At 66.7% G+C, this 461373-nt stretch carries 400 protein-coding genes, 2 tRNA genes, 1 other RNA gene and 4 pseudogenes (1 of these 407 only partly in view); 225 read left to right on the top strand and 182 right to left on the bottom strand.

Features of this window, described 5'->3' with window-relative positions; genetic code table 11:
• Nucleotides 1-1177: the 3' portion of a uroporphyrinogen-III synthase gene (locus ACHQ4I_RS13300; RefSeq protein ID WP_420772018.1), read on the top strand. The gene continues 62 nt to the left of window position 1, outside the view; only the last 1177 of its 1239 coding nucleotides appear in the window; its start codon lies off the left edge, out of view; it ends in the stop codon at nucleotides 1175-1177.
• Nucleotides 1174-1968 carry a sirohydrochlorin chelatase gene (locus tag ACHQ4I_RS13295; RefSeq protein WP_420772017.1) on the top strand — a complete coding sequence of 265 codons (795 nt, stop codon included), beginning with the start codon at nucleotides 1174-1176 and terminating at the stop codon, nucleotides 1966-1968. The genes ACHQ4I_RS13300 and ACHQ4I_RS13295 overlap by 4 nt, the downstream gene beginning before the upstream one ends.
• Here the strand turns inward: ACHQ4I_RS13295 and ACHQ4I_RS13290 are convergent.
• The 3 genes from ACHQ4I_RS13290 to ACHQ4I_RS13280 are packed head-to-tail and all read right to left on the bottom strand — an operon-like array spanning nucleotide 1955 to nucleotide 2683.
• Nucleotides 1955-2170, bottom strand: coding sequence for a hypothetical protein (locus ACHQ4I_RS13290; protein ID WP_420772016.1), 216 nt, complete (start codon nucleotides 2168-2170; stop codon nucleotides 1955-1957). The two genes, ACHQ4I_RS13295 and ACHQ4I_RS13290, sit on opposite strands and share 14 nt — an antisense overlap.
• Nucleotides 2163-2486, bottom strand: coding sequence for a hypothetical protein (locus ACHQ4I_RS13285; RefSeq protein ID WP_420772015.1), 324 nt, complete (start codon nucleotides 2484-2486; stop codon nucleotides 2163-2165). Before ACHQ4I_RS13285 ends, ACHQ4I_RS13290 begins: the two co-directional genes overlap by 8 nt.
• On the bottom strand, nucleotides 2486-2683 hold the full coding sequence (locus tag ACHQ4I_RS13280) for a hypothetical protein (RefSeq protein ID WP_420772014.1): 198 nt from the start codon (nucleotides 2681-2683) through the stop codon (nucleotides 2486-2488). The genes ACHQ4I_RS13285 and ACHQ4I_RS13280 overlap by 1 nt, the downstream gene beginning before the upstream one ends.
• Before the next feature lie 254 nt (nucleotides 2684-2937).
• Here ACHQ4I_RS13280 and ACHQ4I_RS13275 point away from each other — a divergent pair, with 254 nt between their 5' ends.
• Nucleotides 2938-3807 carry a helix-turn-helix domain-containing protein gene (locus ACHQ4I_RS13275; protein ID WP_420772013.1) on the top strand — a complete coding sequence of 290 codons (870 nt, stop codon included), beginning with the start codon at nucleotides 2938-2940 and terminating at the stop codon, nucleotides 3805-3807.
• Entirely contained in the window at nucleotides 3804-4010 is a 207-nt protein-coding gene (locus tag ACHQ4I_RS13270; RefSeq protein ID WP_420772012.1) for a DUF397 domain-containing protein, read from the top strand. The genes ACHQ4I_RS13275 and ACHQ4I_RS13270 overlap by 4 nt, the downstream gene beginning before the upstream one ends.
• A 102-nt stretch (nucleotides 4011-4112) precedes the next feature.
• On the opposite strand, the gene ACHQ4I_RS13265 is transcribed toward ACHQ4I_RS13270, so the two are convergent.
• Entirely contained in the window at nucleotides 4113-4346 is a 234-nt protein-coding gene (locus tag ACHQ4I_RS13265) for a helix-turn-helix domain-containing protein (RefSeq protein ID WP_420772011.1), read from the bottom strand.
• A 263-nt stretch (nucleotides 4347-4609) separates the two neighbouring features.
• Nucleotides 4610-4951: pseudogene (locus ACHQ4I_RS13260) on the bottom strand (DJ-1/PfpI family protein); the annotation flags it as partial.
• A 237-nt stretch (nucleotides 4952-5188) separates the two neighbouring features.
• Here ACHQ4I_RS13260 and ACHQ4I_RS13255 point away from each other — a divergent pair.
• Nucleotides 5189-6100, top strand: a complete 912-nt coding sequence (locus ACHQ4I_RS13255; protein WP_420772010.1) for an NAD-dependent epimerase/dehydratase family protein — start codon at nucleotides 5189-5191, stop codon at nucleotides 6098-6100.
• Between the two features lie 198 nt (nucleotides 6101-6298).
• Nucleotides 6299-6919, top strand: coding sequence for an AMP-binding protein (locus tag ACHQ4I_RS13250; protein WP_420772009.1), 621 nt, complete (start codon nucleotides 6299-6301; stop codon nucleotides 6917-6919).
• A gap of 42 nt (nucleotides 6920-6961) precedes the next feature.
• Here the strand turns inward: ACHQ4I_RS13250 and ACHQ4I_RS13245 are convergent, their stop codons facing one another.
• From ACHQ4I_RS13245 to ACHQ4I_RS13235, 3 genes are all read right to left on the bottom strand, one after another.
• Complete coding sequence (locus tag ACHQ4I_RS13245) at nucleotides 6962-7414, bottom strand: VOC family protein (protein WP_420772008.1); 453 nt, start codon at nucleotides 7412-7414, stop codon at nucleotides 6962-6964.
• 109 nt (nucleotides 7415-7523) lie between these two features.
• Nucleotides 7524-7943: a pyridoxamine 5'-phosphate oxidase family protein gene (locus ACHQ4I_RS13240; protein WP_420772007.1), complete on the bottom strand. Its 420-nt coding sequence runs from the start codon at nucleotides 7941-7943 to the stop codon at nucleotides 7524-7526.
• 174 nt (nucleotides 7944-8117) lie between these two features.
• Nucleotides 8118-8450 (bottom strand): hypothetical protein, encoded by a 333-nt coding sequence (locus ACHQ4I_RS13235; RefSeq protein WP_420772006.1) that lies wholly within the window; start codon nucleotides 8448-8450, stop codon nucleotides 8118-8120.
• Nucleotides 8451-8639: 189 nt separating this feature from the next.
• On the opposite strand from ACHQ4I_RS13235, the gene ACHQ4I_RS13230 reads away from it, so the two are divergent.
• Nucleotides 8640-8864: a hypothetical protein gene (locus tag ACHQ4I_RS13230; protein WP_420772005.1), complete on the top strand. Its 225-nt coding sequence runs from the start codon at nucleotides 8640-8642 to the stop codon at nucleotides 8862-8864.
• Nucleotides 8865-9161: 297 nt separating this feature from the next.
• Here the strand turns inward: ACHQ4I_RS13230 and ACHQ4I_RS13225 are convergent, their stop codons facing one another.
• Complete coding sequence (locus ACHQ4I_RS13225; RefSeq protein ID WP_420772004.1) at nucleotides 9162-9608, bottom strand: cupin domain-containing protein; 447 nt, start codon at nucleotides 9606-9608, stop codon at nucleotides 9162-9164.
• A 214-nt stretch (nucleotides 9609-9822) separates the two neighbouring features.
• Between ACHQ4I_RS13225 and ACHQ4I_RS13220 the strand changes: the two genes are divergently transcribed.
• Nucleotides 9823-11523, top strand: a complete 1701-nt coding sequence (locus ACHQ4I_RS13220; RefSeq protein ID WP_420772003.1) for a metallophosphoesterase family protein — start codon at nucleotides 9823-9825, stop codon at nucleotides 11521-11523.
• A gap of 4 nt (nucleotides 11524-11527) precedes the next feature.
• On the opposite strand, the gene ACHQ4I_RS13215 is transcribed toward ACHQ4I_RS13220, so the two are convergent.
• The 6 genes from ACHQ4I_RS13215 to ACHQ4I_RS13190 form a co-directional block, all read right to left on the bottom strand.
• A complete protein-coding gene (locus tag ACHQ4I_RS13215; protein WP_420772002.1) occupies nucleotides 11528-11869 on the bottom strand; it encodes a TfoX/Sxy family protein in 342 nt (113 codons plus the stop codon).
• Between the two features lie 61 nt (nucleotides 11870-11930).
• Nucleotides 11931-12902, bottom strand: a complete 972-nt coding sequence (locus tag ACHQ4I_RS13210; protein ID WP_420772001.1) for an alpha/beta hydrolase — start codon at nucleotides 12900-12902, stop codon at nucleotides 11931-11933.
• 138 nt (nucleotides 12903-13040) lie between these two features.
• The gene (gene narI / locus ACHQ4I_RS13205; RefSeq protein ID WP_420772000.1) at nucleotides 13041-13781 is read right to left on the bottom strand and encodes a respiratory nitrate reductase subunit gamma; all 741 of its coding nucleotides are present in this window, start codon (nucleotides 13779-13781) and stop codon (nucleotides 13041-13043) included.
• Nucleotides 13778-14458: a nitrate reductase molybdenum cofactor assembly chaperone gene (gene narJ, locus ACHQ4I_RS13200; protein WP_420771999.1), complete on the bottom strand. Its 681-nt coding sequence runs from the start codon at nucleotides 14456-14458 to the stop codon at nucleotides 13778-13780. The genes narI and narJ overlap by 4 nt, the downstream gene beginning before the upstream one ends.
• A 34-nt stretch (nucleotides 14459-14492) precedes the next feature.
• Nucleotides 14493-16220, bottom strand: coding sequence for a nitrate reductase subunit beta (narH, locus tag ACHQ4I_RS13195; RefSeq protein ID WP_420772673.1), 1728 nt, complete (start codon nucleotides 16218-16220; stop codon nucleotides 14493-14495).
• A gap of 71 nt (nucleotides 16221-16291) precedes the next feature.
• Complete coding sequence (locus ACHQ4I_RS13190; RefSeq protein WP_420771998.1) at nucleotides 16292-20089, bottom strand: nitrate reductase subunit alpha; 3798 nt, start codon at nucleotides 20087-20089, stop codon at nucleotides 16292-16294.
• 406 nt (nucleotides 20090-20495) lie between these two features.
• On the opposite strand from ACHQ4I_RS13190, the gene ACHQ4I_RS13185 reads away from it, so the two are divergent.
• The gene (locus tag ACHQ4I_RS13185; protein ID WP_420771997.1) at nucleotides 20496-20621 is read left to right on the top strand and encodes a YdeI/OmpD-associated family protein; all 126 of its coding nucleotides are present in this window, start codon (nucleotides 20496-20498) and stop codon (nucleotides 20619-20621) included.
• A gap of 10 nt (nucleotides 20622-20631) precedes the next feature.
• Here the strand turns inward: ACHQ4I_RS13185 and mtnC are convergent, their stop codons facing one another.
• The 8 genes from mtnC to ACHQ4I_RS13145 all read right to left on the bottom strand — a co-directional run bounded on the left by mtnC (nucleotide 20632) and on the right by ACHQ4I_RS13145 (nucleotide 28075).
• Complete coding sequence (gene mtnC, locus ACHQ4I_RS13180) at nucleotides 20632-21315, bottom strand: acireductone synthase (RefSeq protein WP_420771996.1); 684 nt, start codon at nucleotides 21313-21315, stop codon at nucleotides 20632-20634.
• The gene (locus tag ACHQ4I_RS13175; RefSeq protein WP_420771995.1) at nucleotides 21312-21887 is read right to left on the bottom strand and encodes a 1,2-dihydroxy-3-keto-5-methylthiopentene dioxygenase; all 576 of its coding nucleotides are present in this window, start codon (nucleotides 21885-21887) and stop codon (nucleotides 21312-21314) included. Before ACHQ4I_RS13175 ends, mtnC begins: the two co-directional genes overlap by 4 nt.
• Complete coding sequence (gene mtnA / locus ACHQ4I_RS13170) at nucleotides 21884-23569, bottom strand: S-methyl-5-thioribose-1-phosphate isomerase (protein ID WP_420771994.1); 1686 nt, start codon at nucleotides 23567-23569, stop codon at nucleotides 21884-21886. Before mtnA ends, ACHQ4I_RS13175 begins: the two co-directional genes overlap by 4 nt.
• Before the next feature lie 413 nt (nucleotides 23570-23982).
• A complete protein-coding gene (locus ACHQ4I_RS13165; RefSeq protein ID WP_420771993.1) occupies nucleotides 23983-24159 on the bottom strand; it encodes a hypothetical protein in 177 nt (58 codons plus the stop codon).
• Between the two features lie 96 nt (nucleotides 24160-24255).
• Nucleotides 24256-26043 carry an NTP transferase domain-containing protein gene (locus tag ACHQ4I_RS13160; protein ID WP_420771992.1) on the bottom strand — a complete coding sequence of 596 codons (1788 nt, stop codon included), beginning with the start codon at nucleotides 26041-26043 and terminating at the stop codon, nucleotides 24256-24258.
• A 161-nt stretch (nucleotides 26044-26204) separates the two neighbouring features.
• Entirely contained in the window at nucleotides 26205-26948 is a 744-nt protein-coding gene (locus ACHQ4I_RS13155) for a VOC family protein (protein WP_420771991.1), read from the bottom strand.
• Nucleotides 26949-26987: 39 nt separating this feature from the next.
• A complete protein-coding gene (locus ACHQ4I_RS13150; protein WP_420771990.1) occupies nucleotides 26988-27284 on the bottom strand; it encodes an MGMT family protein in 297 nt (98 codons plus the stop codon).
• Between the two features lie 5 nt (nucleotides 27285-27289).
• Nucleotides 27290-28075, bottom strand: coding sequence for an alpha/beta fold hydrolase (locus ACHQ4I_RS13145; RefSeq protein WP_420771989.1), 786 nt, complete (start codon nucleotides 28073-28075; stop codon nucleotides 27290-27292).
• A 147-nt stretch (nucleotides 28076-28222) separates the two neighbouring features.
• Between ACHQ4I_RS13145 and ACHQ4I_RS13140 the strand changes: the two genes are divergently transcribed.
• From ACHQ4I_RS13140 to nudC, 4 genes are all read left to right on the top strand, one after another.
• Nucleotides 28223-32314: a PD-(D/E)XK nuclease family protein gene (locus tag ACHQ4I_RS13140; RefSeq protein WP_420771988.1), complete on the top strand. Its 4092-nt coding sequence runs from the start codon at nucleotides 28223-28225 to the stop codon at nucleotides 32312-32314.
• Nucleotides 32315-32381: 67 nt separating this feature from the next.
• On the top strand, nucleotides 32382-36461 hold the full coding sequence (locus tag ACHQ4I_RS13135) for a UvrD-helicase domain-containing protein (protein WP_420771987.1): 4080 nt from the start codon (nucleotides 32382-32384) through the stop codon (nucleotides 36459-36461).
• Nucleotides 36462-36581: 120 nt separating this feature from the next.
• Nucleotides 36582-37637, top strand: coding sequence for a potassium channel family protein (locus ACHQ4I_RS13130; RefSeq protein WP_420772672.1), 1056 nt, complete (start codon nucleotides 36582-36584; stop codon nucleotides 37635-37637).
• A gap of 47 nt (nucleotides 37638-37684) precedes the next feature.
• The gene (gene nudC / locus ACHQ4I_RS13125) at nucleotides 37685-38593 is read left to right on the top strand and encodes an NAD(+) diphosphatase (RefSeq protein WP_420771986.1); all 909 of its coding nucleotides are present in this window, start codon (nucleotides 37685-37687) and stop codon (nucleotides 38591-38593) included.
• A 61-nt stretch (nucleotides 38594-38654) separates the two neighbouring features.
• Here the strand turns inward: nudC and ACHQ4I_RS13120 are convergent, their stop codons facing one another.
• Nucleotides 38655-38885, bottom strand: coding sequence for a mycoredoxin (locus ACHQ4I_RS13120; protein ID WP_420772671.1), 231 nt, complete (start codon nucleotides 38883-38885; stop codon nucleotides 38655-38657).
• Between the two features lie 107 nt (nucleotides 38886-38992).
• Here ACHQ4I_RS13120 and ACHQ4I_RS13115 point away from each other — a divergent pair, with 107 nt between their 5' ends.
• The 6 genes from ACHQ4I_RS13115 (at nucleotide 38993) to ACHQ4I_RS13090 (ending at nucleotide 43545) form a co-directional block, all read left to right on the top strand.
• On the top strand, nucleotides 38993-39415 hold the full coding sequence (locus ACHQ4I_RS13115) for an SRPBCC family protein (RefSeq protein WP_420771985.1): 423 nt from the start codon (nucleotides 38993-38995) through the stop codon (nucleotides 39413-39415).
• Entirely contained in the window at nucleotides 39412-39858 is a 447-nt protein-coding gene (locus tag ACHQ4I_RS13110) for an EVE domain-containing protein (RefSeq protein WP_420771984.1), read from the top strand. Before ACHQ4I_RS13115 ends, ACHQ4I_RS13110 begins: the two co-directional genes overlap by 4 nt.
• Nucleotides 39851-40309 carry a MarR family winged helix-turn-helix transcriptional regulator gene (locus tag ACHQ4I_RS13105; RefSeq protein ID WP_420771983.1) on the top strand — a complete coding sequence of 153 codons (459 nt, stop codon included), beginning with the start codon at nucleotides 39851-39853 and terminating at the stop codon, nucleotides 40307-40309. Before ACHQ4I_RS13110 ends, ACHQ4I_RS13105 begins: the two co-directional genes overlap by 8 nt.
• A 141-nt stretch (nucleotides 40310-40450) precedes the next feature.
• Entirely contained in the window at nucleotides 40451-42628 is a 2178-nt protein-coding gene (locus ACHQ4I_RS13100) for an ATP-dependent DNA helicase UvrD2 (protein ID WP_420772670.1), read from the top strand.
• A gap of 108 nt (nucleotides 42629-42736) precedes the next feature.
• The gene (locus ACHQ4I_RS13095) at nucleotides 42737-43078 is read left to right on the top strand and encodes a hypothetical protein (protein ID WP_420771982.1); all 342 of its coding nucleotides are present in this window, start codon (nucleotides 42737-42739) and stop codon (nucleotides 43076-43078) included.
• A 182-nt stretch (nucleotides 43079-43260) separates the two neighbouring features.
• The gene (locus ACHQ4I_RS13090; protein WP_330257420.1) at nucleotides 43261-43545 is read left to right on the top strand and encodes a WhiB family transcriptional regulator; all 285 of its coding nucleotides are present in this window, start codon (nucleotides 43261-43263) and stop codon (nucleotides 43543-43545) included.
• 183 nt (nucleotides 43546-43728) lie between these two features.
• On the opposite strand, the gene ACHQ4I_RS13085 is transcribed toward ACHQ4I_RS13090, so the two are convergent.
• The 3 genes from ACHQ4I_RS13085 to ACHQ4I_RS13075 all read right to left on the bottom strand — a co-directional run bounded on the left by ACHQ4I_RS13085 (nucleotide 43729) and on the right by ACHQ4I_RS13075 (nucleotide 47516).
• Nucleotides 43729-45072, bottom strand: coding sequence for an ABC1 kinase family protein (locus ACHQ4I_RS13085; RefSeq protein WP_420771981.1), 1344 nt, complete (start codon nucleotides 45070-45072; stop codon nucleotides 43729-43731).
• An 83-nt stretch (nucleotides 45073-45155) separates the two neighbouring features.
• Nucleotides 45156-46019 carry a hypothetical protein gene (locus ACHQ4I_RS13080; RefSeq protein ID WP_420771980.1) on the bottom strand — a complete coding sequence of 288 codons (864 nt, stop codon included), beginning with the start codon at nucleotides 46017-46019 and terminating at the stop codon, nucleotides 45156-45158.
• A gap of 87 nt (nucleotides 46020-46106) precedes the next feature.
• Nucleotides 46107-47516 carry a zinc-dependent metalloprotease gene (locus ACHQ4I_RS13075; protein ID WP_420771979.1) on the bottom strand — a complete coding sequence of 470 codons (1410 nt, stop codon included), beginning with the start codon at nucleotides 47514-47516 and terminating at the stop codon, nucleotides 46107-46109.
• Nucleotides 47517-47641: 125 nt separating this feature from the next.
• Between ACHQ4I_RS13075 and ACHQ4I_RS13070 the strand changes: the two genes are divergently transcribed.
• Entirely contained in the window at nucleotides 47642-48667 is a 1026-nt protein-coding gene (locus tag ACHQ4I_RS13070; RefSeq protein WP_420771978.1) for a YlbL family protein, read from the top strand.
• Here the strand turns inward: ACHQ4I_RS13070 and ACHQ4I_RS13065 are convergent, their stop codons facing one another.
• The gene (locus ACHQ4I_RS13065) at nucleotides 48668-49249 is read right to left on the bottom strand and encodes a PPA1309 family protein (protein WP_420771977.1); all 582 of its coding nucleotides are present in this window, start codon (nucleotides 49247-49249) and stop codon (nucleotides 48668-48670) included.
• Nucleotides 49250-49465: 216 nt separating this feature from the next.
• Between ACHQ4I_RS13065 and ACHQ4I_RS13060 the strand changes: the two genes are divergently transcribed.
• Nucleotides 49466-52480 (top strand): UPF0182 family protein, encoded by a 3015-nt coding sequence (locus tag ACHQ4I_RS13060; protein ID WP_420771976.1) that lies wholly within the window; start codon nucleotides 49466-49468, stop codon nucleotides 52478-52480.
• A gap of 118 nt (nucleotides 52481-52598) precedes the next feature.
• Here the strand turns inward: ACHQ4I_RS13060 and ACHQ4I_RS13055 are convergent, their stop codons facing one another.
• Nucleotides 52599-53144 carry a transglycosylase family protein gene (locus ACHQ4I_RS13055; RefSeq protein WP_420771975.1) on the bottom strand — a complete coding sequence of 182 codons (546 nt, stop codon included), beginning with the start codon at nucleotides 53142-53144 and terminating at the stop codon, nucleotides 52599-52601.
• A 565-nt stretch (nucleotides 53145-53709) separates the two neighbouring features.
• Here ACHQ4I_RS13055 and ACHQ4I_RS13050 point away from each other — a divergent pair.
• A tRNA-Met gene (locus ACHQ4I_RS13050) sits at nucleotides 53710-53783 on the top strand.
• Nucleotides 53784-53854: 71 nt separating this feature from the next.
• On the opposite strand, the gene ACHQ4I_RS13045 is transcribed toward ACHQ4I_RS13050, so the two are convergent.
• Complete coding sequence (locus ACHQ4I_RS13045; RefSeq protein ID WP_420771974.1) at nucleotides 53855-54016, bottom strand: hypothetical protein; 162 nt, start codon at nucleotides 54014-54016, stop codon at nucleotides 53855-53857.
• 984 nt (nucleotides 54017-55000) lie between these two features.
• On the opposite strand from ACHQ4I_RS13045, the gene ACHQ4I_RS13040 reads away from it, so the two are divergent.
• The 4 genes from ACHQ4I_RS13040 (at nucleotide 55001) to ACHQ4I_RS13025 (ending at nucleotide 57196) form a co-directional block, all read left to right on the top strand.
• Nucleotides 55001-55444, top strand: a complete 444-nt coding sequence (locus ACHQ4I_RS13040) for a hypothetical protein (protein WP_420771973.1) — start codon at nucleotides 55001-55003, stop codon at nucleotides 55442-55444.
• Nucleotides 55444-55755 (top strand): type VII secretion target, encoded by a 312-nt coding sequence (locus tag ACHQ4I_RS13035; RefSeq protein WP_420771972.1) that lies wholly within the window; start codon nucleotides 55444-55446, stop codon nucleotides 55753-55755. The genes ACHQ4I_RS13040 and ACHQ4I_RS13035 overlap by 1 nt, the downstream gene beginning before the upstream one ends.
• Nucleotides 55752-56642: a hypothetical protein gene (locus ACHQ4I_RS13030; RefSeq protein WP_420771971.1), complete on the top strand. Its 891-nt coding sequence runs from the start codon at nucleotides 55752-55754 to the stop codon at nucleotides 56640-56642. Before ACHQ4I_RS13035 ends, ACHQ4I_RS13030 begins: the two co-directional genes overlap by 4 nt.
• A 107-nt stretch (nucleotides 56643-56749) precedes the next feature.
• Nucleotides 56750-57196, top strand: coding sequence for a hypothetical protein (locus tag ACHQ4I_RS13025; RefSeq protein ID WP_420771970.1), 447 nt, complete (start codon nucleotides 56750-56752; stop codon nucleotides 57194-57196).
• 451 nt (nucleotides 57197-57647) lie between these two features.
• On the opposite strand, the gene ACHQ4I_RS13020 is transcribed toward ACHQ4I_RS13025, so the two are convergent.
• On the bottom strand, nucleotides 57648-58217 hold the full coding sequence (locus ACHQ4I_RS13020) for a hypothetical protein (RefSeq protein ID WP_420771969.1): 570 nt from the start codon (nucleotides 58215-58217) through the stop codon (nucleotides 57648-57650).
• 237 nt (nucleotides 58218-58454) lie between these two features.
• Here ACHQ4I_RS13020 and ACHQ4I_RS13015 point away from each other — a divergent pair, with 237 nt between their 5' ends.
• The 8 genes from ACHQ4I_RS13015 to ACHQ4I_RS12980 all read left to right on the top strand — a co-directional run bounded on the left by ACHQ4I_RS13015 (nucleotide 58455) and on the right by ACHQ4I_RS12980 (nucleotide 71055).
• A complete protein-coding gene (locus ACHQ4I_RS13015) occupies nucleotides 58455-59159 on the top strand; it encodes a response regulator transcription factor (RefSeq protein ID WP_420772669.1) in 705 nt (234 codons plus the stop codon).
• A complete protein-coding gene (locus tag ACHQ4I_RS13010; RefSeq protein WP_420771968.1) occupies nucleotides 59137-60696 on the top strand; it encodes a sensor histidine kinase in 1560 nt (519 codons plus the stop codon). Before ACHQ4I_RS13015 ends, ACHQ4I_RS13010 begins: the two co-directional genes overlap by 23 nt.
• Nucleotides 60697-60951: 255 nt before the next feature.
• Entirely contained in the window at nucleotides 60952-62967 is a 2016-nt protein-coding gene (locus ACHQ4I_RS13005) for an ArnT family glycosyltransferase (RefSeq protein ID WP_420771967.1), read from the top strand.
• A gap of 145 nt (nucleotides 62968-63112) precedes the next feature.
• Entirely contained in the window at nucleotides 63113-65485 is a 2373-nt protein-coding gene (locus tag ACHQ4I_RS13000) for a hypothetical protein (RefSeq protein ID WP_420771966.1), read from the top strand.
• Between the two features lie 86 nt (nucleotides 65486-65571).
• The gene (locus tag ACHQ4I_RS12995; protein ID WP_420771965.1) at nucleotides 65572-66441 is read left to right on the top strand and encodes a MurR/RpiR family transcriptional regulator; all 870 of its coding nucleotides are present in this window, start codon (nucleotides 65572-65574) and stop codon (nucleotides 66439-66441) included.
• A gap of 60 nt (nucleotides 66442-66501) precedes the next feature.
• Nucleotides 66502-67266 carry an HAD family hydrolase gene (locus tag ACHQ4I_RS12990; protein WP_420771964.1) on the top strand — a complete coding sequence of 255 codons (765 nt, stop codon included), beginning with the start codon at nucleotides 66502-66504 and terminating at the stop codon, nucleotides 67264-67266.
• Nucleotides 67263-69608, top strand: coding sequence for a glycoside hydrolase family 65 protein (locus tag ACHQ4I_RS12985; RefSeq protein ID WP_420771963.1), 2346 nt, complete (start codon nucleotides 67263-67265; stop codon nucleotides 69606-69608). Before ACHQ4I_RS12990 ends, ACHQ4I_RS12985 begins: the two co-directional genes overlap by 4 nt.
• Before the next feature lie 19 nt (nucleotides 69609-69627).
• Entirely contained in the window at nucleotides 69628-71055 is a 1428-nt protein-coding gene (locus tag ACHQ4I_RS12980) for a lipase maturation factor family protein (RefSeq protein ID WP_420771962.1), read from the top strand.
• Here the strand turns inward: ACHQ4I_RS12980 and ACHQ4I_RS12975 are convergent.
• Entirely contained in the window at nucleotides 71049-71450 is a 402-nt protein-coding gene (locus ACHQ4I_RS12975; RefSeq protein WP_420771961.1) for a hypothetical protein, read from the bottom strand. The two genes, ACHQ4I_RS12980 and ACHQ4I_RS12975, sit on opposite strands and share 7 nt — an antisense overlap.
• A gap of 87 nt (nucleotides 71451-71537) precedes the next feature.
• On the opposite strand from ACHQ4I_RS12975, the gene ACHQ4I_RS12970 reads away from it, so the two are divergent.
• Nucleotides 71538-72089, top strand: a complete 552-nt coding sequence (locus ACHQ4I_RS12970; protein WP_420771960.1) for a PadR family transcriptional regulator — start codon at nucleotides 71538-71540, stop codon at nucleotides 72087-72089.
• 6 nt (nucleotides 72090-72095) lie between these two features.
• On the opposite strand, the gene ACHQ4I_RS12965 is transcribed toward ACHQ4I_RS12970, so the two are convergent.
• A complete protein-coding gene (locus tag ACHQ4I_RS12965) occupies nucleotides 72096-72770 on the bottom strand; it encodes a VC0807 family protein (protein ID WP_420771959.1) in 675 nt (224 codons plus the stop codon).
• 117 nt (nucleotides 72771-72887) lie between these two features.
• The gene (locus ACHQ4I_RS12960) at nucleotides 72888-74264 is read right to left on the bottom strand and encodes a lipase family protein (RefSeq protein ID WP_420771958.1); all 1377 of its coding nucleotides are present in this window, start codon (nucleotides 74262-74264) and stop codon (nucleotides 72888-72890) included.
• Nucleotides 74265-74586: 322 nt separating this feature from the next.
• Between ACHQ4I_RS12960 and ACHQ4I_RS12955 the strand changes: the two genes are divergently transcribed.
• From ACHQ4I_RS12955 to ACHQ4I_RS12920, 8 genes are all read left to right on the top strand, one after another.
• Nucleotides 74587-75828: a PucR family transcriptional regulator gene (locus ACHQ4I_RS12955; protein ID WP_420771957.1), complete on the top strand. Its 1242-nt coding sequence runs from the start codon at nucleotides 74587-74589 to the stop codon at nucleotides 75826-75828.
• A gap of 65 nt (nucleotides 75829-75893) precedes the next feature.
• Nucleotides 75894-77117, top strand: a complete 1224-nt coding sequence (locus tag ACHQ4I_RS12950) for a DUF1800 domain-containing protein (RefSeq protein ID WP_420771956.1) — start codon at nucleotides 75894-75896, stop codon at nucleotides 77115-77117.
• Nucleotides 77114-78373 carry a DUF1501 domain-containing protein gene (locus tag ACHQ4I_RS12945; RefSeq protein ID WP_420771955.1) on the top strand — a complete coding sequence of 420 codons (1260 nt, stop codon included), beginning with the start codon at nucleotides 77114-77116 and terminating at the stop codon, nucleotides 78371-78373. The genes ACHQ4I_RS12950 and ACHQ4I_RS12945 overlap by 4 nt, the downstream gene beginning before the upstream one ends.
• A gap of 17 nt (nucleotides 78374-78390) precedes the next feature.
• Nucleotides 78391-79062, top strand: coding sequence for a response regulator transcription factor (locus ACHQ4I_RS12940; RefSeq protein WP_420771954.1), 672 nt, complete (start codon nucleotides 78391-78393; stop codon nucleotides 79060-79062).
• A 2-nt stretch (nucleotides 79063-79064) separates the two neighbouring features.
• Complete coding sequence (locus ACHQ4I_RS12935; protein ID WP_420771953.1) at nucleotides 79065-80258, top strand: sensor histidine kinase; 1194 nt, start codon at nucleotides 79065-79067, stop codon at nucleotides 80256-80258.
• A 331-nt stretch (nucleotides 80259-80589) separates the two neighbouring features.
• Nucleotides 80590-82125 carry a mannitol dehydrogenase family protein gene (locus ACHQ4I_RS12930; protein WP_420771952.1) on the top strand — a complete coding sequence of 512 codons (1536 nt, stop codon included), beginning with the start codon at nucleotides 80590-80592 and terminating at the stop codon, nucleotides 82123-82125.
• The gene (locus ACHQ4I_RS12925; protein ID WP_420771951.1) at nucleotides 82122-82808 is read left to right on the top strand and encodes an HAD family hydrolase; all 687 of its coding nucleotides are present in this window, start codon (nucleotides 82122-82124) and stop codon (nucleotides 82806-82808) included. Before ACHQ4I_RS12930 ends, ACHQ4I_RS12925 begins: the two co-directional genes overlap by 4 nt.
• 85 nt (nucleotides 82809-82893) lie before the next feature.
• A complete protein-coding gene (locus ACHQ4I_RS12920) occupies nucleotides 82894-83355 on the top strand; it encodes a DUF2231 domain-containing protein (protein ID WP_420771950.1) in 462 nt (153 codons plus the stop codon).
• On the opposite strand, the gene ACHQ4I_RS12915 is transcribed toward ACHQ4I_RS12920, so the two are convergent.
• On the bottom strand, nucleotides 83352-84005 hold the full coding sequence (locus ACHQ4I_RS12915) for a response regulator (RefSeq protein WP_420771949.1): 654 nt from the start codon (nucleotides 84003-84005) through the stop codon (nucleotides 83352-83354). The two genes, ACHQ4I_RS12920 and ACHQ4I_RS12915, sit on opposite strands and share 4 nt — an antisense overlap.
• Complete coding sequence (locus ACHQ4I_RS12910; protein WP_420772668.1) at nucleotides 84002-85165, bottom strand: sensor histidine kinase; 1164 nt, start codon at nucleotides 85163-85165, stop codon at nucleotides 84002-84004. The genes ACHQ4I_RS12915 and ACHQ4I_RS12910 overlap by 4 nt, the downstream gene beginning before the upstream one ends.
• Before the next feature lie 222 nt (nucleotides 85166-85387).
• Here ACHQ4I_RS12910 and ACHQ4I_RS12905 point away from each other — a divergent pair, with 222 nt between their 5' ends.
• The gene (locus tag ACHQ4I_RS12905) at nucleotides 85388-86296 is read left to right on the top strand and encodes a sterol desaturase family protein (RefSeq protein ID WP_420771948.1); all 909 of its coding nucleotides are present in this window, start codon (nucleotides 85388-85390) and stop codon (nucleotides 86294-86296) included.
• Here ACHQ4I_RS12905 and ACHQ4I_RS12900 read toward each other — a convergent pair.
• Nucleotides 86267-86752: a PaaI family thioesterase gene (locus ACHQ4I_RS12900; protein ID WP_420771947.1), complete on the bottom strand. Its 486-nt coding sequence runs from the start codon at nucleotides 86750-86752 to the stop codon at nucleotides 86267-86269. The two genes, ACHQ4I_RS12905 and ACHQ4I_RS12900, sit on opposite strands and share 30 nt — an antisense overlap.
• 63 nt (nucleotides 86753-86815) lie before the next feature.
• On the opposite strand from ACHQ4I_RS12900, the gene ACHQ4I_RS12895 reads away from it, so the two are divergent.
• Nucleotides 86816-88147, top strand: a complete 1332-nt coding sequence (locus tag ACHQ4I_RS12895) for an aminotransferase-like domain-containing protein (protein ID WP_420771946.1) — start codon at nucleotides 86816-86818, stop codon at nucleotides 88145-88147.
• A 108-nt stretch (nucleotides 88148-88255) separates the two neighbouring features.
• Here ACHQ4I_RS12895 and ACHQ4I_RS12890 read toward each other — a convergent pair whose 3' ends face one another.
• Entirely contained in the window at nucleotides 88256-89062 is an 807-nt protein-coding gene (locus ACHQ4I_RS12890) for a nuclear transport factor 2 family protein (RefSeq protein WP_420771945.1), read from the bottom strand.
• A gap of 103 nt (nucleotides 89063-89165) precedes the next feature.
• On the opposite strand from ACHQ4I_RS12890, the gene ACHQ4I_RS12885 reads away from it, so the two are divergent.
• The 3 genes from ACHQ4I_RS12885 to ACHQ4I_RS12875 all read left to right on the top strand — a co-directional run bounded on the left by ACHQ4I_RS12885 (nucleotide 89166) and on the right by ACHQ4I_RS12875 (nucleotide 91896).
• Complete coding sequence (locus ACHQ4I_RS12885; RefSeq protein ID WP_420771944.1) at nucleotides 89166-89957, top strand: phosphatidylethanolamine N-methyltransferase family domain-containing protein; 792 nt, start codon at nucleotides 89166-89168, stop codon at nucleotides 89955-89957.
• 19 nt (nucleotides 89958-89976) lie between these two features.
• Nucleotides 89977-90801 (top strand): amidohydrolase family protein, encoded by an 825-nt coding sequence (locus ACHQ4I_RS12880; protein WP_420771943.1) that lies wholly within the window; start codon nucleotides 89977-89979, stop codon nucleotides 90799-90801.
• 390 nt (nucleotides 90802-91191) lie between these two features.
• On the top strand, nucleotides 91192-91896 hold the full coding sequence (locus ACHQ4I_RS12875) for a DUF5995 family protein (protein ID WP_420771942.1): 705 nt from the start codon (nucleotides 91192-91194) through the stop codon (nucleotides 91894-91896).
• 10 nt (nucleotides 91897-91906) lie between these two features.
• Here ACHQ4I_RS12875 and ACHQ4I_RS12870 read toward each other — a convergent pair whose 3' ends face one another.
• Nucleotides 91907-92782, bottom strand: a complete 876-nt coding sequence (locus ACHQ4I_RS12870) for an AMP-binding protein (protein WP_420771941.1) — start codon at nucleotides 92780-92782, stop codon at nucleotides 91907-91909.
• 94 nt (nucleotides 92783-92876) lie between these two features.
• A complete protein-coding gene (locus ACHQ4I_RS12865) occupies nucleotides 92877-93413 on the bottom strand; it encodes a chorismate--pyruvate lyase family protein (protein ID WP_420771940.1) in 537 nt (178 codons plus the stop codon).
• A 288-nt stretch (nucleotides 93414-93701) separates the two neighbouring features.
• Between ACHQ4I_RS12865 and ACHQ4I_RS12860 the strand changes: the two genes are divergently transcribed.
• Together ACHQ4I_RS12860 and ACHQ4I_RS12855 are read left to right on the top strand one after the other, a co-directional pair.
• Nucleotides 93702-95942 (top strand): helix-turn-helix transcriptional regulator, encoded by a 2241-nt coding sequence (locus ACHQ4I_RS12860; protein WP_420771939.1) that lies wholly within the window; start codon nucleotides 93702-93704, stop codon nucleotides 95940-95942.
• A 13-nt stretch (nucleotides 95943-95955) separates the two neighbouring features.
• Nucleotides 95956-96705 carry a thioesterase II family protein gene (locus ACHQ4I_RS12855; protein ID WP_420771938.1) on the top strand — a complete coding sequence of 250 codons (750 nt, stop codon included), beginning with the start codon at nucleotides 95956-95958 and terminating at the stop codon, nucleotides 96703-96705.
• Here the strand turns inward: ACHQ4I_RS12855 and ACHQ4I_RS12850 are convergent.
• The gene (locus ACHQ4I_RS12850) at nucleotides 96681-97949 is read right to left on the bottom strand and encodes a hypothetical protein (RefSeq protein ID WP_420771937.1); all 1269 of its coding nucleotides are present in this window, start codon (nucleotides 97947-97949) and stop codon (nucleotides 96681-96683) included. The two genes, ACHQ4I_RS12855 and ACHQ4I_RS12850, sit on opposite strands and share 25 nt — an antisense overlap.
• A gap of 304 nt (nucleotides 97950-98253) precedes the next feature.
• On the opposite strand from ACHQ4I_RS12850, the gene ACHQ4I_RS12845 reads away from it, so the two are divergent.
• The 5 genes and pseudogenes from ACHQ4I_RS12845 (at nucleotide 98254) to ACHQ4I_RS12825 (ending at nucleotide 104021) form a co-directional block, all read left to right on the top strand.
• Entirely contained in the window at nucleotides 98254-98541 is a 288-nt protein-coding gene (locus tag ACHQ4I_RS12845; RefSeq protein WP_420771936.1) for an acyl carrier protein, read from the top strand.
• Entirely contained in the window at nucleotides 98538-99674 is a 1137-nt protein-coding gene (locus ACHQ4I_RS12840; protein WP_420771935.1) for a 3-oxoacyl-[acyl-carrier-protein] synthase III C-terminal domain-containing protein, read from the top strand. Before ACHQ4I_RS12845 ends, ACHQ4I_RS12840 begins: the two co-directional genes overlap by 4 nt.
• A gap of 29 nt (nucleotides 99675-99703) precedes the next feature.
• Nucleotides 99704-102199: pseudogene (locus ACHQ4I_RS12835) on the top strand (type I polyketide synthase); the annotation flags it as partial.
• A gap of 3 nt (nucleotides 102200-102202) precedes the next feature.
• Entirely contained in the window at nucleotides 102203-103501 is a 1299-nt protein-coding gene (locus ACHQ4I_RS12830; protein ID WP_420771933.1) for a protoporphyrinogen/coproporphyrinogen oxidase, read from the top strand.
• 175 nt (nucleotides 103502-103676) lie between these two features.
• Nucleotides 103677-104021: a hypothetical protein gene (locus ACHQ4I_RS12825; protein WP_420771932.1), complete on the top strand. Its 345-nt coding sequence runs from the start codon at nucleotides 103677-103679 to the stop codon at nucleotides 104019-104021.
• On the opposite strand, the gene ACHQ4I_RS12820 is transcribed toward ACHQ4I_RS12825, so the two are convergent.
• Both ACHQ4I_RS12820 and ACHQ4I_RS12815 read right to left on the bottom strand, forming a co-directional pair.
• Nucleotides 104011-104718: an endonuclease/exonuclease/phosphatase family protein gene (locus ACHQ4I_RS12820; RefSeq protein ID WP_420771931.1), complete on the bottom strand. Its 708-nt coding sequence runs from the start codon at nucleotides 104716-104718 to the stop codon at nucleotides 104011-104013. The two genes, ACHQ4I_RS12825 and ACHQ4I_RS12820, sit on opposite strands and share 11 nt — an antisense overlap.
• 18 nt (nucleotides 104719-104736) lie before the next feature.
• Entirely contained in the window at nucleotides 104737-106290 is a 1554-nt protein-coding gene (locus ACHQ4I_RS12815; RefSeq protein ID WP_420771930.1) for a succinic semialdehyde dehydrogenase, read from the bottom strand.
• 188 nt (nucleotides 106291-106478) lie between these two features.
• Here ACHQ4I_RS12815 and ACHQ4I_RS12810 point away from each other — a divergent pair, with 188 nt between their 5' ends.
• Genes ACHQ4I_RS12810 through ACHQ4I_RS12795 form a run of 4 tightly spaced genes read left to right on the top strand, consistent with a single transcriptional unit; the run spans nucleotide 106479 to nucleotide 118662 of the window.
• Nucleotides 106479-113222, top strand: a complete 6744-nt coding sequence (locus tag ACHQ4I_RS12810; protein ID WP_420771929.1) for an SDR family NAD(P)-dependent oxidoreductase — start codon at nucleotides 106479-106481, stop codon at nucleotides 113220-113222.
• 27 nt (nucleotides 113223-113249) lie between these two features.
• Complete coding sequence (locus ACHQ4I_RS12805; protein WP_420771928.1) at nucleotides 113250-116360, top strand: type I polyketide synthase; 3111 nt, start codon at nucleotides 113250-113252, stop codon at nucleotides 116358-116360.
• Between the two features lie 9 nt (nucleotides 116361-116369).
• Nucleotides 116370-117320 (top strand): AfsA-related hotdog domain-containing protein, encoded by a 951-nt coding sequence (locus ACHQ4I_RS12800; RefSeq protein ID WP_420771927.1) that lies wholly within the window; start codon nucleotides 116370-116372, stop codon nucleotides 117318-117320.
• Nucleotides 117321-117330: 10 nt separating this feature from the next.
• Nucleotides 117331-118662 (top strand): protoporphyrinogen/coproporphyrinogen oxidase, encoded by a 1332-nt coding sequence (locus tag ACHQ4I_RS12795; protein ID WP_420771926.1) that lies wholly within the window; start codon nucleotides 117331-117333, stop codon nucleotides 118660-118662.
• Nucleotides 118663-118736: 74 nt separating this feature from the next.
• On the opposite strand, the gene ACHQ4I_RS12790 is transcribed toward ACHQ4I_RS12795, so the two are convergent.
• Both ACHQ4I_RS12790 and ACHQ4I_RS12785 read right to left on the bottom strand, forming a co-directional pair.
• Nucleotides 118737-119519: an AfsR/SARP family transcriptional regulator gene (locus tag ACHQ4I_RS12790; RefSeq protein WP_420771925.1), complete on the bottom strand. Its 783-nt coding sequence runs from the start codon at nucleotides 119517-119519 to the stop codon at nucleotides 118737-118739.
• Nucleotides 119520-119733: 214 nt separating this feature from the next.
• The gene (locus tag ACHQ4I_RS12785; RefSeq protein WP_420771924.1) at nucleotides 119734-121317 is read right to left on the bottom strand and encodes a long-chain-fatty-acid--CoA ligase; all 1584 of its coding nucleotides are present in this window, start codon (nucleotides 121315-121317) and stop codon (nucleotides 119734-119736) included.
• A gap of 232 nt (nucleotides 121318-121549) precedes the next feature.
• Between ACHQ4I_RS12785 and ACHQ4I_RS12780 the strand changes: the two genes are divergently transcribed.
• Nucleotides 121550-122653, top strand: coding sequence for a methyltransferase (locus tag ACHQ4I_RS12780; protein WP_420771923.1), 1104 nt, complete (start codon nucleotides 121550-121552; stop codon nucleotides 122651-122653).
• On the opposite strand, the gene ACHQ4I_RS12775 is transcribed toward ACHQ4I_RS12780, so the two are convergent.
• Nucleotides 122650-122874, bottom strand: a complete 225-nt coding sequence (locus tag ACHQ4I_RS12775) for a hypothetical protein (protein WP_420771922.1) — start codon at nucleotides 122872-122874, stop codon at nucleotides 122650-122652. The two genes, ACHQ4I_RS12780 and ACHQ4I_RS12775, sit on opposite strands and share 4 nt — an antisense overlap.
• Before the next feature lie 247 nt (nucleotides 122875-123121).
• Here ACHQ4I_RS12775 and ACHQ4I_RS12770 point away from each other — a divergent pair, with 247 nt between their 5' ends.
• The 3 genes from ACHQ4I_RS12770 to ctaD (ACHQ4I_RS12760) all read left to right on the top strand — a co-directional run bounded on the left by ACHQ4I_RS12770 (nucleotide 123122) and on the right by ctaD (ACHQ4I_RS12760) (nucleotide 127812).
• Complete coding sequence (locus tag ACHQ4I_RS12770; protein ID WP_420771921.1) at nucleotides 123122-124270, top strand: alpha-hydroxy-acid oxidizing protein; 1149 nt, start codon at nucleotides 123122-123124, stop codon at nucleotides 124268-124270.
• Nucleotides 124271-124438: 168 nt separating this feature from the next.
• Nucleotides 124439-125743, top strand: coding sequence for a glycosyltransferase 87 family protein (locus ACHQ4I_RS12765; protein WP_420771920.1), 1305 nt, complete (start codon nucleotides 124439-124441; stop codon nucleotides 125741-125743).
• Between the two features lie 362 nt (nucleotides 125744-126105).
• On the top strand, nucleotides 126106-127812 hold the full coding sequence (gene ctaD, locus ACHQ4I_RS12760; protein ID WP_420772667.1) for an aa3-type cytochrome oxidase subunit I: 1707 nt from the start codon (nucleotides 126106-126108) through the stop codon (nucleotides 127810-127812).
• Nucleotides 127813-127907: 95 nt separating this feature from the next.
• Here ctaD (ACHQ4I_RS12760) and ACHQ4I_RS12755 read toward each other — a convergent pair whose 3' ends face one another.
• Nucleotides 127908-128852 carry a hypothetical protein gene (locus ACHQ4I_RS12755; RefSeq protein ID WP_420771919.1) on the bottom strand — a complete coding sequence of 315 codons (945 nt, stop codon included), beginning with the start codon at nucleotides 128850-128852 and terminating at the stop codon, nucleotides 127908-127910.
• Between the two features lie 372 nt (nucleotides 128853-129224).
• Here ACHQ4I_RS12755 and ACHQ4I_RS12750 point away from each other — a divergent pair, with 372 nt between their 5' ends.
• Nucleotides 129225-131174 carry a bifunctional copper resistance protein CopD/cytochrome c oxidase assembly protein gene (locus ACHQ4I_RS12750; RefSeq protein ID WP_420771918.1) on the top strand — a complete coding sequence of 650 codons (1950 nt, stop codon included), beginning with the start codon at nucleotides 129225-129227 and terminating at the stop codon, nucleotides 131172-131174.
• A gap of 1 nt (nucleotide 131175) precedes the next feature.
• Here ACHQ4I_RS12750 and ACHQ4I_RS12745 read toward each other — a convergent pair whose 3' ends face one another.
• Nucleotides 131176-133443, bottom strand: a complete 2268-nt coding sequence (locus ACHQ4I_RS12745) for a heavy metal translocating P-type ATPase (RefSeq protein ID WP_420772666.1) — start codon at nucleotides 133441-133443, stop codon at nucleotides 131176-131178.
• A gap of 41 nt (nucleotides 133444-133484) precedes the next feature.
• Complete coding sequence (locus tag ACHQ4I_RS12740; RefSeq protein WP_420771917.1) at nucleotides 133485-134228, bottom strand: zf-HC2 domain-containing protein; 744 nt, start codon at nucleotides 134226-134228, stop codon at nucleotides 133485-133487.
• Between the two features lie 66 nt (nucleotides 134229-134294).
• On the opposite strand from ACHQ4I_RS12740, the gene sigC reads away from it, so the two are divergent.
• Nucleotides 134295-134861 (top strand): RNA polymerase sigma factor SigC, encoded by a 567-nt coding sequence (sigC, locus tag ACHQ4I_RS12735; protein WP_420771916.1) that lies wholly within the window; start codon nucleotides 134295-134297, stop codon nucleotides 134859-134861.
• 194 nt (nucleotides 134862-135055) lie between these two features.
• Here sigC and ACHQ4I_RS12730 read toward each other — a convergent pair whose 3' ends face one another.
• From ACHQ4I_RS12730 to ACHQ4I_RS12720, 3 genes are read right to left on the bottom strand one after another with little or no spacing between them, the layout of a single operon-like run.
• Nucleotides 135056-135883, bottom strand: a complete 828-nt coding sequence (locus ACHQ4I_RS12730; protein ID WP_420771915.1) for an ABC transporter ATP-binding protein — start codon at nucleotides 135881-135883, stop codon at nucleotides 135056-135058.
• A complete protein-coding gene (locus ACHQ4I_RS12725) occupies nucleotides 135880-136929 on the bottom strand; it encodes a FecCD family ABC transporter permease (protein WP_420771914.1) in 1050 nt (349 codons plus the stop codon). Before ACHQ4I_RS12725 ends, ACHQ4I_RS12730 begins: the two co-directional genes overlap by 4 nt.
• A gap of 3 nt (nucleotides 136930-136932) precedes the next feature.
• Complete coding sequence (locus ACHQ4I_RS12720) at nucleotides 136933-137973, bottom strand: ABC transporter substrate-binding protein (protein ID WP_420771913.1); 1041 nt, start codon at nucleotides 137971-137973, stop codon at nucleotides 136933-136935.
• A 262-nt stretch (nucleotides 137974-138235) separates the two neighbouring features.
• Between ACHQ4I_RS12720 and ACHQ4I_RS12715 the strand changes: the two genes are divergently transcribed.
• Nucleotides 138236-138697 carry an STAS domain-containing protein gene (locus tag ACHQ4I_RS12715; protein ID WP_420771912.1) on the top strand — a complete coding sequence of 154 codons (462 nt, stop codon included), beginning with the start codon at nucleotides 138236-138238 and terminating at the stop codon, nucleotides 138695-138697.
• Nucleotides 138698-138722: 25 nt separating this feature from the next.
• On the opposite strand, the gene ACHQ4I_RS12710 is transcribed toward ACHQ4I_RS12715, so the two are convergent.
• From ACHQ4I_RS12710 to ACHQ4I_RS12680, 7 genes are all read right to left on the bottom strand, one after another.
• A complete protein-coding gene (locus ACHQ4I_RS12710; protein WP_420771911.1) occupies nucleotides 138723-139835 on the bottom strand; it encodes a DoxX family protein in 1113 nt (370 codons plus the stop codon).
• Between the two features lie 76 nt (nucleotides 139836-139911).
• Complete coding sequence (locus ACHQ4I_RS12705; protein WP_420771910.1) at nucleotides 139912-140775, bottom strand: alpha/beta fold hydrolase; 864 nt, start codon at nucleotides 140773-140775, stop codon at nucleotides 139912-139914.
• A gap of 111 nt (nucleotides 140776-140886) precedes the next feature.
• Nucleotides 140887-142638 (bottom strand): N-acyl-D-amino-acid deacylase family protein, encoded by a 1752-nt coding sequence (locus ACHQ4I_RS12700; protein ID WP_420771909.1) that lies wholly within the window; start codon nucleotides 142636-142638, stop codon nucleotides 140887-140889.
• 13 nt (nucleotides 142639-142651) lie between these two features.
• Complete coding sequence (casG, locus tag ACHQ4I_RS12695) at nucleotides 142652-144328, bottom strand: steroid-24-oyl-CoA synthetase (RefSeq protein WP_420771908.1); 1677 nt, start codon at nucleotides 144326-144328, stop codon at nucleotides 142652-142654.
• A gap of 19 nt (nucleotides 144329-144347) precedes the next feature.
• Entirely contained in the window at nucleotides 144348-145388 is a 1041-nt protein-coding gene (locus tag ACHQ4I_RS12690; protein WP_420772665.1) for an NAD(P)-dependent alcohol dehydrogenase, read from the bottom strand.
• Nucleotides 145388-146527 carry a serine hydrolase domain-containing protein gene (locus ACHQ4I_RS12685; protein ID WP_420771907.1) on the bottom strand — a complete coding sequence of 380 codons (1140 nt, stop codon included), beginning with the start codon at nucleotides 146525-146527 and terminating at the stop codon, nucleotides 145388-145390. Before ACHQ4I_RS12685 ends, ACHQ4I_RS12690 begins: the two co-directional genes overlap by 1 nt.
• Nucleotides 146528-146540: 13 nt before the next feature.
• A complete protein-coding gene (locus ACHQ4I_RS12680) occupies nucleotides 146541-147908 on the bottom strand; it encodes a flavin-containing monooxygenase (RefSeq protein WP_420771906.1) in 1368 nt (455 codons plus the stop codon).
• Between the two features lie 155 nt (nucleotides 147909-148063).
• Between ACHQ4I_RS12680 and ACHQ4I_RS12675 the strand changes: the two genes are divergently transcribed.
• On the top strand, nucleotides 148064-148687 hold the full coding sequence (locus tag ACHQ4I_RS12675; RefSeq protein WP_420771905.1) for a TetR/AcrR family transcriptional regulator: 624 nt from the start codon (nucleotides 148064-148066) through the stop codon (nucleotides 148685-148687).
• A 191-nt stretch (nucleotides 148688-148878) separates the two neighbouring features.
• Nucleotides 148879-149772 (top strand): RNA polymerase sigma-70 factor, encoded by an 894-nt coding sequence (locus tag ACHQ4I_RS12670; RefSeq protein WP_420771904.1) that lies wholly within the window; start codon nucleotides 148879-148881, stop codon nucleotides 149770-149772.
• 206 nt (nucleotides 149773-149978) lie between these two features.
• Here the strand turns inward: ACHQ4I_RS12670 and ACHQ4I_RS12665 are convergent, their stop codons facing one another.
• From ACHQ4I_RS12665 to galK, 4 genes are all read right to left on the bottom strand, one after another.
• Nucleotides 149979-151217, bottom strand: coding sequence for an epoxide hydrolase family protein (locus ACHQ4I_RS12665; RefSeq protein ID WP_420771903.1), 1239 nt, complete (start codon nucleotides 151215-151217; stop codon nucleotides 149979-149981).
• Between the two features lie 70 nt (nucleotides 151218-151287).
• Nucleotides 151288-151542: a hypothetical protein gene (locus tag ACHQ4I_RS12660; RefSeq protein ID WP_420771902.1), complete on the bottom strand. Its 255-nt coding sequence runs from the start codon at nucleotides 151540-151542 to the stop codon at nucleotides 151288-151290.
• A 12-nt stretch (nucleotides 151543-151554) separates the two neighbouring features.
• Complete coding sequence (locus ACHQ4I_RS12655) at nucleotides 151555-153255, bottom strand: sodium:solute symporter family protein (RefSeq protein WP_420772664.1); 1701 nt, start codon at nucleotides 153253-153255, stop codon at nucleotides 151555-151557.
• Between the two features lie 166 nt (nucleotides 153256-153421).
• Nucleotides 153422-154570, bottom strand: coding sequence for a galactokinase (gene galK / locus ACHQ4I_RS12650; protein ID WP_420771901.1), 1149 nt, complete (start codon nucleotides 154568-154570; stop codon nucleotides 153422-153424).
• Between the two features lie 158 nt (nucleotides 154571-154728).
• Between galK and ACHQ4I_RS12645 the strand changes: the two genes are divergently transcribed.
• From ACHQ4I_RS12645 to ACHQ4I_RS12635, 3 genes are read left to right on the top strand one after another with little or no spacing between them, the layout of a single operon-like run.
• The gene (locus ACHQ4I_RS12645) at nucleotides 154729-155319 is read left to right on the top strand and encodes a pyruvoyl-dependent arginine decarboxylase (RefSeq protein WP_420771900.1); all 591 of its coding nucleotides are present in this window, start codon (nucleotides 154729-154731) and stop codon (nucleotides 155317-155319) included.
• Complete coding sequence (locus ACHQ4I_RS12640) at nucleotides 155316-155945, top strand: polysaccharide deacetylase family protein (RefSeq protein WP_420771899.1); 630 nt, start codon at nucleotides 155316-155318, stop codon at nucleotides 155943-155945. Before ACHQ4I_RS12645 ends, ACHQ4I_RS12640 begins: the two co-directional genes overlap by 4 nt.
• Nucleotides 155945-157534, top strand: coding sequence for a diguanylate cyclase domain-containing protein (locus tag ACHQ4I_RS12635; protein WP_420771898.1), 1590 nt, complete (start codon nucleotides 155945-155947; stop codon nucleotides 157532-157534). The genes ACHQ4I_RS12640 and ACHQ4I_RS12635 overlap by 1 nt, the downstream gene beginning before the upstream one ends.
• 207 nt (nucleotides 157535-157741) lie before the next feature.
• Here ACHQ4I_RS12635 and ACHQ4I_RS12630 read toward each other — a convergent pair whose 3' ends face one another.
• From ACHQ4I_RS12630 to ACHQ4I_RS12585, 10 genes are all read right to left on the bottom strand, one after another.
• On the bottom strand, nucleotides 157742-158413 hold the full coding sequence (locus ACHQ4I_RS12630; RefSeq protein WP_420772663.1) for a DUF6319 family protein: 672 nt from the start codon (nucleotides 158411-158413) through the stop codon (nucleotides 157742-157744).
• A 290-nt stretch (nucleotides 158414-158703) separates the two neighbouring features.
• Nucleotides 158704-159414: a DUF8020 domain-containing protein gene (locus ACHQ4I_RS12625; protein ID WP_420771897.1), complete on the bottom strand. Its 711-nt coding sequence runs from the start codon at nucleotides 159412-159414 to the stop codon at nucleotides 158704-158706.
• A 201-nt stretch (nucleotides 159415-159615) separates the two neighbouring features.
• Nucleotides 159616-161070, bottom strand: coding sequence for a PepSY-associated TM helix domain-containing protein (locus tag ACHQ4I_RS12620; protein ID WP_420771896.1), 1455 nt, complete (start codon nucleotides 161068-161070; stop codon nucleotides 159616-159618).
• A gap of 291 nt (nucleotides 161071-161361) precedes the next feature.
• Nucleotides 161362-161919: a hypothetical protein gene (locus ACHQ4I_RS12615; protein ID WP_420771895.1), complete on the bottom strand. Its 558-nt coding sequence runs from the start codon at nucleotides 161917-161919 to the stop codon at nucleotides 161362-161364.
• Between the two features lie 170 nt (nucleotides 161920-162089).
• Nucleotides 162090-163748 carry an acyl-CoA synthetase gene (locus ACHQ4I_RS12610; RefSeq protein WP_420771894.1) on the bottom strand — a complete coding sequence of 553 codons (1659 nt, stop codon included), beginning with the start codon at nucleotides 163746-163748 and terminating at the stop codon, nucleotides 162090-162092.
• A gap of 143 nt (nucleotides 163749-163891) precedes the next feature.
• Nucleotides 163892-165517, bottom strand: a complete 1626-nt coding sequence (locus tag ACHQ4I_RS12605) for an acyl-CoA synthetase (protein ID WP_420771893.1) — start codon at nucleotides 165515-165517, stop codon at nucleotides 163892-163894.
• Between the two features lie 122 nt (nucleotides 165518-165639).
• The gene (locus ACHQ4I_RS12600) at nucleotides 165640-166149 is read right to left on the bottom strand and encodes an ArsR/SmtB family transcription factor (RefSeq protein ID WP_420771892.1); all 510 of its coding nucleotides are present in this window, start codon (nucleotides 166147-166149) and stop codon (nucleotides 165640-165642) included.
• A 106-nt stretch (nucleotides 166150-166255) separates the two neighbouring features.
• A complete protein-coding gene (locus ACHQ4I_RS12595; RefSeq protein WP_420771891.1) occupies nucleotides 166256-166885 on the bottom strand; it encodes a hypothetical protein in 630 nt (209 codons plus the stop codon).
• A 307-nt stretch (nucleotides 166886-167192) separates the two neighbouring features.
• Nucleotides 167193-168410: an acyl-CoA dehydrogenase family protein gene (locus ACHQ4I_RS12590; protein WP_420771890.1), complete on the bottom strand. Its 1218-nt coding sequence runs from the start codon at nucleotides 168408-168410 to the stop codon at nucleotides 167193-167195.
• Between the two features lie 34 nt (nucleotides 168411-168444).
• Nucleotides 168445-169839 carry an acyl-CoA dehydrogenase family protein gene (locus ACHQ4I_RS12585; RefSeq protein ID WP_420771889.1) on the bottom strand — a complete coding sequence of 465 codons (1395 nt, stop codon included), beginning with the start codon at nucleotides 169837-169839 and terminating at the stop codon, nucleotides 168445-168447.
• 129 nt (nucleotides 169840-169968) lie between these two features.
• Between ACHQ4I_RS12585 and ACHQ4I_RS12580 the strand changes: the two genes are divergently transcribed.
• On the top strand, nucleotides 169969-171426 hold the full coding sequence (locus ACHQ4I_RS12580; RefSeq protein ID WP_420771888.1) for an ArnT family glycosyltransferase: 1458 nt from the start codon (nucleotides 169969-169971) through the stop codon (nucleotides 171424-171426).
• A 309-nt stretch (nucleotides 171427-171735) separates the two neighbouring features.
• The gene (locus tag ACHQ4I_RS12575; RefSeq protein ID WP_420771887.1) at nucleotides 171736-172701 is read left to right on the top strand and encodes an SMP-30/gluconolactonase/LRE family protein; all 966 of its coding nucleotides are present in this window, start codon (nucleotides 171736-171738) and stop codon (nucleotides 172699-172701) included.
• Between the two features lie 46 nt (nucleotides 172702-172747).
• On the opposite strand, the gene hisN is transcribed toward ACHQ4I_RS12575, so the two are convergent.
• Both hisN and ACHQ4I_RS12565 read right to left on the bottom strand, forming a co-directional pair.
• Nucleotides 172748-173533 (bottom strand): histidinol-phosphatase, encoded by a 786-nt coding sequence (gene hisN, locus ACHQ4I_RS12570; RefSeq protein ID WP_420771886.1) that lies wholly within the window; start codon nucleotides 173531-173533, stop codon nucleotides 172748-172750.
• A 62-nt stretch (nucleotides 173534-173595) separates the two neighbouring features.
• Nucleotides 173596-174183, bottom strand: a complete 588-nt coding sequence (locus ACHQ4I_RS12565) for an NADPH-dependent FMN reductase (RefSeq protein ID WP_420771885.1) — start codon at nucleotides 174181-174183, stop codon at nucleotides 173596-173598.
• A 142-nt stretch (nucleotides 174184-174325) separates the two neighbouring features.
• Here ACHQ4I_RS12565 and ACHQ4I_RS12560 point away from each other — a divergent pair, with 142 nt between their 5' ends.
• The 14 genes from ACHQ4I_RS12560 (at nucleotide 174326) to ACHQ4I_RS12495 (ending at nucleotide 187331) form a co-directional block, all read left to right on the top strand.
• Nucleotides 174326-175183: a helix-turn-helix transcriptional regulator gene (locus ACHQ4I_RS12560; RefSeq protein ID WP_420771884.1), complete on the top strand. Its 858-nt coding sequence runs from the start codon at nucleotides 174326-174328 to the stop codon at nucleotides 175181-175183.
• Between the two features lie 157 nt (nucleotides 175184-175340).
• Nucleotides 175341-176456 carry a peptide chain release factor 2 gene (gene prfB / locus ACHQ4I_RS12555; RefSeq protein ID WP_420771883.1) on the top strand — a complete coding sequence of 372 codons (1116 nt, stop codon included), beginning with the start codon at nucleotides 175341-175343 and terminating at the stop codon, nucleotides 176454-176456.
• 93 nt (nucleotides 176457-176549) lie between these two features.
• Nucleotides 176550-177314 (top strand): mechanosensitive ion channel family protein, encoded by a 765-nt coding sequence (locus tag ACHQ4I_RS12550; protein ID WP_420772662.1) that lies wholly within the window; start codon nucleotides 176550-176552, stop codon nucleotides 177312-177314.
• Nucleotides 177315-177330: 16 nt separating this feature from the next.
• Nucleotides 177331-177456 carry a hypothetical protein gene (locus tag ACHQ4I_RS12545; RefSeq protein WP_420771882.1) on the top strand — a complete coding sequence of 42 codons (126 nt, stop codon included), beginning with the start codon at nucleotides 177331-177333 and terminating at the stop codon, nucleotides 177454-177456.
• A gap of 60 nt (nucleotides 177457-177516) precedes the next feature.
• Nucleotides 177517-178197: a cell division ATP-binding protein FtsE gene (ftsE, locus tag ACHQ4I_RS12540; RefSeq protein WP_420772661.1), complete on the top strand. Its 681-nt coding sequence runs from the start codon at nucleotides 177517-177519 to the stop codon at nucleotides 178195-178197.
• Entirely contained in the window at nucleotides 178197-179102 is a 906-nt protein-coding gene (gene ftsX / locus ACHQ4I_RS12535) for a permease-like cell division protein FtsX (protein ID WP_420771881.1), read from the top strand. The genes ftsE and ftsX overlap by 1 nt, the downstream gene beginning before the upstream one ends.
• A gap of 183 nt (nucleotides 179103-179285) precedes the next feature.
• Complete coding sequence (gene recQ, locus ACHQ4I_RS12530; protein WP_420771880.1) at nucleotides 179286-181172, top strand: DNA helicase RecQ; 1887 nt, start codon at nucleotides 179286-179288, stop codon at nucleotides 181170-181172.
• Nucleotides 181169-182248, top strand: a complete 1080-nt coding sequence (locus tag ACHQ4I_RS12525) for a metallophosphoesterase (protein ID WP_420771879.1) — start codon at nucleotides 181169-181171, stop codon at nucleotides 182246-182248. The genes recQ and ACHQ4I_RS12525 overlap by 4 nt, the downstream gene beginning before the upstream one ends.
• Nucleotides 182249-182301: 53 nt before the next feature.
• Nucleotides 182302-182547 (top strand): WLR motif membrane protein, encoded by a 246-nt coding sequence (locus ACHQ4I_RS12520; protein WP_420771878.1) that lies wholly within the window; start codon nucleotides 182302-182304, stop codon nucleotides 182545-182547.
• An 80-nt stretch (nucleotides 182548-182627) separates the two neighbouring features.
• Nucleotides 182628-183794, top strand: coding sequence for an RNA-guided endonuclease InsQ/TnpB family protein (locus ACHQ4I_RS12515; protein WP_420771877.1), 1167 nt, complete (start codon nucleotides 182628-182630; stop codon nucleotides 183792-183794).
• Nucleotides 183795-183927: 133 nt separating this feature from the next.
• Complete coding sequence (smpB, locus tag ACHQ4I_RS12510; protein ID WP_420771876.1) at nucleotides 183928-184401, top strand: SsrA-binding protein SmpB; 474 nt, start codon at nucleotides 183928-183930, stop codon at nucleotides 184399-184401.
• On the top strand, nucleotides 184398-185261 hold the full coding sequence (locus tag ACHQ4I_RS12505; protein ID WP_420771875.1) for an EamA family transporter: 864 nt from the start codon (nucleotides 184398-184400) through the stop codon (nucleotides 185259-185261). Before smpB ends, ACHQ4I_RS12505 begins: the two co-directional genes overlap by 4 nt.
• Nucleotides 185262-185463: 202 nt before the next feature.
• Nucleotides 185464-185835: a transfer-messenger RNA gene (ssrA, locus tag ACHQ4I_RS12500) on the top strand.
• A gap of 398 nt (nucleotides 185836-186233) precedes the next feature.
• Nucleotides 186234-187331, top strand: a complete 1098-nt coding sequence (locus tag ACHQ4I_RS12495) for a hypothetical protein (protein ID WP_420771874.1) — start codon at nucleotides 186234-186236, stop codon at nucleotides 187329-187331.
• A gap of 154 nt (nucleotides 187332-187485) precedes the next feature.
• On the opposite strand, the gene ACHQ4I_RS12490 is transcribed toward ACHQ4I_RS12495, so the two are convergent.
• A complete protein-coding gene (locus ACHQ4I_RS12490; protein WP_420771873.1) occupies nucleotides 187486-188904 on the bottom strand; it encodes an alpha/beta hydrolase family protein in 1419 nt (472 codons plus the stop codon).
• 663 nt (nucleotides 188905-189567) lie between these two features.
• Between ACHQ4I_RS12490 and ACHQ4I_RS12485 the strand changes: the two genes are divergently transcribed.
• Entirely contained in the window at nucleotides 189568-191925 is a 2358-nt protein-coding gene (locus tag ACHQ4I_RS12485) for an MDR family MFS transporter (RefSeq protein WP_420771872.1), read from the top strand.
• Nucleotides 191926-191945: 20 nt separating this feature from the next.
• Here ACHQ4I_RS12485 and ACHQ4I_RS12480 read toward each other — a convergent pair whose 3' ends face one another.
• A complete protein-coding gene (locus tag ACHQ4I_RS12480) occupies nucleotides 191946-192383 on the bottom strand; it encodes a MarR family winged helix-turn-helix transcriptional regulator (protein WP_420771871.1) in 438 nt (145 codons plus the stop codon).
• A gap of 107 nt (nucleotides 192384-192490) precedes the next feature.
• On the opposite strand from ACHQ4I_RS12480, the gene ACHQ4I_RS12475 reads away from it, so the two are divergent.
• Nucleotides 192491-193948, top strand: a complete 1458-nt coding sequence (locus tag ACHQ4I_RS12475; protein WP_420771870.1) for an MFS transporter — start codon at nucleotides 192491-192493, stop codon at nucleotides 193946-193948.
• A gap of 83 nt (nucleotides 193949-194031) precedes the next feature.
• Here ACHQ4I_RS12475 and ACHQ4I_RS12470 read toward each other — a convergent pair whose 3' ends face one another.
• Nucleotides 194032-194466 (bottom strand): hypothetical protein, encoded by a 435-nt coding sequence (locus tag ACHQ4I_RS12470; RefSeq protein ID WP_420771869.1) that lies wholly within the window; start codon nucleotides 194464-194466, stop codon nucleotides 194032-194034.
• A 70-nt stretch (nucleotides 194467-194536) separates the two neighbouring features.
• Here ACHQ4I_RS12470 and ACHQ4I_RS12465 point away from each other — a divergent pair, with 70 nt between their 5' ends.
• The 4 genes from ACHQ4I_RS12465 to ACHQ4I_RS12450 are packed head-to-tail and all read left to right on the top strand — an operon-like array spanning nucleotide 194537 to nucleotide 198004.
• Nucleotides 194537-194704, top strand: coding sequence for a hypothetical protein (locus tag ACHQ4I_RS12465; protein WP_420771868.1), 168 nt, complete (start codon nucleotides 194537-194539; stop codon nucleotides 194702-194704).
• Between the two features lie 43 nt (nucleotides 194705-194747).
• The gene (locus tag ACHQ4I_RS12460) at nucleotides 194748-194960 is read left to right on the top strand and encodes a hypothetical protein (protein ID WP_420771867.1); all 213 of its coding nucleotides are present in this window, start codon (nucleotides 194748-194750) and stop codon (nucleotides 194958-194960) included.
• A gap of 26 nt (nucleotides 194961-194986) precedes the next feature.
• Nucleotides 194987-196381: a serine hydrolase domain-containing protein gene (locus ACHQ4I_RS12455; RefSeq protein ID WP_420771866.1), complete on the top strand. Its 1395-nt coding sequence runs from the start codon at nucleotides 194987-194989 to the stop codon at nucleotides 196379-196381.
• A gap of 9 nt (nucleotides 196382-196390) precedes the next feature.
• On the top strand, nucleotides 196391-198004 hold the full coding sequence (locus tag ACHQ4I_RS12450) for an FAD-dependent monooxygenase (RefSeq protein WP_420771865.1): 1614 nt from the start codon (nucleotides 196391-196393) through the stop codon (nucleotides 198002-198004).
• 10 nt (nucleotides 198005-198014) lie between these two features.
• Here the strand turns inward: ACHQ4I_RS12450 and ACHQ4I_RS12445 are convergent, their stop codons facing one another.
• On the bottom strand, nucleotides 198015-199190 hold the full coding sequence (locus ACHQ4I_RS12445; RefSeq protein ID WP_420771864.1) for a serine hydrolase domain-containing protein: 1176 nt from the start codon (nucleotides 199188-199190) through the stop codon (nucleotides 198015-198017).
• A gap of 319 nt (nucleotides 199191-199509) precedes the next feature.
• On the opposite strand from ACHQ4I_RS12445, the gene ACHQ4I_RS12440 reads away from it, so the two are divergent.
• Nucleotides 199510-200409: a phosphotransferase family protein gene (locus ACHQ4I_RS12440; RefSeq protein ID WP_420771863.1), complete on the top strand. Its 900-nt coding sequence runs from the start codon at nucleotides 199510-199512 to the stop codon at nucleotides 200407-200409.
• A gap of 55 nt (nucleotides 200410-200464) precedes the next feature.
• On the opposite strand, the gene ACHQ4I_RS12435 is transcribed toward ACHQ4I_RS12440, so the two are convergent.
• Entirely contained in the window at nucleotides 200465-201214 is a 750-nt protein-coding gene (locus tag ACHQ4I_RS12435; protein WP_420771862.1) for an SDR family oxidoreductase, read from the bottom strand.
• A 102-nt stretch (nucleotides 201215-201316) separates the two neighbouring features.
• Here ACHQ4I_RS12435 and ACHQ4I_RS12430 point away from each other — a divergent pair, with 102 nt between their 5' ends.
• Complete coding sequence (locus ACHQ4I_RS12430) at nucleotides 201317-202180, top strand: helix-turn-helix transcriptional regulator (protein ID WP_420771861.1); 864 nt, start codon at nucleotides 201317-201319, stop codon at nucleotides 202178-202180.
• Here ACHQ4I_RS12430 and ACHQ4I_RS12425 read toward each other — a convergent pair whose 3' ends face one another.
• Nucleotides 202181-202522 carry a cupin domain-containing protein gene (locus tag ACHQ4I_RS12425; protein ID WP_420771860.1) on the bottom strand — a complete coding sequence of 114 codons (342 nt, stop codon included), beginning with the start codon at nucleotides 202520-202522 and terminating at the stop codon, nucleotides 202181-202183.
• A gap of 79 nt (nucleotides 202523-202601) precedes the next feature.
• Here ACHQ4I_RS12425 and ACHQ4I_RS12420 point away from each other — a divergent pair, with 79 nt between their 5' ends.
• Nucleotides 202602-204011, top strand: a complete 1410-nt coding sequence (locus ACHQ4I_RS12420; protein ID WP_420771859.1) for an aminotransferase-like domain-containing protein — start codon at nucleotides 202602-202604, stop codon at nucleotides 204009-204011.
• A gap of 49 nt (nucleotides 204012-204060) precedes the next feature.
• On the opposite strand, the gene ACHQ4I_RS12415 is transcribed toward ACHQ4I_RS12420, so the two are convergent.
• Complete coding sequence (locus ACHQ4I_RS12415; protein WP_420771858.1) at nucleotides 204061-207087, bottom strand: AfsR/SARP family transcriptional regulator; 3027 nt, start codon at nucleotides 207085-207087, stop codon at nucleotides 204061-204063.
• A gap of 51 nt (nucleotides 207088-207138) precedes the next feature.
• Nucleotides 207139-207336 (bottom strand): hypothetical protein, encoded by a 198-nt coding sequence (locus ACHQ4I_RS12410; protein WP_420771857.1) that lies wholly within the window; start codon nucleotides 207334-207336, stop codon nucleotides 207139-207141.
• A 128-nt stretch (nucleotides 207337-207464) separates the two neighbouring features.
• Here ACHQ4I_RS12410 and ACHQ4I_RS12405 point away from each other — a divergent pair, with 128 nt between their 5' ends.
• From ACHQ4I_RS12405 to ACHQ4I_RS12395, 3 genes are all read left to right on the top strand, one after another.
• Entirely contained in the window at nucleotides 207465-207860 is a 396-nt protein-coding gene (locus ACHQ4I_RS12405) for an ankyrin repeat domain-containing protein (RefSeq protein WP_420771856.1), read from the top strand.
• Between the two features lie 106 nt (nucleotides 207861-207966).
• The gene (locus tag ACHQ4I_RS12400; RefSeq protein ID WP_420771855.1) at nucleotides 207967-209235 is read left to right on the top strand and encodes a glycosyltransferase 87 family protein; all 1269 of its coding nucleotides are present in this window, start codon (nucleotides 207967-207969) and stop codon (nucleotides 209233-209235) included.
• A gap of 67 nt (nucleotides 209236-209302) precedes the next feature.
• Complete coding sequence (locus ACHQ4I_RS12395; RefSeq protein WP_420771854.1) at nucleotides 209303-210211, top strand: EamA family transporter; 909 nt, start codon at nucleotides 209303-209305, stop codon at nucleotides 210209-210211.
• Nucleotides 210212-210215: 4 nt separating this feature from the next.
• Here the strand turns inward: ACHQ4I_RS12395 and ACHQ4I_RS12390 are convergent, their stop codons facing one another.
• Entirely contained in the window at nucleotides 210216-211139 is a 924-nt protein-coding gene (locus ACHQ4I_RS12390; protein WP_420771853.1) for a QcrA and Rieske domain-containing protein, read from the bottom strand.
• A 323-nt stretch (nucleotides 211140-211462) separates the two neighbouring features.
• On the opposite strand from ACHQ4I_RS12390, the gene ACHQ4I_RS12385 reads away from it, so the two are divergent.
• Nucleotides 211463-212176 (top strand): helix-turn-helix domain-containing protein, encoded by a 714-nt coding sequence (locus tag ACHQ4I_RS12385; protein ID WP_420771852.1) that lies wholly within the window; start codon nucleotides 211463-211465, stop codon nucleotides 212174-212176.
• A gap of 104 nt (nucleotides 212177-212280) precedes the next feature.
• A complete protein-coding gene (locus tag ACHQ4I_RS12380; protein ID WP_420771851.1) occupies nucleotides 212281-212688 on the top strand; it encodes an META domain-containing protein in 408 nt (135 codons plus the stop codon).
• A gap of 8 nt (nucleotides 212689-212696) precedes the next feature.
• On the opposite strand, the gene ACHQ4I_RS12375 is transcribed toward ACHQ4I_RS12380, so the two are convergent.
• From ACHQ4I_RS12375 to ACHQ4I_RS12365, 3 genes are read right to left on the bottom strand one after another with little or no spacing between them, the layout of a single operon-like run.
• Entirely contained in the window at nucleotides 212697-213350 is a 654-nt protein-coding gene (locus ACHQ4I_RS12375; RefSeq protein ID WP_420771850.1) for a TetR/AcrR family transcriptional regulator, read from the bottom strand.
• A complete protein-coding gene (locus ACHQ4I_RS12370) occupies nucleotides 213347-214030 on the bottom strand; it encodes an SGNH/GDSL hydrolase family protein (RefSeq protein WP_420771849.1) in 684 nt (227 codons plus the stop codon). Before ACHQ4I_RS12370 ends, ACHQ4I_RS12375 begins: the two co-directional genes overlap by 4 nt.
• A 27-nt stretch (nucleotides 214031-214057) precedes the next feature.
• Nucleotides 214058-214246, bottom strand: coding sequence for a hypothetical protein (locus tag ACHQ4I_RS12365; protein ID WP_420771848.1), 189 nt, complete (start codon nucleotides 214244-214246; stop codon nucleotides 214058-214060).
• A gap of 361 nt (nucleotides 214247-214607) precedes the next feature.
• On the opposite strand from ACHQ4I_RS12365, the gene ACHQ4I_RS12360 reads away from it, so the two are divergent.
• A complete protein-coding gene (locus tag ACHQ4I_RS12360) occupies nucleotides 214608-214898 on the top strand; it encodes a hypothetical protein (protein WP_420772660.1) in 291 nt (96 codons plus the stop codon).
• On the opposite strand, the gene ACHQ4I_RS12355 is transcribed toward ACHQ4I_RS12360, so the two are convergent.
• Genes ACHQ4I_RS12355 through ACHQ4I_RS12345 form a run of 3 tightly spaced genes read right to left on the bottom strand, consistent with a single transcriptional unit; the run spans nucleotide 214895 to nucleotide 216613 of the window.
• Complete coding sequence (locus ACHQ4I_RS12355; protein WP_420771847.1) at nucleotides 214895-215437, bottom strand: thioredoxin family protein; 543 nt, start codon at nucleotides 215435-215437, stop codon at nucleotides 214895-214897. The two genes, ACHQ4I_RS12360 and ACHQ4I_RS12355, sit on opposite strands and share 4 nt — an antisense overlap.
• A gap of 60 nt (nucleotides 215438-215497) precedes the next feature.
• Nucleotides 215498-216457, bottom strand: a complete 960-nt coding sequence (locus tag ACHQ4I_RS12350) for a threonine/serine dehydratase (RefSeq protein ID WP_420771846.1) — start codon at nucleotides 216455-216457, stop codon at nucleotides 215498-215500.
• A gap of 27 nt (nucleotides 216458-216484) precedes the next feature.
• Nucleotides 216485-216613, bottom strand: a complete 129-nt coding sequence (locus tag ACHQ4I_RS12345; RefSeq protein ID WP_420771845.1) for a hypothetical protein — start codon at nucleotides 216611-216613, stop codon at nucleotides 216485-216487.
• A 320-nt stretch (nucleotides 216614-216933) separates the two neighbouring features.
• Here ACHQ4I_RS12345 and ACHQ4I_RS12340 point away from each other — a divergent pair, with 320 nt between their 5' ends.
• Together ACHQ4I_RS12340 and ACHQ4I_RS12335 are read left to right on the top strand one after the other, a co-directional pair.
• The gene (locus ACHQ4I_RS12340) at nucleotides 216934-217410 is read left to right on the top strand and encodes a hypothetical protein (protein ID WP_420771844.1); all 477 of its coding nucleotides are present in this window, start codon (nucleotides 216934-216936) and stop codon (nucleotides 217408-217410) included.
• Nucleotides 217411-217461: 51 nt separating this feature from the next.
• Nucleotides 217462-218172 carry a helix-turn-helix domain-containing protein gene (locus ACHQ4I_RS12335; RefSeq protein WP_420771843.1) on the top strand — a complete coding sequence of 237 codons (711 nt, stop codon included), beginning with the start codon at nucleotides 217462-217464 and terminating at the stop codon, nucleotides 218170-218172.
• 4 nt (nucleotides 218173-218176) lie between these two features.
• Here ACHQ4I_RS12335 and ACHQ4I_RS12330 read toward each other — a convergent pair whose 3' ends face one another.
• From ACHQ4I_RS12330 to ACHQ4I_RS12320, 3 genes are all read right to left on the bottom strand, one after another.
• Nucleotides 218177-218572: a VOC family protein gene (locus tag ACHQ4I_RS12330; RefSeq protein WP_420771842.1), complete on the bottom strand. Its 396-nt coding sequence runs from the start codon at nucleotides 218570-218572 to the stop codon at nucleotides 218177-218179.
• A 48-nt stretch (nucleotides 218573-218620) separates the two neighbouring features.
• Entirely contained in the window at nucleotides 218621-219034 is a 414-nt protein-coding gene (locus ACHQ4I_RS12325; RefSeq protein WP_420771841.1) for an arsenate reductase ArsC, read from the bottom strand.
• 341 nt (nucleotides 219035-219375) lie between these two features.
• Entirely contained in the window at nucleotides 219376-220281 is a 906-nt protein-coding gene (locus ACHQ4I_RS12320) for an oxygenase MpaB family protein (RefSeq protein ID WP_420771840.1), read from the bottom strand.
• Nucleotides 220282-220390: 109 nt separating this feature from the next.
• On the opposite strand from ACHQ4I_RS12320, the gene ACHQ4I_RS12315 reads away from it, so the two are divergent.
• Nucleotides 220391-221137: an SIR2 family NAD-dependent protein deacylase gene (locus ACHQ4I_RS12315; RefSeq protein ID WP_420771839.1), complete on the top strand. Its 747-nt coding sequence runs from the start codon at nucleotides 220391-220393 to the stop codon at nucleotides 221135-221137.
• Between the two features lie 21 nt (nucleotides 221138-221158).
• Here the strand turns inward: ACHQ4I_RS12315 and ACHQ4I_RS12310 are convergent, their stop codons facing one another.
• A complete protein-coding gene (locus ACHQ4I_RS12310) occupies nucleotides 221159-222454 on the bottom strand; it encodes a D-arabinono-1,4-lactone oxidase (RefSeq protein ID WP_420771838.1) in 1296 nt (431 codons plus the stop codon).
• A gap of 55 nt (nucleotides 222455-222509) precedes the next feature.
• On the bottom strand, nucleotides 222510-223184 hold the full coding sequence (locus ACHQ4I_RS12305; RefSeq protein WP_420771837.1) for a TetR/AcrR family transcriptional regulator: 675 nt from the start codon (nucleotides 223182-223184) through the stop codon (nucleotides 222510-222512).
• Nucleotides 223185-223301: 117 nt separating this feature from the next.
• Here ACHQ4I_RS12305 and ACHQ4I_RS12300 point away from each other — a divergent pair, with 117 nt between their 5' ends.
• A complete protein-coding gene (locus ACHQ4I_RS12300; RefSeq protein ID WP_420771836.1) occupies nucleotides 223302-224801 on the top strand; it encodes an MFS transporter in 1500 nt (499 codons plus the stop codon).
• 72 nt (nucleotides 224802-224873) lie between these two features.
• On the opposite strand, the gene ACHQ4I_RS12295 is transcribed toward ACHQ4I_RS12300, so the two are convergent.
• Nucleotides 224874-226037 (bottom strand): lipase family protein, encoded by a 1164-nt coding sequence (locus tag ACHQ4I_RS12295; protein WP_420772659.1) that lies wholly within the window; start codon nucleotides 226035-226037, stop codon nucleotides 224874-224876.
• A 270-nt stretch (nucleotides 226038-226307) separates the two neighbouring features.
• On the opposite strand from ACHQ4I_RS12295, the gene crcB reads away from it, so the two are divergent.
• From crcB to ACHQ4I_RS12265, 6 genes are all read left to right on the top strand, one after another.
• Complete coding sequence (gene crcB, locus ACHQ4I_RS12290) at nucleotides 226308-226721, top strand: fluoride efflux transporter CrcB (protein WP_420771835.1); 414 nt, start codon at nucleotides 226308-226310, stop codon at nucleotides 226719-226721.
• A 33-nt stretch (nucleotides 226722-226754) separates the two neighbouring features.
• Nucleotides 226755-227129 carry a DUF190 domain-containing protein gene (locus tag ACHQ4I_RS12285; protein WP_420771834.1) on the top strand — a complete coding sequence of 125 codons (375 nt, stop codon included), beginning with the start codon at nucleotides 226755-226757 and terminating at the stop codon, nucleotides 227127-227129.
• Nucleotides 227126-227488: a fluoride efflux transporter FluC gene (locus ACHQ4I_RS12280; protein WP_420771833.1), complete on the top strand. Its 363-nt coding sequence runs from the start codon at nucleotides 227126-227128 to the stop codon at nucleotides 227486-227488. The genes ACHQ4I_RS12285 and ACHQ4I_RS12280 overlap by 4 nt, the downstream gene beginning before the upstream one ends.
• Before the next feature lie 47 nt (nucleotides 227489-227535).
• Nucleotides 227536-229176 (top strand): phosphoglucomutase (alpha-D-glucose-1,6-bisphosphate-dependent), encoded by a 1641-nt coding sequence (pgm, locus tag ACHQ4I_RS12275; RefSeq protein WP_420771832.1) that lies wholly within the window; start codon nucleotides 227536-227538, stop codon nucleotides 229174-229176.
• Nucleotides 229169-230527: an MFS transporter gene (locus ACHQ4I_RS12270; protein ID WP_420771831.1), complete on the top strand. Its 1359-nt coding sequence runs from the start codon at nucleotides 229169-229171 to the stop codon at nucleotides 230525-230527. Before pgm ends, ACHQ4I_RS12270 begins: the two co-directional genes overlap by 8 nt.
• An 85-nt stretch (nucleotides 230528-230612) precedes the next feature.
• The gene (locus ACHQ4I_RS12265) at nucleotides 230613-231314 is read left to right on the top strand and encodes a DsbA family protein (RefSeq protein WP_420771830.1); all 702 of its coding nucleotides are present in this window, start codon (nucleotides 230613-230615) and stop codon (nucleotides 231312-231314) included.
• Nucleotides 231315-231356: 42 nt separating this feature from the next.
• On the opposite strand, the gene ACHQ4I_RS12260 is transcribed toward ACHQ4I_RS12265, so the two are convergent.
• The 3 genes from ACHQ4I_RS12260 to ACHQ4I_RS12250 all read right to left on the bottom strand — a co-directional run bounded on the left by ACHQ4I_RS12260 (nucleotide 231357) and on the right by ACHQ4I_RS12250 (nucleotide 237442).
• On the bottom strand, nucleotides 231357-233315 hold the full coding sequence (locus ACHQ4I_RS12260; protein WP_420771829.1) for an MFS transporter: 1959 nt from the start codon (nucleotides 233313-233315) through the stop codon (nucleotides 231357-231359).
• Between the two features lie 424 nt (nucleotides 233316-233739).
• Nucleotides 233740-234072, bottom strand: coding sequence for a transglycosylase family protein (locus ACHQ4I_RS12255; RefSeq protein WP_420771828.1), 333 nt, complete (start codon nucleotides 234070-234072; stop codon nucleotides 233740-233742).
• 1855 nt (nucleotides 234073-235927) lie between these two features.
• Nucleotides 235928-237442: an HNH endonuclease signature motif containing protein gene (locus tag ACHQ4I_RS12250; RefSeq protein ID WP_420771827.1), complete on the bottom strand. Its 1515-nt coding sequence runs from the start codon at nucleotides 237440-237442 to the stop codon at nucleotides 235928-235930.
• A 122-nt stretch (nucleotides 237443-237564) separates the two neighbouring features.
• On the opposite strand from ACHQ4I_RS12250, the gene ACHQ4I_RS12245 reads away from it, so the two are divergent.
• A tRNA-Ala gene (locus ACHQ4I_RS12245) sits at nucleotides 237565-237637 on the top strand.
• Nucleotides 237638-237737: 100 nt separating this feature from the next.
• On the opposite strand, the pseudogene ACHQ4I_RS12240 reads toward ACHQ4I_RS12245, so the two are convergent.
• The 9 genes and pseudogenes from ACHQ4I_RS12240 to ACHQ4I_RS12200 all read right to left on the bottom strand — a co-directional run.
• Nucleotides 237738-237868: pseudogene (locus ACHQ4I_RS12240) on the bottom strand (hydroxylase); the annotation flags it as partial.
• A 288-nt stretch (nucleotides 237869-238156) separates the two neighbouring features.
• Nucleotides 238157-240946: a DUF5682 family protein gene (locus tag ACHQ4I_RS12235; RefSeq protein WP_420771826.1), complete on the bottom strand. Its 2790-nt coding sequence runs from the start codon at nucleotides 240944-240946 to the stop codon at nucleotides 238157-238159.
• Complete coding sequence (locus ACHQ4I_RS12230; protein ID WP_420771825.1) at nucleotides 240943-242061, bottom strand: ATP-binding protein; 1119 nt, start codon at nucleotides 242059-242061, stop codon at nucleotides 240943-240945. Before ACHQ4I_RS12230 ends, ACHQ4I_RS12235 begins: the two co-directional genes overlap by 4 nt.
• 13 nt (nucleotides 242062-242074) lie before the next feature.
• Nucleotides 242075-243421 (bottom strand): vWA domain-containing protein, encoded by a 1347-nt coding sequence (locus ACHQ4I_RS12225; RefSeq protein ID WP_420771824.1) that lies wholly within the window; start codon nucleotides 243419-243421, stop codon nucleotides 242075-242077.
• A gap of 41 nt (nucleotides 243422-243462) precedes the next feature.
• On the bottom strand, nucleotides 243463-244839 hold the full coding sequence (locus ACHQ4I_RS12220; RefSeq protein WP_420771823.1) for a hypothetical protein: 1377 nt from the start codon (nucleotides 244837-244839) through the stop codon (nucleotides 243463-243465).
• Complete coding sequence (locus tag ACHQ4I_RS12215; protein ID WP_420771822.1) at nucleotides 244839-245348, bottom strand: hypothetical protein; 510 nt, start codon at nucleotides 245346-245348, stop codon at nucleotides 244839-244841. Before ACHQ4I_RS12215 ends, ACHQ4I_RS12220 begins: the two co-directional genes overlap by 1 nt.
• Before the next feature lie 513 nt (nucleotides 245349-245861).
• The gene (locus ACHQ4I_RS12210) at nucleotides 245862-246566 is read right to left on the bottom strand and encodes a class I SAM-dependent methyltransferase (RefSeq protein ID WP_420771821.1); all 705 of its coding nucleotides are present in this window, start codon (nucleotides 246564-246566) and stop codon (nucleotides 245862-245864) included.
• Between the two features lie 82 nt (nucleotides 246567-246648).
• A complete protein-coding gene (locus tag ACHQ4I_RS12205; RefSeq protein WP_420771820.1) occupies nucleotides 246649-247044 on the bottom strand; it encodes a DUF1801 domain-containing protein in 396 nt (131 codons plus the stop codon).
• Nucleotides 247045-247185: 141 nt separating this feature from the next.
• The gene (locus ACHQ4I_RS12200) at nucleotides 247186-247581 is read right to left on the bottom strand and encodes a hypothetical protein (RefSeq protein ID WP_420771819.1); all 396 of its coding nucleotides are present in this window, start codon (nucleotides 247579-247581) and stop codon (nucleotides 247186-247188) included.
• Here ACHQ4I_RS12200 and ACHQ4I_RS12195 point away from each other — a divergent pair.
• On the top strand, nucleotides 247571-247885 hold the full coding sequence (locus ACHQ4I_RS12195) for a hypothetical protein (protein WP_420771818.1): 315 nt from the start codon (nucleotides 247571-247573) through the stop codon (nucleotides 247883-247885). The two genes, ACHQ4I_RS12200 and ACHQ4I_RS12195, sit on opposite strands and share 11 nt — an antisense overlap.
• Nucleotides 247886-247939: 54 nt before the next feature.
• Here the strand turns inward: ACHQ4I_RS12195 and bfr are convergent, their stop codons facing one another.
• Entirely contained in the window at nucleotides 247940-248422 is a 483-nt protein-coding gene (bfr, locus tag ACHQ4I_RS12190; protein ID WP_420771817.1) for a bacterioferritin, read from the bottom strand.
• 62 nt (nucleotides 248423-248484) lie between these two features.
• Nucleotides 248485-248682, bottom strand: a complete 198-nt coding sequence (locus ACHQ4I_RS12185; protein ID WP_420771816.1) for a (2Fe-2S)-binding protein — start codon at nucleotides 248680-248682, stop codon at nucleotides 248485-248487.
• 250 nt (nucleotides 248683-248932) lie between these two features.
• Between ACHQ4I_RS12185 and ACHQ4I_RS12180 the strand changes: the two genes are divergently transcribed.
• Nucleotides 248933-250411 carry a multicopper oxidase family protein gene (locus ACHQ4I_RS12180; protein WP_420772658.1) on the top strand — a complete coding sequence of 493 codons (1479 nt, stop codon included), beginning with the start codon at nucleotides 248933-248935 and terminating at the stop codon, nucleotides 250409-250411.
• Nucleotides 250412-250467: 56 nt separating this feature from the next.
• On the opposite strand, the gene ACHQ4I_RS12175 is transcribed toward ACHQ4I_RS12180, so the two are convergent.
• A complete protein-coding gene (locus ACHQ4I_RS12175) occupies nucleotides 250468-251358 on the bottom strand; it encodes a ubiquinone/menaquinone biosynthesis methyltransferase (RefSeq protein WP_420771815.1) in 891 nt (296 codons plus the stop codon).
• Between the two features lie 147 nt (nucleotides 251359-251505).
• On the opposite strand from ACHQ4I_RS12175, the gene ACHQ4I_RS12170 reads away from it, so the two are divergent.
• The 4 genes from ACHQ4I_RS12170 to ACHQ4I_RS12155 all read left to right on the top strand — a co-directional run bounded on the left by ACHQ4I_RS12170 (nucleotide 251506) and on the right by ACHQ4I_RS12155 (nucleotide 254545).
• Complete coding sequence (locus ACHQ4I_RS12170; protein ID WP_420771814.1) at nucleotides 251506-252408, top strand: alpha/beta fold hydrolase; 903 nt, start codon at nucleotides 251506-251508, stop codon at nucleotides 252406-252408.
• A gap of 86 nt (nucleotides 252409-252494) precedes the next feature.
• Complete coding sequence (locus ACHQ4I_RS12165; RefSeq protein ID WP_420771813.1) at nucleotides 252495-253232, top strand: MerR family transcriptional regulator; 738 nt, start codon at nucleotides 252495-252497, stop codon at nucleotides 253230-253232.
• 208 nt (nucleotides 253233-253440) lie between these two features.
• Nucleotides 253441-254091, top strand: a complete 651-nt coding sequence (locus ACHQ4I_RS12160) for a cutinase family protein (protein WP_420771812.1) — start codon at nucleotides 253441-253443, stop codon at nucleotides 254089-254091.
• A 103-nt stretch (nucleotides 254092-254194) separates the two neighbouring features.
• A complete protein-coding gene (locus tag ACHQ4I_RS12155) occupies nucleotides 254195-254545 on the top strand; it encodes a hypothetical protein (RefSeq protein WP_420771811.1) in 351 nt (116 codons plus the stop codon).
• A 97-nt stretch (nucleotides 254546-254642) separates the two neighbouring features.
• Here the strand turns inward: ACHQ4I_RS12155 and ACHQ4I_RS12150 are convergent, their stop codons facing one another.
• Nucleotides 254643-255209, bottom strand: coding sequence for a YbhB/YbcL family Raf kinase inhibitor-like protein (locus ACHQ4I_RS12150; RefSeq protein ID WP_420771810.1), 567 nt, complete (start codon nucleotides 255207-255209; stop codon nucleotides 254643-254645).
• Between the two features lie 148 nt (nucleotides 255210-255357).
• Between ACHQ4I_RS12150 and ACHQ4I_RS12145 the strand changes: the two genes are divergently transcribed.
• Together ACHQ4I_RS12145 and ACHQ4I_RS12140 are read left to right on the top strand one after the other, a co-directional pair.
• A complete protein-coding gene (locus tag ACHQ4I_RS12145) occupies nucleotides 255358-255792 on the top strand; it encodes a MarR family winged helix-turn-helix transcriptional regulator (RefSeq protein ID WP_420771809.1) in 435 nt (144 codons plus the stop codon).
• Nucleotides 255793-255957: 165 nt separating this feature from the next.
• The gene (locus ACHQ4I_RS12140; protein WP_420771808.1) at nucleotides 255958-256350 is read left to right on the top strand and encodes an NUDIX hydrolase; all 393 of its coding nucleotides are present in this window, start codon (nucleotides 255958-255960) and stop codon (nucleotides 256348-256350) included.
• A gap of 28 nt (nucleotides 256351-256378) precedes the next feature.
• Here the strand turns inward: ACHQ4I_RS12140 and ACHQ4I_RS12135 are convergent, their stop codons facing one another.
• Complete coding sequence (locus tag ACHQ4I_RS12135; protein WP_420771807.1) at nucleotides 256379-257920, bottom strand: MFS transporter; 1542 nt, start codon at nucleotides 257918-257920, stop codon at nucleotides 256379-256381.
• A 75-nt stretch (nucleotides 257921-257995) separates the two neighbouring features.
• On the opposite strand from ACHQ4I_RS12135, the gene ACHQ4I_RS12130 reads away from it, so the two are divergent.
• Entirely contained in the window at nucleotides 257996-258922 is a 927-nt protein-coding gene (locus ACHQ4I_RS12130) for a LysR family transcriptional regulator (protein ID WP_420771806.1), read from the top strand.
• Here the strand turns inward: ACHQ4I_RS12130 and ACHQ4I_RS12125 are convergent.
• Nucleotides 258900-260441, bottom strand: coding sequence for an FAD-dependent monooxygenase (locus tag ACHQ4I_RS12125; protein WP_420771805.1), 1542 nt, complete (start codon nucleotides 260439-260441; stop codon nucleotides 258900-258902). The two genes, ACHQ4I_RS12130 and ACHQ4I_RS12125, sit on opposite strands and share 23 nt — an antisense overlap.
• A gap of 275 nt (nucleotides 260442-260716) precedes the next feature.
• On the opposite strand from ACHQ4I_RS12125, the gene ACHQ4I_RS12120 reads away from it, so the two are divergent.
• Nucleotides 260717-260995, top strand: coding sequence for a hypothetical protein (locus tag ACHQ4I_RS12120; protein WP_420771804.1), 279 nt, complete (start codon nucleotides 260717-260719; stop codon nucleotides 260993-260995).
• Between the two features lie 48 nt (nucleotides 260996-261043).
• Here ACHQ4I_RS12120 and ACHQ4I_RS12115 read toward each other — a convergent pair whose 3' ends face one another.
• The 3 genes from ACHQ4I_RS12115 to ACHQ4I_RS12105 are packed head-to-tail and all read right to left on the bottom strand — an operon-like array spanning nucleotide 261044 to nucleotide 262427.
• On the bottom strand, nucleotides 261044-261883 hold the full coding sequence (locus tag ACHQ4I_RS12115; RefSeq protein WP_420772657.1) for a class I SAM-dependent methyltransferase: 840 nt from the start codon (nucleotides 261881-261883) through the stop codon (nucleotides 261044-261046).
• A 20-nt stretch (nucleotides 261884-261903) separates the two neighbouring features.
• Nucleotides 261904-262248, bottom strand: coding sequence for a VOC family protein (locus ACHQ4I_RS12110; protein WP_420771803.1), 345 nt, complete (start codon nucleotides 262246-262248; stop codon nucleotides 261904-261906).
• A 20-nt stretch (nucleotides 262249-262268) separates the two neighbouring features.
• The gene (locus tag ACHQ4I_RS12105; RefSeq protein WP_420771802.1) at nucleotides 262269-262427 is read right to left on the bottom strand and encodes a CopG family transcriptional regulator; all 159 of its coding nucleotides are present in this window, start codon (nucleotides 262425-262427) and stop codon (nucleotides 262269-262271) included.
• A gap of 144 nt (nucleotides 262428-262571) precedes the next feature.
• On the opposite strand from ACHQ4I_RS12105, the gene ACHQ4I_RS12100 reads away from it, so the two are divergent.
• Nucleotides 262572-263162: a hypothetical protein gene (locus ACHQ4I_RS12100; protein WP_420771801.1), complete on the top strand. Its 591-nt coding sequence runs from the start codon at nucleotides 262572-262574 to the stop codon at nucleotides 263160-263162.
• Nucleotides 263163-263201: 39 nt separating this feature from the next.
• Here ACHQ4I_RS12100 and ACHQ4I_RS12095 read toward each other — a convergent pair whose 3' ends face one another.
• Both ACHQ4I_RS12095 and ACHQ4I_RS12090 read right to left on the bottom strand, forming a co-directional pair.
• Entirely contained in the window at nucleotides 263202-263624 is a 423-nt protein-coding gene (locus tag ACHQ4I_RS12095; protein ID WP_420771800.1) for an aggregation-promoting factor C-terminal-like domain-containing protein, read from the bottom strand.
• Nucleotides 263625-263733: 109 nt separating this feature from the next.
• Nucleotides 263734-264129 (bottom strand): cupredoxin domain-containing protein, encoded by a 396-nt coding sequence (locus ACHQ4I_RS12090; protein WP_420771799.1) that lies wholly within the window; start codon nucleotides 264127-264129, stop codon nucleotides 263734-263736.
• Nucleotides 264130-264270: 141 nt separating this feature from the next.
• Between ACHQ4I_RS12090 and ACHQ4I_RS12085 the strand changes: the two genes are divergently transcribed.
• The 4 genes from ACHQ4I_RS12085 to ACHQ4I_RS12070 all read left to right on the top strand — a co-directional run bounded on the left by ACHQ4I_RS12085 (nucleotide 264271) and on the right by ACHQ4I_RS12070 (nucleotide 268458).
• Nucleotides 264271-264480 carry a hypothetical protein gene (locus ACHQ4I_RS12085; protein ID WP_420771798.1) on the top strand — a complete coding sequence of 70 codons (210 nt, stop codon included), beginning with the start codon at nucleotides 264271-264273 and terminating at the stop codon, nucleotides 264478-264480.
• A gap of 49 nt (nucleotides 264481-264529) precedes the next feature.
• Nucleotides 264530-265549 carry an ArsR/SmtB family transcription factor gene (locus ACHQ4I_RS12080; protein WP_420771797.1) on the top strand — a complete coding sequence of 340 codons (1020 nt, stop codon included), beginning with the start codon at nucleotides 264530-264532 and terminating at the stop codon, nucleotides 265547-265549.
• 89 nt (nucleotides 265550-265638) lie between these two features.
• The gene (locus tag ACHQ4I_RS12075; RefSeq protein WP_420771796.1) at nucleotides 265639-266229 is read left to right on the top strand and encodes a SanA/YdcF family protein; all 591 of its coding nucleotides are present in this window, start codon (nucleotides 265639-265641) and stop codon (nucleotides 266227-266229) included.
• A 978-nt stretch (nucleotides 266230-267207) separates the two neighbouring features.
• A complete protein-coding gene (locus tag ACHQ4I_RS12070) occupies nucleotides 267208-268458 on the top strand; it encodes a cytochrome P450 family protein (RefSeq protein ID WP_420771795.1) in 1251 nt (416 codons plus the stop codon).
• A gap of 12 nt (nucleotides 268459-268470) precedes the next feature.
• On the opposite strand, the gene ACHQ4I_RS12065 is transcribed toward ACHQ4I_RS12070, so the two are convergent.
• Nucleotides 268471-269001, bottom strand: coding sequence for a phenolic acid decarboxylase (locus ACHQ4I_RS12065; RefSeq protein WP_420771794.1), 531 nt, complete (start codon nucleotides 268999-269001; stop codon nucleotides 268471-268473).
• Nucleotides 269002-269104: 103 nt separating this feature from the next.
• On the bottom strand, nucleotides 269105-269986 hold the full coding sequence (locus ACHQ4I_RS12060) for a LysR family transcriptional regulator (RefSeq protein ID WP_420771793.1): 882 nt from the start codon (nucleotides 269984-269986) through the stop codon (nucleotides 269105-269107).
• 131 nt (nucleotides 269987-270117) lie between these two features.
• Between ACHQ4I_RS12060 and ACHQ4I_RS12055 the strand changes: the two genes are divergently transcribed.
• Nucleotides 270118-271476, top strand: coding sequence for an MFS transporter (locus ACHQ4I_RS12055; protein WP_420771792.1), 1359 nt, complete (start codon nucleotides 270118-270120; stop codon nucleotides 271474-271476).
• A gap of 84 nt (nucleotides 271477-271560) precedes the next feature.
• Nucleotides 271561-272769, top strand: coding sequence for an RNA-guided endonuclease InsQ/TnpB family protein (locus ACHQ4I_RS12050; RefSeq protein ID WP_420771791.1), 1209 nt, complete (start codon nucleotides 271561-271563; stop codon nucleotides 272767-272769).
• A 50-nt stretch (nucleotides 272770-272819) separates the two neighbouring features.
• Here ACHQ4I_RS12050 and ACHQ4I_RS12045 read toward each other — a convergent pair whose 3' ends face one another.
• The 5 genes from ACHQ4I_RS12045 to ACHQ4I_RS12025 all read right to left on the bottom strand — a co-directional run bounded on the left by ACHQ4I_RS12045 (nucleotide 272820) and on the right by ACHQ4I_RS12025 (nucleotide 279171).
• The gene (locus ACHQ4I_RS12045) at nucleotides 272820-273884 is read right to left on the bottom strand and encodes a DUF4389 domain-containing protein (RefSeq protein ID WP_420771790.1); all 1065 of its coding nucleotides are present in this window, start codon (nucleotides 273882-273884) and stop codon (nucleotides 272820-272822) included.
• Nucleotides 273885-274025: 141 nt separating this feature from the next.
• Nucleotides 274026-276071, bottom strand: a complete 2046-nt coding sequence (locus tag ACHQ4I_RS12040) for a LuxR C-terminal-related transcriptional regulator (protein ID WP_420771789.1) — start codon at nucleotides 276069-276071, stop codon at nucleotides 274026-274028.
• Nucleotides 276072-276294: 223 nt separating this feature from the next.
• Nucleotides 276295-277203, bottom strand: a complete 909-nt coding sequence (locus ACHQ4I_RS12035) for a hypothetical protein (RefSeq protein ID WP_420771788.1) — start codon at nucleotides 277201-277203, stop codon at nucleotides 276295-276297.
• Between the two features lie 3 nt (nucleotides 277204-277206).
• Complete coding sequence (locus tag ACHQ4I_RS12030; RefSeq protein WP_420771787.1) at nucleotides 277207-278256, bottom strand: 3-oxoacyl-ACP synthase III family protein; 1050 nt, start codon at nucleotides 278254-278256, stop codon at nucleotides 277207-277209.
• 78 nt (nucleotides 278257-278334) lie between these two features.
• On the bottom strand, nucleotides 278335-279171 hold the full coding sequence (locus ACHQ4I_RS12025) for an SDR family oxidoreductase (protein WP_420771786.1): 837 nt from the start codon (nucleotides 279169-279171) through the stop codon (nucleotides 278335-278337).
• A gap of 350 nt (nucleotides 279172-279521) precedes the next feature.
• On the opposite strand from ACHQ4I_RS12025, the gene ACHQ4I_RS12020 reads away from it, so the two are divergent.
• The 8 genes from ACHQ4I_RS12020 to ACHQ4I_RS11985 all read left to right on the top strand — a co-directional run bounded on the left by ACHQ4I_RS12020 (nucleotide 279522) and on the right by ACHQ4I_RS11985 (nucleotide 287308).
• A complete protein-coding gene (locus ACHQ4I_RS12020) occupies nucleotides 279522-280886 on the top strand; it encodes a glutamine synthetase family protein (RefSeq protein WP_420771785.1) in 1365 nt (454 codons plus the stop codon).
• A complete protein-coding gene (locus ACHQ4I_RS12015) occupies nucleotides 280867-281607 on the top strand; it encodes a gamma-glutamyl-gamma-aminobutyrate hydrolase family protein (RefSeq protein ID WP_420771784.1) in 741 nt (246 codons plus the stop codon). Before ACHQ4I_RS12020 ends, ACHQ4I_RS12015 begins: the two co-directional genes overlap by 20 nt.
• Nucleotides 281604-282962, top strand: a complete 1359-nt coding sequence (locus ACHQ4I_RS12010) for an aldehyde dehydrogenase family protein (RefSeq protein WP_420771783.1) — start codon at nucleotides 281604-281606, stop codon at nucleotides 282960-282962. The genes ACHQ4I_RS12015 and ACHQ4I_RS12010 overlap by 4 nt, the downstream gene beginning before the upstream one ends.
• A 10-nt stretch (nucleotides 282963-282972) precedes the next feature.
• Entirely contained in the window at nucleotides 282973-283740 is a 768-nt protein-coding gene (locus ACHQ4I_RS12005; protein ID WP_420771782.1) for a 3-oxoacyl-ACP reductase, read from the top strand.
• Nucleotides 283741-283816: 76 nt separating this feature from the next.
• Nucleotides 283817-283981 (top strand): hypothetical protein, encoded by a 165-nt coding sequence (locus ACHQ4I_RS12000; RefSeq protein WP_420771781.1) that lies wholly within the window; start codon nucleotides 283817-283819, stop codon nucleotides 283979-283981.
• An 85-nt stretch (nucleotides 283982-284066) separates the two neighbouring features.
• On the top strand, nucleotides 284067-284723 hold the full coding sequence (locus ACHQ4I_RS11995; protein WP_420771780.1) for a TMEM175 family protein: 657 nt from the start codon (nucleotides 284067-284069) through the stop codon (nucleotides 284721-284723).
• A gap of 228 nt (nucleotides 284724-284951) precedes the next feature.
• Nucleotides 284952-286961, top strand: a complete 2010-nt coding sequence (locus ACHQ4I_RS11990) for a TerD family protein (protein WP_420771779.1) — start codon at nucleotides 284952-284954, stop codon at nucleotides 286959-286961.
• Nucleotides 286962-287161: 200 nt separating this feature from the next.
• Nucleotides 287162-287308, top strand: a complete 147-nt coding sequence (locus tag ACHQ4I_RS11985; protein WP_420771778.1) for a DUF1059 domain-containing protein — start codon at nucleotides 287162-287164, stop codon at nucleotides 287306-287308.
• Nucleotides 287309-287371: 63 nt separating this feature from the next.
• Here the strand turns inward: ACHQ4I_RS11985 and ACHQ4I_RS11980 are convergent, their stop codons facing one another.
• Nucleotides 287372-288091 (bottom strand): SDR family oxidoreductase, encoded by a 720-nt coding sequence (locus tag ACHQ4I_RS11980; RefSeq protein ID WP_420771777.1) that lies wholly within the window; start codon nucleotides 288089-288091, stop codon nucleotides 287372-287374.
• Between the two features lie 91 nt (nucleotides 288092-288182).
• Here ACHQ4I_RS11980 and ACHQ4I_RS11975 point away from each other — a divergent pair, with 91 nt between their 5' ends.
• The 8 genes from ACHQ4I_RS11975 to ACHQ4I_RS11940 all read left to right on the top strand — a co-directional run bounded on the left by ACHQ4I_RS11975 (nucleotide 288183) and on the right by ACHQ4I_RS11940 (nucleotide 297218).
• On the top strand, nucleotides 288183-288800 hold the full coding sequence (locus tag ACHQ4I_RS11975; RefSeq protein ID WP_420771776.1) for a TetR/AcrR family transcriptional regulator: 618 nt from the start codon (nucleotides 288183-288185) through the stop codon (nucleotides 288798-288800).
• A 142-nt stretch (nucleotides 288801-288942) separates the two neighbouring features.
• Complete coding sequence (locus tag ACHQ4I_RS11970) at nucleotides 288943-290379, top strand: ammonium transporter (protein ID WP_420771775.1); 1437 nt, start codon at nucleotides 288943-288945, stop codon at nucleotides 290377-290379.
• Nucleotides 290376-290753 carry a hypothetical protein gene (locus ACHQ4I_RS11965; protein WP_420771774.1) on the top strand — a complete coding sequence of 126 codons (378 nt, stop codon included), beginning with the start codon at nucleotides 290376-290378 and terminating at the stop codon, nucleotides 290751-290753. Before ACHQ4I_RS11970 ends, ACHQ4I_RS11965 begins: the two co-directional genes overlap by 4 nt.
• 85 nt (nucleotides 290754-290838) lie before the next feature.
• Entirely contained in the window at nucleotides 290839-292215 is a 1377-nt protein-coding gene (locus ACHQ4I_RS11960; RefSeq protein ID WP_420771773.1) for a sensor histidine kinase, read from the top strand.
• Between the two features lie 2 nt (nucleotides 292216-292217).
• Nucleotides 292218-292871, top strand: coding sequence for a response regulator (locus ACHQ4I_RS11955; RefSeq protein WP_476445391.1), 654 nt, complete (start codon nucleotides 292218-292220; stop codon nucleotides 292869-292871).
• Nucleotides 292872-293180: 309 nt separating this feature from the next.
• Entirely contained in the window at nucleotides 293181-294638 is a 1458-nt protein-coding gene (locus ACHQ4I_RS11950; RefSeq protein WP_420771771.1) for an apolipoprotein N-acyltransferase, read from the top strand.
• Nucleotides 294639-294900: 262 nt separating this feature from the next.
• On the top strand, nucleotides 294901-296229 hold the full coding sequence (locus ACHQ4I_RS11945) for an MFS transporter (RefSeq protein WP_420771770.1): 1329 nt from the start codon (nucleotides 294901-294903) through the stop codon (nucleotides 296227-296229).
• A 92-nt stretch (nucleotides 296230-296321) separates the two neighbouring features.
• On the top strand, nucleotides 296322-297218 hold the full coding sequence (locus ACHQ4I_RS11940) for a TIGR03619 family F420-dependent LLM class oxidoreductase (RefSeq protein WP_420771769.1): 897 nt from the start codon (nucleotides 296322-296324) through the stop codon (nucleotides 297216-297218).
• 28 nt (nucleotides 297219-297246) lie between these two features.
• On the opposite strand, the gene ACHQ4I_RS11935 is transcribed toward ACHQ4I_RS11940, so the two are convergent.
• Nucleotides 297247-297624: a hypothetical protein gene (locus tag ACHQ4I_RS11935; protein WP_420771768.1), complete on the bottom strand. Its 378-nt coding sequence runs from the start codon at nucleotides 297622-297624 to the stop codon at nucleotides 297247-297249.
• A 37-nt stretch (nucleotides 297625-297661) separates the two neighbouring features.
• Nucleotides 297662-298231, bottom strand: coding sequence for a TetR/AcrR family transcriptional regulator (locus ACHQ4I_RS11930; protein ID WP_420771767.1), 570 nt, complete (start codon nucleotides 298229-298231; stop codon nucleotides 297662-297664).
• Between the two features lie 98 nt (nucleotides 298232-298329).
• Between ACHQ4I_RS11930 and ACHQ4I_RS11925 the strand changes: the two genes are divergently transcribed.
• Entirely contained in the window at nucleotides 298330-298767 is a 438-nt protein-coding gene (locus ACHQ4I_RS11925; RefSeq protein WP_420771766.1) for a DoxX family protein, read from the top strand.
• Between the two features lie 61 nt (nucleotides 298768-298828).
• Here ACHQ4I_RS11925 and ACHQ4I_RS11920 read toward each other — a convergent pair whose 3' ends face one another.
• The 6 genes from ACHQ4I_RS11920 to ACHQ4I_RS11895 are packed head-to-tail and all read right to left on the bottom strand — an operon-like array spanning nucleotide 298829 to nucleotide 311629.
• Complete coding sequence (locus tag ACHQ4I_RS11920; protein ID WP_420771765.1) at nucleotides 298829-299632, bottom strand: SDR family NAD(P)-dependent oxidoreductase; 804 nt, start codon at nucleotides 299630-299632, stop codon at nucleotides 298829-298831.
• Nucleotides 299629-300591 carry a DUF1702 family protein gene (locus ACHQ4I_RS11915; protein ID WP_420771764.1) on the bottom strand — a complete coding sequence of 321 codons (963 nt, stop codon included), beginning with the start codon at nucleotides 300589-300591 and terminating at the stop codon, nucleotides 299629-299631. The genes ACHQ4I_RS11920 and ACHQ4I_RS11915 overlap by 4 nt, the downstream gene beginning before the upstream one ends.
• 40 nt (nucleotides 300592-300631) lie before the next feature.
• On the bottom strand, nucleotides 300632-301885 hold the full coding sequence (locus tag ACHQ4I_RS11910) for an enediyne biosynthesis protein (RefSeq protein ID WP_420771763.1): 1254 nt from the start codon (nucleotides 301883-301885) through the stop codon (nucleotides 300632-300634).
• Nucleotides 301885-303891 carry a CRTAC1 family protein gene (locus ACHQ4I_RS11905; RefSeq protein WP_420771762.1) on the bottom strand — a complete coding sequence of 669 codons (2007 nt, stop codon included), beginning with the start codon at nucleotides 303889-303891 and terminating at the stop codon, nucleotides 301885-301887. Before ACHQ4I_RS11905 ends, ACHQ4I_RS11910 begins: the two co-directional genes overlap by 1 nt.
• Complete coding sequence (locus ACHQ4I_RS11900; RefSeq protein ID WP_420771761.1) at nucleotides 303888-305303, bottom strand: aminotransferase class I/II-fold pyridoxal phosphate-dependent enzyme; 1416 nt, start codon at nucleotides 305301-305303, stop codon at nucleotides 303888-303890. The genes ACHQ4I_RS11905 and ACHQ4I_RS11900 overlap by 4 nt, the downstream gene beginning before the upstream one ends.
• Nucleotides 305300-311629: a type I polyketide synthase gene (locus ACHQ4I_RS11895; RefSeq protein ID WP_420771760.1), complete on the bottom strand. Its 6330-nt coding sequence runs from the start codon at nucleotides 311627-311629 to the stop codon at nucleotides 305300-305302. The genes ACHQ4I_RS11900 and ACHQ4I_RS11895 overlap by 4 nt, the downstream gene beginning before the upstream one ends.
• Nucleotides 311630-312069: 440 nt before the next feature.
• Here ACHQ4I_RS11895 and ACHQ4I_RS11890 point away from each other — a divergent pair, with 440 nt between their 5' ends.
• Nucleotides 312070-312618: an ester cyclase gene (locus ACHQ4I_RS11890; protein ID WP_420771759.1), complete on the top strand. Its 549-nt coding sequence runs from the start codon at nucleotides 312070-312072 to the stop codon at nucleotides 312616-312618.
• Nucleotides 312619-312628: 10 nt separating this feature from the next.
• Here ACHQ4I_RS11890 and ACHQ4I_RS11885 read toward each other — a convergent pair whose 3' ends face one another.
• Entirely contained in the window at nucleotides 312629-313354 is a 726-nt protein-coding gene (locus ACHQ4I_RS11885; RefSeq protein ID WP_420771758.1) for a TetR/AcrR family transcriptional regulator, read from the bottom strand.
• Between the two features lie 26 nt (nucleotides 313355-313380).
• Nucleotides 313381-315033 (bottom strand): MFS transporter, encoded by a 1653-nt coding sequence (locus ACHQ4I_RS11880; RefSeq protein ID WP_420771757.1) that lies wholly within the window; start codon nucleotides 315031-315033, stop codon nucleotides 313381-313383.
• A 338-nt stretch (nucleotides 315034-315371) separates the two neighbouring features.
• Here ACHQ4I_RS11880 and ACHQ4I_RS11875 point away from each other — a divergent pair, with 338 nt between their 5' ends.
• Together ACHQ4I_RS11875 and ACHQ4I_RS11870 are read left to right on the top strand one after the other, a co-directional pair.
• Nucleotides 315372-316493: an MAB_1171c family putative transporter gene (locus tag ACHQ4I_RS11875; protein ID WP_420771756.1), complete on the top strand. Its 1122-nt coding sequence runs from the start codon at nucleotides 315372-315374 to the stop codon at nucleotides 316491-316493.
• 51 nt (nucleotides 316494-316544) lie between these two features.
• The gene (locus ACHQ4I_RS11870; protein ID WP_420771755.1) at nucleotides 316545-317303 is read left to right on the top strand and encodes a dienelactone hydrolase family protein; all 759 of its coding nucleotides are present in this window, start codon (nucleotides 316545-316547) and stop codon (nucleotides 317301-317303) included.
• 128 nt (nucleotides 317304-317431) lie between these two features.
• On the opposite strand, the pseudogene ACHQ4I_RS11865 reads toward ACHQ4I_RS11870, so the two are convergent.
• Nucleotides 317432-318616, bottom strand: a pseudogene (locus ACHQ4I_RS11865) (transcription termination factor Rho, short form); the annotation flags it as partial.
• Nucleotides 318617-318984: 368 nt separating this feature from the next.
• On the opposite strand from ACHQ4I_RS11865, the gene ACHQ4I_RS11860 reads away from it, so the two are divergent.
• A complete protein-coding gene (locus tag ACHQ4I_RS11860) occupies nucleotides 318985-319842 on the top strand; it encodes a cyclopropane mycolic acid synthase family methyltransferase (RefSeq protein ID WP_420771754.1) in 858 nt (285 codons plus the stop codon).
• 27 nt (nucleotides 319843-319869) lie between these two features.
• Here the strand turns inward: ACHQ4I_RS11860 and ACHQ4I_RS11855 are convergent, their stop codons facing one another.
• From ACHQ4I_RS11855 to ACHQ4I_RS11840, 4 genes are all read right to left on the bottom strand, one after another.
• Nucleotides 319870-320271, bottom strand: a complete 402-nt coding sequence (locus ACHQ4I_RS11855) for a PaaI family thioesterase (protein ID WP_420771753.1) — start codon at nucleotides 320269-320271, stop codon at nucleotides 319870-319872.
• A 4-nt stretch (nucleotides 320272-320275) separates the two neighbouring features.
• Complete coding sequence (locus tag ACHQ4I_RS11850; RefSeq protein WP_420771752.1) at nucleotides 320276-321478, bottom strand: MFS transporter; 1203 nt, start codon at nucleotides 321476-321478, stop codon at nucleotides 320276-320278.
• 65 nt (nucleotides 321479-321543) lie between these two features.
• Nucleotides 321544-322293 carry an SDR family oxidoreductase gene (locus tag ACHQ4I_RS11845; RefSeq protein WP_420771751.1) on the bottom strand — a complete coding sequence of 250 codons (750 nt, stop codon included), beginning with the start codon at nucleotides 322291-322293 and terminating at the stop codon, nucleotides 321544-321546.
• 22 nt (nucleotides 322294-322315) lie between these two features.
• A complete protein-coding gene (locus tag ACHQ4I_RS11840; RefSeq protein WP_420771750.1) occupies nucleotides 322316-322681 on the bottom strand; it encodes a hypothetical protein in 366 nt (121 codons plus the stop codon).
• A gap of 217 nt (nucleotides 322682-322898) precedes the next feature.
• On the opposite strand from ACHQ4I_RS11840, the gene ACHQ4I_RS11835 reads away from it, so the two are divergent.
• The 4 genes from ACHQ4I_RS11835 (at nucleotide 322899) to ACHQ4I_RS11820 (ending at nucleotide 326527) form a co-directional block, all read left to right on the top strand.
• Nucleotides 322899-323474, top strand: a complete 576-nt coding sequence (locus ACHQ4I_RS11835; protein WP_420771749.1) for a sigma-70 family RNA polymerase sigma factor — start codon at nucleotides 322899-322901, stop codon at nucleotides 323472-323474.
• A 207-nt stretch (nucleotides 323475-323681) separates the two neighbouring features.
• Nucleotides 323682-324995 (top strand): N-acetylmuramoyl-L-alanine amidase, encoded by a 1314-nt coding sequence (locus tag ACHQ4I_RS11830; RefSeq protein WP_420771748.1) that lies wholly within the window; start codon nucleotides 323682-323684, stop codon nucleotides 324993-324995.
• A gap of 97 nt (nucleotides 324996-325092) precedes the next feature.
• Nucleotides 325093-326136 carry a CobW family GTP-binding protein gene (locus ACHQ4I_RS11825; RefSeq protein ID WP_420771747.1) on the top strand — a complete coding sequence of 348 codons (1044 nt, stop codon included), beginning with the start codon at nucleotides 325093-325095 and terminating at the stop codon, nucleotides 326134-326136.
• A 199-nt stretch (nucleotides 326137-326335) separates the two neighbouring features.
• On the top strand, nucleotides 326336-326527 hold the full coding sequence (locus tag ACHQ4I_RS11820) for a hypothetical protein (protein ID WP_420771746.1): 192 nt from the start codon (nucleotides 326336-326338) through the stop codon (nucleotides 326525-326527).
• A 53-nt stretch (nucleotides 326528-326580) separates the two neighbouring features.
• On the opposite strand, the gene ACHQ4I_RS11815 is transcribed toward ACHQ4I_RS11820, so the two are convergent.
• From ACHQ4I_RS11815 to ACHQ4I_RS11800, 4 genes are all read right to left on the bottom strand, one after another.
• A complete protein-coding gene (locus ACHQ4I_RS11815) occupies nucleotides 326581-327588 on the bottom strand; it encodes an AraC family transcriptional regulator (protein ID WP_420771745.1) in 1008 nt (335 codons plus the stop codon).
• Between the two features lie 148 nt (nucleotides 327589-327736).
• The gene (locus tag ACHQ4I_RS11810) at nucleotides 327737-328174 is read right to left on the bottom strand and encodes a molybdenum cofactor biosynthesis protein MoaE (RefSeq protein WP_420771744.1); all 438 of its coding nucleotides are present in this window, start codon (nucleotides 328172-328174) and stop codon (nucleotides 327737-327739) included.
• Nucleotides 328161-329210: a bifunctional molybdenum cofactor biosynthesis protein MoaC/MoaB gene (moaCB, locus tag ACHQ4I_RS11805; RefSeq protein ID WP_420771743.1), complete on the bottom strand. Its 1050-nt coding sequence runs from the start codon at nucleotides 329208-329210 to the stop codon at nucleotides 328161-328163. Before moaCB ends, ACHQ4I_RS11810 begins: the two co-directional genes overlap by 14 nt.
• Nucleotides 329207-330472 (bottom strand): molybdopterin molybdotransferase MoeA, encoded by a 1266-nt coding sequence (locus tag ACHQ4I_RS11800; protein ID WP_420771742.1) that lies wholly within the window; start codon nucleotides 330470-330472, stop codon nucleotides 329207-329209. The genes moaCB and ACHQ4I_RS11800 overlap by 4 nt, the downstream gene beginning before the upstream one ends.
• Before the next feature lie 140 nt (nucleotides 330473-330612).
• On the opposite strand from ACHQ4I_RS11800, the gene moaA reads away from it, so the two are divergent.
• The 3 genes from moaA to ACHQ4I_RS11785 all read left to right on the top strand — a co-directional run bounded on the left by moaA (nucleotide 330613) and on the right by ACHQ4I_RS11785 (nucleotide 332476).
• Nucleotides 330613-331671: a GTP 3',8-cyclase MoaA gene (moaA, locus tag ACHQ4I_RS11795; protein WP_420771741.1), complete on the top strand. Its 1059-nt coding sequence runs from the start codon at nucleotides 330613-330615 to the stop codon at nucleotides 331669-331671.
• Complete coding sequence (locus ACHQ4I_RS11790) at nucleotides 331664-331906, top strand: MoaD/ThiS family protein (RefSeq protein WP_420771740.1); 243 nt, start codon at nucleotides 331664-331666, stop codon at nucleotides 331904-331906. Before moaA ends, ACHQ4I_RS11790 begins: the two co-directional genes overlap by 8 nt.
• Nucleotides 331907-332074: 168 nt before the next feature.
• A complete protein-coding gene (locus tag ACHQ4I_RS11785) occupies nucleotides 332075-332476 on the top strand; it encodes a DUF1003 domain-containing protein (RefSeq protein WP_420771739.1) in 402 nt (133 codons plus the stop codon).
• 7 nt (nucleotides 332477-332483) lie between these two features.
• Here ACHQ4I_RS11785 and nadE read toward each other — a convergent pair whose 3' ends face one another.
• A complete protein-coding gene (nadE, locus tag ACHQ4I_RS11780; RefSeq protein WP_420771738.1) occupies nucleotides 332484-333308 on the bottom strand; it encodes an ammonia-dependent NAD(+) synthetase in 825 nt (274 codons plus the stop codon).
• 6 nt (nucleotides 333309-333314) lie between these two features.
• Complete coding sequence (locus ACHQ4I_RS11775) at nucleotides 333315-333956, bottom strand: TetR/AcrR family transcriptional regulator (protein WP_420771737.1); 642 nt, start codon at nucleotides 333954-333956, stop codon at nucleotides 333315-333317.
• A 114-nt stretch (nucleotides 333957-334070) separates the two neighbouring features.
• Here ACHQ4I_RS11775 and ACHQ4I_RS11770 point away from each other — a divergent pair, with 114 nt between their 5' ends.
• From ACHQ4I_RS11770 to nrdE, 4 genes are all read left to right on the top strand, one after another.
• Nucleotides 334071-334637 (top strand): NAD(P)H-dependent oxidoreductase, encoded by a 567-nt coding sequence (locus ACHQ4I_RS11770; RefSeq protein ID WP_420771736.1) that lies wholly within the window; start codon nucleotides 334071-334073, stop codon nucleotides 334635-334637.
• Nucleotides 334638-335060: 423 nt separating this feature from the next.
• Nucleotides 335061-335294, top strand: coding sequence for a redoxin NrdH (locus ACHQ4I_RS11765; RefSeq protein ID WP_040693941.1), 234 nt, complete (start codon nucleotides 335061-335063; stop codon nucleotides 335292-335294).
• A 48-nt stretch (nucleotides 335295-335342) separates the two neighbouring features.
• Complete coding sequence (gene nrdI, locus ACHQ4I_RS11760; protein WP_420771735.1) at nucleotides 335343-335804, top strand: class Ib ribonucleoside-diphosphate reductase assembly flavoprotein NrdI; 462 nt, start codon at nucleotides 335343-335345, stop codon at nucleotides 335802-335804.
• Between the two features lie 38 nt (nucleotides 335805-335842).
• A complete protein-coding gene (nrdE, locus tag ACHQ4I_RS11755; protein WP_420771734.1) occupies nucleotides 335843-337948 on the top strand; it encodes a class 1b ribonucleoside-diphosphate reductase subunit alpha in 2106 nt (701 codons plus the stop codon).
• A 127-nt stretch (nucleotides 337949-338075) separates the two neighbouring features.
• Here the strand turns inward: nrdE and ACHQ4I_RS11750 are convergent, their stop codons facing one another.
• The 3 genes from ACHQ4I_RS11750 to ACHQ4I_RS11740 form a co-directional block, all read right to left on the bottom strand.
• Nucleotides 338076-339068, bottom strand: a complete 993-nt coding sequence (locus ACHQ4I_RS11750; protein WP_420771733.1) for an LLM class F420-dependent oxidoreductase — start codon at nucleotides 339066-339068, stop codon at nucleotides 338076-338078.
• 61 nt (nucleotides 339069-339129) lie between these two features.
• Nucleotides 339130-339474: a hypothetical protein gene (locus ACHQ4I_RS11745; RefSeq protein WP_420771732.1), complete on the bottom strand. Its 345-nt coding sequence runs from the start codon at nucleotides 339472-339474 to the stop codon at nucleotides 339130-339132.
• A 97-nt stretch (nucleotides 339475-339571) separates the two neighbouring features.
• Nucleotides 339572-340564: an LLM class F420-dependent oxidoreductase gene (locus tag ACHQ4I_RS11740; RefSeq protein ID WP_420772656.1), complete on the bottom strand. Its 993-nt coding sequence runs from the start codon at nucleotides 340562-340564 to the stop codon at nucleotides 339572-339574.
• A 160-nt stretch (nucleotides 340565-340724) separates the two neighbouring features.
• Between ACHQ4I_RS11740 and ACHQ4I_RS11735 the strand changes: the two genes are divergently transcribed.
• The 3 genes from ACHQ4I_RS11735 to ACHQ4I_RS11725 all read left to right on the top strand — a co-directional run bounded on the left by ACHQ4I_RS11735 (nucleotide 340725) and on the right by ACHQ4I_RS11725 (nucleotide 343461).
• Nucleotides 340725-341234: a hypothetical protein gene (locus ACHQ4I_RS11735; protein WP_420771731.1), complete on the top strand. Its 510-nt coding sequence runs from the start codon at nucleotides 340725-340727 to the stop codon at nucleotides 341232-341234.
• Nucleotides 341235-341592: 358 nt separating this feature from the next.
• Nucleotides 341593-342957, top strand: a complete 1365-nt coding sequence (gene mgtE / locus ACHQ4I_RS11730; protein ID WP_420771730.1) for a magnesium transporter — start codon at nucleotides 341593-341595, stop codon at nucleotides 342955-342957.
• 165 nt (nucleotides 342958-343122) lie between these two features.
• Nucleotides 343123-343461 carry a hypothetical protein gene (locus ACHQ4I_RS11725; protein WP_420771729.1) on the top strand — a complete coding sequence of 113 codons (339 nt, stop codon included), beginning with the start codon at nucleotides 343123-343125 and terminating at the stop codon, nucleotides 343459-343461.
• 63 nt (nucleotides 343462-343524) lie between these two features.
• Here ACHQ4I_RS11725 and nrdF read toward each other — a convergent pair whose 3' ends face one another.
• Nucleotides 343525-344487 carry a class 1b ribonucleoside-diphosphate reductase subunit beta gene (gene nrdF, locus ACHQ4I_RS11720; protein WP_364508639.1) on the bottom strand — a complete coding sequence of 321 codons (963 nt, stop codon included), beginning with the start codon at nucleotides 344485-344487 and terminating at the stop codon, nucleotides 343525-343527.
• Nucleotides 344488-344961: 474 nt separating this feature from the next.
• On the opposite strand from nrdF, the gene ACHQ4I_RS11715 reads away from it, so the two are divergent.
• The 3 genes from ACHQ4I_RS11715 to ACHQ4I_RS11705 all read left to right on the top strand — a co-directional run bounded on the left by ACHQ4I_RS11715 (nucleotide 344962) and on the right by ACHQ4I_RS11705 (nucleotide 348118).
• Entirely contained in the window at nucleotides 344962-347082 is a 2121-nt protein-coding gene (locus tag ACHQ4I_RS11715) for an MMPL family transporter (RefSeq protein ID WP_420771728.1), read from the top strand.
• An 86-nt stretch (nucleotides 347083-347168) separates the two neighbouring features.
• Entirely contained in the window at nucleotides 347169-347567 is a 399-nt protein-coding gene (locus tag ACHQ4I_RS11710; protein ID WP_420771727.1) for a DUF7144 family membrane protein, read from the top strand.
• Between the two features lie 263 nt (nucleotides 347568-347830).
• Nucleotides 347831-348118 carry a hypothetical protein gene (locus ACHQ4I_RS11705; RefSeq protein ID WP_420771726.1) on the top strand — a complete coding sequence of 96 codons (288 nt, stop codon included), beginning with the start codon at nucleotides 347831-347833 and terminating at the stop codon, nucleotides 348116-348118.
• Nucleotides 348119-348187: 69 nt separating this feature from the next.
• On the opposite strand, the gene ACHQ4I_RS11700 is transcribed toward ACHQ4I_RS11705, so the two are convergent.
• The 4 genes from ACHQ4I_RS11700 to ACHQ4I_RS11685 all read right to left on the bottom strand — a co-directional run bounded on the left by ACHQ4I_RS11700 (nucleotide 348188) and on the right by ACHQ4I_RS11685 (nucleotide 364450).
• Nucleotides 348188-361516 (bottom strand): amino acid adenylation domain-containing protein, encoded by a 13329-nt coding sequence (locus ACHQ4I_RS11700; protein ID WP_420771725.1) that lies wholly within the window; start codon nucleotides 361514-361516, stop codon nucleotides 348188-348190.
• A gap of 242 nt (nucleotides 361517-361758) precedes the next feature.
• A complete protein-coding gene (locus tag ACHQ4I_RS11695) occupies nucleotides 361759-362202 on the bottom strand; it encodes an AMP-binding protein (RefSeq protein WP_420771724.1) in 444 nt (147 codons plus the stop codon).
• 162 nt (nucleotides 362203-362364) lie between these two features.
• Entirely contained in the window at nucleotides 362365-363462 is a 1098-nt protein-coding gene (locus ACHQ4I_RS11690; protein ID WP_420771723.1) for an ABC transporter substrate-binding protein, read from the bottom strand.
• 136 nt (nucleotides 363463-363598) lie between these two features.
• Nucleotides 363599-364450: a VOC family protein gene (locus ACHQ4I_RS11685; RefSeq protein ID WP_420771722.1), complete on the bottom strand. Its 852-nt coding sequence runs from the start codon at nucleotides 364448-364450 to the stop codon at nucleotides 363599-363601.
• Between the two features lie 358 nt (nucleotides 364451-364808).
• On the opposite strand from ACHQ4I_RS11685, the gene ctaD (ACHQ4I_RS11680) reads away from it, so the two are divergent.
• The 8 genes from ctaD (ACHQ4I_RS11680) (at nucleotide 364809) to ACHQ4I_RS11645 (ending at nucleotide 374491) form a co-directional block, all read left to right on the top strand.
• Nucleotides 364809-366551, top strand: coding sequence for an aa3-type cytochrome oxidase subunit I (gene ctaD / locus ACHQ4I_RS11680; protein ID WP_420771721.1), 1743 nt, complete (start codon nucleotides 364809-364811; stop codon nucleotides 366549-366551).
• A gap of 105 nt (nucleotides 366552-366656) precedes the next feature.
• The gene (gene serB / locus ACHQ4I_RS11675) at nucleotides 366657-367880 is read left to right on the top strand and encodes a phosphoserine phosphatase SerB (protein ID WP_420771720.1); all 1224 of its coding nucleotides are present in this window, start codon (nucleotides 366657-366659) and stop codon (nucleotides 367878-367880) included.
• Nucleotides 367881-368026: 146 nt separating this feature from the next.
• Nucleotides 368027-368827: an aminoacyl-tRNA hydrolase gene (locus ACHQ4I_RS11670; protein ID WP_420771719.1), complete on the top strand. Its 801-nt coding sequence runs from the start codon at nucleotides 368027-368029 to the stop codon at nucleotides 368825-368827.
• 199 nt (nucleotides 368828-369026) lie between these two features.
• Nucleotides 369027-369860 (top strand): ABC transporter ATP-binding protein, encoded by an 834-nt coding sequence (locus ACHQ4I_RS11665; RefSeq protein ID WP_420771718.1) that lies wholly within the window; start codon nucleotides 369027-369029, stop codon nucleotides 369858-369860.
• Between the two features lie 231 nt (nucleotides 369861-370091).
• Entirely contained in the window at nucleotides 370092-370862 is a 771-nt protein-coding gene (locus ACHQ4I_RS11660; protein ID WP_420772655.1) for an NUDIX hydrolase, read from the top strand.
• Between the two features lie 18 nt (nucleotides 370863-370880).
• A complete protein-coding gene (locus ACHQ4I_RS11655) occupies nucleotides 370881-371657 on the top strand; it encodes an enoyl-CoA hydratase-related protein (protein ID WP_420771717.1) in 777 nt (258 codons plus the stop codon).
• Nucleotides 371658-372353: 696 nt separating this feature from the next.
• On the top strand, nucleotides 372354-373331 hold the full coding sequence (locus ACHQ4I_RS11650; protein WP_420771716.1) for a class I SAM-dependent methyltransferase: 978 nt from the start codon (nucleotides 372354-372356) through the stop codon (nucleotides 373329-373331).
• A complete protein-coding gene (locus tag ACHQ4I_RS11645; protein WP_420771715.1) occupies nucleotides 373331-374491 on the top strand; it encodes a class I SAM-dependent methyltransferase in 1161 nt (386 codons plus the stop codon). The genes ACHQ4I_RS11650 and ACHQ4I_RS11645 overlap by 1 nt, the downstream gene beginning before the upstream one ends.
• A 46-nt stretch (nucleotides 374492-374537) precedes the next feature.
• On the opposite strand, the gene ACHQ4I_RS11640 is transcribed toward ACHQ4I_RS11645, so the two are convergent.
• Nucleotides 374538-375878, bottom strand: coding sequence for an outer membrane protein assembly factor BamB family protein (locus ACHQ4I_RS11640; protein ID WP_420771714.1), 1341 nt, complete (start codon nucleotides 375876-375878; stop codon nucleotides 374538-374540).
• 248 nt (nucleotides 375879-376126) lie between these two features.
• On the opposite strand from ACHQ4I_RS11640, the gene ACHQ4I_RS11635 reads away from it, so the two are divergent.
• Nucleotides 376127-376876, top strand: a complete 750-nt coding sequence (locus tag ACHQ4I_RS11635) for an acyltransferase (protein WP_420771713.1) — start codon at nucleotides 376127-376129, stop codon at nucleotides 376874-376876.
• A gap of 112 nt (nucleotides 376877-376988) precedes the next feature.
• Nucleotides 376989-377534: a DUF1697 domain-containing protein gene (locus tag ACHQ4I_RS11630; RefSeq protein ID WP_420771712.1), complete on the top strand. Its 546-nt coding sequence runs from the start codon at nucleotides 376989-376991 to the stop codon at nucleotides 377532-377534.
• Between the two features lie 198 nt (nucleotides 377535-377732).
• On the opposite strand, the gene ACHQ4I_RS11625 is transcribed toward ACHQ4I_RS11630, so the two are convergent.
• From ACHQ4I_RS11625 to ACHQ4I_RS11615, 3 genes are read right to left on the bottom strand one after another with little or no spacing between them, the layout of a single operon-like run.
• Entirely contained in the window at nucleotides 377733-378986 is a 1254-nt protein-coding gene (locus ACHQ4I_RS11625; RefSeq protein ID WP_420771711.1) for a glycosyltransferase family 4 protein, read from the bottom strand.
• Nucleotides 378983-380524, bottom strand: coding sequence for a 1,4-alpha-glucan branching protein domain-containing protein (locus tag ACHQ4I_RS11620; protein ID WP_420771710.1), 1542 nt, complete (start codon nucleotides 380522-380524; stop codon nucleotides 378983-378985). Before ACHQ4I_RS11620 ends, ACHQ4I_RS11625 begins: the two co-directional genes overlap by 4 nt.
• Nucleotides 380521-381324: a class I SAM-dependent methyltransferase gene (locus ACHQ4I_RS11615; RefSeq protein ID WP_420771709.1), complete on the bottom strand. Its 804-nt coding sequence runs from the start codon at nucleotides 381322-381324 to the stop codon at nucleotides 380521-380523. Before ACHQ4I_RS11615 ends, ACHQ4I_RS11620 begins: the two co-directional genes overlap by 4 nt.
• Nucleotides 381325-381516: 192 nt before the next feature.
• Here ACHQ4I_RS11615 and ACHQ4I_RS11610 point away from each other — a divergent pair, with 192 nt between their 5' ends.
• The 5 genes from ACHQ4I_RS11610 (at nucleotide 381517) to ACHQ4I_RS11590 (ending at nucleotide 386254) form a co-directional block, all read left to right on the top strand.
• Nucleotides 381517-382302: an electron transfer flavoprotein subunit beta/FixA family protein gene (locus ACHQ4I_RS11610; RefSeq protein ID WP_357468209.1), complete on the top strand. Its 786-nt coding sequence runs from the start codon at nucleotides 381517-381519 to the stop codon at nucleotides 382300-382302.
• 32 nt (nucleotides 382303-382334) lie between these two features.
• Nucleotides 382335-383291, top strand: coding sequence for an electron transfer flavoprotein subunit alpha/FixB family protein (locus tag ACHQ4I_RS11605; protein WP_420771708.1), 957 nt, complete (start codon nucleotides 382335-382337; stop codon nucleotides 383289-383291).
• Nucleotides 383292-383783: 492 nt separating this feature from the next.
• Nucleotides 383784-384401, top strand: a complete 618-nt coding sequence (locus ACHQ4I_RS11600) for a PadR family transcriptional regulator (protein WP_420771707.1) — start codon at nucleotides 383784-383786, stop codon at nucleotides 384399-384401.
• A gap of 72 nt (nucleotides 384402-384473) precedes the next feature.
• Nucleotides 384474-385496: an ABC transporter ATP-binding protein gene (locus tag ACHQ4I_RS11595; protein ID WP_420771706.1), complete on the top strand. Its 1023-nt coding sequence runs from the start codon at nucleotides 384474-384476 to the stop codon at nucleotides 385494-385496.
• A complete protein-coding gene (locus ACHQ4I_RS11590; protein WP_420771705.1) occupies nucleotides 385493-386254 on the top strand; it encodes an ABC transporter permease in 762 nt (253 codons plus the stop codon). Before ACHQ4I_RS11595 ends, ACHQ4I_RS11590 begins: the two co-directional genes overlap by 4 nt.
• A gap of 62 nt (nucleotides 386255-386316) precedes the next feature.
• Here ACHQ4I_RS11590 and ACHQ4I_RS11585 read toward each other — a convergent pair whose 3' ends face one another.
• Complete coding sequence (locus tag ACHQ4I_RS11585; RefSeq protein ID WP_420771704.1) at nucleotides 386317-387174, bottom strand: LysR family transcriptional regulator; 858 nt, start codon at nucleotides 387172-387174, stop codon at nucleotides 386317-386319.
• A gap of 111 nt (nucleotides 387175-387285) precedes the next feature.
• Between ACHQ4I_RS11585 and ACHQ4I_RS11580 the strand changes: the two genes are divergently transcribed.
• From ACHQ4I_RS11580 to ACHQ4I_RS11555, 6 genes are all read left to right on the top strand, one after another.
• Nucleotides 387286-388557, top strand: a complete 1272-nt coding sequence (locus ACHQ4I_RS11580) for an NAD(P)/FAD-dependent oxidoreductase (protein ID WP_420771703.1) — start codon at nucleotides 387286-387288, stop codon at nucleotides 388555-388557.
• Between the two features lie 177 nt (nucleotides 388558-388734).
• Complete coding sequence (locus ACHQ4I_RS11575) at nucleotides 388735-389562, top strand: GNAT family N-acetyltransferase (RefSeq protein WP_420771702.1); 828 nt, start codon at nucleotides 388735-388737, stop codon at nucleotides 389560-389562.
• Nucleotides 389559-390572, top strand: coding sequence for a lysophospholipid acyltransferase family protein (locus ACHQ4I_RS11570; RefSeq protein ID WP_420771701.1), 1014 nt, complete (start codon nucleotides 389559-389561; stop codon nucleotides 390570-390572). Before ACHQ4I_RS11575 ends, ACHQ4I_RS11570 begins: the two co-directional genes overlap by 4 nt.
• A gap of 234 nt (nucleotides 390573-390806) precedes the next feature.
• Nucleotides 390807-391634 carry an FAD binding domain-containing protein gene (locus ACHQ4I_RS11565; RefSeq protein ID WP_420771700.1) on the top strand — a complete coding sequence of 276 codons (828 nt, stop codon included), beginning with the start codon at nucleotides 390807-390809 and terminating at the stop codon, nucleotides 391632-391634.
• On the top strand, nucleotides 391631-394354 hold the full coding sequence (locus ACHQ4I_RS11560; RefSeq protein WP_420771699.1) for a molybdopterin-dependent oxidoreductase: 2724 nt from the start codon (nucleotides 391631-391633) through the stop codon (nucleotides 394352-394354). The genes ACHQ4I_RS11565 and ACHQ4I_RS11560 overlap by 4 nt, the downstream gene beginning before the upstream one ends.
• Nucleotides 394355-394364: 10 nt before the next feature.
• Entirely contained in the window at nucleotides 394365-395336 is a 972-nt protein-coding gene (locus tag ACHQ4I_RS11555; protein ID WP_420771698.1) for an antibiotic biosynthesis monooxygenase, read from the top strand.
• Between the two features lie 4 nt (nucleotides 395337-395340).
• On the opposite strand, the gene ACHQ4I_RS11550 is transcribed toward ACHQ4I_RS11555, so the two are convergent.
• A complete protein-coding gene (locus tag ACHQ4I_RS11550; RefSeq protein ID WP_420771697.1) occupies nucleotides 395341-398508 on the bottom strand; it encodes a multicopper oxidase domain-containing protein in 3168 nt (1055 codons plus the stop codon).
• Nucleotides 398509-398693: 185 nt separating this feature from the next.
• Here ACHQ4I_RS11550 and ACHQ4I_RS11545 point away from each other — a divergent pair, with 185 nt between their 5' ends.
• The 7 genes from ACHQ4I_RS11545 to ACHQ4I_RS11515 all read left to right on the top strand — a co-directional run bounded on the left by ACHQ4I_RS11545 (nucleotide 398694) and on the right by ACHQ4I_RS11515 (nucleotide 406776).
• On the top strand, nucleotides 398694-399125 hold the full coding sequence (locus ACHQ4I_RS11545; RefSeq protein WP_420771696.1) for an SRPBCC family protein: 432 nt from the start codon (nucleotides 398694-398696) through the stop codon (nucleotides 399123-399125).
• A 150-nt stretch (nucleotides 399126-399275) separates the two neighbouring features.
• On the top strand, nucleotides 399276-400502 hold the full coding sequence (locus ACHQ4I_RS11540) for a cysteine desulfurase family protein (protein WP_420771695.1): 1227 nt from the start codon (nucleotides 399276-399278) through the stop codon (nucleotides 400500-400502).
• Nucleotides 400502-401617, top strand: coding sequence for a tRNA 2-thiouridine(34) synthase MnmA (gene mnmA, locus ACHQ4I_RS11535; protein ID WP_420771694.1), 1116 nt, complete (start codon nucleotides 400502-400504; stop codon nucleotides 401615-401617). The genes ACHQ4I_RS11540 and mnmA overlap by 1 nt, the downstream gene beginning before the upstream one ends.
• A gap of 26 nt (nucleotides 401618-401643) precedes the next feature.
• A complete protein-coding gene (locus ACHQ4I_RS11530) occupies nucleotides 401644-402666 on the top strand; it encodes a methionine synthase (RefSeq protein WP_420772654.1) in 1023 nt (340 codons plus the stop codon).
• 67 nt (nucleotides 402667-402733) lie between these two features.
• Nucleotides 402734-404848 carry an NAD-dependent DNA ligase LigA gene (gene ligA / locus ACHQ4I_RS11525; RefSeq protein WP_420771693.1) on the top strand — a complete coding sequence of 705 codons (2115 nt, stop codon included), beginning with the start codon at nucleotides 402734-402736 and terminating at the stop codon, nucleotides 404846-404848.
• An 84-nt stretch (nucleotides 404849-404932) separates the two neighbouring features.
• Nucleotides 404933-405631, top strand: coding sequence for an SDR family oxidoreductase (locus ACHQ4I_RS11520; protein WP_420771692.1), 699 nt, complete (start codon nucleotides 404933-404935; stop codon nucleotides 405629-405631).
• 41 nt (nucleotides 405632-405672) lie between these two features.
• The gene (locus ACHQ4I_RS11515) at nucleotides 405673-406776 is read left to right on the top strand and encodes an S-adenosylmethionine:tRNA ribosyltransferase-isomerase (RefSeq protein ID WP_420771691.1); all 1104 of its coding nucleotides are present in this window, start codon (nucleotides 405673-405675) and stop codon (nucleotides 406774-406776) included.
• On the opposite strand, the gene ACHQ4I_RS11510 is transcribed toward ACHQ4I_RS11515, so the two are convergent.
• A complete protein-coding gene (locus ACHQ4I_RS11510; protein ID WP_420771690.1) occupies nucleotides 406763-407128 on the bottom strand; it encodes a hypothetical protein in 366 nt (121 codons plus the stop codon). The genes ACHQ4I_RS11515 and ACHQ4I_RS11510 overlap by 14 nt on opposite strands.
• A gap of 169 nt (nucleotides 407129-407297) precedes the next feature.
• Here ACHQ4I_RS11510 and ACHQ4I_RS11505 point away from each other — a divergent pair, with 169 nt between their 5' ends.
• The 3 genes from ACHQ4I_RS11505 to ACHQ4I_RS11495 all read left to right on the top strand — a co-directional run bounded on the left by ACHQ4I_RS11505 (nucleotide 407298) and on the right by ACHQ4I_RS11495 (nucleotide 409657).
• Nucleotides 407298-408542 carry an AAA family ATPase gene (locus ACHQ4I_RS11505; protein WP_420771689.1) on the top strand — a complete coding sequence of 415 codons (1245 nt, stop codon included), beginning with the start codon at nucleotides 407298-407300 and terminating at the stop codon, nucleotides 408540-408542.
• Nucleotides 408543-408668: 126 nt separating this feature from the next.
• Nucleotides 408669-409010, top strand: coding sequence for a hypothetical protein (locus ACHQ4I_RS11500; protein WP_420771688.1), 342 nt, complete (start codon nucleotides 408669-408671; stop codon nucleotides 409008-409010).
• 137 nt (nucleotides 409011-409147) lie between these two features.
• Entirely contained in the window at nucleotides 409148-409657 is a 510-nt protein-coding gene (locus ACHQ4I_RS11495) for a GNAT family N-acetyltransferase (RefSeq protein WP_420771687.1), read from the top strand.
• 12 nt (nucleotides 409658-409669) lie between these two features.
• Here ACHQ4I_RS11495 and ACHQ4I_RS11490 read toward each other — a convergent pair whose 3' ends face one another.
• A complete protein-coding gene (locus ACHQ4I_RS11490) occupies nucleotides 409670-410320 on the bottom strand; it encodes an ACT domain-containing protein (protein WP_420771686.1) in 651 nt (216 codons plus the stop codon).
• A 261-nt stretch (nucleotides 410321-410581) separates the two neighbouring features.
• Here ACHQ4I_RS11490 and gatC point away from each other — a divergent pair, with 261 nt between their 5' ends.
• A complete protein-coding gene (gene gatC, locus ACHQ4I_RS11485; RefSeq protein ID WP_420771685.1) occupies nucleotides 410582-410881 on the top strand; it encodes an Asp-tRNA(Asn)/Glu-tRNA(Gln) amidotransferase subunit GatC in 300 nt (99 codons plus the stop codon).
• Nucleotides 410878-412350 (top strand): Asp-tRNA(Asn)/Glu-tRNA(Gln) amidotransferase subunit GatA, encoded by a 1473-nt coding sequence (gene gatA, locus ACHQ4I_RS11480; RefSeq protein ID WP_420771684.1) that lies wholly within the window; start codon nucleotides 410878-410880, stop codon nucleotides 412348-412350. The genes gatC and gatA overlap by 4 nt, the downstream gene beginning before the upstream one ends.
• Nucleotides 412351-412643: 293 nt before the next feature.
• On the opposite strand, the gene ACHQ4I_RS11475 is transcribed toward gatA, so the two are convergent.
• The 4 genes from ACHQ4I_RS11475 to ACHQ4I_RS11460 form a co-directional block, all read right to left on the bottom strand.
• Nucleotides 412644-413885: an SGNH/GDSL hydrolase family protein gene (locus tag ACHQ4I_RS11475; RefSeq protein ID WP_420771683.1), complete on the bottom strand. Its 1242-nt coding sequence runs from the start codon at nucleotides 413883-413885 to the stop codon at nucleotides 412644-412646.
• A 268-nt stretch (nucleotides 413886-414153) separates the two neighbouring features.
• Nucleotides 414154-414600: an SRPBCC family protein gene (locus ACHQ4I_RS11470; RefSeq protein ID WP_420771682.1), complete on the bottom strand. Its 447-nt coding sequence runs from the start codon at nucleotides 414598-414600 to the stop codon at nucleotides 414154-414156.
• A 61-nt stretch (nucleotides 414601-414661) separates the two neighbouring features.
• The gene (locus ACHQ4I_RS11465) at nucleotides 414662-416014 is read right to left on the bottom strand and encodes an alpha/beta-hydrolase family protein (RefSeq protein ID WP_420771681.1); all 1353 of its coding nucleotides are present in this window, start codon (nucleotides 416012-416014) and stop codon (nucleotides 414662-414664) included.
• Between the two features lie 119 nt (nucleotides 416015-416133).
• Nucleotides 416134-416889, bottom strand: a complete 756-nt coding sequence (locus tag ACHQ4I_RS11460) for a hypothetical protein (protein WP_420771680.1) — start codon at nucleotides 416887-416889, stop codon at nucleotides 416134-416136.
• Between the two features lie 168 nt (nucleotides 416890-417057).
• Here ACHQ4I_RS11460 and ACHQ4I_RS11455 point away from each other — a divergent pair, with 168 nt between their 5' ends.
• Both ACHQ4I_RS11455 and ACHQ4I_RS11450 read left to right on the top strand, forming a co-directional pair.
• A complete protein-coding gene (locus tag ACHQ4I_RS11455) occupies nucleotides 417058-418293 on the top strand; it encodes a sensor histidine kinase (RefSeq protein WP_420771679.1) in 1236 nt (411 codons plus the stop codon).
• A gap of 193 nt (nucleotides 418294-418486) precedes the next feature.
• Nucleotides 418487-419152 (top strand): response regulator, encoded by a 666-nt coding sequence (locus tag ACHQ4I_RS11450; protein ID WP_420771678.1) that lies wholly within the window; start codon nucleotides 418487-418489, stop codon nucleotides 419150-419152.
• Here the strand turns inward: ACHQ4I_RS11450 and ACHQ4I_RS11445 are convergent.
• Nucleotides 419149-420051, bottom strand: a complete 903-nt coding sequence (locus ACHQ4I_RS11445; protein ID WP_420771677.1) for a serine hydrolase — start codon at nucleotides 420049-420051, stop codon at nucleotides 419149-419151. The two genes, ACHQ4I_RS11450 and ACHQ4I_RS11445, sit on opposite strands and share 4 nt — an antisense overlap.
• A 286-nt stretch (nucleotides 420052-420337) precedes the next feature.
• On the opposite strand from ACHQ4I_RS11445, the gene ACHQ4I_RS11440 reads away from it, so the two are divergent.
• Nucleotides 420338-422653, top strand: a complete 2316-nt coding sequence (locus ACHQ4I_RS11440) for a serine/threonine-protein kinase (RefSeq protein ID WP_420771676.1) — start codon at nucleotides 420338-420340, stop codon at nucleotides 422651-422653.
• Between the two features lie 264 nt (nucleotides 422654-422917).
• Here ACHQ4I_RS11440 and ACHQ4I_RS11435 read toward each other — a convergent pair whose 3' ends face one another.
• From ACHQ4I_RS11435 to ACHQ4I_RS11425, 3 genes are all read right to left on the bottom strand, one after another.
• Nucleotides 422918-425410, bottom strand: a complete 2493-nt coding sequence (locus tag ACHQ4I_RS11435; RefSeq protein WP_420771675.1) for an ABC transporter permease — start codon at nucleotides 425408-425410, stop codon at nucleotides 422918-422920.
• The gene (locus tag ACHQ4I_RS11430; protein WP_420771674.1) at nucleotides 425407-426123 is read right to left on the bottom strand and encodes an ABC transporter ATP-binding protein; all 717 of its coding nucleotides are present in this window, start codon (nucleotides 426121-426123) and stop codon (nucleotides 425407-425409) included. Before ACHQ4I_RS11430 ends, ACHQ4I_RS11435 begins: the two co-directional genes overlap by 4 nt.
• A 75-nt stretch (nucleotides 426124-426198) precedes the next feature.
• Nucleotides 426199-426552 (bottom strand): hypothetical protein, encoded by a 354-nt coding sequence (locus ACHQ4I_RS11425; protein WP_420771673.1) that lies wholly within the window; start codon nucleotides 426550-426552, stop codon nucleotides 426199-426201.
• Between the two features lie 158 nt (nucleotides 426553-426710).
• Here ACHQ4I_RS11425 and ACHQ4I_RS11420 point away from each other — a divergent pair, with 158 nt between their 5' ends.
• From ACHQ4I_RS11420 to ACHQ4I_RS11410, 3 genes are read left to right on the top strand one after another with little or no spacing between them, the layout of a single operon-like run.
• The gene (locus ACHQ4I_RS11420; RefSeq protein ID WP_420771672.1) at nucleotides 426711-428096 is read left to right on the top strand and encodes a sensor histidine kinase; all 1386 of its coding nucleotides are present in this window, start codon (nucleotides 426711-426713) and stop codon (nucleotides 428094-428096) included.
• A 5-nt stretch (nucleotides 428097-428101) separates the two neighbouring features.
• Nucleotides 428102-428788: a response regulator gene (locus ACHQ4I_RS11415; RefSeq protein ID WP_420772653.1), complete on the top strand. Its 687-nt coding sequence runs from the start codon at nucleotides 428102-428104 to the stop codon at nucleotides 428786-428788.
• 53 nt (nucleotides 428789-428841) lie between these two features.
• On the top strand, nucleotides 428842-430971 hold the full coding sequence (locus ACHQ4I_RS11410; protein WP_420771671.1) for a serine/threonine-protein kinase: 2130 nt from the start codon (nucleotides 428842-428844) through the stop codon (nucleotides 430969-430971).
• Nucleotides 430972-430995: 24 nt separating this feature from the next.
• Here ACHQ4I_RS11410 and ACHQ4I_RS11405 read toward each other — a convergent pair whose 3' ends face one another.
• The gene (locus ACHQ4I_RS11405) at nucleotides 430996-431391 is read right to left on the bottom strand and encodes a DUF488 domain-containing protein (RefSeq protein WP_420771670.1); all 396 of its coding nucleotides are present in this window, start codon (nucleotides 431389-431391) and stop codon (nucleotides 430996-430998) included.
• Between the two features lie 152 nt (nucleotides 431392-431543).
• On the opposite strand from ACHQ4I_RS11405, the gene ACHQ4I_RS11400 reads away from it, so the two are divergent.
• Together ACHQ4I_RS11400 and ACHQ4I_RS11395 are read left to right on the top strand one after the other, a co-directional pair.
• Complete coding sequence (locus ACHQ4I_RS11400) at nucleotides 431544-432125, top strand: TetR family transcriptional regulator (protein WP_420771669.1); 582 nt, start codon at nucleotides 431544-431546, stop codon at nucleotides 432123-432125.
• Nucleotides 432125-433312: an NADH:flavin oxidoreductase gene (locus ACHQ4I_RS11395; RefSeq protein ID WP_420771668.1), complete on the top strand. Its 1188-nt coding sequence runs from the start codon at nucleotides 432125-432127 to the stop codon at nucleotides 433310-433312. The genes ACHQ4I_RS11400 and ACHQ4I_RS11395 overlap by 1 nt, the downstream gene beginning before the upstream one ends.
• A gap of 130 nt (nucleotides 433313-433442) precedes the next feature.
• On the opposite strand, the gene ACHQ4I_RS11390 is transcribed toward ACHQ4I_RS11395, so the two are convergent.
• On the bottom strand, nucleotides 433443-433925 hold the full coding sequence (locus tag ACHQ4I_RS11390; protein WP_420771667.1) for an adenosine-specific kinase: 483 nt from the start codon (nucleotides 433923-433925) through the stop codon (nucleotides 433443-433445).
• 820 nt (nucleotides 433926-434745) lie between these two features.
• On the opposite strand from ACHQ4I_RS11390, the gene ACHQ4I_RS11385 reads away from it, so the two are divergent.
• The 6 genes from ACHQ4I_RS11385 (at nucleotide 434746) to gatB (ending at nucleotide 442621) form a co-directional block, all read left to right on the top strand.
• The gene (locus tag ACHQ4I_RS11385; protein WP_420771666.1) at nucleotides 434746-435624 is read left to right on the top strand and encodes a serine hydrolase; all 879 of its coding nucleotides are present in this window, start codon (nucleotides 434746-434748) and stop codon (nucleotides 435622-435624) included.
• 197 nt (nucleotides 435625-435821) lie between these two features.
• Complete coding sequence (locus ACHQ4I_RS11380) at nucleotides 435822-437939, top strand: protein kinase domain-containing protein (protein WP_420771665.1); 2118 nt, start codon at nucleotides 435822-435824, stop codon at nucleotides 437937-437939.
• 71 nt (nucleotides 437940-438010) lie between these two features.
• A complete protein-coding gene (locus tag ACHQ4I_RS11375; protein ID WP_420771664.1) occupies nucleotides 438011-439045 on the top strand; it encodes an ATP-dependent 6-phosphofructokinase in 1035 nt (344 codons plus the stop codon).
• Nucleotides 439046-439100: 55 nt separating this feature from the next.
• The gene (locus tag ACHQ4I_RS11370) at nucleotides 439101-439544 is read left to right on the top strand and encodes a hypothetical protein (protein ID WP_420771663.1); all 444 of its coding nucleotides are present in this window, start codon (nucleotides 439101-439103) and stop codon (nucleotides 439542-439544) included.
• Between the two features lie 59 nt (nucleotides 439545-439603).
• On the top strand, nucleotides 439604-440986 hold the full coding sequence (locus tag ACHQ4I_RS11365) for an alpha/beta hydrolase family protein (RefSeq protein WP_420771662.1): 1383 nt from the start codon (nucleotides 439604-439606) through the stop codon (nucleotides 440984-440986).
• A gap of 129 nt (nucleotides 440987-441115) precedes the next feature.
• Nucleotides 441116-442621 (top strand): Asp-tRNA(Asn)/Glu-tRNA(Gln) amidotransferase subunit GatB, encoded by a 1506-nt coding sequence (gatB, locus tag ACHQ4I_RS11360; protein ID WP_420771661.1) that lies wholly within the window; start codon nucleotides 441116-441118, stop codon nucleotides 442619-442621.
• 73 nt (nucleotides 442622-442694) lie between these two features.
• On the opposite strand, the gene ACHQ4I_RS11355 is transcribed toward gatB, so the two are convergent.
• Complete coding sequence (locus tag ACHQ4I_RS11355; RefSeq protein ID WP_420771660.1) at nucleotides 442695-443801, bottom strand: PQQ-dependent sugar dehydrogenase; 1107 nt, start codon at nucleotides 443799-443801, stop codon at nucleotides 442695-442697.
• A 111-nt stretch (nucleotides 443802-443912) separates the two neighbouring features.
• Here ACHQ4I_RS11355 and ACHQ4I_RS11350 point away from each other — a divergent pair, with 111 nt between their 5' ends.
• The gene (locus ACHQ4I_RS11350) at nucleotides 443913-444806 is read left to right on the top strand and encodes a DoxX family protein (RefSeq protein ID WP_420771659.1); all 894 of its coding nucleotides are present in this window, start codon (nucleotides 443913-443915) and stop codon (nucleotides 444804-444806) included.
• A gap of 118 nt (nucleotides 444807-444924) precedes the next feature.
• Here the strand turns inward: ACHQ4I_RS11350 and ilvD are convergent, their stop codons facing one another.
• From ilvD to ACHQ4I_RS11335, 3 genes are all read right to left on the bottom strand, one after another.
• Complete coding sequence (gene ilvD / locus ACHQ4I_RS11345; protein ID WP_420771658.1) at nucleotides 444925-446766, bottom strand: dihydroxy-acid dehydratase; 1842 nt, start codon at nucleotides 446764-446766, stop codon at nucleotides 444925-444927.
• 80 nt (nucleotides 446767-446846) lie between these two features.
• Nucleotides 446847-447050 carry a hypothetical protein gene (locus ACHQ4I_RS11340; protein WP_420771657.1) on the bottom strand — a complete coding sequence of 68 codons (204 nt, stop codon included), beginning with the start codon at nucleotides 447048-447050 and terminating at the stop codon, nucleotides 446847-446849.
• A gap of 52 nt (nucleotides 447051-447102) precedes the next feature.
• Nucleotides 447103-447702 (bottom strand): PH domain-containing protein, encoded by a 600-nt coding sequence (locus tag ACHQ4I_RS11335; protein ID WP_420771656.1) that lies wholly within the window; start codon nucleotides 447700-447702, stop codon nucleotides 447103-447105.
• A gap of 332 nt (nucleotides 447703-448034) precedes the next feature.
• On the opposite strand from ACHQ4I_RS11335, the gene ACHQ4I_RS11330 reads away from it, so the two are divergent.
• From ACHQ4I_RS11330 to ACHQ4I_RS11315, 4 genes are all read left to right on the top strand, one after another.
• A complete protein-coding gene (locus ACHQ4I_RS11330) occupies nucleotides 448035-449963 on the top strand; it encodes an acetolactate synthase large subunit (RefSeq protein ID WP_420771655.1) in 1929 nt (642 codons plus the stop codon).
• Entirely contained in the window at nucleotides 449960-450463 is a 504-nt protein-coding gene (gene ilvN, locus ACHQ4I_RS11325; protein WP_420771654.1) for an acetolactate synthase small subunit, read from the top strand. Before ACHQ4I_RS11330 ends, ilvN begins: the two co-directional genes overlap by 4 nt.
• Before the next feature lie 116 nt (nucleotides 450464-450579).
• Nucleotides 450580-451581: a ketol-acid reductoisomerase gene (ilvC, locus tag ACHQ4I_RS11320; RefSeq protein WP_420772652.1), complete on the top strand. Its 1002-nt coding sequence runs from the start codon at nucleotides 450580-450582 to the stop codon at nucleotides 451579-451581.
• Nucleotides 451582-451734: 153 nt separating this feature from the next.
• Nucleotides 451735-452781: a hotdog domain-containing protein gene (locus ACHQ4I_RS11315; RefSeq protein WP_476445390.1), complete on the top strand. Its 1047-nt coding sequence runs from the start codon at nucleotides 451735-451737 to the stop codon at nucleotides 452779-452781.
• A 46-nt stretch (nucleotides 452782-452827) separates the two neighbouring features.
• On the opposite strand, the gene ACHQ4I_RS11310 is transcribed toward ACHQ4I_RS11315, so the two are convergent.
• A complete protein-coding gene (locus tag ACHQ4I_RS11310) occupies nucleotides 452828-453235 on the bottom strand; it encodes a hypothetical protein (protein ID WP_420771653.1) in 408 nt (135 codons plus the stop codon).
• A 193-nt stretch (nucleotides 453236-453428) separates the two neighbouring features.
• Nucleotides 453429-453737, bottom strand: a complete 309-nt coding sequence (locus ACHQ4I_RS11305) for an invasion associated locus B family protein (RefSeq protein ID WP_420771652.1) — start codon at nucleotides 453735-453737, stop codon at nucleotides 453429-453431.
• Nucleotides 453738-453993: 256 nt separating this feature from the next.
• Between ACHQ4I_RS11305 and ACHQ4I_RS11300 the strand changes: the two genes are divergently transcribed.
• Both ACHQ4I_RS11300 and ACHQ4I_RS11295 read left to right on the top strand, forming a co-directional pair.
• Nucleotides 453994-454884, top strand: a complete 891-nt coding sequence (locus ACHQ4I_RS11300; RefSeq protein ID WP_420771651.1) for an AAA family ATPase — start codon at nucleotides 453994-453996, stop codon at nucleotides 454882-454884.
• 107 nt (nucleotides 454885-454991) lie between these two features.
• A complete protein-coding gene (locus ACHQ4I_RS11295; RefSeq protein WP_420771650.1) occupies nucleotides 454992-456401 on the top strand; it encodes a vWA domain-containing protein in 1410 nt (469 codons plus the stop codon).
• 364 nt (nucleotides 456402-456765) lie between these two features.
• On the opposite strand, the gene ACHQ4I_RS11290 is transcribed toward ACHQ4I_RS11295, so the two are convergent.
• On the bottom strand, nucleotides 456766-457386 hold the full coding sequence (locus tag ACHQ4I_RS11290; protein WP_420771649.1) for a TetR/AcrR family transcriptional regulator: 621 nt from the start codon (nucleotides 457384-457386) through the stop codon (nucleotides 456766-456768).
• A 100-nt stretch (nucleotides 457387-457486) separates the two neighbouring features.
• On the opposite strand from ACHQ4I_RS11290, the gene ACHQ4I_RS11285 reads away from it, so the two are divergent.
• Nucleotides 457487-457951: a nitroreductase/quinone reductase family protein gene (locus ACHQ4I_RS11285; protein ID WP_420771648.1), complete on the top strand. Its 465-nt coding sequence runs from the start codon at nucleotides 457487-457489 to the stop codon at nucleotides 457949-457951.
• 68 nt (nucleotides 457952-458019) lie between these two features.
• Here ACHQ4I_RS11285 and ACHQ4I_RS11280 read toward each other — a convergent pair whose 3' ends face one another.
• Complete coding sequence (locus ACHQ4I_RS11280) at nucleotides 458020-458907, bottom strand: HNH endonuclease (RefSeq protein WP_420771647.1); 888 nt, start codon at nucleotides 458905-458907, stop codon at nucleotides 458020-458022.
• A gap of 363 nt (nucleotides 458908-459270) precedes the next feature.
• Between ACHQ4I_RS11280 and istA the strand changes: the two genes are divergently transcribed.
• Nucleotides 459271-460512, top strand: coding sequence for an IS21 family transposase (istA, locus tag ACHQ4I_RS11275; RefSeq protein ID WP_420771243.1), 1242 nt, complete (start codon nucleotides 459271-459273; stop codon nucleotides 460510-460512).
• The gene (istB, locus tag ACHQ4I_RS11270; protein ID WP_420771240.1) at nucleotides 460512-461306 is read left to right on the top strand and encodes an IS21-like element helper ATPase IstB; all 795 of its coding nucleotides are present in this window, start codon (nucleotides 460512-460514) and stop codon (nucleotides 461304-461306) included. Before istA ends, istB begins: the two co-directional genes overlap by 1 nt.
• Nucleotides 461307-461373: the final 67 nt, after the last annotated feature.

Raw genomic sequence — 461373 nt, 5'->3', positions numbered from 1 at the left:
GCGGGCCGATGAGTTCGCCACGCTGCTCACACGTCGGGGTGCCGGTATCGTCGCGGCCCCCGCCATCCGCATCATTCCGCTGTCCGATGACAACGAGCTGGAGCGGGTGACCCGCGAGATCGTCGCCGATCCGCCGCAGCTCGTGGTCGCCACCACCGGCATCGGCTTCCGCGGCTGGATGGAGGCGGCCGAGGGCTGGGGCATCGCCGAAGACCTGCGCGCGACCCTGGCCTCGACCAGGATGCTGGCGCGCGGGCCGAAGGCCAAGGGCGCCATCCGCGCCGCCGAACTGCGCGAGGAATGGTCCCCCGCGTCGGAATCCTCCGCCGAGGTGCTCGACCACCTGCTCGCCGAGGGCGTGGAGGGCGTGCGGATCGCGGTCCAATTGCACGGCGCCACAACGGAATGGGAGCCGGTTCCGGATTTCTGTGAGGTATTGCGCTGCGCCGGTGCGGATGTCGTTCCGGTGCCGGTGTACCGCTGGGTGCCGCCGGATGACCAGGGGCCGATGGATCAGCTCATCGAGGCCATCGTCACCTCCAGCCTGGACTGTGTGACCTTCACCAGTGCGCCCGCCGTGGCGTCATTGTTGATGCGCGCCAAGGAAACCGGGCTGCTCGAGGGTGTGCTGCACGCCCTGCGCGGCCGGGTGCTGCCCGCCTGCGTCGGACCGATCACCGCGGCTCCGCTGGAGGAACTCGGCGTGCCGACCTCGATGCCGGGACGCGCCCGACTCGGTGCGCTGGCCCGCCACGTCGCCGAGGAATTGCCGCGGCGCGCCAATCGCATTCAGGCCGCCGGGCACACGATCAGCGTGCGCGGGGCGTGCGTGGTGGTCGACGGTTCGGTGCGCCAGCTCGCGCCGGCGCCGATGGCCCTGATGCGGTCGCTGGCACGTCAGCCGGGCCGGGTCGTCTCCCGGGAGGATCTGCTCGCGGCGCTGCCCGGCGGCGGTGACGACACCCACGCCGTGGAAACCGCGATCGCGCGGCTGCGCGCCGGTCTCGGTACGCCGAAAGCCATTCAGACCGTGGTCAAGCGGGGCTACCGGCTAGCGCTGGACGCCGCGGACTGCGCCGACGATTATCCGCGCACCGTGACCAACGGACGCCCGGTGGCCGGTATCGCAACCCCGGCGCGTGCGCCGAGGTACGCCCAGACGGCGGGTAGCTGGTGACGGCTCCGGCCCTGGTCCTGGTAGCGCACGGCACCAGGAGCACCAGGGGTGTGCAGATGATCGCCGCGCTGGCCGAGGCGGTGACCCGGGAGCTCGGTGGGATGCCAGCCGGCGGGGTGGATGAGCACAGCGGGCCGGAGACATCCGAGAAGCCCTGGGTTCGTACCGCTTTCGTGGACGTGCTCGGTCCGTCCCCGTCCGAGGTCCTGCGCGATCTGACCGATGCCGTCGGGGAATCGGTTCCCGCCGTGGTGGTTCCGGCGTTCCTCGCATCCGGATATCACGTGTACCAGGATGTGCCGCGCGAGGTGGCCGAGAGCGGTCATCCCGAGGTAGCGGTAACACCCGCGATGGGACCGGACCCGGCATTGGCCCGCATCATGACCATGCGACTGCGTGCCGCGGGCTGGCGTCCCGGTGACGCGGTGGTGTTCGCGGCCGCTGGTTCCTCGGATGCCCGTGCGCGCCAAGATGTTCGGCGCGCGGCGGGCATGCTGGCCGAACATCTCGGTGTACCGGTCCGCATCGGCTATGTCGCCACCGGAGCCCCGCGCGTCCCGGAGGTCGTTGCCGAACTTCGTGAGTCGGGTGCGCAGCGCGTCTTCATCGCGTCGTATCTGCTGGCCCACGGCCTGTTCCAGCAGCGCCTGCACGAGGCCGGAGCCGATGGTGTTGCCGAGCCGATCGGTGTTCACCCCGCTGTCGTCCGGCTGATCGCCGACCGCTACCGCGCCGCCGCCCGAGAACTGGCGCGGGCCGACACATTCCCTGTGGAAGTCAGAGGCGCGTAGCGCCCCTTTCGTCCAGGTCGTCATACTCGATCGGCCAACCATCCGCGCCTACCGCACAGAGTGAACCGTCCGCGAGCTGGCACAGCGTGGCGCTATTGGCGGGAGCCAGTTCGAGCTTGCGTCGCGTGTCCTCGTGGAAGGCGGTCAGCAGTGCCCTTACGGCGGGGGCGATTCCGTCTCGGTGGCGCTGGATCTCATTCATATGTGTTGTGCCCCAACGCGTTAGGGATATCCGCCGCGCACAGCAGGGCCGCCCAGTAATCGTTGCGTACCACGTCCCAGAGGTCGTCGTGCGCGGGCAGCAACTCGCGCGCGTCGGCCAGATCCGGATTTACGTCGAACAGGATGGTTCCGGGCTGTACCTCCGGAAGCGGCATTCGCGACGGAAGCCGATGCGCGACGAACGACTCGCGCGGGAACTGCACCCGCAGCACGCGCGCCGAACTACTGACCAGCTGCCACACCGCAACCTTGCCACCGTCGCGAGTCCGACTGGTACGCAACATATCCCGCCGCATCACCGCACCTCGCCACTGGCACGCCCGATGCCGGGGGTATCGACACCCCGGCACCGGGACGACTCGGTGGGCGCGATCCGCGCTGCCCATTCTTGGACCGCGTGGGCGAACAACTCGACCACATCGGCCGACGCACCGACGTAGCTGTTGGGTGGACCGATGAACGGATCTCGTTGGGGAAGCTCATGGTTCGACATCTGCGGTCCTCCCGTACCTCGATGGCTATAGTTGTGTGCTCGGGCCTCGGCAATCCCGCGATGTCTTCGGGGTGGAAGCGGATTGCTCGAGGGGAGCTGGCGCCCTGCCCGGCGCATATGTAGAAGACCACCGAGTAGGCCGCTCGGAGCTGTCGATCTGAAATTTCGCGAGAAGTCCTGCAAATGGCCTGCACGGATTACAGATATTTCGCGACGCTGCTTCAAATTGAAACGTCACAGAAGGGGAGATGGGCATGGATGAAACGGACGAACCGCAGTCGTTGCCGAAGCGTCAACTCGGCCAGTACCTTCGAGAGGCCCGCGAGGAGCAGGGCATGAGCCTTGCCAAGGCAGCCGAGCACATCAACCGCTCGGCCCCGACTCTGCTGCGGATCGAGAAGGGCATGACGAAAAAGGTTCAGCCGCTGGAGATCGAGGCGCTCTGTCGACTGTACGGATTCGATCCGGTGAAGACGGAGGCAATGAAAGGGCTTGCTCAGCAGGCGAATACGAAGAACTGGTGGCGTGAGTTCGATGACTTGATCCCGGCAAACTTCGATATCTACGTTGGGCTGGAGACTGCGGCCCAGGAGATTGCCACATACCAGCCCGACCTGATCCCCGGCCTGTTGCAGACTCCCGACTATGCCCGCGCACTCATGCGCAGTGCGCTTCCGCTTGATGCGACGGAGGAAATCGAACGCCGCGTTCAGTTGAAGATGCGACGGCAGCTCCTCATCACACGTAAGGCCAACCCGGTCGCGTTCCAGGTTGTCATCCATGAGGGCGCGATTCGCCGCGTCGTTGGTGGTGCCAAGATGATGGCTGCGCAATTACGCCATCTCGCCGACATGAGCACCCGCCCCAACATCAGTGTCCAAGTGCTTCCCTTCACTGCGGGCATCCCGCTGGGCGATCCTGTCGGATCATTCGTCATCTTGCGGTTTGGCGCGGGCGTGCGCACCGTGGTGTATGCCGAGATCTTCACCGGCGACCTCTACCTGGAGAAATCCGCTAGCCTGCGCCGGTATGCTGGTGCGCACGAGGCCATTCAGAAAGCTGCGCTGGATGAGACCGGAAGCAGGAGCCTGCTCCGGCAGGTGGCGAAGGAGTATCGAGGGTGAACGCTGATCTATCCGGTGCCAAGTGGTTTAAGAGCAGCCGGAGCACGGCGTCCAAGGAATGTGTGGAGGTCGCTTTCCTCGATGACGGCATGATCGGCGTCCGTGACTCCAAGAACCCAACCGCCCCAGCGCTCGTATTCACTGCTGGCGAATGGTCGGCCTTCACCGCTGGCGTGAACAACGGCGAATTCGAACGCCCCTAACCCAATTCAACTCCCCGCGCCTTCGGCCCGTGATCAAGATCAGGTGGACATGGTGGCGGGGGGTTCACGGGCGATGCCGCCATAGTTTCCACCTGATCTTGATTATGGGGTGCGGGTGAAGGTGGCGCGGTAGGTGGTTGGGGGGAGGCCTACGTGGCGGAGCATGTGTTGGCGGAGGGATTCTGCGGAGCCGATGCCGCTGTGGCGGGCTACCTGGTCCATGGGGAGGGTGGTGGATTCCAGGAGTTCGCGGGCGCGTTGGATGCGTTGGTGGAGTAGCCATTTCTGGGGGCTGAGGCCGGTTTCGTCGTGGAAGCGGCGGGTGAGGGTGCGCACGCTGGTGCGGGCGTGGGTGGCCAGATCGTCCAGGGATAGGGGAGTGTCGAGGCTTCCAGGGCCCAGGTGCGGGTGGCCGAGAGCGACAGGCCGTTCTCGGGCGGCAGTGGTGAGTCGACGAATTGGGCTTGGCCGCCGGGGCGTACCGGTGTTACCACAGCGGCGCGGGCCGCGGCATTGGCGACCGTCGCACCGTAGTCGGTGCGAATCAGGTGCAGGCACAGGTCGATTCCGGCGGCGGCGCCCGCGGCGGTGGTCACCGGTCCGTCTTCGATGAACAGTGCGTCGGAACGCACGGTCACGTCCGGGTACATCGCGGCGAGTTCGTCGGCGAGTCCCCAATGCGTGGTGGCGGTGCGTCCGGACAACAGCCCGGCCTGGGCCAATACGAATGCGCCGCTGCAGATCGAGGTGACCCGCTTGCCCTGGTCAACGGCCCTGCGGAGGGCCGCGATCGTGGCCGCGTCGGCGGTGCCGCGACTGCCGGTGCTCGGCACGATGACCGTATCCGCCTCGTCGAGCGCGTCCAGTCCGCGCGGCACCACGACATCGAAGCCGCCCAGCGCGCCGGGCACCACGCCGGGTTCGGCGGTGCACACCACCATCCGATAACACGGCTCACCATTCACCGTCACCGTGCCGAGCATGGTTCCGGGCATGGCGAGTTCGAAGGGCTTCACCGGCGCGACGGCGACAACGGCCACGGTCTTCATGGCTGGATCCTTGGGATAGATGGCTAACCGGCCACTAGTCTAACGCTCCCATGCCGGGCAATGTTGACGGCACGCGATCGGCAACCGGCTCAGATCGCGTGAATCACCTTGTCTCAGAAGGGAAGTCGCATGCCTTCGCATGTCATCATCGGCCGCGGCGCCACCGCCTCGGCAACCGCCGTCAGGTTGGCCGAATCCGGCGACCAGGTACGGATGATCAGCCGCAGCGGGACCGGCCCCGAACATCCCGAAATCGAGCTGATCGCAACCGATGCCGTGGACACGACCGCGCTCGCCGACCTCGTCAAGGGCGCGGACACCCTATTCAATACCGCGATGCCCGCCTATCACACCTGGCCGGAGACGGTACCGCCGCTGTTCGGCGCGATACTGTCGGCCGCGGAGCAGGCCGGCGCGAATTACGTCATGCTCGGCAACCTTTACGGCTACGGCCCGGTGGACGGCGTGGTCACCGACGACACACCGTTGGCGGCCAAAGGCCCCAAGGGGCGGGTGCGCGCGCAGATGTGGCTCGATGCCAAGGCGGCGCACGATGCGGGGCGGGTGCGGGTCACCGAGGTCAGGGCGGGCCAATTCCTCGGCCCCGGTGCGGTATCGCTGTTCTCGCTGGTGGTGCAGCCGAAAGTGCTTGCGGGCCAACTCGCTCTGGTCCCGCAGGACCTGGACCTGCCGCATCCCTACACCGCGACCGGCGATGCCGCCGACGCTCTGGTCGCGGTCGCGCGCAGCGAAAACGCCTGGGGCCGTGCCTGGCTCGCCCCGACCATTACCAGCACCGTGCGCGCCGCCGCGGAGCGCTTCGCGGAAACGGCCGGTGCCCCGAACCCGCGTCTCGAGGTGATGACCGAGCGCGAACTGACCCTGCTCGGCCTCGCCGACCCGTTCTGGGTCGAGTTGTTCGAGACCTATCACATGTCGCACCGGAAGTTCACCGTTGACGATGCGGCGATTCGGGGTACGTTCGGGGTCACCGCCAGCGACCTCGACGCCGTCTTCGCGGAGGTGGTTTCGGCGTCCTGATCGGTACGGATCGTCGCGGTCCCGGGCCGCGGCGAGATCCGGACTCACCGCGACCGATCTCGCGGAGGTGTCCTGATCGCGTCTTACGACGGCGACATCCCGGCGGGCGTGGAATGCCGCGGTCTCGGATCGGTAGTGCCGTAGGTTGGCTCGTGGATGTTTCAGCGGCAGGCTTTCCGAAATACCCGGGGAGGCGTTGTGACGGGAGCCGACGACAACACCGCGGTAGCGGCCGATACCGGTCCGACGGTCTTATTGCCCGAACTCCTACGCGCGGGCACTGTTCCGGATGCGGTCGCCCTACGTGACGGTGCGCGCACGATGACCTATCAGGAGTTGGACGAGGAATCGTCCAGATGGGCGCGTGAGTTGATGGCCGGTGGTGCGGGACCGGGCGAGTTCGTGGTGGCAGCGCTGTCGCGGCCGGTCGAATCCGGGCTGGCGCTCTGGGCGGTCGCCAAGACCGGAGCGTGTTTCGTTCCGGTCGACCCGACCGAGCCGTCTTGCCGGATCGCGACGGTGATCGCGGATTCCGGTGCACGACAGGGGATTACGGTCGCATCCGTCAGACGGGATCTGCCCCGACACGGCATCGACTGGCTGATGTTCGATGATTCCGCCGCCGCCGGGCGAGCCGCGCGTCGTCCCGCCACTCCGATCGACGATATCGACCGGGCGCGGGCGCTACGGCCCGGCCATCCGGCGTATCTGATCTACCCGTCGGATACGACGAAGGGGGTGCTGCTCACGCATCGCGCGCTGAACCCCCGCACCACCCACCCGCCCTCCGCCGACGTAGCCGGGCATCCCTTTTCGTAGCCGATGTGTCGGGTGCCCGGCTATCAGACGAGGTGTCCGGTCTCAGGCGTTGTCGTACGCGTCCTGCAGAACCTTGATATCGAGCTTGGACATCGACCGCAGCGCTGTCGCGGCAGCTGCGGTCTTGATGGGGTTCGCGCCGTTCATCAGGGTGAGCAGCGTCGCTGGGACGACCTGCCAGGACAGGCCGTAGCGGTCGGTCAGCCAGCCGCACGGACCGGGTTCGCCGCCGTCGACCAGGGCGTCCCAGAGTCGGTCGACCTCCGTTTGGGTTTCGACCACGACCTGGATCGAGGCGGCATCGGTGAACGGGTGGCCGGGGCCGCCGTTCATCAGGGTGTAGGGGTGGCCGTCGAGTTCGATGGACACGATGAAGGCCGAACCGTCGGGGTGCCGGTTGACCTCGACAATGCGGGAGTTGGGGATCAGCGCGGTGTAGCGGGTGGCGGCTTCCTCGGCGTCGCTGGCGAACCAGAGGAATGTGTTGACCGACATGGTGGGCTCCTTGGGTTGTCGATGACCTGCTGTCATCCGTTGGTCGGAGCCGATCGGACACCTTCGACGTATCGCCACGGATTTTCTCGAGAATTTTTTCGCGGCGGACTCAGACGCTCGCGAGGGCGACGAACCGATCGGGAGTAATGGTGATCAGCACCCGCGCGCGATCCTGCTGCGCCAGCGCCGATTCGTTGCCGTACTTCTCCCAGATGCGCTGGGTCCAGACACCATTCGGGTCGACGGTCAACTCGGCATCGCCGATGATCCGGACCTGCCGGTTCGGCCGCTGACCATCCGCGCGCCGGCCGACCACCTCCCGGTCGATTACCAACCCGACCCGCGGATTCGCCCGGATCCGCCGCAAATGCGGACGCCCGGCCCAACTGGTGAGCCGGAAGGCATGCTGATCCCACAGGAACCAGATGGGCGTGACATGCGGATATCCGGCCGCGTCGATCGTGGCCAGGTGCGCGACGATATCGCTCGCCAGCAATCCGGCGATCTCGGCAGGACGCAGCGTCCGCATCTCCAACCCCTCGATTCGAACTTATGTTCGAGTCTACCTTGTGTGCGGCCGGAGGTCGGAGCGACCGGTGATTTTCGCGGTCCGTAACAACCGGGGATCATCCGACGACTAGCGAGGGGGTATCGGACGACCGTCCAAATTCACCAGACCCATTGCGCGTCTGTCCTTTTCGGGTCAGGCGGCAGGCGCAGGAGGAGAGACCGTGCGGATCATGCAGATATTGGGCAAGGGGCGCCGATGGCGCGTCGGCACCGGACTGGTGCTGGGCGTCGTGGCGCCGGTGCTGATCGTGACCGCGTGCACGGCCGACAAGCAGGATTCCGCCGCGCCGCACTCGGGCACGGCGACGGTCACCTCGATCAGCGCATCGAGGACGACGCCCCCGGCCACCACCACGGCACCGGGCAATCCCGGTGGGGGAAATCCGGGCAGTGGAGGCGGAGCGGGCACCGGACAGACAGCCGCGCAGCCGGTCACCCCGGGCGGCACCGACAACTGCGGAATCATTGTCTGCGGCGCACCTCCCGAAGCTCAGCCGGCACCAGGTGGCACGGACACCTGTGGCGTGACCTTCTGTGGCACAACGAGCAATCCCGCTCCGACGCCCGACTATGTCAAGTGCACCGACAAGATCAACTACGCGGGCGATCCACGGCCCAACGCCGAGATCAACAGCATCGGTGAACGAGACGGCAAGTGTCCCGAACCGATTCACCCCACGACAACCAGCAGTGCGGCACCCACGACCACGACCACGGTTGCGCCGACCACGGATGCGCCGACGACAACTTCGTCGCCGACTACGACCGTTACGACGTCAACGGCTACGCAGTAGGAGGGCGGGTCTGGAGCTCGGCGCCCAGGGCGCGGGCTCCGGACATCAGTCCGGTGTCGACTGACATCAACGGCGCGCATCGCTGATCGGTCGACGCCAAGCCATCATCGCCACCGGGAGATCCGCGTCCGCGATGGCGGCGAGATCCTCGGTCGGCCACGGCCGGACCCGTGCCGCGAGACGACTTCGCGGATCTGCCGGGTCGACGTCAGGTATTGCATCGCTGATCGGCAGACGCCAAGCGGTCATCGCCACCGGGAGATCCGCGTCCGCGATGGCGGCGAGATCCTCGGTCGGCCACGGCCGGACCCGCGCCGCGCAACGACTTCGCGGTCAGGTCTTGCGCCTGCGCGGCAAGCGGGTGCGTCGAATGCTGGGCCGGTCTAAGCGCAACCCGGGGCGTCGGCGTCCTGGAACAGCGGCATACCGGTGGGTGGGGCGTAGACGACGTCGAGGACGAGTGGGTCGGGGCCGAGGTTGCGGCCGATGTGCACGTTCCAGGCGCCCTCGGGTTCGTAGATGAAATCGCCGGTGCGCAGGACCGGGGCTACGCAGTCGGGGCCGGGGTGGGTCAGGGTGCCCGAGCGGACGAAGCCGAAGACTGGGCCGTCGTGGTAGTGCCAGCCGGTGGAACCGCCTGGGGCGATGGTGATTTCGCGGACGACGAGATCTCGCCCCGCGACGAAGGGGAGTAGTCCGGCGGGGATCTGGGCCTGGCCGAGGGTGACCGCGGTGATATCGGTGCCGGGTGTCGCATTGGCGGTCGTCGCGCCGACAATCGAACCGCCCAATACGAGCGCCGCGATGGCCCCGCGCGCAAATGGCGTCATTGCGGCAGCTTATCCACCGAGACGCCGTCGGAAAAGGGTGCTGCGCGGCGGCCGGTCCGAGATCGTGCCTGCCGCTGGGGTATTCGTTCGTTTTGTACGAATCGAGTCGGTCGGTATTCGCGAAGGCCGCTCGGCGCAGAGTTCATGAACTGTTCGTGCCTGGGAAGCGGTGCCGAGTTGCGTGATGCGCCGCGGCCGTAGAGCATCGGAAGCCGTGCCGTCGAATGCGCTGAACCCCGCTGGCGATCTCCCGGATACCGGAATTCCCGCGGCCTTGGCCGCTCGGATGACCATGGCCGAGCAGCACGAGTGGCACCGGAATTATCTACGCCGCCATGCCGTCTCGCGGCGCAATGTGCTGCGCGGTGCGGCGGCGGCAGCCGCGGTCGCGGCGGTCGGCGCCTCGCCGTTCGGCAGGCGCGCCTACGCCGAGGACGCGCAGCTCGCGGTCGGCGGTCGGCACGTCGGGTACGGCCCGGACGCGACAAGTCAGCTGCGATTCGCCGGTCAGCTCTCCCGGCCACCGGCCGGTACCAAGGTGTTTCTGGACCATGGCCCGACGCCCGCGCTGGGCGGCACCATCGAGGCCGAGGTGCGCAATCTGCTGACCCAGGTGCCCACCGCCGACAACGGAGTCCTCGCGGCCGAACAGTTCTACGTGCACGCCCCGGTCGACGGCCTGCCCGGTCGCCTGCCGCACTTCTACCGGTGGCGCACCTCCGACGGATTCACCGGCGATACCCGCACCGCCGCGCCCGCGATGCCGAGCGCGCGCAGTGCCATCCTGCCGTTCCGTTTCACCATGATGGGCGATCAGGGCACCGAGGACACCCCGGCGCTGCCGCCGGGCACCGTGCCCGGCGACTACGACGACAAGCACTACAAGTCCGATAACGATCCGACCGCACCGCACGCGAGCAATGTGCTGCGCCAAATCGCCGCCGCCAAACCGGATTTCCACATCCTCGCCGGCGATATCGCCTACGCCGACCCGTCCGGCCACGGCAACCCGAACGAATTCGTCGCCAACGGCGCGAAGCTCCGATCCGGTTTCGACAAGTACAACCCCTACGTTTGGGATGTCTACTTCGGCGCCATCGAGCGCAGTGCCGCCGAGACGCCGTGGATGTTCACCACCGGCAACCACGATATGGAAGCGACCTACGGACAGCACGGCTACGGCGGCCATCTGGCGCGGCTGGACTTTCCCGGCAACGGTCCCGCGGGCTGCCCGTCGGCGTATTCGTTCACCTACGGCAATGTCGCGGTGCTCTCGCTCGACGCCAATGACGTCACCTATGAGATCCGGGCCAATACCGGGTATTCCGGTGGGGCACAGACGAGTTGGGTGGAGCGCACCCTCGCCGCCTACCGCGCGGATCCGGAGATCGACTTCCTGGTGTGCTTCTTCCACCACTGCGCGTATTCGACCACCGAGGCGCACGCCAGCGACGGCGGCCTGCGCGATGCCTGGACGGGACTGTTCGACAGGTATCAGGTGGATCTGGTCCTCCAGGGGCACAATCACGTCTTCGAACGCACGGATCCGATCCGCGCCGGCGCCGCGACCAGGGTCGCCGGTGACAACTCGATCGTCTACCCGGAGACCGACGGCACCGTCTACTACACGGTCGGCGGCGGTGGCCGAGCGCGCTACGAATTCCAGCCCGGTTCGCAGGAATCCTTCCGCGGCCACGAATTACCGGACACCGCGGTCCCGAACAGCTATGTCTGGACGTCCTCCGGTGACAAGCAGGACGAGGCCGCTCCTTGGTCGCGGGTGCGGTTCCGCAACTACTCGTTCCTGCGCGTCGATGTCCGGCCGGGCATCTTCGCCAGCGAAATGGATGTGGTCGCGGTGGATGAATACGGCCGGCAATTCGACAAACTCACCTTCCGCCGCCTCGTCCGCTGAACCGCTACTTATCCTTTTTCGGCGGCAGTGAGCGCGCATAGGTGACGCCGCGATCGATCCATTCGCCGAGCGCGTCGTCGTCGGCGACCGCCTCGCCGTCGACGCGCAGCCAGTTGTTCATCTCCCGACCGCCCATCACCATCGCGCCGACATATTCGCGGGCGAGCAGCGTGGTGCTCTCCTGCGGGTCGACGCGGACGAGCAGACCGCCCTTACCGCTGGCGGCGACCGCCATATTGCCGCCGATCAGGAAGGCCAGACCACCGAACATCTTCTTCTCGGCCACGTCGGGCGCGGGCTCGATCAGCTCCCGGATCCGATCGGCGAGCTCCTTGTCATATGCCATACCGCATTGTCGACCAGGGCACCGACAAGTTCGCTGACGAATCGCCCGCGTGCCCGGTCGGCTATGCGCCGATCGCGGCGGCGAACATCGGCCAGGACTGGTGCAGGTCGTCCTGCCAGTAGGTCCAGGCGTGGGTGCCCGAGCGCAAGTTCACGACGGCGGGCACGCCAGCAGCGGCCAGCCGGTCCACGAATGGGCGGGTGCAGCTGTCGATGACGGTCTCCATCACGCCGCCGACCAGCATGCGGTCGGCCAGGCGGGCCGGGTTGCCGTCGATGCCGGCATCGTTGAGGTTTTCATGCGCGCCGGGAGCGCCATTGCCCGCCGAGATGTAGAGCGCCATACCGCGCAGCTGGTCCACGTGCAGCATCGGATCGTGCTCGGCCCAGGCCGGATTGCCGGGCGCGCCCCACATATTGGCCGCATTCGCGCCGAAGACCGCGAGCTCGGCGTACACCTTGGCGATGCCTACTGGGTCACTGGTGCGCGGGCAGCCGCTGTAGGAACCGACCGCCTGATACAGGCCGGGCGCGCCGATCGCCAGATTCAGCGCCGAGGTCGCCGACATCGACAGTCCCGCAACGGCATTGCGCCCGGTCATGCCGAAACGCGATTCCAGCAGCGGCGGCAGTTCCTGGGTCAGGAAGGTCGTCCACTTATTGCGGCCCAGGGCGGGATCGTCATTGAGCCAGTCGGTGTAGTAACTCGCGTGCCCACCGATCGGCACGATCACATTGACGTGCTTATCCGCGAAGAAGTCCGCGACATCGGTGCGGCGCATCCACGGCCCGCCCTCCTCGCCGCCGTCGACCGCATTGAGCAGATAGAGCGCGGGCGCACCGGAGCCGGGATGTGACATCCACAGCGTGATGGGCCGGTCCATCGCCGCCGAATAGACCACGACCTCGAACTGCCGCCCGCCCAATGGGCGAACGTCGAGGATCTGGGAGCCGGGATCGGCTCCGGCGGTGGTGGGGATGGTCGCGGAGCAGACCGCGAACAGGAAAACCAGGCATCGCACGAGCTGGTACATGGGTCGAATTCCTATCACGGCCGTCTACGTGTCCTCGGGATTCGACGGGCGTGTTTGCTAGGAAATCACCGGCCCCGCCCTCCCGATGCGGGAGGGCGGGGCCGTGGGGCATCGGGTGAGAGGACCCGAACTCGGGGGTCAGCGCCAGGTTTCGGGCGTGACGGGGGCGTCCCAGGCGCGGGCGTAGCGGCGCTTGTCCGGGGCGTTGGATTCCTTGGCGCGATAGACGATGTAGGGGCGGGTCAGGTAGCCGACGGGCGCGCTGAACATGTGGACCAGGCGGGTGTAGGGCCAGATCGCGATGAGGGTCAGCACGACGAGACCGTGGAGTTGGAAGGTCCACGGGGTGCCCACCATCAGCTCGGGCTGCGGGTGCACGGTGAACAGGCTGCGGAACCACGGGGATACGGTTTCGCGGTAGTTGTAGGTGCCCCACAGCAGGTTGCTGCCCCAGGTGTTGAGCAGGCCGGTGATCAGCGCGGCGGCCAGCAGGACGTACATGAGCTGGTCGTTGCGGGTGGTGGCCTTGCGCACGGCGGGGACGGTGACGCGGCGGTAGAGCAGGATGCCGACGCCGAGGATGACCGCGATTCCGGCGACCGAACCCGCCGCGACCGCGACCAGGTGATAGGTGTGTTCGGAGATGCCGACCGCGTCTGTCCAGGATTGCGGGATCAGCACGCCGAGGACATGGCCGCCGATCACCCCGAGCATGCCGAAGTGGAACAGCGGGCTGCCCAGGCGCAGCAGGCGGCTCTCGTAGATCTGGGATGAGCGCGTGGTCCAGCCGAATTGGTCGTTGCGGTAGCGCCACAGGTGGCCCAGCACGAACGAGGTGAAGGCCACGTAGGGCAGGGTCATCCAGAAGGTGGTGGTCATCGGCGGGCCTCCGATCCGTCGAAGAGGGAGGGGTCCATGGCGAAGGGGTCGAGGCCGACCTCTTCCTCGGGCGGTCCCTGGGCGGCGAGTTCGGCGATCCGGCGGCGGTCCGCGGTGGTCAGCGGCGGAAGTGTGGCGACCACCGCGGCAAGGACCCCGGCGTAGGGGGATCCGTTGTCCACCAACGACAGTCGCAACAGTTCGATCACCGGGACGTGCTCGCCGAGCAACCGTTCACCGCCGATCGGGTCGATGGTGGCGGCGAATTCCAGCAGCACCGGCAGGTGGTCGGGCAACTCCTCGTCACCGAGTTCGACTCCCGCATGACGGTAGGCGTGCTTGAACCGCAGCAGTGCCATGCCGCGTTTGCGGGTGTCGCCGTAGGCGTAGAACGTCAGGTGCATGCTGGAACGCCGTCGCATATCGAAGGTTTCGACATATTGCTGAGCCAGCGTGATCGGCGGGGTGGCACGCAGATGGTGGACGAATTCCAGCAGGTGCGCACCTACCTCGTCCGGCAATTGTGTTGCGGCATCATAGATCTGGTCGACGTTCGCCAGCATCTGCTCGCTCGGATAGTCGAGCAGCAGGGCGGCGATCCGCCACACCAGACGGCAGTCACGCTCGGACAGCGCAGCGACGGGCTCTGGCCTGCGGCGCACCTTCAGCAGGGCCATCACTGGCCTCCGAGGACTAGCGCGCGGGTCGTGTTCATTGGGTTGCTCCGGTCGGCGTCGTTGCGGCGGAACCGTTCGTCACCGGTGTCGCGCCGTTGGTCGAACCGTTCGTGGTCGCACCGTTTTTCGCCGAGCCATTGGTTCCGTTCACGCCGTGCCCGTTGCCATTGCCATTGCTCGCGGTAGGCAGCAAACCCTCGGTACTGCGCCCATCCCAGTTCAACAGGTTGATCCGGGTCGACTTCGCATCCGGCGCGGCATCATTGGCATCGGTGAGGTGGAACTTCTCCACCATCGTGTCGAACGCCGTCATGCCCGGCCCGCCATCGGTATCCAGGCTGCACCCGGTCGCCAGCGAATCCAGTTCGTGCGCCTGGGAAGTCGCGCCTTGCGGAATCACATACCGATGCTCGTATTTCGCGATGGCGAGCAGGCGATACATCGCCTCGATCTCCTCGGGCTCCAAACGCACCGAAGGCGCGATCGAAGGATCCGGTTCCATACCGAGATTCACCGACCGCATGAACGAACGCATGGCCGCGAGCCGCTGCAGCGACGCTCGCACCGGCCCGATCTCACCTGCGGTGAACAGCTCGGCCAGGTACTCGACCGGAATGCGCAGTGCGTCGATGGCGCCGAACAGGTTCGACGCATCCTCGGCATCATGCCCGGTCTCGGAGAGCACATCCACTACCGGCGACAGCGGCGGCACATACCAAACCATCGGCATGGTGCGGTATTCCGGATGCAGCGGCAGCGCGATCTGGTAGTCGACGATCAATTTGTAGACCGGCGAATCCTGCGCGGCCTCGATCCACTCCGGCGAGATCCCGGCCCGCTCCGCCTCCGCGATCACCCGTGGGTCATGCGGATTGAGGAACACCCCGAGTTGCGAGGGATACAGATCCTTGGTGTCGGTGACCGAGGCCGCCGCCTGCACGGCATCCGCGTCGTAGAGCATCACGCCGATGTAGCGCAGTCGCCCGACACAGGTCTCCGAGCAGACGGTCGGAATGCCGACTTCCACGCGCGGGTAGCAGAACGTGCACTTCTCCGCCTTACCCGTCTTGTGGTTGAAGTAGATCTTCTTGTACGGGCAGCCGCTGACACACTGCCGCCAGCCGCGGCACTTGTCCTGGTCGACGAGCACGATGCCGTCCTCGGACCGCTTGTAGATCGCACCCGACGGGCACGAGGCCACGCACGATGGATTGAGGCAGTGCTCGCAGATCCGCGGCAGGTAGAACATGAAGGTCTGCTCGAACTCCAGCTTCACCTGATCCGACAGCTTGGCCAGCAGCGGGTCCTTGCCGACCTGTTCCGGGCCGGAACCCAGGTCGTCGTCCCAGTTGGCGCCCCAGGTGATCTTCGTATCCTGGCCGGTGATCAGCGATTTCGGCCGCGCGACCGGGCTGGTGTCCATCGCGGGCGAGGACAGCAGGTTGTCGTAGTCGTAGCTCCACGGCTCGTAGTAATCGGAGACCGTCGGCAGATCCGGGTTGGCGAAGATATTGAGCAGCCGCTTCATTCGCGAGCCGGACTTGAGGGTCAGCTTGCCGCGCTTGTTGAGCGTCCAGCCGCCCTTCCACTTGTCCTGGTCCTGGTACTGCCGCGGATAACCCTGTCCCGGGCGGGTTTCCACGTTGTTGAACCACATGTACTCGGTGCCGCCGCGGTTGGTCCACGCCTGCTTACAGGTGACACTGCAGGTGTGGCAGCCGATGCACTTGTCCAGGTTCATCACCATGGCCATCTGTGCCATGACACGCATGTCAGTACTCCACTTCCTGCGAGCGACCATCGGACAGAGCGTGGTGACCTCGTCGGATCATGTCAGTACTTCACTTCCTGCGAGCGACGACGGATCGTCGTGACCTCGTCGCGCTGATTTCCGGTGGGGCCGTGGTAGTTCAGTGCGAAGGACTGCTGCGCATAGCCGCCGATGAGATGCGACGGCTTGATCATGATGCGGGTGAGCGCATTGTGGATGCCGCCGCGCTTACCCTTACCGGGCTGCTTATCCGGTGCGGCCCAATCGAATCCGTTGCCATTGCCGTTCGAATTCGGCAGCCCCTCGATGCGCGGCACGTCCACCGCGCGGTCCTGGGCGTGGTACATGAACACCGTGCCCTCGGGCATCCGGTGGCTGACGATGGCCCGCGCGACGACCACACCGTTGCGGTTGACAGCCTCGATCCAATCGTTGTCCGCCACACCGATTTTCGCCGCGTCCTTATCCGACATCCAGATCGTCTGCCCGCCGCGCGAGAGCGTCAGCATGTGCAGGTTGTCCTGGTATGCCGAGTGGATCGACCACTTCGAATGCGGTGTGAGGTACCGGACGGTGACGCCGTTGTCACCGACGGACCCCACCCCTGGCTCGCTGAACAGCGCGCTCATATCGAGCGGCGGCCGGAAGATCGGCAGCTGCTCACCGAGTTCGGCCATCCAGTCGTGGTCGAGGTAGAAGTGCTGGCGCCCGGTGAGGGTGTGCCAGGGCTTGAGGCGTTCGGTATTGATGGTGAACGGGGAGTAGCGCCGTCCGCCGGTCTCGCTGCCCGACCACTCCGGCGAGGTGATCACCGGAACCGGCCGCGACTGGGTGTCGGCGAAGGTGATTCGCTTGCCCTCGTGCTCGGCGGCCAAATCGGCCAGCTCGGTGCCCGTACGCCGTTCCAACGCGTGGAAACCCTCGACCGCGAGCCTGCCGTTGGTGGTGCCGGACAGGGCGAGAATCGCCTCGGCCGCGTGCGTGTCCTTGGCCAGCGACGGACGCCCCTGGGCCACACCGGAAACCACGGTGCCGTTCACACCGGCGAGGTAGGCCACCTCTTCGTCGGGATGGGTGGTGATGCCCTTGGTGGTGACGCCGAGCGTATCGATCAGCGGTCCGAGCGCGGCCATCTTCTCCGCGAGCTTGGGGTAGTCCCGTTCGACCACGACCAGCTTCGGCATGGTCTTGCCCGGAATCGGCTCGCACTCACCGGTTTTCCAGTCCAGTACGCGTCCACCGGCCTGCGCCAGCGCATCCGGCGAATCGTGCTGTAGCGGTACCGCGACGATGTCCTTGCGCTTGCCCAGATGCTTCTCCGCCATCCAGGAGAATCCGCGCGCGATCCGGTGGAACGCGTCGAAGTCCGTCTTGGCCTCCCACGGCGGGGAGATGGCGGGGGAGAAGGCGTGCACGAACGGGTGCATATCGGTGGAGGACAGATCGTGCTTCTCGTACCAGGTGGCCGCGGGCAGCACGATATCGGAGAACAGCGTGGTGCTGGTCATCCGGAAGTCCAGCGACAGCAGCAGATCCAGCTTTCCGGTCGGTGCGTCCTCGCGCCAGACCAGCTCCTGCGGCCGCACACCCGCGACATCGGTGGTCTGCAGATTGGAATCCGCGCCGAGCAGGTGCTTGTGGAAGTACTCGTTGCCCTTACCGGAGGATCCGAGCAGATTCGCCCGCCACACGGTCAGGCAGCGCGGAAAGTTCTCCGGCGCGTCGGGATCCTCGCAGGCGAAGCGCAGATCCCCGGACTTCAGCCCGTCCACCACATGGTCGGGCGCGGTCTTGCCCGCCGCTTCGGCCTCGTCCACCAGATCCAGCGGATTGCGGTCGAACGTCGGATAGCTCGGCATCCAGCCCAGGCGACTGGCCAGCGCGATATTGTCCGCAGCGGTGCGGCCCGCGAATTTCCCACTGCCCAACGGCGAGGCGAAGGACTGCGCGGTGAACGGGTCGTAGCGCCACTGGTCATTGCTGAGGTACCAGAACACGGTGCCCTGCATCTGACGCGGCGGCCGCTGCCAGTCCAGCCCGAAGGCCAGCGTGGACCAGCCGGTTACCGGCCGGCACTTCTCCTGGCCGACGTAATGCGCCCAGCCGCCGCCGTTCACGCCCTGGCAGCCGGTGAGCAGGGTCAGCGTGAAGAAGGAGCGGTAGATCTGATCGGAGTGGAACCAGTGATTGGTGCCCGCACCCATCAGGATCATCGAGCGCCCGCCGGATTTATCGGCGTTATCGGCGAATTCGCGGGCGATGCGCTGGGCCTGCGCGGCGGGCACGCCGGTAATGGCCTCCTGCCAGGCCGGGGTGTAGGGCTCGGACGCGTCGTCGTAGCCGGTCGGCCACGTCCCGGGCAGTCCGTCGCGCCCCACTCCGTACTGCGCGAGCAGCAGGTCGAAGACCGTGGTGACCCGCTTGCCCGCGACGGTGATCGTCGGTACGCCGCGCACGACCACGCCTGCGGTATCGGTATCGAAACGCGGCAGCTGCACCGCGATCGGGTGCTGGTCGGCCCGATCGTGCAGGGTCAGCAGCGGATCGACGCCTTCGAGATCCAGATTCCACTTGCCCGCGTCGCCCTCGGTGAAGCGGTGGCCGAGAGAACCGTTGGGCACCACCGGATTGCCGGCGGCGTCGAGCAGCACCATCTTGTGCTCGGCGGTCTCGTCGGTGTGGCCGAGGTCGGCGGCGGTGAGGAACTTCCCGGGCAGTGCGCCGTCGTGGTGGTAGTCACCATCGGCGTCCCAGCCCTCCGGATCGTCGAGACACACCAGGAAGGGCAGGTCGGTGTAGCGCTTGATGTAGTCGAGGAACCGGGGCGTGCTGCGGTCGACGAAGAATTCCTTCAGGATCACATGACCCATCGACATGGCAAGGGCCGCATCGGTTCCCGGTCGCGCGGGCACCCATTCGTCGGCGAATTTGGTGTTGTCCGCGTAGTCGGGCGAGACCACCACGACCTTCTGACCGCGGTAGCGGGCCTCGGTCATGTAGTGCGCGTCCGGGGTCCGGGTCACCGGGACATTCGATCCCCACATGATCAGGTAGCCCGCGTCGAACCAGTCGGCCGACTCCGGCACATCGGTCTGATCGCCGAAGACCTGCGGCGAGGCCACCGGCAGGTCGGCGTACCAGTCGTAGAACGACAGCATCGAGCCGCCGAGCATCGAAATGAACCGTGCGCCAACGGCATGGCTGACCATGGACATGGCCGGAATGGGGGAGAATCCGGCCACCCGGTCGGGTCCGTACTTCTTGATCGTGTGCACGTGTGCGGCGGCGGCGATCTCGGCGGCCTCCCACCACTCCGCGCGCACGAATCCGCCCTTGCCGCGAGAAGACTTGTAGCGCTTGGCCTTTTCTGGATCCTCGACAATCGATTCCCAGGCCAGCACCGGATCCTTGAGCCGCTCCTTGGCCTCCCGGTACAGCTCGAGCAGGACACCGCGCACATACGGATAGCGCACGCGCGCGGGCGAATAGGTGTACCAGGAGAACGATGCCCCACGCGGGCAGCCGCGCGGTTCGTATTCGGGCTTATCCGCGCCGACCGAGGGGTAGTCGGTCTGCTGCGACTCCCAGGTGATCACGCCGTCCTTGACGTAGATCTTCCAGGAGCACGATCCGGTGCAGTTGACTCCGTGCGTGGAGCGCACCACCTTGTCATGTGACCAGCGGTCCCGGTAGAACTCGTCGGCGGTGCGGCCGCCCACCTGATGCAGGCTGCGCTGGTCCGTCGAGACCTCGCCCCGGTGGAAATATTTGCCGAGACGCAGCAGTGCGTCACTCGCGTCCGTGGATTGCCGATCGGCCGAATCGGAGGACGCGGAAGCCTGAGTACGCGAATTAACCACGACGTCCCCTTCGAGCTGTTAAACCGGGCTGTTGCACCGACTGTAAGGAGGTCGCGGCGCACGTCCAAACAAATCTCTCACAGCGCGCGCTGGCCAATGGTGAGTTGTGAGGTCGGCGCAACGTGGTAGTCACCGCGGGATTGCCCCGAAACGTCGCAGACATCGATGTGACCTGGGCGGATCCGCCCTGACCGGCCGAAATGCGGCCTCCGGAGGGTGTTTCGGGGACTTGCCGGTGATGCTTTGGAAACCGCTGGTTCTCGGGTGGTTTACATTTGTTAACACACCTCGAGCGGTCCGCTGAGGCCCATTTCACACTCGATCCGGGCGGTCGAACGGCGACGCGCGCACCATTTTCGCGACCTGCTTCGCTATTCGCTCCAGATTTGCCGATAGTTTCCGCGGGGTGCGCGCGGCATTCGACGTACTGTCGTTTTCGACGCGCCGCGAACTTGTCAACGGCGTTGTCGAGGCGAAACGGCCGCAAACCCGGACCCGGCGGATCGAGAAGGCGGTGGCCGCCGCCAGCTGAGGCGAATGCCTCAGGCCAGGGTCAGTTCGGCGAAGGAGTCGATCCAAAGGTGTGGGGGCCGTGCGGGATTGGGCTCGCCGGGACGGTGGACGCCGGTCACCGACCAGCCCGCGGCGACCGCGGCGTCGAGTTCGTCCGGATGATCGGAGAGGAACAGGATGCGGTCGGCGGGGGTGCCGATGGCGCTCGCGATCTTCTCGTAGGAGGCGGATTCGCGCTTCGGGCCCGCGCTGGACAGGTCGAAGTAGCCGCTGATGAGTGATGCCAGTTCGCCGCCGCGGGCGAAGCCGAACCAATCCTGTTGGTTGCGTACCGATCCCGAGGAGTAGACGTAGAGCGCCAGGCCCGCGGCATGCCAGGCGGCGAGGGCGGGCGCGACATCCGGGAAGAATTCGCCGTGCAGCGCGCCATTGCGGAAGCCCTCGGCGCAGATGATGCCCTGTGCGGCCTTGAGCGGTTCGGCCTTCACATCCGAGCCGAGCCAGTCGCGCAGGATCGCGGCCACCTCGTCGGTGTCGGCGTCGGGGCGTCCGGCGAGTGCGCGGGTGTCCGCGATGACGGGGGCGGCCGCGCCCGTGCGGTTTTCGGCCAGCCACTCGGGCAGGCGCGCACGGGTGTAGCCGTACAGGTCCTCGCGCACCGAGCTGGTCGGGCTGGTGGTGCCCTCGATATCGACGACGACGGCGGCGATCACGGGGCGGTCAGCAGCTGGTCGAGGGTCGGGAAGCCCGCGCTGATGGGGTCACCGGTGAAATCGCCGACCCAGCCGTCCTCCTCCTCGAAGAAGCGGATGGCGATGAAGTCGGGGCGGGTGCCCATATCGAACCAGTGCAGCGTGCCGGCGGGCACCGAGAGCAGGTCGCCGCCTTCGCAGACCGCCGCCACGACCTCGTCACCGAGATGCAGGTAGAAGCAGCCGCGTCCGGCCGCGAAGAATCGCACCTCGTCCTCGGCGTGCCGATGCTCGCTGAGGAACTTCTCCCGCGCGCCCTTGGCGATCTGCGGCCATTCCGGATTCGCGTCGTCGGGGTGGATCCGAGCGATATCGATATGCTTGTAGCGGCCGGAGGCATTGAGCTCGGCCACCCGCTCGTCGTATTCGGCGAGCAGTTCGTCCGAGGACGCTCCGGTGGCGTTGTCCAGCACCGGCCAGCGGTCGAAAGTGATTCCGCGCGCGGCCAATTCGGCTGCGATCAGCGCGTCGTCGGTGGTGCGCAGCACTACCTTGTCGGCATCGTCGGCAGCCATAACCTGCAGCAGCGTCATGAGGTCAGTCCAATCTCGAGGATCTCGTTCGGGTTGCGCGCGGCAAAGGCCTGCCGACGACCGGTGCGGGCCACCAGCTCACACAGGGCCTCGAGGCATTCGGCACGGTCGCGTGCCTGGGCGAGGTTGTCGCCCCAGGTCGTGATCCCGTGCCCGGCGATGCCCAATACCGGTGCCGCGGTGGGGTGCTCGCTCAAGTATCGCTCGATATCCGCACCGATGCGTGCGACGTCGGGCCAGTTCGGGAAGACGGGCAGGTCCAGGGCGGTCGGGTAGGTGCCGTCCGGTCCCTTGGCCACCAAGCCCTTGATGAGTTCGTAGTCGGCGATGCGCAGGGTGGTCACCGCGGCGGGGGAGCCGGAGCGGGTCGCTGCGGTCGTCGCGTACGGCGGATGGATGTGCACGACGGCCGTGGCGTCGGTGGTTCGATACACCGCCGTGTGAATCGTGGTCTCCGCCGAGGGTTTGCGCTGCTGGTCCGGCACCGGCGTGGAGTCCGAGACGCGGACGGTCACCATGTCACGCGCGGTCAGTTCGCCCTTCGACAGCCCACTGCCGGTGATCACCGCGGTATCGCCGGTGCGCACCGAGATATTGCCCGCCGTGCCCGGCATCCAGCCGCGACCGTACAACTCGCGCGCGGTATCGGCGATGGCCGCACCCGGATCACCTTCGGCCCGTTCGGCATTCGCGCCGTGGACGACACCGAGTTCGGTGACGACCGCCGTCACCAATTCCGCGGGTGTCACATCGAAGGCCGGATTGAAGGCCTCGGTATCGGCGGGAGCCGTTGCGGCGCCGCCGAATCCGGTCACCTCGGCCGCGGCCCGCTGTTCCACGACGATATCGGCGCCGGTCGCCATCCTCGGATCACGCGTCGACTCCGGCGCCACCACGATGAACGGAATGCCGTGGTGGCGGGCCGCGATCGCGAGCCCATAGGTGCCGATCTTATTGGCGACATCGCCATTGGCGGTCACCCGGTCCGCGCCGACCAGCACACAGTCGACCTGACCGGTCGCCATCGCCCAGGCGGCGGCCGAATCGATGGTGAGCCGATGCGGGATGCCCGCCTCGGCCAGCTCCCAGGCGGTCAGCCGCGCGCCCTGCAGCAGCGGGCGGGTCTCGTCCACCAGGACGTTCTCGATCGCTCCGCGCTCGGACAGCACCCGCATCGCCCCGATCGCGGTGCCGAAGGCGCTGGTCGCCAGCCGCCCGGTATTGCAGTGCGTGAGCACCCGCAACGGCCGGTCCGGGCAGAGCCGCTGCACGAGATCGGCGGCGTGCGTCGCGGCGGCCCGGTTGACGCGGCCGTCCTCGGCCAGCATGGCCAGGGTCTCGGCGAGCACGGCATCCGTACCGAGCGGCACCTTGGTCAGCACCCGCCGCACCGCCCAGGCGAGATTGACCGCGGTGGGCCGGGCGTCCGCGATCCGTGCTGCGTCGGCCTGCACGCCTGCCACATCGACGACGCCGTCGGTCGTATGCGCGGCGGTTGCGATGACAACGCCGAACGCGCCCGCGATCCCGATCGCGGGCGCGCCGCGGATGGCCAGCGTCTTGATCGCATCGATGACCTGCTCGACCGTGGTCAGCCGCAGCTCGCGCACCTCGTGGGGCAGTTCGCGCTGGTCGATGGTGACCAGCGCACCGTCGTCCCAGATCAGGGAACTGTCGTCCATCAGGCGCATCCTTCGGTCGAGCGGAGTCGGGAGTTGTCCCTGGTCAACGGTATCGGACCGCCTCCTCGATCCCGTCCCAACCCCCGACCGCGCCTGCCGTACCCCCGATCCCCCCGACACACCGGCGCTATTACGCCTCGGCGCATAACTACCGCGCGTCCTCGCCTCGATGGCCGCCCGCAATGCATTTCGCATTTTCGGCGGCGAAAAGCGGCGCTGCGGCGGGCCGGACGTAATTAGAACGGCGCGCAGTGCATTTGCGATAACAAGTCGAGCGTTATGGGTTGATCAGCCGAAACACATTGCCGTAATTAGTAGCCCGAACCGACCCGAACCGGGGAAGTGCCGCAGCGGAGCCGGGGGCGCACGGCCGGGCCGCCGGTCCAATGAAGGAACCGGCGGCCCGTTTCAGATCAGTGCTGCCCTGGTCGGCGCTGCTGCTCCTCAGCACGTCGCCGGTCGGGCGTCTGGCCCTCGCGCTGCTCGCGCTCGCTGATGCCAGAACGGATGCCCTCTTGGCGCTGCTGTTGCTGCTGCCGCTCCATCTGCTTGGGCATTTTCTTAGGCGTTTTCTTCGACTTTTCAGCCATCTCCACTCGGTCCTTTCCGAAGTGAGTGATTTGTATTCGCCTAACGAACACACAATAGCGAGCGGACATCAGCAGTGGAAGAAAAGAGAAAATTCTTTACACCCGCAGTGGCAGGAATTCGACCAGATCGTCGTCTACGGCCTCGGCCGCGACGATGACCAGGCCGTCGCGGTCGACGAGGCCGCCCAGATGGGTGGTGCGGATCTGTGGATCGCCCAGCCAGCCGCCGTAAGGGGCGATCCGGGCCGGGACGATGCGGGTGACGGGGCCCGAGATCGCGCTCGCATTGTGCAGCGGTCCGATCAGCGGACGCAGCGGATGGCCGCCGGTCCGGCCTTCGACGAGGGCCGGCGACAGGGCCATCAGCGTCGCCAGGGCCGCGAAGGGGTTGCCGGGCAGGCCGAGAATGGTTGTGCCGGTGGTCAGCTCGGCGACGACGGTGGAGCCACCCGGACGTATGGCCAAGCGGTGCACCAGGATTCGGGCCCCGGCGCGCGCGATGGCGCCGCGCAGTTGGTCTGCCGCGCCCCCGCCGGTGGCGCCGACGATCACCAGCAGATCGCAATCGTCCGCCGCTGCGAGCACTTCGTCGAAACCGCGCGGGGTATCGCGCAGGTGGACTCGATCGATAGCGCGAATTCCATACCAGGACAGCACATCCGGCAGGATGGGGCCGATCGAGTCGCGGGTCTGGCCGGTCTGCAGCGGGCCGGTGCTGCGAATCTCGTCGCCGGTCATGACGATCCGGGCCCGGACCGGGCCGCGCACGAGGGCCTCGGTCACCTCCACGCTGGCCGCGGCGGAGATCAGGGCCTCGGTGACCGCGGTGCCCTCGGGGGCCACCAGATCGCCCGGATCGCGGTCCTCGCCACGGCGGCGGATATCCTCGCGCAGCGGGGAATCCTCCTGCCGGTACAGCATTTCGGCGTTATCGGTCCGCGCGAATTCGTCACGGAGCACACGTGTGGTGCCGTCGGGCACATGTGCGCCGGTGGCGATTCGCACCGCCTCGCCTGGCAGCAATCCGACCGGCCGCCGTCCGCCCGCGAAGCCGATATCGCGGCGCAGACGCCACGGACCGTCACCGGCGACGGCATATCCATCCATTGCCGAGACGTCGAAACGTGGCAGCGGCCCGACGGCGGTCAGCGGCCCGGCGAGAGTGGCGCCGCGCACGGAGCTCAGCTCGGCTCGGTACTCGGTGAGTCGAGACAGATTGGTGCGCAGGATATTCCGTGCTTCGTCGAGGGCCAGCGGCGCACCGGCGACGGTCGAGGACGGTGCGGGGCGCCGACTCGACGCGGCGGCCCCCGCATCCCAGGCCATCCGGGCCCGCCGCACCTGCTCCTCGGTATCGCAATCGGCGATACCCGCCATGGTGACGGTGACCGTATCGGCCGGAATCAGGGCCTTCATCGGCTGATTGATCAGTGAGTCCAGCCGCTCGAGCGCGGCCGCCAGCGCGGTGCGCCGCCACACGCCGATCAGATACTGCGGCCGCCCGGACTCGTCGGCCGCGAAGACCGCGTCCGCACCGGATTCGCTGCCGTGCCGAATCAGTTCCAGCACTGTCGATTCCGACAGGAAGGGCAGATCCGCCGCGAGCACCACCACCAGCGGGGCCGCGGTCGGTCCGAGCGCGCGCAGCCCGGCCCCCACCGCGGCGACCGGACCCGAGCCCGGCGGCACCTCGCGCACCTGCACGATTTTCGGGTCCAATTCCGGCCGGTGCGGTCCGACGACGACGGTTCGCCCACACGGCCGCACCGCCGCGAGGGCCGCATCGAGCATGGACCGGCCGCCGATGACGATGGCCGGCTTGTCGACGCCCCCCATGCGGCTGGCGCGCCCGCCCGCCAGCACGATCGCATCCGCGGCGGTCACCGGTCGGCGCCCGGCGCGATGGGCTGCGCGATCGCACAGCGATTCGATGCGGGGCGGCGGTCGGGCGATGGGTGGGCGAGCATGGCCGACATGCTAATTCGTCGGCAGCGCCGACCCGTTGAGGGCAGGTGCCTCCAGCGACCCGCGGGCGGTGGCAACGGCTAAACCGTCGAATAGTCCGGTCGGACCAGGCAGAACTCGTTGGTCTCCGGATCGGCGAGCATCAGTCCGGGCATACCGCCGACGGCATTCGGGGCGACCTGGGTGGCCCCCGCCGCGCGTAGCCGGGCCACCTCGGCGGCCGGATCGTCGGTTGGGAAGGAAGCCAGGTCCAGATGCAGTCGATTGCGGCCGCTCTTCACATCGGGAGTGCGGACGAACTCCAGCCAGCAGCCGAGTCCGGTCGCCGATCGCAGCCCCGCCACCTGCGCGCCGCCGTGGGCGACCGGCCAGCCGGTGGCGGTGGACCAGAACTCGGCCAGCCGCACCGGATCGTGCGTATCGACCACGATCGCGGCCACCGCGCCGGTGTCCACGTACTCCTCCCTCGGCTCGAGCACGCAGAATTCATTGCCCTCCGGATCGGCGAGCACCACCCACGGCACCGAGCCCTGGCCGATATCGACGTGGCGGGCTCCCAGCGCGAGCGCACGGTCGACCTGGACGCGCTGGTGGTCGAGTGAGCGAGTGGCCAGATCCAGATGGATGCGGTTCTTGCCGTCCTTGGCGCGCGCCGTGGGCAGGAAGGTCAGGGCCGGGTCGAGGCCGTCCGGATCGTGCGCCGCCACGTCGACCTCGTCGGGGCGGTCGATCGTCACCGCCCAGCCCAGCAACTCGGCCCAGAAATCCGCGACTAATCGAGGTCGGTCCGCATCGAAGACGACACACGCCAGGCGGGTGGACATGACTCAACGTTAACCGCCGATCGACGGCGGCGCGGCCGTTTACGGGAGCGGAAAACGCGCGGCGCGCAGGTCCACTCGGCCGTCGCGGATCGGCACGCCCTCGGCGGCCAGCAAGCGCAACTGACGGTCGGCGAGATGGGCGGCCGGGCGGCCGCCGGCCCCGATCACCCGATGCCAGGGCAGATCGGCGGAGTCGGTGCGCATGATCCAGCCGACCGTGCGCGGGGTGGACAGTCCGGCCGCCGCGGCGATATCGCCATAGGTGACCACCCGGCCGCGGGGAACCGTCGCGACCAGTTCGCGCACCCGCTCGACCTCGGCATCGGTGGTGGCCATCGAGTTCACAGCACCGATCGGATCAGCGCCGCGGTCTCGGCCGGACGGGCCTGGGCGACCATATGATCGCAGTCCCATTCGAGCATGGTCAGATTCTCGCCGAGGTGCTCGGTGAGGGCGGCCCGGAACTCGGGCGTCACGAAGGGCGGCACCACCTTCATGGCCTGCACCAGGACCGTCGGCAGATCGGTGGGCGGCAGCACATAGTGCCGGGCCAGCTGACCCCAGTAGGAGTTGATGGCGGGCAGGCTGATCCGCCAGCCGACCCGACCGTCGGCGGTGGGCATCAGATGTTCGGTGAGTTCGGCGTCGAGCAGGCGCGGTTCCACCTCGCCCCAGCCGGTCGAGATCTTGTCCTGACGCGCGTGCTCGACGGTGTCGTAGTCCGGTGAGGCCAGGCTGGACAGCGCGATATCCATCAACCGCTCCGGCTCCAGCGCGATGGCGGAATCGAGCAGGATCAGTTTGCGCACCAGGTGCGGATGCTGATGGACCAGGTGCAGCGCGCAGGCTCCGCCGAACGAATGCGCGACCACCACCACCGGTTCGTCGGTCTCCGCGGTGAGCAGTTCGACCAGATCCTCGACGATGGTCTCGAAGTTCCACGGCGGCAACGAGGTCGAGTGACCGTGTCCGCGCAGGTCGGGGGCGATGATCCGGACGTCGGGCAGATGTTGGGTGGCCAAGTCCTCCCAGCGTTTGCCATGACCGGTCACACCGTGCAGGGCCAGGACTTTCGGCCCGTCGGCAGGCCCGTACCGGTACACATGAAGAGGTGACACAAGAATCATATTGACGCATATCGAAATCCATCGCAGACCGAGGCGTGTGTTCGACCTCACCGATGCGGGAATCGCCCGCGTGGCGTGTCGGAGGTGTCTGTTGCAATAGCCCGCGTGGTGCGATCGGATAGCGCGGTGCGACTTGTTCGCCGGAACATGGCGGCACCCCCGGCTCTGGCCTGGGGTGCCGATGTCCGCGCGCTGTTCGACGCCGCCGCCACCGTCGGCCCGATTCGACCGGACTGGCGGCCGTGGCAGGTGCTCGGCGGACCCGGCACCGGCAAGACCGCGCTGCTGATCGATCTGGCCGCCGAGCGCATCGCCGCGGGCGCCGATCCGGAATCGGTGCTGGTGCTGACCCATTCCAAGCAGGCGGCGAGCACGGTGCGCGACGCCATCACCGCCCGGCTGAGCGGTCCCGACACCACCGAGGGCGGGGTACCCGGCGCCACCAGGGAGCCGCTGGTGCGCACGCTGCACTCCTACGCGTTCTCGGTACTGCGCAGACATGCCAGCGCGCACGGCAATCCGCCGCCGCGTTTGCTGACCGGTGCCGAGCAGGATGCCGTGCTGCGCGAAATGCTGCGCGGTGATCTGATCGATATCGCGGCCGGGGCCGGTGGCCTGTGGCCGGAGCGATTGCAGCCCGCGCTCGGCCTCGGCGGGTTCGCCGAACAGTTGCGCGATCTCATGCTGCGGGCCACCGAACGCGGGCTCGGACCCGAGGATCTGGTGCGGCTGGGCCGCGAGCACGGTCGGCCGGAGTGGGTGGCGGCGGGTAAATTCGCGGTCCGCTACGAACAGTCGATGCTATTGCGCTGGTCGGTCGGGGTGGAGGCGCCCGAGGCGACCGCGCCCGCATTGGATGCGGCCGAACTCGTCGGGGCGGCATTGGACGCGTTGGCCGGTGATGCGGATCTGCTCGCCGCCGAACGGAATCGGATCCGATACCTGCTGGTCGACGACGCCCAGCATTTGGATCCGCAGGCCGCACTGCTGGTCCAGGTGATGGGTACGGCCGCGCATACCGCGGTGGTGGCGGGCGATCCGGATCAGGGCGTCTTCGCCTTCCGCGGCGCGGACGCGCGCTTCGTCGCCGATCTGGCGGCACCGGACGGACAGCGAATCGTCCTGCGGGACAACCACCGATCGGGCGGTCAGGTACAACTGGCCCTCGCGCGGATCGCCGCCAAGTTGCCCGGCAGTGCGCCACAACGCTTTTCGGCCCCTGGGCACAGCGTGGAACCCAAGGACGACGGCACCGCGGTGCGGGTACGGGTACTGGCTACCCCGGCGAAGGAAGCCGCCCTGATCGCCGACCATTTGCGCCGCGCCCACCTCACCGACGGCGTGCCGTGGTCGCGAATGGCCGTGATCGTGCGCTCGGTGCCGTTGTCGCTGGCGCCGCTGCGCCGCGCCCTGCTCGCGGCCGGAGTGCCTGTGCAGCAGCCCGCGCTCGACGCACCGCTGGCGCGGCGGCGCGGTGCGGCCTGGATGCTGCTCGCGCTGCGGGCGGTGCTGGCGGAGGATGCCGAGCGCCGCGGTCGACGGCGCTCGGCTGAGTCGATGTTCTCCGCGGAGGACGCCCTGGACCTTTTGGCCGGACCGCTCGGCGGCGCCGATCAGATCACCCTGCGCCGATTGCGTCGCGGTATTCGCCGCAGCGTGCTGGAGTCCGCGCGCAGTGAAATCAAGGCCGCCCGGGCGCATGCGAATTCGGTACCAGGTGCTGAACCCGATTGGGCCGCAGAGGGTTTCCCTCCGGATGCGGAGATGGTTCCGCCGGACGATCTCGACCCCGGGGATCCTAGGACGGACACCTCCGAACGTAATGTCACGACTACCGAACGGAATATCAGCCAAGCCGAACGGATGGCAGACGACGCCGATTGGTACGGCATCGAACGGGAATGGACTCATCGCGACTCCGAATGGCACGGTGATCGTTCCGAATCGGAAGTCGATGACTCGGAGGGAACTGGCGAGTCGAGTAAACGAGGCGCTGCAGGCCCCGAAGAGGGCGCATCCGAGGCGGAGCGGGCCACCATCGGCGATGCATTTGGGGACACTCGCGACACCGAGCGGGGTCAGGGCAATACCGAGGGGGGCGCGCGCGATTCTGAATATGGCACGGACCAAGTGGAGTTGGGCCCACACGCCCCTGCGCCGGGCGCAGACGATGCTGGACGAAGCTCGCAGCGAACCGATCAGGGTGGCGTAGACGATGCCGAGCGGAGCGCGGACGACAGTGGTTCCGAATGGCGCGCCTACGTCGACAAATCCTCTGCGGAGGTGCTGCGGGATCTGCTGGTCGGGCGCGCGGATCGCCGAATCATGGAGCGGCTCACCGATGTCGAGGCCGCGCCGCTGAAGCGGGTGTTCGACGCGCTCGATCGGGCCATCAGGACTCGGCGGCGCGGGGCCGGGCTGGAGGATGTGCTCTGGGCGCTGTGGACCGGGTCGCGACTGGAGCGACGCTGGGTCGCGCAGTCCGAACGCGGTGGGGCAGCGGGCATGCAGGCCGATCGCGACCTCGACGCCGCCGTCGGACTGTTCGACGCCGCGGCCGCCTATGTGGACCGGTTGCCGCGCGCGAGCATCGAGGGCTTCGTCGAATACCTTGTGCAGCAGGAGATTCCGCACGACACGCGATCGCTGACCGCGCCGGGCGAGGCGGTCGCGCTGCTCAGTGCGCACGCGTCGGCGGGCCGGGAATGGGATGTGGTCGCGGTCGCCGCTGTGCAGGAGGGCATCTGGCCGAATCCGCGTCCCCGCGGCACCCTGCTGCAGACCGAGGATCTGGTCGATCTCACCGCGGGCATCGTCGACGCGGGTGACGTGGTGAGCCGTGCGGCCCCGATCATGGCCGAGGAGCGCAGGCTGCTGCTGGTCGCGTGCAGCAGGGCCCGGCGCTCGCTGCTGGTCACCGCCGTGGAATCGGTTTCGGGCGAACGCGATCTGGTCCCGTCCCGATTCCTCGCCGAACTCCTCGGCCACGACGACGAGAGCGAACCCGGCGCGCTACCGGTCGCCGACCCGGGCCGGGCACTCGTCATGCATGCGCTGGTGGCCGAATTGCGCGGTGTGGTCTGCGATTCCGAGGCCGAACCGGAGCGCAGGCGCCGCGCCGCACACCAACTGGCCCGGCTGGCACACGCGGGCGTGCCGGGTACGCATCCGGACCACTGGTACGGCACCGCCGATCTCAGCTCGTCGCGTTCGCTGTGGGACGAGGACGACGCCGCGGTCGCCTTGTCCCCGTCCACCGTCGAGCTGCTGCGCACCTGTCCGCTGCGCTGGGCGCTGGAACGCCACGGCGGCACCGACGGCGACAATCCGCACGCCGTCAAAGGCAATCTCGTGCACACCCTCGTGCAGGCGCTGGCGGGCAAGGTGCCCGAATCGCAGGTCCGCGCGGCATTGGACAAGGCATGGCAGGCCATCGATCCCGGCACCGGCTGGCATTCGCGTCAGGAGTTGCGCCGCACCGAGGCCATGTTGGAGACGTTCATGGCGTGGGTGCGCAATACCCGCGGCGAGCTGACCCAGGCCGGCGTCGAGGTTCCGGTCGATTGCGTGCTGCCCCCGCGCACGGAAGACGAACGTGCCGTGCGGATTCGGGGCCGGGTCGACCGGCTCGAGCGCGATGCCTTCGGCCGGTTCGTCATCGTCGATGTGAAGACCGGGAAGTCGCCGGTCACCAAGCAGGCCGCCGCCGACCACGCTCAACTCGCGACCTATCAGGTGGCGGCCGCCGCGGGCGCACTCGATATCACCGTCGGTGAATCCGCGGATTACGACAGCGCGCAGGACGAATCCGGCACTACTGCTAAAGGCGAATCCGGCGCTGCCAAAGGTGAATCCGGCTCTGCCACAGGTGAGTCTGGCGCTGTCGTAGGTGAGTCTGGCGCTGTCGTAGGTGAATCCGACACTGCTGCAGGTGAATCCGACTCTATTGCAGCTGGATCCCGCGCTGCCGCAGGTGAATCCCGCTGGGCTGCCGCCGAACCCGGTGGCGCTCGCCTTGTCTATGTCGCCAAACCGAGCAGCAAGGAGGGCGCCACCCAGCGCATGCAGCCCGCACTCGATGCCGAGGCACTCGAGAAATGGCGTGGCACAATTCACGATGCCGCGGCCGCGACGCAGGGCCCGAGCTATCTCGCCATGCGCAACGATGGCTGCAGGCATTGCTCGGTGGCGGGTAGCTGCCCCGTCCAGGACACCGGAAGGCAGGTGACCGACGAGTGAGCGAACGCAGAACCATGTGCCAGCGCGCGTCGCGCGTGCCGGAGCCCAGCGCCAGCGAGGCGCAGGCATGAGCGGCACTGTCTCGCCGAACCGGCTCGCGGAGGCGCTCGGCCTCCCGCCACCCACCGACGAGCAGGCCGCGGTGATCGCGGCCGCACCGGGTCCGACCCTGGTGGTGGCCGGAGCGGGCGCGGGCAAAACCGAGACCATGGCCGCACGCGTGGTGTGGATGGTCGCCAACCGGCTGGTGCTGCCCGACGAGGTGCTCGGCCTGACCTTCACCCGAAAAGCCGCCCAGCAGTTGACCTCCCGCATCCGCACCCGGCTGGCCCGGCTGGCCGGTTCGCCACTGCTGCGCGAACTCGACACCGGCGGTGAGCTGCGCACCCAACTCTCCGGCGCCGAACCCGAGATCAGCACCTACCACTCGTACGCGGGCCGCCTGCTCACCCAGCACGGCCTGCTGCTGCCCGTTGAACCCTCGGCGACACTGCTGACCGAAACCCAGCTGTGGCAGCTCGCCCACCAGGTGGTCCGCGACTGGGACGGCGACCTCGATACCGACCGCACCCCGGTCTCGGTCACCGAGGCGGTGCTGGCCCTGTCCGGCCAACTCGCCGAACACCTGGTGGAACCCGAACAACTCGCCGAGGCACACACCGAACTCGAAAAACTGGTCCACACCCTGCCCGCGGGCCCGCGCCAACGCGGCGGACCGAGCCAGGCCCTGCAGAACATCGTCCAGGTGCAGCGCGAGCGCGTCGCCCTGCTGCCCCTGGTCAAACAGCTGGCCGAGGCATTACGCCGCCGCGGCGCACTGGATTTCGGCGCCCAGATGTCCCTCGCCGCCCGCCTCGCCGCCGAACACCCCGAGGTCGCCGCGGCCGAACGCGCGCGCTTCCGCCTGGTGCTACTAGACGAATACCAGGACACCGGCCACGCCCAACGCATCCTGCTCGCATCACTGTTCGGCGGATCGTCCCCGCAACCGCAGGCCAAGCGATCACCAAAGGTCGCCGACCCGCCGAAGTCCACACCTGCCACCAGGGCCGAAGGGCCGGCGCCGGATCCGCGTGCGCCGATCGACCTCGACTCTCGCCGGAGCGAGCCCGACGCTCGCGAGAGCCACGGGCATACGACGCAGGGGCGTCATTCGGAGGGCGCGCACAGAGCAACCGGCCGTGGTGACCAACGTTTGGCGGTTACCGCGGTGGGCGATCCGATGCAGTCGATCTACGGCTGGCGCGGCGCGTCCGCCGCCAACCTGCCCAGATTCGCCACCGACTTCCCCAGCGCCCCAGGGATTCCCGCGCCGATTCTGCCGCTGCTGACCAGCTGGCGGAACCCGCCGGAAGCGCTCGCCCTGGCGAACCTGGTCGCCGAACCTTTGCGCCGCAATGCCATCGACAGTGGTGGCGTGACCGTCGACGCGCTGCGCGCGAAACCCGATGCCGAACCGGGTGTCGTCGCGCTGGCGCTGACCGAAACCGTTGCCGACGAACGAAACTGGTTGGCCGGTCGGATCGCCGCCGAATGGGCTACCAAGCGCGAAGCGGGGGAGCCGCCGCCGACCTCCGCCGTGCTGGTGCGCCGTAATGCCGATGCCGCCCCGCTCGCGGAAGCCCTGCGCGAACAAGGACTTCCGGTGGAGATCGTCGGTCTCGGCGGTCTGCTCGCCACCCCGGAGGTCGCCGATATCGTCGCAACCTTGCGGCTCATCGCCGAACCCGGCGCGGGCAGCGCCGCCATGCGCATACTCACCGGCGCCCGCTGGCGCATCGGCGTCGCCGATCTGGCCGCGCTCGCCCGCCGTGCCAGGGATCTGTCGATCAGCCGCCTGCACGGCAATGAGGTCGATGAGATCACCGACTCGGCCGCACTCGCCGAGGCCCTGCGTGAGGTGGCGCCTGAACCGGCAGAACAGGCCGGGCTCGCCGATGCGATCGCCGATCCCGGTCCGTCGGAACAATATTCGGAATCCGGCTGCCAACGCATTGTCGCACTCGGCCGCGAACTCGCCGCACTGCGGGAACGCAGCGGCCAGCCGCTCGCCGAACTCGTCGCGGATGTGGAACGCACCATCGGCGTCGGTGTGGAGACCCAGGCCCGCCGTGCGATGGTCGGCGCCGGTGCCGGGCGCGAACATCTGGACGCCTTCGCCGAGGTGGTCGCCGGATACGCCAGCGATTCCGGCGCGTCGCTCGGCGGCCTGCTCGCCTTCCTCGCCGCCGCGGAATCCGTCGAGAACGGTTTGGAGCCGGGCGAAGTCGAGGTGGCCAGGGACCGCGTCCAGGTGCTGACCGTGCACGCGGCCAAGGGACTGGAATGGGAGATCGTCGCGGTGCCGCATGTGACCCGCGGCGTCTTCCCCTCCGGCGCGGCCTCGGGCACCTGGCTCGGCGCACTCGCCGAACTCCCCACCACCCTGCGCGGTGACCGCCAACAGGACGATGCCGCCGAGGGCGTCCCGGTCCTCGACCTGTCGGACCTCTACGACCGCGCCGACCTGGAGCGAGCGATCAAGTCCCACAAGGAATCCCTGGACCGCCGCCGCATCGACGAAGACCGCCGCCTGTTCTACGTCGCCCTCACCAGAACCGAACGCGTCCTACTCGTCTCCGCCCACCACTGGGCCGAAACCGGTACCACCCCCAAGGGTCCCTCCGATTTCCTTTTGGAACTCAAACACGCCAGCGAGGCCCCCGACAGCCCGGCCAATGGCGCGGTCACCATCGACCGCTGGGACGAAGCCCCCGACGTCGACGCCGTCAACCCCTTCACCGACCACCCCGCGACCGCCGAATGGCCCCGCGACCCGCTCGGCAACCGCCGCGACCCCATCGAACAGGGCGCATCCCTCGTCCGGGCCGCCCTCGCCGAACTGGCGGCGCAATCCACCGCCGGTATCACCGCGACGCACCGCGCGGGCCAGAGCCGTGACAAAGCAGCCGCCCTCGCCGCCCTCGCGGCCCGATCCGGCGATGGTGTCACCGCAACGCTCGAGGACACTGACAAAGCAACTGCCACAGTCGATTTCGCGGACCGCGAACCCGGTGACATCGACATGACATCGACAGTAGCCCCACCCACCGACAACTTTGCCGACCCGAGAACAACGGCCGCTCACCCCGACGATCCAGCACTGTCGGTCGACCCGTATGCCGACGTTCCCCCGCCCGACTTTCCCGATGCGCCAGCACCGTTCGACGATCCGTACGAACCAACCAGCGTCGCCGGCGCATCAGATCCCCACGAACCGGATGAATTCCCACCACCCCCAGACGACTTCGAGTCGCACTCCGATGACTTCGTGCGGTACACCGACGCATTCGATCCGTACGAATTCGACCCGCCCCCAGACGACTTCGGCTCCGAATCCCCACTGTCACACGACGGCTCGGTCGATCATCCGTCCGATCCCGACGACCCGGACGGCTGGGCCGCCGACGTCGACGCCCTACTCGCCGAATACGAAGCCGACCAGGCCATCGCCCAGGAAGTAGAACTCCCCGGCCAAATCGCCGCCACCGCCCTGGTCGAAATGCGTGCCGACCCAGCAAAACTCGCCGCCCGCCTGCGCCGCCCCCTGCCGTTCCCGCCCAATCCGCTGGCCCGCCGCGGCACCGCCTTCCACGCCTGGGTGCAGCGCTGGTTCGCCGCCGACCGCCTGCTCGGCTTCGACGAACTGCCCGGCGCCGCCGACAGCAGCGCCGCCGACGCGGGCCTGGACACCGAACTGGTCACCATGCAGGAGTCGTTCCTCAATTCGCCGTGGGCCCATCGCAGCCCGCTCGAGGTGGAGATCCCCTTCGAGACCTCCATCGCGGGCACGGTGATCCGCGGCCGGATGGATGCGGTCTTCGCCGAACCCGGCGGCGGCTGGATCGTGGTCGACTGGAAGACCGGCGCCGAACCCGCAGCCGCCGACGAGCCGGCGGTCGCCATGCAGCTGGCCGTCTACCGACTGGCCTGGGCCAGGTTGATGGCCGCGCGCGATCACGGCACCGAGGCGCAGATGCTCGAACGCATCGCCGCCGCATTCCATTACGTGCGCACCGGGCGCACCATCGCCCCCGCCGCGCTGCCCGGTCCGGACGAACTGGCCGAGCTGATCAGGAATGCCGCGCCGACCGATCCGCGACCATAGGATTCACCAACTGTTCGCGTGGGTGCCGGGTGCGCCCGCGACGACCCGGTAGGCTCCCGTGCGTGCCGGAGGGACAAATAACGCCGGAGGTAAGCGACTCGGCCAGGATGGGTGAGTCCGGTGTTCGGTGATCGCGAACGCAGTGTCGGGTTGTCCACTCGCCCGGATTTCGCATTGGTCGGTGTGCTGCGCATCCCCGAAATCCAGTCCAGTCCATGGGCTTCGCTGGTGCGCCGGGTGCTCTTCGCGATCGGCTTGCTGTTCGCCGCGGCGCTGGTGGTGTACGTCGGACGCGATGGCTACCACGACAATTCGGGTAACGAGCTGTCGTTCCTCGACGCCTTCTACTATGCGACGGTTTCGCTGTCGACCACCGGCTACGGCGATATCGCGCCGGTGACCGCCACGGCCAGGCTCGTCAATATCGTCATCATCACCCCGCTGCGCATTCTCTTCCTCATCGTGCTCGTCGGAACCACCATCGGCGTGCTCACCGATCGTTCCCGGCAGGCATTCAAGATTCAGCGTTGGAGGCGCAGCGTGCGTAATCACACCGTCGTCGTCGGATACGGGACGAAGGGCCGCACCGCGGTCGACGCCATGCTCGGCGACGGCGTGCAGCCCGCCGATATCGTCATTGTCGATACCGATACCGTCGCACTGGAGGCGGCGGCGAATGCGGGCCTGGTGACGGTGCACGGTTCGGCCACCCAATCAGATGTGCTGCGACTGGCCGGTGTGCAGCGGGCGGCCTCGGTCATCGTCGCAACCAACCGGGACGACACCGCCGTGCTGGTCAGCCTGACGGCGCGCGAACTCAATAAGAGCGCCAAGATCGTGGTCGCCATCCGGGAGGCCGAGAACACCCATCTGCTGCGCCAGTCCGGCGCGGATTCGGTGGTGGTCTCCTCCGAGACCGCGGGCCGGTTGCTCGGCATCGCCACCACCACCCCGACCGTGGTCGAGATGATCGAGGATCTGCTGACCCCGGAGCAGGGCTTCGCGGTCGCCGAACGCGATGTGGAACCGTCCGAGGTCGGCGGCTCGCCGCGCCATCTCGGCGATATCGTGCTCGGCGTGGTGCGCGACGGCGTGCTGATCCGGGTGGGCGAGGCCGAGGTGGACGCGCTGGAGGCGACCGACAAGCTGCTCTACATCCGGCACGCGGGCAGGTAACACCGACGCGACGGCTGGCGTTCGCGGCGGCGCGATAGTCTCGAACCGTGGCCTCAGGATTTCAGCTCAATGGTGTTCCGCTGCTTTCGCGTTCAGTGCTCGACCGAGCCGAGGCGATCCGGGCCGACGAACAGGCGCTGAAGGAAGGCTGGGCCGACGCCGGACTGCTCCGGGTCAACAAGCGCGGGCAGTTCCGCTTCGAGGACGGTGCGCTGGTGCTGGAACCGGCGATCGAACTGTCCGCCGAGCCGAGTCCGGCCGCGGTATTCCTCGGCATCGAAGGCGGCAAACATGTGTGGGCGGTGCGCGATCCCGAACTGCGGGGCACACTGACCGATCTGCGCGCCATGGCGGGCGGCGTCGACGATCTCACCGCCGGTCTGCTCACGGCCGCCATGGCCCTGCTGAACTGGCATGACAAGGCCGGGTTCAATGCCGCGGACGGCGCCGCGACCGTGGCCACCAAGGGCGGTTGGTCGCGGCTCGCAGAGAACGGCCACGAGGAGTTCCCCCGGATCGATCCGGCCGTCATCTGCCTGATCCACGATGGCGGCGACCGGGTGCTGCTCGCCCGCCAGCACGCCTGGCCCGAGACGCTGTTCTCCCTGCTCGCCGGATTCGTCGAGGCGGGGGAGTCGCTGGAGCGGTGCGTCGAGCGCGAGATGCTCGAGGAAGTCGGGCTCCAGGTCCGCGACATCACGTACCTGGGCAGTCAGCCGTGGCCGTTCCCGCGCTCGCTGATGCTCGGTTTCGCCGCCGTCGCGGATCCCGATCAGCCGCTTACCTTCTCCGATGGCGAGATCGCCGAGGCGTACTGGTTCACCCGCGCCGAAGTGCGCGAGGCGCTGGCCGTTGGCGATTGGTCCGCGCAGAACCAGGGCGCGCGGCTACTGCTGCCGGGGTCGATCTCGATCGCGCGCACGATCGTGGAGTCCTGGGCCGCGCTCGAGAGCTGATCGCGGGCACAAAAAGCTCCGTGCGGACCGACTGGTCCGCACGGATTGATCAACAGGGTGATCAGGCCAGCGTGGCCAGCGTCTGCTTGACCGCGGCCAGCGACGGATTCGTCGCCGTGGAGCCGTCCGCGAACTGCACCGTCGGCACGACATGGTTGCCGCCGTTCACACTGCCGACGAACTCGGCCGATGCCGGATCCTGTTCGATATCGATCTCGACATAGCTGATGCCGGACTCGTCCAACTGCTTCTTGAGCCGGCGGCAGTAGCCGCACCAGGTGGTCGAGTACATCGTCAAGGCGGGGGTCACGTCAGTCACGGATCGTTCAACATTCTACGGACCGATCCTGTTCCGTCCTCGGACTTGCGCCATATTTAGTATGCGCGCATACTAAATCCATGACAACGATCGCCACCGCACAGGCCACCTCGTCCGCGGCGCCCGCCGCCTTCTTCGCCAAATGGGCCGATATGGCCACTTGGCCCGAGTGGAACAACGACACCGAATGGGTGCGTCTCGACGGGCCGTTCACCCAGGGGGCCACCGGCACGTTGAAGCCGAAGGGCGGCCCCAAGGTCCCGTTCCGTGTCGAGCGGCTCTCCGAGACCGAATTCGTGGACGTCTCCAAGCTCATCGGCGCCCGCCTGACCTTCGACCATCAGGTCACCACCGGCCCGGAGGGCACCACCGTCACGGTGACCGTCTCGATCGACGGGCCGCTGCGCTGGTTCTGGACCAAGGTGCTGGGCGGCGATATCGCCGAGTCCGTCGAGCCCGATCTCGACGCGCTGGTCGTGGCGGCCGAGGCGGTGCTGGTATGAGGTATTGGCTCGGAGTGGTCTCCAGGGAGCATGTGCTGCGCGGTGTCGAACTAGGCATCGCACAGGTCAACCACGGAAAGCGGACCCCGCTCGAACGCATGAGTCCCGGCGACGGCTTCCTCTACTATTCCCCGCGCGAGGGCATGCGGACCGGCGCGCCGATCCGTTCCTTCACCGCCATCGGCACCATCGACGACCGCCCGGTCTGGCAGGCGGACCCGCAGGACGGCGGGTGCTTCCAGCCGTGGCGGCGCGCGGTGCACTATCGCACCGACACGCGTGCGATCCCCATCGACGAACTGCGCGGTGAACTGGATCTCACCAGCACACCGAATTGGGGCATGGTGCTGCGCCGCGGACTTGTCGAACTGACCGCGCACGACTTCGCGGTGATCGCACAGGCGATGATCGACGAACCAGAGGTAAAGGAGGCATATGAGTGAGGACCGGGGTCTGCGCACCAGATTCGCCGAGCCCGACGAAAGTCCCGGGCTCTTGCTCTGGCAGGTGACCAACCGCTGGCAGGCCGCCCAGCGTGCGGCGCTGGCCCCCTTCGACCTCACCCATGTGCAGTTCGTCCTGCTGGCGTCGCTGACCTATCTGGCCGCCCGCCGCGACGAACCGGTGATGCAACGTGATCTGGCCGCGCACGCCGCCACCGATCCGATGATGACCTCCCAGGTGTTGCGCGCGCTCGAACAGAAGGGTCTGCTCGAGCGCCGCGACCACCCGCACGACCGCAGGGCCAAGGCCCTGGTCCCCACCGAAGACGGTGTGGCACTGGCGAATCGGGCGATGGTGGTGGTCGAGGACTGCGATCAGGAGTTCTTCGCTCCGCTCGGTGGCGAGGCGCCGGGGTTCGCGGGCGCGCTGCGGCAACTGCGCGATCGCTAGTGCTCGTCGCCTCGCCCGGCCGCGCGACCCGGCCAGCGAACCGGCGGAATCCGGTGCGGCCGATCCGGACCGGACCCTAACAGGCCCGACGCCGTGGGCCGGTTTCTATCCGGGCGGCATGACTTGTCGGCGGGCACTGCCATGATGTGTGTCGTGTCGGCAACCAGTACGAGCGAGCCCGTCCGCCGAGCGCTGGACTCGCTCGACCCCGAACAGGCCGCCGCCGTGCGTGCGCCGCGGGGTCCGGTGTGTGTGCTCGCGGGTGCGGGCACCGGCAAGACCAGGACCATCACCCATCGCATCGCACATCTGGTCTCCGCCGGACATGTGAAGGCCGACCAGGTGCTCGCGGTGACATTCACCGCGCGCGCGGCGGGGGAGATGCGCGCCCGCCTGCGCGCGCTCGGACTCGGCGGCGAGGCCAATCAGGTCCAGGCCCGCACCTTCCACGCGGCCGCGCTGCGGCAGCTGAAGTACTTCTGGCCGCAGATCGTCGGGGATGTGCCCTGGCAGTTGCTCGATCGCAAATTCCCGATCGTGGCGCAGGCCGCCCACCAGGCCGGACTGTCGTCGCACACCGACGCCGTCCGCGACCTGCTCACCGAAATCGAATGGGCCAAGGCCACTCTCATCGCACCGGAGGACTATCCGGCGGCCGTCGCCAAACATCGGCGCGAGGCACCGTACGACCCGATGCGGGTCGCGGCGGCATACAGCGGTTATGAGAAGTTGAAGGCGACGCCCGACGGTCTGCTGCTCGACTTCGACGATCTGCTGCTGCATACCGCCGCCGCACTGGAGGACTATCCGTCGGTCGCCGACGAATTCCGCGGGCGCTACCGCAGTTTCGTGGTCGACGAATACCAGGACGTCACGCCGTTGCAGCAGCGGGTGCTCGACGCCTGGCTCGGCGAGCGGGACGATCTGACCGTCGTCGGCGATGCGAACCAGACGATCTACTCCTTCACCGGCGCCACCCCCGGCTATCTGCTCGACTTCTCCCGGCGCTTCCCGGAGGCGACGGTGGTCCGGCTGGAACGCGACTACCGCTCGACCCCGCAGGTGGTCTCGCTGGCCAACCGGGTGATCGGCGCGGCGCGCGGGCGCATCGCGGGCACCCGGTTGCAACTGGTCGGCCAGCGTGACGACGGGCCCGAACCGGTCTTCGCCGAATTCGACGACGGTCCGGCCGAGGCCGCGGCGGTTGCCCGGTCCATCAAGAAGCTGATCGCCGGGGGCACACCGGCCGCCGAAGTCGCGGTGCTCTACCGGATCAACGCGCAATCGGAGGCCTATGAGCAGGCGATGACAGACCAAAACATTCCATACCAGGTCCGCGGCGGCGAGGGTTTCTTCGCGCGTGCCGAGGTAAGGCAAGCCGTATCCGTGCTGCGTCAGGTCGCCTCTCGCGACGATCTGCCCGGCCAGTCCCGCAGCGGCAAGGCCTTGGTCACCTTGGTGCGCGCCGCGCTCGCGCCGGTCGGCCTCACCGCCACCGAACCCGCGGGCGCCCAGGCGCGCGAGCGCTGGGAATCGCTGGTCGCGCTGGTGCGCCTGACCGAGGAGCTGGTCGACCACGACGCCGCGCTCGATCTGTTCGGGCTGCTGCGCGAGCTGGCCGCGCGCGCCGAGGCCAGGCATCCACCGACCGTGCAGGGCGTCACCCTCGCGTCGTTGCACGCGGCCAAGGGGCTGGAGTGGGATGCGGTATTCCTCGTCGGTGTCGCCGACGGCACCCTGCCGATCGCGCATGTGCTCGGCGATGACGGCTCGGTCGCCGATCAGGGCGCGCTCGAAGAGGAGCGGCGACTGCTCTACGTCGGCGTGACCAGGGCCCGCGAACATCTGCAACTGTCCTGGGCGCTGGCCCGCGGCGAGGGCGGCAGGCGCACCCGGCGGCGCTCCCGATTCCTCAACGGCCTGGTGCCCGACGACTCGCCCGCCTCGCGAATCGCCGCACCGGTCGCCGATACCGCCTCGAACGGCGTGCGCCCGACCTGTCGGGTCTGTGCCAAACCACTGATCGGCACCTACGCCACCATGCTCGGTCGCTGCCGCCGCTGCCCGGCGGAACTGGATACCGAGCTACTGGCCGCGCTGCAGACGTGGCGGGAGGAGAAAGCCCAGGATCTGCGGGTGCGCGAGTTCGTGATCTTCACCGACACCACGCTCACCGCGATCGCCGAGCAACTGCCCGCCGATGACAACGCACTGGCCGCGATCCCTGGAATCGGGGCGAAGAAGCTCGAGCAATACGGGGCCGAGGTATTGAAGATAGTGGCCTCGCGGCTGCGGTCAAGCCCACAAAACCGCAGGTAGAAAATAGGTTGTCGCGATGGGCGACAACACATATGGTGGGATTCACGCACCGGGAGGTCATCCCGGCGCGCACAGTTACCGACACGAGTACAGGAGGGAGGCAGAACGATGAATGGCAACACCAACTTCAGCGCGAAAGGAGCTGCAGTGAATGCTGCACCCGTCATGTCGGCCTCCCGGGGGATCCTCGATTTGCAGGGGATCGGTCTGTCCGGCGTCGACGTATTTGGGGTTCAGGCGCAATCCATGCCGATGCATTCCCCGATTCGCGTCCTCGAGCAGGACAAGCCCAGCGCGGGTTGGCACCCGGCCTTTGCCACCACGGCAGAAGTCGGCGCTTGCGCAGTTGAGGCCGGATATGCACCGGCAGAACTGCGGGCAGCACGCCTCCGCCGCACCGCACACCCAGCGACCGTGATCAGGATTCGACAGAGATGTCGAACTAGGTAGGGAACACCCCCCGACCTCCTGGCCACGGATCGCCCGAAGCGAAACCGTGGCCAGTATTTTTTACCGGCCCTTCAGCCAACACCGGCCTCGGTTTCGCGGAACGAACGAAACGTACCGCTGCAAACGAGCTGAAGGAGAACGACGTGTTCACCGCGGAAAGCTGGCCACAAGCCACTACTGACGTGACATGCCGAACCGTGGCACGGCCCACCCGTCCCCGGGAGGTCACAAAGGTCCTGCCTTGTCGAGCCGGAGACCCCGATCTCTGGTTCGCCGAGAGCCCGGTCCAGTTGGAGCAGGCCAAGGCGCTGTGCGCGTCTTGCCCCATCCGTAAGGGCTGCCTGACCGCGGCCATGGATCGGGGTGAGCCATGGGGTGTCTGGGGCGGTGAGATCTTCGACCAGGGTGTCGTGATCGCCCGCAAGCGCCCGCGCGGTCGCCCGCGCAAGGTCGCGATCTCGGCATGAGATCCCTGACCTCCCTCCCTCCGGTCGCTGAGGCCTATCCGGCCGTTTCGGATCCGGGCAGGGCCCAGGAACGAGAAAGCAAACAAGCCGCTCACCGTGAGATCCGGTGGGCGGCTCGTTTGCGTTCTGGGCCAACGGCGTTCGGTGCGCCCTGTGCGCGGGGATTCGTCAGCCGAGCCTGGTTCAGCTCGCGGAGCGCTCCTCACGGAAGCCGGGCATCCAGGTCCGGACCAGCTGCATGAACGGCAGTTCGGCGTCGAGCTGGGCCAGGATGCCGACCGAACCGCCGAGCACCCGGAAGATCATGACGAACTGAGCGGGCAGCTGCAGAGCGCGCGCGGTCTTCATATCCGGGCTGGTGAAATCGGAGGCCTTACCCGCGACCCGCTGCATCCACTTGCGGGTGAAGTGGAACGAATCGGTCTGGATCGGATCGGTGAACGGGCGCAGGTAGTCGGCGATCTCCTGATCGGTGACGGTCCGGCCCGGAATAACCCAGCCGTTGTCGTACATGAGCTCGATCAGTTCATCGAAGCGTTCGTCGATCTCGAGCGCCAGCATCCGCCCCAGGATCTCCGGGAAGCCACCCGGCATGGGCGCGCACGCGCCGAAGTCGATGACGGCCAGCTTGCCGTCGGGCAGCATCATGAAGTTGCCCGGATGCGGGTCGGCGTGCAGCAGGCCGACGGTCTCCGGTGAGGAGAAGTGGAATTTGCCCATCAATCCGGCGACGCGATTGCGCAGGACGCGGGTGCCCTCCGGATCCGCGGCGCCCTGTTTGATGATCGCCGAGACCGGGGTGCCGTCCAGCCATTCGGTCACGATCACCTTGGGCGCGCTGGCCACCACCTTCGGCACCACGATCTCCGGATGCCCGTCGAAGCCCTTCGCGAAGGCGCGCTGGTGGGCGGCCTCATTGCGGTAGTCGAGCTCTTCCTCGGTGCGTTCGGTGATCTCGGCCAGGATCGGCTTCACATCGGCGCCCGGAATCACCGAAGCGATCAGGCCGGTCATCCGCGACAGTGTCTTGAGGTCGGCGCGCAGCGCCTCGTCGGCGCCCGGATACTGCACCTTCACCGCGACGTTGCGGCCGTCGGACCAGACCGCCTTGTGCACCTGGCCGATGCTCGCCGATGCGGCGGGAGTGTCGTCGAAGGATTGAAAGCGCTGCCGCCATTGGGTGCCGAGCTGCTGGTCCAGGACCCGGTGCACGGTCTCGGCAGGCATCGGCGGCGCGGACGCCTGCAGTTTGGTGAGTGCGTCGCGATAGTGCTCGCCGAACTCCTCGGGAACCGCGGCCTCCATCACGCTCAGCGCCTGGCCGAACTTCATCGCGCCACCCTTGAGCTCACCCAATACGGTGAACAATTGCTCGGCGGCCTTCTGGTTCAACTGGGCGTTGATCTCCGACTTGTCGCCACCGGCCAGCTTCTTACCGAACCCGACGGCGGCCCGTCCGGCGATCCCGAGCGGAATCTTGGCTAACTTGGCATTGCGGGTTGAGCGACGACGCACAATCTCAGACACGTACCCATCATGGCGGACAGACCCGTGGCTGTGCCATGCCAATCTTGATGTCTTTCCTTGGCGGAGTGTAAGAATCGACACCCTCATCGGGTCGGACCAGCGAAAATTCCACGGCAGCCACACCCTTCGTGCTGCGGCCATTCGCGGCGCGAGATCCGGTGCGTATCCAGTTCGAGTTCGATCGTGGTGTTCATGGTGTCGAGCGGGCGCTCGGGGGAACAGCGCATGATCGCCTCGAGTTCGCCGAGCAGCAACGCCGCCGTGGCCAGGATTCCGGCCGGTGAGGCGTGTCCGACCCGGCCGAGCAATTGGCTCGCGAGCTGCGGCCATTCCGGATCGTATTCACACCGGGTGAGGTCGAGGCAGCGCAGACAACTCGTCAGGCCCGGAAATACCAGCGGCCCGACAATGCCCTTGTTGCCATCGCGAATCCGGACCTGCAGATGCGGAATCCCGTGCAGCACCAGCTCATTGGCCAACCGCGGGTCGATGACCAACGCATCGGCGAGCACCACGAGGTCACCGCGCCAGTCGGGCACCGAACCATCGGGACGGTATCCGCGCGATCGAATCGCCCGCAGCCCGAGTCGCCGCAGCCCGGTCGTGACCGCATCCGAGAGTGGCCCGAGCCCGTGCACCCGCACCGATCGCACCTGCCCGAGCCGCTCGTCGGGAGGCAGTAGCAGCCCCGCCTCATCGATTCGGTTCAACAACTCGGCCGCGTCCCCGGGGTCGATCCCGCACTCTCCGGCCCGCCAGATGACCTGCGGTCGACTCTGCATCCCGTCCAGCAGCCGCAGAAATGCGAGCACCGTCGCGGTATCCAAGGCGGTCCGATCCAGCAGCAACGCCCCCTCCGGATCCCACCCCAACTGCACGACCCCCGACGGCCGCACCAGAACCGTCACCCGCGGCGCCAGCATCGGCCCGCACATCCGCCTCGTCATGCCAGCAGTATGCGGACCGCCTGATCGGCGAATAGCCGCGAATTCCGTAGTAATCCACAGGGATTCGCGCCTATCAACAGGACATTACTAGGACGGGTCGGTGTCCTTGCCAAGGTTCGGGCCGGGCTCGCCGTCGTCCCCGGCGGCCTCGCGCTCGGCCTTCTCGCGGGCCTCGGTCTCGGCCAGTTGGGCCAGCGGATCGTCGAAAGCGTCCGTGCCGCCGCCGATTACGGAATCGATGAAGGCGGCGGGAGAGTCCAGATCATTGGAATCCGGTAGCAGGTCCGGATGCGACCAGACGGCGTCTCGCGCCTCGATGCCCGCATCGGTGGTGAGCCGCCGCCACAGTGCCGCCGCCTCGCGCAGCTTGCGCGGGCGCAGTTCCAGCCCGACCAGGGTCGCGAAGGTCTGCTCGGCCGGACCGCCGGTGGCGCGGCGGCGAATCAGGGTTTCGGCGAGCGCGCCCGCGCCGGGCAGGCGATCGCCGACCGCGTCGGTGACCACGACCTGCACCCAGCCCTCGATGAGCGCGAGCAGCGTCTCCAGTCGTTCCAGTGCCTGCTTCTGTTCCGGCGTGGTCTGCGGTTCGAAGGCGCCCTGGGACAGAATCTCCTCGAGTTTCGACGGATCGGTCAGCGACATCGGGTCGATGCCCTGGGCCGCCGACTCCAGTGCCGAGAAGTCCATCTTGATGCCGCGCGCATAGTCCTCGACCGCGCCGAGCACCTGCTGCCGCAGCCACGGCACATGTCCGAACAGCCGCTGATGCGCGGCCTCGCGCGCCGCCAGGAAGACCAGGATCTCACTCTCCGGCTGCTCCAGTCCGGCGCTGAACTCCGAGATGGCGGCGGGCAGCAGCGCCGCGGTGCCGGTCGGGCCGAGCGGCAGACCGATATCGGTGGAAGTCAGCACCTCCTTGGCGAGCTGGCCGAGTGCCTGGCCGAGCTGGGAGCCGAATGCCAACCCGCCCATCTGACCGAGCATGCCGACCATCGGACCGGCGAACTCGCGCGCCTCCTCCGGCAGCTGTGCGGTCCACATTCCGGAGATCTGTTCGGCCACCGGATCACACAGCCGCTTCCAGGTCGGCAGCGTCTGCTCGATCCAGTCGTTGGCGGTCCAGGCCGCGGTCTTGTTCGCGCCGGCGGGCAGCGTGGTCGCGCCATCGAGCCACAGGTCGGCCAGGCGTGCGGCATCGGCGACGGCGCTGACGGTGCCCGAGGTAACCGGCGTCACTGTCGAGCCGAGCTGCTGGCGGGCCAGTCGCTTGGCCACGTCGTAGTTGACCGGGCCGGACTGCGCCGAACCCGGCTGTCCCATGCCACTGAGCATCTGTCCGAGCGAGGTGAGCATCTGTCCGAGCTGTGCCGGATCGAAACCGCCCGCGCCTGCCCCGCCGATGCCGAACGGGTCGTTCGCCCCTGGACCACTCGGATCGTCGCCGCGTTTGCGGTCGTCGTCATCGCGGTTCGAGAATCCGAAGGGGAGGTCACTCATACCCTAAACATACGCGCGTGACATCGGGGCTCGATGTTCGCGCGGCGCGAAACAGGGACACGCGCGCGGGGGTAAATATGCGCCTCGCCCGCCCGGTTGTGGGGGCGATCATTACTGTGGTCCAGGTGAATCGTCGGATCCTGACCCTGGTGGCCGCCCTGATCCCGGTGTTCGTGCTCGGTGCGGTGGGCAGCGTGCTCACTGTGCCGTTCGTCGCACTCGGTCCGGGGCCTACCTTCAATACCCTCGGCGCGGTCGACGGCAAGCAGGTCGTCGACGTCCGCGGCGCCGAAGTGGACCCGGTGACCGGGCACCTGAATATGACCACGGTCTCGGTGCGCGACGGGCTGAACATCTTCGAGGCGTTCGGGTTCTGGGTCAGCGGTGAGCACGGGTTGGTCCCGCGCGCCGAGGTGTATCCGCCCGGTGTCCCGCGCGAGGAGATCGATAAGTCCAATCAGCAGGACTTCAAGGACTCCGAGGGCAATGCCGAGGTGGCCGCGCTGCACTTCCTGAACCTGCCGACGGTGGTGCTGGTGCGCAAGGTCTCCGACGACGGCCCGGCCAAGCAGACGCTGAAGGCGGGCGACGAACTGGTCAGCGTCAACGGCGCACCGATCGCCACGCCCAAGGATGTGGTCGCCGCGGTCTCCTCGCAGCCTCCGGGCAGCCAGATCACCGTGGTCTACCGTCGCGAGAACGCCGAACAGACCGCGACCATCACCCTGGCCGCCCGCCCGGATGACGCGAACAAGGGCTATCTCGGCCTGACCCCGACCGAGGGCGCGGTCCCGCCGATGCAGGTGTCGTTCAACCTCGCCGATATCGGCGGCCCATCGGCGGGCCTGATGTTCAGCCTCGCGCTCATCGATAAGCTCTCGCCCGGCGAACTCGACGGCGGCAAGTTCGTCGCGGGCACCGGAACCATCGACCAGGACGGCAAGGTCGGCCCGATCGGCGGCATCCAATACAAGATGATGGCCGCGCGCGATGCCGGCGCGGAGACCTTCCTGGTCCCGGCCGCCAACTGCAATGAGGCCAAGCAGCGCACGCCGGAAGGCCTGCGGCTGGTGAAGGTCGAAAGCCTCAGCGGCGCAGTGCAGTCGCTCAACGACATCAACGCGGGCCGGGAGACCGTCTCCTGCGGTTGATCACTCCATCGTGTGGTGCAGCGCCTCGATGAGGTTGGGCGCCAGGTTGGGGTAGGTGCGCAGGTCGAGATCGCCGAAGTCGTCGGCGTCGTCCTCGGGCTTGATCTGCAGCAGGCACAACTGCGCGCCCGAGCGCAGCACCGCGGCGAATAGTCGCGCGGTGCGCCGTTCCGGATGCGTCTCGGCCGCGGCCCGGGCCGCCGCGTCGGCCGCCTCGTGATCGGCGAGCAGCGGGGTGAGCGCGTCATCGAGGGTGCTCTCGGCATCCGGCGGGAGCACCACGATCTCCTGGACCAGCACGCAGCCGCTGACCGCATCGGGCCAGCTGGTGGTCGCCAGGAATTCGTCGAGCGCCATCGAACCGCCGGTGATGTCGTCCGGGAACGATTCCTGCGCAATGGGAGTCAGCTCGCTGCCCTCATCGAGCTGATCGAGCAACCCGGGCTCGGCCGCGACCAGATCGGCCGTCGGCACCAGCGCGAACATTTGCGGCGGTCTGCCCCATCCCTCGGCGTCGACGAAGTCCGCCACCTCGCGGACGGAACGGGCGAGGACGTGTTCGGCGTGCAGGTCTGCTGTCACACCGACATCCTTGCACCATCGCCTGAGCAATCAGGCCCAGGGGCGGCGGCATAATCGCAGCAGGGGGCTGCGAACACGCCGCGCCCGCGCGGCCGACAACACAGATTCCGTAGAGTGGGCGCGAGATGGTCTGTAACGGACTACCTGCAACATCGGACTGCGGTGCGACGGCCGAGATATCGGTGCGAGCGCCGCCGGACCTTGGAGAGTGGCATCGTGGGCATGCGGCCCCCCACCGGCTTACCTTCGTTGTCCCGACGCAGCCGAGTGCTGCTGGTGACGGCCATCATTGTGGCGGCACTGCTGCTGTTGGAACCGAAGCTGACCGACACATATACGAACTGGCTGTGGTTCGGCGAGGTCGGTTTCCGCAGTGTCTATCTCACCGTCTTACGAACGCGGATCCTGTTGTTCGTCGTCGTCGCGGTATTCGTCGGACTTGTCGTCTGGCTCGCGCTGCTGCTGGCCTACCGGACCAGGCCGGTATTCGTGCCGGTGGCGGGTCCGAACGATCCGATCGCGCGCTACCGCACCACCGTGATGAGTCATCTCAAGCTGTTCGGCATCGGCATTCCGCTGGTGCTCGGCGTGACGTCCGGCCTGGTGGCGCAGTCGAATTGGGTGACCGTGCAGCTGTTTCTCCACGGCGGTTCGTTCGGTCAGAAGGATCCGCAGTTCGGCCTGGACGTCGGGTTCTACGCCTTCGATCTGCCGTTCTACCGGATGGTGCTGGACTGGCTGTTCGTCGCGGTGGTCATCGCGTTCTTCGCCAGCCTGGTGACGCACTACGTCTTCGGCGGCCTGCGCCTGACCGGACGCGAGGGCACGCTGACCCGCCCCGCGCGCATCCAGCTGGCGGTGACCGCCGGAATCTTCGTGCTGCTCAAGGCCCTTGCGTACTGGTTCGACCGCTACGAGCTGCTCTCCAGCAGGCGCAAGGAGCAGACCTTCACCGGCGGTTCCTACACCGATATCAACGCCGTACTGCCGGCGAAGCTGATCCTGCTGTCCATCGCGGTGATCTGCGCGATCGCCTTCTTCGCCGGAATCGTGCTGCGCGATCTGCGGGTGCCCGCGATGGCCGCCGCCCTGCTGGTGCTGTCCTCGATCCTGGTCGGCACGGTGTGGCCGCTTGTGGTCGAGCAGTTCTCGGTGAGCCCGAATGCCGCCGACAAGGAAAGTGAATACATCCAACGCAATATCGCCGCGACCAGGCAGGCGTTCGGCATCACCTCGGACAGGATCGAGTACAAGGACTATAAGGGCGACAGTGCGAAGAGCCCGGTGGAAGTCCCCGTCGATGCGGCGACGATCGGCAATGCCCGCCTGCTCGACCCGAATATCTTGTCGCCCACCTTCACTCAGCTCAAGCAGCTGAAGAACTTCTACGGCTTCCCCGAGTCGCTGGACATCGACCGCTACAACCTCAGCGGCGATATCCAGGACTACATCGTGGCCGCCCGTGAACTGCACCCATCGGCGCTGAGCGGTAATCAGACCAACTGGATCAACAAGCACACCGTCTACACGCACGGCAACGGCTTCGTCGCGGCACCGGCCAACCGGGTCAACCGGCCGCAGTACGAGGACCCCAACACCGGCGGCAGCAGCGACAGCGGCTATCCCATCTTCCTGGTCAGCGATCTGTTCAATACGGGCGAACAGCAGCAGATCAAGGTCGACCAGCCGCGCATCTACTACGGCGAGCTGATCTCGCAGTCCAACCCGGACTACGCGATCGTCGGCGCCAGGAGCGGTCAGGAGCCGCGCGAATACGATTCCGACGCGGCGCACTTCACCTACGACGGCAAGGGTGGGGTCTCGATCGGGAACTGGTTCAACCGGTTGGCGTTCGCGGCCAAGTACACCGAGCGCAATCTCCTGTTCTCCTCGGCCATCGGCGACAACTCCAAGATCATCTTCAATCGCAGTCCGCGGGAGCGGGTGCAGAAGGTGGCGCCCTGGTTGACTACGGACGGCAACGCCTACCCGGCCGTCGTCAACGGCCGGATCCAGTGGATCGTCGACGCCTACACCACCCTGGACAAATATCCGTACGCGCAGAACACCTCGCTCGAGGGCGCGGTAGAGGACAGCATCGATAAGAAGACCGGAAGGCTGTTGCCGCGCAAGGAGGTCAGCTACATCCGCAACTCGGTGAAGGCCACCGTCGACGCCTACGACGGCACGGTGACCCTCTACGAGGTGGATCCCACCGACCCGGTGCTCAAGGCCTGGCGCGGCGTGTTCCCCGGCGCGGTCAAGCCGCAGAGCGAGATCTCACCGGAGCTGCGGGCGCACTTCCGCTATCCCGAGGATCTGTTCAAGGTGCAGCGCGAAATGCTGACCAAATACCACGTGGACAATCCGCGAGAGTTCTTCACCACCAACGCATTCTGGTCGGTGCCCAGCGATCCGACCACCGAGGGCGGCGGCACCTTCAAACAGCCGCCGTACTACGTGCTGCTCGGAGATCCGGTGACGAATAAGCCGGTGTTCAATCTGACCAGTGCCATGGTCGGCTACGGCAACCGTCAATTCCTGACCGCGTATATCTCGGTGCGGTCGGATCCGGACGGCTACGGCAAATTCACGATCTTGCAATTGCCGACCGATACGCAGACGCAGGGTCCGCAGCAAACGCAGAACAGCATGACGACCGCGCCCGAGGTCTCCAGTCAGAAAACATTGCTGTCGAACTCGAACAAGATCAGATATGGCAATCTGCTGACATTGCCGGTCGCCGACGGCGGAATCCTTTATGTGGAGCCGTTTTACAACGAGCGGAATACCGGGGCGGGCACCGCCACCTTCCCGCAGCTGTTGCGCGTGCTGGTGAGCTATCGCGATGTGGCGGGCAGTGTGAAGGTCGGCTTCGCCTCCACCCTGGCCGATGCGCTGAATCAGGTGCTACCGGGGGCGGGTTCGCTGGCCACGCCGTTCGGCGGTGATCCGAGTACCAGGCCGAAACCGGGCACCACTCCGCCGACGCAGGGCGCAACGCCGCCGACCCACGGCACCACGCCACCGCAGGGCGCCACCCCGCCGACGCAGGGCGCCACACCGCCGCCCGCGACCGGATCCGCCGCCAAGGACGCGGCGGCCGCGGAGCTGAACAAGAAGATCGAGAATATGCGAAATGCCATGAAGTCCGGCAATTTCCAGGACTTCGGCAAGGCGCTGGAGGAACTGGATGCCGCGGTGAAGGCATATCAGGACGCCGGTCGCTGATCGTCGAAAACGAGAACGGCCCCGTCACCCGAAACCGGGTGGCGGGGCCGTTCTAGTCGACGTCGGACGAGCCGACGTCACCTTCGGCGCCGTTGCCGAGTGACGTCGGATTCGTGCGTCAGCGACCGAAGGAGTCGATCAGCGCGCCGTTCTGGTCCAGGATCTGCTGGTACTGGCCCTCCAGGCCGTTCTGCTTGGCCAGCTCGTAGCCAGCGGACTTGGCCTGCTCGATGGCGGACTTGACGTTGGAGGGGGCGGGGGCGATCGCGGCGGGGGCGGCGGGCTCCGGCTCGGCGACGGCCGGGCTCGGCTCGGACTCACCGGCGCGCAGGTACTGGCCGCAGACCGGCCAGGCGCCCTGGCCCTGGGTGGCGAGCACGTTCTCGGCGACCCGGATCTGCTCTTCCTTGCTGGCGTTGTTGGCGGAGCCGTGGCCACCGTTGGCGGCCCAGGTGCTCTGCGAGAACTGCAGACCGCCGTAGTAGCCGTTTCCGGTATTGATACCCCAGTTGCCACCGCTCTCGCACTGCGCGACGCCATCCCAGTTGTGGCTGGGGGCGGCCGCGGCGGTACCGGTGGAAAGACCGAACGGGACGGCAACGATTGCGCCGGTGACGGCGGCATAGCCGAGGGCGCGGGTGCTGAGCTTTCGGTGCTTCGACATGATGATTTCCCTCCCTGCGCCCACCGCCCTCGGTAAACGAAAAGCCGAGTCCCTGCCCCCAGGTGTGTCGGGGATCCTCGAACCGCGGGACAGGGTCGCCGGTGTTCGGCGGTTCGAGTTCGAGCCCATCACGTTTGATCCGGGCCGCGGATCAAACGGTAACGAAGAAATCTCATCAGATCACATCTTGATAACTTCGCGATTGCATGATGCGAATAACGTGTATATCAGTGTTTGCCCAGGTCGCAAATGCCATAAGAATGGATTCTGGACAGTCTGTTATAGCACCGTTATGTGTTCGGGATCACTGTGAAATAGTGACCCGGGTCACGTTTGACGCCGTTGACCGACCGGTTCGATTGCGCTTCTTGTGTGCCTGTCGTCGTTAGGGCGATGCGCTCCGACGGGGCTTCTGCAGGCTGCCGCACGCACCTCCGGAGATCTGCGCGCCGCACGCCCCGCACCGGCCGCCACCGCTCATCCTGCCCGCTGACCAGCGAAAACGCCCTGCGAGGTAAGCGATTTGCCTTCCCCGCGTAGACGTGTGTAATGTTGTGTTTACCGACGCGGGGTGGAGCAGCTCGGTAGCTCGCTGGGCTCATAACCCAGAGGTCGCAGGTTCAAATCCTGTCCCCGCTACAAAGGGAAAACGGCCCGGAACGCATTGTTCCGGGCCGTTTTTCATTGGTGCTCGGGAACCTTAGCCAAGCTCAGGATTGTGGATCCTTGTCTCTCGGTGGGTTCGGGGCGGTGTCGCCCGGTAGGTAGTACGCGCCGCGGACGGCCGCGTCCCGGTCCATCCCCGGCAGCATGTGCGAGTAGGTCTCGAGCGTGAACGCCACATCGGCATGACCGACTCGATCGCTGACCACCTTGGGGCTGATCCCGGCGGCTCGGTCTGCATGTCGACGTGCTCCCCGCGCACGCGGGGATGATCCGTCGTTGACGCTCCATTCCGAGCCGATCGAGATGTTCTCCCCGCGTACGCCGGGATGATCCGTCGGTGAGGTCCAAACCTTCTCCGCCGCTGGACAGGTCTCGAAGCCATCGCCACAGCGCGAACTGGGAACGGATTTGGGAACGAAACGTATCGGAACGCATCGAGATAGGTGGTACCTCGTCGATGACAGGATCGCGGTCTGCCCCGCTGGTAGGTTGCGATAGTCGACGCCAACGATCCCGGACCATCCGCCAACGAGTTGGCCGACCAGTGGCAGCTCTTCGAACTCGGCATCCCAACCGCCTCCGCGTCGGCGCACAAACCGCGAGGTCAGCACTCTTGCAATCACTTTCGCGTTCGAGGCTGGTTGCGATCCCAGGTTGACAGATCCTTCCACCGCCACAAGAGTGTCTATGGCTGCGCCGTCAGGGGGGATGCAGGACGGAAGGCTCCCGTGACAGCCAGTCGTCGACACAGGGTGCGACCAGTTGCGCGAGAGGGGGTTCGATGTCGATTCCAACGACGAAAGAACCCTGTCCCGCGCAGTGGTGCGAGACAACGAGGTGGTGTGATGGCGGCGGGGGGATACTACAATCACTACGACGACCCCGATGAATACTGGGATGACGAGCCACTTGTGCCGCAGAGGCCCAACGCCGCTCGGCCTGTGTCGGCGTCACCAACCGTAGCGCCGAAACCAGCACCGGCCGTCACCAAGTCAACGCCGCCCCAGGTCGACGCCCCCCTTGCAGTGGCTGACCCATCTGCGACTCCAATTCGTATCGGATCATCTTTCGCCTCAATGGAACTCGACCGAGGGTGCCTTCCGATCCGAATTCAGATCGGTCCGCACTGGAGTCGTTACGTTGCTCCCGGTGAGGTAGGCGATGAACTCATGGCAGCCTACAGAGCCGCTATGGAGAAGCGTTTAGATCAGCTGTTCGCTTCGGGCCATCGGGCAACTCCGCAGGAAATTTCGGAGGCAGCGATCCCGGATCACCGGACAATTCTGATGATGTTACTCGAGACTCGCAGCTGGGAGGAATACTGCAGCGTGTCCAGCGGCATGATAAACAGTGGCCACTTCCAAGCATCGGGTCAAGTGATATTTCATGGACAGCATCCCGTCAGGCTGAGCGCTGACGTATCCCGAGTGCTGTCGATCGTAGTGCGGAGTGACTGGGCAGCGACCGCGCAGCCCGAACGGATCGTCGACGAGGTCCTGTGGTGCGCCGACCAGATCCGTTCCATGCGCCCAAAGCGCGTCGTACGGGGCGACTATTCACGCTACGCAGACGATGATCTGGAATATCAGTTGGACCGCCACCGGCTGCGGCTCCTAGAAGAACGGATGGGCTGATGGCAGATAAGCTGACACTTAACCTGCGAGCAATGAAATTGGCTGCCACTAGCTGGGGCGAGGCCGCCGATGACCTCAGGGCCGGGGTTGAGACGACGAAGAAGCTGGAAATTACCGCATCAGAGGCAGGCACGTTCGCGGAAGCCCTGTCCAAGTATCAGCCAGCCCCCGGCTACTTCCGAGACAGGTTGAATGAAGGTGTCATCGTTTTCGAGGATATCGGCAAAGTTCTTAAATCCGCGGCCGATACGTATGAAGCGGAAGACCTCGAGAATAAAGGAAAGCTGGCAAAGCTCGAGGGGGAGATATGACAGTCGCAGACGACAAGCGAAGCTTGCTCGAAAAGTCATCGTATCTTCGTGCGAAGGTAATTGAAGTGGGAGATCTGCCAGCAAAGGTGAGCGAATCCTGCGGGCACCTCGTCGCGCTTGTCCGCGCAAACGGATATGGCGGCGTCCTCACCGGCAACTTGGCGGGGGCATTGACGGTTGAAGATACCGTCGACTCGATCTGGGCAGAACGCGACAAGGCAAACGCGGCTATTAATGAGACTTGGGAAAAACTCAAGAAGCTCGAACCCGATCTAGACGTTCCAGTCAAGTTCATCGACGTCGCGAATGAATGGCGCAACCTCAGGAACAACCTGATAGCAGCAAGCGGCGATTTCATCGACACCAAGCTTTCTGAATGGTCGGGCGATGCTGCCACCAGGTACGAGGAAATGCGCACCACCAGGCAACAGCCCGCTTTGGACAATTTGCCGCCAGAATTTAATCAAATCGCAGTCAGCTTGGAAACTATCGCTGGGGCAGAGTTGACTCTCTACGGCGAGATTGCCACGAAAGTGCAAGAGTTGATCTCGAAGGTTGAGGACGGCTTTTTCAATGGTGTCAAGGCCCTGGTATCCATATCGTTCTCCGGCGCGCTCTCTATGGCGCAGGAGTTGGTAAAGGTGGTTGAGGCTGCAAGGACCTTCATTATCGGTATTGTGAAGACTATGGGGGATGCCGCCAAGACCAATATGATCGAAGGTAACAAGATATCGCAGATCGTGGGGATTCAAAAGGGCCTGCCGGACAATAAGTGGCCCAGTGGTGTCAAATCTTCCTACGGGACTGGAATCGAGGGGATCCGGGAAGCCATCGGCGACGCGTCGACGAAAGACGGGGACAAGTCGGATTGGACGGTGCCCCAGTGAGGATTGGCTTGCTAGCCGTGGTCGCCACCGCTGCGCTGGCCTCGGCCGCCGGATGCTCCTCGGCGCAGCCCGCTGCAACACCCGTATCGTCTCAGGCTCGACCGACGATGACGCAGGGAGAGCTGTGCGATGTTGTGAAGAACTTCTTTACAACCGAGTTGCACGCCGTCGAAGTGCGAACCACCGATTCAATCCTCTCGACAGGCACCGTCCTTGCTCACGGTGGAGTGTGCCAGCTCGCCCAGGGGCAGAACCCGATTGGGAACTACCAGGTGCAAAACGCACCTGACGATGCGGACCCAACAGAGGGGCTCCGTGGATACGTGAAGAAGCCAGAGCTGGGCGAGGAAGTATGGGTGTACGACCTGCGAACGGATAAGGGGAACCCCTCCAACACTGTTCGGTTCGCTACCCGCATAAATAAATGGAACGCAATTCTCGAGATCCGAGATTCCGAAACCCGAACAGCCACTGGGGAGCTTCATCTGAACGATGACGACAAACGTAAGTCCGTACAATTTCTTACTGAGCTGACCACGAAATTGGCAGTATAGCGCTCGCCATTCGCCGGGGGACGAGTGGCGGGAAGCGATCGCGGTCATCGACCAGCTGCTGCGGTACGCCCATGCGGAGTTCAGTGAGACCGCCGACGATGACGAACTCGCGACAGCGCTGAAGATGTTCGACGACCTGAGGGCGGAACCGCAGGACGAGATCGACACGCATCTGAGCCCGATTCTCAGCGGTGCCGTGCAGGAATGGCTTACCGGCAAGCGTAAGCACCAGGTGGCCGGCGAGCAACCCAGAGGTCGCAGGTTCAAATCCTGTCCCCGCTACAAAGGGAAAACGGCCCGGAACGCACAGTTCCGGGCCGTTTTCATTTTCTCGCGGGAGCGCATTCGCCGAACCTCGGCCGGGCTCAGGATTGTCATCCAGTCGTTGATCATCGATGCGATCAATAGCTGGCGGGCCGCACGGATCAGCATGCGCGTGCTTCCCCGGCGGTCAGTTGCCGGATCGGGGCGGGGGGCCGCCGATCGGCCTGCCCATGCCGGAACCGTTCAGGCCATTGGTGCTGCCGCCCGGGACGCCTGGGCCATCGTCCATGCCGTCCGGCGAGTCGGTGTTCGTGCCGACTGTGGTCGCGGTGCTGGTGCCGTCTGCCTGGGTGCCGCGAATGGTCACGGTGTCACCGACTTTCACGGCGGTGGCGCCGGTGGTGGTGGCGGTGATGGCGTAGGTCTGGGTGTAGTCGTCGACGCTCTTGGCGGTCAGGGAGTTGCTGGAAAGCGCTGTGATGGTGCCGGTTTGGGTCAGTTCGGTGCGGTAGCCGCCATTGCCGTCGCAGACGACGAATTGGCCGTGCAGTGGTAGGCCGGTCATGGCGCCGTGGTTGCCACCGGCGTCGCTCGAGGACGCCGCGTAGATGATGCCGCCGCCCGCCGCGGCGATCACACCGGCGATACCCACGGCTGCCAGGGTCTTCCGCGTCGACCAGCCGGTTTTCGCCGGGGGAGTGGGTGCGCCCCAGGTGGGGTCCTGGCCGGACGGGGGCTGGTGGGTGGGGGTGGTCATGGTGGGGTGCTCCTCTGCGATGACGGCCGGTGAGCGCGCCGGTCCGGGTGTCGTATTCGGGGTCAACCGTGGTCGACGAAGTTAGGTGCGAGCTGTGGGCGGCGTCTGGATCCACTATGTCCGATTCGGCGCACAGCAAGCTCACAGCGAGCGCATAGTCGCCGCCGAGCCGCCGCGCGCAGTATGAGGTCCATGTCCACGATGACCACTGGAAACAGCCCGGCCAACCGAGCTGCCATGCGGCGTGCCGACGGCAGTCCGATCAACGTGCTCGTCGTCGATGACGAACCGGTCCTGGCCGAGATGTTGTCGATGGCGCTACGGTACGAGGGCTGGGAGGTCGGCACGGCCGGTGATGGGCGCACGGCGGTGACCAGGGCGCGCGAGACCAGACCGGATGTGGCGGTGCTCGATGTGATGCTGCCCGATATGACCGGGCTCGAGGTGCTGGGCAAGCTGCGCGCGCAGGTTCCGCAGCTGCCGGTGCTATTGCTGACCGCCAAGGATTCGGTGGAGGACCGGATCGCGGGGCTCACCGCGGGCGGCGACGATTACGTCACCAAGCCGTTCAGCATCGAAGAGGTGGTGCTGCGGCTGCGCGCACTGCTGCGCCGCACCGGGGTCGCGAGCGAGGACGGCGGCGCGCAGATCGCGGTCGGTGATCTGGTGCTCGACGAGGACAGCTATGAGGTCAGCCGGGCGGGTGTGCCGATTGTGTTGACGGCCACCGAATTCGAACTGCTCCGGTTCTTCATGCGCAATCCGCGGCGGGTATTGAGCAAGGCGCAGATTCTGGATCGAGTCTGGAGCTACGACTTCGGCGGGCGGTCCAATATCGTCGAGCTGTACGTGTCGTATCTGCGCAAGAAGATCGATAGCGGCCGGGCGCCGATGATCCACACCCTGCGCGGAGCCGGATATGTCCTCAAGCCCGCGGGCTGAGGTGCGCCGCATGCGGTCGCCGCGTCGGTGGTCGTTGCGGGCCCGGCTGCTGGTCGGGCAGGCGCTACTGCTGGTGACTGTGGTCGTCGGGATCGGCGCCGCGACCGAGTTCGCGTTGCAACAGTTCCTGGTGCATCAACTCGATACCCAGCTGGTCGATGCGCAGAGGCGCTCACTCGGTGATTCCGGCGGCGGTCCCAGCCTCGGGCCGCCACCCGGCGAGTCTTCCGGCACCCAATCAGTCCCGCCGCCCCCGCCGCCGCATCCACAGAGCACGGGACCGGGGCCCCAATTCCTGGACCGGCGCGGCATCCAGCCCGATGCGGTCGGTGCCATCGTCGATAAGGGAATCGTCACCGCCGCGGGCCGGATCGGCAGCGATGGCATGCAGGCCGCGCTGTCGGACGCCGCCCGCCGACAGCTCGCCGCGGTGGCCGCCACCGGTAAGGCGACCACCGTGAATATCGACGGTGCGGGCCGCTATCGCGTGATCGCGGACCGGACCTGGCAGGGCACCACCGTGGTGACGGGTCTGCCGCTGGCGGCCGTCGACGAAACGTTGATGCGGGTGTTGTGGGTGCTGGTGATCGTGACCGTGATCGTGCTGTTGTTCGCGGTCACCGTGGGCATCTGGCTGATTCGGCGCGCGCTGGCACCGCTGGATCGGGTCGCGGCCACCGCCGCCCGGGTCGCCGATCTGCAGTTGGATCGCGGCGAGGTCACCCTGCCCGTGCGGGTTCCGCGCGATGACGCGGATCCGCATACCGAGGTCGGTCAACTCGGCTCGGCGGTCAACCGGATGCTGGACCACATCACCGGCGCACTCTCGGCACGGCATGCCAGCGAGACCAGAGTCCGGCAATTTCTCGCCGACGCCAGCCATGAACTGCGCACCCCGCTCGCCGCCATACGCGGCTATGCCGAACTGGCGCAACGCAAACGGGGCGAGGTGCCCGGTGAGGTGGCCAATGCGATGGGCCGGGTGGACTCCGAGGCTCGGCGGATGTCGGCCCTGGTCGAGGACATGCTGCTGCTCGCCCGGCTGGATTCCGGTCGACCACTGGAACACGAGGCGGTCGATCTGACCCAGCTCACCGTGGACGCGGTGAGCGACGCGCATATCGCCGGACCCGAGCAGCAGTGGGATCTGGACCTGCCCGACGAACCCGTCGTTATCGTCGGCGATGCCGCCCGATTACACCAGGTGCTGACCAACCTGCTGGCCAATGCCCGCGTCCACACCGGTCCCGGCACCACGGTCGTCACATCGCTGGCCTTCGATGGTGCCGGCGGTGCGGTGTGGCGCGTCACCGACAACGGACCCGGCATCCCGATCGCGTTGCAGCCGGAGGTTTTCCAGCGCTTCGCCCGCGGCGACTCCTCGCGCTCGCGGCGTGCGGGGAGCTCAGGTCTCGGACTGGCGATCGTCGCCGCGGTCGTGAAGGCACACGGCGGCGATATCACGGTGGACAGCAAGCCCGGCCGGACCGAGTTCACCGCGGGATTGCCCGGGGGCCGAGTCGCGACCGCCGCCTGACCGGTCCCAGCGGTGGGCTCACAGCGAACCCACAGCCGCGGCAGAGCCTGGAACCACATCGCGTCCTCAGCATCGAAGTCTGACTACGACTTCGCTGGAACCTCCCGCGCCGCGGGTGCCCGCGCCGATCGTCGTCGGGCCGCACCAGGCTGTGGCAGCTCTCGCACGGCAGCACCTCCTAGACCTGCTCGAGCGCACAGACAGCGCATAGCAATCGCAAATATCGGACCCACGTCCGCGGATCAGGATCGGAATATGACTACCGCTACCGAAGCGCCCGTATGGCGTGCCGAACGCGCCGAGCCGGATGGCTCGGTACGGCAGGAAACACGATGGACCCGGCTGCTGTTCGGCTCCCGCGACCAGCCCCGGTGGACCCGCCCCGGCCTGTGGACGCTACTGGCTGCGACCGCCGTCCTCTACCTGTGGGGCCTGAGCCGATCCGGCTGGGCCAACGACTTCTACGCGGCGGCCGTGCAGGCGGGCACGCAGAGCTGGAAGGCGCTGCTGTTCGGTTCGCTGGACGCCGGTAATGCCATCACCGTCGACAAACCGCCCGCCGCGCTGTGGGTCATGGGATTGTCGGGCCGGCTGCTCGGATTCAGCTCGTTCTCGATGCTGCTGCCGCAGGCGCTGATGGGTGTGGCCTCGGTCGGGTTGGTGTACGGCGCGGTTCGGCGCTGGAACGGTCCGGCGGCCGGGTTGCTGGCCGGAGCCGCCTTGGCGCTGACTCCCGTTGCGGCACTGATGTTCCGGTTCAACAACCCGGACGCATTGTTGGTACTGCTGCTGGTCGCGGCGGCCTATTGCGCCGTGCGCGCCACCGAGAACGGCAGCGGGCGGTGGCTGGTATTGGCGGGTGTCGCAGTGGGATTCGGCTTTCTCACCAAGATGATGCAGGCGTTCCTGGTGCTGCCCGCACTCGGTCTGGTGTTCCTGGTCGCCGCGCCGATCGGCTTCTGGCGCCGAATCGGCAAGCTGCTCGGCGCTTTCGCGGCCATGGTGGTCTCGGGTGGTTGGTTCGTCGTGCTGGTCAGCTTGTGGCCCAGTGCCTCTCGGCCCTATATCGGCGGATCGACCGACAACAGCCTGCTCGAGCTCGCGCTCGGCTACAACGGGCTCGGCCGCGTCCTCGGCGGATCCGGCCACGGTGGCGGCGGCGGTGGTGGCGGCAACGCCGGATTCGGTGGCAGCACCGGCATCACGCGGCTGTTCGGGGATTCGATGGGAACCGAGATCTCCTGGCTGCTGCCCGCCGCGCTGATCGGTCTGGTCGCGGGCCTGTGGTTCACCCGCCGCACGCCGCGCACCGGACGGACCCGCGCCGCGCTGCTGCTGTGGGGCGGCTGGCTGGTGGTGACCGGCATCGTATTCAGTTACATGCAGGGCACGATGCACCCCTATTACACCGTCGCCCTGGCACCGGCGATCGCCGCGCTGGTGGCGGTCTCGGCGACCGAACTGTGGCGCGGCAGGCACTTCCGGACGGCCCGAATCGCGCTCGGCGCCATACTCGCGACGACCGGTGTCTGGAACTTCATCCTGCTCGACCGAACCCCCGACTGGTATCCGGCATTGCGCTGGATCGTGCTGATCGGATCGATCCTGATCGCCGCGATCATCGTCGTCGGCGGCCACCAGATCGGCAGGTTGACCGCGGTGGTCGCCATCGCCGGTCTGCTGTTCGGTCTGGCGGGAACCACGGCCTACGCCATCGAGACGGCGGCGACACCGCACGGCGGTTCCATCCCGACCTCCGGTCCGAATACCGGTCGCGGGATGGGTGGACCCGGCGGCAATATGGGCGGTGGCCCGCGACCAGACGGCACCGAATCCGGCACGGCCGGAACAACTTCCGACGGTTCCGCACCCGAGCGCATGGATCCGGACGGGGCCGGAACCGGCGGCCGACCGGGCGGCTCGACCTCGAACAACACCGCGCTGCAACAGCTGCTGAAGACCACCGACAACCGTTGGGCCGCGGCAACAGTTGGCTCGCAATCGGCCGGTAGCCTCGAATTGTCCACCGGCACATCGGTCATGGCCATCGGCGGCTTCACCGGCGGCGACAACTCGCCCACCCTGGCCCAATTCCAGCAGTACGTCGCCAACGGCGAGGTCCACTATTTCATCGCGGGCGGCGGCAGGGGCGGTCCCGGCGGCGGCTCGGGCAGTGCCAGCGAAATCACCGCATGGGTCAAGGCGAATTTCACCGCGGTAACCGTCGCAACGACCACGGTGTACGACCTCGGCCAGCCCCATACCTCCTGATCATCGAGCGGGATTGTACTGCAGCACAACGAATTCCAGCGCCACCTCTTCCCGATGCTGAGAAATGGGAAGAGGTGGACGGAAGATGAACAATTGGTTTCCCAGAAGTGTTGCCGCGCAACAATAGTTGCGTCATGCTGAGGGCATGGCCAGACGGTCGAAGAGGCGGCCGGTCCGGCCGAGGTGGGGATCCGAGGATCCGAAGGGGTGCTGTCCGCGCCCCGTCGTGTTGTTGCGCTGGTTCGGTACGAGTCGTTGGCGGCGGCGCGCGGGATGGTTGCTGGTCGCCATCTTCGTGCTGTTCGTCTTTCCCGGATTCGTCGGCGCGGTGGCCAGTGCGCAGTACCAGGCCGCCGCCACCGGCAGCAGCGTCTCCGAAATCGACGGGCTCAGCTGGATGCAGATCCGGGACTCTTCCGGAGTTCCGTTGGCGAACTACTCCTTCGCGACCGACCACGGCGGTGTGCTCAACCCGGGCGCGACGATCCTCTGGGCGATCCTCGGCTTCGAATTCATCGGCTATATCGCCATCGTGACAACCGCGATCTGGTTGATCGGCAATGCCCTGAGCTTCCAGTGGCTCAACATGTTCGGCTCGGCGCTGACCGGGGTTGCGGACCGGCTGACCGGTCAGATCGCGACGCCGATGCTGCTGGTCACCGCGGCGACGATCGGCGCGTTCTGCGTCGCCTGGTTCTGGTTGCGCGGCTATCACGCCAAGGCGGTGCTGCAGATCGTGACGATGCTGGGTGTGGCGATGCTGGGACCGGTGTTCCTGGCCGAACCGCTCGGCGACGTGCTGTCCTCGGACGGATTGCTCGCCAAGGGAAGGGATTTGGGCATTTCGGTCGCGGCCGGACTGAACGGCAACAACAACCCGAATCCGAATCAACTGGTGACGACCATGCAGGGCGACCTGGCGGACAACTTCGCGCGCCGCCCGGTGCAGGTGTGGAATTTCGGGCATGTGATCGACGAGGAACCGGCGTGCCGTTCGGTCTGGTCCGCGGGGATGACCGCCGGTGACGACGATCGCGTCCGCAAGGGCATGCAGTCCTGCGGCGACTCCGCCGCCTACGCCAAGGCGCAGAATCCCAGCATGGGTCAGGTCGGCACCGGCCTGATGCTGTTGATCTGCGGTGGCATCCTGCTGGTCTTCGCGGTGGTGCTCGGGATCAGGGTCGTCAAGGCCGCACTGGACACCATCTATCACGGCTTCATGTCGATATTCGGTTTCGCCGCAGGCGGATTCGTATACGGGCCGTCGCAGACCTTTCTGGTCCGCAATCTCGTCGACAGTGTCGTCGCGGCCGCCCGGATGACGGCCTACACCATCTTCCTCGGCGTCTATGTGCTGTTCATGGGCAATCTGTTCGCACAGGCCAGGGGGCAGACCCTGGCGGTGATCGTGATCGCGGGCATCGTCGAGATCGTGGCCGTCTCCCAGCTGAAACGCCTGAGCCGCAGCCTGAGTCGGGGCAATGACTGGATCGCCAACCGGTTCGCGCTGGCTATCCAGGGTGCACGCTCGACCGCGGGTGGCAGCGGTGGCATGGCATTGGGCATGGGTACCATGCGCGCCGGAGGCAGTGGGTCGGGGTCCGGACTCATGACCGGCTTGGCCGCGATCAATACCGCCAACGCCAACCCGCTGGTGGCCTGGTTGGCGTTCAGAACACCCAGACCAATGGATCCCGATGCGCGACTGCGGAGGGCGGCCGAGAAGGTCAACATGCGCATCGCGGCATCGGGGATGACGCGGGACCAGCAGCAAGAACTGCGGGCCGCGCGAGAAGTCCTCGACACCAAGGCCAGGACGCGCGCGGCCGAGTTCGGCGGCATGGGCGACTTCGTGGGCAGGGCTCATGCGTGGGATGGTCTCGGCGATATGGATGCGAGTTACCAGGGCAAGATGGGCTCGCTGGCCCGGCAACATGTCGACCGAAGGACGATCGGCAATATCGCCTCTGTGCATGCCATTCAGAAGGCAAGCAAGACGCCGAACCCGTTCGAGTTCGCGCCGCGGGCGTCGGCGCATGCCGCCTTGCAGGCGGCGGTGAACCGTCGTACGGAGCCGGGGCAACCCCGCTCGGCCATCGCCAACGAATTGGCTGGCCAGGCGCATGTCGCGGCCTATAACTTCCGCAACAACGCCCCGCGGCCCGCGCCCAACGCCGCCATCGACGAGCGGCTGGTGACCGATGTCGAGACGGCCATCCTGAACAACCAGGCGCTCGATACGGCCATCCATCCGGATCGTTGGGCCAATGCGGACAGAGTGACGCTGCAACATATCGGAAGGAGTCTCGCGAGCGACTACTACGAATCCGTCAACACGTGGGCACGCGATCAGACGGATGCAAATCTCGCCGCAGCCGTGACCAGGCTCGAACATGCGAACACGTTCGATGGCCTCACCGACGGCCTGGTGAATGATCCGTGGTCGGGCCTGCGGATGCGGAACCTGAGCATCCAACCGGATGATCCATTCGCGCAGGCAGCCTGGCGAAGTCTGTAACCCTGAGGGTTGGCGGCGGTTACCGTGGGGCACTAAAACCTTACGGTCCGTCAGTTATTGTGTGGGCCTATCGTTCGAGTACCCGAATGATCGTGAGGCTCACTGTGCGGGACAGGGCACCAACCACCTTTCAGGAACTACGTGCCGTCCTGCAGCAGCGGTTACCCGAACTCGCCGACGGCCAACAGCGAATAGCCAGGCTGATATTGGACGATCCCGAAGGCACGGCCTTCCGGAGCATCGGCCGCAGCGCCGAACTGGCGGGCGTGCATCGTTCCTCGCTGGTGCGGTTCGCGACCATGCTCGGGCTGCCCGGGTATCCGGCCCTGGTCGAGCTATGCCGCAGGCAGCTGGCCGCCGAGGCGTATCTGGTGCGTAGACCTGTTGGCGCACCGCCGCCCTCCGCGCACGACGAATTCTTCGGTGCCATCACCGAATACGACACGAACAACCTGACCCGCACCTTCGCGCGGATCGATCGCGGCGACTGGGATCGGGCGGTCGAGACGCTGGCGACCGCGCCGGCCGTCCACGTCATAGGCTTCCGGCGCTGTCTGGCCGTCGCCTATATGGCCGACTATCTGCTGCGGATGATCCGACCACGGGTTCGGCAGTTGGGGGCCTCGGCCCGCCTGCTGACCGACGAGCTGCGCGATATCGAGCCCGGCGATGCGCTGGTAGCGGTGTCGATCCGCCGATACAGCAGCGACACCGTGCGCGCGGTCGAATCCGCCAAACGTCGCGGCGCCACCACCATCGCGCTCACCGACGATCCGTCCTCCCCGCTGGCCCGCATCGCCGATCTGACGTTCTACGTCGAAACCGGCTCCGTCACCGTGCTGCGCTCACTCACCGCATTCACCGGACTCGTGCACGCGCTGGTCACCGCGGTGGGATTGCGTCTGGAATCCGTCGGCGGCGATACCGACATCCTCGACGATCAACTATTCGAATAGCGAACATCGCCGCAGCTCTGCGCCGAGTTTGCCGGTTCGGCGCTCGGGTACCGCTGGGATATGACGCCCATCCATGATCACCGGGGGCTGGGTTTGCCCGAGTCGATCTCGGTGGCGCTGTTCGATCTCGACGGCGTTTTGACCGACACCGCTGCGGTGCACCGGCGGGCGTGGAAGGCGGTATTCGACGAATTCCTGGCCGGTCGCAGCCATGGCGCATTCCGGCCGTTCTCCGATTCGGACTATCTGGGGTATGTGGACGGCAGGTCGCGGGCGGACGGGATCCGGGAGTTCCTGAAGTCGCGGGGGATCACGCTGCCGGAGGGCGAAGCCGATGCCGAGGAGGGGGAGGCGAGTGTCGCCGGGCTCGGCAATCGAAAGAATCGACTGTTCCGGTCGATCCTCGAGCGCGACGGCGCACAGGTCTATCCGGGGTCGGCGAAGTATCTGTCGGCGGTGCGCGCGGCCGGGGTGAAGACGGGCGTGGTGACCGCATCGGCGAATGCCGCCGCGGTGCTGTCGGCCGCGGACCTGGGCCGGCTCGTCGATGTGCGTATCGATGGAGTCGAGATCGCCCGCCGCGGACTGCGCGGCAAACCCGCGCCGGACGCATTTCTCGCGGGCGCGGAGGCGCTGGAGGCGAAGCCGGGACAGGCCGCGGCCTTCGAGGACGCCATCGCCGGGGTGACGGCCGGTCATGCCGCTGGCTTCGGATTCGTGGTGGGTGTCGATCGGGTTCGGGATGGCACCCATGCCGAGGCATTGCGTCGGGCCGGGGCGGATGTGGTCGTCACCGATCTGTCCGAGCTCGGGGCGCGGCAATGACCGTCGAGTGTCGTGGCTTCGATGTCGATCCATGGCATTTGCGTTGGTGTGGAGTGGATCTCGACGCGCTGCACCGGACCGAATCGATTTTCGCGCTCGCCAACGGTCACCTCGGGCTGCGCGGCACGCTGGAGGAGGGGGAGCCGGTCGGCACACCGGGCACCTACCTCAACGGATTCTACGAGAAGCGGCAATTGCCCTATGCCGAAGCGGGTTACGGCTATCCGGAAGAGGGGCAGACGGTCGTCAATGTGACCGACGGGAAGATCATTCGGCTGCTCGTCGAGGACGAACCGATGGATCTGCGCTACGGCAAGGCCGTCGAACACGAGCGGGTGCTGGACTTCCGATCCGGTACCTTGCGGCGCCATACGGTCTGGAACTCGCCGACGGGTCGATGTGTGCGCATCCGCTCGGAGCGGCTGGTGTCGTTCACCGAACGTGCGCTGGCCGCGATCCGCTACGAGGTCGAACCGCTCGACGACGATCTCGAGTTGGTCGTCCAGTCGGATCTGCTCGCCAATGAACCGGTGCCGTCGCCACACGACGATCCCCGCCTCGCCGCGGCGCTGGACTGTCCGCTGGTGGCGGACTTCGCCGCGGCCCGCGATTTCGCTGCGGTGCTCGTCCATCACACCCGGCGATCCGGGCTGCGGATGGCCGCGGCCATGGACCACGAACTCGACGTCGAAGTGCGGCCCCGGTGCAGTGTGCTGGCCGAGGACGATATGGCGCGGCTGACGATCGCGGCCGATGTGGCGAAGGGGCAGTGTCTGCGATTGACGAAGTATCTCGGCTACGGATGGTCGAGTCGGCGCTCGATACCGGCGCTGCGGGCCCAGGTCGACGCGGCCTTGGCGGCGGGATTGGAGACCGGCTGGGAAACGCTGCTGGCCCGGCAACGCGCCTACCTGGACAACTTCTGGTCCACCGCTGATATCGAGATCGATGGCGATCCGGAGCTGCAGCAGGCCGTTCGATTCGCGCTGTTCCATGTGCTGCAGGCGGGCGCACGCGGCGAGACCCGCGCGATTGCCTCCAAGGGGCTGACCGGGCCCGGCTATGACGGCCATTCCTTCTGGGACACAGAGACTTTCGTACTTCCGGTGCTGACCTACACGGTACCGGTCGCGGCGGGTGACGCCCTGCGCTGGCGCCACGCCACGCTCGACCGGGCCCGCCAGCGCGCGGACCAGTTGGCGCACACCGGGGCAATGTTCCCGTGGCGCTCCATCAATGGCGACGAAGGCTCCGGCTACTGGCCGACCGGAACCGCGGCGGTGCACGTCAATGCCGATATCGCCGACGCGGTGGTCCGGTATCTGGGCGCGACCGGCGATGAGCAGTTCGAAAAAGACTGCGGTGTTGAACTTTTGGTCGAGACCGCGCGGTTGTGGGTGAGTCTCGGCCACTACGACACCGCGGGCGAGTTCCGGATCGACGGCGTGACCGGCCCCGACGAGTACTCAGCGCTCGCCGATAACAACATCTATACGAACCTGATGGCGCAGCGGAACCTCGCCGAGGCCGCCGAGGCCTGTGCGCGCAATGCGGATATCGCCCGACGCCTGGATGTCGATGCGGAGGAGATAAACGGCTGGCGCGACCGCGCCGAATCGACCTTCCTGCCCTATAACGCGGAACTGCGGGTGCACGAGCAGGCCGAGGGATTCACCACCTATGCCCGCTGGGACTTCGCCGCAACCCCGCCCGAGAAGTACCCACTGATGCTGCACTATCCGTACTTCGATCTGTACCGCAAACAGGTCGTCAAACAGGCCGACCTGACCATGGCGATGTACCTGTGCTCCGAGGCGTTCACCGCCGAGCAGAAGGCCCGCAACTTCGACTACTACGAGGCGTTGACCGTGCGCGACTCCTCGCTCTCGGCCGCTCCACAGGCGGTTCTGGCCGCCGAGGTCGGCCACCTCTCGCTGGCCTTCGACTATTTCGCCGAAGCAGCCCTGACCGATCTGCACGACCTGCACCACAATGTCGCCGCCGGACTGCATATCGCCTCGCTCGCCGGGGCCTGGCTGTGCTGCGTATTCGGGTTCGGCGGCATGCGCGACCACGGCGGCGAATTGAGCTTCGCGCCCAGACTTCCCGCCGCGATCGATCGCCTGGCATTCCGAATCATCTGGCGCGGCAACGGCATTGCCGTCGAGATCGGCCCCGACTCGGCGACCTACCGCCTGATGTCCGGAGATTCGGTCGTCCTGCGGCATCATGGCCGCTATCACACCGTCGGCAAGGTCGCGGTGACGCTGCCGATCCCACCGCCGACCGACCGATCCGAGCCGCGGCTACCAGACGGGCGGGCGCCATACCGTCGCAGGTAGCGCCGACAAAGGAGCGGGCATGGCATCGTTCACCGAATCCGAGTACTGGTTGGGCAGGCTGGTCTTTCAGCACGGCCTCGCGGTGATCTATCTGATCGCGTTCCTGTCGGCGGCGCGGCAATTTCGGGCGCTCATCGGTGCGCGGGGCATGTTGCCGGTGCCCCGGTTCGTGCGGCGGGTTTCGTTCCGCAGTGCGCCCAGCCTCTTTCAGTTGCATTACTCCGATCGGTACTTCGCGGCCGTCGCGTGGTCCGGCGCGGCGCTATCGGCCGCGGTGGCGGCCGGTGCGCTGAATCTGGTGCCGCTGTGGGCGTCGATGCTGATGTGGTTGGTGCTGTGGGTGCTATATCTGTCGATCGTCAATGTGGGGCAGACGTGGTACGCGTTCGGGTGGGAGTCGCTGCTGTTGGAGGCCGGATTCCTGGCGATCTTCCTCGGCAACGATCGGGTGGCGCCGCCGGTGTTGGTTCTGTGGCTGGCGCGTTGGCTGGTGTTCCGGGTGGAGTTCGGCGCGGGGTTGATCAAGATGCGCGGGGATTCCTGCTGGCGGGATCTGACCTGCCTGTATTACCACCACGAGACCCAGCCGATGCCCGGTCCGCTGAGCTGGTTCTTCCACCGCCTGCCCAGGCCGCTGCATCGAGTGGAGGTGGCGGCCAACCACTTCGCCCAACTCGTCGTGCCGTGGGGGCTCTTCGCGCCGCAGCCGGTGGCGAGCGTGGCCGCGGCGTGCATCATCGTCACCCAGCTCTGGCTGGTGCTCTCCGGGAACTTCGCCTGGTTGAACTGGGTGACGATTCTATTGGCCGCCACCGTGATCGACGGATCCTCGGCCGCCGCGGTATTGCCGGTGCCGAACCCGCCGGCGCTATCTCCCGCGCCGCCGTGGTTCGCGGGCCTGGTGATCGCGTGCACCGTCGGGGTGGTGATCCTGAGCTACTGGCCCGCCCGCAATCTGATATCCAAGCAGCAGCGAATGAACGCTTCCTTCAACCCGTTGCACCTCGTCAATACCTACGGCGCGTTCGGCAATATCGGCCGCACCCGCGAGGAGGTGGTATTCGAGGGTACCGACGAGGCGGAGATCACCGAGCAAACCCATTGGCAGGAGTACGAATTCAAAGGTAAGCCCGGTGATCCCCGTCGACTGCCGCGGCAATGGGCTCCTTACCATTTGCGGCTGGATTGGTTGATGTGGTTCGCCGCGATCTCCCCGGCCTACGCCCGCGGCTGGCTGCTCGCCTTCGTCGAGCGGCTGTTGCGCAATGATCCGGCGACGCTGCGGCTGCTGCGCCGGTGCCCCTTCCCCGACGCACCGCCGACATATGTGCGGGCGCGAATTTACCTGTACCGCTTCGCAACCCGCGCCGAGCTGCGGCACGAGCGAACATGGTGGCACCGCACGCTGGTCGGCGAGTACCTCCCCCCGATGACGCTGGCTCAGTAGAAGCTACGACCGGCGCGACCGCCGGAGACCGACCAGACCTCGGTGATGACCCCCGCGACGGTGCGCAGAATATCGGTGCCGCTGATGGCAATGGTCATACCATCGGGACCGGTCGACTCCGCGCCGTACGGCCGTGCCACGAATCCCGTTCGGGTGTCATCCATTTGGACGACCGGTTCACCCTGGGGTGCGAATCGGATCCCGGCGCGCTGCTCGCGAAATTCGCCGACCTTGGCGGCAAGGGCCTGCGGATCGTGAATATCGTCGTACTCGCTGCCGTTCGGCTGCGCGTAGCGGAGGGTGAATTCGGGGGCCATGATCTTCTCCGCGAGCGCCAGCTCGCCGTTCCACATCGCGGTCCACTCGTCGAACAGGGTGATGCCGAAGTCGCGCATCGTCACTCCTCAATAGTCTCATTGATACGGTCTCGATGGCACTAACATATAGTCTCAGTGAGACGGTGTCAATGGGATGGAGGAGCCATGCCGGATCTCGGGCCGCAGGACCACATCGTGCTGGGGTTGATCGCCAGGCACGGGCCGCTCACGCCGTATGAGTTGAAGGCCGCACTCGAAGAGAGCGTCGACTACTTCTGGCCGGTGCCGCATGCGCAGCTCTATCGGATTCCCGTGCGCTTGGCCGAGCGGGGTCTGCTCAACGAGGAGGCCGAGCAGGGTGGGCGGCGGCGCAGACTCTTCCATCTGACCGACAAGGGCCGGGCCGAACTGCGGCGCTGGCTCGCCGATCCGCACAATCCGCCGGCCGAAACCCGTGACCCCGCACAGCTCAAGCTCTTCTTCGCCGATCTGGGCGCACCGGGCGATGTGGTCGCCTTGGCGCATAGCCAAGCCGCGGAACATCGTCGGCTGCTCGAGTCGTATCGGTCACTGCACGCCGATATCGACCCGGCCGACAAGGTCCGCGCGGTTTCCCGCGCCCGCATTCTGCGGCTCGGCATCCTGCACGAGCAGGCCTACGTCGAATTCTGGGAAGACCTCGCCGCCGATCCCGAATATCGGGACCGGCGGGGGTAGGACGCCTCAGGCGCGGCGGGCGCGCTTGACGAAGCGGACGCTGAGGGCGATCAGCGGGGCGAAGAAGATGATCGACAGGACCGGGGACAGCCAGGCCATGGTGTGGACCGGGAGTTGGTAGGCGAGCAGGATCCGGACGATTGCCTCGGCGAGCAGGCCGATACCCCAGGCCGCGGCAAGGGTGGTGAAGCCGCGCCGCTTGGCCGGATTGTCGCGGTAGGACTGCTCGAATTCGGCGAGACCGGCCGGTCCGGCGGCCGCCAGCGCCTTGCGCGCGGACAGGTAGGTCAGCGGCTTGCCGACCACGGTGCTGATCAGGAAGGCGATGCCGACGAGCGCGGTGCCCGCGGAATCCTTGACGATCATCATGCGGGGATCGCCGCTGATCAGCGAGCCGACCAAGCCGAAGACGAATACGCCGAGGATGATCGCGGCGAAGGGTTCGAGGCGGCGCGACCGGATCGACTCGATGATCAGCACCGCACCCGAGAACAGCGATCCGGCGAGCAGTCCGGCGAAGTCGCTGTAGCCGAGACCGGTCAGCAGGAAGTAGGCGCCGATGGGCACCGCGATATCCCGCGCGATCGGGGCGAGCACGCGGATCGGGTTGAAGCGCGGCGGCGGGGTCTGCGCCGTTGCGGTCGGCTCGGCCACGGGCGTGGTGGCTGCGGTGGTCGTCATCTCGGGTGCTCCTGGCTGGTGCTTCGGCTGTGCACTACGAGAAATGACGCTACGGACCGCCGCCGGCCGACAGATCTGCCAAGCATCACGGGTCGGGCATGACAACTGTCATGCCCACTACTTCGACGAGGCTCCGAACAGTGCCGATGGCTGGATCCTCGGCGCGATGGCGGAGCGACGGAACTGCCGGATCGGTCTGCTGGTCAGCATGCGCGCGAACAATCCGGCAAAACGCAAGTGGCCCAGCGCCTCTCGCTTCGTGAACGCGACCGACCACACGGTTTCGGTGCCCGCCGGGGGCAGTGGGCGCTGGTCGAAGCGATCCGCCAGCCAGTTCATGGTGACGGGTGCGCCGATGAACAGCAGCGGCATATGCAAGCTCAGGCGGTCGCGCAGATAGCGCACGTGCGCACCGTGGATCGCGTACCGCGCGACATGCTGGTCGACATCCTTTACGGCGATGAGCTCGTCGTTGACGCCCTGGATGATCAGCATCGGCATGGCGGGCGCCTGCACGCCCGGCCGGATATCGGCCAGGATCTGTTGCAGGTCGGGTTCGGCGAGTAGCTCGGCGAAGGTGCGGTGGCTGTAGTTGTCGATGTTCTTGCCCATCAACCGGAACAGCAAATGCAGTGTGGTGCGCGATTCGGCATCGGCGAGTATGTCGAGGAATTCGGATTTGAGATGCGTGCGCAGGATGCGGTCCAGATCGGCGTAGGCCCGCCGCAGCCCGGCCACGGCCATCGTCGAGAAGGCCGCGAAGAAGGTGCCGTTCAATCGCGCGAAGGCCGAGCCGAGATCGCCGACCGGCGAACCGGCGACCGCGCCGACGATATCGAGCTCCGGCGCGTATTCGGCCGCCAACTCCGCGGTCCAAGCGGTGGCGAGTCCACCGCCCGAATAACCCCACAGCGCAATGGGAGTCGAGTCTGTCAGGCCGAGCGGTGCGAAACTCAGACTCGCCCGGATCGCGTCGAGGGACCGATAGCCGGGTTCGCGCGGCACTCCGAAGTGTCCGGCCAACCCGCCGTGGTCCGGAATCGATACCGCCCAGCCCTGAGCCAGGGTGTAGGCGATGACCGGCAGTTCGACCTGCGGAATCGAGCCGAGCGCCTGCGCGCCGCGACGCAGTGCGTAGGAGGGCAGACACCTCGAACTGACGCCGTCGATGGCGCACTGGAAGGAAACCAGCGGTCGTGGCTCCTGCGGATCGGCGCCCCACGGCAGCAGGACCGTGGTAACGGCCGCCTCGGCGCTGCCGTGCATATTGCTGGTGCGGTAGAGCAGCTGCCAGGCCGAAACCTTTTGCGGCACACGGCCGAACAGCGCCAGTTCGACCCTGCGGGTGCGCAGCACGGTGCCGGGGGCGAAGCGTGCGAAACCGGCGGGCGGACGATAGAACCGATCCAGCTCCGGGGGCAGCGGCCGGTCCGAGGCAAACATTTCGGCAATAGGACTCGCCGAGCCCATCCCGGTGTCGGCATGCACGGTCATTCCTCATCCTTTCGAAAGGCACACCGGCATGGTGTTTATTTGAAATGACGCCGGAATCCTGTACTCAAGGTAGCAACGGCGGCGGCGGAAAATAATTGTCCCGAAACACAATTGAGTCGGGTGTTTTTCTCCGATGGGAGGTGTTGACGGTGACCAGCGTCACCCGGTAGCGCGCGGAACGCGCTGGTGAGCAGGGTCATAGCGGGCGGCGTTGTCACTGCACGCGAGCGAGAATAATTCGCGGAAAACTTGTGTTCGGAGACAACCGACCGGGTGGTTACGAGATTTATTGGTAAATGGCATCGTTGGTAACGTGCAAGTCATGCCCGTTGTCCTGCCCCCGCTGTCCGGAGATGCCCCGATAATCGCCCGACTGGTCCGTCGGTTGCCCGAAGTCGCCGAACGCATGCTCGCGGCGGGCCTCGGATCGACGCCACCGGCCGCCGATCTGCCGGACGGGCACTTCACCGAGGAGGTGCTGCCCGCGATCGCCGGATGCGGCCGCGCCTTCCTGCGCGCGCTCCAGGAGCAGCGCACGTTCACCGGGGCCGAGGTGGTCGAGTTCGTCGGTCCGGTGGCCGAGCGGCATGCCGAGGACCGGATCCCGTTGGGGCTGTTGATGCATGCCGTGCACGGTTCGGGTCAGGCGATCCTGCAGGAGGCGGCGGCGGTGGCCGAGCCCGAGGATATGAACGATCTGATCGCCTTCGGCGGTCGGCTGCTCGACCTGCTGCGGGATATCAATGTCGCGGTGGTCGAGGCCTATACCGATGTCGAGCAGTCGATCTACCACGCCGAACGTGAGGCGCGCCGGGCTCTGTGCTCGGCACTACTGCGCGGCCAGCCCGCCGAGGAACTGGCCGCACGCGCGGATGTCGTGCTCGCGGAAAGCTATACGGTGCTCGCCATCCACATCTGCCCGGACGAGCACCCGCTCGTGGTCGCCGATCTGCTCACCCGCCGCCGCATCCGGGTGCTGCAGCGGGCATTGGACGGGATCGCCGGGACAAAGGCGCTGAGCACCTTCGACGGCACGACCGGAATCGCCCTGCTGCCGAGCGGAGCCGACTCCAAGGAGTACCAGCGGCTGGCCGCCGAACTCAGCGAACAGTTCGGCGTCGACGTCTTCCTCGCCGAACGCCGCGCCGTCGAACGGGAACTGCTGCCACACGCCGTTCAGGAGGCGACCGATCTGGCCGAGCTCGCCCGGCTGCTCAACCGGCCGAGCGGCCGGTACGACCTCGACGATCTGCTGCTCGAGTACCAACTCACCCGCCCGGGACCGGCCCGGGATCGCCTGGCCGACCGGATCGCGCCGCTGCTGCTGCGCCCGCACCTGTTCGAGGCGCTGGCGGCGCATCTGCGGCACGGCTCCGATCGCAAGGCGGCCGCCGCCGAGGTGCACGTGCACCCCAACACCTTCAGCTACCGGCTCAAGCGCATCGCCGAACTCACCGGCATCGATCCGAGCGAACCCAATGGCTCGCGGCTGCTGGCGGCGGCGCTCACGGTGCACCGCTTCTATCCGGTGGCCGAGGCGACGGAGGTCGTCGAAGGGGACTGATTTCACAATCCCTTAATGCACGCGGTGCGACCGTGTGGGCATGGCAGCAAGGGAACGGGTCCGTCGTGGGCGATGAGCGGGCGTTGATCGCGCATGTGCTGCGGCGGACCACCTTCGGGCCGTTTCCCGGGCAGACCGAGCGGTGGGTCGGCCGGGATATCGGCGCGGTCGTGGACGCGGTTCTCACGGCACGGCCGATGCAGCCGGGCACGCCGGAGTTGACCGATGACGATGCCGATGTGGATGGCGGCCCGGTCGAGCGCTGGTTGACGGTGCTGGCCGATCCGGCGGCGGGACTGCACGAGAAGCTGGTGTGGTTCTGGCACGGGCACCTGACCACGAGTTACGACAAGGTCGGCGAGTGGCGGTTGCTATGGCGACAGCATCTGCTGTTGCGCAGGCACGCCCTCGGCAACTTCCGGACGTTGCTGCACGAGATCACCGGGGATCCGGCGATGCTGGTCTATCTCGACGGCGCGGGCTCGCGCGCGGATGCCCCGAACGAGAATTTCGGCCGCGAGCTGCTGGAGTTGTTCGCACTCGGGCGCGGCAATTACACCCAGGGCGATGTGCGCTCGGCGGCGATCGCATTGGCGGGCATGGATCTCAACGAAGGCGGGAATACGGTCATCGATCCCGATTCAGCCAACCGCGTTCCACGAGAATTATTCGGCCGGAAGGTAATTGGCCCGCGCGATGTGATCGACGCGGTCTGCGATCACCGCGCCTGTGCGCCGTTTCTGGTGACCAAGCTGTTCCGGTTCTTCTGCGGCGCGGATCCGGAAGATGCGATGTTGAGCCATCTGACGGACGTTTTCGTCAAGAGCGGCTTGGAGATTCGCCCGCTTATGGCCGAAATCCTGTACAGCGCGGAATTTCTCGGCTCGCGCTCGACGCGACCACGCTATCCGGTCGAGTGGGTGACCGCGGCGAGCGCGGTCTTCGGACTCGATGACACGGCCGCACGCCGGGAGGCCGTCGAGCGACTCGGCCAAGTGCCGTTCGCGCCGCCCAATGTGGCCGGATGGCCGTCCGGTCCGCGCTGGCTCTCGCCCAGCCATGCCATGGCAAGGGCCGCGCTGGCCATCGAGGCGACGCCCTTGGCGCAGATAGCCGATGCCGCCGACCCGGTCACCGCGGCCTTCGAACGCGCGGCCGTCTACGACCCGACACCCACCACCCGCGATGCGGTGACGGCCCTGGCCGCCACACCCGGCCTGGACCCGCGCGATCGCGCGGTGGCAATCCTGGCCTGCGTCGTCTCGTCACCGGAGTTCACGCTGTCATGATCAGCCTCGACCGCCGCAGGTTCCTGGGTCTCACTGCCGCAGGCAGTTTCGCCGCCGTCGGCGGATACGCGGCGTGGCGGCTCGGCTCGGAATTCGCACCGCCTCCCGCGTCGATGCGTGCGCTGACGCCGCCGGTGGCCGCCCCACCCGACCAGCGCAAACTCGTCGTCATCGAAATGGCGGGCGGCAACGACGGTCTGTCGATGGCCGTCCCCTACGCCGACGACCGCTACTACGCGCTGCGCCGCAATACCGCCATCGAGGCGTCGCGTGTGCACCGGATAGACGACCGGATCGGCCTGCACCCCGAACTCGAGCAGGTGGCGCTCGGCGGCGCCGCGGTTCTCGCCGGTGTCGGCACCGCCGTACCCGACCTCTCGCACTTCGAGATGCTGCAGCGCTGGTGGACCGGGGATCCCGAAGGCAAGCTCCGGCCCACCACCGGGTTCCTCGGCCGGCTCTGCGATGTCATGGGCGATCCGGCCGCGCCCGCCGTCGGTGTCTCACTCGGCGGCGGACCTTCACCCGCCCTGGTCGCCGAACGGTGCACCACGCTGTCGATGGATCCCGACACCCGTGGCGCTTTCCCGGCACCCGACGATCCGGCCTTGGCGGCGGCCTGGCTCGCGGCCCAGCGCGCGATGAATCACCCGGACCGCGGCGACGCCGCATTGCTGTCGACCGCCCGCGACAGCGCGCGCACCGCACTGCGTTTCAGTGATGTCGCGGCCACCTTGCCCGCCGCGGCCGACGGCTACCCGGATACCGACCTGGGCTCCCAATTGTCGTTGGCCGCGAGAGTTCTCGCCGACGATCGGCACGGCATCCGAGTCGTGCACGTCCCGATGGCCGACGATTTCGACACCCACACCGACCACCTGACCAGATACGCGACCATCATGCGGCGATTCGACACCGCCATCGGCGCCTTCCGCGCCGACCTGGACCGTCGCGGTCTCACCTCCCGCGTACTCATCGCCACCCTGAGCGAATTCGGCCGCCGCGTCCCCGATAACGACTCCGGCGGACTCGACCACGGCGCGGCGTCGACCGCACTATTGTTCGGCCCGGTCCGCCCCGGCGGCCACGGCGAGCAGCCGTCACTGCGCGGTCTGGACCGCGAGGACAATCTGAAGGCCACCGTCGATATGACCGAGTTCTACGCGACCATCGCCGAGAGCTGGTTCACCGTCCCCGCCGAACTGGTCCTGCCGGGCCGTCCGAAACCCGTCCCCGGCATTGTCGTCGACCGATGATGTGATCGACTGTGCTGGTGCGGTTGCTGGTGGTCGAGGATGACGCGGGGCTGGCCAGGGTGCTGGTGCGCGGCCTGCGCGAGGAGGGGCATGCGGTCGACCACGCCCCGACCCTGGCCCAGGCCGACGACCTGTGCTCCTATAACGACTACGCGCTGGTCGTCCTGGATCTCGGCCTCCCCGACGGTGATGGACTGAGCCTGTGCCGCCAGCTCAAGGCCGACGGCCGCACCCGCGTACTCGTGCTGACCGCGCGGGGCAGCGCCACCGATCGGGTGACCGGTCTGGACACCGGCGCCGACGACTACGTCACCAAACCCTTCGACTTCGGCGAACTCGCCGCACGGGTGCGCGCGGTGCTGCGCAGGCCGGTGACACAGGGCGGTTCGGTGCTGCGGGTCGGCGATCTGAAATTGGATATGGCAACCCACCGAGTGTGGCGGGCGGAGGTGCTGATTCCGTTGACCGCCAAGGAATTCGCGGTAGTGCAGTACCTGATGCAGCAGTCGGGTAACGCGGTCAGCCGGACCGAATTGCTGGAACAGGTCTGGGATCTGCACTACGAGGGCACCTCGAATGTCGTCGACGTCTACGTCTCGACCCTGCGCCGCAAACTCGACCTGCCGACCGCGCGAACCCGCCTGGATACCGTGCGCGGTGTCGGGTTCCGCTTGTACGCCGAGGAATGACGATGTATCTCAGGCGATTTCGCATCCGTCTCACCCTGGCCACCGCGCTTGCCGCGCTGCTGCTGGTCGGCGCGGGTGCGGTCTATCTGGCATCGGTACTCGCCGACCGCAGTGAGGCGGAGGCGCGGGTGAGCGCCACCGAGCACGTCGCGGATGTCGCGGCCCAACCTGATCCGGCGCGGGCCCCGGACTGGTTGCGCGAGAACGCGTGGGTCGTCGACGCGGCGGGTGTGGCCACCCCGCTCGGTGAGGTCTATGTCGGTGCGCCGGTACAGGATCTGGCCGAGCAGGCACGCGATCCCGACTGGGGCGCCGGTTCGGCATTGCGTGAGGTGTGGACCGAGGACGAGCACTACTTCGGCGCGGCCCGACTGCGGCCCGACGGCCGGGTCGTGGTGACCGCGACGCCGCTGGACGATACCGACGCCGAAATCGTCCGGCAGCGTTGGTATGTCGCGCTGATCGCGGTCGGCGTCACCGCGTTGCTGACCGGGCTGACCTGGCTGCTCGCGGGCCGCATGCTGACACCGGCGGTGCGTGCCCAGCAGTTCCAGCGCGACTTCCTCGCCGATGCCGCCCACGAGCTGCGCACCCCGATCGCGGTCATCCGCGCGACGGCGAGTCAGGCCATGTCCCGGCCGCGCGAAGCCGAGGAGTACGTGCGCACACTGACCGAAATCCGCGCGGCCACCGAACGTGCGGGGGAAAGCGTCGTGCAGCTGCTCGACCTCGCCCGGCTCGACGCGGGCACGGTCGAACCGGTCCGGATGCCGCTGCGCGTGGACCTGCTCACCGAGGAGATCGTCGCGACGGCCGCGGCGGGCGGGGCCGCGGTCGAGCTGACCGATACGCGCCCGGCGGTCGTCGACGGTGACGACATCCTGCTGCGACAGGCCATCGACAATGTCGTGCGCAATGCCGTCGCCCGCGCCGCGCATGTGCGGGTCGGTGTCGCGACCTCCGGCAAGGAGGTGGTGGTGACGGTCACCGATGACGGGCCCGGATTCGATCCCGCCGTGCTGCCGCATGTGTTCCGGCGCTTCGCGCGAGGCCACGGACAGGGGCACGGCCTCGGGCTCGCGCTGGTTCGTTCGATCGTCGCACTGCACGACGGGCGGGCCGAGGCGGTCAACCGCCCGGAGGGCGGCGCGCAGGTGCGGTTGCATCTGCCGCTCAGCAATACGGGCACCACCTGACCTCGGATATTCGGCATTGTCCCGTTTCCCGGGGTGAATTCGGAATTCGGATATCGGACGCATCGACGCGGCCGTGCGTGAGTAACGTCACTGGTCGAATTCGTTCGACCATGATGCCGGATTTTTGCTGTGCAATTTCCGTGCCGTGAAGTGGCGTTTTACGAAATATTAGCGTCAGCGGCATCTACCTGCGGCGATGGTGGATTGGTGATCGATCTGTCAACTGTTCACCGCAATGTCACTTGCCTTCGTTTAGCGTGAAAGGCGTCCGATTCGGCGTGAATTATGCGCTGCCGATCGACCTTTTCCTATCGGACAGACGGAGGCATGCATGCGTGTGCTGATGAAAAACACGCCATCCAGACAAACCGAATTCGCTCCCCGACTTTCCGCGAATACGCTCGGGCGGCTGCCCGTCGGCGTGGCCCGCCCAGGGTTCGCGCCGCGCAGCCTCGCCACCGGGATCCTGCACCTGGGCTGCGGATCCTTCCACCGCGCACATCAGGCCCTGGCGACCCAGCACGCCATCGACGCCTGCTCGGACCCACGCTGGGGCATCGCCGCGGTGGCCATGAAGCGACCGACGGTCGTCGACGCGCTGCGTGCACAGGACAACCTCTACACCACCCTGCTGCACGATAACGGGCAGGCCAGCGTCGAGGTGGTCGGCGCTATCACCGAGGCGGTGCACGCGCCATCGGATCCGATCGGTATCCCGAAACGCATCGCGCACCCGGATATCAAGCTCGTCACGCTGACCGTCACCGCGGGCGGATACGGCGTCTCGCCGGTCACCGGACGACTCGACGCCGACTGCCGATCGGTCCACCACGACCTGCGGCATCCGCGTCGCCCGGAATCGCCGGTCGGCATGCTCGCGCACGGGCTGGCCGCCGTTCGCCGCCGCGGCGGTCCGCCGCCGGTGGTGCTGAGCTGCGACAATATGTGCGGCAACGGCAGTAAGTTGCGCGGGGCCGTCATCGATTTCGCGGCCCTGCACGACGATCACCTGGCCGACTGGATCGCGCGCAATGTCCAATTCCCCAACAGCGTCGTCGACCGCATCGTGCAACCGGCCACCCCCGCCGACCCGGCCGCGGCCCGAAACTGGTTGGGCGGCTTGGAGGATCGCACGCCGGTATCGGCCGAACCGTTCATGACCTGGACCATCGAGGATTTCGACGGCGAACGCCCGGACTGGGAGCTCGCGGGCGCGCGCTTCGTCTCCGATGTCACCGACCACGAGCTGGCCAAGCTGCGCCTGCTCAACGGCACCCATATGCTGTTGGCCTATCTGGGCGGTCTTGCCGGATATCGCACCATCGCCGAGGCCAGCGCCGATCCGGTGCTCGGCGCCCTGGCCAGGCAGTTCATGGTGTGCGAACAAGGACCGACACTGGCACTGCCGCCCGCCGAACTGGCGCGGACCGTGGACGAGCTGATGCGCCGGTTCCGCAATCCCGCCATCTGCCAGGACCTGACCAGGGTCGGGCGCAATGGTTCGGACAAGATGGTGGCCAGGGTCGTCGCCGCCCTGTGCGACAACATCGCGGCGGATCGGCCGACGCCGGGCGCGATCCTGCTGATCGCGGCGTGGATCCGGTGGTTCACCGCGAGCCGGGCCGCCGATGCCGTGATGGAATTGATCGACCCGCGCGAGAATTCACTGACCCCGCTGGTGGACGCCGCGGACCCGCACTGGTCCGCCCAGGCGTTCCTGCAGCGCACCGATGTCTTCGGGCCGCTGCCGGACCGGGAACGTCTACACCGGCAGGTCGGCGACGCGCTGGCCGAACTGGCGCGCGACGGAGTGCGGGCCACGGTGCGGCGCAGGCTGTCGCCGGAGTTCGAAGGGAGTGTCGAGTGACCGAATCAGCTGTGCGGGCTGTCGTTTTCGATATGGACGGACTGCTGATCGACTCGGAGCGGCTGGCGATGGAGTCGCTGGTCAGTGCGGGCGCCGAAATCGGATACCGGATGTCGCTCGAGTTCTGTCGCACCATGATCGGCGTGCCAGCCGACCGCTGTCGCGAACTCGCCTCGGCCGCATACGGTTCCGGCTTTCCGCTGGAGCGGTACTTCGAACTGCACGAGGTGCATCTGCGTCGGCTGGTCGACGCCGGGCAGCTGACGACCAAGCCGGGGGCCATCGCCTTGCTGGATGTCCTTGACCGGCAAGGCATTCCGAAGGCGATCGCGACCTCCTCGTCCCGGGACCGTGCCGACCACCATTTGCGGCTGGCCGGCATCGCCGATCGGTTCGACGCCGTGGTCACCCGCCAGGATGTGGTGCGCGGGAAACCGGATCCGGAGCCGTATCTGACGGCGGCCGCGGCGCTGGGCGCGGACCTGCCCGGCACCTTGGCGCTGGAGGATTCGACCAATGGTCTTCGTGCCGCACACGCCGCTGGACTGCGCTGCATCCTGGTGCCCGACCTGGTGCGGCCGACCGAGGAAACCCGGCGACTCGCACACCGGCTGTATCCGGATCTGCACCACGTCGTGGACTACATCGCGGCGGCCAATGGTCGCACGCACGTGCCCGGATGAACCCGTCGGCGCGGTGCACCGTGAGGTGAGGGAGATACTCGGGCCGGCACCGCCACGGCGGTCGATAACTCCAGGAGCGCGCCTCATGTCGACGATCAACGGTCTACCCGCCCATGTGCTGCTGGTACACGTCATTGTCGTATTCGTGCCGCTGACCGCGGGTCTGCTGATTTTGTCGGCACTGTGGCCCGCGGCGCGCCGTCGGTTGATCTGGCTGGTCACGGCGCTGGCCGCGATCACCGTCGCGCTGACGCCGGTGACAACGGAGGCGGGGGAATGGCTACAGCACAAGCTCGGCGGCTCACCCGCGATCGATGTGCACGCGGACCGGGGCAACATGATGATCTATTTCGTGGTGCCGCTACTGCTCGTCGCGGCCTTGCTCATTGTCGTGCACCTGCGAGCCGAGCGCGGGCGGCCGGTGGCCCGCGTCATTACCGTGCTGGTCGCGGTGCTGGCGATCGCCGCGGGCAGTGCGGCGATCGTGCAGGTCTACCGGGTCGGGGATTCCGGCGCGCATGCCGTCTGGGGAGCCCAGGCGTTCTAGGGTGAGACCAGACCGTGCTTGTGCGCGTACACCACCGCGTGAATGCGATCGCGCACACCGAGTTTCGCGAGCACCCGGGACACGTGCGTCTTGACCGTCTCTTCGCCGACCCCGAGGGCCGCGGCGATCTCGGCATTGCTGCGGGCATCGGCCAAGAGCAGCAACACTTCTCGCTCGCGTGCGGTGAGCTGATCCACCTCCGGCGGGGCTTTCGGCGGCGCGAGCGTGCCGGCGAAGCGTGCCATCAGGCGTCGCGTCATGGACGGATCGATCAGCGCGTCGCCGCGGGCCGCGATGCGGATGGCGGCCACCAACTCTTCCGGCGGCAGGCTCTTCAGCAGGAATCCGCTCGCTCCCGCCTGGAGCGCGCGGTAGAGGTTGGCTTCGCTGTCATAGGTGGTGAGCACCAGGACGCGGGTGCCGCCCGCCGCGACAATGGCCGAGGTGGCCGCGAGCCCGTCCAGCTTCGGCATCCGCACGTCCAGGATCGCGACATCCGGTCGCAGCCGGGCGGTTTCGGCGATCGCGTCGCGGCCGTCGCCGACCTCGGCGATGCATTCGAGATCGGGTTGACTGTCGACCACGGCGCGCAGTCCGGAGCGGAACATGCTGTGGTCGTCGGCGATCAGCACGCGGACCGGTGCGTTCACGATCCTCCGATCGGCAGGGAAACCGTTGTGTGCCAATGAGTTTGGGTGCTGTCGGGACCGAATCGCAGCTCGCCGCCGAATAATTCGGCGCGCTGGCGGATACCGCCGAGGCCGCGGTGCTCGGCCGCGTCGTCCACGTCGGTGGTGTCGGCGAGCGGGTTGACCGTCTCCAGTACCACGCGATTCGGCCGGTAGTCGACGAGCAGGTCCGCGTGTACGCCGTCACCGTGGCGCAGGGCGTTGGTCAGCATCTCCTGCACGATGCGATACAGCGTCAGGTTCAGCGAATCCGGCAGCTCGACCGCGGCACCGCGCACGGTGAATTCGACGGCCAGACCGGCCGCGCGCACGCGTTCCAGCAGGTCATCGATATCGGCGAGTCCGGGCTGTCGCTGACCGTCCTCCTCGCGCCCGTGCAACAGATCGAGTTGGCGCCGCAGGTCGACCATGGCCGCCCGGCTGCTCGATTCCACCGCGATCAGCGAGCGGGTGGCCGCGGCATTGCCGGTGTCGGCCATGGCCATTCGGGCCGCACCGGCATGGATGCCGATGGCACTGACGTGATGGGAGATCACATCGTGCAGATCTCGGGCAATGGCGGCACGTTCCTCGGCCACGGCGCGGGCCAGCGCGGTCCGCTGCTCCTGCTCGCGCAGTTTGGCCTGCTGCTCGAGATCGGCGATATAGGCGCCCCGGGCCGCCGTGTATCGGCCGACCAGCCACGGCACCACCCCGGCCGATACCGTCGAGGCCAGCAACAGCCGCCAATCGTGTGAGGTATTGCTGCCGACGAGCAGATGGGCGGCCGTGAAGCCCGTGCACAGAGTGATGACTGTCGCCACCGATTTCGGGCCGACCATCCAGGCTCCGGCCCGATATCCGGCCACCAGGAATCCGACATCGGCGAACCGGGCTGCGAATCCGTGCCGGTGCAGCATCACCGCCTCCACCAGCCGCAGCGCCACCTGGATCACGGCCACCGCACCCGCGGTGCGCGGCGGCGCGGCCAGCGCCAGATCGGCCGCGACGATCCCGATCAGCACCGCGGCGGCCTGCCACGGCGCCACCGAGAAGATCCCGTTCAGCGCCAGCATCGAGGCATCGACGGCCGCCGCCGCCACCGCGACCACCAGCGATTGGCGAGCCAGCGATCTGCTCACATCCAACAGTTCGCCACCACCTTCGCGCCGTCCGACAGTCCAGGTCGAGCCGTCCGCGGGCGATCCTACCCAGCATTGGTCTCTATGCCCTCGACCGCACTCTGCCCGGATACGCGGCGCGGTGCATCCCCCGCGCGAGGGACGGCCGATCCCTCGCCAGCGCGATGTTTGCCCAGGCCAGCGCCCGTAACGTGACGGTGTACGCAGAGCGGAGGAGACATTGTGAACGGTGCGCAGTTGTTCATATACGCCATACCGGCGTTTGCCGTACTCATGTTCGTGGAGTGGATCGACTACCGCCGCGATCCGGATCGCCCGGCCAACGGCCACTCCGGGCGGGACATGGCCTCCAATATCACCACCTACCTGCTCGGCCGATTCCTGAAGCCGGTGACGCAGTACCTGATTCCGTTCTCGGCGGTGGTGCTCGCCGCCGCCATCACGCCGCTGCACCTATCGCCGCGCACCTGGTGGGTGTGGGTTCTCGGGCTGGTCGTCACCGATTTCTGCTACTACTGGGCGCATCGCGCCGACCATCGGGTCCGGCTGCTGTGGACCGCGCACAGCGTGCACCACTCCAGTCAGTACTTCAATCTCTCCACCGCCATCCGCCTGCCGTGGGTGCATCCCGCGGCCAGCATCGTGCGCGGATTCGCCTGGGTGCCAGCGGCCTTGATCGGCCTGCCGCCGTGGATGATCTTCCTGCTGCAGACCATCGGGCTGCTCTACCAGTTCCCGATCCACACCCAGCGCATCGATACCCTGCCGCGCCCGATCGAATTCCTGTTCAATACCCCGGCCCACCACCGGATCCACCACGGCTCGAATCAGCCCTATATCGACAAGAACTACGGCGGCGTCTTCATCGTCTGGGACCGCATGTTCGGCAGTTTCGCCGCGCAGAGCGAACCCATTCGCTACGGCCTCACCAAGAACATCGGCACCGACAACCCGCTGAAGGTCAACTATCACGAACTCGGCGCACTGATCAGCGATGTGCGCCACGCGAATACGTGGAAGGGCCGTCTCGGCTACATCTTCGGTCCGCCCGGCTGGACCGAAGCGGCTCGGCCCGAAACGACCACGGCGCTGCCCATGGAGTCAGCGGCCGAGGGATCGGTTGCCGCGTAGCGTGGTGACAACGCTGGTGACTGTGGCGACCTGTTTGCCGTCGCCGCGGACCACCTCGCAGGTGTAGTGGGTGATGGTGCGTCCGCAGTGGCTCGGTCGTGCGGTGGCGCGCAGGGTATCCCGCCAGACCGGGCGCAGGAATACGGTGCGCAGGTCGATGCTGGTGAACGATTCGTCGGCCCCGACCACGGTGGAGTGCGCGGTCCCGATCGCGGCATCGGCCAGTTCGGTGATCAACCCGCCGTGCACGGTGCCCTGCTGGTTGCCGTGGATCTCGGCGTCCACGTCCAATTCGACAGTGGCGCAGCCGTGTTCGATATCGACCAGTCGGATGCCGAGGGTCCGGGAGATGGCGGTCGGATAGCGGAACCGGCAGTGCAGCCCGGCGGTGGGCAGCCCGGCGACCTGCCTGCGCAGGAATTCCAGCACGGACAGCTCCGGTGTCGTCGTCGTCATGGACGTGACCTTAGGAAGAGCGGTCCAGGACATTCAAGAAATTGTCCTAGGTACAGTCGGGTGATGTCGTCGTATCGGGAGGTCGCCGCCCAGATCGCGGCGCAGATTCGCGCCGGACGCTGGTCGCCGGGCGAACGCCTGCCCACCCACCGGGCACTGGCGGCCGAGTGCGGCATCGCGGTGGCCACGGCGACCCGGGTGTTCACCGAACTCCAGCGGCTCGGTTTGGCGGTCGGCGAGCCGGGCCGTGGCACCTTCGTCCGGGACCGCTCGATCCGGTTGGTGCCCGCCGAGTACGGGCCCGGACCCGATACGGTGTCGGCGGATCTGTCTGTCACCCAACCGATGTCGCCACGCCGGGCCGAGCTCTTGCGCGGTGCGCTGCGCGATCTCGCGGGTGCCGGCGACCTGGATGCCCTACTGCGGCAACAACCTCCCGGCGGGCGCCCACGGGATCGCGAAGTAGCGGCGGCGTTTCTGGCGCAGCGCGGCATAGACGCCGATCCCGATCGGATATTCCTCACCGGCGGCGTCCAGCACGGCCTGGATCTCATTGTGCGCTCGGTGCTTGCACCCGGTGACGTCGTCGCGGTCGACGCGCTCACCTATCCCGGCTTCAAGATGCTCGCGCAGGCGCACCGCGTCGAGCTGGCTCCGGTGCCGGTTTCGCCGACCGGACCCGATCTCGCCGCCCTCGCCGAGCTGTGCCGTCGACGCCGGGTCCGGGCCGTGTATTCGATGCCGACGCTGCACAATCCGCTGGGTTGGGTGCTCGACGACGCCGCCCGCGAACATCTGGTGGCCATCGCTCGCACGCACGATCTGCTGCTCATCGAGGACGCCTCCTACGCATTCCTCGCCGCACCCGCACCCGCGCCGCTGGTTTCCCGGGCGCCGGAGCGCACCTATTGGCTTTCCAGCCTGTCCAAGAGCGTGGCCGCGGGGCTGCGGTTCGGGATGCTGGTCGCGCCGCCGAGCGGGCGGAACGTGCTGAAATACGCAGTGCGCGTGGCGATGGCGAGTCCGCCCGGCCTCGTCGCGGCGGTGGCGACGCGATGGCTGGCCGACGGCACGGTGACCGCGCTGGAGGCGGCGAGCCGCCGGGCCGCCGAACAACAGCAGCGGGTGCTGCGCGGCGAGCTGGCCGGTCTGGATGTCATCGCCCATCCGCGATCGTATTTCGCGTGGCTGTCGGTGGATCCGCTACAGCGGATGGATCGGGTCGCGGCCGAGCTGTCGCGTCGCGGTGTGCGGGTATCGACGGCGGATATCTTCGCGACCACCGCCCACGTACCACATGGATTGCGGATCGCGGTGGGATCACCCGCACCGGCTGACCTTCCGGACGCGCTCGCCGCGGTCCGCAGTGCCATCGATGCCGTGCCGCTCGGCTAGTGCCGCGTCCCGCGCCTCGGGTCCGCGGAGTTCCGTCGACCGTAGTCGAATGGTGGTCGCACATGCTGGATTCAACCGCCATATCACTGCGCTCGGCGAGCTGCTGGGCTAGCTGGAGTGGATGAAGATGCGGATGGCGGTGATCTGGCGGGTGTCGGCGGCGAATTCGACGAAGGCGACGCCGTGGGCCGAATCGAGTCGGATGCTGGCGGTTACCGTGCGACCTGCGGCGATCAGTTTGTCCCAGTGCATATTTCGGGCGCGGTTGGTGAATTCCTCCAGCGAGACCCGGGTTCCGGCGGGCAGTTCGATGATCGTGCGATCGCTGAGCAGTCGCCGCACCCGCGCGATATCGGTGGCGGCCGCGGCCGCGAACACCTCGGCCGCAGTGCGTTTGCCCGCTCGCCCGATGCCGCGCAGCGCCTGCATCATGCCGAGCATGCCGCCCAAGCCCTGGTTGGCGATCAGCTGCGGACCCAGCTTCAGTGCCGCGCCCAGTCCGGGCACGCCGGTGCGCAGCAACCGCACGATCATCGCGGCCAATTCCCAATGCGCCCCCAGCCGGGTGATCTTCCAGACGCCGTCCTCCTCGACCAGGTCGTAGCGCAGGTGCATCGGTACGGTCACCGTGGCGCCGGTCGACATGGTGGTGCGGATCAGCAGGTCGCGTACCACCGTCGACCGCCCGACGAAGTCGTGATCGATCTGGAAGGCGATCGTGTTCGGGCCGATGAAGGTGTCATAGAACCGTTCGATCGCCGCGCGGCCGATATGCGGGCGCGAACCGACCGGATCGTTGACGGCGGCATCGGCGGCGAACAGGTCCACCCAGGCCGCCTTGTCGTGCGCCGCCACCGCGCGTGGTGACGCCTTTACGGCCGCGAGCAGGTCCTCGGCTGTGGAATCCAGCGGCATGACAGTTCCTCCTAGCTACTGCGTCACATGGTAGAACATGTTCTAATTTCGGTGTCGCGGGTTCGGTCGGAACCGCTCGGCGCCCGGCTCGACAAGGACTCTCATGGACTGGTACACCGGCAACACCGCCTACGACACCGTGCTGGCGATCGCCTTCGCCTTCGCGGCATTCGTGCTGATCGGCGGCCTTTTCGCGCAGAGTCCGTATGGCCGGTTCGGCACCACCGCGATCGGCTTCAACCTCAACCCGAAGCTCGGCTGGTGGTTGATGGAGATTCCGGCGACGGTGGTCTTCGTGGTGTTCTACCTGACCGGCCCGGACCGGTTCGAGCCGACCTCGCTGGTGCTGGCCGCCATCTGGGTGCTGCACTACGGCAACCGCGGCTGGTTCTTCCCGCTGTCCATCCGCCAGGTCCCCGGCAAGCGCAGCAGCTTCAATGTCTCGGTGATCGCCGCGGGCACGTTCGTCACCGCGCTGCACGGCTACCTCAACGGCGCGCTGTTCAGCCACGACTACCTGCACCAGTACGGCACCGACTGGCTGACCGATCCGCGTTTCCTGATCGGTCTGGTCATCTACCTCGGCGGCTTCGCGCTGCTGGTCCGCTCGGAGTCGATCGTGCGCAATCTGCGCGATAAGGACAATCCGGGCGCGACCGAGTACCGCATTCCGCACGGTGCCGGTTTCCGGTTCGTCACCAGTCCCGCCTATCTCGCCGAGCTGATCGCCTGGGCCGGATTCGCGTTGCTCACCTGGTCCTTGGCGGGTGTGGTCATCTTCTTGATCACCGCGGGCAATCTGGTGCCGCGAGCCTTCGCCACGCACAAGTGGTACCGGGAGAAGTTCGCCGACTATCCGGCCGATCGAAAGGCATTGATTCCCTTCGTCATCTGAGGCGTCATACAGTGGCGTAATGGCGATCATCGATGCTTGGGCCCAGCATCCGACGGTACGGCTACTGCGGCACGAAATGCTGGATTCGCTGCGTCGCTGGACCGGCGACACCATTCCGGACCAGCCGCCGCCGGTCTCGATGACGCTCGCGGCGATGGATGCGGGCGGCGTCGATACCGCATTGATCAGCGCCTGGTACGGGCCCGAAGGCGTGCTGATCTCCAATGACGAGGTCGCCGGATTCGTCGCCGAATCCGGGGGCAGGCTGGTCGGCGTCGCCTCGGTCGACCTGCGCAAGCCCATGGTCGCGGTGCGGGAACTGCGCCGCGCGGTCACCGAGCTGGGGATGAAGGCGCTGCGCATTGTGCCGTGGCTGTGGGGTCTGCCGCCGAACGACCGCCGCTACTACCCGCTCTACGCCGAATGCGTCGAACTGGGCATCCCGTTCTGCACGCAGGTCGGGCACACCGGCCCGCTGCGCACCTCCGAAACCGGCCGCCCGATACCGTATCTCGACGATGTCGCGCTGGATTTTCCGGAGCTGGTCATCGTCGGCGGGCATATCGGCTATCCGTGGACCACCGAGATGATCGCGGTGGCAACGAAATACCCGAATGTCTACATCGATACCTCGGCATACACGGTGCGCAGGTATCCGCCGGAGCTGGTGGCCTACTTGAAATCTCACGGCCGTGGCAAGGTGCTCTTCGGCACCAACTATCCGATGATTCCGCCGCAGCGCGCCCTGGCGGGACTCGACGATCTCGGCCTGGACGACGAATGTCGCGAACTGTTCCTGTCCGGCAACGCGAGTCGCATTTTCGGCCTGGGGAAGTCCGACTGAGAGAAATCGTCGTTGTCTGGTAAGTATGGTGACTTGCCAGTATATTTGGGCAGTACGTGAAGTCGGCCGTCGAATTGGGGCGTCGGTTTGATACAGGCACGTAGTAACCAACCGTCTCCGCCCGGTGCGAGCCGTAAGTCTCGCCGCTGCTTCGATATGGAACTTCTCGGTGGCGAAGAGATCGTCGCCACCAGGGCGGGCGGGTGGTGTTCGCGATGCAGGTCACGTCGATACACGCACGTCGCGAAGCTATAAGTCCACGGCCGCAACCCATCTGGATCGCGGAGCCGCGCCGCCTGTCGCCGCGCCCGCAGCATCGCCTCATGAACCGGCGTGTCGAATTTCGAACCGGTAGTGAAACGACGAACGATCCCCGCGGAGGAGGACATCATGAAGACTACCCAGATTCCCGGACCCGTCGAAGAGGTCATCCGGCGGATGCGCACCATCAAGGACGAACTCGATCCGCGAGACGGAGTCGCAAGCTTCAACAACATGTACCTGCGCGTCACCGAATTGGTGGGACAGCAGATTACGGAAGGATTCTTCGCGGACCCGGAATTCGTCGAACGCCTCGATGTGAACTTCGCGCAGCTGTATTTCGACGCGATCGACGCCGCCAAACGGGGCAAGCGGCCCAACCCGGTCTGGAAACCGGTCTTCGATTGCCGGTCCAACCGCATCGTGTGGCCATTGCAGTTCGCGCTCGCGGGCATGAATGCCCATATCAATCATGATTTGGCGGTCGCGGTGGTCGAGACCTGCAAGGAGCGGGCCACCACGCCCGACACCAAACCGGTACATGCCGACTATCTGAAGGTCAACAAACTGTTGGCCAGGATCGAGGCGGAGGTCCGGGCGGAATATGAGCCCGCGCTGCTGAAGTTGGCGACCAGGGATGCCGAAGCGCTCAAACACATCTTCAGCAGTTTCAGCATCAGCAGCGCCCGAGACAGCGCTTGGGCCACCACGCAGCTGCTCTGGATACAGCGCGACAACCGCCTGCTCTTCGGAATGACGCTGCGCACCCTCGAGGAAACCGTTGCCGCTGCCGGTCGAATGCTGCTCACACCGGTCGTTCCCCCGCCAGCATGACCGACGGCGCCTACGGAACAAGGAGATTGAGCAATGGCGCCTGGCGCAGTAGTTCGGCGGGGCCGCCGGCGAGACCCGCGGTGAGACACACCCGCGCGGGCGCGCCGATCCCGGCCAGCAGCGTGTAGTCGTGCCCGGCTTGGTCGAGCACTTCGTCGGGGGCGAATCCGGCCAGCCGGGCGCTACCGCCGAGCGCGATGACGCCGAGGACACACAGGATGTGGGCATAGCTGTAGGCCAGCGGCACCGGGAGCGGATGTAGTCCGCCCCCGGCGAACATGCGCTGGAAGCAGGACAGTACCGACCAGACCGAACTGCGCTGGGTCGCAAGCACTTGCGAGGGTCGGGCCAGGGTGCGTCGCGTGTAGAGAATCCAGGCCGGATCGTCGATACCATAATCGTCGCGGGGCAGCGCGGCGGGTTCGGTGCTCGCCAGATCTTCGAAGTGTGCGCACCACCCCGGAATTGAGGTCGTGCTGCCGTCCTCGGGGACGACTACCGTCAAAGGCGCTCGCGGCCGGTGTGATTGTAAGAGTCCCTCGGACAGGGAGGTGGCGAAGAGAGCGGCGGGCCGGTTCTGCTCGATGAGCCACCGTAATTCGTCGTCGCCGAGATTCGGGCTCACCGGGATACCGACGCCCCCCGCGCGGATTACCGCGATGGTGGTTTCCACCGACTCGACCCGATTTCCGAGACAGACCACAACACGATCGGCGGGGCGCAGGCCCGCCGCGACGAGATGACCCGCCATTCGTGCCGTGCGGGCCTCCAGTGTGCGATAGTCGACGGCCCGTAATCGGTCCTCGAATGCGATCGCGGCACCGGAATGCAGCGCGCGCTGGGTCAGCAACATCGGGACCGGGCGAAGTAGTTGAGTTCGAAACATTTTCACCTCGGTTGCCGTCGAAGATTAATCGCTCTATATCGCTTATCTTTTGGATACGACCGGGCGCGGGCCGGAATGGCAGGTTCCTGCTAGTTCAGCGCAGGAACCACTCGCGGATGACCAGCGCGGGTCTGCGGTTAATGTATATGCGATAACACCGGGCGCAGACGGCGTCGCTGGTGCGGCCGTAGAACAGCAGTTGCCGATACGACTCCGACGATGTGGTCTGCAGTGCGGCGCCGATCCCGGCCGATTCGGTCTCCAGTGCGGTCGAGAACGCCGCGGGCAGGCGTCCGAGTGCGATCAGGGATTCGGCTCTGGCATACCGGGTTCCGGTGCGGGCCCCGATCAGATCGACCTTGCGTACCAGCACTTTTTCCTCGGGTGGCACATCGAGCCAGCCGTCGCGATCGGCGAGCGCGGTCGTCTCTCGCTGGGCGGTACACCGCGCCTCGACCGGTTCGAGCACATGCGCCTCCAGGGTGCGGGTCACCGTGCCGTCGGTCAGCAGGACGCTGCGGTGATAGGAGCTCAGGGTCGCGGCGGAGACGTCGTGCCAGCCGGACGGGCGCGCGGCCGGTGCGTGGAAGTGCCGGCGCACCAGCACATCGGCCGCGAAATCGGTCAGCATTGTGGTGCCGCGCGGTCGGCCCGGCGCGGAACACCAGCCGGGGTGCGTTTGTGTCTCATGCTGAGAGTTTGGCGAAAGGCGTTGTGGCGCGGAAACCCCTAAAGCGTCCCCTATTACGAATCGTCTGCTGTTTCACTCTGCCTTGACAGCAATCTCGGGGTGAGGTTTCCTTGGGGTATCTGAATGATGCAGCGACAGTTGATGATCTGCTACTCACATGCGTGTTCAGTTGCGACAGAGCCGCCGTGACATTGCCATGCAATTCGCCTGCGACTCCGGGGACACAATATGGGAAAACTCGATCCGCCCGCGCGGGATAGCCCCTCGCCGCCCACCTGGAAGAATCCGAGTCCCGTTGTCGGCAAACCCGTTCCGGTTGTAAACAGGGCGACCGGTCTGTCTGCCGCCCTGGCCGACGATATATTCACCGTGGAATGCGAGGGTCCGATTCGGGTGGGCGCGCGGGGTGCGCTGCGCGAGGATGTCGGTCGGCAGGCGGTCAGCGATATCGGTGAGGCCGTCGTGCACCGGCTGCGCCGCGGCGGTGTTGAACATATGCGGGTCGGCGAGGCCATCGCGGTGCTCGGCGCGGCGAGTGCCATCGAGACCATAGCCACCGTGCTGCAACAAGATCCGGTGGCGGTGGACCGGGTCATCGCGCAACTGACCGCGAGCGGACTTGTCGAGGCGGGGCGGTTCCGGCATCGGGAGGTCGGCCGGTGCATACTGCGCGGGATGCGGGTCGATGCCCGCAGGCAGTTGCATCATCGCGCCGCGGCCGCCCTGTACGACCTGGCCGCGCCCGCGGCGACGGTCGCCGAACATCTGGTGCGGTCCGGGCAGACCCGCTATCCATGGGCGCCCGCGATCCTGCGCGTCGCCGCCGACGAAGCACTGGCATTGGACGAGATCGACCGCGCAGTGCACTGTTTGGAGCTGGCCTACCGCACCGCCGTGTACCCGGCCGACCGGGCCGAGATCGCGGCCGTGCTCGCCTCGATCGAATGGCGGGTCAATCCCTCGACGGCCACCAGGAATTTCGCCAGACTGCATGCCGCCGTGCGCGCGGGCACCCTGTCCGCGCCCGCGCTGCACGCCGCGGTGCGGTATCTGCTGTGGCACGGGCGGATGGACGATGCGCGCGCGGCATGGCTGCTGCTGGAACGGGATTCGCGACCCGAGCCCGCCGGTGCCCGAGCGCGGCACCGCGACGAACTCACCTTCCTGCGGTCCTGGATCGCCTATACCTATCCCGAACTGCCACTGCGCCAACCTATCCCGGACGCCCCCGCCCAGGCGGTGCCGCGTGCGCAGGACAGCATCGACGGGACGCCATCGCTGCACCTGGTTGCCGCGAACCTGCTGACCGCCATCGCCACGGACGCCGGTCGCGAGGCGACAGTTCCGGTGGCACATCAGATCCTGCACCGACATAGATTGGACTCCGCCACCGTCGAGGCCCTCACAACGGCGTTGGAGGGCCTTATCTACGCCGATAAGCTGGAAGTCGCGACCGCTTGGTGCGATGCCCTGCTCGCCGAATCGGTGGCCCGCACCTCGCCGACCTGGCAGGCGATCTTTGCCGGGCTGCGCGCGGAAATCGCGCTGCGCCAAGGCAGATTGGACGATGCCGCCGGATACGCGGTGCAGGCGCTGAACCAGGTGCCCGCGGGCAATCTCGGCACCGTTGTCGGCAGGCCGCTGTGGTGTTATGTCCGAGCGCTCACCGCGGCGGGCCGTTATACCGAGGCGCAGGCCCAGCTGGATCGCGAAGTTCCGTTGAGCCTGTTCGATTCCCGGCTCGCGCTGCCCTATCTGCATGCCCGCGGCCACCTCGCGCTGGCGACCGAACGCGTCGAGGACGCGCTGCTCGACTTCCAGCTCTGTGGTTCCCTGATGCGGCGCTGGAGTATGGATCTGCCCGCACTGGTGCCATGGCGCAACGATGTCGCGCTCGGCTATCTGGTGGCCGGTGACCGGCACCGGGCGCGCGGATTCGCCGAGCGGCACCTGATGCGCCTCGGCGACGCGCGCCGACACGGCACCGGTGCCGTATCGCTGCGGCTGATCGCCGCCACCGTCGACCCGTCGGAGGGGGTCGCGCTGCTGCGGCAGGCGGAGACGATCGCGCGGCGCAGTGACGATCGGCTCGAATTGGCCACGGTGCTCGCGGATCTCGGGCGTACCTATGAGTTGGTCGGCGAAGTGGACCGTTCCCGATCGCTGCGTCGTTCGGCGCTGCGCCTGGCCGTGCACTGCGGTGCGGAGCCGCTGGCGCGGCGACTCTCCGGTGACCAGTCGGATGCGGTAGAGCCGGTGCGCGCGGCCGAGGCACTGGACGTCGGATCATTGAGCGCGGCCGAACATCGAGTGGCCGAGATGGCGGCAAAAGGCTTGCGCAACAGGGAGATCGCCGAGGAACTGGAGATCACCACCAGCACCGTCGAACAGCATTTGACCCGGGTATACCGTAAGTTGAAGGTGCGTCGGCGCACCGAGTTGCGCTTCATGCTGAGCACCAAATGCTGAAGTGGACCGGCAGATGACCGAGCCGACCGTACACGAGCGCTGGCTGCAACGGTTGCGGCCGCACCCGCGCCCGCTGGCGCGCATGATCTGTTTCGCGCACGCCGGTGGTTCGGCGAGCTCGTTCGCGACGCTGGCACGGGCCATCGACGGGCCATTCGAGGTGCTGGCGGTGCAGAGTCCCGGTCGGCAGGACCGGCGCAGGGAGCCGTGCATGGAGACGGTGGCGGAGTTGGCGGCGGGCGTGCTGCCGGCCGTGCTCGAACGCACCGATCTGCCGATCGCGTTGTTCGGGCACAGTCTGGGAGCTGTGGTCGCCTTCGAGGTCGGTCGATTGCTGGAGGCCGAAGGTGTTGTGCCACAGCATATTTTCGCGTCGGCACGGCGGGCGCCGTCGACGGTGCGGGCCGAATCGGTGCATCTGCGTTCGGACGCCGGAATTCTGACCGAGCTGCGGTTGCTGGGCGGGCCCGGGATCGAACTGCTCGACGATCCCGAGATCGCCGCGGCCTTCCTGCCCGCGATCCGCAGCGACTACCGGGCCGTGGAGACCTATCGGTGCTCGCCCGGCGCTCAGGTGAGGTGTCCGGTGACGGCGCTGGTCGGCAACCGCGATCCGCGGGTGAGCCGGGCCGAGGCCGAGGCCTGGCAGTCGCACACCTCAGGGGCGTGCGAGCTGCGGGTTTTCCAAGGTGGCCATTTTTATCTCTGGGACCGGGTCGGGGAGGTCGCCGCCGTGATTCAGCGCGAGTTGGTCGAGGTCTGAGTGCTGTCGCGAGTGGCGTCCTTTACGGCGCGGATGAGTTCCTGATACGGGTCGGTGCCCGGCAGCGCGGCCGCCACGGACGCGTCGGGGCGCAGCAGTACCGCGGTGGTGCCGCCGAGCCCGTATGTCGCCGATACCTTGCCGGCGGGGTCGGTGAGCGCGCCGTCGGCATGCTCACCGTCGCGGGAGACCGCCACCGCCGAGAGCGGGGTGGTGTCCATCATGCGCACGTAGCCGAGGGCGTCGAGCCAGGTCGATTCGCTCTCGGCGTCGAACAGCAGCACGTACTCGTCCCGGCACAGCTCGAGTATTCGGGGGTCGTCGGTCTCCTGTTCGCCTGCCGTCGAGGGTGATTCGGCGGGGTGCCGTAGCTCGGTGATGTCCGCCAAGGTTTTGTCGATGGCCCGATCGATGCGTCGGTGCATCGGCAATGCGAGCAGGGCGCCGAGCGGCAGCAACGGCAGTGAGGTGCCGAGCCAGAGGGCGAACGCGGTCAACGTGGCGGCGCGCAATACCCGCCCCCGCCGGGCGGCCGCTCGGATCAGGCTGCCCCAACGCCGGAATACTCGACCGGCCAGCAGGTCCGCCCCCGCGATCGGATACACGACCTTCGTGCCGGAGATCTCGGGAGTTCCCGCGGCCCAGGCGATCCCGCAGTCACGGACCCGATCGAGTTCGCGCTTGTCGATACCGGCTCTGCCGAAAACCCCACGCGCCTCGCGCTTACCGCCCAGCAGCCAGCGCAATGTGGTGACCAGCGTGACGAATTGGGGCCGCGTGTCGGTCGCGACGACCGCGCCCAGGTGCCGGGCCCCGAGCGCGCGCAGGCGTCGATCGACCTCCACCGCGGCGGAATACCACATATTCCGACAGGCGATCACCGACACCACATCGCGATCGGCGAATACCTCGGGATGGGCGTTGAGCAGGGTGCGCATCGGCAGCGATGGCGCGAGGAACCACACCTGATAGGCCAGCACGACCAGCTCGTCCGGCGCCGAGTGCGGCTCCGAAACCGAGGTGTCGAGCGCGATTTCGGCCCGTTCGTCGACGCTGTCGGGAAAGACGCCGAAGAATTTTCCGATCGGCCAGGGGAACGGATACGGCCGAACCGGTGTCACCGGGACGTGGCGGATATGCCAGCCCGCCGCGACCAGCGGTTCGGTGAATGCCCTAACGGTATCGGTCAATTGGCCGGTCTGCGAGTACGAGAATATGACCGCGCGCTTGTCGTGCTGATCCATGACCATGGTGCTGCCCACTTTCGCCGGGCGGATTCGGAGAATTAGCGATGTCGAAAACTGTATCGGCGCGCGCATCGGCCGGTCAAGGCGCTAATTCTGCCGATAGGGGTTGCTGAATAGGGGTTGACGCAATCGAATTGTACTGTCGGACAACACATTTCGGATTGATCATCTTGACGGTCATAGGGGCCGATGCAAGACTTGGTGCAGGCCGTTCACCCGGCTCCCGGGCGGGGCCTATCTCAGCAGAATGGGGTAGCGCATGTCGATAGTAGACGAAATCCAAAAGGATATATTCGACTATTTGGATTCGCATTATGGTATCGAGCGGGACGAAATCAAGAGCCATTCGGCGTTGAACGAGCTCGGGATCGATTCGCTTGGCCTGCTCGCCATCGCCGATATTGTGCGGAAGAAGTACGGCATCGTCCTGGACGACGAGCGGATCGCCTCGGTGCGCACCTTCCAGGACTTCACCGACCTGCTCGAGCGGAAGCTGGCGGCGCGAGCGACGGGCCAGGCGGCGGTGGGCGACGGGCGGGCCCACGAAGGGACCCGGGAGCGCCGCGAATTGAACGGAGCGGACAAATGACCGCATACATCACCGCGACCGGCCGTTTCCTACCCGGCGACCCGGTGCCCAATGACGAAATCGAGGACTACATCGGCAAAGCCGGTCTCGCGTCCGCGGATCTGCGCGAGATGATCCTCGGCAATAGCGGTATCAAGACCCGCCACTACGCGATCGATAAAAGCCAGCGGACGGTGATGTCGAATGCGGCGATGGCCGCCGAGGCGGTGCGCGCGGCCGTCGCGCGTGCCGGTCTCGGCCCGGACGAAGTGGAAATGCTCGCCGCCGCGACCACCATGCCCGATCTGCTCGGTCCGGGCCACGCCAGCATGATCCACGGCGAACTCGGTTACGCGCCGATGGAAGTCATGACCGCACACGGGATCTGTAGCTCCGGGATGATGGCGTTGAAGGACGCCTATCTCCAGGTCGCGATCGGTGAGAAGAGCAATGCCGTTGCGGTGGCGAGTGAATTCGCCTCGCGCGGTTTCAAGAGTTCCCGGTACGCAGAGATGAAGTCGGTGATCGAAGAGGGCACGCTGCCGATGGAAACCGCATTTCTGCGGTACATGCTCTCCGACGGTGCGGGGGCGGCGGTGCTGCGGTCCGAACCGGAGCCGGGCAAGATCAGTCTGCGCATCGACTGGATTTCATTGACCTCCTACGCCAATACCGAACAGGCGTGCATGTTTCTCGGCAGCAATGACAATGCCTGCACCAAGACCTGGGGCGACTATCCGACCACCACGGCGGCCGCGCACGATGGCGCGCTCGCGATCCGGCAGAAGCTGTCGCTGCTCCCGCATCTGGTCGAGGTCGGCATACAGGAGTATCAAAGACTTGTTGCGGCAGGGAAATTCGATCCCGAGAAGGTCACCTGGTATCCGGTGCACTACTCGAGTGAGCGGATGAAGGAGCTGATGATCGGCGAGTTCAAGCGCCGTGACATCACTCGGGGTGAGATGGTGAACTGGTACAGCAACCTCACCAGAGTCGGCAATATCGGCAGCGCCAGCATCTACATCATTCTCGACGAAATGCTGTCCGAGGGGTTGATCAAGGAGGGCGACACGCTGGTGTGCATGGTGCCCGAATCCGGCCGCTTCATCATCTCGTTCATGCATCTCACGGCGGTGGCCGCGGACCGGGTCTGAGGTGTGCCGCCATGGCTGAGGAACAGCGGCTGCGCGAATACCTGCGGACCGCGGCCCGCGAATTGCAGCGGACCCGAGATCGGGTGCGGCAGTTGGAGGCTCGTACCTACGAGCCGGTGGCGATCGTATCGATGGGCTGCCGCTATCCCGGTGGCGTGCTCTCGCCGGAGGACCTCTGGGAGATGGTCGCCACGGGACGCGAGGTCATCTCCGGGTGGCCCGCCGATCGCGGCTGGGACTTCGACGGGGTCACCGATCCCGATCCGACCCGTTCCAAGATGGTGGAGCAGGGCGGATTCATCGAGGACGCGGGCGATTTCGATGCGCGCTTCTTCGGGATCAGTCCCCGTGAGGTATTGGCGATCGACCCGCAGCAGCGTCAACTGCTCGAGGTGGCGTGGGAGACCTTCGAGCGGGCGGGCATGGATCCAACCAGCCTGCGCGGCAGTCGAACCGGCGTATTCGTCGGTCTGATCGGGCAGTCGTACGGCACCGTCGACGGCGCGTATCGCGCGTTGACGACCGAGCAGATCTCCGGTCTGTCCGGGTTTTTGCTGACCGGCAAGGCAGCGGGTGCCGGCTCGGGGCGGATCTCGTATGTGTTCGGTCTGGAAGGTCCGGCCATGACGGTGGATACCGCGTGCTCCTCCTCGCTGGTGGCGCTGCATCAGGCCATGGCGTCGGTGCGGGCCGGGGAGTCGACGCTCGCGCTGGTCGGTGGCGTCACGGTGATGGCGACGCCCGATATGTTCGCCTCCTCGAGTGAGCGTGGCACCGCATCCGATGGGCACTGTCGCTCGTATGCGGCCGCCGCGGACGGGACCGTGTGGTCCGAGGGCGTGGGAATGCTACTGCTGGAACGGCTTTCGGATGCCGAGCGCAATGGCCATCCGATGCTCGCGGTGTTGCGCGGTTCGGCGGTGAATCAGGACGGCGCGTCCAATGGCTTCACCGCGCCGAACGGTTCGGCCCAGCGGCGGGTCATCCGAGCGGCGCTGGCCAACGCTCAGTTGTCCGCCGCGCAGGTGGATGTGATCGAGGGCCACGGCACCGCGACCGTACTCGGCGACCCCATCGAGGTGCAGGCGCTGTTGGCCACCTATGGGCAGGATCGGGACCGGCCCGCGCTGCTCGGGTCGATCAAATCGAATATGGGCCACTGCCTGGCCGCTGCCGGGGTGGCCGGGGTGATCAAGATGGTCATGGCGATGCGCCACGGCGTGGTCCCGCCGACGCTGCATGTGGACGAGCCGACGCCGCACGTCGATTGGGCGGCCGGGCAAGTGGAGCTGGTAACCGGAACTCGGCCGTGGCCGGATACCGGGCGGCCGCGACGGGCCTGCGTCTCGTCGTTCGGCATCACCGGCACCAATACCCATGTGGTGCTCGAGCAGGCCCCGGCGCAGCAGCTCGCGCCCGCGGCGGACGGTGCGCCGCCGGTGCTGGCCTGGGTGGTATCGGCGCGGTCGCCGCGGGCGCTGACCGGTCAGGCGGAACGGCTCGCGGCGCGATTGCGCGCGCATCCGGATATCGATCCGGTGGATGTCGGTCATTCACTGGCGGTTTCGCGTGCGCGGCTGCCGCATCGCGCGGTGCTGATCGGTCGCAAACATGATGATCTGCTGGCTGGTCTGGAATCGCTTGCGGCCGGACAGGATTCGCCGACAGTCGTGCGTGCGGTCGCATCGCCGGTGGCAAAGACGGTTGTGTTGTTTCCCGGTTCGGGGCTCGTCGGTGTCGGGCGCGGACTGTATGCCGACTTCCCGGTGTTCCGCTCGGCCTATGACGAAATAGATACGGCGTTTACCGATTTGGGGCGTCCGCTGCGCGATCTTGTGACGGGTGAGCCCGACTCGGTGACTCGGTTGTGGGATAGTCCAGAGTCCGCGCGGGCGGGGGTTTTTGCCGTCGCGGTCGGGTTGTATGAGTTGATGGCTTCGTTCGGGGTGCGGGCCGACTATCTGGTCGGGCAGGGGATCGGTGAGATCGCGGCCGGATATGTGGCGGGGGTGTGGTCGCTGGCCTCGGCGGTCGAATTCATCAGGGCGAGGGACGATCCGGCGGCAGTCGCGCGGGTGTGTGCGGGCGCGAGTTTCGGGGATCCGAGGGTCGCCATTGTGTCCAGTCGAACGGGGGAACAGGTCGGTCGGGACGAGCTGAGCGCGGCCGAGTACTGGACGGCGCAGGCTCGCACGGATGATCCGCCGTGGGAGGCGATTCGATGGGCGGCCGGGCATGCCGGATCGATCTTCGTCGAATTGGGTTGCGGCGCATGGGCGCAGCGGGTGCGTGAGATCGTCGTCGCCACCGTTGCCGCAGAGACAGATGTTGTAGTGACGTCGGTCTCGGGAACCGGGGGATACGGTCCCTCGGACGAGGCCATCTCGTTCGTGACCGCATTGGCCCGGGCGCATGCCGCCGGAACACCGATGGACTGGTCGGCGCTGTATGCGAGCACCGGTGCGCGGCGAATAGACCTGCCCACCTACGCTTTTCAGCATCGCACCTACTGGCTGGGCAGGTGAGGCGTGGGGGATGGCCAGCATATCGCGGTGGTCGGCGCGGGAATTTCGGGACTGGCGGCTGCCCATCGTCTCCAGCAGGCGGGCCACCGTGTCGAACTGATCGAACGCGAGCCGCAGCCGGGCGGGCGGTGCGGCGTATGCCTGCTCGGTGACCGGCCGATCATGGCGGGCGGGCGGCTCATCGGCCGCAAATACACCGCACTGCGTGAGTTTCTGACGGAACTGGGTCCCTTCGCCGTGGAGCCGTATCCGCTGCGGATGTCGCGGATCGTGGGCGGCGAGCTGTTCACCATCGACCATCGCGATCGCTCCGGCGGCCTGCGGCATCTGATCGAAGTGGGCACCCCCGCACCCGATGTCGCCAAGTTCTCCTACCTCGCCACGCGCGCGCTCACCGCCGACGGACTGCTCGAACCCGGCTATTTCACCAAACTCGCCGCACACAGCGACCATAAACCGCTCAGCGAACACTTCGGCCCCGCGCTCACCGCAATCCTGTTGCGCCCCATGACCGTATGGACCCACGGTGCCGAACCCGAGGAGGTCTACCTCGGCGCCTTCGGTGCGACGCTGGCGACGGTGCTCGACGACTTCGACCGTCTCACCGACGGTATCCAACCGGTCTTCGACGCGATGTCGCGACGGGTCGTCCTGCGCACCGGCGCCACCGCGAACCGCCTGCTGGTGCGCAACGGCCGGGTCCGCGGACTCGCCGTCGCCGAAAACGGTGCTGCGCCAATCGAACACCGCTACGACGCGGTCCTACTGGCAACTCCGGCGCCGGCCGCCGCCGAGCTGGTCATCGACGAATTCCCCGCCGTCGGCAAGCTGCTCGCGCAGATCAGGTACCTCCCCGCCGCGGTCGCGGTCGTCGAATACGACCGCGATATCTTCGCGCCCGACGTCTGGGGCATCACCTTCGACGACGGCCCCTGCCGCGCCGTCGGCCCGGAGAGCCCGACCCGCCGCGATACCGTCCGCTACATCTTCGCGGGACGCGACGCACGCCCCCTCCCAACCGCCAGATCCTTCGAAACCTGGCTCACCCGAGCCGAACGCGCCGTCACCGAGCACTGCGCCGCAACCGGCGCTACCCGCCGCCATCGCGTAACCCGCAGCTGGGAAACCGCCTACTGCGCCTACCTCCCCGACCACGGCGACTTCACCGCCAAACTCCGCCACGAAATCACCGCCTGTACCGGCCTGGCCGTAGCGGGCGACTACCTCCTCGGCACCTCACTGGAAGCCTGCTTCCGCTCCGGCACCACCGCCGCCGACGACCTGCTGGCTCAACTCGCGTGACGCCCATTGCACCCCGTTAACTCGGCGAAGGACCCGCGCGATACTCCACATGAAGCCCCGGACCATCCCCTTCGGTCCGGGGCTTCGCCATCGATGTGCGGCGGCGCGATTCGCATGGGACGCTGCACGCATGTTGGAATCGCCGAACCTTACGGGGCAGGGCAGGGTTGCGTCCGTGTTGCGGTTTACGGTCGAGCTCATTGCTTGGATCGCGACGCCGTGGGCGGTGGCCGCGCGTTTCGATTCGGTTTTCCTCGCGGTGTTGTCGGTGGTGGTGCTGATCGGCCTGCCTACGGTGTTCAGCACGCCCGGCGACAAGAAGCAGGTACTCCTCGCCGCGCCGGGGTGGGTCACGATCGCCCTTGTCGTCCTGCAACTGGTCGCGGCGGTGCTGAGCGCCTGGGTCATCTGGCCGAGCTGGATCGCCGTCGTCGTCCTGGTGTTGGCGGTGCTGACGGTGATCGCGGAGCTGCCGCGCTGGTGCTGGCTGTGGCGCGCTGGGGGTCGCCTCAAACAGTGATGGTGGCGCGGAGGTAGTTATGGTCCGAGAGACCGCCGACCGCCAGCACGGCCGCGTCCTGCACGGTGGCGCCGTGGACGACCACGTGGTCGATGAATTGTGACTTCGTGCCCGAGGTGCGCGGGAGTGTCGGCAGGGAATCGGCGGGAAGGTCGACGATGGCGAAGTCGGCGCCGAGTGCGGATGCGACGGTGTCGCGGTCGATATTGAAGTCGCCGAGCAGGACGCTCACTCGATCCGGTGGGGCGAGTTCGGCCAATCGAGCCAGCTGGCGGGTGCGCCGCGGGTCGCCGGTCACATGGGTGGCCACGAAGACCATTCCGGCCGTTTCGACGGCCAGTGCGCCCTTGCCCGGATCGTTGTCGAAGGATTCGGCCGCGACCTCGCGGCCCGATCCGGCGACCACGAGGACGAGATGTTCGGTGCGGTCCTGCAGCGGACTGGTGCCGCTGCGCGGATGCGGGACGCGTGGGTAGCGCAGTGCGTGAATATCCCTGTCGGGCAATGCCGATCGCAGGCTCGCGAGTTGGTCACCGCTGACCTCCTGCAGGGCGATGACCTGTTCGGGCCGTCCGGCTATCCAGTCGGTCACCGCCGCGATGCGCACCCCTTCATCGGGCCAGCGCGTCGCGATATCGGAGCCCCAGTTCTCCGCGTGCACGCGATGTAGGACGTTCCAGCTGGCCACTGTGATCACAGAGCACGATGCTAATGGTCATCGGCCGGGAAGTTTGCTCACGAATTCCGCCATCGGCACCTGCATCCGCTGCCACCGCTCGGCGGACATGCGCGGTGGCGCGTCGAGGCCGACGACCAACGCGGCGGCGACGGTCTGCGGCTCGGTGTATTTGAGTAGTCCCTCGGGACCGTGTCTGCGGCCGAGCCCGGAAATGCCCATACCGCCCATCGGCGCGGTCGGGCTGGCCGCGGCCACCGCATACCCTTCGTCGACATTCACCGCACCCGAGCGCAACCGGACCGCGATGGCCTCGCCCTGGGCCGGGGTCGCAGCCCACACGCTGGCGCTGAGGCCGTATGCGGTGTCGTTGGCGAGTCGGACGGCCTCATCGACGTCGGCGACCGGATAGATCCCGACGAGCGGTCCGAAGGTTTCCTCACGGGCGCAATCCATCTCGGCGGTCACACCGGTCAACACCGTGGGTTCGAAGAACAGCGGACCGAGGTCTGGTCGCGCCTTTCCGCCGGCAACTACAGTCGCACCTTTGGATTTCGCATCGGCGAGGTGTTTGGCGACGGTGGCGAGCTGTTCAGCAGAGCTGAGACTGCCCATCGCGGTCGAGAAGTCATAACCAGCGCCGAGCGGCATAGCTTCGATCGCGGCCACGAACTTCGCCATGAACTCTTCGGCGATCGCTTGCTCGACGTAGATGCGTTCAATGGACAGACACAGCTGGCCCGCATTCGAGAAGCACGCGCGCAGTGCGGCTTTCGCCACCTTGTCGAGATCCGCGCCCGCGGTGACGATCATCGGATTCTTGCCGCCCAATTCGGCGGAGAATCCGATCAACCGGTCGGCGCACTGCCGGGCGAGGACCCGCCCGGTGGCCGAGGAGCCGGTGAACATGAGGTAATCGCAGTCCTCGACGATGGCGCGCCCGACCGTCGAGCCCGAACCGGGGACGACGGCGAGCAGTTCACGGGGCAGCCCCGCCTCGTAGAGCAATTCGGCATTGGCCAAGGCGGCGAACGGAGTTCGGGACGCGGGTTTCAGCACCACCGCATTGCCCGCCAGCAGCGCGGGAATGGAATCGCCGATGGCCAGGAACATCGGATAATTCCAGGGTGCGATGACACCGACAACGCCCTTCGGTTGCGCGTGCACGCGCACCCTGGTCAGGCCGGGCAGCGGCCCGGGAACGCGCTTAGGTTTCAATAACTCCGGTGCCATCCGCGCGTAATACCGTGTTCCGGCGATGATTCCGAGTATTTCTTCCTGTGCGGTCCAGCGGGCCTTTCCGGTTTCGGCCTGGATGATATCGAGCAATAGGTCGCGGCGTTCGAGTACCAGCGCGCGATAGCGCTTGATGACGGCGGCTCGGTCGCGCACCGGTCGAGCGGACCAATCCCGCTGTGCCACGGAAGCTTTGGTGAATGCGGCGTGCACGTCATCGGCATCGGCCAGCGGAATCGGTCCGAGCGGCTTCCCGGTGAACACCTCATCGATCGTCGTGGCCGGGCAGCCGTCGGGGTCTATGACCGAGGCGAGTCGACCCAAACGTTGGAAAACAGTGGATTCCGGAACCGGCATTGTCGTACTCCCGCCTCGCATGGAACGTCGAATATGAAAGCTACCGCCGAAATCGACGAATCGGGGCCTGCGGTGGCCCACCGATTACCGCACGGTGGACGGGCGCAGACCGGTGCCTATTTACGCTCGAAATATCGGCGGAAGTCGAATGCTTTCCGGTGCAGCGCAACCACATTCGAGGAGTCCAGATGTCACAGTCGAATGGCGACCGCAGCGCGGTGCTCGAACGCGATGAGCTCGGCCGCCGCTCACCCGAGGAGCAGCGGCGGCTGCTGCGCGAGCTGGTGGTCCAGCAGGTGACCGATGTGCTCGGCGCGGTCGCGCCCGAGGTCATCGACGTGTCGGCCTCGTTCCGGGATCTGGGCTTCGACTCCCGATCCGCGGTCGAACTGCGTGACCGTTTGCGCCGCGCCAGCGGTGTGGAGCTCACGGCGGCGGTGGCCTTCGACTATCCGACCATCGACCGGCTCGCCGAACTGCTGCGCACCAGACTGATCGGGGCCGATGCGCCCGAGGGCAACGGATTCGCGACCCATGCGACCGACCCGGAGGAACCGATCGCCATCGTCGGCATGGCCTGCCGCTATCCGGGCGGCATCGCCGCACCGGAGGATATGTGGCGCATGCTCACTGACGGTCGCGAGGTGACCTCGGAATTCCCGCCGGAACGCGGCTGGGACGATTGCTACGATCCCGAACCGGGCGCCGAGGGCAAGACCTATGTCCGCTCCGGCGGATTCCTCGACGGCGCGGCGGCATTCGACGCGGGCTTCTTCGGTATCTCGCCACGCGAGGCGCTGGCCACCGATCCACAGCAGCGCCTACTGCTGGAGGTCTCGTGGGAGGCATTGGAGCACGCGCGCATCGACCCGAGTTCCATGCACGGCAGCCGCACCGGCGTCTACGCCGGAATGTTCTACAACGACTACGCCGATGACACCGCGCCCGCCGACCTGGCCGGATATCTGATGACCGGCATGACGGGAAGTGTTGCCTCCGGCCGCATTTCGTATGCGCTCGGCCTGGAGGGTCCGGCGCTCACCATCGATACGGCCTGCTCGTCGTCGCTGGTGACGGTGCACCTGGCCGCCCAGGCGCTGCGCCGGGGCGAGTGCGATACCGCCTTGGCCGGTGGGGTCACGGTCATGGCGAAGGCCGCGCCGTTCATATCGTTCAGCATGCAGCGCGGGCTGGCACCGGACGGACGGTGCAAGTCCTACGGCGAGGGCGCCGACGGCACCGTGTGGTCCGAGGGCATCGGTGTGCTGGTGCTGGAGCGACTGTCGCGGGCTCGCGCGCAGGGCCGCCGGATTCTGGCGCTGGTGCGCGGTTCGGCGGTGAATCAGGACGGTGCCTCGAATGGGCTGGCCGCGCCGAATGGTCCGGCGCAGCAGCGGGTCATCCGGGACGCGCTGGCCGATGCCAGGATCACCGCCGCCGACGTGGATATGGTCGAGGGGCACGGCACCGGAACGGTTCTTGGTGATCCCATCGAGGTGCAGGCGCTGCTGTCCACCTATGGCCGAACGCGGCCGAGTCCGGATAGCCCGCTGTGGCTCGGCTCGATCAAATCGAATATGGGACACACTCAGGCCGCCGCCGGTGTCGCCGGAATCGTCAAGACCGTGCTGTCCATGCGGCACGAAATGCTGCCGCGCACCCTGAATTCCGAGCAGCCGACCGAACATGTGGATTGGACCGAGGGCAATGTCCGACTGCTGGCCGAACCGCGGCCGTGGCCGCGCCGGTCGACGCCGCGACGCGCCGGGATCTCCTCGTTCGGCATCAGCGGCACCAACGCCCATCTGATCATCGAGGAACCGCCAGCCGACGAGTCGAACAGCACGGCCCCACAACGGAACACGCCACCCGTGACACCCTGGGTGGTGTCCGGGCGCACCGACTCGGCGGTACCTGCGATGGCGCAGCGACTATCCGAATTTCTCCAGAGAAACCCTGACACCGATCCGACCGATATCGGCTACTCGCTGACCGCGACCCGCTCGGAATTCGAACACCGCGCCGTCCTGCTCGGCTCCGATCGTGATGACCTGCTGACCGCGCTGGAAGCACTGATCGCACAACAGGATTCGTCGCAGGTCGTCCGCGGCGTCGCCGGACGCGATGTCCGGACCGCGGTGCTGTTCCCCGGCCAGGGCGCGCAGCGCGCGGGCATGGGCACCCGGCTCTACCGAGCCTATCCATTGTTCGCCGAGATCTTCGACGAGGTGTGCGCGCAGGTCGACGCCGCCAACCCGGACTGGACCGCCGGACTGCGCAGCGTGATCTTCGCCGAGCCGGGCACCCAGGAGGCGGCCCTGCTGGACCGGACCGAATACACCCAGCCCGCCCTGTTCGCGATCGAGGTCGCCCTGTTCCGGCTGCTGCAATCCTGGGGCGTTAGCCCCGACTACCTGGTCGGCCACTCCATCGGCGAGATCGCCGCGGCCTTCGTCGCCGGGGTGTGGTCGCTCTCGGATGCCTGCGCGCTCGTGGCGGCGCGGGGACGTCTGATGCAGGCTCTGCCCGAGGGCGGAACCATGGTCTCGGTCACCGCCGACGAGGACGAGGTCGCCGAGCTCATCGGCGATCGCGCGGACCGGGTGGGCATCGCGGCGGTGAATGGGCCGCGTTCGCTGGTGCTTTCTGGTGACGACGATGCGGTAGCCGAGGTCGTCGCGATCCTGGCCGAGCGTGGATGCAAGACCAAGCGCCTGGTGGTCAGCCACGCATTCCATTCGCCGCGGATGGAGCCGATGCTCGCCGACTTCGAAAGGGTCTGCGCCGGACTGACTTACCACAGGGCGACCATCCCGATCATCTCCACGGTGACCGGCGAACCGGCCACCGATGACGAATTGCGTTCCCCGGATTATTGGGTCGGCCAGGTTCGCCGACCGGTGCGGTTCATGGCGGCCGCCGAGCGGCTGATCGCGGAACGAGTCGGCGTCGCGTGGGAGGCCGGACCGGGTGCGGCGCTGACCACGTTGGTGGTGCAGACCGCCGCCGCGGCCGAAAAGCCGGTACCGACGACCAAGCCGGTGCTGCGCTCGCCCGGTGCGGACGGTGAGATATCCGGACTGATTGCCGCACTGGCCGCCGGATATTGCGCCGGCGCGCATGTGAATTGGACGGAGCTGTTCGCCGGAAGCGGTGCGACGGCGGTCGACCTGCCGACCTATCCGTTCCAGTGGCAGCAGTACTGGCTGCAATCCGCGGGCGTCGGCGATGTGCGGCAGTCGGGGCTGGAGGATGCCGCGCATCCGCTGCTGGGTGCGGTGGTGCGGCTGCCGGAATCCGATGAGATCGTCTGCGCCGGACGGCTTTCGCTGCGCAGCCATCCCTGGTTGGCCGACCACGAAATCGCCGGCATCATCCTGCTGCCCGGCACCGCATTCGTCGAAATGGCGCTGCACGTGGGCGCTTTGGTGGATTGCGCCCGGCTGGCCGAGCTGGTCTTGCAGGCGCCGCTGCCGCTGCCCGATACCGGTGCGATCGAATTGCGCGTCGTCGCGGGCGCACCACAGGACACCGGCAGCCGGGCACTCACCGTGTACTCGCGGCCACAGTCCGAATCCGAGACCGGCGAGCGGATCGAGTGGACTTGCCATGCCGTCGGTGTCGTCGAACCCGCTCCGCGGGACGAATCCGCGACGGCAAGTGCGGATTTCGCGGCATGGCCGCCGCCCGGTGCCGAACCCGTCGAACTCGACGGCGGCTACGACGACCTGGCCGAGGCCGGATATCGCTACGGCCCGCTGTTCCGTGGACTGACCGCACTCTGGCGACGCGGCGAGGACTTGTTCGGTGAGGTGGATCTACCGGAGCAGGCGCGGTCCTCGGCGGAGCGGTTCGGCGTGCACCCCGCGCTGTTGGATGCCGCGCTGCACGCCATCGCCCTCGGTGGGGCCGCGGCGGGCGACGATGGCGAGGTGTCGGTGCCGTTCTCATGGGAGGGCGTCTCGCTGCACGCGGTCGGTGCGTCGTCACTGCGGATACGGCTGTCTGCGCCGGCGCCGGACCGGATCTCACTCATCCTGGCCGACGCGGGCGGCGGTCCGGTCGCCGAGGTGGCGGCGCTGGCACTGCGTGCGCTGCCGCGCGAGGCGCTGATGGTGAAGTCGACCGCGAACGCGGATCTGCTCGGCACGATCTGGATTACCGTGCCGCAGCCGGAGAATGTGACCGTTGATCAGCCTTGGGCGCGTTCGGGTGCGGGCCAGGAGACGGTAACCGTGGCCGGGCAGCGTGCGGTGGTACTTTCCGCTCCCACGTCCGAATCGGTGGGCGGCACACCGGAATCGGTGCGCGAATGGGTGACCGACCTGATGACCACGGTGCAGCGGTTGGTGACCGACGAGGACGCCGCCGAACGGATCCTGGTGGTGGTCAGCCGCAACGCGGTCGCGGTACACGGCGCGGAGAATGCGGATCTGGCGGGCGCGGCGGCCTGGGGCCTGCTGCGCAGCGCGCAGAACGAGAACCCCGGCCGAATGCTGCTGGTCGATGTCGACGACTGGGCGCACTACCGCGAAGCCGTCGTACAGGCCATCACCGTGGCCGACGAACCACAACTGGCGCTGCGGCGCGGCGGACTGCACGCGATCCGACTGAGCCGATCCGGTGCCGACACGGTCGAAGCGAGTATGCCCTCGGACGACGGTGACTGGCGGCTGCTCCCACTCGGCAAGGGCACGCTGACCGGCGATAACCTCACGTTCACACCGGATCCCGATGCCACCGCCCCGCTGGCTCCCGGCCAGGTCCGCGTCGCGGTGCGGGCGGCGGGCGTCAACTTCCGTGATGTGCTGATCGTGCTCGGCATGTACCCGGATCCGGACGCGCCGATCGGCGGTGAGGGCGCGGGCGTCGTGCTCGAAGTCGCCTCGGACGTCACCGATTTCGCGCCGGGTGATCGGGTATTCGGCTTCCTCCCGGTGGTCGGGTCCACCGCCGTGGTCGATCGGCGGCTGGTGGTGCCGATGCCGCGCGGCTGGTCCTTCGCTCAGGCGGCCGCTGCGCCGGTGGTCTTCGCGACCGCGTACTTCGGCCTGGTCGATCTGGCCGGACTACAGCCGGGGGAGACGCTGCTGCTGCATGCCGCGACCGGTGGCGTCGGCATGGCCGCGGTGCAGCTGGCCCGGCATTTCGGCGCGGAACTCTATGTCACCGCGAGCAAGCCGAAGTGGGATGTGCTGCGCGGCATGGGATTCGACGAGACGCATATCGGCGACACCCGCACCCTCGACTTCGAACAGCGATTCCTCGACGCCACCGAGGGACGCGGCGTCGATATCGTCCTGGACTCACTGGCCAACGAATTCGTCGACGCCTCCCTGCGCTTGCTGCCGCGCGGTGGCCGGTTCATCGAAATGGGCATGACCGACCGGCGTGAGCCGGACAAGGTGGCCGCCGAACATCCCGGCGTCTACTACCGGGCCTTCCATCTGATGGAGGCCGGCCCCGACCGGCTCCGCGAGATCATGACCGAACTCGTCGGACTCTTCGATTCCGGTGTACTGCAACCAATTCAGGTCACCTCATGGGATGTCCGGGAGGCGCCGGAGGTATTCCGGTTCATGAGCCAGGCCCGGCATATCGGCAAGAATGTGCTGACTGTGCCGCCACGGTGGAACCCGGAGGGCACGGTCCTGGTGACCGGCGGCACCGGCGGACTCGGTGCGGTGCTCGCCCGGCATCTCGTCGGCGAGCGCGGCGTGCGCCGGCTGCTGCTGGCCAGTCGTCGGGGTCCGACCGCCGAGGGCGCGACCGAACTGGTGGCCGAATTGACCGCGCACGGTGCCGATGTCGATATCGTCGCCGCCGATGTGGCCGATCCGGCCGCGATATCGGCACTGCTGGACACGATCCCGGCGCAGCATCCGCTGACGGCGGTGGTGCACACCGCCGGTGTGATCGATGACGGCATGTTCGACTCCATGACCGCAGAGCAGGTGCGGACCGTCTTCGGCCCCAAAGTCGATGCCGCGCACCATCTGCACGAGGCCACCAAGGACCTCGACCTGGCGGCCTTCGTGCTGTACTCCTCCATCGCGGGCGTGCTCGGCGGACCGGGACAGGCCAATTACGCGGCGGCGAATGCCTATTTGGACGCACTGGCCCGCCGCCGCCATCTCGCCGGACTACCCGCTACCGCGCTGGCCTGGGGCGCTTGGCGCAGTGCCAGCGGCATGACGGCCCAACTGGGCGACCAGGATTGGGCGCGCATGCGCCGAGAGGGCATGCTGCCCATCGACGATGACCACGGCATGGCGCTCGTCGACGCCGCACTCGCGGGCGGGCGGGCCGCCACAGTCGCCGCGCGCTTGGACATGTCGGTGCTCTCGGCGATGGATCCGGCCGATATGCCCGCCATGCTGCGCGGTCTCGCCCGTTCCTCGCGGCGGACCGCCGCGGCCAGGTCGAGTGAATCGGCCAAATTCGCCGCCGGTCTGCTCGGACTCGACCCGGCCGAACAGGAGCGGGTGATCGTGGACGCGATTCGCGCGCAGGCGGCCGCCGTGCTCGGCCACCAGTCGCCGGATGCGATCGACGTCGAACGCCCATTCCAGGAACTGGGCTTCGATTCGCTGGGGGTGATGGAGTTCCGCAACCGGGTCAAATCCGCGGTCGGCATCAACCTGGGCACGACGGTGGTCTTCGACCATCCGACCCCTGCGGCACTGGCCGGATACATCCGGCAGGAGATCGCACCGGTCGACGACGCACCCGCCCGGATCAGGTCCGAGGTGGAGGCACTTGCGAACAGTTGCGCCGCGGCGTCGCTGGATCCCGACGATCGGCGCGATATCGCCACCCGGCTGCGCGCGGTGCTGCGCGAACTCGACGGCGGTCCGGAAAGCGCGAGCATCGGCGATCTCGCGGCGGCCGAGGACAGCGAATTGTTCGAATTCATCGACCAATTGGACTGATCGGACGCCGAAGGGAGGTGGCACACCATGGCCGATGACGAGCAGTTGCGCGAATATCTGCGGCGCGCCGTCCGTGAGCTGCACGAGACCAGGCAGCAGTTGCGCGAGGTGCGGGCCGAGCGAGCAGAGCCGATCGCGATCATCGGGATGGCCTGCCGGTTTCCGGGCCGCGTCCGTTCGCCGGAGGAGTTGTGGGACTTGGTCGCCGAGCAGCGATCAGTGGTATCGGAGTTCCCGGTCGATCGGGGCTGGCGACCGGCCGCGGCGCACGACGAAGCGGGCATGACCACCGTCGGCCTCGGCGGATTCCTCGATGACATAGCGGATTTCGATGCCGGATTCTTCGGGGTGTCCGAACGTGAGGCCGGGGCAATGGATCCGCAGCAGCGGTTGCTGTTAGAGGTGGCGTGGGAGGCGATCGAGCGGGCGCGCATCGACCCGACCACGCTGCGCGGCACCGATACCGGGGTGTTCGCCGCGGTCAGCGATCAGATCTACTCGGATTGGTCGCCGGACTGGGATGGGTTCGAGACGTACTACGTGCTCGGCACCCAGGCCAGCCTCGCCACCGGGCGGATCAACTATCTGCTCGGGCTGGAGGGGCCCGCCGTCACGGTCGACACGGCCTGCTCGGGTGCGCTGGTCGCGCTGCATCAGGCCGTCGAATCGCTGCGTGGCGGTGGGTGTTCGCTGGCGTTGACCGGCGGCATCACGGTGATGTCGATGCCGTCGCCGTTCATCGCGTTCTCGCGGCAGCGCGCGCTCGCCCCCGACGGCCGGTGCAAACCCTATGCGCAGGCCGCCGATGGCACCGCCTGGGCCGAGGGCGTCGGCATGTTCGTGGTGGAGCGGCTGTCCGACGCCCGGCGCAACGCACATCCGGTGCTCGCCGTGATCCGCGGCGGCGCGATCAATTCCGATGGCGCGTCCAATGGGCTGACCGCACCCAATGGCCAAGCGCAGCAACGTGTTATCCGGCAGGCGCTGGCGAATTCCGAGTTGTCCGCCGCCGAGGTGGATGTGGTCGAGGGCCATGGCACCGGGACGCCACTCGGCGACCCGATCGAAGCGCAGGCCTTGCTCGCCGCCTACGGTCGGCACCGAGATCCTGGGCATCCGGTGTGGCTGGGATCGATCAAATCCAATATCGGGCACACGCAATCCGCCGCGGGCACAGCGGCATTGATGAAGATGGTGCTGGCGATGCGCCACGGGGTGGTGCCCGCCACGCTGCATGTGGATCGACCGTCCGAGCACATCGACTGGTCGGTCGGCGGGGTTCGGCTGGCCAGCGAGGCGCGACCGTGGCCGGAGACCGGACGGCCACGGCGGGCGGGGGTGTCGGCATTCGGATTCAGCGGCACCAATGCGCACGTCATCGTCGAGTACGACCCGACCGAAACATATGCCGAGCCGGACATCGAGGACGAACCGCGGGCCCTGCAGCGGTATCCGGCGTACCCCTGCGTGCTCTCGGGCCGGACGGCACAAGCGTTGCGGGATCAGGCCGCGCGCCTGAGTTCCATCCCGCCGGCGGATATCGCGGATGTGGGTTTCTCACTGGCGACGACCCGGACGGTCTTCGATCACCGGGCCGTGCTGCTGGCCGGAGATCCGGACGAACTGCGGGAAGCGGCGGCCGCGGTGGCGCGTGGCGCGGTCGACCGAGCCGTGGTCACTGGTGCTGCCGCGTCCGGTCGGAAGCTGGGCCTGCTGCTACCGGGTCAGGGCAGCCAGCGCACGGGTATGGGGCAGCAACTGTACGAGGCGTTTCCGGCCTTTCGCGCGGCCTTCGAAGATCTGTGCACCGCCTTCGACACCCATCTCGATCGGCCATTGCGCACGGTGATGTTCGATCCGGATGCGGCGGATGCGCTGGACCGCACCGAGTTCACCCAGCCCGCACTGTTCACCGTCGAGGTCGCGACCTACCGATTGCTCGAATCCTGGGGACTGACAGCGGATTTCCTGCTCGGCCACTCGATCGGTGAACTCGCCGCGGCACATATCGGCGGCGTGTTCACCCTCGCCGACGCCGCGGCAGTGGTGTCGGCGAGGGGACGATTGATGCAGCGGCTCGGACCCGGTGCGATGCTCGCGGTGCGTGCAACGTTCGACGAGGTCGCGCAATCGCTTGCCGGATACGACGATCGGGTATCCATCGCTGCCAGCAATGGGCCCAACGCGACCGTTATCTCCGGTGACGAAGCCGTGATCGGCGTGTTGGCGAAGCAGTGGCGTGCCAGGGGTAGACGGATCCGGCGACTGCGGGTCGAACGTGCCTTCCACTCCCCACATCTGGACGGACTGCTCGACGAGTTCGCCGCGATCGTGGCCGCCGCCGAATTGAAGCCGTCCTCGATCACGTTGCTGTCCAACGTCACCGGCGTACCGGTCACCGCCGCGCAGGTGTGTACACCGGAATACTGGGTCCGCCAGGCCCGCGGCACCGTGCTGTTCCACGACTGCATGCGATATCTGCTCGATGCCGGAGTCGATACGTTCATCGAGATCGGGCCCGGTGACGTGCTGTCCGGCATGACCTACGAGTGTGCGGGCGATCGATCGTGCGTCTCATTGCCGACTCTGCGTGGGGAATCCGAGCAGCACGGCCTGATGCAAGCCGCGGCCGGAGCGTGGGTCCGCGGTGTCGGGGTGGACTGGGCGGCGGCTTTCGCCGACTCCGGTGCCCGCACCGTCGATCTGCCCACCTACGCGTTCCAGCACCGCCGGTATTGGCGAGCCACACAACACTATTGGTGCGACAGCAGCGAGCACATCGCGCCGCCGCACTACGACGAGCACGCACCAACGGCACAGTCGACGGAGGACCCGGACACCGAATTCCGTGCTCGCGTACGGGCGCTACCCGAGCCGGAGCGATCCGACTTCGTCCTCGCGACGGTATGCACCCAGATCGCCGCGATCCTGGTCGACCGCGACAACGGCGAGATCGACACGGACACCGGTGTTCTGGCGACCGGGCTGACCTCCCTGTCGGTACTCGAGCTGCGCAACCGCATGAATGCGCTTGCGGGCGCGAGCATTCCGGTCGAGGTCTTTCTGGACAACCCGACCCCACGGGCGCTCGCCGGACTGGTCCTGGCCGAACTCGACACGGCCCGCGTAGGGATCTGAGGAGATAGCATGCCGAATGAACTGCGCACCCCGCCGACCGCAGGGCTGAGTTTCGAGCAGACCGTGCCGTGCTCACTGGCCCACCGACGCTGTCTCGGCGAAGTTTTCGTCGCCGACACCGCGGCCGCGGGCCCGGGGGAGTACCTGGCCGCGATCCAGATACCACGCGCGCACTCGCTGTGGTCGGACCGTGTGAGCGACTTCCACGACCCGCTGGCGGCGGTGGAGGCGATCCGCCAGGCCATGACCGTGCTCGGACACCGCTACCTCGGGCTACCGCTCGGCACCGCACTCAGCCTGCAACGGATGACCGCCGAGATCGAGGATCACAGCGCGCTGGGCGATACCGGAACCGATCCGCTGGAGGGCATCGTGCGGATCCGTACCGACCTCGGATCCGGCACCAGCTATCTCGCCGAGCACTCCTTCGACGCCACGTTGACCATCGGCACCGCCGCGGCGCTGACGGTGCGTGGCGGCGGCATCGCATTCCCACCGGAGACCTACGCCGAATTCCGGACACACCAACGGCGTAATCGCCCCGAGGAAGGTGTGCATGCCGAATCACCTGACCCCGTGCCACCGAATCGGGTGGGTCGGCGCGATCCCCGCAATGTCGTTGTCGGCGGCGATCTCGAACTGCTCGTGGACCGAACACACCCGTCCTTCTTCGACCACCCCTACGACCACGTCCCTGGGCCGCTGATGTTGGAGGGCTTCCGGCAGGCCGCCCTGGTGGCCGCGGGCGAACCGTACGCACTCGGCGGGCTCGAGGCCACCTTCACCGGCTTCGCCGAGCTGGCAGGCCCGCTCACCTTCACCTACCGGGTCGACGCCGATCCCGACTTCGGTGCCGACGTCGACTTGGTGCTGTCCCAATTCGGCATTCCGATCGCCGAATGCCGAATCGAACTCATTCCCAACCCGTCCGAAGCGCACCTGTCCGACGCGCAGAACTGAGGAGACCGCGATGGAAAACCCGAGACGAGCCGACCGGCGGCTCGCAGTCGTCGGTGCCGGTATCGCAGGCATGACGGCCGCACTGCATCTGCACAAGGCCGGTTACGAGGTCGAACTGATCGAGCGGATGGATGTGCTCGGCGGGCGTTTCGGTGTCGATCAACTCGGCAACCGTCCGGTCATGACCGGCGGTAAGAACCTGGGCCGCAAGTACAGTGCGCTGCGGGAATTCCTTGCCGAATTCGGCGAACCCGAATACGAGGAGTTCGGCATCAACACCTCCCGTGTACTCGACGGCAAGATCCTCACCCTCGACAGCAAACAGAGCGCCTGGGACAAGATCAGCCGCCTGCGCCGCCTCGGCCCGCTGCGCGATCTGCTGAAGCTGGCGTATCTGGGCTTCCTGGTGCAGCGCAAGGAAGAGAACCGCTTCCTGGGCTCGTCGGCATTCACCAGGATCGCCGCCCGCAGCGACGACCGCCCGCTCAGCGCGCACTTCAGCCCACGCATCGTTCGAAATATGTTCCGTCCCATGAACGTCCGCATGAACGGCGCCGAACCCGACGAGGTCTACCTCGGCACCTTCGGCACCAACCTCAACATGATCATGGACACCTACGACCAACTGACCCACGGCATTTCGCCGATCATCCACCAGTTGTCGAAGCTGGTACAGGTGCGCACGAGCACCAAGGTCGAGCAGGTCCTCACCAGTAACGGCCGGGTGATCGGCCTCGGCATCTCCGAGCGCGGCGGCCCGGTCACCGACCACTTCTACGACGGAGTCGTCCTCGCCTCACCCGCATACGCCACCGCCGAGATCGTGAAATCCGAACTGCCCGCACTGAGCGATCTACTGCGCGAGGTCAAATACTTTCCGGCCGCGGTAGTGCTCGTGGAATATGACCGCCCGGTCTTCGGCTCCGACGTCCGCGCCATCGTCCTCGATGACGGACCGTGCAGCAATGCCGGTGTCTACGGCATCAACGACCTACACATCGTCCGCTACACCTTCAGCGGCCGCCACGCGCGCCCCACCCCCAGCGACGATGTGCTCGACAAGTGGATCGACGACGCCGAGCGCCAGCTCACCGGACTGCTCGGGGTGGACCATGTGAACCGCGTAAACATGGTCAAGCGGATCTGGGACGCGGCCTATTGCGCCTACCTCCCATTCCACGGAAAGTTCCTGTCCCAGGTTCACTCCGAGGTCGCCGCAACCCCCGGCCTCGAACTGGCGGGCGACTACCTTCGTGGCGCCCCACTCGAGGCATCCTGCCGCTCCGGCATCGAGGCCGCCGACAAGCTGCTGAAACAGCTGAAATCGGCCGTGCCGGTGTGAACTGGTTTCTTGCGGGGATAGGCCCCGAACCAGCTCAGCTGGAGGGGATTACGGGCCTATCCCAGAACCTGGATTCATGCCGGAGCGCGGTACACCCTGGGCTGCAGCGAGGAATCCTGGGTCAGGATCAGGTGGTGCAGTCGCTGCAGTTCGTGCCCCGGCTCGATACCCAACGTGTCGACAAGCGCGGTGCGCGAGCGGTGGTAGACGTTCAGTGCGTCGGCTTGGCGACCGCTGCGGTAGAGCGCGAGCATGTACTGCCGATGGAAGCTCTCGCGCAATGGCGCTGTGGTGGTGAGCAATTCGAGTTCCGGCGTGATCTCGCGGTGCCGCCCGCATGCCAGTTCGGCGTCGAAACAGTCCTCGTAGGCGTTGAGCCGTTCATCCTCGATGGCGGTCACTTCGCTCCAGAGGATGCCGTTTTCCACCAGATCGGCCAGTGCGTTGCCGGACCACATGCCGATCGCCTCGCGCAGGTGCAGGCGGCCGCGGGCGGGTGCGCCCGCATCGAGTTCGGCGCGGCCGAGCCGGGTCAGTTGGCGGAAGCGGTAGAGGTCGACCGCTTCCGGGTCGACGCGGAGCCGGTAGCCGGGGACCTGGGTGAGTAGCGTCGTGGCGGATTGGCCGTCCGCGTGCGCGAAGATCTTGCGGATCGCGGAGACCGCGTTCTGCACGATCTTGCGCGCCGTCGGCGGTGGATCCCCGTGCCACAGCGCATCTCGGATGCGGCTGGTCGGGACGACCTGATTATCGTGTAGGAGCAGGTATCCGAGCACCGCCCGGCGGGTCACCCCGCCGAGATCGATCTCGGCACCGTCGGCGCTGATATCCAGCGCACCGAGGACTCGGAATTGCATTGCGCCGCCTCCCGATCGAGCCACTGTAGCGGTATCAACCAGGTGTATCAGGCGCACCGATGGGCGAGGTACCCCTACCCGCGGCCCCCTTACCGCCCAGATAGCTTGCCGCCCCTACCCGCTCCGGCCGCTCGCCGAGCGTAGTCATATGGCGGTCGAATAGGGCGTGGGCAGCCACCTTTTGACTACGTTCTACCGAACCCAGGACGGGTTATTAGTTGACGGCGCGTTCGCGGCCCTGCCAGAACTGGTCGCGCAACTCGCGGCGCAGGATCTTGCCGCTGGCGTTGCGGGGCAGGAAGTCGATGAAGGCGAAGTGCTGTGGCCGTTTGAAGCTGGCCAGCTTGTCGCGCAGGAACAGCGTGAGCTCGTGCGGGGTCACGGTCTGCCCGGGAACGAGCGCGACGAACGCGTGCACCGTCTCACCCCACCGGTCGTCGGGGGCTCCTACGACCGCGGCCTCGCGCACCGCCGGATGCGAGACGATGACGTTCTCCACCTCGGCCGGATACACGTTCTCACCAGCGACGATGATCATATCCTTGATCCGGTCGCTGATATAGAGATAACCGTCCTCATCCAGATATCCGGCATCGCCGGTGTGGATCCATCCGTCGACCAGTGTGGCCGCGGTGGCTTCCAGTCGGTGCCAGTACTCCACCATCGGCGCGGGTCCGTGCACCACCACCTCGCCGACTTCGCCCGGCGGCAACCGATTTCCGTCCCGATCCAGCACCTCGATCCGCGCGCCCCGATATGGGAATCCCGCCGAGCGCAGTCGTGGATTGCCCACCCAGTGGTCCTCGGGCGGGAGAAACGTGATGGGCGTCGCGGTTTCGGTCATCCCGTAGAACTGCAGGAACTGGCAGCCGAATTGCGTCATGCACTGCGCGAGCATGTCCTCCGGTATCGGGGACCCGCCGTAGGCGACCAACCGCAGCTTGCCGAAATCGGACGCGCTCACCCCGGGCTCGACGAGGATGAGCGCCAACATGATCGGTACCGCGTAGACGGCGGTGACGCCGCACGTCCGGATCGCCTCCAGCGACAGTCCCGGCGTGTACTCGGGCAGGACCACCGTGACGATGCCGTCGATCAGCCCCTGCACCACCCACGCCAGACCCGCGATATGGAATCCGGGGATCACCACCAGCGCCACGTCGTCATCGGGCACCTCCAGCCATTCCAGCTCCGATTCGTGGCGCACATCGCGCACCGCGAAAAGGCTCTGCTGGGCGATGACCACACCCTTCGACTTGCCGGTCGTGCCGCTGGTGTACATCTGCAGCAGCGGGTCGAACCGCGAAACCTGGCTCACCGGAGGCGAATCCGGCTGGTCGGCGTGCCATTTGGCGAATTCGGCCCCGGCGACGCCGTCTCGATCTATCCGCCGCAGCGCGACCTCGGCGGACACCTCCGACAACGCGCTCTGCGCGGCGGCCTCACGGCCAGCGTCGACGAACAGCAGCTTGCAGCCGGAATCCGCGAGCACATGCGCGATTTCGGCGACGGTGAGCCGCCAATTGATGGGCACCAGCACGATTCCGGTATGCGCGGCAGCGATCACCAGCTCGTAGAACCGCTCGCTGTCATGTCCGAGATAGCCGATCCGATCGCCCGCGGCCAAGCCCTCGGCCAGTAGCGCATTGGCCACCTGGCAGGAATTCCGATGCAGGGCAGCGTAAGTCGTCTCCTGCTCGCCACAGATCAGTGCCACGGCATCCGGCCTGTGCAGCGCATGTTCGCCGATCACCGTCGGGAGTCCGATCGTGCTCGATTCCATAGTGGACTGCGACATCATGATGCTCCTGAATTCCGAGTACGGGCCAGTCGACGAACCCGCAATCACGTTATCCACCTGCGGTAATCGTGCAGTAACCGCGAAAAGCCTTCGTATGCCGCCGCACTTTCGGATCGAATAGGGGTAATCGATAGGGGTTGGCCCGCCGGGGTCGCTGGGGTGCAGTGGTCGCGGAACCGAACCGGGTGTTCGGGGGGAGGCGGGAACACGATGCTCGAGGAGACCAATGATGCACTCGCCCAATGCTCTTCCGCCGCCACGCATCGCGCACGCCGTCGAACGCCTGCGCGCGCGGCTGCGACGGCTGGCCCAACGCCTCGCGCCCGCACCGATCGGCGTGCTGGAACTGGCCGAGGGCTGGCTGATGACACAGGCCCTCTACACCGCCGCCGCGCTCGGCATCGCTGATGTCCTCGCCGACGGGCCGTGCTCGGCCGAGCGGATCGCGGCCGCGGTACACGCCGATCCGGACGCGACCTACCGATTGCTGCGGGCACTGGCCAGCCGGGGCGTCTTCGCCGAACTGCCCGAACGACGGTTCGCGCTCACTCCGATGGCCGATACCCTGCGCGCGAACTCGCCGAGGACCGTACGGCCGGTGCTGATGATGCTCGGCCACCCCGCGGTCTGGGTCGCGCGCGGCCAGCTGGTCCACACGGTCGAGACCGGCCGATCGGGTCATGAATTAGCGCACGGCACAACCGGATTCGACTATATGGCGGAGCATCCCGATTTCGCCATGGGCTTTCACGAGGCGATGAAGGTGACCACCCAGCTGTCGGTCGGGGCGATACTGGCCGCCTACGATTTCGCCCGATTCGACCGGATCGTCGACGTCGGCGGCGGCAGCGGATATCTGCTCGCCGCCATCCTGCGCGCCGCGCCGTGCGCCAACGGCGTCGTCTACGACCTGGATTCGGCCACCGCCACCACCGCGGAGATCTTCGACCGCGCCGGGGTGGCCGATCGCGGCGCGATCGAGAACGGCTCGTTCTTCGACTCCGCGCCGCCCGGCGCCGATGCCTACGTGCTCAAACACATCATTCACGACTGGCCCGACGAACCGGCCGGAAAGATCCTGCGCTCGGTGCGTGCCGCCATCGCACCGCACGGCAGACTGCTGCTGATCGAATGTGTCGTCCCGCCGCGCAACCGGGCACACTTCAGCCTCTGGCTCGACCTGGAGGTGCTGCTGTCCATCGGCGGCCGGGAACGCACCGCCGCCGAATACGCCGACCTGCTCGCACGCGGCGGCTTCCGGCTACGTCGCGTGGTGGCAACGGCCGGGCCGCATTCGATTATCGAGGCGGTGCCGGATGTGGGGGAGAGCTAGAACTCGCCGTAGGTCGCGGGGTCCGCCAGTGCGCCCTCGGCGGTCCGTAATCGGTCGGTGAGTGCCGTGAGTAGGTCCATGGACTCCGTGGACAGGCCGAGCGCCAGATGCACGAGGCGGCGTAGTGGGCCGCTCAGGATCTGACTCGCCACGAGGATGTCGTGGTCGTTGGGTCTTGGCAGGTAGTCGAGGTTCACGGCGCGGTTCTCACAATCTGTCATCTGTTCCCGGATTACCCGTCGCTACAGCGGTTGGTCGCGCTACAGCAGGTACGGCCATCGGACCTCGATGCGCAGGTCATCCGGTTCGAACCACTCCGGCACTGTGACGCACATCGCACAGAATCCTTCGCTGTGTCGTGGTCGAATGTTTCGCGGTTCGTCCGGCCTTTGATCGTGGACATTAGCGTCTAGTATCCGGGCAAGTGGAGGCCACCCCTCCGATCATCCCCTAACGAAGGGCAGAACAGTGGCGTTCGCCGACTATCAGAATGAGATCTACTTCGCCGCACTCGGCGGGCACGCACCGGATTTCCCGATGGATTACCTGACGCTGGAGGCCAAGGCCGCCGCCGCGATGCCCGCGTCGCTGCACTCCTACATCGCGGGCGGAGCCGGTGACGAGCTGACCCAGCGGCGCAATGTCGAGGCGTTCGCGGACTGGGGTGTGATACCTCGGATGCTCGTCGGCGCGAGCGAGCGCGACCTGGCGGTCAACGCATGGGGACTCACCTTCCCGAGCCCGATCTTCATGGCCCCGGTCGGTGTGATCGGGTTGGTCGGCGATAAGCACGGTGATATCGCGGTCGCCGAGGCCGCCGCGAAAACCGGTGTGCCCGGGGTCTTCTCGACGCTGATGGAGGATCCGCTGGAGGAGGTCATCGGCCACGCGGGTGCGACGCCGAGCTTCTTCCAGCTGTACACGCCGAAGAATCGCGACCTCGCCGCGAGCCTGGTGAGCCGGGCCGAGAAGGCCGGATATCGCGGCATCACGGTCACCTTGGATACCTGGGTGCCCGGCTGGCGTCCGCGCGATCTTTCGATCGGCAATTTCCCGCAGCTGCGCGGGCACGTTTTGAAGAACTACACCAGCGATCCGGTATTCCAGCAGATGGTCGGTTCCGACGACCCGCAGTCCATCGTGCTGCACTGGGTGCAGACCTTCGGAAACCCGCTCACCTGGGACGATCTGGCGTGGTTGCGGTCGCTGACCGACCTGCCCATCATCCTCAAGGGCATCTCCCATCCCGACGACGCGCGCCGCGCGATCGACGCGGGCGTCGACGGCATCTATTGCTCCAATCACGGTGGGCGCCAAGCCAATGGCGGCCTCAGTGCGCTGGAGACGCTGCCCGGGGTGGTCGAAGCATGTGCGGACCGGGTGCCCGTGCTCTTCGATTCCGGTGTGCGCTCGGGTACCGATGTGATCAAGGCGCTCGGATTGGGTGCGACGATGGTCGGCATCGGCCGCCCGTACGTGTACGGCCTTGCGCTGGGCGGGGTTTCGGGTCTGGTGCATGTGCTGCGGATGATCCTGGCGGAGGCGGATCTGCTGATGGCGGTCAACGGTTATCCGGATATCGCCGCGGTGCGCGAGAATATCCGGCCGCGTCGCTGAAGCGGGTGTCATCGGGCTGATCAGGAAGCGGGTCAGCGACGCTCGACCCGCTCGCTCACCCGAGGACGGTGCTACGCGGGCAGGGGCGCAACGGCCGCGGTGTGCGGCGCGCGGCGAGTGCCACTAGCGTGGGGCGGCGAATCAGCACCCGATCGCTGGGAGATGAGCGTGCCATTGTCGACGATCGAGAACACGCAGGCGCCGTCCGCGGCGCCGACCACGCCGGAGCGTCGCACGATCCCCAACGTCGCGTTCTGGGCGATCTCGGTCCTCGGCGCGGTCGCCGGTGTCTGCTACATCGTGCAGGTTCTCGCGACGCCGCAGGTGATGATGCATCTGATGGATCTCAGCGTCTACCAGATCGCCGGGCACCGGGTGGTCGACGGTGTTTCCGTCTATGACACCCCGCTGCTCGGCCACACTCGCGGTGTCTGGGAGTTCGTCTACACCCCGTTCGCCGCACCGCTGTTCGTGCCCCTGGTCGGCCTGCACGGTGACCTGTACACCTATGTCGGCGCATTGGGGAACTTCGCGATGCTGACCGCATCGGTCTGGGCGGCATTGTCGATGCTCGGTTATCGGCGGGACCGGCGGCTGGTGTTCTCGGCTCTGCCGATCGCCGGACTGCTGATGTGGTGCGAGCCGGTCCGCGAAACCATGGCCTTCGGCCAGATCAACATTCTCCTGCTACTGCTGGTGCTCGCGGATATGGCGCTACCCGACTCGTCGCGCTGGAAGGGGGTGCTGACCGGGATCGCGGCCGGAATCAAACTGACCCCTGCCTTTTTCGTGGTCTACCTGCTGGTCACCCGCAGGTACCGCGCCGCCGGCACGGCGATCGGCGCGTGTGCCGCGACCGCACTCGTCGGTCTGGCGGCCATGCCCAAGGATTCGCTGACGTTCTGGAGCGGTGCATTCATGGACCCCACGCGCGTCGGCGTTCCGGAGAACCCGCGCAACGAATCGCTGCGCGGCCTGCTCGCCCGGACCGTCGGTGTCGGCGGTGCGCACCAATTGCTCTGGCTGGCAGGCGCTCTCGCCATCGCCGCCATCTGCCTGATGCTGGCGCGGCGACTGTCGCTGGCCGGACACGAACTGCCCGCCGTCGTGCTGTGCGGACTCACCACCACGGCGGTGTCCCCGTACAGCTGGGTGCACCATTGGGTCTGGCTCGCGCCGCTGCTCGTGTACCTCGCCGACCTGGCATTGCGCCGCGGTGGTGTGCTCGCACCGCTCGGATTCCTGGTGGCGCTGGTGGCCGCGTCGGGTGGTTTGATCTCCCTCTTCGATCCCACGGTGGTCAGCATCCTCGACTATCCCCTGGGCAGCCACCTCACGACGGTCTTCCACAACGGGTACATCTGGCTGACGGTCGCCCTGTTCGGGGCTGCCGCAGTGCGGTTACCACGCTCGGTGGACGATCGTGACAGTTGGCTGGTGAGGATTCGGCCCGCGTTCGATCGCCGGAACTAGCGCCGCATCGCCACCGGATCCATCGCGGCGAAGGTCGTCGACCGTGCGCCGCACCCACCGCATTGGAACTGCACGCCTAGGTCGAAGAACCAGTTGATCCGCACGTAGCAGGGATCGCACATGAGGTCGGCGCCGCTGATCTGGCAGCACGGTTGCTTGCGGAGCGCGAGGCGGCCACACATCACACGGTCATCGCAGATATGGCTCATACTGCAGACCGGCGCACCGGCGTCAATGGGGTCAAAGCGGGCATGTCAGTGATCGAATAGGCGCATAATCCGGACAAGGCTGATCGGCGATCGGAAGGTGGCACGGTCGTGGCTGTGACTCAACTCGAAGCGGTCCGGCCCTATCCGCAGCGGATGGGACCGAAGGGCTCCTATGTCTGGAAGATGATCACGACCACTGATCCCAAGGTGCTCGGGGTCATGTACATCGTCACGTCGATGGCGTTTTTCTTCATCGGCGGCCTGCTGGCATTGCTGATGCGGGGCGAACTGGCACGGCCGGGCCTACAGTTCCTATCAACGGAACAGTTCAATCAGCTGTTCACCATGCACGGCACGATCATGCTGCTCTTCTATGCGACGCCGATCGTATTCGGCTTCGCCAATGCGGTATTACCGCTACAGATCGGGTCGCCGGATGTCGCGTTTCCCCGACTCAACGCATTGAGCTATTGGATGTATCTATTCGGCGCCTCGATCGCGACGGCCGGATTTGTCACTCCCGGCGGCGCGGCCGACTACGGTTGGACCGCGTACTCGCCGCTGACCAGTATCCAACACGCACCCAGCGCGGGTGCGGATCTGTGGATCATGGGGTTGGTGTTCGGCGGCGTCAGCACCATCCTCGGTGCCGTCAACATGTCCACGACGGTGGTTTGCCTGCGTGCCCCGGGAATGACCATGTTCCGTATGCCGATTTTCACCTGGAATATCTTCGTGACCAGTGTGCTTGTGCTGCTTGCCTTTCCGATTCTGGCGGCGGGGCTGATGGCGCTGGAGGTCGACCGGCACCTGGGCGGGCACATTTACGACCCCGGAACCGGTGGGACGCTGCTGTGGCAACACCTGTTCTGGTTCTTCGGGCATCCCGAGGTGTACATCGTCGCGCTGCCGTTCTTCGGCATCGTGTCCGAGATCTTCCCGGTGTTCAGTCGAAAGCCGATTTTCGGTTACACGACGCTCGTATACGCGACGCTGGGTATCGGCGCGCTATCAATGGCGGTGTGGGCGCATCACATGTACGCCACCGGCGCCGTGCTGCTGCCGTTCTTCTCGTTCATGACCTTCCTGATCGCGGTTCCGACCGGTGTGAAGTTCTTCAACTGGATCGGCACGATGTGGCGCGGTCAGCTGACCTTCGAGACGCCGATGCTGTTCGCGCTGGGCTTCCTGGTGACCTTCCTCTTCGGTGGTCTGTCCGGCGTCATCCTGGCCTCGCCGCCGCTGGACTTCCACGTCACTGACACCTATTTCGTGGTCGCGCACTTCCACTACGTGCTCTTCGGCACCATCGTGTTCGCGACGTTCGCGGGTATCTACTTCTGGTTCCCGAAGATGACCGGACGGATGCTCGACGAGCGCCTGGGCAAATGGCACTTCTGGACCACGCTCCTCGGTTTCCACACCACCTTCCTGGTGCAGCACTGGCTGGGTGCGGAGGGCATGCCGCGTCGTTACGCCGACTACCTGCCCAGCGACGGATTCACCACGCTGAACACCATTTCCACGATCGGGGCGTTCCTGCTGGGTGCGTCGATGCTGCCGTTTATTTGGAACGTCTTCAAGAGCTACCGTTACGGTGAGGTCGTCACCGTGGACGATCCGTGGGGTTACGGCAACTCGCTGGAGTGGGCCACCACCTGCCCGCCGCCGCGGCACAACTTCTACGAGCTGCCGCGGATCCGGTCCGAGCGTCCCGCCTTTGAGCTGCACTACCCGCACATGGTCGAGCGACTGCGCGGCGAATTGCACGTCGGCTGGGGTTCGGGTGCCAAGCATGCCGCAGCGGTCGCGGAACTGACGAAAGCCGAGACCGGCGCCGCCGAAGCGCCCCCGACGTAACCGTCCGGCCAGGGGCGCTCGAACTCGCCGTCGTGCATGCCAGCGGTGCACGCGTCCCATTCACCGGGGTAAAGATGAGGGGCGCGCTTGTCATCTCATACGTCGCTCCACAAATACGAATGGACGAATGCGAGTCCCATACTCATCCAGGAATCGATGTATGCCTGTCCGCACGTGCCGACGGAGCAGGAGGAATCGCAGTTCAGCCACGATCCGATCGATACCACGTAAGGATCGGAGTTCTGCATATCGACGGAGATCTTGAATGTCGTGGTGTCCATTCGGCCGGAGTCGTTCTTGTACCTATCCGGGCCGCCACTGATCGTGTCGCTGTCGATCATGACCGAGTTCGTTCCGCCGATCTGCTCGCCGTTCTGCCAGACCGCCAAGAAGAAACCGACCTTCCACCACGCTTCGCCGTCGCCCAGCCAACTGGTCGGACCGATCAAATGTGATTGGTATTCATAGTTCAACCAGGGCACTACCTCCGCGGTGACATAGCGTCCACCCCGCAGGACAATGTGGAATCCGAACTCGCCGTATGCGAGGTCGGGCTCACCGGCGACCGATTTGCACTGCAGCGCATATTGATCGGCGGGATCGGACGAGAACTCCGTCGAGTCCCACAGATCGCCCCAGTTCCAGTAGGAGTACGACTGCGGACTGACGATCGACGTCGCACCGGCCTGGCCGACGGTGACCGGTGACCACGTGCTGATATGTGCGGGGTTGTAATCGAATTCGGCCACTCGCCCCACTCGCCGTGCACTGTCGTGCGGCAAATACCTGTGCTCGCGCTGGCCGACCTTTCGTATGGTGCCGAGCGCATCGTCTACTTCGGCCGAGCGTGCCGGGCCACAGTGCTCGGCGATAATGCGCTCGGCCTCTTTGCGGGCCTTGGATCTCTCCCGATCGGCCCGCAGCCCGTCGAGCACCGCGGCGCGCCGCGCGGCCGTCACCTTCTCGACCTCCGCCGCCACCGTGGCTTGATCGGTCACGATCTCTACCGGCTGCGCTCGGCCCGCCTTTATCGTCCCCATGGCTCACCCCTCGATACGTTGATCGCCTACCTGAGTAAGGATCCCGCCGCGGGGGTGAGCGCATCGCGGAGTCCGCAAACATACCGACGGGATTTCTTCGGCCAGCTCTGCGGCGATATCGAGGACACCGCAAACGCCGCGTTGGCCACCAGAGTGCTTGTGCCGCTGTAGAACACCATCCCCGAATCATCGCGCTGTTCGCTGTTCCATCAGGGCAAGGGCAGATGCTCGACTTCGCCTGAACGATCTGCCTGTGACGTGCGTCGCACCGCGGCCCGGGAACCAGCATCGGGCCGCAGCCGACCTGTGTGCGAGGGCTGGTACGCCCGAATTCCTTGGCAGATCTTTCTTTTCGCGGATTGGTGGCAAAACGTGCAGGTCAAGCGCTCGCCCGACCACCTCATCTGGCTGATCGCGGCCGTCGCCTGTGGCGCGCTCGTTGTCATCTCCGTGACGGCAGCCGGTGATATGCCCTACCGCCGGGCAGGTCTCGCCTATCCCGGATTCATCGATGTCCTGACGTATGTCGCGCTGCGGGTGGTGTCCGCGCTCGCGGGCGCGGCCACTGTCGGCGCGCTGATCTACGCGCTGTGCTGCACCGTAGTCACCGCGCGCGGGCGCGTCGATGTGGACGGGTATGCCGGGGTCCGGGTGGCCGAGCGGGCGAGTCTGGTGTGGCTGGTTTCGGCGCTGATCCTGATTCCGGTGAGCGCGGCGAATGTGGGCGGGCTGTCGATGGGCGCCGCGCTGGAGCGCGGTGCGGTCGGCGCGCTGATCGATGCGAGTGAGAAGCCGAAGGCGTGGATCGTGGTCGCGGGGCTGGTCGGTGTCATCGCGCTCGTGACCCGGCTGACCTTGGCGTGGACCGGTCTGGTGGCGCCGACCGTGCTGGCGCTGCTCGCGGTCCTGCCGCCCGCGCTGGTCGGCAATGCGGGGGAGGGGCCGAATCACGACTTCGCGACCGGCGCGATGATCATCTTCCAACTGGCGGTTTCGGTGCTTCCCGGGTTGGCGTGGTGTGTCGCGGCACAGGTGGGCCGCAATGGTTCTCACGTATCGACCGCGGTTCGACGCTACGCACTAATCGGAATGTTGTGCCTTGCCGCGGCCACACTCAGCGGGCTGGTGCTCGGCGCGATCCTATTGCCGTGGTCGGCCTTGTTCAGCACCGGATACGGGCGGCTCGCACTGCTGGTGGTCGCGGCGGCAGTCGGCATCGCGCTGATGCTGAGGAAGACTGGAACCAACCATGATTCGGCTCCATGGCTGATCGCCGGCACCGGTGCGCTTTCCGCGGTGGCGATGGCCGCATTGGTGTCGATGGCCGTCCAACCCGCCCCGGCCTTCGCCGATCGATCGTTCACCGCAGAGGAGGTCTTCCTCGGTTTCAACCTGCCGGGTAAGGCCGACATCTGGCACCTGATCACCATGTGGCGCTTCGATATCGTGCTCGGCACCGCGGCGCTCTTCGGCATCGCGCTGTACGCGGCCGGGGTGCTGCGACTGCGGCGACGCGGCGACACCTGGTCGCCTCGGCGCACCCTATCGTGGACGAGTGGCTGTGCGGCCCTGCTGATTTCGACGTCATCGGGCATCGGTACCTATGGCTACGCCATGTTCAGCATGCACATGATCACGCATATGGCCCTGAATATGTTCGTACCGGTGCTATTGGTGCTCGGCGCTCCGGTCACCCTGCTGCTGCGCACCGTGCCCGCGGCGTCGAAGGACGCGGTTCCCGGTGTGCGCGAATGGGTTCTGTGGATTCTGCATTCGCGCCCGACCGCGGTTCTGGCCCATCCCGGCACCGCTATCACCGCCTTCGTGCTCTCGCTCTACGGCCTGTACTTCACGCCGCTATTCCAGAGCCTGATCCGCTATCACTGGGGGCACGTGCTGATGAACGTGCACTTTCTGATCATCGGCTATCTGTTCTACTGGGCGATCATCGGCATCGATCCGGGCCCGCGCCGGCTGCCGCACCTGGGTCGGCTGGGAATGTTGTTCGCCATCATGCCTTTCCACGCATTCTTCGGCGTCGCGGTGATGTCGATGAACACGATTATCGGCGAGCGGTTCTACCAGCAGCTCCAATTGCCCTGGCATATCGACCTGATGGCCGATCAACGGGTCGGCGGCGGAATCGCCTGGGTCTCCGGCGAAATCCCGATCCTGCTCGTGGTCGGCGCACTGCTGACCCAGTGGGTGGCCCAGGATCGCCGCACCGCGGTGCGCACCGACCGCAAGGACGACGAGTACGGGGATTCCGAACTCGCCGCCTACAACGCGATGCTGGAGAAGCTGGCGCAATCGCGCCGCTGACTCAGCGCGCGAGCCGAACTCGCCGCAGCCGCAGGCTGTTCGACACCACGAAGAACGACGAGAACGCCATGGCCGCGCCGGCGATCAGCGGATTCAGGAATCCGAGCACGGCCACCGGGATGGCGACCACGTTATAGCCGAAGGCCCACACCAGATTTCCCTTGATGGTGCGCAGGGTGGCATGCGCGAGTTCGATGGCATCGGCCACGGCGGCGAGATCGTCACGGACCAGGATGACATCGGCGGCCGCGATCGCGACATCGGTGCCCGCGCCGATCGCCATCCCGAGATCGGCGGTGGCCAGCGCCGCACCGTCGTTGATGCCGTCGCCGACCATCACGATGCGGCGACCCTGTTCCTGCATGCGGGCGATCAGTTCGACCTTGCCCTCCGGAAGCAGTTCGGCGACAACCTCATCGATGCCGATCTCGTCCGCTACCGACTGGGCGGCATAGGCATTGTCGCCGGTGAACATCATGACGCGCAGGCCGAGTGCGTGCAGCCGCGCGATGGCGTCGGCGGCGGTGGCCTTGACGGTATCGGCGACCGCGATCACCGCATGGGCCGCGCCGTCGACCACGACCAGCACCACGGTGCGACCCGCGCGTTCCTCTTGGCGCACCGCACGACTCAGCGTCTGCGGCACGACTATGCCGCGATCATGCAGCAGGCGCAGGCGTCCGACCATCACCTCTCGGCCCGCGACCGTGCCGCGCGCACCCAATCCCGGTAGTGCCGTGAAGGATTCGACTTCCGGCAGTCCGTCGAGCGTTGCCGCGGCGTGCCGGGTGATGGCCGCGGCGACGGCGTGTTCGGAGGCCGCCTCCACCGCACCGGCCAGACGCAGCGCCTCGGCCTCGGTCGAAGCATCGGTCAGGGTGACCGCGACGACGCTCATCGCGCCGTTGGTGACGGTCCCGGTCTTGTCCAGCACCACGGTATCCACGTCACGAGTGGCCTCGAGCGCCTGATGGCCCTTGATGAAAATGCCCAGCTGCGCACCGCGTCCGGAGGCCACCAGCAATGCCGTCGGAATCGCCAGCCCCAGCGCGCACGGGCACGCGATCACGAGGACCGCCAATGCCGCCGAGGCGGCCGGGTCGACGCCGGAACCGAGCAGCCACCAGGTGGCGAAAGTGCCAGCCGCCACGGCGAAGACGAACGGGACGAACACCGCCGAGACCCGGTCCGCGACCCGCTGCATGCGCGCCTTCCCGGTCTGCGCCTGCTCGACGAGCCGGATCATGCCGGACAGCTTCGTATCCGCGCCCACCGCGGCGGCCTCCACGATCAGGCGACCGGTGAGTGCGGTGGTGCCGCCGATCACCGCCATGCCCTCGGTCACATCGACCGGGATGGATTCGCCGGTCATGGCACTGGCGTCCACGCTCGACTCACCGGACACCACAAGGCCATCGGTCGCGATGGTCTCGCCGGGACGCACGACGAAGCGCTGTCCCTCGACGAGTTCGCCGATGGGAACCCGCATTTCGCGATTGTCGCGGGTCAGCACCGTGACCTCGCGTGCCCCGAGTGCGGCCAGTGCCCGCAATGCGCTGCCCGCCGACCGCTTGGCCTTCGCCTCGAAATACCGTCCGGCGAGCACAAATGTGGTGACACCAGCGGCCGCTTCGAGGTAGATCGAATCGCCGGACCAGAACGCGTCCCATACGCCATCGGGGGTTTCGGTCCGGTCCGCGTGCAGGAACATGGTGTCCAGTGACCACAGCGTCGCGGTCGTCACACCGACCGAAACCAGGGTGTCCATGCTCGCGGTGAAATTCTTCGCACCCGCCAACGCCTTTCGATGCAACGGCGCGGCCGCCCACACCACCACCGGCAGCGCGAGCACGGTCAGGATCGCCTGCCAGCCGGTGATCCTGGTCGCGGGCACCATCGCGAACATCACCGACAGATCAGCCAGCGGGAAGAACAGCAATAGCGCGACGACCAAGCGGCGGAACAGATCCCGGACCGCGGCCTCCTCGGGGGCCGAGGAGATCGGGCCGGTGCCCTCGACGATCGGCTCCGCGCCATATCCCGCCGCGACCACCTCGACGCAGAGCTGCTCGGCCGAAATATTCTCGGCCGCATCGACGGTGGCGACGCCGGTCGCGTAGTTCACCGATGCGAGCACGCCGTCGACCTTGTTGAGCTTGCGCTCCACTCGGTTCGCACAAGCGGCACAGGTCATTCCGGATACCGCGAGCGAGACGCGGGTGGTGGCACGCTCCGGCAACGTAGCGCGGTCGGTAGGCTCACCTAGCATCGAATTGCTGCGCAGTGCGGTGTTCATAAAGTTCCGTTCGATCAGGCGGCAGGATCTTGGGTCGAGCGCAGATGGCCGGTGCGGCGGCCGAATTGGGCGCCGGGCGGCAGGACGAGTTCGGTGGGCGCCGGATTGCTCGCGCGGGTCGGCGGTGAGGTTTCCGGCCGACGGGTGCGATGCACCACCACGACCAGCACCAGCGCGGCGACCAGGATGCCGTGTGAAAGCACCCGCGAGACCGGCACGACTCCGGAATACAGATCGCCGATGACGAATGCGCTGAGCGCCGCGACCAGCACGCCGAGCACGGGCAGCACGCCCGATGTCGCATACGGCCGCACCGCGCAATAGATGAACCCGATGCCGATCGCGAGACTCCACGCGGTGGACTCGTTCATCAGGTGCCGGGTCATCTCCGCACCGTGATGGTGGGTCATGCCGAAGTCGAATCCGGCGAACTGGCCGATCGCCAGTGCGCATTGCACGACGCCCAGCAGACCGAGTAGCAGCCGGGTCCACTCCGACCGGCCGACGCCGGAAAGCGCTGTGCGCCAACTCGATCCGCGCGGACGCTCCAGGTCGGCGGCGGCGAAGATCGCGTCGGTGAGGTCGGGCGTGTAGGCCGAACTGCCGCGCAGCAGGCGCGAGGTCTCCACGGCGGCGGCGTACCAGGAACAGCACTGCGCGCACTGTTCCAGGTGTTCGTCCACGCGCGCCGCGGGCACGGTTTCGCGTTCGCCATCGATCCGGGCCGACAGCGCGGTCCGGCATACCTTGCACTCCACGTCCAAATAGTCGGCCACCACGACCACAAAGTTCCCACGGGTCGTCCGCGGGTTATTGTCGACGTCATGCCGACGCCCGCCGAGGATGACGAGACGACGCAGCTGGCACTCGCGGCGGCGCGTGGGGATCGACGAGCTCTGGAAGCTTTCATCCGGGCCACCCAGAAGGATGTCTGGCGATTGATGGCCCATCTCACCGAGCTGTCGCGCGCCGATGACCTCACGCAGGAGACCTATCTGCGCGCGCTGGGCAGCATCAAGCGGTTCGAGGGCCGCTCCAGCGCCCGGACCTGGTTACTTTCCATCGCGCGCCGCGTCGTCGTCGACCAGGTGCGGATGGCCGTGGCCCGGCCGAGCGTCGCTCAGGGCGTCGACTGGGTGGCCGCGGCCGACCGGCAGGTGGGGCGGCGCGACGGGCTCGCCGACATCGTCGAACTGAATCTGTTGCTCGCGGATCTTTCCGATGCTCGGCGTGAGGCATTGGTGCTGACACAGGTGCTCGGGTTGTCGTATGCCGAGGCGGCCGCGGTCTGTGGATGTCCGGTCGGAACCGTGCGGTCCCGGGTGGCACGCGCGCGTGAAGACCTTATCGCCGCAACACGTTTCGGTGGTAAGCGCCGCGCCAACGGCTGATCCTTGGCACACCGGCTGACTCTCTGGTGCGGCGGCTGATCCTTGGCGCACCGGCTGATCCTCTGGTGCAACGACTGTCCCTCTGGCAGAACGACTGATCCTTTGGCGCATTCGCTCATTCTCGGGAGCCGCGCCATCGGCGGAGGCCAGACGCGGATCCCCGATAAAAAGTGCAGCTTTCGGGCCGGAGGGCCTCACAAGGAAGCCAAAGGCTGTGCGGCGTAATGCAATCGGACGATGCCGTCATCGTGCAGTTCGGCCTTTGCGACCACCCCGAATACCGTCCGCAGCAGTTCGGGTGTCATCACGTCCAGCACCGCACCCGCAGCGGCGACCTTGCCGTGATCGAGCACGACCAACTGGTCGCAGCAGCGAACGGCGAGGTCCAGTTCGTGCAGCACCGCGAGGGTGGTGATGCCGGTCGAGCGGACCAGGTCGAGTAGTTCGAAGCGGGCGCGGACGTCCAGGTGATTGGTCAGTTCGTCGAGCACGAGCAGGCGCGGGTGTTGGGCGAGCGCCCTGGCCAGCAGGACGCGTTGGCGTTCGCCGCCGGAGAGGGAGCCGATGGGGCGATGGGCGTAGGCGGTGACACCCGTTCGTGCCATGGCCTTTTCGACGGCCACGTGGTCCGCGGTGGTATCGCGGCTGAACAGCGCGTGGTGCGGATTACGGCCCAGGCCAACCATTTCCGCGACGGTGAGCTCCGGTGATCCGGCCCCGTTCTGCAGGACCGCGGCGGTGGTACGTGCCGCGCCGCGCACGGACATTCCGGTGATATCCGAGCCGTCGATCAGCACCACGCCCCGATCCGGCCGCAATGACCGGTAGATCGTCCGCAGCAGCGTCGTCTTACCGCTCCCATTCGGCCCGACCACCCCCACCACCGCCCCCGGCGGCGCCTGCAACGTCACCGCATCCAAGACCTGCACACCCCCGAGCCCCACACTCACCCCGACAACCGACAACTCGGAGGTCTGGGCCCCCGGTGGCTCGCCCGGTTCGGCAACGTCGGCGGCGGTCACGAGGGACCTCCGTCGCGACGCAGCAGCCAGAGGAAGAAGGGCGCGCCGAAGGCGGCGGTGAAGATACCGAGCGGGAGTTCGTCGGGGGCGTCGAGGGTGCGCGAAAGCAGGTCCACCGCAACGAGATACGCCGCGCCGAGGAGAGCGGCTAACGGCAATACCCGGCGGTGGTCCATGCCGAAGGCCAGGCGCACCAGATGCGGAATCATCAAGCCCACGAACCCGATTCCGCCCGCCACCGCGATCAGCACACCGGTCAGTAGGGAGGCGAGAACCAGCAGAATGATGCGTGTCGTGCGGACGTCGACGCCCAGGGCGGTGGCCTGTTCATCACCGGTGCCGAGCACATTGAGGCGTCGGCCGAAGGCAAGCACAACGGCGACGACCGCGAGAACCACCAACGTGACCGGACCGAGTCGCGACCAGCTCGCGCCGGAGACACTGCCCATGGTCCAGAACATCACCGCGCGTAGCTCATTCGGGGTAGCGCGCAATTGCAGGTAGTTGGTCGCCGCGAGCAGCAGATATCCGACGGCGACACCGGCCAGTACGAGCCGGGTCGGGGCCAGCGTGCCACGTCGCTGTCCGAGTGCGAAAACTACCGCGGCGGTGCCGATCGCGCCGATAAAAGCTGCCGTGGAAACACCGATTCCACCGAGTGCCGCACCCGCGGTGACGATTACCGTAACCGCACCCAGCGAGGCACCGGAGGACAGGCCGAGCACGTAGGGGTCGGCGAGCGGATTATTCACCAGCGCTTGCAGGATCACGCCCGAGACCGCCAGCCCGCAGCCGCACAGCGCGGCGAGGATGACCCGGGGCAGCCGGTAGTTCCAGACGATCTGATCGACGGTGAACCCGACCTCCGGCGTCTTACCGGACAAGTGGGCGAGGATGACCCGGCCGGTATCGGCGATCGAGACCGTGACCGATCCCGCGCCGATGGACACCAGCATCACCGCGAACAAGATTGCCAGCGAGCTGGCGACCGCGACGGGCAGGGGTGTGGCGGCCAACAGTCTCTGTTGTCGAAGCGAGCGCGTCATCGGTCAGAACTGTTCGGGGTGAACGAGTCTGGCGATCTTGTCCACCGCGAGGTCATTGCTCGGGCCCAGGTAAATCGAATCCGAGAGCACGGTGTAGTTGGTGTTCTTGCTCGCGTTCCACTGTGGGAACTGCGCGAGGATCCCCTTGGCCGCCCCATCGATATCGGGATTGCGGTAGTTGACCACGATCAGGCCGTCGATCGCGGTGACGGCCAGCTGTTCCTTGCTGATCGTGACGAAAGTTGTGCCGTCCGTGCGGTTGAACGGGTTCACCGCATCCGCCTGCTCGATAATGTCGTTCCAGATGCCGCCCGCCGCGATGGCAGAGAAGTCGCCCGCATCGCCCATGCCCATACCCGGGAAGATGAGCAGCACATTCTTCTCGGGCTGTCCGGCGACCCGCGCGGCCGTCTCGGCGATCTTGCGCTTGGTCTCGTTGATGAGCTGTTCGGCGCGGCCGGGTACGTCGAAGATGGCGCCGAAATCGCGCAGCATTGCGTAGCTGTCCTCGATGGTCGGCGTGCCGGTGACCGCGCCGGTCACACCGCAGTTCGCGTGGGGCACATAGGTGTTCGCGCCCGCACTGGACAGCTCGGCGCGGGTGGCGAAGCCCTGATCGGCCGAGAATCCGCCGCCCCCGGTGGAAATGACCAGATCGGGATGCTGGGCGAGCATGGCTTCGCGGGGGATGTCCTGCAGGTTGTTCGGGGTGATGCCGCCGGTCGGGAGCGCCGCGATGGCGGCGGCACGGCCAGGCACCTCGGAGGAGCCGTAGGACTGGGCATTCGCGAGGATCCGGTCGGCGACACCCAGGGCGACCAGGGACGAGACCTCGCCGATGGAGCCGCCGTTCATCACCACGACCCGCCGCGGGGTCTCGGTGAAGGTGTAGCTCTTACCGCAGTTCTCAATGGTGATCGGATATTTGGTGACGCCCTCGGTCGCGGCGGCGGGTGCGGTGGTCGCGGATTCGGTGACCGAGGTCGAACATCCGGCGACGGCGAGGGTGCCGACGGCCAAGGCCAGCACGGCTGCACGCTTCATGGGCGGGGTTGGCCTTTCGTGCGGGCGCATCCGAAGTGCTGTGTGCTGCATGAACACCTAGTCGTACGGTGCGGCGGTCTGGTTCCCGGCGATTTCGCGCACCCTGCTCTTCCTGCGCTCGCTCGCGCGGCAGGCCGCGAAGTAGCCAGGATTCGGTAGTAGCGAAACTCGTGTCGTCGCCACGCACTATCCCTGTACAGACCCCGCGGACCCTGCTTCACTTGGTGATACAGGTCTGCACCCGGACCGCAGGAGCGAGCGCATGCCCATCCAAATCGCTTATCCAGCAGGGCGACCAGCTGACCGTGGTGATCCGAAACACGGTGAGCGCGTCGATATTTCGACCATGCCCGGCACTCGGGTCATCCAGTGCTCGGTGAGCCACCCACGATGCGATGTGACGCTGGTGGTGGTCGCGGGCGAAGTCGATCTGTGCACCGCGCCGCGGCTGCGCGAGAAGCTATTGCGCGCCTTCGGTTCTCAGGACTCGATCATGGTCGTCGATCTCTCGCCGGTCACCTTCTTTGCCGCCGCCGGATTGACGACGCTGATCGAGGCCCAGGCGGCGGCCGAAAAGGCCGATCGCCGAATGGTGTTGATCAACACCGTGCGCTGTGTCGATCGCGTCATCGAGATCACCGGATTGTCCACGGCGTTCTGCCGCGCCGGTTCCCTTGCCGCGGCACTCGCGGACACCACGCCGGGATGTGCGGCCCCGGTGTAGGTTCCGGCGATCTCGATGGCGTGAGTCAGCGCCGCCGCGCCTCCACGCGGTCACGCGCATGCGCGATTCGTTCCTGCGCCAGCGTCACACGTTCCTGGGCTAAATCGAGACGGCGCAGTGCCCTATCGATGCGCGGCTGCGCCCGCTTGGCCTGCCGCTCGGCCTTCGCGGCGAGGCGCGCGCCACGCTTCTGCGCCTTCTCCGACAGCTCGACGCCGCGCCCACGTGCGGTCGAGGCGAGTTCGGGTCCACGCTCTTTGGCGATCTCGGCGAGTTCCATCCCACGATGCTGGGCCCTCTCGGCAATCTCGGCCCCACGATGCTGGGCCTTCTCGGCGATTTCGGCCCCGCGGTGCTGTGCCTTCTCGGCCAGATGCGCACCGCGTTCCCGCGCGGTCGAGGCGATTTCGGGTCCGCGTTCCCTGGCGATATCGGCGAGTTCGGCAGCCTTCTCGGCCAGCTTCGCGCCGCGCTCCCTGGCGAGTTCGGCCCACTCGGGACCGTGTTCCTTGACCGTATCGGCGATCTCGGAGCCCCGCTCCTGCGCGACCGTCGCAACCCTCGTCGCGGCGACATCGCCGAGTTCCCGGGCGCGGACAGCGGCGTCTTGCGCATGTCGGCGCAGCGCTTCGGCGGTCGGCGACTCCGTCGCCGCGAAGGGCAATGCGGCCGAGACCGCCGCGCTGGCATTGCTCGCGGCCCGCCGGCCTCGCCAGCCGAGCGACGGCTTCCCGCCGGTATCCGCGCTGGCGATCATCAGACCGCCGAGCAAACTCACATCCTTGAGGAAGGCATTGCGCTTGGCCGCCTTGCGTTCGGGATCTTTCTCCGCCCAGAAGTCCTGTTCGGTGACCGTCGCCGGAATCACCGTCGCGGCCAGGGTGAGCGAGGCGAGTCGGGGCATCTTGCCCAGTGCGAGCAACGCACCGGCCGAGACCTGGGCGATCGCATTGATCTTCACGACCATTCCCGGATCCGACGGTAGTTTGGCGGCGATATTGTCGGGCAGCGATTGCTGGCCCTGCTGTACCAGCGCCGCCGCCGCTTGAGTGCGCGACTCGGGGTGGACAAGCGCGTCGACACCATCGGCGACGAACGCGGTCGCCAGCAGTGGTCGGGCAAATCGGCGAAGCAACATGACGTCCCTTTCCTCGGTGGCTGAGGTTCGGGTTCCCGCGTTCGGCACTGCCAAACAACAAGATCAACACCCGGAATCAGGGTTTGACCGGGTGTTCTGTCGCGCCGAACGGCCGTACCTCCTGACTGGATAGGAAGGTGGTGATGATGTTCGTAACGGTCTCTGGAGCCTCCACCATAGGCAGGTGTCCGCATTCGGCGAGCTGAATTCGGGTGTGCGGATGCAGAGTCTTGTCGAGTTGGGCGCCGGCGCGGGCCGACAGGATGCGGTTCTGCTCGCCCCAGATGGTGCAGATCGGCGGAAATCCGGGGCCGGGGGTGAAGATGTCGAGGTCGGCGTAGGTGGGGAAGTCCTGAACCAGACCGTGCAGCGCCTGCAGCCGTCCCTTATCGCCCCAGTGCGCCGTGAGGCGCGGCGAATGGTGCAGATCCCGACGTCGCCCGTCCTCGCCCAACTGGTCGGCGACGATCCGGGACACGACCGCATCCGGCAGTGCCAGCCTGCGGGCCACCGGTCCGAGCGGGAGCCTGGCGTCGACCCAGGCCAGTCCGGCCTGACGCCCGGCGCGCATGGTATTCCACGTCAGGGGGTTGCACAGCACCAGTGCGCGCACGTTTTCCGGATGCGTCATCGTGTACCGCAGCGAGGTCGCGGCCCCGAGACAGTTGCCGATCAGCACGACATCGGTGAGATCCTGTGCGGTGAGAAAAGCCTGCAGCATGCTCACGTAGTCCGCGAGCCGGTATCCATCCGCAGGCTGGTCGGATTCACCGTAACCGGGCAGGTCGAGCGCGAAAACCTCATATTGATGCCGTAATTCGCCGACTTGGTCGTCCCAGATATGACGCTGGGCTCCGGCGTTGTGCAGCAGGACCACGGGTGGGCCGCTGCCGACCCGGTCATAGACCACATTCCGACCCCGGTGCGCAAATACCGCCACATCGCCTCCTTGCGAGTGGATAGGCGAACACCTGTGTTCGCCATTAACAGATAAGGTAGCGCGGATCGGCCGTCGAAGCGAATCGCCGAGCGCCCGGTCGGTACGGCGGGGTCAGCTCTTGGCGGCCCCCGCCCTGAGGAATCGGCCTGTGCGTTGGGTGCCGAGGATGGGGGCTGCCATGCCGTCGCCGAAGACGTATTCGCCGCCGACGAGTACCGCGGTCACGGTCGCGTCGTTGCGGTTGACCATTCGGGACAGGTTGTCGAATGCGGCGACCGGGTGTTCGGCGTAGGCTTCGACGGTTTCGTCCAGGTGTTCGGGATCGATGATGACCAGGTCGGCGCGGTCACCGGGGCGCAGGTGGCCCGCGTCGATGCCGTACCAGTCGGCGAGTTCGCCGGTAATGCGGTGTACGGCGCGTTCCAGGGACAGGAATGGTCGGCCCGCGCGTTCGGCGTCGTGCACGCGGCGCAGGAACCGCAGCCCGAAGTTGTAGAAGGCCATATTGCGCAGGTGCGCGCCCGCGTCCGAAAAGCCCAGCTGCACGCCGGGATCGGCGGCGAACTTGTCCAGCACCTGCGGCCGGTGGTTGGAAATGGTTGTCCGCCAACGCACTTTGCCGCCGTATTCGACGACCAGGTCCAGGAAGGCGTCCACCGGATGCACGCCGCCGCGATCCATTCCGACCTGACCGAAGGTCTTGCCGAGCACCGATTGATCCGGGCATTCCACGATCTCGGCATCGAAGAAATCGCGATGCCAGACCCGCGGCCCGAACTTCTTGTCGTAGTCCTTGCGGAACCGGCGTCGATAGCCTTCATCGCGCAGCAGCTCCCGGCGCTGCTCCAGCTGGTTGGACAGGTGCAGTGCCGCCGCGCCCGAACCGAATTCCTCGAAGACCGGCAGATCGATGCCGTCGGAGTACACCTCGAACGGCACCGGCAGATGCTGCCAGCGGAAATCGCCGCCGAGCCGGTTGAGCATGCGGGCGATCAGCGGAAAGATTTGCGCGACAGCGGGAATGGCCTTGATATCGGCCGCCGAGAGCAGGCTGACCTTGAGCGGGGCGCGGAAGATGCCGAGGCTGCTCGCCGCCATCGCGACCAGACTCTGCGGCCGGGCCACATCGGGACCGCCCTGTAAGGCTCGGCCGCGGCGGCGCAGGATCGCATTGAGCCTGCGGCGTTCCCGGGTGGTCGCGTAGGTCGAGGGCAGGGTGCGCGATCGGCACACCTCACCGTCGAGTTTGTCGAACAGCAGCTGCTGGGAGGACATGCCGACGAAGCCCGCATCCAGCGCCTCTTCGAGTTTCGCCGCAATTGCCGCCAATTCGGCATCGGTGGGCCGAACCTCCTTGCGGGTGGCGCGATCCAGACCCATCTCGGCGGCGCGGATATCGGAATGTCCGATGAAGGCGGCGAGATTCGGGCCGAGCGGCAGCTGCTCCAACGCCTCGACATATTCGTGCGCCGAAGTCCAGGACTTGGTTTCGGTCATCGCCGCGATCACATGTTTGCGCGGGATCGCCTCGACCCGCCCGAAGAGGTCACCCGCGTCGGAGGCGTCGACGTGCACCGTCGACAGTGAGCACGAACCGAGCAGCACGGTGGTGATGCCGTGCCGGATGGATTCGGCGAGCGCCGGACTCTGCAGCACCTCGACGTCATAGTGGGTGTGGATATCGATCATGCCGGGAATCACCCACTTCCCGGCGGCATCGATGACATTCGGGCAGTCCGTCTCGTCGAGCGGTTCGGCCGAGACGACGGCGATGCGGCCGTCCCGGATGCCGAGATGACGCAGGGCGGACGGAGAGGCGGCGCCGTCGAACCAGCGTCCGCCTTTAATGATGGTGTCGTACATGACTTCTCACATCTCAGTGCTGATCCGAGGAGAGCGCTTCGGCGATCCCGGCGCGCACGACCTTTCCGGTCGCATTGCGGGTCAAGGGTGTTGTGGTGATCCGCCAGCGTGCGGGCACCTTGTAGTAGGCGATGCGCTGCTTCGCGAACTCGATGAGTTCCTGTTCGGTTGTGGCGGAGGGATTCTCGACGACGACCAGGGCGGCGACCAGTTGGCCGAGATCGTCGTCGGGCAGGCCGACGACGGCGGATTCGCGCACCGCGGGATGTTCGTCCAGGCACTGCTCGACCTCGGTCGGGTAGACGTTCTCACCACCGCGCAGGATGAGATCCGAACGCCTGCCGGACAGTCGGAGTCGGCCCTGCTCGAGTACGCCGATATCGCCGGTGCGCAGCCAGCGGTCGGCGGTGATGGCCGCGGCGGTCGCGGGCTCGTCGGCCCAGTAGCCGAGCATGACGTACGGGCTGCGCACCCAGATCTCGCCCTCCACACCCTCGTCGACGGGCTCGCCGACCCCATCGCGAATCTGCAGCTCGACTCCGATGACCGGGCGGCCCACGGTATCCGGGAATGCGGCGAGTTCGGCCGGTGCGGCGATGGTCGCCGCCGTGCTGCATTCGGTCATGCCGTAACTGGTCACCAGCGCGGTCTTGGCGACCGGAAGTTGGTCGCGCAGATGCTGCTGCAGCGCCGCCGAGGACGGTGCGGAGTTGAGCGAGAAGGCGGCCAGCGATGACAGGTCGTAGTTCGACAAATCGACCTCGAGCAGTCGACTCGCCATGGTCGGCATCGCGCCCCAGTTGGTGATCCGCTCCCGCTCGATCAGCCGCAGTATCCGGTCGGCGTCGAACGCACCCTGGTAGATGACCGCGGTATCGCCGGTCACCATGCGCGGCAGCACCAGATTGTGCAGGCTGGCGATGTGGAACAGCGGGGAGGTGAGCAGGAAGCGACGCCCCTTCGGCGCGCCGTCGTCGACACCGCCCTGGAAGGCGGCGGCGAGTGCGTCGTTGAAGCGGTGGTAGTCGATGACCGCCACCAGGTTTCGGTGCGAATGCACCGCGCCCTTGGGGCGGCCGCTGGTGCCGCTGGTGTAGAGGATGACCGCGGGATCGTCCTCGTCCACCGGGGTGCGCGGCAGTTCGCCGTCGCCGAATTCGGCGATCAGCGCCGGCAGGTCGTGCTCCATGGTGAGCACGGGCACCTCGATATCGAGCTGCGCCACCTGCGCCGCGCGTTTCGCGTCGACAATCAAGACGGTTGGACTGGTGTGCTCCACGCCGTAGGCGATTTCGCGCGGCATCCACCACGCGTTGTAGCCGACGGCGATCGCGCCGAGCGCCTGCGCGGCCCAGAACGTCACCACCCATTCGGGGGTATTCGCCGCGAGAATGCCGATGCGGTCGCCCTTTCCGACGCCGTACCGTTCCCGCAGCGCGCGGGCCAGCGCACTCACGGCGGCCGCGTGCTCGACATAGGACATCCGCCGGTCCTCGGTGACCAGGTAATCGCGGTCACCCAGCGCCGCCGAATCGGCGAGTACGTCGCCCAGCGACCGCAAACGGTCCTTGATCACCGGAATCGGTGCGCCGAGCACATTCTCGACCACCATCTCGAACGGCCCGCCCGGCCCGGTCAGCCGCGCAACGGCCGGTGCGGCCAATGCCTGTGGATCGAAAGGCTTTGTCATAAGGCACTTCCTCTTGGGTTCAGGGCACCAGCACGGCGCGGCCGGTAATGAGTCCGCGCTCCAGTCGGTCCAGGGCCGCGCGGCCGTCCGCGAGATCGAAGCGCTCGACCTCGACGGTGAGCCTGCCCGACTGGGCCAGCGCTACGGAGTTGATCAGGTCGGATTTGGTGCCGCCGTAGGACTTTCGGATCGACGCGCCCCACGGCCAGCCCGGTCCGCCCGCCGGTCCGGCGGTGATCTCCGGTGCGCCGCCGCCGAGTCCGATCATGCGATACGCGCCATTGGGGGCGACCGATTCGACGGCCAGCGTGGCGGTCGCGTCGACGCCGACGAAGTCGAAGACGGCATCGGCGCCGCGACCGCCGGTGCGGTCCAGGATTTCGCGCGCGGTGTCCGGACCGCAGAGCAGACCCTCGGCCGCCCCGCAGCGGGTTGCGAGCGCGAGCTTGTCCTGGCTCACATCCACCGCGATTACCTGCGTCGCGCTGGTCGCGGTGAGAATCTGCACCGCGACATGGCCGAGCCCGCCGATGCCGATGACCACCGCCACCGAACCCGGTCGCAGGTGCGCACGAGCGCCGTCAATGGCGTGATAGCTCGACAGAGCGGCATCGGCCAGCGGCGCGGCCTGCAGGAAATCCAGGTCGCCGATGGGCACGAAAGAGCTTGCGGGAATGCGGATGTATTCGGCCATGCCACCGTCCGGCCCGAGTCCGGGACACGGCGGCATGGCGGTCCGACCGGCCGCGATACAGACATTCTCGTTGCCGCTGACACACTCCCGGCACACACCGCACGACCAGCACAGATAGACGATTCCGCGTTCACCGGCCGCCCGGCCCTCGACGGCACCCCCGACCGCCTCGATGGTGCCCGCGACCTCGTGCCCGAGCGTCAGCGGTTGCTCGCGCATCTTGAATGGGATATGCAGCACATGCAGATCCGAGTGACAGATGCCGGCCGCGCCGACGCGCAGCAGCAGATCCGTCGGCCCGATCTCGGGCACCGCGACCTTGCGCAGTTCGAGCACACCGGGATCGGTGAGCTGCAGCGCCCGCATCATGACCGCACCACCGAAAACACCTCGCGCAGATAGGCATTCGCGCGATCGGAGCCGATGAGTCCCGGCGCCATCTTGTTCATGGTGTAAGCGAAGGTGATCCGGTGCTCGAGGTCGTTGACCACGATGGCGCCGCCGAATCCGGCCCACCAGCAGACCCGGCCGTCGGGAACCTCCGGTGCGGTCTGCGGCTGGGGGAGTCCGTAACCGAGCCCGAAGCGCAGCGGCAGCAGCAGCGCCAGATCCGCACCGTCGGACTGCTGTTCGAAGATCAGATCGATTGTCTTCTCCGACAACAACCTTCGACCGTTGAGCGCGCCGCCGCAGGACACCAGCGACTGCACGCGAGCCACCGAATGGGCATTGCCATGTCCATTCACCGCGCCGATCTCGGCCGCCCGCCACGCCGCGCTATTGGCCTCCGGAATATCGAGCAGCGGACTGGTGAGCGTCTTGACGAGGATGCTCTCCTGATCCAGCGCGGCCATATCGAATTCCAGTAGCGGCGGCGGGACCAGCGGCGCGATTCGGTGGTGATGTTCCGGACCGGTGCCGATATGGAAGTCGGCGTGCAGCGGTCCGGCGAGTTCATCGGCGAAGAACTGTCCGAGCGTGCGGCCGGTAATGCGGCGGACTACCTCGCCGACCAGATGTCCGTAATTCAGCGCGTGATAGCCCGATGCGGTGCCGGGTTCCCACCACGGCCGCTGCGCGGCGAGCCGAGCACTAGCGGCTTCGGTGTCGTAGATATCGGCCAGCTCGATCGGCCGCTCCCAGCCGGAGACGCCGGAGGTGTGCCCGAGCAGATGGCGAATCTCGATATCGCCCTTGCCATTCGCGGCGAACTCCGGCCAGTAGTGCGCGACCTTTTGCTGTACGTCCAGCTCACCGCGGTCGACCAGCAGCAGCGCCGACAGCGCGGTCATGGTCTTGCTGATGGAGAAGACATTGACCAAGGTGTCCTCGGTCCATGGCACCGTGCGTTCGAGGTCGCGGTGTCCGCCCCAGATATCGACGACCGGCTCGCCGTCGACCATTACGCAGATCGACGCGCCGAGCTCCTCGCCCGAGGCGATCTGTTTCGCCAATTCCGTTCGCACACCCGCGAATTCGTCTGCGCAGATTCCTGATGTCGTCATGATGAGCGGCCCCTCACGCGTTCGCGAAGACCCGGGCGGGCACCGGTAAGGCATTGCCCGCGGCGGCGGCTCGCTTCGCGCCCCTTGCCATCTCCCGGTGCATATCGCGCACATACGGCTCGAATTCGATCTGGATGGTGTGCCGAGGCGAGTTGTAATACCGCCCGCTGCGCCGCTGTTCGGCCGCGGCGATCTCCGCGGTCATCTCCGCCTCCGACGGCGGCAGATACTTGCCGGTCAGATACGCCGCGACCAACTTGCTCTGCTGTTCGGCGAAATTCACCAGCGTCGGCAGCGGCTGGGCCAGGCCGAGATAGAAAAGATTGTCCACGCCCGGCTTCATCATCTGCTTGAACAGCGGGATGCGATTCTGCTCGTCCGGCAGCAGCCTCGGATCGGAGAAGAACGGGAAGCTGATGTGATAGCCGGTGGCGCAGACGATCACATCCACCTCCTCGGTGCTGCCGTCGGCGAAGCGCACCCGCGGACCCTCCAACGCGGTGATCGCCGGTTTGAATGCGATATCGCCACACCCGGCGCGATGTAGGAACTCCTCACTGGCCGACGGATGTGCCTCGAATGGTTTGTGATCCGGCTTCGGCAGTCCGTAGAACTCCATATCGCCGCGGAACTTGCGCACGAAGCGCTGCTTGAGCTTCATGCTGACCTTGCGCGGAATCCACGGCGGCACACTCTGTTTGTCGCCGACCGTGCCGTGCACATACTTCGGCAGCACCCACACGCCGCGCCGGGCCGAGACGGTGAGCTTCTCGGCGATGAAGCGCTGCGAGAGTTCCGAGGCGATATCCAGTCCGGAATTGCCCATGCCGACCACAACGACCTTCTTACCGCGCATATCGACCGGGTCGAACGGATCGTTGTAGGCATGGCTGTGCATCAGCACGCCGTCGAATTCGCCCGGATAGTCGGGCGTGCGCGGATCCCAGTGGTGGCCGTTGCACACGATCAGCACGTCGTAGCCGCGGGTGCGGCCGTCGCTGGCGGTGACCAGCCAGCTGCCGTCGTCTTGGCGTTCGGCCGCGGTGACCTTGGTATCGAACAGGATCTTGTCGCGGAAGCCGAAATGGTCGACGTAATCCTGGAAGTACTGGAACAGCTGCGAATGGTGCGGGAAATCCGGCCATTCCTCCGGTGCCGGGTAGTCCTCGAAGGCGAGGCGGAACTTGCTGGTGTCGATATGCAGCGACTGGTAGCAGGCCGACATGCCATTGGGATTCTTGAAGTACCAGTTGCCGCCGACCTCATCACTCGCCTCGAAGACATCGAAGGGAATGTCGAAGTCCTGCAGGCGTTTTGCGGCGGTGATACCGGAGGGGCCCGCGCCGATGACGCATACCCGGGGCAGATTGCGTTGAGTCAATTCACTAGTCCTCGTCTGAAGGCTTGCCGTCACCTATCGGCGGCACCGGATGCGGTGCCCGAACCATCCGCCGGCCGCCTGCGACCGTGGAGTGACGTAGGCAACAAAGTAGCACTGGGTAGACGTGGTGTCTAGTGAATGACATGATGTCTACCATGCCGACCAAGTCGAACCAGCCCGCGCTGAGCCTGCGCGACGAACAGAAGCTGCAGACCCGCGCCAAATTGCTGGAGGGCGCCAAGGCGCTGTTCACCGAGCGCGGCTACGCGGCGGTCCGGGTGGACGACATCGTCGCCGCCGTCGGCTGCAGCCGCGCCACCTTCTATCTGCACTTCACCAGCAAGCTCGAGGTGTTGCGCGCCATCGCCGAACAGAGCACCGCCCCGACCGCACTGCACTTCTACGAGGATCTGGACCGCGTGCTCGACACCGGCTCCCGCGCCGAATTCGTGGACTGGGTGACCCGCGCCATCGCCTGGTTCCACGAGTACAAGGACCTGCTGCCCGCCTGGGACGAGGCGACCGCACTGGAACCGGAATTCCGCGAAATCGCCCGCCGCGGCATCCTGGCCCTACCCAACGCCATGACCTCCTACCTCGCCCGCTGGCCCGAAGACCGGCAGGACGAGGCCCGCCTGCGCGTGGAACTGCTTGTCGCGCAACTGGAACGCTTCTTCACCCGCTGGGCCATGCAGGGCACCATCGACGTCACCGCCGACCAAGCCGCCGAGGTGCTCACCGATATCTGGTTCCCGGCTCTGCGGGCGCCCGGGGTCTGACCTGCCCGATCGGTCGTTCGAACAGGAGATGCCGCCGCTCCGATCCGGTGACGGCTCGGCTCAGTGATGCCCGTCACAAGCACCTGGTGTCACAGAATGTGGTGGACCGGCGTCTTGTGAGCGAGTTGGTCGAGAACGAAGAGACAGGAGCCACCGATGGCGAGCACATTCGGGATCCAGCGAGCGCGGTCATGAGTGCGGATCGCCGCCCGGACCCCGCGACCGAAGCCTTCGTCGCCCATCGCAACCTGCTCTTCACCGTCGCCTACGAGATGCTCGGCTCGGCCGCCGACGCCGAGGACGTCCTGCAGGAGACCTGGCTGAAGTGGGTCGGCGTCGATCTCGACACGGTGCGGGATCAGCGCGCGTACCTGGTCCAGATCGCCACCCGCCAGTCGCTGGGCCGATTGCGCACGCTCGGCCGCCGCAAGGAGTCCTACGTCGGCTCCTGGCTGCCCGAGCCGCTGCTGACCACGCCCGACGTCGCCGACGATGTCGAGCTGGCCGAGAACGTCTCGATGGCGATGCTGCTGGTGCTGGAGACGCTGACGCCGACCGAGCGGGCGGTGTTCGTGCTGCGCGAGGTATTCGATCTGTCCCACGACGAGATCGCCGAAGCCGTCGACAAAACCCCGGCCGCGGTCCGCCAGATCGCGCACCGGGCACGGTCACACGTCGCCGCGCGCCGACCGCGCGGTGTGGTTTCTCCGGCCGATACCCGTGGGGCGTTCGAGGCGTTCCAGCGGGCGATCGCGACCGGCGACATACAGGGCCTGCTCGACATCCTCGCCCCGGATGTCGTGTTGGTTGGTGACGGCGGCGGAATCAAACAAGCGGTGCTGCGCCCCGTCGCGGGCGCCGACAAGGTGGCCCGCCTGCTGGCCATCGGCAAGAGCCAGATCGCCGCCATGTCGCTGCACCCGGCCCAGGTCAATGGCTACCCGGCACTCGTGCTGCGCCTCGACGGCGAGGTCGACACGGTCATCGCCCTGCGCATCGACAACGGCCTCATCACCGGCCTCTACGCCGTCCGCAACCCCGAGAAGCTATCGCACATGCACCGCGAAACCACCCTGCGCCGCTGAACCCGTGACCGGCGCGAGGCTTCGTCCCACGGCCACATCGTCCGCCGGAAAAACCACCTTGGCCCGAGCCATCCAGGACAGTGCCAAAAACCGCCGCCAGACCGCACAGCTCTTCGGGTGCTGGTCCGCCTACGCGAAGTGACTCCGGCGACGGTGGCCGACGAACCATCGCTGGCAGTCGACGACATTGCATGGGCTGGAGCGACTCAGCGGCGCCCGCGGAAGGTGCGGCGCAGGTCTTCGGTCCAGAGGTCGGGGATTTCCCAGGGGATGAAATGGCCGCCCCTGTCGTGAGCGGTGAGGTTGACGTGGTTGTACCAAGCGGCGCGGTCGCCGGCCAGAAAGCTCTGGACGCGTCGGTCGGTGGTGACGCCGGGGGGATTTTCGTAGCCGACGAAGGTGATGCCGGTGGGAGCCTCGATGACGGGTTGGCGGTCGTGGGACGGGGTCCACGGGTAGCGATTGTTATTGGCGTAGGTCCGGATCGAGGTGCCGATCGAGTTGGTGGCCCAGAAGATCATGGCGTGGGTGAGCAGATCGTCTCTGGGGAAGACGGTTTCGATATCCCCGCCGTCGTCGCTCCACCGCATCCAGCGCTGGAGTATCCAGGCGAGCATGCCCGCCGGTGAGTCGGATAGGCCGAAGGCGAGGGTGCTCGGTTCGAGCACATGGGCGGCGAGATGCACGCCGAAACGGTGCTCCAGCTCGATGATTCGGGCGTACACGTCATCGGGCAGGCCCTCCGGAATCGGGCGGCCGCCGGTGATATCCCAGGCCCGATCGCCGTTGAACAAGGTCAGCTTCTGGCCGGAGCCGATGTGGATGGCGTGCAGCTCGTCGGCGTATTTGTGGCCGAGCTGCCCGGTGACCAGCGCGCCGACATCACAACCCGCGGCGGCGTACTTCTCGTAGCCGAGGGTTCGGGTCATCAAGGTGTGCCAGAGATCGGCGACCTTCCAGAAATTCATATCCGGGTTGTTCGGCAGCGGCGTGGAGAAGCCGAAACCGGGAAAGGACGGCACGATCACGTCGAAGGCGTCGGCCGGATCACCGCCGTAGGCACCGGGATCGGCGAGCGGGTCGATGACCTTGGACCAGTGCCAGAACGTCCACGGCCAGCCATGGGTGAGAATCAGCGGCACCGGATTCGGGCCGACGCCGGGTTTGCGCATGAAGTGCACGGGGACGCCGTCGACGTCGACCCGGTAGTGCTCGTAGGCGTTGATCGCGGCTTCGGCCTTGCGCCAGTCGTATTCGCGATGCCAGTACTCGACGAGTTCCTGCAGGTAGCCGCGGTCGACGCCGTAATAGCCGTCGTCATTGCCCGCATCGTCGGGCCAGCGTGTCAGGGCGAGTCGTTGCCGCAGATCGGCGAGCACCTCATCGGGTACGTGGATCGGCGTCGGCTGCAACGGGAACGGCCGGATGTCGGTGGCGTGGCTCAAAGATCATCTCCTGCAACCGCTTCGCGAATCTCGAATGCCCCGACCGTAACACCGGCGAGATAGTACCGAGTCACGGCTCGGGCGGCGAATCCGCCTCGGCCGCAGGCGCGTCGACCTTCGTCGGCACGGCAACCGGCCGCAGCAACACCCAGACCAGGAATGCCAGCGCCACCGCCCCCATGCCGATCCCCGCCCAGACATTCACATTCACACCACCGGTCTTGGCCTCCTCGGCCGCGGTGTCGTGCACGAGCCCGGTCACGATCAGGATGACGGCGTAACTGCCGAGCAGCGACCCGACGATGGTGCGGATATCGAAAAGCATAGGCTGGCCTCCTTATCCGACGACGATATCGAGGGCGATGACCAGGACCAGGGCAATGCCCGCGAGCAGCACCGGACGCTGATACCAGGGCAGGCTGGCCTCGTCCGGATCATGGCGCAGTTCCTTCGGCGTCTGCGAATAGACGAGCCCGATGAGTTCGGCGTCGGGTTTCGATCGAATCACCTGGGTGACCGCGACGCTGACCACGATATCGACGACGAACGCGACACCGGCCGCGACGAAACTCGACCCTTGGCCCGACAATTCGAAGACACCGGTCTTGTGCAGAATGAAAACCACGATGGCCGAGAGGGTTCCGAAGACCAGCCCCATCCAACCCGCCGTCGCCGTCATCCGCTTCCAGAACATGCCCAGGATGAACGTGGCGAACAATGGCGCGTTGAAGAAGCTGAACAGCGTCTGCAGATAGTCCATCATATTGCTGAAATTGCCGGCGATGAACGCGGTTCCGATCGCCGCGACGGTCGCGCCGATCGTCGCCAGCCGCCCCACGGTCAGGTAGTACCCGTCCGGCCGATCCCGGCGCACATACTGCTGCCACAGGTCATAGCTGAACACCGTGTTGAAGGCGGAGATATTGGCGGCCATACCCGCCATGAACGCCGCGAGCAATCCCGCCAGCCCGACACCGAGCAGCCCGTTCGGCAGCACATCTTTCATCAGATACAGCAGCGCCTGGTTATAGGTGACATCCCCGGAGAAGTTCGGATCGGCCTTGACCGCCGCCTTGTACTCACTCATCTGCGGCACCAGCACCGCGCTGATCATGCCGGGAATCACCACGATCAACGGAATGAACATCTTCGGATAGGCGCCGATGATCGGGGTGCGCCGCGCGGCGGAGATGGAATGCGTGGCCAGCGCCCGCTGCACTTCCACGAAGTTGGTGGTCCAGTAACCGAATGAGAGCACGAATCCGAGGCCGAAGACGATGCCGATCACGGACAGGAAGTTATTGGAGAATCCGCTGAGCGCATTGCCCGGCCAGGACTCCAACTGGTCGGCGCCGCCCGGCGATCCGGTCACCTTGTCCCGCAGCCCTTCCCAGCCGCCCGCCTTGTGCAGGCCGACCAGGGTCAGCGGCAACAGCGCGGCGACGATCACGAAGAACTGCAGCACCTCGTTGTAGATCGCCGCGGACAATCCGCCGAGGGTGATGTAGGAGAGCACGATCGCCGCGGCGACGATCACCGAAACCCACAGCGGCCAGCCGAGCAGCACATTCAGGATGGAGCCGAGCAGGTAGAGATTCACCCCGGCGATGAGCACCTGCGCGATCGCGAAACTCAGTGCGTTCACCAGATGGGCGCCGGTGCCGAAGCGCCGCCGCATGAACTCCGGCACACTGCGCACCTTGGAGCCGTAGTAGAACGGCATCATCACCACGCCGAGGAACAGCATGGCGGGCACCGCGCCGATCCAGAAGTAGTGGAAGGTCGGGAAGCCGTATTCGGCGCCATTGGCCGACATGCCCATGATCTCGACCGCGCCGAGGTTGGCGGAGATGAAGGCGAGGCCGGTGACCCAGGCGGGCAGCGATCGTCCGGAGAGGAAGAAGTCGATACTCGACGAGACCCGCCGCCTGGCCAGCAGGCCGATGCCGAGTACGAAGAAGAAATACAGTGCGACCAGCGCATAGTCAACGGGCTGGGCATCCAGTCGCAACGTCGAGGAGGCCTGCGCCGGGACGATATCCGGCGCTGATAGGAAAACGGTCGAATCGGCAAGCGGCACAGCGTCGTCCCTCCAGGCGATGAAACCGGGCGTCGAGCTAGTGGTGCGTTCTACTGTGCGTGATTGTGCCGCACCCGCGGGGCACAATCACGGAGAAAAATTGGACATTCGCCCAATCGGTAGCTCAGTCCGCGCGGTGCGCGCCCGCGCCCGGCAGCACCACGAAGGTGCGGGGTGCGTCGAAACCCGATCGCGCGAACCGATTTCGCACCCTATCCGCGACCGTCGCGGTCACATCTCGGTCGACGAGTGCGATGGCACTGCCGCCGAACCCGCCGCCGACCATGCGCGCGCCGTGCGCCCCGGTATCTAGCGCCGCGGTGACGGCCGTGTCCAGAGCCGGTGTGGACACCTCGAAATCATCGCGGAGGGATTCGTGCGCAGCGGTGAGGATCGGTCCGATATCCCGTGGATCCGCGCCTTCCCGCAACTTTTCGGCAACCGTCAATACTCGGGCATTCTCGGTGACGACGTGTCGAGCCCGGCGCCGCAGGACCGTATCGGCGATCCGGTCGAGCGCGGCGATCGAATCGACATCGCGCAGTGCGGGCACGCCGAGTTCCGCGGCCGCCGCCTCGCACTGGGCGCGTCGGGTGGCGTAACCCCCCTCGACCAATTCGTGCGGCTGCCCGGTATCGATCACGAGCAGTTCCAGTCCGAACCGATTCAGGTCGAACGGGATCTGTTCGTATCCGCTGCCGGCCGACCCGAGAAAACGACGAACGTCGAGGAAGAGCGCATGTCCGGCCCGGCACAGGACGGAGGCGCACTGATCCAGCACCCCTGTCGGCACTCCCGCGTACTCGTTCTCGGCGGCACGCGCGATATCGATCAACTCGCGATCGGTGACGCTGGGCGCGAACAGATCTCGCAGCGCGACCGCCACCGCGCACGACAGCGCGGCCGAGGAGGACAACCCCGCACCGATCGGCACCGCGCCGTCCAACTCGAGATTGATCCCGTCGACCGGATGCCCATGCTTCCCGAATTCGGACACAACGCCCAATGGGTAGCGCGCCCAGGACGGCAGCCGATCCCGTTCGGCGCCAAGGTCACCCGGCTTGACAACCACCACCTCGCCGGGGCGCTGCCGCGATGCCACCCGTACCAGCCCGTCCCGGCGGACCTCCGCCGCACACTCGACTACCAGCGGTAATGCGATGGGCAGCACGAAGCCGTCGTTGTAATCGGTGTGTTCACCGATGATGTTGACCCGCCCGGGCGCCACCCACTTCGGCACGAATTCCTCGCTTTGTTCATCGCCAGTGCCCACGCTTGTCATCCCAGCAACCACCGGGAACCACACCCTACGACACGCCGCGCGAGCACGGTCTTCGGTCGACGCGAATGCGCGATCGATCTTCATGACGCACAGTCGAATTCAACGCAATACCGGCCTGCAAAATCGGCCGACGGTTTCGGGAGGGCATTATGATTCACACGACCCCACGCAGCGGCCTACTCGGGCTGCAGTGGATCGATCGACTACTCCCACCCATGGGCAGGCCGGAACGCGGCGATCAGCGTGACTCCGGAGCTCCACTGACGATCGAGATCGGCGCGGCGACCGGGGCGGGCCCGACGGCCATGTCGGCCTTCGATGCGGCACTGCGTGACCTGGGAGTAGGTGATGCCAACTTGATTCGCCTGTCATCGGTCATTCCGCCGCGCGCCACCCTGACCCGTACCGGCCGCGTCCGCAAGCCGATCCCCTGGGGAGATCGGCTCTACTGTGTGTACGCCGCGCAGCATGCGAACGCGGCGGGTGAGCGGGCCGGCGCCGGCATCGGCTGGGTGCTGCGCGACGACGGTTCCGGCGCCGGACTTTTCGTCGAACACGAGGCCGAAACCGCCGCCGAGGTCGCGGGACTGATCCGAGCCAGCCTGACCGATATGACCCGCAACCGGCCGGAGCGGTTCGGCCCGATCCAGTTGTGCACCACCGAGGCCCGCTCCGATGGCACACCGACCTGCGCGCTGGTGCTGGCCGCGTACCACACCACGCCATGGGGGCCGCGATGACGGCGGCATCGCGCAGCGATTCGATGGGGGGTGGTGGTCGGGCGACGGGTGGACTGTATGAGCTACACGTCACGATCGAATCGTGCATACCGGACGAGCGGATCGAGATGTTCCACCGGCTGTACGAGGAGGCCTTCGGGCCATTGCGCACCAAGGCCATTGCCAGACAGGTGCTGCACCGGTCCGAATTCCACGAGGAGATGGTCGACCCGCGAGTTGCAAAACATGTCGCGCGCACCGCGACCGGTGAACCCATCGGGGTGACGACGCTGACCAAACATCTCGAGACCGTTCCGTGGATCAGCCCGGAGTACTTCGTCGCCCGCTATCCCGAGTATGCGGCGCGCGATGCGATCTACTACGCGGGTTTCACCCTTGTTGCGCCAAGTGCGCGACAAGGGGCCGCGTTCCATGCCATGATCAAATCAGTTGTCCAGGTACTGGTGGCCGAGCGCGCAGCGGTCGGTTGGGACATCTGCTCGTACAACAACACTCGGTTTTCCTTCGCCGACAGCATTCGAGCGGTGCTCGATGAGCAACAGGCGAACGTCGAAGTCGCGGTGGAGGATTCACAGACCTACTACGCGGCGCGGTTCACTGGGGATGGAGCGACCAAGGGGGGCTGATGACACTCAACGAAGAGCAGCCGACGACCGCCCGGCGCCGCATCGAAGTGCGGCGGTGCGCAGGACTTCTTGCGGGTACCGCGATCGGGCTCACGGTGCTGCTCCTGGTCGATTCGCGGCTGTTGTCGCTGCTGACCATGGCGGCCGTGGTGATCGGTGCGCTCACCATGATCGGTGTCGGTCTGCGGCGGCATCGGCCCGAGCGGCCGCTGCCGTGGTACCTGCTCTCGGCCTCGGCCGTACTGTTCGCCGTGGGCACGACCACGCGCGAGATCGACGGCCACTCGATGCACCCGATCGACGATCTGTTCACTCTCACAGGCTATTTCGGCATCGGCGCGGCCGCGACGCTGTGGCTGCGTCCGCGCCAGGTCCGGGCCAACTACGATCTGCTGCTCGACTCCGCGCTCATCGGCCTGGGTGCGCTGCTGACCTCGTGGACCTTTCTGATATCACCGATCCTGCAATCGCACGACACCGCCGCGAACACCCTGGTGGCCGCTACCTATCCGGTGGTCGACGCATTGCTGCTGACCCTCGTCGCGCATTCGATGGCGACCGCGACCCGCTCGGAGACCTCGCTGCGGCTGCTGCACGTCGGCCTGATCGCCGTGCTCATCGGCGATCTCGGCTACAGCCTCGACACCGTCGGCAACGCACCCGTCGCGCACGAGATGCTGCTGGCGCCACTGCTGGTGGCCTACCTGATCGTCGGTATCGCGGCGCTGCATCCGACCATGGCGACCCTCGGCGCGCCCCGGCGCATCCACCCGCATCACTCGCGGCAGCGGGCCAGCTTCATCGCGGTCGCGTTGATCGTGGCCTCACTGGTTCCGGTGGTCGGCTCCATCCTGGACACCCTCGATCGGGTGGTGGTCTCCTCGCTGTGCGCACTGCTGCTCATCGGCGTGCTGGTGCGCAGCGAACGCGCCATCGTGCGCAGTGCGCGCAGTGAACGGCGCGCGCAGTACCAGGCCGATCACGACATGCTCACCGGATTGCTGAACCGGGCCGCCCTGCTGCGCGCGCTGAATCGCAACCGCGAGCACTGGATCGAGCAGCCGCTGTGTCTGGTTTTCATCGACCTCGACGGTTTCAAGATGGTCAACGACAGCTACGGCCACGCGGTCGGCGATGAGCTGATCGCGAATGCGGCATCGCGGATCCGGCACGTCATCCGGCGCGAGGATGTGGTGGCTCGTTACGGCGGCGACGAATTCGTGGTGCTCGCGCCGCTCGGGCGGCAACAGGCGGCCATGCTCGCGGAACGACTACTCGGCGCCTTCGTTCGGCCGTTCGAGCTGAGCGCGGGCGAAATCCCGATTACCGCGAGTGTCGGGCTGGCGTGCGCCAGCCCGCGCAGCTCCGAGGACACCATCTACGACCTCATCCGGGATGCGGATTCGGCGATGTACCACGCGAAGGAGTACTCGCTCGGTTATGCGTTCCACGACGATCTGCGCCACGGCGTCGAGATACGCCATGGCAGCGACGCACGCCACGGCACGGCCGACTCGGGGCGCCGGATCTGGCGCCCGGGTGGCAGGACGCACAATGCCAGCGGTAAGTCCGCCAGCACCGCGGTCTGATCAGCCCATCGCGGTCTGATCAGCCCAGCATCGCAGTCTGATCAGCCCAGCACCGTAGTCCGATCAGCCCAGCACCGCAGTCTGATGGGCTGACCACCGCGTTCTGATCAGCTGAGCACCGCGGTCTGATCAAACCAATACCGCGGTCCAGCCAGCACGGCGGTCCGGTCAGCTAGCGTCACCAGTTGTTTCAGCCACCACCGTGATCTAGTCCGACAGCTCCTCGAGCAGCCGCCGCGCCTCCTCCAACTCGGCCTGTAACTGCTGCACTTTGGTCTCCTGCACCACGCGCGCCGCCTCCAGGATTCCGGCGACCACCTCGGCCACCTCCGGATGCAGCACCTTGGCCGCCTGCGCCACCGCCGAGCTGGTCACCGGCAGCCCGCGCACGGTCTTCTTCTTACCGCTGACCACGTCGACCGACCATTCGCCGTCCGCGGTCCCGGTCAGCGTCACCGTGACCTCCGGCGTCTTCGCCTTGCTGCGCGCGGCGGCGGTGGCCTTGGTCGCGGGCTTCGTGGTGCCCGCTGGCGTCGCCGGTTTGGCCGGTTCGGTCGCGGGGGCAACGGGTTTCGGGGTGGCGGTCGGAGCCGGGCTCGGCGCAGGGGTCGATGGGGTGGCGGTGCTCGTCAAGGTCGACGGCTGGGTCACAGTCGATTCCTTCCTGGTTGTCGACTTCGGCTGGGCAGGGCTAGCGGTCGCCGCCTTATCCCGTGGCGGCTTGGTCAACGTGACTTCGGTCGGAGAAAAGGACAGTACATCCTTCGATCCGGTCGGCTTCACGCGCAGGAAGTCGCTCTCGGATCGATCACCGATCTCGATCACTTTGCCGGACCGTCCCTCCGGCACGCCCACCGCGGCCGCGGTAAACCACACCATCGGTGGCCGACCACCCGCGATGTCCGTGGCGATCTGCTGAATCTCAGTGTCCGACAACGGCTGTGGTTTCGTTCTTGGGGACGGCATGGTGCACTCCGAGCGGTATTCGTGGATGGCTGCGTGCACAGATGATGCCGCACACCACCGACAGATACACAGGCCACCGCCGAATCCACCCATTAACAGCCAAGTTTCCGAACTGTAGCGAATATTCAGCTACATCAGCGGCGGACAAGCGCCCCCGCCCGATTGTCATCGGGCGGGGGCACTGTCCTGCGTTGTGCGGCAGGCTATTTTGCGGGTGCGCTGAACGGCTGGCTGGTCGTGGTGAAGTACTGGAGCGCGGCACCGATCGCGACCGGAGCGGTCACGAGGATCTGACCCGCGAGCACACCGAGCGCGCCGACCGCGACGATGCCGCCGAGGCAGCCGACGGCCGCGGCCGGGATGAACGGGCCGAAGAGGCCGACGATGGTGGCCGAGGCGACCGTGGCACCCGCGATGCCGCCGAGGATGCAGCCGATGGCGCCGCCGCCGATACCGCCGACCAGGGTGCCGATGGTGGCGCCCATGCTGATGGTGCTGGTCATGCGCGACCACGCGGCCTGCTCACGGTCGTACTCGGTCTTCCAGGGCGCCTTGTCCTCGTAGGGCAGCGCGACCGGCCGGTAGGTCGCATGCGCCATATCGAGCTGCGGGGTGAGAGTCGCTGTGTGGTGGGCGATTTCGGCCGCGACCGGGAATTCGAAGTCGTCGACGCGGAAGGTCAGCGGGGTACCCGCGACCGTAGTTCCGTTGGCGGCCTTGATCTTCAGCGCACCGTCCTCGATCACCAGCGAACCGGAGTCGGTGGTGATGACCGACTGGGTGTCGGTGGCGTGGGCGGTGAAGTTGATCGGCGCTTCGGCGGACTCGATCGGTGCGGCGGAGCTCGCACCGGCGGCAATTCCCACCGCGGTCGTCATGAACGCGGCGGCCAGGGCGAACTTGGTGATCTTCATGAGATTGGTAAATCCTTTGTCTGGAATGTTCGAGGCATGGCGATACAACGGCCGTACCTCTGACGTTCGGTCGTTCGAATTGGTAACTGCCGGAGCCCCTCACGCCCCGGCGGTATCAGTCAGTGCGTTCCGTCGCGCCTCGCGCGAAATCGCACGGCGATAACGTGCGCGGCACGCGAATCGGCGGGACTACCCGCTGCACTAGGTCGTGGCGCGGTTGCGGGCGACCAGACCGACGATGACATCGATGGCGAGGAAGGCGAGCAGGCTCAACCCGACCAGCGGGACGAACCAGCCGACGACCAGTGCGGCCGCCACGATGGGCAGCGCCAACCACGGCGAGGTCTGGCGCAATGCGCCGCGCCGGGGTGCGCGCCCGAGGCCCGAGCGCGACGAACCTCGGGTCGGCCGCCGCTTCCACCACATCAGATAGCCCAGCACGAGCACGGTGATCAGGCCGATCATCGCGACGAGCAGCAGCAACTGGTTGAGCAGCCCGAACATCAGGCCCATGTGGAACTGGATGCCCCAGTTGGTGAGCTTGGCCATCAGCGGCCAGTCGGCGTAGGCCAACGTGTCGGTGACCGTGCCGGTCGCGCCGTCGACGGCGACCGCATCGACGGTGTAGGTGCCGGACATGCGCCGTTCCTTCACCGCGAATGCCACGCCGGGCTTGGCCGGGATGCTGATCTCGGAGCCCTGGGTGATGCCATTGGCGCGGGCCGCCGCATGCACCCGGTCGAGTTGTGCGATCCGGGTCGGCGTATCGACCGGCGCATGGGCGGCGTGATCGCCGTCGTGGTGGTCGCCCCCGGTGTGTTCCGGGGTAGCCGCACCCGGCAGCGCGGTGCTCACCGCGGGCGTGGTCCAGCTGAGCTGCTTGCGCAGTTCGGTGATGTTCTCGCCCGCATAGGTCGACCAGGTCATACCGGTCGCCGACAGCAGCAGGATCACCGGCATGATCCAAATGCCAACGGCCCCATGCCAATTCATCGACCGGCCGCGTCCCTTTTGCGACCCGTCCGGTGCCAGCAGCCAGGCCGCCGAGTTCCTATTGCGACGGCCGCGGACCCGGCGGATCCACAGCACCAGACCGGCCAGCGCGACAACCCACAGCCAGGAGGCGGCGAGCTCGCTGTAGATCCGTCCCGGCTCACCGAGGTGCAGATCGCGGTGCAGCCTATCGATCCAGGTACGCAGCGGAAGCGCACCTGAACTGCCATAGACGACATCGCTGCCGACTGGCTGCGCGGTATACGGATTCACGAACACCGCGCGTCGTTCCGACTCGCCGAGGGACGGGTCGGTGAACAGCACCCGGGTGGTGTCGTCCGCCTCGGGCGCGGGCGCCACCGCGACCAGCTTCAGCTTCGGCTGGGTGGTGACGGCCGCGCTGACCTGTTCGGACAGCGGCCGCATCTCGCCGCTCGGCTCGACCTTCAACAGGTCGTGCGAGGTAATCGATTCCAGGGTCGGGGAGATCGCGTACAGCGCTCCGGTGACCGCGGCGATGAGGATGAACGGTGCGACGAAGATACCCGCGTAGAAATGCAGCCGCATCGCAAGCGGATAGAGGCCGTTGCGCGGCCGTGTGGTCGTTTCCTTTGCCGGAGCCGATGTTTCGGCATCCGGTGGACTGATGTCCGTAATGCTCATGGTGATTCGTTTCTGGAGTTCGGAAACCCGGAAATCGTGCGTCATCGGCGAGGGCAGTCGGAATCCACCGGACACCCGTCATCGCGGCGAAACGCCGGAATTCCTGACGGACAGTGGATCCCGGCGTTCACCGGGCGAGCGCCGCGCAACAATGAGTCAGCAGTGCTGTTCGGTGAGCCATGAATCCAGCGAATCGGATTCACACACCTGAGGTGAGATCCGGCTCCCGAAAAGGAATTTGCGCAGTGACGACGAAGCACGAGCAGAGCCCGTGCACCGGGTAAATGAGAATCAGTAACCGAATACCAACGGCGGACCGCGCGTGCGCAGCGATTCCGCGGCGAAAATCCGCAGAATGACGCGATCGCGATGGGTCAGGCGCAGCGGCAGCGGCCCGGGAATCGCGGGCGGGTGATACCGCATCGGCAACACCCGCGACAGCACGGCACAGCCGGTCCGATACGCGGCTTCCGCGCCTCGGATCACAATCGCAGCGAGCGCGGCCGCGATGACGTGCGCGGTGAGCATGCCGGGGGTGAGCTGGGCATCGCCGTGATGCATAGCGCTCCACCCCATGGTGAGGTGGCCGAGCAGCTGACCGGTGACGAGCACCACGACCAGCCCGATCGACGAATCGCGCAGCGACGCCAACCCGGCGACCAATGCGCCGATGACGGCCGAGGCGGCCGCGAGCAGCACGAGGGTGGTACCGCTCGGCGCCATACCGCCGGACGCCCACCCATGTGCGGCAACGGATATGGCCCCGGAGATCGAACCGGCACATGCGCCGCGCATTCGCGCGACGGCGCTGCGTTGCCCCGCAGCGGCCGGGCCGGACTCGATACTCACGCGCTGATGATAGCCGAAGGATTACCGACCGATTCGCCGGCGATCGCTTGCGGGCCACTCGGTCGGCGGCCGAAATTCATGGGATGCATCGAGTTTCTTAGTGGAGGAAACGCAAAAGCCGCACACCTGGCGGATTTCCGGTGAATTCCGCAGGTGTGCGGCCGGCGAGTTCAGCTCGCGTCGATTTCCATCTCGATCAACGGCTTGCGCAGCAGCTTGCCCGTCGCATTGCGTGGCAGCTCGTCGAGGAAGATCACCTCGCGCGGCACCTTGTAGCGCGCCAGATTCGCCTTGACATAATCCTTGATCTCCTGCGCGTCGCGCTTGGAGTCCGGGCCGGGAACGACGAAGGCGCGCAACCGCTTGCCGAATTCGCGGTCGTCGACGCCGACCACTGCGGCCTCGAAGATATCGTCGCGGCCCGCGATCAGGTTCTCCACCTCGAGCGGGAAGACGTTCTCGCCGCCGGAGACGATCATGTCGTCGTCGCGGCCGTCGATGTAGAGCAGGCCCTCGGCGTCGAAATGCCCGACGTCACCGCTGGACATCATGCCGTCCACGATCTCCTTGGTCCGGCCGTCGGTGTAGCCGGTGAAGGCGAAACCGTTGTCCACGAAGATGGTGCCGGTGACATTCGGCGCGGTGATCGGCTTGCGGTTCTCGTCGAGCAGCACGATCCGGATGCCGACCGGGGCCTTGCCCGCGGTGGTCGGGGCCTTGCGCAGATCCTCGGGGGTCGCGACGGTCATGACCGCGCATTCGGTGGAGCCGTACAGGTTGTAGAGGCTGTCGCCGAAGTAGTCGAGGGTGCGCGTGACGACATCGGGTGCGATGGCCGAGCCCGCCGCGAAGATCACCTTGATGCTGCTCGGGTCGTATTTGGCCAGCACCTCGTCGCCGAGATCGAGGATGCGCTGCAGCATGGTCGGGACCACGACCAGCGAATCCGCCTTGTAGCGAGTGATATTGGCGAGGGTCTTCTCCGGATCGAACCGGCGCTGCTGGAAGATCACCCGGTTGCCGAGGGCCAGGCCGAGGGTGAACTGCGACAGGCCGGTGCCGTGGAAGATCGGCGCCGCCATGATCATGGTGCCGTTATTGGGCAGCGGCACCCGGTCGACGAACTGGGCCGAGGCGAACGGGCTGACCCGGTCGCGCGGCGCGCCCTTCGGAGTGCCGGTGGTGCCGCTGGTCAGGATGACCATGCCGCCCGGCTTCGCGGGTGCGGGCAGCGGTTCGGTGGAACGGCCCGCGATCAGCGATTCGATGGTCGGGACCGACGGATCGACACTGTCCTTCTCGTCCACCCAGGTGAGCACCCGAGGGATCTCGGTCGGAATCGCGCTCATCAGGTCGAGGAATTCGCTGTCGTGCAGCACGGCCTTGACGTTCTCGCGCTCGGCCACGTCCGCGAACTGCGGTTTCGCGAAGCCGGTATTCATCAGAACCGTGCGCACACCGAGCTTGCCCGTCGCGAGCAGGCTCAGCACCATGCCGCGATGGTCGCGCGCCAGCAAGGCGACCACGTCACCGGGCCTGATGCCCTGCGCCTCCAGCCCGCGGGCCAGCGCGCTCGACTGCTCGTTGAGCTGGCCGAAGCTCACCTCGCCGCGCTCGTCGACGATGGCCGCCGCGCCCGGTCTGGTCTGCGCCGCGTGCATGACGACCCCGGCGAAGGGGCCGAACTTGAGCACATTGAACGCGGACCGTGCCGCGTGATCGGGCCGGAGCGGATTGAACAGCCGCCGCTTGACCATGACATTCACGCCCTGGGCGAAATCGCCCGCTTTCCGGACGGAGCCATTCAACGCAGGCAGGGTTAGAGACATACGACAACGCCTTCCGCAGTCCACCCACCGGGACCGGGGGTGGTGTGGACCGCAACTTCGAGATCCAGTGCTGCCGCTAACAATAGCAAGCGTCTGTGACCCGGTGTGTCACGTATCTCAGTTGCCCGATTCAGTTGTCCCGATCAGGCCCGGACTTCGTACTCGACCAGCACTCGGCGCAGCAGTTTCCCGGTGGGGTTGCGGGGGAGATCGTCGAGGAAGACGACCTCGCGCGGCACCTTGTACCGGGCCAGGTTCTCCTTGACGTAGCTCTTGATCTCCTCGCCGTCGGGGGAGTGACCGGCCTCGGGGACCACGAAGGCGCGCAGGCGCTTGCCGAATTCGACATCGTCGACGCCGACCACCGCGGCATCGAATACGTCCGGGCGCTCCAGCAGCAGGTTCTCCACCTCCTGCGGGAAGACGTTCTCGCCGCCGGAGACGATCATGTCGTCATCGCGGCCGTCCACCATCAGCAGACCGTGCTCGTCGATATGCCCGACATCACCGCTGGACATATAGCCGTCGATGATCTGCTTATGCCTGCCGTCGGTGTAGCCCTCGAACGGCGCGCCGCTGCGAACGAAGATGCGCGCGGTGGTGTTGATCGCGGTGACCTGCTTGTCGTTGTCGTCGTAGAGCCGGACCTCGCAGGTGATCGGCGCGCGGCCGACGGTGCCGGGTGCGATGGCCAGATCGTCCGGATTCGCGACGGTGGCGACGGCGCATTCGGTCGAGCCGTACAGGTTGTACAGCACCGGGCCGAAGATCTGCGTGGCCTTGACGCACAGTTCCGGCGAGAGCGCCGAACCGGCGAGCAGAATGCATTTCAGCGAGGTGGTGTCGTATTTGGCGCGGATCTCCGGCGCCAGTTCGGTCATCCGGTGCAGCATGGTCGGCACCGCGACCAGCATCTCGGCCTTGTGATCGGCCACCATCTTCAGTGTGGCCTCGGCGTCGAACCGACGGCGCACCACCACCTTATTGCTCATCGCGGAGGCGACCAGGTAGGTGCCGAGTCCGGTGCTGTGGAAGATCGGCGACACGATGACCTGAGTTCCCCTGACCGGGAACGGAATTCGGTCCACCATCTGCGCGGTGGCCAGCGGGGTCACCTTGCTGCGCGGCGCGCCCTTGGGCAGGCCGGTGGTGCCGCTGGTGAGGATGACGAAGCCGCCCGGCTTGGCCGGCGCGGGCAGATCCGCGGTGGAGTTTGCGGCGATAAGATCGTCGAGAGTCGTTGCGCCCTCGGGCAATTCGGTGCCCTCGTCGACCCAGGTGAGATAGCGTGGGAGGTCGGCGGGCAGCGCGTCGAGCAGTCCGAGGAACTCGCTGTCGTGCAGCACGGCCTTGACCTTCTCGCGCTCGCAGACCTCGGCGAACTGCGGCTTGGCGAATCCGGTGTTCATCAACGCGACCCGCGCGCCGAGCTTGCCCGCGGCGGCCATGGCCAGGATGAGGCCGCGGTGGTCGCGCGCCAGCACACCGACCACGGATCCCTCGGTCAGATTCGCCTGCCGCAGGCCGCGTGCGATCGCGGTCGACTGCTCATCGAGTTGCCGGTAGGTCAGTTCGCCGCGCTCGTCCACCAGCCCGGGCGCATCGGGCGCGACTCGCGCCGAATGCCGGATCAGCGTCGCCTGCGGCCCGTAGACCTGCGATTCCTTCGCCATCCGCAAAGTCTCCAGCGGCTTCTTGGGATCGCTGACCCCTCTCGCCCGCAGCACTCCCAGCGCCTTGACCGCCTCCAACGCATGCGCCAACTTCATCGTCGACCACCTCTACCAGGAACTCGCGTCGGCACTCGACCTAGCGATATCGAACGAGCGTTATGTCTCATCAACCGTATCAGCGGCTATGGCGTGGATCACAACCATCCGCCCGATCTTGGTCAGCGCCGAGTGATAGCCAACGCGATCAGCAACGGCACGACGCGCTTCGGGGGGACTTCGAAGCGGCCGCGTTCCACCGTGTGCAGCCAGCCGGTGGCCGCCAGTTGGCGCAGGTGGTGGTAGATCTGGCCGGAGGTGCCGACCTCGTCGAGGTCGGTGAGTTCGGCGGCGGTTCGGCTGCCGCGCAGGATCTCGCGCAGAATGCGCAGGCGGACCGGACTGCCAAGGGCGGCAAGGCATTCGGCGGCATCGTCCCAGTCGTAGGCGACCATCTCGTCGGTGGTGAAACGGACCTGCCAGTCGAACTGTTCGGCGCTGGGTAGTCGGCCCGATCCGGCGAACATCACTCCGCCGTTGCGTTCGTCTCTGGCCGCGAACTCCTCCTGCAGTTGCCGCAGTGCCCACCCTTCCGGCGGGGCGGATACATTCGCTCGCCCGTTGCTGCCGCGGACGAGTTCCGTCGCGGCGACGCGGCGCTCTAGCTTTGCTAGTCGATCTTCCAAACTCACGAGCGCAATGTACGGAATTACGTAATTGCTGGCAATGGTTCAGCATCGGCCGATGTGACGCGAAAGCCCGGCACGGACGTCCGTGCCGGGCTCGCGTGCCGGGTGGCTAGTTGGTGGAGATCACCCCGAAGGACGGGATGGAGATGGTGGCGAGTCGGTACTGGAAACCATCCGGGTTGGCATCGCTGACCGGGACGGGCCAGCGGTGCCACAGGGTTCCGTAGACCGCGGCGACGACGAGGCCGCCGCCGATGTCGAGCGGGCGGGTGCGGATGGTGGTGTCGACCGTGGCGTCCTCGTGCTCATTGAGCGTTTCGGTGCCGGTGCGGCCGTTGGTCAGGTTGTACCAGAACACCTGGAGCTTGGCTCCTTCCTGGTTCGGCGAGATCGTGCCCGGTCCGCCGAAGAATCCGAATCGGAACCCGTCATAGACGAGGGCGACGCCGGACCCATAGACGCCCGGCCCGTCACCGCGCCCGAGATCGGATTGCGCCGGCATCTGGAACGGCTGCGCGGGCAGCGCCACCTGCCCGGCAATCGGTCCGGAGGCCAACAGCCGATCGATGGCCTGTTCGGCCGCGGGATTCCCGCTGGCAGCCGACCGCAGCTGCTGTGTGGCCGCATTCCAGTCGATCGCCGCCGGTTCGGCAGCGGCATGACCAGCGAATACGGTAGCGAGTGCGGTGGCGGCCGCGAGTGCGGCGGTGAAACGACGTATCAAACCCAACCTGTGCATAACCAATCTCCTTGTGGGGCCTTGGTGTAGCTCGATGGAATTCGTCCGGTGAATGATTCGGAGCCGACATACCGGCCGTTCCGTTCACTGTGATCCAGAACACTCTACTGTGCGGTGATCGGCCCCGGTTATGCGGTGGCGTCCAGGTCATCGGCGAGCTGCCGCGGATCAAACCGACTGTGTCCACACCGGGGTCAGCCGCAACGGGCGGCTCGGCCGTACCGAGCACCGCGGCCGCTATCCGAAAAGCCGGTGTGAGTCACGCGGACCCACACCGGCTTCTATTGCGGCACTTGCTAGTTCGGCATCACTTCAGTTCGGCGCTGGTCTTGCCGAGGACGCGCCGGGCCACGATGAGCTGCTGGATCTGCTGGGTGCCCTCGAAGATGTCCAGAATCTTCGAATCGCGGCCCCACTTTTCGAGCAGGGTGCGCTGGGAGTAGCCGATGGCGCCGGCCAGTTCGACGGCCTTCAGGGTGACGTCGGTGCCGGTGCGGCCAGCCTTGGCCTTGGACATGGAGGCTTCCAGCGAATTCGGCTTCTTGTTGTCGGCCATCCATGCCGCGCGCAGGGCGAGCAGGTAGGCGGACTCGTAATCGGCTTCCATGCGCAGGAATTCGGCGGCCGCGGCGTGCTGGTTATTGGCCGGGATGTCGTAGGAGATCTCGACACCGGCGTCGGTCAGGATGGCGCGCAGCTCTTCGAGTGCGGCCCGCGCGACACCGACCGCCATCGCGGCGACCAGGGGACGGGTGTTGTCGAAGGTCTGCATGACCCCGGCGAAACCCTTCTCCACGTTGACCTCCGGGCTGCCGAGGATGTTGTCCTTCGGAATCCGGCAGTCCTGCAACAGCAGTACCGCGGTATCGGAGGCCTTGATGCCGAGCTTGTGCTCGAGCCGGGCCACCGAAAGACCGGGGGCATCCCGAGGCACGACGAACGACTTGATCGCGGCGCGGCCGAGGCTGCGGTCCACCGAGGCCCACACCACGATGTGGGTGGAGCGCTGACCCGCGGTCACGAAGATCTTCTCGCCGTTGAGCACCCACTCGTCGCCATCCAGCACGGCGGTGGTGGTGACGGCCGCCGAGTCGGAGCCGAAGGACGGCTCGGTGATCGCCATCGAGGCCCACACCTTGCCGAAACGCTTCAGCTGCTCATCGGTGGCGACGGCCGCGATGGCCGCATTGCCGAGACCCTGGTAGGGGATCGAGAGCATCAGGCCGACGTCGCCCCAGGAGGTCTCCAGCGCGTTCAGCAGCGCGGACATATTGCCGCCGTTGGTGTTTCCGAGCAGCTCGGTGGCGTGTTCGTCGTCGGAGCGGCCACCGGCCGCGCCACCGATCTTCTGGGTGCCGGAGTCGGCCAGGCCCTCGACCATCGCGGCCATGGTGTCCAGCTCGACCGGGTACTCGTGCTCGCCGAGGTCGTACTTGCGCGAGATCGGCCGGAAGATCTCCTGGGCCACCTGGTGGGCCTGATTGGCGCTGGCCCGCAGCTTCTTGGGGAGTTCGAGATTGATCATGGGGATATCTCCTGGAAGTTGAGGAACCAGCCGGTTAGACGAGCACGACACCTTCGGCGACGCCGATGGCCCGCAGATCGCGGTACCAGCGCTCGACCGGGTGTTCCTTGGTGAAGCCGTGGCCGCCGAGCAACTGCACACCGTCGAGGCCGATCTGCATGCCCTTATCGGTGGCGAGCTTGCGGGCCAGCGCCGCCTCGCGGGCGTAGGACAGGCCCTGCTCCGCGCGTGACGCACCCCGCAGGGTCACGAGCCGCAGGCCGTCCAGTTCGATTGCCATATTCGCGACCATGAACGCGACCGCCTGGCGATGCGAGATCGGCTCGCCGAACGCCTCGCGCTCGTTCACGTACGGAATCACGTAGTCCAGCACGGCCTGACCGGTGCCGATGGCGAGCGAGGCCCAGCCGAGGCGAGCCAGGCGCACCGCATCGGCGTACTCCTCGGCGCGGGTCTTGGCATCGCCGTCGCCGAGGATGGCGTCCGTGCCGACCGCGACATCGTTGAGCAGCAGCCGGCCCAGACCGGCGGCGCGCAGACCCATGCTCGGATCGGCCTCGACGACCAGACCCTGGCTGTCGGAGGGCACGATGAACAGGGCGGGGCGGCCGTCGAGTTCGGCGGCCACGATGAATAGCTCGGCGTCACCGGCAGCCGGGACCAGGCTCTTCACGCCGTTGAGGCGGTAGCCGCTCGGCGAGCGGGTCGCCTTGGTCTGCAGGGCGAACGGGTCGAACAGGGCGCGCGGCTCGCTGATCACGACCGAGGCCTGCGGCACGTTCTCACCCGTGAATGCGGGCAGGTAGGTCTGCTGCTGCGCGTCGGTGCCCCATTGGGCGAGGGCGACCGCGACACCGCTCGGCGCGAGAATCGGCAGGGCCAGGCCCATATCGCCGTGCGCGAGCGCCTCGGCGACCAGCGAGTTGGTGACCGCGCCGCGTTCGGCGGCCGCGCCTTCCAGCTCCTCGGGCACGTTGATCAGGGTGATGCCGAGTTCGGCGGCGCGCTCGAGCAGATCGCGCGGCGCCTTCGCGGAGTTATCGGCCTCGTAGGCGGCCGGGCGCAGGATCTCGGCGGCGAATTCCTTCACCGTCTCGACGATCATCTGCTGCTCGTCGCTCGGGGTCAGGTCGAAGAAGTCCTTCTTCTTGGACTCGTTGTCGGCCAGGCGCTTTGGCGCGCCACCGCCGGCAACCTTGCCGAATGCGCGAGTCGCGGCACCGAGGGTGCGGAACCCGGTCTTGGTGCCTTCGTAGGTGACTCGCTCGATCGGCTTGCGCAGGTTGTACTTCTCGGCGAGATCCGACCCGGTAATGGTCGTCATCACCCGCATGGCCGCGCCCATCCAGTCCCGTTTCGGGTGGTTCAGGCCGACCGCGGACGTGTCTGGACGTCGCGTCGTTGCGCTGTCTCGAGTGCTCATCATCACCTGTTTTCTCGGATGGGTGGGGTGAGGTCTTGTCCCAGCTATCTTACTCCTGAGTAAGGCTATCTTACTCCAGAGTAAGAAGTGCGTCGAGGTGCAGCTTACGCCGCCGAACCGTGTCAGGCTGGACAAGTGCCCAAAATTGCGTGGCGGCAGCTATCGGTCGTCGCCGTTCTCTTTGCCGCGCTACTCGCCGCCTTCGCTGGGCGCTATGGCTATCACCGGGACGAGCTGTATTTTCTGGCGGCGGGCAGGCACTTGGACTGGGGTTACCCGGATCAGCCGGCACTGACGCCGCTACTCGCCCGCGCGATGTCGGCAATCGATGCCGATTCGTTACTGCTGCTGCGGCTTCCGTCGATCTCGGCGGCGACATTCGTCGTCTCCGCCGGGCTGATGGCGCGCGAGCTCGGCGGTGGGCGTGCGGCGCAGATATTGGCGTCGGCCGCGGTCGCGAGTGCGGCGATGGTGCTGGGTATCGGTCATCTGCTGACCACGACGTCCTTCGATATGGCGGCGTGGGTGCTGGTCTGTCTGCTGGTTCTGAAACTTCTGCGTGATCCGCCAACGGCTGCGCAGCTCTGGCCAGCGGTGGGGGTGGCTATCGGGATCGGGTTGCAGAACAAGGTGCTGCTGATCTTCCCAGTGGCGGCGCTGGTGCTGTCGCTGGTTCTGGTCGGCCCGCGAAAGGTGCTCGCCACCAGGTACTTTCCGATGGCGGTCGGGCTGGCCGTGGTGATCTGGCTGCCATATCTATGGTGGCAGGGGCGCAATGGCTGGCCGCAGTGGGAGATGAGTCGGGCGATCGCGGGCGGATCCTCCGGAACCTCGGATTCGCCGGTGACATTCGTGCTGTTGCAATTCGGGCTGATGGGGCCATTGCTGGTGCCGCTGTGGGCATTCGGGCTCTGGCGGTTGTGGCGAGATCCGCGTCGGCGCGCGTTTGCGGTCGCCTACGCGCTGATGTTCGTGGTGTTCTTGGTCAGCGGCGGCAAGGCGTACTACATGGGTGGGATGTATCCGATTCTGTTGGCCGCCGGTGCAGTACCGGTCGCGGCCTGGCTGGGGAGTCAGCGAATCCGTTGGGCGGCAGTGGGTTCGGTGATCGCGGTGAATGCGGTCAGCTCGGCCGTGCTGTTCCTGCCGGTATTACCCATTGCGCAACTGAAGGATTCGCCGGTGCTCGCGATCGACTACGACGCGGGGGAAACCATTGGTTGGCCGCAATTCGTGCGCCGCATCGCCGAGGTGCGCGCCGCGCTCGGACCCGATATCGCCATCCTCACCGGCAATTCGGGCGAGGCGGGCGCGATCGAACGCTTCGGCGGCGAATACGGACTGCCGACTCCATACAGCGGCCACAACTCCTACTGGTGGTGGGGTCCGCCCAGTGATACGGCCGCCGCGGTCATCACCGTTGGCGTCGACCGCCAGCACCTGGTGCGGTACTTCGCCGAGATCGAACCCGTCGGCCGCATCGACAACGGCCTCGGCATCGATAATGACGAACAAGGTCGGCCGCTGTTCGTCTGCCGGAATCCGCGAGCGCCTTGGTCCGAACTGTGGCCCGAGGCGAAACACCTGGGCTGACCGGTCGCCGTGAATGATCTTGGTTGCCAAGAAAATTGGGGTGCAAGGGCCATCCATACGACGCTCCGCAACGAAGATCGATCGACGCCTATCTAGAGCAGGTGCCGTCCCCACCACTCGGCCGCGACTTTCCGCCGAGGCTGATTTCCACTGTGCAAGAAGGAGATGTCATGGTTATTCGCATTATCGATCAGTTCGTCTCCGGGATCCTCAGTTTGATGGGCATGTTGTTCATTCCGTGAGTCGGGTCGTCCGGGGCGGAAAGTCCGCCCCGGGCAACATTCCAGCGCGGCTGTTAGGTTGTGCCACATGGCAAGACGGCCGCGTAGTCGGCGACTAGGGGCAACGCTGCTGACGGCGGCCGTTGCGATGGGAATTGGCGCCGGGGCGACGGCCGTGGCGGAGGCGCCTTCCGGTTCGTGTGCGAATGGATGGGACGTATCGACGGTCGTCAGCGGTGTCGGCAATCTGGAGAATCTCGATACCGACGGTGCTGGCGGTTTCTACGTCACCGGAATAGTCGACGGGTACCTGGCCCATATCGATGCAGCGGGCAAATTCGAGACACTTGTGACCGGTCTCGACCATCCGGCCGGAGTGCGGGTCGTCGGCCGTTCCGTCTACTTCCTCACCGGCGATGGTTTGTCGGAAGCGCCGGGCACCCTGCGGCGCTATGACATCGACACCGGTGCGGTGACGATTCTGCTCACCGAGCTGTCCGGTCCGAACGGACTGCTCGAACTGCCCGACGGAGATCTGCTCTTCGCCACGATCGGGGTCACCGGCCCGGCGACCGGAATCTCGCGGTATCGGCCGTCGACGGGGGAGTACACGAAGGTCTGGTCCAACCTGCCGTGGACGAATGGGCTAGCGCTCGCCGCCGACGGGAAATCGATCTACACCGACAACATGACCATGCGCGTTTTCCGCGTCCCCCTCGGCGACCCCGATAACCCGACCGTCGTTGCCGGCCCGCCCAATTTGATCGCGCTGCCCGACGATATGGAAGCCACCCGCGCTGGCCAACTCTTCGTCGCCGACCAAATCCAGGGCGCGGTCTACCAGATCGATCCGGCCACCGGCGCGGCGTGCACGATCATCACCGGCCTGATCAAACCCGGCCCGATGCGCAACCCACCGGATGGCGCCACCTCCGTGCGGATCGCCCGGGACGGCGAAGGCTGGGCTCTTTTCGTCACGAGCATGGACGGAACCCTGCGTCGGCTGCGTCCACCGTCAGGAATAGACCTGACTCCGGCCGACCCGAGGCGCTAGAAAGGGACTGTGCCCGAAGGTCTGGAGTCTGGGGCTGCGATCGGGGTCAAGGCTGGAGGCGCGCGAGTACCTCGTCGTGGAGTAGGCCGTTGGTGGCGATCGCGTCGCCGCCGTGCGGCCCCGCGCCCCCGGCGAGCGAGGTGAAGCGGCCGCCTGCCTCGCGGACCAGAATGTCGAGTGCGGCCAGATCCCACAGGGATACTTCGGGTTCGGTGGCGATATCGACCGCGCCCTCGGCGAGCAGGCAGTAGGTGAAGAAATCGCCGTAGCCGCGGACGCGCCACACGTCATCGGTGAGGTCGAGGAACTTCTCGCGCAGACCGCGCTCGCGCCAGCCCGACAGGCTGGAGAAGGCCAGGCTGGCCGAGCCGAGCTCACCCACCGCGGAGACCGAAATCGGTTTCGCCGCATCGGAATCGACACCGGCCCAGGCGCCGGAACCGGCCGCCGCCCACCACCGCCGGGCCAGCGCGGGCGCGCTGACCACACCGACCACCGGCACACCGTCCTCCAGCAGCGATATCAACGTCGCCCAAATCGGCACCCGTCGCACGAAATTCTTGGTGCCATCGATCGGATCGATCACCCACTGCCGACCGCTGAACTCGGCATCGCCGCCGAACTCCTCGCCGAGCACCGAATCCGCCGGCCGCTCCCGCCCCAGCACCTGCCGTATCGCCTGCTCCACCGCCAGATCCGCATCCGAAACCGGCGTCAGGTCCGGCTTCGAATCCACCTTCAGATCCAGCGCACCGAACCGCCCGCGGGTAATGACATCGGCCGCATCGGCCAGCCGCAGGGCGAGTTCGAGATCGGAGGAGTAATCAGCCACGCCCCGAACCCTATCGCCCGCCCACTCCCGGCAGTTACCACCCCGAGTGGGTCTGGTCGGGCCTATGCGGCGGGGACGGAGCGGGCGGCGGCGAGGGCGTTTGCCCACCAGTGCAATTGGTCGAGCATCGCCGTTGCGGCGGCGGCGGGTTCCTCGGGTTCGAGCAGCTTGCCCGCGGCGTCGAAGAGCAGGTAGTAGCGGGGGAAGCTGACGTAGTTGCGGACGGTGTGGGCGTTGAGTTCGTTGAAGACCTGGCGCAGGTGTTCGATGGCGAGCAGGCCGCCGCTCGCCCCGCTGTAACCGACGAAACCGATTGCCTTGTTCTCCCATTGGGTGAAGTGCCAGTCGATGGCCGCCTTCAGCGAGGCCGGGTAGCTGCGGTTGTAGTCGGGGGTGAGGATGACGAACGCGTCGGCTTCCCCGAGCCGCCTGGTGAGGTCGATCATCCCGGCCGGGCGCTCCGGATCAGGATCGAGCATCGGGGAAACCGCGGGCAGCGCCAATGGCAGTTCGGCCTCGGCCAAGTCGATGAGGTCGATCTCGAATGCGCCGTGGCGGGCGGCCTGCTCGACGAACCAATTGGCGACGGCCGGGGCGAAGCGTCCCTCCCGGACGCTGCCGATGATCACCGCGAGCTTCAAGGTGGACATGGTGTTCTCCTTCGGTCGGGCGCGACCGGGGTGGTCGCTCTCGGTTCAAATCTGCTGCCCCGCGTCGCGACCAGGAAGACCGCGCGGAGAGTGGTAGTGGCAGGGACACCCTCCGCGCAGACCGGGCTTGTACGGTCGAAAAGTGAGCGATAACGAGTTGGGGCTGTTCCTGCGCACCCGCCGTGAAGCGGTGACGCCAGCCCAGGTCGGGCTGCCTACCGGACCGCGCCGCCGCACCCCCGGCCTGCGCCGCGCCGAACTGGCCACCCTGGCCGGAGTGAGTGTCGAATACATCACGCGTCTCGAACAGGGCCGCGACCGCCGACCATCGCCGCCGGTGCTGTCCGCACTCGCCGACGCACTCGGTTTGGCGCCGAGCGAACGCATCCACCTGCACCGGCTCAGGAAGGGCGCCGATCCGGGTTTCAGCTGCCTGGGCGGTGCGCAGCCGCCGCGCGAGGTGCGCCCCGCGGTCCGCGCCATTCTCGATCGGCTGGAACCCGCGCCCGCGCTGGTCGTCAACCGACTGCGGGAAGTGCTCGCCTGGACCGCGGGCTATGAGCGCCTGATGGCGCCGATCGGACTGCTCGCAGATGCGCGCCAGGCCAATCTCGCACTGTTCGTCTTCACCGACCCGCGCGCCCGCACCGCCTATCCGGACTGGGATCACGTCGCCGACGAACTGGTCGCCGCGCTGAAGCAGGGGCCATTCCGCACCGACCCGCACATCGCGGCGCTGGCCGACGAGCTCACCGTCGCCGCGGGTACCGAGTTCACCCGCCGCGTCGAATCGGTCCCCAGTCTCGCCGCAGCCACCGGCACCACCCGCCTGACCCACCCGGATGCGGGCTCGCTCCGGCTTACCTACGAAACCCTCGAACTCTCCGCCGATGACGACCAGCAACTGATCGTCTACCTCCCGGCGGACGACTCGACCGCCGCTGCCCTGGACACCCTGGCGGGTCGCCGCCCCGGCGGACTCCGCGCCGTTTCCGGCTGAACCGCAGTCTTTGATCGCCTGAGCGTGCACTTTCCCGTCGAATCCGGCGGATTCACGCGAAAAGTGGATGCTCGGTCCGACCGGCCTTCGGCCCGGGCCATACGCCAGGTGACCGCGTATTTCACCGTCTCAACCGCGCCCAGTAGGCTTGAGCATCGTGCATCCTGACGTTTCCGCTGATATCGCCGAACTCGACGCCACTCTCAAGACCGTCGAGTCGGTCCTCGATGTCGAGGAGCTGCGTCGACGGATCGATGAGCTCGAGCATCAGGCCGCCGATCCCGATCTGTGGAACAACCAGGAGCACGCGCAGCAAGTGACCAGTGAGCTGTCGCACGCCCAGAGCGAGTTGCGCCGGGTCGAGGAACTGCGTCAGCGGCTCGAGGATCTATCGGTGCTCTACGAATTGGTCGAGGAAGAGGAGGGCGAGGCCAGGGTGGCCGCGCTCGCCGACGCCGATGCCGAACGGGCAACGCTGCACGCCGATGTGGAGGCCATGGAGGTCCGCACTCTGCTCTCGGGCGAGTACGACAAGCGCGAGGCGCTGGTCAACATCCGCTCCGGCGCCGGTGGCGTGGACGCCGCCGACTGGGCCGAGATGCTGATGCGCATGTACATCCGCTGGGCGGACCGGCACAAGTACTCCGTCGAGGTCTACGACACCTCCTACGCCGAGGAGGCGGGCATCAAGAGCGCCACCTTCGCGGTGAAATCGCCCTATGCCTACGGCACCCTCTCGGTGGAGATGGGCACGCACCGGCTGGTCCGGATCAGCCCGTTCGACAACCAGGGGCGCCGCCAGACCTCCTTCGCCGAGGTCGAGGTGCTGCCGGTGGTCGAGACCACCGACCACATCGAGATTCCCGAGGGCGAGGTCCGCGTCGACGTCTACCGTTCGTCGGGTCCCGGTGGTCAGAGCGTCAACACCACCGACTCGGCGGTGCGACTGACGCATATCCCCACCGGCATCGTGGTCACCTGTCAGAACGAGAAATCCCAGCTACAGAACAAGATTTCGGCCATGCGGGTGCTGCAGGCCAAGCTGCTCGAGCGCAAGCGGCAGGAGGAGCGCGCCGAGATGGACGCGCTCAAGACCAACGAGGGCGCGTCCTGGGGCAACCAGATGCGCTCGTATGTGCTGCACCCGTACCAGATGGTCAAGGATCTGCGCACCAACTACGAAGTCAACAATCCGAGTGCCGTGCTCGACGGTGATATCGATGGTTTCATCGAATCCGGAATTCGTTGGCGAATGCGAGAGCAGGCGAGCTAGTTGGACGTACCCCAGGCTTTCTCCACGTCCGGCGACTTCACCACCTGGCTGCGTTCCGCGGGACTCGAGATCGTCCTGTACATCCTCGGGGCGATGCTGTTCAGCCGGTTCGCCACCTTCATCAGGGACCGGATCACCCGCAGGATCGATGCGAGCTTCCGCAGCAGCGATGCGCTGGTGCGCTCCGAGGCGGCCAAGCATCGGCATGCGCTGGCCCAGGTGGTCACCTGGGTGGTGCTGACGATCGTCTACGTCCTGGTCGGCATCGAGGTGCTGCGCCGGTTCGGCTTCGGTGTCACTGGCCTGGTTGCGCCAGCGGCCGTACTCGGCGCCGCGCTCGGTTTCGGCGCGCAGCGCATCGTGCAGGACATTCTGGCCGGATTCTTCTTGATCACCGAGCGGCAGTACGGATTCGGTGATGTGGTTCGCATCGCGGTCACTGGATCCGCGGAGCAGGCCGAGGGTACGGTCGAGGACGTCACGCTGCGGATCACCACATTGCGCAATGCCGACGGTGAGGTGATCACCGTGCCCAATGGCCAGATCGTGAAAGTCACGAATCTGTCGAAGGATTGGGCGCGTGCCGCGATCGATGTGCCGGTTGCGGCCAGCGCCGATATCACCAGGGTCAACGAGATCCTGCACGAGGTCGGTACAAAGGCGTACGAGGACCGAAGGTTGAAGCCGCTGCTGCTCGACGAGCCCACCGTGATGGGTGTCGAAGACCTCACAGTGGACCAGATGAACATCCGAATGGTTGCCCGAACGTTGCCAGGCAAACAATTCGAAGTCGGTCGTGAGTTGCGGGTGCGAGTGGCCGCGGCGCTGCGCCGGGAGGGAATCAGTGAGACCACGTAGATCCACGGCGATCCTGATGGCAACATGGGTCGCCATATTCGTGTTGTACCTGTTCGTCAAGCCCGATCAACCGATCGTGACATCGCCCGAGAAACTCAACACCGTTCCCGCAGTGATGAATACGGCTACGCCCGAACATTGACCATGATGTAGCTACTGGCTGCACGGCGGTTGCTGGTTACACTGGCTAGCCGTGATCGCTATGCGGAACGTGACAAAGTCGTATCAGACCTCGACGCGACCCGCGCTGGACAACATCACCGTCGATGTGGGTAAAGGCGAGTTCGTCTTCATCATCGGCCCGTCCGGTTCGGGCAAGTCGACCTTCATGCGACTGCTGCTCAAGGAGGAGGCCCCGACCGCGGGCGAGATTCGGGTCGCCGATTTCCGGGTCGACCGACTACCAGGGCGGAAGGTGCCGAAGTTGCGTCAGCGCATGGGGTGCGTCTTCCAGGACTTCCGCCTGCTGCAGCAGAAGACCGTCGCGGAGAACGTCGCCTTCGCGCTGGAGGTGATCGGCAAAAGGCGCCAGTTCATCGAGCGGACCGTGCCCGAGGTACTCGATATGGTCGGGCTCGGCGGCAAGGCCGACCGGCTGCCGAGCGAACTGTCCGGCGGTGAACAGCAGCGCGTGGCGATCGCCAGGGCATTCGTGAACCGGCCGCTGGTCCTGCTCGCGGACGAGCCGACCGGCAATCTCGATCCGGACACCAGCGCCGACATCATGCTGCTGCTCGAGCGGATCAACCGCACCGGCACCACCGTGGTGATGGCCACCCACGACAATCACATCGTCGACGCGATGCGCAAGAGAGTGGTGGAGTTGGACCGGGGCCGTCTGATTCGCGACGAAGCGACCGGCGTCTACGGGGTGGGCCGGTAATGCGCGCTGGATTCCTGTTCAACGAGGTCCTCACCGGTCTGCGTCGCAATGTCACCATGACCATCGCGATGATCCTGACCACCGCGGTATCGCTCACCATGCTCGGCGGCGGTCTGCTCGCCTTGCGGATCGCGGATAAGACCCAGAACTACTTCATGGATCGGGTCGAGATCCGGCTCTACCTGACCGATCTGGTCTCGGCGACCGATTCCGACTGTTCGAAGAGGCCGTGTCAGGACCTGATGTCGGATCTGAAGAAGACCGATGGTGTGGTCTCGGTCCAGTTCGTCAACAGCGACGAGGCGATGAAGGAAGCCACCGAGGTGACCTTCAAGGATCAGCCCGAGATGCTGGACATGATGAAGGACACCCGGTTGCCCGCGTCGTTGCGCGTGAAGATGACCGATGCCGATCAGTACCCCCGGATCTACGAGACGTTCAATGGCAAGGACGGGATCCAGAGCGTGCTCAACGACAAGGACACCGTGGACCGATTGGTCGGGGTGTTCGATGGCCTGCGGAATGCGGCGTTCGGGTTGGCGGCGCTGCAGGCCTTGGCCGCGGTGCTGTTGATCGCGAATATGGTGCAGATCGCGGCGTTCAGTCGGCGCGAAGAGGTCGGCATCATGCGGATGGTCGGTGCGACGCGCTGGTACACACAGTTGCCGTTCCTCTTGGAGGCGGTGGTCGCGGCGTTGGCGGGGTCGATTCTGGCGGTTGTCGGGTTGTTCCTCGCGCAACCGCTGGTGGTCAATCGTGGGCTCGGCGCGCTGTTCAACAGCAACGTTTTCCCGCATATCAGCAACGAGGACATCGCGCTGGTGTCGTTGACCATCGCGCCGCTCGGCATCGTATTCGCGGCGATCACGGCCTATGGCACGTTGCGCTACTACGTTCGGGACTGACAACCTCTCTCGATGACGGCCTGGCACACGTGTGGCTTGTGCGAGGCCGTCAGCGGGTATGCGACGATCCGGCCGCGCGGTGATCGAAATTTGTTGTCCACATGTGGACAACTCGGCGGGCCACCTGGGATCCGCGCCGATGTCGGGGTTCCGTTGTCCGACGGCGCTCGTAGGATGGGCCGGGTGGAATCCCCCGATGCTTTCGCGGCTGTATTGACCGACGGCGACCCCGTCGCCGAATCCGGTGCGGCACAAGAGGTTCTACGTCGGGTCTTCGGCTACGACAGCTTCCGCGGCGATCAGCGGGAGATCGTCGAGCATGTGGTCGGCGGCGGGGATGCGCTGGTGCTGATGCCGACCGGCGGCGGTAAGTCGCTGTGTTATCAGGTGCCAGCGCTGGTGCGTCCCGGTGTCGGCGTGGTGGTGTCACCGTTGATCGCGTTGATGCAGGATCAGGTGGACGCGCTCAGCGCGCTCGGCGTGCGCGCCGGCTTCCTGAACTCCACCCAGTTCCCGGATGAGCGCCGGATGGTGGAGGCGCAGTTCGTCGCGGGGGAGTTGGATCTGCTGTATCTCGCGCCCGAGCGGCTGCGCCTGGAATCGACCGCCGCTCTCCTGGATCGCGGCAAGGTGGCGCTGTTCGCCATCGATGAGGCGCACTGCGTCTCGCAGTGGGGTCACGATTTCCGCCCCGACTATCTCGCCCTGTCGATGCTGCACGAGCGCTGGCCGGAGGTGCCGCGCATCGCGCTCACCGCGACCGCGACGGCCAAGACCAGCGACGAGATCGTCGAACGTCTCGACCTCGGCTCGGCCCGGCGCTTCGTCGCCAGCTTCGACCGGCCGAATATCCAGTACCGGATCGAACCCAAGAACCGGCCGGATCGGCAGCTGCTGGAGTTCATCAAGGCCGAGCACGCCGGGGACGCGGGCATCGTCTACTGCCTGTCCCGCAATTCGGTGGAGAAGACCGCGGCCTTCCTCACCGAGAACGGCGTCGACGCGGTTCCGTATCACGCGGGCCTGGATGCGCGCACCCGTGCCGCCAACCAGTCGCGATTCCTGCGCGAGGACGGCCTCGTGGTCGTGGCCACCATCGCCTTCGGCATGGGCATCGATAAGCCGGACGTGCGCTTCGTCGCCCATCTCGATCTGCCCAAGTCGGTGGAGGGTTACTACCAGGAGACCGGGCGAGCGGGTCGCGACGGGCTGCCGTCGACCGCCTGGATGGTCTACGGGCTCGCCGATGTGGTGCAGCAGCGCAAGATGATCGACTCCTCCGACGGCGACGCCGCACATCGCAGACAGCTCCAGTTGCATCTGGACGCGATGCTCGCACTGTGTGAAACGGTGTCCTGCAGGCGAACTCAGCTACTCGCGTACTTCGGGCAGCCGGGACAGGCCTGCGGTAACTGCGACACCTGCCTGACCCCGCCGCAATCCTGGGACGGCACCGTGCCCGCGCAGAAGGTGCTCTCCACGGTGCTGCGACTGAAACGTGAACGCGGACAGAGCTTCGGCGCGGGGCATATCGTCGACATCCTGCTGGGCAAGTCGAATCCCAAAGTGCTGCAACATGATCACCATGAGCTGAAGGTCTTCGGGATCGGGACCGATCTGCGTGATGTCGAATGGCGCGGTGTCGTAAGGCAATTGCTCGCGCAGGGGCTGCTGGCCGTGCACGGTGACTACGGCGTGCTCACCCTCACCGAGGCCAGTAACGAGGTGCTGTTCGAGGGTCGAGAAGTGCTGCTGCGCCGCGAACCCGAGCGCGCCGCTAAACCGGCCCGTGCGGCTCGTACGGCGAAAGCGGGCAAGACCGCGGCTGCCGATCTGGCCCCGGCCGACGTGCCGCTCTTCGAGAAGCTGCGCGGATGGCGGGCGGCGACGGCCAAGGAACAGGGTGTGCCCGCCTACGTGGTCTTCCATGACGCGACGCTCCGGGAGATCGTCGCGCGCAAGCCCGCGAGTCTGTCCGAACTCGGAACGGTCGGCGGAGTCGGTGAGAACAAGCTGGCCAAGTACGGCGAGGGAGTGCTGGCCGTCCTGGCCGGGGAGGACGTGGCGTGAACGACTGTCTGATCGGGCGGCGTGGATTTCTGGCGGGCGCGGCCACCGTCGCTGCGGGCGCCTCACTGGTCGGCCTATCGCCCGCCGACGCGGTTCCGGTCGCGCCCGGCGTCACCAAATTCGATCTACCGACAGACCGTGACCTTCGGCTCCTGATCACCGGCGACGCGGGCACCGGCACCCGCACCCAATGGGCCGTCGCCGATGCCATGCGGGATTACCATCGCCGCCAACCGTTTTCGCTCGCACTCGGGCTCGGCGACAATATCTACGAGAGCGGCCCGAACAGCGCCGTCGACGTCCAGTTCGCCGATAAATTCGAAAACCCCAATGCGGGACTGGATTTCCCGTGGCTGATGGTGCTCGGCAATCACGACAACAGTTCGGTTCTCGGCGGCGACGGCGGCTGGCTGCTGCGCGGCAACAACGAGGTCGAGTACCACGCGAATTCGCCGCGCTGGTGGATGCCGAGCCGGTACTACTCGGTGCGGGTGCCCGAGCAGAATCCGGTGGTCGAGTTCTTCGTCCTCGATATCAATCCGCTCGCCTCGTATGTCCCGCCGGCCTTCGCCCCGTACTGGGAGGTCGACGGTCAGTTCATGAACGAGCAGCGCGCCTGGCTCGATCGCGCCATCGCCGAATCACCGGCCCAATGGAAGATCGCCTGCACCCACCACCCGTACCTCAATAACGGGCCGCACGGTGACGCTGGCCGCTACGAGGGGCTGTCCGTGGCGCCGATCAACGGCATCCACGCGAAGCGCTTCTTCGACGACCATGTCGTCGGCAAATGTCACTTCATCCTCTCCGGGCACGATCACTCCCTCCAGGTGCTCGAGCCGACCCCGGCATCGAAGGGCACCCGCCAACTCGTCTCCGGCGCGGCCGCCAAAACCGTGGCCGCCGAACCGAAACTGAATCCCGGCGGCTCCGGCAATGCCGCGCTGTTCGAGAACTATCACGAGCTCGGCTTCATGATCATGGACCTCACCGCGAGCGGCGTCGAGCTGACCGTGGTCACCGTCGATCTCGCCAGCGGCGGCGCCACCGAGGCCTTCGCGCGCCGACTTGCCTGAATCGCAACGGAATTGCCCGCCGTCGGACCGTTGCGGCGGCTACCGTTCACGATATGGAACACGGTCATGGGCCCACCGACGACGGGCCCGACCTCGGTGGCTCCCCGTCGAGCGACCCTGGCGACACGCCGCCGTATCAGCGCGGCACTCACGACCCGGCGGTGGATTCGGTCTGGCTGCGCCACCGCCCGCCGCCACCGCCGCGTCCGCGCGGTGTGCCACGCATGACCACGGTGTTGCTGGTCGGCGCCTTCATCGCGGTACTCATCCTGTACCTCGCGATCCGGCCCGGGGGCTAGCGGGAGCAGGCGCGGAATAATCCGGTTGCCGAGTCACCGAATTGGTGATGAAACCAAATGGGATATGCACCGCATAAACAATGTGTCGGCCAGTGCGGAACCCGGTCGCGGCTCGTGCAACCAGCGTTATGATCGAACATGTGAGCGAGGGGGTGGGGAGTGTGCGGTACACCTACCGGCTGCGAATGTCCCGTGCTGCTGAGCGGGCGTTGCTGGCCGAGTGGGACCGCTGCCGGTGGGTATGGAACCGATGTGTCGGCGAATCTCGAGCCGCGCACCAGGCCGGGGAGAAGATCGGCCCTGCTGGGCTCGATAAGAAACTCACCGGCTGGCGGGCCGAACTCGACTGGCTCCGGGGCGGGGCGTCTGTCCCGCAGCAGCAGATCATCCGCGACTTCGGTAAGTCTCGCGCGAAAGCATTGACCGACATCAAAAACCGTGTCCCGCAACACCGTCGGGCGGGGATGCCGCATTTCAAGAAGAAGGATCTTGCCGACCCGACCCTGAACTACACGCTGCGCGGATTCCGTCTCGAGGACGGCCGCCTGCGCCTGGCTGGCGGTGCCGTGGTGCGGCCGGTGTGGTCGCGGCAGTTGCCCGCCACACCGTCCTCGGTTCGCGTCTACCGCGACAACATCGGCCACTGGTACGCGAGTTTCGTTGTCCCTGCTGTGCGGGAGCCGTTGCCAGCGGTCGGGCAGGCTATCGGAATCGACTGGGGCGTGAAGGAGACCGCGACTACCACCAGCGACCTCCACGACCTCCCGCACCCTCGGTACGGGAAATCCGCTGCCGCGAAGCTCGCCCGCTATCAACGGATGATGGCTCGCCGGAGACCGAAGAAAGGACAGCCGGGCTCGAACGGCTACCGGAGGGCGAAACAGCAGACGGCGAAGCTACACAAAAAGGTCAGCCGACAGCGCCAGGACACCGCCCGGAAGTGGGCCAAGCGCGTGACACGGGATTTCGACCAGATCGCTGTGGAGGACTTCAAACCGAAGTTCCTCGCCAAGACAACGACGGCAAGCAAGGCCGCTGACGCTTCGATCGGCGCGACGAAGACAGCGTTGCTCGAGATGGGACGTAAGCACAGTCGGGATGTGCGGCTGGTGCATCCCGCGTACACGACGATGGATTGCCGGAACTGCGATGCGAGAGCCAAGCATCGTCTCCTGCTGTCCGACGCACCTATGTGTGTAAGTACTGCGGACACGCGTCTCCACGGGACAAGAATTCCGCGCACGTAATACTGAACAGGGCTGGTTTCAACCCTGCTGGTGTCGAGAACGTGAGACCAGAGCGCTCGCCGAGCGTACAGGCAGTTCGAGCCAGGAATCCCGCGCCTTAAGGCGCGGGAGGAATCAATTAAAGTTGAGCGTTATGAAGGAACAGGGGCGCAAGGTCATCGCGACCAACCGCCGGGCGCGGCACAACTACACGATCCTGGACACCTACGAGGCCGGGATCGCGCTGGTCGGTACCGAGGTCAAGAGTCTGCGCGAGGGTAAGGCCTCGCTGGTGGACGCCTTCGCGACGGTTGACAACGGCGAGGTGTGGCTGCGGGGTCTGCACATTCCCGAGTTCAGCCACGGCACCTGGACCAACCACTCACCACGGCGGGTGCGCAAACTGCTGCTGCACAAGCGCGAAATCGAGCGACTGGTCGGCAAATCGCGTGAGGGCAACCAGACATTGGTGCCGCTGTCGATGTACTTCTCCGACGGCAAGGTCAAGGTCGAGCTGGCGCTCGCCAAGGGTAAACAGGACTACGACAAGCGACAGGATATGGCCAAGCGCACGGCCGAGCGTGAGGTCACCCGCGAGCTGGGACGGCGCATCAAAGGCATGCGTTGACCGCTGTCCTACTGGCGCTGGTGGCCGCGGTCGGCTACGGCGTCAGTGACTTCTTCGGCGGTGTGGCATCACGGCGGGTGACCGCCCTGCGGGTCGTGATCGTCTCCTATCCGATCTCGACGCTATTGGTCCTCGCGCTGATCCCGCTGGTCGGCGGGACCCCGGACACCACATCAATACTCTGGGGGCTGGCCGCCGGTGTGGCCGGCGGCCTGGCGGTCTGGTGGTTCTATGCCGCATTGGCCAGCGGTCCGATGGCCGTGGTTTCGCCGCTCACGGCGGTATTGGTCGCGGGCATTCCAGTACTGGTCGGTCTGGTGATCGGCGAACGCCCCGATCCGCTGGCATTCGCGGGCATCGCCTTCGCGCTCGCCGCGGTATATCTGGTGAGCCGGGAATCACCCGATGACGTCACCGAGGAGATCACCGGCGGGCGCGAGCTGCGCTTCACCAGGAAGGTCGCGCTGCTGACCATCGGCTCGGGTGCGGCCTTCGGCCTCGCGTTCGTCTTCCTGCACGAGACGCGGGCGAGTGCCGGGATGTGGCCGTTGCTGGCCCAGCGCGGCGCGGCGACTCCGATGGTGTGGTTTATCGCGTTGTCGGCCGGGGAGTTTCGGCCGTTGCGCGGTGAGCCGCTGCGGTTGGCGGGGTATATCGCGGTGCTGGACACGATGGCGAATGCGGCGCTGCTGTATGCCTTTCATGGATCGATGCTGTCGTTGGTGAGTGTGATCGGATCGCTGTATCCGGCGGCGACGGTATTGCTGGCGATGGTGTTGCTCGGTGAGCGGGTCAGTCGCCCGCAGCAGGTCGGGCTGGGATTGGCGCTTGCCGCGGTCGGTTTGATCGCGGCGGCGTGATCGGGACGATCACCGGCCGCGTGCCGGTCGTGACCGGTGGGGCTGGATGTACGGCAGTGACAGGCGCGCGAGGGCGTGCCCCGATCCGCTGGCAATCGCTCCCGTGCAGGTCAGAGGCCTGAAATCAGGTATGGGGATAATGGAATGAACACGGCATGGCGCAGTGTTAACATAACTAGCCCGACAAGGTGTCGGGACGTACGGGGCTGAACGGTTTCGACTGCGTACGTAGATTTAGGGGAAGCGTGTCGGTGCAGGCAAGAGACCACCGTAAGCGTCGCTGCAACCAATTAAGCGCCGATTCCAATCAGCGCGAGTACGCCCTCGCTGCCTAAGTAGCAGGTCGTCTCTGTCAGTCCGGGTTCGTCCCTCGACCCGGGTACTGGCATCAGCTAGAGGGAATTACCGTCCGCCTCGGTCGCGGATCCGGACGGGACATCCAACAGCGACTGGGATCGTCATCCGAGCTTGTTCGCGAGACCCGGAGATCCAAGTAGAGACCTAGCGAACTGCACACGGAGAAGCCCTGAAGACGCGGCGGAGGACCCGGGTTCGATTCCCGGCAGCTCCACTGAAAGGCCTCTCACCTGAAGGACCGGGTGAGGGGCCTTTTCATGTACTTACCACTCGGAGTTTCGGCGGCGTTGACACATCTTGGCCGCACTCGCAGCGGCTGCGCTCAGGCCATCACTTGCGTGTTCGTCCGAGTCGTCGACGCAGTCCTCGAACCGGTGACGGTACATGTCTACCGTCACGGTCGCAGTCTTGTGCGCGTACTGGCGCGCTGAACTGTATTCATGTGCGTCGCTGGCGATACTGCACGCCGCTGCGGTATGCCTTCGGCCCGCGTCCGAGGTGGTAGTTGCCACGGTCTCGCTTTGGCGGGCCGCCCGCGTTCTGCGCGCAGAAGGCGCCCCAGGCCGGTCCTTGGTCATTCTCGGAGTGAGCCTCGAGTTGAGTCGCCTCAACGGAATGTCGGTCGAACAACAGATACCAGCCGACCATCGCGTATTGCGAGTATCTGGTGGTGATGTGCTGCTGCGGCGTTGCTTCGGTGTTCCACGATTCGAGCCGTTGAATGGCGCATCGCGGCGCGGCGGCATGCGGCGGGAACAACCCGCAAGGCTGGACAGGGGAGTGGGAAAGCGGCAATGCCATTCGGCGACGCCGTTGCCGGCGCTAGTGGCTTATTACGAAGTATCTGGAGGACTCATGTGCAGAACTCGACGAGCGATAATGCGTTCGTCTACGGCGGCGGTCGCGGCGATGGCCGGGCTCGCGATCGGATTGGCGGCAACCGCACCAAATGCCGTGGCCGACAGTGTGTCACCGTACACGGCGAGTACCAACGGCACAGTGGGCCCGATGTGGGCACAGATCTCCACCGCACCAGGTGGATTCATCGACTTCAAGTTCTTGCTAGTGGGAGCGGTAAGCGGATCGTGCAAGCTGATCGCCATCCCGTTGGAGGACGTCACCCTCGACGGTGCTCGGACGATCTCCGGCAATCCAAGTTTGGTTATGGCGGATGTTCCGGTGGTTGGTGGGTTTGCCAGTGGCAGACTGGGGCCCCTGCCGAACGGTTCCTACGACATTGGCGCGGGCACGTACTGCGACGGTGTCGACTTGTCGGGGTGGCATCACGGTGCGCGCCTGCTCAGTACGTTGCCGCGTGACAGCAGCGACCACTGGACGCAGGTCCGCGTGACTTTGGACGGCGGAGGCGAGGTACAGGCAGCGCCGCCGCCCGGACAACCTTCGCCACTTTCCGACGCGCCAAGGGTGGCCAGCGAATTGATGACGGCATATCCCGAACTCCTGAAATTTGACCCGGCAGAGGCGGCAGAATTTCTGTTGGATATGGCTAAGAATGACTTCGAGGGCGCAGCTGCTAAAGCGCGCGATATCGAGCGAGTCGCTGGCCCCGGAGTTGCGGGTGCTGCGGCGAGGGTCGCCGAAGACAACGTCGGGAAGGCTGCCGTGATCGCCGAGTGGGCGCGTGCCGCCGGATGGGTAGGCGTCGGGATGACCATCTTCGATCTGTTGTTCAATGGACCAAAAGCGGGGTAATCGCCGTCGATACATACCGGGCCCGTGCTACGTGCTTATTCACGCGTAGCACGGGCCCCTCTGGTGCATTTACCGCCAGTGATAGTGAACAGCTGAGCCGTCGGCGCGCCGACTTCAGTTGGGGCGGATCGTCGGATTCCGGTGGTGGCCCGGCTCACCGGCTGAACAGTTGCCAGTGCAGCGCCCACGGCACGAATGCCATTGCCGTCGCGAGCAATACGACCGCCTGCCGACGCAGCGGTGCGTCCATCCGGGCTCGCGCCCGCCACGCCGACAGGGCCAGGACGGCCGCGGTTGCGGGGACAGCTAATGCCAGCCCGTGCAGCAGGAGCCAGGGCAGCGGCTGGCCGATGGCGAAGGATGCCGGCGGCAGCTTGCCACCCACGGCGAGGATTCCCACGACGTAGGTCACGCCGCCCAGGGTGGCCAGCAGTCCAATGCTGGACACTGCCCGCGCCGCCCGCCGTGGCCCGCGGACACCGTCGGATGACCTGCGTCGCAGCATCATCCGCGCGAGAGCGGACAGCGGATACGCGGCGAAGCCGAGCAGCAGCGCGGCCAGCGCCGCGTACTCGAGACCGGGGTGGCCGCCCGGCGCACGGCTGGCTGTCGTCTGGACCGGAGCGGCAGCGGCGCTGCTCGGCGGTTCCTGATCGGCGGCGATCGCATGGATCCACTCGGTCATGACATCGGTGTAGCCGGGGTCGAGTTCGCCCAGCGGCTTGCCCTCGAACAGCTCGCCGCCGACCGCGTCGAAGCCGTCGGTGGTGCGATGCCCATTGTGCCCGGCATTCGGCACGAAACGTGTTGTCACCGAGTGATTCCCGGCGGCCGCCAGTTCGCGCTGGTAGATCGCCGCACTCTCGCCGCCGGGCACCTTTACATCGTGGTCACCCCACATCGCCAGCACGGGCACCCGCACGCGCCGCAGCGCGGGCACCGGGTCGTAGTCCGCCTCCGGGAACACCCCGAACCCGTCGATCACGGCAGCACCCGGGCCGCCCACCGCATCCGGTAGGTGGCCTGAAACACAGTTGTGCCGCAGCAGATTCGAGAGCAACCACGTCTGGGTGCGCAAGGGTGTCAGTCCGGACCCGCCGATGGTGACCACGAACCCGACCGTCGCCGATCGGGCCGCCGCGAGCGTCGCTACCCAGCCGCCCTCGCTGAACCCCCACAAGCCGACATGCTCGGCATCCACATCGGGCCGATCCCGCAGCAGTCGCACCCCGGCGAGCGCATCGTCAGCCAGCACCGAGAAGTCTCGGTGGCCGGTGGAGTATCCGACAGTGCGTTTGTCCACGACCAGTGTGGTGATGCCCGCGCGCGCGAAAGCTGCTGCTTCGGGTCGGTATTCGGCCCGAGGCCCCGGCCCCGATCCGCCGATGAGCACGATCCCCGGATGCGGGCCGTCGCCCGTGGGCCGGTAGACCGCCCCGTGCAGCCTCACCCCGTCGCTGTCGAACGCCACCTGCTCCTGCTCGGGATCCGCTTGTCCGGGTTGCGCTTCAGCCCTGCCGCCACCGATTCCGCAGCACAGCAGAACCAGCATTGCCGCCAACATCACTCGCATGCCGGAAACATAGGGACGTCAACCACTTCCGGGCATCGCACCACGGTACCGATGCCTCTCACCCTCCGGTACCGGCCGGACCGAGCCTTCCGGCCTGCTCAGCCGTAGACGGCCCGGTCGGAGCTGGCGGCATCGAGGACGGTCGAACTCGAGTGCTTGCGCCAGTGCGGATGCCGTGGCCGTGGTCGAGATTGCTAAGTGTGCTCCTCACGTGCAAGCGGGTCGGCGGCGTCGGCCGCTAGCTGTAATCGGGACCACCTCAAATCCCGGGCGTCGACCAGATGCACCCCTCAGACAAACTGGCTTGCGCGCCAACTGATCACCAATCCTGCGAGCCAGGCCATCCGAGCTCGCAAGCCGGATGGCGGAGCCAGCGCGACATCTGGACGGATGGCTGGCCGAGTACCACGGTCGCAGCTAACTGGCGAAGCACGTCGACCGTGGTGCGGGCGACGCGGCAGTCGGCTTCCGACGCCCGAAACTTGGTGGTGGCGATCTTCCGAGCCCCCGCGGGCAGACCTTCTGCCCGGCCCAAATGCCGCTCATCGCCGGGCAAGGGATCGCGGCCCGCGACCGACTCGACCGCATGCAGCGGCGGACCTATTATCGGACCGTCCGGCGGCCGATCGTGGTTCGCCGCGGGAAATGAGCTCGGGGGTAGGTGTGGACTCTTCGCATGGCGGGATGTTGGCGGGGTATGCGATCGAGGGTGTGCTCGGGCAGGGCGGGATGGGGACGGTGTATCGGGCGCGGCATCCGCGGTTGCCGCGGGTGGTGGCGATCAAGTTGCTGAATCAGGATGTGTCGGCTGATCCGGAGCTGCGGGCGCGGTTCGATCGGGAGGCCGATATTGTTGCGCGGCTGGATCATCCGGGGATCGTGGCGGTTCAGGATCGGGGAGTCGAGAACGGGCAGCCTTGGCTGGCAATGCAATACGTCGAAGGAGTCGATACCAGCAGACTGGATCCGGCCACGGTGAGCGTGGAGCGCGCCGTGCGGATTGTCGGGGAGGTCGCCGCGGCACTGGATTACGCGCACAGCCGGGGCGTGCTGCATCGGGATGTGAAGCCCGCGAACATTCTGCTGACGACGGCCCAGGCCGGTCTGGTGGAACGCGCGGTGCTCACGGATTTCGGTATCGCGCGTCTGCTGACCGCAAACACGCAATTGACCTCGACCGGAACCTTTACCGCCACACTGGCTTACGCCTCGCCGGAACAACTCTCCGGTCTGGTGGTTGATCATCGCTCGGATCAGTACTCCCTGGCCTGCACGCTGTTCGCGTTGCTCAGCGGTCGGACTCCATTCGCCGCAACGGACCCGGGCCAGGTGGTCGCCGGACATTTGGCCAGACCTGTTCCACCGCTGGGTCGTCCGGACGTGCCGCCGCAATTGGATGCCGTCATCGCACGGGCGATGGCGAAGAATCCGGCCGAACGTTTCGCCAGTGCTGGGGAATTCGCTGCCGCGGCACTACAGGCGGTGTCCGGGCGAGTCTTCGCCGCGCCGCCAGGGTTCCAGGTCGCGTCCGCGCCGAACCAGGGCTGGGGGACTCCGCATTTCAGCCCGCCCACTGTGCCACAGCAGGGTTGGCAGGCCGCACCCGGTCCCCAAGACGCGGTGTGGATGCGCAATCCGTGGCCCGCCGCGTGTGCGATGGCGGTCGGATTCTTCGTCGTACTGTTGGTGTCGTCCGCTGTCCCGAGCGCCCTGCCGTCGATTCAGCGAGACTTGCATGCCGGCTCCGTGTTGGGCTGGGTGTCCGACGCCTATGCGCTGTGCGCGACGGTGCCGCTGCTGTTCACCGGGCGACTCGGTGATCGCTTCGGGCCCAGGAAGATCTACCTCATCGGTGTGGCGTTGTTCATGCTCGGCTCGCTCGCCTACACGATGGCGGCCAGTATCCAGATGCTGATTCCGGCGATGGCCGTGCAGGGTCTGGGTGTGGCCCTGATCATCCCGCAGACCATGGCGGTCATCCTGCAAGTCTTCCCGCCGGGCAAGCGCGGTGCGGCCCTGGGCCTGTGGGGTGGCTGCGGCGGTCTCGCCATGCTGCTCGCCCCATTCGTCGGCGCCGAGCTGGACGCTATCCTCGGCTGGCGCTGGGTCTCCCTGCCCGCCGTGCCGCTCGGATTGATCATGATCGTGCTGGCCGCCACGCTGGTGCCCGCGCTGCCGCTGCAGCGCCCGAGGGCCGATCCGGTCGGTGTACTGCTCTCCGGCGCCGGGGTGCTGCTGCTGGTCCTGAGCCTCATGCAAGGGGTCCAGCGCGGCTGGACGATCTGGGGTCCCGGCCTGATCGCCGGTCTGCTCGTCTTCGGATTGTTCCTGTTCGTCCAAGCGGGCACGCCCAGCGCCGCACTGATCCCGAAAGTTGTACTGCGCGATCGCAACTGGTGGTTGTCGAGTCTGCTGACCCTGGCCTTGATCGCTTCCCTGAGCGTCGTACTGATGGTGCTGGCGATACACCTGCAGGTGGGGATGGGATTCGCCGAGGTCAAGGCGGGACTGGTGCTGGTGCCCGCGGCCCTGGTCACCGCCATCTTCTCGCCGATTCTCGGCTATGTCGCCGATCGGAGGCATCCGGCGATATTGCCTGCGATCGGATTCACCTCGGCGGCCGCGTCCGCCGCCGGGATCACGGCCGCGATGCAAATGACCAGCCCATTCCTGTTCGCACTGATCGGCGCGGTCCTCGGATTCGCCCTGGCCTGCCTCTGGGGCCCACTCGCGGCAATCGCGACCAGCGCTGTCCCGTCCCAGCAGTCCGGTACGGGCGCGGGCACCTACCAGACGACGCGCGATCTCGGCTCCCTGGTCGGAGTCACCGTCGTCAGCGCGGTGATCAGCTTCCGCGCCGCGACCAACGGCTACCGAGCCGACGCCGCTCTGCACACCGCGCTGCGTGAAGCCGGACTGCTGGCCGCCGCGGTCCTACTGGTCTGCGCACTTGCCACCGCCCTCCTCACCCGCCGCCAGGCGGCCCCCACCCCGCCCGCCTACGCCCCTTTCCAGCAATAGGTTTCAGTCGGTGCAGCCGGTCAGGCCGAGATTGCGCGCTTGAGGAGGGTGTAGAGGTCTCGGCGTTGTTGGGGGTTGAGGGCGGCGAGGGCGGGGACGTTGCTGAAGGCGGATTCTTCGAGCTTGGCGAGTACTCGGCGTCCCTCGTCGGTCAGGGTGACGATGCGTGCGCGGCGGTCGGTGGGGTGGGGGTCTTTGCGGATCAGGCTTTGGGATTCGAGCCGATCGACCGTGGTGGCCGTATTGGAGACGTCGGCGCCCAGGCGAGTGGACAGGTCTTTTACCGTGATCGGCTCGGTCAGTTGGCGCAGCGCCTTGGCCTGTACCGGTGTCACGCCCAATTGTGCTGTGGCGGCGGCGAAGTGCGCCCGTACCAAGCCCACCGTCTGTTGCAGGACATCGACCAGCTCTGACGTGCTCGGTATGTCGTCGGTGGCGGCACGCTCCTCGCTCTTCACATCTGCACTGTACCGCTTCGACGCTTAATGATGGTTGACCACCAATATATTCCATGCCAAACTCGGCACCATCATTAGTGGTGTACCACCAATAGTTTGGAGCCTTCATGGATACCGTCGCACCGTCTCCGCCCCGTGCATCCGCGGGTGTCTTCATCGCACTGGCGCTGCTGTGTTCGGTGCAGATGATGTTGAACCTCGATGACACCGTGGTCAACGTCGCACTGCCCACGATCGGGCGCACCCTCGGGATCTCCGAGGGCGGATTGACCTGGATCATCAACGCCTACCTGCTGCTGTTCGGCGGGTTCCTCCTGTTCGGCGGGCGGTGTGCGGACCTGTTCGGACCGCGCCGGGTGTTTCTGATCGGCGTTGCCGTATTCGGTATTTCGTCATTGACCACCGGTCTCGCGCAGAACGCGGCGATGATCATCGCCAGCCGCGCCGGTCAGGGCATCGGCGGTGCGCTCGCCAGTCCGGCCGCCCTGGCGATGGTCGCGGGGCTGTTCGACGATCCCAAGTCGCGCAGCCGCGCATTGGGTGCGTGGGCCGGACTCGGCGGCTTCGCGGCGACGCTGGGCGTGGTGCTCTCCGGCCTGCTCACTCAGTACACGTCCTGGCGCTGGTGCTTTCTGATCAACGTGCCGGTCGCGATCGTGGCGTTGCTCGCGGTGCCACGGCTGATCCCGGATCGGCGACCGCACCGTGACGCCCCCGCCAGGATCGATGGCCTCGGTGCCGCGCTGATCACTGCCGCGATCGCGGCTCTCGACCTCGGCTTGATCGACAGCGGTCGGGTCTCCGGGTTGGCCACCGCGGTCCGGATCGCGGCGGGCATGGCGCTGGTGGTCGCGTTCGTCGTCGTCCAGCAGCGCTCCCGGGTACCGCTCATTCCGTTGTCGTTCTTCGGTAACCGCGATCGGGCCGTCGCCAATATCGCGAATATCGGGTTCTGCTCGGCCAATCTGTCGATGCTGTTCTTCCTCACCCTGCACCTGCAGCAAGTGATGCATTACAGCCCGGCGCGCACCGGCGTAGCCTGGCTTCCCTTCTGCGCCACGGTGATCGCCGGCTTCGGTCTGTCCGCCGGACTGGTTCCGCGCTTCGGGGTCCGAGTCATGCTGATCGCCGCGTTGGGGACCGGAGCGTTCGGCATGTTCTTGTTGGCGCAGATCACCCAGACCACGACGTATCCGGCGTTGCTGCCCGGCCTGATGATCGCGGGGTTCGGGATGGGCCTCGGTTTCGTCGCGATGACGATCGCGGCGGTCGGCGAAACCCACACGGATATAACGGGTCTCGCCTCCGGATTGGTCACCACCACACAGCAACTCGGCGGCGCCCTCGGGCTCGGCGTTCTCGGCGCCGTCGCCATCCACCGCAGCACCGGACTCATGGCGTCCGGCACACCGCCGGAATCGGCACTGACACAAGGCTTTCGACTCGCCTTCCTGGTCAGTGCCCTCGTCCTCGCGATCGGCACGGTCTTCGTCGGGTTCGGGATCACCCGCGCCGCGGGGACCGCGGTCGCGGAACGGGATCCGGAGGTGCCCATGACGATTTGACTCGGGGCGATTCCCGCCAGCTTGACGCCAAAGGCCCGGTCCGCACGGACCGGGCCTTTGGCGTTTCGGTGGATCGTTCGGATCTATACGCAGACGCCGGCGAGGTTCACTGCGCTGACGGTGGTGGACCCGGCCGCTGGTTGGTAGTCGGGCAGACCGTCGTAGTAGATGGCGCTGACAATGTGCTCGCCCACGGTATCCGGAATCCAGAGGATGCTCGCGGTGCCGTTGGAGACCGGCACGGTCCCGACGATGTTCCCGCCGAGGCCGGGCAGGTGGCTCGTGAATTCGACGACACCGCGTTGCACCGGGGTGCCATCGGGGCGCTGCACGGTCGCCTGCGCAGTCTGCCCGCAGCCGACCACGGCGACATTGCTTGCACCGAGCGCCGAGCCGGTCATCGTCACCGATAGGGTCGGGGCGATCGCCGCATTCGCTTGGGGTGCCAAGGTTGTCGGTACTGTCAGACACGCCGCCGCAAGCGCCACACCGGCCGCGCCGCGCGAGAGTCCGCCCATCATGCCCGCCTTTCGCTGTGCCGACCGGGCCGCCTTGGCCCGGCGTAGGTCGTCGCACAGTACCTGAGACGTGGATCACATTGTCGCGGGCCGCGCCGAGAACTCCGGGGAGAGCTCGGAGCGTCGTCGCGTGCAGCTGACGCTGGTGTGCCGCTGGCTGCTGGGCGCGATCGAGCAGCAGCGCGATCTATTGCGGGTCGTCGAAACGCGATGGCGATCGGTTCCCGGAGCTGCGTGACCGATGCCGGATCCATCTGATCGACGCCGCGCATCGAGCCGCGGTGCGGTTCACGACCAGGTGGGCGGAGAATACGAGCCATCCGTCCCGGGATCCGGAGGCCTCGGCGGTCATCATGATCGGCGCCGTATTCAACTACAAACACACGCAGTGGACCTATGCGCAGCCACCCATGGGCGTCGACCAGGACCGTTTCATCACCTACTGGGTGAACTACTGCTACGACCTGATGACCGGAAAGTCCGGCCCCGAATGACGTAGTCCGGCCGACGGGTCCTCGCGATGGCTGGTTCATTCCCGCCCAGGACCATGTGGCACCGAGTTAGGGTGGCACCGCGCTACATAACCACGTTCCCAGCAAACCCCGAACGGAGAGTTATGGGACACAGGACGAGTATCGCAGCGTGTATCGCAGCCGCCGTTATGTTGATCGTCGCGGGCTGCGGAACGTCGACGGAATCCACCGGAAATTCCTCGAGCGCGTCGACCACGCCGGGAGCCGAGCCCGCGTACGCCGCCGCTCTCCGGCCGGTGATAACCACGCTGATGAAGGACAACGTAATTCCGGGCGCGGTAGTGCTCGTCAAATCGCCGAAGCAAGGCAATTGGACCGCGACATTCGGTACCCGGGCCATCGACCAGAACGAGCCGATGTCGGTGGACGACTACTTCCGTATCGGCAGTAACACCAAGACGATGACGTCGACGGCCATCCTGCAGCTGGTGCAGGATGGCAAGCTCGCACTCGACGACCCCATTGCCAAGTACTGGCCCGGTGTGCCGAACGGCGACCGGATCACCATCGCTCAGCTCTCCGAAATGCGCAGCGGGCTATACAGTTACAGTTTCGACCCCGAGTTCAACGCCACGCTCGACAATGACCCGCAGAAGGTATGGACGCCGGAGGAATTGCTGGCGATCGCGTTCGCGCACCCGGTCGGCTTCGAGCCCGGGGAGAAATTCGAGTACAGCAATACCAACATCATCTTGCTCGGCCTGGTCATCGAGAAGATTACGAAAATGACTGCCGCCGAGAACTTTCAGAAGCGCATCTTCGATCCGCTCGGTCTGAAGGACACCTCTCTCCCCGCGGCAACGGACTCCTCGATTCCGGATCCGCATCCACAGGGCTATGCCTTCGGCACCAACGTATCCACCATCGAAACGTTCGCACTTCCTCCCGCGGAACAAGCCGCGGCCGTCGCAGGCACCCTGAAACCGAATAATGAGACGAACGCCAACCCGTCTTGGACATGGACCGCGGGCGGCGCGATCTCGACGGTCGGCGATATGGCCACATATGTGAAGGCCCTCGTCGGCGGCGGGCTGCTGGACGAGAAGATGCAGAAGATTCGTCTGGACAGCATTCAGCCGATTGATCCGGCCGACCCCGGCGTCGCCGGATACGGTCTCGGCATCGTCCGATTCGGTCTGCATCTCATCGGGCACGACGGTCAGATCCCAGGATTCATGACTTTCATGGGCTACGACCCTGTCTCGGAGCTCACCATCGTGATCGCGACCAATCTCGCGACCGTTCCGTCGGGTGAGGGGTCGGCGCTGACGCTGCTGAAAGGCATGCTGCCGGTCTTCTACGGTGCCGATGCCCTGCCGGGGCAAGCGAGTCCGACGGCGCCGACGAGCGGCTCCACCGAAACAACGACTACCGGTCGGTGAGGTGATGGGATGGATGAGACCGGTGTACTGATCGCCGGCGCCGGGCCGATCGGCCTGATCACCGCGATCGAGTTGCGACGCAGGGGAGTGTCGTGCCGAATCGTCGACCCGCTGCCGCAACCACCCCAATACGCGAAAGCCGTTGGTATTCAACCCCGTACGCTCGAAGTATTCGAGGGGATGGGCCTACTGCGTCAGGTGCTGGACGTGGCGATCCCAATTCGTGGCCAATTGCTCTATGTCAATGGTGTCGAGGTCGGGCGCATCGATCTGTCGCTGCCGCCGGACGTGCCGTTCGAATTCGTCGGGCTTCCCCAATACGAGACGGAGCGGATCCTGCGGGACCGGCTCACCTCGCTGGGCACCACAATCGAACGCGGCACCCGACTGGCGACGTTCGAGCAGGACAACGACGGCGTCCGCGCGCTGTTGTCGCACGCCGACGGCGAAGAGATGGTGCGGGCGCGCTATCTCGTCGGCTGCGACGGTGCGCACAGCGTTGTCCGCAAGACGCTCGGCCTCACGTTCGAGGGTGCGGCGTTCGCCGAGCAGTACATGCTCGGTGATGTCGAACTCGACTGGTCGTTGCCGCGGGGGTACGGCGTGCGTTCGACACACCAGACCGACGGCACCACCGATGATCTGCTGGTGTGTATCCCGTTGCCCGGCAGACGCCGATACCGCATCTCGATGCTGGTCCCCGACGAACTGGCTCCGGCGGCGGGCGGCGACAATATCGAGCACGGCTTCGAATCCGGGCGAAGGCCCGAACTGTCGCATTTGCAGGCAGTGCTGGACCGGCTGGCCCCCGAGCCGACCCGCGCGTCGGATCTGCGATGGTCCTCGGTGTTCCGGATCAGCCACCGCATCGTGGATTCATACGGTCGCGGAAGGGTTTTCGTCGCGGGCGATGCCGCGCACATTCATCCGCCGACCGGCGCGCAGGGCATGAACACCGGCATCCAGGACGCACACAACCTGGCATGGAAGCTCGCGCTCGCCATCGAAGGCGATGCGGCAACGGATCTGTTGGCCAGCTACGACGCGGAACGCAGACCCGTCGGCGAAGAGGTGGTCGGCCGGACCGTTCGCAGCGCCCGCGAGGGCATCGGCGCGGATTCGACGGATCCGGACTACGTGATCCGGCGCGAAGCCCAGTTGCTGATCGACTACGGCGACAGTCCGATCGTCGCCGACAGCGGCACCGACGAGCCACAGCCGAGGGCGGGCAGCCGCGCACCCGATATTCCTGGGCTCACCCGCGACGCCGTCACCTTCGACGTCCGGTTGTTCTCATTGCTCGGCCGGATCGATCACACGATCCTGATCTACGCCGACGACACCACCACCGCGACCGACCTCCGCGAGCTGGAGCAAGTGGCGGCCGCCGCGACCGTTGCGGCGCACGGCCATCTCGACGTGTATCTCATCGCCGCCCCACAAGCCGCTGTCGCCGAGACGATCCTGCCGCTCATCCGCGATACCGCAGGAAACTTCGCGAACGGCTACCAGGCGCGGCACCGCTCGGTTTTCGTCGTCCGCCCCGACGGCTATCTCGGATTCGCACGGCGTGCGGCGCTCGGTGCCGAAGTCACCGACTATCTGAAATCGACGTTCCGCTGAGCACCGAGCGCTAAATACGGGGCGCGCGGTCCGGCACCAGAAGTTTGCCCAGCTCGACGCCGATGGGGATGGCGTTATCGGTGTTGGCGTCGGCCTTCGGCCCGAGCGAGCAGTACAGGACGATCGTGGTCTTGGTTACCGTGTCGTAGAAGACCACACCGTTGTACCCGCCGAACGCCGGGTTCATGAACAGCCAATCGTCGATATGGACAACCCCGAAGGCGAAGTACTTTTCCTTGGTCAATGGGCCGAGCCCTGCTGTCGAGGGCGCCATCATCTCCTGGAAGGCGCCCTCGTCGAGCAGTTTGCCGTCGGCGAGGGCGCGCACCCAGGTGACGGCATCGGTGACCGTGCTGTTCATATTGCCGCTGTGCAGGAACGCGGTGGGATTCCAGAATGTGGAGTCTTCGAAGACGCCGCGCTCGTTGGTGTAGCCGTGCAGTATCGGTTCGACCATCTGCGGCGTCAGCATCACTCGGCTCCGCTTCATACCGAGCGGGTCGAGTATGCGTTGCTGGATCAGCTCGCCGAGCGTCTTACCGGTGGCCTTCTCCAGCACCACACCGAGTACGACCAAGTCGCTGTGGGCGTAGGAAAAGCTGGTACCCGGCGCGAACAGCGGCGGGCGCGCATTGGCCAAATCGAACAGTTCCTGGCTGGTGAATCCCTTGATCGGGTTCGCGTAGAAGATCTTCAGAAACTCGGGGTCGGTCACGTAGTCCGAGATGCCGGAGGTGCCATTGGCGAGGGTCCGCGGCGTGATCTGGTCGGCACGGGGGAACTCCGGCACCCACCTCGCAATCGGTTCGTCGAGACGGACCACGCCTGCCTTATCCAGCTGCAACAGCACCGTCGAGAGCATCGGTTCCATCGGCTGGCCGACGCGCACCTGCATATCGGGCGTCGCCGGAACTCCGAGCGGGGAGCCGCCGAGCGCGCCCAACGCGATCTCCTTGTCACCGCGCCACACGTCGAATACGGCGGCGCTGAGATCGAGCTCGGTCATCTTGGCGCGGACGACCTGCACGATCCGCGCGGCTTCGGGGCTATCTGTGCGCGGAACCGTCGATTGTGCTCCGGCTCCACCGTTGTGATCCGATCCGCAGGAGACGGTAGCGACCGCGACAATGACGGTGAGCGCAACCAATGCCGCGCTGTGGATCCACCGGCGAATCGGAACACTCATATCTGGGTGACCCCTTCATATGCACGAATTTCGTGGGAACCGCCGCAGCCGAATTTACGCGCCGCCGTCGGGGGCTCGGAGGATATCGCGACGTAGATGGCGAATGAGTCCAGGTGCCGCCGCCGCGGTCGTCTGTCCCGACAAATAGCGACCACTTCGCCCGAGTTCGTCGTCGGGAATGTCACCCGCAATTCCGCGCCGAGACCGTGCGAGTCCGCACAGCGACTTTCGGGCGACCTTCTGGTCGGTACGCTAGTAGACACATCAGACTTGTTGTGATTCAACGTAATTCGTGACATCGAGCCCCTACCATTGGGCTATGACCACAATGCACCTGGGCAATGGGACGTGGTCGGTTCTGCGTTCCGCGTGTGTCAGCGTCGGCATGAATGCCGCAGGCGCGCAACCACTTCGGGTCACCGAAGAGGTCGACTGCGAGTTGCCTGGTGGTGTGGTTGTGCGGATCTGGGCGCCGGGTCAGGAGGGGGCCGCAAGACGTACGGTCGATATCGCGCGGTGGTTGGAATTCTCCGGTATTCCGGTGGCGCAGGTGGTTTCCGATATTCGGCAGCCGGTGGTGGTCGACGGTCGCGCGGTGACCTTCTGGCATGTGCTGCCACAGCACCGCGCGGGCACACCCGCCGAGGTGGCCGCGGCATTGACACGGCTGCATGAGCTTTCGCCGCCGACCGATCTGCAGCTCGGGCAGGTGGCGCCCTTCGTCGGGCTCGATGAACGCATTTCCGCCGCGCACACCATGAGTGCCGACGACAGGATCTGGCTGCGCGGGCGTTTGGCGGAATTACGCGGGCGGTGGGCGGCACTGCCGACCGGTCGACCCTGGGGCGTGATCCATGGCGCCGCGTGGAGCGGCAATGTCGTTGTCGCCGAGGACGACAGCCTGATCCTGCTCGATCCGGGACATCTGTCGATCGGCCCGCCGGAATGGGATCTGGTGCACGCGGCGATCGAGTGTGCGTCGTTCGGCTGGATTACCGAAGAGCATTACGCGCAGTACTGCCGGGGCTACGGCAGCGATGTAATGCGCTGGGGCGGTTTCTATCTGCTGCGCGATATCCGGGAGTTCCGGATGGCCACGATGGCCGCGCAGGCGGCCGCCGCGAATTCGGACTATCAAGAGCAGGCAGATCTCCGTTTGGCCTGCATCCGTGGCGATATCGGTCCTCGGCCGTGGAGCGGCTGGACGGCGCTGGCGTGACCGGCGTGCGCGGCAAAGCGGGCGGGCGACCGAAAGGCCGCCCGCCGCATCGGTTTCAGCCCTGTTGCGTCGGCACGACGATCAGCTCGGCCACATTCACCCGCGGCGGCGCGGCCACGGCGTAGACGATCGCATCGGCGATATCGTCGGGGCGCAGGATTTCCAGTTCGCTACGCCACTGGTCGAGCCCGGCGCGCTGCTGCTCATCGCGCATGCCATCGCCGAGTTCGGTTCCGACGAAACCGGGTTCGATATTCTTCACCCGGACTCCGCGTGGGCCGAATTCCGCGCGCAGATTGCGGGTCAGGTGCGCGACCGCGGCCTTCGTCGCGGTGTAGACGCCGTAGTTGGGGAAGACGAGGTGTCCACCGATCGAGCCGACATGCACCAGATCCGCGGGGCGGCTCGCGCGCGCCGCGGCGAGCAGGTCATCGATGAAAGCCCTTCCGGTGTAGAGCAATCCGTTGAGATTGGTGCCGACCATCTGATCCCATTCGTCGGTGTGCGCGGCTTCGAACGGCGCGGCGAGCATGACGCCCGCGTTCGCGACCACGACATCGACCGGACCGAATTCCGCGCGCACCGTCGCCGCGGCATCGCGTACCGACTGTTGATCGACCACGTCGGCGACCACCGCCAGGGTCGATCCGCCGATCTCGGCCGCCAGCTCTTCGATCCGATCCTTGCGCCGGCCGAGCAGTGCGACCCGGGCGCCGTGCTGTGCGAGCCGGCGGGCGGTGGCGGCACCGATGCCACTCGATGCTCCGGTGACTACGGCGATGCGGCCTTCGAGGTTGTTTGTCATGACCACCACGTTCGTGGCCGCCACCGTCACCCGCCAGGCTGCGGACTTCCTGGTAGCGGCAGGGCCACCCAGGTTCGACCCGGCTGCCCTACCCTCGGGTGCATGGACTCCGAGAACCGTTTGGGCGTATTCCTGCGCGCCCGCCGCGAGCTGGCGCGCCCGGAGGAGTTCGGAATTCCCGCTGGCGGTCAGCGGCGGGTGGCCGGGCTGCGCCGTGAGGAAGTGGCAATGCTCGCCGGTATGAGCGCCGACTACTACGTGCGGCTGGAACAAGGCCGCGATAAGCATCCGTCCGAGCAGGTCGTCGAGGCATTGGCCCGGGTCTTCGCCCTCGACGAGGAGGGGGTCGCGCATCTGCGGGAATTGGCGCGACCGAGCGCGCGGCGCAAGCGGGCGCCGCGCCGCCCCGAGCGGGTCGCGCCCGGTCTGCTGCGGCTGATGGCCGGCTGGCCGAATACGCCCGCGCTCGTCCTCGGCCGCCATATGGACGTGCTCGCCGCGAATCCCTTGGCGACCGCGGTCAATTCGTGTTCGACTCAGGGCGTCAATATGGTGCGGGCCATCTTTCTCGATCCAGCGGCGCGCGACTGCTATGCCGACTGGCCGACCATTGCCGCCGATACCGTCGCCAGTCTGCGCGCCACCGCGGGTGCGGACCTCGACGATCCGCGCCTGACCGAACTGGTCGGCGAATTATCGTTGAAGAGCGAGGATTTCCGGCGGCTGTGGGCCCGCCACGACGTGCGGGTGAAAACCGCTGGCGTCAAAGAGTTCCGCAATCCGCTCGTCGGCGATCTCACGCTGTCCTACGAAACCTTCACCGTCAACGGCACTCCGGGGCAGATCCTCATCGCCTACCATGCCGAGCCGGGGTCGGCGGCCGAACGCGCACTCGCCCTGCTCGGCATGATCGTGGCGGGGGAGACACCCGAATCCGCTGCCGTCCCGGTCGATTTCGAGAAATAGTCAGTTGCCGTACTGCTTGGTCTCGGGCCGCTCGACCAGCACGACATGCGCTGCGGTATCGGCCACCGGACGATGCCGAATTCCCTTGGGTACCACGTAGATTTCACCGGCAGTGAGGGTCACCGGTGTGCGTTCTTCGAGCTCGATGCGGAAGGTGCCATCCCAGCAGAGGAACAGTTCGTCCTCATCGTGGTGATGCCACGGGAATTCGCCCTCGAGGCGAGCGACCTTGACGACGGTGTCGTTGACCTGTGCCAGCAGGGATTGCTGAAAGGGGCCGGGCAGTGCCGCGATGGCGCGATCGATGGAGACCGCCTGGGTGGTGATGGTTTCTTCGGTCATGGGAACGATCCTCGGCGGGGCCGGTGCGCGCGGACAGAGCCAATCCGGCAGAATTGGTTTGGAGATGGAGCCAATTGCTGTGACGGAACGACTCGGCCGCTGGTCGTCGGGTCGCGGACCGCTGTATGTGCTGCTGGCGGCCCGGCTGCGGCAGCTGATCGACGACGCTGAGCTGTCGCCGGGCGCTGCCCTGCCGCCGGATCGGGTGTTCGCCGCGCAACTCGCCGTGGGACGGAGCACGGTAGTCGCGGCCTATGACCTATTGGAGTCCGAGGGTCGCATCGTCCGGCGCCGGGGGAGCGGCACCCGAGTGGCCGGGGCGGCGACGGTACCCACACCCGAGACGACCGGTGCCCCCATGTTCCTGCATCTGCTGGAGCCGCGACCCGATGTGATATCGCTGGCCTGCGCCGCGCCCGACGGCCCGCCACCGGAGGTGGCCGAGGCGTATGCGCGGATCCTGCCCGAATTGTCCTCGACCACGGCCGATATCGGTTACTACCCGGGCGGCCATCCGGCCCTGCGCGGGGCCATTGCCGAGCGCTATGCGCAACAGGGCGTGCCTACGCGGCCGGATGAGGTGCTGGTTACCAATGGCGGCCAACAGGCGCTGTCACTGCTCGCCCGCGCGTTCCTGCGTCCCGGTGATCGGGTGCTGCTGGAAACCCCCACATATCCGGGCGCTTTGGAGGCGTTTCGCGAGGCGGGAGCGCTGCTGCATCCGCTGCCGATCGGGCTCGACGGATTCGAGGCGACCGCCCGCACGCACCGCGCCGCGCTCGCCTATGTGACCCCGACGTTCCAGAATCCGACGGGCGCGGTGCTTTCCGCGTTGGTGCGGCGCCGGCTGGTGGAAGTCGCCGCCGCCGTTGACGTTGCGTTGATCGCTGATGAAATCGTCGCCGATCTGGGCTTTCCCGGTGCAGACATACCGCCGCCGTTGGCCGCCGAAGCCGCCACCATCATCTCGATCGGTTCGCTGAGCAAGAACATCTGGGGTGGGTTGCGCGTCGGCTGGGTCCGCACGTCGGCGGCGACCATCGCCCGCCTGACCCGCCTGCGCGCGGTACACGATCTCGGCGGCAATCTCCCGGCTCAACTGGCCGCCGCCCACCTGGTGCCGCGGATCGACGCCCTGTGCGCGGACCGTGCCGCACAACGCGAGTCGTGTCACGATCTCGTGCTGGCCGCCCTGTCCCGGCAGTTGCCCGACTGGTCGGTGGCGCCTGTCCGCGGTGGTCAGACCCTGTGGATCCGCCTGCCGCACGGCGATGGCAGTTCTTTCGCGCAGACGGCGCTGCGCCATGGCGTCGCGGTACTGGCCGGCAGCGGCCTCGACGTATCGGGGCAGAGCGACGACTACATTCGCATACACTTCCGGCATCCGCCGCAGACACTCACCGAGGCCATCGATCGCCTCACCAGCGCCTGGCACGCCTACCGCCCGCCCAGCCGGACCACAACGGCGCCACCGGCTCTGGCGGTATAGCCGAACGACGCCGCTACCGGCTCAGCAGATCACCCCGACGAGTCGTGGCTCATGAATTCGCATGCGAGAGCAGGAATTCGATGGCGGCAGTAGGTGCCAGAGCCGCCGTGCTGTCGAAGGCCGCCGTGAATGCCTCGGCGCCGAGCGCTTCGCGGGCCCGCTCGGCCGGTGCGACGAGATTGTCGTAGCCACGCCGGTCCACGGTGCCGAGCATGGCGGCCGCCGCACCGAGTAAACGGGCCGCCGCGGTGGGCTCGTCGCGCGCGGCCAGCGCGGCGTACAGGTGGGCGAACATCGCCGAATCCTGTGGCTGCGCACCGCTGGCTGATTCGCCAGGGCTGATGAGACCCGTGGTCGCCGCGTCGAGCACGCGTCGCGCCGTCGCGGGGTCGTCGTCCAGCATCGCGATGAGCGCCCGAAAGACCGAACTGCGAGCCCGAATTCGGGTGCCGAATGCCGTACGCGCGAGCCCGGCTTCGGCGCGATCCAGTTCCCGCAGCGCGGCTTTTCGATCGCCGCGACGCAGCAGATACTCCGCGTATGCGAGCCGCACATATACGCCGGTGCCGGGTTCGCCGGCCGCCTCCACATGCTGTCGAGCCCGCGACAGTGCGATCTCGGCGCGGTCGAGTTCGCCGAGTCGCGCCAGCGCTGTGGCCAGTTCGGCGCAGACGGCGGCCGCGTCGCCCGTACTTCCGAGCTCTTCGAAGGCCTCGGCGGCACGGGTGAGCGAGGTGATCGCCTGCGGCAGATCGCCGTGCAGCATTTGGTCATCGGCGATCGACTGGAGCGTGGTCGACAGACCGAACCGGTCGCCCGCCGCCTCGAATTCCGTGCTGGCGGTGGCCAATTGCTCGGCACTCGTCCCGCCGAGCAAGAGCGTCATGCCGCGTTCCCAACTAGTGAGCTCCGGCCACTCCGGTACCGAAGGCATCGACCCTTCCAAGAACGCGGGCGCGACCAACAAGACGGTCCGAGCGGGTCCTGTTGAGCTCCTCGAGATCTCCAGACCGGCCGCCACCGCCTGCCTCCCGTCTTCGATCGCACCGGCCTCATACCGCGACAACCCGTCGAGCACAGCACGCAACGCCCGCAGCTCATCCGGCACCTCATCCCGGATCTCCAGCACGGCCCGCGTCCAACGCAGCCGTTCGCTGTGGATCCCGCGCAATGTCCAGTACCAGAACATCGCGGCGATCAGCCGGATACCGAGCTCGGCATCACCGGTATCGACCGCGAATCGCAGTGCGGCGGAGATGTTGTCGCGCTCGGCATCGAGGCGCGCGAGCGCGTCGAGCTGATGCGCGGTCCGCAGTCCGGCCTCCGCGGATTCGGCGAGCCTCAGGATGTAACCCACGTGCCTACCGCGAACCGCGGCCTCATACCCGGACTCCGCCAACCGCTCCAGCGCATAGGACCGGATCGTCTCGAGCATCCGGTACCGCTCGCCGCCCCGCTCGACCAGCGACTTGTCCACCAGACGGGTGAGCAGATCGAGATCGTCGATTGCATCGAGGGTCGCACCCGCCGGGAATACCGCAAGCCACATGGCCAATTCGCGTTCGGGTTCCGATAGTGGCGCCCAGCTCCATTCGATCACCGCGCGCAGTGTCCGATGTCTGGCCTGCGCGGTCCGGCTGCCGCGACCGAGCAGCGTGAACCGATCATCCAGCTTCGCCGCGATCTGGCCGACCGATAATGCCCGCAGCCGAGCCGCCGCCAACTCGATCGCCAACGGCAGTCCGTCGAGCCGTCGGCAGATTTCCACCACGGCCAGCGCGGTGCCCGCATCGAGCGCGAAATCTGGGCGCACCGCCCGCGCGCGCTCGACGAAAAGGCGTATCGCCGGGAAGCTTTCGGCTTCGGCGGCATCGTCGGGCCAAGGCAGGGGGCGGATCTGGTGGATGTGTTCGCCGTCGATCGCGAGGGATTCCCGGCTGGTGGCCAGCACCCGCAGCTGCGGACACGCGCCGAGCAGCCGGTCAGCGAGCTCGGCAACCGCATCGACCAGATGCTCGCAGTTATCGAGGATCAGCAGAACACGTTGTCGCGCAAGGTATTCCGTCAACCGGTCGACGGGCTCGCCGGCCGATGGCTCGAGCAATCCGACCTCCCGCACCCCGATCGTGGTGCGGACCGCCGAGGCAACCTGTTCCGGATCGGTCACCGCGGACAGCTCGACCAACCAGGCCGCACCGTCGACCCGCTCGGCAACCTCGACGGCGAGCCGGGTCTTGCCCGCACCGCCCGGTCCGACAATGGTGATCAACCGAGCCGTCTCCAGTCGCTCGGTCAGCTCGGCCACATCGTCTTCACGTCCGACGAAACTCGTTACCCGCGAACGCAGATTGGTGCGGCGGCGGGCCGTCGTCGGTTCCTGCCGCAATATCGACAGGTGCAGTTCGGTCAGCTCGTGGGACGGATCGATGCCGAGTTCGTCGCCGAGCCGATCCCGGGTGCGTTCATAGGCCGCCAACGCGTCGGCCTGTCGACCCGCCGCGTAAAGGGCGCGGATCAGCAGGCCCTGGATGCGTTCGGTCAGCGGATGCTCCTCGGCCAGCACGCGCAGCTCGTCGAGAACGTCGTTGCCCGCGGCGACCTCCAACCCGAGCCGGTGCACGCCCGCGTCGAGCCGCAACTCGTCCAACCGCACCGCCGCATCGGCCGCGAACCGCAACTCGGACAGCTCGCTCAGTGCCTGGCCGCGCCACAGATTCTCGGCCTCGCGCAACGCCGCCAGATCGCCGGACTCCCGCCCGGCCGCGGCCAGCCGTTCGAACCGCACGACATCCACATCGACGGGATCGACGACCAGCCGATAGCCGGGCGCCCGCCCCTCGACGCGCGCGGTGCCGACCGCACGCCGGACCCGAGACACCAAGGCCTGCAAGGCATTAGCGCCGTTATCCGGCGGGCGCCCATCCCAGATCGCGTCGGCGAGCACATCGGCCGCGACCACCCGACCGGGTTCCATGGCGAGCCGGGCCAGCAATGCGCGCACCTTGACCCCGGCGATCCGAATCGGCAGGTCCTCGTCATCGCGGACCTCGAACGGACCCAGCATCAGAACACGCACGGCAATAAGCCTGCCGTATCGGGCAGGGGAGACGAATCGTCGGTGGAGTCGCTAACGACTGTGCGGCAGGATGCCGAGGGTTACTGTCAGTCCGGCCGCGATGCATCCGGCGGCGGCCGCTGTGGTCGAGAGGGATCGGGTGATGGTTGCGATGCCAGCCACGAAAATCAGGCAGGTTACCGAGGCCAGCAGCGCAGTTCCGCGATCGACACCGGCGAGGCGGTGCGGTCGCTTGTGCGTCACTGTCATGGTTGGGGGGTACCCGATCGCCGAGTTATGAAACTGTTATCGGCAGCGGCCGCCCAGTAACGGAACGGTGCGGGCATTCGGCCGCGACCTGCCGTCTTCTGCGCACCTCAGGTGGTAGTACTTGGCAGATGGGCACTGACAACACGGACGCGGAAATGGTCGAACTCGCCAGCAAGATCTTCGATCTCGCTCGGCAGGGTGATGCCGAGCGGCTCACTGCCTACCTCGATGCCGGTGTCCCGGTGAATCTCACCAACGATCACGGCGACACCCTGCTCATGCTCGCGGCCTACCACGGTCAGCGCGACGCCGTGCAGGTCCTGCTCGCGCGCGAAGCCGACCCGAACCGGGCCAATGACAAGGGGCAGACCCCGCTGGCGGGTGCGGTTTTCAAGGGCGAGACCGAGATCCTGCGCGCCCTGCTCGCCGCGGGTGCGGATCCGGATGCCGGAACCCCGTCCGCGCGGGCCTCGGCCGCCATGTTCGGCAAGAACGATCTGCTGAGCCTGTTCGAGGCATCCTGAGGCGCCCGAATCGCCACTGGCAGGAACGCCGATTCGGACGCGTTCGCGCGGGTCGGTATAGTCGCCGCGGATGAGCAGTGTCCCCACCCCAGATAGGTCGAAGCCCGTGAACCGACGATTCGGGCGCGTGGTGTGGCTGGTGCCGGTGCTACTCATTGCGTTCGCCACCTGGTGCCTGACCAAGCCACTGTGGCCGTTCCATCGGATCACCGGTGGTTTCATCGACCTGCAGGTGTACCGGCTCGGTATCGAGGCGCTGCGCGACGGCGCGGATATGTACGGCCAGCTGCCGCAGACCACCATCGGCATCGGCCTGCCGTTCATCTACCCGCCGTTCGCCGCACTGGTGCTGAGCCCGTTCGCGCTGCTGCCATGGAATGCCGCGGCCTTCACCTTCTTCATCTCCTCGACGCTCGCGCTGGCCGTCACGCTGTACCTGGTCGCGCGGCGGCGCTGGCCCGAACACGGCGGGCTGCGGCTCGCGCTGCTGGCCACCTCGTGTGCGACGCCGCTGGCCATGCTGCTGGAGCCGGTCCGTTCGACGCTGGACTTCGGCCAGGTCAACCTGCTGCTGATGGTGCTGGTGGCCGCCGACACGCTGACCGAGAAGCCGAAGTGGCGGCGCGGCATGCTGGTCGGCGTGGCCGCCGCGATCAAGCTGACCCCGGCCGCGTTCGTGCTGTACTTCCTGGTGCGCCGCGACTATCGCTCGGCCGTAACGGCCGCCGTCACCGGTGCGGTGGCGACCGCGCTCAGCTTCGCGGTGCTGCCCAAGGAATCGGTCAACTACTGGTTCGGCGGTCTCGGCAATGTCTCCGGATTGAGCGGCTCGTCGTTCCACACCAACCAGTCGATTCAGGCCGTGCTCGCCCGGTTCGGCGTGGAGAAGCCGTTGTTCACGGTGCTCTGGCTGCTGCTCAGCGCGGCGCTGCTGGTTCTGGTGGTCGCGGCCATGCGGCAGGCGGCCGATGCGCCGGCGCTGGCGCTGTCGATCAACGCGGTCTTCACGCTGCTGGTATCGCCGATCTCCTGGTCGCATCACTGGGTGATGATCGCGCCCGCGCTGTTCGCGATGGTCTGTTACGCGAGCACGGTGCCGCGGAGCCGGGCGATCGGGTGGTATGTGGCGATCGTGGTGACCGCGGCGGCGTTCGTATACGGGCCGCAGAACTGGATGCCCGGCGATAATCGACGCGAATTGTCGTGGACGCCTTGGCAACACCTGTGGGGGAACACCTACGTGTGGTTGAGCGTGCTGCTCGTCGCGGTGTATCTGGTGGGCAGTAGGCGCGCGAAGTCGCTTGCGGCCGAGGCGGATTCCGCGCGGGGAGATGGCGATCTCGTCGATCTGGCAGGTCCTCGCCCCGCGTCCTGATTTCCGCGCGGTCCGTTGACATTGTGCGGATGATGGAATTTCGGTTGTCGGATGGAGGGTGTGCCGAGTGGTCGCGATCGATCTCGAACGGAATGTGAAGTCGGCGTGGCCGGTTACGGCCATGCGCGCGGTGCGCGAGCGCGGGCTCGGCGGAGTGCCGCCGACGGCGTTGGTGCTGATCGGGATCGTGAGCGTGCAGGTCGGCGCGGCGCTGGCCAAGCAGTTGTTCAGCGCCACCGGGGCCGCGGGCGCGGTCACGCTGCGGCTGTTCTTCGCCGGGATCGTGCTGTTGGTGGTGTGGCGGTCCGGGTTGCGGATCGAGCGGCGTGCGCTGCCGGTGGTACTCGGCTACGGCGCGGTGCTGGCAAGCATGAATCTGTGCTTCTATCAGGCCATCGATCGGATTCCGCTCGGCATGGCGGTCACCCTCGAATTCCTCGGGCCGCTCACCGTCGCCTTGGTGGGCTCGCGGCGGTGGTCCGATCCGGTGTGGGCGGTGCTCGCGGGCGGCGGGGTGCTGCTGTTGACCAAGGCGGGCGGGCAGGTCGGGTGGTCCGGAGTGCTGTTCGCCTTGGCCGCAGGAGCCTTGTGGGCGAGCTACATTCTGCTCAGCGCCGCACTCGGTGACCGCACCACCGGCGGCGGAGGTCTGGCCATTGCGATGGCGTTCGGCGGCTTGCTCATGGTCCCGGTCGGCATCGCCGAGGCGGGTAGCACCCTGTTCCAACCCTCCGTGCTCGCCGCCGGATTCGCGGTCGCGATGCTGTCGTCGGTACTGCCGTATTCCGTGGAACTCGAAGCGCTGCGGCGCATTCCAGCGCGCGTATTCGGCGTGCTGATGAGCCTCGAGCCCGCGGCGGCCGCCCTCGCCGGACTGATCGTCTTGGGCCAGATCATGAATCCAGGACAATGGGCGGGCGTCATCTGCGTCGTGGCCGCATCCATCGGCGCCACCCGAACCGCCCGGCGGAAGTAATCCGTCAGCAGCCCGCGCTACCGGGCGCGAAGATCGGTACCTCACACCACCACGGTTTGATCACCGGCGGCGTCGCCGGTGCGCCGGCGACGATCCAGTCGCCTTGCACCGATACCTCGCGCCGGGACAGCGGTTCGTTGGCGGGGCCCGTCGCGACGGAGCCGTCGAGATTGAATTTGCTGCCGTGGCAAGGACAGTTGATGGTGCCGCCCGCGATTTCGTTGAGGGCACAGCCCTGATGGGTGCAGATCACCGAGAAGCCCTGGTAATTACCGGGATTCGGTTGGGTCAGCACGGTATCGCCGAGGATGAGTCCGGAGCCGACCGGTATGTCGGAGGCGCGGGCCAGGGCGTTCTCGGGTGCGCCCTCCTCGACGACCGGCGCCGGTGCGGGTTGTTCTGGGAGCTGTTGCTGGGTGGCGGGTAGCGGTGCGAACGCGCCCGCGACGATCCATTCTCCCTGCACGGAGATGGTGCGTGCGGCGAGCGGCTGGGTGGCCGGACCGGTGGCGACGGATCCATCGAGGTTGAATCTGCTGCCATGGCAAGGGCAATTGATCGTGCCGCCGCTGATGGTGTTCACAGCGCAGCCCGCATGCGTGCAGATCACCGAAAAAGCCTGGTAATTACCGGGACTCGGCTGGGTGACGACGGTATCGCCGAGCAATACTCCGGAGCCGATCGGCACATCGGAGGTGCGGGTGAGCGCGGTGCCCGACGCCGGTTCGGGGCCCGCCTGCACCGACTCGGTCGGCGGCGGTTCGGTGGTGGGAGCGGCGGCGACCGAACTCGATGTCGTCGTTCGCGCTGCGGTGGAAGTGGTTGTGGGCTGTATCGACGAGCGCTCGCTCGTCGAGCAGGCCGCGGCGAATGCCGCGGCCCCTGCCCCGATGACGATTGTTCGACGGTTGAAGTGTTCGACACTCATCGCGACCTCGGGTTCTCGACACTTTGTCCTAGGTGTTACGAGATAGCCGCCGATCCGGTTCGAGGTCGTTTCGCATTCGCGCGGACTTTGGCGCTGCCTACCGCCCGGCTGAGACTGGGACCGGGCGGGGCAGCTACCGGACATTGAACGGAATGCTCCTGAGACAACCACCAAGTGTTCGATGAGACTGTGCTGAGAAAACCTGCGGTGCTCACGTGAGTTGCGGGATCGGAACGCCTTGTTGCGAACGACAACGGGCGTAGCATTTCTTCTTGCCGTGTTGTGCCGATGGGAGGCCGCGGTGCGGAGGAAGGCGGGGCGCGATGGTCGAGAGTCCATCGGCTGACGGAGCGGGCCGCGGGGTGCTCGATGCCGGTTTCCAGATCCTGGACGCGATTTCGGCCGCGCCGGAGGGCTGTGGGCTCTCGCAACTGGCCCGGACCACTGGATTGGCGAAGGCCACCGCGTATCGGTTGGCCGAGCAGTTGGTGGCGCTCGGCGCGGTGCAGCGGGTGGAGCAGCGGTACTTCGTCGGCGAGCGGGTGGCGGAGTTGGGGCGGCACTGGCAGGCCGCGCCGATGCTGCGTCGGGCCGCGCAACGGCCGGCCCGGGTATTGGCGGCTTTGACCAATTCGACTGTCGCGGTCTGTGTTCTCGATGCGGGCGAGGTCCGGCTGGTGTCCGGGATCAAGGGCGCGGAATTCTTTCTCAATACCAGCGCGGACCCCGAGCTGTTGTATCGGACGGCGCTGGCGCGGGTCCTCTTCGCGGGACGTGCCGACAACACCGTCCCGCCACCGACCTATTCGCCCGCCGAATGGCACCGGGTGCGCACCGGAATCGCCGATGCCGGAATGGTTTCCGTCGACCACCACGAGCTGATCGCCGGAATCTGTTGTGCCGCAGCGGCGATCCGTCAACCCGGCGTGTGCAATGCGGCCGCCATCAGCTGTATGTCACTCTCGCAACATTTTCCACCGAACCTGCCCGGTCTCGTCGCGCACGCCGCGCGCGAAATCGAGAAGAATCTGCGCTGATCGGTTCGCTCAGTGGACCGGGTTATTCAGCCCGCTGAGGGCGGGAATCAGGATAGGTGGGCCGTCGTACGCCGTGAGTAAGGGCTGAGCCGCATATGAACGCAATGTCGCGTATCAATTCGATGACCGGTGGCGGTCGGGAGACGGGTGCGTACGACTCCGATCTTTGGGGCCACCGCTACGTCTCCTCATCCGTCACCGAGAATGGCCGACCACGATTTCTGGTCGGCGGCACCCGGATCACCCTGTGGTTCGTCGACGAAACCCGCCGCCTCTCCGCCCACGCCGGCGGCAACACCGTGATGTTCGAGGTGGACGCCGACAGCGGCGTCCTGAAAACCCGCTCCCCGTTCTGCACCGTCCTGTCCTACCCGCGCGAACTCACCGACCAGGACACCTGGCTGACCGAATTCCTCCTGCTCGCCCCGGCCTGGACCACGACCGAGGGCACCCTCATCCTCACCGACGGCCGAATCCGCATCGAACTGCAGCAAACCGCCGACTGCCCCTGATCGGCCGCTCAGGCCGGCGGGGTGAGAAAGCCTTCGACAACTCGGCGGATCTTGTGCACCACATCGGTATCGCCCAGTCGCAGTGCCGTATTGGCCGCCCACAGGACGGCGTCGATCTGGAAAGCGACGAGATCGGCATCCAGATCGGCGATTTCGCCCGCATCGATGGCGTGCCGGAGTTCGTGGGCCATGGTCGATATCCAATCCCGCTGGTCGCGGACCAGCGCATCGCGGACCGGCCCCGGTCGGCTATCGAACTCCGGCATATTGGCGACGATGTAGCAGCCGCCCGCGAACAGCGGCGTCTCGGCGTAGCTGATCCAGAACTCGATCAACGCGCGAAGGCGTCGCACGCCATGGGGTTGCGCGCGTGCGGGGCGGATGACGGCGTCGATGAACATCTCGCGGGCGAGGTCGAGCGCCGCCAGCTGCAGCGTTTCCTTGGTCTTGAAAAGCGTCTGTATGCCCGCCTTGCTGAGGCCGGTATCGGTGGCCAGTTTGCCGAAGCTCAAGCCTTCGAGACCGTCGAGCGAGGCGGTGTCGACGGCCTGGCGGAGCACGAGTCGGCGACTGCGCGCCCCGCGCAGCAGACGCTTGTCCTCGGGCCCACCTGCCACCCGGCCACCACCGCTCATCGAATCGCTGCGCGATGCTCCACTCATTCGTTCACTCGCTTACCGAGTTGGTGTGCAAGGGTTTTGACGACCTCGGCCGCCATGACCGCCTGCCCCGAGGCGGAGAAGTGGATGCGGTCGGCGCTGAGCAGGTTCGCGCGGTCGTTGATCGGGTGATCCCACATGTCGACGACCAGTGCGCCGTATTCGGCGGCGAGGCGGCGGGTGATGTCGTTGACCGTCCGCACCCGCTCGCGCCAATCCGGAAAGACCGGCACGACATATGCCTTGCCCAGCGTGAAGGTCGTCAACTGCGCGCCGGTTCCGGCGGCGAAGCGGTACATCGCGCGCAACGTCTCCTCGATCTCGGCGAAATCCGGTGTACGCCGCACGATATCGTTCGCGCCGGACGGCACGTGGAGCAGGTCGGGCGCGAAGTCGGCCAGCCGATCCGTCTGATGCCGCAGTGTCTGGGCGGTGGTCGCCCCATCCTGTGCGGTGTTGAGGTAAGCCAGATCGGGGTGGACGCGGCGCAGCGTATCCGCGACGCGATCGGCCCAGCCCATGCTGGTGTAGCCGGGACTGGGGTCGCCGGTCCCGGCCGACAGGCTGTCGCCGATCACCGCGAACCGCCGCCATGGTGCGTCGAAGAGCAGTGCGGCCGCGTCCAGCGGTGCCAGGCAGAACGGATCGGTTTCCTCGGTGGTCGGGAGCGTCGCCGTCGTCATATTCAAAGAATACGTCCGATCGTATGTTCAAACAAGGGTCCTGGCGGCACCCATTGCGTGCAGCAGATCGTCCAGGGTTTCCTGCTGGTCGGCGGTGAGTGAGGTCAACGGCGACTGGCCGCCGAGCACGTTTTTCGCGGTCGCCATCGCGACCGTCATCCCGACGGCCGAACCGGGCCAGGTGGCGTCCACGGTGACGCAGGTGGCGCTCGGCATGAATCCGGGCATAATCGGCGGCACGCGGTCGGCACCGCCATCGGCCAAAACCTGGGCTGGCGTGCGACATTCGCATCGGCGGCGCTCTGCGCGGACGTCGCACTTCTGCTGGTGCTGCGTTTCCCGCCGACGCTGCCGATGGCCCCGAGCGGATCGGTGCTGGGCGAGTTGCGCGTATTCGCTGACCGCGGTGTGCAATTGGCGATTGCGCTCACCGCGCTCGCAAGTCGGTGTTCCAATCGAGCTGACCGGTATGTCGTTGAATCCAGTTGCTGCACAATCTGTCTCGAGCTGACGGGCTATCATCTCGCTAGACGCTCTACGGCGTCGCCGACATCAGAAGAGGGGTACGACTGTGAGCATGATTCTCGCCGCGGCACATGACACCTATGGAGCAGTCCTGGCCCAGCTCGGCAACCCGACACCGGAGGCGCCGCCCATCTCGGACAAGATCCTGCAGATGGTGCGCTACTTCACCTGGTTCATCCTGCTGGCTGGCATCACGGCCATCACCTACGCGGGCGGTCGGTTCGCGTGGGAGAAGTGGTCCGGCGGCGGCCTCCAGTCACCGAAGATGGTGGCGGGAGCCATGATCGGCGGCGTCGTCGCGACCAGCGCCGGCACGATCATGAATGCGGTGATCGGCACCTAGTGCCGCCATTTTATGGAGCAACCCATGCTCGGCCGATGCGGTTCGGGCACGGGTGCTCCGGCGAGCACATTCTCGATCGCGGCGCGTAATTCGTTGCCGGTCACCGGCTTACCGTTGCCCGGTGTGGATTCGTCGAACGCGCCGCGGTAGGCGAGTTCGAGGCGCGCATCGTAGAGGAAGAAGTCCGGCGTGCATGCGGCGTTGAAGGCTCGACCCACCTGTTGTGATTCATCGATCAGGTAGGGGAATTTCCAACCCGCGCGGTCGGCCTGGGCGCGCAGCCGATCCGGTGCGTCGTCCGGGTAGGCGTCGGCGTCATTGGTGCAGACCGCGACCGTCGGGATCGCGAGCGTATCGAGTACTTCGCCGAGCTTCGACTCGAGGTGCCGCACATACGGGCAGTGGTTGCAGGCGAAGATGACCAGGAGCCCGGGCCCGGCCGCGTAATCGGCGCGGGCGTGGACGTGACCGTCGAGGTCGGGCAGGGCGAAGTCCGGAGCGGGCGTTCCGACCGGGACCATGAGGGATTGGACCGACATGAGGTGCCTCCATCCGAGTCGTAATCGAGCTTAGTGCGCCCGGCCCGGGCTCGACCCGAATTACCGCGTCAGGTCCGAGGGATCGGTGTTCGCGCCGCACAGCACGACACACACTCGTTCGCCGGGTTCGGGGCGGTATGCGCTGGTGGTCAGGGCCGTCAGCGCCGTTGCGGCGGCGTGTTCGACGGCCAGGCGGCGGTCGTGCCACAGTTTTCTGCGGGTCGCGATGATGTCCTGGTCGGGCACCAGAATCGAGGTGACGTCGTAGTTCTGGGCCGCGTGCAGCGCCAATTCCGTGGCGCGGCGGGCGCCGAGAGAATCGGCGGCAACCGAGTCCACGGGTACGTCGACGATCCGCCCGGCCTCGATGGCGGCGTGCAGCGCGCGGCAGTTCTGCGGTTCCACCGCGATCGTGCGGACGCCGTAGTGATCGGCGGCCGTGGCGATTCCGGCGAACAGACCACCGCCGCCGACCGCCACGACCACGGTGTCCAGCCGGGGGAGCTGGCGGTGGATCTCCATCATCAAGGTGCCCGCACCGGCCGCGATATACGGGTTGTCGTAGGCGTGCGAGAGCAAAGCCCCAGTGGTGTCGGCGTATTCGCGACAGGCGGCGAGTGCGTCGGCGTATTCGGCACCGACCAGGCGCACGTCCGCGCCGTAGCCGCGCAGCCGCTCGACCTTCACGGCCGGGGCGGTGGTCGGCAGGAATACCGTCGCCCGGACGCCTTGGCCGTGTGCCGCCCACGCGCAGGCGAGTCCGGCGTTCCCGCCGGAGGCGATGGTCACGCCCGCGTCGGGCAGCGTCCCGTTATCGCGGTGCGCCTGGATGAAGTTCCGCGCGCCACGGGCCTTGAACGAACCGGTGTGCTGCATGAACTCCAGCGCCAACCACAGCTCGCAGGATTCGGATCCCCTCGTCGGGATCGCCTCGCTTGCCCCGAGGGCGACGGTGACCGGCAGCACGTGACCGGTGATCCGATCGGCGGCGGCCTTCACATCCTGGTAGCTCAACTCCATCTGCACTCCTCCGCACCTCATCTTGCCCTAGGCACGCTGCAATAGAGCGAGGAGATCCGAGAGGTGGCGGTCGTAGGCCGCCTGGTCGAAGACCGGGGTGTCGCGCGTGGTGAAGCCGTGGCGGGTATTCGGGTAGACCACCGAGGTGTAGCGCACATGCGCGGCGTCGAGGGCCTTTCGAGGCGGGCTATCTGTTCCGGCGGCATCGAATCGTCCTGGCTCGCATGCGCGATCAATAGTTCGGCGGTAATGCCAGCGGCGGCATGGTGCGGACTGTCGGGTTGTTCGTCCATGGCCAAGTGGCCGCCGTGGAAACTGGCCGCGGCGGCAATAATCGCGCCATCCGGATTTTCGATATTGGTCGAGTCCTCCTATTTGCGAACAAATTGCTGATTTTCGCGCCATGTAGTCTGCGTCAATCTGGAAGTTGTAGTCATGCTCTGTCGAAGAGAGGTTGACCGGTGAAACTGATCTGGATGACAGTGACGACGGCGTGGCTGGCCGTCGCCGTGGCGGGATGTTCCGATGACAAGTCCACGACGGCCGCGCCGACATCGTCCGCGGCGTCGGAATCGAGCTCGGTGAGCGCGACGCCCGTCGCGACCGAACACGAGGAACCCGGCAGCGGTGTGCGAATTGCGCTGGGGGAGACCAAGAAAGTGCCGATTCCCGCCGATGCGGTGATGGATATCAAGGTGCCCGTGGACTGGGGCGCCGCGACCGCGAGCCTGCGCTGCACGGTGACCGACAGCACCGGACGCAACGAAGACCTACGTTCGACCAACACCAAGAAACAGGAAACAATCGGCGGAATAGAGTGGATGACCCTGTGGACCTTTTCCTCACCCGCGGGCGCAGAGGTCACCGTCGGCTGCAAGGATCCGGAGTCCAAAATCGCCGCGGCCGATAGTCCCGCGATCCGCGTCACGCCCCGCGGCATCACCCCACACTGATCCGGATCAGGCACTCGTCTTTCCGGAAACGCCGCGGGTAGCCTCGGATTCGTGGCAGAGGTGGTGCCGGGGTATCGGGAGCGGCGGTCGCGGTTCGCGGACGCCGTGGTGTGGACGAATACCAACACCAGCGGGGCGGCGACGTTGCCGGTGCTGCCGGATGGCTGTATGGACCTGCTGTGGAGTGATGGCAGATTGCTGGTCGCCGGGCCGGATACGCGGGCATATATGGCTGATGGCGGGGCTGGGAAGCGGTGGGTGGGGATTCGGTTCGCGCCGGGGACTGCGCCCGCGCTGCTCGGGGTGTCCGCGCACGAGTTGCGCGATGAGCGGGTCGAATTGGCGGATCTGTGGCCGTCGGCTGCGGTGCGGCGGCTCGCGGAGCAGGTTGGGGCGGCCCGGGATCAACCTGCCGCACTGGAGGCGATCGCATTGCGACGGGCCTACGACACCGAGCCGCCGGATCCGGTGCTGCGGCGGATCGTCGGGGCGCTCGACGCCGGATGGTCGGTCGCGGCGACGGCCGAAGCCGCGGGGCTCGGGGCGCGGGTGCTGCATCGACGCTCGCTCGCGGCGTTCGGCTACGGGCCCAAGACATTGGCGCGGATCCTGCGGCTGCAGCGCGCGCTCGCGATGGCCCGCGGCGGAGTGCCGCTCGCGGACACCGCATTCCGCACCGGATTCGCCGACCAAGCCCATCTCGCGCGGGATGTGCGCGAACTGGCCGGAATGCCGTTGAGCGAGTTGCTCACTCGCTCATAGCGCTTCAGCTGGGCAGCGTGGCGTACAAGTCGACGCTGTTGCCATCCGGATCCAGGATCGTCGCGTAGCGCTGGCCCCAGAAGGCGTCCCATGGCTTCAGCTCGCCGCGGTACCCGGCGCCGACGAGTTCGTCGTAGACCGCGTCGACCTCGGCGGGGTCCGCGCATTGGCATGCCAGCCCGATCCGGCCCGCCGACGTCGGCCGCTGCCAGCCGGCGTGGAAGGACTCGATGACCGCTTCGGTGTCCAGCGTGAACCGCATACCGCCGGCCAGTGCGGCCTCGTTGTGCCCCTCGCTCTCCGCGCCCTCGGGGAACTCGAGACCCAGGCGCCGGTAGAAGGCGAGCGAGGCGCTCATATCACTGACGACAATGCCGACGACGTTGAGTTGTGGAGTCATATCCGCAGCGTATGCGGCACGTCGGCGGGCGTCTTGAACAAATCGGACTCAGCAGGCGGTGGCCGGAATCAGTTCGGCGATCAGGTTCTCCACCAGGATGCGGATCCGGTCGCGGATCGAGCGCACGATCGCGATGTCCTCGCCGGTCGGATCGGGCAGCATCCAGTCGCGATAGCTGATGCCGGGGAAGAACGGACAAACGTCGCCGCACCCGATGGTGACGACGACATCCGACATCGCCACCGCGTCGACGGTCAGCAGTTTCGGCGCGTGCGCGGAGATGTCGATATCGAGTTCGGCCATGACCGCGACGGCGGCCGGGTTGAGTTCGTCGGCGGGCGTGCTTCCCGCGGAACGCACATCGATGCGGTCACCGGCGAGCGTTTCGAGGAATCCGGCGGCTATTTGCGACCGGCCCGCATTGTGGACACAGACGAACAGCACGCTGGGCTTGTGAGCCATGTGCGGGAAAACCTTTCAGGCTGGCGAATCGGAGCTGCGCTGTGGGATTCGAATGTCTGGGCGCGATGTCGGAAATGTCGGGCAGGGTACACCGGGTCTGCGTCGTAGGGTGCGTGATACGTATACCAGGACCGGGCGAAAGTGTTTCGCAACGAGGGGCCGACACTGCACGCCAAGGCATCTCGCGGACCGTCGCCCGAGAGTCGTTGTGGCGCGCGGGATATGGACCGATAAGAAACCGGCCGGTCAGAAATTATGCGTTTTGCCTGCATACAACGGGGCCCGCGGTGCCGTAGCGGCAACCGCGGGCCCATCGGCGCTCGTCGCCGAGCGCGCAATCCTCACATGGGACGCAAGTTGATGACCTTGCGCAGTCGCGCCCGGTCGCGCTCCAGGCGACGCGCCTCGTAGGCGATCGGGAAGTAGCGCACCCGCTCGGGCAGCAGCGGCACCGTGCGCGCGATGAACCAGCCCAACGCCTTCAGCTTGCGCTCATCGGACTCCGACCAGGTCAGTCCGAGCTTGCGACGCGCGACCTCCGGAGTGGTGCCGACGGTGACGAAGTACTGCAGCCGTCCCACCGGCGATACGACGCGCTTCCAGACCGGCCGCAGTGCCCGCGGCAGTTGGCGAGGCGGTGCGATGGACTGGATAACCTTCAGATAGTCGTGCGCGGTGCCGGTCTCTTGCAGGTGGTTCTCCACCATATCCGTGAAGAATTTCTCGAACTCGGCGTAGTTCGCCGGAATCTCCTTGGGAGCCACCGAGAAATTGCGCATGAGCTGCACCGTCTCCTGGTAGTACGCGTCCTTCTCGGCGGCCGTGAGCGGGCGGCGGGAGAAGTACTCCGCGTTCTCGGTGAAGGCGAAGGTGCCGGTGTGCAGGACCCAGGCCCACGGTCCGGAGGCCAGCGCCTTGTGCCGTACGCCGTCCGGGGTGGTGGTGTTGAGCGAGGCGTGCATCTTGCGCAGTCGATCCGCCTCGGCGATCGCCTCATCGCCGCCGTAGATCCACATCATGACCGAACCGATGCTGCGCACCGCGCGGCCGAGCGGATCGGTTCGGAAGGTGGAGTGTTCATCGACCACGGCGGCGATGGTCGGCTCCATGGTCTGCAGCAGGAATGCCGATCCGGCGGTCAGGGAGAAGGTGATCAAACCGGTCTCGTCCCACATTCGGGAACCCGGTGCGAACGGGCGGCGCTCGGGTGCGGTCCGCGAAGTGATGTCGAGTGCGGCGGCGGTCATTGCGATCTCCTTTGATCAGCCGTTCCAAGAGCCTGAGAGACTCAGTGTAACAATCTCTCATAAATTGCGCGCTGGGCACTGCTGGACCCGCGCCCTAGGCTGATTCGATATGACGACCGACTGGCGCAAACGGGACGGGCGGATCGGCGTGCTCACCGGCGCGGGCATCTCCACCGATTCCGGCATACCGGACTTCCGTGGCCCGCGCGGTGTGTGGACGAAGGATCCCATCGCCGAACTGCTGTCGACCTATGACGCCTACCTCGCCGATCCGGAGCTGCGCAAACGATCCTGGCTGGCCCGCCGCGACAATCCGGCCTGGCAGGCCGAGCCCAATGCCGCGCACATCGCGCTCGCCGACCTGGAACGCGCCGGGCGCACCATCACGATCATCACCCAGAACATCGACCGGCTGCACCAGCGCGCCGGATCCTCGCCCGGCCGGGTGATCGAGATCCACGGCAATATGTTCGAAGTCGTCTGCGTCGGTTGTACATACGAGACCACCATGGCCGCCACCTTGGCACGCGTCGCCGCGGGCGAGGCGGATCCGCCGTGTCCGGCCTGCGGCGGCATCCTGAAATCGGCGACCATCATGTTCGGTCAACAGATGGACCTCCGCACCATGACCAAGGCCGCGCTGACCGCCGAGGCCAGCGATATCTTCCTGGCCGTCGGCTCCTCGCTGCAGGTGGAGCCCGCCGCGTCGATGTGCGCGCTCGCCGTCGACAGCGGCGCGGACCTGGTCATCGTCAATGCCGAGCCGACGCCTTACGACGGCATCGCCACCGAGGTCATCCGCGAACCCATCGGCACCGCGCTTCCGCGCCTGGTGTCCGAAATGCTGTCCAGTTGACCGCGCCGAAGACGCGGCAAATCAAACACAGCCCAATACGCGCTCTATGTAGGCATTGGTGAAGCGGCCCTTCGGATCGAAGCGGCGGCGTACCTCGGCGAAGCGATCCCAGTCCGGATAGCGGGGCCGAAGCGTCTCCGCGGTCTGGAAGTGCCGCTTACCCCAGTGCGGGCGGCCGTTGTACTTGTCGAAAACCGCTTCGCACGCGCGGAAATACGGTTCGAAGTCCATCCCGCGATATTGGTGCACGGCGATGTAGCAGGTGTCGCGGCCGCCGGCGGGGGAGAGGAAGGCGTCATCGGGGGCGACCCAGCGCACCTCGATCGGCATGGGCGTATCGAACCTCGTCGATAGCTCCTTGATCTCGCGGATGGCGGCGACGGAATGCTCGCGCGGGATCGCGTATTCCATTTCGGTGAAGCGAATCAGGCGGGGCGAGGCGAAGACTCGATACGAGCGGTCGACCTGGCGCCGGTAGCTGCCCGCATACGCCGCGCCGCGGTGGATCCACGGCACCAGCCGCGGCTGCCGCTTACCGAGTCGGCACAGCACGTCAAAGGTGTAGTTGGACATCAGGATATCGGCGAACCAGTCGGCGGCCTTACCGCGCGGCTGCTCCGGCAGGTCGACGGGGTTGTTGCGCTTGGTCATCGCCAGCGGACTGTGCCCGAACATGTAGAACTCGAAGTGTTCGTTGCCGTCGACATAGGAGTCCAGATCCGCGAGGACCTCCTCGACCGGCACCGGCCGTTCGATCCCCTCGAGCACGAACGACGGCACCAGTTGCAAGGTGACCGCGCTGACCACGCCGAGCGCTCCGACGCTGACCCGTGCCGCGCGCCAGCCGTCCGGGTCGGTCTGCTCGTTCACCTCGACCCGGCTGCCGTCGGCGAGCACCAGTTCGATGGATTGCAGTGCGGCCGAGAGGTTTTGCAGCCTCGCACCGGTGCCGTGGGTGGCGGTGGCGGTGGCGCCCGCGATGGTCTGTACGTCGATATCGCCCAGATTCGGGAAGGCCAGGCCGAGCGGATGCAGAGCGGTGCTCGCGGCATTGAGGGTGATGCCCGCCTCGACTCGCACGCGGCCGGTCTCCCGGTCCACGGTGAGGATGCGGTTCATCTTCGACAGGTTCAGCAGGATGCCGTCGGTGAGTACGGCATCGGTGAAGGAATGGCCCGCTCCGGCGACGCGTACCGTCTGCCCGGTGGTTGCGGCGCGGCCGATGATCGCGGCCAGTTCTTCGGTGTTGCGAGGGGTGGCGATGACATCCGGAGCGCAGTGTTGATCCCCGGCCCAGTTCCCCCACGAGTTGGTCATGCGTCCAACTTTAAGGGACCGACGGAATACGCGCTAGATATGTCCGATTTTTGCGCTAGCGCTTACGGCCCGCGCAGGCGAACGACTTGGCCTGTTCGACTTCCTCGTCCGTCAATGGAGGCACCGGTAGCGGTCGGCGTGGCGCGGTATCGCTGCGGACACCGTTGAGCGCGATGGCCATATAGCGCTGCCAGGTATTGGGATTCACCGGCTTGGAGAACTCGGCGAGCGCGTCGACCATATGGATCAGCGCGAAGAAGTCCGAGGGTTCGATATCGGGCTGCAATGCGCCCGAGTCGCGCGCGCGATCGATGACCGCGGCCACGGTCGGCTTGATCCGGTCGCGCAGCTGCGCGAAGCGGTCCATATCCTCCTCCAGCTCGAGCATGACCTCGCTGAAGCCCCGATTGGTGGCCAGGTGGGTGCAGGCGTATTCGAAGAACTGGACCAGACCTAGCCAGGGGTCGGGATGTTGTGCCGCGGCCTCGGCGGCGACGGCGAACTCGCCGACGTTCTGTTCGAAGACCTCGGCGATCAACTCCTTCTTGTTGGCGAAGCGCCGGTAAACGGTGCCGACGCCGACCCCGGCGCGTTCGGCCACGTCGTCCAGGGTGATCTCGAGTCCGTGATCGGCGAACAGCTGGCGGGCTGCCTCGACGATGCGCTGCTGATTGCGGGCAGCATCGGCGCGCAGACGCCGAGGTGGAGGCACGGTAGTGGCGTGATTCACAGGAACATCCTAGCAATAAGCGGGATTAAGCGGAGGTGTTGTCTCCGTTATTGTGTTAGCTTAACTCGGTAAGCGGAGGAACCTTCTCCGGATCAAGCCTCGAGACAAAGGGGACACATGACTACCACGCTGGACCGTGGGGCACCCGCCCCCGAGAAAACTGACTCGGGCCGCCGCGGCTCGCATGCCTTGCGCTGGTGGGTGCTCGCCGTACTCGGCGTGGCTCAGCTCATGGTCGTGCTCGACGCGACCGTCGTGAATATCGCGCTGCCCGCAGCGCAACAGGACCTCGGTTTCAACGATGGCGACCGGCAGTGGGTCGTCACCGGTTACGCCCTTGCCTTCGGCAGCCTCTTGCTGCTCGGTGGCCGACTCAGTGACCTGTTCGGCCGACGCAACACCTTCATTATCGGCCTGGTCGGATTCGCCGTCGCCTCCGCGGTCGGCGGCGCGGCGACCAGCTTCGAGATGCTGGTCGCCGCCCGAGTCGGGCAGGGCGTCTTCGGTGCACTGCTGGCACCCGCGGCACTGTCACTGCTGACGGTCACCTTCACCGAACCCTCCGAACGGGCCAAGGCCTTCGGCATTTTCGGTGCGGTCGCGGGCGCCGGTGGCGCCATCGGCCTGCTGCTCGGCGGCATGCTCACCGAGTGGGCGTCGTGGCGCTGGGCGATGTTCGTCAACCTCGGCTTCGCCGCGGTCGCGTTGGTCGGTGCGGTGCTGCTGCTGGCCAAGCATGTGGCGACCGAGCGGCCCAAGCTCGATATCCCGGGCACCGTCGTGGTGACCGCCGCGCTGTTCGGCATCGTCTACGGCTTCTCGCACGCCGAGTCCACCAGCTGGACCAACCCGGTCACCCTGACCTTCCTGATCGGCGGCGCGGCACTGCTCGCGGTGTTCGTGGCGATCGAGACCCGGATCGCGAATCCGCTGCTGCCGATGCGCATCGTGCTGGACCGCACTCGCGGCGGTTCGTTCATGACGGTCTTCGTCGCGGGTATCGGAATGTTCGCGGTCTTCCTGTTCCTGGTCTACTACATGCAGCTGAGCATGGGCTACTCGCCGATCAAGACTGGTCTGGCCGTCCTGCCGATGGTGGCGGGCATGGTCGCTTCCTCGACCACAGTGCCCTCGCTGCTGCTGCCGAAGGTCGGTCCGAAGATGGTGGTCGCCGCTGGCTTCCTGGTCGCCGCGCTCGGCATGGCATGGCTGACCCAGATCGGTTTGGACAGTAGCTATGTCGCGAATATCCTGCCCGCGCTGATCCTGATGGGCCTTGGCCTCGGTGGTGCGATGTCGACCGCCTTCCAGGGCGCGACGGCCGGTGTGCACCACGAGGACGCGGGCGTGGCCTCGGCGATGATCAACACCAGCCAGCAGGTCGGCGGTTCGATCGGCACGGCGCTGCTGAGCACCATCGCCGCCTCGGCCGCGACGGACTACCTGTCATCGCATACGCCGGGCCCGTTGACGGTCGCGCAGGCGCAGATCGAGAGCTACACGACCAGCTTCTGGTGGGCCACCGCGATTTTCGTGGCCGGCGCGGTGATCACCGGATTCCTTATGCCGAATACGGTTCCGGCTCCGTCGGAGGGCGAGCCGGTGATCGTGCACTGAACTGTTCCGCTCGAACAGCACAACGCCCGCGTCGATGATGACGCGGGCGTTGTGTTTTCGGTGTATCCCTGATCAGCAGTTGCTCGGGGCCGGCAGGCCAGCGAAACGATCGGACAGATAGTTGAATGCCAGTGGCGCGCCGAGGAAGATCGCCGCGTTGTGGTCGGCGCCCGGGATCACGTCGAACAGCACCGGGGTGCCCGCAGCGCAGTAGCGGCCCGTCACCTGCCGGGCCAGCCACGGATCCACCTCGTCATTGGCGCCGTGCCATTCGTACAGCGGCGCGCGCGGTACGCCGGGATAGGTTTCCAGACTGTTCTCGTGCATGACCCGCATCGTGGTCGCGTCCGTGTCGAACATCGAACCGGTGAAGACATCATCGAAATCCTTGTTCGCACCCGCCGCGATGATCTCGGCGGCACAGGCATTGGCGACTTGTCCGCGCAGTGTCCAGCCCGCGGGATTGAGGATCCGCTCCAGATGCAGCTGGCCCGGATATTCGCGTTCGAGCCCGAGCCCGGCCGCGAAACCGAGGCCGAACAGCGGATTCGGCCGCGCGCCGACATCGGCGGCCAGCTTGGCGATATTCACCGGGACGCCGCCCTGTGCCACCCCGACGATCGGCAGTTCGGGCGCGTACTCCGGAGCCAGGGCCGCCGCGAACCCGGTCGCCATGGCGCCGCCCGAGTATCCGGTCATGCCGACCGGGCTGCCCGCGAGATCCGCTGGCGGGAAACGTTTTACCGCCCGAATCCCGTCCAGCGTCAGCCTGCCGCCCAGGTGGGCGGCGCCATAGGCGCTGGTCGGGCCGAGATGGTCCGGAACGGCCACGGCCCAGCCGCGGGCCAGCAGCAGATTGAGCGCGGGCGCCTCCTGCATGGTGCCGTCGAAGAGGCTGTGCGAGGGCGCGCACTGCATGCCGAGCGAATTGACGAACGGCTGATACGACACCAGCGGCCGGTTGAGTCCGCCGCCCACCGGTAGCAGCACCGTGGTCACGGCCGCGATGGGATCGCCCGCCGAATTGGTCGACCGGTAGAGCAACTGCCACGCCGTCGCGCCAGGGAAGCCCGCCGCGGCCACCGGCCGGCTGCGGATCACATCGCCGGGCTGGAAGTTGCCCACATCCGGTGGCGCCGAATAGAAACCGTCCGGATCCGGAATCGGATAGATCGGCTCCGCCACGGCCGGCGGTGCGTAGCCGAGTCCGGCCAGCGCGGCCGCCAAGACCGCGATGCCGAGTCGCCGGATCGCAGGCCCCCAAGAGCCGCGACTCGATCTGCCGAACAGTTGCTGGCGCCCGGTTGCGCGGCCCTTCGCCGCATTCCGAGGCGCGTGGGGTACTGCCCGTCGTGCCGCCATCATCGCTCCCGACCTGTATCCGTAGGGGTAGGTGGGAACTTCGGCCAAACCTTCCAGGCATTCGTACGTGCTGCGGGCCGCCATGTCAACGAACGGCCCTGTTCGTGGTGCGCGCCGCCTTCCCGGATGTTCGGCTTCGCCGGTGTGACCGTTAGCATTGCGGCGGTGGTGCTCATGGTGATCTCCCTCGGCGGTGGTCTCGGCGCGCTGCTGCGCTATGCGATCGGCGTGTGGTGGCCCTCGCAACCGCATCAGGTCCCCTGGTCCACGTTCGCGATCAACGTCGTGGGATGCTTTGCGATCGGAATTCTGATGGTTCTGATAACCGAAGTATGGGTAGCCCACAGACTGCTGCGTCCCTTCCTCGGCATCGGCTTGCTCGGCGGCTTCACCACTTTTTCCACCTACAGCGTCGAGGTTCGTAGACTGCTCGAATCGGGTGCCGCGGTCGAGGCGCTCGGCTATCTCGGGGGGACGGTGGTGGCGGCATTGGGGGCGGTCGTGCTCGGCACGAGTGTGACGCGGTGGGCGGCTGGTACGGCACGACGGACGAGTTGAACAGTGGAGAGCACGACGGAAGGGGGTCAGGCGATGAATGATTCACCGGCGGGCACTGGTCCGGCGGCGGGACAGTGGCAGTCGGCGGCGCGGCTGACGATCCTGCTCGACGAGGACGACAAGTGGCGGCACGGCCCCCTGTACCACGAGATCGTGCGGCGCGCCCGCGATGCCGGACTTGCGGGTGCCAGCGTGTGGCGTGGGGTGGAGGGCTATGGCGCGTCCTCGCGCATCCACACCAGCCGGATCCTCGATCTTGCCGAACACCTACCCGTGCTGGTGATGGCTGTCGACGAGGCCCAGCGGCTGCGGGCCTTCGTCCAGCAGAATTCCGAGGTGCTCGCCGCGGTGAATGTCGCGCTGTCCGAGGTCGAGATCTGGCATCCGATTCTGGGGGTCGCCCGATGAACGCACTGCTCGTCATAGTGGGAGGCATGATCGGCGCGCCCGCGCGGTATCTCATCGACCGTGCGATTGCCGCGCGATTCGAATCTCTGCTGCCGCTAGGCACATTGACCGTTAACATTGTCGGTTCGGCGTTGCTCGGTGGATTGATCGGCGCCGGTGCGAACAGTTGGTTGTACACCGTCGCGGGAACGGGCTTCTGTGGTGCGCTCACCACATTCAGCACGTTCGGCTACGAGACGATCAGGCTCGCCGCCGAGGGCGCCTACGCCTACGCGGCGGGCAATGTGGTGCTCAGCGTCGTGGCCAGCCTGGTCGCGGCGTTCGCCGCCGCGGCCACGACCCAGTGGTTGTGGACATGATTTTGATGACGAGCCGGGCGCAGCCGACGCGGAAGGGAGACCCGAGCATGGCCCATGATCGAGCCGGGCGACCCGCGCGTCCCACCGACCTGGAGGACATCGCGCATCTGGTGACGGCCTACTACAGCCGCATCCCGGATCCGGCCGATCCCGCGCAACTGGTGTCCTTCGGTACATCGGGGCATCGGGGTTCGAGTCTGGACAGCGCGTTCAACGAGGCGCACATCCTGGCGATCACCCAGTCGATCGTGGAATACCGTGCCACGCGCGGCATTACGGGTCCGGTCTATCTGGCCCGCGACACCCACGCGCTGTCGGAACCCGCGTGGACCACCGCGCTGGAGGTGCTCGCCGCCAACGACGTGACCGCGATGATCGATGCCCGCGACCGCTACACCCCGACACCCGCGCTGAGCCATGCCGTGCTGCGCCACAATCGCGGCGGCGCCAGACATCAGGCCGATGGCATCGTCGTCACGCCCTCGCACAATCCGCCGCGCGACGGCGGCTTCAAATACAACCCGCCACACGGCGGTCCGGCCGACACCAAGGCCACCGACGCCATCGCCAACCGCGCCAATGAACTGCTGCGCGGCGGACTGTCCGGTGTGCGGCGGACCACGCTGCGGCATGCGCTGGAGACCAGCGTCGAGCGCTACGACTACCTCGACCACTACATCGCCGATCTGCCGAATGTGTTGAACCTGGACGCCATTCGCGGCGCCGGCATCCGGCTCGGCGCGGATCCGATGGGCGGAGCCAGCGTCGACTACTGGGAGGAGATCGGGCAGCGCTACGACCTCGAGCTCGAGGTGGTCAACCCGTTCGTCGATCCGACCTGGCGATTCATGACCCTGGATTCCGACGGCAAGATCCGAATGGATCCGTCCTCGCGCTACGCCATGGCCTCGCTCATCGCCATCAAGGACGACTACGACATCTCCACCGGCAATGACGCCGACGCGGATCGCCACGGCATCGTCACCCCCGACGGTGGGCTGATGAATCCGAACCACTTCCTCGCGGTCGCCATCGAGTATCTGGTCGCGAACCGGATGGGCTGGGACGCGCTGACCAAGATCGGCAAGACGGCGGTGAGCTCGTCGATGATCGACCGCGTGGTCAGCGTGCTCGGGCGCGATGTGTACGAGGTGCCGGTCGGCTTCAAATTCTTCGTGCCCGGATTGTTCAGCGGCAGCCTGGCTTTCGGCGGTGAGGAGAGCGCGGGCGCGTCGTTCCTGCGGATGGACGGCACCGTGTGGACCACCGATAAGGACGGCATCCTGCTCGCGCTGCTGGCCACCGAGGTCGCGGCGGTCACCGGTCAGAGTCCGTCGGCGCGCTATGTCGAACTCGAGAAGCGCTACGGCAGTCCGGCCTATGCGCGGATCGACGCCGCCGCAACCCCGGAACAGAAAGCACTGCTCGGGAAGTTGACACCGGACATGATCACCACGAAGGAGATCGCCGGTGAGCCGATCACGGCGGTGCTCACCAGGGCGCGCGGCAACGGTGCGCCGCTGGGCGGATTGAAGGTCACCACGGAGAACGCGTGGTTCGCGGCGCGGCCGTCGGGGACCGAGGACAAGTACAAGATCTACGCGGAGTCGTTCCAGGGGCCCGAGCATCTGGCGCAGGTGCAGGCGGCCGCGGAGGAAGTGGTGGGGCAGGCGCTGTCCGGTGAGTGATAGATCTACCAAGGCGCTACCCATCGAGATCTGGGTCTTGGTCGGTGCGTCATTCGTCATTGCCGTCGGATTCGGTCTGGTGGCGCCAGTGCTGCCGCAGTTCGCGCGCGGATTCGGGGTCGGTGTCGCGGCCGCGTCGGCGATCGTCAGTGCGTTCGCGTTGATGCGTCTGCTGTTCGCGCCGGTCAGCGGGCGATTGGTGCAGCGGCTCGGGGAGCGGTCGGTCTATCTCGGCGGATTGCTGATCGTCGCGGTGTCGACCGGGGCGAGTGCTTTCGCGCAGAGTTATTGGCAGCTGCTGGTGCTGCGATCGGCCGGTGGTGTCGGTTCGACCATGTTCACCGTGTCGTCGCTGGCACTGGTGATCCGGATGTCACCGCCCGCGCAGCGCGGCCGGGTATCCGGATTGTGGTCGACCAGCTTTCTGATCGGATCGGTGAGTGGGCCGCTGGTCGGCGGTGCGCTCGCCGGGCTCGGATTGCGAGCGCCGTTCCTCATCTACGCCGCGGCGTTGTTGCTCGCCACCGCGGTGGTCTACGTGAACCTGCGGCATTCGACCTTGGCCGCGCCCGAATCGGTTGGCGTGCTGCGGCTGATGTCGTTCCGCGAGGGGCTGGCGCGGTCGGAGTATCGCGCGGTGCTGCTGTCGAATTTCGCCAATGGCGCGGCGGTATTCGGTGTGCGGATGGCTTTGGTGCCGCTGCTCGTTGTCGAGGTGCTGCATCAGAAACCGGGTATGGCCGGTGTGACCTTGACGGTTTTCGCCGCGGGCAATGTGGCGGTGCTTTTCGCATCCGGCAGGCTCTCGGACCGCTTCGGACGCAAGCCGTTCCTGATCGCCGGATCCCTGATCTGCGCGGTCGGCACCGCCGGACTCGGCGCCGCATCGAGCCTGCCGTGGCTGCTGGCGACCTCCTTCGTGGCCGGACTCGGCTCGGGCATGTTCACCCCCGCCCAGCAGGCGGCGGTCGCGGATGTCATCGGACCGAAGGCCCGCGGCGGGCCGGTGCTCGCGGGCTTCCAGATGGCGGCCGACCTCGGCACCGTTATCGGGCCGGTCACGGTAGGCGCTGTGGCCCAACACTTCTCCTATGGTCTGGCACTCATTCTCACCGGCGCATTGCTCGCGGTCGCGGCTGCGGTGTGGGTGATCGTGCCGGAACCACTGCGCAGGCGAGTCGCGGATGTCGAGATAACGTCGGAGTGTCCGCCTGACCACATCTGCGGTCCCGACGGAGCCGAGCACCTGCTGGTGGACGAGCCCGCCGACGGCGCGCCGACCGCCCCCGCGGACTCCGATCCTGCGGACTGTGGCGACAACTACGCCGGACGCCCTAGGTCGACCGCATAGGCGGGTCCCGAGGGAGGCGGGCCGGCCGGGGTGCGGCAGAGTATCCGATGTGAGCGAATCGCGTTCGAACTACACTCCGCGACCGGTGTCCAATACGACCACCTATGCCCTGGGTGGCTTGGCGCTCGTGCTCATCGTGTTGATCGTGATCCTCGCGATCCGGTGGGGGCGTGACGACGCCACGATCCGCAACGACGGATACGGGTCGGTGCACAACGCGGATGTGCACGCGGTCCTGGACCAGAACACCGGCACGATTCTGCTCGGCCGCCCCGAAGCGTCCAAGACCATCGACGTGTACGAGGATCCGCTGTGCCCGTCCTGCGGTGCACTGGAGCGGCTCTACGGTCAGGAAATCGCGCAGAAGATGGACGAGGGCAAACTCGCCGTGCGCTATCACCTGGTGACATTCCTCGACCCCAAATCCAAGAGCAAGGACTATTCGACCCGCGCGGTCGCCGCGAATGAATGTGTCGCCGAGACCGGTTCGGGTTCGGTGTACTCGAAGTTCCACGAGCTGCTGTTCACTTCGAAGCAGCCGAAGGAAGGCGGCGCCGATCTCAGCAATGACGATCTCGTGAATGTCGCCAAGGAGGCGGGCGCGTCGCTGGAGGCGGTGCAGTGCATCGGTTCCGGTGCGAAGCTCGACGCCGCGAAGATCCACGCCCAGATGGCACGCGCGGCGCTGACCGACGCGAATGGCGAGGTCGCGACGCCTGCCGTCTTCGACGGTAAGAACAAGGTCGATGTGAACAATCACGAATGGGTCGTCGACCTCACCAAGTGACCGGTGCCGGGCGATGCCAACCCCACCGCCCGGCACGACGCACTATCCGGCTGGTTCTGGTTCGGGTTCTTCCTTCGTGATCGCGGCGAGTTCGCGCTCGACGAGCTCGTCGTGCGCCTTCGCGTCCGCGGCCGCCTTCTTCGGGTTCCAATTTCCGGACATCAGGAAGACGAAGGGCAGGAACACCACCTGCGCGATCAGACAGATCCACCACCAGCGCTTCCACTGTGCGGGCGAATCCTTGGCCGCCTGCTGCACCTCGGTGGCGTGCTCGGCCAGATATGCCTGATCATCGGCGGGGATGGTGCCGACCGACTGCAGCTGCGCCGTCGCCTGCGTGAGCTTGGGGCCCACCTTGGCGGCGACCGCGAGATCGGCGGCCGGGAGCTGCTGGGTCGCCTGCAGGCGGGCGATCGCCTGGTCTACCGGGATGCCGAACTTCTGCGCGACTTGGCCGACCGCCGCGAGCCCGGCGGTGGCATCGGCCGGATTGGTGGCCAATGTCGCCAAGGTGGCCGGTTCGATGGCCTGTAGCGTCGCCAGCTCCTGTGGATAGCGGATATTGAGGCCGATGGTCGTCTGGATCTCGGCTGGCGTCGCCCCCGTCAGCTTCGTCAGCGCCGCGACCTGCGCCGCCTGATCAGTGGGGTCCCTCTGCAATGCCGCGAGGGTGTCCGTGCCGACCGTCTGAATGGTCGCGAGCTGCGGACCGTATTTGTGCTGGATCTCGGCGAGTCGAGGACCGTAGTTGACCAGCGTGCCCGCCGTATTGATCACGATCAGCAAACCGAACAGCACGATGGTGACGACGCCGCGCAGCGTGCCGCCCCAGACCGCCAAACCTACCGCGGTCGCGGCGGGATTCCGGTTCTCCACGGTCTCGGTGAAGCTGGCCATCCAGGTCGCGTAGGCGATACCGGCGCCGACCGCGATCACGCTCAACCACAATGCGAACGTGTAATACCCGGTATCGGGCTTCTCGGTATAGCCGAGGAATACGAACAACCCGACGATGCTGATGAGCGCGCCGATGATCATGAACGGTTTGCGCACCTTGAGGTAATCCGACACGATGCCCGCCACCACGAGCGCGATCGCATTGGCGATCCAATACCAATTGCCGAGGGCATTGGCCTTGGCCGAGCTGAACCCGAAAATGGTCGCCATATAGACCGGTAGGAACGACACGATCGTGTAGAAGTACGCGAGGAACAGGCTGATCGCCAGCGCCGATCCGACGATATTGACGCGCAGCATCTGCCGCCATTGCCCTTGTTCCAGGGTGCTGATGTCCAACCCGCGCGCCCGCGCCTCGATCAGCGCGCGATCGCGCAGCGACACCATGATCTGGTCCCGCAGTGCCGGACTCAGCTCACGCAGCCCGATCACCGCGAATACCGCGATGACCATGCTGATCACACCGCAGAGCCGATAGTGGTACTGCCAATCGGGATGCGCATCGAGTGTGTGCGTGGAGATCTCGGTGGTGATCAGGGCGCCGAGCACCGGCCCGAGGGTCCAGAACCCCATCGCCGAGGCCCGGCCCAACTGCGGGGAGAAGTCGCGGATCAACGCCGGTGTCGCCACCAGCACCGCGCCTTCGACGATGCTCACCACGCAGTAGACGACGAGATACGCCTCTTTGCTCGTGGTCGCGGGTACGGCGAACAAGGTGAGCAGCGAGCAGATCACCACGCCGTAGGCGACGATATTGGCTCGTCCCCAGCGGTCGAGCAGACCGGCGAGCACCGAGGCGGCGGCGCCGAAAGCGGCACCCGCGATGAATATCCCGACGAAATACCGGAAGGATAGGTGGAAGTAGGCGATCAGCTCATTGCCCACCGCTCCGGTGACGAATAGTTGGTAGTACAGCGCCACGGAGGTGATGACCACCAGGGCCAGATACCAGGAGCGGGCGGGAGTGTCGGGATAGTGCGGTAGCTTGCGTTGCCACAGTCCCGTGAGCAGGGTCGGCGGGTCCGCGGTCTGGGTCGAGCTCATGGTCGAGATGCCTTTCTAGCCACGGCATTTCGTAAAGGACCTGAACCGTCCGCGGATCAGGACGAGTTGCCGGGTGGAAACAGGGTAGTGAGATGGATCACTGACCGCAGGTGTTTCGGACCATGAGAACGATTGATTGCGTAATCGAAATGGGCGGTACCGGTGAGTGGGACTGATGGTTGACCGCGTGGGCGGTCGGGTGCGGGCTGGGGAGGTGCGAATTCGGCCGTCGCGCAGGGTTTTCGATTCTAATGCACCGCGGTCGGTTAGCGGGTGCTGGCGGAATATTCGGTGTTCGGCCGGAGAGTTGCTGGAATTGATTCCGGCGCTATCGATTTCGGTGGTGGTCGCGATGATCGAATGCCGTCACCGACGACAACGGGGCCCGTGCCGATGGCACGGACCCCGCTCGGTAGATCTGGGCTTACAGGTAAGCGCCGCACACGGGCCACGCGCCCGGGCCCTGGGTGGCGAGCACATTCTCCGCGACGCGGATCTGCTCTTCACGGCTGGCGCCGCTCGCGCTGCCCGAGCCGCCGTTGGCGGCCCAGGTGCTCTGCGTGAACTGCAGGCCGCCGTGGAAGCCGTTACCGGTATCGATGCCCCAGTTGCCGCCGCTTTCGCACTGCGCGACGGCGTCCCAGTTGTGACCGGAAGCCGACGCGGTGGCGGTGGACAGGCCGAACGGAACGGCGGCGATGGCACCGGCGACGGCGGCGAGACCAAGGGCACGGGTGAACTTGCGGTTCTGAGTCATGTGGATTCCTGGCTGCGCCCGCTCGGCTCCGGCGGACATTCCGCCGTGTCCCTGCCCCCAGCGATGTCGGGGATCCTCGGAACCGCGGGGCAGGGTTACCAGCGTTCGGCGGTTCGCGTTCGGGCCCGTCTCGTTGATCAGGGCCGCCGCCGACGTTAGCGAAGAATTGGCCGCTGATCACGTTGAGATAACGTCCCAATTGCCTGAACCGAAACCATAGAGTCTCGGCATTTACCCAGTTCGAATGGGTAAAAATGTATATATACGACGCGTCGTAATAGTTACGTTATGTGTTCGGTATCACTGTGAAATAGTGATCCGCATCGCGTTTGAGCGACGAATCCTGGGATGAATATCCGGTCCGATGACGACTTCGGCGGTGATCTCGCAGGTTACGGATGGTGAAGTTGTTATCCCCTGGGGTAATTGTGGAATGTACTGGATGCAATTTGCAGGTTCAAATGAACGAGCAATACGGCGTGTCGATTGCTCTCGGCGACGCCCGAGGGGAGCGTCCCTGACCTCTGCGATGCTGGAATATCGGCTCGGTGCCGCAGTCCGTCGGCGGGGAGCTGCGAGGGTACGAATGCAATGCCGGGCCGTGCGATGACACGGCGAACAGCCCTTGGCCGCGCGCGGCCGGGCAGGTCACTCTTGGCGGGCGCGTCGCGGCCGACGTTCGATCGGCATATGCGGTCGCAAAGAGCCGTGTGCTTCGGTCGACGGCCATCGAATGGCTGTACGCCGTCACCGGCAGCGATAGATCGTCGTGAACGGTCAAGTTAGTGTCCTGCTGGGCGTATGCGGCCAGCGCAGGTGTCTTATCGACGGCACGCATGGGACCGCACGTGTGCCGTCGCCCACAGCTGCGTGTCGTAGCCAACAGCTGTGTGTCGTCGTGAACAGGTCGCGACCTGTCCTGATCGCCGCCGAACCGCAGCAACTCGGGGCGCGGCTGGGCTCGTTACGGCTGGAGGTGCTCGTCCGCGGGCTCGTCGATGCCGAGCGAATACCGCCTCCCGCACACATTCCGCGATCGTCGCGCGATCGTCGACCGCTGTTCACTACTGGACAAGTGATCACGTGGAACTGACGGCGGCACTCTCTCGCCCGATGCCGCCACCAGTTCCACCTGATCGGCCGACCAACAGCGACTCGCCCAGTGGCAACCATTGCTATCGCGGCGGGATCGCGATGACGGTAGAGCCCGCCTCGGTCGGGGGGCCGTATCGCGGGAGGTTCGGTTGGGGTCGGGCGCTGGGCTTGATGCGGCTTGGTTGTCCAGGACCTCTTGCGTGGGCTGAGCCCGGCGGAGATCGGCCCGGATTGGTCTGCCCCCACGGCCCCGGTGATACCTACTGCTATTGCTGGCCGATAGGCGATGCCGGTGCTGTCTGACAGCGATGCCGGTCGAGTCGCGGCACCGTGATTGCTTCAAAACGCGGCGGTTCGGGCGGTGGTCGGGCGCTGGGCTCGTTGCCGCTGGTCGTCCGGGATCTCGTCCGTGGCCCGAACCTGCGCAGCTCGGGAGCGTTGCGTTGGGTCCGCTGAACCCCGGTGGTGACTGTCGTCTGGTCTCGATGAATGCGGTCCGGTCAGTCGCTGGGTGCCTGGGCTGGCTGTCGCTGGTCGTCCGGGATCTCGTAACCCGACGGATGCGGGGTGGGCGCATTCCGGAGCGGACTGCCCGGACCGCTCGCCGGGCGCTGCCGCCGACGCTGCCCGTCGAGCGTCGGCCCGTCCGGCGGGACCAGGATGTCCTCTGTGGCCCGAACCTGCGCAGCTCGGGAGCGTTGCGTTGGGTCCGCTGAACCCCGGTGGTGACTGTCGTCTGGTCTCGATGAATGCGGTCCGGTCAGTCGCTGGGTGCCTGGGCTGGTTGTCGCTGGTCGTCGGGGATCTCGTCCTCGGGGCGGATTCGGCGCAGCTGACCATGGACGACGATGTAGCCGTCGAGGGGGTAGGCGATGTCTTCGGCGGTCGGGCGATCGGCGGGGCGGATCGGGATTGTCGCGGTGGGTTCGATCGGGTCGGATCGGTGGTGGCCGGCGTATGGGGCCACGGGTGCGTCGGAGTCGGTGCGCGGGAAGAGATAGCGGGCGCCCTCGCGGACCGTGGTGTGGATGTCGCCGGTCGGTGCGGTCCATTGCAGGCGATCGAGGTCGGCGCGCCAGGTGCGCCAGGGGAGTCTTTCGTTGTCCGCCAATGTCTTCAGGCGATGGTGGCGAGTGCACAGGACGGCCAGGTTGGTGCGAATGGTTCGGCCGCCGCGGTCGGGCCGCTGGTGGTCGAAGGGGTGATTGTGGTCCAGCTCGGATTCCGCGGCGGGCATGACACAACCCGGAAAGCGGCACATGCCGTCAACCGCCCGCACGTCGCGTTCCAGTCGCGGTGACGGCCGCCATTGCGCAGCCTCACTGGTCGCGGTTGGATCGTCATCGGCGGCCGAGCGTTCCGGAATCACTTGGAAGCGTGCGTGTTCGGCCAGAATCCGGGCGAGCGCCGCATCGATCGGCCCGTACCCGGCCAGAAACGCCGGTGCGTCCCGAATGCCGAGCAGCGTGTCCGCCGGAATCCCGATCTGGATCAACGGCCTGCGCGGCCGCTCGATCGGCGCACCGAACTTCGGGCACCGCGCACCGCGCCCGCAATGACACCGCAGCCGCCCCGACCCATCCGCCAGTGCCACCAGGGCGTCGGCCCGCCGCTGCGGCATGCTCCGCGGATCCGACGCGCACACCTGCAGACTCATCTCCCGCAACCGCATCGCCACCGTCTGCGCGCCCGGCGCGGGCAGCAACCCGTCGAACACCGCCATGCCGTCCTGTACCGCACGTAGCCGCACATCCCGCTCGTCCTGGCGCAACTCCCGCCGCCGCTGCGCCCCACCGGGATCCAACCGCGCCGCCCACCGCCGCGCCGCCTGCCGCAGCCGCACCGAATTGTTCCGCCCCGCCGCCTCGAGCAACCGCGGCTCCAGAACATCCAGCACCTCCCTGGCCACCGCCCGGGTGTTGTCCACGATCACCCGCACCTTCGCCAGATCGATCCGTCCCGCCGCGAACGCCGCCCGTGTCTGCGGCAGCGAATCCTCCAGCGCCAGACCGATATCGATCAACGCCCCCGCCGTCCCCTCATCGACCTGCAGCGCCACCGCCGCCTCACTGGCCGCGAATTCCCCCGCCCGCACCCCGCCGGGCCCCGGCTCCGCACTCTCGGCCCGATGCCGTCGATACAACTCCCGCACCGCGAACACCTCGGCGGCCTGCGCCACCGCCGCCCGCCCATGCGCCGCCCGAAGGGCATCGATCAGCCCCGCGTCACTCATGGCGCCGAAGTCCACGGATGAGAGATCATCGCTATCGAACATGTGTTCGATTCTACGGTCGCACAACCCCCTCCGCCACCCCCGAATCAAGGCGATTTGGTTGCCGACACGCCAGTGGTGTAACTTCGTTCAGGCAGTCAGGGAAACCTGAAAGCAACCCACTCGGGGCTATGGCGCAGCTGGTAGCGCACCACACTGGCAGTGTGGGGGTCAGGGGTTCGAGTCCCCTTAGCTCCACTTGGATCGCAGGTCAGGCCCGGTATCGCACCGGGCCTGACCTGTTTCATTTGGCGGGGGATTCACTTGTGTCGAATCGATCCCCCGAGGGCCGTCCTCAGTGGTCGGTGCCAGAGGAGAAGCTCCAGCCTCCGCGCAGCCGATAACCGCCGTTGACCGGTGTGGCGATCCCTTGGGCGGCATAGGGCGAGGCGATCCAGCGTCGGGGTTCTCGCCCCACACTTCCTGTTGCAGGCGCCGGGAAAATTCGGACCTGATCGTTGTCGTTTCCGCATGCACGTGGCGACCGTTTGACGACGGTTCGGCTTGTGGAGCCGTCAGCCGACTCGAACACGCATGGTGGCGGCATCGTCTCAGCTGGTGTCTTCGGTCCAGGCCCGGTAGATCACCGGGCCTGACCTGTTCTGTTCGAACCGACCCCACGTTTTCGCTGAAACGGGGCTGGGGCGGGTGTATCGGCCGGGCCGGTTCGGCGGACACCCGGCCGCATATTTCGGGGACGAACCGGCCGAGCCCGCGTCAGCTCCGCGGGGCTGACACCCCGAGCTGCGCCGCCAGTAGTGCGGTGGCGGTTGCGGGGAAACGGTCGAGCAAACCGGTTACCTCGCGGTTTCCGGCCTCCTGCCAGCCGCCCTCGATGCCGAGCAGTCCGGTGAGCGCGTCGCAGGCGGCGGGGTGGGCGGCCAGTAGTTCGGTGACCGGCCCGCGCGGTGCCGCCGCCGCTGGCGTTGTGGCCGTGGTGAATTCGACCGACCAGGGCGGCACGAAGGTGTCCACGGCGGGCAGTGCGCCGGGGAAGGTGCGGCCCGCTTCCCGGACCAGTCCCGGGATCAGGTCGCCCGCCTGGTCCTTCAGGGTGGTGATGAGCTTCGGCAGCCACGGCAGCAGCACCGCGTCCGGCAGCGTGCCGAAGGCCTTCGACAACAGCTCCACCACAAAGGGTTTCAGCGCCGGAGCCGGGTCGATGGCCTGCACGAAACCGCTCACGTACTGCGGAACCGTCGGCAGCACAAGCGGATTGGCCAGCATCCCGTCGCACCGCTCGCGCAGCTCGGCCATGGTCAGCATGCCGAGCTGGAACCGCGCCGCCCACAACAGGGCCACCTTGGCAGGCGCCTCCGGATGCGATTGCAGCACCGCCAGTTCCAGCTGGGTGTGATCGCAGCCCAGCGACAGCGCCAGGTTCTCCATCCCGAACAGGAAGCCCAGCATGGCCGCCACCTGCGCCGGTCCGGTCTCCTCGGCGGCGAACGCGGTGGGCAGCAGGGTGCAGTAATGCGCGTATCCGGCCGTCACGAACCGTTCGCACCACGCCGGCAAGCCGTGCTCGGTGGAGCGGAAGTAGTTGAGCAGCAACCGGATGCGCCGCAACACGACGGGCGCGTCGTCCACCGTTCGTTCGGCGGCGAGGAGTTCGACCGCGCGATTCCCCAGCTCGTCGGCGAGCCGGACCGATCCCAGATAGACGAGCGCATCCTCGACCGCGCCGAGCGCCACGGCCGCTGTCGCGTCCGGCGCAGCGACCGCGCGTCGCAGGCGCTGCTCGAGCACCTGCTCCACCGACACACCCTCGTAGCCGAGCTCGACCAGCGAGCGCTGGTATTTGCCGAGCCCGATATCCCAGCTCTCCTGGATCGAGGTGTCGCCCAGTCCGCGCGAGCCCATGATGGGCCGCAGCGCGTCCTGCGGCAGCAACCTGCGCAGCAGCCACAGCAGATCCGAGCACGGCCGCAGGTCCGGATTCACCTTCAGGTCCAGCAGCGCGCGCTGCAGCGTCCGCTTGGACAGGTCCAGTCCCAGCGGTTGCAGCCGGTCGAGCACATCGCGGGCCAGCGGCGGCAGTGCCGCGTAGCCGACCTGGCCGATACGGTCACCGCCGAGCAGGATTTCGCACAGCCGCCGCACATCGCGCCGCCCTGGCACCCGATCCTTCTCGATGCAGGTGACCGCCGCGTCCTGGAAGTCGTACGGCGTCGGACGAGCACGATTGCGCAAGCCCGCCAACAGGATCGAGGTCTCGAAGATGGCGATGGCGTCGGCGGTGCTGGCCAGGTAGCCATTGCGCCGGGCCAGCCGGACGAGATCCACCGACCACTCCAGGAGTTCGGCCTCATCGAGTGGGTCGAGTACCGGTGGCCGGGACAGGAAACCCGAAAGCCGGTCCGCTACTTGGGCTTCCGGTTCTGCCGGGAGCAGCGGCAGTGTCTTGGCGCGCTTCTTCGTCCCCTGCTGGCCTGCCAGCTGGAACGACTGCAATCTGCCGCGTCGCAATCCCTTCGCCCAAGTGGCCGCTGCGATCGACACCGCGCCGCCGGCCAGCCCGAACTGTGCCTCGATGGCGGAGTGGCTGGATGGGATCAGCCCGTAGTGCCATTTCGTGGCCGAGCGCGGCGAGATCTCGAACGGCTCCGACGCAGCCAGTCCGAACTGGTCGACCGGGCTGGCCGCATGGGCCGCGCCGCACACGTACAACGCAAGTGTGGGATCGATGTCGTTGGCGGACAAGTGTTCCCGCATGCGGGTCCACATGTACCGTTCGCGATCCTCGTCCTCGACGGTGCTACCGCGCCGCAGCCGCCGGAACAGGCTGCCGATCATCACCATGACCTGCCGGTAGGTGTTGTAGTCGGCGTCCACGAGGGGCTGCTCGACGTACTGGTCCCACCATTCCGACCAGTGCCGGACCTTGCCGTGGTGCAGCAGATGTTCTTCCAACTCGGCGAAACGCGGTCGCAGATCACCGATTTCGATGCCGACCGCTTCGCCGTGCAGGCCGTCGTCCTCGGGCTGCTCGCCGTCAGCGGATGTTTCCGACTCCGCTTCTTTGGGAGCCCACTGGAAGACGTGATCGGTGGATCGATCCACCAGCACCAGTTCGACGCCCGGCGTATCGAGCGCGTAGGCGATGGCCTGGTATTCGGCCGACGATTCGGTGATCGGCGCGACCACCGACAGCGGCGCCCATTCCGCCGGGAAACCCTCGATATCAGTGGCGAAGGCCTGCAAGGCAACCGGCAACCGGCAGTTGCGCAGTTCGTCCAGCAGCGGCCGCATGTCTTCGCACAGTTCCAGGTAGATGACGCTCGGCTGCTTTTCGCGCAGCCGCCGCACCATGGCCAGACCGGAGGCGGGCGAGTGGTGACAGACCGGGAAGATCTCCAGTCGCTCCGACAGCGCCCGGTCGACATCGTCGACCATGCCCGCCAGGATGTCGCCCGGCGCCCCGGCGAACGCGACGGCCGCGTCCGCCAGCTGATCCCGCAGCGCGGCAAAGGTATTCGGCGTGGGCAGGGTATCGGAGACGATCACGACAGCCTCGCGATCGCCGCGCGGCCGCCCTCCAGGAATTCGCCCCAGGCGGCATCGCCCTTCTTGTCCTTGGTGCGCGGCTCGACCACCCCGTGCAGGTACTTGTTGAGAATGGCCAAGTCCTCGGGCGTGCGCCGGGCCAGTGATCCGACCAGCGAACCGGCGAGGGTCTCGGCGCCCAATTCCTTCGCACCGAAGAACTGGCTGTGCAGGATGGCGTCCTCGAGCACGCCGATCTGCTCGGCGGTGGACAGGGCCGATTCCAGCTTGTCGTCGTCGCTGGTGGCGGCGGCCGCAGCGGCGCGCAGATCGGCGAAGCTCTCGAGCAGGATATCCAGCAGCGTGGGCGGCAGTTCCAGTTCGATGGAATGGCGGCGCAGCAGTTCCGCGGTGCGGAAGCGCACGATCTCCGCCTCGCTCTTCTTGTTGGACACCACCGGAATGCGCACGAAGTTGAAGCGCCGCTTGAGCGCCGAGGACAGGTCGTTCACACCCCGGTCGCGGCTGTTGGCGGTGGCGATGATGGAGAAGCCCGGCTGCGCGAACACCACATTGTCGTCGTCGAGTTCGGGGATGGAGACGTACTTCTCCGACAGGATGGAGATCAGCGCATCCTGCACGTCGCTGGTGGAGCGGGTGAGCTCCTCGAAGCGACCGATCACGCCCTGCTCCATGGCGGTCATGATCGGGGACGGGATCATCGACTCGCGCGACTGGCCCTTGGCGATGACCATAGAGATGTTCCACGAGTACTTGATGTGGTCCTCGGTGGTGCCGGCGGTGCCCTGCACCACCAGCGTGGAATTGCGGCTGATGGCCGCGGACAGCAGCTCGGCCAGCCAGCTCTTGCCGGTACCCGGATCACCGATGAGCAGCAGACCCCGGTCCGAGGCCAGGGTGACGATGCTGCGCTCGACGAAACTGCGGTCACCGAACCACTTCTGCTCCACCTGGCGGTCCAGTCCGTCGGCGCGTTCGGAGCCGAGAATGAACAGCCGCACCATCTTCGGGCTCAGCCGCCACGCGAACGGCTTGGGGCCGTCGTCGACGGACTCCAGCCAGTCCAGTTCCTCGGCGTACTTGACCTCGGCGGGGGCGCGCAAAACGTCGTTCATGATGGCTGGTCTCCTAGTCGAGAAAGTTCTTGAGTTCGTGCACGAGCTTCTGGATGCGTCCGGAAATCACCGGGGTACCAAGGTTTTTGAACCGTTCACGGAACCACGGGTTGACGCTCTGGTGGCCGGAGCTGTTCACCGAGCCGACCGGGATGAGCTTCACCCCGGAGCGGTGCACCGCCTCCATGGCCTCGAACAACGGCTGGGAGCGGTCGAACTCGTAGAAGTCCGAAATCCACACCAGCACGGTGTTCTTGGGGTCGGTGATCTTGGGCTGGGCCATGGCCATGGCGACCGGGCCGTCGTTGCCGCCACCGAGATTGGTCCGCAACAGCACCTCGAACGGGTCGTGCACCCACGGGGTGAGATCCAGGGCGCGGGTGTCGTAGGCGATGAGATGCACATCCACCTTGGGCAGGCCCGCGAAGATCGACGCCAGAATGGTGCAGTTGACCATGGAGTCGACCATGGAACCGGACTGGTCCACCACCACGATCATGCGAGCGGGGACGGTGCGCTTGGCGGTCTGACGGTAGTAGAGCCGGTCGACGTAGAGGCGCTCGTCCCGGGGGTTCCAGTTCGGCAGGTTCTTCCAGATGGTCCGGTCCACGTCCAGGTTGCGCAGGATCCGCTTGGGCGCGACCGTGCGGTCGACGGAACCGGCGCTGGTCTGCTGTACCTGGGTGCGCAGGACTTCGGCGACCTCATCGATGTAGCGGCGGATGAGGCGCTTGGCATTGGCCAGGGCCACGCCGGACAGATTGTGCTTGTCGCGCAACAGTTGTTCGATGAGCGACATGCTCGGGGTGAGCTGGGCGGCCAGGTGCGGATCGGCCAGCACTTCGCGCAGCCGCATGCGCGACACCAGTTCGCCTTCCAGACCGGTGAGCACGCCTTGTACGGCGCCGGCCTGCTCCTCGCCCAGGCAGCGGCGCAGCCAGTTGGCATCGGACTGCCAGCCCGCCAGCTGGGTGGCGCTGACCTGGCCGGAGCCGGTGGCGAAGACGTTCAGCAGCAGCTTGGAAACCAGTGCGGCGGTTCGGACATCGGCCGCGCCAGTGGGCTGGGGCGAATCGGCCACGGCCTCGTTCTCGGCTGCGGAATCCACGGTCTCGGTCGCGGAGTCGACGGTCTCGGAAAAGTCGAGGCTTTCGAACTCCGCCTTCATCTCCGGATAGCGTTGCACCACATTGTCGATGGAAATGCCCGGATCGAGCACGGCCAGCGGCAACCCCAGATCGTCGACGATGCCCGCGCTCGCCTGTTCCAGCGTCGGTTGCTGATCTCCGGTGAAGACTCCGGCCAGGAGACGCCAGTACAGGATCTGGCGTCGCGTCTCGTGATTCGGCCCGTCCGTCACCCGACCGCCACCCCCCATGGAATCGCTTCGCGATGCTGTAGTCATTTGCGCAGCAACCGTCCTGCGCGCTCGCGCAACACCGCCACGGCGTCGCCCGACCTGGCCTGTGCCTTCGCGACTTTCGGATCGGTCGGACCGAGTGCCCAGTCACCGTTGTGGAAGGCGGTGAGTGCGCTCTTGACCTTGCGTCGCACGGCCAGCGGTCGCACCGACCAGCCGCCGGCATCCCAGCGCAGCAATCCGATCATGGTGCTGGAGGCGGTTACCCCGGCCGGAGTGAGCGGACCGGCCGATGGCAGCGCGTCCAGTTCCACTCGAATCCGCTGCTCGCCCAATTCCATTGCACCGTCGCGGAACCGGTACCCCTCGAGCAGAACCGGTTCGGCGATGTGCACCGGATCGCTGTCCAGCGGCGCGACGGCCGGGGCCTGCGCCTGCGGCAGCTGCACGGTGGCGGTGACGAACGGATCGGCGGCCGCCCCGGCCTTCGCCCGATCGTCATCCCACAGCAGGTCACCGGTCGCCGTCAGCGGCATGTCGGTGAGCTCCAGCGCGCGCTGCTCGGCCAGCGCGGTGAGCAACTGCCGATGCGCACCCAGCAATTGCCAAACCGCAGGTCCCACAATGGTGTCCACCTTGGCCGCGGCCACCGATACCCGCACCCGACGGGCCGGTGCGCCCGCGACCTCCAGCACGCCGTGCACCTGGGCCTGTACCGCGGTCCCGTGCTCGTGTAGGTCCACGCCCAGCGGCAGTAGCCGACCCGAAACCGACTCGGTCACAGCAGATTCCGCGCCGCGCCAGGACAGCAGCAGGGCGCGCGTCCACAGATCCGCCCAGCGTCGCGCGGGCACCCGGTCCATGGTCGCGATCGGCGCGCAGGCGCCCAGTTCGGCGGTGAAGCCGTCCAGCAGGATCGCCAGCCGTCGCAGCGCGGGGTCTGCCAGGAGCGACTCCACGGTTTGATCGGCGGCAGCCACCAGGTCGTGGTCCACGCCGCGCCATCCGGCGATGGCAAGTTCGCCCAGCCAGGCACGCGAACCCGCCGCGAGCGGGCTCGGGGCGGCGGCCTCCGGTGCGGCCGTCCACTCGGATCGATTGCGGCCCAGTGCCGTATCGGCCTGGTCGACCAGTGCGTCGTGCACCGCGCCCAGCAGGGCGGCACGGGCGGCGGCTAGCGCGGACAGCTCATCCGTGCCGACCGCCCCCGTGCTCACCTTCGACACCGCCGCCGCCACCGCCTCGGCCAGTGGCGAACCCGCCACGGCCCCGGCCAGCGCCGCCAGTGCCGCGCTCTGCGGTTCGGAAACCCGGGCGAAGCCGTTGACCAGTGCGGTATCGAAGCCGCTCACCGCGTCCAGCGCCGCCGCGACGCCGATGGGCGCATCCGCCAGTGCGGCTAGTTGTACGGCCTGCATCAGCGACCCACCCCCGCCGGGAACCAGTGCAGTTCCGGGATCGGCGTCGCGCTACCCGGCAGTTCCAGGTAGGTCAGATGCCGCAGGAACCGGCTGAACACCGCGGCGGCCGGAGCCGGATCGCGAGTTCCATTGAGGCAGTGCGCGAGTCGGGCGCCGTCAGGGACCTCGACACGCAGGAAGCGCGCCACCCGGTCCTGCCCGTACTGGAGCACCGCTTCTTCGATGAGCGCGTCCAGATGCTTGCAGACCCACCCCTGGTTCAACCCGCCGCACGGCCGGTTGTTATTGGTGCTACAGCTCAGCCCATGCGTCCCCGCGGTCACCGACGCCACGTACACGCGTGAAATATCGGAGCCACTAGACACCACGCCCTGGAGGCGTCCATCGGCCAGCTCCACGAACGGCACCTTGTTCAGTTTGCGCGGTGCGACGGCGGGCAAAACCCGCACGACAGAAGCGCTTTCCCAGGCCGGTTCATCCGGCGTGGCACTCGGATTCGAGGCCATCGTTCTCCCTCCCGATCGATCACGATGCGCCCCAAGATATGTGACCGCACCGACAAGTCCCGTCCCAACCCTGAACCGGCTGGTGAAGAACACCTCCGCGCCGGCCTTCAGGCCAACCCGGCGGCGATGGCGCTGAGCGCGCTCCGCACACGAGACGGTCCTATTCCCCTTCCCCGCAACGCAATTGCGATGCGAGTGCATCAGCCGACCGCGCCGACCGGCTGGTCCACTGGCGGTGTGCGCGTCATCAACCGCGGTCGAACATCCGCGTCTCAGGGCGATACGTCGACACCTCGACAACCTGGAGGCTGACATGTCCACACCCCCACCCATGGCCGCCCGCAGGTTGCGGCAATCGCGGAACCGTGTCGCCGCAGTTCATCGGCGCGCATTACCGCAGCGAGCTTGTGCAAGCTCGCCGAACAAGACGGCGAGGCACGAGCCGGTGTACTTCGATGGTTGCCGGTGCCTCTCGGCTGGGCGGCGCAGGCCGCGAACTGGCTTTGTAGGGGATCAGCCCAGTCGGGCGCAGAGCAGCCAGGCGGGGACCGACTTCAGGCCGGTGGGTTCGTCGCGGATGCCCTCGAATCGGAATCTCGGGCCGTCGGTGGTCGAGCCGAAGTCGTCGACGGGCAGGTTGCCATGGATTCGGGCTGGCCTGATCTCATCGACCACCCAGTACTTTTCCACCGCGTCGCGAAGCTCGTCGGCGGTCACCGGCGCTGGCCCCGGTACGGGGACTTCGGGCAGGGCGGCGCGGTCGAACACCAGCGCGAAATACGACGCCCCCGGTGCGGCGGCGCGCACGATCGACTGCTGGTAGCCCGCCCGCGACTCGACCGGGATCGAATGGAATAGCGTGCTGTCGACGATGGTGCCGAAGCGGCCGTCGTAGCCGGTGAAGGAGGTGACATCGGCGACCTCGAAGGAGGCGTTGGCCAGGCCGCGCCTGGCCGCCTCGGCGCGGGCCAGCTCGATCGCGGTCGGCGACAGATCCAGTCCCACGGTGGTGTAGCCCCGCTCGGCCAGATATAGCGAGATCGCCGCCTCGCCGCATCCGACATCGAGGACATCGCCATGGAATTTGCCCTGCTCGATCAGCGCGGCGAGTTCCGGCTGGGGTTCCCCGATACTCCACGGGGGTTTGACGCCCGGCCCGAATGGGCCGCCCGTGCCTTTGTAGACGGCTTCGAACTCGAAATCATCCGGCGCAGTCATAGCATATGCGTATCAGTGACGTTGGTGGCTGTCAACGTCCTCGGTGGACCCGCAGCTGGGGGCGGCCAGGCGCGCCCGGATCCTATTTACCCTGCAGATTCAGTGTCACGGCTTCGCGAATGAGTTTCTTCAGGGCCTCGGCATCGATCACGTCGTTCTCGCCGATGTCTATGGCCCGCCTGACCTTGCCTTCGAGGCTGGAGTTGAACAGGCCTGACGGATCGCGCAAAGCGGCGCCCTTGAAGAACGTCAGCTTGACCACGCTCTTGTACGTCTCACCGGTACAGATCCCCCCGTTGTGGGACCACACGGCTGTGCCGGGACTCGTGGCTTTCACCCACTTCCACTCCTCGACGACGTCGGGATCTGCTTCGTGAATGATTTCGCGCACCGTGCTGAGCGTCGCGCCGCGCCAGTCGTTCAGATCTCGAATCCGCTCGTCGATCAGTGCGGAAGCGCTCGAATCGTTGTCTGCCATCGGTATCCCCTTCGCAGTTGAACGCGGTGTGGGCAAGGCTGTTTCGATGCGACATGCCGATACTACCGACGCGTCGGCGCAACCAGGGCTCCCGCAGCCGGGCAAAGGCGGCACCCTGCGGCTGGCTTAGGTCGCCTTCTATTACAACGGCACCGACGCGTGACGTTCGCGACTGTAACGACTGGTGCCGGGTTCGCCGATCCTCGCGATGTGATCTTGTTGGCCATCGAGATATGAGGGATCGTAAGTGAGAGTTGCTATTTCGGCAGTTGCGCTGGCCGCAGTGGTCATGGGTGCCAGTGCCTGCCAGGAGGATGCGACCGTGACTGGGTCCGCGTCGGTGAGCAGTTCGACGGCCGCGTCCACCACGACGCCTGCTTCGAGCCCGGTAACGAGTACCGGCGCTCCGGTCGCATCGGGGGTGCCGACGACGGTCGCAGCGGAGGTGACGACGACGGTTGCGTCGGGGGTTACGACAACGGTCGCGTCGGAGGTGCCGACGACGGTCACGTCAGAGGTGCCGACGATGCGGTCCACGCCGGTTGCGGACCCGGCTGCCACAGCGTGCGAGCACGCGACTCGGCAGGAGTTGCAGCAGGTGCTGGTAGCGAGCCGGGTCTCGTCCGTTCCGATCGTGCTCGGGGAACCGCAATGCAAGCAGCACTGGGCTATGGCGTGGTCCGAGCACACCGATGTCGCGCCGCAGCCCACCGGATATCTGTTCCAGGTGTCGTCGCAGGGTTTCTGGAACTATGTCGCGCAGGGCAGCGCGATTGATTGCAGCTCCCATTACGGGGTGCCCGCCGACATTGCCGCGACGTTGCGCGGCTGTCGGAAGTAGGCAGGATCTGTCGGATCCGGGCGTACCCGCCGCGGCCCGGATCCGGTGACAGCGTCAGTCGCCTTCGGGGGTGTCGGTGTAGCGCTGCAGGTACAGTTGCTCGCCGAGCTTCTCGAGCAGGTCGATTTCGGTCTCCAGGTAGTCGACGTGGTGTTCCTCGTCGGCCAGGATGGTCTCGAAGATGCACGCGGAGGTGGCGTCACCGCGCGAGCGCATCACCTCGATGCCGCTGCGCAGCCGGTCCACCGCCTCCATCTCGATCTGCAGGTCGGCCCGCAGCTGTTCGGGGACGGTCTGGCCGATTCGCAGCGGGTTGAGCTTCTGGTAGTTGGGCAGCCCCTCCAGGAAGAGGATGCGATCGGTGAGCACCTCCGCATGCTTCATCTCATCGAAGGACTCGTAGCGGGTGTGCTTGGCGAGTTTGGTGAAACCCCAGTTCTCCTGCATCTTGGCGTGCAGGAAGTACTGGTTGATCGCCGTGAGTTCGGCTGTCAGCTGCTCGTTGAGCAGCGAGATGATTTCCTTGTCGCCTTCCATGGGTGTGATGGTGTCACAGCTCACAGCCGGCAAACCGGTTAGGACGCCCTATCGTGTCGGGATTACGCGGCGGGCGCCGCGGCGACCCGGACGCCGGCGGTGCGGGCCTGGCCGACCACCTCGGAAAGACGCCGGGTGCAGCTGCCGCAGCCGGGCTTCCAGCCGCACGCCTTCTTGACCTGCGTGGTCGAGCTGGCGCCTGCGGCGACGCAGCTGTGCACGTCCGATTCGGAGACGGCGTTGCAGATACAGACGTACACGGATGCCTCTTGCGTGAGGGGACACTTCGGCGAGGTTAGGCTCGTCTAACGAGGTAAGCCTCCCCTAATGTATAGCACTTCCAGGTGGATGCCTGTCAATAGCGGGGTCGGGAGTCTCGGCCCGGCCGGGCCGCATAGCAACCAACTAGCGTGTCATCAGCCGGACGTCGCGGATCTCGTTACCGTTCATCGAGACCGGATCCCCGGGACTAAGCGCTGTCGATTCTGTCCTGCCCTGCGAAGGAAGTGAATCAGCGTGCCCATCGATCGACGTGAATATCTCCAGTGGAGCGCTCTGGCGCTGTTGACCAGCACGGGCGTGGCTGCGGCGGGGTGCTCGCACGGCCCTTCGGACACGCCGCCGGGCGGCAAGGTCGACTACACCGTGCGCATCGGTCGAGGTGAGGTCGAACTCGCACCGGGGCGGGCCGTGTCGACGACCACCTACAACGGTCAATTCCCAGGCCCGCTCCTGAGATTCACCGAGGGCAGGCGGACCTGGGTCGATATCCACAACGACACCGACACCCCCGAACAGTTGCACTGGCACGGACAGCATGTCGGTGTGGACGTGGACGGTTCGGCCGAGGAAGGCACCCCGTTCATCCCCGCGCACGGGACGCGGCGGATCTCGTTCGTGCCGGGGCCAGCCGGATTCCGGTTCTACCACACCCATCTCAACCCCGGCGCGGACCTGACCGGCGGCCAGTACGGCGGTCAAGTCGGCCCGGTCTACATCGAACCGGCGACCAACCCCGGAGCCTACGACCGCGAAGTGTTCCTGACTCTCAAGGAATTCGAACCCAGCCTCAGCCAGGAACCCGAAATGTCCGAGGACTTCCTGGCCGGAGACCCGGTGCCCGAACTGCGAGACAGGGCAGAGGCGGCGATGGCCGCATCCCTGGCACGCGGGGAACCCCACGGCTACGAGGTGGGCTACGAGGCTTTCACCATCAACGGCCGGATGCTCGGCCACGGTGATCCGATCCGGGTCAAGAGCGGCGAGCGGATTCTGCTGCAGGTGCTCAACGGCAGCGCCACCGAAACCCGCAGCCTGGCCCTGCCCGGCCACACCTTCACCATCCTCGCCCTCGACGGCAACCCGGTCCCCAACCCGACGGAGGTGCCGGTGCTGTGGCTGGGCGCCGCCGAACGGATCTCGGCGCTCGTGGAGATGACCAACCCCGGCGTATGGGTGCTGGGAGATCTGGCCGACGAGGACCGCGAAGCCGGGCTGGGCGTCGTCGTCGAATACGCCGACCGCACCGGCGAACCGCAATGGATCCCGCCGCAGCCATTCCGGTGGGACTACCGACTGTTCACCACGCCCGACCGGACCGCGCCGCCCCCCGACCAGGTGATCGACATGCTGATCGAAAAACGCAACGCCGCGCGCGACGGGTTCAACGCGTGGACCATCAACGGCACCCCCTTCGCCGTGGACAGCAAGCAGTCGACGATCGACATCACCCGAGGCAAGCGCTACCGGCTGCGTCTACGCAACGCCACCGACGACATCCACCCCGTGCACCTGCACCGCCACAGCTTCGAAATCACCCATGTGGCGGGCACACCCACCGCCGGACTACGCAAAGACGTGGTGATGCTCGGCGGATACCAGAGGATGGACGTCGACTTTCTCGCCGACCAGCCCGGTCTGGCACTGCTGCACTGCCACGCCCAACTCCACATGGACTTCGGGTTCATGACACTGCTCAACGCCACCTGAACCTCATGTCGGCGAGCGCATGCCGCCGTGGTCGATGTGCTTCCGGATCCGGCTTCTCATTTCGATTTGGTGGCCCACAGGATGACGTTCGTCCCGAAGAACCTCTTTCGCCACCCGATATCCTGAAAACCGAGCTCACTCAAAATCTCGGCGATGTGTTGTGGTGACTTGAAGGCGAGCGTGCTGGATTCGAGATAGGTGTACGACGATCGGTCGCGAGCTACCACCTGTCCCAGCAGCGGAACAATTCTGCGAATACCCCACTCGACGACTGGTTTGACCGGACCACTCGGGGGACAGGTTTCGAGTATCACAATTCGGCCGCCGGGCTGGAGAACTCGGTGCTGCTCGCGAAGCACTGCGCCGAGGTCATCGACGTTCCTGAGCAGATAGCCTTCGGTAATTCCGTCGAAGGACTCGTTCTCGAACGGCAGGCGGGCCGCATCCGCATGTTGCCATCGAACCGCCTCGGCGCCGGGCTTGGCCTTTGCGCGACTCAGCATCTCCTCCGAGAAATCGACGCCGGTCACGGCGGCGTCCGGGTACCTGCGTGCCGCCTCCAAGGCGATCACACCTGTCCCCGTGGCCAAATCCAAGAGCCGTCCGCCCGTCGGCGGTGCGACCCGTGCGGCCACCTCGCGGCACCATTGTTCATGACGGCCGAGCGTCATGACGAAATTCATCCGATCGTAGTACCCGGCGATCTTCTCGAATATCCCGTGCACTTCGGAGCCTTTGTCACGAGGCATGCTGGCACGTGTCATTTCGTGGACCTCCTCGGCTGTTGAATTTCGAACTGGCGAAATCGATACTTCGGGAAAGCGTTCAGCTGCGGTAAGCGCGTCGATGCCGACGATTCCGATGGTCGATCCGCTGATCAGCGCGGCGAGCGCGTGGTGGTTGACCAGCGTCGTGGTATCGGGTCCGTGCCCGGAGGTCTGCAGCACCGTCAGCAGGATATAGAGCTTCCAAGCGAACAGCGGGCCGCGAACCGTCGGGACCGGGCGATTCGCCACACGTCATGCGAACACTTCTGGTAGTTCGCAACGGGAGCGGTTGACCCTGACCCTGCGTCAGGGTTGGAGCCTTGTCGCATGACGAATGACAGCACTTCCTCGGTTCGGCTCGCTCCGCCGATCGGAGGTTTCCAGGAGATCGACGGCCGCCGCGTTTTCGTGCATCGGTCGGGCGGCGGCGGGCCGGCCGTCGTGTTCCTGCCCGGCGCGAGCGCGGTCGGTCTGGACTATTTCGGTGTCCAGCAACAGGTTTCCCGATTCACCGCCGCCGTGGTCTACGACCGAGGCGGCACGGGCTACAGCGATCCCCTCCCGCTGCCGCGCACCGCCGCGGCGGTGGCCACGGAACTGCACGAGCTGCTGCGCGCCCAGAACATCACCGCCCCCTACGTTCTCGCGGCACACTCCCTCGGCGGCTTCTACGCGCATCGGTTCGCACAGTTGTACCCGCAGGACGTGGCGGGACTGGTCTGGTTGGACGCCCTGCACCGCGACTGGGACGACTTCATGCCGCCCACGGCGAGTCTGGCCGCGGCCGAGCAGATGGCAGCTGATCCGGAGCAGCTCCGACAGATGCGCCCGACACTGCGCGAGATACACGCCGCGTTGCTCGCGGACTACCCGGAGCACATACGGCAACCACTGATCGATGCCAAGGTGAGCGACGAATGGATGCGGGTCGGCATCGCCGAGCGTGCCACCTTGACCGACCTCGCCACCGAACTGCGCGCGGGACCGAGCGTTCCCGACGTCCCGGTGGTCGCGCTCACCGTGGTGGGCGAGGACCCCGCCCAGCAGGCGCTGACCGCGCAGGAGGTGAACGACGCCAAGACGAGAATGGACGCTGCCCTGGTGCGCAGGGTTTCGCACGGGGAACAACGCATCCTCTCCGACACCCTCCACCACCGGCTCTGCTTCGACCGCCCCGATGCCGTGGTCCAGGCGATCCGCGACGTCGTCGATCGGGCGGCTCGCCGCTGAGTTCGCCCACCCCGCCGGTTCCGCAAGCTCCACCGGCGTGCCATCCCCCTAGACTCGGCACGATCGCGTTTCACGAGAGGAGGACGGTGCTCACGATCGGCCAACTCGCGGCGACCGCCGGAGTGACCGTGCGCGCTGTTCGCCATTACCACCACGTCGGCCTATTGCCCGAGCCCGAGCGCGATGCCTCCGGCTACCGGCGCTACAGCGCGCAAGCCGCGGTGGATCTCATTCGGATCAGGACCCTCGCTGATGCCGGTGTTCCGCTGGCCCGAATCGACGCCCTGCTGCACGCACAGCCGACCGAATTCGCCTCGGCCATCGTCGACATCGACGCCGAATTGCAGCGCAAGATCGACCAGCTCACCGAATACCGCCGCCGCATCGCTGAATTGGCAAGCGGTGAAAGCCTTGTCCTGCCCCCCGAGGTGGTCGCCATCCTGAACCGGATGCGCGGTCTCGGCGTCAGCGAACTGAGGGTACGACTCGAGCGCGACTCGTGGATCCTGCTCCAGGCACTGGAGCCGCAGGCCATGCCGCAGCGGATACGGGACAAGACCGCAGGCCTCGACGACCCCGAGACGACGCGCCTGTATCTCGCCTGTGATCAATCAGTCGACTGGGATCCGCACGATCCGCGCCTGGACCGGCTCATCGACGATCTGGACGCATGGGAGATCGAACACGAACGAGACAGCGGTCGACCAGAGAGCCTGCAGCTGATCTCTTCCCGGATCTCCGAGGCGTCACCGGCATGGGAACGCATCCTCGATGCGCTCACCCACCGCGCCGAGCGGCGCCGAACCGCCGGGCAACACGGCTGAAGCCGGCACCGAGGTCATCTCCGACAGCTGATGCGGTGCGAACTGGCAGCCTGAGATTGTGCGGGGGCCGATCGAGGGGATATTCGCCGCCCTTGTGCCTGGTAGCGGAGTACATTGTAACTTGTCTCTGACAAGTGTCACTCGACTCCTCACAACGACGTGAGGGCTGGAGGAAGCACTTCTCACAACGGCGTGAGAGGTGAGGAAAATGAGCGACCGAAAGGTGGTTCTGCTCAAAAAGTGGCGGACGGCATCGACATTCGCGGTCTTGCTGATCGCAGTGAGTGCCGTGCTCGGTCCGCACGCGGCGGCGCAGTCGTGTGCCGCGGTGGATCTGGTGGTGGCCAGGGGGTCCGAGGAACCCGGGTACCTCGGTGCCTTCGTCGGTGATCCGCTGTACGGCGCGATGCGACAGGCTCTGCCGATGAGCGTGCGTGCGTATTCCGTGAACTACCCTGCGAATCCGGCGGATCTGTCGTCGGTGGGTGTGGGTAGCGCCGATCTGGTGGCGCATGTCGCTGCTCGAGCCGCGGCATGCCCAGGCGAAGAGTTCATCCTGGTCGGCTACTCGCTGGGCGCGGCCGTGGTCCACGCCGCGCTCGGCACCGGTGTCGTCGCCGGACTGCCGGGCGTGGTGCAGCTGCCCGGTGATCTCGGCGACCGCGTGGCCGTCGTACTGCTGTTCGGTGACCCGCTGCGCCTGACCGGGTGGAGTGTTCCCGACCAGTATCTGGACCGCACCGCCGATTTCTGCGCGGCCGGCGATCCGGTCTGCGGCGGTGGAACCGACCCCGACGCGCATTCCCATTACGGCGATTCCATCGGTGCCGCAGTGGGATTCAGTGCTGCCCATGTCTAGCATCGGCCCGCTTCTCGTGCGGTGCGTGCCGCCATCGCGGCCTGCTCCGCGCGGCGGTCCGCTAGTTTGGTGGTCGATACCCGTTCGGCGATCAGGAGATTCGATGGAGCTCAAAGCGGTGCTCGGACCCGTTGCGCGCGGATTCAACGCAGGGGTGATGGCGTTGACCAAGGTGCCGTGGATCGGGCCTCGGGTGGGCCGGGCGATCACCGAGATCACCTACGTCGGCCGACGTTCCGGGCGCACCATCAGCACACCGGTGAGCTTTCGACGCTCCGGCGACGAGATCACCATCGGGGTGGCCATGCCGGACCAGAAGACGTGGTGGCGCAACTTTCTCGGTGCGGGCGCCCCGATCTCGCTGCGGCTGGACGGCGCCGAACGATCCGGGCACGCCGTCGCCAGCCGCGACGATAGGGGCCGCGTCAACGTCAATGTGCGCCTGAGCGATTAGCCGCGACGGTGTTCTCCGTTGTCGCCAACCAGTGATTCATCGCCGCGGCGTGCGGGGGTAACTGGGTGCTCTGTCGAGCGGCCGGGTGGCGTGTCTGTCAATGACGTTCGTAGAAGGCATCGATGCGGGCTCGGGCGAGGGACTGTCCGGCCGCGAGGACGGCATGCGGCTTCGCCGATTTCAGGGATTTTCCACCCGCTGCGGTGATCGGCTCGGTCAGGGCGAAGAGCTGGAAGACGTAGCGGTGCGGGCCGTGTCCCTTGATCGGCGCCGGCCCCAAATAGCCGCGGCCCCAGCCCGAACGCAGGACCCGCACGCCCGGCGCGGGATCGTCGGCATCGAGTGCGCCCTGCGGCAGACCGGTGAGTGTGGAGTCCAGCAAAGCGACGGCGTGTACGAAGGGCGCCTTCGTCGGCGCATCGGGATCCTCGATGACCAGCAGCAGCTCGGCTGTTTGCGCGGGTGGTGGCGACCAGGTCAGCGCGGGAGAAAGATCCTGGCCGCCGATCCGCTTTCCGGCATGAATCGTATTCAGCACCGACTCGTGGTCGAAGTCGGGACTGGTGATCTGGAAGGTGGTGGTCCCGGCCAGATTCGGACGATGCCAGGCCAGTCCTCGGTCACCGGCTCGCCGGTTCGCGAGGATCTTGCCGACAACGGACATTGCAATCTCCTTGGTAGCTGGTCGATTTCAGAGCTCGCGATCGTGTGCCGCCACCAGGTCCTCGGCCATTCGGATGCCATCCTCGGTGTTCGATATGCGGCGGATATATACAGCTTAACTGCGCAGTCTTCCTGTACTGTAGTGAGCCGTGAGTGGTGTGGCAAGCGACAGCGAGACGATCGCCGAAGAACTGCAGTCGGTGGTCGGCGCTCTGGTCCGACGCATGCGCGCGGTCTCTCCCGGCCGTGAGCTGTCGCTGTCACAGGTGTCGGTTCTCAAACGTCTCGACCGCGAGGGACCCGCGACAGTCGCCGACCTGGCCCGCGCCGATAAGCTCCGCCATCAATCGATGGCCGCTACGGTCGCCACACTCGTCGACCGCGGACTGCTGCGCCGCACCACCGACAGCTTCGATCTGCGCCGCAAACTTCTCACCCTCACCGAGGGCGGCCGCGCACTTCTCACCGAACGCCGCATGACCGGCCAGGAGCACCTCGCCGAACTCATCGGCGACCGACTCAACGCCGCCGAGCGAGAGCGGGTGGCAGCATCGCTGGTTCTGCTGCGGCGGCTACTCGACTGATTCCGACACGGCTATTTCTGGCTGTCATACGGCGGTCATGTCACGTTAAAATTGGCACGATTGCTTTTACCTGGGTGCGGCGCGTCCGCCCGACCAAAGGCTGGTGAGTCCGCCGTGTCGGTATCGATGTTCGATGAGGCGCTTCCGCGTGGTGAACGTGATGGTGTGGGGCTGCGAGTGGGCGCGGTCATCGATCGGGGCGGGGAGGTATTGCTCTTGGAAGCCCACAGTTCGGGGCCGGTCCGGCTCACCCGCAAGCTTCCGGGCGCCACCGTGGAACCGGGAGAATCGGTTGCCGCGGCGGTGATTCGCGGAGTCCGCGAGGAGACCGGGTTGACCGTTACTCGCATCGGCCACCACATCGGCGACTTCGACTACCTGTCGCCAGCCGGAAAGCCGGTGCGGCGCCTGCATTTCGCCGTGGAGGTGGAATCCACCCGTCCCGTTCTGCTCACCGCGCACGCTGGCTACGTTTGGGCACCGTTGGACGGCGAACTGCTCGTGACGCCGTCCATCCGCGGCATCCTGCAAACCTATAAGGACCTCCTCTACAGCTGAGCGGTCAGCCGAGGCTGAAAGGTGAACGTCAGCTGGGAATCAGCGGTGTGCTTGCTGGGCGTGGGCGTCGGCGGGAGAACAGCGACTGCAGCACGACGAGCGCGCCGAGGACGAGCACGGTCACCCCGACCACCCGCAGTCCCGAGTCCGCACCCGAGATGAACGCTGTGACAACGTCATTGGCGCGGTCGGGTGTGGTCGCGGCGAGCGCTTGGGCCACGGTGTGCGGATCATGGTCGGCGCGGATGTCCGGCGGCAGTGCGGCGACGAACCGTGCGGTGAGCACCGTGCCGATGACGGCGACGCCGAGGGCGCTGCCGAATTCGCGGGTGGTGGACTGCAATCCGGCTCCGACTCCGGCCTGGGCCGGTGGTAGCGAGCCCGCGATGGCGCCGGAGAGCGTCGGAAGTGCAAGCGCCACACCGATTCCGGTCGCGACCAGCCACGCGGCGTATGCGATGTACGGCGTCTGCGCGTCGCCGGTGGACAGGCCGAGCAGTCCGCAGCCGACGAATGCGAAGGCGAGCGCGACGGTGGCGTCGAGGCCGATGCGCTGCGACAGGCGTCCGACATACTTTGCGCCCAGGATGATCGGGACGGTCAGCGGGATGATCCCGAGACCGGTGCGCAACACGCCGAACCCCTTGCCGTACTGCAGGAATGACGCGTTGACGTAGAACAGCGCGAACATGCCGAAGAAGACCGCCGTCATGCCGAGGCAGGCGCTGCGTAGGCCGGGCAGGCGGAACAGGCGGGGATCGAGCAGTGGATGTTCGACCTTCAGCTCGGCGATCGTCCACAGTATGAACAACACTGCGGCGCAGGCGAATCCGGCAATGACGACCACGCTGCCCCAGCCCGCCTCCGGGCCCTGGACGATGCCGAGCAGCAGCGCCACCGACGCACCGACGAGCAATATCGCGCCGAGCGGGTCGAGACGACGGTCATGGCGCGGCGACACCGGCGCGATACGCCCCACAAGCGCGGCGAGCACCAGCGAGATCGGCACGGCCGCGGCGAACAGCCAACGCCATGATCCACCCGACAGCACCGCCCCGCCGCCGACATTGCCGACGACCCCGCCGATACCCGTCATCGATGCCCACATGGCGATCGTCGCGCTCTTGCGCTCGGCGGGGACGGCATGCAAAAGGACGGCAAGCGTATTGGGCAATACGGCGGCAGCGCCGACACCCGTGATCGCGCGGCCGGTCAGCAGCAGCGCCACGTTCGGTGCCGTCGCCGACAATAGTGCGCCCACCGCGAACAACCCGAGGCCCACGAGCAGAACCCCCTTGCGCCCGAGGCGATCTCCTGCGGCCCCGCCGGGAATCACCAGGCAGGCGAAGACGATCACGTAGGTGTCGACGATCCAGACCAGCGCCGACGCGGACGGGCGCAATGCGCTGGCGGCGAGCATCGGGACGGCGAGGTTGATCGCGGCGACCATCGCGACGACGAGCACGACGCAGGCGCATATGACCGCGAGCAAGCTGCGCTGCGCGACCGGACGTGATGACGGGTCTCGCGAGGTCGGGACATGATCGCGGTTCAGGACGTTGTTTGGCATGGCCAGGACGTTATGGACGTTGTCGGTATTCGCGCCACGCAACTTTTACAACAGCTACTTGCGTAGAATGCAACTATGCCCGAGCAACTCGACCTGAATCTGCTGCGCGTATTCGACGCACTGCTTCAGGACGGCAGCGTCACGGCGGCGTCCGAGCGCCTGCATCTGTCCATCCCGGCGACCAGCCGGGCGCTGGGCCGGTTACGGCGGGCGATGGGCGACCCGATCCTGGTGCGCGCCGGTCGCGGCATGGCTCCGACACCGTTCGCGCTCAGAACCGCGCCACGGGTGCGGTCACTGCTCGACGAGGCGTCGGCACTGATCAGCGCCGACCGCGCGGTCACGGTCGCAGAACTGAAGCGCACCTTCACGATTCGCATCAACGACGGCGTCGCCGCGACCCTGGCGGCGACGGCGGTCGAAGCCACGGCCGCGGTCGCCCCCGGGGTGACGCTGCGCTTCGTCACGGAGGGCAGCGAAAGCATCGAGGCGCTGCGCGACGGCTCGGTCGATCTCGACATCGGCGCTGGCGACATCGCGGCTCCCGACATCCGCACGGCCGTGCTGTACCGCGAACGCATCGTCGGCATCGTCCGTGCCGACAGTCCGCTCGGCCGTCACCGCCGCCCGACGCTGACGCAACTGTGTCAGCACCCCCACGTCTCGGCCTCCCGCCGTGGACGTGCGCGCGGACCGCTCGACGACGCGCTCGCCGCCGTGGGCCTGCAACGCCGGGTCGCCGCCGTGGTGCCGACCTCCGCGGTCGCCGCGCTCCTGGTCGCCTCCAGCCACTACGTCGGACTCGTCCCGCAGCGCCTCGCCGAACAGTACGGCCGAGCCCTCGGGCTTCGCTGGTTTCCCATCGCCGCGACCCTGCCGGAAGTCGAAGTGCGACTGCTCTGGCACGCACGACTCGATGCCGACCCGGCGCAGCGCTGGCTACGCGACACGATTCGCGACGCGCTCGGCTCGCCCGATCCTATTGGTCGTCAAGGACTTTGACGCCGGTGATGGTGGCAAGGGCTTGGTCGAGGGTGGAGTCGTCGGGAAGGTGGTCGGGCCAGCGGGCGCCGATGTGGCCGTCGGGGCGGATGAGTAGTGCTCCTTGGGGGCCGAGGTCGTAGCGGTCGGCGTGTTCGGTGGGAAGGGGCTCGATGTGTAGTGGCCATGGAGTGGTGGTTTTCCAGGCGTCGGGGTCCGGGGTGAGCAGGGTGAACCATTCGCCGATGGCGTCGAGCGTGGAGCGGTCGCTGGTGAGCCACAGGTGTGGCATGCGGTGGCCCGGCTCTGCGGTGGGGACGTAATCCGTTCCGGTGTCCGACGATTCCGGTCGGGTGCGGTGGTAGTTGACGCCGAGAACCAGACCGAGTTGCGCGAAATACTGCTCCGACCAGGGCAATTCGATCTCGGTCTGTGCGGTATCACTGTTCTGCAGTTGGTCCTGGCGGCGGGTTTGTACTTGGAGTGTGAGTTGGGTGTTGGCCACCGCTTGCCGCAAAGTCCGGTGGGCGACGGGTTGCCGTTCCGTCTCGTAGGTTTCCAACAGGCTCGGTTCGGCCCAACCGTGCAGTACGCCCGCGAGTTTCCAGCACAGGTTGTGCACATCGGCGATGCCCGTGTTCATGCCGAGCCCACCCATGATGGGGACCGCATGCGCGGCATCGCCGGTCAGCAGGATCCGGCCGTGCCGGAAGCGTTCGGCCACAAAGGCATTCATCACCCAATGCTGGGTCCGCAGGACATCGGCGGCTGTGTCGGGGCCGAGCGCTCGGGAGACGAGGTCGGGCCAGTCGGCGTGCGCGGGATCGTCGGGGGTGCGAACGAATAAGGCCCATCCGCCTTCGGGGTAGATCGGGGCGATCGATCCGTGCGCGGTGAAGTAGACCCCCGCGGGCTTATCGGTGCACCAACGGTGCACGTCGGCGTCGAATACGACGGTGGTGAAGTCCGCGATCGCGCCGGGGCCGGTGGTCCCGATTCCCAGCAGTTCCCGGCTGGTGGAGTTCGCGCCGTCGGCGGCGAGCACATACCGGGCACGCACGCGAGCCTCGGCGCCGCTCTGGTGATCGGCGAGTGCGGCCACGACGCTATCGGACTCTTCGGTCAGGTCGATGAGCTCGACCCCGAACCGCACCGGTGCGTCCGCCGCGGCGAGCAGGGTGGGTTCCAGCCGATCCTGCGAGGTGACCACGCCGATGACCGGGCTTTCGGGTATCGGCGCGTTGACCCCGACCATTGCCGTGGTGGCGAAGTCGCGGTCGCGCAAGGTATCTCGGAAGCGGACGCGGCCGTACTCCGGTGCGAATGCGCGAGCCGCGATCTGCGTGGCGAGCCCGAGTTGGCGAAAGATCTCCATCGAGCGCACGTTGACCAGCCGGGATCGGGGAAAGGGCGACAGCTCGCGGCGTTTCTCGACCAGCATCGCCCGCACACCCCAGCGTTCAAGTAGCGCTCGGGCGGTGAGGCCGACTGGTCCACCGCCGACGATCAATACCTCTACCTCGGCGTGTGCTTCGGGCATATCGAACTCCTCCTGGTCAGCGGAGATCTGTCGGGGTACTCGGCGGCCGGAGCCTCGCCACCGACCACCGCCCAACTCTGGGGGTGGCCGTCGCGAGGAGGTTCAGCGGCATTTCGCCGGCTCACTTCGAGCATGACGGAAATCCGGATCCCGCGCGCTCACAGCTGGCACCAATCTTGCTCACATTCCGGGCAGAGGTTGGGGCGCAACGATTCTCGCGTCGGCACGGCAACTGTCGGCCGACGGTTTCGCAAGCGAGATCTCAGGAGGAATGTATGGGAGTCAAGTCGAAGCTGGTGACGGCTGCGGCGGCCGGTGTCGTGGTATTCGGCGCGCTGGGCGTCGGTGCCGGTATCGCGAGCGCTGACCCGCCCCAGGGACCGGAGTCCGGGCAGCAATGTCCGCCCCCTGGTGACCACCAGGGTCCGCCGCCCGGTGACCACCAGGGCCCGCCTCCGGGTGATGACCACGGCCCGCCGCCCGGAGATCACCAAGGCCCGCCGCCGGGCGATCCGCAGGGTCCGCCGCCCGGATGCCAGCCGCCCGCACAGTGATCTGAGACCGCAGCCCTATGTCCCGCAAGGACATAGGGCCTTTTTCGCCTAGGTGGTGGCTACCAGGATCTGTTCGGCGGTCGGGGGCCGCAGCCCATCTTTTCGCCCGGCGAAATAGCGCTGGGCGAGGGTGGAGGTCGAAATGTGCTGGGCCGATGGGAAACCGGCGTCTTTGGCGAGCGCGATCAGCTCGTCGGGGGTGAACAGGCTGAGGAAGGGGACTCCGCTTGCGCGGGCGGCGTGCTCGACCGCTTGGCGGATCGGGCGTTCCTCGGCATCGAGCAGGTCCAGCGTCAGCTGGAAGGTCGTGGCGAAGGTCGAGCCGGGAGCAAGCGCCGCGAGATGGTGCAGTGTCTGGATATTCGCCTCCCGGGTGAGGTACATGGAGACTCCCGTCGAGACCACCACCGCGCGGCGCTGCGGATCGAAGCCCGCGGAAATGAGCCGGTCCCACCAGGATTCGGTCTCGAAGTCGACCGGCACCAGTCGCAGCCACTCGGGGATTCCGAAACCGAGTTCGAGTAGTCGCTGCCGCTTCCACGCCTGTGGTTCGGGTTGATCTACCTCGAATATCGTTAGGCGGGAGGCGATTTCCGGCCGGCGCTGGGCGAAGGTGTCGAGTCCGGCCCCGAGGATGACGTACTGGTCGACACCCTGGGCGGCTTGTTCGATCACCAGATCCTCGACGAAGCGGGCGCGCGCCACGACGCAGGCGCGCGACAGCGAGGTCATGTCGGGATTCATATCCTCGCGTTCGCGCCACCCCGGGGCCGGGTCCACCAGCCGCAGACCGACCTCGTCCTCGAGCACATGCGGTGGCGGGTCGAGCTCGACGTGTAGGGCGCGCCACAGCGCGACCCGCTCCGCGGTGCTCTCGGGCCCAATGATCTGCTGCACGGTGTACTCCTTCAGGCGAGCGGTCCGACCTGCAGACTCCACGTCCGGCCGTCGGGGTCGCGGACGGTCATTTCCGTGGTCCCGTAATGGGTTTCCTCGAACGGTGTGACCACCTCGACCTCGCTGCCGGGCCGGAACGCGTCGGGATCGGTCACCGTCAGCACGAGCTGCGTCGACGGGGTCTGGCTGCGCGGAATCTCGGCGATGAAGACATAGGGGCCATCACCATTGCGGAACAGTCCGGAGTTGTGGTCGGTGGTGAATTCGGGTTCGTAGCCGAGCGCCTGGAAGAATCGCGCCGCCTTGCCCCAGTTGTGCGTCTCGACGAAGACGCCCTGAATGCCCTGTGTCGTCATATCCGATCTCCTTCTCGCGGTCACTGTTGCTGGTCGTGGGTGTCGTCGAGGTAGCCGCGCAGCGCCTCCGCGACCAAAGCCGATAGCGACATGCCCGACTCGATCGCACGGAATTTCACCTGCTTGATCAGTCCGACCGGCAGGTACACGTTGAACTGCTTCACATCCTCGTCGCCCACATCGCAAATGCTAGCATCCTAGTAAGCTAGAGTCCACGGTTCGGGTTGGTCGGGTGAGATGCCGGTCAAAGGCTTCATGCCCGGAGGGGTCCGTGAGTGGCCGGTCATTCGGCGGATCGGGGGGTGGCGCGATAACTTGATCGGGTGATCAACAGTTCTGTATCCACGGCGGCGGGGGCATGGCGGGAAGGTGACGGCGTCCCGGTGTCGTTGCGGGAGGCTACGGTGGCGTGGGCCTTTGCCGCGCATGCGGAGCTGTCGGAGATTGCCACGGGATACGGGCATTTCATCACGGTCGGGGAGTTGGCCAAGCGCGTGCAGGAGGTATCCGGGGTGCATACCGGCGCACCGACGCGGACCTGGATGGAGGCCATTCTGCGCAAGGTCGCGCGGCGGTGCCACAATGCGGGCGACCCGCCGCTGACCTCGCTCTGCGTGCAGGAGAACCACACGGTCGGCGACACCTACAAGTACGTGCTGGAACTAGCCGCCCTACCGATTCCCAACGACCTCGAGCTGCATGCCGCCTATGCCCGGTGGCAGTGCTATGAGCACCACGGGGCCACCATGCCCGCCGACCTGACCGTCCCGCCGCTCATTCCCAAGGTGGCGGGTCGACGTCGATCGGCGGGCGCGCCCGCGCAAGAGGTCAAGCCGCAGCCGACCCGCGCGGCGGTGTGCGCCCAATGCTTCATTCAGCTGCCCGCCAACGGGACATGCCAGTACTGCGTGTGACGAACCGACTCGGTCCTCCGGCGGGAACTGGCGACGAATTCAGTACCAGTGGTGCGCCTGCCAGAACGCCCAGGCGCGCTCGGGGCTGCCATAGCGCTGGATCATGTAGTCGTAGGTCCAGCGGATCTGGGTGAGCGGGTTGAAGCGCCAGTCGAGGCCGTGGGTGGCCATCTTTTCCGGTGGCAGGGCCTGGCCGAGGCCGTAGGCGCCGGTTCTCGGGTTGGTGGCGAAGACGTCCCAACCGCTTTCGTGCGTGATGATGTTGTCGAACGATTCGAACTGGTAGATCGGGACGATGGTCAAGGCGAGGATCTTGGTGCCCGCATGGACCACCGAGAGCGCGAGCACGGCCTCGGTTCCGGCGATCTCGTCCTCCGTGGTCGTGGTTGTGGCCGTCGCGGGAGCGACACAGACGAATGACAGGTAGATAGCGGCAACAACGGCGGTGATGACGCGCGACATCGACGATCTCCCTCCGCATCCCGGGTCCAGGGCGAAGTCAGCAAAGCATTAGTTACCTGGGCTGTGCCGTAGCCGCTCCGGCGTGTCCGGGAATGAGGTGGGTACCGCGTCAATGACGCACGCTCAACCAGCCCTCCATGAGGGCGTGATACCTGCAGTAGAAGGGATGCGACCCGACTTCATCGGGTGCGGTGAAGGTGATGGTCTGGCCGGGGGCGATCTCGTGGTCGAAGAGTCCGGGCCGTTTGCTGGTGATGCTGTGTTTCACCGAATCGTGGTTGGTCACCGTGAGCAAGGCGCCTGGCGTGATCGGGGGCGTGGCGCTGTAGTTCAGATGATCGATCGTGATGGCGACGGCGGAGATCGGCGCCGGGCGCGATGACGTCGGCGCGGCGGATTCCTCCCCGGATGAGCCGCACCCCGCCGCCCAGACGATGGCGAGCATGCCGACCGCGACCGCCACCCGACGGCGCCAGTGCGTACGGATGGTTCGAGTGCTGTTCACATAGACCGGCTTCCCAGAATCCGGGCCGCCATGCCGGTAGCCGTTGACCGGTGCTTCGTGTTTAGGCCACCGCCGAAACATGGTGGGGGTACCGGCTGCTGATTTCTAGGCTGCTGAACAGTGACGATGCAGGAGTCGGAGATGCTGAATGATGTTGCGGTGCGGCCGGGCGGCGGTTTCGCGCCGGCGATTGGTCGCCTGGCCGACAGCGTGATGGCGGCCGGGCGAAGGAAGCGATTGTGGCCGATGTGGTTGCGGTGGGTGGCGACGTCTTCGCTGCGGTCGACCGCTGATCAGGAGCTGGTGCGGCTGGATCCGGTGCTCGCGGTGATGCTGCGAGGTCCGCGGTGATCGCGGGTACCGTGATGCGATACCTGAGCACGACCATGCGGGGCAGCGTATGAAGCGGATCTACTGCACACCCGAGGATCTGACACGCATCCGGATCGGGGCCCCGCTCGGTGCGATGGGCGAAACCATGCTGGCCACCAGGGTGCTGCAACGCACCGACGCGCCGCTGTACGACGGGTGGCGCGGCCAGGTGCGGCGCGCGATGCCGGACGACTTCGGTGTGCTCGCCGATCTGCTCCCCGGCGTCGATCCCTTCGTCGACCTGATCACGCCGACCCGCGGCGCGCGGTCGATGTCGGCGGGCATCGAGGCACTGCACCTGGCCTCCCGCGATGAACTCCGCCTGGAGGTCGAACACGCGGGCCGGCAGCGTGCGCGGACCGCACATCCGCTACCCGCCTGGGCGCGGAATCTGTCCGCCCGAGACGGTGAGGCGCGCCGCGATGTCGCGGCCGCCGCCGAGGCATTCCATGCGGTGGCGTTCGCCGGTCGGTGGGCCCATATGCAGTCCTATCTCGAGGTGGCGGCCGAACGGATGGCGCGCACCATTGCCACCGAGGGCGTCGAACGGCTCTTCGCCGGGTTGGCGCCCTTCGCTCGGTGGCGTGCGCCCGCGCTGGAGGTGCTCACCCCGACCGAATGTCACGACGAACACCTCGACGGTCGGGGCCTGATCCTCATTCCCTCGCTGTTCGCCTGGCCGGGGCCGAAGCTGCTGAAGTCCACCATCGATAAGGACGCGCCGATGACGCTGGTGGTCCCGGTGCTGCGCGATATCGCCGATTTCGCCACGGCCTGGGGGCCGCGCGCCACCAACGAGGCGCTGACCGCACTGCTCGGCCGCACTCGCGCCGCCGCGCTGCAGGTGATCGCCGAGGGCTGCTCGACGACCGAACTCGCACGCCGACTCGGCATTTCACCCGCGACGGCCAGTGAACACGCGTCCATCCTGCGGGAGGCCGGGCTGATCGAGAGCTGGCGGCATCGCAATGCGATGCGGCATCAGGCGACGACGCTGGGCATCGCACTGCTCGACGGGGATCTCGACAGTGGTGTGCGCATCGCTTGATGGCGCGCCAGTATGGTCGGGCACGTGCAGTGGATAACCGACCGGGAGACTTCGGCGTGCTAGCGCGAGGCAAGGCGCCGCGACGTCGGGTGCGTCGGACGCTATGGGCAGGTGTCGGGCCCGTCGCAGCGGCGGCGCTGGTCGTGACCGCGGCGAATATCCGGTTGTGGATGGTGTCGTCCGGGCATCGGTCCGGTCTCGCGGCCGCGCCTTCGGTTCCGGTGGTGATCGTGCCGGGGGCGAGGGTCGCGCCGGACGGTGCGCCGATGGCGTATCTGCGTGGGCGACTCGACGTCGCGATCGAACTGCTGAGGGCCGGAAAGGTGTGCGAGATCCTGGTGTCTGGCGATGCGGCGGGCACCTCGGGAGACGAAATCGCCTCGATGACAAACTATCTCGCCGATCACGGTGTCGACCCGGCGGTCGTGCGCTCGGATGGCGAGGGATTGTCGACCCGCGCGACCTGCCGGCGAGCCAAGACCATCTTCGGTATCGACCGCGCGATCATCGTCACCCAATATCGGCATCTGCCGCGGGCGGTCGCCTTGTGCCGCGCCGCGGGAATCGACGCCGACGGCGTCGTCGCATACTGCGATTGCAGGCGAACTACCATGGTGCGCAACAACATCCGCGAATTGCTTGCCGCACCGAAAGCGGTCGCCGCTTTGATCTGGCGCTGACTCGATGGCCCCGGCCGGCGTCGATACGCTTGCCCGGCACGACATTCGCTGAGCCCATCCGCGCGGCGTCGTGTCGGCATCGACGTTGTGAATCTTGCTCGATGCCCCCCAAGGGCTGCACCGACTTCGCCCATGCCGCAAGGAGTTTCGCGTCACCAGCCCGCGCTGCGATACCAGACCGTGGTCAGGTGTCCGGCGCGGTCGTTGGGGGCCGGACTCTACGTCGGATCCGGCAGTGCGGGATCCATCGGATCAACCGGACCGCCGGGATTCGGAATCGGTGCCGGTCGGTTCGGTTCCCGGTGTGGTGTCGGGTCCGGGATCGGTGGCGCTGGTGTCGGGCCCGGTTCCGGCGGTACCGGCTGCGGACCTGGCTCCGGCGGCGCGGGCTGCGGATCGGGACCGGGCTCGGGCTCAGGGAACGGCTCGGGGCCGGGAACCGGCTCCGGGTCAGGATTCGGTGGGATCGGGTCCGGGCTTGGGCCTGGTGGGACCGGATCCGGGCTGGGGCCCGGTGGGACCGGATCCGGGATCGGCGTCGGCGGCACCGGGTCCGGAATCGGAGTCGGCGGGATGGGGCTCGGATTCGGTGGCACTGGACGAGTCATGTGCATACCTCCTCGCCCGGAGCAATACCCATCCGATTGCGAGGGAATCAGCTGAACGCCAGCTAACGGGGGTTGTTCTTATCACCGAGTCGAAGATGCGGCGACCGCGGCGGGTGGGTCCGCAACGCTCTGGCGGCCGTCGATCCGAATTTGTCGACTCGTCGAATGCGGTGGCTCGCGCGACCACGTCGGCTGAGAGCCGGCGATCGGGCTGGCTCTGGCCCGTTGCGGAATCGGCACTCGAGCCCGCGCCGGACCAGTGCCGAGGTGTTCCCTTCCCCGGTTCGGCCGACTAGGCTCGTTCGGAAGATCGAAACCGCTTGACGGGGCGCGGATTTGAGCTGCCCGGACAGGTTGGAGGGGGTACGCCGTGCAGCAAACTCGTCCGGATCCCGAGCAGGATGGTGCGCGGCCGATCGTCATCGATCCGATGGTCGGCGATCTCGCGGGCGAGACCAGCCGACTGTGCGCGGCCGGTCCGCTCGCCAGAATCGATCTGCTCGGCGTGCCCGCGTGGACCGTCACCGAATACGCCACCGCCCGGCAACTGCTCACCGATCCTCGGCTCGTCAAGGACATCAAATCCTGGGAATTGTGGACATCCGGGACGGTGACGCGGCAGTGGCCGCTCATCGGCATGATCGATACCGGAAGGTCGATGTTCACCGTGGACGGGGTCGAACATCGGCGCCTGCGAATCAAGACCACCCAGGCATTGACGCCGCGTCGGCTCGACGCGCTGCGCCCGGCGATCGAGCGGCTCACCGGCGAACTACTGGACGACCTCGAGCAGGCCGGGCGCAGCGGCGACGTCGTCGACCTGAAGACCGAGTTCGCCTATCCGCTGCCGATGCGGGTGGTCGGTGAGCTGATGGGCGTCGACCGTGCCGATCACCTGATGCTGCTCACCTGGTACAAGGCGTTCTTCTCGATCCTCACCCCGCAGGCCGAGCGGTCGCGGGTCATCAAGGAATTGGACTCCTACTTCACTGATCTGGTGCGCAAGAAGACCTACGCACCGACCGACGACCTCACCACCGCGCTCATCTTCGCCGCCGACGGCGGTGCGCCGCTGACCGAGAAGGAAGTGGTCGGCAATCTGAAGGCCCTCGTCGCGGCGGGACACGAAACCACGGTCGGGCTCCTGCTCAATACCGTGCGCGCCCTGCTCTCGCGCCCCGAGCAACTGCGCGGCATTCGCGACGGCGAATTCGACTGGCAGCACGCGATCGAGGAAACACTGCGCTGGGACACCCCGTTGACCCATCTGCTCATGCGCTTCGCGACCGAGGACATCACCGTCGGCGACACGGTGATCGCGAAGGGGGAGGGCGTGGTCATGTCCTATCGGGCCATCGGCCGCGACACATCGGTACACGGGACCGATGCCGACGACTTCGATATCACCCGCCCAACGTCCAACCGGCACTTGGCCTTCGGCCACGGCCCGCATATCTGCCCGGGCGCGGGGCTGTCGCGCCTGGAGGCGGCCATCGGCCTGCCCGCGCTTTTCGAACGGTTTCCGAATCTGCGGCTCGCGGTGCCGGTCGAGGAGATCCGCAATCTGCCGGTGCTCACCCAGAACGACCTGGCCGCCTTCCCGGTGTACCTCGATGCCTGAGGCGGCGGGCGATCAGTTGGTTCGCGCGGCGTATCCCGGCGGCAGCTTGCTCGGTGGACAGTTGATCACCGTGTCGTCGTCGATATCGCGGGATTCCAGGAAGGTGATGCGCCCGGTCGCGGAGACCAGCGTCAGCGGATAGGTCGGTCCCCGGTCGCGTTCGGCGATGATCGCTTCGAGATTGTGCTCGTAGCGGGTGAGGGTGCTATCGGGGTAGTCGAGCATCCACTGCGGATAGGAGATCGTGGTGTGCACGCGGCGGTCGCCGAGCCAGATGATGATCACGGTGGTGGTGCCGGTCGGTTCCACCCAGGCGAGTTTGTACATGTCGTCGCTGAGCTGGACCAGCTTCGCGGCCTGGTTCTTGGACCAGCGCCCGAACATCGGTCCCACCAGGGAGCGCGAATCGATGGTGTGCCAATCGCGGATGTACAGCTCGTATCTCCAGCCGTTGTCGTAGGCGTAGATGAGGTGTTTGCCGACGATGCCGGACAGATCGCCGGTCAGGGCCGAGGCCGTCCACGCGGGCTGCCGTGCGCTCATCGTTGACTCCTCTCGGTCGACCCGCGCCGTCGGGACCTGGCTCTTTGTCGTCAGCCTAACGACTCGGGAGGGCAATGCGGCCGGTTTGCCGGGAACGACGAAATCATGGCCGGGCGGCCGCGTAGAGGACCTCGCGCATCTCGGGCACGGCTTCCTGATCCGCCCGCCACACCAGCCGCAGACTCAGGTCGGGCACCGGAAAGTCCAATCGGACCAGCGTGCCGTGCGCGAGGCCGTCGGCGACCGCGAATTCCGGCAGCAGGGATATGCCGAGTCCGTGCTCGGTCCAGGCCCGCATGACCGGAACCGCACCGGCCCTGACGCGTCGCGGGCTCGGGCCCAGAATCCGTTCCCCGGCCATCCAGAACGAGCATTCGGGCACATTGACCAGCAGTCGCTCGTCGGCCAGATCGGCCGGTGTCAGGGCGGGCTTGTCGGTCAGCGGATGCGTCGGCGCCGCGACCAGGGCCAGCGGCACCGGGTCCAGATCGAGGAATGCCAGCGGTTCGGCCGGGGCCGGGAAGCCCAGATCCCCCACGGCGCCACCGGAATCCAGTAGCAGCGCCGCATTGAGTTCGCCACCGACCACATCGGCGAGCAGTCCGTCGCGAGCGCGGTCGGAGCGCACCTCGACCTCGAGATCCGGCCGTCGCTCGGACAGCCGCGCCAGCACCTGCGGCACATAGGTGCCGGCGAGGGTTTCCAACGCGCCGAGTCGCAATAGCGGGCGTTCTTCGCGCACGTCACGCGTCGCCTGCTCGGCTTGTTCGAGCAGCCGCCGCGCCCAACCGGTGAGGCGCTGACCCGCGGGGGTGAGCCGCATGCCCTTGGGGTCGCGCACGAAAAGCGTGACGTCGAGCGAGGTCTCTAGCGTGCGGATCTGCTGGGACACCGACGACGGCGCGAGGCCGAGCGCCACCGCGGCATCGGTGACGGTGCGGTGGCGCACCACGGCCTCGAAGGTCCGCAGCTGACGTAACTCCATGGCCTGGCCAACAGCGCCGGAGCATTCGGATATTCCGAATGCCCCGTGCGGCGCAGCCGGTGGAGTCGGTGGGCCCGCCCGGCCAGAGTCGATCGCGTCACCACCGCGTCGATCGGGAGTTGTTGCGTCAGATGAGCATTCTGCAATCGGGGGCGAGCACGTCCGCTGGGTCGAGCGGGCGGACCCGCGCCCTGCTCGGAATTTCACTCGGGTACTTCATGGTGTTGCTGGATATGACGGTGCTCTCGGTCGCTGAACCGGATCTGGCGGCGTCGCTGCACACCTCGGTCGCCGGGCTGCAATGGGCGACCACGGGCTATACCGTCGCCTTCGCCGCGCTGCTGCTGTCCGCGGGTGCGGTCGCCGATCGCTATGGCGCGCATCGGGTATTCCGCTTCGGCACAGCGGCTTTCGGTCTCGTCTCACTGCTGAGCGCATTCGCGCCGAGCCTGTGGGTCTTGGTCGTGCTGCGTGTACTGCTCGGTGTCGCCGCGGCGGCGTGCGTGCCCGCGTCGATGGCGATGATCAGCCAGCTCTACCCGGATCCGGCTCGGCGTGCCCGGGCGATCTCGACCTGGGCGGCGATCAGCGGCGCGGCGGTCGCGGCGGGGCCGATCGCCGGCGGCGCACTGGTCGGGCTGGCTGGTTGGCGTTCGATATTCGTCGTCAATGTGCCCATAGCGGTGGTCGTGCTGGTACTGAGCATGGGTTCGGCCGTGAACTGTGCCCGTGGCGATCGCCGGATCGACTGGCTGGCGCAGCTGACCGCGGCCCTCGCCCTAGCGCTGTGCACCGATGCGCTGATCGCGGCGGGGGCGCAGGCGTGGCGGCACGCCGCGTGGTCGCTCGGTGGTACCGCGCTCGCGACGGTTGTCTGCGCAGTCCTCGAACGACACAGTGCCGCACCGGTATTGAACCGAGAACTAGTGCGCGAGGCCCGAGTGCGGGCCGGGCTCTTCGCGGGTGCGGCGGTGAACTTCGCTCTCACCGGCGCACTGTTCGTCCTGCCGCTGCTGCTGCAACAGCAGCGTCATCTGAGCCCGCTGCAGACCGGACTCGCATTCCTGCCGCTCACCGTGCCGTTCGCCGTCATCCCACCGGTCGCGGGCAAGCTCGTGGCGCGGGTCGGCGCGCGCGGCCCGATCCTGGCCGGACTCGGTCTGCTCGCGGCGGGAGGCGCGGTGCTGGCCGTCGCGGTCTTCGCCAGCCTGGCCTATGCGGTGCTGGCGCTGGGGCTATTGCTGTCGGGATTCGGTGTCGCCTTTGCCCTTCCGGCCTTGGTCACCGCCATTGTCAATGCGGCCCCGCCGGGTACGGCCGGTGCCGTCGGCGGTCTGCTCAACGCCGTCCGTCAAGTGGGCGCGACCCTGGGTGTCGCCGTGATGGGCGGGCTCGTCACCCCGGGCATCGGCTGGGCATTGCTGACCTCCGCGGCGGCCTGCGCGCTCGCCTGGCTCGTGTTCGGCTACCACCGCGCCGCCGACTCCTGACGTTGCCCGGCGTGTCCGGTGTCGAAAACGGTGCTGACGCAGATGGTTCCACTGTTTCACAACCTAGCTGTTAACGTGTGAGGCATGGGGGAGACGTTGGTGAAGCGGGCGTACAAGTACCGCTTCTATCCGAGCGAGCAGCAGGAGCGGGAGCTTGTGCGCACGTTCGGGTGTGTCCGCTTGGTCTATAACAAGGCGTTGGAAGCCAGGACTGCCGCATGGTTCACCGAGCAGCGTCGCATCAACTACAACGAAACTTCCGCGATGCTCACTGCGTGGAAGAAAGCCGATGACCTGAAGTTCTTGGGTGGGGTGTCGTCGGTGCCGTTGCAGCAGGCGCTGCGGCACCTGCAGCGCGCGTTCGCCAGCTTCTTCGACAAGCGGGCGCGCTATCCGCGTTTCAAGTCGAGGAAGAACTCTCGCTCGTCGGCGGAGTACACGCGGTCGGCATTCACATATCGTGACGGGCAACTCACTCTCGCGAAGATGGCCGATCCACTGAATATCGTGTGGTCTCGGCCGTTGCCGGAAGGTGCGGAACCGTCCACGGTCACCGTGTCTCGTGACAGCGCGGGCCGCTGGTTCGTGTCGGTGCTCACCGAGACCGCGATAATGCATCACCCACGCACCGATAGCGTCGTCGGTGTCGATGCCGGGATCACCTCGCTGCTGGTGTTGTCGACCGGTGAGAAGATCACCAATCCCAAACATCAGCGGCGAGAACACGCGCGGCTGGTGAAAGCTCAACGCGCCCATGCCCGCAAGACCAAGGGGTCGTTGAACCGGGACAAGGCTCGCCGGAAGCTCGCGCGTATCCACGCCCGGATCACCGACCGCCGCAGAGACCACCTGCACAAACTCAGTACTCGGCTCGTTCGTGAGAACCAAACGATCGTGATCGAGGATCTGAACGTGGCCGGGATGCTGCGCAATCGCAGTCTGGCGCGCGCCATCTCCGATGCCTCGTGGTCGGAGTTGCGTTCCATGCTGGAGTACAAAGCCGCTTGGTACGGGCGTGAGGTGATCGCTGTGGACCGATGGTTCCCGTCGAGCAAAACCTGCTCGGCCTGTGGGTCGCTGAACGATGCTATGGCGTTGCATGTGCGGGAGTGGGTGTGCCGGTGCGGGGTGACCCACGACCGCGACATCAACGCCGCGAGAAATATTTTGGCCGCCGGGCTGGCGGTCGCTGCCTGTGGAGGCGGTGTAAGACCAACCCGACAGTCGTCGGCGCGGCAGTCGTCGGTGAAGCAGGAAACCCAACCTGTGAAGTTTGGAATCCCCCGCCTTTAGGCGTGGGGAGGAAGTCAAGCAGAAGAATCTGCCGCGGGAGACTTAGCTTTTCACTGATGTTCGATGACGGTGCGGAAGTGCGCGGCCCCGTCGGTGATCGCGTCGACGGTGACCCGGGCGCGGATCTCGACGCCGTCGTCGGTGACCGTGCAGATTTCCGTCGCGCCGATCTCGGCGTCAAGGGCCCTGGGGCAGCTCACGTGCTGGGGTGTGTGCCCGGTGTCATCGATGTAGTCGATTGCGACCTGTGCGGCGAGCTTTGAGCTGGAGATCGAATCTCCATAATCGTCATCGTTGTCCCCGCTCCTCGTGGCCCGGCCGAGGCTGCCCAGGATGCCGAGGATGAGCATGACGATCAGTAGGGCGCGGCCGCCGCCGGAGAGCAGCAGTGGGCGGGTCGGGGATTGCGGTGCCGGTTGGGTCATTGCCACACCGGGCATGGGTGCACTGGGCGTGGGTGCGCCGGGCACGGGCGTACCGGGCATGGGCGCGCCGGGCATGGGCACGGGGGCCGCGGCCTTATCGCCGAAGACGCCCTTCAGGTAGGCGGGTGTCAGCAGAAACGTGTAGGTCGCCACCCGCATTTCGATGCGCAGCACCGCCGAGGTGGCCTCGAAGACCGGACCGGGCATCCGCCCGGTGATCAGGACGATCAGCCACAGAAAGAACGAGACGACGATCCAACCGGCCCTGAACCAGCTCGAAAGCACCAGAATCGGAAAGGCCAGGATGAGCCGGAACAACACCGCAACCCGGTTCAATGGCGTGGGCGGCGGGAAGAGCAGACGGACCGGATAATCCGGTGCGGTCCATGCGAACGGCGGATAGTCGTCGACCAGCAGCATCACGTAGCCGTACACCCGCACGGCGTAGCCGAAATACCCGCGCAGGAACTCACCGCACCAGTCCGGCAACCGGCCGAGCGCCAATGCGCCGAACCAGCCGCAGACCACCACCACGAATGCGGCGATGCCCAGCACCGACACCACGATCCACTGCGGTATGACCAAAAGCAGCCGCAGCAGTACGGTCCAGCGGCGGTGTTGTTTCGGCGGGAAGACATCCAATTCGACCAATGCTTCGCCACTGGTCGGCGATCCTTGGTTGATTACCATCGCGACCCACTCGCTTCCTTCGTTCAGCGGAATGTCCAGAACTCGGATGAGTGAAACGAATGTAGCTTGCAGGTAGCCAGACGATCGGTAACTGCGCATAAATCGCCATATGAACAGGGCTAGATGTGGTAAACGAGATTGCTAGCCAGTCGCTGAAACGGCTGTATCGGCCGATCCGGCCCGGCCGGTCGGGAGGACGAAATACAGCTCGCCGCGGCGGGCGACGCCGAGTTTGCGATAGACGCGGGTCAGGTGTTGTTCGACGGTGCTGGTGGTGATGGCGAGCTTGTCGGCGATCTCGCGATTGGCCTTGCCGCGGGCCGCCAACTCTGCGACGCGGCGTTCGGCCGGGCTCAGCGTCGCGAGCCCACCCGGGATCGGGGCGAGTGCGGGCATGGGTTGGGTGGGTTGCGCGGCCGTTTGGGGTTTGCCGTCGAGCAGATCGCGCAGCAGCACCTCTGCGCCGCAGGCTTCGGCGATGCGCGCGGCCTCGCGCAGCAGTGCGCGGGATCGGTCGTGATCGCCGACCGCGCGGTGCGCTCTGCCGAGTTCGCCGAGCACTGTGGCCAATTCGACGTCGTCGCCGCCGGTGCGGGCGATGGCGGCGGACTCGCGGAGTAGTCGGAATCCCTGATATAGATCGCTGGTGGCCGCGAGCAGCCGCAGCGAGACGCCGCCGGAGCGATGCCGGTCGGCGGAGCCGAGCAGTTCCAGATGTCTGGTCGCGAATTCACGAGCCTGCTGGTGTTCACCCAGTGCGAGATGGGCGGCGGCAATGTCATTGCGCCACGGCACCAGCCAGGGGAAGTCCATATTCCACCGGTCCATGAGATAGCCGCAGCGGCGGAAACTGCGCAGCGCCTCGTCGGCGCGCCCGGCGGCGAGGTGGTGATGGCCTTGCGCGTGCAGATACGTCAGGCCGAAGCGGGAGTCGAAAATCGTTCGCGGCACGGGTCTTTCGAGTTGTGTCGCCGCCTCGGCACGGCGGCCGGACAGCGTCAGCGCGTGCACCATCGCGGCGATCGGCGTGCCGATCCAGAGTCCGAGATGTTCGGCCGGTACGTAATTCAGGGCGAGGCTCGCATCGGTGGTCGCATCGCGAATATTTCCCTTGCGCAGCATGGTTTCCGCGCGCAGACCAGCGAAGATCGATTGCCAGGTCGGTGCGCGGCGGGCATCGGCCTCGGCCAGCAGCGATTCGCACCAGGCCGCCGCGGTATCGAGCCGATTGCTGTAAATGAGGCAGTGCACCGCCGCGACCAGGGTTTCGATGGTGGTCGAGGTGAGGCGGTGGCTGGTGAGTAAACGCTGTGCGAGCGTGGCGATTTCGTCTAGCGGGTGGGTGAACAAACCGGAGAGCAGATCTGCGCCGTGCCGGTGCGGCGAGTGCTGATCGGTGCGAACCCGGGGCGGTCGCGCGGGAGCCGCGAAGAGTCGCGGATGGCGTGGCACATGCTGGGGATAGGAATACCGCAGCCACGCGCGCAGGAAGTCGATCTCGGGTGTCGCCTCGTCCGGATTTCCGCTGGCGAGTTGGCCGAGTGCGTGATCGGCCTGCTGCACCTGCCCGTGCCACAGCAGATACATGATGGCGGCGGGCAATTCGCGGTGCGGCACCCGGCCCGCGCGCAGCGCTGCCCGCAACCGGGTGAACTGGCGCGAACGAGTCGACGGGTTGATCCGCCATTCCAGGCAGACGAGCCGAATCGCGATCGAGGCGCGCTCGCCCGCGTCGCGGGTGGCCCGATAGGCCAACTCCAGCCGGTCGACGGCCAGATCGATCTGGTCATTGGTCATCGCGTCCTGGGCGGCGCCGAGCAGTACCTCGACGGCCCACGGGTATCCGGCGGCACCGGCCTCGACCAGGTGGTCGGCGACGGCGCCCGCCGGAAAGCACCGGTGATGCAGCAGTTCCGCGGCCCGGCTGTGCAGCTTCTGCCGCACCTGCTCGGGGGTGTTGCGCAGGATCCGCTCGCCTACCTCTGGATGTTCGAAGCGCGCTCCCGTGGTTTCGGCGAGCTGCCGGAGGACGGCCAGTACCGCGTCCTCGTCGGCTTCCAGCAGTTCGGCGACCAGGCCGACCGTGCTCGCGGCGCCGAGCACGGCCATGGCCTGACCGACCCGGGACTTGGCGAAGTCGGCCCAGTGTTCCAGGGGTTCACCGTGGGGTAGGGCAGGCTGACACATTCTCGGAGCCCCTTCGTCGAGGTGGTGTGCCCGACTGTGGGAGAGCACCATCGAATACGAGCAGCTCGGGTGCACTGAGGATGCGGCATCGTCGCAGCGGGAAGGGCGCGCCGACGCGCCCGATGATCCAGCCGGTGAACCCAGGGTAATTCGCCAGCCCGATCCTGTCACGACAACCGGTGATTACTTCGTAATATGAATTGTTTCAATGCCTTTCGTGTCATCAACCAGCTACGACGGTGAGCGCGCGCTGGTGGTAGGCCAGGCAGGCGGCCGAGGTGTCGTCGGCGGCCAGGAACAGCACCGTGCGCGCCGTGGCCAGCATCCCGCTATCGCGCGCGCTCAGATACGCGTGCACCGGAGCCGCGGAATACGGATTGTCCACGGAGGGATCGACGCCAACGATCGATTCCGGTGTGAATCCGAGCGCCTCGGCCAGGCGGGCGCGGAAGGTGAGGGTCCAAGTGGGTGCGAGCACGATGGCGCGGCCCTCGGCGATATCGGCGGCGTCGAGCCCTTCGGCGGTGAGGCAGTCACGCAGGGCCGCGGCGGCCAACTCGACCGGGTCGTCGTTACCGGGTCGGGTGCTCATGGCCCTGCGGCCGTTCGCGCCCGCCTCGCCCATGGCCACCCAGGCGGTCGGCTCCGCGGGTCCTGCGGTGTCGGTGCTGTGCAGACTGCCGAATCCGCCTGCGGTGCCCGAACTTCCGAGCAGGATCGCGGCACCGCTTGTGCTGTAGGGGAATCCGTCGACATGACGTTCGGTCGACGGGTGGGCATCCCCGGCCACGAGCAGTGCGTACTCGACCTCACCGGTGGCCAGGAAGCATTCGGCGGTCGAAATCGCGTGCAGCAGTCCGCTCGCGCCGTTCATCAGGTCGAAGGAGAAGGCGGGCACCCGGCCGGGCGCGTATTCGAGGCCGATGCCGAGGCGCTTCTGGATGAGCGCGGATACCGCGGGCTCGGAGATGTTCTGATCACGGAAGACCCCGGCGTTGATGAGCATTCCGACCTGGTCCGGTGCGATGCCCGCCTGTTCGAGGCAGGCGGTGGCGGCACGGGACGCGAGTTCGAAGTAGCTGCCGGTATCGAGATCGGCATTGATGGCGGCCGCGAGGATGGTGGTCGGCATGGCTCAGGCCTCCAGTCGGGAGATGGTCGCGGCGAGGTGTCCGGAGACGATGCCGGAGGCCTCCGGAATCATCAGGACCTTGGACCCCTTGGGAATCTTCTGCTGCGCCAGATATTCGTGCAGTACCACGAAATGCGAGGTCGACGCGGTATTGCCGAATTCGTGCAGCACATTGAGCGATTGCGGCATCGGGGTGCCGAAGTGTCGTTCGGTCAGGTGTGCGATGTATTCGATGGCGGGTTTGCTGAATTGGTGGTGGATCCAGTAGTCGTACTTCTCGCCCTCCCAAGTGCGCCCGGTCTCCTCCAGGAAGGTGGCCATCCGGCTGATGCCCTGCAGGTAGCGGCCCTCGTTCTGCATCGCGCGGTTATCGGTGTAGAGCGCGATTCCCGAGGCTTGGTCACTCGGCATGCCGATGCAGTGTTCGGCGCCGTCGGCGGAGGTCATCAGCTCGACGTAGTGGATCTCATCGTCATCGTCGCCGCGATCGTCGAGTATCACCGCGACCGCCGCATCGCCGACGGTCAGCGCCGCGAACTGCGGGTCATAGGGCTTGCTGATCTCACGGGCGGCGGTCTCGGCGATCGGGGTGATCTGTTCGCCGCTGACCACGAGTCCATTGCGCACCACACCGGCCTTGATCATCCGATCCAGCACCAGTACGCCGGTCATCATGCCCGCGCAGGCATTCGAGACATCGAAATGGCGCGCGTTGGCCGTGCCGATCTCCTTGCCGAGCATGACCGCGAATGACGGTGCGTAGCAGAAGATTTCCTTACCGCGGGTGCGGGTGATGGAGGCCGAGATGACGACGTCGATCTCGTCTGCGGCGTAATCGGAGTGTGCCAGGCAGTCTTCGATGGCGCGCAGGGCCAGAACGAAGGAGGATTCATAGCCCTCGTCGCTGGAGTCGTAGACTCGCCGATTCTTGATACCGGTAATCCGTTCCAGGTCAAGGGATCTGGGTACCGACAATCCGGCGATGATCTCCTCGGTGGAACGAACGGTGGATGGTGTGTATGAGCCGATGGACTCGAAACGCGTGCGCAGCATTACCCCTGCTTCCTGAGTCGCGTGAATTTCCTTGTCTTGCCAGGAGTTTCGACGGCGCTGTCGTAGATCGCGTGGTCGCTACCCACGCAGTCCGACCAAAGACGCACTCACCTCGCACAATTGCTGGCCGATCCGCTCGTCGCGGGCCAGGCGCGACGGTTCGCGCTCCAGGGTCTTGCGGAAATAGGCTCCAGTGATATCGGCGACGCCCGGATCCGTCGCAAGGTAGGTCAGCGCCGCGGCACCCTCGGCCGCGGAGATGAAGAACAGGCGTTTGGCCAGTGAGACCACCGGTTGCCCGAACCAGGGCAGCGAATTCCAGATGCCGGTCGAGACCGCGCCGGGATGAAAGGCGTTGACCGTCACCCCGGTGCCTTCCAGGCGGCGTGCCAGCGCACGGGCGTAGAGGACGTTGGCCAATTTGGAGCGGCTGTAGGCCTTCTCACCCGAATAGCCCGCATTGAATCCGAGATCGTCGAAATCCAGTGTCGCGCCGTAGTGCATCACCGATGAGGTGAAAAGAATGCGCGCCGGAGCGCTCTGCACGAGCAGATCGGTGAGCAGTTCGGTGAGCAGAAAGCCGCCGAGATGGTTGGTGGCGAAGGTCGCCTCGATACCGTCCTCGGTTTCGGTGCGCGTCTGGTGATAGCCGCCTGCGTTATTGGCCAGCACATCGATGCGGTCGTAGTTCGCCTCGACGGCTTTGGCGAGTTGGCGCACCGACGACTGCGACGCGACATCGCATTCCAGCGTATCGACGGCCCCCGCCCCCGCGGCCCGCACCAATTCCGCACTATCGGCGAGCTTCTGCGGATTCCGGCCGACCAACACCAGCCGATCGCCCCCTGCGGCGAGCTGTTGCGCGGCCTCCAGACCGATGCCCGAGGTAGCCCCTGTAATCAGGATCGTCTTCATGTTCGATCATTTTGCTATCGATCGCGAGGCCGACTTTCGCTCTCAGGGTGGTTTCGGCGAGTTGCCCGATGTGTGCGAAGGTCCTGACCGTCGCGAGCCATCGATCGATCGTGCAGATCAGCACGTGCGTGTCGAATTCAGGCGAGTGATGCTGTGCGCGAGTTGTAGCCGTTGTGCATGACCGCCGATAGGGGGCGATAGGGGTCGGTCGTTCCAGTCGGATCGATCGGCGGAACCCGCTGCCCGAATTGACGTCGCACACCAACCGACCATCGGGTTTTGTGTGTCGAGTCACACGAGCGGCCCTTTTGCTCTAGCGTTGGCAAGGTTGCTGCCGAGAGGGGTCGTTGATGCGTGCCGGGATGCTGGAGCTGGTGCAGTTGCGCGAGCTGGTCGAGGCGGGGGAGATCGACACGGTGCTGGTGGCGATGACCGATATGCAGGGGCGGTTGCAGGGAAAGCGTTGTGCGGCACGGTTTTTCCTGGACGAGGTGATCGGGCACGCGACGGAGGCGTGCGACTATCTGCTCGCCGTCGACGTCGAAATGTCGACGGTCGACGGCTATGCGATGTCATCGTGGGATACCGGATACGGCGACTTCGTGCTGCGCCCGGATCTGAGTACCTTGCGGCTGGTGCCGTGGCAGCCCGGGACGGCGCTGGTGCTGTGTGATGTCGAACAGGTGGAACCGGCGAACAAGCCGGTCACCGTGTCGCCCCGGCAGATACTGCGGGCGCAGTTGGAGCGGCTGGCCGAGCGTGGGCTGCGGGCCTATGTCGGGACCGAACTCGAATTCCTGGTCTTCGACGACAGCTACGAGGACGCGTGGAACCGCGGCTATCGCGATCTGCGGCCCGCGAATCAGTACAACGTCGACTATTCGATGCTCGGCACCGCGCGCATCGAGCCACTGCTGCGCCGCATTCGCAACGAAATGACCGGTGCGGGTATGTATGTCGAGTCGGCCAAGGGCGAATGCAATCCGGGTCAGCACGAGATCGCGTTCCGCTATGACGAGGCGCTGGTGACCTGTGACAACCACAGCATCTACAAGAACGGCGCCAAGGAGATCGCCGCCCAGGACGGGCGCAGCCTCAGCTTCATGGCGAAATACAATGAGCGCGAAGGCAATTCGTGCCACATCCATATGAGCCTGCGGTCCGATTCGGGGGAGGCGGTCTTCGCGGGTGACGGTCCGCACGGAACCTCCTCGCTCATGCGGCATTTCCTCGCGGGGCAGCTGGACTGCCTGCGCGAGTTCACCTATCTGCTCGCGCCGAATATCAACTCCTACAAGCGATTCGTACCCGGCAGTTTCGCGCCGACCGCCTTGGCCTGGGGGCGTGACAACCGGACCTGTGCACTGCGGGTGGTGGGGGAGGGCCTGTCGCTGCGGATGGAGAACCGGATCCCGGGCGGCGATGTGAATCCGTATCTGGCCGTGGCCGCCACGATCGCGGCCGGACTGCACGGGATCGAGCAGCGGCTCCCGCTCGAGCCGGAGTTCCATGGCAACGCCTACCGGTCCCAGCGTCCGCGGGTGCCGCGTACCCTGCGGGAAGCGGCGCAATTGTTCGGCGAGAGCAAGGTGGCACGGACAGCGTTCGGCGACGACGTGGTGGACCATTATCGGAATGCGGCACGGGTCGAGCTGGACGCCTTCGACGCCGCGGTCACCGATTGGGAGCGAATCCGTGGTTTCGAGCGGCTCTGAGGAGTCCCGTCCGGTCATCGGCCTGCCGACCTACGTGGAACAGGCCCGGTTCGGCAGCTGGGATGTGGAAAGCGCGGTGCTGGCGCACAGCTATGTGCGGATGGTGCAGCTCGCGGGCGGGATCCCGGTGCTGCTGCCGCCCGCCGGAGTGGCGCGCGCGGAGCTGGTGGACCGGCTCGACGGGTTGGTGCTGACCGGCGGCGCCGATGTCGATCCGGCGCGCTACGGCGCACCGCCCGATCCGGCCCTCGGACCGCTCAAAGCCGATCGCGACGAGTCCGAATTCGGGCTGTTGGCCCTGGCGCGCGCCGCCGGTCTGCCGATTCTCGCGATCTGCCGCGGCCTGCAGGTGGTCAATGTCGCATTCGGCGGCACCTTGATCCAGCATCTGCCGGATCTGCTCGGCAACGACGACCATTCCGGTACGCCGGGCGGCTTCCACCAGATCAAGGTGTCGACCGCGCCGGGCAGCCGGGTCGCCGCCATCACCGGACCGGATGTGCAGGCGAGCTGTCACCATCACCAGGCCGTCGCCATCCTGGCCGAGGGCCTGGTCGCCACCGCGCACGCGCCGGACGGCACCATCGAGGCGGTGGAGACCACGGACGGTCCGTTCCTGGTGGGTGTGCAGTGGCATCCGGAGGCGGACGGAACCGATATCCGCCTGATGCGGGCACTGGTCGAGGCGGCGGCAACCTATCGAAGGGAGCGGAATTCGTGACGACAACGCAGGTGGTCAACCCGGCGACCGAGGAGGTCGTCACGACGGTCGAACTGGTGAGCGCGGCCGAGACCGATGCCGCCATCGAACGGGCGCAGCGGGCCGCGGTCGGTTGGCGCGAGATCGCACCGGGTGATCGGGCGCGGTTGCTGCGCCGGTTCGCCGAAGCCGTCGACGCGAATCTCGAGCAGTTGGCCCAGTTGGAGGTCGCCAACGCCGGGCACACCATCGGGAATGCGCGCTGGGAGGCGGGCAATGTCCGCGATGTGCTGCATTTCGCCGCCGGAATCCCGGAACGCCTGCTGGGCAACCAGATTCCGGTCGCCGGCGGGGTGGATATCACCTTCCACGAGCCGCTCGGCGTGGTCGGGGTGATCGTGCCGTGGAACTTTCCGATGCCGATCGCGGCGTGGGGTTTCGGGCCCGCGCTTGCCGCCGGGAATACCGTGGTGCTCAAGCCCGCCGAGCTGACCCCGCTCACCGCGATCCGGCTGGGCCAGCTCGCGTTGGAAGCCGGTGTGCCGGAAGGTGTTTTCCAGGTTCTGCCCGGTAAGGGTTCGGTGGTCGGGCAGCGGTTCGTGACCCACCCCGCCGTGCGCAAGGTGGTGTTCACCGGCTCCACCGAGGTGGGCAAGGAGATCATGGCGGGATGCGCGCGGCAGGTGAAGCGGGTAACCCTCGAATTGGGTGGTAAGAGCGCGAATATCGTATTCGCCGATGCCGATCTGGAGCGAGCGGCGGCGACCGCGCCCTATGGCGTCTTCGACAACGCCGGGCAGGATTGCTGCGCGCGGTCCCGAATTCTGGTGCAGCGCAGTGTCTTCGACCGATTTCTGGAGCTGCTGGAACCAGCGGTGCGCGGTGTGCGGGTGGGCGATCCGGAGGACGAGTCCACCGAAATGGGGCCGCTGATCTCGGCTGCCCACCGGGCTCGGGTCGCCTCGTTCATCGAGCCCTCGACCAAGGTCGCGTTCACCGGTACGCAGCCCGATGGTCCCGGATTCTGGTATCCGCCAACGGTTGTGCTGCCGGATGCGCCCTCGGACCGGGTGCTCACCGAGGAGGTGTTCGGCCCGGTGGTGGCGGTGGTTCCGTTCGAGGACGAGGCCGATGCCGTTCGTATCGCCAATTACACCGAATACGGTCTGTCCGGCTCCATCTGGACCAATGACGTGGGCCGGGCGTTGCGGGTGTCGCGCGGTGTGGAAGCCGGGAATCTGTCGGTGAATTCGCATTCCTCGGTGCGGTATTGGACGCCGTTCGGCGGATTCAAACAGTCCGGGCTCGGGCGTGAACTCGGACCCGATGCGGCACTTGCCTTTACCGAGACCAAGAACGTCTTCATCGCCACCTAGTTAAGGAGATGTGTTGCAGCGCTTACAGGATCGAGTCGCCGTCGTCACCGGTGGCGGCAGCGGTATCGGCCTCGCCACCGTGCGCCGATTCGCCGCCGAGGGTGCGAAGGTGGTCGTCGCCGATATCGACGCCGCCGCGGGAGAGGCCGCGGCCACTGAGGTGGGCGGGCTGTTCGTGAAGGTCGACGTGACCGATGAGGCCCAGGTGCAGGCCCTGTTCCAGACCGCCGTCGACACCTATGGCGGACTCGATATCGCATTCAATAACGCGGGAATCTCACCGCCGGAAGACGATTCGATCCTTACCACCGGAATCGAGGCCTGGCGCCGGGTGCAGGAGGTCAATTTGACCTCGGTGTATCTGTGCAGCAAGTACGCCATCAACCACATGCTCGAGCGCGGGAAGGGGTCGGTGATCAATACCGCGTCCTTCGTCGCCGTCATGGGGGCCGCGACCTCGCAGATCTCCTACACCGCGTCCAAGGGCGGGGTGCTCGCGATGAGCCGGGAACTCGGAGTGCAGTTCGCACGCAACGGAATTCGGGTCAACGCGCTGTGTCCGGGACCGGTGAACACCCCGCTGCTGCAGGAGCTGTTCGCCAAGGATCCCGAACGTGCCGCCCGGCGCCTGGTGCACATCCCTATCGGCCGCTTCGCCGAGCCGGAGGAGATCGCCGCCGCCGTCGCATTTCTGGCCAGCGACGACTCCTCGTTCATCACCGCATCGCAGTTCCTGGTGGACGGTGGCATCTCCGGCGCGTACGTCACGCCGTTGTGAAGGTACGGTTGACTCGGGCTCCTGGGCAGCAAGCCAGGATGCGCCATTCGTCGCCGATCAAAGGGAGGCTCGTGAGATGAGTACGGAAGATGGGCGATCGCCCGGGCTGTTCAGTCACGACGCCCTGCCGACGGAACCGTTGGTGCAAATCGAGCCCGGCGGTGCGGATTTCCGTCCGGTGTTCAGCCGCTCCGACGGCAGCGCGCCCGGATCGTATCCGCAGCCGGAGCAAGGGAACTGAGGCCGCGTAGCGCCCGATCTTCGACGGCGCTACGCCCACAGCGATCGCGGAGGTACGGGTAGCGTTTCGGCGTTACCCTGCACTCATGGTCGACGACGGGCAGATCCCGAGCGCGCAATTATCGGGTACGGCCCGGGTGGAAGCGTTCAGCGATGGCGTGATGGCCATCGCTATCACTCTGCTGATCCTGGAGATTCGGGTACCCGAGCACGAATCGGGCCATCTGCTCCGAGCACTCGGCCACATCTGGCCGTCCTACGTGGCATATCTGGCCTCATTCCTGACCATCGGCATCATCTGGATGAACCACCACTCGTTCTTCAGCCGCCTGCGCCACCTCGACCACGTCATCCGCTGGTGGAACTTGATGCTGCTACTCGGTGTCTCCGTATTGCCGTTCCCCACCGGCCTTCTCGCCGAATACGTCGTGCACGGCGAACAAAGCGACGCCGCCGCGGCCGCGGCCGTCTACGGCATCGCCGGTGTCATGATGACCATCCCGTGGGCCCCTTTGTGGTGGCGCCTGGTCCACCACCCCGAACTCTTCGAACCCGGCTACGACGCCGCCTTCGCCCGCCGCGAAACCGTCCGCGCCTATCCGGGCATCCTCGTCTACGCCCTCTGCATAGCAATAGGCCTCTTCTGGCCCGTAGCCGCCCTCATCCTCTATCTGCTCATCGCAATCTTCTACGCCATCACCAGCCAGGGATGGTCGAAACAGGCGGCCGACGACGCCGAATAGGTCGCGGTTGGAATCCGATGGAACCGTTCGCCGCGACCGGCTCGTAAAAGCGTTGCGTACGAACCGCACAGCTTTGTGGCGTGTGTAACACCGGGATCGTGGCGGGCGACTTCCACTGCGTCGCCGCCGAGTGGGCGGTGTCGATGCGTTGGGGGTCAGCATTCGAACCGGCTGAACCCGGATCTTTCTGTGACTGTGCGTGGCCGAACCACCAGAAGGGTGAATGCTGTGACCTCTCCGATGTTGGCCAAGGGCCAGAATGTGCCGCTGCCGGATGATGTGGTCCGCATCGACGTGGTGATCGGATGGACCGAGGCGGAGATCGAGGTCGATGCCTCCGCACTGATGTTGGGGGTCGACGGAAAGGTCGGCTCCGACAGCGATTTCGTCTTCTACAACCAGCCGGAATCGCCGGACGGATCGGTGCGGTTCCTGGGCACCAGCGCGACCGAGGAGGGTGCGCAGGCCAGGATCGCGATCGATCTGTCGGCGGTGCCCGCGCACATCCACAAGGTGGCACTCGTCGGCAGTGTCGGCACCGGGACCTTCGGTGACCTCGGCAAACTGGCGCTGCGGGTGGTCGACGCGGCCGGGCATTCGCTGGCGGAGTACGCCACCGCCGATGCCACCACGGAATCGGCGTTCGTCTTCGGTGAGGTGTATCGCCGCGGCGGAGAATGGAAGGTCCGGGCGGTAGGGCAGGGGTGGGAGTCCGGTCTGGCCGGTCTGGCGACGGACTTCGGCGTCGACATCGATGACGACGCCGAACCCGAAACTCCCGATACGCCAGTCGATATCCCGGCGGTGAAAGATCCCGCAGTCCTCGCCTCCGCACCGGAACACGAGCCGGAGCAGTCTGTTGAAACGGGCGCGCGGAAGCCCGCGCGGAACCGGGGTGTGCGCACCGTCAAGCGAACGTTGAAGAAGGCCAAGCCGATCGAGTTCAAACTCGCCGAACTCGATAGCTGGCAACCGGCGCGGCTGTTTTCGGTGATGATCGGTGCCGGGGAGGAACAGGAGCGGCGCGCGACCTCGGCGCTGGTCGCCACGATGCAGGCCGTGCGACCCTTCGCGCGGGCGGTGTGTGCCCGAATGGGGGCTCCGGCAGGCAATTTCGAGGGCTTCGTCGAGGTGCAGTATGAACTGGGTGAATCGAAGGTCATCCCGGACGCGGTCCTGAAGATGTCGCGAGGCACTCGGGTGTGGACCGGTCTGCTCGAGGTCAAGACCGGTAACGGCAAGCTCCGGCGCGATCAGCTCGAAAGCTATCTCGATGTGGCGCGCAAGAAGAAGTACGACGTGGTGGTCAGCCTGTCAAATGATGTCCCCGCCGGTCCCGGCGAACTGCCCGTCGAGGTCGACCGTCGCAAGCTCGCCAAGGTCGCGCTGCGACACCTGTCCTGGGCGGAGGTGGCGCACGAGGCGCGAATGCTGCTCTCGCACGGCGGTATCGACAACGACCTGCACGCCTGGATACTGAGCGAGTTCGTGCGCTACCTCGACCATCCACGGTCCGGAGTCACGGAACTGGTCGATATGGGTCGTCATTGGGTAGCCGTGCGCGACGCGGTGACCGCCGGCATCTTGCGCGCGGGCGACCAGAAGGCCCTGACCGTCGCCGATAAGTGGGCGTCGCTGTCGCGGCATCTCGCTCTGCGCCTGACCGCCGAACTCGGCGTGACCGTCAAGCACATCCTGCCCCGTCGGCATCACTCCGATCCGGCCGCCCGCGGCGCCGCCTTCGTGGAGCGACTGGCCGCCGATGGGACGTTCGAGGCCGTACTGCGGATTCCGGACACCGCGGGCGATTTGGTCGTGGTCGCGGATCTGCGTACCAACAAGATTCGCTGCCGCACCACCCTCGACGCACCGAATGAGGGGACCGCGGGTCGTCGGCTGTCGTGGTTGCTCCGGCAACTCGCGGACGCGCCGGGCGATGTCCAGGTCGAAGCGGTGTTCTCGGAGCGAGGCAACCAAGCATGCGAACATCTCGACCGGGTGCGCGCGGACCCGAAGGTGCTGACGGTGGGCCGCGCCGGTGCGATCGTGTCCTTCTGCCTGGAGCAGGCGTTTCCCATGGGCAACCGGCGATCCGGTACCGCGGCGAGCTTCATCGCCAGCGTCACCGCGGCGACCGACACCTTCTACGGATCGGTGGTGCAGCCGTTGCGCGGCTGGGTTCCCGCCGCCCCCAAACAACCCGAGCCGCCGACCGACCTCGCAGTAACCGCGGACTGACAGACCGCTGACTCGATGATGGCTGACCGGGTGTGGTGATTGTGGTGTGCCTGGGTCTGCGAGAGCGCCGCACGCCGAGCCGTTTCGCGTGGATGGGATGGCAGAACCTGGCGGTGCCTGTCGTGGCCGGGACAGGGTGTGCACCGGCCCGCGCATTGGGCGCGTGCTTAGACTTGGCGGGGAGAAAGGAAGGACCGCTGATGAAGCGAAATCTGAACTGCCCCTGCGGTGAACATATCGTCGGGACGGACGAGGACGACCTGGTCGCGAAGACCAAGGCGCATCTGGCCGAGAACCACCCGGGGCACGACTATTCCCGGGACGAGATTCTGTTCATCGCTTACTGATTCACTGCACGGGCTTCTCGTCACCACACCGCGTGTGGTGACGAGAAGCCTTGTGTGGGTGGGTTATTGGGGGGATCCGAGGCGGGCGCCGCCGTCTACGCGGATGACGATGCCGGTGGTGAAGGTGTTGTCGGCGAGGAATTCGATGGCCTTGGCGATATCGTCGGCGGTGCCGACGCGGCCTACCGGGGTGGCGGCGGATATGCCGGCGAAGACCTCGGCGCGGGCATCGTCGGGCAGGAAGTTCCACCATTCGGTGTCGATGACGCCGGGGGATACGGCGTTCACGCGGACGGGGGCCAGTTCGACCGCGAGCACGGGGACGATGGCCTCGACACCGGCGTTGACCGCGGCCAGGGCCGCGGTGGTCGGCATCGAGCCGCCCGCGGATGCGGCGGAGACCAGCGTGATGGAACCGCCGGGCGCGAGATGGGGCAGTGCCGCCTGAATCGTGGCGACGTGCGGCAGCAGTTTGCCGGAGACGTGGGTCTGCAGGTGGTCCAGGCCGAGTTCGCGAAACGGTGTGGTGCCGGACGGCCCGGTGACCGTCACCACCACGTGGTCGACCGGGCCGACCTCCGAAAACAGTTGGGCCAGTTCATTTTCGTCCCGCGCGTCGACGACCTTGCCGGTGATCTCCTGGCCCAGTTCCGCCAGCGCGGCGGCGAGTCGTTCCTCGTTGCGTCCGGCGATGACGACTTGCGCGCCGTTCTTGGCGAGTCGGCGAGCGGTCGCCAGGCCGATGCCAGAGGTTCCGCCCACGATGACGACTTTGTTGCTCACAACATCCTCCTGAGATTCGAACCACGATGATTTTCGAACCATCGTGCCTCGTTAATATATTCGAGGCACGGTGTCTTGTAAAGTGACGTGCATGACAGGAACCAGGGGGCGACCCCGCAGCGAGGACGCCAGGCGCGCGATCCTGCATACGGCATTGGAACTCTGCGAGCGGGACGGCTACCAAGACCTGACCATCAAGGCCATTGCGGCCGGGGCCGGGGTGGGCAGGCAGACGGTCTACCGCTGGTGGCCGGATAAGGCGTCGATTCTGATCGAGGCGCTGGTCGGCCTGGCCGATGAGCATCCGGCACTGGTTCCGGGCGAAACCGCGGATGTGCTGGTCGCGCTCGAGCGGCTGCTCGCAACCACCTTCGAACTCGCGCACAAGGTGACGGGCCAGGCGCTGGTCGGCCTGATGGCCGATGCGCAACGCGATCAAGACCTGTCGAATCGACTTCAGGAGACCGTGATCGGCCCGCGCCGAGCGGCACTGCGCGCACTGCTCCAGCGCGGTGTCGACGCGGGAACGCTGACCGCGGCGGTTCCGCTGGATCTCGTGGTGGATTTCGCCTTCGGCGCGATGTGGTACCGGCTGCTCGGTCACCATGCCCCGGTGAACGCCGCACTCGCGAAAGATGTCACGACCAGCGTCGCCACCATGCTCGCGCCGAACACGCCGAGGCGCGCTCGTCGCGAGATCCAGATTTAACGGCGTGTAACCGGAGCGAAACCTCGTGTGATGACACTAGGTGAAGCAGTGTGACGCGAGACACCTTACGCCACAGACACTTTAGCGCTAGGGCGGGATGGGGGTCGCGCCTGCCTGCGTGCAGATGAGGTAGCGCAGAATCATGTCACCGTATCCTGATTGGCTCGACTCTGGGGACAACACCTGGCAGTTGGTCGCCGCAACACTCGTCGCTCTGATGAGCATTCCAGGTATCGCCATCCTCTACGGCGGTATCGTGCAGCGGAAATGGGCTGTCAATACCATCCTGATGGCCTTCACCGCCTTCTCCGCGGTCCTGGTGGTCTGGGTGCTGTGGGGCTTCAAGATGGGCTTCGGTGAACCGCTGAAGCTCGGGCCCGGCATCCTGCGCGCCGCGGTCGGTGTGCCGCATACGATCCTCGGCAGCGATAACCAGAACCAGGCGGTAATACCGCTGCTCGACGGCCTGATGCCCAAGCTCCGATTCTCCGAAACCACGTTGGCGTACTTCCATTTCGCGTTTGCCGCCATCACGCCGCTGCTATTCCTCGGCAGTGTCGTCGGGCGGATCAATTTCAAGGTGTGGCTGCTGTTCGTTCCGCTGTGGACGACCTTCGCCTATACGGTGAACGCCTTCCTGCTGTGGGGCGGCGGCTGGTGGGCCTCGATGGGCGCGCTGGATTACAGCGGTGGGTATGTCATCCACTTGGCCGCTGGCACAACGGGTTTCGTCGCTGCCGCGGTCATCGGACCGCGGCTTGTCAGGGATCGCGAACGGGCCGTGCCGAACAACCTGCCGATGGCCGCGGCCGGTGCGGGCATCCTGTGGCTGGGCTGGAACGGATTCAACGGCGGCGATATGTATTTCGGCGGCGCGAATGCCTCGCTCGCCGTGCTCAACACCAATCTGTGCACCGCGGTGGCCGTGCTGGTCTGGGTGTTCTGGGATATGGTCGCCGGCCCGCAGCGCAAGCCCAACTTTCTCGGCGCGATCAATGGCATGATCGCCGGACTCGTCGCCATCACACCGGCGGCCGGTTTCGTCAACAGCTTCGGCGCGATGATCATCGGTGTCGTCGCGTCGACACTGGTGTGGCTGTCCTGGAACAAGCTGGGGCGCACGAGATTATTCCGGAAGGTCGACGACACGCTCGGGGTGTTCCACACCCACGGCATCGCCGGTCTGGCCGGCGGTCTGCTGGTCGGCGTGCTCGCCGATCCGCACATCATCGTGTACCTGGGCGACGGCCATGACGTTGCGGACGTGGCGTTTTCGGGCTGGCTGTACGGACATCACCCGAAACAGCTGCTCTGGCAAGCGGGTGCGGCGGCCACGGTGATCGTCTGGGATGCCTTCGTCACCGTCGTGATCCTGAAGTTCCTGGGGTTGTTCATGAGCCTGCGAATGCCGGACCATGTACTGGAGACCGGCGACGTCGCGGCCCACGAGGAAGAGGCCTACCCGGACGAGACCCTGGTCTCCGCCCATGTGGGGACCTTCCCCACCGCGCCCGCCCTGCCCAAGCGGCCGCCGGACAAACCATCGGGTGAGGCGCCCGGGAATCAGGCGGCCACGTGAATGCCACCATCCACCTTCAGGGCAGTGTCGGGTACAGCATCGACGACCCGATGAGCCCGGGTGACGGCGTCGACGCGAAGCTCATCACGTTGGTGCTGCCCGCGGCCCTCTTCGATCAGATCAAACAGGCGCTGGCCATGTTCGGCGTGCGGCGCATGGTGGTCTGCCAGGTCTACCGGGTGGACGACCGGGGCAGCCGGGTCGAACGCTATCGGGGCCAGCAGTTCGTCAGCGATGTCGAGGCGGGTCTGCGCATCGAACTGCTGGCCAAGAACGACGATGTCGCCGATCTGGTCCGGCTGATCGACCGGATCGGCGAGAACGCCGGGCCGTCCGGGATCCAGATCTGGATGATCGACGCGCGCTCGCTGTGAATCCGCCTCGCTCGCGAGGATGAGGGCCGCGTCATCCGGATGCGGGAGGTGATCGGGGCCGGACGCGGGAGACACTGGGTTCACTATGAGTTCTCCCGGTTTGCTCGCTCGGACCCCGGGCGTCGTGTTTCGGGCGTCCGAACGACTGCGGGCGTTGCCGTCGAGTGCGGTCGATATCGTGCTCGCCGTCGTGGTCACGGTGGCCAGCGTGGGGCCCGCGATCGTGACGCGGGCGTCGTGGTGGGTAATCGCCTGCTGTGTGCTGGCGTCCGCGCCGGTGCTGTGGCGGCGGCGCGCGCCGATTCTCGTATTGCTGGTGGTCGGGCCCGCGATCACCGTGCTGGCCTGCTTGCACGCCATGCCCGCATTGCCGTACGGCACCATCATCTGCGTCTACACGATCGCCGCCTACAGTCCGCCGCGGCCGCGACGGATCGCGCTGATCACCGTGAGCATCGGAATCCTGATCTCCCTGATCATTCCGAACGAGAGTCCGGACTCCTATGGCTACGCGGCCATGTCCTTTGTGACCGCGTGGGCGCTCGGCACCAGCGTGCGGGCGCGCCGGGCGCAGATCGAGATGTTGGAGGAGCGGGCGCGCCGACTCGAGGAGGAGCGGTTCGCGGCCGTCGACCGGGAACGGTTGCGCATCGCGCGGGATATGCACGATATCGTCGCGCATTCGGTCGGCCTGATGATCGTCCAGGCCGAGACCGGACCGCTGCTGACCCGCTCCGATCCGGAACGCGCCGACGCGGCCTTCGCGGGCATCGCGGATACCGGTCGCGAAGCGGTGCAACAGCTTCGGCGCAGTCTCGGCGCCCTGCGCGGCACCGACGATCCGCCGCACCAACCGGGAATCGAGGCGATACCCGATCTGGTGGAGCTGTCGCGGCGCGGTGGGTTGGCGGCGTCATTCGACGAATTCGGCACGCGCCGTGCGGTTTCCGGTGATGTCGGGGTCACCGCGTATCGGGTGGTGCAGGAGGCGTTGACGAATACGATGAAGCATTCGGGTGCCACTGGTGTGCGAGTGTCGTTGCGGTGGTTCGACGATCGGCTGACGGTGCGGGTGTCCGATGATGGTCCTGCATGTGCGGTCGGTCGGAAGGCCGGTGGAGTCGGGGGCGATCCGGAGACCACGGTCGGCGCGGCATTCGCTGGAAGCACGGTCGGTCGGAAGACACGTGGAGTCGGGGGCGACCCGGAAGCCCCGGTCGGTGCGGCATTCGCTGGCAGTACTGGAAGTGTCGTCGGCACAAGAGCTTCGGTTGGCGGGCGGGGCACGGTTGGCGGTTGGCCTGCGAGCGATTCGTCTACCGGGCATGGATTGATCGGGATGCGCGAGCGCGTCACCAGCGCCGGCGGGCGGCTGCATTATGGGCGTCCCGGACACTCGCCCGCAGGCTGCACCGAGGGCTTCGAAGTCACCGCCGAACTGCCGATCGCACAGGGGAGTTGAGCATGCGGGTGCTCGTCGTCGACGACCAGGACCTGTTCCGCGCCGGATTCCGGCTGATCCTGGAGGCGCAGCCCGATATAACCGTGGTCGGTGAGGCCGCCGACGGACTCGAGGCCGTCGAGCAGGCCCTGGAACTGGCACCCGATGTCGTGGTCATGGACGTGCGGATGCCACGCATGGACGGTGTCGCCGCGACCGCCCGCATCTGCGCCGAGACCAGCGCAAAGGTGTTGGTACTGACCATGTTCCACCTCGACGAATACGTCTACGCGGCGCTGCGCGCCGGAGCCAGCGGATTCCTGCTGAAGGATGTGCGCCGCGAACAACTGGTCGAAGCCGTGCGCGTGGTCGCCGCGGGTGAGGCCCTGCTCGCACCGACCGTCACCCGCCGCCTCATCGCCGACCTCGCCCACCGCGGCCACCCCCGCCCCGACCTCATGCGCCAACTCGACGAACTGACCGACCGCGAACGCGACACCCTCCGCAACCTAGCCCGCGGCCTCTCCAACGCCGAACTCGCCACCACTCTGGTTGTCAGCGAGCACACCGTGAAATCCCATGTCAGCTCCGTACTGACGAAACTCGGCCTCCGCGACCGCGTCCAAGCGGTGGTCTTCGCCTACGAAGCAGGCCTCGTAATCCCCGGCCGCGACTGAACCAGCTATCAGTACTGCTACGACCTCTCCGACTTGACATGACCCGCGCCTACATCCCGAACACGGCTAGTGCCCCGTCCAGCTAGCTCCTGCCGTATCGAGCCCAGGGGCGGGTTCCGTCGAACGGAGTCGAATGGTGGCCGCCCAGGCTGTATTCGACCGCCATATGACTACGCTCGGCGAGCGGCCGGAGTGAGTGGTTTCCCGACCGCTCCGCAGGACTGAGGCGGGGTTCGGTCGTGTGGGCGATGTGGGGGAAGGGGAGGGCGGGGAGCATCGGAGAGGATCCGATCGAATGCGGGGTTCTCGATGAAGCGTTATGTGAGTCTGGCGGCGGTTCTGCTGTCGGCGCTGCTGTGGTATTTCGGCACCGGTTTACATCCGTTGCCCGGCTTGGTATTTCTCGCGCCGCTGCCGGTGCTGCTGATGGCTCCGCGTGTTGGTGCGGGCACGGCTTTCCTTGCGGGATTGCTGGCGTGGTGCGGGAGTGGACTGCGGTATTGGCCGTATTTCATCGATACCATCGAGCAGCCAGTACCTGTCACGGTGTTGCTGCTCGGCGGAACCGCTGCGGTATTCGGCGGGTTGGTGGCGTTGACGCGGGCATTGTTGCTGCGCGGTCGGACCGGACTCGCCGTGCTCGCGCTGCCGGCCGGTTGGGTGAGTTTCGAATTCCTGGTTTCGCTGGGTGGGCAGTTCGGTGCGTGGTGGAGCATCGCCTACACCCAATTCGCACTGCTACCACTGATTCAGATGGCGGCGCTGACCGGTCCGTGGGGAATCACATTCCTCATCATGCTGGTACCCGCGACCGTGGCAGTGCTCGTCGCACCCGAAGTGACTGGTGCCCAACGTCTTCGGGTCGCAAGTGCGACAGCGGCACTGGTTGTCGCGGTCGGCGCATTCGGATGGTGGCACCTGGCGGTCGCGCCGGAGCAGGACACCGTGCGGGTCGGCCTGCTCGCGGTTTCGCAACCGCCGGAATATGTTCCGGTGGACTCACCCGACGGCCGCGATATGGTCACGCGTGCGGTGACGGAGATCGAGAGACTCGCCGACGAGGGGGCACAGGCCGTCGTCCTGCCCGAAAAAGCGTGGACCGCAGACGAATCGACGTTGCCACTGCTATCGGGCCCGCTGACCGAAATAGCCACCCGGCGCAATATCCACATCGTCGCCGGACTCGTACTCATCAGAGGCGGAACCGGCGTGAACGCCGCCATCGACTACCCGTCGGGCGCGGAGTACGCCAAACACCGGCTGATCCCCGGCCTGGAAGGCGACCTCGAACCGGGGACGGGATGGCAGCGCGTCCCGGGCGAACCCTGGGCATTGGCCGTGTGTTTCGACCTGGACGGTCCCGGCCTGGTACGCGAGAACCGACACCGCGGCGCGACGTTATTGCTGGTCCCGGCACTGGATTTCACCGAGGACCACTGGCTGCACAGCCGCATGGCCGTCATGCGCGGCATCGAATCCGGCGTCGGTATCGCGCGCGCACCGCAACTCGGCGAACTCGTGGCCAGTGACTCCCGCGGACACATCCTGGCGTCGGCACGGACCGATGTCACGGTGACCCGTTCGGTGCTCGCCTCGATCCCACTGTCGTCGGGCATGACCGTCTACGCCCGGTTCGGCGACTGGTTCGGCTGGCTGTCGGTGGCGCTGTTCGCGGGGGCAGCCGTCGCAGCGATCGGGCGGAGATCAGCGAGCGCGCCCGGCCGTCCCGAGCAGGTTTCAGCTACCCCGCAGCGGGCGTCCATTTGAGGTGGCATTGACGGTAGCCGGTCGCTACGGATGGCTTCGGGCGAACACTGTTCGGTGCCTGGTACCTCGAATGTGAGCACGATCACAATCGCCATAGATGTCGCAGGTGGTGGCGGGCCCATTCATGGGTCCACGAGTCGGGTGCTTGTTTGCCTCGCGCGGAACCTGGGTAACGGTTGCTTTCGTGCCCTGCACCCGGAAACCCGGGACGGGCCGGACGAACGAATCGAGGTCCCGGACCGGGGCTGGTGAGGAGGCGCACATGACGGATGGCAAATCGGAGCAGATACCTTTACGCCGATCGGTCGCCGCCTCCGCGATGGGCAATGCCACCGAATGGTTCGACTACGGTGTCTACGCAGCTACCGCCACCTACCTCACCGACGCGTTCTTCCCCGGCGATCTCGGCACCGTCGGCACCATGCTCGGCTTCGCCATCTCCTTCGTCCTGCGTCCGCTCGGCGGCATGGTCTGGGGACCGCTCGGCGACCGGCTCGGCCGAAAAGTGGTGCTGGCCACCACGATTCTGCTGATGGCCGCCGCGACCGGCTGCATCGGCCTGCTGCCGACCCATGCGCAGGTGGGTTGGCTGGCGCCGGTGCTGCTCATCGCGTTGCGAGTCGTCCAGGGCTTCTCCACCGGTGGCGAATATGGCGGCGCGGCAACGTATCTGGCCGAATGCGCCAACGACCGCAAGCGCGGATTCCTGGGCAGCTTCCTGGAATTCGGCACCCTCGGCGGCTTCGTCGGCGGCTCGGCGGCAGTGCTGTTGTGCCAGCTCATCTTCGGTTCGGACGCGATGCACGACTGGGGCTGGCGCGTCCCGTTCCTGCTCGCCGTGCCGCTCGGCCTGATCGGCTGGTATCTGCGCTCGCATCTGGACGAATCGCCGGTATTCACCGAGGTGGCCGATCAGGCGCATCCGCCGGGCGGGCTGCGGGAGGTGGTGACCACCTATCGCCGCGAGACCTTGACGCTGGCAGGCCTGGTGGTCGCCCTCAATGTGGTGAACTACACCCTGCTCACGTATCAACCGACCTATCTGCAGAACACCATCGGCGTCGGCGAGTCCACCACCACCGCGATGATGCTGATCGGGCAGTTGGTGATGATGATCGTGCTGCCGTTCTTCGGCAGGTTGTCCGACCGGGTGGGCCGGCGCCCGCTGTGGCTGGTCTCACTGGTCGGACTCGGGGTGCTCGCGCTGCCGATGTACTGGCTGATGGGTCAGGGAACCGGTTGGGCCATCACGGGATTCATCGTGCTCGGCCTGCTGTATGTCCCCCAGTTGTCGACGATCAGCTCGACCTTTCCCGCGATCTTCCCGACGCATGTGCGCTATGCCGGATTCGCCCTCGGCTACAACGTCTCCACCGCCGCGTTCGGCGGCACCGCGCCACTGGTCAACGAGGCCGCGATCGAATCCACCGGCTGGTCGCTGTTTCCGGCCGCATATATGGTCGGCGCCAGCCTGATCGGGCTGGTCGCCTGGTCGTTCCTGCGTGAGACCGCAGGAACTTCGTTGCGCGGCACCACCGTTCCCGAAGCGGGGAAGCTGACGCCGCCGATCGCCGCACAGCCCGCCGTGTGAACCTGGGGATTTCGCCGACTGAGGCGTGTGCCGGGCGATGCCGCGGTGACCGGGAAGTGATCTTCCGCGCGACCTTTTGGTAGGACGGAAGTATGAAGGTTGGCGTTTCGATACCGCAGCACGGCGCGCACGCGCACGAGGGACATCGGGTGGCGGAGTTCGCCATCGAGATGGAGAAGGCCGGGGCGCACAGCCTGTGGGTGGGGGATCGACTGCTCGCGGCGACGAATCCGAAGGTCGGATATGCCGGGGCCGATACGATTCCGGCCGAATTCAATTCGGTGCTCGACCCGTTTCTATTGCTCGGTATCGCGGGGGCGGCGACCGAGCGGGTTCGGTTGGGCACCAATGTGTTGATCGCGCCGCTGTATCGCCCGGCATTGCTGGCGCGTTCGCTCACGACGGTGGATGTGGCGAGCCGGGGACGGCTGGTCGCGGGCTTCGGAATCGGCTGGTCGCCAGAGGAGTACGAGGCCGCGGGCGTGCCGTTCACAAAGCGCGGTATCCGGCTGGACGAGACTCTCGATGCGCTGGAAGCGATTTGGACCACCGACCCCGCGGGCTACTCCGGAACGCTGGTATCGGTGCCGGAGCATCGCGTGGAGTTGAAGCCGGTGCAGCGCCCGCACCCGCCGATCCATCTGGCCGGTTTCACGCCGGCGACGTTGCAGCGGATCGGACGTCGCGCCGACGGCTGGCTGCCGGTCGTGCCGGTACCCAGCGCGCCGGAATGGGATTCGCGGCTCGTCGCACTGCGCGATGTGATCGATCGGGCCGCCGAGGAGGCCGGTCGTGATCCCGGGGCGATCGAGACCATCGTGCGGGTGAATGTGAAGGCGGGAACGCCCGTCGAGCGGATTGCCGAGACGATCGAACGAAATTCGGCGGCAACGGGATTCGACGATTACTTCGTCGATTTCATGTACGCCACGGATTCAGTGGACGGCGCCATGGCCGCCGCGACGCGATTGTTCGACCTGTTGCGCTGAACCGAGCGCTGCGGTTCGCAGGTACACCTCAGTCGCCTTCAGGGGTGTCGTCTTCCTCCGGCCAGCTGTCTTCGATGATCAGGCGGCCGGATTGCATTGCCTGGGTGTACTGGTCGGCGACCATGGCGGTGGGGTAGGTGGGCCAGTAGGAGACGGCGCCGGTGGGTTTGTCGATGACGCAGACGGAGCCGCCGATGACCGGGGGAAGTGGGGGTGTGTGCGGGTCGACGCCCGAGGGTTGGGGGAGGATGGCGACGACGGTGAACCCGGCGTCGAATTCGGTGAGCAGGTTGCTGATGCCGAGGCCGGCGTCGTCGTCGGTGGACAGGTACTGGTCGGCGATGCGTTGCGCCTCGGCGAGATCCACCGGGGTGGTCGCCTCGGTGGGGTAGGCGTGGATGTCCATGTCTATGAACTTAGGGCCAAAGGCCAACGGGCCGTGGTCATTCGAAGTGCACGGTGGCGACCATGCGGCGGGCCAGGGTTTCGGGGTCCGAGCTGTCACCGAGCGCCGAATCCTGTAGTGCCCCTTCGCGCCAGAGCGCCGCGAAGCCGTGGACCAGCGACCACGCGGCGAGCCGGGTGGCCTTTTGCTGCTCAACGGTGTTCTCGGGCTGCATGACAGCGACACCGGAACGCAGCGCCGCCCCCGCCGCGGTGCGAGCGGCGACCAGGCGTTCGTCGTCCGCGTGCAGGAGTTCGCGCCGGAACATCACATCGAAGTGACCCGGATGTTCGCGGGCGAAGCGAATGTAGGCGATCGCGACCTCGTTGAAGTCCGGTTCGGCCGCGGCCAGTTGCGCGGCGAGCAGGCCGAAACCCTCGATGGCCAGCGCGGTCAGCAGCCCCGCACGATCACCGAAGTGGTGCGCGGGGGCCGCGTGCGAGACGTCGGCCCGCCGGGCCAGTCCGCGCAGTGATACCGCGTCGACGCCGTCGGTCGCGATCTGCTCGGCGGCCGCGGCCAGGATGGTGGCCCGCAGATCGCCGTGATGGTAGCTGCTCTTCGCCATGTAACGATGGTCGCTCATAATCTAGCCATTGACAAGTTTCACGATCCGGAGCTAATCTAGCCACTGTCAAGATTTGGTGCTCGACCCAGGAGACTCTGATGGCACCGCTGGTTGTACTCATCGTCATCGCCGGACTCGCGCGATTCATCGGCTGGCTCGCCAACCTCGGTTTGCTCGACTCCTGGCCGCACGCGACGGCGTTCGGACTGGCCGCGATGTTCGCGCTGACCGCGAGCGCGCACTTCGTCGAGCCCAAGCGCGGCGCACTCATCGCGATGGTGCCGCCCAGGCTGCCCAACCCGGCCGGCTGGGTCACGCTCACCGGCCTGCTCGAAATCGGCGGCGCGATCGGCCTTTTGATCCCACCTGTGGCCAAATTGGCGGCGGCGGGCCTGATCCTGCTGCTTGTTGTGATGTTCCCGGCGAATATCCGTGCGGCACGCGAAGATATCGGCATCAAGACCATGCCGCTGCCGCTGCGCACCGTCGTACAGATCATCTTCATCGCAGCGGCCGCACTCGTCGTCTTCGGCTAGCCGCACAGAAAAGCCCGCCCCGTGCACCGCAATCCGGTGCGCGGGGCGGGCTTTTCGCGGTTCAGGACGCGTTGCGCGCCTTCGCGATGGTCCGGCGCATGAACGGCCGAGCGATATCCTCGGGCAGGTTCGCCCACATGAGGAAGAACCTGGTCAACGGGTCGAGCGCGATATGGTGGCGACGGCGTTCCAGTCCGCGCAGAGCGGCCTCGGCCACCCGCTCGGCCGAGACCGGCTCGATCGAACCGGTCACCGCCTTGGTCTCCACCGGTTTGCGCAGGTTCTCCCGCGCCAGCCCCGGCGTATCGGTATCGGCGGGATAGATGACGGTGACATCGACACCCGCTGGCTCGGCCTCGTAGCGCAGGCACAGCCCGAGCTGGCGAATACTGGCCTTGGTCGGCCCGTAACTGCTGTAGCCGACAATGCCGAGGAACGCCGAAGTGGAGCTGACCAGCAGCACCTTGCCGCTACCCCGCTCGACCATGCCGGGCAGCACCGCGCGCACCGCGTAGACCGAGCCCAGATAGTTCGCGCTCATCTGAACCTCGAACTCGTCCGGATCGACCTCGGCGAACCGGCCGGGCAGGGTCAGCCCGGCACAGCACGCGATGACATCGCACGGGCCGTTCTTGGCCTCCAATTCCTTGATGGCCGAGGTGAGTTCATCCCGATCGCGCACGTCGGCGACGGCCCATTCGGCGCGCACCCGCTGTGCCATCGCGCGCAGCGGGACCTTGCGGCGCGCGATGAGCGAGACCTGCGCGCCGCGCCGCGCCGCCGCGGCCCCGATCGCCGCGCCGATCCCCTCCGAACCGCCCGTCACGATGACATGTTTGCCCTCCCACGGCGTGCCGGTGCTCACGTCCGGCTCGCGGTGACGATCTCGGCGATCCGGCCGCGCCACAGCTGGTAGGTGGCCGCCGACCCGTCATCGGGCAGGTCGCGCAGCGAATCATCCACCAGTACATCGGTTTCCGCGACGGAGTGTCCGCAGAAGACCTGCGCCGCCGCCTCGCTGTGCTCGTTGACGCTATTGGTCTGCTGCCGGATCTTGGCGACCATGGCCGCACCGAGCGCAACCTGGGGTCGATATGCGCCCGCCTCGGTCCAGAGTTGCTCCATATCAACGGGTTCCACGCCACCGGCGAAGGTGACCGCGATGCCGACCCCGCTCCACAGATCCGCGCGTCGACTCTCGTCGAACTCGTTGATCAGCTCGGCCACCCCGGCCGGCGCACCGCCGCCGATGAACCAGAGTGCGCGGCCCATGCCCTGATCCGCGCACCGCAGCAGCGGCGCGCGCTCGCCCATCCATCGCGGGTAGTGGGTGTCCACATGCTTACCGCGCACATAGCGCGGCAGCTGGAAGAACGCCTTGTAGAACCCGTAGCCGTCGACGGCGAGCCAGCGGAACAGCGGATGCTGCGGAAAGAGCTTGCGCCACCGGAACTTCGGGATCTTCGCCAGGGCCATTCCGACGCCGACGAACATCGTCAGGTCGTAGTCATGGGCCGGTCCGGTGATCAGATCGTGCGCGCGGCGCCCGGGGGAGAGCGAGTCTATCGCGGTGAGACCGACGGCGGCGCCCTCGAAGGCGAAGCCGCGATAGCGCGGCGGCACCTGCATCAGGCCGGTGATCAATTCGTCGTTGGCCGAGCTGCGCACCGCGGCGTCGATGCCGCCCACCAAGTGCATGGTGACCTTCTCCAGCTCCAATGCGGTTGCGGCACTCGGCTGCTCGAATGATCCGAGTACCGCGCGCACACTGGACGGACTCGGCGCGAACAATGCCGCGCGAATGGGGCCCAACGGTGATGGCATGAGGATTACTCCATTCTTCGAGGGGGCAGGGTGCTGTTCGTCATGAGTGGGCCGCCTCTTTCTCGGGTTCGTCCGCTGCCACCTCGGCGGCGACCACGACGACCTCGGGTGCAGGCGGCGTAGCGGCGCGAGCGCGCCACCAATCGGCGATTCCGCGTGCCCACCAATAGATTCCGCGGGCACCGCAGGTGATCACCAGGGCGAAGAACAGGCCATAGGAGATGTGCATCGCGGTCACCACGCCGTAGAGCGCCGCGACCGAGCCGCCGAACATGATCTGCTGCTTCTTGCCGAACGGTGTCGTGCCGGGATCGGTGACCATGTAGTTGGTGAACAGGACGAACGCCAGACCGGTCATCGGTGCGAGCGCGGCCAGGATCGAGATATTCGGCTCGAACAACCCGCGTAGCACCGCCTGCAGCACGAAGACCGAGAGCCAGGTGAGGATCAGCGGCATCTTCAGCGTCAGCTTGGCGTTCAGCAATGTGCCCGAGGTGAGCAGGGCGAGCACGATGAGCGCGTCGGCGGGTCCGGAGATGTACTCGGTGAAGTGGTAGGGCGGTGCGACGGCGATCATCGGGAACACCAGGACGCAGACCACGATCCCGAAGTTCGACGGGTTCATGAAGTGCTTCAGCTTCCCGTTGATCTTCGCCCGCAGCACCCATTTCGCGCCGACCGCGACGCTGACGCCGAAGATCACCGGCCACAGCTTGTCATGCGCGAAGACCAGGAAGTTGAACGCCAGTCCGGTGATGTGGGATGGCAGCAGGAACTCCATCAGCCCGCGCGGACCACGCCCGAGATAGGCAGGTGGCCGCCGATAGGCCCACGCCGCAAGGGTTTCCAGTGCGAGTTCGACCGTGTACGCGGTGGCCAACGCGATGAACGGCCACAGGAACGGCTGCTCGAATCCGAGCAGCGGGAAGCCGATGATATTGAAGATGGTGATCGAGATGGCGAAGTTGCGCAGCGCGAGGTAGCGCGGATCCTTTGTCGGGGCGGGCTTTTCGACCCACTCCTTCGCGAATTCGGTGCCGGAACGCTGCAGTGCGGCGATACGGGCCGCGGCGTGTCCGTCGGTAGCGGCGCTCGCCTCGGCGCTGCCGTTGCCGGTCACGCTGCCGTTGCCGGTCACGCTGCCCTTGGCATTGCCTTCCGGCGTGCCATTGCCGTTGTTTTCCGGACTGCCGTTAGCGCTGCCATCGTCTGCGGCACTGCCGTTTCCGACGATCGCGGTCACCTCGGGTTGCCTGTTCTCGGCATCGGTTTCCGGCTTTTCCTGCTCGCTCATTACTTGACCTCCTGAGCGCTCGAGGTGAGGTTCACGATGTGGCCGCCGGGCGCGAGCTGCAGTGTCTGCTCGTGCGGCGCGCCCTTGACGTCCCGCCAGCGCAGCACTACCGGTAGCGGCGTGGCCGGATCGACGGAGCCGAGGCCGAGATGCACCTCGGTGGCCCGCTTTCCGGTATGTCCGCTGCCGCCGTCCAGGTGCGCGGTGTGCAGCTGGCCGTCGGGCGTGCGCACCTCGACCTGCGCGTCCACGGCGGGGACGCCGAGCACCGGCCGCCCGGCGGCCGTCGTGGTGACATTGGTGCCCTCGCGCGTCGGCTTGACCAGCTTCAGCCCGAGGTACTGACCGTCCTTGGCCCGATTGTTGTGATAGAAGGTCGGATCGCCCCACTGGCGGGCCACCGCGAAGCTGAGCGCACCATTGCCGGAGGTGTCACCCGTGGCGATGCCGCGCGAGGGGACCGGGGTGTCCATTCCGAGTTCCGCCGTGAGATTCCAGAACTTGCCATCCGCGTCGCGGCTGAAGAAGCCCACCGGATCGCTGCCCGCCAGATCGGCGTCCTTGCCGAGAATCGGCCAGGCCCATGGGTATTTGACGAGATCGTCGTTCATGGTGCCGAGCTCCTGGATCTGCGGCCAGCGGTTGACCTCGCCCTTGATCATGCCGTTGGCCTGCACCAGTTCGTTGCGGCCGTCATTGTCGAAATCGTCGATCTTCGCGTCCCAGCCCCAGGTATCCCAGGCCAATCCGACCTCGGGCGCCTTGTTCTCGAACGGCGCGACGCCATCGGCGAGCTGGCGGGCCGCGTCGGCGGTGTCCTTGGCGGTGTTGTAGAAGGCGAGATGGCCCTCCATCAGCGCGAATCGCACCGAGATATCGCTGACGAACATGTCCGGCATGCCGTCGCCGTTGAGATCACCGAAGTCGGCGGACATGCCCTTGAACGAATCATGGCCCATTACGTAGGACTTCGGCTCGGTCAGGCCGCGCTTGCCCTCTGCGTAGCCGAACCGGATATCGCCCGGCTCGGACTTGTTGACGAACAGGCGGTCGCGCCCGAAATCGTTGGCGACATACAACTCCGGCAGCTGATCGCCGTTGAGATCGGCCGCGGCGGCGGCCAGTGCCCAGCCGGTGTCCATCCCGATCGGGAACGGATCGGCGACCTCGCGGAAGTCGACGCTCGGTTCGTCACCGGCGGTGGCCTTTTCCAGCGTGAAGATCTTGGCCTCGCCGCCGTTGCGCGCATTGGAGAACGAGTCGGACATCCACAGTGCGCGTCGACCGTCCGGTTCCAGCACATCCATCTCGGGGAAATAGTTGCCGATGAAGATATCCGGGGTGCCGTTGCCGTCGAAGTCCGCGACCGCGACGGTGGTGGTGATCCAGCGGTGGCCGTGGTAGCCGCCGTCCTCGGTATCGGCTTGCGGCACCAGATCGACCGGACGGAATGCCTTGGCGTTCAAGTGATTCGCGTTCGCCCGCTGCAGGAACAGGATCGGCGTGCGGCCGTAGTAGTGCACCAGCACATCCATCCGGCCGTCGCCGTTGAAATCGCCGGGCACGCAACCGGAGGGCACCGTCGAGATGTCCATCCGCAGCGGCGCGGGATCGAGCACGAACGGCTCGTAGCGGCTGGTGTCGGAGTCCGGCGTCGGCGTGATGATCACCGAATCCGAACGCGGGTCGACCAGGCACAGGTCATCGGCGAGCCGGTTGCCGTCGAGATCGTTCATCGCGACGCTCGAGCCGATGGCCGAGATCCAGGCGGACAAATTCTGGTAGGGCGGGCGCAGTTCGCGGATCTTGCGGTCGGTCGGCAGGCCCTTCGGCAATGCGATCGGCATCGCGGTGAAGTCGAATCGCGATGCCAGCGGGCCGCCCGCCTGCTCGTGCGAGGTCAGCAGCGAGCTGCGCGCGGGAACGAACAGTGCGAACATCATGACCAGCGCGACCGCGGGCACCACGGCTTTTCGAAGCAGGGATCGGTTGATCGGGATTTTCACGAGTGCTGCTCCTCCTGAGCGAGAATGAACTGCTTACCTGCGGTGTCGGTGAGTCCGTCGAGTACTTGGCGCAGCGTCGCCAGCGCCTGATCCAATTGCGCCTCGGTGTGGCGGCAATTGATGAAGAACCGCAGCCTGGCCTCGCCCGCGGGCACGACCGGGTGGGTGATGGCATTGACGCTGAAGTTGCGCTGCAGCATGGCGAGCGCGGCGAGTACCGCGGGTTCGTCGGCCCCGGTCATGATCGGGGTGATCGGCGTGCCCTGTGATGTTCCGGTATCGAAACCGAATTCCCTTGCGCGCCGATGGAAGTATTCGCCGTTGTGGCGCAGCGCGGTGACGCGTTCGGGTTCGGCGCGCAGCACCGCGAGCCCGGCCGAGGCCGCCGCGACGGCCGAGGGCGCTGGCGCGGCGGTGTACATGCTCAATCCGCCTGCGACATACTTCAATCCGTCGATCAGCTCACGGTTGCCCGCCAGGTATCCGCCCACACTGCCGAGCGCCTTGGACAGCGTGCCCATCCAGACATCGACGGCATCGCCGGGCAGATCGAACAATTCACGCACGCCGTGGCCGGTCGCACCGAGCACGCCGAAGGAGTGCGCCTCGTCGATCATGATCGAGCAGTCGTATTTCCGTGCCACCTCGATGATCTCGGGCAGCCGGACGATATCGCCGTCCATGCTGTACATGCCCTCGATCACGACCATGGCCCGGTCGAAACTGCGACGCGACATCTTCAGGATCGCCTCGAGCGATTCGGGATCGTTGTGCCGGAACGAAACCCGCTTGCACCGCGCCCACTCGGTGCCGGCGACGACGCTGTGGTGGATGAGCGAATCGCAGATCGCGAGATCCCTTTTGCCGAGCAGGAATCCGACCGCGGCCGCATTGGTGAGGTAGCCGCTCGCGGTCACCAATGCCGCCTCGGTGTCGTAGATTTCGGCGAATTCGCGTTCCAGCTCGCCGTAGATCGGCAGCTCGCCCGCCACGATGCGGACCGCGGCGGCGGAGGTTCCGTAGCGATCGATCGCGTCCTTGGCGGCGTCGCGCACCCGTGGGTCGGCGGCGAGATCCAGATAGCCGAAGCTGCTGAAGTTCACCACATCCCGGTCCGCCATCCGGGTGACCGCGCCGCTGATGCCCTCGTGCGGCAGGTAATACGGATTCAGCAGCCCGACCTCGCGCACCCAGTCGTCGAAGCGGCCGAACCGGCGTCTGGCCTCCAGCACCCCCGCGTGGTCGCGGAAGGAGGTTTGCGCGCTTTTCGGGCTCTCCGGTTGCGGTGCGGCCCCGCCATTTCCGGCCACGCTCTGCGGCGTGCCGCCGTCCGAAGCGGTGCCCGCACCGCCGCCGGCATGCCTGGCCAGCAGTGCGCGGGCCAGTTCACGGGGATCGCTGTCCACACTCATTCCTCATCGCCTCTCGCCGCCCGGTCTTCTTCTTGTGCTATCTGCTCGGCGATCCGGGCGCCGAGCCCGTGCAGGGTCAGTCCGATCACCGCGAGTACCGAGAGCTGGGTGCCGAGCACCTGCACCACGCGCGCGCCGAATTCCATGCCCATCAACGAATCCATGCCCAGCTCGGGCAGGGGAGTGTCGAGGTCGACCGTCTCCGCGTCGACGCCGAGCACCGCCGCCAGCTGTTCGGCGAGCAGATAGGCCACGACCTCGCCGCGCTGCTCGACACCGAGCCGCAGGATCTCCGCGCGCAGCGCGCCCGCACCGGACGCACCGCCACCGGCCGCGGCCACCTGCTCGGCGAAGCGCGGTGTGCGCGTGGAAGCGCGGTGTGCGACCGCCCACTGCGCCCAGTCCACGTCGAACAGCACCACCTGGGGCAGATCCAGGCGCAGGCATTCGGCGAGCAGATCGGTCGCGGCGTCCATTTCCACCGACCGATACCCGGCCATCTCGGCGTAGCGGGTGACGGCGTCGTAGTCGGCCATTCCGCCGCCGCTCATGAAGCCCCAGTTCACCGTCAGCGCCGCCGCACCGCGGGCCCGGCGCGCGGCCGAAAGCGTATCGAGCACGGAATTCGCTGCCGCATAACCCAATTGGGGTGAGATGCCGACGACGCTGCTCGCCGAGGAGTAGAGCACGAACATATCGAGTTCGATCCCGGCGACCGTGATCGCATCGTCCAGGTGCACCGCGCCCGCCACCTTCGGGCCGAAGATCTCCGCCAGCGATTCGGCAGTGATCTGGGAGACCTCGAGGTTGTTGACCACCCCCGCGGCATGGAAGACACCGCGCAGCGGATGACCGCTGCCCTGGATGCGGTCGATGAGTCCGGCGACCGCGTCGTAGTCGGCCACATCGACGCGCTCCTGCGCGACATGCACACCCTGTCCGGTGAATTCGTCGACGGCCGCGATGGCTTCCTCGCTCGTCGCGCCGCTGCGGCCGACCAGCACCAGCTGCCGGGCACCGGCGCGCACCAGCCAGCGTGCGGTGGCCAGGCCGAAGGCGCCGAACCCGCCGGTCACCAGATAGGAGGCGGCCGGATCGATGCGCAGGGTCGGCCGCTGGGCCAGCACGTTCGGCCGGTCTGCACGCAGGTCGAGCACCACGCGCCCGATCTGCTTGGCGCGCACCACCGTTTCGAATGCCTCGGCCGTACGGTCGAGTGGGTAGGCGGTATACGGCAGATAGGTGTACGTGCCATCGTCGAGTGCGTCCATCGCGTGACGTGCGGCCCGCCGCACCAGTTCGGGTTTCACGGCGAGGGCGCGGTCCATATCGACGGCGAAGAACGACAGGTTCCGATCGAAGGGGCGCAGGTCGATCGTGCCGTCGCCGTAGATATCGGCCTTGCCGATTTCGACGATCCGTCCGAATTCGGCGGCCACGCGCAGGTTCTGCTGCAGGATCTCGCCGGGGGCGGAGTTGTAGACCACATCCGCGCCGCGACCGTCGGTCAGCCGCAGCACGTCATCGACGAAGCCGATCGACCGCGAACCCACCACCTCGTGTGCGCCCATGGCGCGCGCGACCGCCCGCCGCTGCTCGGAGCTCGCGGTCGCGATCACCTTGGCCCCCAACCGGATCGCGACCTGCACCGCGGCCATGCCCATGCCGCCCGCCGCTCCGTGCACGAGCACCGTTTCACCCGGCCGCACCCTGGCCAGCTCGCCGAGCGCGAACTCGGCGGTCAGGAAGGGCAGCACCGAACTGCAATGGCACGGGTCGATCTCGTGCTCGGGGGCCACGTCCATGCGTAGGGTCGCACCCTCGTCCGGACGCAGTGTGACGTGGCGGCGGACCAGATCCGCGGCGCAGACCGACATCCGGTCGCCGGGAACAACCTCGGTCACGCCGGGCCCGACCCGCTCGACCACACCGAATCCATCCATGCCCAGTGCGGTGCCGAAATATGTTCCGGCCAGCTCCTTTTCGGTGAGCACGCCGAGCACCTTCAAGGCGTCCTTATAGTTCAGTCCGACCGCGTCCAAGCGGATCTCGACCTCACCGGGACCGGGTTCGACCCGATCGACCGCGCGCCACGCCAACTCCGAGAGCAGCCGGGAACGCGGAACCTCCAGCCGGAACGACGCTTCGGGATCGGTCAGCGCTGCGGTGACATCCCAGTCGGCCAGATGCGCACGCAGGGTCTTGCGCAGTTGCACGGCCCAGCAGGCACCGGCTCGCAGTGCCACCTCGTCGGGCTGGTTCGCACCGGCCCCGTCGGCGAAGATCTGCTCGACGATATCGGCAGCCGGTGTGGCGGCCTCGGTGTCGACCAATCGCCAACGGGCGGCGGGCTGTTCGTTGAGCAGTGTGCGCCTGGCACCGGTCAATGCCGAATGCGCCGTATCGGCGATCCGGTCGACGGGCAGGCAGAACGCCTGTTCGGTCACCACGACCGCGCGCAGGTCGGGCACCGCCGTGGAATCGGTGGCTTCGCCCGCGAGCAGCCGCCCGACGGCCTGGGCGATCAATGTCAGCCCGTACACATTCGAGACCACGTCGAGTTCGGAATTCGCGACGACCACGATCCGGCTGCGCGCGATATCGGGTCGATCGTGTGCCGCGCGCAGCACGGCGAACAGTCGGTCGGCCTCGGTCGCGTCGGGTGCGATCGTCAGGATTTCGGCCGAGGTCCGGGCGCTGGCGATCTCCTTGGCGCGCTGGGAAACCGTGCTGCCGAGGGTGATCACGGCGAGGAATTCCGCGGTCGTCGCGACCGCGTCCTCGGTGGCGGCGCCGTCGTCGTCGACGATCGACCACACCGGTTCGTAGAACAGTTGGTCGAGCCGATCGTGCGGATCGGGTTCGGCGGTCACGCTGGCGAAGCGGACGCCAGACATCGTCAGCGCCACAGCGCCTTCCGGTGACGCGATATGGATATCGGCGCCCAGTCGGTCACCGGTCACCCGGCGGAGGAGGACGACGGCGTGTTCGGGCAGCGGCCCATACCACCGGACACCGGCCACCGACGCGGGCACCACCACACCGGCACCGCTTGCCGACTGTGCGTAGAGCGCCGCGAAGCATTGCAACGCGGCGTCGACCGCCGCCGGATGGGCCAGGTGCGGCAGTGTCGCGGGTTCGGTCAGTGCGGACAGGTCGAGCTTCGCGAGCACGGTATCGGCCCCGACGTCGGCGGCCGTGATCAAGCGGAAGCTCGGCCCGTAGGCCAGGCCGTGCGCGGCGAGTCCGTCGTAAAGGGTTGCGGCGGAGATGGATACCGTGTCGGCCGCCGGTGCGACCTCGACCGTGGCGGCGTCCACATCCGCCTCGATCAGCCTGCCGTGCGCGTTGACCGTCCAGGTCGTGCCGGTCGCCGTGCGCGAGCGGATGGTGAACCGGTGGGTCGTCTCCTCGACGCTCACCCGCACCACCGGCACATCGTGTTCGGTCACCACCAGCGGCGCGGCGAAGCGCACGGCCTCCAGCCCGAACGACGTACGACCGGTGCGCAACGCGATCGCGCTCAGCGCGGCATCGAGATACGCCGCGCCCGGCAGCACCACCGCACCGTCCACGACGTGGTCGCGCAGCCAGGGCAGATTCGCCACCGACAGCTCGACCTCCCACTCCGGCGCCGAGGCCGCGGTGCGCTGGCCGAGCATGGCATAGCCGTCGACGGCGCCGGTGCGATCGCGTTCGGTCGCCGCGTCCTCGGTCCACAGGGTGCGGCGCTGCCACGGATAACGGGGCAGATCCTCGTGTGCCACCGTCGATTTCGCGCCGCCGGGGGCGCGGGTGGTGTCGAGCGATCCGGCTCGGTACAGGTCGCCGACCGCGCGCAGCAGGTTATCGCGGTCGTCGGCATCGCGCGATAGCGTGGCGATGGCCGCCCCGGTGATGCCGCGACGGACCAGCGCCTCCTTGATATTTCCGCTCAGCACCGGATGCGGACCGACCTCGAGGAAGACCCGGTGACCGGCATTGAGCAGATCGTCGATGGCCGCGCCGAATCGGACCGGTTCGCGCACATTCCGGCACCAGTACTGCGCGCCCCACTCCGTCCCGGTGAGCGCGGTACCGGTGACCGTGGACCACAGCGGCGCCCATCCCGGCTCCGGCTCGAGGTCAGCGAGCACCGCGCTGAGTTCGCCGAGGATGGGGTCCATCAGGTGGCTGTGATAGGGCACTTCCACGCGCAGGGCCTTGGCGAAGACACCCTCTTCGGTCAACGCCGCCCGGATCTGGTCCAGCACTGCGACATCGCCCGACAGCGTCGCCGCCGACGAGCTGTTGACGGCCGCGACACAGACTCCGTCGTATCGCGAAAGCAGTTCGGGCAGTTGCTCTTGCGGCACTGCCACGGCAAGCATTCCGCCGGTGCCGGCCGTACTGGCCTGCAAACGCGCCCGGTGGTAGCTGACCAGGAGCGCATCGTGCAGTGACAGCGCACCGGAGACATACGCCGCGGCCACCTCGCCGACACTGTGCCCGACCACAACGGATGGATGGATACCGAGTGCACCGAGTTCGGCGGTCAGCGCGACCTGCACCAGGAAGTTCGCCGGCTGGGCGTAGGCCGTGCGGGTGATCCGGGAATCGTCCTCGGCGCGAAGCAGCTCCGCGACGATGGACCAGTCGGCGATCCGCTGGAACTCCGCATCGATCCGGGCCGCCTCCTCGGCGAAGGCGCCACCGGCCTGCAACAGGCCGCGCGCCATACCCCACCACTGCGGGCCCATACCGCTGAACACGAATACCGGATCGGTGCTGCCGTCGGTCAGCGCGCGGGCCGGGGCGGGGCCACCGCCCGCGCCGAAATCTGCCAGTTGCGAACGCAAGTCGTCGCCGTCGCGATAGGCGAAGGCGGTGCGAATCGGATGATGTGCGCGCCGCGCCCACACGGCCTCGGTCAAGACGGCGGGCGTCTCGGTCAGCTCCCGCAGTTCGTTCGCCATGGTGCGCAGCGCGGTCTCGTTGCGCGCGGACAGCGGCAGCACCGTAATCGGTTCGCGGCGATCAGGTTCGGCGGGCGCTTCCGGCGCCCCGGTGAGGATCGCATGGGCATTGGTACCGCCATAGCCGAAGCTGTTGACCGCGACCGCGGCCCGGCCGTCGGCATTCGGCAGCGGTTCGGCCGCCAGCGGCACCCGCAGTCGCAGATCCTCGAAGGGAATCTCGGGATTCGGGTTGTCCAGCCGCAATTGGGGCGCGATGGTGCCGTAGTGCAGGGTCAGCGCGGCCTTGATCACACCGGCGACACCGGCCGCCGCCTCGGTGTGGCCGATATTGCCCTTCACCGATCCGACCGGCAGCGCAGCGTCGCGACCGTCGATCGCGCCGTACACCGCGCCGAGGGCGGCCAACTCCAGCGGATCGCCGACCGGTGTTCCGGTGCCGTGCGCCTCGACGTAGCGGATATCGTGCGCTTCGATACCGGCCAGCGTGTGCACCCGTCGGGCCAGCGCCTCCTGTGCGGCCGCGTTCGGCACCGGGATGGCCAGCGTGCGCCCGTCCTGATTCACCCCGCTGCCGCGCACCACCGCGTAGATCCGGTCGCGGTCGGCGATGGCCGCCGCCAGCGGTTTCACGATCACCGCACCCGCGCCCTCGCCGCGCCCGTAGCCGTCGGCGGCGGCATCGAAGGATTTGCAGCGTCCGTCGACGGACAGGAAGCGGCCCTTGCACATGGAGATGAAGGCCTCCGGCCGCAGCATCGCATTGGCGCCGCCGACAATGGCGGCCTCGCATTCACCGGCCTCGATCGCGAGCACCGCCTGGTGCAGGGCGACCAGCGACGACGAGCATGCGGTGTCGATCGTCATGGTCGGCCCGAGCAGATCGAGCAGGAAGGCGATGCGCGCCGACAGCAGGGTGTGCGACGCACTGGTCGGGCTGTGGCTGTTGATCGAGGCGCGGGCCAGTGAACCGCTGCGCACCAGCGCGTTGTCGTTCATGAAACCGCCGACGAACACCCCGACCGAGCGTCCGCTGACCCGACCCGCCATGCCCGCGTCGTCGAGCGCCTCCCAGGCCACCTCGAGCAGCAGGCGCTGCTGCGGATCCATGATCGAGGCCTCGCGCTGGGAGATGCCGAAGAATTCGGCGTCGAAGTCCCAGAGCGACTGGGTCAGGAATCCGCCGTGCCTGGTGTACATCCGACCCGGTGCGTCCGGGTCCGGATCATAGAATTTCGCGACATTCCAGCGGTCGGGCGGCACTCCGACGATCCCATCGCCCTTGTGCACGACGAGATTCCAGAAACTGGCCGGATCGTCGATGCCGCCGGGAAAGCGGCACCCTATTCCGACAATAGCTACATCGGGCATGCGAAAATCCCCTGGCGGCTCGTGACATCGAAAACCTGCCGCGGACCGGTGTATATGCGGCCGGGCTTTTGAATTCATATGGAGTAACCGGTATTACGCCACCGGTCGACGATGATGTCGGGGGTGGCGTCCGGTTCGAATCTGATTCCGTGGTAGGAGGTCTGCGTCCACCCATGGTAGGAGGACCGGCGGAGAACGGTCAACACAAGTTTGCGCCCGTTCTTCGAATGTCATTGCCCCGTCAAGTGATTCACAAATTGGTATCAACGCAGGTCAGTGGGGTGTGACAGCATTATTCGAGTGTTATTACTGTGTTATCTTGATGAATTATTGCAGCGTTATTCGCCGATTACGTTGTTATCGACCGGAATTGGTGTGGGATAGCGATGCGCTGGGTAGGCTCACCGATCGAATGTGCTTCCGGCGAAAGGCGATTGGCAGTGGATTCCTACAGCACCGGGCAGTTCCAGGTAGAGCCGGAGGCCGAGCCCATCGAGAGTCAGGCCTGGCTGGCCGAGTTCACCGCGAACTACATCAAGGGCTGGAACACCGGTGACGCCGCCGCGGTCGCCGAATGCGCCACCGAGGACACCATCTGGCACGATCCGTCCCTCGGCGAACCGGCGCTCGGCCGCGCGGGGGTCGGAGAGTTCGTCAACGATACGGTGCGATCGTTCCCGGATGTGGCCTACACCAACCCGTTTCCGCCACTGATCGCCGCCGACGGACGAGTCGCGGTGGTGCCGTGGCGGATGGCGGGCACCCACCTCGGCCCCATCGATCCACCGGGATTCGCCGCCACCGGCAAGAAGATCGACCTGCTGGTGATCGATATCTGGCAGTTCCGCTCCGGGCTCATCTGGCGCAGCCAAGCGACGTGGAACCTGAACGAGATGCTGCTGCAGCTGGGCCTGATGCCGCCGCGGGGCAGCACCGCCGAGCGCGCCATGGCACGCGCCCAGCGGGTCCGATCCCGCCTGCCGTTCTAGGCGCGGGCATTCAGGGGGTGATGTGGTCGTCGGGTTCTTCGGTGAAACGCTCGAGCGCCTGTACGACCGCGTCACCAACGGTTTCCAGCGTCGCCCCCATGCCGACGAGCAGATGCACGATCGCGGGCACGAGCACCTCGATCAGGCCGTCGTCGCCGAGGTGCCCGGCCATCTCCAACTGGACGAAGCCGTACAGGCCCATCCAGAGCTGGGCGGCCGCCGACCGGATATTCGGTATATCGATGATCTCGGCCGCCGCCGCGCGCCGGACCGCCTCGACCACATGGTCGAAGGTCTCCTGATAGTGCTCGAACTCCGAATCAATGTCGGCGACAAGAACATTGCCGCGATTGATGGTCCGGTCGGCGCGGGGTGATCCGGTGCCGAACATCAGCTGGAAGAGCTCGGGTCTGCGCTGCGCCTCATCGCGGAATACCAGGCCGAGTACGAGCAGGTCGGTGATCGGATTATCGGTGACGCCCGCGGCGGTCATGCGGGCGGCGAGCATGGCGAAGCCCGCCGACCCGGCGGCCCGGATAAGTCCGGGCCGGCCACCGAAATTCGAATACACCGCCATCGTGGATACCCCGCACATACGCGAGACCCGGCGCACGGTCAGTGCGTGCAGTCCCTCGGTGGAGACCAGTTGCACCGTCGCCGCGACCAGCCGGTCACGCAGGGCGTCCGCCGAAAGCGGCTGGGCCACTCCGGAATATGCGGCCGTGGGTTTGTTCATCGCATCCGTTCCCATGGTCCGCGGGTTCAGGCGACCGCGCGCAGTTCTTCGGCGGTGATGTCCTCGAGCGGTCGGCGTCGGGTCTCGACGAGATAGGCGATGCCCGCGCCCGCCGCGATGGTCATGGGGATCGCGCTGATCAGCGCGGTGACCGAAATCGACGGTGTGGCAACGGCCAGCACCACCAATGCGATCACCACGACGCCACCGGCCTTACTCATACCGGCGGCCAAACCGCTACCGCGGGAACGGATTCGGGTCGGATAGGCCTCGGCGCTGTAGGAGACCAGCACCGCGACCACCGAACTGGCGCCCCAGATCGGCGCGACCAGAAGTGCGTAGAGCAGCGTCTTGTTATCGGCGACGCGATCGCCGACGATCACGAATCCGAACAGCGATATCGCGAGCACCGCGCTGAGCACCACCATGGTCCATTTGGACGATCGGTGATAGCAGTACGCCACAACGAAATTCAGCGGGAAGCCGATCAGAGCCGAATCGCGCAGAATCTGATCGGCCGATACGCCGCTGAATCCGAGTGCGCGCAGGTTGGTCGGCAGCCAGAGCTGGAATCCGTACACCACCAGGCCGACGCCGAGTCCGACCAGGATGAGCACGATCGATATCCCGCCGAACGGTGGCCGGATCAGCCGGGCGTAACCGCCGCGCACGCCGTCGGCCGCCGCGGTCTCCGACTCGTCGACCTCGGTGATGGTGGCGTGATAGACCCGCAGCACCTCTTCGGCCTCGCGTCGGCGGCCCATGGAAAGTAGGAATCTCGGCGACTCCGGAATCCAGCGGGTCAGCAGGATCAACAGCAGCCCCGTCGGGAACCCGATCAGCCACAGTATCCGCCAGCTGTAGGTCTCGCCGATGGTGGACGAAAGCCAGCTGGTGATGATGTAGGCGCCGGTGATATCGCCACCGATCAACACCATCAGCCAGCCGCGATGACGGGCCGGAATGGTCTCCGCGAGCAGGGTGAACGCGATCGGCAGCAGACCGCCCGCGCTGATCCCCATCAGCGCGCACATCAGCAGGTTCAGCTCGAAACTCGGCATCGCCCCGCAGACCGAGGTGGCGATGAAGAAAACACCGGCGAGCAGAATGGCGGCCTTGCGACCGATCCGATCGCCGAGCCAACCCCAGATGAAGGAGCCGATCACGGTGCCGGTAATGCCGACGAGCGGCAGCAGCGCCACCGGCAGGTGACCGTGCGGATCCGCCGGGCGCAGGCCGTACTCCCGGGCGACGCCGGGTGCCACGAACGCCAGCGTGGTCGGCTTCATGACGTCGATGGTGATCGCCATGGCCATCACCAGCAGCAGCACCACGTGCACCCGATTGATCGGCGCCTCGTCCAGCGCGCGCACGCGCAGTCGGGCGACCTGATCGCGGTGTGCGCCAACGGGGATCAGCCCATAGGCGGTGGCGGCCAAGCCGATCACGATCAGCGCCATCCCGGCGATCATGTCGGGCCCGACGGCCATATCCGCCATGTGATAACCCATATCGCGCGCCTGCAAGAACATCGGCAGATGCAACGCGGTGCCGGCGCTGGTCGCGGCGAGGCCGAACCAGAAGGCGCTGGTACGTCGCTTAACCGGCACTGCGGGAACGGCGTCCAGCGGGATCACGGATCGCTCGGTCGTCATATCGGGATCAGATTTGTCGCGCACAGACTCTCCATCCTTTGCCGCACGCGCAGCAGGCATTTCGAGAAGTGGGGCCGCAGCAGTAGGCCACGAAGAAGAGGACACCGCACTGGTGTTTGCCCGGTAGGCCGGGGGATTGTCACGGACCGTCTATTTGACAAATCGTAACATCCACCTTAATGCTCCGAATTGTTTTGCCACATCTCGCGATTCGCGATCCGCAGGTTCGTTTGTGAAATCAACCAATGCGCGCGGCCGGGCTTTGGGGCAGGTCATAGCCGGTGCTCGGACACGTGATCTTGATCCGGCGGCGTGTGGTAGAGCCCCCGTTGCGGCAGTATCCTCCGACGGGCACGAGTTCCGTGGCCGAGAGGGTATCGATGTCGTCGCTGATTCCCGGAGTCGTCGGGTGGCTGGTGCTCGGCTACGTCGGAGTCATTACGGCGGGGCGGCTGATGGTGTTGCGGGACACGATCTTCGATCAGCTCATCAACCGGATGCTGCTGTGGAGCATCGCTGCCCTGCTGTGCTATCGATGCACCTCGACGCCCAGCATCACCAGTCTGCCCAACGCCTTGGCGCTGGGCTGCGTGGTCATGACGACGATGTACCTCTATGCCATGGCGCGGTACCTCATGGCCGAGACCGAGCCCGCCGTGCTGTTGCGTCGGCGCCGCCGATGCGGTCTGGTCGCCGCGGCCGCGACCGTCGCCATGGTCCTCGCCGGGATGGCGGCACAGGACAACGGGCGACCTGTCGACCTGGGCGCGCACGGGCCCGCGGCGATCGTCGGGTTCGCCTACGCCGCGCCGCTGGCGGTCAATATGGTCGTATTCATATACGCGGGCATCCGAGAGCTTCGCATCGGCGACCTCAGCGCCGAGATGCGCTTCGTCTGCTCGCTGCTCGGTATCAGCGGCAGTTTCGTATTGGTCAGTCAGGCACTGTCGGTCGCGCAATTGCTGACCGGTCGACCCGACCTCGGCCCGCAGTTGCCGCGCGGGGAGCTCGATTTCGTGCTCTGCCTGGTCCTCGACGTGAGCCTGCTCGCCATCCCGCTGCTCAGCACGCTGCTCGCGCTGACCGGATGGGATCGGGACGGCCGCAGCTGTCGCCGATTGCGGCCGCTGTGGCGCGATCTCACCGCGGCGGTCCCGGAGATCGTGCTGCCCGCCGAGGCCCGCCGCGGTGCGGATCCGGCCACCCGCCTATTCCGGATGACCGTCGAGATCCGTGACGCGCTGCTGCACCTCGGCTCCTATCTGCCGCCCGAACCGCACGGTACGTCCGAATTTGACTGGGAGATAACCGATTACGCGCACCGGCTGGCGCATGCGGCGCGCACTCGTAAGGCGGGCGGTGCGCCGACCGTCACCGGGGCCGCACCGCGAGTACCCGTCGTCGCGCACGATTTCGACGCCGAGCTCGCGCACCTGCTCGTGCTGGCCCGGGTCTGGCCGCAGGCCGAATCCGTGGCGGGATGAGCCGATCCGCACGCCGCGCGGCGGATTACGTTGCGCCATAAGGTATATCCCATGATCTACACGACCGTTTCCCGACAGTTCGACCTCGAAGTCGACGGCTCACCGATGACCGGATACCTCGCCAGGCCGGAGGGCACGCAGGAGTTCCCCGCCGTGCTGGTCGGGGCCGAGCTGTGGGGTTTGACCGAGGACGTGCGTCAGATCGTCGATCGGGTCGCGGCGCTGGGCTATGTGGCCTTCGTAGTGAACGTCTATCACCGTTCCGGTCCGCAGACCGCCGCGGGGCTGGTCGAGAGCGACGAAAACCGGACCCTTGCCTTCGGGCTGCTCGGCGAGCTGACCCGCGAGGGCGTCGAGGCCGACTTCCGGGCCGCCATCGCCTATGCCCGCGAGCACGGCCGGGCCACCGATAAGACCGGTGTGCTCGGATTCAGCCTCGGCGGCCATCTGGCCTACTTCGCCGCCACCAGGCTGGACCTGGACGCGGCGGCGATCTTCTACCCCGGCTGGCTCACCACGGCGGGCACCGCGCTGAGTCGGCCGGAGCCGCTGCTGGCCGCGACCGAGGGTGTCGCCAAGGGCGATGTGCGGCTGCTGATGTTGTTCGCCGAACTCGATCACGTCATCGATGCCGAACAGCGCGACCAGATCGGCGCGGCGCTGACCGAGGCCGGTGTGCGATATGAGTTGGTGGTCTACCCGGGCGCGAAGCACGCCTTCTTCTTTCCGGGACGCGAGCCCTACGACGAGGCGGCCGCGGAGGATTCGTGGCGGCGGGCGTCCGAGTTGTTCGCCGCAGAACTGGGCTGATACCGGAAAACGAAGCCCGACCGGCCCTGTCTCCCCCTCCGAAGACAGGCCCGATCGGGCTGTAATAAATATGCCTCGGGGGGCTTGACAGGCTCTTAAAAGAGACTTAAAGGCGACGCGTCACGAAGTCAGGCCCGCTTGCCGCCCAGCTGGGCCAGGAATTCGGCATTGGTCGCGGACTTGCGCAAACCCTCCAGCAGCAGCTCGATCCCCTGCTGGCCGTCCACGGCGGCGAGGGTGCGGCGCAGCAGATGGGTGGCCGCCAATTCGTCTGGGGCGAGCAGCAATTCGTCCTTGCGGGTGCTGGACTGGGCGATATCGACCGCCGGGAAGATCCGGCGGCTCGCGGTCGCGCGATCCAGTTTCAGCTCGGCATTGCCGGTGCCCTTGTACTCCTCGAAGATCACGGTGTCGGCCAGTGAGCCGGTCTCCACCAGGGCGGTGGCGATGATGGTGAGCGAGCCGCCGTTCTCGAAATTGCGTGCGGCGCCGAGGAATTTCTTGGGCGGCGCGAGCGCGGCGGCATCGACGCCGCCGGAGAGTACGCGCCCGGAGGACGGGGCCGCATTGTTGTAGGCGCGGGCGAGGCGGGTCAGCGAGTCGAGCAGCACCACGACATCTCGGCCCATTTCGGCCAGGCGCTTGGCGTGTTCGATGGCGAGTTCGGCCAGCGCGATCTGCTCGCGCGGGGTTTGGTCGAAGGTGGCGGCGGCGACGTCGGCGGGCACCGACCTGGCCAGATCGGTGACCTCCTCGGGACGCTCGCCGACCAGTACGAGCATCAGCTCGCACTCCGGGTGGTTCTTCGCGATACCGTGCGCGATCGCTTGCAGCACAGAGGTTTTGCCCGCCTTGGGCGGTGCGACGACGAGTGCGCGCTGCCCCTTGCCGATGGGCATGACCAGATCGGTGACCCGGGTCGTCATGGCATGCGGTTCGGTCTCCAGGCGCAGCCTTTGGTTGGGGTAGATGGGGACGAGGTCGTCGAACTTGGGCCGGGTCGCGGCGCGGCGCGGATCCTGTCCGTTCACGGATTCGACGCCGACCAATGGGTCGAGCTTGTCGCCGCGTGCGGGTTCGGCGGTGCCGGTAATGAAATCGCCACGGCGCAAACCGTATTCACGGATCAGCCGGGGTGGAACATGCACGTCGTGCGGACCGGGGAGATAGTCCTCGACGCGCAGGACGGCGGCGCGGTTGTCGGGGATCTCGAGTATGCCGCCGACGGCTCGTCCGGGGTTCGCCACGGCCTCGGCCGCTGCGTCCCCATCGGATGGTGTGGGAAAAGTGTTGTCTTTCATGGTGTTTCCTTTGAATTAGTTGGGGTACGGCGAACGGCCGTGAGAGGCAGCGGCGATGCGCTCGCTGCGGTGAATGTCCCTGTGCGTTCCGGAAGCGGAATTACGAAGGCGCAGAACCATCGTGGAGAAGGAGAGAGATCTTGTGGGAAGCCCCGCTCTGATCGGGAGTTCCGATCGGCCAGGGTGACCAACATCCACAAGGACAGCGCCGAGAGTACAACTTCGAACGGGTGTGCGCAATGGTTCGGGTCACAGCTCGGCATCATGGCCACCAGACCGGGCACGTTTCGGTATCGGTCGCCGCCCGCGGAAACAACTCGGCGGCGTGTCGCGTATCAGTCCATATCCGGCTGAGACCCGACGATGGCAGGAGGTGCGCAATGGCCGACCTCGCACCGTTCTATCAGCAAGTTCAGTCCCACTACGACGTCTCCGACGACTTCTACCGGCTATTCCTCGACCCCTCGATGACCTACAGCTGCGCCTACTTCGAGCGCGATGACATGACCCTCGAACAGGCCCAGCTCGCCAAGATCGATCTCGCGCTGGGCAAGTTGGACCTGCGGCCGGGGATGACCCTGCTCGATATCGGATGCGGCTGGGGCGCAACGATGTTCCGCGCTGTCGAGCGCTACGGCGTGAAGGTCGTCGGACTCACCTTGAGCCGCAACCAATTCGAGCACGTGCGCGCGGAGATCGAACGGCGCGGGTCGGCCGGTGCCGAGATCCGGCTGCAGGGCTGGGAGGAATTCGACGGCAACGCGGATCGGATCGTCAGTATCGGCGCGTTCGAACACTTCCGGCGTGAGCGTTACGCGACCTTTTTCGAACGCACCCATCGGATGCTGCCCCCCGACGGGCGGATGCTGCTGCATACGATCATCGGCCATACGCTCAACGACCTGCGGCGCATGAATATTCCCGTGACCCGCGAGAACGCACTGTTCCACATATTCGTCAAGCGGGAGATCTTCCCGGGCGGTCAGCTGCCGCAGCCTGCGGAAATCACCCGGCTGGCCGGGCAGGCCGGTCTCGGCACCGAGCAGATCCAGCCGCTGCGCTGGCATTACGCACGCACACTGGATCATTGGGCCCAGGCCCTGGCGGACCACCGCAACGAGGCGGTGCGAGTCGCGTCGGAGGAGGTCTACGCCAGGTACCTGAAATATTTGACCGGATGTGCCGACCACTTCCGCAGCGGGCACCTCGATGTCATGCAGTTCACCTTGGTGAAGTGAGCCCGGCGCACAACGCCGGGCATCGGGTCAGAGCACGGCCTGGGTCTGGGTTACCTTGGCGACGAGCTTGTCCGCGTCGTCACGGATTTCGGTCTCCACCACGATGAACGACCGTCCGGCGTGCAGCGGCCGCGCCGAGGCGATGGCATGACCGGAACGCACGGCCCGCAGGAAATTCGTCTTCGATTCGACCGTCGTCGTGCCCTGTTTGCCCTCGGGCAGATTCAGGAACGCGCACACCGCGGCGGTCGCATCCGCGAGCGACATCAGTACCCCGCCGTGCAGCACTCCGCCCAGCGTGCACAGTGATTCGTCCCAGGCGATCCGGCTGCGCACCAGTGCGGCGCCGTGCTCGAGCACCTCGACCCCGAGGCGCTCGGTGAACGGCATGGACTGGTGAAAGAGCTTGGTGCCCACCTCATCGATCATGAACTCAGCCTGCCCGACGGACCCGGCGCGCGTCGATTACCCCCGAGGTAATCAGCAGTACGAGCAGTGCCGTCACGCCGCCGCACAGCAGCACGGTCGAGGGCGAGGTGCGGTCCACGATTACGCCGCCGACCAGCGCACCAGCGCAGAAGGTCGCCTGGAACGACGCCGTGAACAGCACCGACGCCACCTCGGGAGTGTCGGGCAGTGCGTTGGCGAACCAGGTCTGCAGTACGACCGGGATGCCGCCGTACCCGATACCCCAGACGATCAGCAGCGCGACGGCGCCCAACTCCCATCGGCCGAGGATCGGCAGCAATAGCATCGCGGCCGCCATCGCGGCCGCCGCGCAGCCGAGCGCGGTCCCGGGACGGCCGAGCAGAGTGCCGCCCAGGAAGTTGCCGGCAATGCCCGCGACACCGTAGATCAGCAGCAGGACCGTAATCGTGCTCGCGCTCACCTCGGTGACCTGTTCGAGGAAAGGGGTGACGTATGTGTAGGTGCCGAACTGTGCGAGTACCACGAAAAAGGTTGCCAGCAGGGCGATTCGGAGGGCGGTGCCGCGGAGTCCGATGCGTAGCGAGGTGACGCTCATGGCCTGCTCGGCGGGCAGCGATGGCAGCGCGAATGCCAGCAGCACCAGCACCACCGCGGACAGAATTCCCAGGACGACGAACGCGGACCGCCAGCCAGCGAGATGACCGACGAAAGTGCCGGCGGGCACGCCGAGCACCGAACCCAGCGGGACCGAGGAGAAGATCACCGCGGTCGCCCGGTTCGCCGATTCCGGCGGCACCAGCCGTCCGGCCAGTCCGGCCGCGATCGACCAGTAGCCGCCGACGGTGATCCCGATCAGCACGCGGGATACCAGCACCACCCAGAACTCCGGCGCGGTCGCGGCCACCGCATTCGCGATCACCAGCAGCAGCGTGCAGCCGCACAGCAACATTCGGCGATCGATACGGGCGGCCGCGACGGTCACCAGGGGAGCGGCGATCGCGGCGAGCAGACCCGGCATGGTCATCATCAGCCCGGCCATGCCGTCGGAGATGGTGAAATCTGATCCGATGGAGGTCAGCAAGCCGATCGGCAGGATCTCGGTCGTCACGATCGAGAAGATGCCGAGCATCACCGCGACGACCGCGAGCCAGCGGATCAGCGGTGGCCGGGTGAGCGAGGTGGGGGAGGAGTCGAGAGCGATGGACATGCGCTCCAGTTCAGCAACCAACGCCGCCGAATTCCGGCGGGTTTCCGCCGCGAATACGAAGAGCCTCAGCCCATTCGGGCAACCACCGCGCCGGGCAGATGTGGCAGCACCACGTCGATGAGCCGCCACGGCCACCCCGGAACACACGCGCGAATCCGCTCGCGCTCGATCGCCCGCACCATCGCCGCGACGCCCTTCTCCAGCGGCGCGACCATCCGCGCGTCACCGGCCTTCGCCGCCATATCGGTGGCGATGAATCCCGGCAGCAGCGTGGTGACGGCGATCGGTGACTGGGCGAATTCGACCGTCAGTGCCTCGCCGAGGGCGGCCAGCCCGGCCTTGCTCGCGGAGTAGGCGGCCTTCTTGCCGGGCAATCCGCGCACCGCGCTCATCGAGGCCACCAGCACCAGGTGGCCGTACTGCTGGGCGCGGAAGATCTCCAGTGCCGCCTCGATCTGGGCGAGGGCGCTGACGAAATTGGTGGTGGCCGTGGCGAGATTGGCGTCCGCGCGACCGGTGCCGATCCGCGCGCCCTTGCCGATACCGGCATTGACGATCACCCGATCCAGTCCGCCGAGTTCATCGCGCAATTGCGCGAATACCCGCGGTACGGACGCATGATCATCGACATCGAGCGCACGGACCGCCACCTTGATTCCCGAGTGTGCCGCCGTGAGTTCGTCGCGCAACGCTTCGAGCGCGTCCAAGCGACGGGCGCACAGGGCCAGGTCGCGACCCTTCGCGGCGAAATCCCGCGCCATCGCCGCACCGAGTCCGGCGCTCGCGCCGGTGATCAGGATCTTGCTCCGCGTCATGGTCGCGACGATAGCGGTGGGCTCAGCCGCCGAACGAGCCGGTGGCCGGGGGCAACATATGCCAGGCGCCGCAATTCACCGTCTTGAACGCCACATCGGTCGGTGCGATCTCGGCGCGGACCGGACTGTTCCTGGTGAAGTCGTTATTGATGATGTAGTGCTGATCGGTGTTGTCGCCCTCGACCTTGCGCAACCGTCGCCAGTCGCAGCCGACGGCCGGATCGGGGGTACCAGGGGCCTCCCAGACGCCGGGCATGATGTCGATACCCACCAGATAGAGGCCGTCCTCGGTGATGGTGGTCGCGGGCTGGGCGGCCGCGGTGCCCGCGCCCAGCAGTGTCACGGTGGACGCCATTGCCCCCGCGATCACGAGCGTGCTTGCACGCATACTGCTATCTCCTCGAATCGTGCTCGGGCCGCCATTATTGGGCGGCTGACCAGGGAGATCCCCGTATCTCCGGGGCCAAGGTCTACCAGACTCGTCGGTCGTTTTCGGTGGAATCGGAGATTCCCGTCACATATCCGAGGGTGTCGGTATCAACTCGATCCGAATTCACTGTGTCGGCGGTGATTCCACTCGCGCGGGTTCCCGCGATATCTGTTATATGAGTGGTTTTTGTCCGGTGGTCGATGTCGCGGGCGGGCGGTCGACCTGCGCGACGGCGTGTGCGGGTCTGTGTACCGACGATGGGATCGCATCCGTGCTGGCCGCGGACCGGGCGCTACTGCATTGGCGCGCGATGCGCGGCCTCGGCGATTCGGGCCTGGCCGAACACGCGGTGCAGGAAACACTGCTGCGGGCCTGGCGCTCCTGCGCGTTGTTCGACGAGCGCAAGGGCACGGTCCGCACCTGGCTGCTCGCCATTCAACGCAACGTCATGATCGATATCGCCCGCGCTCGCGCGGTCCGGCCCGCGGATACCGAATGGGACGAGGTCGGCGAACTCAGCGACGTCCGCTTCGCGAACCCGGACTTCGCCGACCGCCTGGTCGACGGCCTGCTCGTCGCGGACCTGCTCGCCCGGCTTCCCGAATCGCAGCGCGTCGCGGTGGTGGAGGTGATCCTGCGGGATCGGGCCTATCAGGAGGTGGCCGACGATTTCGGCGTTCCGGTCGGCACCGTCAAGACGCGGGTCCACTATGCGCTGCGCTCGCTTCGCCGCCTGCCGATTGGGGCCTGATTCCGCATCCGGCTGGCAACCCCCGTTTCCATCGTGCTTTGACCGGGTTTTGGTCGTCTGATCAGCGCGAATGCACCTCGCTACTTCGATAACATTTCCATAACGTAGCTTGCTTTGCTGATGCTGGCGTTGCGAGAGTGAACCACTGGGTTTGGTGTTACTAGTGGGAAGGGAGGGGTGCTCCGTCCCGGAGCGCCGACACCGCACATGAAGCCAAGCATCATCAGGACCGGTATCTGCGGCGCCGTCACGGCCGCCGTGGTGGTGACGCTGTCCGGGCTGGCCCCGGCCGCGCTCGCCGATCCGGCATCGCCGGAAATGGCCGCGAAACTCGCGGGCAAGACAGTATTCCTGGACCCGGGTCATCAGGGTCCCGACCACGCCGAGAATTTGGCGAAGCAGGTGAGCAACGGGCGCGGCGGCACCAAGGACTGCCAGACCACCGGCATGACCACGGTGAACGGCGTACCGGAGCACACCATCAACTGGAAGGTGGCCGAGCTGCTGCGGGCCACACTGGAGAATTTGGGTGCGAAGGTGGTGCTCAGCCGTCCGGACGACGCCGGCTGGGGCGGCTGCGTCGACGATCGGGCGAAGGCCGCGAATGCGTCGGGCGCCGACGTCGCGGTGAGCATCCACGCCGATAGCGCCCCGGCGCTATACCGCGGGTTCCATATGATCGTGCCGCAGCTACCGATCCCGGATGCGAAGGCCGATCAGGTCCAGTCCGGGCCGGGTCTCGCGGCGACGAGGGCGGTGCGCGACGCATATCTTCAGGCCGGTTTCCCGGTGGCCAATTATGCGGACGCGCAGGACGGTCTACAGACCCGCGCGGATGTGGCCGGTCCCGCATTGACCACCGTGCCCGATGTTTTCATCGAGATGGGCAATGGCGCGAACGTTGAGGACGCCGCGCTGCTGGAGGGTCGAGAGGGACAGGTCAAGCACGCTCTGGCCATCGCGACCGGCCTGGTCGGGTTCCTGCTCGGTACAGCGCAGCAGGTGTCGACGCCCGCGTACACCGGTTCGGCGGATCGTCCCGCCTCGGCTCCGGCATCGAGCGTGCCCCAAGCTCCGGCGGCACCGCACCCCGCTGCCGCCCCCGAGCCCGCGGCTGCGCCACAGTCCGTGCCATCGGCGGGGGCCATCCCGCAGCCGCCGACCGCGCCCGCATCACTGAATCCGCCGCCGGGTTACGCACCGGCGCCGGGTTACACACAACTGCCCGGCTCGCCGCAATCACCGCAGGCGGGTTCGCAGGGTTACGCACTCTCACCCAACACCCCGCAGTCGCCCGGTACGGCACTGTGGCCCGGTCTCGGCCAGACCCCTGGTTCACCACTGTCGCCGGGTCAGACCACGCCGGATACGACCAGTACGCTGCCCATGCTCGTCAACGTCATCATGCAATTGCTGATGCCGCTGGCCAAGTCGCTCGGCATGGACAACACCGTGGTCACCTCGGAGCTGATCAACCTGGCATACACACTGGCCAGCACCCTGCTGAGCCCGACGAAGTAAGCAATATCCCGGCCGTCGAACGTCACCCTCGCGTGTTGTCGAGGGTGACGTTCGGCCTTTCTGTGATCGATGAGCTCGCCGCACTAGGGTGGGCCCGGTGGGTGAGCGGATTCCTGTTCTCATAGTCGCCGGGTTCCTCGGATCCGGGAAGACGACGCTGCTCAACCATCTGCTGCGCAATAACCGGGGTACGCGGATCGGCGTGGTGGTCAACGACTTCGGGGCCATCAATATCGATTCCATGTTGGTGGCCGGGCAGGTCGACGCGATGGTGTCGCTCGGCAACGGATGTGTCTGCTGTGCGGTGGATGTCGGCGAACTCGACGAACTGTTCACCAGGCTGGCGCAGCCGCGCGCCAAGATCGACGTGATCGTGGTGGAGGCCAGTGGTCTGGCCGAACCGCGCAATCTGATCCGGATGGTGGTCGGTAGCGAGAATCCGCGCATCCGCTACGGCGGCTTGGTCGAGGTGGTCGACGCCGAACAGTTCCCGGATAGTCGCGAGCGTCATCCCGAGCTCACCACCCATCTGCGGCTGGCCGACTTGGTGGTGGTGAACAAGGCCGATCGGGTGCCGCGCGATCGGCTGGCTCGGTTGCGAGCGGAGATCGCGGAGTTGATCGGGCAGGCGCCGGTGTACGCGACCACTCGCGGCCGCGTCGACCCCGGTCTGCTGTTCGACGAACCGCTGCGCGAAATACCGCGGGTCGCCGAACAATTGAGCTTCGACGAACTGTTCGACGAGCACGACCACCAGGACCAGCACGACCACGCCGGGCACCGGCATCTGCACGACGACTACACCAGCGTCTCCTTCACCAGCGACCGGGAATTGGATCCACGCCGCCTGGTCGAATTCCTCGAGGATCCACCGCCCGGTCTGTTCCGCGCCAAGGGTTTCGCCGCGTTCGGTGTCGCGGCCGAACGCCGGAAGTTCGTGCTGCATATGGTCGGCCGCCATATCGTCTTCGAACCGGACTCCTGGTCGCGCGGCGAATCGCGCACGACCCAGCTGGTGTTGATCGGCGCGGGTCTGCCCGCCGACGCCGCGCTGCGGCGGTTGCACGACACGGTGCACACCGCCGCCGAACCGCTCGATCCGCAAACCATGCTGGGCATCTGGCGCTACACCCCGCACTGACGACTCGGCGAAGTTGGCGCGTTCTGCTCGAAGCTGGCGCGTTCGGTACTTGGCGCGGCGATTGGCGGACATAAAACTTACACATTGGCCCGCCGCACGCGGCATACGCGCAACGGAGCGAACATGCCGCGCGCGGTGTCGGTTCGGCGCCAGAACCGTGATCGACCGTATTTGTCTCTACGTCCGATTGGAGAGTTCCGTGTCAGAGACCTGGGAAAGCGCGACCGCGTACGTGGTGGCCGCGCTCGAGGCCAAGGGCACAGCGACTCGTGACGATTTCGATGTGCCCGCCATTGTCGCCGCATCCCGAGATATCGTCGACAGCTGGGATTTTCGTGCCATCGAGGATTCGACATTCTGGCGGATCGCGGCGACGTTCCTGAGGGTGTGACCGCACCCGTCGTGCCGGTGGTGCAGGGCGCGGGGCGGGGGGATGCGGCGGGATCAGGCCGGTAGGTCCGATCGGTGCATGAGCTGGGTCATGGACCGGCGGCGGGCCGCCCGCCGCATCGACCCCACATCCGAGTACCCGAGCAGTTCGGCTTGGCGCGTTCGGCTCAGCAGCCCGCCCGCGCTGGCTTGGGCGAGGCGGGCATTGCGTGCCCGCTCCAATTCCAACCGCCAGGTGGTACCCGCCTCCATCAATCTGCGTTGCAGCGTGCGCGGGCTGGTGGCGAGTCGGCGGGCCACCCGATCCAGTGACACCTCACCCTCGGCCAGTGCGTCGGCGACCGCGGCCGCGACCCGATCCGGCCACGCGGTAGCCAAGGGCGGCGGTGGCGGGAGCGCGTCGGCGAGCGGCTGCAATACCGACGCCAGCACCGGATCACTGGTGGTCAGCGGTAGCTCCATATCGCTGGCGCGGAAGGTCATGGCATCGACCGGTGCGTCGAATTCGATGGCGGCAGTGCCGAATACCTCGACGAAGACGTCGATGTCCGACGGTGCCCGCTGGCGCAGCGACACCCGCAGCGGGATGAGCGGTTCGCGGACCACCCGGCGCGCCCGGCTGAGCACCGCCGCCAGCCCCCACAGCTGGATGAGGTCGCGGCCGCGACCCTCGCCGTTGATTATGTCGAGGTACAGCGTGACCTCGTGCTCGTTCTCGGTGACCAGGTCGAAGCGGTGATTGGTGGTCACCGCGGCGACATAGGGGCCACAGGTCGCCAGACCGGCGCCGAGCGTCGGCGCGGTGGAGAAGAGGTAGTCGTAGAGGCCGAGGCTGGTCAGTTCGTAGCGACTGGCCACGCGCAGTGCGACATTCGGATCGCCGAGCGCGTGTTCGCCGAATTCCCATAGCCGCGAGAAGGTGTGACTCGGTAGGTGCACATCCGCGCCGGCCATGGTCCATTCGGGTAGTCCGGTCTCGCGGATCAGCCGATCTCGGTCCAGCCCCGCCGCCGTGAGCTGCGAGATGACGAATCTGTGCAGCAACACCTGGTCGGTTCCCAATGCGCCCCTCCTACCGCGGATCGACGAATCTTCTGGCGGGAGAACGCTAACCCGCGGTTATTGAATCGTCAGTGAAATCGCGTCACAGCGTTGTTTCGCGCGACCTCAGCAGCCGCTTGCGATGGCGTTAACCATTGGCAATGCCCCTTTACCCGCAGGCGTTGACCCACTCCGAAAGTCCGTCGGCGAACAACTGACGCTTCCAGATCGGCACCTCGTGCTTGATCCGGTCCACCAATTCCGCACAGGTGGTGAAGGCTTCGGCGCGATGCGGGGCGGCGACCGCGACCACGATCGCGAGATCGCCGACGGTCAGCTGGCCGATGCGGTGCACGGCCGCGACCGGCAGTCCGGAGCGCTCGGCGAGTGCGGCACAGCAATTGCGCAGGAAGCGTTCGGCTTCCGGATGCGCGGAATACTCCAGCGCGGAAACATCCTGTCCACCATCGTGATTGCGCACCTTGCCGGTGAACACCACGACCGCGCCGTGCTCCGGCCCGGTCACCGCGGCCTCGACTACCGCCGGATCGAGGGCTTCTGCGCTGATGCCCGCCAGGCGTACGGCCGCGAATTCACTTGTTGTCATGGTTGCCGCCTCCGGCTACTTGCGCGAGCAGATGATCGAGCAGCGGCTCCAGCACCGCCATACCGTCTTTGACACCGCCGGGGGAGCCGGGCAGATTCACGATGACCGACCGGCCCGCCTGCCCGGCCACTCCGCGACTGAGCGCGGCCAGCGGGAACTTCGCGGTGCCGCGTTGCCGAATCGCCTCTGCGATGCCGGGCAATTCGCGATCGAGCACGGCCAGCGTCGCCTCCGGCGTGGCATCGGTGGGGGAGACGCCGGTGCCGCCGGTGCTGATCACCAGCGCCGGTTCGAAGCGCAGGGCGTCGGCGAGACCGATATCGATCTCCGCATCGGCGTATACCAGCGGGCCGCGCACCGAGAAGCCGAGTTCGCCGAGCCATTGCGCGAGCACCGGGCCGGTGGTGTCCTCGCGGGTGCCGACCGCGGCGCCGGTGGAGGCGACCAGCACCACCGCCGAGCGCTCGCCGGAATCCGAGATATCCAACACCGCAGCGTCTTCCGTGGATTCGGCTGCCGCAGTTTCATCGTCGAGCAGCCGAGCGTCGGCGGCGGGGGCCGGTTCCTCGGGCCGTTCCCAATGGCCGTGTTTGCCACCCTCTTTGGTGAGCAGCCGCACACCGTTGAGGGTCGCGGCCGGGTCGACCGCCTTCACCATGTCGTGCAGTGTGAGTCCCGCCACCGCGACCGCGGTGAGCGCCTCCATCTCGACGCCGGTGGGGCCCTTGGTCTTCGCGCTCGCCTCGATCGTGATGGCGGTGTCGGTGAACCCGAATTCGACCTTCACCGAGGACAGCGCCAGCTGATGACACAGCGGAATGAGCTCCGAGGTCTTCTTGGCGCCCGCGATACCGGCGATCCGGGCGGTGGAGAGCACATCGGCCTTCGGCATATCGTCGGCCCGCACCAGCGCTATCACCTCGGCGGTGGTCCGCAGCTCACCGGCCGCGACCGCGATCCGGGTGGTATCGGACTTCGCGCTCACATCGACCATGCGGGCGCGACCTTCCCGGTCGACATGGGACAACTCACTCATAGCGACCACACTCGCACAGGTGCGCCGACGGGCAGCGCGGTGACCTCCGCTGGCACATCGATCAGCACATCCGCCCAGGCCATGCCCGCGATGAGATGCGAACCCGGCCCGGAGACCACCTCGACGGCTTCCGGATTCCGGTGTAATCCGGGCGCGGCCGCGTCGTCGCGGACGAGCCGCCCGCGCAGGAATTGACGTCGCCCTTCCGGGGAGCGCACCGCATCGCGCAGCGGCACCTCGTAGATCTCCACCTCGGGCAGCCCGGCCAGGCGGCGCAGTATCGGCCGGGCGAACACCTCGAACGACACCATGGTGCTCACCGGATTTCCGGGAAAGCTCAGTACCGGCACACCGTCGACGACGGTAAGACCTTGCGGCCCACCGGGTTGCACCGCGACCGAGCCGAATTCCCCGCCCATCGGCCGCAGGACATCCTTGACCACCTCGAAATCGCCCTTGGATACCCCGCCGGAGGTGAAGACGATATCGGCGGATTCCGTTGCGGTGGACAGCAATGCGCGGAATACCGCGGGATCGTCGGTGCTGTGCTCGACCGAGACGACAGTGACGCCGTTCGCGGTGAGCGCGGCCGCGAGGGCGATGCCGTTGGAGTTGTAGATCTGGCCGGGGCGCAATGGTGTTCCGGCGGCGACGAGTTCGTCACCGGTGGTGATCACCGCAGCGCGAATCGGCTGGAATACTGGCACCGTCGGGAGCCCGACCGCTGCCAGCGCGGCAATGTGGCGTGGCGCGACGGTGGTGCCCGCCCGCGCCAGCAATTCGCCGGTGCGCACGTCGGTGCCCGGTTCGCGCACGAACTCGCCCGCGGTGCGCCCCCGCTCGATGGTCACCGTCACACCATCGCCGTGCACATCCTCCACCGGCACCACGCAATCGGCGCCGGGTGGAATCGGCGCACCGGTCATCACCTTCACCGCGGCGCCCGGCGGCAGCGCCGTCTGTCCCGCGGCGCCCGCCGCGACCACACCGGCCAGCGGCAGTGTTACCGGCGTGACCACCACCGACTCGGCGCGCACCGCGTATCCGTCCATCGCCGAGTTGCGGAACACCGGCAGATCCACCGGCGCGTGGATGTCCTCGGCCAACTGTCGGCCCAGCGCCGCGGGCACCGCGACGGATTCCACCGACCGCGCGGCCAGCGGTCGCAGCAGCGCTTCGACGGTGTCGCGATACGCGTCGACGGACCGGGACGCGGCGCGGCTCGGTCGATGGCCACCGGAGGTGGCGGGGCGCGAGGTCATGTGGCCAGCCTAATCGCCGTTCGGTAGCGAGCTCTCTTGTCGTTTCGCACGAACGCTCACCTGCCGTACTCGGCGTTCGTGAGGTCAGGATGGTGCGGTCTGCCCATGAGCCCGGCGCGCGGACCGGTCATAATGGACGGGTGACGCTGGTCGAGATGGGGATTCCCGCCGTGCGGTCCAGGCTGCCCTCGCTCGACGGACGCCCCGACACGCCATACCTGGTGGATCGATTCGGCCGGACCGCACGCGATCTGCGCGTATCGATCACGGAGAAGTGTTCGCTGCGATGCACCTACTGCATGCCCGAGGAGGGCCTGCCCGCGATCCCGCAGGACGAACTGCTGACCGTCGAGGAAATCGTGCGGCTGGTCGCGCTCGCCGTGCGGGAGCTGGGGGTGCGCGAGGTCAGGTTCACCGGCGGCGAGCCGCTGCTGCGCCGCGATCTCGAACGGATCATCGCCGGTTGCCATGAGCTGGTGCCCGAGGTTCCGCTGGCCATGACGACCAATGGCGTCGGACTCGCCCATCGGGCCCGCGCACTCGCGGCCGCCGGGCTGAGCCGGGTGAATGTCTCGCTGGATACGGTCGATCGGCTCGGCTTCGCCCGCCTGACCCGTCGCGATCGGCTCGAATCGGTCCTGGCCGGCATCCGCGCGGCCAGGGATGCCGGGCTGGCGCCGATGAAGATCAACGCCGTGCTGATGCGCGACACCCTCGCCGGTGCGCCGGATCTGCTGCGCTGGTGTCTGGACGAGGCCTGCGAACTGCGGTTCATCGAGGAGATGCCGCTGGACGCCGATCACGAATGGGCCCGCGCCAATATGGTGACCGCGGCCGAATTGCTCGATGTGCTCGGTACCCGTTTCACCCTCACCGAGGCGGGCCGGTCCGATCCCTCGGCTCCGGCCGAGAAGTGGCTGGTCGACGGCGGTCCGGCGACGGTCGGCATCATCGCGACGGTGACCCGCAAGTTCTGCGACACCTGCGACCGGACCCGGCTCACCGCCGACGGCATGCTGCGGTCCTGCCTGTTCAGTGATCAAGAATTCGACGTGCGCCAGGCACTACGCACCGGCGCCGACGATGACGAGATCGCCACCATCTGGCGCGGCGCCATGTGGAACAAATGGGCGGGTCACGGTATCGACGCCGCGGGTTTCGTCCCGCCGGAGCGCACGATGGGAGCCATCGGTGGTTGAGATCCGCTACTTCGCCGCGATCGCCGACGCCGTCGGCAAGGACCGGGAAACCCTGGAATTCCCGGCCGACGCCACGGTCGCCGACCTGCGCACCACCCTGGCCGCGTCCTACGGGCCCGGCCTCGACAAAATGCTCCGTGTCTGCGCCTACCTGGTCGGCGACGAACTCACCCGCGACCCCTCGGTCGCCCTCACCCCACGCGTCGACGTCCTGCCACCCTTCGCAGGCGGCTGACTCTCCCACTCCCACCGCGATCCCGCCGCCGACGGTAGTCATGTGGCGGCTCGCGGCCGCCCGGCAACCACCATCTGACTACCGTCGGCGAGTTCCAGGCGGCCGGGGACGGGTTAGCATCGGCGCGCCAACGCATTTCGCGTTCCACCCCGAGGAGGCCGACCGACAATGCTCAAGCCGCCGAAGGTTCCGCTGCATCCCGCGGCCCTGAAACAGCGGGAGATGCGGGCGGCCAGCCTCCAACTCCGGCTCGCCGACCAGATCACCAGGTTCGCCGGATCGATGCAGTTCGTATATATCCACGCGGTGCTGTTCGCGGTCTGGATGCTGTGGCTCGAGCAGAGCCCATGGCCGACCCTGACGCTGGTCGTCTCGCTGGAGGCGATCTTCCTGTCGACCTTCGTGATGATCGGCCAGAACCGGCAGGCGCAGTTCCAACAGATCAAGGCCGACCACGACTTCACCGAACAGGAGCTACAGCTCAAGTCCGATCTCGAGCTGACGAAGTCCATTCACGAGATGACCAAGGAGTTGCACCGTCGGCTGATCGAGGATGCGGACCGCAAGTAGTCCGGCTTCAGCGCCACCAGGTGTCGAGCGGGGTGACCGGGACGGTGCGCTTGTGCCGGGTATTCAGGAAGATCGTCTCGAGCTTGTCAGCGACCTCCGGTGTGACGTCCTTGCCCTCCAGATAGTCATCGATCTCGGTGTAGCGCAGGCCGAGCGCCTCCTCGTCGGGCAGTGCCGGGCGGTCGTCCTCGAGGTCGGCGGTGGGAACCTTCGACCAGATGCTCGCCGGTGCGCCGAGCTCCTGCAGCAGGGCCGCGCCCTGGCGCTTGGTGAGTCCGGTCAGCGGGGTGATGTCCACACCGCCGTCGCCGAATTTGGTGAAGAAGCCGGTGACCGCCTCCGCGGCGTGGTCGGTGCCGACGACGAGCATATTCTCCTGACCGGCGATGGCGTATTGGATCACCATGCGTTCGCGGGCCTTGACATTGCCGCGCACGAAATCGCGCAGCTTATCGGTCTGCAGCGCCGAGGCCACCTCGGCGGCAACGGCATTGGCGCCGGGGCGGATATTCACCACCACCGAGCGGTCGGGCTGGATGAACCGCAGCGCGATGCGGGCGTCGGCCTCGTCGGCCTGCACGCCATAGGGCAGTCGCACCGCGACGAAGCTGGCATCGGCGCCGTCGGCGCGCAGTTCCTCGGCGGCGAGCTGGCACAGTCGGCCGGTCAGCGCGCTGTCCTGGCCGCCGCTGATGCCGAGGACGAATCCGCGTGCGGGACTTGCGCTCAGATAGTCCTTGAGGAAATCGATCCGCCGCCGGACTTCGACCTTCGGTTCGATATTCGACTGGACGCCCAACTCGGCGATGATCTGTTCACGCAGGTTCCCCATGGCGAGTCACTCTACTTGGCGCGACGAGATGACAACTCGCCGAACGAAGGCCTCCCAGTTATCGCCGATCTGACAGCGGTCGTAGCCGAGCACATGCATCTGATGCATCACCAGCGCGGCGCCGAGCAGACCGAGCAGCCCGTCGGCGATCAGCACCACATCGCCGTCGACCGGCGCCTGACGCAACAGCATCGTCACGTGCGCGCGGAGCAGGCCGTAGGGCGGGCCGGTATAGCGGTCGCTCGCCTCGCCGATTTCCGCGGCGCGGTGCAGTTCGCCCGCGACCTCGATATCGAGCAGCCGGGCCCGGCCGAAGGCGACGAGCCGCTCCACCGGCGCCGCGCCCGGTCCCAGCGGCGGCGGTCCGAACATGAACTCTTCCTGGAACTTCCGCTCGGCGTGATCCAGCAGCGCGCGCAGCAGCCCCGACCTGCTGCCGAACCGGCGGAAGACGGTGCCCTTGCCAACGCCCGCCCGCTTGGCGAGTGCGTCCATCGTCAGGCTGTCGACACCTTGTTCGCGCACGATTTCCTGCGCCGCGTCCAGGAGTAGCTGACGGTTGCGCGCCGCGTCCGCGCGTTCGGTGATTGCGGGCAGGGGCGCACCGACGCCGAGCAGCGGACGCTCGGGCATCATTCCGTCCGGCATGGATGTGCTGTAGTTCACAGGCCCCTCGCGGTTCTCCCGGGAATGGAATCGGACCATGGTCCGGTTAGTGTAGGCAGAAGTTCGGACACCACATTCAGTACACCAGGAGACGTTATGAGTCAGACCCGGATCCTTGCACTTGTCGGCAGCCTTCGCGCCGCCTCGATCAACCGTCGGCTCGCCGAGGCTGCGGTGCAGACCGCGCCCGAGGGCGTCGAGATCACCATCTACGAGGGCCTCGCCGATATCCCGTTCTACAACGAAGATCTCGACGTGCCCGGCTCCGTACCCGCCGCGGCGCAGGCGCTGCGCGACGCGGTCGGCTCGTCCGACGGACTGCTGCTGGTCACGCCTGAAAACAACGGCACCATCCCGGCCGTGCTGAAGAATGCCATCGACTGGGCTTCGCGGCCGTACGGCGCCGGTGCGCTCAAGGATCGGCCGGTCGCGGTGGTGAGCGGTTCGATCAGTCAGAACGCGGCCAAGTGGGCGCACGGCGATGTGGTCAAGGCGCTCGGCGTCGCGGGCGCCCGGGTCGTGGAGAAGGCGCACCTGCACTTCGCCGCATTCGGCGAGCGGTTCGCCGAGGCGCATCCGCGTGACGACGCCGAGGCGCTGACGCAGCTCGGCGCGACCGTGCACGAACTGGTTCTGGCGACCGGCGAGCTGGTGTCCGCCTAAGCGCCGGGTCCCGCCAGTAGGGTCGCCCCCGCTCCGTTCGCGGAGTGGGGGCGACCCTTTTTTCGTTCGTCGAAAGAAGTTTGCTGGAAGGCCGCTACGGTACGAAATTGTGATCTGCGCCACTGTTGTGTCGGGTTGCGAATCGAGCGTCCAGGTACTTACCGCTTGGGAATTTCATCTTTGTGACTCGCAACATGTCGTGTTGTATGAATCTGTCGGCCACTAGGTGTAGTGTCTTCGGTACTGGAAGACGGAATGAGATCAGCTTCGGCCCCGAGCGGCTGAGCAGGGATTTCAGGTACCGATCCAGGAGTTTGCGCAGTGTCGGTCGGATCAGCATCGCCAGCGACTCCTGCGGGTCGCTCGAAACGATCAGCATACGGATCACAGGCTGTGGATCAGGCATAGGAGAGAGGGACATCAATGACCATCACCGTGTACACCAAGCCCGCTTGCGTCCAGTGCAATGCCACCTACAAGGCGCTCGACAAGGCCGGGGTGGACTACGAAGTCATCGATATCTCCGAGAACGACGAGGCGCGTGACTACGTCATGGCGCTGGGTTACCTACAGGCTCCGGTCGTCGTCGCCGGTGAGGACCACTGGTCCGGCTTCCGGCCCGACCGCATCAAGTCGCTCGCGACCGTGGCGGCCTGATCGCATCCAGCTTTCCGGTGCATCCGATGGAAAGGGGAGGAGGCAGCCATGTCTTCAGGGACAGCGCTGGTCTACTTCTCCAGCGCCTCGGAGAACACGCATCGCTTCGTCGAGAAGCTGGGACTCCCGGCGACTCGCATACCACTGCACACCGCTGACTCACTACGGGTAGACGAACCCTACGTGCTGATCGTCCCCACCTACGGGGGCGGTCGGCACGTCCTGGGGGGAAATAGATCCGATAAGGATTTCGTGCCGCGACAGGTCGCCAAGTTCCTCAACGATCCGCACAACCGCGCGCTGCTGCGCGGCGTCGTCGCGGCGGGAAACACTAACTTCGGCGATACCTATTGCTATGCGGGCGAGGTGATCTCGCGCAAGTGCGGGGTGCCCTACCTGTATCGCTTCGAACTCATGGGAACCGCTGAGGACGTCGAGCGCGTCCGAGAGGGATTGGGATTGTTTTGGCAACAGCAACGACAGCACCGACCGGCAAAACGGCTCGCTTAGAGCAGCCACCGGTCCGTTCCGCCGATGCGGGCGAGGTCATGGACTACCACGCCCTCAACGCGATGCTGAACCTGTACGGCGCCGACGGCAAGATCCAGTTCGACAAGGACCGTGAGGCCGCGCACCAGTACTTCCTGCAGCACGTCAACCAGAACACCGTCTTCTTCCACAATCTGGACGAGAAGCTGGACTATCTGGTCGAGGAGAACTATTACGAGGCAGAGGTTCTCGAGCAGTACAGCCGCGGGTTCATCAAGTCGCTGTTCCAGCAGGCCTATGCCAAGAAGTTCCGGTTCCCGACCTTCCTCGGCGCGTTCAAGTACTACACCTCCTACACGCTGAAGACCTTCGACGGTAAGCGCTACCTGGAGCGGTTCGAGGACCGCGTGGTCATGGTCGCGCTGACGCTGGCCGCCGGTGACGAGGTGCTCGCGGGCAAGCTGGTCGACGAAATCATCGACGGCCGTTTCCAACCCGCCACCCCGACCTTCCTCAACTCGGGCAAGAAGCAGCGCGGCGAACCGGTGTCGTGCTTCCTGCTGCGCATCGAGGACAATATGGAGTCCATCGGGCGCTCGATCAACTCCGCACTGCAGCTGTCCAAGCGCGGCGGCGGTGTCGCGTTGCTGCTCAGCAACATTCGCGAGCACGGCGCGCCGATCAAGAAGATCGAGAACCAGAGTTCGGGCGTCATCCCGATCATGAAGCTGCTCGAGGATTCGTTCTCCTACGCCAACCAGCTCGGTGCGCGCCAGGGTGCGGGCGCGGTGTACCTGCACGCGCACCACCCGGACATCTACCGGTTCCTGGATACCAAGCGGGAGAACGCGGACGAGAAGATCCGCATCAAGACACTGTCGCTGGGCGTGGTGATCCCGGACATCACCTTCGAACTGGCGAAGAAGAACGAGGATATGTACCTCTTCTCGCCGTACGATGTGGAACGCATCTACGGCGTGCCGTTCGCCGATATCAATGTCACCGAGAAGTACTACGAGATGGTCGACGACAAGCGGATCCGCAAGTCGAAGATCAAGGCGCGCGAGTTCTTCCAGACCATTGCCGAGCTGCAGTTCGAATCCGGCTACCCGTACATCATGTTCGAGGACACGGTGAACCGGGCCAACCCGATCGCGGGCAAGATCACCCACTCGAATCTGTGCTCGGAGATCCTGCAGGTGTCGACGCCGTCGCTGTTCAACGACGATCTGTCCTATGCCAAGGTGGGCAAGGACATTTCGTGCAACCTCGGCTCGCTGAACATCGCCAAGACGATGGATTCACCCGACTTCGCGCGGACCATCGAGGTGGCGATCCGGGCGCTGACCGCGGTCTCGGATCAGACCCATATCTACTCGGTGCCCTCGATCGAACAGGGCAATAACGAATCCCACGCGATCGGCCTCGGGCAGATGAATCTGCACGGTTATCTGGCTCGCGAGCGGGTCCGCTACGGATCCGAAGAGGGCATCGACTTCACCAACATCTACTTCTATACCGTGGTGTACCACGCGATTCGGGCCTCGAACCTGATCGCGAAGGAGCGCGGCACCTACTTCGGCGGCTTCCCCGAATCCAAATACGCCTCCGGCGAGTACTTCGACAAGTACACCGATCAGGTGTGGGAGCCCGAGACCGATAGGGTGCGTCAGCTGTTCGCCGATGCGGGCGTGCACATTCCGACCCAGGCCGATTGGCTCGAGTTGAAGGCCTCGGTCATGGAGCACGGCATCTACAACCAGAACCTGCAGGCCGTACCGCCGACCGGCTCGATCTCCTACATCAACCACTCCACCAGCTCGATCCACCCGGTGGCGTCGAAGATCGAGATCCGCAAGGAAGGCAAGATCGGCCGCGTCTACTACCCGGCGCCCTACCTCACCAATGACAACCTCGAGTACTACGAGGACGCCTACGAAATCGGCTACGAGAAGATCATCGACACCTACGCCGCCGCCACCCAGCACGTAGACCAGGGCCTGTCGCTGACGCTGTTCTTCAAGGACACCGCCACCACCCGCGACCTCAACCGCGCCCAGATCTACGCCTGGCGCAAGGGCATCAAGACCCTGTACTACATCCGGTTGCGCCAAATGGCTTTGGAGGGAACCGAAGTCGAGGGCTGCGTGTCCTGCATGCTGTGAGTCACGTCGAGTAGGCCCGCTTTCCATTGCCGCGGGCCTACTTCAGCGGGGAGCAGCGGAGTGCGGCCAGTTACCCGGTCAGTATGGACCTCGGGTCGGTGGATCGATCTCCTGCGGACCAGATCGGCTAGCGCAGGGCGGGGGCTACTTCGCGTTCGAAGAGTTCGATGCCGGAGGTGTCGTAGGCGGCTTCGGGGAAGTTGAAGATGGCGAAGCCCAGACCGAGATCGCGGACCTCGGAGAGGTTTTCGATGATCTTTTCGGGGGTGCCGACGGTGCGGGAGGTCCGAAATATGTTGTCGACGAAGGCGGTCGCCTGGTCAGGGCCGACGACGGTGGCAATGCGGGCCTGCACTGCGGAAAGGCGTTCTTCGACCTCGGCTTCCGTTGATCCGATGATCGTGTTGAAGTTCGAGGATCGGACGATGGCGTCGAAATCGGTTCCGACATCGGCGCAGTGGGCGCGCAGGACTTCGGATTTGTGGGTGAACTCTGCGGGATCGCCGCTGAAGTTGGTGTACTGGGCGTACTTTGCCGCGATGAGCAGGGTCTTCTTTTCCCCGCCACCAGCGATCCACAGTGGAATTCCCCTTTCCTGCAGCGGAAGAGGCCGGACAATGGCGCCGTCGACCTGGTAGTACCTGCCGTTCATGGTTGCTATGCCTTCGGTCCATGCCTGTCGGAAGATCCGCACGCCCTCGTCCAGGCGACCGAGCCGCTCAGCAGTCGGTAGGAAACCGTAACCGTATGCGCGCCATTCGTGTTCGTACCAGCCGGCGCCGATGCCCATCTCGACCCTGCCGCCAGAGATCAGGTCCACCGTCGCTGCGACCTTTGCGAGGTAGGTGGGATTTCGATAGCTGATCGACGTGCACATCTGGCCAAGTCGCACCCGCGACGTCGACGCGGCGAACGCCGACATCAAAGTCCATGCCTCATGTGTTGCCTCCTCGGTCGGCACCGGCACCGTATGGAAGTGGTCACAGACCCAGATCGACTCCCAGGTGTCACTCCCATCGATTCGCTGGCCGAGGTCGCGCATCACTCCCCATTGCTCCGCCGGGGCGATGTCAACCAGATCTAGCCACCACCCCTGCGGAATGAAGATCCCGAATCGCACAGATATCTCCTTCGTGTGTTTGCCGAAGCTGCTCATTACAGGGGCGGGGCGCTTCTCGAGGTCAACCCATGAACTGCAGCGGGGTCGTGATGACGGCGAAGGCTGAGAAGAGCCAGAGTTTGATCAGTTGCCACAGGGTGGACTCGCGGTCGGTCTTGCGTATCGGGTCGACGTAGCGCAACGACCCATCCGCGGTGCGTTCGAAGCGTGCCTTTACCGCGGCAGGAGTATCCCCACTGCCGGAGGTTGCCGGTTGCTCGTGGCCCCATTCGCCGATGACCGAGTATGCGGGCGCGATGCGCTTGGTTCGGTCGTCGGCTGATGACGGACCCGTCCCGGGGTCGGCACGGCGGCCGTCTGTCGAATTGTCCTGGTACACAGTCGGAATCCCCCCGAAGTCGTGCATTCACGGTCACCGTGAATCGTATTCGACAACCATTGTGCCAGCGGTGTCGTACCAAAAGCGGCGGGCGCCGTAGGGCGGCCGCCGCTTGGAGGTGGTGTCAGCGCAGGGCGGGGGCCACTTCGCGTTCGAAGAGTTCGATGCCCGAGGTGTCGTAGGCGGATTCGGGGAAGTTGAAGATGGCGTAGGAGAGGCCGAGGTCGCGCAGGGGGGACAGTCGCTCGACGAGCTGTTCGGGGGTGCCGACGGCGGCGGAGGGGCGGAGCATGTCGTCGACGAAGGATTTGGCGCCGGCGTCGGTGATTACCGTGGCCAAGCGGGCCTGTAGGGCCGAAAGGCGTTCCTCGACTTCGGTTTCGGTGGATCCGATGACCGCGTTGAAGTTCGAGGAGCGCACGATGGCGTCGAAATCGGTGCCGACGTCCGCGCAGTGCGCGCGCAGGATTTCGGATTTGTGGGTGAAGTCGTCGGGTGCGCCGCTGAAGTTGGTGTACTTGGCGTACTTTGCCGCGATCCGCAAGGTCTTCTTCTCACCGCCGCCCGCGATCCAGAGCGGAATTCCGCCCTCCTGCAATGGAAGTGGCCGCACGATCGCGCCGTCGACCTGGTAGTACTTACCAGCCAGGGTGGCCTTGCCCTCGGTCCAGGCCTGGCGGAAGATCTGTACGCCCTCATCGAGCCGCCCGAGCCGCTCACCCGCGGACGGGAATCCGTAACCGTAAGCGCGCCACTCGTGTTCGTACCAGCCGCCGCCGATGCCCATCTCGACCCGGCCACCCGATATCAGATCCGTCGTCGCGGCGACCTTCGCCAGATAGGCCGGATTGCGGTAGCTGATGGCGGTACACATCTGCCCCAACCGAATTCGCGATGTGGTGGCGGCGAACGCCGCCATCAGCGTCCACGCCTCATGCGTCGCCTCCTCGGTCGGCACCGGCACCGTGTGGAAGTGGTCGTACACCCACAGCGACTCCCAGGTATCTCCGGCATCGGCCCGCTGGGCGAGATCGCGCATCACCCCCCACTGCGCCGCCGGGTCGATACCGACCAAATCCAGCCGCCACCCCTGGGGAATGAAGATGCCGAAGCGCACAGATCTCTCCTTCATATGTTTGGACCGAACTTAGTCGCAATCGGGCAACTGTTCCGGCTTCGCAGGGTCCGAGCAAGGGTTCTGCGCCGTCTGCGTCCAACTCGGTGGTCAATTCGCTGGCATCGGCGGGCGATTCGGGTCAAGCTGGATCGGAATAGTGATGAATAGTTATGGACAACATCGACTCGGAGTGGACTTCGGCCGAGTCATTCAGGGGGCCGCCCTGCCGGATGGGGGCGCGGATACGGTCTTTCTCTCCGGGGGTATCGCGGAGGCGCTGGCCACGCCGCCTACCGATGACGCGTTCGAGGTATTGGCGCGGTTGGCCGAGCGGTTCGGCGGCCGGGTGTGGGTGATCTCCAAATGCGGGCCCCGGGTCCAGGAACGCACCCTGCGTTGGCTCGATCACCAGGGGTTCTACGACCGGACCGGGGTGGCGCGCGACAGCGTGCGGTTCTGCCGCAAGCGTGCGGACAAGGCGATCCACTGCGCCGAATTGGGGATCACGCACATGATCGACGATCGCCTAGAGGTGCATCGGGCGCTGCGGGATCTCGTGCCGCATCTGTACCTGTTCGGTGTGCAGGCCGAGCCGGCGCCGGAGTGGGTCGAGCACACGCCGACGTGGCCCGATGTCGAGATCGCCGTCGGCGTGACATTGGCATCCTGATACCCGGGTGTGGTACCGGTCATAGCCGAGCGAGAGGTCGTCGATCTTTACGCGATTCGACTGTGTATACCCGCGCCGCCACATGTATCCTTCAACCGGAAGCTGTGCTGCCGGCCCGGTCCGGGCGGCGCATTCGGGAAATCTGCAGTGCTGACGGCGCTGCGGCGGCGATGAGGAGGTGGGGTTGCCATGCGCAGCGAACCTCCCAGTCGAAGGCCGCGCGGCGCCGCCCCTTCGTGCAGTCGTTAGCGTCCAGGAGCCATAGCTTCTCGGGTTAGCGGTCGTGGGGTCGGTGCCCGCGGTGTGACTTCGTGTTTTTCGATTCACTCGCTTACTCGCCGTGTGCTGAGGACCTCCCATGTCGCAGACCGATCTCATCGAAGCACGTCCGACGCTGTCCGCATCCCTGCAGGACATCGCGGACACTCACCGTGTCGACGCCGCACTCGACTGGCTCGACAACCAACCGCCGCATGTCATCGCGGACGAACTCGCACGTATGGACGGCGTCCAGGCGGGCGTTGCCTTTCGTCTGCTCGATAAGGATCTGGCGCTTGCCGTCTTCGAGGAGCTCGAACCCGTTGACCAGCAACAGATTCTGGAAGGTCTGCGCGATCAGAGCTTCCGCGAGCTGGTCGAGGGCATGGCCCCCGACGACCGGGCCAGAATGCTGCGCGAGGCGCCCGCCAAGGTCGCCAAGAAGGTGCTCGCCGGATTGAGCGCGCGCGAACGGCGGATGACCGCCGCGCTGCTCGGCTATCCGGAGGGGTCGGTCGGGCTCTATATGACGCCGGAAGTCGTCGCGCTGCCCCGCAATTTGAGCGTTCCCGACGCACTGCAGACGGTGCGGATCAAGGGCGTCAATGCCGAGACGGTGTACACGCTGCCCGTGGTCGACTCCGGTCGCCGCCTCACCGGCATTGTCGAACTGCGCGAGCTGGTGTTGAGCAGGCCGGACACCATGGTGTCGGATCTCGTCGTCACCGAACCGGCGTTCGTTCGCGCCACCGACTCGGCCGAGAAGGCGGCGCGGTTGATGCGCGAGACCAACGTCATCAATCTGCCGGTCGTCGACAGTGAGGACCGGCTGGTCGGGCTGCTCACCATCGATGACGCCGTGGAGGTCATCGAGGCCGCCGATAGCGAGGATGTCGCCAAGCAGGCGGGTTCCGCGCCGTGGGAGGGCCACTACATGGCGGCCAAGGTCTTCCAATTGGCCCGCTACCGCGCGCTGTGGTTGCTGCTGTTGCTGTTCGCGGCCACCCTGACGGTCAGTGTCACCGATTTCTTCGAGGGCACCCTGCAGCAGGCGGCGCACCTGGCGCTGTTCATTCCGCTGCTCATCGGCGCGGGCGGCAATGCGGGCGCCCAGGCGGCGACCGCGTGCGTGCGTGCGCTCGCCGTCGGCGAGGTACGTGGCTCGGATCTGTTCAAGGTGATCTGGCGCGAATGTCGGGTAGGCCTGGTGCTCGGCACCATGCTGGCCACCGCGGGCGTCGCCATCGGCGCACTGTTCGTCGACCCCGGTACCGCCCTGGTCGTCGGGATCACCCTGGTCATCATCTGCGGCTGGGCGGCCACCATCGGCGGCACCATGCCCTTGCTGGCCAAGCGGTTCCGCATCGACCCGGCCGTCGTCTCGGCCCCGATGGTCACCACCTTGGTCGACGCCACCGGCCTCATCATCTACTTCACCACGGCCAAACTGGTCCTCGGCATCTGAGGCGAATCCCCCTGACGCACAAGGGTTGCCGTCTCTCGAGCGGATGGCCCGCGTGTCTCCGGTGTGTCGGCACAGCATTCCGACCGAAGCCTGGACGGTGTCAGAGCCGAACGCTATTGTCGAACACGTTTTCGATACCGAAGTGGCCAAGGGGAGGGTTCGACCATGAGCACTGGCTGGAAGTCTCTTGAACAACGGGTATGTGCGCTAGAACTGTGGCGCGATCACCAGATCACCCGGGATACTGTGACGGTGACGCAAATCCACGAGCAGTTAGCTGCGATCCACACCAGTATGGGCGACATCCGCACCAGCATCGGTGATTTGGATGGCCGTTCGGTGGCGTCGCGCTTGATATCAATGAATGTCGACATCGGGAATATGGCGTCGCGTCAAGATGCGATGAATGGACGACTGGCATCGATAGAGTCGGATGTCGGCACGCTCAAGTCGGATGTTGCTCAGATTCTGCAGATTTTGCGGAACCCCAACGGCGACAAGTAGTTTCAGGCGAAGGAATCCGGCTCGGCCTGATGGCCGAGCCGGATTTCGTTGTGCGGGTAGGGGTTAGAACTCCCAGTCTTCGTCTTCGGTGTTTACGGCCTTGCCGATGACGTAGCTGGAGCCCGAGCCGGAGAAGAAGTCGTGGTTCTCGTCGGCGTTGGGGGACAGTGCCGAGAGGATGGCGGGGTTGACGTCGGTTTCGTCCTTGGGGAACAGGCCCTCGTAGCCGAGGTTCATCAGGGCCTTGTTGGCGTTGTAGCGCAGGAACTTCTTGACGTCCTCGGTGAGGCCGACCTCGTCGTAGAGGTCCTGGGTGTATTCGACCTCGTTGTCGTAGAGCTCGAAAAGCAGCTCGAAGGTGTAGTTCTTGAGGTCGTCGCGTTCGGCCTGGCCGAGCAGTTCCAGACCCTTCTGGTACTTGTAGCCGATGTAGTACCCGTGCACGGCCTCGTCGCGGATGATCAGGCGGATCAGGTCGGCGGTGTTGGTGAGCTTGGCCCGCGAGGACCAGTACATCGGCAAGTAGAAGCCGGAGTAGAACAGGAAGCTCTCCAGCAGGGTGGAGGCCACCTTGCGCTTGAGCGGATCGTCGCCGCGGTAGTACTCGAGCACGATCTCGGCCTTGCGCTGCAGGTTTCGGTTCTCCTCCGACCAGCGGAACGCGTCATCGATCTCGCGGGTGGAGCACAGCGTCGAGAAGATCGAGCTGTAGCTCTTGGCGTGCACCGACTCCATGAACGCGATATTGGTGAGCACCGCCTCCTCGTGCGGCGTCACGGCGTCCGGGATCAGGCTAACCGCGCCGACCGTGCCCTGGATGGTGTCCAGCAGCGTCAGGCCGGTGAAGACCCGCATGGTCAGTTGCTTCTCGTCGGCGGTGAGGGTGTTCCACGACGGAATGTCATTGGACACCGGCACCTTCTCGGGCAGCCAGAAGTTGCCGGTCAGGCGATCCCAGACCTCGGCGTCCTTCTCGTCGGGCACCCGATTCCAGTTGATGGCCGACACCCGATCGATCAGTTTCATCCTGCCTCCACACCCTTCCCGAGCACGCTGCCGTCACGGAATTGCCTACCCCTGAACACTACTCCTTGTGGGTGACAAGTCCGTGCAGCACAACACCTTGTGTCGCAGCGGCGTCTGCCACCATGGCGCAGAAAGGCCGGTGACCACCGCGTGCGGCACCCATTGTGCGGCACGCGGCGCGAAATCCGCGCATCGATACCGGCGCTGTCATCGTGGTCGCCCGCGGTTTGCCGATAGGTAGGTCGTGGGCCCAGTCCGCAGGGGACGCTGTGGTCCCCGTGCCAGCACCGAGATTGCTGTCGCGGCTGGCGGAAATCCGTTGGTGGAATCGGCCTGCTCGGCAGCCGCGGAGTGGGCGCAGAGTCACATTTTTGCTCGCGGATGTCAGAACCCGGCAGTAGCATCGTTGCCAGCCGCCAGCGACTGCTTGCGGGCGCTCGAAAAGATCACCGTGGCGGCGACCGAGGGGGCCCGATGTCCGCACCGACCGATCCGGATATGACCGATCTGCTCGGCCGACTCTCGCGCGTGCCGAGTGGCCGCCGGAGCAAATGGGTGGTGCTCGGTGTCTGGGTCATCGCCCTGCTCGCACTGGGCGGCTTCGCCGGAAAGCTCACGGGCGCGCAGAAGAACGACAATGTCAACTGGCTGCCGGACAGCGCCGAATCCACGCAGGCGTTCAAGATGGCCGAGAAGTTCGGCAATAGTGACCAGGTTCCGGTGGTGCTGGTGTACGAGCGCCGCAGCGGGATCACCGAGGCCGACCGGCTCGCGGTGGGTGCGGACGCCACTCGGTTCCGGCAGGTCGAACATGTGGTCGCCGATAAGATGCTTGGCCCGATTCCGTCCGGGGACGGTCAGTCGCTGGAGATTCTGGTGCCGATCTCGATGGGGTCGGGGGGCTGGAGCCGATTGACCGATGTCGTCGGCGCCGTCAACGACGCGGCGGGCGAGCGACCCGACGGATTGTCCTTCTACGCCACCGGACCGGCCGGGTACGCCGCCGAATTCGGCAAGGCGTTCAAGAACGTCGACGGTTTGCTGCTGTACTCGGCCGCCGCGGTCGTCATCGTCATCCTGCTGGCCACCTACGGTCCGATGCTGTGGGCGTTGCCATTGCTCACCGTGGGGTTCGCGCTGGCGATTTCGCAGGCCGCGGTATTCGGCGCGACCAAGCTCGGGTTGACGGTCAGTGCGCAGGGTCAGGCCATCCTCACCGTCCTGGTCTTCGGCGCGGGCACCGACTACGCACTGCTTCTGGTTGCACGCTATCGGGAGGAACTGCGCCGCCATCCCGACAAACACGAGGCGATGGCGGTCGCGCTGCACCGCGCCGGGCCCGCCGTCCTGGCCAGCGGCTCCACCGTGATCGTCTCGATGCTGGCCCTGCTGGTGGCGGAGATGAACTCCACCAAGGGCATCGGGCCGGTCTGCGCCATCGGGATCGCGGTGGCGCTGTTGGCGATGTCGACGCTGCTGCCCGCGTTGCTGGTGATCGTCGGTCGATGGATCTTCTGGCCGCGGCACCCGAATTTCGGCACCGTCAACGAGACCGAATCCGGCATCTGGGCGCGGGTCGGATTCGCCATCGCCCGGCGCCCGCGCACCGTCTGGATCGGCACCGCGCTGGCACTGGGCGCGCTCGCGCTCGGTGTCACCGGGCTGGAGTCGAACGGCATCGCGAATAAGGACGCCTTCGTCGGCTCCTCCGATGCGGTCACCGGAACCGAGGTGCTGGAACGACATTTCGAGGCGGGCACCGGTACACCGGTCATGGTCGTCGCCACGTCCGCGCGCGCCGATGCCGTCGCCACGGCACTGGGATCGACACCCGGCATTACCGCGCCGACCCGGCCGATCGTCAAGGACGATCTGGTCTATCTGGAGGGCACGCTCTCGGATCCGCCGGACAGCCGGGCCGCCGACGCCACCATCGATCGAGTGCGCGCGGCCGTGCACGCGGCGGATCCGCAGGCCAAGGTCGGCGGGCAGACCGCCGTTGTACTGGACATCAAACGCGCTGTGGCCCATGACAATCGGGTCATCGTGCCGGTGGTGCTCGTCATCGTGATGGTGATCCTGATGGTGCTGCTGCGCGCGTTGGTCGCGCCGATTCTGCTCACCGCGACCGTGGTGCTTTCCTACTTCGCCGCGCTCGGGCTCAGCCGCTGGATCTTCGATCTGGCCGGATTCAACGGCTCCGACGCGGGACTGCCGCTGCTGACCTTCGTCTTCCTGGTCGCGCTGGGCATCGACTACAACATCTTCCTGATGTCGCGGGTGCACGAGGAGGCACAGAAGCATCGCACCAAGGCGGGCGCGCTCATCGGTCTGGCCGCCACGGGCGGGGTGATCACCTCGGCCGGGCTGGTGCTGGCGGGCACCTTCGCGGTATTCGCGACCATGCCGGTGGTCACCTTCGCCGAGATGGGCATTGTCATCGCCGTCGGCGTGCTGCTCGATACGGTGATCGTGCGTTCGATCCTGGTCACCGCCCTGACCCTGGATATCGGCGATCGGATCTGGTGGCCGAGTGCGCTGGCCCGGCCCAGCGTGGTGGTGGCTCGCGAGCCGGAGGCCAGTCTCAGCAATTGACCCGCCGACGGGCTCCCGCGTTTCGGGCGTGCCGGGGGTTAGTTTGTGGCCGTTGATTACCACGCGTTTCGGAAGGAGTGTGTGTTATGACCAGTCCCGGCCCGACCAAGACCGGACCCGCGCTCAATGACATGACGATCTTCGCGGGCGTACTGATTCTGATCGCCGGAGTGATGCATCTGCTCGCCGCCATCGCGGCCATCGCCAAGCGCGACTTCTTCGTATTGACCGAAGACCAGGTATTCCAGGTGAACGTCTCGGCCTGGGGCTGGGTGCACCTGGTGATCGCGGTGCTGATCATCGCCGCGGGCATCGGCATCGTCACCGGGCAGACCTGGGGTTATCTGGCGGGTATCGTGATGGCCTCGATCAGCATCCTGGACAACTTCCTGTTCGCGCCGATGTACCCGTTCTGGTCGCTGGTGATCATCGCCATCGATGTGCTGATCATCTGGGCGTTGGCGCGCCAGCTCGGACCCGAATAGGGCAGTCGCGCAAAGGGTTTCGTCGCATCGGCCCACGATCCGTCGAGTGCGGATCGGGGGCCGACTCATTTCCGGACGGCGTCCGCCGCGGTGCGACGGCTCGGAGTTCCAGTATTGGCCGTTGGCCCCGCCGCCCCAGAGCGCCGCCGTCTCCTATCGTTTGCGTGGATTCGTCGGCTGTGGCATTCTTCATCGCAGTTCGGGGGGTTCTCATCGGGGGTATCACCCAACTCTGTTGTTTCCGTACATGATTGGGGATATCCATGAACCTGGATTTCAGTGCCGACCCGTTGTTCTCGTGGTATGTGATTCTGTTGCTCGTCAGTGGAATCGCGCTGATCGTCATGAGTTACTTCAAGTCGCAGAGCGCGGGTATGCGCGCATTCGACGCGATCGTCGGTGTGCTGTTCTTCGGTTACGGCTTCTACCTGGCCTTCTTCTTCGAGGGCGGCACCTATTTCATCATCTTCAAGGCATTCATCCTGCCCGTCATCCTGATATTCCAGTTCTTCAAATCACTGTGGACGTCGAATAACGCCACCCGGTCGTAGAAACGCCGCCGAGGCGCTGATCCGCATTCGGGGCGATCAGCCCTTCGGCCGTTGATGCGGACACGGCTTTCAGGCGGTCTCGGTGGCCGTCATATGCTCGTCGAGGACGGGCGCGATCAGCGAGAGCGCGTGGGGTGAGGTCAGCTCGTTGTGGGTGAGGTCGATGTCGTGGTTGACGACGCGGCCGGTGGCATAGGGACGCCAGCCGTCCGGCCCGACGATATCGGAGGTGTCGACGGTGGCGCTGAAATAGAGCAGATCACCGTCGAAGACCGGACGGCGATATCCGGTGCGGGTGTTCGCGGATGCGTTGTAGGAACCCGCCATTCGTTCGATGATCTCGGCATCGATGAACTCCACACCCAACCGGGTCTTGATGAGATCGGCCGCCTCCTGGGCGGTCGCCTCGGCGGGGACGTCGTCGATGCCGATGATCGAGCCGAAGGTATTGACGAAGGCGCCCGCCGAGAGCCGTTCGATGGTGTCGCCGTCGATATCGGCGTGGTCGGTGTCCAAAAGTGCTACGACGCCGACGGTTTCGCCCGCCGCCTGCAGTTTCGCCGCCATCGCGTGCGCGATGATACCGCCGTAGGACCAGCCGAGCAGGTGGTACGGCCCGCTCGGCTGGACGGCGCGGATTTCGCGAATGTAGCGGTCGGCGTACTCCTCGATGGAGCGCGCCGAGGGTTCGCGGCCACTGAGATCCGGTGCCTGCAGGCCGTAGATCGGACGGCCCGGCCGCAGCCGCTCCGCGAGTCCCAGGTAACTCCACGACATTCCGGATGAGGAGTGGACACAGAACAGTGCCGGTTCGGTGCCGCCGAGCCGGATCGGCAGGAGTACGTCGAGACCGAGTCCCGCTGGCGCGGTGGCAGTTTCGCGTGCCGCCGCCTGCGCGGCCAAGGCTTCGGTTTCGGCTGCGCCGGCCTGCTGAGCTGCCGGGGTCTGCGCGAAATGGGCGGCCGCGCCGAGCATGTCGGACCACAGGTCCGCCAGCTCGGCGACCTCGGTGCGGTCCAAGAGTGTTTCGGGGAAGCGGAGTTCCGCGTGCAACCGATCGTCGATCACGACAGCGGTCACATCGATCGCGGCGGTGACCCCGACCTCGGGGTGCTCGTCGGGGCGCAGCTGGCCGAATTCGTCGGTGGGTGACCAGCCGAGGCCTTCGAGTCCGGCCGGAATGTCGCCAGCCGAGCGCCGCCCCAGGTATTCGAAACTGATCCGGCCCGGCAGCGGGGACGGAAGCTGCTCTGCCGCAGCATCGTTGAGGTAGCGCAGCAAGCCGAACCCGATGCCGTTGTCCGGCACCGCGAGCAGCTGATGTTTAACCGCGCGAATCACCGCGCCCATGGCCGGACCACCCGTGCAGGCGTCGTCGATATCGATCTCCGCCAAATCCAGCCGCACCGGATAGATAGTGGTGCACCAGCCCACGGTCCGGCCCATGTCGGCGCCCGGAATCACATGCGGTTGTCTGCCGTCGCCTGCCAAGCGCAGCAAGGCCGTCGGTTCCTCCGCATCCCGGCGTGCGCGCCACCGCATCAAGGCCAAGGCCAAGGTGGCGAGCAAGGTATCGGTGCCAGCGCCGTGCAGTAGTCGCGGCAGCGTGGTGAGCAGTGCGGTGGTTACTTCATCGGAGACCTCGAGTTCGACCGTGCGCAGCGTGTGCACCCGATCGATTCCGAGATCGAGCTCGCGGTGGCCGATCAGCGGATCGGGACCGTCGATCACCCGGCGCCAATGGTCGAGTTCGGCGATGCGGCGGTCGGTGTGCGCTTCTTCGACGAGGGCGTGCGACCACCGGCGCATCGACGTGCCGGTTTCGGCCAGCACCGGTGTGTTCCCGAACGACACCTGTGCCCAGGCGGCGATCAAGTCCTGCACCAGAATTCGCCATGACGCGGGGTCGATGGCGAGCCGATGTGCCACCACGAGCAGGCGGCCGGATCTCGTCCTGGCCCCGGCATCGCCGATCGGATCCAACCAGACGCACTGCAGCACAACGCCATTCGCGGGGGAGAGCCGGTTGGCCGCGGAATCCAATTCGGTCACGGCGTATTCGCGCAGATCGAGCGAGTCGGCGGCGGCATCGAATTCGATGCGGTGCACCAGCGCGTCGACATTGATCGAGCCGGGCTCGTCGACCCGCAGCTGCCAGCCGTCCTCGCCCCGCCACAGCCGTGCGCGCAACATGTCGTGCCGGTCGACAACGGCGGTGAGCGCGGCTACCAGCGGGGCGCGTTCGATGCCGACCGGAAGTTCCAGCACCGCGACCTGCGCGCAGCGGTCGAAGTTACCGCCGCGCTCGACCAGGTAGCGCACGTTCGGAGTGAGCGGCAGTTCGCCGATACCCCCGCCGGGCAGTTCGTCGAGCGCGACGACCGCGACCGCGGCGTCGATGGCGGCGGCCAGCGCGGCCACGGTGCGATGCTCGAAGATCTGCAGCGGTGTGCAGTGGATGCCGCGCAACTTCGCACGGGACACCAGTTGGATCGCGAGAATGCTGTCTCCGCCGAGCGCGAAGAACGAATCGTCGACGCCGACCTTGTCGCGACCGAGCAGTTCGGCGTAGAGCTGTGCCAGGACTTCCTCGGTCGCTGTCGTGGGGGCGCGGTATTCGGTCTCCTCGACGACGAATACGGGTTCCGGCAGGGCCTTTCGGTCGAGCTTGCCGACGGCGTTGAGCGGGATGGCATCCAGGACGACGAAGGCGGCGGGCACCATATACGCGGGCAAGGTATCGGCGGCGACCGCTCGCACCCGGGCGATATCGAGTTCGACCCCGGGCTTGCGGACGAGATAGGCCGCCAGCGCGGTCGACCCGGTGGGCCCGGGAACGCCGAGCGTCACGGCGAAGTCGACCCCATCCGCGCGGCCGAGCACCGCGTCGATCTCACCCAGTTCGATGCGCTGACCGCGCACCTTGACCTGGAAGTCGGTGCGGCCGATGTACTCGAGCTCCAGAGCCTGCCCCGTGGCGCGGATCCAGCGCACCAGATCGCCGGTGCGGTACATGAATTCGCCGGGCTCGCCGAAGGGGTTGGCGATGAACCGCGATGCGGTCAGGCTCGGCCGGGCGTGATAGCAGCGGGCCAGCGCGGGTCCGGCGAGGTACAGTTCGCCCGTGACCCCGACGGGCACCGGGCGCAGCCGATCGTCGAGGACCAGCACGGCCGCACCGCGAATGGGCGCGCCGATGGTGACCGGTGTGCCCGCGACCAGCGGTGCGGACCCCGTTGCCCAGATGGTGAATTCGGTCGGACCGTACAGGTTCACCATGGTCCGGTCGGCGCACCAGCGTTCGACCAGTTCGGCGCCGACCGCCTCGCCCGCCACCGCGAGCACTCGCACACTCGACACCTCCGCGGGATCGATCGTGGCCAATGCCGACGGAGTTATCACCATATGCGTGACCTGCTCGGCGGCGATCAGTTCGGCGAGCGCGCTGCCGCCGAAGACCTCCGGCGGTGCGACGACAGACGCCCCGCCGGATCCGAATGCCATCAGCGCCTCGAACACCGATGCGTCGAAACTCGGTGAGGCGACCTGCAATACCCGGGAGTTCGCATCCACGCCGAGGGATTCTCGCTGTGCCGCGATGAGATCGGCGATGCCGCGATGGGATACGGAGACGCCCTTGGGGGTGCCGGTCGAACCCGAGGTGTAGATCATCCAGGCCGGGTTGTCCGGACGAATCCCGTTCGGCGCGACCGCCGCGTCACTCGCTGCCCGTTGCCGTGCGCTGAATTCGGTGTCGTCGAGGACCAGCCATTCGGTGCTGTCGGGCAGCAATGGCCGATAGGCGGCGAGTGTGAGCCCGACCCGTGCACCCGAATCCGTGAGCATGTGATCGATCCGGTCCACCGGATGTTTCGGATCGACCGGCAGGAATGCCGCGCCGACCTTCGCGGCGGCCCACATGCCGGTGAGCAGTTCGCCGGAGCGGGGGAGGCCCAGTGCCACTACGGTTTCGGGTCCGATGTCCGCGTCGAGTAGGAGCCGGGCCAGCTGGTTCGACTGGGCGTCGAGCTCACGGTAGGTCGTCGTTCGGCCGTCGGCGATCACTGCCGGGTGGTCCGGATACGACGTGGCGGATGCGGCGAGTGCCTGGGGGAGCAGCGTCGTCCCCGTGGTCTGCGGGCCGCGCACCGGAACCAGCTGGGTGCGTTCGGATTCGTCGAGGATATCGATATCGGCGAGACGCACATCGATATCGGCGACGACCGCCGCGAGCACGCGACGCCACCGCGCGGCAAAGGTTGCCACCGTGCCCGCGTCGAAAAGGTCTGTCGCGTAGGTCAATACGCCGATGACACCGTCGGGGCCGTCGGCGGAGAAACGCTCACGCAGGTCGACAGTGAGGTCGAACTGCGAAGCGCCGCGATCGAAATCCTCGACCTCGAACCGCAATCCGGGCAGTTCCAGGACCGGTTCGACGAAGTTCTGCAGTGACAGCGACACCTGGAAGATCGGGTGATGTGCGGTTGATCGGAGGGGGTTGAGCACCTGGACGAGCCGTTCGAACGGCACGTCGGTATTGCCGAACGCATCCAGATCCGCGGCCCGCACGGTAGCCAGGAGCTGCCGGAACCCGGTCCCCGGATCCACTTGGGTGCGCAGCGCGAGCGTATTGACGAACATGCCGACGAGTTGATCGAGTGCTTCCTCGCCGCGACCGGCGACCGGCGTGCCGATCACCACGTCGTCGGTGCCGCCGAGCCGTGCGAGCAGCACCGCGAGTGCGGCGTGCACGACCATGAATACGCTGACATTGTTCGCGGCCGCGAATTCGACTATGGCGCTGTGCAATTGCGCGTCGAGTGTGAATTCGACATCAGCGCTGCGCATCGATTGCAGCGCGGGGCGCGGGCGGTCCGCGGGCAGTTCCAGCAGATCCGGTGCACCGGAGAGGGTGTCGGTCCAGTACCGGATCTGTCGTGCCGCCATCGATTCCGGATCCGACTCGTCGCCGAGCAGTTCCCGATGCCAGAGGGCGAAGTCGGCGTACTGCACCGACAGCGGCACCCGCGCGGCTTCGCCCCCGCTCACGCGTTCGGAGTAGGCGGCGACCAGATCGGCCGCGAGCGGTGCCATCGAGGCGCCGTCGGCGCTGATGTGGTGCACGACGAGCACGACGACATGTACCGCGAGCGATTCGGCGGACGGCGCCACGGGAGCCTCGACCACCAGGGGGCCCGACGAGACCGGGGGTATGTCCGCAGAAGCGTGTGACGCCACCGGCGCAACGCCGACGGTGGCGCCGGACGATACCGGCACCGATCCCATGCCGTCGGCGCCCGTGCCGTCGGTGATGCGGAACAGTCCGACACGCAGCGGCGGTTCCTTGGCGATATCGAATCCGGTGCCCGCCAATGCATTGATCCGAAGACGCAGGGGCGCACCGTCTTCGGTGTCGAGCACGGCCAACTCGGGTGCGGCCGCCGCGGTGGCGACCACCACTTGACGGGGTCCCTCCGCATCCGCGGGGTAGATGGTGCGCAGGCTTTCGTGCCGCTCGACCACATCGGCGAGTGCGCGCCGCATGGCCGCCACATCGAGCTCACCGGTGAGCCGGAGCGCGACCGCGATGTTGTAGGCGGGTGAGGTCGGATCCAGCCGATTGAGCACCCACATGCGTTGTTGGGCCGGGGACAACGGAATTCGGTCCGGTCTGATCCGCGGTGCGAGGGCGAACCGGCCCGGTCTGCCGTCGGTCGCCGGGATCACCCGCGCCGACAGCTGTGCCACGGTGGGCGCGTCGAACAGATCGCGCAGCGCGACGGTCGAGCCGAGGGCCGAATTGATCCGGGCGATAACCTTGGTGGCGCTCAGCGAGTTGCCGCCGAGTTCGAAGAAGGACTGGTCGACACTGACCCGTTCGCTGCCCAGTACATCGCCGAATACCTCGGCGACGGCCTGTTCGACGGCCGTGCGCGGGGCGAGATACGGCCGTTGCGCGGTCGAGAAGTCCGGCACCGGAAGGGCTTTGCGATCCAGCTTGCCGACCGGGGTGAGCGGGATCTCATCGAGTACGACGAGATGGCTGGGCACCATATAGCCCGGCAGTTCCGCCGCCACCTGGACGCGCAGCCGCTCGGTATCCAATTCGGTGCCCGCGGTGGGCAGCACATAGGAGACGAGCACCGTCGCGCCGGCCGGTCCCGTTTGCCCGATGGTCACCGCGTATTCGACCTGCTCGTCGCGCGAGAGCACGGCATCGATCTCGCCGAGTTCGATGCGCAGCCCGCGGATCTTGACCTGGAAGTCGCTGCGGCCCAAATACTCCAGCTCGAGCGCATCGTCGGCTCCGACAACCCACCGGACCATATCGCCGGTTCGATACATCCTTTCCCCGGCCGCGCCATACGGATTCGCGATGAAGCGCGCCGCGGTCATCTCGAACCGATTGAAGTAACCACGGGCTAGCCCGGGACCGGCCAGGTACAGCTCACCCCCGATGCCCACCGGAACCGGGCGCAGCCAGGTATCGAGCACCAGATTCGACGTACCGCGGATCGGACCGCCGATGCTGACCGGTTCATCCGGCAGCAGTTCAGCGGGGCCGGTCGCCCAGATGCTGCATTCGGTAGGGCCGTACAGATTCACCATCCGCCGCTCGACCGCCCAGCGCGCGATCACTTCGGGGGTGGCGGCCTCGCCCGCGACCGAGAGCACACGCAGATCGGCGAGGTCGGTCGGTTCCATGGTGGCCAGCGCCGACGGCGTGATCACGGCGTGGGTGACCCGTTCGGCGCGCAGCAGACGTTCGAGATCGCTGCCGCCGTAGACCTCCGGCGGCGATACCACCAGGCGCCCACCCGCGCAGTGCGCCATCAGCAGTTCGAAGACCGATGCATCGAAACTCGGCGACATGACCTGTAGCACGCTGGTACCGGGACCGAGTTCGAGGGTATCCCGTTGTGCGGTGGTCACATTCGCGATGCCGCGGTGGCTGAGCAGGACGGCCTTCGGCTTACCGGTGGAGCCCGAGGTATAGATGAGGTAGGCGGTCTGGTCGATATTGATCGGGCCGCCGCGCTCCTCGTCGGTGATGGGTGCATCCGAGACGAGCATGGCCCGTCGAATCGTGTTGAGGTCGTCGAGCAGCAGCCAGTCGATACTGCCGGGCAGCGTCTCACCGGTCTCGGTGACCGTCACGCCGATCGGGGCCTTGGAGTCGGCGAGCATATGCTCGATCCGCTCCACCGGATAGCTCGGATCCAGCGGTAGGAACGCCGCACCCGTCTTGGCCAAGGCCCAAACGGCCACAACGGATTCCAGCGATCGGGTGAGTGCGAGTATGACGAAGACCTCGCGGCCGACGCCACGCCCGAGCAGGACCCGGGCGAAGCGGTTGGACCAGGCGTCGAGTTCGCCGTAGCTCATGGTGAGATCGCCCGCAGTGATCGCGATGGCGTCCGGATCGATGCGCGCGCCCGCCGACAGTACCTCCGGAAGGGTCTGCGGCGGGACCGATTCTGTGCCACGTACCGGCAGCAGGGTGGCGAGTTCGGCCTCGTCGCAGTACTGCAATTGGGAGACAAGGGCATTCGGGCTATCGGCCAGTTGGGTCAGCAGTCGGACGAAGCGATCCAGCAGTGGCTGTGCCGCGGTGAGCTCGAGCTGGTCGGCCATGAATTTCAGGGTGATGCGCAGCGTGTCGTGCCCGTCCTCGCCGCGCAGCGGAATGACCATGAGGTTCAACGGATACGGCGTCGCATCGGTGCCCTCGATATCGAGCACCCGCATGCCCGCGATATCGAGCGCCTGCGACAGCGCCTCCCGGTCGACGGGATACGACTCGAACACCGTCAGCGTGTCGAAGAGTTCGGCGAGGCCGACGGCCCGGTGGATGGCGGCCAATCCCACATGTTGGTGGTCCATCAGACGCGCCTGTTCGGCCTGGATGCGGGCCAGCAGGTCGGCGACCTTCTCCGACGGATCGAGCTGGACTCGGACCGGGAGCGTATTGATGAACAGCCCGACCATCTCTTCGACGCCGGGCAACTCCGGCGGCCTACCGGATACGGTGCCGCCGAATACCACATCCATGCGCCCGGTCAGCATGGCGAGCAACATGGCCCACCCGGCCTGCACCATGGTGTTCACCGTCGCACCCGATTCGCGGGCGGTGGCCTCCAGCCGCTCGACCGTGGCGCGGGTCAGGTCGTGCGAGATCATTCCGGTCTCGGTGGATTCGATGCCCGCCAGCGTCGGGACCGCGCGGGTCGGCGAATCCACCCCCGCCAGCGACTGCGTCCAGGCCGCGAGCGAGGCGGCGTTGTCCTGCTCGTCGAGCCACGACAGGAACTCCCGGTACGAGTGCGCGGGCGGCAGCACGGAGGTGTCGCCCGACATGACGTAGAGCGTCAGCAGCTCGCGCACCAGCAACGGTGTCGACCAACCGTCGAGCACGAGATGGTGATTGGTCATCACCAGCCGATAGGTGTCGACCGCGGTGCGGATGAGGGTGAAGCGGATCAGCGGTGGGCGAGCGAGTTCGAAGCGCGTGCGGGCATCGAGGGCGATCAGGCGATCCAGTTCGCGGTCGCGTTCGGCGGCGTCGGCGATATCGGTGAGATCCACATCTTGCCAGCGGATTTCGGCATCGGCGAGTACGAGCTGGCGCGGCCCCTCGTCGGTCTCGACGAAGGCGACGCGCAGGTTCTCGTGCCGTTCCAGCAAAGCCTGTGCCGCACTGCGCAATCGGGCGGCTTCGACGGTGCCCGCCAGGGTGAGCAGCGACTGGACGGTGTAGCCGTCGGCGGTGTCGGAATCGTAGAGCGCGTGGAAGAGCAGACCGTACTGCAGCGGCGAAAGCGGCCAGACATCGGCGAGATTCGGGTAGGCGCGTTCCCAGCTCTCGATCTGATCTTGCGGTATCGCAACGAGTTCGAAGTCGGACGGGGTAAGGCCGCCCGCGCCCGGCGAGCTGGCGTATGTCGCCAGCGCCCGCAGCGCCTCGGACCAGAGTTCGGCGAGTTGGCGGACGTCCGCCTCGTCGAGCAGCCGCGAGGCGTAGGCCCAGGTGACCTCCAGCCCGATATCGGTGAGCACGGCATTGATATCGACGACCGCGGCCACCGGCGCCGATTCGTTGTGCGTCGCCGCGAAACGCTGTGGCAGCCAGGCGCCCGCCTGCCCGCCGGTGAGCGCGCGGCCGAGGTAGTTGAAGCTGAGCTGTGGTGTCGGCGCGTCCGCCAGGGCGGCGGCGGTCTCCGGATGCTGATAGCGCAGCATGCCGTAGCCGATGCCCTTGTCCGGCACCGCCCGCAGCTGCTCCTTGATCGTCTTGATCGCGGTGCCCGCCGCGACGCCACCGGCGAACGCGTCGTCGAGGTCGATGCCGGTCACATCGATGGCCACCGGGTAGATGCTGGTGAACCAGCCGACGGTGCGGGCGATATCGGCGCCGGGCAGGATCGTCTCGGAGCGGCCGTGGCCTTCCAGGGTGAGCAGCGTCGCGCTGCGATCACGCCAGCGGCTCACTGCCAGTGCGAGTCCGGCGAGCAGCACATCGTCTGCGCCACAATGGAATTGGTCCGGCAGCGTGGCGAGCACGGTGTTGGCGATGTCCGGGGCGACGGTGGTCTGGCACTGTTCCATGGTCGCGACGACATCCACCGTGGGATCAAACGTCGCCGAGCCGATATCCGGATCGGGGGTGGCCAGAATCCGTTGCCACAGTGGCAGTTCGGCCGTTCGCTCGGCGGCCTGCTCGGCTTGGCCGTGCGCCCACCGCCGGAATGAGGTGCCGACCGGCGCGAGTGCGCCGCCCGCCGCCGCGATCGCCAGGTCCGGCAGCAGGATTCGCCAGGAGACGCCGTCGGTCACCAGATGGTGCAATACCAGCCAGCACAGCGGATCGGACTCCGCCCGCTCGATCAGCACGAAGCGCGCGACGACGCCCGCCTCGGGATCGAGCAGATCCGCCGCTTGCTGCAACTCACGCTCAAAGGTGTCGTCCGCGTCTGCTTCGACCGTGACGACATCGATCAACGCGTCGACGTCGATCGAACCACGCTCGGCGACAATCCATTCCCAGCCCTCTTCGGTGTGCCGCAGCGTGGAGCGAAGCACATCGTGGTGGTCGATGAGCGCATGAACGGCCGGGCTGAGCTGGTCGCGGCCGAAACCCGCGGGCAGGCCGATCAAGACGGCCTGGCTGAAGCGGTCCCATGTCGGTCCGTGCTCCACCATGGCGTGCACGATCGGTGTGAGCTCCACCGGACCGACCCCGCCACCGGGCAGTTCGGTCACCGTCTGCGCGACCACGTCGGTCGCGATCGCCGCCAGCGCGGCAACGGTCTTGCGCTCGAACACATCTCGCGCGCTGAAGCCGATCCCGGCGGCCTTCGCGCGGGATACCAGTTGGATGGAGACGATGCTGTCACCGCCGAGGGCGAAGAAGCTGTCGTCGACACCGACCGTTTCGAGGCCGAGGACATCGGCGAACAACTCGGCCAGCGCCTCCTCGCGCGGCGTGGACGGCGCCCGGCTCGCGACGGCGCGGACACTGAAATCCGGTGCGGGTAAGGCCCTGCGGTCCACTTTGCCGAGCGGCGTCAGCGGAATGCTGTCCAGCACCATGATGACCGAGGGCACCATATAGGCCGGAAGTGTCTCACCGGCAGCGGCTTTCAGCGCTTCGGGGTGGATCTCGGCGCCGGGCTTGCCCAGCACGTATGCCACCAGAGCGGTCGCGCCGGTGGCGGTCTCGGCGCCGATGGTGAGTGCGAAGTCGACATCCGGATGCCGTTGCAGCGCGGCGTCGATCTCGCCGAGTTCGATGCGGAATCCGCGCACCTTCACCTGGAAGTCGCTGCGGCCCTGGTACTCCAGTTCGTCGTCTGTGGTCCACCGCACGAGATCGCCGGTGCGGTACATCCGCTCGCCGGGGGCGTACGGGTTGGCCACGAAACGGCTGGCGGTCAGTCCGTTGCGCTGGTGATAGCCGCGCGCCACGCCGGTGCCAGCGAGGTACAGCTCACCGACCGCGCCCCGGGCGACCGGCCGCAGCCATGGGTCGAGCACGACAGCGGTGACGCCGCGAACGATGCTGCCGATGGTGACCGGCCCGCCCGGGCGCAGCGGTCCGCTCAAGGTCACGGTGATGGTGGTTTCGGTGGGTCCGTAGCCGTTCAGCAGCACCCGTCCGGCCCAGTTGGCCACCAGTTCCGGCGGGCACGCGTCACCACCGACGATGATGGTGCGCAGGTCCGGAAGCGTCGCCGGATCCAGGGAGCCCACCACGGTCGGGGTCACATTGAGATGGGTGGCCCGGTGTGCGCGCAGGACTTCGGCCATCTCCTCGCCCGCATACGCCGACGGTGGCACCACGGCGAGCGTCGCGCCCGCCGCGAGGGTGACGAAGATTTCCTCGACGGAGATATCGAAGCTCGGTGAAACCGCGTGCGCCACAACTGAATCGGCATCGACACCGAATCCCGCACCGGAACCGGTGACCAAGTTCGCCAGGCCACGATGCGATACCAGCACGCCCTTGGGCAGTCCGGTCGACCCGGAGGTGTAGATGATGTACGCGATCTGGTCCAGGTGTACCTGCCCGTGGCGATCGGCATCGGTGACGGCGGCCGAATCCTGCGCCGCTACGGTCTCGCCGGTCGCGTCGTCATCAACGATCAGCCAATTCACGCGGTCCGGCAATGACTTTCGCGCCGCGTGCACGGTGACGCCGGCTACCACCCCGCTGTCGCCGACCATATGCTCGATCCGGTCGGCGGGATAGGTCGGGTCGATGGGTACGAATGCCGCACCGGATTTCGCCACCGCGAGCGTCGCGAGCACGGATTCGGCCGAGCGTGGAATCGAAATCGCCACGGTGCGTTCGGGTCCGGCGCCCGCGGCGATCAGCACCCGGGCCAAGCGGTTGGTGTATTCGTCGACCTGACGGTAGGTCATGCTGGTATCGCCGTGCCGCAGCGCCACCGCCTCCGGGGCGAGTGCCGCACCGGCCGCGATGATTTCGGGCAGTGTGCGCGGGGCGACTCCCTCGGGGCCGCGCGCGGGTGCCAGCTGGCGCCGCTCATCCTCGGTGACGACGTGGATGGCACCGAGCGGCGCTTCCGGTCCGGCCGCGAGGAACCGGTGCAGGAACATCAGGAAGCGAGCGTGGTGTGCCGCCAATTCATCTGTGCTGTACAGGTTTCCGTTGCCCTGTAGATCGATGTGGGTGCTTTCGCCGCCCACTCCGGGATACACGTTGACGAACAGATCGTCGATCAGCCCGGAGGTCAGCACATGCAGCCGCCCGGTCACCGACCCGAGCTGAATCCTGGTGTCCACCATCATCAAATTGACCGCCGGACCGAATGAACTCGCCTCGTCCATCGACCAGCCGAGATCGCGGACGATGTCCTCCTGCCGGTACCGCTGCCTGCGCAGCGCACCGGTCAGCTCGGCCTGCGCGGCCCGGATCACCGCACCCACCGTGGTGGTCGGCGTCAAAGTCAGGCGCAGCGGAACGACATTGGCGACCATGCCGCCGGAGCGGCGCAGCGAGGCCGTGGTGCGCGCCGAAACCGGAAGGCTCAGTATGACTTCGGACGCACCGGTCATCGCGGCGAGATACGCACCGAACGCGGCGACGATGGTCGGCGCCGCACCCGAACCCGCCGCCTTCGCCACCGCATCGAGCAATTCGGCCGTGGCGGCGGGCAGCGCGCCCGAGACCCGGCTCGGATGCGCGTCGACATCGGCCTCGCGGCCCGCGAGATTCACCGGGTCGGCCATCCCGGCCAGATGGTCGCGCCAGTACTCGCGGTCGGCCTGGAATCGGTCCGAGCTGCGGTAGGCCAGATCGGCGTCGACGATCTTCTGCAGCGGTTCGGCCTTGGCGGCGGGCGCCTCGCGACCCTCGATGGCCGCGCTGTAGAGCTCGCCGGTGCGCTGCACCAGGGCCAGCGCGCCCATACCGTCCAGGACTATGTGGTGAAAGCGCGAGTACCAGAACCAGCGGTCCTCGGCCAGCCGCAGCATGACCACCGTGACCAGCCGATCGCGCATCAGATCCAGCGGCTCGGAGTACTCCGCACGCATCCAAGCGTGCGCCGCCGCCTCCGGATCGGGGTGATCGCGCAGGTCGATGACGGTGGGTTCATCTCGCAAGGTGGTGTCGACGAACTGATACGGCTGCCCCTCGACATCGATCAGCCGGATGTAGCCGGTGCCGAATTCGCGTCCGGTCCGGCGGACGGCGTCGGCGAGCGCTTCGAGGTCGAGTTCGCCCACCAGTTCGACGTACTGCGCGATCGAAAAGGGGGTGTCGCCGGCGATGTGCTGGGCGAACCAGATGCCGCGCTGAGCTGCCGACAGCGGGAACGCGCCGTCGGGTATCGCGGTCCCCGTCGGTGCGTTCGAAGAAGATGACTGTTGCATAAGCAGACCTGCGTTCTGACGTCTGACGCGGTTATGCACCGCCGGTCCCGACCGTCCCGTAGTAGCAAGTTCATTTTGGACCGATGCCGAGCCCGCTGAAGGCGTATTCACAACACTGTGTTCGATCGGCGGCGTTCCCAGGGCCTCGGTGGTCACGCTCCGCTACCGACTCCTGGCCCGTGGCTGACGCCACTGCGCGCCCGAACCTCGCCGGTTCGGGCGCGCGATGGCGAAACTCCAGGTCAGGCGGACTTCCTGACAGCCAGCCGGTCGGCATCGGTGATCGGCGCGTCCGAGCTGACCAGGTAGCGCTGCAGCGTCGAACGGTCGTCCAGGATCAGCCAGTCGATGTCGTCGGTGAGCTCGGGACGACGGGCCTTGGTGGTGATGCCGAGGTATGCGCCGGGGGCGGCGGTCGCATCATCGGCCAGCGGAGCCGGGGTCGCGCCGAGCTTCGCGACGGCGGCTGCGGCGACGGTCGCCTCGATCTGGGGCTCGATCGCCAGGGCGATCCGGGTGTTCGAGGCGGCGCCACGGGCGATCAGTACGCGGGCCAACCGGTTCGCCCAGCGATCCAGCTCGATATCGGCGAGGCACGCGGGATTGCCGGTCGCCACGTCGGTGTTCCGCAGGCGCGCCTGCAGTTCGATGACGTTGGTGGCGGGCGATTCGACCAGTGTGAGCATTGTGTGTCCCTCGCAGATGTCGTCTTGTTCTCGGTGCCCTTCTAATCTCGCTGCCGGGAGGGTTTGGCGACAGCTACCCAAGCGCTGGTCAGCGCACTCCAAGGGTGAGCGAATTCATACCCAAGGTGTGCGCCGAGCGCGGGGACCGAGGTGACGAGCGGGTCAGTCGGTGACGTACCCGTTGAGGCTGCCGCGCAGGTCGGCGAGCAGGGCGCGGGCCGCGGTGAGGCCGTCACCGTGCCAGACGGTGTCATCGACCGCGAACACCCGCTTATCGGTGGCGGCGCCGAGTTCCTTCCACGCATCGCTGCGCAGCACCGTCTTACCGTGCTGCTCGCCCTGCTCGCCCGCGAAGATGACGTAGATGATGTCGCCCTCGACCTTGGTCAGGTCGTTCTCGGTCACGTCGAAGGAGCTGCCGCGCTGCGCGGTCGGGCGTTGCACGCCCGTATCGGCGAGGACCTGGCCCGCGAAGCTATTGCTGCCCTGGACCTGATCCTGATCAGCGGTGAAGCGGACCACCGAGGCCTGACTCTGGCTGGCGGCCAGCGCATTGCCGGTTTCCCTGGCCTCGGTGCGGTAGTTCTCCAGTGCGGTCGCCGCGGCATTGCCCCGACCGAGACCCGCTGCGAGCGTGGTGAATTCGGCCTGCCAGCCGCTACCCGGATCGGCGAGCACGGTGGGTGCGATCGCCTGCAACGCGGCGAAACCGCCGGCGCCAGCGGGCATATCGCCGATGATCAGATCCGGATGCAGGGCGGCGATCTGCCCGAGATCGGGCTCGGCGGCCGAACCGACCCCGGGAATCTTCAGCACGCCGTATCCGAGATAGCTGGGCTGCGGGCGCGGACCGTCGATCGGGACCGCGCCGACGACGCGCTCCCACAGACCGACCGCGCAGGCGGCGTCCAGCGCCGAGGTGGACAGCACCACCACGCGCTGCGGATCGGTGGGCACCTCCGAGGTACCCCCGGCGTGGGTAATGGTGCGGGTCTTGCCGTTCGACGGATCGGGTGCGCTCGGCAACGGGCAGGCCTGTGAGGTGTCGCGTTCCAGTCCGACCACGCCCGCGCCCGCGATATTCGTGGTGGTGCGCACGATCGAACTGGCGTCGTCCTTCTGACTGCAGCCCGCGACGAGCAGTGCGGCGCAGAGTAGGGCGACCGCGGTGCCCCGGTGCCGGACCGCGCGATTCCAGGCGGTGCCAGATCGGGGGGAGGATGTGCGGTTTCGGGTCCGAACAAGGGCGCTCACCGGCATGCGGGTGAGGGTACCGCGTGCGGCGGGTACCGGGACGCGAGGCCACCACGGCGCGCCCGTCGCATCCGGGCAACCGGCCGTGACCGCGCGGAATCTCACTATCGGACAGGTGATTCCGCGCGGTCCGCGCCCCAGCTCACTTGACGTTGCCGCCGATGCTGAAGCGCGCGCCGGTGGGATCGGCGACCTGAGCCATCCGGCCGTACGGGGTGTCCTCGGGCTGGGACAGCACGGCACCGCCCAATTCGACGACCTTCGCCGCGGCCGTGTCGACGTCATCGGCGCCGAAGTAGACGGTCCAGCCCGCCGGTACGCCCTCGGGCAGGAAGGCGGAGGCGTCCATGACACCGCCGAGCATCGGGGTGGTGGCATGAATGGTGGTGTAGCGGAACTCCGGGATGTCGGAGATGGTGAAGGTATCGCTCCAGCCGAACACGTCGCGGTAGAAGGCGAGCGAGCCCTGGTAATCGCGGGTGTGCAGTTCGAACCAGGACGGGCTACCCGCATGGTCGCTCCACTTGCCGCCCGAGACGATGCCGATGGTCTCGAAACCGCCGAAGGCGCCCGCCTGCCAGATCCCGACGCCGGCGCCGCCGACATCGCCGAGCACGGCCATCGCGCCGAGATCGCCCACATCCATCGGCGGCACGACCACCGCGCCGCCGTGTGCGACGGCCGCGTCGGAGGTGGCCTCGGCGTCGGGCGAGGCGAGGTACACGGTCCATTGATCGGGGCCCTCGACACCGTCCGCCGTCTTGCCCATGCCGCCCGCGACGGCCTTGCCGTCCTTGCGGAAGGTGATGTAGCCGCCGAACTCCTCGCCCGCGCGTTCGGCGGTCCAGCCGAACAGCTGGCCGTAGAAGTCGATCGCCCGATCGGGATCGGAGGTGTAGACGTCGACCCAGCAGGGGTCGCCGGTCTTCGGTGCGGGCCCACCCGTCACCCGACCGCCGCTGCTCATCGAATCGCTACGCGATGCTGTACTCATCGAAGGTCTCCTTGGAGGTAGAACAGGTCGAACACTGTCACCGATAGAGACGTGCGCCGGTCGGGAAAGTCATCGCTAGCGACTGCTTGCAGGTCGCTCGAAGGGTCGGCTGGCGACTGCTTGCAGGTCGCTCGAAAGGGTCCGCCGCGGCGGTACCGAATTTCATGGTCGCCGGATGCGCGGGCAGCTGTGGCCGAACAACGAAATACGACACAGAGTAGGACCCGTGCGGAACGCTGCGGCAGCACAGTTTACGATCTCAGGAGCGCAAGCGAACTCCTCGTCTGCTCCCGGTAGTGGGACGGATGCGAGCAGCGGAGCCTGCGGAGCGACCTAAAGGCACCTTTCAGGAGGATCAGTGACTGCCGTAGAGCCAAAGCCAGTCCCTCAGTTGGAAGCGACTCGGCCGTATCCGGCTCGGACCGGGCCGAAGGGCTCGTTCATCTTCAAGATGGTCACCACCACTGACCCCAAGGTCCTCGGTGTCATGTACCTGACCACCTCGATGGCGTTCTTCCTCATCGGTGGTCTGATGGCCCTGCTGATGCGTGGTGAGCTGGCCCGTCCGGGGCTGCAGTTCCTGTCGCCGGAGCAGTTCAACCAGCTGTTCACCATGCACGGCACGATCATGCTGCTGTTCTACGCGACCGCGATCGTGTTCGGCTTCGCCAACATCATCCTGCCGCTGCAGATCGGCGCCCCCGACGTCGCCTTCCCGCGACTGAACGCCTTCAGCTACTGGCTGTACGCATTCGGCGCGACCATGGCGACCGCGGGCTTCATCACCCCCGGTGGCGCCGCGGACTTCGGCTGGACGGCGTACGTGCCGCTGACCGACATCCTGCACTCGCCCGGCGTCGGCACCGACCTGTGGATCCTCGGCCTCGCGGTTTCCGGTCTCGGCACCATCCTCGGTGGCGTCAACATGCTGACCACCGTCGTCTGCCTGCGCGCGCCGGGTATGACCATGTTCCGGATGCCGATCTTCACCTGGAACATCGCCGTCACCAGTGTGCTCGTGCTGCTCGCCTTCCCGCTGCTGACCGCCGCGCTGTTCGGCCTGGCCTACGACCGCCACCTCGGTGGCCACATCTACGACCCGGCCACCGGCGGCATCCTGCTCTACCAGCACCTGTTCTGGTTCTTCGGGCACCCCGAGGTGTACATCATCGCGCTGCCGTTCTTCGGCATCGTGTCCGAGATCTTCCCGGTCTTCTCGCGTAAGCCGATCTTCGGTTACACCACGCTGGTCTACGCCACCCTCGGCATCGCGGCGCTGTCCATCGCGGTCTGGGCGCACCACATGTACGCCACCGGCGCCGTACTGCTGCCGTACTTCTCGTTCATGACCTTCCTGATCGCGGTTCCGACCGGTGTGAAGTTCTTCAACTGGATCGGCACCATGTGGCGCGGTCAGCTGACCTTCGAAACACCGATGCTGTTCTCGCTCGGCTTCCTGGTGACCTTCCTCTTCGGTGGTCTGTCCGGCGTCATCCTGGCCTCGCCGCCGCTGGACTTCCAGGTGACCGACTCGTACTTCGTCGTGGCGCACTTCCACTACGTGCTCTTCGGCACCATCGTGTTCGCCACCTACGCCGGTATCTACTTCTGGTTCCCGAAGATCACCGGCCGCATGATGGACGAGCGCCTGGGCAAGTGGCACTTCTGGACCACCTTCGTCGGCTTCCACACCACCTTCCTGGTGCAGCACTGGCTGGGTGCGGAGGGCATGCCGCGTCGTTACGCCGACTACCTGCCCAGCGACGGATTCACCACGCTGAACACCATTTCCACGATCGGCGCCTTCATCCTCGGCGCGTCGATGCTGCCGTTCATCTGGAACGTCTTCAAGAGCTACCGTTACGGTGAGGTCGTCACCGTGGACGATCCGTGGGGTTACGGCAACTCGCTGGAGTGGGCCACCACCTGCCCGCCGCCGCGGCACAACTTCTACGAGCTGCCGCGGATCCGGTCCGAGCGTCCCGCCTTCGAGCTGCACTACCCGCACATGGTCGAGCGGATGCGGGCCGAGGCGCACGTGGGCTGGGGCTCGGGCAAGCATGCGACCGAGGTGCGCGAAGGCGCCTTGGCAAAGCACTAGCATTTCCGATCGATGAGTGTGCACCTGCTGGTCATCAGCGGGTGCACACTCGTTTGACGACTGTCCAGCACAGCAACGGCAAACAACTAACTTGGAGCGCGTCAGTTGGCCGACACCACCGTCCTCGCCACCGTCACCGGACCCGACCGGCCCGGCGTGACGTCCGTGCTGCTCGCGGCGATGTCGCGACACCACGTGAGCCTGCTGGATGTGGAGCAGGTGGTCATCCGCGGCCGATTGACCCTCGGCGTGCTGGTCACCTGCCCGAGTGATCCCGAAGCGCTGCAGGACGAGCTCGAAGAGGCGATGAACACCGTCGGCATGCACGTCGACGTGGAGGTCGACGCGCAGATCGGCAGGCAGCCGATGTCCACCCACGCGGTGGTCATCCTCGGCGCCCCGGTGACCGCGCGCGCGTTCAGTGCCGTCTCGCGTCAGCTCGCCGCGCTCGGCGCCAATATCGACACCATCCGCGGCATCGCGGACTACCCGGTGACCGGCATGGAGCTGCTGGTCACCGCCACCGACACCGGACCCGATTCGGATGCGCGGCTGCGCACGGCGCTGGCCGAGGTCGCGGTCGCCGAAGAGGTGGATGTCGCGGTGGAGCGGGCCGGACTGGCCCGGCGGGCCAAGCGGCTCATCGTCTTCGACGTCGACTCGACCCTGATCCAGGGCGAGGTCATCGAGATGCTGGCCGCGCACGCCGGGGTGGAGGATCAGGTCCGCGAGGTCACCGAGGCGGCCATGCGCGGCGAGATCGACTTCGCCGAATCGCTGCGCCAGCGGGTGGCGACCCTGGAGGGCCTGGATGAATCGGTGATCGAGGAGGTCGCCGACCGAATCGAACTCACCCCGGGCGCGCGCACCACGATTCGGACGCTGCGGCGCATCGGATTCCGCTGCGGTGTGGTGTCGGGCGGATTCCGTCAGGTGATCGAACCGCTCGCCCACGAACTGGAATTGGACTTCGTCCAGGCGAATACGCTCGAGGTCGAGAACGGAAAGCTGACCGGGCGAGTGGTGGGCGAGATCGTCGACCGCGCGTTCAAGGCCACCGCCCTGCGGAAGTTCGCCGCGGAGGCCGGGGTGCCGATGGAACAGACCGTGGCCGTCGGCGATGGCGCCAACGACATCGACATGCTCAACGCCGCCGGACTCGGTGTCGCCTTCAATGCCAAGCCCGCGCTGCGCGAGGTAGCCGACACGGCCCTGTCCCACCCCTATCTGGACGCGGTGCTGTTCATCCTCGGCGTGACCCGCGACGAGGTGGAGGCCGCCGACGCCCGCGACGGCGGCATCCGCCGCGTACCGCTCGTCGGCAGCTGACGCACGTCCTGCGGATATCCCACGGTGTGTGGATCTTTGCCGGGAATGCGGCGGGCGTCACGGAGCTTGCACTCGGAGTACATCCGGCCGTGGCAGGCCGGTGACGCGCTCGAACAGCAGTTTTTGTTGACGATCAAGGTGGAGTGATGTCGAGTATCCCGGAGAGCGCCGCCGGAGTCCGGGACAGCGGTGATACAGCGGAGGCCGAATTGTCCACGGGTATCGAGGGTTTCCGCGTCCGGCACGCGGAACTGGCCCGCGGCTATGGCGGTCTCGGTGATCCAGAGGATCCCGATCTGGTGCAGGCCATGCAGATGGTGCTGCACATTCCGAAGGTCGATCCGCCGCGGCGCAGCGCACTGCTGGAGGCCGCGGCGGCGGCCACGGTGGCGCTGTGCCTGGACGAGCGGGTCGGGCCCGAGGGGGAGTGGGCGCAGCGGTTCCTGGCCTGGAAGCGGTCGCGGATCCGCAAGGTGGCCCGGCGGGCGCGTGGTGCGCAATGGCTGGCCGCCGACGCGGTCGACGGGGTGACGGTCGAGGTCGATGGTGCGCAGGCGCGTGCCTTCGTACCAGGGCCGGTGGGCGCGGTCGATCCGCGGATCAGGCGACTGCAGATCAATGGCACCGATCTCGAGCACGACGATCCCGGGCCGGTGGATCCCGAGCTGCCGGTGTTGTGGGTGAACGCGAAGCTCGGCATGACCCTCGGCAAGGCCGCCGCCCAGGTCGGTCACGCCAGCATGCTGCTCGCCGGTGCGCTCACGGTGGATGAGGCCTGGTCGTGGTCGCAGCGCGGGTTCCGATGCGCGGTACGGGAATCCGGACCGGAGCACTGGGCGACGCTGTGCGAGCAGGTGTCGCGTGGCAATGCCGTCGCGGTGCGCGATGCCGGTTTCACCGAGGTCGCGCCGGGCTCGATTACCGTAATCGCGGTGCCCAGTCGGTGATACGCGCCGTTTGGGTAGGGTGCTCGATTCCACTGCCCCTGGTCGTCGCGCGGGATGTTCCGATCCACCGGTAAGCCGCCGAAGAATCCGCCGGGTCTGCTACGGGCGCCGTCCGGGTCCCGGCGTCGCCGCGGTCGAAACGCCTCGTTGTGGCGACCGGTGTGGGCCGGTAGTACGAGCACCGCGCATTTGAGCCAAGATGGAGCCCGTGCCGCAACCGGATCCCGATCTGCTCATTGATTTCACCGACGTGACCATCCGACGCTCGGGTCACACCCTCGTCGGCCCGGTCACCTGGCAGGTCGAGCTCGACGAACGCTGGGTGGTCCTCGGACCCAACGGCGCGGGCAAGACCTCGCTGCTCCGCATGGCCGCCGCCGAAGTGCATCCGACCTCGGGCATCGCCCATCTCCTCGGTGAGGTGATCGGCAAAACCGATGTCAGCGAGCTACGTCCGCGCATCGGATTGTCCTCGGCCGCGGTGGCCAGCCGGATTCCGCGCGACGAGAAGGTCAGCGATCTGGTGGTCTCCGCGGGCTACGCGGTGCTCGGCCGCTGGCGCGAGCGCTACGACGATGTCGATACCGACCGCGCCATCGACATGCTGGAAAGCCTGGGCGCCGAACATCTTTCCGATCGCACCTACGGGACGCTGTCCGAGGGTGAGCGCAAGCGGGTCCTGATCGCCCGCGCGATGATGACCGATCCGGAACTGCTGCTGCTCGACGAGCCCGCCGCCGGTCTGGACCTGGGTGGCCGGGAGGAGTTGGTGGAACGCCTCGGCGACCTGGCCGCCGATCCGGATTCGCCCGCGATGGTTCTGGTGACCCACCATGTCGAGGAGATTCCGCCGGGGTTCACGCACGGCCTGCTGCTGAACGAGGGCTCGGTTGTCGCGCAGGGTTTGCTGCCCGATGTGCTCACTTCCGAGAATCTCAGCGAGGCGTTCCGGCAGTCGATCGCGCTCGATCGTGTCGACGGTCGCTACTTCGCGCGTCGCGCGCGTCGATTGGGTCGGCATCGGTCGCGCTAGCCGGTCGAGATGTTGGCAAACGGGACGACTGATTTCGGGAGCACATGGGTAACTCGTCGGGCACGCCCAGAAGATGATCGGCACGCCACCGCCGGTCGGCAACGTGACTGTTGGGGCACCTCCTCGTCCGCCGAAGGTTCGGGGAGGCGGAACCGGCGTTAGGGTGCAGTTGTGAGTGAGACGAACGCTGCCTCTGAGCCCGTACCGTCGCCCAAGGACGCGTCGACGGTGATGTTGGTGCGCGACGGCGCCGCCGGGCCCGAGGTATTCCTGCAGCGCCGGGTCGGCGCGATGGCCTTCGCCGCCGGCATGACGGTGTTCCCCGGCGGCGGTGTCGACCCGTCGGACGGCACCGCCGATATCGAGTGGGCCGGACCCGAACCCACGTGGTGGGCCCGGAAATTCGGCACTACCGAACCGCGGGCCAAGGCACTGGTCGCCGCCGCCGTGCGGGAAACCTTCGAGGAATGCGGTGTGCTGCTGGCCGGTCCGACCGCCGACACCGTCGTCTCCGATACCACCGGCTACCACGATGCCCGCGGCAGGCTGGAGCGACGCGAGGTATCCCTCGCGGCCTTCCTGGCCGAGGAGAAATTGGTGCTGCGCGCGGATCTGCTGCGGCCGTGGGCGAATTGGATCACCCCGGTGATCGAGCCCCGGCGCTATGACACCCGGTTCTTCGTCGCGGTGCTGCCGCAGGGGCAGCTGGCCGACGGCGCCACCTCGGAAGCGGCCGAGGTGCAGTGGCGCACCGCCGCGGAGGCGCTGGCGCGCTGGCGCGCTGGCACCGACATTCTGCTGCCGCCGACCTGGGCGCAGCTCGACGCCATCGGCGAATTCGGTTCCACCGCGGAAATTCTGGCCGTCGACAAGGTGATCGAACCGATTATGCCGGTGCTCGCCGCCACCAACGGGCAGCAGGTGCTCGCCTTCCCGGACAACCAGCGGTACTTCGCCGGTCTGCCGGATACCAGCAGGCTCAAGGGATCCGCGCGTCCGTGAGGCAGTAGGTTTCCTGCCATGGCCGAATTCGTCACCCTGGAGTTGCCCGAGGATCCCGCCGTGCGCGGCGTCGCCGTCCTCCGGATCGACCGCCCGCCGCTGAACCTGGTGAATGCGCAGGTCGTGCGGGAGGTGGCCCAGGCGGCCGCCGCCGTTGCCGCGCATCCCGGGGTCGCGGCGCTCGTCGTGTACGGCGACGAGCGGGTCTTCTCGGCCGGTGACGATCTCGCCGAACTCTCCGGTCTCACCCAGGACCAGGCCGACGCCATGGCCGCCGATATGCAGGCGGCACTGGGCTGCCTGGCCAAGGTGCCCCAGCCCACCGTCGCCGCGATCAGCGGCTACTGCCTCGGCAGCGGCCTGGAACTCGCCCTCGCCGCCGACCGTCGCATCATCGGCGACAACGTCAAACTCGGTCTGCCCCAGATCAAAGCGGGTCTCATCCCGCTCGCGGGCATTCGCCGACTGTCACTGCAGATCGGTCCCGGCCCCGCCAAGGATCTCGTCTACACCGGCCGCTTCGTCGCACCCGACGAGGCACTCGCCCTCGGCCTGGTCGACGAGGTCGTCGCCCCCGACGACGTCTACACCGCCGCCATGCGCTGGGCCGAGCAGTTCACCGACGGCCCAGCCCGCGCCCTCGCCGCCGCCAAAGCCGTCTTCGAAGCCGGCCCGCACGGCCTCGACCGCGCCCGCACCGAATGGACCGCGCTCTTCGCCACCGAGGACCGCCGCATCGGCACCGAGTCGTACCTTGCCGACGGCCCGGGTTCGGCCGCCTTCGTCGGGCGCTGACGGGCCGCGACGGGCTCTCTCTCCCGCATGGCTGGAGTGGTCGATGGGGTGGATGGGCACGTCTGGCGATCGTCCGGGGTCGGCTTCGTCCGGCGCTGATGGGGTCGCTCGCACTTGGCTGGAGCGGTCGATGGGGCCGATGGGTGCCGGGGCGTGTCTGGCCGGTGGTCCGGGTTTGGCTGCGTTCGTCGGGCTGATGGGCCCTGATGGGCTCGCTCGCGCATGGCCGGAGGGGCGATGGGCGCGAGTTGGCGTGTCTGTTGTGCGCTCAGGCGATCTGCCAGGCGGGTCGGACTGGTTCGACTGGTTCGATTGTGCTCTAGCCCGACCGGCGGGCGCGGCGGCATCGACACGCAGTCATATCCGGTCGGCCCGTTCGTTGTCGGCTGGGCGGCAGTCCAGTGCTCCGATCGGGTCGGGTGGGGATTGGTCGATTCGAGCGTCGCCGGGGACCATAAACAGGAACACGTTCCTGTGCGGCGGGGCGTGCGGCCTCCGTGGCGTTCGGTGATCACCAGTGCGGCTCGAGCCCCAGCTTGCCGACCGCATCCAAGGCGCGCGGCGGTGCGCGGATAGATCATCGGGCTGGTTCAGAACCAGAACGAGTCTCGGCAATGCGGGTGGCGACACGAAATCAAGCCGTACTCACCGGTCCGCTGAAGACGTGGGGCGGGGGGTTGGCTAGGCTTGCCCACCATGACGGTCCACCCCGATGACCCGGCGCCGAACCCGCATGCCACCGAGGCCGAGGTCGAAGCTGCGCTGAAGGATACGAAGCTCGCCCAGGTGCTCTACCACGACTGGGAAGCCGAGACCTATGACGACAAATGGTCGATTTCCTATGACGAGCGCTGTATCGACTATGCCCGCGGCCGGTTCGACGCCGCGGTCGGTCCCGCGCCGCTGCCGTACGAGCGCGCACTGGAACTCGGCTGTGGCACCGGCTTCTTCCTGCTGAACCTCATGCAGGGTGGCGTCGCGAAGTCCGGTTCGGTCACCGACCTCTCGCCGGGCATGGTGAAGGTCGCGCTGCGCAATGCCGAGAACCTGGGCCTCGATGTCGACGGCCGGGTCGCCGACGCCGAGACCATCCCGTACGAGGACGACACCTTCGACCTCGTCGTCGGACACGCGGTGCTGCACCACATCCCGGATGTGGAGTTGGCGCTCAAGGAGTGCCTGCGCGTGCTCAAGCCGGGCGGGCGTTTCGTCTTCGCCGGTGAACCGACCACCGCGGGCAACTTCTACGCCCGCTGGCTCGGCCGTATCACCTGGAAGGCCACCACCACCGTGACCAAGCTGCCCGCGCTGTCGGGGTGGCGGCGTCCGCAGGCCGAACTGGACGAATCCTCGCGCGCCGCGGCGCTGGAGGCGGTCGTCGACCTGCACACCTTCGATCCCAGCGAGCTCGAGGCGATGGCCCGCCGCGCGGGCGCCACCGAGGTCAAGGCGAGCACCGAGGAGTTCGCGGCGGCGCTGTGGGGCTGGCCGGTGCGCACCTTCGAGGCGGCCGTGCCGGACGAGAAGCTGACCATGGGCTACCGGATGGCGATGTACCGCGCGTGGCTGCGGCTGAGCTGGCTGGACGAGAACGTCATGCGCCGGGTGGTACCGCGTCAGTTCTTCTACAACGCCATGATCACCGGCGTGAAGCCGGGCGCCGCCGCCAAGTAGTGGGCTATTCCTTCAGCCGCGAGGACGTCGCCTTCCTCGCCAGCGCGGCGGGTAATGCCGCGCTGGCCGAGGTGGACCGGCTGGAGCTGATCCCGGCGACACACCTGCGCGATCTGGAGCGGGTGCGTCGCGAGTTCGGCGCGCGGTCGGGTGCGCTCATCGAAACCGTGCGCCTGCGCCGCCGCGCCGCGGCCAAGCTGGTCGACACCGGACAGTGGCTGTTCACCGATGACGCGTTGCAACAGGCGACCCCGACGCTGGTGGCGCGGCACCGCGCCGACCGGCTGTCGGGGCGCGCCGTGCACGACGTCACCTGCTCGATCGGTGCGGAACTCGTCGAGCTGACCCGCACCTGTCCCTCGGTGCTCGGCAGCGACCTCGACGACGTGCGTCTATCGATGGCCGCGCACAACCTCGCCGAATCGCCGAATGTCCTGCTGGCCAAGGCCGATGCCCTCACCCCGTGCAGCACCGGCACCGTCGTCATCGCCGATCCGGCCCGCCGCGCGGACGGCCGCCGCACGCACGACCCGGCCAAACTGCAACCCCCGCTGCCGGATCTGCTGGCCGCCTATCCCGGCCGCGACCTGGCGGTAAAGTGCGCTCCCGGACTGGATTTCGACCGCCTCGACTGGTCCGGCGAAATCGAGGTCGTCTCCCTCGACGGCGCGGTCCGCGAGGCCTGCCTGTGGTCCGCGGGTCTGTCCGAACCCGGGGTCACCCGCCGCGCCACCATCCTGTCCAGCCGCGCCGAAGCTGTCGCCTACACCGACGCCGACCCGGACGATATCCCCGACCGAGCCCCCGGCGAGTGGATCATCGACCCCGACGGCGCCATCGTGCGCGCGGGCCTGGTCCGCCACTACGGTGCCGCACACGGCCTCTGGCAACTGGATCCCCGCATCGCCTACCTCACCGGCGACACCGTCCCCGAGGGCGTGCGCGGCTTCCGCATCCTCGACCGCCTGGAGCTGCGCGAAAAGACCCTCCGCCGAGAACTGACCCGCCGCGACTGCGGTCCCCTCGAAATCCTCGTCCGCGGCATCGACATCGACCCCGACGCCCTCCGCAAACGCCTCAAACTCCGCGGCACCACTCCCTACACTCTCGTCATCACCCGCATAGCCCGCACCGCCGCCGCCTTCCTCTGCACCACCTGACAAATCGCTGTCGGGCGCAAAATTCGTTGTTTCGGCGCGGCGCCGGCTACTGCTCCGGTTTGAAGGTGAAGACCTCGCCGATGCGGGTGGCGAGGACGACCTCGCCCTTGGGGCCGACGGAGGTGCCGGTGGTGGTGCCCTTGGCATCCGGCAGGACGTCCGAGTCGACGGTGGCGCCGGTTTTGGTGTCGAAGGTGATGAGGTTGATCCCGTCGCCGATGGCGGCGGCGGTGTAGCCGGTGTCGCCCGCGGTCTGGACGGGGGTGCCGCGCAGGGTGAGATCCTTGCGCTCCCAGACGATCTCGGCGGCATCGCCCTTATCGCGCAGGGCGAGCAGATAGCCGTCGTCCCCGGCCGGGATGATCAGGCCGTCGCCGGAGACCGAAATGCCGCCGCGCGGAGCGAATTCCAGTGGCTGCACCCATTTGGTGCGACCGTCGGCGGCGTCGACCGCGATGAGGCGGCCGGTGTTGTCGCCCACGTACACGGTGTGACCGTCGGCGGACAGCGTCGGGCTGGTCGCGCTGCCCGCGCTGAGCATCTCCGCGCTCCACTCCTGCTGAATCTTGTTGTCGGCGTAGCGCAAAGCGACGAGCGCGGCGGTCGGCTTACCAGGCTTCCAGAGCGTCACGAAGAAGCGGCCACTCGACGGATCGATCGGCGAGATATTGGAGACCGGGCACTGTGGTCCGCCGGTGGTGCAGTCGTCGAGCCCCTGACCCGATGCGGGCCGGGTCAGATCCGGGTACTCGAGGTAGTCGGGCTCGCCGAGCAGCTGGGTGGTGGCGGCGACGCGCTCGCCGGTCTGGCGGCTCAGCACGTCCACCTGACCGGACTGGGTGATCGTCAGAATCCTCCCGTTGCTGGTGAACTGCGCCGAAACCGGCACGCCCGCAACGGGAGTGCGCCAGCGCGGCTGCCCGATGGAGTTGAACGCACTGAACCCGCTGTCGTCGCCGACGTAGACGTTGTTGCCGCTGTCGATAACCGGGGGCGCCGAGATCGCGCTCGGTCCGAGCGGATTGCAGAAACGCTTACGTCCGGTCGGCATCTGCAGCGAGAGAATGGCGCAGTTGTTCGGGGTCCGGGTGGTGACGAACATCTGCCCGTCCGGGCCGACCGTCACGGCCTGCTCGATCGGCCCGCCGACCGGTCGCGCCCAGCTCAACGACAGTTTGCGCGAGCCGGTGACCGGGCTCGAGCCACTGTTGCGGCCGTCGTGATGTGCGGCGGTCCAGCCCTTACCCGACCCGACGGTGATGTCGTCGACGTCGGTGCCGCAGCCCGTCAAGGCCAGCGCGCCGACCGCGGCCAGCGCCGCAGCGGCCCGCAGCCGGGACAAGGTCAGCCCGCGCGCCGGGTTCGCCACTACGCCGCCGCTTCGCACCTGCTGCACTCCTGTCGTCGTTGGCCGCTCGGACGAGACTAAAAGCGTGTCGACCCCCCGAGCACGCACCAGCTAGGTCGGGTTGCCCGCGTGGAGGTTCGCCGCCGCCGTCGGCGGCGCAGCAGTCACTGTACGGGAGGGCCGCCCGACGTTGTACGGGTCCCGGCCGTGTTTTACGAGGGGGATAAGCTCTATCGGTCGAGACCGGGCCGGGTCACGACCGAACAACCACGACAGGAGATGAGTTCGTGACGAGCATGTGGGGCGCACCGTTGCGCTCGCGGTGGCGCGGCTCGCGCCGCCGGGATCCGCAGCAGGCGCGATTTCTGACGCTGGCGTCGCTGCGCTGGGTGCTCGCGAACAAGGCGTACACGCCTTGGTATCTGGTGCGGTACTACCGGCTGTTCAAATTCAAGGCGGCCAACCCGCACATCGTGCTGCGCGGCATGGTCTTCCTCGGCAAGCGGGTCGAGATCCACGCGACCCCCGAACTGGGCCGGATGGAGATCGGCCGCTGGGTGCATATCGGCGACGGCAATGCCATTCGCTGCCACGAGGGTTCATTGCGCATCGGCGACAAGGTCGTCTTCGGCAAGGACAACGTGGTCAATACCTACCTCGATATCGAGATCGGCGAGTCCACCCTGGTGGCGGACTGGTGCTACATCTGCGATTTCGACCATCGCATGGATGACATCAATATGCCGATCAAGGATCAGGGCATCGTGAAGAGTCCGGTCCGCATCGGCCCGGACACCTGGATCGCCGCCAAGGTGACCGTGCTGCGCGACACCCGCATCGGCCGCGGCTGTGTGCTCGGCGCGCACGCGGTGGTCAAGGGTGAGATCCCGGACTACAGCATCGCCGTCGGCGCGCCCGCCAAGGTCGTCAAGAATCGCAAGGCGACCTGGGAGGCGGGTGCCGAGGAGCGCGCCAAATACATTGCCGCGCTGGAGGATATCGAACGCAAGAAGAACGGCGCCGCCCAATCGGCGTAAGCGCCGCCGCGCCGTGACCGAGCCCCGGGATTCCTATGGAACCGGGGCTCGTTGCGATCTCCGACGCCGAGAGTGCGCATCGGTGTCGGTGCGAGTCGGTACGGTCGGCGATATGAACAGGTACGCGGCGCTGTTGCGCGGGATCATGCCGACGAACCCCAATATGAAGGGGGAGAAGCTGCGCGGGGTGTTCGAGGGGCTCGGGTTCGAGAAGGTCGGCACGGTATTGGCCAGCGGCAATGTGGTGTTCCGCAGTGCGGACACCGACGTCGCGAAATTGGAAGCCCGCATCCAGGATGCGCTGAACAGCGAACTCGGGATCCCGGGCGGGACCATTGTCCGCACCCACCAGGAGCTGCGCGACCTGCTCGATACCGACCCGTTCCCGGGCCTGACCCACTGCCGCGAAACCTATCTCCTCGCGACCTTCCTCAAGCAGACGCCGCCCGACATCACCGATGACCTGCGGCAGCACGCCGAACCAGGTGTGCGCATCGTCGGCTACGACCGTGCCGCCCGAGCCGTCCTCTCGGTCATCGATAACTCCGAACCCCGCACCCCGAACTTCATGGCCTGGATGGAGAAGACCTACAGCAAGGACATCACCACCCGCACCTGGCTGACCGTCCAGAAGATCGTCAAGAAGCTGGAGTCCTGATTGCGACCCACCTTTCTCCACGCCGCGAAGAACAGCGCGAGAGTTCCCGCGCGGTGCGCTCCATACCCGGCGGCCGCGTCTTCCGCTTCTTGACGAGATCTTCGTTGCGCAGCCGGTGCGGCGCTGGCAAACGCGAAGAGTCCCAACGCCATTTGCGCTCAGTTCGATCGTCTCGCGACCGGGCGGGCGGCCGAGAATCTACTTCGGATCCCGCTCCGGCAGGGGGCGTTCGATAATTGTCGGGCGGCCGAGCGGGTTGCGGACGCGACGTTTGGCGGAGGAGTAGACGAGGGCGGTTTCGGCGGCGACCACGTCCCAGGCGAAGTCGGCGGTGAGGCGTTCGCGGGCGGCGTAGGCGCGGTCCTGGGTGGCGGCCGGGTCGTCGAGGGTGGCGCGGACGGCTTCGACGATGCCGTCGACATCCGCGGGTTCGAAGGATGCGCCGGTGACGCCGTCGATGACGGCTTCGCCCAGGCCCCCGGCGGTGGAAGTGACCAGGGGGGTGCCCGCGGCGGCGGCCTCGAGGGCGACGATGCCGAAGGGTTCGTAGCGACTGGGCAACACGATGGCGTCGGCGCCGTGCAGCCAGCCGAGCAGTTCCTCGTGACCGAGCTGACCCGCGAAGGTGACCGCCCGCGCGACCCGATGCACGCGGGCGCGCTCGCGCAGCCATTCGAACTGGGTGCCGATGCCCGCGATGGTCAGCGTGGTGCCGGGATGGGCGCGGCGGATGCGCGGCAGCGCGGCAATCGCGTCCTGCACACCCTTCTCGTATTCGAGCCGACCCACGTAGAGCAGCCGCGGCGGACCGGTGCGCGGTGCGCGCGGCCGAAAGGTCCACGCGCCTACGTCGATTCCGTTGCGGATCACCGTCATCGGAATGCGTTCCGGTCCGTAGAGCCGCTCGACCTCGTCCTGCATGGAGGTCGAACAGGTAATGAGTGCATCGGATTCGTTGGCCAGCCACCACTCGACCGAATGCACCTGCTTGTTGACCCGGCCCGAGACCCAGCCGCTGTGCCGCCCGGCCTCGGTGGCGTGGATGGTCGATACCAGCGGCACGTCGTAGTACTCGGCCAGTGCGATCGCCGGATGCGCGACCAGCCAGTCGTGCGCGTGCACGACATCGGGCGCCCAGCCGTCGCCGATGCCCGGCTTGCCGAGCGCGACACCGGCGCGCACCATCGCATGGCCCATGGCCAGCGTCCAGGCGAGCATGTCCTCGCCGAAGTCGAAGCACGGCGGATCCTCCGCGACCGCGACCACCAGCACGCCCTCGGCGATGAAGGAGTGGGTCGGGTGGGTCGAGGAGTCGGTGCCGGAGGGGCGGCGAGCGAGCACGACCACCTCGTGGCCGGCTGTCGCCAATTCAACCGCCAGGTGATGCACATGGCGGCCCAACCCACCGACCACCACCGGTGGGTACTCCCACGACACCATCAAGATCTTCATGAATGTCCTTCTCGAGCGGAGTCTCGGTCCGCGATCGCCAGCCGCCGTGCGTCCAAACTCGGGAAGAAGCCGTCGGCCGCCCCCCATCCTGCCGCCAACTGGTGTGCTTTGGCGACTTGGCCCGCCCCGACGGCGGCCGCGATTTCCCGCACGGCATGGGCGTGCCGGTGCGCGCGGTCGCGTGCGTAGCCCGCCGCGGAGTCCTTGCTGACCATGAATGCCCAGTCGCTGGAGACGGTGAGGATGGCCTCGCGCAGCAGCTGATCGGCAACCGGGTCGCGCAGGGCGACACCGCCGTCCGCGGCCCGCATCTTCTCGACTGTGTCGAGGGTGAGGCGGACGATATCGTCGTTCAGTTCCACCAGATCCTTGACCTGGTCACCGGCCCAGACCCGCCAGTCCTTGCCCGAGCCCCAGGATGAATCGGCCAGCGGCACCGGCTCGCCGACGAACCCCTGCGCGCGGGCATCGGCCAACGTCCCCACCGTGACGCCCGCTTCGGGCAGTGCGCGCAACACCTGAGCAAGCCATTGCGGCCCCTCATGCCACCAGTGCCCGAACAGTTCGGTATCGAAGGCGGCGACGACCAGGGCCGGGCGGCCGATCCGCGCGGATTCGCTGATCAGGCGCTCGCGCACGGTTCTTACGAAATCGTCGACGTCGCGGACCACGGCCGCGGCCGCCAATTCCGGGTCGTAGGGGGCCTTGTCCGGACCGGCCACCGTTTTGCCGGTGACGCGGGACGGCTTGAGCCCCGTCGCGTGGTCATAGTGATGAAAGTCACGGTAGGCGCTCTGGCCCGGATAGCCGGACTTGGGCGACCAAACCCGGTAGCTCACTTGCAGATCCCGCCCGAAGGCCACCACATCCGATTCGCGGACCGGGCGGCCGAGGGAGGTGTCGCCGCGCAGTGCGGGTCCGTCGACCATGAAATGCGTCACACCCGCGGCGGCGTAGCCGACCTCCATGCCGGGGGTGTAACCGCATTCGGGCGCCCAGATCCCGGTCGGGGTGTGGCCCCAGCGATGCCGGGCATCGGACAGGCCCTCGCTGAGCTGGAAGGCGCGCAATCGCGGATCGAGCAGCGGCTGGAACGGGTGCGCGAGCGGGCCGCCGAGCAGTTCGATGGCCTCGGCGTCGATGAGTTGACGCCACACGGGAGCCGCGCCGTGCCGCCAGTGCCGTTCGAATTCCGCGAGCGCCGCGGTGGCCAGCCGGTGCTCATGTCCGCCGAGCGCGATATTGCCCGCCGCTGCGGCCTCGTCGGCGCGCAGCTGCCAGTTGCCGAGCCAATGGTGCATGCCGGCAAGGCAATGCGGGTCGTCCAGCTGGGCGGCCAGCACCGGCGTGATGCCGAGGCTGAGCAGATGCGAACGACCTTCCGCGGCAAGGGTTCTCAGCACCTCGACGACCGGAAGGTAAGAGGCGGCCCAGGATTGGTACAGCCATTCCTCGCCGACCGGCCAGCGGCCGTGGTGGGCCAACCAGGGCAGATGGGAGTGCAGGACCAGTGTGAACTGGCCGGGAACTTCACTCACGGCTTCACCGCGATGGCGACCAGGTCGAGGCTCGCATCGATGTCCTCGGTGATCAGTGCGAAATCGTCGATGGTGACCGCGGCGACGTCGGCGGTCAGCTCGGCGGGCCACGGCTCACCGGCCAGCGCGCGCTCGATCTGGGCATCGATGAACGAGCCACCGTGCTTGGCGTCCAACGCTTTCAGGGTCGGGCCGTGGTGCACACCGGTCATCAGCGTGACCCGGAAACCCGCCTCGACAAGCAGTTCGGTGAGTTCGTCGGCATTGAGTTCCCGGGTGTGGAACGGGTTGAGCGGGGTATCGCGGCCGGGGGAGAAGGTGATCCGGTTGGGCGTGCTGATCAGCAGTTCGCCGCCGGGGCGCAGCACCCGCAGGCATTCCCGAATGAACTGGCCCTGGTCCCAAAGGTGTTCGATCACTTGGAAATTCACCACTACATCGACCGACTCGGCCTCCAGCGGCAGTGCGGCGAGGTTGCCCTGGATCATCTCCACGCGCGGGTAGCGCGCGCGCACGTGCGCGACCGCGCTGGTGTCGTAGTCCAGGCCGATCACCTTGGTGGCGACATCGGCGATCATGTTCGCGCCGTATCCCTCACCGGAACCGGCTTCCAGTACCGTCTTTCCCGCGCAGCGCTCGAGCAGGCGCGCGTAGACGATCTCGTGCCGACGGAACCAGTAGTTCTCCTCGGCGATGCCGGGTACGGTCCGCTCGCCGGTCAGCGGCAACGGCTCCACTGCCGACTCGGGAGTAATGCCCGGGGTGGTGCCCACTGCGGCAGGGATCACAGCCTCGCTCATCGCTCCGACGTTACTGGTACGACGGCCGCACATTATCGCCAGGACCACCGTTGTGAGAGAGAAGCGACTAAGTTACCCACGAGTAACTTAACGTAGGGTAGTGTCACGCCCTGAGCTACAAACAAGGACGTACGGCGCAGCTCGTGCGACCACCACACACGTGTAACCAGAACAGGAGGTCGACGAAGACCGATGCCGAACATCGTCGTACTCATCAAGCAGGTTCCCGACACCTGGTCCGAGCGCAAGCTGACCGACGGTGACTTCACCCTCGATCGCGAAGCCGCCGACGCCGTCCTCGACGAGATCAACGAGCGCGCCGTCGAAGAAGCGCTGCTGATCAAGGAGGCACAGGGCGGCGAGGTCACCGTGCTGGCCGCCGGTCCGGACCGTGCCACCGAGGCCATCCGCAAGGCGCTGTCCATGGGCGCCGACAAGGCCATCCACATCAACGATCCGGCGATCCACGGCTCCGACGCCGTGCAGACCGCCTGGGTGCTGGCCAGCGCGCTGGGCCAGGTCGAGGGTGTCGAGCTGGTCATCGCGGGCAACGAGGCCACCGATGGTCGCGCCGGTGCGGTCCCCGCGATCATCGCCGAGTACCTGGGCCTGCCGCAGCTGACCCACCTGCGCAAGCTGACCGTCGACGGCGACAAGATCACCGGTGAGCGGGAGACCGACGAGGGCGTGTTCAAGCTGGAGGCCACCCTCCCGGCCATCGTCAGCGTCACCGAGAAGATCAACGAGCCGCGCTTCCCCTCCTTCAAGGGCATCATGGCCGCCAAGAAGAAGGAAGTGCAGACCTTCACGCTGGCCGACCTGGGTGTCGACCCGTCGACCGTCGGTGTCGCCAACTCGGGCACCGCCGTCACCGCGGCCACCCCGAAGCCCCCGCGCACCGCGGGCGAGAAGATCGCGGACGAGGGCGACGGCGGCACCAAGATCGCCGCGTACCTGGTCGGTCAGAAGATCATCTGATCCCGCCCGAGACTGCTTAGGAGAGAACACAAATGGCAGAAGTACTTGTGCTCGTCGAGCACGCCGACGGTGCGATCAAGAAGGTCAGCACCGAACTGCTCACCGCCGCGAGCGCGCTGGGTGAGCCCGCCGCCGTCGTGACCGGTCCGGCCGGCACCGGCGAGAAGCTGGCCGACGCGCTGGCCGCCGCGGGCGCCGCGAAGATCTACATCGCCGAATCCGACGATGTCGAGAACTTCCTGGTGACCCCGAAGGTCGACGTGCTCGCCGGTCTGGTCGAGTCGGTTTCCCCGGCCGCCGTGATCGTCGCCGCCACCGCCGAGGGCAAGGAGGTGTCGGGCCGCCTCGCCGCACGCATCGGCTCCGGCCTGCTCGTCGACGTGATCGACGTCAAGTCCGACGGCTCGGTCGTGCACTCGATCTTCGGTGGCGCGTTCACCGTCGACGCCAAGGCCACCGGCGACGTGCCGGTGATCTCGGTGCGCCCGGGCGCCGTCGAGGCCACGGCCGCGGCCGGTGCGGGCGAGAAGGTGACCGTCGAGGTGCCCGCGCAGGAAGAGGGCGTCGTGAAGGTGACCTCCCGTGAGCCGGTCGTCGGTGGCGATCGTCCGGAGCTCACCGAGGCGAGCATCGTCGTCTCCGGTGGTCGCGGTGTCGGTTCCGCCGACAACTTCGCGGTCGTCGAGGCGCTGGCCGACTCGCTCGGTGCCGCCGTCGGCGCTTCGCGTGCCGCCGTCGACTCGGGCTACTACCCGGGCCAGTTCCAGGTCGGTCAGACCGGTAAGACGGTCTCCCCGCAGCTCTACATCGCCCTCGGCATCTCCGGCGCCATCCAGCACCGCGCCGGCATGCAGACCTCGAAGACCATCGTCGCGGTCAACAAGGACGAAGAGGCCCCGATCTTCGAGATCGCGGACTACGGCATCGTCGGCGACCTGTTCAACGTCGCCCCGCAGCTGACCGAAGCCGTGAAGGCGCACAAGGGCTGAGTTCCCGCGCTTTTCGAGTGGCCCCGGCCGGTAACGGCCGGGGCCACCGCTGTTTTCGGGCCTATCGCTGCGCCATGCCCCTGCCCCACGTCGAGCGTCCTAACCCGCCTGAGTACATGACTTGGGAGGAATCGGAGCGCCTGCCCGGCGAGATCGCGGAACAGATCGGAACTCTGGGAGGCACGTGTGATGCGGGCCCGCCGCGTCCCCGGCAACCATCAGACATCTCGTGCTGCACCCCCGTCCCCCCGGGGCTCACCGTAACGTCCGCGCGGCCGACACCATGCTGGTCAGCCGATCAGGTGGAACTGGTGGCGGCGTCGGCCGAGAAGCCCCCGCCACTAGTTCCACGTGATCACTTGTCCAGTAGCGCATCTCGGATGGAGGGCAGCGGCCGGGGGCGAGCGCGGAGGAGGGAGGTGTCCCGCTGATCGGCATCCGTGCGGTTCTCTCAGGGCGGGGATTCGCTGATGGGTGGGATAACCTGCGGATATGGCTGTTCCTACGACTCGGATGCTGGTGCTCGCGGTGGTGCGGCTGTTGCAGCCGGTGCATGGTTATGACGTTCGGCGCGAGTTGTTGTCGTGGCGTGCCGATGATTGGGCGAATGTGAAGCCCGGATCGGTGTATGGGGCGCTGAATACGCTGCAGCGCGAGAAGCTCATCGAGGTGGAGGGTGTCGGGCATAAGGGGGCGCGCCCGGAGCGGACGACCTATCGGCTGACCAAGGAGGGGGAGAAGGTTTTCGGCGATATGGTGCGCGAGGCGGTGTGGAGCTCCGAGCAGCCGAAGAACCCGTATTTCGCGGCGGTGTCGCTGCTGCCGCATCTGCCGCGCGAGGAGGTCGTCGCGGCGATGCGCGCGCGCATTCTGAAATTCGAATCGGATCTGGTCTTCCTGGAGCGTGAGGAGCAGCGGATTCTCGCGGGCAGCGGCAATCCGTCCGAGACCGAACCGCACCATGTCGCCGATGCCATGCGCTTGGCCGCCGATCACGTCCGGGCGGATCTGACCTGGACGCGTAAGACCCTGGAGCGCATCGAGAACGGTGAGCTGGATGTGTGGACGAACTGGTCGCGGGTGGACGGTGGGCCGATGACCGTCAAATGACGCCCCCGGCCGTTGATCAAGTCTGAATAGTAAAGCTTGACTATTTGGTCGGTCGTTCCTACCGTTGTTCAGGTGGAAACGATCGACTCCGTTCGCGATCGCACCCGCACCTCGGTCGTCCGGGTGCGCGGGTTGGCGCGGACGTTTGAAACCAAAAGCGGCCCCGTCCAAGCGGTCACGGGCGTCGACTTCGATGTGTACGACGGTGAGATCCTGGGACTGCTCGGTCCCAATGGCGCGGGTAAGACCACGACGCTGCGGATGCTCAGCACACTCATTGCCCCGACCGCGGGCGAGGCCGTGATCTCCGGCGCGGAGCTACAGGCCGAGCAGCGGACCGTGCGTTCGCGCATCGGCTACGTCGCCCAGGGCGGAATGACCAATGACGATGCCCTGGTCATCGACGAATTGGTGCTGCAGGCAAGGCTTTTCGGTTTGAGCAAGGCGCAGGCCACGCGCAACGCGGAAGAGCTGCTGGTGGCACTGGACCTGGACGGGCTCGGTCAGCGCAAATGCAAGCAGCTATCCGGTGGCCAGCGCCGCCGCGTGGATATCGCACTCGGACTGGTGCACGGACCGAACCTGATCTACCTCGACGAGCCGACCAGCGGGCTCGATCCGCAGAGCCGGGCGAATCTGTGGGAACACATCCGGCGCCTGCGCGAGCGGGGAACCACGGTCGTGCTCACCACCCACTACCTGGACGAGGCCGACGCGCTGTGCGACCGTCTGCTGATCATGGACCACGGCGGCATCGTCGCCGAAGGCTCGCCGGATGAACTCAAGCGGCGCATCTCCGGCGATATCGTGAGCTTCGAAATCGATGACCGCCATGCCGATCTCGCGCTCCAGATCGCGAAGTCGGTGCTGCAGGTGCGCTCACTGGTGCGCTCGGAGGATCCGGGCGCGGATCGGATCGGCGCGACCCTGGTGCATCTCACCGTGGACCGTGGCGATACCGCGGTCGTCCCCTTATTGCGTGCCATGGACGAGCGCGGTCTCGTGCCGGGTGCGCTCACTGTCAAACGTCCCAGCCTCGACGATGTCTTCCTGACCATTACGGGGCGTTCGCTGCGGGAGGCGAGTCATTCATGAGATTCATGCGCGAGACCGGACTGATCTTCTGGTCCCAGTTGCGGGCCAATCTGCGAAATCCGGTGTGGGTCTTGATCGGTCTGTCACAGCCGGTGCTGTATCTGGTCCTGTTCGGGCCGCTGGTCAAGGGGATCGCGCCGTCGCTGGGGACGGATTCCGACCCATGGGAACTGCTCACACCCGCCCTGGTCATCCAGACCGGACTCTTCGGCGCGATCTACGTCGGATTCGGCATCGTGGCGGAGTTGCGAGCGGGCGTGGTCGAACGACAGCGGGTCACTCCGGCGAGCCGGGGCGCGTTGCTGACGGGGCGCGTGCTCAAGGACATGGTCGTGCTGGTCGTGCAGGCGCTGGTGCTCGTTGGAGTCGCCATGGCGGCCTTCGGAGTTCGGCCGAATCCGCTCGGACTGGTGCTGTCGGTGCTGCTGATCGCGGTGATGGCCGCCGGTTTGGCCGCGGCGTCCTATGCGCTCGGGTTGTGGGCCAAGTCCGAGGATGTGCTCGCCTCGATGCTCAATAGCCTCGCGGTGCCGCTGATGCTGCTGTCGGGCATCCTGCTGCCGCTGAGCGTCGGGCCGAGCTGGTTGCGCACCATCGGCAAGGTGAATCCGTTCTCGCACACCGTCGATGCGGCAAGGGCGCTGTTCCGCGGTGACTTCGGTGCCTCCGAGGTGTACCTCGGGACCGGACTCACGCTGGCGGTCGCGGCGGTGGCAATGTGGATCGGCGCACGCGGCTTCACCCGTGAGAACGCCTGACCCGCGGGCGGATCGACCGGCAGGCGCACGAGATCTGCTGCCGCGCTGGGCGGCAGCGGATCTCAGCGGCGGTGCAGGCCGGAGAGCAGTGTGGTCAGGATCGGGGAGCGGCGGGCGTCGCTGCGCAATACCGCCGAGACGGGAATGCGTAGCCGGTGTTCGGCGAGTCGCAGCACCACCAGGCCCTCGGTCGGGCTGTCGGCGTAGAGCACGGTCCAGGCATCGGGCCGGTTGATCAGCTCCATGGTCGCGGTGTGGTCCGGCGGAATCGGGGGACCGAAGGTGGGGCCAGCGGCCAGATCGGCGAAGGCGGCGCGAATCACGGTGTGCAACAGGACCTGTTCCTGCTCGGGCGGGAGCAGCAGGGGGTAGGGGCTCAGATCCGCGAGCGTCACCTGCTCCCGGATGGCCAGCGGATGGGCGGCCGAGGTGGCGATGACGAGATCCTCGACCCACAGCTTCTCCACGGCCAGGCCCGGCTCGTCGACGCTGCCGCGGATGAGCGCGAGATCGCAGTCGCCGTCGGCCACCGCGGTGATCCGCTGACGGAACGGTTTGATGACGAATTCGATCTCGGCGTCCGGATGGGCGGCGCGCGCGCCGGCGATCGCGGACAGGGATCGGGTCGCGAAGGACATATTGGCGGCCAGCCGGATCCGGTGACCGGAGGTGCGCACGGTCGCGCGGATGGCCGATTCCAGGCTCAGCATCTGTTTAGCCAGCGGAAGTAGCCGCATGGTCGCGTCGGTCGGCACGACGGCCCTGGTCGAACGCTCGAAGAGGGCTACACCGAGGTCGCGTTCCAGCCGGGCGATCTGATGGCTGATCGCCGATTGCGAAATGTAACAGCGGGCCGCGGCCCTGCTGAAACTCAGCTCCTCGCATACCGCGACGAAGTAGGCGAGCTGGCGAAGCTCCACGTCATCCTCGATTCATGAGCAATCCAGATAAGAGTCATCTCTATTATGCGCCTGAACACCTGAAATATCTGCGGTTCGAATGACGGTTGGTAATGAGAGAAGGAGGCTGTCATGGAAGACGCAGATGTTGTCATCATTGGATCGGGATTCGGGGGGCTTGCCGCCGCAAAGCAGCTGGCCAAGTCGGGTATGAAGTTCGTTCTGATCTCGAGCACCCCGGAGCATCTGTTCCAGCCATTGCTCTATCAGGTCGCGACAGGTGTGCTGGCCTCCGACGAGATCGCGCCGCCGATCGCCTCGGTGCTGCGCAGGCATAGGGAGGCCGACGTCCGGCTCGGCAAGGTGGTAGCCATCGATGCCGACAATGCGGTGATCACCTACGAGAACGAGGGCGAGCGCACGCAGATCCGGTACGGCTCGCTGATCGCCGCCACCGGCGCGTCGCAGTCCTACTTCGGTCGCGACGATTTCGCCGATAAGACTTTCTCGCTCAAGACCATCGACGATGCAAAGCTGTTGCGCGCGCAGATCGAGCGCGTCTTCACCGAGGCCGCCGGCGCGGACGAGGAGACCCGCAGGCGGCTGCTGAGCTTCGTGGTGGTGGGTGCGGGCGCGACCGGTGTCGAGGTCGCCGGCCAGCTGAAGGAACTCGCGAAACGGCATTACCACCAAGAGGTTTCGGTGACGCTGGTCGAGGGAGCGGGCGAGGTGCTGCCGCCCTTCGGTGGCGGGCTGTCGGAGTACGCGAAGGGATCGCTCACCAAGAGCGGTGTGGAGGTGCTGCTGGGCACCTTCGTGACCGATATCGAGCTCGGCAAGGTGACCGTCAAGGGTAAGGACGGCGTCGAGCGCCGCATCGCCGCCGAAACCGTCGTATGGTCGGCCGGTGTGCAGGCGGGCGGGTTCGCGAAACTCCTGGCCGAGGCCACCGGCTGCGAAACCGACCGGGCCGGAAGGCTTTTGATCAATCCGGATCTGACCGTCGGCGGGCACGCCGATATCTACGCCATCGGCGATATGACCTCGCTCAACGGCTACCCGGGACAATCGCCGGTCGCCATGCAGGAGGGCAGGCACGCCGCCGACATCATCCGCCGCAAGAAGCTGCCCGGCACCCCGTTCAAGTACTGGGACAAGGGCAGCATGGCGGTGATCAGCCGGTTCAGCGCGGTGGTGAAGCTCAATGAGCACATCACCTTCCGCGGTGTGATCGCGTGGACCATGTGGCTCGCGGTGCACCTGCTGTATCTGGTCGGTTTCCGCAATCGCTTCGCCGCGGTGGCCTCGTGGCTGGTCGCGTTCATCGGCACCGGTCGTCCCGGTTTCGACGAGGTGGATTCGACGCGGGAACCCGTGCGCCTGCCCGAACGCAATGCCGCTTGAACTATCTCGAAAAGGGCGCCGATCAGGCAAAAGGCAGCGATAGCGCGGCAGCGGCGGGAACGCGACGCGACGGTTCGGTGAACGCTCGGTGTGATCAGCACCTCGTTCACCGAACCGGCATCGAGGCGACACTTCGAGGTTGCTCCGGCGCTGTTTCGGACTGGCTTCATCACGGATATGACTATTTCGTCCGTGTTGACAGCCCCGGCTCGACCGACGGACTCCGGGGCGGAACGGTCTCGGTATTCGCTGGTCGTTTCCTCCGATGCGGAGCACCGGCTGGCCGCCCAGCGGCTGCGCTACGGCGTCTTCGCCACTGAGCCCGGCTTCCAGATCCCCGACAACGGAACCGGTCTCGACGCGGACCGGTTCGACGAGCATTGCGATCACCTGCTGGTCCGCGACGACCGGACCGAGGAGTTCGTCGGCTGCTACCGAATGCTGCCGCCGGACAAGGTGAATGCGGCGGGCGGCTACTACACCGCCACCGAATTCGATCTGAACCAACTGGATCCGGCGGGCAACCGGATCGTGGAGATGGGCCGCGCGTGCGTCGTGCCAGACCACCGCAACGGCTCGGTGCTGACCCTCATGTGGGCGGGCATCCTGCACTACATCCAGCTCACCGGATACGAGTGGGTGATGGGCTGCGTCTCGGTGCCGATGCAGGACACGCCCGCCGATCCGGCCGGGGTGAACGTGCGCGGCGTGCGCGACATGCTGCTCGGTCGTCACGGATCCGATCCCGAGCGGCGGGTGCACCCCTACCGCCCGGTGATCGTCGATGGACTGACGCTGGAGGAGATGACTCCGCCCGCGCGCCCGAAGTTGCCGCCGCTGCTGCGTGGCTACCTGCGCCTGGGCGCGGAGATCTGCGGCGAACCGGCGCACGATCCCGATTTCGCGGTCGCCGACTTCGTCGCCCTGCTCGGCCTGGACACCATCAACACCCGCTACCTCAACCGACTACAAGACGCCGCCAATGCACTCGACGGGGGACGGTGAGCCAGATGGTGTTCGACGCGCCGCCCGCACAGAGCACCGCGCACGCGTGGATGCCGTCGAGCCCGTGTGGGCCCGGCTGCATCGATCCGGTCGATGAGATCGGTACCGCACGGGTGGTCGGCCGTCTGCTCGGCGTGGCCGGGCTGTTGGTCAGCTTTCCCGTCGTCAATATCGTGACGCCGCGTGGTCGGCGCGAGCAGTTGCAGCGGCGTTATGCGCGAACTGTGCTGGGCTGTCTGGGGATTCGGTTGCGGGTTGTCGACAACCGAGTCGGGCAGTCCTCGGCTGACGCGCGTTTCGCCGATCCGGGCGAAGGACGGCTGATCGTGGCCGGGCATATCGGCTGGACCGATGTCGTCGTCATGGCCGCCGTGCAGCCGCTCGGCTTCGTGGCCCGCGCCGATATGGTCGATTGGCCGCTGCTCGGTGGGCTGGCCAAATTGATGCGGGTCATTCCGATCGAGCGGGAACGGCTGCGCGAATTGCCCGGTGTGGTGGCGCGTCTCGGCGAACGGCTGGCGGCGGGGGACCGGGTCGCGGTCTTCCCCGAGGGCACTACGTGGTGCGGCCGCGCCTATGGCACCATGCGGCCCGCGCTCTTCCAGGCGGCGGTGGACACCGGAACCTCGGTGCAGCCGGTGCGTCTGCGGTATCTGGACGCGCACGACACCCAGTCGACCATTCCCGGATTCGTCGGCGACGACAGCTTCGGCACCTCGGCGAAGCGGGTCCTGCGCTCGCGTGGCATGGTCGCCGAGGTGGTGCTCGAGCCGGTGGAGTATCCCGGACTCGATCGTCGTGATCTGGCCCGCCGCTGTGAACAGGCGGTGCGCGGCACCGATCTGTCGCGCCACGGTGTCATCGAGGCATCGGAGTGGATCGAGGCGACGGCCACCCGGGTGCAGGATCCGGAGTCGGCCGAGGCGCAGTCGCAACGGCCGTCGCGGCGGTTGCGCCCCTTCCGGCGCAGGGGCTCCGGTCACCAGGTTTCGGCAGTGTCGACAGACTGATCCCGGGCACGGTCACGGGGCCGGTTGGGCGACTGCCCGGCCGGCCTCCGCCATTTCCGCACACCGACCGAGCTGGTCCGCAGTGGCTGCGGGATTGCTGGCCGGGTCACACTCGGGTCGGGTACGTTGACCCAAGGCGAGTACGTGAACGGCGCCGCCCCCATCTGGGCGGATTCGTTGCGCGATCGAACTCGGCGGACGATCGGCGGGCACCTTCTCGGAGGGAGCGGCGCTATGGATCTCAATACGATCACCGATATCGTTCGGCGACCTTCCGACCGACCGGGCGCGGCCTGGCGTGCGGGCGACGCGTGGCTGGCCGGGGGAACGTGGTTGTTCTCGACCGAGCAGCCGGATCTGCGCCGTCTCATCGATCTCACCGCACTCGGCTGGGAACCCCTGGCGCCGAGCGCCGAGGGCTTGGCGATCGGCGCGACGTGCACCATCCGCGAGCTGAATGCCTTTGCGCCGCCGACTGACTGGCCCGCGGCCGCGCTGTTCACCACGTGCTGCGAGGCGTTTCTGTCCTCGTTCAAGGTATGGAACACCGCGACGGTGGGCGGAAATATCTGTATGTCGCTGCCCGCGGGCCCGATGATCACGCTGACGGTCGCGCTCGAAGCCACCTACACCGTATGGGCCGCCGACGGATCCGAACGCACCGTCGATGCCGCCGACTTCGTCATCGGCGACCGGCGCAACATCCTCGCCCCCGGTGAGATCCTGCGGCGCATCGACATCCCGGTCGCCGCGCTGCGCAAGCGGTACGCGCATCGGCGCTTCAGCCTGACTCGGCTCGGCCGCTCGACGCTGTTCATCATCGCCACCCAGTCGCCGGGGGCCACGGACCTGCTGTTGACCATCACCGCGGGCACCACCCGTCCAGTGCGCCTGGCATTCGACCGCATGCCCGACGCCGAGGCGCTGCGCGAGCGCATCGACGCCATACCCGAAGACCTGTGGTTCAGCGATCCGAACGGCACGCCCGACCACCGGCACCACCTGGCCGCGCACTTCGCCGAGGAGATCCGCGTCGAGCTCACCGAGGGCAGTCGGCCATGACGTACACGGTGAACGGAAATGCGTTCGAAGACGAACCGAATCCGGGTCAATGCCTGCGCACGTTCCTACGCTCGCTGGGCTTCCACGGTGTGAAGAAGGGGTGCGACGCGGGCGATTGCGGCGCCTGCACGGTGTGGCTGGACGGCGATCCCGTGCACAGCTGCATCACGCCCGCATTCCGTGCCGACGGGCGCGCGGTCACCACGATCGAGGGCCTCGGTTCGCCCGAGGACATGCACCCGATGCAGCGTCAGTTCCGCGACGCGCCCGGCTTCCAGTGCGGCTTCTGCACCGCGGGCATGATCATGACCACGGTGGCGCTCACCGACGCCCAGAAGCAAGACCTGCCGCGCGCGCTGAAGGGCAACCTCTGCCGCTGCACGGGCTACCGCGCGATCGAAGACGCGGTGCACGGTGTCGCCGAAATCGAGGACGCCAGGCCGGGCCGGGTAATCGGCACCAGCGTCGGCACTCCGGCGGGCGCCGAGGTGGTGACCGGTCGCGCCGAATTCACCATGGACACCGCGATGGACGGCATGTTGCAGCTGAAGGTGCTGCGTTCTCCGCACGCCCATGCCCGCATCGTGTCGATCGATAAGACCGCGGCACTCGCGGTTCCCGGTGTGCAGCGTGTCTACACCTGGGAAGACGTGCCGCGCAAGCGGTTCACGACCGCGATCCACACCGATCACCTCGTCGATCCCAGCGACACCTACATCCTCGACGACGTCGTGCGCTTCGTCGGTCAACGCGTGGTCGCGGTGCTGGCCGACACCGTCGGGGCGGCGGAGGAGGGCTGCCGCAAGGTGATCGTCGAGTACGAGGTGCTGCCCGCGGTCTTCGACCCGGAAGCGGCGATGGCCGACGGCGCTCCCCAATTGCACGGCTCGCACGACCCGTTCATGCGCGATCCCGAGCACAACATCCTGCTCGCGATCCACGGGCACGTCGGTGATGTCGATGCGGGATTCGCCGAGGCCGATGTGATCCACGAGGGCACGTATTCCTCGCCGCGCGTGCAGCACGCGCATCTCGAGACGCACGGATCGATCGCGTGGATGGAGGACGGTCGCCTGAACGTACGCACCAGCTCGCAGTCGCCGTCCATCGCCAAGGGCAAGCTCGGCTATCTCTTCGACCTGCGTCCCGATCAGCTGCGCGTGTTCTGCAAGCGGGTCGGCGGCGCGTTCGGCGGCAAGCAGGAGGTCATCACCGAGGATCTGGTCGCCCTGGCCACTTTGGATACCGGGCGGACGGTCTGTTTCGAGTTCACTCGCGAAGAGGAGTTCACGACGGCCTCACCGCGGCATCCGATGTCGCTGACGGTCAAGCTCGGCGCACGGGCCGATGGCACGCTCACCGCGATCCAGGTCCGCAATGTGTCGAATACCGGCGCCTACGGCAACCACGGCGGCGAGACCCTGTTCGCCGGTGGGGCCGCTATCGCGATCTACCGCTGCCCCAATAAGAAGTTCGACGCGTATTCGGTCTACACGAACACCGTGCCCAGCGGCGCGCTGCGCGGCTACGGCATGACCCAGCCCGCATTCGCGATGGAGTCCGCCATGCACGAGCTGGCGGTCGCGCTCGATATGGATCCGCTCGAGCTGCGGCGGCGCAATATCGTGCGTCCGGGTGATGGTCTCGTCGCATTCGACGACGGCCCGGACGATGTCATGTTCGGCGAGGACGGCCTCAGCCGCTGCATCGATCTCGTCGATGACGCGCTGCGGCGCAACGCCGCCGAGCCAGCACCGGGAGTCGAGTGGCTCATCGGCACCGGCACCGCCAGCTCGCTCCACGAGACCGCACCCCCGACCGACCACCTTTCCGAAGCCTGGCTGACCCTCGGTGACGATGCCAGCTACGAGCTCGCGGTCGGCACCGTCGAATTCGGCGAGGGCACCCCGACCGCACACGTGCAGATCGCGGCCGACCGGCTCGGTACCACGCCGTCACGGGTGCGCCTCGTGCAATCCGATACCGACCGAACGGGTTTCGATACCGGCGCGTTCGCCAGCGCGGGTCTGTTCGTCGCGGGAAACGCGGTGCTGCGGGCGGCCGAGGCCCTGCGCGACCGCATGCTGGCGCTGGCGGCCGCACATGCGCGGGTCGATGTCGCCTCGTGTGCGTTGGACGACACCGGAGTCATCTGCGGCGACCGCCACTTATCGCTGACGGAACTGGTCGAGGTGGCGCGCCGACGCGGCATCCGATTGACGGAGTCGCGCAAGGCCTTCGGGTCGCCGCGCAGCGTCGTCTTCAATGCCCACGGGTTCCGGATCGCCGTGCATCCGATGACGGGTGAGATCCGCATCCTCTACAGCGTGCACGCCACCGACGCCGGAGTCCTCATCAACCCGGCGCAGGTGCGTGGCCAGATCGAGGGCGGCGTCGCGCAGGCCATCGGCTTCGCGCTGACCGAGAATTTCCACGTCGACGCGAACGGCGTCATGGTCAACCCGAACCTGCGCAACTACCGCATCCCGACATACGCCGATATTCCCCGCACCGAGGTACTGACGGTCGACTCCGCCGATTCCGTCGGGGCGATGCACTCGAAAGGCATTGCGGAGTGCTGCGTCAACCCGGTGGCCCCCGCGCTGGCCAACGCGCTGGAGAACGCGACGGGCATCCGATACCGCGTGCTGCCGCTCACGCCCGAGCGCATCTATCGGCGGCTCGCCGCCGCAGCGGTTCCGGCGCGACCCAGGCCGTGAGGAGACTGCGATGGGAGCCGGAAAACTCACCGAGAACGCGGCGACGGTCATCATCGGCCAGAAGGTGCGCGCTGGTTTCGAGAAAGCCTTCAAGGCCTGGCAGGAGGACCTGAACGACGCGGCCTCGGGCTATCCAGGATTCCTCGGCGCCGAGATCGCCGCCCCCACCGCTGTGCAGCCCGAATGGATCGTGGTCTACCGCTTCGACTCCGTCGGCCATCTGCGGGACTGGATAAACAGCGCCACCCGTCAGGAATTCCTGGACAGCGGACAGCTCTACTTCGACGGCCCGGCCACCCAGCAGGTCATCAGCGGCGGCACGCGACCCGCGGATCCCCTCGTGACGGTCGTCGTCACCCATCGGGTGGCTCCCGACAGCGTCCCGGATTTCCTTGCGTGGCAAGCCGATCTGAGCCGGGAGGAGGCGAAATTCGAAGGCTTCCGCGGCACCGAGCTCTTCCGCCCCATCGAGGGTGTTCAGGACGAGTGGACGGCGCTGTACCGCTTCGACACCGCGGCGAATCTGGCCACCTGGCTCACCTCGAAGCGGCGCCGAGAGCTCTTGGCCGAGGGCGAGAAGTTCAGCGACTTCGAGTTGCGCACCATCGACAACTCGTTCGGCAGCTGGTTCGCCTTCGACGAGAAGGGCCACGAGACCTCCGCCCCGTCGGATACCAAGACCGCCATCGCGGTATGGGTGGGCCTCTACCCGACCGTCGTGCTGCTCACCCTGGCCCTGTCACCCTTGAAGATGCCGCTCTGGCTGGGGTTGCTGATCGGCAACCTGCTGTCGAGTTTCGCGATGAGTTTCTTCACGATGCCGTACTACGTGAACCGGCTGCTGCGGCGGTGGCTGCGCCCGCCTCCGGATGCACCGGCAGCGAAGACGAACCTCGAGGGCCTCGCCATCGTCGCCGCCGTCATGCTGGCCTGGGTGGTCATCTTCTACGTGGCGATGACCAAGCTCTGGACGTTGCCCTGACCCGCTATCGGCCGCCGAGCGCCGCAGGCCCGGTCGGTGCGGGAATCGTGCTCGATAGCGTCGGTGTCAGGGTTGTGGCATGCGGGTCGGCGCGGTTCAGTCCGAACTTTCTGATCTCGGTTCCGTTCCCGGCCTGCCCACTGATGAGCAGATCCGCGCCCGAGGTCGTGCTGGTGGTCCCCACCCGCACCCCGACGCCCGCGGGTCCGCCAGGGAACGGGACGAACGACGCGATCTCTCTGAACGCGACCGTGCTCGCATGATGGTTCGGGCTCTCGGTGTACACCGCTGGCTGCCCGTCGAGCCGCGACCCGCTCGACCACACGCGCACCGTGCCGTCGCCGCCGAGCATGCCGGTGACAATGCTCTTCGCCCCACCCTCGGCGCCTGCCACCCATCCCGTCGAGAGTGCGACACCGTCACGGTAGCTCTCGTCGAAGGCCAGGAACTCCGAGGTCAGCACGGGCTCGCCGGGACCTGCGTTGTCCGCGGTGCCTTTCGCTGCGGCGGCGGTCGGCGTGTACAGGTCGTAGCGGAAGGTCTTGACCCGCGGAGCGTCGCCGGGCCCAGGGGCGGTCACAATGCTGGCCCGGCCCGAGGCGGCGTCGACCATCCCGGTGGCCACAGTGACCCCGGTCGTCGATCCGGGATACGGCGTGAAGCTCGAATACTGCTCGGGCGCTTTGCCTTGCGCACCGGGCGAGGTCGAAGAGAAGATCCTGACCTGCGATTCGATGCCCGGGCCGGAGCCGACGATGATGTTGTCGGCCGCCGCGTTGCCATCGATATCGGCGCCCGCGACGGTGACGCCGCCACGGAAGTCGGGGCCGAACGGCGCGAACCGAGTCAGTTCGGCGCTGAAGGGCGCGTCGCCCGCGCCGTTGTAGGCCACGACCTGCGCGGCCACTCCCGCACCGGTACCGGCCACCAGGTCGAGCACGCCGTCGCCGTTGACATCGGCCATCGCAACCGTCGGGGTGCCCTCGAACGAAGTGAACGGCGTGACGGTCGCGACCGGCCTGTCGCCATTGCCGTCGTATAGCTGCACGGTCGCGGGCTTGCCCGGCGAACCCGGTATCGCCACCGCATAGGTCGACACCGCGGGGATTACGTTGACCAGCGCCATCAGGCCGTTGTCTTCGTGATTGAGGCGATGGCAATGGATCACGAAGGTGCCGGTGTACCCGGTGAACCTCATGCGCAACGTCACCGATGCGGGCACGAGCGGGTTCTCGTTCTCGTCGGTGACCGGGGCGGGCACGTTGAGGTTGTCCTCGCCCCACATCTGCACGCCGGTCCTGGAATTCGCCACCGGATCCACGATCTCCATCACCTGCAAATCGTTGACGTGGATGTGCATCGGGTGCTCGTCGTTGTTCAGGTTGGTGATCAGCCACTCCTCGACCGACTCGAGTCGCGGCTGGAGCAGCGGGATATTCGGGAAGGTGTTGTCGTCGAACTCGTAGGTGAACGCCTTGGGGTCGCTGCTGCTTGCCTTGTCATTGCCGAAACCACCCGAGACGGTGAGCGTGCGCCGCACATCGGGCGGCACGACCGAGGTGTCCACGAAGGAGGTGTACGCGTCCAGCTTCTGGCCGGGCACGAACGGCGTGGTCTGCCCGGTGCCGTTGTCGGGCCGGACTTCGATGAGCTTCTGTGTGGGGAAGATGAAGAAGCCGTCGTCGTAGCTGATGAACGCGGGGTCGACGGTGGCCGTGCCCAGTACGGCGGGTGGGTTGTCGGTGCCGTTATTCGTATAGAGCACACCGGGATTCGTGACCGGGCGGGCCCCCTGCACGGGTGGCATCTCGAGTACGAGATCACCGGTTTTCGGCATTGTCACCGCGATCGCGTATCGCGACGCCGGCGGAATGATCAGACGGGTGCCGTCGCCGTCGACCGGCGGGTGGACCTCGGAGAAGGGGACGCCGTCCTGGCCGAGGATCGCGAACTTCGGATGGTTGCCGGTCGCCGTCTCGGTCAACGTGAGCGGCATGTAGGCGAAGTCGCTGATGTTCGCCAACACCCAGATCTCGGTTTGGCCCGGCTTCAGTTTCAGCGCGGGCTGGAACTGTCCGTTGATCGTGAACTGCACGTCGCGCTGGTTGTCGGGCAGCGTCGGGTCGGCCGGGACCGCGATGGGCGGCTGGGTCGCCGGATCGCTGGTGAAGCTCTGCAGGTTGCTGGGCACGAATTGGGTCTGCCCCCGATGGTTGGCGGGCGACAGCGGCCCGCTGTACCAGTTGGTGACGTACCGGGAGCCCTCCGTCGTCGCCGCGAAGTTCACCGGGGCCAGGCTCGGCCGGTAAGTGCCGTCGGCGAGTTGCGATCCCTCCGGCGGCCGCAGTGTGCTCACCCACTGCGGCCAGTTCGGGTCGTTCAACTGGTGGCCGCGGCCCTTGCGGTCGAAGACGTAGTTGTACTGCAGTGCCATATCGCGGATCGGGATGTGGTGCTGCGTCACCAGCGGCAGGTTGCCGTCGGGCCGCCCGATCTCCAGCAGACCCGCCAGCCCCTTATAGGTCTGCTGCGCCGTGACCGTGTGGCGATGGCTGTGGTACCAGTACATGCCGTTCGGCATGCTCTTCGGCACCGCATAGTCGTAGACGTTGCCCTTGCCCGCGGGGATGTCGAGCAGGACGTTGTCGGCGTTGCCGTCGGGGCTCACGTGCAGTCCGTGGGTATGCAGGTTGACCGGTGACGAGGTGAGGGCCGGTGGGTAGATCGGCACATCCCCGCCTGCGGGGGTGAAGGCCGGGTTGTAATAGTCCTTGATCGTCAGACCCTGTAGGTCGTTGTCGTAGTGCACGATCAGGTGCTCGCCCGGATCGACACGCAGCGTCGGCGCCGGATATCCGTTGTCCCCCTTGGTCGAGCCGTCCGAGGCGGTTCCTCTGATGAGCTCGTAACCGAAGACCAGGAAGTTCGAGACCGGTTGCGCGACCGTGTCGAGGGCAACAGTGCCCTGATGCGCCGACAGCCGCACTTCGAGAACGCCGTCCTTGCTCGTCAGCTTGACCGGCTCTTTGTACGCGACCGGTGCGGCGTGCGTACCGGCGTTGCCACCGCCCGAGGTCGTGGACCGATCGGACGTGCACGCGGCGATCACCAGTGCGATCGACGCGGCAGCGGCCACGACCGCGACAATCGGCTTCCTGCGATGGGTGAGCATAGGTTCGGCGTTTCCACGACAGCGGCTGGGCTTGCAGAGCAACGATCGGTGATCCAAAGACTACTGCTGGGATTTGCCATGTGATAGCCGAATGCTGTCCTGGGCTGGCTATCCGGCAGGTATCGTCCGCTTCAGCGTGTTGCCCGGACCGCAGCCGCTCGATGCCACCTCGGGAAGGATCGTCGATGCCAAGCGCCGAACGCACCATCACGATCAATCGTCCGATCGCGGACGTGTTCGCCTTCTTCGCCGATGCCGAGAACGATCCGCAGTGGCGCGGCGCGGTCAAAGAGATAAAACGTGACGGGCCGCTGCAGGTCGGGGCCCGCTATCACCAGGTTGTCGTGGGACCGGGTGGTCGGGGTATCCCGGCCGATATCAAGGTCACCAAATATCTGCCGACTTCTCTGGTGTCGTTCCAGGTGATTGCCGGGCCGGTGCGTCCCGAGGGGGTGTACCGGTTCCGCGAGGCGGGCTCCGCCACCGAGGTCACCTTCTCGCTGCACGTCGAGTTGTCGTGGCTGAAGAAGGTGATGAGCAAGGCGGTTCAGCAGTCGATGGACTCGGAGATGGCCGATCTCGATACCGCGAAGAGGATCCTCGAAACCCCGGCTTGACGCCCGTCGCGCCCGGTTGCGGCGCTGGCTCCGGGAATACCGAACGGTGGTCGGCGGGTTGCGCATCGTGGGTGAATCGTAGATAAATCGTAGAAGCGGCGAGATACCCCGAAGATGTGCAGGTCAACGGTGGGATAGGCTTTGTCGGTCATGAAGTCGGCTTTTTCGGGTCCGGTCCAGGGGGCGCCCCAGACGGTCTACCTCGATCATGCGGCCACCACACCGATGGTGCCTGCTGCGATCGAGGCGATGACGGCTGCCCTGGGGATGGCGGGCAACGCCTCCTCGCTGCACGGTTCCGGGCGGGCGGCGCGGCGAATGCTGGAGGAGGCGCGCGAATCGATCGCCGCCGATCTGGGCGCCCGGCCCTCGGAGGTGATCTTCACCTCGGGTGGGACCGAGAGCGACAATCTGGCGATCAAGGGCATCTTCTGGGCCCGCCGCGACGCCGAGCCGCGGCGCACCAGGATCATCGCGGGTTCGACCGAACATCACGCGGTCATCGACGCGGTCGAATGGCTCGAGCAGCATGAGGGCGCCCAGGTGACCTGGCTGCCGGTGGATGCCGACGGTGTGGTGTCGCCGCGGGTGCTGCGGGCGGCGCTGGCCGACCATGTCGACGAGGTCGCGCTGGTGACCATCATGTGGGCCAATAACGAGGTCGGCACGATCGCGCCGATCGTCGAATTGGCCGCGGTGGCACAGGAATTCGGCGTGCCGATGCACAGTGACGCGATCCAGGCCGCCGCGCAGCTGCCGATCGACTTCGCGGCGAGCGGACTTTCGGCGGCGAGTTTCGCCGGGCACAAGGTCGGCGGGCCGCACGGTGTCGGTGTGCTGCTGCTCGGCAGGCAGGTGCCGTGTGTGCCGCTGCTGCACGGCGGCGGGCACGAGCGCGATCTGCGTTCGGGGACCTCCGATACCGCGGCGGCCGTCGGACTGGCCACCGCACTGCACTACACGGTGACCGAGTTGCCCACGCGCACATCTGAGTTGACCGCACTGCGGGACTACTTGATCGAGGGCATTCGCGCGGCCGTTCCGGATGCGGTGCTCAGCGGTCCGGCCGGGGAGCGACGGCTGCCGGGCAATGTGCACTTCACTTTTCCTGGCTGCGAAGGTGATTCGCTGCTGATGCTGCTGGACGCGGCCGGGATCGAATGTTCGACCGGGTCGGCCTGCAACGCGGGGGTGGCCGCCCCCAGCCATGTGCTGATCGCCATGGGCGTCGAGCCGTGGCAGGCACGCGGTTCGCTGCGGTTTTCGCTGGGGCACACCTCGACCCGCGCCGATGTGGACGCGGTGCTGAATGCGTTGCCCCAGATTGTGGAAAGGGCCAGGGCCGCGGGTCTGGCCGGTGCGAAGGGAGGTGTCTGATGCGGGTACTCGCCGCGATGAGTGGTGGTGTGGATTCGGCGGTGGCGGCGGCACGCGCCGTCGACGCGGGTCACGAGGTGGTCGGCGTGCATCTGGCGCTGTCCGCGACACCGGGGACATTGCGCACCGGTTCGCGCGGTTGCTGCTCGAAGGAGGACGCCGGTGATGCCCGGCGGGCCGCCGATGTGCTCGGAATCCCGTTCTATGTCTGGGATTTCGCCGACCGCTTCAAGGAAGACGTGATCGACGATTTCGTCGCCGCGTACGCCGCCGGTGAGACGCCGAATCCGTGTCTGCGCTGCAACGAGAAGATCAAGTTCTCCGCACTGGCCGACCGCGCGGTGGCGCTCGGCTTCGACGCCGTGGTCACCGGACATTACGCGCGACTCGAGGACGGCGTGCTGCGCCGGGCCGTCGACGCCGATAAGGACCAGTCCTACGTGCTCGCGGTGCTGACCGCGGAACAGCTGACCCGGGCCATGTTCCCGGTGGGTGATACGCCGAAGCCGCAGATCCGCGCCGAGGCCGCCGAGCGCGGGCTCGCGGTGGCGAATAAGCCCGACAGCCACGACATCTGCTTCATCCCCTCCGGTGACACCCGCGCCTTCCTCGGCGCGAAGATCGGCATTCGGCCGGGTGCGGTGGTCGACGCCGACGGCCAGGTGCTCGCGAACCACGAAGGCGTGCACGGGTTCACGATCGGCCAGCGCAAGGGACTCGGGCTGCCCGGACCGGCCGCCGACGGTAAGCCGCGCTATGTCACCGAGATCGATCCCGATTCCGGCACCGTCCGCGTCGGCTCGGCCGAGGATCTGCAGGTTTGGACGGTGCGTGCGGACCGCGCGATCTGGACCTCGGGCTCCGCGCCCGAGGGGCCGCTCGAATGCGTTGCGCAGGTGCGCGCGCACGGCGGCACCGCACCGGCCGTCGCCGAGGCGGACGGTGACGGACTGATCGTGCGGCTGCGCGAGCCGCTGACCGGTGTGGCCCGCGGCCAAGCCGTGGTGCTGTATCGCCCGGATGCCCTGGGGGACCAGGTGATCGGCAGCGGGACGATCAACGGCACGTCGCGCGCGGCAGCCGACACTGTGAGCACGGCGAGCGACGCCCAGTGAGTGATGCCGACATCGCGCGGCTTGGCATGCGGATTTCCGGTGGGATCGCGACCGCGGTCGGATCCTGGCCCGGCGCCGATCCGCGCGAGGCCGCGGCCACCATTATCGGTGAGCTACCCGATCTGGCGCATCTGGTCGAATTGCCCGGGCGCGGTGTGGGTTCGGACCTGATCGGCCGTGTCTCGGCGCTGCTGGTGGACATGCGATTCGATACCACGACGCGCGGCTATCGGCTCGCGCCCCGACCGGGCGCGGTCTCGCGGCGGGCTCGCGATCTGCTCAGGTCGGATCTGGACGCGCTCGAAGAGGCGTGGGAGACAGCGGGTTTCGCCGGTTCCGACCGCCAGGTCAAACTGCAGGCCACCGGCCCGCTGACCCTCGCGGCCCAGCTCGAACTCCCCGGCGGACACCGCGTACTCACCGATTCCGGTGCGGTGCGCGACATTTCGGAATCCCTTTCCGAAGGCCTCGACCGGCACGTGAACGAGGTGCGCAAACGTCTGGGCGCGCAAGTCGTTCTGCAACTGGATGAACCGTCGCTGACCGATGTGCTGAACGGTTCGCTGCGCGGCGTCAGCGTCCTCGACACCGTGCGCGCCGTACCCGAACCGGAAGCCCTCGCGATCCTGGACGCGGTCATCACCGCCCAATCCGCACCGGTCCTGGTCCACAGCTGCGCCGATTCGCCCGCTTTGTCCTTCCTGCGCGGCAGCGCCGTGGCCGCCATCGGATTCGACATGGCCACCATCGCCACCCGCGATCTCGACCACATCGGTGAAATCCTCGACACGGGAAAACAAGTGGCCCTCGGCCTCATCCCCACCACCCCGCCCACCAAGCCCCCGACGTGGCGCGATATCGCCGAGCCCGGCGTGCGCCTCATCGACCGACTCGGCCTGCGCCGCTCGACCCTCGCCACCCAGATCCTCGTCGCTCCCGCCTGCGGACTGGCCGGCGCCCCGCTCGAATGGGCCCGCCGAGCCCTCCGCCTCTCGACCGAGGTGGCCCGCGCCTACGCCGAAGAACCCGAATCGCTGACTTTCGATTGACCCCACCCGTGGCGACGTGCGGGAATGTGGCGCTGACATGTCGGTGGGCTGGACTAATGTGCGTTGGGTGAGTGACAGCGACATTGCGGTGGAACCGGCTACGGCGGAGCAGCGGGTGGAATGGCAGCGGCTTGCGGACGAGGTTCGGGAGCATCAGTTCCGGTACTACGTACGGGACGCGCCGATCATCTCGGATGGTGAGTTCGACAAGCTGCTGCGGCAGCTGCAGGCGCTGGAGGACGCGCATCCGGATCTGCTGACGCCGGATTCGCCGACGCAGCTGGTCGGGGGCGGATTCGCGACGGATTTCACCGCCGTGGACCACCTGGAGCGGATGCTGTCGCTGGACAATGTCTTCGACTTCGACGAGCTGCGCGCCTGGGCCGGCCGGGTGGAGGCCGAGACCGGGTCGAATCTGCACTATCTGTGCGAGGTGAAGATCGACGGTGTCGCCCTGAATCTGGTCTATGAGAACGGGCGGCTGGTGCGCGGCGCGACCCGCGGCGACGGGAGCACCGGTGAGGACGTCACGCTCAACGCGCGCACCATCGAGGACATCCCCGGCGAGCTGACGCCGACCGACGAGTTCCCGGTCCCGGCGCTGCTCGAGGTGCGCGGCGAGGTCTACTTCCGGCTGGCGGACTTCGAGACGCTCAACGCCGCGATCGTCGCCGAGGGCAAGCCCCCGTACGCGAATCCGCGCAATACCGCGGCCGGCTCGCTGCGTCAGAAGGATCCGGCGGTCACCGCGCGGCGTCGGCTGCGGATGATCTGCCACGGCTTCGGGCGAATCGAGGGCTACACCCCGACCTCCCAGCACGACGCGTACCGCGCGCTCGCCGCATGGGGTCTGCCGGTCTCCGAGCACACCACGCTGGTGCAGGGCATCGACGCGGTGATCGAGCGGGTCGCCTACTGGGGCGAGCACCGCCACGATATCGAGCACGAAATCGACGGCCAGGTGATCAAGGTCGACGAGATGTCGCTGCAGCGCAGGCTCGGGTCGACCTCGCGTGCCCCGCGCTGGGCGATCGCCTACAAGTACCCGCCCGAGGAGGCCACGACCAAGCTGCTGAATATCGAGGTGAACGTCGGGCGCACCGGCCGCGTCACCCCGTTCGCGGTAATGGAGCCGGTCTCCATCGCGGGGTCCACGGTCGCGATGGCCACCCTGCACAATGCCTCCGAGGTCAAGCGCAAGGGCGTGTTGATCGGCGACACCGTCACCATCCGCAAGGCCGGTGATGTGATTCCCGAGGTGCTCGGCCCGGTGGTCGACGCGCGCACCGGCGCCGAACGCGAATTCGTAATGCCGACGCACTGTCCGGAATGCGGCACCGAGCTGGCGCCGCAGAAGGAGGGCGACGCCGATATCCGCTGTCCCAACCAGCAGTTCTGCCCGGCACAGCTGCGGGAGCGGGTATTCCATGTGGCCAGCCGTGGTGCCTTCGACATCGAATCGCTCGGCTACGAGGCCGCCAACGATCTGCTGAAGTCGAGCGCGATCACCGACGAAGGTGACCTGTTCGACCTAGACGAGGCACGGCTGCTCACCACCACACTGTTCGCCAATAAGGACGGCGGCCTGTCCGCCAACGGCAAGCGACTCCTGGACAACTTGCAGACCGCCAAGGATCGGCCGCTGTGGCGGGTGCTGGTCGGACTCTCCATCCGGCACGTCGGGCCCACCGCGGCCCGGGTGCTGGCCCGGGAATTCGGCAGCCTCGACCGGATCCAGGACGCCGCGGCCGAGGAATTGGCCGCCGCCGACGGTGTCGGCCCGACCATCGCCGCCGCGGTCGCCGAATGGTTCACCGTCGACTGGCATCGCGCGATCGTCGACAAGTGGCGCACGGCGGGCGTGCGGATGGCCGATGAGCGCGATGAGTCCATCGAGCGGACACTCGAGGGCCTATCGATCGTGGTAACCGGTTCACTGGAGGGGTTTTCGCGCGACGGCGCCAAGGAGGCGATTCTGGTGCGCGGCGGCAAGGCCGCGGGTTCGGTCTCCAAGAAGACCGCCTTCGTGGTGATCGGTGATTCGCCGGGGTCCAAGGCCGCGAAGGCGGAGGAGCTGGGCGTGCCGATCCTGGACGAGGACGGATTCCGCAAACTGCTCGAGCAGGGCCCGGCGGCGGTGACCCCGGAGACGGCCGCGGAGGACGCCGAGGCCGAGGAGTAGATATGCCGTCGGCGAACGCTCCTTGACCTGAACCTGACTTCAGGTATGACGATCGACTGGTAGGTAACTATCAGGAGATTCGATATGACTCACCGCTCTACCGCTCTGATCACCGGTGCTTCGGCGGGATTCGGTCTGGCTCTTGCGCGTTCGCTCATCGGGCGCGGCTGGCGGGTGATCGGCACCGCCCGCCGCGCCGAACGACTCGATCGGGCGGAGTCCGAACTCGGCGCGGCTTTTCTCGCGGTGCCGGGCGATATCACCGATCCGGCGCACCGCGCCGAACTGGCCGAGATCGCCGGTGGATTCGGACATCTCGACCTGCTCGTGAACAATGCGAGCAGGCTCGGGCCCAGTCCGCTGCCGCGGCTGGCGAACTATCCGCTCGACGAGCTCGAGCTCGTGTACCGCACCAATGTCATTGCCCCGCTCGCGGTTCTGCAGTTCGCGCTGCCGCTGCTCGGCACGGACGGCGTCGCGGTGAACATCAGCTCCGACGCGGGCGTCGAACCGTACCCGGACTGGGGCGGTTACGGCTCCTCGAAGGCCGCCCTCGACCAGCTCACCGCCATCCTGGCCGCCGAACATCCGGACCAGTCGATCTATGCCTTCGATCCCGGCGATATGCGCACCGAAATGCATCAGGCGGCATTTCCCGGCGACGATATCTCCGATCGCCCCGAGCCCGAGACCGTGGTGCCCGCGTTCCTGCGACTGATCGAGCAGCGACCGAAGAACGGCCGCTATACCGCCGCCGATTTCACCGCGGGGGTCGCCAGATGAAGGCAGCATCGCGAAGCGATTCGGTGAGGGGTGGCGGTCGGGTGACGGGTGGGCAGGCAGCATCGCGGGTCGACGTGCTGCCACCGGAGCGCAATGCCATCGCCCCGCCGGAGGCGCGCGGTCTGGCCCGCGACGAGGTTCGGATGCTGGTGGCGACGGATCGCCTCACCCACACCAGATTCCGCGAACTGCCACAGCAGTTGAACGCGGGTGACCTTGTGGTGGTGAACAATTCGGCGACCCTGGCCGCCGCGGTCGACGGCACCCTCGACGGCGCGCCGGTCACGCTGCATCTGTCCACCTGGCTCGATGCGCCCGTAGACGCGGAGTCCCCGGCCAGCGGTCCGCCGGACACCTTCGGCGGCTGCGACGGACTGTGGGTGGTAGAGGTACGCACCCGCGAACGCACGCCCTATCGGGGTGACCTGTACGCGGGCAACGAGATCCGGCTCCCGGACGGCGCATCGGCCACCCTGCGCGAACCCTGGCTGCCCGGCGCACGCCGACTGTGGATCGCCGAACTCACCGCCGATCCCACCTGGCTGCTGGCTACGCACGGCTATCCGATCACCTATGCGTATGTGCCACAACGCTGGTCGCCGTCGTATTACACGACCGTCTTCGGCCGGATTCCGGGCAGCGCCGAAATGCCGAGCGCCGCACGCCCGTTCACGCAACGCCTGGTGCTCGATCTGGTGACCTCCGGTGTGACGATCGCGCCGATCACCCTGCACACCGGGGTCTCCTCACCCGAGGCGGGCGAACCACCGAGCCCGGAGCGTTTCGCGGTGCCGGCGACGACCGCACGTCTGGTGAACGACACCAGGTCGGCGGGTGGTCGCGTCATCGCGGTCGGCACCACGGTGACCCGAGCATTGGAGACCACCGCGGATCACCTCGGAATCGTGCACCCGGCCCGAGGGTGGACCGAACTGGTCCTCGGTCCGCAACAGCCCGCCCGGGTGGTCGACGGCATCATTACCGGCTGGCACGCACCCGGCGCATCGCATCTGGATCTACTCGTCGCGGTCGCGGGCGAGGCCACCGTCCACGACGCGTATGCCACCGCCCTCGACACCGGATATCTCTGGCACGAGTTCGGCGACAGCGCGTTGCTGTTCGGGCCCGGTGTCAGGAGGGGCTGATGCTCACGGTGGAGTCGAGTTGGCCACCGACCTCGACCCGGCCGCACTGACCGTTGCTGAGATCGAGATGGGCGGTCCTGGTCTTGGTCCGGCTCTTCTGGATGGTGGTGTCGACAATGACCTGGACCTTGCCCACCGAGCACACCTTCACGAGCGCGGGGGAGCCGGTGAAGCTGTAGGTGCCGCCGCTCTGGCAGGTGTTGGTCTCGTCGTGGAAGAAGATCCGGGCGGTACCGTCCGGACAGGGCGCCTCGGCGGCGGCCTGCGGCGGGCCGAGCACGACCAGCGGGCCGAGTGCGAGCGCGGCCGCGACGGAGCTACGGGCCACGAGACGACTAATCGTCAGGTCCATCGTTTGAATCCCTCATCAGTACATAACATATCCGGCAGATGCCAGCGGGTAGCCGCGGCGCCTGCATGGTAACCCGTGACGTGCGCATTTGTCCGCCGGAAGCCCGGCGGGCGGAGCTGTCGCGGGTGGCGGTGTCGCGCACGGGCGGACGAACCGACAGGATGGCGTGATGCTGCGCAGTTTTCAGGTGACGAACCATAAATCGCTGGCCGAACGGCAGGACTTGCGATTGAGCCGGGGGAGCGGACCGGTGGCGGTGCCGGTGACGGCGGTGCACGGCGCGAGTGCCGCGGGCAAGACGAGCCTGATCGATGCGCTCGGACAGATGCGCGACGCGGTGCTCAATTCGGTGACCGGCTGGGACCCCTATGCCGGGCCGGTGCGCGCGCCGCATCGGGGATTCCCGGATCGCCCTTCGGAATTCGTGGCGAGCTTCGTCGCGGAGGGCGTGCCGTACACCTACGGGTTCCGGCTGGACAACGCCGATGTGACGGCCGAATGGCTCTACACGCATCCGCGCTCGCGCAAGCGAATCGTATTCGAGCGCAACGGCGAACAGATCAAGATCGGCCCGATGTTCGAGGCCGCGCGCTACGGTATCGCGGCATTGCTACCGCTGGTGCGCCCGAATGCGTTGCTGCTCAGTCTCGCCGGGCAGATGTATGCCGAGGCGCTGGTGCCCGCGTATCGGTGGTTCTCCGCGATGCTCGAGGTGCAGCATGGTGCCGTCGATGCCGCGACGGTCGCACACCGGCTCGGCGGTCATCTCTCGGCCGCCCCGGATCATGCGGTGCGGCTGCTCATGCTGCTGCGCACCGCCGAACTCGGCATCACCGATCTGCTGATCGCCGAACCCGATCCGATGTACGCCGACTATCTGCGCGAACTCGACGCCGATATCGCGGGGACGGCCAAACAGGTCGAGCTCTGTGCCACCTCACCGGATCATGCTGACCAGTTGCTGCGGGAGAACGGCATCACCGAGGTCATGCTCGAGCGCGAGCTCAGCAATCTGAAGGCCGCGCGTGACGCGCTCTACACCCGCATGGTCGAGCGTCGCGGCGTCGGTCTCGGCCTGGTGCACGCCGGGATCGAATCCGCCTTCGATATCACCGACGAATCCGCCGCCACGCTCTCGATGCTGCGGCTGCTGCCGACCATGCTCGACGCGCTCGACTCCGGTCGCGTGCTCGCGATCGACGATATCGGCGCGCACCTGCCGGTCGAGGAGACCGACCGGCTGATCCAGCTGTTCCAGAATCCGGAGACGAATTCCCGTGGCGCGCAACTGATCTTCACAACGAACAATCGCGCGCTGATCGATCGGGCGAACGGGCGCTCGCAGCGCACCCGCACGGCGGTCTGGCAGATTCGTCGCACCGAACACGGCACCAGCGAGCTCGCGGCGCTATAGCCGCGCCGACGCACCGCGAGCAGTCCCATCCGATCGGTCACCGCCGGTGCTGCCGGTGGCCGCCGGGCCGCGCATCGGTCACCTGCCGCATGTAGCAGCGCCGCCCGGACCAATAGCATGGTCGACATGGAGCAGTTCGCGATGCTGGTGGTCATGGTCGGCGTGCTGGTGGCGATCATCATGCTCTACCTGCGTGGACGCAACGGGGTCCGGTTGTCGAATCCGGAGTCCGGGACGCTGTATGTCACCGGGGTGAGCCCCCGGCCCGACGCGACCGGCGAGCAGTACGTGACCATAACCGGCAATCTGACCGGCCCGTCGGTGCCGGGCACCGTCGTGTACGGCCGCTTCGTGTGGGATGTGAACAACTGGCCTGCCATCGGGGATCTGATCCCGGTCGTCTACCCCTCCGGCAAACCCGAACGGTGGCAGATCTCGCACCCGGGTGCGCGCCCGGGTCTCTTCTGACCCGGCCGCGGGGTCCCGCCTGACCGAGCGTTCCTCGGCGTGAGACGGCGGCCGTGCGCGGCGAGGCCCGTCGATCCGGCCAACCGACCGACCAGGTTTTTGCGGATCGGCTGCTGTGGCGGTGGGAGGATGCCTATATGGATGTACCAGACTCCGAACTCGTCATTCGAACCGCTCGGCCGGAAGAGTACAACGTGGTCGGTGATCTGACGGTCGAGGTCTACGTCGGCGAGGGCTACGTGCGCGCCGGTAGTCCGTATGTCAACGATCTCGCCGACATCACCCATCGCGCGGGCGCGGCACAGGTGCTGGTCGCCGTGCACGGTGATCAGGTGGTCGGCTCATTGGCGGTGGCCCGGCACGGGACGCCATATGCCGAGATCGCCAGACCGGGTGAGCTCGAGTTCCGCATGCTGGCCGTTACGAAGTCGGCGCGCGGCCTGGGTGCGGGAACGGCGTTGATACGCAGCGTAATCGAGATGGCTCGCGCCGAATCCTGTGACGCCGTGGTGCTCACCACCATGCCGGCCATGGTCGACGCGCGGCGGATCTATGACCGCTTCGGTTTCGTCCCGGTGCCGCACCGGGATTGGACGACCGAGGCGGGCGAGTGGTTGAACGTGCTGCAATTGGAACTCACGGACTGACTTACCGCGCGCTCACCCCAATACGGTCGCGACGATCCCGGCGAGATAACCGAGCCGCGCGACCTCGGAGGGCCGGAAGTCGGGTCCACCAGGTCGCCCGAGCAACAGCACCTTGCCGGTATTGCCGAGCGGCGCGGCGGCCAGTTTGGTGTCCATATCGCGCCAGATCTGCGGGACCCAATCGCCTTCGGGGTCGAGGACGGCGGGCTTCTCCAGCGGCATCCACGGCGCCGAACCCGCCTGGGTCTGCGGCGCGGATTGGCTGCCGACGACGCGGTAGGCGCCCTGCGGGCCGATATCGATGATGGTGCTCCAGCCGACGCGCAGCACCCGCGGCACCCCGTCGACCAGCACCTGCAGCCGGTCGTCGCGGGCACTGGCGACCTGATCGATCAGCTCGAGTTCACGATGGGTGTCCAGCACACCGGAATACGGGCGGATGGAGTCAACGTGCACATCGCCGATCGATTCGGCGGCGGTGATCAAGGTGTCCGGCAGCGCACCCTGCGGCACCTCGACGACGAGATCGTCGACCGCGAATCCCGCGCCCCGCTCGACCACGTCGAGGGAGAGGATGTCGGCGCCGACGGAGCCCAGTGCGAGCGCGAGCGCACCGAGGCTTCCCGGTCGATCCGGAAGTTGCACGCGGAGCAGATATGACACGCGCGTTCCTTTCCTTGGCGGCCGAGGCTCTGAAACGAATACCCGGGTCACGCAATACTTACACCCCCGAGTGCCGGTTATCGACTCGGAGAACGACCAGTGACGAATGCCACTTCGCGAATTCGCGCGGACGCGGCGTGTCACGCTAGCTGTCGGGGTGTGTCGTCGCGTGCCCGGCTCCTGTGAAAATCGCGCGATAGTCGGTCGCTAGGCTATTCGGTGGCCGTTCACCAAGCTCAACCATGCCGAAAGGGGTCCGCGGTGCCCGCCATCTCCCGCGACGAGGTCGCACACCTCGCCCGGCTGTCCAGGCTCGCCCTGTCCGAAGCCGAACTCGATCAGTTCGCCGGTCAGTTGGACTCGATCCTGAGTCACGTGCGGACCGTCTCCGAGGTCGCCGCCGCCGATGTGCCCGCGACCGCGTCGCCGAATCCGGCGACGAATGTGACGCGTCCGGATCAGGTCATCCCGTGCCTCAGTCCGGGGGAGGCGTTGTCCGGTGCTCCCGCGGTCGAAGACCAGCGGTTCGTGGTTCCGCAGATCCTGGGAGAAGGCGAATGACCGACCTGACCGCGCTGTCTGCCGCCGAGCTGGCGGACAAGATCCACAGCCGTGAGGTGACCTCGGTGGAGGTCACCCAGGCGCATCTGGATCGGATCGCCGCCGTCGACGGCGAGTACCACGCATTCCTGCACGTGGCAGCGAACGAGGCGCTGAGCGCGGCCACCGCCGTCGACGCCGCGCTGGCCGCGGGCGAGGCGCCCGCCTCGCCGCTGGCCGGAGTTCCGTTGGCGCTCAAGGACGTTTTCACCACGACCGATATGCCGACCACGTGTGCCTCGAAGATTCTCGAGGGCTGGGTCGCGCCCTACGACGCGACGCTGACCGGCCGGTTGCGCGCCGCGGGCATCCCGATCCTCGGCAAGACCAATATGGACGAGTTCGCGATGGGCTCCTCCACCGAGAACTCGGCCTTCGGCCCGACCCGTAATCCGTGGGATACCACCAGGATTCCGGGCGGCTCGGGCGGTGGCTCGGCCGCCGCGCTGGCCTCGCACCAGGCGCCGCTGGCGATCGGCACCGATACCGGCGGGTCGATTCGGCAGCCGGCCGCGGTGACCGCGACCGTCGGCACCAAGCCGACCTACGGCACCGTTTCCCGATTCGGCCTGGTCGCCTGCGCGTCGTCGCTGGACCAGGGCGGTCCGTGCGGTCGCACCGTGCTCGACACGGCGCTGCTGCACGAGGTGATCGCGGGATACGACCCGCGCGACTCCACCTCCCGCAATGTGCCGGTGCCGCCGGTGGTCGCCGCGGCGCGTCAGGGCGCCAATGGCGATCTGCGCGGCGTGAAAGTCGGTGTGGTGAAGGAACTGCACTCCGACAGCTACCAGTCCGGCGTCATCGCATCCTTCGATGCGGCGGTCGGTGTGCTGAAGGAGTTGGGCGCCGAGGTGGTCGAAGTGTCTTGTCCGCACTTCGAATACGCGTTGGCCTCCTACTACCTCATCCTGCCGAGCGAGGTGTCCTCGAACTTGGCGCGCTTCGATGCCATGCGCTACGGACTGCGCGTCGACGACGACGGCAAGCACAGCGCCGAGCAGGTCATGGCCGCCACCCGCGCGGCCGGATTCGGCCCGGAAGTCAAGCGCCGCATCATGATCGGCACCTACGCGCTGTCGGCCGGCTACTACGACGCCTACTACGGTCAGGCGCTCAAGGTGCGCACGCTGATCGCCCGCGACTTCGACAAGGCCTACGAGCAGGTCGACGTCCTGATCTCCCCGACCAGCCCCTTCACCCCGTGGAAGCTGGGCGAGAAGGTCGACGATCCGCTGGCGATGTACCTCTCGGACCTGTGCACCCTGCCGACCAATCTGGCCGGGCATGCGGCGATGTCGGTGCCGTCGGGGTTGAGCAAGGACGACGGTATGCCGGTGGGCCTGCAGATCATGGCCCCCGCGCTCGCCGACGATCGGCTGTACCGCGTCGGTGCCGCATACGAGGCCGCGCGCGGGCCGATCGCCTGACCGCCCAGCCCTGAAGTCGCACCCTTTGCCGGGATCCGCACCCCTTGTGGAAGTCGGCAAGGGGTGCGGACGTGCTGAACAGCGGCGGGCTGCCCGCCGCGCCGACCGTCGAAATCTGCACGATGTGCTCGGTGTGTGCGCAGATGTGGCACTGCGGCCTGCGAAACCCACAGCGCGCCATAGAAATTGGCATCCACTTGCACGCGGATCTCGGCCCACACCGACCGGCAGACGGCCGCACCCCTGCTCGGATTCCGAGAAGGGGTGCGGATCAAGATGATTCGGGGTAGGAGTTAGCGGATGTCGGCGGGGTTGACGGCCGCGGCCATGGTCCGGTAGCCGGAGTCGTTGGGGTGCAGGTGATCTCCGCTGTCGAAGGTGGCGGCGAGGCGCGTGCGGTCGGCAGGGTCGGCGAGGGCGGCGTCGAGGTCGACGATGGCGTCGTATTCGCCCGAGGTGCGGATCCATTCGTTGACCGCGAGGCGCTTGGCTTCGGCGGCGTTGTTGAAGTAAGCCGAACCGCCGAAGGGGAGGATGGTTGCGCCGAGGACGCGGAGTCCGGCGGCGCGGGCCTGGCGGATGAGGTCGCGGTAGGTGGCGATGAGCTGTTCGGGGGAGACGTCGACGACGGTGTCCAGTGCGTCCTCACCGGAGCTGAGGCCGATGTCGTTGGTGCCCTCCAGGATGATCACGGTGCCGACGCCGGGCTGGTCGAGCACATCGTGACGGAACCGGGTCCGGGCGCTGTCACCGAGCCAGCTGGAGTCCACAGTGACGCGATTGCCGCCGATGCCCTGGTTCAGTACGGCGCGCGGGGCGCCCGCTGCCGCGAATCGTTCGGCCAATTCGTCCGGGTAGCGGTTGTCGGCGTCGCCGGTAGAGCCGACGCCGTCGGTGATCGAATCGCCGAAGGCCACCACGGCGGAGTTGTGCGGCGTCACGTTCGCGACCTCGACACCGGCCAGGTAGTACCAGGACTGGCTGGTCTCGGTGAAGGCCGCGGCGGTCGCGTCGGCGCGGTGGTCGCCGTCGGCTCGGTAGGTGGTGGCGAAGGACTGCGCGTGCTGCGTGGCCGGTCCGGTCGGTTCGGCCAGGTACAGGGTGATGGTCACCGACTCCAGCGGCGCCAGCGGCAGGACGACCGGATCGGTCGCGAGATCGGCTCCGGGCGCGATGCGGAACGACGGGGCCAGGCCGACCGTCAGGTTCTGCACGGTCTCCGGGCGGATGGCGCCATCGGCGGCGCTGCGGGCGATCGTCGCGCCCGCGACGGCGAGTGGTGTCGTGCCGTAACGGTTGGTCAGCCGCACCCGGGTGGCCAGACCGCCGTCGCTGACCCGAACCACCTGTCGCACTGTCTGATTCGCGAAGCCGGTCTCGGCCCAGTTGGCCACGAATGCCTTACTCGGGCGATGCGTCGAGGTCGTCCAGACCGTCGTCCATCCGATTGATTCCGGTGGGGTCGCGCCCGCGGTGGCGAATGTGGCGGGCAATAACAGCAGCAGGAGCGCTACCAGGGCGCGGACTGTACGCACGACGAAATCCATTCTGTTGCGGTCGAACTCGTCCGCTTCATCGGACCGCCCGCACAACCTCGCAGAACGGATCGGCATTCCCCGGGCACTGGCCGCACCGAAGAGACGCTGGCCACATCCGCCTCGCTACGACTCCCGCCGACCTTCGTGCGTGCGGCCCGGCGTGTTGTGCGGTGAGTCGTTATGTGTGAGTGCGGAGGGTATGCGGGAGCGACGCGATAGCGCGGCGGCGTCCGGTGCATCCGAAGGCCGGGCAGTGCGCGGGCGATCAGTGGGAGCGCAGGGATTCGGCTTGCTTCTGGATGCCCGCGGTCATGCCCGCGAAGCCACGTTGCAGGTTCTTGCCGAGGACCGCCACGACGAGCGGGTGCAGCCAACCCCCGAGTTCGAAGTGGGATTCGTAGCGGGTGCGGTCCGGGCCGAGCGGGGTGACCTTATGGGAGCGCAGGCTGTGCAGGGTCCCGAGCGGAACCGGCTTCATCGAGTAGCTGAGTTCGGTGCCCGGGGTGTGCGAGACCATCCATTCGCGCTGGCGTCGCGGACTGGAACCGGAGAGCGCGACCAGCATGTCGATCGGTTCGCCGGGGACCAGCGTGCTGCGGCATTCGATGCAGAAGGGGTTCCACTCGCCGTAGCGGGGGAGGTCGGTGATCACCTGCCACACCAGCTCGGCGGGGGCGTCGATCTCGACGGTGGCATCGATGACAAAGGGCATGGTTAGCAAACTAGAACAAGTTCTAGGGCTGATCAAGCCTGGTGAACAGCGCGGTCGCGGATCAGCAGGTGCCCATGGCGGTGCCCTGGTCGGTGCCGTAGCGGTGGCCGTGGCCCGGCGGTGCGTTGAGCGCGGCGAGCAGGTCGGCGCTGGTCTGCAGGAAGCTGATCACCGGAAGCCACTGCGGGACAGGGGCATCCACCCGGACATCGCGGAGTTCGGGTGCGCGCCACAGCAGTGCTGGTGACCAGTGCACCACCGGGTCGGAGCTGTTGGCCAGCACCGTCGCGCCCGCACGATGCACCTGACCGGCGGGCGGACCCGCCCAGAGCGTGGCGCAGGTGCGGCGGTCCTGATCGGCGTCGTCGGCGAAGATCGAGCTGCCGCCGAGCGCGCCGAGGCTCTGCCCGTAGACGTAGAGCTCGGGCTTGTGGTCGAGCGTGCCGATGCGCCGCTCCACGGCCGTGAACAGCGCGCGTGCGTAGGCGCTCGCGTCATCGCGGCCGAAGAGGAAGGTCACCCAGCTCGGGGCATACGAGTACTGCATACCGACGAGGGCGACGTCACCGCCGAAGCGGTCGTAGAACCCGCGCACCGCGCTCGCGTCGATCCATCCCGACCCGGTGGGCACCGCGAGGACGATATTCGAGCGTTCTAGTCCGCCGGAGCGTTCCAGTTCCCGAATCGCCAGGGCCACCCGGGAATCGAGATCCGATGCGGAGTCGAGCCCGACGTACACCCGGATGGGTCCGGCGGGCGATCCGGTGACGAACTTGCGTCCCTCCGCCCCCAGAGACGGCCAGCTGATGGCGGATTCGGCGCTGCCGGACCGGACATAGGAAACCGGTTGCACCAGTTCGGGATCGATCGTCGCATTGGCGGTGGCGTAGGCGCTGCGCCGCCAGTCCACCACGGCGGGCACACCGACGAGATAGAGCACCGATGCCGCGACCGCGGTCGCCGCGATACTGCGCGCCCAGCCCAGTTTCCGCGCGATCCATCCGGCGGCGCGGGCGATTCCGGCGAATATGCCGACGATCAACACCGACGTGAGTGCCCAGCGCAGCCAGTATTCCGGGCCGATAAGAGCTGTGTCCATCGCCGCTCGCAGCTGGTTCTGCCAATGATTTGCGGTCGCGGCCGCGCCGAGGACCGCAAGTGCGGTCAGACTCGGCAGCGGTGTCCGGAACCGATTCAGCCGTCTGTTGATGTCGAAATTCCAGCGCCGCGACGTAAATCGAAGAACACCCGCGATGCCCAGCGCGACGGCGACGAGTAGTCCCGTCAGCATGGCCTGGGCGCTCGAGGTGCGCGGCAGCAGACCGGGTGCCAGCGATATCAGCGTGCCGAAGCCGATTGCGAGCGTCGTGCCGATGCGCGGCCGCAGCGCTTCGTGAAATCTATTGGCGGCCACTCTCTTCCAATGGGCACTCCGATTATGTCGGGATGACCGGCTAGTCGAATCGGACTCGTTCGGTGTGCCCGTGTCGGCCTCGCTCGAGCCGGAGGCCGGTCTGGTCCTTGTCAACGTGCTCATGCCTGAACCCCCAGTGCGCCAATATGTTTCGAAACAGCATGTGCGGCATTGCGTTCGGCCCGCCGCCCGACGGACGACAGAAGGGCGGCCAGCACTGCCCCGAGACCGGCCACGCCGACAACCCGTGCGAGCCACCCGCCGCGGCCCCCTGAACTCTCTGTGCCGACCACGGATTCGACCACCGGGACCCCGTAGTCCTGCCGCCGCGAGTTCAGGTCGACGAACGTGTAGGCGATACTCGCCATCGCATTGCAGCGAGCGCGGGAAAACGCGTCGTCGCGCGTGGCGCACGCTTCGTGCATATGCGCGGCTAGGGTCGCGTCCAGTGCCTGCCGGGCCCAACCGGCCAGCGGCTCATCGCGCTCGCCCGCGTAGCGCAACAGGTCGTATCCCAGATCGTGTGCCTTGCAAGCGGTTTCGAATTCGGCGGGCAAGGTCACCGGTGACGAGCAGTCCCCGTCGGGATTCACCAGCAGCCCATCGATGAGGGCGGGCCGATAACCGAACCGGTCCGCGAAATCGGCGGGCATCGCGGCGATCGATCCCGACCCGCCCGAAGTCAGATCGGCGACCGCCGCACCGGCCGAGGCGTTCTCCACCGGCTGGTGCGCGGTTGCGGCATGCGTCGCGGGCGCCAGCATGACGGTGGCCGCCATGGTGGTCAGCGCGGCCGCCGTCAACGCGGCACAGCGCCGTGCGATGGGCTGAGCTCTCGCATCGTGTGCGGCGGTCGCCGACTTCGGTGTGCTCATGGTGCTCGACGCTATGAATCCGGGCCGCTGCGCCACCTCACGCCGCGGTGCGGTTTCCCGGCCCGTGCCGCCGGGTGAGCGCGGCCGCCGCCTCCCACTCCGGTACTGGACCGGAATTCACCCGTGGGTATGAGGACCCGGACGGCTCGGGTTCCTACTGTCGTAGACATGAGGGAAAAAGGCCGTGGCCGGATCAAGGGGATGAACGCGCGAATGTGGTTCGACGCGTTCACCGTGCTGGTGGCGGTGATCTTCTACGCCGTCGCGTGGCCGACGCTGCACCTCACCCATGTGGTTCCGGTGGCGGTGCAGCCGTTCATCGCCGCGCTGGCCGCGTTCCCGATCCTGCTGATCCGGCTCAACCCGGCGCTGGGCTGGGCCATATCGGCGGGCTCCGCCCTGATCATCACGCTGGCCATTCCGCATCAGCCGGGCAATGAGCTCCCGATCCAGGTCGTGCATATCCTGTGCCTGTTCGCGCTGCTGTTCGCGGTGGCGCTGCGTGCGCAGGTGCCGATCGTCGCGGTCGCCTGGGGCGCGACCTCGCTATTGCTGGCCGCGACCATGTCCGGTGACGGCGGCCGACTCTCGGGGGCTGCGTGGGCCTGGCCGATCGCCTTCGCCGCGGTCGTGCTGTTCGCGATGCTGGTGCGCTGGCTGATGCAGTCGCGCAAACAGTTGCTGGCCCAGGAGGAGGAGACCGAGCTGGAGCGCGCCCGCCGCGCCATCCTCGAGGAGAAGGCCCGCATCGCCCGCGATCTGCACGATGTGGTCGCCCACCACATGTCCCTGGTCGTTGTGCAGGCCCAGACCGCGCCGTACCGGGTCGAGGGCGTGACCCCGGCCGCCCGCGCCGAGTTCGAATCCATCGGTGCCACCGCCCGCGAGGCGTTGAACGAGATCCGCGGCATGCTCGGCGTGCTGCGCAGCGACGGTCAACTCCCCGAACACGCGCCGCAGCCGAAGGCCGCCGATGTGCTCGGCCTGTTCGAGGCCGCCCGCCGCGCCGGTGTGCGCATCGACTGGACGGTCGACGGGCTGCTGGATCTCGTTCCCGACTCGGTCGGCCTCGCGCTGTATCGCATCGTCCAGGAGTCGCTGTCCAATGCTTCCCGGCACGCGCCGGGCGCACCGGTCCGCGTGTCCGTCGTGATCGGCACCGACGCACTCCACCTGAGCGTCGGCAACGACCTCAGCGCCACCGTGGCCCGCCCGGTCGGCAATGGCGGCCACGGCCTGGCCGGAATGCGAGCGCGAGCCCTTGCGGTCGGTGGGGAGGTGTCCGCGGGCGCCCGGGCGGACGGCGGTTTCGAAGTGCAAGCGCGACTGCCGATCGCCGCCGCGACGGAGCCGGAACTCGATCCGGCGACTTCTGCGGCAATAGGCGCCGCGAACGATATCTGACCAGCTTCGTGTCCATCGGACATACCCGCTCCGCGGCGGTGTGTATTGTGGCTATTCGCCTACTGGGCAATGGATTTCGTTGGCACATGGGTAACGTCCGGAACTGGTTGTGCGCCTGACGCAGGACCTGAACGCTACCGATGTCGCGCCTGACTAGTATGGCCTGGATACGCGGAGAGGCGGATGAGCGCTGGTGGCAATAACCGTTCTGATCGCCGACGACCAGGCCATGGTGCGCCAGGGTTTCGGCGCCCTGCTGGCCGCGCAACCCGATATCAGTGTGGTCGGTGACGCGCCCGACGGGAAGGTCGCCGTCGCCGAGGCCAAGCGGCTGCGCCCGGATGTGGTGCTGATGGATGTGCGCATGCCGGAGATGAACGGACTCGACGCCGCGCGCGCGATTCTGGCCGCCGGATTCGACCCGCCGGTGCGGGTGCTCATGCTGACCACCTTCGATATCGACGATTACGTCTACGAGGCCTTGAGCATCGGCGCCAGCGGATTCCTGCTCAAGGACGCGCCCGCCGAGGAATTGGTGCGGGCGGTGCGCGTGGTCGCCGACGGTCAGGCCCTGCTCGCCCCGACGGTCACCCGCCGCCTGATCGCCGATGTCACCCGCCGCCGCACCGCGACTCGAGCCAAACCCGCGCCCGCGCTGGCGGCGCTGACCCCGCGCGAACGCGAGGTGCTGGAGCTGATCGCCAAGGGCATGTCCAATACCGAGATCGCCGAATCCCTGTTCGTCGCCGAGCAGACCGTGAAAACCCATGTCTCCAAGGTGTTTTCGAAGCTCAATCTGCGCGACCGGGCCCAAGCGGTGGTGCTCGCCTACGAATCCGGTCTGGTCACCCCGGGCTAGCGCGGCTGCTGGCACTTACCGCCGTTGAGATCGTCGAGGTGCCGCGAGAGCAGCCGGGCCAACCGGTCGAGCAGGGCGGTCGCATCCTCGAAGGAGCCCGAATCCGCTTGTGCGGCAAGTGCGACCGCGACGAGGCCGGAGCGCGTCGGCACCAAGCCGAACTGGCGGACGGTGTAGACGCCGGTGTCGTCGTCGGGACCCCAGCCGCCCTTGAATTCGGTGCCCTCGATCGTGCCGAGGCCCCAGCGCTGTTCCGGGGTGATCTGTTCCATCAGGCTGACCACGGCGCCGGACTCGGGCAGACAGGGCAGCTGCGAGGCGAAGCGCGCCTGATTGGCCAGTGTCCATTCGGTCGCGCCGAATGCCGTGTAGTCCAGGCTGGTCTTCGGTCCGGACACATTGGTCAGCGCGTCACCGGCCTCGTCCAAGACCCCCTGGACGGCCTGCGCGGCCTGTTCGCCGTCGCCGAGCGACTGCCACAGCGCCTCGGCCGCGTCGTTATCCGAGACGGTGATCGCCTCGTGCGCGTATTCGGCGGCGCCGTTCGGATCGTGCCGCAGCGCCGCGATGGCCAGCGGCACCTTGATGGTGGACCAGGCGATGCCGGTGGTCCAGTCGCCGAAGATGGTCATCCGGCCGCCGCCGACCGGCATGATCGCCATCCCGACCTGGCCCGGCAGATTCGGCTGCAGTTGGGTGAAATCGGCGGCCAGCGAATCGGGCCGCGAGATCGACCAGCCCGGATGCCAGGATCCCGGCCGTTCGACGGGTAGCGTCGGTTCCGCGGGGGCGCTATGGGTGCCGGGCAGGAGCGAACAGGAGGCCAATGTGAGCAATGCGGTGAGTGCCGCACCGCGCAGCACCACCCGGTAATTCGCCATCGTTTTCGTAGACCTCACCGCCGTGTCCTCCCCACCACCACAACAAGACACCCGTTGTTCTATCGGCGGTGCAAAAAACATCCTCGTCACACCCGTCCGGTCGGTGACCGGACGTTGGGTGATCAGCACCGGTCCATCGGACAACTGACGCGGCGCTGGCACCCTGTTGATAGTTTCGCCGATTTTCCCGGAGAATTCGAAACAGCGTGGCCAACGGGCTACCCGGTAGGCTCACAACCGGCCGTAGCGACTGCTTGCAGGTCGCTCGAAATGGTCAGTAGCGACTGCTTGCAGGTCGCTCGAAATGGTCAGTAGCGACTGCTTGCAGGCGCTCGAAAAGATCGGCTTACGCGCTCGGACGACCATGTCCGGGAGCCGCAGTCACCTGAAGGGGGTCGCGTTGCTGAACAGCGGTGAGGTGTTCGCCGGGTTCACCGTGGAGCGGCTGCTCGGACAGGGCGGCATGGGCTCGGTATACCTGGCCAGACACCCCCGGCTCGGTAAGCAGACGGCGCTGAAACTGCTGAATCGGGAGCTGTTCGCCGACGCCGAGGTGCGCGCGCGCTTCGAGCGGGAGGCCGATCTGGCCGCGCATCTGGACCATCCGAATATCGTCGCCGTCTACGACCGCGGCTCCGAGGACGAGCAGCTCTGGATCTCCATGCAGTACATCGACGGCGTCGACGCGGCGACCGTCGACCCGATGACGCTGCCGCCGGAGCGGGCGGTGCAGATCATCGAGGGTGTCGCGGCCGCACTGGATTACGCGCACGGCATGGGTGTGCTGCATCGCGATGTGAAACCCGCCAACTTCCTGCTGGCCCGCTCCAGCGGCGGGCAGGGTGAGCGGGTCTTCCTCACCGACTTCGGCATCGCCCGGCTGCGCGAGGACTCCACCCACCTGACCCAGACCGGGATGTTCAGCGCGACCCTGTCCTATGCCTCGCCGGAGCAGATGACCGGCGCCAAGCTGGACAACCGCACCGACCAGTACTCGCTGGCGTGCGCGCTGTACTGGTTGTTCACCGGGATGGCCCCGTTCGACGCGCCCGACCCGAACGACATCATTCGCGGACATCTGCAGCACGTCGCCGCACCGCTGGCGACCCGGCGGCAGGGTTTGAATCCGGCGCTGGACGCGGTGCTGGCCAAGGCGATGTCCAAGCGTCCCGAGCACCGGTACGCGACCTGTATCGAATTCGCCGCCGCGGCCCGCAAAGCGTTGACCGCGCCGCCGGTGGCGACCGTCCAGGTGCATCCGGGCTTCCCCATCCCCGGATACCCGGGACAGGCCAATCCCGTCGGATCCGTCCCGCCCGCACCGGCGTTCAGTGCGCCGCCCCCCGACCAGGCCGCCTTCGTGCAGTCCACACAGGCCGTCGCACCCGCCGGATACGGCGCGCCACCGCAGCCTGCGGGTTATCCCGCAGCCCCGCCGCAGGCCGCCGCTTATCCGGCACCAGTGCAGCAGGGGGTACAGCCAGGACCATCGCCGACTGTGGCTTATCCAGCCGCACCGATGCAGCAGCCAGCACAGCCACAACCTGGGACACCGGCGACGCAGGGGCCACCGATTCCGGGCGCACCGGTGCAGGGCCAACCTATGCAGGGGCAGCCGCCGCAAGGTCAGAGCCCGCCGCCGCAGGCTGTGGCTTATGCCGCGGCTCCGGCGCAACCGGGGGGACAGCCTGGGGCATCGGCGCAACAGTCCGCACCACCGCAGCCGGGGGCAGCGACGCAGGGGCCGCCGATGCAGGGCGCACCGGCACAAGGCCAACCGTCGCAAGCGCCGATGCCGGGCGCACCGGCGCCGGTCCACCCCATGGCGGGCCAACCGATGCCAGCCCAGCCGCCGATGCCACCCGGCGTGCCGCCGCACGCGCCATTCGGACCGAATGCCGGTGGCCCGCATCCGATGTCGGAGCGCGGCCGGAGTACGGCGGTGCTGCTCGGCTGGATGGCGTGCGGCATTGTGGTCGCGGTGGTCGCCGTCCTCGGCACCCTCCTTGTCGTCGGCTGGCAGTCCGAAGAGCCGGACCATGCCGCGGTGCCCCCACCCGCCGCGACCGCCACCTCGACCGTGACCGCCGCCGCGCCGGATGCCATGGCGAAGAGCCGCAAGTTGTTCCCGAATCTGGCGCCGCAGGGCAAGGACAACCACGGCGAGGCCTATCAAGACGCCCGCTGCTTCGCGGCGAAGGCCGGAGATCAACTGCGGCTCGGCGACCAACCGTTGAAATCCAGTCCATGGGTCGGTGCGTGGGAATGTGATCGCGAGGAGCGGACCACCACGCAAATGAGCTACACGATCCTCGAATACGCCTCCGCCGCCGACGCCCGGGCCGTGGTCCAGGCGCTACCCGCCAATGTCGCGACGGCGGATAAGAAGAGCGGAGTCCCGGTGACCACCCACCGGTGGGTCGTGGAGGATCCGCCCGGCCCACTGCAGCCGTACTACCACACCGCCAAGCTGGTAGTGAGTTTCGAATCCGATCCCGCCCGCTCGAATTTCCTTGTGTACGTGAGCAATTACGGCACCGCCAGCGGCGTGCAGACCATACCTCCGACCCCGTCGGCCCAGGACGCACTCACCGCATGGTGGGACGCCGCACCGCTGTAAAGGCTTGTCGGGCAGCAGAATCGGGGCCGTCCACGCAATCCGGCTTGCGAGCAGGACTACGCGGAATCAGCCGACCGTCGATCTCGCAGGACTCCGCCGTCGGCACTGTCGGCGCGGGACGCATTCTTCGTGGGACACGCAATGGCCGCAATTGCTTGTCGGACAGCGGAATCGGTCTGCCCACGCGCCCGATCCGGCACGCGGGCAGCCTGCTCGAATTCAGTCGACGGCCGCGATCAGGGCGGAATGCCGTCCCGATCGGACTCAGTCGACTGCCAATGCCTCCACGATCGGCATTCGGGCGGCGCGCATCGCGGGCGGAATCGAGCCGAGCAGCGCCAAGGCCAGTGCGGCGGTGCCGTAGACCAGCAACATCGGACTGGGCCGGTACACGATATCGATGGTCATGGCATGCCCGATAGCCACGGTCGCCAGATACTGGACCGCGGCGCCGACCGCGAGACCTAATGCCGCGCCGACGAATCCGATGCCGACGGCCTCCGCGAGCACCGAGCGCAACAGGAACTTGCGGCTGGTGCCCATCGCCCGCAGCACACCGAGTTCGCGACGGCGTTCCAGAACCGAGAGCATCAGCGTGTTCAGCAATGCCACGGTGGCCACCAACACCACGATCCACAGAATGGCATAGCTCATCGCCGAACCCTGCCGCACGCTGGAGGAGATGGCAACGACCGCCTTCGCGCCGGTGTCGACGTGGATATCAGCCGGCACCACGCGCCGCACGGCGGCCTGTACCGCCGACTTGTCAACGCCCGGTTGGAAATCCACCGCGAGCACGGTTTCACCGGGTCGCTGATACCACCCGCGCATCTGGTCGAGATTCATCACGACCACGCCGGCGATGGCCGAGAAGTACGGAATCACCTCCAGCACCCGCACGGTGTGGTCGCCGGTCGGGGTGGGCAGGGTCAATTCGGCTCCGGCCCCGACGCCGAGTGAGCGCGCGACGTCGCGTGAAATCGCCACGCCCTCCCCGGCGGCCAAGCGCGCCATGACTTCTCGACTCACCGACCCGGTCCGGGTTTCGCCCGCATCGCTCGGATAGCCCTGCAACATCACCCGCCCGGTGCCGAGCGTGGCGAAGGCCATCTGCGCGGGGCTGACATCCTTGACACCCGGAACCTCGGCGATCTTTTCGCGTAATCCGCTGGGCAGCAGGGGACCCGTCGGGAACTGCTCCATCGAACTGGGACTGACGAACAGATCGGTGCCGCCGAAATCGGCGAAGGTCGCGGTGGCCGAATCGACCATATTGCGCGAGGCCCCGCCCATCGCGACGGTCGCGGCCACGCCGATCATCACCGTCATCGCGGTGGCCCACACCCGCCGCGGCGCGCGTTCGAGGGTGGTGGCGCCGAGCGTGCCCGGTGCGCCGAAGCGCCGCGCGATCGCCGCCGTGCTGCGCACGATCGGACCGGTGGCGGCGAAGCACAATGCCACCGCCGCACCGAACGACATCGAGATCGACGCCAGCGAAGCCCGGCCCAGATCGGCCGCGGCGATGGCGATCGCGCCGACGGCGAGGCCGCCGCCGAGCACGATCGAGGTCCACCGCATCGCCGGACTCATCGTGTCGGTGCGCGCCACCCCCACCGGAGCCAGCGCCTCGATCGGTTCCACCTTGTATACCTGCCGTGCCGCGATGGCGGCCGCCACGACACTGGCCAGCACGCAGGCGGCGATCGCCACCGGAATCGCGTATCCGGGCACCAGGTATTCGGTGCGCGCCTCCACCGACTGCACGATGGCGGTGGGCAGTTTCTCGATCGCGGTGCGGCCCATGGCGACGCCGAGCACCGCACCGCCCGCGCCGCCGAGCACGCCGAGCAGCGCCGCCTCGACGAGCAGATCGCGCACCATCGGCCCGCGCTTGCCGCCGATGGCCCGCAGCATCGACAACACCGGCCTGCGCTGGGCGACCGCCATACTCATCGCGTTGTAGATCAGGAACGCCGAGACGATCAGCGCCGCCGCCGAGGACATGAGCGTCGAGTACCGCACGATCTGGATCGCGCCACCGGCTTGTGCGGTGCGCAGCCCCGGGTCGGCGACCACCGCGCGGCCCTCGACCACCTTGGTCAGCGTTTCGCGCAACCGGCCGACATCGGTGCCATCGGCCGCGATGATCTGAATGGAGTCCAGCCGTCCGACGCGGTCGGTGAGTTTCTGCGCCAGCGCGAGCGGGGCGGCGATGATATGACCCTCGTTGAGTTGCTTGGAGGTCTGTTTATCGAGAACGGCTGCGACGGTGACGGTTCCGGAGCCGAGTTGAAAATGTTCCCCCTCGGCGCGACCCATTCCGGAGCCGACCAGGACGCCATTGGGCACGGTGAGCAACTTGCTCGCCTGCGCGGCCATCGGCGCGCCCAATTCGCTGCCGAGTGCGGCGATGCTGGTGTCGGCGCCGATCAGCAGCGCCTTATCCGCGCCGGACCCGACCTGCGCGCGCAACATCGGCACCGCCTTGTCGACGCCGGGTGTGGTCGCGATCCGTTGCAGCACTTGCTGATCGAAGCCCGCGTCGGTGATCCCGGTGACCTCCAGTGCGGCCTTGCCGCCGAGGCTGCGGGTGAGCCGGTCCACCGAACCGGTGACCGAGCCGGAGATGCTGAACACCGCGACCAGCAGCGAGGCCGAGATGGCCATCACCGTGAGGGACATGAGGGTGCGGCCACGGTGGGCGAGTAGTTCGCCGATATTGAACAGCCGCAACCGATCCCAGGCGGCGCCGATCATGCGCGCACCATCCGCTTGTCGATATCGACCTTGTCATTGGAGCCGATCTGCCCGTCGCGCAACGTGATCACCCGGTCGCAATATTCGATCGCACCCATATCGTGGGTCACCATCACCACCGAATTACCGTTGCCCGCGATATCGCCGAGCAGTTTCAGAATGGACGCACCGGTCTTGGAGTCCAGGTTGCCGGTCGGTTCGTCGGCCAGGATCAGCGGCGGGTCCATGATCAGCGCCCGCGCCACCGCGACCCGCTGCATCTGACCGCCGGACAACTCCCCGGGGCGATGGTCGGCCCGGTCGCTCAGCCCGACCCGGTCGAGCAGTTCCAGCGCCTGCGGCTTGGCCTTGCGTAATCCGGTGCCGTCCAGCAGCCGCGGTATCGCGACATTCTCCCAGGCGGTGAGGGTGGGCAGCAGGTTGAAGAACTGGAAGATGAAACCGACGCGGTGGCGGCGGAACTCGGACTGCCGGTCGTCGTCCAGGCCGCTGATCTCCTCGCCCTGGAAGCGGATCGAACCGGAGTCGGGGGTGTCGAGTGCGCCGAGCAGATGCAGCAGCGTGCTCTTACCCGAGCCGGACGGTCCGATGATCGAGGTGAATTCACCGGATTCGATGCGCAGGCTGATGCCGTCGAGCGCGCGCACCGTCTGTTCGCCGATGCGGTACTCCTTGGTGATATCCGTCAGTTCCAGCATGGCCTGGTCCGACATGGCGGTCCCCCACCCTCTTTCGTGATGTATTCGATCTTGGTCGATTGTTGCCCAGTGCGGTGCCGCGCCAGCGCGTTATCGCGCCATCGCCTCGGATGCCTGGTCGTTGCGCCGGGACTGCGCGTCGAGGACGGCACGCAGGACCGGTTGTTCGGCCGCGAGTTCGAGATAGGCCTCGACCGCGGATTGGCCCTGCACCAGCGCCTGCTCCAATTTCGCGTCGAGATGGATGTTCCATCGATATAGCAGCGTGAGCAAGAGGCCTTCCGGTCCGCCGAACAACCGGTCCAGTTCCGGGATGTCCGCGAACAGGTTCGGACTGGCCGGGTCGATGGCCGCGCGGGTGAGCACGGTGTGCACGATCTCGGTTCGGTGGTGTTGATCATCCCAACCGTTGCGACTGCTGTGCCGCTCGACAATATCGGACATGGCATATGCCTTTCCGTGATTAGGTAGATCCCACGCTACGGACGGGAAAATACGGTGTCTTCGTGCCGTGGACGCGAATCGATCTCCTACCGCGGTAGGAGCCGTGGCCCGCTTCGGGCACGATGTACCGGCCCCGACCTGGCGGTTAGCCTTACAGGATGGATGTGACCCACGCCATCGCATCGTCGGCGGGCGCCCAACCGGCGATACCGTTCCGCGAGAGTGGGCGCGTGCGGGACCGGTTCGTCGCCTTCTTGCGCAATCCCGTCGCGGTCATCCGCCGCAATCTCGAAGAGTTGCCCTTCGACTACCCGCCCTCGGTAATGATCAGTGCCGACGCCGCCCTGCTCGTCGTCGGGGGCGGCGCGATCATCCAGCGACACGACTACTTTCCGACGGCGCTGCCGATTCTGGCGGTCATGCTGATCTTCGTTTCGGTGCCGCTGTTCTGCTTCTTCGGCGTGACACCGAGCCCGATCCTGCTCGCGGTCTCCGGACTGACCGCGACGGCGATCCTGCTCACCCAGCCGGCATCGGCCGACTTCTCCCCGTTCATCTTGGTGGTGATGGTCGGCGAGGTGGCGGCCATCGTGCGCAAACGCTTCAGTGCGTTGTTCGCGCTGGTCGCGGCTTTCGAGTTGGTCCTCTTCGACGCGGCCGGACACCTGATGTGGAGTGTGACCGGCCAGCGGTTGCAGGGCATCCAGATGTACACCCTCGGGATCGCGCTCGGCTGGCTGGTCGGCGTGATGCTGCAGTACCAGCGCAAATTCCTGTATCAGGAACGTCAGAGCCAGCAGATCCTGGCCGCGCGCGCCGCCGACGAGGAGCGCCGACGGATCGCGCGCGAGGTGCACGACGTCATCGCGCATTCGCTCAGCATCACCCTGCTGCACCTGACCGCGGCCCGGCACGCGCTGCAGACCGATCGCGATGTGGACGAAGCGGTGGACGCGTTGGTCGACGCCGAGCGCCTCGGCAGACAGGCCATGGCCGATATCCGCCGCACCATCGGCCTGCTCGACGCGCGGCCCTCGAAACTCGTGCCGGAGCCCGGTATCCGCGATCTCGATGATCTGGTCGGTGACTTCGAGGGTGCCGGGCTCGATGTCCGTTACTCCCGCGCCGAGGATCTGACCGCGATTTCGGCCGCGGTCGGGCTCGCGCTCTATCGGATCGGCCAGGAATCCCTGGCCAACGTCATCAAACATGCGCCCGGCGCGACCGCGACCGTGCTGTTGGAGGTGGACTCGACGGTGGCCCGGCTCATCGTGAACAACACGCTGCCCAATGGATTGCCGCCGGATCTCGGCGGCGGGATGGGTTTGTCCGGTATGCGTCAGCGCGCCGAGCTGCTCGGCGGCCGGATCAAGGCCGGACCCTACGACGACGGCTGGATGGTGCGGGCCGAGTTCCCATTGAGCGGTGCGCGGGGCTGGTCGATGTCGTGCGGTTTGCCGGACATGGTCCATGGGGCCGCGAGCGCGGTGCGTGACAGAGCCGAGGGCATTCGGCGTGACGGCGTGCTGGGGGAGGGCGCGTGACCTCGGTGTCTGCGGCCGGTGGCGAGGACGCCGTCACCGTTCTGGTTGTCGATGATCAGGAGTTGGTGCGCGGCGGACTGCGCCGGATCCTGCGGCGGCGCGATGGATTCGTCGTCAACGAATGTGCCGATGGTGACGAGGTGCCCGCCGCCGTCGCGGCCAGCCGTCCCGATGTGGTGCTCATGGATCTGCGCATGAAGCGCGTCGGCGGTATCGACGCGACCCGGACACTGCGCTCGCGCGAGGGCGCGCCACCGGTGTTGGTGCTCACCACCTTCGACGATGACCAGTTGCTTTCCGGTGCGTTGCGCGCCGGGGCGGCCGGGTTCATCCTCAAGGATTCGCCCGCCGAGGATCTGATCCGAGCGGTGCGCACGGTCGCCTTCGGCGGGGCCTGGCTGGACCCGTCGGTCACCGGGCGGGTGCTCTCGGCGTATCGGACGGTGCGCCCGGTCGCCATCCGCGACGACAGCAGACTCGCCGAACTCACCGCACGCGAGTACGAAGTGCTCGAGTTGATCGGACGCGGCCGCGTCAACGCGGAGATCGCGCGCGAACTCGGCATCTCCGAAGTCACCGTGAAGAGCCATGTCGGACACATATTCGGCAAACTGGAGCTGCGGGATCGGGCCGCCGCTATAGTGTTTGCGTTTGACCACGGGGTGGTCGCACCAGGACAATCCACAGGTTGACGGGCAGCCCCGATCGCGCACGACCCTGATGGCGGTGGGCGATCTTGCCCGGGATGTGGAGGATTGACGGGGTGGACGGACCTGGATGGAGAGCCGATAGTCGGTTCGGGCCTTATGAGCTCAGATCGCTGCTCGGTAAGGGGGGCATGGGCGAGGTCTACGAGGCGTACGACACGGTGAAGGACCGCGTGGTCGCGGTCAAGCTGCTGTCCGAGGAACTCGCCAAAGATCCCATCTACCAGGTGCGTTTCCGCCGCGAATCACAGGCCGCCGCCCGGCTGGCCGAGCCGCACATCATCCCGATCCACGACTGGGGCGTGATCGACGGTGTGCTGTTCATCGATATGCGGCTGGTGCCGGGCACCGACCTGCGCGGCATTCTGCGTGACCAGGGGGCGATGAGCGCCGAGCGTGCGATCGGGATCATCGAGCAGATTGCCGCCGGCCTGGACGCCGCGCATGCCGACGGTCTGGTGCACCGCGATGTCAAACCGGCCAATATCCTGGTGACCGACGCGGATTTCGCGTACCTGGTCGACTTCGGCATCGCCCGCACCGAGGGCGACAGCGCGATGACCCAAACGGGCATGGCCATCGGTTCCTATGCCTATATGGCGCCCGAGCGGTTCGATGTCGGCCCGGTGACCGGTCGCGCCGATATCTACTCCCTGGCCTGTGTGCTGCACGAATGCCTCACCGGGGCAACACCGTTCCCGGCCGGCAGCATGAGTGTGCTTATCCGGTCGCATGTTTCCGAGCCGCCGCCGCGACCGAGCGTGCAGCGACCGGGCATTCCGGCGGCGATGGACGAGGTGATCGCCCGCGGCATGGCCAAGGAGCCAGCCGATCGCTTCCCGACCGCATCCGATCTGGCACGCGCCGCTCGTGCCGCGCTGTCCACCGCGCCGGCCGCGAGCACCCCGACGCTGATCGTGCGTCCGCCCGATCCCTCGCGTGGTCCGTCGGATCAGGCTGTGGTGCACCGCAATCAGGTGCCCGCGGATGCGACGGCGGAGCTGTCGATTCCCGCGGTGATCCATCCGACGGGGCCGACGGTGATCTCGCCCGCCGACCTGCAGTTCACGCCGTTGCCGCCGCAGCAGCCCGCGGGGCCGCCGCTCGGGTCGCCCGGGACCGCGCGGCCGGTGCGGCCGTTTCCGGATGCGCATCTGTATTCGGAGTCGCCGCAGGATGCGGAGTATTCGGGGCAGCAGTATCCGCAGTTCCCGGTGGGTTCGCAGACTCCGGAGTACCTGGGGGGCTCGCAGACCCTGGAGCATCCGGGTGGTTCGCAGTACCCGCGGTCGTCGGAGTATTCAGGCGGCTCGCAGACCCCGCCGACCGAGCAGTATCGGAATCAATCGCGGTATTCGGAGATGTCGCAGGCCGAGCAGACCCAGCGATATCCGGAGTCGCATTACCCTGACGCCGGGTACCCGGAACAGCAGTACCCCGAGCAGCAGTACCCGGATGGCGCGCAACAGTTTTCGCCCGCTCCGGAGACTCGCCGCATCCCGCAGCCCTTCTCCAGCGCACCGCCGTTCGAGCCACCGCCCGGCCCCGCGCACGCGGCGGCAAACCCCTATCGCACGCCGCAGTACCCGCCCGCGTCCGAATACCCCCCGCAGGGCGGCTATGCCGAGCCCGAGTACGCGGACGACTACTACGGCCAGGACCCCTATCAGCAGCGCGACCGTTCGATCGTGCTGCCCATCATGGTCGCCGTCTTCGTCATCGTCGTGCTCGCCGTCGGCGGTGCCATCGGCTGGCAGGTAATGGGTTCCCGCGACTCCGGGAATTCGAGTGACGCCCAGGCGGGCGCGCAGGTGACCACCACGGCTGCCCGCACCACGGGCGGTTCGACACCGCCGTCGACCTCGACCACCAAGGCCGCACCCACCTCGGTCACCCTGCCCGCGGGTGCGACGCAGTGCACGACCGGCCAACCGGTGACCGGCACCTTCAGCCAATCGGCCACCGGATCCTCGGTCACCAGTTGCGGTTTCGCCGAAGCGGTCCGCAAGGCCTACGCCGACTCCGCCGCCACCAACGTCTCACGCTCATCGCGCTCGGTAGTGGCGACCAGCCCGGTCACCGGCCGCACCTACACGATGAACTGCGTCGCCGACGGACCGCTGGTGACATGCACCGGCGGCGAGAACGCGGTGGTCTACGTCTACTAGCGGGTGTTAGTGGCGCGGGACCGGCTAGCTGCCCTTACGGGATCGCTCGCCGGGTGAATTCGCCTGCGCCGCAATCCAGTCCGCGAGGACTGCGGCCTGGCTGTGGTCGACGTCGCGGGTGGCGGTCAACAGTGTCACCGGATGTTCGCTGGCGATCTCCCGCAGGTGTGCGACGGCGTCGCGGTGCTGCGCGTCCCGCAATTCGGCCAGATATCGGCGACGGAATTCGTCGAACCGCTCCGGCTGGTGTCCGTACCACTTGCGCAGTTCGGTCGATGGCGCGATATCGCGCATCCACTCGTCCAGGTGCGCATCCGCTTTGCGTATTCCGCGCGGCCAGACCCGGTCGACGAGCACCCGGGTGCCATCCGAGGGGATCGGCGCCTCATAGATTCTCCGGTAGTCGACGTGCTGACTCATCATGCCCCGTCCTGATCAGGTCGTCATCGCCCCAGACTTCGCCATCCGAATCCTGCGCAGCGTGCGCGGTGGCCCAATGATAGCCGCACGCTGGTCAATCATCGATTCAATCAATGGTTGAATCGATGATTGAATCGTGGTTGACTTCCGGCATGACGGAGCGGATATCGGAGGCGGCGGGGACTCGGGAGCGGCTGTTGCTGGCGGCTGAGCGGCTATTGCTGACCGAGCGGTACGACGATGTGTCGGTGCGGGCGGTGTGTGCGGCGGCGGGGGCGAATTCGGCTGCGGTGCACTATCACTTCGGGTCGAAGGAGGCGCTGGTCGCGGCATTGCTGGAGGACCGGCTCGGGTCGCTGTGGGCCGAACGGCTGACCGAGGTGACCGACGCGCACGGCACGGTGGCGGCGGTCGTGGACGCGGTGATCGAGCCGTTCATCGGGTTGGCGGCCGATCCGGTCGGGCGGCTGCACCTGCGGCTGCTGGCCCAGTTCGTCCTCGGGCGGCATCCGGCCATGTGGCGTCGGCATTGGTTCCGGATGGACGCCTGGGTCGGCTTGCTGCCGGGGGTGAGCGAAGGCGAGAGTCGGCGGCGGTGGACGTTGGCATTCGAATTGATCATCGTGCAGTTCGGCGGTGTCGGCACCGGGGAGCGCGAGATGTCGGACGAGGCGGTGCGCACCCTGCGCGATTTCGTGGTGGCGGGGCTGACCGCGGCGACGGGAGAGAAATGATGAACGAGGTATTCGCGCCGACCACGCTGGGTCCGATCACGTTGCGCAACAGGGTGATCAAGGCCGCGACCTTCGAGGGACGGACACCCGACGCGCTGGTCACCGACGAATTGATCGATTTCCATCGGGAAGTCGCGGCCGGTGGGGTGGGAATGACGACCGTCGCCTACTGCGCGATATCGCCCGGCGGACGCACCGACCGGCATCAGATCTGGATGCGCCCCGAGGCCGTTGCCGGATTGCGCGAACTCACCGACGCCGTGCACGCCGAAGGAGCGGCGGCCAGCGCCCAACTCGGACATGCGGGTCCGGTGGCCAATGCCGCATCCAATCGCGCGCCCGCGTTGGCGCCGAGCCGGATGTTCAGTCCGCTCAGCATGCGTCCCATGCGTGTTCCCGATCTGGCCGAAATCGCGGGAGTCATAGCCGATTTCGCGAATGCGGCCCGACTGGCGGAGCAGGCGGGCTTCGATGCGGTCGAAATCCATTTCGGCCATAACTATTTGGTGAGTTCGTTCCTGAGTCCGCTGTTGAATCGGCGCAAGGATCGCTACGGGGGATCCCCGGCCAACCGGGCACGTCTGGCTCGTGAGGTCGCGCTCGCGGTGCGCGAGGCGGTGGGCGGACGCTTGGCCGTGATCGCCAAACTCAATATGGAAGACGGTGTGCGCGGTGGACTTTCGGTTCCGGAGTCATTGCAGGTGGCGGCGTGGCTGGAGGCCGATGGCGCATTGGATGCTTTGGAGCTGACCGCCGGCAGCTCACTGCTCAACCCGATGCTGCTGTTCCACGGCACCGCACCGCGCAGGGAATTCGCGAAAGTGCTTCCCGCGCCGGCACGTTGGGGGTTTCGCCTGATGGGCCGGGCCTTCCTGCGCGAATATCCGTATCGCGACGCATATCTGCTCGAGCGCGCCCGTCGGTTCCGCGGGGAGTTGTCGATGCCGCTGATTCTGTTGGGCGGCATCACCGATTTCGACTCGATGCAATGTGCGATGGACGAGGGGTTCGACTTCGTCGCCATGGGGCGGGCGCTGCTGCGCGAACCAGATCTGCTGCGCCGCATCCAAGCCGATCAGCGCACCCGATCGGCATGTATCCACTGCAACGAATGCATGCCGACGATCTACACCGGCACCCGCTGTGTGCTGCGAGTCGATCAGGATCCACCGAGTTTGCGCAGGTAGCACGTCGCGTCGGCATTCGCGCGCCCTACCCTCACCAATGTGCCTGTCGGCGATCGACCGGAACCACCCCCCGGCTCGAAATCACCGGCGGTGGCGGTTGGTCATTTCGGCTCGGTAATCGGTGAGCGGTCTACAACTTATAGCCGATCTGGCGCAGCAACTGTTTGCGGTCTCGCTGGTCGTCCGGAGATTCGACGCCGAGCGGCGGGCCACCATCGACAACGCCGAGAATCCCTCTGCCCAATTCCGTCTCGGCAATCAAAACCTCGACCGGATTGGCTGTCGCGCAATAGATTCCGCAGACCTCCGGAACCTGCTGCACCGCATTGAGCACATTGACCGGATACCCCTCGCGCAGAAAGACGATGAACGAATGTCCCGCGCCCAACGCCACCGCATTCTTTGCGGCGAGCTCGGTCAGATCATCGTCATTACCGGAGGTCCGGACCAGCCGCAGCCCCGACGCCTCACAAAATGCCAACCCGAATCGCAGATGCGGACTGATCCCCACCAGTGCCTCGTGCAGGTCCTCAACGGCCTTGATGAAGTGAGCCTGCCCGATGATGACATTGAGATCGTCCGGCTTATCGATGTGTACCGAAGTCAGCTCCATCGCCCTATCCTGCGCCGCCCACCCACTTATACGCCAGGGCGACACGCCCCGGCCTGCCCAACCGGCCGGACCAGCGCAAATATTCGATCCAGCAGCGACCAAGCCTCCGGCTTACGTCCAGCGAATGAATACGCCCGCGTGGCCTGAGCAAGGACGAGGTCGACCGTCCGAGGATCGGCGATCGGAGGTCGCGTGGCTGCATCCTGATTGCGGTGGGTCCAGATCGCCGACTGGGTCCGATGGCACATCACCCCCGCGGCCACCTCGATACTCTGTGCCCTCGCGGTGTAGTCGAACGCCGTCATGACGAGGCTGCCCGCGCAAGCCGCAGGCCAACGCATATCTGGTGCAGGCGGGAAAGCTTGCGCCCCAGTCGAACTCGCGCAATCCGTTCGGCTTCTGAGCATGCCGCCAGCCGTCCGGGGCGCCACCGCACCCAGCCCCGGCCCGAGGAGTTCGGTCGAACGTAGTCGAATGGTGGTCGCCCACGCTGCATTCGACCGCCATTTCACTACGCTCGGCGAGTTGCCCAAGCGAGCGAAAGTGGGATGTGGCGAAGCTGTCGAGTACGTTCATCCGAGGATGAGTTCACGGGTTTGGTCGGCGGCGGCGTGCGTGCGTCGCGGTCGACCGAGGCCACCGGGTGGGCGAGTGGAGGTGTTCATGCTGGTTGACCACGTCGTAAGCCGTTGTCGCTGTGCGCGGTTCGATGGCCTCGGCGCGGTTGCGGTGGGCGGCTCGCGAGAATGCCAAGTACGGTGTCGGGATGCCGTATTGACATCGAAACCCGGGGGAGTTCGAAACGAGAATGTGTCGAAGTATGTATTTTGATCGATCCCGGCGCCTGCGGGTGGCCGTCGCTAGTACTGCGTTGACCGGACTGATCCTGCTGGTCGGATGCGGTTCGGATAAGAATTCGGTGGCGCAGACCAGCATCACCGCGGCCGCCGCGCATACCGACCAGCAGCAGCTGTCCTTCACCGTGCCCGGCACGCTGGCGGCCGGATTCCAGGAACTGCAGGTGAGCGTGCACGGCAAGCTCGGCATGGCGGTCATGCCGGTCGGCGGCGAGAAGATGGTGACCTTCGGCGACTGGACCACCGGACCCGCTTGGTCGACGATGAAGGTTCCGTTGACGATTGCGGCATTCCGCAAGAGCTCGACGAGTTCGAGCTATGCGGCGACCGCGGCGATCACCCAGTCCGACAACGCCGCCGCGGATACGCTCTGGCAGTCGCTCGGCACCGGCCAGGAGGCGGCCAAGGCGGTCGAGGCCGTGCTGCGCGAGGGCGGCGACACCAAGACCACGGTGCCCGCAACCAAGACCCGTTCGGATGCCTCGGCATTCGGACAGGCGGATTGGTCGCTGACCGAACAGGTTCGATTCGCCTCCCGACTGCCGTGCCTTCCGCAGAGCGCGAATGTGATCGACCTGATGGAACAGATCACGTCGAGTCAGCGCTGGGGCCTGGGCGGGCTCACCGGCGCCGAATTCAAGGGCGGCTGGGGGCCCGACACTTCCGGCTCCTACCTGGTCCGCCAGTTCGGTCTGATCGAGGGACCGGGCGGTCAGATCGCGGTCGCCATTGCCGTACAACCCGATTCGGGCTCGTTCTCCGAAGGGATGGCCATTCTCGATAAGCTGACCACGGTGATATCGCAACACCTGGACGAACTGTCCGGCGGCGCCTGTTCCTGATCGGTGTCCGCGGCGACGGAGCGCGGGCCGCGAACTTGCGCTGGTAAAGACTCGCACTGCGGTGGCCCGCCGGGTGTGCGGCGATCTGAGCGCGCACACTGGACCGGGTAACGACCTCGCCCGAGAATCCCGACTCAACGGGTGAGGTCGCGGAACCACGGCCGCGAGGCCGGGTCTGCGAGGTGGAGGTTAACGGGGTGGACGAAACGGAGTCGCGGGCCGGCACGCGATTCGGTCCCTACGAATTGCGCGCGCTGTTGGGCCGCGGCGGTATGGGGGAGGTCTACGAGGCGTACGACGCGGTCAAGGACCGGGTTGTCGCGGTCAAACTGCTGCCCATCGGGTTGGCGGGCGATCCGCGATTCGAGCAGCGGTTCCGGCACGAATCCCGGGTCGCCGCACGGCTGGCCGAACCGCATATCGTCCCGATCCACGACTGGGGCGAGATCGAGGGTGTCCTCTACATCGATATGCGCCTGGTCCGTGGCAGTGATCTGCGCTCGGTACTGCGGGACAAGGGTCCGCTGAGCCCGGCCCGCGCGGTCGGCATCATCGAACAGGTCGCGGCCGCGCTCGATGCCGCGCATGCCGAGGGCTTGGTGCATCGCGACGTCAAACCGGCCAATATCCTGGTCACCCCATCCGATTTCGCGTACCTCGCCGATTTCGGCATCGCCCGCTCCGAAAACGATCCGAGCGTGACCGCGACCGGCCAGGCCATCGGCTCCTACAGCTATATCGCACCGGAGCGATTCGACGTCACCCCGATCGGCGGCACCGCCGATGTCTACTCGCTGGCCTGCGTTCTATTCGAATGCCTCACCGGCGCACAACCTTTCCCCTCGGACGGCATGAGTTCGCTTATCCGCGCCCACCTTTCGACACCACCGCCTCGCCCGACCACCAAGCGCGCCGGACTCCCCGCCGCACTGGACGAGGTGATCGCCCGCGGCATGGCCAAGGAGCCCGCCGACCGCTATCCCACGGCAGGTGCGCTGGCAGCGGCCTCCAGGGCGGCGGTCTCGGGCGGATCCTCCATGCCGAACTCGGAATTGCCGACGTCGCAGATCGCCCACCAGCCATCACGCGCCGCGCCCACCATCATCTTCCCGGCATTCGGACCCGAATCAACCGTGGGCCGCCAGTCGGCTGGCGGACCCCAGCCAGCAGACGGGCCGCAATCGCCACCAGGACCGCAATCCTCCATTGGGCCGCAGTCGAATCGCGAGCCGCAGCCGCCTGCGGGACCCCCTCCTGGTAGCGGGCCACCATCGACCGGAGGGCCGCAGTCTGTCAGCGGTTCGCAGTTGGCGAGGGGGCCGCAGTCGTCGGGCGCGCCGCAATCGCCAGCGGGGCCGCAATCCGCCAGTGGGCCGCGGTTGGCCAGGGGCCCGCAATCCAGTAGCGGACCGCAGCCACGTGGGCCACAGCCGACTGCCGGAGCACAATCTGCCAGCGGGTCACAACAGATCAGGGGACCTCAGTCCACGAGCGGGTCGCAGTCAGCGAGAGGCCCGCAGTCCACTAGCGGACCTCAACCAGTCCGTGGGGCGCAGCCGAGCGGGGGACCGCAGTCTGCCAGTGGGCAGGCGGCTGTGGGCCCCCAGTCCGCCAGCGGGTCACAGCCGACCGGAGGGCCGCAGTCGGCGAGAGGGCCACAGTCCACCAGCGGGCCGCAGCCAACTGGTGGGGCGCAGTCCGCTGGCGGGCGACAGCCGAGCAGGGGACCCCAGTCCACCAGCGGTCCGCACCAGATCAGCGGACTCGAGCCGACGATCGTGCCCCGGCACCCATCGGATCCGATGCGACGGGAGATCGCGCCACTCGACGCGACCACGGAGGCCCTCGCGAAAACCGCCAACATGCCGATGCCCCAGTCCGACGCGCCGTATCCACCCGATCGCGCACCCGCCGCCGCGCGCCGATCCCCGCGCATCGTATGGATCGGCGCGGTACTGGTCGTGCTCGCGATCGCGGGCGTCGTCGGCTGGTACGCGCGCGATGGTTTCGGCGACAGGCAGCCACCCACGACCACGCCGCCCGCGCACCTGCCCGCCGGGGCCAAGCCGTGCGCCCAGGTGTATCCGGCCCTCGGCCGCTTCACCTCGTCCGCGATCGGCACCACCGTCACCAGTTGCGCCTTCGCCGAGGAGGTGCGCAAGGCGTACGCCGACGGCGGTAACAACACCATTACCGACCGGTCCGTTATGGCGCACAGCCCGGTCAATAACCGGGACTACAAGATGAATTGCACGGCCGGTGACCAATTCGCGACCTGCAGCGGCGGCGAGAACGCCATTGTCTATGTGTATTGAGGCATAGCCGTTACCTAGGGTTCACGGGGGTGCGCCCGCATGATCGCCCGAATCGGTGCAAGATATGCGCCATGCGCATCGGAGTCTTGACCGGAGGCGGCGACTGTCCAGGACTGAACGCGGTCATCCGTGCCGTCGTTCGCACCGCGAACGGGCGATACGGCGACGCGATCATCGGCTTCCAGGACGGCTGGCGCGGCCTACTCGAAGACCGAAAGATCACCATCCAGAACGACGATCGTACCGACCGCCTGCTCACCAAGGGCGGCACCATGCTCGGCACCGCCCGCACCAATCCCGATAAGTTGCTCGCCGGACTGGAACAGATCAAACGCACCCTCGACGACAACGGCATCGAGGCGCTGATCCCGATCGGCGGCGAAGGCACCCTCACCGCGGCCAGCTGGCTGTCCGACGAGGGTGTCCCGGTGGTCGGCGTCCCCAAGACCATCGATAACGACATCGACTGCACCGACGTCACTTTCGGCCACGACACCGCACTGTCCATCGCCTCCGAGGCCATCGACCGGCTGCACACCACCGCGGAATCGCATCAGCGCGTCATGCTGGTCGAGGTGATGGGCCGCCACGCGGGCTGGATCGCGATCAACTCGGGCATGGCGGCGGGCGCACACCTCACGCTCGTCCCTGAGGTGCCCTTCGACGTGGACGAGGTGTGCTCGATGATCAAGCGCCGCTTCCAGCGCGGCGATAAGCATTTCATCTGCGTGGTCGCCGAGGGCGCGCATCCCGCCTCGGATTCCGGATTCGCACTGCGCGAGGGCGGGATCGACGAATTCGGCCATGAGCGGTTCACCGGTGTCGCCCAGCAGCTCGGCGCCGAGATCGAACGCCGCATCGGCAAGGAGGTGCGCACCACCGTGCTCGGCCACGTCCAGCGCGGCGGCAGCCCGACCCCGTACGACCGGGTGCTGGCCACCCGCTTCGGACTGCATGCCGCCGAGGCCGTGCATGCCGGGCATTTCGGTCAAATGGTCGCGCTGCACGGCACTTCCATCGATCTGGTGCCGCTGTCCGAGGCCACCAAACAGCTCAAGCGCGTGCCCGAGGAGCGTTATCGCGAAGCCGAGGCCTTTTTCGGCTAGTTGTTGCGCAATCGAGACCTGCCGAATTCGTTGTCGCACAGCTAGTCTGGTCATCGTGGCTCAACTCCGGGTATCCGATCTGCCCACCGATGCTGTCGCGGTGTTCCGCCGCCGTGCCCGTGCCGCGGGCATAACGATCGAGGACGTCGTCCGTCAGGAACTCATCGCGCTGGCGCGCAGGCGCACCTCGGTGGACACGATCGTGGAATTCCTGGAGTCCCAGGGCCGCGATCTGACCCCCGCATTCGACTCGGACGCAGTGACGCTCATCCAGGTCTACGACCTGCCCGCCGACGTCCTCGGCATGTTCGGCCGCCGCGCCCGGGCCGCCGAATTGCCGCTCGGGGCATACGTCCGCCGGGAGTTGTTGACCGTCGCGCGGCGCGGCGGCGTATCGGAGGCGATATTGGAATTCCAAGACGCGCAAGAGGATGACCCGACGCTGGAACTTGATATGGAAGCGATCGCCGCGGCGGTTCGATACGCGCGCGGGGCGTGAGGATCGCCGGGCCACCGCACCTCCCCTGGACCGGTAGCGCGGATCGGTACTGTTGCGGCATGCGCAGTGGGCGATGGCTCGTCTCAATTGTGTTCCTGATCGCGGCCCTGGTGGCGGGCTGCTCGTCATCCGATAAGAGTGAGACGCGGTCGCTGACCGGGGACTGGCACGGCGCCATCGAGGTGCCCGGCGCGCCGCTGTCGGTCGGCGTGAAGTTCGCCGATAACGGCAGCGCCACCATCGACATCCCGCAGCAGGGTGTGAACGGCGCGAAGTTGAAAGACGTTTCCGCCGAACCGAACCGGGTGGCATTCGCGATTCCGGACGTACCGGGCGACCCGGTGTTCCAGGGCAAATTGGACAAGGACGCCAACCGCATCGTCGGCGAGTTCCGGCAAGCTGGCCAGAGCCTGCCGCTGACGTTGCAACCGGGCAAGCTCGCGCCACCCGCCCGCGCGGATGAACCGAAACCGCCGTACCCGTACCGATCCGACGACGTCACCTATCGCGACGGCGATATCACCATCGCGGGCACGCTGACCAGGCCCGAGGGCAATGGGCCCTTCCCGGCGATCCTGCTGATCTCCGGCAGCGGCCCACAGGACCGCAACGAAGAACTCATGGACCACAAGCCCTTCCTGCTGCTGGCCGACACGTTCACCCGCGCGGGCTATGCCGTGCTGCGCACCGATGATCGCGGCGTCGGCGGCACCAGCGGCAAACTCGACGACGCCAACTACACCGATCTCGCCAATGACGCGGCGGCCGGCGTGAACTTCCTGCGCGCCCGCCCGGAGATCGATCCGGCCCGCGTCGGCCTGTTCGGCCACAGCGAGGGCGGCTACCTCGCACCGCTGGTGGCCGCGCGCCCCGACAGCGGCGTCGCCTTCGTGATCCTGATGGCCGGTCCGTCGGTGCCGGGCTGGGAGGTGCTGATCGAACAGAACCGCGCACTGCTCAGCGCGGCCGGCGCACCGCAGTCGCGGATCGATGACCAGGTCGCCTACATCACCGAGTGGACCAATCTGATCCGCTCCGGCGATCTGGCCGCCGCCAAGGATCTCGCCTACCGCCACAACGAATCCCTTCCGGCGAACCAGCGCGCCTCCTCGGAAACGCTCGACGCCTACAACACCGCCTATATGGCGGCCTTCATCAGCTACGACCCGGTTCCCGCGCTCACCGCGCTGCGCATCCCGGTCCTGGCCTTCTTCGGCACCAAGGACATGCAGGTGCTCGCCACGCAGAACGAACAACCGATGCGCGACCGCCTCGCCGCCGACCCCGACGTCACCATCCACGTCTTCCCGGACCTCAACCACCTCATGCAACCGGCGAACTCCGGCCTTCCCAGCGAGTACACCTCGATCGAGACGACCATCTCGCCCGAGGTCCTCAGCTATGTCACCGCGTGGCTCGAACAGCACGTCCCGACCCGCTGACCAACCGCGTGGCGGGGGAGCTGAAGGGGTCAATAGACTGATCGCTATGAGCGAGCGCAGCGAGCGAAAAATCGGCACAGCCGCCATGGGTGCGGTCATGACGGAGCCGAGCGCCAGCGAGGCGCAGTCATGAGTGCACCCACCGTCGACTTGATGGACTATGCCGATGTCATCGACCGGTTCGAGCCGGTGCTCGGCATGGAGGTTCACGTCGAGCTGAACACCGCGACCAAGATGTTCTGCGGTTGCCCGACCGAGTTCGGCGCGGCTCCCAATACTCAGGTTTGCCCCGTGTGCCTCGGTCTGCCCGGCTCGCTGCCGGTGGTGAACCAGCAGGCCGTGGAGTCGGCGATCCGGATCGGGCTGGCGCTGAACTGCACGATCACCCCGTGGGGCCGGTTCGCGCGCAAGAACTACTTCTACCCGGACCAGCCGAAGAACTACCAGATCAGCCAGTACGACGAGCCGATCGCCACCAACGGACACCTCGACGTGGTGCTCGACGACGGCAGCACCTTCCGCGTCGAGATCGAGCGCGCGCATATGGAAGAGGACACCGGCAAGTCCACCCACATCGGTGGCTCGACCGGCCGCATCCACGGCGCGAGCCATTCGCTGCTGGACTACAACCGGGCCGGGGTGCCGCTGATCGAGATCGTCACCAAGCCGGTCACCGGGGCAGGGGAGCGCGCGCCGGAGGTGGCCCGTGCCTACGTCACCGCGCTGCGCGAGGTTCTGAAGTCACTGCAGGTCTCCGACGTCAAGATGGAGCAGGGCTCGTTGCGCTGCGATGCCAACGTTTCGCTGATGCTCATCGGCGCAACGGAATTCGGCACCCGCACCGAGACCAAGAACGTCAACTCGCTCAAGAGCGTCGAGGTCGCGGTCCGCTTCGAAATGCGCCGCCAGGGCGCCATTCTGGCCGACGGCGGCTCGATCGTGCAGGAGACCAGGCACTTTCACGAGGCCGACGGCACCACCTCGCCCGGTCGTCGCAAGGAGACCGCAGAGGACTACCGCTACTTCCCCGAGCCGGACCTGGAACCCGTTGCGCCCGAAGCGGATTGGGTGGAGCAGCTGCGCGGCACCATTCCGGAGTACCCGTGGCTGCGCCGCGCTCGCATCCAGTCCGACTGGGGACTGTCCGATGAGGTCATGCGCGACCTGGTGAACGCGGGCGCGCTGGATCTCATCATCGCCACCGTCGACGCGGGCGCCCCGGCCAACGAGGCCCGCTCGTGGTGGGTCGCCTACCTCACCGAAAAAGCCAAGGAGCGTGAGGTTTCCCTGGAGGAACTGCCCATCACGCCCACCCAGGTGGCCGAGGTGATCAAGCTCGTCGAATCGAAGACGGTGAACAACAAGGTCGCCAAGCAGGTCGTCGACTTCGTGCTGGCGGGCGAGGGCGATCCGGCGCAGATCGTCGAGACCAAGGGCCTGGGCATGGTCAGCGACGAGACCGCGCTGCAGGCCGAGGTGCACAAGGCGCTGGAGGCCAATCCCGATATCGCCGAGAAGATCCGCTCGGGCAAGGTGCAGGCCGCGGGCAAGATCGTCGGTGATGTCATGAAGGCCACTCGCGGCCAGGCGGATGCGGCGCGCGTGCGCGAACTCGTGCTCGAGGCCTGCGCCTGAGTTCCCGGCGGAAGCCGACGCATTACCGAACGAAACTGGACCGGTCCCCGAGGGGACCGGTCCGGTGCGTTTTCTAGTCCGGACCGACGCCCGCCGAGGGCGGCGGGATCTTGATCACGCGATCGTCGAAGGGCCCGTGGTTATCGTCATTGTTGACGGTGGTCACCCAGATGGTGCCGTTACCACCGGCCGCCGCCCCGCCGAGCCTGCCGTATTTGTCCTGCACGATGAAGGTCGGCGCGGCGGTCACCGCGTGGGTGTTCGCATCCGGATTCGCGATCGCCAGCGCCTTCGCCCCCGACATCGCGATCGCCACCACATCGGGACCCGCCGCGCAGCCCGCGACGCCGGGCCGATCCGGCCAGGTCCAGGCGGTGGTGACGGATCCGTCCTTGGCCAGGCGCTGCAGTCGGTCCTCGGTCGCGGTGCGGTCGGTGATCCAGACGGTGTCCTTGCCGTCGTCGCACAGGTCGCCCGCCGTGCCGAGGCCGGAGACCACGACCTCGGCATTGGCACCCGGTGACGGCGAATTGATCCGCAGCACCTTGCCGGCCAGCGACGAGGGCGCGCTGGCCAGGCCGGGATTTCCCGCATCGCCGGTCAGCACCAGCAATTCGGTCGGTGAGACGAATTCCAGCGCACCGTGATTGCCGACGGATCCCTTCGGAATTCCGGTGAGGATGGCCTTCGGCGGGCCGTTCTCGGCGATGCGCACCACCCGGTTGTCGGAGAGGGTGGTGATATAGGCGTAGATGAGTCCGTCCTCGCGGTAGGTCGGCGAGAGGGCGATATCAGTGATGCCGCCGTCACCGGAGCCGTCCACATCCACCTGGTTGACCAATACCGGCGGCGACTGCGGATCGCTCGGATCCACCGCGACAGTCTTGTAGATGCGTCCGGTGCGCCGCTCGGCGACCAGCGCGTCATCGCCGAACGCGATGATGCCGCCGGTGGAATCGAGGCAGGTGGTGATCACATTCGGGTCCGGGTCGATGCACGGACCGGTCGGGCGCGGGCGCTGCGAGGGGCTCTGCTGCGGCGGTTTGGGTTCGGCGGGGCCGAAGGTCGGTTCGGGTGTAAACGGGCTGGAGGCGGAATCGTCGAACCGAGCGCAGCCGACCAGCAGGACGGAGCCGAGCGCCAGGCTCAGGGCGATGCGCCCCGCGACAACCAAACTCATGGTTCAGACGTTACGGAAACCGCGGCCGATGTGCCGCTCCGGGTCGAGAAACGGACACGCCGTCGCACGGACACCGCCCACCGGCGCGTGCGGCGGCATAGGGTATCGACCGTGACCGAGAAGCCGAAAGACCCGTCCGCGCCCGAACCCAAGGGCGCGCCCGCGGATGAGCAGTCGGCGGTGTCGTCCACCGGTCGTGGCGTGACCAGTCCCTACGATTCACCCACCGGCGAGATGCCCAGACTGAAACAGCCCTCCGATCCCTCGCCGAGCGGCCGAGGTCCCGATCTGCACAAGGACGTGCCGCGCACCGAGGAGGAACTGGGCCTGGATCCGGAGATCCCATCGGTCGGCGAACAAGCCAAGGCCAACGAGACCGCCGCCTACTCCTACGCCAGCATTCCGCCCGCCCCGAACGGCCCCGGCGAGCCGAGCCGCCCGCTGCGCCGCCGCAATGGCGATGCGCGCCGCGGCACCCTCGACCTCGGTCTGTTCCTGCTGCGCCTGGTCGTCGGCGGTACCTTCATCTACCACGGCCTGCAGAAGCTGACCGGCTGGTTCAACGGACCCGGTCTGGACGGCACCCGCGACATGATGGGCGGAGGCGGCTGGGACCACGCGACACTGTCGACCGTCCTGGTCATCGCCGGTGAACTCGGCGGTGGCGGACTGCTCGTGCTCGGCCTGGCCAGCCCGTGCGCCGCGGGCGCGGTACTCGCGGTGATCCTCGACGCCTGGATGTGGAAGCAGGGCATGTTTCCCGGCTTCCAGTACAAGCCCTCGGTCAAGAGCGGCGTCGAACTGGAATCCATCCTCGCGGGCACCGCCGTCGTCCTGCTCCTGACCGGCCCCGGTCGACTATCCCTCGACCGCAACCGCGGCTGGGCCACCCGCCCCGCCTTCGGCTCCTTCGCCGTCCTCATCCTGGCCGTGGCCGCCGCCATCGGGACCTGGTACTGGCTCCACGGCGGCAATCCGCTGACCGGCATCGAACCTTTCAAGTAACCTGCTCCAAAACGACCGGCGCCCTTCGTATTCGAGGGGCGCCTTTCGTTTTCTGCCGCGAAAATGCAAACGGCGTCCCTCATGCGAGCACGAGGGACGCCGTCGAATGTCGGCGTGACTACGGCACGCGACGCACGGCACCCTTGTCGGCGGAGGTCGCCAGTGCCGCGTAGGCGCGCAGCGCGGTGGTCACCGGACGCACGCGGTCGACCGGCTGCCAAGGCCGTTCGGACGCTTCCATTTTCGCGCGGCGCTCGGCCAGCACGGCGTCGTCGACCAGCACCTCGAGGGTGCGGGTGGTGACGTCGATGCGGATCTGGTCGCCGTTCTCGATCAGGCCGATGGCGCCGCCGCTGGCCGCCTCGGGCGACATGTGGCCGATGGACAGACCGGACGTGCCGCCGGAGAAGCGGCCGTCGGTGATCAGCGCGCACTCCTTGCCGAGACCAGCGCCCTTCAGGAATGCGGTGGGGTGCAACATTTCCTGCATGCCGGGACCGCCCGAGGGGCCCTCGTAGCGGACCACGATGACATCGCCCGGCTTGATCTTCTTGCCCAGGATTGCCGAAACGGCCTCCTCCTGGGACTCGACCACCACGGCCGGACCCTGGAAGGTGAACAGCTCCTCATCGATACCGGCGGTCTTGAGTACCGCGCCGTCGGGCGCGATATTGCCGCGCAGCACGACCAGCCCGCCCTCCTTGGTGTAGGCGTGCTCGAGATCGCGGATGCAGCCGCCCGCGGCGTCGGTGTCCAGCGACGACCACCGGTTGTCCGTGGAGAACGGCTCGGTGGTGCGCACTCCGCCCGGTGCGGCGTGGAACAGTTCGATGGCTTCCTCGGATGCCTTGCCGGAGCGGATATCCCAGGTGTCGAGCCATTCGTCGAAGCTCTCGGTGTGCACCGTTGTGACGTCGGTCTCCAGCAGTCCGGCGCGGCGCAGCTCACCGAGGATGGCCGGAATGCCACCGGCCCGGTGCACGTCTTCCATGTGGTAGTCGGAGTTGGGGGAGACCTTCGACAGGGTGGGCACCTTGCGGCTTGTCTCCTCGATGGTCTGCAGATCGAAGTCGATCTCACCCTCCTGGGCCGCGGCCAGGGTGTGCAGCACCGTATTGGTGGAACCGCCCATCGCCACGTCCAGGGCCATCGCATTGCGGAAGGCCTTGGCATTTGCCACATTCCGGGGCAGCACCGACGCATCGTCCTCGCGGTACCAGCGGTTCGCGATATCGACGATCACCGTGCCCGCCTTCTCGAACAGCGCGCGGCGGGCGGCATGGGTGGCCAGCGTGGACCCGTTGCCGGGCAACGCGAGTCCGAGCGCCTCGGTGAGGCAGTTCATCGAATTCGCGGTGAACATGCCGGAGCAGGAACCGCAGGTCGGACAGGCGCTGCGCTCGACCTCGCCGAGTCCGTCCTCGCTGACGTTCATATTGGCGCTGGCCGCGATGGCGGTGATCAGATCGGTCGGCGCCTGCGCGACACCGCCGACGACCACGGCCTTACCGGCCTCCATCGGCCCGCCGGAGACGAAGACGGCCGGAATGTTCAGGCGCATGGCGGCATTGAGCATGCCCGGCGTGATCTTGTCGCAGTTGGAGATGCACACCAGCGCGTCGGCGGTGTGCGCGTTGGCCATGTATTCGACCGAGTCGGCGATGATTTCGCGCGAGGGCAGCGAGTAGAGCATGCCGCCGTGGCCCATCGCGATGCCGTCGTCGACCGCGATGGTGTGGAACTCCCGTGGCACACCGCCCGCGGCGCGCACCGCGTCGGCGACGATCTCGCCGACATCCTTCAGATGCACGTGGCCCGGCACGAACTGGGTGTAGGAGTTCGCGATGGCGACGATCGGCTTGCCGAAGTCGGTGTCGGTCATACCGGTGGCGCGCCACAGCGCGCGAGCGCCGGCGGCATTGCGGCCGATGGTGGTTGTGCGTGAACGAAGCGGTGGCATGTGGATCCTCGGGAGGTCGCGGTGGCTGATGTGCGACTGCGCGGAGTTCGCTCATCGAGCGAAATCAACGACCGTCCACGTTACTCCCGCGCGTGGGCGGGTCTTTCGCGGCGGTCGACGGCGCTGATCGCCATCGGTCTGTGGTTCGGGATGGTGTCGCCGCGAGGGTGGTCGTCGGCGCGGACGGTGTCATCGGCCGTGTCGGTTCCGGCACCGTCGGTATCCACCGGTCCGGTGAGTGCGGGCGGGGATTGTCCGTCCGACGCGGTCACCGGATCGCGCATCCGGCAGCGAGCCTACCTGGCGGCGGCCACTATTCCCGCCGCCGGTGAACCGCTACGAATCGGAGTCGCGCATCTTCGTCTCGGAGTCGCGTGCCTCGGCCTCGACGGCAGGTGCTTCGGCGTCGGCGGCAGACGCCTCGGCCTCCCGCGCCTGGTACTCGGCCTCCCGCGCCGCCGCCTCCGCCGCGAACAGATCCGGAATCCGACCGTTCGACGCGCGGATCAGATCACGCAACCGGTCATAGCTCACCGCGGGCAGCTTCACCTCGGTGTCATCGGTGAGATGCGCGCGCACGAACCCGCGCTTGGGAATGCTGACGCCGGCGACCTGTGCCCAGTCGAGATGCCGCGAACCGAAAACCGTGCGCAGATCCAGCCCGTCCTCGGACACCGTGGTGCGCGTGCGTTCGATCCACACCGCGGCCGCGACCGGCAACAGCAGCAGCCACCACAGCCCGATCGGCCAGCCGACGAAGGCGAAGAATACGCAGAACAGCAATACGACCACACCGAGGTAGGCCATCTGCGTAATGCGGATGACCTGCACCGTCTGCTTCGGCTCGGACGGTTGCGGCGAACTACCCGTCTCCGATCCCGCCGTGGGCGTATGGGACGATTTAGCCGGTGGCACGGACTGATGCGGTGATGACACACCACCATCCTCGCATCATGGTGAACGGACTCGAGCACCCGCTCGGTCTCACATAATGAGACCTGTTTGACTGATCGGCTCGCGCACACATACCGTCATGCGCGTGAATCGAAACGAGTTGCTCGTAATCGGCCGGCGCGTCCAGCGTTGAGCCTGACTACCTGAGTCGAATACGTCAGCTCGCGTTGCGACGCGCCACCCTCGAACAGCCATGCGCTGTCGGGGGCTTTTTTGTGTTCGGGACAAAAGTCCGCCGCACGTGGCCGCTTCGCAAGGCACCACGTGCAAGCACGTTGTCCGGGGTCTAGTACGAACAGTTAGGAACGAAGACGGTGAGTGCACCAACCGCACGGCCCGGGCCCTCGGCCCGCAGGCCAGCGCCTTCGGCGAATCAGCAGGCCGCGCCCGCTGGCGGTCCGACGACCGCGGCGAACCGCCGCCAGGTCCCGCCCGAGCGGGTCACCGGCGCGCAGTCCGTCGTCCGCTCCCTCGAGGAGCTCGGCGTCGACACGGTATTCGGCATTCCCGGCGGCGCGATTCTCCCGGTCTACGACCCGCTCTTCGATTCCACCAAGGTCCGCCACGTCCTCGTCCGGCACGAGCAGGGCGCGGGCCACGCGGCCACCGGTTATGCCCAGGCCACCGGCAAAGTCGGCGTCTGCATGGCCACCTCGGGCCCGGGCGCGACGAACCTGGTCACCCCGATCGCCGACGCGCAGATGGACTCGGTCCCGATCGTGGCCATCACCGGCCAGGTCGGGCGCGGGCTGATCGGCACCGACGCGTTCCAGGAAGCCGATATCTCCGGCATCACCATGCCGATCACCAAGCACAACTTCCTCATCACCGAGGGCATCGATATCCCGCGGATCATCGCGGAGGCCTTCTACCTGGCCTCTTCCGGTCGCCCCGGCGCTGTGCTCGTCGATATCCCGAAGGACGTGCTGCAGGCGCAGACCACCTTCAGCTGGCCGCCGGAGATGCGGCTGCCCGGCTACCGTCCGGTCACCAAGCCGCACGGTAAGCAGGTGCGCGAGGCCGCCAGGATGATCTCGGAGGCCAAGCAGCCGGTGCTCTATGTCGGCGGTGGTGTCATCAAGGCCGACGCCTCGCCGGAGCTGCTGGAACTGGCCGAGCTGACCGGCATCCCGGTGGTCACCACCCTGATGGCGCGCGGCGCGTTCCCGGACAGCCACCAGCTGAACATGGGCATGCCCGGTATGCACGGCACCGTTGGCGCGGTCGCCGCGCTGCAGAAGTCCGATCTGCTGATCACCCTCGGCGCGCGTTTCGACGACCGCGTCACCGGTCAGCTGGACTCCTTCGCGCCCGACGCCAAGGTGATCCACGCCGATATCGACCCGGCCGAGATCGGCAAGAACCGGCACGCCGACGTCCCGATCGTCGGCGACTGCCGCGAGGTGATCATCGAGCTGATCGAGACGCTGAAGGCCGACCCCTCCGGTGTGCCGAAGCTGGACCTCACCGATTGGTGGCAGTACCTCGACGGGATCCGCAAGAGCTACCCGCTGGGCTGGTCGACGCCGAGCGACGGCTCGCTGTCACCGGAATTCGTCATCGAGGCGCTGGGCCGCTTGGCCGGACCCGATGCCATCTACTGTGCGGGCGTCGGCCAGCACCAGATGTGGGCCGCGCAGTTCATCAAGTACGAAAAGCCGCGCACCTGGCTGAATTCCGGTGGCCTCGGCACCATGGGTTACGCCGTTCCGGCGGCCATGGGCGCCAAGATGGGCGCGCCGGATAAAGAGGTGTGGGCGGTCGACGGTGACGGCTGCTTCCAGATGACCAACCAGGAGTTGGCCACCTGCGCCGTGGAGGGCGTGCCGATCAAGGTCGCGCTGATCAACAACGGCAACCTCGGCATGGTCCGCCAGTGGCAGACCCTGTTCTACGAGGAGCGCTACTCCAACACCGATCTGGGCACGCACACCCTGCGCATCCCCGATTTCGTCAAACTCGCCGAAGCCCTCGGCTGCCACGGCATCCGGGTCGAGCGCGAGGAAGACGTCGAGGCCGCGATCCGCGAGGCGCAGTCCATCAACGACCGCCCCGTGGTGATCGACTTCATCGTCGGCAAGGACGCCCAGGTGTGGCCGATGGTCGCCGCGGGCACCAGCAACGACGAGATCATGGCCGCGCGCGGCATCCGCCCGCTGTTCGACGAGGACGAGCAGGCCGCCGAGCCCGCTGTCATCCACGAGGCGATGTCGCACGAGAAGAACAAGGGGACCGAACAGTGAGTACAACTCACACCCTGAGCGTCCTGGTCGAGGACAAGCCGGGCGTGCTGGCACGGGTCGCGGCGCTGTTCTCCCGCCGTGGCTTCAATATCGAATCGCTGGCGGTCGGCGGCACCGAGATCCCGGAGATCTCGCGCATGACCATCGTCGTCACGGTCGAGGACCTGCCGCTCGAGCAGGTCACCAAGCAGCTCAACAAGCTGGTCAACGTCATCAAGATCGTGGAGCAGGACGCCGACAGCTCGGTCGCCCGCGAACTGATCCTGGTGAAGGTGCGCGCGGATGCCAGCGTGCGAACCCAGGTCATCGAGGCGGTTACGCTCTTCCGGGCGAAGGTGATCGACGTCTCGCCGGACGCGCTCACCGTCGAGGCGACCGGAACCCGGTCCAAGCTCGACGCGCTGCTGCGGATGCTCGAGCCGTATGGCATCCGGGAGATCGTGCAGTCCGGTGTGGTCGCTGTGGGTCGTGGGCCCAAGTCGATCACCGCGACTCGCTAGCGCTCGCCACGCTGTGTTCTTGGGCCGGCCCAAGAGCGGGCTGGCAGGCTGAACCGCTTCAAACTAAACAACTTTCGAGAAGAAGAACTAGAAGGGAATCACCAGTGGCAGTCGAGATGTTCTACGACGACGACGCCGACCTGTCGATCATCCAGGGCCGCAAGGTCGCTGTCATCGGCTACGGCAGCCAGGGCCACGCGCACTCGCTGAGCCTGCGCGACTCCGGCGTTGAGGTCCGCGTCGGCCTCGCTGAGGGTTCGAAGTCGCGGCCGAAGGCCGAAGAGGCCGGTCTGACCGTCGGCACCCCGGCCGAGGTCGCCGAGTGGGCCGACGTGATCATGGTGCTCGCACCCGACACCGCGCAGGCGTCGATCTTCACCAACGACATCGAGCCCAACCTGAAGGACGGCGACGCGCTGTTCTTCGGCCACGGCCTCAACATCCACTTCGGCCTGATCAAGCCCCCCGCCAACGTGACCATCGGCATGGTCGCGCCGAAGGGCCCCGGCCACCTGGTCCGTCGCCAGTTCGTCGACGGCAAGGGCGTCCCGGCCCTGATCGCGGTCGACCAGGACCCGAAGGGTGAGGGCCAGGCGCTGGCGCTGTCCTACGCCAAGGGCATCGGCGGCACCCGCGCCGGCGTCATCAAGACCACCTTCAAGGAAGAGACCGAGACCGACCTGTTCGGTGAGCAGGCCGTCCTCTGCGGTGGTACCGAAGAGCTGGTCAAGACCGGTTTCGAGGTCATGGTCGAGGCGGGCTACGCGCCGGAGATGGCGTACTTCGAGGTGCTGCACGAGCTCAAGCTCATCGTCGACCTGATGTACGAGGGCGGCATCGCCCGCATGAACTACTCGGTCTCCGACACCGCCGAATTCGGTGGCTACCTGTCGGGCCCGCGGGTCATCGACGCCGACACCAAGAAGCGCATGCAGGACATCCTGCGCGACATCCAGGACGGCTCCTTCGTCAAGCGCCTCGTCGCCAACGTCGAGGGCGGCAACAAGGAACTCGAGGCCCTGCGCAAGGCCAACGCCGAGCACCCGATCGAGGTCACCGGCGCCAAGCTGCGCGGCCTGATGAGCTGGGTCGACCGCCCGATCACCGAAACCGCGTAATACGCACGAACGCCGCAGTGGCCCATTCCGATTCGTCGGGGTGGGCCATTGTCGTTGCTGGGGATGCATTACTCGCCCGTAGCCGCGCGGTTGCCTATTGTCTGGCGGGGACAACGGAGTCGGAACCATTGTCAGCCGAACAGATCGTGAGTCGTGAACATCTCAACCAGCACCCTCGTCCCCGCTTCCGCGCCGAGCCCGGCGTCTGCGGGGCGACGCGCCGAGGCCATCCACCGCTTTCTCGTCAAACCGGCCGATGCGGGCATCGCGGGCTCGGTCGACGGCGGCAAGCTACTCGAATGGATCGACAAGGTCGCCTACGCCGCGGCGGCGCAGTGGAGCGGTTGCTACTGCGTCACTGCCTATGTCGGGAACATTCATCTCGACCGGCCGATCGCGGTGGGTGAGTTGGTCGAGTTGCACGCGAATCTCGTGCACACCGGGCGCACCAGCATGCACATTCTCGTCAGCGTCTATTCGACCGATCCCACTCGACGTAAGCCGGTGCAGACGGCGCAATGTCTGACGATTTTCGTCGCGGTCGACGATAAGCGGCGGACCGTGGAAGTGCCGCAATGGAATCCGACGACGATTCTGGAACTGGAGCGGCATCGGCAAGCGCGGGCGCGGGTTTCGGTTCGCAAGCGGATCGAGGAGGCGATGGCCGCGCAGCAGTACACGGCGGCCGGCACCGCGCCCACTTCCACACTCCGTTTCCTGGCCGCGCCGTCGGATATCAATTGGGGCGGCAAGGTACACGGCGGCCGCACCATGCAGTGGATCGATGAGGCCGCGTATATCTGCGGCGCCGATTGGGTTGGGCAGCATGTGATCACGTCGTACTTCGGCGGGATCCGGTTCTACCGGCCGATTGTCATCGGGCACATTGTCGAGGTGAGTGCTCGGCTGATTCACACCGGGCCGCGCAGTATGCATGTCAGTGTGCATGTGACGTCGATGGATACGCACTCCGATGAACCGGCGCTGGCCGCGCATGGGCTGGCGGTTGTCGTCGCGGTCGACGACAGTGGCAAAGCACGGCCGGTGCGTCAGTGGGATCCGGTCTGCGCCGAAGATCGGGCGCTCGATGCGCATGCCCGCCACCTCATCGAGTTGCGCGGGGAGGTCGAGCGGTTTACCTCGGCGAGCGATGTGCCAGCCGACGCGGAGCCCAGCCACTTTCGGGCCCCGATGCCGTGAGGGGCAGTGGCGGTCCGCACCGTTGGGGCGGACCGCCGTCCAGCGATCAGTGGTGCTGATTCATCGGGTTGAGCGGGCTCATCGGACTGGCCGGGTTGTTCGGGTTGTTCGGGTTGAGGGGGCTCATCGGATTGGCCGGGTTGTTGGGGTTGTTCGGGTTGAGCGGACTCATCGGGTTGGCCGGGTTGTTCGGGTTGAGCGGGCTGTTCGGGTTGAGCGGATTGTTCAGGTCGTTGGCCCAGTCGTCATCCCGGTTGCGTCGCGCCATCTCGTCCCGCCATGCTTGCTCGCACGCGTCCCGGTTCTCGGCGTTTTCGCAGTCCGCCTGCCCGGATCCGGTGGAGCCCGTCGCTGGCGCGGCCGAAGCCGGAATTGCCAAGGCGGTCAAGGGAACTGTGGCGATAGTGGCGGCCACGGCCACTCGGGCCAGCATCAGGCGAGGCGTCATTGTCATGCTTCCACTCTTGCGTGTTGTTGCCGAAAAGTCTGCTGTCGCAGGCGGATTCAGGGTTATTTCAGTCGGAAGGATGAGCCCGGGGCGACACCGGGGTAGGGGATGTCCCCGAGTCGGATCGGCCCGGGGTTCTCTAGCGGCGAACGCAAAACGGCCCGGCACCTGTTGGGTGCCGGGCCGTGACCGCTCGGGATCAGCTGCTGCCGAATGCGCCGCGCGGGAACAGGTGGCGGGGGAATCGCCAGGGATCATTCCATCGACCGGGGAAGTCGCAGTCATCCCAACGGCCTGGATGGTGGTCCCAGTCATCGAAGAAGCCGGGGCGGTCGCAATCCCAGTCGTTGTGCGGGTGCCGAACATCGGTCACGCCGGGTTCGATGGAGGTCGGGTCCGCCGAGGCGGGAATCGCCAACGCGGTCAACGGAACCGCGGCGAGTGCACCGGCGATGGCCACCCTGGCCAGCACGGCCCGACGCGGCGCGGACTTCGTTCTCGAATACACGTGAATCCTTTCTAGCTGCGGCGAACCGTACGTTCGCCATTCCCCCGCCGAGGGTCTGCTCGCATCTGCGCATCGACCGCAGGTCCACCCTGTGCCGCTTTCAGCCGAAAGGCCAGAGGTGGAGTGGGATTCGAGGGAAGAATCAGCCTTTGGTATGACGATTCCCCTAGCCGGTGATCTTTTGGGACTCAGGGTGTGTCCAGCCCCACTGACGCCGCCCGATCCGCCGCGCACGCACGCTCTAGACTAGCTACCGATGAGTAAGTTCTTTGGTTCGGTCGATGAGGTGACGCGGCGGCTCACCGACGCCGGATACCTGCCCTCCACCGATATCGCCACCGCGGTATTCCTCGCCGGTCACCTGGGCAAACCCCTGTTGATCGAGGGTCCCGCCGGCGTCGGCAAGACCGAACTGGCCAAGGCGATCGCCACCGCCACCACCTCCGATCTGGTGCGCCTGCAGTGCTACGAGGGCATCGACGAGGCACGCGCGCTCTATGAGTGGAATCACGCCAAGCAGTTGCTGCGCATCACCGCCACCGACGACGAAGGCTGGGACAGCACGCGCGACCACGTCTTCACCGAGGAATTCCTGCTGCAACGCCCGCTGCTGGCCGCGATCCGCAACCCCGATCCGACCGTGCTGCTCATCGACGAACTCGACAAGGCCGACATCGAGCTCGAGGGACTGCTCTTGGAGGTCCTCGGCGACTACCAGGTCAGCATCCCCGAACTCGGCACTGTCACCGCCGTCCGCAAGCCCTTCGCCATCGTCACCTCCAACGCCAATCGCGAGCTCTCCGAAGCGCTGAAACGCCGCTGTCTCTACCTCCACATCGACTACCCGACAGCCGAATTGGAACGCGCTATCGTTCGCCTGAAGGTGCCCGAGTTGGATGATGCGCTGGGGGAGCCGGTAGTTCGAACCGTCGGAGCCCTCCGCGAATTATCCCTGCGCAAGCCGCCGTCGATCGCCGAAACCGTGGACTGGGCGCGAACTCTGGTAGCCCTCGGTACCCGGAACCTCACCAGCAACATCGTGCGTTCCACCCTGGGTGTCCTGCTCAAATACCAAGCCGACCACCGCATCGCCATCGATCGCCTCGAACTCCCCGCGGCCGACCCGTACGAACGCAGACCATCATGATCGCGGCTGCCCTGATCGGAGTCGCGCCCCCGCGCCCCATTCGTGAGTGCCTACATCGGATCACGGCAGCGGGTGTGGCTGTCGGTAGTGGCGGGGGTGGGTGACCAGTGGTTACATCATCCGTGCGTAGCCCGCAGCAGCCCGCCGACTCGATGACCGACCGCTTGGTCGAGTTCGTCGGACTGTTGCGCGACCACGGAATCTCCGCGGGGCCGAGCGAAACCATCGACGCCGCTGAGGCAATGCTCGCGCTCGGTCTGTCCGACCGCAACCGGCTGCGTTCCGGAATGGCCGCCTGTTTGCTGCGCCGCAATGGCCAGCGCGCCGTCTTCGACCAGCTCTTCGATCTGTACTTCCTGACCGCCGAGCAGCCGCAGTCGGCAACCTCGTCGACCTCGGAGTCCATTGACGCACTGCGCGACCGCTTGGTGGACGCACTCGCCCGAGACGACCGCGATGCCGTAACCGAACTCGCTCGGCAGGCGCTCACCGAATTGGGCGGGTACGGCGGAGTCGGCACCGGCGTGACCTCGAGTCCGGTCACTACCGCATCGGGTGCGGGTTGGTCGTCCTATCTGACCATGAAATCCCTACGGCCAGAAGAACTTATCGAGCGCATCGGCGCGGGCATGGGAGGTGACCTCGACACCACCGTCCGCACCATCGAAGCCGACCGCCGCCTGCGCGAATTCCGCACCGCCGTCCAAACCGAGGCGCGCCTGCGCTCCGCCCAACTGCGCGGCACCGAATACATCGCCCGCCGCGGCGTCGAATCCAGCACCGACCAAGTCGACTTTCTCGGCGCGCGCGAACAAGACCTCGCCGAAATGCGCCGCCTGGTAAACCCTTTGGCCCGCAAACTGGCCACTCGCCTCGCGGCCCGCCGCCGCAAAGCGGTCCGTGGTCAGATCGATATGCGCCGAACCCTGCGTCGCTCCATGGCAACCGGCGGCGTCCCGATCGAACCGGTGCTGCGCGCCCGCAAACACGGCCGCCCGGACCTCGTCATCCTCGCCGACTTATCCGGCTCCGTAACGGGATTCGCCGAATTCACCCTGCAACTCGTGCAGGCGCTGCAGGACCAATTCAGCAAGGTCCGCAGCTTCGGCTTCATCGACACCTGCGACGAAATCACGGGGTTCTTCACCTTGGGCGAACCTCCAGCCCCGGGCGCCGCCGCCCGAATCGTGCGCGACTCCAAGGTCGCTCGCTTCGGTAGCAGCAACTACGGCGAGGCCCTCCAGGGCTTCGTCGACAACTATCTCGACGCCCTCGGCCCGCGCACCTCCCTACTCATCCTCGGCGACGCCCGCACCAATCGCACCGACCCGAATCTCCCTGCCCTGCAAGCAATGTCGGACCGAGCCAAACACGCCTACTGGCTCAACCCCGAACCCGCCCGCTCCTGGTCCACCGGTGACTCCGCGGCACATGTGTATGCCGATCACATCACTATGCACGAATGCCGCAACGTGAAGCAGCTCGCCGAGGTGATCGGTCGGCTATTGCCCGCCTGAGTTTGCGGATGGCTGCTGGAACGCTGAGAAGGGCGTCCTCGGGCACGGTCTGTCAGCGGAGGATGGGCTTGCGGCTCGATGGCTTCAAGACCGCGACGCGCATGGTCGAATTCGGCCTCGCCGAGCTGGACAGCAGCAGACTCGACCAGTTCAACGGGGCGCCGTCGCTGACGGCCACCAGGTCGATTTCCGCGAGTTGCTTCACCGTTCGCTTGCGCGAGCGCGCCCGGTGGTGTCAGCCGAGGATCGGCATGATCGTGTCGAAGACGGATTTCGATGTGTGCAGTGCGACTCTCGTCGGGTCGGCGCAGGTACGCCGGCCTCGATTGCCAGCTGTTGGCTTGCGCGACCGTGCTCGGTGGTGTCAGCCGAGGATCGGCATGATCGTATCGACTATGGATTCGGTCGTGGGCAGCGCCGCGACCGCGTCCGGCGGGCTCAGATGACGCTGTAGCGCTCGTTGATGCGCGGCGCCGACCAAGAGTAAAGCGGCAGCTCGCAGGTCCACCGAGGCGGCCATGCGCTGGTCGGCGTGTGGCCTCGACAGCTGCGCGACAACAGCGTCGACCGCACGATGCGGCCCGATATCCAACTCCCGGCTGCGCTCGGCATACTTCGCGCGCAGCTCCGCATCCGACTGCACCGCGGCCATCACCGGAATGGCATCCAAAAAGAACCCCTCCAGCGCCTCGATGAGCGCCACCAGCCCCGCCCGCAACCCTGGCCGCTCCTCGACCTCCCCGAGCACATCCTTCACCGGCCGCAAATGCCGCTGAATCACCGCCTGCAGCAACCCCATTCGATCCCCGAAGTGATAGAAGATGCTCGACTCGGCCACCCCCGCCCGCTTCGCAACCTCCTTCGTGGACAACCGAGCCACCCCCGCCTCCACCAAAATCGCCTGCGCCGCGACCACAACCGATTCCCGCACCCCGGTCGAAGGCCGCCCCCGCTGCGCACGAGTCGACCGCGCACCATCCGCCACCGCAACCTCCTGTCCACACCGAATCAACCCTTGCAGTATGCCCCACACAGTCGTATTTTCTGAGTATCAACTCAGTAATTATCCGACCAGCGGAGGCATCATGTCCACCTCGACCAAGGCTCCGGCCACCCAATCCCGCACCCAACGCATCGGCGACGCCATAGTCCGCGCCATTCTCCGATCACCCCTGCACCCCCTACTGAGCAAAAGGCTCCTGATCATCACCGTCTCCGGCCGCAAAACCGGCCGCGAATACGCCAATCCCGTCGCCTACGCCGAACACCAGGGCCACCTCCTGATCGGCACCGCCGCCAACTGGCGCCGCAACCTCATCCCCGACACCCCCGTCCGAATCCACCTCCGCGGCACCGACATCCAAGCCGACCACGAGATCATCACCGACGAACTCCGGGCCACCACCCTCTACCGCGAAATCCTCACCCGAAACCCAGCCCACGGCCGCTTCGCCAAAATCCACCTGAACCCCGACGGCACCGTAAACCTCCCCGCCCTCCGCCAAGCCCTAACCAACGGCACCGCAATAGTCCGCCTCCGCCCCCGCTAACCAAGTCCCGGAGCCCCACCACTGACGCAAGGGGTTCGCTGTGGGATGAGAAGCAACGGGGGTCCAGGTCAGCTGGCGTTCTTGAACTCGCCGAACCTTTCTTCGAGCCGCTTTGGTGCGGGGCGGTCGCTGTAGCGGCGCGGCAGGGTCAGCAGTTTGCCGTCGATCTCCTGGAAGCCATGTCGCAGCATCGACCCGGAGCTCTGATCTTGCATCAGCTTCGCTCCGATATGGATCTGGTAGTCAGGTGAAATTCCGAGGAGGTTGGCATCGAAGGCAGCGTGATGAATCTTGCAGAGGCACAGCCCATTGTCGACATCAGCCGAACCATGTTCCTTGGGGTCGGCGATTATGTGAGCCGCGTCGAGCAACTGCCCGTGTCCCACAGCACATACCGCACACCGATTGTCGTATGCGAGCAGAATCCGCCCCCTGAACTCCGGCTGGTGCAGCCGTTGTTTGGTGATGCGCTGGGCGTATGAACGCTCAATCGGCTTCAGCATCAGCGGATCGGTAACGGATCGCAGGGTCTCATCGAGCGCTAGGATAAATCGCTGATTCTCCATGTCGTCCGCGACTACATAGACCGGACAGATCGGGACATAGACACCGTCCCGGATCCACCGAAGCAGAATGATGGGTAGCGCTAGCTCGTAGGCGCGCCGCAGTTTCGTATTGTCGCCGTTAACGTTCCCTTCCCGGTACGCATAAGCGTAGAGCGAGTCGCCGACTTCCGCATCGTCGTACTGGCTACCCGGTTTGGACATGATGGACAAGGTGGCCAACATACTCTTCGGGTTCCAGATGCCTTTGTTGCGATCAACCAATCTGTAAACTTCGCCCTCGACCTCGAACTCGGTGAGTTCGGCTCGGGTGAGAGTCCCCGTCTCTTCGGCTCTTCGCATCAGGTGTTCGAAGATCGCCCGCCGCAGCTCCAACTCCGCCCCACTATCCACGAGTGGAGTGTCCCATGTTCAGTTGATCGATGTTGATCTTTCTGCAATCGGCTCGTCCAGCGGTGGGTGTCTTCGGCTTCGGTCGGCGCAAGCCAAAGTCTTGTGGCGCAGGCAGAATTCGTGTTGTGAGTCCGATAGTTCAGCAGCTTCTGGCCATGGTTGGTGTGCTTCTCGGGGCGGGGGTGACGTTCGCTGCTACCGCGTGGACGGAGCGGGCCAGGTGGCGTAGGAGTCAGGACATTCGGTGGGACGATAAGCGATTGGCCGCGTACAGCGAATTCGCGAACGCGGTTGTCGCTTCCGCCTGAAGACTGACCCTCTGATTCCGGGTGAATGCTGACCCACCCTGTGAACGATCATGAGGTGCTGAACGTGGAGGACTGGGCGGAGATCCGACGGTTGCATCGCGCTGAGGGGATGGCGATTCGCGCGATCGCTCGTCGGATGAAGGTTTCGAAGAACACGGTGAAGAAGGCGCTCGGTTCCCATGAGCCGCCGCGGTATCAGCGCAAGCCGAAGGGGTCGGCGGTCGATGAGTTCGAGCCGCAGATTCGGGCGGTGCTCGCCGAGTTCCCGGATATGCCGACGACGGTGATCATGGAACGTGTTGGCTGGCAACGCGGCAAGACGGTGTTCTTCGAGCGAGTGCAGCAGCTGCGGCCGTTGTTCAAGCCGGTGGACCCGGCCTCGCGCACTGAGTATCAGCCCGGCGAGCTTGCTCAGTGCGATTTGTGGTTTCCGCCGGTCGATGTTCCGTTGGGGTTCGGCCATGTCGGTCGTCCGCCGGTGTTGGTGATGGTCAGCGGCTATTCGCGGGTCATGGCGGCGACGATGATCCCGACCCGGCAAAGCCCTGATCTGCTGGCCGGGCATTGGGCGTTGATCTCGGATTGGGGGCGTGTTCCGCGAGCTCTGGTCTGGGACAACGAGTCCGCGGTCGGGCAATGGCGCGGCGGCAAACCGCAGCTGACCGAGACGATGAACGCGTTCCGGGGAACGTTGGGCATCAAGGTGATTCAGTGCCGGCCAGGCGATCCGGAGGCCAAGGGGCTGGTCGAGCGAGCGAACGGATATCTGGAGACCTCGTTCCTGCCCGGCCGTGTGTTCACCAGCCCGGCTGATTTCAACACCCAGCTGGGTGAATGGTTGGTCAAGGCCAACCACCGTCACCATCGGCGGTTGGAGTGTCGCCCGGTTGATCGCTGGGATGCCGACCGGCGCTCGATGCTCGAGCTGCCGCCGGTGGATCCGGTGGTCGGATGGAGGCTCACGACCAGGCTGCCTCGCGATCATTACGTCCGGTTGGACTCCAACGACTACTCCGTTCATCCGGTCGCGATCGGCCGGCGAGTGGAAGTCCGCGCCGACCTGACCGAGGTGGTGATCACCCTGGCCGGCGCCGAACTTGCTCGCCATCAACGGTGTTGGGCCGATCACCAATCCATCACCGATCCCGATCATGCGGCCGCAGCCGCAGATCTGCGCCGATCCCGGCGCCTGGTCGCGGTTCCCGCGATCGACACCGATGTCGAGCATCGAAACCTGTCCGACTATGACCGCATGTTCGACCTCGACGAGGCGAGCAGCAGCGAGGAAATCGCCTGATGGCCACCAAGACCGCCAATGGTTCACGCAACGTAACCTCCGAAATCGCTTATCTCGCAAGAGCACTCAAGGCACCGACACTCGGCAGCGCGGTTGAGCGACTGGCCGAACGCGCCCGCTCGGAAAACTGGAGCCACGAAGAGTTCCTGGCCGCCTGCCTGCAACGAGAAGTTTCCGCCCGCGAATCCCACGGCGGTGAAGGACGCATCCGCAGTGCTCGATTTCCGTCGCGAAAATCGTTGGAGGAGTTCGATTTCGACCATCAGCGTTCGCTCAAACGCGACACCATCACCCACCTCGGGACCTTGGATTTCATTACCGCCAAGGAGAATGTCGTCTTCCTCGGTCCACCTGGCACCGGCAAAACGCATCTGTCGATCGGGCTCGGGATCCGCGCCTGCCAAGCAGGTCACCGCGTCGCGTTCGCCACCGCTGCCGAGTGGGTCTCCCGGCTGGCCGAGTCTCATCACGCCGGAAAACTGCAGGCAGAGCTGATCAAGCTCGGCCGGATTCCGCTGATCATCGTTGACGAAGTGGGCTATATCCCGTTCGAATCCGAGGCCGCGAACCTGTTCTTCCAGCTCGTCTCGTCCCGTTACGAACGAGCTTCGCTGATCGTCACCAGCAACAAACCCTTCGGCCGCTGGGGCGAGGTCTTCGGCGACGACGTCGTCGCCGCCGCAATGATCGACCGCCTCGTCCACCACGCCGAAGTCATCTCAATGAAGGGAGACAGCTACCGACTCAAAGACCGAGACCTCGGCCGCGTCCCAGCGGCCAAGACCAACGACTAACCAAACCAGCAGGGGTGGGTCCGGATTCAACCGGAACGACCGGGTCACGATTCAACCGGAGTTGACA

It is taken from the genome of Nocardia nepalensis, assembly GCF_048910785.1.
GTDB lineage: Bacteria > Actinomycetota > Actinomycetes > Mycobacteriales > Mycobacteriaceae > Nocardia > Nocardia nepalensis.
The sequence above is the reverse complement of the archived record's forward strand: the minus strand, read 5'-3'. Positions and strand labels throughout refer to the sequence as shown.

What these genes read in the sequence shown, in the direction of transcription:
- ACHQ4I_RS12965 (WP_420771959.1), bottom strand. Translation starts at nt 72,770, where the DNA reads ATGACGACCACCGCAGCCACCACGCCCGTGGCCGAGCCGACCGCAACG.
- ACHQ4I_RS11895 (WP_420771760.1), bottom strand. Translation starts at nt 311,629, where the DNA reads ATGCCCGATGTAGCTATTGTCGGAATAGGGTGCCGCTTTCCCGGCGGC.
- ACHQ4I_RS11310 (WP_420771653.1), bottom strand. Translation starts at nt 453,235, where the DNA reads ATGACAATGACGCCTCGCCTGATGCTGGCCCGAGTGGCCGTGGCCGCC.
- ACHQ4I_RS11985 (WP_420771778.1), top strand. Translation starts at nt 287,162, where the DNA reads ATGAAGCGAAATCTGAACTGCCCCTGCGGTGAACATATCGTCGGGACG.
- ACHQ4I_RS12815 (WP_420771930.1), bottom strand. Translation starts at nt 106,290, where the DNA reads ATGCCGGTTCCGGAATCCACTGTTTTCCAACGTTTGGGTCGACTCGCC.
- ACHQ4I_RS12645 (WP_420771900.1), top strand. Translation starts at nt 154,729, where the DNA reads ATGATTCACACGACCCCACGCAGCGGCCTACTCGGGCTGCAGTGGATC.
- ACHQ4I_RS12880 (WP_420771943.1), top strand. Translation starts at nt 89,977, where the DNA reads ATGGCGATCATCGATGCTTGGGCCCAGCATCCGACGGTACGGCTACTG.
- ACHQ4I_RS12215 (WP_420771822.1), bottom strand. Translation starts at nt 245,348, where the DNA reads ATGGCCTCGAATCCGAGTGCCACGCCGGATGAACCGGCCTGGGAAAGC.
- ACHQ4I_RS13110 (WP_420771984.1), top strand. Translation starts at nt 39,412, where the DNA reads ATGAGGTATTGGCTCGGAGTGGTCTCCAGGGAGCATGTGCTGCGCGGT.
- ACHQ4I_RS11605 (WP_420771708.1), top strand. Translation starts at nt 382,335, where the DNA reads ATGGCAGAAGTACTTGTGCTCGTCGAGCACGCCGACGGTGCGATCAAG.
- ACHQ4I_RS13095 (WP_420771982.1), top strand. Translation starts at nt 42,737, where the DNA reads ATGAATGGCAACACCAACTTCAGCGCGAAAGGAGCTGCAGTGAATGCT.
- ACHQ4I_RS11410 (WP_420771671.1), top strand. Translation starts at nt 428,842, where the DNA reads ATGTGGAGGATTGACGGGGTGGACGGACCTGGATGGAGAGCCGATAGT.
- ACHQ4I_RS11940 (WP_420771769.1), top strand. Translation starts at nt 296,322, where the DNA reads ATGAAGGTTGGCGTTTCGATACCGCAGCACGGCGCGCACGCGCACGAG.
- ACHQ4I_RS12755 (WP_420771919.1), bottom strand. Translation starts at nt 128,852, where the DNA reads ATGGGGACGATAAAGGCGGGCCGAGCGCAGCCGGTAGAGATCGTGACC.
- ACHQ4I_RS11340 (WP_420771657.1), bottom strand. Translation starts at nt 447,050, where the DNA reads ATGCGCGATCCGGTGACCGCGTCGGACGGACAATCCCCGCCCGCACTC.
- ACHQ4I_RS12490 (WP_420771873.1), bottom strand. Translation starts at nt 188,904, where the DNA reads ATGCGAGTGATGTTGGCGGCAATGCTGGTTCTGCTGTGCTGCGGAATC.
- ACHQ4I_RS12605 (WP_420771893.1), bottom strand. Translation starts at nt 165,517, where the DNA reads ATGAAGTTGGCGCATGCGTTGGAGGCGGTCAAGGCGCTGGGAGTGCTG.
- ACHQ4I_RS12970 (WP_420771960.1), top strand. Translation starts at nt 71,538, where the DNA reads ATGCCGGATCTCGGGCCGCAGGACCACATCGTGCTGGGGTTGATCGCC.
- ACHQ4I_RS11840 (WP_420771750.1), bottom strand. Translation starts at nt 322,681, where the DNA reads ATGCGTGCAAGCACGCTCGTGATCGCGGGGGCAATGGCGTCCACCGTG.
- narJ (WP_420771999.1), bottom strand. Translation starts at nt 14,458, where the DNA reads ATGGCCCTGCTGAAGGTGCGCCGCAGGCCAGAGCCCGTCGCTGCGCTG.
- ACHQ4I_RS12330 (WP_420771842.1), bottom strand. Translation starts at nt 218,572, where the DNA reads ATGACTCCACAACTCAACGTCGTCGGCATTGTCGTCAGTGATATGAGC.
- ACHQ4I_RS13080 (WP_420771980.1), bottom strand. Translation starts at nt 46,019, where the DNA reads ATGACGAGGCGGATGTGCGGGCCGATGCTGGCGCCGCGGGTGACGGTT.
- ACHQ4I_RS12450 (WP_420771865.1), top strand. Translation starts at nt 196,391, where the DNA reads ATGGATGAGACCGGTGTACTGATCGCCGGCGCCGGGCCGATCGGCCTG.
- ACHQ4I_RS13035 (WP_420771972.1), top strand. Translation starts at nt 55,444, where the DNA reads ATGGCAGATAAGCTGACACTTAACCTGCGAGCAATGAAATTGGCTGCC.
- moaCB (WP_420771743.1), bottom strand. Translation starts at nt 329,210, where the DNA reads ATGAGTGAGTTGTCCCATGTCGACCGGGAAGGTCGCGCCCGCATGGTC.
- ACHQ4I_RS12170 (WP_420771814.1), top strand. Translation starts at nt 251,506, where the DNA reads ATGACGAATGACAGCACTTCCTCGGTTCGGCTCGCTCCGCCGATCGGA.
- ACHQ4I_RS12325 (WP_420771841.1), bottom strand. Translation starts at nt 219,034, where the DNA reads ATGGCTCACAAGCCCAGCGTGCTGTTCGTCTGTGTCCACAATGCGGGC.
- ACHQ4I_RS12520 (WP_420771878.1), top strand. Translation starts at nt 182,302, where the DNA reads ATGGAACACGGTCATGGGCCCACCGACGACGGGCCCGACCTCGGTGGC.
- ACHQ4I_RS12475 (WP_420771870.1), top strand. Translation starts at nt 192,491, where the DNA reads ATGGATACCGTCGCACCGTCTCCGCCCCGTGCATCCGCGGGTGTCTTC.
- ACHQ4I_RS12365 (WP_420771848.1), bottom strand. Translation starts at nt 214,246, where the DNA reads ATGCCGAGCGCCACCTGCGTCACCGTGGACGCCACCTGGCCCGGTTCG.
- ACHQ4I_RS11945 (WP_420771770.1), top strand. Translation starts at nt 294,901, where the DNA reads ATGACGGATGGCAAATCGGAGCAGATACCTTTACGCCGATCGGTCGCC.
- ACHQ4I_RS12030 (WP_420771787.1), bottom strand. Translation starts at nt 278,256, where the DNA reads ATGCTGCGCACGCGTTTCGAGTCCATCGGCTCATACACACCATCCACC.
- ACHQ4I_RS12060 (WP_420771793.1), bottom strand. Translation starts at nt 269,986, where the DNA reads ATGGAGTTACGTCAGCTGCGGACCTTCGAGGCCGTGGTGCGCCACCGC.
- ACHQ4I_RS12945 (WP_420771955.1), top strand. Translation starts at nt 77,114, where the DNA reads ATGATCAGCCTCGACCGCCGCAGGTTCCTGGGTCTCACTGCCGCAGGC.
- ACHQ4I_RS11420 (WP_420771672.1), top strand. Translation starts at nt 426,711, where the DNA reads ATGGATGTGACCCACGCCATCGCATCGTCGGCGGGCGCCCAACCGGCG.
- ACHQ4I_RS13285 (WP_420772015.1), bottom strand. Translation starts at nt 2,486, where the DNA reads ATGCGGCGGGATATGTTGCGTACCAGTCGGACTCGCGACGGTGGCAAG.
- ACHQ4I_RS13010 (WP_420771968.1), top strand. Translation starts at nt 59,137, where the DNA reads ATGTCCTCAAGCCCGCGGGCTGAGGTGCGCCGCATGCGGTCGCCGCGT.
- ACHQ4I_RS11520 (WP_420771692.1), top strand. Translation starts at nt 404,933, where the DNA reads ATGACTCACCGCTCTACCGCTCTGATCACCGGTGCTTCGGCGGGATTC.
- ACHQ4I_RS13120 (WP_420772671.1), bottom strand. Translation starts at nt 38,885, where the DNA reads ATGTACTCGACCACCTGGTGCGGCTACTGCCGCCGGCTCAAGAAGCAG.
- ACHQ4I_RS11540 (WP_420771695.1), top strand. Translation starts at nt 399,276, where the DNA reads ATGAAGTCGGCTTTTTCGGGTCCGGTCCAGGGGGCGCCCCAGACGGTC.
- ACHQ4I_RS12635 (WP_420771898.1), top strand. Translation starts at nt 155,945, where the DNA reads ATGACACTCAACGAAGAGCAGCCGACGACCGCCCGGCGCCGCATCGAA.
- ACHQ4I_RS12595 (WP_420771891.1), bottom strand. Translation starts at nt 166,885, where the DNA reads ATGCACAGGTTGGGTTTGATACGTCGTTTCACCGCCGCACTCGCGGCC.
- ACHQ4I_RS12000 (WP_420771781.1), top strand. Translation starts at nt 283,817, where the DNA reads ATGAGTACGGAAGATGGGCGATCGCCCGGGCTGTTCAGTCACGACGCC.
- ACHQ4I_RS12640 (WP_420771899.1), top strand. Translation starts at nt 155,316, where the DNA reads ATGACGGCGGCATCGCGCAGCGATTCGATGGGGGGTGGTGGTCGGGCG.
- ACHQ4I_RS11960 (WP_420771773.1), top strand. Translation starts at nt 290,839, where the DNA reads ATGAGTTCTCCCGGTTTGCTCGCTCGGACCCCGGGCGTCGTGTTTCGG.
- ACHQ4I_RS11455 (WP_420771679.1), top strand. Translation starts at nt 417,058, where the DNA reads ATGAGGGAAAAAGGCCGTGGCCGGATCAAGGGGATGAACGCGCGAATG.
- ACHQ4I_RS13005 (WP_420771967.1), top strand. Translation starts at nt 60,952, where the DNA reads ATGACTACCGCTACCGAAGCGCCCGTATGGCGTGCCGAACGCGCCGAG.
- ACHQ4I_RS12545 (WP_420771882.1), top strand. Translation starts at nt 177,331, where the DNA reads ATGGCAACATGGGTCGCCATATTCGTGTTGTACCTGTTCGTCAAGCCC.
- ACHQ4I_RS12550 (WP_420772662.1), top strand. Translation starts at nt 176,550, where the DNA reads ATGCTGTTCAGCCGGTTCGCCACCTTCATCAGGGACCGGATCACCCGC.
- ACHQ4I_RS12340 (WP_420771844.1), top strand. Translation starts at nt 216,934, where the DNA reads ATGACAGTGACGACGGCGTGGCTGGCCGTCGCCGTGGCGGGATGTTCC.
- ACHQ4I_RS12040 (WP_420771789.1), bottom strand. Translation starts at nt 276,071, where the DNA reads ATGTGTCAGCCTGCCCTACCCCACGGTGAACCCCTGGAACACTGGGCC.
- ACHQ4I_RS13145 (WP_420771989.1), bottom strand. Translation starts at nt 28,075, where the DNA reads ATGATTCTTGTGTCACCTCTTCATGTGTACCGGTACGGGCCTGCCGAC.
- ACHQ4I_RS11650 (WP_420771716.1), top strand. Translation starts at nt 372,354, where the DNA reads ATGACGGTCCACCCCGATGACCCGGCGCCGAACCCGCATGCCACCGAG.
- ACHQ4I_RS11970 (WP_420771775.1), top strand. Translation starts at nt 288,943, where the DNA reads ATGTCACCGTATCCTGATTGGCTCGACTCTGGGGACAACACCTGGCAG.
- ACHQ4I_RS12430 (WP_420771861.1), top strand. Translation starts at nt 201,317, where the DNA reads ATGGACTCCGAGAACCGTTTGGGCGTATTCCTGCGCGCCCGCCGCGAG.
- ACHQ4I_RS11375 (WP_420771664.1), top strand. Translation starts at nt 438,011, where the DNA reads ATGCGCATCGGAGTCTTGACCGGAGGCGGCGACTGTCCAGGACTGAAC.
- ACHQ4I_RS11555 (WP_420771698.1), top strand. Translation starts at nt 394,365, where the DNA reads ATGGGAGCCGGAAAACTCACCGAGAACGCGGCGACGGTCATCATCGGC.
- ACHQ4I_RS12800 (WP_420771927.1), top strand. Translation starts at nt 116,370, where the DNA reads ATGCCGAATGAACTGCGCACCCCGCCGACCGCAGGGCTGAGTTTCGAG.
- ACHQ4I_RS12515 (WP_420771877.1), top strand. Translation starts at nt 182,628, where the DNA reads ATGTGTCGGCCAGTGCGGAACCCGGTCGCGGCTCGTGCAACCAGCGTT.
- ACHQ4I_RS12410 (WP_420771857.1), bottom strand. Translation starts at nt 207,336, where the DNA reads ATGACAGTGACGCACAAGCGACCGCACCGCCTCGCCGGTGTCGATCGC.
- ACHQ4I_RS12280 (WP_420771833.1), top strand. Translation starts at nt 227,126, where the DNA reads ATGAACGCACTGCTCGTCATAGTGGGAGGCATGATCGGCGCGCCCGCG.
- ACHQ4I_RS11440 (WP_420771676.1), top strand. Translation starts at nt 420,338, where the DNA reads ATGGTCAGTAGCGACTGCTTGCAGGCGCTCGAAAAGATCGGCTTACGC.
- ACHQ4I_RS13020 (WP_420771969.1), bottom strand. Translation starts at nt 58,217, where the DNA reads ATGACCACCCCCACCCACCAGCCCCCGTCCGGCCAGGACCCCACCTGG.
- ACHQ4I_RS12360 (WP_420772660.1), top strand. Translation starts at nt 214,608, where the DNA reads ATGATTCTCGCCGCGGCACATGACACCTATGGAGCAGTCCTGGCCCAG.
- ACHQ4I_RS12150 (WP_420771810.1), bottom strand. Translation starts at nt 255,209, where the DNA reads ATGTCCGTTGTCGGCAAGATCCTCGCGAACCGGCGAGCCGGTGACCGA.
- ACHQ4I_RS11705 (WP_420771726.1), top strand. Translation starts at nt 347,831, where the DNA reads ATGAACCTGGATTTCAGTGCCGACCCGTTGTTCTCGTGGTATGTGATT.
- ACHQ4I_RS11900 (WP_420771761.1), bottom strand. Translation starts at nt 305,303, where the DNA reads ATGAGTGTGGACAGCGATCCCCGTGAACTGGCCCGCGCACTGCTGGCC.
- ACHQ4I_RS11580 (WP_420771703.1), top strand. Translation starts at nt 387,286, where the DNA reads ATGGAAGACGCAGATGTTGTCATCATTGGATCGGGATTCGGGGGGCTT.
- mtnA (WP_420771994.1), bottom strand. Translation starts at nt 23,569, where the DNA reads ATGGACGACAGTTCCCTGATCTGGGACGACGGTGCGCTGGTCACCATC.
- ftsE (WP_420772661.1), top strand. Translation starts at nt 177,517, where the DNA reads ATGCGGAACGTGACAAAGTCGTATCAGACCTCGACGCGACCCGCGCTG.
- ACHQ4I_RS13105 (WP_420771983.1), top strand. Translation starts at nt 39,851, where the DNA reads ATGAGTGAGGACCGGGGTCTGCGCACCAGATTCGCCGAGCCCGACGAA.
- ACHQ4I_RS11950 (WP_420771771.1), top strand. Translation starts at nt 293,181, where the DNA reads ATGAAGCGTTATGTGAGTCTGGCGGCGGTTCTGCTGTCGGCGCTGCTG.
- ACHQ4I_RS11930 (WP_420771767.1), bottom strand. Translation starts at nt 298,231, where the DNA reads ATGGCGAAGAGCAGCTACCATCACGGCGATCTGCGGGCCACCATCCTG.
- ACHQ4I_RS12380 (WP_420771851.1), top strand. Translation starts at nt 212,281, where the DNA reads ATGTCGCGTATCAATTCGATGACCGGTGGCGGTCGGGAGACGGGTGCG.
- ACHQ4I_RS13225 (WP_420772004.1), bottom strand. Translation starts at nt 9,608, where the DNA reads ATGACGCCATTTGCGCGCGGGGCCATCGCGGCGCTCGTATTGGGCGGT.
- ACHQ4I_RS11690 (WP_420771723.1), bottom strand. Translation starts at nt 363,462, where the DNA reads ATGCCGGTGAGCGCCCTTGTTCGGACCCGAAACCGCACATCCTCCCCC.
- ACHQ4I_RS12120 (WP_420771804.1), top strand. Translation starts at nt 260,717, where the DNA reads ATGGGAGTCAAGTCGAAGCTGGTGACGGCTGCGGCGGCCGGTGTCGTG.
- ACHQ4I_RS11665 (WP_420771718.1), top strand. Translation starts at nt 369,027, where the DNA reads ATGGAGCCCGTGCCGCAACCGGATCCCGATCTGCTCATTGATTTCACC.
- ACHQ4I_RS11565 (WP_420771700.1), top strand. Translation starts at nt 390,807, where the DNA reads ATGGATCTCAATACGATCACCGATATCGTTCGGCGACCTTCCGACCGA.
- ACHQ4I_RS12885 (WP_420771944.1), top strand. Translation starts at nt 89,166, where the DNA reads ATGGACTGGTACACCGGCAACACCGCCTACGACACCGTGCTGGCGATC.
- ACHQ4I_RS12210 (WP_420771821.1), bottom strand. Translation starts at nt 246,566, where the DNA reads ATGACTGCGCCGGATGATTTCGAGTTCGAAGCCGTCTACAAAGGCACG.
- ACHQ4I_RS13235 (WP_420772006.1), bottom strand. Translation starts at nt 8,450, where the DNA reads ATGATTCCGCAGTTGTCGGTGCCGCCCGGGGTGACCGGCTGCGCGGCT.
- ACHQ4I_RS13055 (WP_420771975.1), bottom strand. Translation starts at nt 53,144, where the DNA reads ATGTCGAAGCACCGAAAGCTCAGCACCCGCGCCCTCGGCTATGCCGCC.
- ACHQ4I_RS11695 (WP_420771724.1), bottom strand. Translation starts at nt 362,202, where the DNA reads ATGCTCACACTGGTCGAATCGCCCGCCACCAACGTCATCGAACTGCAG.
- sigC (WP_420771916.1), top strand. Translation starts at nt 134,295, where the DNA reads ATGCCGACGCCCGCCGAGGATGACGAGACGACGCAGCTGGCACTCGCG.
- ACHQ4I_RS12455 (WP_420771866.1), top strand. Translation starts at nt 194,987, where the DNA reads ATGGCTGGTTCATTCCCGCCCAGGACCATGTGGCACCGAGTTAGGGTG.
- ACHQ4I_RS13025 (WP_420771970.1), top strand. Translation starts at nt 56,750, where the DNA reads ATGACGCAGGGAGAGCTGTGCGATGTTGTGAAGAACTTCTTTACAACC.
- ACHQ4I_RS12020 (WP_420771785.1), top strand. Translation starts at nt 279,522, where the DNA reads ATGCGTGCCGGGATGCTGGAGCTGGTGCAGTTGCGCGAGCTGGTCGAG.
- ACHQ4I_RS12050 (WP_420771791.1), top strand. Translation starts at nt 271,561, where the DNA reads ATGGGGGAGACGTTGGTGAAGCGGGCGTACAAGTACCGCTTCTATCCG.
- ACHQ4I_RS12135 (WP_420771807.1), bottom strand. Translation starts at nt 257,920, where the DNA reads ATGCCAAACAACGTCCTGAACCGCGATCATGTCCCGACCTCGCGAGAC.
- ACHQ4I_RS13245 (WP_420772008.1), bottom strand. Translation starts at nt 7,414, where the DNA reads ATGTCGGTCAACACATTCCTCTGGTTCGCCAGCGACGCCGAGGAAGCC.
- ACHQ4I_RS11765 (WP_040693941.1), top strand. Translation starts at nt 335,061, where the DNA reads ATGACCATCACCGTGTACACCAAGCCCGCTTGCGTCCAGTGCAATGCC.
- ACHQ4I_RS11910 (WP_420771763.1), bottom strand. Translation starts at nt 301,885, where the DNA reads ATGAGCGAGCAGGAAAAGCCGGAAACCGATGCCGAGAACAGGCAACCC.
- ACHQ4I_RS12715 (WP_420771912.1), top strand. Translation starts at nt 138,236, where the DNA reads ATGCCCATCCAAATCGCTTATCCAGCAGGGCGACCAGCTGACCGTGGT.
- ACHQ4I_RS13215 (WP_420772002.1), bottom strand. Translation starts at nt 11,869, where the DNA reads ATGGCATATGACAAGGAGCTCGCCGATCGGATCCGGGAGCTGATCGAG.
- ACHQ4I_RS12960 (WP_420771958.1), bottom strand. Translation starts at nt 74,264, where the DNA reads ATGACCGTGCATGCCGACACCGGGATGGGCTCGGCGAGTCCTATTGCC.
- ACHQ4I_RS12720 (WP_420771913.1), bottom strand. Translation starts at nt 137,973, where the DNA reads ATGAAGCGTGCAGCCGTGCTGGCCTTGGCCGTCGGCACCCTCGCCGTC.
- ACHQ4I_RS12865 (WP_420771940.1), bottom strand. Translation starts at nt 93,413, where the DNA reads ATGCTGACCGATTTCGCGGCCGATGTGCTGGTGCGCCGGCACTTCCAC.
- ftsX (WP_420771881.1), top strand. Translation starts at nt 178,197, where the DNA reads ATGCGCGCTGGATTCCTGTTCAACGAGGTCCTCACCGGTCTGCGTCGC.
- ACHQ4I_RS13275 (WP_420772013.1), top strand. Translation starts at nt 2,938, where the DNA reads ATGGATGAAACGGACGAACCGCAGTCGTTGCCGAAGCGTCAACTCGGC.
- ACHQ4I_RS11630 (WP_420771712.1), top strand. Translation starts at nt 376,989, where the DNA reads ATGAACAGGTACGCGGCGCTGTTGCGCGGGATCATGCCGACGAACCCC.
- ACHQ4I_RS11870 (WP_420771755.1), top strand. Translation starts at nt 316,545, where the DNA reads ATGATCTACACGACCGTTTCCCGACAGTTCGACCTCGAAGTCGACGGC.
- ACHQ4I_RS12125 (WP_420771805.1), bottom strand. Translation starts at nt 260,441, where the DNA reads ATGCCCGAAGCACACGCCGAGGTAGAGGTATTGATCGTCGGCGGTGGA.
- ACHQ4I_RS12255 (WP_420771828.1), bottom strand. Translation starts at nt 234,072, where the DNA reads ATGACTCAGAACCGCAAGTTCACCCGTGCCCTTGGTCTCGCCGCCGTC.
- ACHQ4I_RS11685 (WP_420771722.1), bottom strand. Translation starts at nt 364,450, where the DNA reads ATGAGTACAGCATCGCGTAGCGATTCGATGAGCAGCGGCGGTCGGGTG.
- ACHQ4I_RS13175 (WP_420771995.1), bottom strand. Translation starts at nt 21,887, where the DNA reads ATGACGCTGCTGCAGGTTATGGCTGCCGACGATGCCGACAAGGTAGTG.
- ACHQ4I_RS12895 (WP_420771946.1), top strand. Translation starts at nt 86,816, where the DNA reads ATGTCGTCGTATCGGGAGGTCGCCGCCCAGATCGCGGCGCAGATTCGC.
- ACHQ4I_RS11700 (WP_420771725.1), bottom strand. Translation starts at nt 361,516, where the DNA reads ATGCAACAGTCATCTTCTTCGAACGCACCGACGGGGACCGCGATACCC.
- casG (WP_420771908.1), bottom strand. Translation starts at nt 144,328, where the DNA reads ATGACAAAGCCTTTCGATCCACAGGCATTGGCCGCACCGGCCGTTGCG.
- ACHQ4I_RS11600 (WP_420771707.1), top strand. Translation starts at nt 383,784, where the DNA reads ATGGCTGTTCCTACGACTCGGATGCTGGTGCTCGCGGTGGTGCGGCTG.
- pgm (WP_420771832.1), top strand. Translation starts at nt 227,536, where the DNA reads ATGGCCCATGATCGAGCCGGGCGACCCGCGCGTCCCACCGACCTGGAG.
- ACHQ4I_RS11715 (WP_420771728.1), top strand. Translation starts at nt 344,962, where the DNA reads ATGTCCGCACCGACCGATCCGGATATGACCGATCTGCTCGGCCGACTC.
- ctaD (WP_420772667.1), top strand. Translation starts at nt 126,106, where the DNA reads ATGGGACCGAAGGGCTCCTATGTCTGGAAGATGATCACGACCACTGAT.
- ACHQ4I_RS12155 (WP_420771811.1), top strand. Translation starts at nt 254,195, where the DNA reads ATGGAGCTCAAAGCGGTGCTCGGACCCGTTGCGCGCGGATTCAACGCA.
- ilvD (WP_420771658.1), bottom strand. Translation starts at nt 446,766, where the DNA reads ATGCCACCGCTTCGTTCACGCACAACCACCATCGGCCGCAATGCCGCC.
- ACHQ4I_RS12045 (WP_420771790.1), bottom strand. Translation starts at nt 273,884, where the DNA reads ATGGTAATCAACCAAGGATCGCCGACCAGTGGCGAAGCATTGGTCGAA.
- ACHQ4I_RS11735 (WP_420771731.1), top strand. Translation starts at nt 340,725, where the DNA reads ATGAATAGTTATGGACAACATCGACTCGGAGTGGACTTCGGCCGAGTC.
- ACHQ4I_RS12110 (WP_420771803.1), bottom strand. Translation starts at nt 262,248, where the DNA reads ATGACGACACAGGGCATTCAGGGCGTCTTCGTCGAGACGCACAACTGG.
- ACHQ4I_RS12375 (WP_420771850.1), bottom strand. Translation starts at nt 213,350, where the DNA reads ATGAGTGGAGCATCGCGCAGCGATTCGATGAGCGGTGGTGGCCGGGTG.
- ACHQ4I_RS13075 (WP_420771979.1), bottom strand. Translation starts at nt 47,516, where the DNA reads ATGAGTGACCTCCCCTTCGGATTCTCGAACCGCGATGACGACGACCGC.
- ACHQ4I_RS12300 (WP_420771836.1), top strand. Translation starts at nt 223,302, where the DNA reads ATGACTACCACGCTGGACCGTGGGGCACCCGCCCCCGAGAAAACTGAC.
- ACHQ4I_RS12810 (WP_420771929.1), top strand. Translation starts at nt 106,479, where the DNA reads ATGTCACAGTCGAATGGCGACCGCAGCGCGGTGCTCGAACGCGATGAG.
- ACHQ4I_RS11660 (WP_420772655.1), top strand. Translation starts at nt 370,092, where the DNA reads ATGTTGGTGCGCGACGGCGCCGCCGGGCCCGAGGTATTCCTGCAGCGC.
- ACHQ4I_RS11885 (WP_420771758.1), bottom strand. Translation starts at nt 313,354, where the DNA reads ATGAACAAACCCACGGCCGCATATTCCGGAGTGGCCCAGCCGCTTTCG.
- ACHQ4I_RS11850 (WP_420771752.1), bottom strand. Translation starts at nt 321,478, where the DNA reads ATGTCCATCGCTCTCGACTCCTCCCCCACCTCGCTCACCCGGCCACCG.
- ACHQ4I_RS12805 (WP_420771928.1), top strand. Translation starts at nt 113,250, where the DNA reads ATGGCCGATGACGAGCAGTTGCGCGAATATCTGCGGCGCGCCGTCCGT.
- ACHQ4I_RS11545 (WP_420771696.1), top strand. Translation starts at nt 398,694, where the DNA reads ATGCCAAGCGCCGAACGCACCATCACGATCAATCGTCCGATCGCGGAC.
- ACHQ4I_RS12875 (WP_420771942.1), top strand. Translation starts at nt 91,192, where the DNA reads ATGAAGACTACCCAGATTCCCGGACCCGTCGAAGAGGTCATCCGGCGG.
- ACHQ4I_RS11500 (WP_420771688.1), top strand. Translation starts at nt 408,669, where the DNA reads ATGGAGCAGTTCGCGATGCTGGTGGTCATGGTCGGCGTGCTGGTGGCG.
- ACHQ4I_RS11745 (WP_420771732.1), bottom strand. Translation starts at nt 339,474, where the DNA reads ATGCACGACTTCGGGGGGATTCCGACTGTGTACCAGGACAATTCGACA.
- ACHQ4I_RS12685 (WP_420771907.1), bottom strand. Translation starts at nt 146,527, where the DNA reads ATGACGACATCAGGAATCTGCGCAGACGAATTCGCGGGTGTGCGAACG.
- ACHQ4I_RS13135 (WP_420771987.1), top strand. Translation starts at nt 32,382, where the DNA reads ATGAGCGGCACTGTCTCGCCGAACCGGCTCGCGGAGGCGCTCGGCCTC.
- ACHQ4I_RS12355 (WP_420771847.1), bottom strand. Translation starts at nt 215,437, where the DNA reads ATGTCGGTCCAATCCCTCATGGTCCCGGTCGGAACGCCCGCTCCGGAC.
- ACHQ4I_RS11915 (WP_420771764.1), bottom strand. Translation starts at nt 300,591, where the DNA reads ATGCCATCACCGTTGGGCCCCATTCGCGCGGCATTGTTCGCGCCGAGT.
- ACHQ4I_RS12660 (WP_420771902.1), bottom strand. Translation starts at nt 151,542, where the DNA reads ATGCTTTTCGATATCCGCACCATCGTCGGGTCGCTGCTCGGCAGTTAC.
- gatB (WP_420771661.1), top strand. Translation starts at nt 441,116, where the DNA reads ATGAGTGCACCCACCGTCGACTTGATGGACTATGCCGATGTCATCGAC.
- ACHQ4I_RS12630 (WP_420772663.1), bottom strand. Translation starts at nt 158,413, where the DNA reads ATGGTGTGGTTTACCGCGGCCGCGGTGGGCGTGCCGGAGGGACGGTCC.
- ACHQ4I_RS12745 (WP_420772666.1), bottom strand. Translation starts at nt 133,443, where the DNA reads ATGCTAGGTGAGCCTACCGACCGCGCTACGTTGCCGGAGCGTGCCACC.
- ACHQ4I_RS12055 (WP_420771792.1), top strand. Translation starts at nt 270,118, where the DNA reads ATGAGCATTCTGCAATCGGGGGCGAGCACGTCCGCTGGGTCGAGCGGG.
- ACHQ4I_RS12065 (WP_420771794.1), bottom strand. Translation starts at nt 269,001, where the DNA reads ATGAGCGCACGGCAGCCCGCGTGGACGGCCTCGGCCCTGACCGGCGAT.
- ACHQ4I_RS13030 (WP_420771971.1), top strand. Translation starts at nt 55,752, where the DNA reads ATGACAGTCGCAGACGACAAGCGAAGCTTGCTCGAAAAGTCATCGTAT.
- ACHQ4I_RS11530 (WP_420772654.1), top strand. Translation starts at nt 401,644, where the DNA reads ATGCGGATTTCCGGTGGGATCGCGACCGCGGTCGGATCCTGGCCCGGC.
- ACHQ4I_RS12425 (WP_420771860.1), bottom strand. Translation starts at nt 202,522, where the DNA reads ATGACCGAAGAAACCATCACCACCCAGGCGGTCTCCATCGATCGCGCC.
- ACHQ4I_RS13140 (WP_420771988.1), top strand. Translation starts at nt 28,223, where the DNA reads ATGGCGGCACCCCCGGCTCTGGCCTGGGGTGCCGATGTCCGCGCGCTG.
- ACHQ4I_RS12160 (WP_420771812.1), top strand. Translation starts at nt 253,441, where the DNA reads ATGAGCGACCGAAAGGTGGTTCTGCTCAAAAAGTGGCGGACGGCATCG.
- ACHQ4I_RS11495 (WP_420771687.1), top strand. Translation starts at nt 409,148, where the DNA reads ATGGATGTACCAGACTCCGAACTCGTCATTCGAACCGCTCGGCCGGAA.
- ACHQ4I_RS12995 (WP_420771965.1), top strand. Translation starts at nt 65,572, where the DNA reads ATGATCGTGAGGCTCACTGTGCGGGACAGGGCACCAACCACCTTTCAG.
- nrdF (WP_364508639.1), bottom strand. Translation starts at nt 344,487, where the DNA reads ATGAAACTGATCGATCGGGTGTCGGCCATCAACTGGAATCGGGTGCCC.
- ACHQ4I_RS12320 (WP_420771840.1), bottom strand. Translation starts at nt 220,281, where the DNA reads ATGACCGCCGCCGCACTCGACATCACTTCGCGGACCGCACCCGAGCGC.
- ACHQ4I_RS13280 (WP_420772014.1), bottom strand. Translation starts at nt 2,683, where the DNA reads ATGTCGAACCATGAGCTTCCCCAACGAGATCCGTTCATCGGTCCACCC.
- ACHQ4I_RS13000 (WP_420771966.1), top strand. Translation starts at nt 63,113, where the DNA reads ATGGCCAGACGGTCGAAGAGGCGGCCGGTCCGGCCGAGGTGGGGATCC.
- ACHQ4I_RS12440 (WP_420771863.1), top strand. Translation starts at nt 199,510, where the DNA reads ATGACCACAATGCACCTGGGCAATGGGACGTGGTCGGTTCTGCGTTCC.
- ACHQ4I_RS12955 (WP_420771957.1), top strand. Translation starts at nt 74,587, where the DNA reads ATGCCCGTTGTCCTGCCCCCGCTGTCCGGAGATGCCCCGATAATCGCC.
- ACHQ4I_RS12795 (WP_420771926.1), top strand. Translation starts at nt 117,331, where the DNA reads ATGGAAAACCCGAGACGAGCCGACCGGCGGCTCGCAGTCGTCGGTGCC.
- ACHQ4I_RS12860 (WP_420771939.1), top strand. Translation starts at nt 93,702, where the DNA reads ATGGGAAAACTCGATCCGCCCGCGCGGGATAGCCCCTCGCCGCCCACC.
- ACHQ4I_RS12670 (WP_420771904.1), top strand. Translation starts at nt 148,879, where the DNA reads ATGAGTGCGGATCGCCGCCCGGACCCCGCGACCGAAGCCTTCGTCGCC.
- narI (WP_420772000.1), bottom strand. Translation starts at nt 13,781, where the DNA reads ATGACCACCACCTTCTGGATGACCCTGCCCTACGTGGCCTTCACCTCG.
- ACHQ4I_RS12285 (WP_420771834.1), top strand. Translation starts at nt 226,755, where the DNA reads ATGAATGATTCACCGGCGGGCACTGGTCCGGCGGCGGGACAGTGGCAG.
- ACHQ4I_RS12990 (WP_420771964.1), top strand. Translation starts at nt 66,502, where the DNA reads ATGACGCCCATCCATGATCACCGGGGGCTGGGTTTGCCCGAGTCGATC.
- ACHQ4I_RS12855 (WP_420771938.1), top strand. Translation starts at nt 95,956, where the DNA reads ATGACCGAGCCGACCGTACACGAGCGCTGGCTGCAACGGTTGCGGCCG.
- ACHQ4I_RS12625 (WP_420771897.1), bottom strand. Translation starts at nt 159,414, where the DNA reads ATGAAGATCACCAAGTTCGCCCTGGCCGCCGCGTTCATGACGACCGCG.
- ACHQ4I_RS12195 (WP_420771818.1), top strand. Translation starts at nt 247,571, where the DNA reads ATGCGGTCCACGCCGGTTGCGGACCCGGCTGCCACAGCGTGCGAGCAC.
- ACHQ4I_RS11590 (WP_420771705.1), top strand. Translation starts at nt 385,493, where the DNA reads ATGAGATTCATGCGCGAGACCGGACTGATCTTCTGGTCCCAGTTGCGG.
- ACHQ4I_RS11925 (WP_420771766.1), top strand. Translation starts at nt 298,330, where the DNA reads ATGGCACCGCTGGTTGTACTCATCGTCATCGCCGGACTCGCGCGATTC.
- ACHQ4I_RS11810 (WP_420771744.1), bottom strand. Translation starts at nt 328,174, where the DNA reads ATGACAACAAGTGAATTCGCGGCCGTACGCCTGGCGGGCATCAGCGCA.
- ACHQ4I_RS11830 (WP_420771748.1), top strand. Translation starts at nt 323,682, where the DNA reads ATGAAGCCAAGCATCATCAGGACCGGTATCTGCGGCGCCGTCACGGCC.
- ACHQ4I_RS11995 (WP_420771780.1), top strand. Translation starts at nt 284,067, where the DNA reads ATGGTCGACGACGGGCAGATCCCGAGCGCGCAATTATCGGGTACGGCC.
- nrdI (WP_420771735.1), top strand. Translation starts at nt 335,343, where the DNA reads ATGTCTTCAGGGACAGCGCTGGTCTACTTCTCCAGCGCCTCGGAGAAC.
- ACHQ4I_RS11390 (WP_420771667.1), bottom strand. Translation starts at nt 433,925, where the DNA reads ATGGAGCTGACTTCGGTACACATCGATAAGCCGGACGATCTCAATGTC.
- ACHQ4I_RS11550 (WP_420771697.1), bottom strand. Translation starts at nt 398,508, where the DNA reads ATGCTCACCCATCGCAGGAAGCCGATTGTCGCGGTCGTGGCCGCTGCC.
- ACHQ4I_RS11955 (WP_476445391.1), top strand. Translation starts at nt 292,218, where the DNA reads ATGCGGGTGCTCGTCGTCGACGACCAGGACCTGTTCCGCGCCGGATTC.
- ACHQ4I_RS12930 (WP_420771952.1), top strand. Translation starts at nt 80,590, where the DNA reads ATGCGTGTGCTGATGAAAAACACGCCATCCAGACAAACCGAATTCGCT.
- ACHQ4I_RS12840 (WP_420771935.1), top strand. Translation starts at nt 98,538, where the DNA reads ATGACCGCATACATCACCGCGACCGGCCGTTTCCTACCCGGCGACCCG.
- ACHQ4I_RS11425 (WP_420771673.1), bottom strand. Translation starts at nt 426,552, where the DNA reads ATGTCCGATATTGTCGAGCGGCACAGCAGTCGCAACGGTTGGGATGAT.
- ACHQ4I_RS12370 (WP_420771849.1), bottom strand. Translation starts at nt 214,030, where the DNA reads ATGACGACGGCGACGCTCCCGACCACCGAGGAAACCGATCCGTTCTGC.
- ACHQ4I_RS12900 (WP_420771947.1), bottom strand. Translation starts at nt 86,752, where the DNA reads ATGACGACGACGACACCGGAGCTGTCCGTGCTGGAATTCCTGCGCAGG.
- ACHQ4I_RS11395 (WP_420771668.1), top strand. Translation starts at nt 432,125, where the DNA reads ATGAACGAGGTATTCGCGCCGACCACGCTGGGTCCGATCACGTTGCGC.
- ACHQ4I_RS12775 (WP_420771922.1), bottom strand. Translation starts at nt 122,874, where the DNA reads ATGACAGATTGTGAGAACCGCGCCGTGAACCTCGACTACCTGCCAAGA.
- ACHQ4I_RS12700 (WP_420771909.1), bottom strand. Translation starts at nt 142,638, where the DNA reads ATGTACGACACCATCATTAAAGGCGGACGCTGGTTCGACGGCGCCGCC.
- ACHQ4I_RS12310 (WP_420771838.1), bottom strand. Translation starts at nt 222,454, where the DNA reads ATGACCAACTCGTGGGGGAACTGGGCCGGGGATCAACACTGCGCTCCG.
- ACHQ4I_RS12385 (WP_420771852.1), top strand. Translation starts at nt 211,463, where the DNA reads ATGGTCGAGAGTCCATCGGCTGACGGAGCGGGCCGCGGGGTGCTCGAT.
- ACHQ4I_RS12250 (WP_420771827.1), bottom strand. Translation starts at nt 237,442, where the DNA reads ATGTTCGATAGCGATGATCTCTCATCCGTGGACTTCGGCGCCATGAGT.
- ACHQ4I_RS12785 (WP_420771924.1), bottom strand. Translation starts at nt 121,317, where the DNA reads ATGTCGCAGTCCACTATGGAATCGAGCACGATCGGACTCCCGACGGTG.
- ACHQ4I_RS12080 (WP_420771797.1), top strand. Translation starts at nt 264,530, where the DNA reads ATGAAGCGGATCTACTGCACACCCGAGGATCTGACACGCATCCGGATC.
- ACHQ4I_RS13210 (WP_420772001.1), bottom strand. Translation starts at nt 12,902, where the DNA reads ATGTACCAGCTCGTGCGATGCCTGGTTTTCCTGTTCGCGGTCTGCTCC.
- ACHQ4I_RS12780 (WP_420771923.1), top strand. Translation starts at nt 121,550, where the DNA reads ATGCACTCGCCCAATGCTCTTCCGCCGCCACGCATCGCGCACGCCGTC.
- ACHQ4I_RS11430 (WP_420771674.1), bottom strand. Translation starts at nt 426,123, where the DNA reads ATGTCGGACCAGGCCATGCTGGAACTGACGGATATCACCAAGGAGTAC.
- ACHQ4I_RS12610 (WP_420771894.1), bottom strand. Translation starts at nt 163,748, where the DNA reads ATGTCTCTAACCCTGCCTGCGTTGAATGGCTCCGTCCGGAAAGCGGGC.
- ACHQ4I_RS11385 (WP_420771666.1), top strand. Translation starts at nt 434,746, where the DNA reads ATGTATTTTGATCGATCCCGGCGCCTGCGGGTGGCCGTCGCTAGTACT.
- ACHQ4I_RS11845 (WP_420771751.1), bottom strand. Translation starts at nt 322,293, where the DNA reads ATGACGCGGAGCAAGATCCTGATCACCGGCGCGAGCGCCGGACTCGGT.
- ACHQ4I_RS11470 (WP_420771682.1), bottom strand. Translation starts at nt 414,600, where the DNA reads ATGCCCTTTGTCATCGATGCCACCGTCGAGATCGACGCCCCCGCCGAG.
- ACHQ4I_RS12725 (WP_420771914.1), bottom strand. Translation starts at nt 136,929, where the DNA reads ATGACGCGCTCGCTTCGACAACAGAGACTGTTGGCCGCCACACCCCTG.
- ACHQ4I_RS11560 (WP_420771699.1), top strand. Translation starts at nt 391,631, where the DNA reads ATGACGTACACGGTGAACGGAAATGCGTTCGAAGACGAACCGAATCCG.
- ACHQ4I_RS12890 (WP_420771945.1), bottom strand. Translation starts at nt 89,062, where the DNA reads ATGCCGCTGGATTCCACAGCCGAGGACCTGCTCGCGGCCGTAAAGGCG.
- ACHQ4I_RS12315 (WP_420771839.1), top strand. Translation starts at nt 220,391, where the DNA reads ATGACGACCGACTGGCGCAAACGGGACGGGCGGATCGGCGTGCTCACC.
- ACHQ4I_RS11975 (WP_420771776.1), top strand. Translation starts at nt 288,183, where the DNA reads ATGACAGGAACCAGGGGGCGACCCCGCAGCGAGGACGCCAGGCGCGCG.
- ACHQ4I_RS11710 (WP_420771727.1), top strand. Translation starts at nt 347,169, where the DNA reads ATGACCAGTCCCGGCCCGACCAAGACCGGACCCGCGCTCAATGACATG.
- ACHQ4I_RS11670 (WP_420771719.1), top strand. Translation starts at nt 368,027, where the DNA reads ATGTCGAGTATCCCGGAGAGCGCCGCCGGAGTCCGGGACAGCGGTGAT.
- nrdE (WP_420771734.1), top strand. Translation starts at nt 335,843, where the DNA reads ATGGACTACCACGCCCTCAACGCGATGCTGAACCTGTACGGCGCCGAC.
- ACHQ4I_RS12850 (WP_420771937.1), bottom strand. Translation starts at nt 97,949, where the DNA reads ATGGATCAGCACGACAAGCGCGCGGTCATATTCTCGTACTCGCAGACC.
- ACHQ4I_RS12405 (WP_420771856.1), top strand. Translation starts at nt 207,465, where the DNA reads ATGGGCACTGACAACACGGACGCGGAAATGGTCGAACTCGCCAGCAAG.
- istB (WP_420771240.1), top strand. Translation starts at nt 460,512, where the DNA reads ATGGCCACCAAGACCGCCAATGGTTCACGCAACGTAACCTCCGAAATC.
- ACHQ4I_RS12035 (WP_420771788.1), bottom strand. Translation starts at nt 277,203, where the DNA reads ATGCCGACCACCATCCTCGCGGCCGCCATCAATGCCGATCTCGATACC.
- ACHQ4I_RS11610 (WP_357468209.1), top strand. Translation starts at nt 381,517, where the DNA reads ATGCCGAACATCGTCGTACTCATCAAGCAGGTTCCCGACACCTGGTCC.
- ACHQ4I_RS12390 (WP_420771853.1), bottom strand. Translation starts at nt 211,139, where the DNA reads ATGAGTGTCGAACACTTCAACCGTCGAACAATCGTCATCGGGGCAGGG.
- smpB (WP_420771876.1), top strand. Translation starts at nt 183,928, where the DNA reads ATGAAGGAACAGGGGCGCAAGGTCATCGCGACCAACCGCCGGGCGCGG.
- ACHQ4I_RS12710 (WP_420771911.1), bottom strand. Translation starts at nt 139,835, where the DNA reads ATGTTGCTTCGCCGATTTGCCCGACCACTGCTGGCGACCGCGTTCGTC.
- ACHQ4I_RS12495 (WP_420771874.1), top strand. Translation starts at nt 186,234, where the DNA reads ATGTCGGTCGAACAACAGATACCAGCCGACCATCGCGTATTGCGAGTA.
- ACHQ4I_RS12690 (WP_420772665.1), bottom strand. Translation starts at nt 145,388, where the DNA reads ATGCGGGCGCTGCAGCTCACCGATCCCGGTGTGCTCGAACTGCGCAAG.
- ACHQ4I_RS13290 (WP_420772016.1), bottom strand. Translation starts at nt 2,170, where the DNA reads ATGAATGAGATCCAGCGCCACCGAGACGGAATCGCCCCCGCCGTAAGG.
- ACHQ4I_RS11625 (WP_420771711.1), bottom strand. Translation starts at nt 378,986, where the DNA reads ATGAAGATCTTGATGGTGTCGTGGGAGTACCCACCGGTGGTGGTCGGT.
- ACHQ4I_RS11725 (WP_420771729.1), top strand. Translation starts at nt 343,123, where the DNA reads ATGAGCACTGGCTGGAAGTCTCTTGAACAACGGGTATGTGCGCTAGAA.
- ACHQ4I_RS12985 (WP_420771963.1), top strand. Translation starts at nt 67,263, where the DNA reads ATGACCGTCGAGTGTCGTGGCTTCGATGTCGATCCATGGCATTTGCGT.
- ACHQ4I_RS12565 (WP_420771885.1), bottom strand. Translation starts at nt 174,183, where the DNA reads ATGTCCACCTTGAAGCTCGCGGTGATCATCGGCAGCGTCCGGGAGGGA.
- ACHQ4I_RS12790 (WP_420771925.1), bottom strand. Translation starts at nt 119,519, where the DNA reads ATGCAATTCCGAGTCCTCGGTGCGCTGGATATCAGCGCCGACGGTGCC.
- ACHQ4I_RS12980 (WP_420771962.1), top strand. Translation starts at nt 69,628, where the DNA reads ATGGCATCGTTCACCGAATCCGAGTACTGGTTGGGCAGGCTGGTCTTT.
- ACHQ4I_RS12620 (WP_420771896.1), bottom strand. Translation starts at nt 161,070, where the DNA reads ATGAGCATTACGGACATCAGTCCACCGGATGCCGAAACATCGGCTCCG.
- ACHQ4I_RS12935 (WP_420771953.1), top strand. Translation starts at nt 79,065, where the DNA reads ATGTATCTCAGGCGATTTCGCATCCGTCTCACCCTGGCCACCGCGCTT.
- ilvC (WP_420772652.1), top strand. Translation starts at nt 450,580, where the DNA reads ATGTTCTACGACGACGACGCCGACCTGTCGATCATCCAGGGCCGCAAG.
- ACHQ4I_RS13155 (WP_420771991.1), bottom strand. Translation starts at nt 26,948, where the DNA reads ATGTCCACCCGCCTGGCGTGTGTCGTCTTCGATGCGGACCGACCTCGA.
- bfr (WP_420771817.1), bottom strand. Translation starts at nt 248,422, where the DNA reads ATGGAAGGCGACAAGGAAATCATCTCGCTGCTCAACGAGCAGCTGACA.
- ACHQ4I_RS11365 (WP_420771662.1), top strand. Translation starts at nt 439,604, where the DNA reads ATGCGCAGTGGGCGATGGCTCGTCTCAATTGTGTTCCTGATCGCGGCC.
- ACHQ4I_RS12870 (WP_420771941.1), bottom strand. Translation starts at nt 92,782, where the DNA reads ATGTTTCGAACTCAACTACTTCGCCCGGTCCCGATGTTGCTGACCCAG.
- ACHQ4I_RS12230 (WP_420771825.1), bottom strand. Translation starts at nt 242,061, where the DNA reads ATGAACGACGTTTTGCGCGCCCCCGCCGAGGTCAAGTACGCCGAGGAA.
- ACHQ4I_RS11935 (WP_420771768.1), bottom strand. Translation starts at nt 297,624, where the DNA reads ATGGACATCCACGCCTACCCCACCGAGGCGACCACCCCGGTGGATCTC.
- ACHQ4I_RS12445 (WP_420771864.1), bottom strand. Translation starts at nt 199,190, where the DNA reads ATGAGTGTTCCGATTCGCCGGTGGATCCACAGCGCGGCATTGGTTGCG.
- ACHQ4I_RS11400 (WP_420771669.1), top strand. Translation starts at nt 431,544, where the DNA reads ATGACGGAGCGGATATCGGAGGCGGCGGGGACTCGGGAGCGGCTGTTG.
- ACHQ4I_RS12025 (WP_420771786.1), bottom strand. Translation starts at nt 279,171, where the DNA reads ATGAAGACGATCCTGATTACAGGGGCTACCTCGGGCATCGGTCTGGAG.
- ACHQ4I_RS11800 (WP_420771742.1), bottom strand. Translation starts at nt 330,472, where the DNA reads ATGACCTCGCGCCCCGCCACCTCCGGTGGCCATCGACCGAGCCGCGCC.
- narH (WP_420772673.1), bottom strand. Translation starts at nt 16,220, where the DNA reads ATGGCACAGATGGCCATGGTGATGAACCTGGACAAGTGCATCGGCTGC.
- ACHQ4I_RS12350 (WP_420771846.1), bottom strand. Translation starts at nt 216,457, where the DNA reads ATGGAGTTGAGCTACCAGGATGTGAAGGCCGCCGCCGATCGGATCACC.
- ACHQ4I_RS12095 (WP_420771800.1), bottom strand. Translation starts at nt 263,624, where the DNA reads ATGTCGCGCGTCATCACCGCCGTTGTTGCCGCTATCTACCTGTCATTC.
- ACHQ4I_RS12975 (WP_420771961.1), bottom strand. Translation starts at nt 71,450, where the DNA reads ATGCGCGACTTCGGCATCACCCTGTTCGACGAGTGGACCGCGATGTGG.
- ACHQ4I_RS12435 (WP_420771862.1), bottom strand. Translation starts at nt 201,214, where the DNA reads ATGACAAACAACCTCGAAGGCCGCATCGCCGTAGTCACCGGAGCATCG.
- ACHQ4I_RS12130 (WP_420771806.1), top strand. Translation starts at nt 257,996, where the DNA reads ATGCCCGAGCAACTCGACCTGAATCTGCTGCGCGTATTCGACGCACTG.
- nadE (WP_420771738.1), bottom strand. Translation starts at nt 333,308, where the DNA reads ATGGGGAACCTGCGTGAACAGATCATCGCCGAGTTGGGCGTCCAGTCG.
- ACHQ4I_RS11655 (WP_420771717.1), top strand. Translation starts at nt 370,881, where the DNA reads ATGGCCGAATTCGTCACCCTGGAGTTGCCCGAGGATCCCGCCGTGCGC.
- ACHQ4I_RS12085 (WP_420771798.1), top strand. Translation starts at nt 264,271, where the DNA reads ATGCTGAATGATGTTGCGGTGCGGCCGGGCGGCGGTTTCGCGCCGGCG.
- ACHQ4I_RS12590 (WP_420771890.1), bottom strand. Translation starts at nt 168,410, where the DNA reads ATGATCAATCTCGAACTCCCCAAGAAGCTGCGGGCCAGCGCCAATCAG.
- ACHQ4I_RS13150 (WP_420771990.1), bottom strand. Translation starts at nt 27,284, where the DNA reads ATGGCCACCACCGATGCCGAGGTCGAGCGGGTGCGCGAACTGGTCGCG.
- mgtE (WP_420771730.1), top strand. Translation starts at nt 341,593, where the DNA reads ATGTCGCAGACCGATCTCATCGAAGCACGTCCGACGCTGTCCGCATCC.
- ACHQ4I_RS13240 (WP_420772007.1), bottom strand. Translation starts at nt 7,943, where the DNA reads ATGCGGACGCTGCGTCCTGCCGAGATCGCCGGATTGCTGGCGAGCGAT.
- gatA (WP_420771684.1), top strand. Translation starts at nt 410,878, where the DNA reads ATGACCGACCTGACCGCGCTGTCTGCCGCCGAGCTGGCGGACAAGATC.
- ACHQ4I_RS11300 (WP_420771651.1), top strand. Translation starts at nt 453,994, where the DNA reads ATGAGTAAGTTCTTTGGTTCGGTCGATGAGGTGACGCGGCGGCTCACC.
- ACHQ4I_RS11405 (WP_420771670.1), bottom strand. Translation starts at nt 431,391, where the DNA reads ATGAGTCAGCACGTCGACTACCGGAGAATCTATGAGGCGCCGATCCCC.
- ACHQ4I_RS11505 (WP_420771689.1), top strand. Translation starts at nt 407,298, where the DNA reads ATGCTGCGCAGTTTTCAGGTGACGAACCATAAATCGCTGGCCGAACGG.
- ACHQ4I_RS11855 (WP_420771753.1), bottom strand. Translation starts at nt 320,271, where the DNA reads ATGATCGATGAGGTGGGCACCAAGCTCTTTCACCAGTCCATGCCGTTC.
- ACHQ4I_RS12575 (WP_420771887.1), top strand. Translation starts at nt 171,736, where the DNA reads ATGGCAAGACGGCCGCGTAGTCGGCGACTAGGGGCAACGCTGCTGACG.
- ACHQ4I_RS11835 (WP_420771749.1), top strand. Translation starts at nt 322,899, where the DNA reads ATGAGTGGTTTTTGTCCGGTGGTCGATGTCGCGGGCGGGCGGTCGACC.
- ACHQ4I_RS11615 (WP_420771709.1), bottom strand. Translation starts at nt 381,324, where the DNA reads ATGAGCGAGGCTGTGATCCCTGCCGCAGTGGGCACCACCCCGGGCATT.
- ACHQ4I_RS11510 (WP_420771690.1), bottom strand. Translation starts at nt 407,128, where the DNA reads ATGGACCTGACGATTAGTCGTCTCGTGGCCCGTAGCTCCGTCGCGGCC.
- ACHQ4I_RS11775 (WP_420771737.1), bottom strand. Translation starts at nt 333,956, where the DNA reads ATGCCGGACGGAATGATGCCCGAGCGTCCGCTGCTCGGCGTCGGTGCG.
- ACHQ4I_RS12920 (WP_420771950.1), top strand. Translation starts at nt 82,894, where the DNA reads ATGTCGACGATCAACGGTCTACCCGCCCATGTGCTGCTGGTACACGTC.
- ACHQ4I_RS13100 (WP_420772670.1), top strand. Translation starts at nt 40,451, where the DNA reads ATGATGTGTGTCGTGTCGGCAACCAGTACGAGCGAGCCCGTCCGCCGA.
- ACHQ4I_RS12220 (WP_420771823.1), bottom strand. Translation starts at nt 244,839, where the DNA reads ATGCAGGCCGTACAACTAGCCGCACTGGCGGATGCGCCCATCGGCGTC.
- ACHQ4I_RS11435 (WP_420771675.1), bottom strand. Translation starts at nt 425,410, where the DNA reads ATGATCGGCGCCGCCTGGGATCGGTTGCGGCTGTTCAATATCGGCGAA.
- ACHQ4I_RS11785 (WP_420771739.1), top strand. Translation starts at nt 332,075, where the DNA reads ATGCTCAAGCCGCCGAAGGTTCCGCTGCATCCCGCGGCCCTGAAACAG.
- ACHQ4I_RS13040 (WP_420771973.1), top strand. Translation starts at nt 55,001, where the DNA reads ATGGAGAAGCGTTTAGATCAGCTGTTCGCTTCGGGCCATCGGGCAACT.
- ACHQ4I_RS13165 (WP_420771993.1), bottom strand. Translation starts at nt 24,159, where the DNA reads ATGGCTGAAAAGTCGAAGAAAACGCCTAAGAAAATGCCCAAGCAGATG.
- ACHQ4I_RS11285 (WP_420771648.1), top strand. Translation starts at nt 457,487, where the DNA reads ATGTCCACCTCGACCAAGGCTCCGGCCACCCAATCCCGCACCCAACGC.
- ACHQ4I_RS12260 (WP_420771829.1), bottom strand. Translation starts at nt 233,315, where the DNA reads ATGAGCTCGACCCAGACCGCGGACCCGCCGACCCTGCTCACGGGACTG.
- ACHQ4I_RS13115 (WP_420771985.1), top strand. Translation starts at nt 38,993, where the DNA reads ATGACAACGATCGCCACCGCACAGGCCACCTCGTCCGCGGCGCCCGCC.
- ACHQ4I_RS11575 (WP_420771702.1), top strand. Translation starts at nt 388,735, where the DNA reads ATGACTATTTCGTCCGTGTTGACAGCCCCGGCTCGACCGACGGACTCC.
- ACHQ4I_RS12675 (WP_420771905.1), top strand. Translation starts at nt 148,064, where the DNA reads ATGCCGACCAAGTCGAACCAGCCCGCGCTGAGCCTGCGCGACGAACAG.
- ACHQ4I_RS11770 (WP_420771736.1), top strand. Translation starts at nt 334,071, where the DNA reads ATGAGTCAGACCCGGATCCTTGCACTTGTCGGCAGCCTTCGCGCCGCC.
- ACHQ4I_RS13255 (WP_420772010.1), top strand. Translation starts at nt 5,189, where the DNA reads ATGCCTTCGCATGTCATCATCGGCCGCGGCGCCACCGCCTCGGCAACC.
- ACHQ4I_RS11355 (WP_420771660.1), bottom strand. Translation starts at nt 443,801, where the DNA reads ATGAGTTTGGTTGTCGCGGGGCGCATCGCCCTGAGCCTGGCGCTCGGC.
- ACHQ4I_RS11860 (WP_420771754.1), top strand. Translation starts at nt 318,985, where the DNA reads ATGGCCGACCTCGCACCGTTCTATCAGCAAGTTCAGTCCCACTACGAC.
- ACHQ4I_RS12470 (WP_420771869.1), bottom strand. Translation starts at nt 194,466, where the DNA reads ATGGGCGGACTCTCGCGCGGCGCGGCCGGTGTGGCGCTTGCGGCGGCG.
- ACHQ4I_RS13015 (WP_420772669.1), top strand. Translation starts at nt 58,455, where the DNA reads ATGCGGCGTGCCGACGGCAGTCCGATCAACGTGCTCGTCGTCGATGAC.
- mnmA (WP_420771694.1), top strand. Translation starts at nt 400,502, where the DNA reads ATGCGGGTACTCGCCGCGATGAGTGGTGGTGTGGATTCGGCGGTGGCG.
- ACHQ4I_RS12205 (WP_420771820.1), bottom strand. Translation starts at nt 247,044, where the DNA reads ATGGCAGACAACGATTCGAGCGCTTCCGCACTGATCGACGAGCGGATT.
- ACHQ4I_RS11460 (WP_420771680.1), bottom strand. Translation starts at nt 416,889, where the DNA reads ATGAGCACACCGAAGTCGGCGACCGCCGCACACGATGCGAGAGCTCAG.